The 461,373-nt window shown below is 44.2% G+C and carries 408 protein-coding genes (2 of these 408 running past the window's edge); 188 read left to right on the top strand and 220 right to left on the bottom strand.

The features are described 5' to 3' along the window. The 7 genes from CW749_RS00480 to CW749_RS00510 all read right to left on the bottom strand — a co-directional run. Nucleotides 1–417, bottom strand: partial view of a 4'-phosphopantetheinyl transferase superfamily protein gene (locus tag CW749_RS00480; protein WP_101109918.1) — the 5' portion only. It extends 291 nt beyond the left edge of the window; 417 of the gene's 708 nt are visible here — the first part of the coding sequence; its start codon is at nt 415–417; its stop codon lies beyond the left edge, outside the window. A 6-nt stretch (nt 418–423) separates the two neighbouring features. Further along, on the bottom strand, nt 424–1,236 hold the full coding sequence (locus tag CW749_RS00485; protein WP_101109919.1) for an ABC transporter ATP-binding protein: 813 nt from the start codon (nt 1,234–1,236) through the stop codon (nt 424–426). A gap of 114 nt (nt 1,237–1,350) precedes the next feature. Continuing rightward, entirely contained in the window at nt 1,351–4,821 is a 3,471-nt protein-coding gene (locus tag CW749_RS00490; protein ID WP_101109920.1) for a condensation domain-containing protein, read from the bottom strand. Nucleotides 4,822–5,032: 211 nt separating this feature from the next. Beyond that, the gene (locus tag CW749_RS00495; RefSeq protein ID WP_101109921.1) at nt 5,033–6,094 is read right to left on the bottom strand and encodes an iron chelate uptake ABC transporter family permease subunit; all 1,062 of its coding nucleotides are present in this window, start codon (nt 6,092–6,094) and stop codon (nt 5,033–5,035) included. Next, the gene (locus CW749_RS00500; RefSeq protein ID WP_101109922.1) at nt 6,091–7,128 is read right to left on the bottom strand and encodes an iron ABC transporter permease; all 1,038 of its coding nucleotides are present in this window, start codon (nt 7,126–7,128) and stop codon (nt 6,091–6,093) included. The genes CW749_RS00495 and CW749_RS00500 overlap by 4 nt, the downstream gene beginning before the upstream one ends. Nucleotides 7,129–7,147: 19 nt before the next feature. After that, nucleotides 7,148–8,113 (bottom strand): Fe2+-enterobactin ABC transporter substrate-binding protein, encoded by a 966-nt coding sequence (gene fepB / locus CW749_RS00505; protein ID WP_101109923.1) that lies wholly within the window; start codon nt 8,111–8,113, stop codon nt 7,148–7,150. Nucleotides 8,114–8,311: 198 nt separating this feature from the next. Beyond that, complete coding sequence (locus CW749_RS00510) at nt 8,312–12,820, bottom strand: amino acid adenylation domain-containing protein (RefSeq protein WP_101110574.1); 4,509 nt, start codon at nt 12,818–12,820, stop codon at nt 8,312–8,314. Nucleotides 12,821–13,188: 368 nt separating this feature from the next. Between CW749_RS00510 and CW749_RS00515 the strand changes: the two genes are divergently transcribed. Beyond that, a complete protein-coding gene (locus CW749_RS00515; protein ID WP_101109924.1) occupies nt 13,189–14,259 on the top strand; it encodes a 3-deoxy-7-phosphoheptulonate synthase in 1,071 nt (356 codons plus the stop codon). A 190-nt stretch (nt 14,260–14,449) separates the two neighbouring features. On the opposite strand, the gene CW749_RS00520 is transcribed toward CW749_RS00515, so the two are convergent. Beyond that, entirely contained in the window at nt 14,450–15,235 is a 786-nt protein-coding gene (locus tag CW749_RS00520) for a 2,3-dihydro-2,3-dihydroxybenzoate dehydrogenase (RefSeq protein ID WP_101109925.1), read from the bottom strand. Nucleotides 15,236–15,506: 271 nt separating this feature from the next. On the opposite strand from CW749_RS00520, the gene CW749_RS00525 reads away from it, so the two are divergent. After that, nucleotides 15,507–16,688, top strand: a complete 1,182-nt coding sequence (locus CW749_RS00525; RefSeq protein WP_101109926.1) for an isochorismate synthase — start codon at nt 15,507–15,509, stop codon at nt 16,686–16,688. Between the two features lie 8 nt (nt 16,689–16,696). Continuing rightward, the gene (locus CW749_RS00530; protein WP_101109927.1) at nt 16,697–18,325 is read left to right on the top strand and encodes a (2,3-dihydroxybenzoyl)adenylate synthase; all 1,629 of its coding nucleotides are present in this window, start codon (nt 16,697–16,699) and stop codon (nt 18,323–18,325) included. An 87-nt stretch (nt 18,326–18,412) separates the two neighbouring features. Here CW749_RS00530 and CW749_RS00535 read toward each other — a convergent pair whose 3' ends face one another. The 4 genes from CW749_RS00535 to CW749_RS00550 all read right to left on the bottom strand — a co-directional run bounded on the left by CW749_RS00535 (nt 18,413) and on the right by CW749_RS00550 (nt 22,531). Then, nucleotides 18,413–19,228: a siderophore-interacting protein gene (locus tag CW749_RS00535; protein ID WP_101109928.1), complete on the bottom strand. Its 816-nt coding sequence runs from the start codon at nt 19,226–19,228 to the stop codon at nt 18,413–18,415. Between the two features lie 55 nt (nt 19,229–19,283). Continuing rightward, nucleotides 19,284–20,177 (bottom strand): isochorismatase family protein, encoded by an 894-nt coding sequence (locus CW749_RS00540; RefSeq protein ID WP_101109929.1) that lies wholly within the window; start codon nt 20,175–20,177, stop codon nt 19,284–19,286. A gap of 157 nt (nt 20,178–20,334) precedes the next feature. After that, nucleotides 20,335–20,676 carry an isochorismate lyase gene (locus CW749_RS00545; RefSeq protein WP_101109930.1) on the bottom strand — a complete coding sequence of 114 codons (342 nt, stop codon included), beginning with the start codon at nt 20,674–20,676 and terminating at the stop codon, nt 20,335–20,337. Between the two features lie 199 nt (nt 20,677–20,875). Beyond that, nucleotides 20,876–22,531, bottom strand: coding sequence for an AMP-binding protein (locus tag CW749_RS00550; protein ID WP_101109931.1), 1,656 nt, complete (start codon nt 22,529–22,531; stop codon nt 20,876–20,878). A 209-nt stretch (nt 22,532–22,740) separates the two neighbouring features. Between CW749_RS00550 and CW749_RS00555 the strand changes: the two genes are divergently transcribed. After that, nucleotides 22,741–22,983 (top strand): phosphopantetheine-binding protein, encoded by a 243-nt coding sequence (locus tag CW749_RS00555; RefSeq protein ID WP_237322266.1) that lies wholly within the window; start codon nt 22,741–22,743, stop codon nt 22,981–22,983. A 109-nt stretch (nt 22,984–23,092) separates the two neighbouring features. Here CW749_RS00555 and CW749_RS00560 read toward each other — a convergent pair whose 3' ends face one another. The 3 genes from CW749_RS00560 to CW749_RS00570 all read right to left on the bottom strand — a co-directional run bounded on the left by CW749_RS00560 (nt 23,093) and on the right by CW749_RS00570 (nt 27,549). Further along, a complete protein-coding gene (locus CW749_RS00560; RefSeq protein ID WP_101109933.1) occupies nt 23,093–25,156 on the bottom strand; it encodes a TonB-dependent receptor in 2,064 nt (687 codons plus the stop codon). 471 nt (nt 25,157–25,627) lie between these two features. Beyond that, nucleotides 25,628–26,905, bottom strand: a complete 1,278-nt coding sequence (locus CW749_RS00565; RefSeq protein WP_101109934.1) for a condensation domain-containing protein — start codon at nt 26,903–26,905, stop codon at nt 25,628–25,630. Nucleotides 26,906–27,099: 194 nt separating this feature from the next. Then, the gene (locus CW749_RS00570) at nt 27,100–27,549 is read right to left on the bottom strand and encodes a DUF3429 domain-containing protein (RefSeq protein ID WP_101109935.1); all 450 of its coding nucleotides are present in this window, start codon (nt 27,547–27,549) and stop codon (nt 27,100–27,102) included. A gap of 265 nt (nt 27,550–27,814) precedes the next feature. On the opposite strand from CW749_RS00570, the gene CW749_RS00575 reads away from it, so the two are divergent. From CW749_RS00575 to CW749_RS00640, 14 genes are all read left to right on the top strand, one after another. Continuing rightward, nucleotides 27,815–28,753, top strand: coding sequence for a transporter substrate-binding domain-containing protein (locus CW749_RS00575; protein ID WP_101109936.1), 939 nt, complete (start codon nt 27,815–27,817; stop codon nt 28,751–28,753). Between the two features lie 230 nt (nt 28,754–28,983). Then, nucleotides 28,984–30,267 (top strand): urea ABC transporter substrate-binding protein, encoded by a 1,284-nt coding sequence (gene urtA, locus CW749_RS00580; protein ID WP_101109937.1) that lies wholly within the window; start codon nt 28,984–28,986, stop codon nt 30,265–30,267. Between the two features lie 114 nt (nt 30,268–30,381). Then, nucleotides 30,382–31,929 carry an urea ABC transporter permease subunit UrtB gene (gene urtB / locus CW749_RS00585; protein WP_237322315.1) on the top strand — a complete coding sequence of 516 codons (1,548 nt, stop codon included), beginning with the start codon at nt 30,382–30,384 and terminating at the stop codon, nt 31,927–31,929. A 5-nt stretch (nt 31,930–31,934) separates the two neighbouring features. Further along, the gene (gene urtC / locus CW749_RS00590) at nt 31,935–33,083 is read left to right on the top strand and encodes an urea ABC transporter permease subunit UrtC (protein ID WP_101109939.1); all 1,149 of its coding nucleotides are present in this window, start codon (nt 31,935–31,937) and stop codon (nt 33,081–33,083) included. Next, nucleotides 33,083–33,904 carry an urea ABC transporter ATP-binding protein UrtD gene (urtD, locus tag CW749_RS00595; RefSeq protein ID WP_101109940.1) on the top strand — a complete coding sequence of 274 codons (822 nt, stop codon included), beginning with the start codon at nt 33,083–33,085 and terminating at the stop codon, nt 33,902–33,904. The genes urtC and urtD overlap by 1 nt, the downstream gene beginning before the upstream one ends. Further along, entirely contained in the window at nt 33,904–34,599 is a 696-nt protein-coding gene (gene urtE, locus CW749_RS00600; RefSeq protein WP_101109941.1) for an urea ABC transporter ATP-binding subunit UrtE, read from the top strand. The genes urtD and urtE overlap by 1 nt, the downstream gene beginning before the upstream one ends. Then, nucleotides 34,596–35,501 carry an urease accessory protein UreD gene (locus tag CW749_RS00605; RefSeq protein WP_101109942.1) on the top strand — a complete coding sequence of 302 codons (906 nt, stop codon included), beginning with the start codon at nt 34,596–34,598 and terminating at the stop codon, nt 35,499–35,501. Before urtE ends, CW749_RS00605 begins: the two co-directional genes overlap by 4 nt. Before the next feature lie 38 nt (nt 35,502–35,539). Then, nucleotides 35,540–36,178 (top strand): urease subunit gamma, encoded by a 639-nt coding sequence (gene ureA, locus CW749_RS00610; protein ID WP_101109943.1) that lies wholly within the window; start codon nt 35,540–35,542, stop codon nt 36,176–36,178. 135 nt (nt 36,179–36,313) lie between these two features. Beyond that, the gene (gene ureC, locus CW749_RS00615; RefSeq protein ID WP_101109944.1) at nt 36,314–38,017 is read left to right on the top strand and encodes an urease subunit alpha; all 1,704 of its coding nucleotides are present in this window, start codon (nt 36,314–36,316) and stop codon (nt 38,015–38,017) included. Between the two features lie 15 nt (nt 38,018–38,032). Next, a complete protein-coding gene (gene ureE / locus CW749_RS00620) occupies nt 38,033–38,503 on the top strand; it encodes an urease accessory protein UreE (RefSeq protein ID WP_101109945.1) in 471 nt (156 codons plus the stop codon). A 49-nt stretch (nt 38,504–38,552) separates the two neighbouring features. Beyond that, entirely contained in the window at nt 38,553–39,131 is a 579-nt protein-coding gene (locus tag CW749_RS00625) for a HupE/UreJ family protein (RefSeq protein WP_180958290.1), read from the top strand. Between the two features lie 14 nt (nt 39,132–39,145). Next, nucleotides 39,146–39,844 carry an urease accessory protein UreF gene (locus tag CW749_RS00630; RefSeq protein ID WP_101109947.1) on the top strand — a complete coding sequence of 233 codons (699 nt, stop codon included), beginning with the start codon at nt 39,146–39,148 and terminating at the stop codon, nt 39,842–39,844. Nucleotides 39,845–39,871: 27 nt separating this feature from the next. Further along, nucleotides 39,872–40,483, top strand: a complete 612-nt coding sequence (gene ureG, locus CW749_RS00635) for an urease accessory protein UreG (RefSeq protein WP_101109948.1) — start codon at nt 39,872–39,874, stop codon at nt 40,481–40,483. 117 nt (nt 40,484–40,600) lie between these two features. Further along, nucleotides 40,601–42,652: a PAS domain-containing protein gene (locus CW749_RS00640; protein ID WP_101109949.1), complete on the top strand. Its 2,052-nt coding sequence runs from the start codon at nt 40,601–40,603 to the stop codon at nt 42,650–42,652. A gap of 79 nt (nt 42,653–42,731) precedes the next feature. On the opposite strand, the gene bluB is transcribed toward CW749_RS00640, so the two are convergent. Further along, the gene (gene bluB / locus CW749_RS00645) at nt 42,732–43,376 is read right to left on the bottom strand and encodes a 5,6-dimethylbenzimidazole synthase (RefSeq protein ID WP_101109950.1); all 645 of its coding nucleotides are present in this window, start codon (nt 43,374–43,376) and stop codon (nt 42,732–42,734) included. A gap of 410 nt (nt 43,377–43,786) precedes the next feature. Here bluB and CW749_RS00650 point away from each other — a divergent pair, with 410 nt between their 5' ends. Continuing rightward, nucleotides 43,787–44,692 (top strand): DMT family transporter, encoded by a 906-nt coding sequence (locus CW749_RS00650; protein WP_101109951.1) that lies wholly within the window; start codon nt 43,787–43,789, stop codon nt 44,690–44,692. Nucleotides 44,693–44,900: 208 nt separating this feature from the next. After that, on the top strand, nt 44,901–45,746 hold the full coding sequence (locus CW749_RS00655; protein ID WP_101109952.1) for a pirin family protein: 846 nt from the start codon (nt 44,901–44,903) through the stop codon (nt 45,744–45,746). A gap of 241 nt (nt 45,747–45,987) precedes the next feature. Here the strand turns inward: CW749_RS00655 and ugpC are convergent, their stop codons facing one another. The 5 genes from ugpC to CW749_RS00680 all read right to left on the bottom strand — a co-directional run bounded on the left by ugpC (nt 45,988) and on the right by CW749_RS00680 (nt 51,007). Then, nucleotides 45,988–47,091 carry a sn-glycerol-3-phosphate ABC transporter ATP-binding protein UgpC gene (ugpC, locus tag CW749_RS00660; protein ID WP_101109953.1) on the bottom strand — a complete coding sequence of 368 codons (1,104 nt, stop codon included), beginning with the start codon at nt 47,089–47,091 and terminating at the stop codon, nt 45,988–45,990. Nucleotides 47,092–47,189: 98 nt separating this feature from the next. Further along, nucleotides 47,190–47,924, bottom strand: a complete 735-nt coding sequence (locus tag CW749_RS00665; RefSeq protein ID WP_101109954.1) for an N-acetylmannosamine-6-phosphate 2-epimerase — start codon at nt 47,922–47,924, stop codon at nt 47,190–47,192. 4 nt (nt 47,925–47,928) lie between these two features. Further along, a complete protein-coding gene (locus CW749_RS00670; protein ID WP_101109955.1) occupies nt 47,929–48,744 on the bottom strand; it encodes a carbohydrate ABC transporter permease in 816 nt (271 codons plus the stop codon). Continuing rightward, nucleotides 48,744–49,622 carry a sugar ABC transporter permease gene (locus CW749_RS00675; protein WP_101109956.1) on the bottom strand — a complete coding sequence of 293 codons (879 nt, stop codon included), beginning with the start codon at nt 49,620–49,622 and terminating at the stop codon, nt 48,744–48,746. Before CW749_RS00675 ends, CW749_RS00670 begins: the two co-directional genes overlap by 1 nt. A 68-nt stretch (nt 49,623–49,690) precedes the next feature. Then, nucleotides 49,691–51,007, bottom strand: coding sequence for an extracellular solute-binding protein (locus tag CW749_RS00680; RefSeq protein ID WP_101109957.1), 1,317 nt, complete (start codon nt 51,005–51,007; stop codon nt 49,691–49,693). A gap of 264 nt (nt 51,008–51,271) precedes the next feature. Between CW749_RS00680 and CW749_RS00685 the strand changes: the two genes are divergently transcribed. From CW749_RS00685 to CW749_RS00710, 6 genes are all read left to right on the top strand, one after another. Continuing rightward, nucleotides 51,272–51,982 carry a GntR family transcriptional regulator gene (locus CW749_RS00685; RefSeq protein WP_101109958.1) on the top strand — a complete coding sequence of 237 codons (711 nt, stop codon included), beginning with the start codon at nt 51,272–51,274 and terminating at the stop codon, nt 51,980–51,982. Nucleotides 51,983–52,141: 159 nt separating this feature from the next. Continuing rightward, entirely contained in the window at nt 52,142–52,801 is a 660-nt protein-coding gene (locus tag CW749_RS00690) for an HAD family phosphatase (protein ID WP_101109959.1), read from the top strand. 3 nt (nt 52,802–52,804) lie between these two features. Then, complete coding sequence (locus CW749_RS00695; protein WP_101109960.1) at nt 52,805–53,221, top strand: hypothetical protein; 417 nt, start codon at nt 52,805–52,807, stop codon at nt 53,219–53,221. 343 nt (nt 53,222–53,564) lie between these two features. Beyond that, nucleotides 53,565–54,779, top strand: a complete 1,215-nt coding sequence (locus tag CW749_RS00700) for an HD-GYP domain-containing protein (RefSeq protein ID WP_101109961.1) — start codon at nt 53,565–53,567, stop codon at nt 54,777–54,779. A 208-nt stretch (nt 54,780–54,987) separates the two neighbouring features. Beyond that, nucleotides 54,988–55,731, top strand: a complete 744-nt coding sequence (locus CW749_RS00705) for a hypothetical protein (protein WP_101109962.1) — start codon at nt 54,988–54,990, stop codon at nt 55,729–55,731. Between the two features lie 230 nt (nt 55,732–55,961). Further along, complete coding sequence (locus CW749_RS00710) at nt 55,962–56,879, top strand: M14 family metallocarboxypeptidase (protein ID WP_101109963.1); 918 nt, start codon at nt 55,962–55,964, stop codon at nt 56,877–56,879. A gap of 74 nt (nt 56,880–56,953) precedes the next feature. Here CW749_RS00710 and CW749_RS00715 read toward each other — a convergent pair whose 3' ends face one another. Continuing rightward, the gene (locus CW749_RS00715) at nt 56,954–57,241 is read right to left on the bottom strand and encodes a GNAT family N-acetyltransferase (RefSeq protein WP_101109964.1); all 288 of its coding nucleotides are present in this window, start codon (nt 57,239–57,241) and stop codon (nt 56,954–56,956) included. A 71-nt stretch (nt 57,242–57,312) separates the two neighbouring features. Here CW749_RS00715 and CW749_RS00720 point away from each other — a divergent pair, with 71 nt between their 5' ends. After that, nucleotides 57,313–57,951, top strand: coding sequence for a helix-turn-helix transcriptional regulator (locus CW749_RS00720; protein ID WP_101109965.1), 639 nt, complete (start codon nt 57,313–57,315; stop codon nt 57,949–57,951). Between the two features lie 262 nt (nt 57,952–58,213). Here CW749_RS00720 and CW749_RS00725 read toward each other — a convergent pair whose 3' ends face one another. Further along, nucleotides 58,214–58,600 (bottom strand): VOC family protein, encoded by a 387-nt coding sequence (locus tag CW749_RS00725; RefSeq protein WP_101109966.1) that lies wholly within the window; start codon nt 58,598–58,600, stop codon nt 58,214–58,216. 128 nt (nt 58,601–58,728) lie between these two features. Here CW749_RS00725 and CW749_RS00730 point away from each other — a divergent pair, with 128 nt between their 5' ends. Further along, nucleotides 58,729–59,418, top strand: coding sequence for an amino acid racemase (locus CW749_RS00730; protein WP_101109967.1), 690 nt, complete (start codon nt 58,729–58,731; stop codon nt 59,416–59,418). A 6-nt stretch (nt 59,419–59,424) separates the two neighbouring features. Here CW749_RS00730 and CW749_RS00735 read toward each other — a convergent pair whose 3' ends face one another. Next, nucleotides 59,425–59,850 (bottom strand): MarR family transcriptional regulator, encoded by a 426-nt coding sequence (locus CW749_RS00735; RefSeq protein ID WP_101110575.1) that lies wholly within the window; start codon nt 59,848–59,850, stop codon nt 59,425–59,427. Between the two features lie 149 nt (nt 59,851–59,999). Here CW749_RS00735 and CW749_RS00740 point away from each other — a divergent pair, with 149 nt between their 5' ends. From CW749_RS00740 to CW749_RS00770, 7 genes are all read left to right on the top strand, one after another. Continuing rightward, nucleotides 60,000–60,227 carry a hexameric tyrosine-coordinated heme protein gene (locus tag CW749_RS00740; RefSeq protein ID WP_101109968.1) on the top strand — a complete coding sequence of 76 codons (228 nt, stop codon included), beginning with the start codon at nt 60,000–60,002 and terminating at the stop codon, nt 60,225–60,227. Nucleotides 60,228–60,900: 673 nt separating this feature from the next. Further along, nucleotides 60,901–61,923 carry an ACR3 family arsenite efflux transporter gene (gene arsB, locus CW749_RS00745; protein ID WP_101109969.1) on the top strand — a complete coding sequence of 341 codons (1,023 nt, stop codon included), beginning with the start codon at nt 60,901–60,903 and terminating at the stop codon, nt 61,921–61,923. Nucleotides 61,924–61,962: 39 nt separating this feature from the next. Beyond that, entirely contained in the window at nt 61,963–62,508 is a 546-nt protein-coding gene (sigZ, locus tag CW749_RS00750) for an RNA polymerase sigma factor SigZ (RefSeq protein ID WP_101109970.1), read from the top strand. 391 nt (nt 62,509–62,899) lie between these two features. Next, nucleotides 62,900–63,703 carry a glutathione S-transferase family protein gene (locus CW749_RS00755; RefSeq protein WP_101109971.1) on the top strand — a complete coding sequence of 268 codons (804 nt, stop codon included), beginning with the start codon at nt 62,900–62,902 and terminating at the stop codon, nt 63,701–63,703. 375 nt (nt 63,704–64,078) lie between these two features. Then, complete coding sequence (locus tag CW749_RS00760; protein ID WP_237322317.1) at nt 64,079–64,993, top strand: triacylglycerol lipase; 915 nt, start codon at nt 64,079–64,081, stop codon at nt 64,991–64,993. 53 nt (nt 64,994–65,046) lie between these two features. Further along, on the top strand, nt 65,047–65,907 hold the full coding sequence (locus CW749_RS00765; RefSeq protein WP_101109973.1) for a lipase secretion chaperone: 861 nt from the start codon (nt 65,047–65,049) through the stop codon (nt 65,905–65,907). Between the two features lie 164 nt (nt 65,908–66,071). Continuing rightward, nucleotides 66,072–66,380, top strand: a complete 309-nt coding sequence (locus CW749_RS00770) for a DUF1289 domain-containing protein (RefSeq protein ID WP_101109974.1) — start codon at nt 66,072–66,074, stop codon at nt 66,378–66,380. Between the two features lie 57 nt (nt 66,381–66,437). On the opposite strand, the gene CW749_RS00775 is transcribed toward CW749_RS00770, so the two are convergent. Both CW749_RS00775 and CW749_RS00780 read right to left on the bottom strand, forming a co-directional pair. Beyond that, complete coding sequence (locus CW749_RS00775; RefSeq protein WP_237322268.1) at nt 66,438–66,695, bottom strand: hypothetical protein; 258 nt, start codon at nt 66,693–66,695, stop codon at nt 66,438–66,440. A 128-nt stretch (nt 66,696–66,823) separates the two neighbouring features. After that, complete coding sequence (locus CW749_RS00780) at nt 66,824–67,921, bottom strand: MBL fold metallo-hydrolase (protein ID WP_101109975.1); 1,098 nt, start codon at nt 67,919–67,921, stop codon at nt 66,824–66,826. A 139-nt stretch (nt 67,922–68,060) separates the two neighbouring features. Between CW749_RS00780 and CW749_RS00785 the strand changes: the two genes are divergently transcribed. Both CW749_RS00785 and CW749_RS00790 read left to right on the top strand, forming a co-directional pair. Beyond that, a complete protein-coding gene (locus CW749_RS00785; protein ID WP_101110577.1) occupies nt 68,061–68,672 on the top strand; it encodes a TetR/AcrR family transcriptional regulator in 612 nt (203 codons plus the stop codon). 103 nt (nt 68,673–68,775) lie between these two features. Further along, nucleotides 68,776–69,219: a Crp/Fnr family transcriptional regulator gene (locus CW749_RS00790; protein ID WP_101109976.1), complete on the top strand. Its 444-nt coding sequence runs from the start codon at nt 68,776–68,778 to the stop codon at nt 69,217–69,219. 10 nt (nt 69,220–69,229) lie between these two features. On the opposite strand, the gene CW749_RS00795 is transcribed toward CW749_RS00790, so the two are convergent. Together CW749_RS00795 and CW749_RS00800 are read right to left on the bottom strand one after the other, a co-directional pair. Further along, nucleotides 69,230–69,802, bottom strand: a complete 573-nt coding sequence (locus tag CW749_RS00795; RefSeq protein WP_101109977.1) for a DUF6151 family protein — start codon at nt 69,800–69,802, stop codon at nt 69,230–69,232. A gap of 268 nt (nt 69,803–70,070) precedes the next feature. After that, nucleotides 70,071–71,114, bottom strand: a complete 1,044-nt coding sequence (locus CW749_RS00800; protein ID WP_101109978.1) for an alkene reductase — start codon at nt 71,112–71,114, stop codon at nt 70,071–70,073. 147 nt (nt 71,115–71,261) lie between these two features. Here CW749_RS00800 and CW749_RS00805 point away from each other — a divergent pair, with 147 nt between their 5' ends. Next, nucleotides 71,262–71,849 carry a TetR/AcrR family transcriptional regulator gene (locus CW749_RS00805; protein WP_101109979.1) on the top strand — a complete coding sequence of 196 codons (588 nt, stop codon included), beginning with the start codon at nt 71,262–71,264 and terminating at the stop codon, nt 71,847–71,849. Nucleotides 71,850–71,926: 77 nt separating this feature from the next. On the opposite strand, the gene CW749_RS00810 is transcribed toward CW749_RS00805, so the two are convergent. The 6 genes from CW749_RS00810 to puuE all read right to left on the bottom strand — a co-directional run bounded on the left by CW749_RS00810 (nt 71,927) and on the right by puuE (nt 76,870). Continuing rightward, the gene (locus CW749_RS00810; RefSeq protein ID WP_101109980.1) at nt 71,927–72,379 is read right to left on the bottom strand and encodes a cytidine/deoxycytidylate deaminase family protein; all 453 of its coding nucleotides are present in this window, start codon (nt 72,377–72,379) and stop codon (nt 71,927–71,929) included. 128 nt (nt 72,380–72,507) lie between these two features. Continuing rightward, nucleotides 72,508–73,764: a urate hydroxylase PuuD gene (locus CW749_RS00815; protein ID WP_101109981.1), complete on the bottom strand. Its 1,257-nt coding sequence runs from the start codon at nt 73,762–73,764 to the stop codon at nt 72,508–72,510. A gap of 39 nt (nt 73,765–73,803) precedes the next feature. Next, complete coding sequence (locus CW749_RS00820; protein WP_101109982.1) at nt 73,804–74,343, bottom strand: ureidoglycolate lyase; 540 nt, start codon at nt 74,341–74,343, stop codon at nt 73,804–73,806. Between the two features lies 1 nt (nt 74,344). Further along, nucleotides 74,345–75,394, bottom strand: coding sequence for an allantoicase (gene alc, locus CW749_RS00825; RefSeq protein ID WP_101109983.1), 1,050 nt, complete (start codon nt 75,392–75,394; stop codon nt 74,345–74,347). A 25-nt stretch (nt 75,395–75,419) separates the two neighbouring features. Continuing rightward, the gene (gene uraD / locus CW749_RS00830) at nt 75,420–75,935 is read right to left on the bottom strand and encodes a 2-oxo-4-hydroxy-4-carboxy-5-ureidoimidazoline decarboxylase (protein WP_101109984.1); all 516 of its coding nucleotides are present in this window, start codon (nt 75,933–75,935) and stop codon (nt 75,420–75,422) included. Nucleotides 75,936–75,946: 11 nt separating this feature from the next. Then, nucleotides 75,947–76,870, bottom strand: a complete 924-nt coding sequence (gene puuE, locus CW749_RS00835) for an allantoinase PuuE (protein ID WP_101109985.1) — start codon at nt 76,868–76,870, stop codon at nt 75,947–75,949. A gap of 265 nt (nt 76,871–77,135) precedes the next feature. Between puuE and uraH the strand changes: the two genes are divergently transcribed. After that, entirely contained in the window at nt 77,136–77,489 is a 354-nt protein-coding gene (uraH, locus tag CW749_RS00840; RefSeq protein ID WP_101109986.1) for a hydroxyisourate hydrolase, read from the top strand. A 25-nt stretch (nt 77,490–77,514) separates the two neighbouring features. Here uraH and CW749_RS00845 read toward each other — a convergent pair whose 3' ends face one another. Then, nucleotides 77,515–78,126 (bottom strand): TetR/AcrR family transcriptional regulator, encoded by a 612-nt coding sequence (locus tag CW749_RS00845; RefSeq protein ID WP_101109987.1) that lies wholly within the window; start codon nt 78,124–78,126, stop codon nt 77,515–77,517. A 203-nt stretch (nt 78,127–78,329) separates the two neighbouring features. Here CW749_RS00845 and aceB point away from each other — a divergent pair, with 203 nt between their 5' ends. Together aceB and CW749_RS00855 are read left to right on the top strand one after the other, a co-directional pair. Beyond that, complete coding sequence (gene aceB, locus CW749_RS00850) at nt 78,330–79,928, top strand: malate synthase A (protein ID WP_101109988.1); 1,599 nt, start codon at nt 78,330–78,332, stop codon at nt 79,926–79,928. Nucleotides 79,929–80,061: 133 nt separating this feature from the next. Further along, a complete protein-coding gene (locus CW749_RS00855) occupies nt 80,062–80,793 on the top strand; it encodes a GntR family transcriptional regulator (RefSeq protein ID WP_101109989.1) in 732 nt (243 codons plus the stop codon). Between the two features lie 15 nt (nt 80,794–80,808). Here the strand turns inward: CW749_RS00855 and CW749_RS00860 are convergent, their stop codons facing one another. Next, the gene (locus CW749_RS00860; RefSeq protein WP_101109990.1) at nt 80,809–81,162 is read right to left on the bottom strand and encodes a hypothetical protein; all 354 of its coding nucleotides are present in this window, start codon (nt 81,160–81,162) and stop codon (nt 80,809–80,811) included. A 312-nt stretch (nt 81,163–81,474) separates the two neighbouring features. On the opposite strand from CW749_RS00860, the gene CW749_RS00865 reads away from it, so the two are divergent. From CW749_RS00865 to CW749_RS00875, 3 genes are all read left to right on the top strand, one after another. Beyond that, nucleotides 81,475–82,170: a VC0807 family protein gene (locus tag CW749_RS00865; RefSeq protein WP_101109991.1), complete on the top strand. Its 696-nt coding sequence runs from the start codon at nt 81,475–81,477 to the stop codon at nt 82,168–82,170. 510 nt (nt 82,171–82,680) lie between these two features. Next, nucleotides 82,681–84,669, top strand: coding sequence for an AAA family ATPase (locus CW749_RS00870; RefSeq protein ID WP_237322269.1), 1,989 nt, complete (start codon nt 82,681–82,683; stop codon nt 84,667–84,669). 6 nt (nt 84,670–84,675) lie between these two features. Beyond that, entirely contained in the window at nt 84,676–86,394 is a 1,719-nt protein-coding gene (locus CW749_RS00875) for an ATP-dependent helicase (protein WP_101109993.1), read from the top strand. A 303-nt stretch (nt 86,395–86,697) separates the two neighbouring features. On the opposite strand, the gene CW749_RS00880 is transcribed toward CW749_RS00875, so the two are convergent. The 4 genes from CW749_RS00880 to CW749_RS28145 all read right to left on the bottom strand — a co-directional run bounded on the left by CW749_RS00880 (nt 86,698) and on the right by CW749_RS28145 (nt 89,888). After that, entirely contained in the window at nt 86,698–87,192 is a 495-nt protein-coding gene (locus CW749_RS00880) for a hypothetical protein (protein WP_101109994.1), read from the bottom strand. Nucleotides 87,193–87,276: 84 nt separating this feature from the next. After that, nucleotides 87,277–88,347 carry a hypothetical protein gene (locus CW749_RS00885; protein WP_101109995.1) on the bottom strand — a complete coding sequence of 357 codons (1,071 nt, stop codon included), beginning with the start codon at nt 88,345–88,347 and terminating at the stop codon, nt 87,277–87,279. Continuing rightward, nucleotides 88,344–89,231 (bottom strand): hypothetical protein, encoded by an 888-nt coding sequence (locus tag CW749_RS00890; protein ID WP_101109996.1) that lies wholly within the window; start codon nt 89,229–89,231, stop codon nt 88,344–88,346. Before CW749_RS00890 ends, CW749_RS00885 begins: the two co-directional genes overlap by 4 nt. Nucleotides 89,232–89,750: 519 nt before the next feature. Then, the gene (locus CW749_RS28145) at nt 89,751–89,888 is read right to left on the bottom strand and encodes a hypothetical protein (protein WP_167404731.1); all 138 of its coding nucleotides are present in this window, start codon (nt 89,886–89,888) and stop codon (nt 89,751–89,753) included. Nucleotides 89,889–90,251: 363 nt separating this feature from the next. Here CW749_RS28145 and CW749_RS00895 point away from each other — a divergent pair, with 363 nt between their 5' ends. Next, nucleotides 90,252–91,121: a patatin-like phospholipase family protein gene (locus tag CW749_RS00895; RefSeq protein WP_201796981.1), complete on the top strand. Its 870-nt coding sequence runs from the start codon at nt 90,252–90,254 to the stop codon at nt 91,119–91,121. 104 nt (nt 91,122–91,225) lie between these two features. On the opposite strand, the gene CW749_RS00900 is transcribed toward CW749_RS00895, so the two are convergent. Next, complete coding sequence (locus tag CW749_RS00900) at nt 91,226–92,116, bottom strand: EamA family transporter (protein ID WP_101109997.1); 891 nt, start codon at nt 92,114–92,116, stop codon at nt 91,226–91,228. A gap of 95 nt (nt 92,117–92,211) precedes the next feature. Between CW749_RS00900 and CW749_RS00905 the strand changes: the two genes are divergently transcribed. The 3 genes from CW749_RS00905 to CW749_RS00915 all read left to right on the top strand — a co-directional run bounded on the left by CW749_RS00905 (nt 92,212) and on the right by CW749_RS00915 (nt 94,711). Further along, nucleotides 92,212–93,594, top strand: coding sequence for a PLP-dependent aminotransferase family protein (locus CW749_RS00905; protein WP_101110579.1), 1,383 nt, complete (start codon nt 92,212–92,214; stop codon nt 93,592–93,594). A gap of 188 nt (nt 93,595–93,782) precedes the next feature. Further along, on the top strand, nt 93,783–94,259 hold the full coding sequence (locus CW749_RS00910) for a hypothetical protein (RefSeq protein WP_101109998.1): 477 nt from the start codon (nt 93,783–93,785) through the stop codon (nt 94,257–94,259). Beyond that, the gene (locus CW749_RS00915) at nt 94,256–94,711 is read left to right on the top strand and encodes an ABA4-like family protein (RefSeq protein WP_101109999.1); all 456 of its coding nucleotides are present in this window, start codon (nt 94,256–94,258) and stop codon (nt 94,709–94,711) included. The genes CW749_RS00910 and CW749_RS00915 overlap by 4 nt, the downstream gene beginning before the upstream one ends. Before the next feature lie 47 nt (nt 94,712–94,758). Here CW749_RS00915 and pip read toward each other — a convergent pair whose 3' ends face one another. From pip to CW749_RS00955, 8 genes are all read right to left on the bottom strand, one after another. After that, on the bottom strand, nt 94,759–95,709 hold the full coding sequence (gene pip, locus CW749_RS00920; RefSeq protein WP_101110000.1) for a prolyl aminopeptidase: 951 nt from the start codon (nt 95,707–95,709) through the stop codon (nt 94,759–94,761). A 508-nt stretch (nt 95,710–96,217) separates the two neighbouring features. After that, a complete protein-coding gene (locus tag CW749_RS00925; protein WP_101110001.1) occupies nt 96,218–97,540 on the bottom strand; it encodes a type II toxin-antitoxin system HipA family toxin in 1,323 nt (440 codons plus the stop codon). Then, nucleotides 97,534–97,875: a helix-turn-helix transcriptional regulator gene (locus CW749_RS00930; RefSeq protein ID WP_201796982.1), complete on the bottom strand. Its 342-nt coding sequence runs from the start codon at nt 97,873–97,875 to the stop codon at nt 97,534–97,536. Before CW749_RS00930 ends, CW749_RS00925 begins: the two co-directional genes overlap by 7 nt. Nucleotides 97,876–98,126: 251 nt before the next feature. Further along, a complete protein-coding gene (locus CW749_RS00935) occupies nt 98,127–99,056 on the bottom strand; it encodes a hypothetical protein (RefSeq protein ID WP_101110002.1) in 930 nt (309 codons plus the stop codon). A 110-nt stretch (nt 99,057–99,166) separates the two neighbouring features. Continuing rightward, the gene (locus tag CW749_RS00940; protein WP_237322271.1) at nt 99,167–99,850 is read right to left on the bottom strand and encodes a penicillin-insensitive murein endopeptidase; all 684 of its coding nucleotides are present in this window, start codon (nt 99,848–99,850) and stop codon (nt 99,167–99,169) included. Between the two features lie 148 nt (nt 99,851–99,998). After that, nucleotides 99,999–100,265: a TfoX/Sxy family DNA transformation protein gene (locus CW749_RS00945; RefSeq protein WP_101110003.1), complete on the bottom strand. Its 267-nt coding sequence runs from the start codon at nt 100,263–100,265 to the stop codon at nt 99,999–100,001. A 112-nt stretch (nt 100,266–100,377) separates the two neighbouring features. After that, on the bottom strand, nt 100,378–100,935 hold the full coding sequence (locus CW749_RS28355) for a hypothetical protein (protein WP_101110004.1): 558 nt from the start codon (nt 100,933–100,935) through the stop codon (nt 100,378–100,380). A gap of 137 nt (nt 100,936–101,072) precedes the next feature. Beyond that, the gene (locus CW749_RS00955; protein ID WP_101110005.1) at nt 101,073–101,969 is read right to left on the bottom strand and encodes a LysR family transcriptional regulator; all 897 of its coding nucleotides are present in this window, start codon (nt 101,967–101,969) and stop codon (nt 101,073–101,075) included. Between the two features lie 86 nt (nt 101,970–102,055). On the opposite strand from CW749_RS00955, the gene CW749_RS00960 reads away from it, so the two are divergent. Together CW749_RS00960 and CW749_RS00965 are read left to right on the top strand one after the other, a co-directional pair. Then, entirely contained in the window at nt 102,056–103,084 is a 1,029-nt protein-coding gene (locus CW749_RS00960; protein WP_101110006.1) for a nuclear transport factor 2 family protein, read from the top strand. 214 nt (nt 103,085–103,298) lie between these two features. Further along, entirely contained in the window at nt 103,299–103,682 is a 384-nt protein-coding gene (locus CW749_RS00965) for a hypothetical protein (protein ID WP_101110007.1), read from the top strand. Nucleotides 103,683–103,824: 142 nt separating this feature from the next. Here CW749_RS00965 and CW749_RS00970 read toward each other — a convergent pair whose 3' ends face one another. Both CW749_RS00970 and CW749_RS00975 read right to left on the bottom strand, forming a co-directional pair. Then, nucleotides 103,825–105,012 (bottom strand): M12 family metallopeptidase, encoded by a 1,188-nt coding sequence (locus CW749_RS00970; RefSeq protein WP_180958291.1) that lies wholly within the window; start codon nt 105,010–105,012, stop codon nt 103,825–103,827. 886 nt (nt 105,013–105,898) lie between these two features. Continuing rightward, nucleotides 105,899–106,519 (bottom strand): heme-binding beta-barrel domain-containing protein, encoded by a 621-nt coding sequence (locus CW749_RS00975; protein ID WP_101110009.1) that lies wholly within the window; start codon nt 106,517–106,519, stop codon nt 105,899–105,901. A gap of 615 nt (nt 106,520–107,134) precedes the next feature. On the opposite strand from CW749_RS00975, the gene xdhA reads away from it, so the two are divergent. The 5 genes from xdhA to CW749_RS01000 are packed head-to-tail and all read left to right on the top strand — an operon-like array spanning nt 107,135 to nt 113,746. Then, complete coding sequence (xdhA, locus tag CW749_RS00980; RefSeq protein ID WP_101110582.1) at nt 107,135–108,583, top strand: xanthine dehydrogenase small subunit; 1,449 nt, start codon at nt 107,135–107,137, stop codon at nt 108,581–108,583. Beyond that, the gene (xdhB, locus tag CW749_RS00985) at nt 108,576–110,975 is read left to right on the top strand and encodes a xanthine dehydrogenase molybdopterin binding subunit (RefSeq protein ID WP_101110010.1); all 2,400 of its coding nucleotides are present in this window, start codon (nt 108,576–108,578) and stop codon (nt 110,973–110,975) included. Before xdhA ends, xdhB begins: the two co-directional genes overlap by 8 nt. Before the next feature lie 28 nt (nt 110,976–111,003). Further along, nucleotides 111,004–111,855 (top strand): xanthine dehydrogenase accessory protein XdhC, encoded by an 852-nt coding sequence (gene xdhC, locus CW749_RS00990; protein ID WP_101110583.1) that lies wholly within the window; start codon nt 111,004–111,006, stop codon nt 111,853–111,855. A gap of 30 nt (nt 111,856–111,885) precedes the next feature. Then, complete coding sequence (gene guaD, locus CW749_RS00995) at nt 111,886–113,202, top strand: guanine deaminase (protein ID WP_101110011.1); 1,317 nt, start codon at nt 111,886–111,888, stop codon at nt 113,200–113,202. Nucleotides 113,203–113,215: 13 nt separating this feature from the next. Further along, nucleotides 113,216–113,746 (top strand): GNAT family N-acetyltransferase, encoded by a 531-nt coding sequence (locus tag CW749_RS01000; protein WP_101110012.1) that lies wholly within the window; start codon nt 113,216–113,218, stop codon nt 113,744–113,746. A gap of 72 nt (nt 113,747–113,818) precedes the next feature. Here the strand turns inward: CW749_RS01000 and CW749_RS01005 are convergent, their stop codons facing one another. The 3 genes from CW749_RS01005 to CW749_RS01015 form a co-directional block, all read right to left on the bottom strand. Beyond that, nucleotides 113,819–114,358, bottom strand: a complete 540-nt coding sequence (locus CW749_RS01005) for a GNAT family N-acetyltransferase (protein ID WP_180958293.1) — start codon at nt 114,356–114,358, stop codon at nt 113,819–113,821. 488 nt (nt 114,359–114,846) lie between these two features. Beyond that, nucleotides 114,847–115,461 carry a LysE family transporter gene (locus CW749_RS01010; protein WP_101110014.1) on the bottom strand — a complete coding sequence of 205 codons (615 nt, stop codon included), beginning with the start codon at nt 115,459–115,461 and terminating at the stop codon, nt 114,847–114,849. A gap of 41 nt (nt 115,462–115,502) precedes the next feature. Beyond that, the gene (locus CW749_RS01015; RefSeq protein WP_101110015.1) at nt 115,503–116,462 is read right to left on the bottom strand and encodes a DMT family transporter; all 960 of its coding nucleotides are present in this window, start codon (nt 116,460–116,462) and stop codon (nt 115,503–115,505) included. Nucleotides 116,463–116,558: 96 nt separating this feature from the next. On the opposite strand from CW749_RS01015, the gene CW749_RS01020 reads away from it, so the two are divergent. Then, nucleotides 116,559–117,980, top strand: a complete 1,422-nt coding sequence (locus CW749_RS01020; protein ID WP_101110016.1) for a PLP-dependent aminotransferase family protein — start codon at nt 116,559–116,561, stop codon at nt 117,978–117,980. Nucleotides 117,981–118,014: 34 nt separating this feature from the next. Here the strand turns inward: CW749_RS01020 and CW749_RS01025 are convergent, their stop codons facing one another. Further along, the gene (locus CW749_RS01025; protein WP_101110017.1) at nt 118,015–118,452 is read right to left on the bottom strand and encodes an Lrp/AsnC family transcriptional regulator; all 438 of its coding nucleotides are present in this window, start codon (nt 118,450–118,452) and stop codon (nt 118,015–118,017) included. Nucleotides 118,453–118,675: 223 nt separating this feature from the next. Between CW749_RS01025 and yjeH the strand changes: the two genes are divergently transcribed. Together yjeH and CW749_RS01035 are read left to right on the top strand one after the other, a co-directional pair. After that, nucleotides 118,676–119,932, top strand: coding sequence for an L-methionine/branched-chain amino acid transporter (gene yjeH / locus CW749_RS01030; protein ID WP_101110584.1), 1,257 nt, complete (start codon nt 118,676–118,678; stop codon nt 119,930–119,932). A gap of 519 nt (nt 119,933–120,451) precedes the next feature. Then, entirely contained in the window at nt 120,452–122,323 is a 1,872-nt protein-coding gene (locus CW749_RS01035) for a methyl-accepting chemotaxis protein (protein ID WP_101110018.1), read from the top strand. Nucleotides 122,324–122,459: 136 nt separating this feature from the next. On the opposite strand, the gene lhgO is transcribed toward CW749_RS01035, so the two are convergent. After that, nucleotides 122,460–123,662, bottom strand: coding sequence for an L-2-hydroxyglutarate oxidase (lhgO, locus tag CW749_RS01040; protein ID WP_101110019.1), 1,203 nt, complete (start codon nt 123,660–123,662; stop codon nt 122,460–122,462). Nucleotides 123,663–123,868: 206 nt separating this feature from the next. Here lhgO and CW749_RS01045 point away from each other — a divergent pair, with 206 nt between their 5' ends. Beyond that, entirely contained in the window at nt 123,869–126,031 is a 2,163-nt protein-coding gene (locus CW749_RS01045; protein WP_101110020.1) for an ATP-binding protein, read from the top strand. Nucleotides 126,032–126,072: 41 nt separating this feature from the next. Here CW749_RS01045 and CW749_RS01050 read toward each other — a convergent pair whose 3' ends face one another. The 5 genes from CW749_RS01050 to CW749_RS01070 all read right to left on the bottom strand — a co-directional run bounded on the left by CW749_RS01050 (nt 126,073) and on the right by CW749_RS01070 (nt 134,441). Further along, the gene (locus tag CW749_RS01050) at nt 126,073–128,190 is read right to left on the bottom strand and encodes a TRAP transporter permease (RefSeq protein ID WP_101110021.1); all 2,118 of its coding nucleotides are present in this window, start codon (nt 128,188–128,190) and stop codon (nt 126,073–126,075) included. 91 nt (nt 128,191–128,281) lie between these two features. After that, nucleotides 128,282–129,298, bottom strand: coding sequence for a TAXI family TRAP transporter solute-binding subunit (locus CW749_RS01055; RefSeq protein WP_101110022.1), 1,017 nt, complete (start codon nt 129,296–129,298; stop codon nt 128,282–128,284). A 366-nt stretch (nt 129,299–129,664) separates the two neighbouring features. Then, entirely contained in the window at nt 129,665–131,005 is a 1,341-nt protein-coding gene (locus CW749_RS01060) for a sigma-54 dependent transcriptional regulator (RefSeq protein ID WP_101110023.1), read from the bottom strand. 41 nt (nt 131,006–131,046) lie between these two features. Next, nucleotides 131,047–132,285 (bottom strand): cytosine permease, encoded by a 1,239-nt coding sequence (gene codB, locus CW749_RS01065; RefSeq protein ID WP_101110024.1) that lies wholly within the window; start codon nt 132,283–132,285, stop codon nt 131,047–131,049. After that, complete coding sequence (locus CW749_RS01070; protein WP_101110025.1) at nt 132,282–134,441, bottom strand: transporter substrate-binding domain-containing protein; 2,160 nt, start codon at nt 134,439–134,441, stop codon at nt 132,282–132,284. The genes codB and CW749_RS01070 overlap by 4 nt, the downstream gene beginning before the upstream one ends. Before the next feature lie 644 nt (nt 134,442–135,085). Here CW749_RS01070 and CW749_RS01075 point away from each other — a divergent pair. Continuing rightward, on the top strand, nt 135,086–135,493 hold the full coding sequence (locus CW749_RS01075; protein ID WP_180958294.1) for a molybdopterin-dependent oxidoreductase: 408 nt from the start codon (nt 135,086–135,088) through the stop codon (nt 135,491–135,493). Between the two features lie 2 nt (nt 135,494–135,495). After that, complete coding sequence (locus CW749_RS01080; protein WP_101110027.1) at nt 135,496–136,581, top strand: GGDEF domain-containing protein; 1,086 nt, start codon at nt 135,496–135,498, stop codon at nt 136,579–136,581. Between the two features lie 302 nt (nt 136,582–136,883). On the opposite strand, the gene CW749_RS01085 is transcribed toward CW749_RS01080, so the two are convergent. Then, nucleotides 136,884–139,196, bottom strand: a complete 2,313-nt coding sequence (locus CW749_RS01085; RefSeq protein ID WP_101110028.1) for a methyl-accepting chemotaxis protein — start codon at nt 139,194–139,196, stop codon at nt 136,884–136,886. Between the two features lie 292 nt (nt 139,197–139,488). Beyond that, the gene (locus tag CW749_RS01090; RefSeq protein ID WP_101110029.1) at nt 139,489–140,829 is read right to left on the bottom strand and encodes an alpha-amylase family protein; all 1,341 of its coding nucleotides are present in this window, start codon (nt 140,827–140,829) and stop codon (nt 139,489–139,491) included. 279 nt (nt 140,830–141,108) lie between these two features. Between CW749_RS01090 and CW749_RS01095 the strand changes: the two genes are divergently transcribed. After that, nucleotides 141,109–142,239: a fatty acid desaturase gene (locus tag CW749_RS01095; protein ID WP_180958313.1), complete on the top strand. Its 1,131-nt coding sequence runs from the start codon at nt 141,109–141,111 to the stop codon at nt 142,237–142,239. Between the two features lie 71 nt (nt 142,240–142,310). On the opposite strand, the gene CW749_RS01100 is transcribed toward CW749_RS01095, so the two are convergent. The 5 genes from CW749_RS01100 to CW749_RS01120 form a co-directional block, all read right to left on the bottom strand. Next, nucleotides 142,311–142,775: a GNAT family N-acetyltransferase gene (locus CW749_RS01100; RefSeq protein ID WP_101110030.1), complete on the bottom strand. Its 465-nt coding sequence runs from the start codon at nt 142,773–142,775 to the stop codon at nt 142,311–142,313. Beyond that, the gene (locus tag CW749_RS01105) at nt 142,772–143,101 is read right to left on the bottom strand and encodes an antibiotic biosynthesis monooxygenase (RefSeq protein ID WP_101110031.1); all 330 of its coding nucleotides are present in this window, start codon (nt 143,099–143,101) and stop codon (nt 142,772–142,774) included. Before CW749_RS01105 ends, CW749_RS01100 begins: the two co-directional genes overlap by 4 nt. A 351-nt stretch (nt 143,102–143,452) precedes the next feature. After that, a complete protein-coding gene (locus CW749_RS01110) occupies nt 143,453–143,995 on the bottom strand; it encodes a glutathione S-transferase N-terminal domain-containing protein (protein WP_201796983.1) in 543 nt (180 codons plus the stop codon). 9 nt (nt 143,996–144,004) lie between these two features. Then, nucleotides 144,005–144,373 carry a glyoxalase gene (locus CW749_RS01115; RefSeq protein ID WP_101110032.1) on the bottom strand — a complete coding sequence of 123 codons (369 nt, stop codon included), beginning with the start codon at nt 144,371–144,373 and terminating at the stop codon, nt 144,005–144,007. 7 nt (nt 144,374–144,380) lie between these two features. Next, entirely contained in the window at nt 144,381–145,079 is a 699-nt protein-coding gene (locus CW749_RS01120) for an aspartate/glutamate racemase family protein (protein WP_101110033.1), read from the bottom strand. 292 nt (nt 145,080–145,371) lie between these two features. Here CW749_RS01120 and CW749_RS01125 point away from each other — a divergent pair, with 292 nt between their 5' ends. From CW749_RS01125 to CW749_RS01150, 6 genes are all read left to right on the top strand, one after another. Then, a complete protein-coding gene (locus tag CW749_RS01125; protein WP_180958295.1) occupies nt 145,372–146,298 on the top strand; it encodes an AraC family transcriptional regulator in 927 nt (308 codons plus the stop codon). Between the two features lie 144 nt (nt 146,299–146,442). Continuing rightward, the gene (locus tag CW749_RS01130; protein WP_101110035.1) at nt 146,443–148,227 is read left to right on the top strand and encodes an ABC transporter ATP-binding protein; all 1,785 of its coding nucleotides are present in this window, start codon (nt 146,443–146,445) and stop codon (nt 148,225–148,227) included. After that, entirely contained in the window at nt 148,220–149,971 is a 1,752-nt protein-coding gene (locus CW749_RS01135) for an ABC transporter ATP-binding protein (protein WP_101110036.1), read from the top strand. The genes CW749_RS01130 and CW749_RS01135 overlap by 8 nt, the downstream gene beginning before the upstream one ends. 80 nt (nt 149,972–150,051) lie before the next feature. Further along, the gene (locus CW749_RS01140; RefSeq protein ID WP_101110037.1) at nt 150,052–150,522 is read left to right on the top strand and encodes a GyrI-like domain-containing protein; all 471 of its coding nucleotides are present in this window, start codon (nt 150,052–150,054) and stop codon (nt 150,520–150,522) included. Between the two features lie 207 nt (nt 150,523–150,729). Further along, on the top strand, nt 150,730–151,080 hold the full coding sequence (locus CW749_RS01145) for a DUF3147 family protein (protein ID WP_101110038.1): 351 nt from the start codon (nt 150,730–150,732) through the stop codon (nt 151,078–151,080). Between the two features lie 53 nt (nt 151,081–151,133). Further along, complete coding sequence (locus CW749_RS01150) at nt 151,134–152,147, top strand: AbrB family transcriptional regulator (protein WP_180958296.1); 1,014 nt, start codon at nt 151,134–151,136, stop codon at nt 152,145–152,147. Between the two features lie 94 nt (nt 152,148–152,241). Here the strand turns inward: CW749_RS01150 and CW749_RS01155 are convergent, their stop codons facing one another. The 4 genes from CW749_RS01155 to CW749_RS01175 form a co-directional block, all read right to left on the bottom strand. Beyond that, nucleotides 152,242–152,460 (bottom strand): hypothetical protein, encoded by a 219-nt coding sequence (locus CW749_RS01155; RefSeq protein ID WP_101110039.1) that lies wholly within the window; start codon nt 152,458–152,460, stop codon nt 152,242–152,244. A 150-nt stretch (nt 152,461–152,610) separates the two neighbouring features. Continuing rightward, a complete protein-coding gene (locus tag CW749_RS01160; RefSeq protein ID WP_101110040.1) occupies nt 152,611–153,591 on the bottom strand; it encodes a rhodanese-related sulfurtransferase in 981 nt (326 codons plus the stop codon). 207 nt (nt 153,592–153,798) lie between these two features. Continuing rightward, nucleotides 153,799–154,302, bottom strand: a complete 504-nt coding sequence (locus CW749_RS01165) for a GNAT family N-acetyltransferase (RefSeq protein WP_101110041.1) — start codon at nt 154,300–154,302, stop codon at nt 153,799–153,801. Between the two features lie 635 nt (nt 154,303–154,937). Next, complete coding sequence (locus CW749_RS01175) at nt 154,938–156,683, bottom strand: methyl-accepting chemotaxis protein (RefSeq protein WP_101110043.1); 1,746 nt, start codon at nt 156,681–156,683, stop codon at nt 154,938–154,940. A gap of 575 nt (nt 156,684–157,258) precedes the next feature. Between CW749_RS01175 and CW749_RS01180 the strand changes: the two genes are divergently transcribed. Then, a complete protein-coding gene (locus CW749_RS01180; RefSeq protein WP_101110044.1) occupies nt 157,259–157,864 on the top strand; it encodes a glutaredoxin domain-containing protein in 606 nt (201 codons plus the stop codon). Between the two features lie 93 nt (nt 157,865–157,957). On the opposite strand, the gene CW749_RS28150 is transcribed toward CW749_RS01180, so the two are convergent. Continuing rightward, entirely contained in the window at nt 157,958–158,104 is a 147-nt protein-coding gene (locus CW749_RS28150) for a hypothetical protein (RefSeq protein WP_180958297.1), read from the bottom strand. A 121-nt stretch (nt 158,105–158,225) separates the two neighbouring features. After that, complete coding sequence (locus CW749_RS01185; protein ID WP_101110045.1) at nt 158,226–158,576, bottom strand: hypothetical protein; 351 nt, start codon at nt 158,574–158,576, stop codon at nt 158,226–158,228. Between the two features lie 81 nt (nt 158,577–158,657). On the opposite strand from CW749_RS01185, the gene CW749_RS01190 reads away from it, so the two are divergent. The 5 genes from CW749_RS01190 (at nt 158,658) to CW749_RS01210 (ending at nt 163,906) form a co-directional block, all read left to right on the top strand. Beyond that, the gene (locus CW749_RS01190; RefSeq protein WP_237322319.1) at nt 158,658–159,251 is read left to right on the top strand and encodes an alpha-ketoglutarate-dependent dioxygenase AlkB; all 594 of its coding nucleotides are present in this window, start codon (nt 158,658–158,660) and stop codon (nt 159,249–159,251) included. Between the two features lie 158 nt (nt 159,252–159,409). Beyond that, entirely contained in the window at nt 159,410–160,972 is a 1,563-nt protein-coding gene (locus tag CW749_RS01195; protein WP_101110047.1) for a diguanylate cyclase, read from the top strand. Nucleotides 160,973–161,609: 637 nt separating this feature from the next. Then, the gene (locus tag CW749_RS01200; protein ID WP_101110048.1) at nt 161,610–162,119 is read left to right on the top strand and encodes a YgjV family protein; all 510 of its coding nucleotides are present in this window, start codon (nt 161,610–161,612) and stop codon (nt 162,117–162,119) included. A gap of 116 nt (nt 162,120–162,235) precedes the next feature. After that, entirely contained in the window at nt 162,236–163,105 is an 870-nt protein-coding gene (locus tag CW749_RS01205) for a DMT family transporter (RefSeq protein WP_101110049.1), read from the top strand. Nucleotides 163,106–163,243: 138 nt separating this feature from the next. Next, a complete protein-coding gene (locus CW749_RS01210) occupies nt 163,244–163,906 on the top strand; it encodes a YoaK family protein (protein ID WP_101110050.1) in 663 nt (220 codons plus the stop codon). Nucleotides 163,907–164,108: 202 nt separating this feature from the next. On the opposite strand, the gene CW749_RS01215 is transcribed toward CW749_RS01210, so the two are convergent. The 3 genes from CW749_RS01215 to CW749_RS01225 all read right to left on the bottom strand — a co-directional run bounded on the left by CW749_RS01215 (nt 164,109) and on the right by CW749_RS01225 (nt 166,035). Continuing rightward, nucleotides 164,109–164,390, bottom strand: a complete 282-nt coding sequence (locus CW749_RS01215; protein WP_101110051.1) for a pyrimidine/purine nucleoside phosphorylase — start codon at nt 164,388–164,390, stop codon at nt 164,109–164,111. 65 nt (nt 164,391–164,455) lie between these two features. Beyond that, the gene (locus CW749_RS01220) at nt 164,456–165,304 is read right to left on the bottom strand and encodes an alpha/beta fold hydrolase (RefSeq protein ID WP_101110052.1); all 849 of its coding nucleotides are present in this window, start codon (nt 165,302–165,304) and stop codon (nt 164,456–164,458) included. A 143-nt stretch (nt 165,305–165,447) separates the two neighbouring features. Then, nucleotides 165,448–166,035 carry a TetR/AcrR family transcriptional regulator gene (locus CW749_RS01225; RefSeq protein ID WP_101110053.1) on the bottom strand — a complete coding sequence of 196 codons (588 nt, stop codon included), beginning with the start codon at nt 166,033–166,035 and terminating at the stop codon, nt 165,448–165,450. Nucleotides 166,036–166,274: 239 nt separating this feature from the next. On the opposite strand from CW749_RS01225, the gene CW749_RS01230 reads away from it, so the two are divergent. Continuing rightward, nucleotides 166,275–167,222 carry an AEC family transporter gene (locus tag CW749_RS01230; protein ID WP_101110054.1) on the top strand — a complete coding sequence of 316 codons (948 nt, stop codon included), beginning with the start codon at nt 166,275–166,277 and terminating at the stop codon, nt 167,220–167,222. Between the two features lie 141 nt (nt 167,223–167,363). Further along, nucleotides 167,364–168,395 carry an acyltransferase family protein gene (locus tag CW749_RS01235; RefSeq protein WP_101110055.1) on the top strand — a complete coding sequence of 344 codons (1,032 nt, stop codon included), beginning with the start codon at nt 167,364–167,366 and terminating at the stop codon, nt 168,393–168,395. A 136-nt stretch (nt 168,396–168,531) separates the two neighbouring features. Here the strand turns inward: CW749_RS01235 and CW749_RS01240 are convergent, their stop codons facing one another. Together CW749_RS01240 and CW749_RS01245 are read right to left on the bottom strand one after the other, a co-directional pair. Further along, nucleotides 168,532–169,539, bottom strand: a complete 1,008-nt coding sequence (locus CW749_RS01240; protein WP_101110056.1) for an ABC transporter permease — start codon at nt 169,537–169,539, stop codon at nt 168,532–168,534. Next, complete coding sequence (locus CW749_RS01245) at nt 169,532–170,431, bottom strand: ABC transporter ATP-binding protein (RefSeq protein ID WP_101110057.1); 900 nt, start codon at nt 170,429–170,431, stop codon at nt 169,532–169,534. The genes CW749_RS01240 and CW749_RS01245 overlap by 8 nt, the downstream gene beginning before the upstream one ends. Before the next feature lie 802 nt (nt 170,432–171,233). Here CW749_RS01245 and CW749_RS01250 point away from each other — a divergent pair. Then, nucleotides 171,234–173,072 (top strand): methyl-accepting chemotaxis protein, encoded by a 1,839-nt coding sequence (locus CW749_RS01250; RefSeq protein ID WP_237322273.1) that lies wholly within the window; start codon nt 171,234–171,236, stop codon nt 173,070–173,072. A 142-nt stretch (nt 173,073–173,214) separates the two neighbouring features. On the opposite strand, the gene glgB is transcribed toward CW749_RS01250, so the two are convergent. The 3 genes from glgB to CW749_RS01265 all read right to left on the bottom strand — a co-directional run bounded on the left by glgB (nt 173,215) and on the right by CW749_RS01265 (nt 180,388). Continuing rightward, the gene (glgB, locus tag CW749_RS01255) at nt 173,215–175,389 is read right to left on the bottom strand and encodes a 1,4-alpha-glucan branching protein GlgB (protein ID WP_101110059.1); all 2,175 of its coding nucleotides are present in this window, start codon (nt 175,387–175,389) and stop codon (nt 173,215–173,217) included. Nucleotides 175,390–175,578: 189 nt separating this feature from the next. Further along, entirely contained in the window at nt 175,579–177,768 is a 2,190-nt protein-coding gene (malQ, locus tag CW749_RS01260) for a 4-alpha-glucanotransferase (protein WP_101110060.1), read from the bottom strand. 142 nt (nt 177,769–177,910) lie between these two features. Continuing rightward, nucleotides 177,911–180,388, bottom strand: coding sequence for a glycogen/starch/alpha-glucan phosphorylase (locus CW749_RS01265; RefSeq protein WP_101110061.1), 2,478 nt, complete (start codon nt 180,386–180,388; stop codon nt 177,911–177,913). 725 nt (nt 180,389–181,113) lie between these two features. Here CW749_RS01265 and malT point away from each other — a divergent pair. The 7 genes from malT (at nt 181,114) to rsgA (ending at nt 189,264) form a co-directional block, all read left to right on the top strand. Further along, a complete protein-coding gene (gene malT, locus CW749_RS01270) occupies nt 181,114–183,825 on the top strand; it encodes an HTH-type transcriptional regulator MalT (protein WP_101110062.1) in 2,712 nt (903 codons plus the stop codon). Between the two features lie 75 nt (nt 183,826–183,900). Next, nucleotides 183,901–184,590, top strand: a complete 690-nt coding sequence (locus CW749_RS01275) for a hypothetical protein (protein ID WP_101110063.1) — start codon at nt 183,901–183,903, stop codon at nt 184,588–184,590. Nucleotides 184,591–185,264: 674 nt separating this feature from the next. Beyond that, nucleotides 185,265–186,182, top strand: a complete 918-nt coding sequence (locus tag CW749_RS01280) for a DUF368 domain-containing protein (protein WP_101110064.1) — start codon at nt 185,265–185,267, stop codon at nt 186,180–186,182. Between the two features lie 196 nt (nt 186,183–186,378). After that, nucleotides 186,379–186,819: a hypothetical protein gene (locus tag CW749_RS01285; protein ID WP_101110065.1), complete on the top strand. Its 441-nt coding sequence runs from the start codon at nt 186,379–186,381 to the stop codon at nt 186,817–186,819. Continuing rightward, nucleotides 186,812–187,420: an SCO family protein gene (locus tag CW749_RS01290; RefSeq protein WP_101110066.1), complete on the top strand. Its 609-nt coding sequence runs from the start codon at nt 186,812–186,814 to the stop codon at nt 187,418–187,420. Before CW749_RS01285 ends, CW749_RS01290 begins: the two co-directional genes overlap by 8 nt. Before the next feature lie 4 nt (nt 187,421–187,424). Further along, a complete protein-coding gene (locus tag CW749_RS01295; RefSeq protein WP_101110067.1) occupies nt 187,425–187,889 on the top strand; it encodes a copper chaperone PCu(A)C in 465 nt (154 codons plus the stop codon). Between the two features lie 331 nt (nt 187,890–188,220). Continuing rightward, nucleotides 188,221–189,264, top strand: a complete 1,044-nt coding sequence (rsgA, locus tag CW749_RS01300; protein ID WP_101110068.1) for a ribosome small subunit-dependent GTPase A — start codon at nt 188,221–188,223, stop codon at nt 189,262–189,264. Nucleotides 189,265–189,404: 140 nt separating this feature from the next. On the opposite strand, the gene map is transcribed toward rsgA, so the two are convergent. The 10 genes from map to CW749_RS01350 all read right to left on the bottom strand — a co-directional run bounded on the left by map (nt 189,405) and on the right by CW749_RS01350 (nt 197,387). After that, entirely contained in the window at nt 189,405–190,175 is a 771-nt protein-coding gene (gene map / locus CW749_RS01305; RefSeq protein ID WP_101110069.1) for a type I methionyl aminopeptidase, read from the bottom strand. Then, nucleotides 190,168–190,374, bottom strand: a complete 207-nt coding sequence (locus CW749_RS01310; protein WP_101110070.1) for a ParD-like family protein — start codon at nt 190,372–190,374, stop codon at nt 190,168–190,170. Before CW749_RS01310 ends, map begins: the two co-directional genes overlap by 8 nt. A 141-nt stretch (nt 190,375–190,515) precedes the next feature. Then, nucleotides 190,516–190,956, bottom strand: coding sequence for a bifunctional diaminohydroxyphosphoribosylaminopyrimidine deaminase/5-amino-6-(5-phosphoribosylamino)uracil reductase RibD (locus tag CW749_RS01315; RefSeq protein ID WP_101110071.1), 441 nt, complete (start codon nt 190,954–190,956; stop codon nt 190,516–190,518). Continuing rightward, a complete protein-coding gene (locus CW749_RS01320; RefSeq protein WP_101110587.1) occupies nt 190,953–191,363 on the bottom strand; it encodes a GNAT family N-acetyltransferase in 411 nt (136 codons plus the stop codon). The genes CW749_RS01315 and CW749_RS01320 overlap by 4 nt, the downstream gene beginning before the upstream one ends. A 72-nt stretch (nt 191,364–191,435) precedes the next feature. After that, the gene (locus CW749_RS01325; RefSeq protein ID WP_101110072.1) at nt 191,436–192,314 is read right to left on the bottom strand and encodes a DMT family transporter; all 879 of its coding nucleotides are present in this window, start codon (nt 192,312–192,314) and stop codon (nt 191,436–191,438) included. Beyond that, nucleotides 192,311–193,624, bottom strand: a complete 1,314-nt coding sequence (locus tag CW749_RS01330; RefSeq protein ID WP_101110073.1) for an opine metallophore biosynthesis dehydrogenase — start codon at nt 193,622–193,624, stop codon at nt 192,311–192,313. The genes CW749_RS01325 and CW749_RS01330 overlap by 4 nt, the downstream gene beginning before the upstream one ends. A 3-nt stretch (nt 193,625–193,627) precedes the next feature. Beyond that, entirely contained in the window at nt 193,628–194,413 is a 786-nt protein-coding gene (locus tag CW749_RS01335; protein ID WP_101110074.1) for a nicotianamine synthase family protein, read from the bottom strand. Between the two features lie 31 nt (nt 194,414–194,444). After that, nucleotides 194,445–195,203, bottom strand: coding sequence for an ABC transporter ATP-binding protein (locus CW749_RS01340; protein ID WP_101110075.1), 759 nt, complete (start codon nt 195,201–195,203; stop codon nt 194,445–194,447). Next, nucleotides 195,203–196,273 (bottom strand): iron ABC transporter permease, encoded by a 1,071-nt coding sequence (locus CW749_RS01345; RefSeq protein ID WP_101110076.1) that lies wholly within the window; start codon nt 196,271–196,273, stop codon nt 195,203–195,205. Before CW749_RS01345 ends, CW749_RS01340 begins: the two co-directional genes overlap by 1 nt. 4 nt (nt 196,274–196,277) lie before the next feature. Beyond that, nucleotides 196,278–197,387 carry an ABC transporter substrate-binding protein gene (locus tag CW749_RS01350; protein ID WP_101110077.1) on the bottom strand — a complete coding sequence of 370 codons (1,110 nt, stop codon included), beginning with the start codon at nt 197,385–197,387 and terminating at the stop codon, nt 196,278–196,280. A 207-nt stretch (nt 197,388–197,594) separates the two neighbouring features. Between CW749_RS01350 and CW749_RS01355 the strand changes: the two genes are divergently transcribed. Beyond that, nucleotides 197,595–198,524, top strand: coding sequence for a DUF3179 domain-containing protein (locus CW749_RS01355; RefSeq protein WP_101110078.1), 930 nt, complete (start codon nt 197,595–197,597; stop codon nt 198,522–198,524). A gap of 387 nt (nt 198,525–198,911) precedes the next feature. Continuing rightward, nucleotides 198,912–199,592 (top strand): Crp/Fnr family transcriptional regulator, encoded by a 681-nt coding sequence (locus CW749_RS01360; protein ID WP_101110079.1) that lies wholly within the window; start codon nt 198,912–198,914, stop codon nt 199,590–199,592. A gap of 21 nt (nt 199,593–199,613) precedes the next feature. On the opposite strand, the gene CW749_RS01365 is transcribed toward CW749_RS01360, so the two are convergent. Both CW749_RS01365 and CW749_RS01370 read right to left on the bottom strand, forming a co-directional pair. Then, on the bottom strand, nt 199,614–200,237 hold the full coding sequence (locus CW749_RS01365) for a hypothetical protein (RefSeq protein ID WP_101110080.1): 624 nt from the start codon (nt 200,235–200,237) through the stop codon (nt 199,614–199,616). A 33-nt stretch (nt 200,238–200,270) separates the two neighbouring features. Continuing rightward, nucleotides 200,271–201,044 carry a ferredoxin--NADP reductase gene (locus CW749_RS01370; RefSeq protein WP_101110081.1) on the bottom strand — a complete coding sequence of 258 codons (774 nt, stop codon included), beginning with the start codon at nt 201,042–201,044 and terminating at the stop codon, nt 200,271–200,273. A gap of 221 nt (nt 201,045–201,265) precedes the next feature. Here CW749_RS01370 and CW749_RS01375 point away from each other — a divergent pair, with 221 nt between their 5' ends. Next, a complete protein-coding gene (locus CW749_RS01375) occupies nt 201,266–202,006 on the top strand; it encodes a transporter substrate-binding domain-containing protein (RefSeq protein ID WP_237322275.1) in 741 nt (246 codons plus the stop codon). A gap of 7 nt (nt 202,007–202,013) precedes the next feature. Here CW749_RS01375 and CW749_RS01380 read toward each other — a convergent pair whose 3' ends face one another. The 4 genes from CW749_RS01380 to CW749_RS01395 are packed head-to-tail and all read right to left on the bottom strand — an operon-like array spanning nt 202,014 to nt 205,381. Continuing rightward, nucleotides 202,014–202,478, bottom strand: coding sequence for a MarR family transcriptional regulator (locus tag CW749_RS01380; RefSeq protein WP_101110082.1), 465 nt, complete (start codon nt 202,476–202,478; stop codon nt 202,014–202,016). A gap of 52 nt (nt 202,479–202,530) precedes the next feature. Beyond that, nucleotides 202,531–203,835 (bottom strand): TRAP transporter large permease, encoded by a 1,305-nt coding sequence (locus CW749_RS01385; protein WP_101110083.1) that lies wholly within the window; start codon nt 203,833–203,835, stop codon nt 202,531–202,533. Beyond that, complete coding sequence (locus tag CW749_RS01390) at nt 203,832–204,350, bottom strand: TRAP transporter small permease (protein WP_101110084.1); 519 nt, start codon at nt 204,348–204,350, stop codon at nt 203,832–203,834. Before CW749_RS01390 ends, CW749_RS01385 begins: the two co-directional genes overlap by 4 nt. Further along, nucleotides 204,350–205,381 carry a TRAP transporter substrate-binding protein gene (locus tag CW749_RS01395; RefSeq protein WP_101110589.1) on the bottom strand — a complete coding sequence of 344 codons (1,032 nt, stop codon included), beginning with the start codon at nt 205,379–205,381 and terminating at the stop codon, nt 204,350–204,352. The genes CW749_RS01390 and CW749_RS01395 overlap by 1 nt, the downstream gene beginning before the upstream one ends. 264 nt (nt 205,382–205,645) lie before the next feature. Between CW749_RS01395 and CW749_RS01400 the strand changes: the two genes are divergently transcribed. The 6 genes from CW749_RS01400 to CW749_RS01425 all read left to right on the top strand — a co-directional run bounded on the left by CW749_RS01400 (nt 205,646) and on the right by CW749_RS01425 (nt 211,035). Further along, complete coding sequence (locus CW749_RS01400; protein ID WP_101110085.1) at nt 205,646–206,779, top strand: homogentisate 1,2-dioxygenase; 1,134 nt, start codon at nt 205,646–205,648, stop codon at nt 206,777–206,779. A gap of 75 nt (nt 206,780–206,854) precedes the next feature. Next, entirely contained in the window at nt 206,855–207,841 is a 987-nt protein-coding gene (locus tag CW749_RS01405) for a fumarylacetoacetate hydrolase family protein (RefSeq protein WP_101110086.1), read from the top strand. Between the two features lie 194 nt (nt 207,842–208,035). After that, complete coding sequence (maiA, locus tag CW749_RS01410) at nt 208,036–208,650, top strand: maleylacetoacetate isomerase (protein ID WP_101110087.1); 615 nt, start codon at nt 208,036–208,038, stop codon at nt 208,648–208,650. Between the two features lie 189 nt (nt 208,651–208,839). Then, nucleotides 208,840–209,607, top strand: a complete 768-nt coding sequence (locus CW749_RS01415; RefSeq protein ID WP_101110088.1) for a hypothetical protein — start codon at nt 208,840–208,842, stop codon at nt 209,605–209,607. Continuing rightward, nucleotides 209,607–210,020, top strand: coding sequence for a hypothetical protein (locus CW749_RS01420; RefSeq protein ID WP_101110089.1), 414 nt, complete (start codon nt 209,607–209,609; stop codon nt 210,018–210,020). The genes CW749_RS01415 and CW749_RS01420 overlap by 1 nt, the downstream gene beginning before the upstream one ends. A 133-nt stretch (nt 210,021–210,153) precedes the next feature. Next, entirely contained in the window at nt 210,154–211,035 is an 882-nt protein-coding gene (locus CW749_RS01425) for a LysR family transcriptional regulator (protein WP_101110090.1), read from the top strand. Between the two features lie 21 nt (nt 211,036–211,056). Here CW749_RS01425 and CW749_RS01430 read toward each other — a convergent pair whose 3' ends face one another. Next, nucleotides 211,057–212,208 carry a crosslink repair DNA glycosylase YcaQ family protein gene (locus tag CW749_RS01430; RefSeq protein WP_101110091.1) on the bottom strand — a complete coding sequence of 384 codons (1,152 nt, stop codon included), beginning with the start codon at nt 212,206–212,208 and terminating at the stop codon, nt 211,057–211,059. A gap of 223 nt (nt 212,209–212,431) precedes the next feature. Here CW749_RS01430 and CW749_RS01435 point away from each other — a divergent pair, with 223 nt between their 5' ends. The 4 genes from CW749_RS01435 (at nt 212,432) to CW749_RS01450 (ending at nt 215,790) form a co-directional block, all read left to right on the top strand. After that, nucleotides 212,432–213,643 (top strand): acetyl-CoA C-acetyltransferase, encoded by a 1,212-nt coding sequence (locus tag CW749_RS01435; protein WP_101110092.1) that lies wholly within the window; start codon nt 212,432–212,434, stop codon nt 213,641–213,643. A gap of 26 nt (nt 213,644–213,669) precedes the next feature. Next, nucleotides 213,670–214,326 carry a CoA transferase subunit A gene (locus CW749_RS01440; RefSeq protein WP_101110590.1) on the top strand — a complete coding sequence of 219 codons (657 nt, stop codon included), beginning with the start codon at nt 213,670–213,672 and terminating at the stop codon, nt 214,324–214,326. After that, entirely contained in the window at nt 214,326–214,991 is a 666-nt protein-coding gene (locus CW749_RS01445; RefSeq protein WP_101110093.1) for a 3-oxoacid CoA-transferase subunit B, read from the top strand. Before CW749_RS01440 ends, CW749_RS01445 begins: the two co-directional genes overlap by 1 nt. Before the next feature lie 289 nt (nt 214,992–215,280). Then, nucleotides 215,281–215,790 carry a GNAT family N-acetyltransferase gene (locus tag CW749_RS01450; RefSeq protein ID WP_101110094.1) on the top strand — a complete coding sequence of 170 codons (510 nt, stop codon included), beginning with the start codon at nt 215,281–215,283 and terminating at the stop codon, nt 215,788–215,790. A gap of 47 nt (nt 215,791–215,837) precedes the next feature. Here CW749_RS01450 and CW749_RS01455 read toward each other — a convergent pair whose 3' ends face one another. Next, nucleotides 215,838–216,044, bottom strand: coding sequence for a DUF3565 domain-containing protein (locus CW749_RS01455; protein WP_101110095.1), 207 nt, complete (start codon nt 216,042–216,044; stop codon nt 215,838–215,840). Nucleotides 216,045–216,287: 243 nt separating this feature from the next. On the opposite strand from CW749_RS01455, the gene CW749_RS01460 reads away from it, so the two are divergent. Next, nucleotides 216,288–216,653, top strand: coding sequence for a nuclear transport factor 2 family protein (locus tag CW749_RS01460; protein ID WP_101110096.1), 366 nt, complete (start codon nt 216,288–216,290; stop codon nt 216,651–216,653). Nucleotides 216,654–216,775: 122 nt separating this feature from the next. Here the strand turns inward: CW749_RS01460 and CW749_RS01465 are convergent, their stop codons facing one another. From CW749_RS01465 to CW749_RS01480, 4 genes are all read right to left on the bottom strand, one after another. After that, a complete protein-coding gene (locus tag CW749_RS01465; RefSeq protein WP_101110097.1) occupies nt 216,776–217,168 on the bottom strand; it encodes a hypothetical protein in 393 nt (130 codons plus the stop codon). 291 nt (nt 217,169–217,459) lie between these two features. Beyond that, nucleotides 217,460–219,784 (bottom strand): glycoside hydrolase family 88 protein, encoded by a 2,325-nt coding sequence (locus tag CW749_RS01470; protein ID WP_101110098.1) that lies wholly within the window; start codon nt 219,782–219,784, stop codon nt 217,460–217,462. A gap of 44 nt (nt 219,785–219,828) precedes the next feature. Beyond that, the gene (locus CW749_RS01475) at nt 219,829–222,219 is read right to left on the bottom strand and encodes a BNR-4 repeat-containing protein (protein WP_101110099.1); all 2,391 of its coding nucleotides are present in this window, start codon (nt 222,217–222,219) and stop codon (nt 219,829–219,831) included. Nucleotides 222,220–222,535: 316 nt separating this feature from the next. Beyond that, on the bottom strand, nt 222,536–223,237 hold the full coding sequence (locus tag CW749_RS01480; protein ID WP_101110100.1) for a FadR/GntR family transcriptional regulator: 702 nt from the start codon (nt 223,235–223,237) through the stop codon (nt 222,536–222,538). Between the two features lie 480 nt (nt 223,238–223,717). Between CW749_RS01480 and CW749_RS01485 the strand changes: the two genes are divergently transcribed. From CW749_RS01485 to kduD, 5 genes are all read left to right on the top strand, one after another. After that, a complete protein-coding gene (locus CW749_RS01485; protein ID WP_101110101.1) occupies nt 223,718–224,713 on the top strand; it encodes a sialic acid TRAP transporter substrate-binding protein SiaP in 996 nt (331 codons plus the stop codon). Nucleotides 224,714–224,848: 135 nt separating this feature from the next. Continuing rightward, nucleotides 224,849–225,409, top strand: coding sequence for a TRAP transporter small permease (locus CW749_RS01490; protein ID WP_101110102.1), 561 nt, complete (start codon nt 224,849–224,851; stop codon nt 225,407–225,409). Beyond that, nucleotides 225,406–226,683 (top strand): TRAP transporter large permease, encoded by a 1,278-nt coding sequence (locus CW749_RS01495; RefSeq protein ID WP_101110103.1) that lies wholly within the window; start codon nt 225,406–225,408, stop codon nt 226,681–226,683. Before CW749_RS01490 ends, CW749_RS01495 begins: the two co-directional genes overlap by 4 nt. An 88-nt stretch (nt 226,684–226,771) precedes the next feature. Further along, nucleotides 226,772–227,602 (top strand): 5-dehydro-4-deoxy-D-glucuronate isomerase, encoded by an 831-nt coding sequence (gene kduI / locus CW749_RS01500; RefSeq protein WP_101110104.1) that lies wholly within the window; start codon nt 226,772–226,774, stop codon nt 227,600–227,602. A gap of 9 nt (nt 227,603–227,611) precedes the next feature. Continuing rightward, nucleotides 227,612–228,367, top strand: coding sequence for a 2-dehydro-3-deoxy-D-gluconate 5-dehydrogenase KduD (gene kduD / locus CW749_RS01505; protein ID WP_101110105.1), 756 nt, complete (start codon nt 227,612–227,614; stop codon nt 228,365–228,367). A gap of 167 nt (nt 228,368–228,534) precedes the next feature. On the opposite strand, the gene CW749_RS01510 is transcribed toward kduD, so the two are convergent. Together CW749_RS01510 and CW749_RS01515 are read right to left on the bottom strand one after the other, a co-directional pair. Next, the gene (locus tag CW749_RS01510; RefSeq protein WP_101110106.1) at nt 228,535–229,188 is read right to left on the bottom strand and encodes a Qnr family pentapeptide repeat protein; all 654 of its coding nucleotides are present in this window, start codon (nt 229,186–229,188) and stop codon (nt 228,535–228,537) included. Nucleotides 229,189–229,459: 271 nt separating this feature from the next. Continuing rightward, a complete protein-coding gene (locus CW749_RS01515) occupies nt 229,460–230,533 on the bottom strand; it encodes a serine hydrolase domain-containing protein (RefSeq protein WP_101110107.1) in 1,074 nt (357 codons plus the stop codon). A gap of 443 nt (nt 230,534–230,976) precedes the next feature. On the opposite strand from CW749_RS01515, the gene CW749_RS01520 reads away from it, so the two are divergent. The 3 genes from CW749_RS01520 (at nt 230,977) to CW749_RS01530 (ending at nt 234,168) form a co-directional block, all read left to right on the top strand. Continuing rightward, nucleotides 230,977–231,594 (top strand): NAD(P)H-dependent oxidoreductase, encoded by a 618-nt coding sequence (locus CW749_RS01520; protein WP_101110108.1) that lies wholly within the window; start codon nt 230,977–230,979, stop codon nt 231,592–231,594. Further along, a complete protein-coding gene (locus CW749_RS01525; RefSeq protein WP_101110109.1) occupies nt 231,594–233,513 on the top strand; it encodes a monovalent cation:proton antiporter-2 (CPA2) family protein in 1,920 nt (639 codons plus the stop codon). The genes CW749_RS01520 and CW749_RS01525 overlap by 1 nt, the downstream gene beginning before the upstream one ends. Before the next feature lie 316 nt (nt 233,514–233,829). After that, complete coding sequence (locus CW749_RS01530; protein ID WP_101110110.1) at nt 233,830–234,168, top strand: DUF3316 domain-containing protein; 339 nt, start codon at nt 233,830–233,832, stop codon at nt 234,166–234,168. A 77-nt stretch (nt 234,169–234,245) separates the two neighbouring features. Here CW749_RS01530 and CW749_RS01535 read toward each other — a convergent pair whose 3' ends face one another. The 7 genes from CW749_RS01535 to CW749_RS01565 form a co-directional block, all read right to left on the bottom strand. Then, on the bottom strand, nt 234,246–235,211 hold the full coding sequence (locus CW749_RS01535) for an MBL fold metallo-hydrolase (protein WP_101110111.1): 966 nt from the start codon (nt 235,209–235,211) through the stop codon (nt 234,246–234,248). Between the two features lie 202 nt (nt 235,212–235,413). Further along, nucleotides 235,414–235,890 carry a GNAT family N-acetyltransferase gene (locus CW749_RS01540; protein WP_101110112.1) on the bottom strand — a complete coding sequence of 159 codons (477 nt, stop codon included), beginning with the start codon at nt 235,888–235,890 and terminating at the stop codon, nt 235,414–235,416. A gap of 21 nt (nt 235,891–235,911) precedes the next feature. Then, nucleotides 235,912–236,331 (bottom strand): N-acetyltransferase, encoded by a 420-nt coding sequence (locus CW749_RS01545; protein WP_101110113.1) that lies wholly within the window; start codon nt 236,329–236,331, stop codon nt 235,912–235,914. Nucleotides 236,332–236,486: 155 nt separating this feature from the next. After that, complete coding sequence (locus CW749_RS01550) at nt 236,487–237,125, bottom strand: hypothetical protein (RefSeq protein WP_101110114.1); 639 nt, start codon at nt 237,123–237,125, stop codon at nt 236,487–236,489. Between the two features lie 156 nt (nt 237,126–237,281). Continuing rightward, nucleotides 237,282–237,692, bottom strand: coding sequence for a GFA family protein (locus CW749_RS01555; RefSeq protein ID WP_101110115.1), 411 nt, complete (start codon nt 237,690–237,692; stop codon nt 237,282–237,284). Nucleotides 237,693–237,793: 101 nt separating this feature from the next. Next, entirely contained in the window at nt 237,794–238,177 is a 384-nt protein-coding gene (locus tag CW749_RS01560) for a GNAT family N-acetyltransferase (RefSeq protein ID WP_237322277.1), read from the bottom strand. Nucleotides 238,178–238,466: 289 nt separating this feature from the next. Beyond that, on the bottom strand, nt 238,467–239,402 hold the full coding sequence (locus CW749_RS01565; protein WP_101110117.1) for a helix-turn-helix domain-containing protein: 936 nt from the start codon (nt 239,400–239,402) through the stop codon (nt 238,467–238,469). A 198-nt stretch (nt 239,403–239,600) separates the two neighbouring features. Between CW749_RS01565 and CW749_RS01570 the strand changes: the two genes are divergently transcribed. Continuing rightward, nucleotides 239,601–239,996: a rhodanese-like domain-containing protein gene (locus CW749_RS01570; RefSeq protein WP_101110118.1), complete on the top strand. Its 396-nt coding sequence runs from the start codon at nt 239,601–239,603 to the stop codon at nt 239,994–239,996. 75 nt (nt 239,997–240,071) lie between these two features. On the opposite strand, the gene CW749_RS01575 is transcribed toward CW749_RS01570, so the two are convergent. After that, on the bottom strand, nt 240,072–240,275 hold the full coding sequence (locus CW749_RS01575) for a tautomerase family protein (RefSeq protein WP_237322279.1): 204 nt from the start codon (nt 240,273–240,275) through the stop codon (nt 240,072–240,074). A gap of 350 nt (nt 240,276–240,625) precedes the next feature. Here CW749_RS01575 and CW749_RS01580 point away from each other — a divergent pair, with 350 nt between their 5' ends. Next, on the top strand, nt 240,626–240,835 hold the full coding sequence (locus tag CW749_RS01580; protein WP_101110120.1) for a cold-shock protein: 210 nt from the start codon (nt 240,626–240,628) through the stop codon (nt 240,833–240,835). A gap of 119 nt (nt 240,836–240,954) precedes the next feature. Here the strand turns inward: CW749_RS01580 and CW749_RS01585 are convergent, their stop codons facing one another. Further along, nucleotides 240,955–241,800, bottom strand: a complete 846-nt coding sequence (locus CW749_RS01585; RefSeq protein ID WP_101110121.1) for a hypothetical protein — start codon at nt 241,798–241,800, stop codon at nt 240,955–240,957. Nucleotides 241,801–242,127: 327 nt separating this feature from the next. Between CW749_RS01585 and CW749_RS01590 the strand changes: the two genes are divergently transcribed. Continuing rightward, on the top strand, nt 242,128–242,559 hold the full coding sequence (locus CW749_RS01590; protein WP_101110122.1) for a hypothetical protein: 432 nt from the start codon (nt 242,128–242,130) through the stop codon (nt 242,557–242,559). Nucleotides 242,560–242,663: 104 nt separating this feature from the next. Here the strand turns inward: CW749_RS01590 and CW749_RS01595 are convergent, their stop codons facing one another. The 14 genes from CW749_RS01595 to CW749_RS01660 all read right to left on the bottom strand — a co-directional run bounded on the left by CW749_RS01595 (nt 242,664) and on the right by CW749_RS01660 (nt 260,428). Further along, a complete protein-coding gene (locus tag CW749_RS01595) occupies nt 242,664–243,482 on the bottom strand; it encodes an alpha/beta hydrolase (protein ID WP_101110123.1) in 819 nt (272 codons plus the stop codon). A 65-nt stretch (nt 243,483–243,547) separates the two neighbouring features. After that, entirely contained in the window at nt 243,548–245,005 is a 1,458-nt protein-coding gene (locus tag CW749_RS01600; protein WP_101110124.1) for a hypothetical protein, read from the bottom strand. Next, nucleotides 245,002–246,021: a glycosyl hydrolase family 8 gene (locus CW749_RS01605; protein ID WP_101110125.1), complete on the bottom strand. Its 1,020-nt coding sequence runs from the start codon at nt 246,019–246,021 to the stop codon at nt 245,002–245,004. Before CW749_RS01605 ends, CW749_RS01600 begins: the two co-directional genes overlap by 4 nt. Then, nucleotides 246,018–247,991 (bottom strand): cellulose biosynthesis cyclic di-GMP-binding regulatory protein BcsB, encoded by a 1,974-nt coding sequence (locus CW749_RS01610; protein ID WP_101110126.1) that lies wholly within the window; start codon nt 247,989–247,991, stop codon nt 246,018–246,020. Before CW749_RS01610 ends, CW749_RS01605 begins: the two co-directional genes overlap by 4 nt. Beyond that, the gene (gene bcsA, locus CW749_RS01615) at nt 247,984–250,218 is read right to left on the bottom strand and encodes a UDP-forming cellulose synthase catalytic subunit (RefSeq protein WP_101110127.1); all 2,235 of its coding nucleotides are present in this window, start codon (nt 250,216–250,218) and stop codon (nt 247,984–247,986) included. The genes CW749_RS01610 and bcsA (CW749_RS01615) overlap by 8 nt, the downstream gene beginning before the upstream one ends. 1 nt (nt 250,219) lies before the next feature. Further along, complete coding sequence (locus tag CW749_RS01620; RefSeq protein ID WP_101110128.1) at nt 250,220–250,762, bottom strand: hypothetical protein; 543 nt, start codon at nt 250,760–250,762, stop codon at nt 250,220–250,222. 330 nt (nt 250,763–251,092) lie between these two features. After that, nucleotides 251,093–251,455, bottom strand: coding sequence for an MmcQ/YjbR family DNA-binding protein (locus CW749_RS01625; RefSeq protein WP_101110129.1), 363 nt, complete (start codon nt 251,453–251,455; stop codon nt 251,093–251,095). Nucleotides 251,456–251,505: 50 nt separating this feature from the next. Then, a complete protein-coding gene (locus CW749_RS01630) occupies nt 251,506–252,039 on the bottom strand; it encodes a DUF6817 domain-containing protein (RefSeq protein ID WP_101110130.1) in 534 nt (177 codons plus the stop codon). 138 nt (nt 252,040–252,177) lie between these two features. Further along, nucleotides 252,178–253,635, bottom strand: a complete 1,458-nt coding sequence (locus tag CW749_RS01635; RefSeq protein ID WP_101110131.1) for a hypothetical protein — start codon at nt 253,633–253,635, stop codon at nt 252,178–252,180. Beyond that, complete coding sequence (locus tag CW749_RS01640) at nt 253,632–254,657, bottom strand: glycosyl hydrolase family 8 (RefSeq protein WP_237322281.1); 1,026 nt, start codon at nt 254,655–254,657, stop codon at nt 253,632–253,634. The genes CW749_RS01635 and CW749_RS01640 overlap by 4 nt, the downstream gene beginning before the upstream one ends. After that, complete coding sequence (locus CW749_RS01645; RefSeq protein ID WP_101110132.1) at nt 254,648–256,699, bottom strand: cellulose biosynthesis cyclic di-GMP-binding regulatory protein BcsB; 2,052 nt, start codon at nt 256,697–256,699, stop codon at nt 254,648–254,650. Before CW749_RS01645 ends, CW749_RS01640 begins: the two co-directional genes overlap by 10 nt. Beyond that, nucleotides 256,692–258,914 carry a UDP-forming cellulose synthase catalytic subunit gene (bcsA, locus tag CW749_RS01650; RefSeq protein WP_101110133.1) on the bottom strand — a complete coding sequence of 741 codons (2,223 nt, stop codon included), beginning with the start codon at nt 258,912–258,914 and terminating at the stop codon, nt 256,692–256,694. Before bcsA (CW749_RS01650) ends, CW749_RS01645 begins: the two co-directional genes overlap by 8 nt. Before the next feature lies 1 nt (nt 258,915). Continuing rightward, on the bottom strand, nt 258,916–259,437 hold the full coding sequence (locus CW749_RS01655) for a hypothetical protein (protein WP_101110592.1): 522 nt from the start codon (nt 259,435–259,437) through the stop codon (nt 258,916–258,918). Between the two features lie 772 nt (nt 259,438–260,209). Then, nucleotides 260,210–260,428: a DUF6500 family protein gene (locus tag CW749_RS01660; protein ID WP_101110134.1), complete on the bottom strand. Its 219-nt coding sequence runs from the start codon at nt 260,426–260,428 to the stop codon at nt 260,210–260,212. A 289-nt stretch (nt 260,429–260,717) separates the two neighbouring features. Between CW749_RS01660 and CW749_RS01665 the strand changes: the two genes are divergently transcribed. From CW749_RS01665 to CW749_RS01680, 4 genes are read left to right on the top strand one after another with little or no spacing between them, the layout of a single operon-like run. Continuing rightward, a complete protein-coding gene (locus CW749_RS01665; protein WP_101110135.1) occupies nt 260,718–261,335 on the top strand; it encodes a hypothetical protein in 618 nt (205 codons plus the stop codon). Between the two features lie 8 nt (nt 261,336–261,343). After that, nucleotides 261,344–262,402 (top strand): radical SAM/SPASM domain-containing protein, encoded by a 1,059-nt coding sequence (locus CW749_RS01670; protein WP_101110136.1) that lies wholly within the window; start codon nt 261,344–261,346, stop codon nt 262,400–262,402. Then, on the top strand, nt 262,389–263,279 hold the full coding sequence (locus CW749_RS01675) for a hypothetical protein (protein ID WP_101110137.1): 891 nt from the start codon (nt 262,389–262,391) through the stop codon (nt 263,277–263,279). Before CW749_RS01670 ends, CW749_RS01675 begins: the two co-directional genes overlap by 14 nt. Further along, nucleotides 263,276–264,277 (top strand): phosphotransferase, encoded by a 1,002-nt coding sequence (locus CW749_RS01680; protein ID WP_101110138.1) that lies wholly within the window; start codon nt 263,276–263,278, stop codon nt 264,275–264,277. Before CW749_RS01675 ends, CW749_RS01680 begins: the two co-directional genes overlap by 4 nt. A gap of 85 nt (nt 264,278–264,362) precedes the next feature. On the opposite strand, the gene CW749_RS01685 is transcribed toward CW749_RS01680, so the two are convergent. After that, nucleotides 264,363–265,370, bottom strand: a complete 1,008-nt coding sequence (locus CW749_RS01685; RefSeq protein ID WP_101110139.1) for a serine protease — start codon at nt 265,368–265,370, stop codon at nt 264,363–264,365. A 93-nt stretch (nt 265,371–265,463) separates the two neighbouring features. Then, nucleotides 265,464–266,444, bottom strand: a complete 981-nt coding sequence (locus tag CW749_RS01690) for a serine protease (RefSeq protein WP_101110140.1) — start codon at nt 266,442–266,444, stop codon at nt 265,464–265,466. Nucleotides 266,445–267,553: 1,109 nt separating this feature from the next. Here CW749_RS01690 and CW749_RS01695 point away from each other — a divergent pair. Next, the gene (locus CW749_RS01695) at nt 267,554–268,198 is read left to right on the top strand and encodes a hypothetical protein (protein WP_101110141.1); all 645 of its coding nucleotides are present in this window, start codon (nt 267,554–267,556) and stop codon (nt 268,196–268,198) included. Nucleotides 268,199–268,273: 75 nt separating this feature from the next. On the opposite strand, the gene CW749_RS01700 is transcribed toward CW749_RS01695, so the two are convergent. The 17 genes from CW749_RS01700 to tssB all read right to left on the bottom strand — a co-directional run bounded on the left by CW749_RS01700 (nt 268,274) and on the right by tssB (nt 291,981). Continuing rightward, a complete protein-coding gene (locus tag CW749_RS01700) occupies nt 268,274–269,830 on the bottom strand; it encodes an EAL domain-containing protein (RefSeq protein ID WP_101110142.1) in 1,557 nt (518 codons plus the stop codon). 261 nt (nt 269,831–270,091) lie between these two features. Further along, a complete protein-coding gene (locus CW749_RS01705) occupies nt 270,092–271,093 on the bottom strand; it encodes a sel1 repeat family protein (protein ID WP_101110143.1) in 1,002 nt (333 codons plus the stop codon). After that, nucleotides 271,090–272,400 carry a type VI secretion system ImpA family N-terminal domain-containing protein gene (locus CW749_RS01710; protein WP_101110144.1) on the bottom strand — a complete coding sequence of 437 codons (1,311 nt, stop codon included), beginning with the start codon at nt 272,398–272,400 and terminating at the stop codon, nt 271,090–271,092. The genes CW749_RS01705 and CW749_RS01710 overlap by 4 nt, the downstream gene beginning before the upstream one ends. A gap of 100 nt (nt 272,401–272,500) precedes the next feature. Then, the gene (tssM, locus tag CW749_RS01715; protein ID WP_101110145.1) at nt 272,501–276,046 is read right to left on the bottom strand and encodes a type VI secretion system membrane subunit TssM; all 3,546 of its coding nucleotides are present in this window, start codon (nt 276,044–276,046) and stop codon (nt 272,501–272,503) included. A gap of 15 nt (nt 276,047–276,061) precedes the next feature. Further along, nucleotides 276,062–277,537, bottom strand: coding sequence for a type VI secretion system protein TssA (tssA, locus tag CW749_RS01720; RefSeq protein ID WP_101110146.1), 1,476 nt, complete (start codon nt 277,535–277,537; stop codon nt 276,062–276,064). Further along, entirely contained in the window at nt 277,531–278,223 is a 693-nt protein-coding gene (gene vasI / locus CW749_RS01725) for a type VI secretion system-associated protein VasI (RefSeq protein ID WP_180958298.1), read from the bottom strand. Before vasI ends, tssA begins: the two co-directional genes overlap by 7 nt. After that, nucleotides 278,223–279,773 carry a sigma-54 dependent transcriptional regulator gene (locus CW749_RS01730; RefSeq protein WP_180958299.1) on the bottom strand — a complete coding sequence of 517 codons (1,551 nt, stop codon included), beginning with the start codon at nt 279,771–279,773 and terminating at the stop codon, nt 278,223–278,225. Before CW749_RS01730 ends, vasI begins: the two co-directional genes overlap by 1 nt. Nucleotide 279,774: 1 nt before the next feature. Then, nucleotides 279,775–282,372, bottom strand: coding sequence for a type VI secretion system ATPase TssH (gene tssH / locus CW749_RS01735; RefSeq protein WP_101110149.1), 2,598 nt, complete (start codon nt 282,370–282,372; stop codon nt 279,775–279,777). 95 nt (nt 282,373–282,467) lie between these two features. Continuing rightward, the gene (icmH, locus tag CW749_RS01740) at nt 282,468–283,247 is read right to left on the bottom strand and encodes a type IVB secretion system protein IcmH/DotU (protein ID WP_101110150.1); all 780 of its coding nucleotides are present in this window, start codon (nt 283,245–283,247) and stop codon (nt 282,468–282,470) included. 2 nt (nt 283,248–283,249) lie between these two features. Beyond that, nucleotides 283,250–284,584, bottom strand: coding sequence for a type VI secretion system baseplate subunit TssK (tssK, locus tag CW749_RS01745; RefSeq protein WP_101110151.1), 1,335 nt, complete (start codon nt 284,582–284,584; stop codon nt 283,250–283,252). A gap of 2 nt (nt 284,585–284,586) precedes the next feature. Continuing rightward, nucleotides 284,587–285,057, bottom strand: coding sequence for a type VI secretion system lipoprotein TssJ (tssJ, locus tag CW749_RS01750; RefSeq protein ID WP_167404827.1), 471 nt, complete (start codon nt 285,055–285,057; stop codon nt 284,587–284,589). Nucleotides 285,058–285,059: 2 nt separating this feature from the next. Then, the gene (gene tagH / locus CW749_RS01755; protein WP_180958300.1) at nt 285,060–286,655 is read right to left on the bottom strand and encodes a type VI secretion system-associated FHA domain protein TagH; all 1,596 of its coding nucleotides are present in this window, start codon (nt 286,653–286,655) and stop codon (nt 285,060–285,062) included. Nucleotides 286,656–286,726: 71 nt separating this feature from the next. Next, nucleotides 286,727–287,710, bottom strand: a complete 984-nt coding sequence (gene tssG, locus CW749_RS01760; protein WP_167404832.1) for a type VI secretion system baseplate subunit TssG — start codon at nt 287,708–287,710, stop codon at nt 286,727–286,729. Between the two features lie 32 nt (nt 287,711–287,742). Further along, nucleotides 287,743–289,506 (bottom strand): type VI secretion system baseplate subunit TssF, encoded by a 1,764-nt coding sequence (tssF, locus tag CW749_RS01765; RefSeq protein ID WP_101110154.1) that lies wholly within the window; start codon nt 289,504–289,506, stop codon nt 287,743–287,745. Further along, nucleotides 289,506–289,946, bottom strand: a complete 441-nt coding sequence (gene tssE, locus CW749_RS01770) for a type VI secretion system baseplate subunit TssE (protein WP_101110155.1) — start codon at nt 289,944–289,946, stop codon at nt 289,506–289,508. The genes tssF and tssE overlap by 1 nt, the downstream gene beginning before the upstream one ends. Next, complete coding sequence (gene tssC, locus CW749_RS01775; RefSeq protein WP_101110156.1) at nt 289,946–291,424, bottom strand: type VI secretion system contractile sheath large subunit; 1,479 nt, start codon at nt 291,422–291,424, stop codon at nt 289,946–289,948. Before tssC ends, tssE begins: the two co-directional genes overlap by 1 nt. A 35-nt stretch (nt 291,425–291,459) precedes the next feature. Continuing rightward, nucleotides 291,460–291,981: a type VI secretion system contractile sheath small subunit gene (tssB, locus tag CW749_RS01780; RefSeq protein ID WP_101110157.1), complete on the bottom strand. Its 522-nt coding sequence runs from the start codon at nt 291,979–291,981 to the stop codon at nt 291,460–291,462. A gap of 1,295 nt (nt 291,982–293,276) precedes the next feature. Here tssB and CW749_RS01785 point away from each other — a divergent pair. From CW749_RS01785 to CW749_RS01820, 8 genes are all read left to right on the top strand, one after another. Next, nucleotides 293,277–293,795 carry an Hcp family type VI secretion system effector gene (locus tag CW749_RS01785; protein ID WP_101110158.1) on the top strand — a complete coding sequence of 173 codons (519 nt, stop codon included), beginning with the start codon at nt 293,277–293,279 and terminating at the stop codon, nt 293,793–293,795. Then, nucleotides 293,767–293,967 (top strand): hypothetical protein, encoded by a 201-nt coding sequence (locus CW749_RS01790; RefSeq protein ID WP_101110159.1) that lies wholly within the window; start codon nt 293,767–293,769, stop codon nt 293,965–293,967. The genes CW749_RS01785 and CW749_RS01790 overlap by 29 nt, the downstream gene beginning before the upstream one ends. A 13-nt stretch (nt 293,968–293,980) precedes the next feature. Next, entirely contained in the window at nt 293,981–296,116 is a 2,136-nt protein-coding gene (locus CW749_RS01795; RefSeq protein ID WP_101110160.1) for a type VI secretion system tip protein VgrG, read from the top strand. Further along, the gene (locus CW749_RS01800; RefSeq protein ID WP_101110161.1) at nt 296,083–297,024 is read left to right on the top strand and encodes a DUF4123 domain-containing protein; all 942 of its coding nucleotides are present in this window, start codon (nt 296,083–296,085) and stop codon (nt 297,022–297,024) included. The genes CW749_RS01795 and CW749_RS01800 overlap by 34 nt, the downstream gene beginning before the upstream one ends. After that, nucleotides 297,011–300,532: a toxin VasX gene (locus CW749_RS01805; protein ID WP_101110162.1), complete on the top strand. Its 3,522-nt coding sequence runs from the start codon at nt 297,011–297,013 to the stop codon at nt 300,530–300,532. The genes CW749_RS01800 and CW749_RS01805 overlap by 14 nt, the downstream gene beginning before the upstream one ends. Before the next feature lie 30 nt (nt 300,533–300,562). Next, nucleotides 300,563–301,504 carry a hypothetical protein gene (locus CW749_RS01810; RefSeq protein WP_101110163.1) on the top strand — a complete coding sequence of 314 codons (942 nt, stop codon included), beginning with the start codon at nt 300,563–300,565 and terminating at the stop codon, nt 301,502–301,504. Nucleotides 301,505–301,525: 21 nt separating this feature from the next. Next, nucleotides 301,526–302,479, top strand: a complete 954-nt coding sequence (locus CW749_RS01815) for a hypothetical protein (RefSeq protein WP_101110164.1) — start codon at nt 301,526–301,528, stop codon at nt 302,477–302,479. A gap of 161 nt (nt 302,480–302,640) precedes the next feature. Continuing rightward, complete coding sequence (locus CW749_RS01820; protein WP_101110165.1) at nt 302,641–303,321, top strand: hypothetical protein; 681 nt, start codon at nt 302,641–302,643, stop codon at nt 303,319–303,321. 78 nt (nt 303,322–303,399) lie between these two features. Here the strand turns inward: CW749_RS01820 and CW749_RS01825 are convergent, their stop codons facing one another. From CW749_RS01825 to CW749_RS01840, 4 genes are read right to left on the bottom strand one after another with little or no spacing between them, the layout of a single operon-like run. Continuing rightward, the gene (locus CW749_RS01825) at nt 303,400–303,891 is read right to left on the bottom strand and encodes a hypothetical protein (RefSeq protein WP_101110166.1); all 492 of its coding nucleotides are present in this window, start codon (nt 303,889–303,891) and stop codon (nt 303,400–303,402) included. 4 nt (nt 303,892–303,895) lie between these two features. After that, on the bottom strand, nt 303,896–305,017 hold the full coding sequence (locus tag CW749_RS01830) for an NAD(P)/FAD-dependent oxidoreductase (RefSeq protein WP_101110167.1): 1,122 nt from the start codon (nt 305,015–305,017) through the stop codon (nt 303,896–303,898). A gap of 2 nt (nt 305,018–305,019) precedes the next feature. Further along, nucleotides 305,020–307,194, bottom strand: coding sequence for a LodA/GoxA family CTQ-dependent oxidase (locus tag CW749_RS01835; RefSeq protein WP_101110168.1), 2,175 nt, complete (start codon nt 307,192–307,194; stop codon nt 305,020–305,022). Between the two features lie 29 nt (nt 307,195–307,223). After that, the gene (locus tag CW749_RS01840; RefSeq protein WP_101110169.1) at nt 307,224–307,469 is read right to left on the bottom strand and encodes a hypothetical protein; all 246 of its coding nucleotides are present in this window, start codon (nt 307,467–307,469) and stop codon (nt 307,224–307,226) included. Between the two features lie 223 nt (nt 307,470–307,692). Here CW749_RS01840 and CW749_RS01845 point away from each other — a divergent pair, with 223 nt between their 5' ends. The 8 genes from CW749_RS01845 (at nt 307,693) to CW749_RS01880 (ending at nt 317,536) form a co-directional block, all read left to right on the top strand. Then, a complete protein-coding gene (locus CW749_RS01845; RefSeq protein WP_101110170.1) occupies nt 307,693–308,211 on the top strand; it encodes an Hcp family type VI secretion system effector in 519 nt (172 codons plus the stop codon). A gap of 85 nt (nt 308,212–308,296) precedes the next feature. Beyond that, nucleotides 308,297–310,339 carry a type VI secretion system tip protein TssI/VgrG gene (tssI, locus tag CW749_RS01850; protein ID WP_101110171.1) on the top strand — a complete coding sequence of 681 codons (2,043 nt, stop codon included), beginning with the start codon at nt 308,297–308,299 and terminating at the stop codon, nt 310,337–310,339. Next, entirely contained in the window at nt 310,327–311,049 is a 723-nt protein-coding gene (locus CW749_RS01855) for a DUF4123 domain-containing protein (RefSeq protein ID WP_101110172.1), read from the top strand. The genes tssI and CW749_RS01855 overlap by 13 nt, the downstream gene beginning before the upstream one ends. Next, nucleotides 311,046–312,044 carry a Rhs family protein gene (locus CW749_RS01860; protein ID WP_237322283.1) on the top strand — a complete coding sequence of 333 codons (999 nt, stop codon included), beginning with the start codon at nt 311,046–311,048 and terminating at the stop codon, nt 312,042–312,044. Before CW749_RS01855 ends, CW749_RS01860 begins: the two co-directional genes overlap by 4 nt. A gap of 2 nt (nt 312,045–312,046) precedes the next feature. Then, nucleotides 312,047–315,826, top strand: coding sequence for an HNH/ENDO VII family nuclease (locus CW749_RS01865; RefSeq protein ID WP_101110173.1), 3,780 nt, complete (start codon nt 312,047–312,049; stop codon nt 315,824–315,826). Beyond that, a complete protein-coding gene (locus tag CW749_RS01870; protein ID WP_101110174.1) occupies nt 315,823–316,263 on the top strand; it encodes an SMI1/KNR4 family protein in 441 nt (146 codons plus the stop codon). The genes CW749_RS01865 and CW749_RS01870 overlap by 4 nt, the downstream gene beginning before the upstream one ends. A 316-nt stretch (nt 316,264–316,579) precedes the next feature. Beyond that, nucleotides 316,580–316,981, top strand: coding sequence for a hypothetical protein (locus CW749_RS01875; RefSeq protein WP_101110175.1), 402 nt, complete (start codon nt 316,580–316,582; stop codon nt 316,979–316,981). A 9-nt stretch (nt 316,982–316,990) separates the two neighbouring features. Beyond that, a complete protein-coding gene (locus CW749_RS01880; RefSeq protein WP_101110176.1) occupies nt 316,991–317,536 on the top strand; it encodes a hypothetical protein in 546 nt (181 codons plus the stop codon). 447 nt (nt 317,537–317,983) lie between these two features. On the opposite strand, the gene CW749_RS01885 is transcribed toward CW749_RS01880, so the two are convergent. Beyond that, nucleotides 317,984–318,526, bottom strand: a complete 543-nt coding sequence (locus CW749_RS01885; protein ID WP_101110177.1) for an outer membrane beta-barrel protein — start codon at nt 318,524–318,526, stop codon at nt 317,984–317,986. Nucleotides 318,527–318,971: 445 nt separating this feature from the next. Continuing rightward, nucleotides 318,972–320,183: a hypothetical protein gene (locus tag CW749_RS01890; RefSeq protein WP_101110178.1), complete on the bottom strand. Its 1,212-nt coding sequence runs from the start codon at nt 320,181–320,183 to the stop codon at nt 318,972–318,974. Nucleotides 320,184–320,760: 577 nt separating this feature from the next. Between CW749_RS01890 and CW749_RS01895 the strand changes: the two genes are divergently transcribed. Next, nucleotides 320,761–321,117: a RidA family protein gene (locus CW749_RS01895; RefSeq protein WP_101110179.1), complete on the top strand. Its 357-nt coding sequence runs from the start codon at nt 320,761–320,763 to the stop codon at nt 321,115–321,117. A gap of 95 nt (nt 321,118–321,212) precedes the next feature. Here the strand turns inward: CW749_RS01895 and CW749_RS01900 are convergent, their stop codons facing one another. The 4 genes from CW749_RS01900 to CW749_RS01915 form a co-directional block, all read right to left on the bottom strand. Next, entirely contained in the window at nt 321,213–321,977 is a 765-nt protein-coding gene (locus CW749_RS01900; protein ID WP_101110180.1) for a putative DNA-binding domain-containing protein, read from the bottom strand. Next, complete coding sequence (locus CW749_RS01905) at nt 321,974–322,801, bottom strand: DUF692 domain-containing protein (RefSeq protein ID WP_101110181.1); 828 nt, start codon at nt 322,799–322,801, stop codon at nt 321,974–321,976. The genes CW749_RS01900 and CW749_RS01905 overlap by 4 nt, the downstream gene beginning before the upstream one ends. A gap of 19 nt (nt 322,802–322,820) precedes the next feature. Next, nucleotides 322,821–323,102 (bottom strand): hypothetical protein, encoded by a 282-nt coding sequence (locus CW749_RS01910; protein WP_101110182.1) that lies wholly within the window; start codon nt 323,100–323,102, stop codon nt 322,821–322,823. Between the two features lie 368 nt (nt 323,103–323,470). Continuing rightward, the gene (locus CW749_RS01915; RefSeq protein ID WP_101110183.1) at nt 323,471–324,262 is read right to left on the bottom strand and encodes a DUF1338 domain-containing protein; all 792 of its coding nucleotides are present in this window, start codon (nt 324,260–324,262) and stop codon (nt 323,471–323,473) included. Nucleotides 324,263–324,459: 197 nt separating this feature from the next. On the opposite strand from CW749_RS01915, the gene CW749_RS01920 reads away from it, so the two are divergent. Together CW749_RS01920 and CW749_RS01925 are read left to right on the top strand one after the other, a co-directional pair. Next, the gene (locus CW749_RS01920) at nt 324,460–325,305 is read left to right on the top strand and encodes a LysR family transcriptional regulator (protein ID WP_101110184.1); all 846 of its coding nucleotides are present in this window, start codon (nt 324,460–324,462) and stop codon (nt 325,303–325,305) included. Nucleotides 325,306–325,472: 167 nt separating this feature from the next. Further along, nucleotides 325,473–325,982, top strand: coding sequence for a hypothetical protein (locus CW749_RS01925; protein WP_101110185.1), 510 nt, complete (start codon nt 325,473–325,475; stop codon nt 325,980–325,982). An 87-nt stretch (nt 325,983–326,069) separates the two neighbouring features. Here CW749_RS01925 and CW749_RS28360 read toward each other — a convergent pair whose 3' ends face one another. Continuing rightward, a complete protein-coding gene (locus tag CW749_RS28360) occupies nt 326,070–328,955 on the bottom strand; it encodes a cellulose-binding domain-containing protein (protein ID WP_237322285.1) in 2,886 nt (961 codons plus the stop codon). Between the two features lie 729 nt (nt 328,956–329,684). On the opposite strand from CW749_RS28360, the gene CW749_RS01940 reads away from it, so the two are divergent. From CW749_RS01940 to CW749_RS01950, 3 genes are read left to right on the top strand one after another with little or no spacing between them, the layout of a single operon-like run. After that, on the top strand, nt 329,685–331,781 hold the full coding sequence (locus tag CW749_RS01940; RefSeq protein WP_101110186.1) for a type VI secretion system tip protein VgrG: 2,097 nt from the start codon (nt 329,685–329,687) through the stop codon (nt 331,779–331,781). Continuing rightward, nucleotides 331,760–332,380 carry a DUF4123 domain-containing protein gene (locus CW749_RS01945; protein WP_101110187.1) on the top strand — a complete coding sequence of 207 codons (621 nt, stop codon included), beginning with the start codon at nt 331,760–331,762 and terminating at the stop codon, nt 332,378–332,380. Before CW749_RS01940 ends, CW749_RS01945 begins: the two co-directional genes overlap by 22 nt. Next, complete coding sequence (locus tag CW749_RS01950; RefSeq protein WP_101110188.1) at nt 332,380–334,848, top strand: LysM domain-containing protein; 2,469 nt, start codon at nt 332,380–332,382, stop codon at nt 334,846–334,848. Before CW749_RS01945 ends, CW749_RS01950 begins: the two co-directional genes overlap by 1 nt. Here CW749_RS01950 and CW749_RS01955 read toward each other — a convergent pair. Beyond that, nucleotides 334,843–335,856 (bottom strand): SUMF1/EgtB/PvdO family nonheme iron enzyme, encoded by a 1,014-nt coding sequence (locus tag CW749_RS01955; protein ID WP_101110189.1) that lies wholly within the window; start codon nt 335,854–335,856, stop codon nt 334,843–334,845. The two genes, CW749_RS01950 and CW749_RS01955, sit on opposite strands and share 6 nt — an antisense overlap. A 339-nt stretch (nt 335,857–336,195) precedes the next feature. On the opposite strand from CW749_RS01955, the gene CW749_RS01960 reads away from it, so the two are divergent. Continuing rightward, nucleotides 336,196–336,480 (top strand): type VI secretion system PAAR protein, encoded by a 285-nt coding sequence (locus CW749_RS01960; RefSeq protein ID WP_101110190.1) that lies wholly within the window; start codon nt 336,196–336,198, stop codon nt 336,478–336,480. A gap of 45 nt (nt 336,481–336,525) precedes the next feature. Here CW749_RS01960 and CW749_RS01965 read toward each other — a convergent pair whose 3' ends face one another. Beyond that, nucleotides 336,526–338,418 (bottom strand): ATP-binding protein, encoded by a 1,893-nt coding sequence (locus CW749_RS01965; RefSeq protein WP_237322287.1) that lies wholly within the window; start codon nt 338,416–338,418, stop codon nt 336,526–336,528. A gap of 136 nt (nt 338,419–338,554) precedes the next feature. Here CW749_RS01965 and murE point away from each other — a divergent pair, with 136 nt between their 5' ends. The 3 genes from murE to CW749_RS01980 all read left to right on the top strand — a co-directional run bounded on the left by murE (nt 338,555) and on the right by CW749_RS01980 (nt 342,074). Then, nucleotides 338,555–339,733 (top strand): UDP-N-acetylmuramyl-tripeptide synthetase, encoded by a 1,179-nt coding sequence (gene murE, locus CW749_RS01970; RefSeq protein ID WP_180958301.1) that lies wholly within the window; start codon nt 338,555–338,557, stop codon nt 339,731–339,733. 76 nt (nt 339,734–339,809) lie between these two features. Continuing rightward, nucleotides 339,810–341,384 (top strand): hypothetical protein, encoded by a 1,575-nt coding sequence (locus CW749_RS01975; protein WP_237322289.1) that lies wholly within the window; start codon nt 339,810–339,812, stop codon nt 341,382–341,384. 12 nt (nt 341,385–341,396) lie between these two features. Further along, complete coding sequence (locus CW749_RS01980) at nt 341,397–342,074, top strand: tail fiber domain-containing protein (RefSeq protein ID WP_101110193.1); 678 nt, start codon at nt 341,397–341,399, stop codon at nt 342,072–342,074. A gap of 23 nt (nt 342,075–342,097) precedes the next feature. Here the strand turns inward: CW749_RS01980 and CW749_RS01985 are convergent, their stop codons facing one another. Continuing rightward, nucleotides 342,098–342,727, bottom strand: coding sequence for a response regulator transcription factor (locus tag CW749_RS01985; protein WP_101110194.1), 630 nt, complete (start codon nt 342,725–342,727; stop codon nt 342,098–342,100). 219 nt (nt 342,728–342,946) lie between these two features. Here CW749_RS01985 and CW749_RS01990 point away from each other — a divergent pair, with 219 nt between their 5' ends. From CW749_RS01990 to CW749_RS02005, 4 genes are all read left to right on the top strand, one after another. Then, nucleotides 342,947–343,876, top strand: a complete 930-nt coding sequence (locus CW749_RS01990; RefSeq protein WP_101110195.1) for an alpha/beta fold hydrolase — start codon at nt 342,947–342,949, stop codon at nt 343,874–343,876. Between the two features lie 291 nt (nt 343,877–344,167). Next, nucleotides 344,168–345,493: a trypsin-like serine protease gene (locus CW749_RS01995; RefSeq protein ID WP_101110196.1), complete on the top strand. Its 1,326-nt coding sequence runs from the start codon at nt 344,168–344,170 to the stop codon at nt 345,491–345,493. A 294-nt stretch (nt 345,494–345,787) separates the two neighbouring features. Further along, nucleotides 345,788–348,961 (top strand): isoleucine--tRNA ligase, encoded by a 3,174-nt coding sequence (gene ileS, locus CW749_RS02000; RefSeq protein WP_101110197.1) that lies wholly within the window; start codon nt 345,788–345,790, stop codon nt 348,959–348,961. Between the two features lie 386 nt (nt 348,962–349,347). Continuing rightward, on the top strand, nt 349,348–350,808 hold the full coding sequence (locus CW749_RS02005) for a serine hydrolase (protein WP_101110198.1): 1,461 nt from the start codon (nt 349,348–349,350) through the stop codon (nt 350,806–350,808). Between the two features lie 155 nt (nt 350,809–350,963). On the opposite strand, the gene CW749_RS02010 is transcribed toward CW749_RS02005, so the two are convergent. Continuing rightward, nucleotides 350,964–352,262, bottom strand: coding sequence for an aminotransferase class I/II-fold pyridoxal phosphate-dependent enzyme (locus CW749_RS02010; protein WP_101110199.1), 1,299 nt, complete (start codon nt 352,260–352,262; stop codon nt 350,964–350,966). A gap of 166 nt (nt 352,263–352,428) precedes the next feature. Here CW749_RS02010 and CW749_RS02015 point away from each other — a divergent pair, with 166 nt between their 5' ends. Beyond that, on the top strand, nt 352,429–353,319 hold the full coding sequence (locus CW749_RS02015; protein ID WP_101110200.1) for a dihydrodipicolinate synthase family protein: 891 nt from the start codon (nt 352,429–352,431) through the stop codon (nt 353,317–353,319). A 32-nt stretch (nt 353,320–353,351) separates the two neighbouring features. Continuing rightward, nucleotides 353,352–354,557 (top strand): MFS transporter, encoded by a 1,206-nt coding sequence (locus CW749_RS02020; RefSeq protein ID WP_101110201.1) that lies wholly within the window; start codon nt 353,352–353,354, stop codon nt 354,555–354,557. Here CW749_RS02020 and CW749_RS02025 read toward each other — a convergent pair. After that, nucleotides 354,554–355,009: an HPP family protein gene (locus tag CW749_RS02025; RefSeq protein WP_101110202.1), complete on the bottom strand. Its 456-nt coding sequence runs from the start codon at nt 355,007–355,009 to the stop codon at nt 354,554–354,556. The two genes, CW749_RS02020 and CW749_RS02025, sit on opposite strands and share 4 nt — an antisense overlap. Nucleotides 355,010–355,119: 110 nt before the next feature. Here CW749_RS02025 and CW749_RS02030 point away from each other — a divergent pair, with 110 nt between their 5' ends. The 5 genes from CW749_RS02030 (at nt 355,120) to CW749_RS28520 (ending at nt 357,057) form a co-directional block, all read left to right on the top strand. After that, nucleotides 355,120–355,671 (top strand): TetR/AcrR family transcriptional regulator, encoded by a 552-nt coding sequence (locus CW749_RS02030; RefSeq protein ID WP_101110203.1) that lies wholly within the window; start codon nt 355,120–355,122, stop codon nt 355,669–355,671. A 78-nt stretch (nt 355,672–355,749) separates the two neighbouring features. Then, nucleotides 355,750–356,130: an Hg(II)-responsive transcriptional regulator gene (merR, locus tag CW749_RS02035; protein WP_101110204.1), complete on the top strand. Its 381-nt coding sequence runs from the start codon at nt 355,750–355,752 to the stop codon at nt 356,128–356,130. A gap of 68 nt (nt 356,131–356,198) precedes the next feature. Continuing rightward, on the top strand, nt 356,199–356,543 hold the full coding sequence (locus tag CW749_RS02040) for a mercuric transporter MerT family protein (RefSeq protein WP_201796984.1): 345 nt from the start codon (nt 356,199–356,201) through the stop codon (nt 356,541–356,543). A gap of 12 nt (nt 356,544–356,555) precedes the next feature. Then, the gene (gene merP, locus CW749_RS02045) at nt 356,556–356,846 is read left to right on the top strand and encodes a mercury resistance system periplasmic binding protein MerP (RefSeq protein WP_101110205.1); all 291 of its coding nucleotides are present in this window, start codon (nt 356,556–356,558) and stop codon (nt 356,844–356,846) included. Further along, on the top strand, nt 356,839–357,057 hold the full coding sequence (locus tag CW749_RS28520) for a GDCCVxC domain-containing (seleno)protein (RefSeq protein ID WP_101110206.1): 219 nt from the start codon (nt 356,839–356,841) through the stop codon (nt 357,055–357,057). Before merP ends, CW749_RS28520 begins: the two co-directional genes overlap by 8 nt. Nucleotides 357,058–357,114: 57 nt before the next feature. Here the strand turns inward: CW749_RS28520 and CW749_RS02055 are convergent, their stop codons facing one another. After that, the gene (locus CW749_RS02055; protein ID WP_101110207.1) at nt 357,115–358,062 is read right to left on the bottom strand and encodes an alpha/beta fold hydrolase; all 948 of its coding nucleotides are present in this window, start codon (nt 358,060–358,062) and stop codon (nt 357,115–357,117) included. Between the two features lie 388 nt (nt 358,063–358,450). Between CW749_RS02055 and CW749_RS02060 the strand changes: the two genes are divergently transcribed. The 3 genes from CW749_RS02060 to CW749_RS02075 all read left to right on the top strand — a co-directional run bounded on the left by CW749_RS02060 (nt 358,451) and on the right by CW749_RS02075 (nt 361,480). Next, entirely contained in the window at nt 358,451–359,656 is a 1,206-nt protein-coding gene (locus CW749_RS02060) for an acyltransferase (RefSeq protein WP_101110208.1), read from the top strand. 503 nt (nt 359,657–360,159) lie between these two features. Next, nucleotides 360,160–360,555, top strand: a complete 396-nt coding sequence (locus tag CW749_RS02070; protein WP_101110210.1) for a hypothetical protein — start codon at nt 360,160–360,162, stop codon at nt 360,553–360,555. A 109-nt stretch (nt 360,556–360,664) separates the two neighbouring features. Continuing rightward, nucleotides 360,665–361,480: a hypothetical protein gene (locus tag CW749_RS02075; protein WP_101110211.1), complete on the top strand. Its 816-nt coding sequence runs from the start codon at nt 360,665–360,667 to the stop codon at nt 361,478–361,480. Nucleotides 361,481–361,650: 170 nt separating this feature from the next. On the opposite strand, the gene CW749_RS02080 is transcribed toward CW749_RS02075, so the two are convergent. The 3 genes from CW749_RS02080 to CW749_RS02090 all read right to left on the bottom strand — a co-directional run bounded on the left by CW749_RS02080 (nt 361,651) and on the right by CW749_RS02090 (nt 364,213). Then, complete coding sequence (locus CW749_RS02080) at nt 361,651–362,337, bottom strand: helix-turn-helix transcriptional regulator (protein ID WP_237322291.1); 687 nt, start codon at nt 362,335–362,337, stop codon at nt 361,651–361,653. 110 nt (nt 362,338–362,447) lie between these two features. After that, complete coding sequence (locus tag CW749_RS02085; RefSeq protein ID WP_101110213.1) at nt 362,448–363,413, bottom strand: helix-turn-helix transcriptional regulator; 966 nt, start codon at nt 363,411–363,413, stop codon at nt 362,448–362,450. 278 nt (nt 363,414–363,691) lie between these two features. Then, the gene (locus CW749_RS02090) at nt 363,692–364,213 is read right to left on the bottom strand and encodes a DUF2058 domain-containing protein (RefSeq protein WP_101110214.1); all 522 of its coding nucleotides are present in this window, start codon (nt 364,211–364,213) and stop codon (nt 363,692–363,694) included. A gap of 140 nt (nt 364,214–364,353) precedes the next feature. On the opposite strand from CW749_RS02090, the gene CW749_RS02095 reads away from it, so the two are divergent. The 4 genes from CW749_RS02095 (at nt 364,354) to CW749_RS02110 (ending at nt 370,947) form a co-directional block, all read left to right on the top strand. Then, entirely contained in the window at nt 364,354–365,739 is a 1,386-nt protein-coding gene (locus CW749_RS02095; protein WP_101110215.1) for a multicopper oxidase family protein, read from the top strand. A gap of 72 nt (nt 365,740–365,811) precedes the next feature. Further along, a complete protein-coding gene (locus CW749_RS02100) occupies nt 365,812–366,135 on the top strand; it encodes a membrane lipoprotein lipid attachment site-containing protein (RefSeq protein WP_101110216.1) in 324 nt (107 codons plus the stop codon). Nucleotides 366,136–366,534: 399 nt separating this feature from the next. Continuing rightward, complete coding sequence (locus CW749_RS02105; RefSeq protein ID WP_101110217.1) at nt 366,535–369,660, top strand: hypothetical protein; 3,126 nt, start codon at nt 366,535–366,537, stop codon at nt 369,658–369,660. Nucleotides 369,661–369,663: 3 nt separating this feature from the next. Next, nucleotides 369,664–370,947, top strand: a complete 1,284-nt coding sequence (locus CW749_RS02110) for a patatin-like phospholipase family protein (protein WP_101110218.1) — start codon at nt 369,664–369,666, stop codon at nt 370,945–370,947. Between the two features lie 3 nt (nt 370,948–370,950). On the opposite strand, the gene CW749_RS02115 is transcribed toward CW749_RS02110, so the two are convergent. From CW749_RS02115 to CW749_RS02125, 3 genes are all read right to left on the bottom strand, one after another. Then, a complete protein-coding gene (locus CW749_RS02115; RefSeq protein WP_101110219.1) occupies nt 370,951–371,961 on the bottom strand; it encodes a helix-turn-helix domain-containing protein in 1,011 nt (336 codons plus the stop codon). Then, on the bottom strand, nt 371,951–373,324 hold the full coding sequence (locus CW749_RS02120) for an MATE family efflux transporter (RefSeq protein ID WP_101110220.1): 1,374 nt from the start codon (nt 373,322–373,324) through the stop codon (nt 371,951–371,953). The genes CW749_RS02115 and CW749_RS02120 overlap by 11 nt, the downstream gene beginning before the upstream one ends. Nucleotides 373,325–373,597: 273 nt before the next feature. Then, nucleotides 373,598–374,920, bottom strand: a complete 1,323-nt coding sequence (locus CW749_RS02125) for a hypothetical protein (RefSeq protein WP_145997818.1) — start codon at nt 374,918–374,920, stop codon at nt 373,598–373,600. A gap of 521 nt (nt 374,921–375,441) precedes the next feature. On the opposite strand from CW749_RS02125, the gene yegD reads away from it, so the two are divergent. The 3 genes from yegD to CW749_RS02140 all read left to right on the top strand — a co-directional run bounded on the left by yegD (nt 375,442) and on the right by CW749_RS02140 (nt 381,391). Further along, nucleotides 375,442–376,812, top strand: a complete 1,371-nt coding sequence (yegD, locus tag CW749_RS02130) for a molecular chaperone (protein WP_101110222.1) — start codon at nt 375,442–375,444, stop codon at nt 376,810–376,812. A 725-nt stretch (nt 376,813–377,537) separates the two neighbouring features. Continuing rightward, nucleotides 377,538–379,346 (top strand): S8 family peptidase, encoded by a 1,809-nt coding sequence (locus tag CW749_RS02135; protein WP_101110223.1) that lies wholly within the window; start codon nt 377,538–377,540, stop codon nt 379,344–379,346. Between the two features lie 365 nt (nt 379,347–379,711). Continuing rightward, complete coding sequence (locus tag CW749_RS02140) at nt 379,712–381,391, top strand: PKD domain-containing protein (protein ID WP_180958303.1); 1,680 nt, start codon at nt 379,712–379,714, stop codon at nt 381,389–381,391. 127 nt (nt 381,392–381,518) lie between these two features. Here CW749_RS02140 and CW749_RS02145 read toward each other — a convergent pair whose 3' ends face one another. Next, complete coding sequence (locus CW749_RS02145) at nt 381,519–382,334, bottom strand: arylamine N-acetyltransferase (RefSeq protein ID WP_101110228.1); 816 nt, start codon at nt 382,332–382,334, stop codon at nt 381,519–381,521. 361 nt (nt 382,335–382,695) lie between these two features. Between CW749_RS02145 and CW749_RS02150 the strand changes: the two genes are divergently transcribed. Next, a complete protein-coding gene (locus CW749_RS02150) occupies nt 382,696–383,130 on the top strand; it encodes a DUF2000 domain-containing protein (protein WP_101110230.1) in 435 nt (144 codons plus the stop codon). A 3-nt stretch (nt 383,131–383,133) separates the two neighbouring features. Here the strand turns inward: CW749_RS02150 and CW749_RS02155 are convergent, their stop codons facing one another. After that, the gene (locus tag CW749_RS02155) at nt 383,134–383,571 is read right to left on the bottom strand and encodes a VOC family protein (protein ID WP_101110232.1); all 438 of its coding nucleotides are present in this window, start codon (nt 383,569–383,571) and stop codon (nt 383,134–383,136) included. Nucleotides 383,572–383,677: 106 nt separating this feature from the next. Between CW749_RS02155 and CW749_RS02160 the strand changes: the two genes are divergently transcribed. Next, entirely contained in the window at nt 383,678–384,586 is a 909-nt protein-coding gene (locus tag CW749_RS02160; RefSeq protein WP_101110234.1) for a LysR substrate-binding domain-containing protein, read from the top strand. A 93-nt stretch (nt 384,587–384,679) separates the two neighbouring features. On the opposite strand, the gene CW749_RS02165 is transcribed toward CW749_RS02160, so the two are convergent. Next, nucleotides 384,680–386,257, bottom strand: coding sequence for a S8 family peptidase (locus CW749_RS02165; protein WP_101110236.1), 1,578 nt, complete (start codon nt 386,255–386,257; stop codon nt 384,680–384,682). A gap of 395 nt (nt 386,258–386,652) precedes the next feature. Between CW749_RS02165 and CW749_RS02170 the strand changes: the two genes are divergently transcribed. Next, entirely contained in the window at nt 386,653–387,603 is a 951-nt protein-coding gene (locus tag CW749_RS02170) for a bile acid:sodium symporter family protein (protein WP_101110239.1), read from the top strand. A 66-nt stretch (nt 387,604–387,669) separates the two neighbouring features. Here CW749_RS02170 and CW749_RS02175 read toward each other — a convergent pair whose 3' ends face one another. Both CW749_RS02175 and CW749_RS02180 read right to left on the bottom strand, forming a co-directional pair. Further along, nucleotides 387,670–389,094, bottom strand: a complete 1,425-nt coding sequence (locus tag CW749_RS02175) for a HAMP domain-containing sensor histidine kinase (protein ID WP_101110241.1) — start codon at nt 389,092–389,094, stop codon at nt 387,670–387,672. Then, nucleotides 389,072–389,752, bottom strand: coding sequence for a response regulator transcription factor (locus CW749_RS02180; RefSeq protein WP_101110597.1), 681 nt, complete (start codon nt 389,750–389,752; stop codon nt 389,072–389,074). Before CW749_RS02180 ends, CW749_RS02175 begins: the two co-directional genes overlap by 23 nt. Before the next feature lie 160 nt (nt 389,753–389,912). Here CW749_RS02180 and CW749_RS02185 point away from each other — a divergent pair, with 160 nt between their 5' ends. Both CW749_RS02185 and CW749_RS02190 read left to right on the top strand, forming a co-directional pair. Then, nucleotides 389,913–390,410 (top strand): heme-binding protein, encoded by a 498-nt coding sequence (locus CW749_RS02185; protein ID WP_101110243.1) that lies wholly within the window; start codon nt 389,913–389,915, stop codon nt 390,408–390,410. A 325-nt stretch (nt 390,411–390,735) separates the two neighbouring features. Next, nucleotides 390,736–392,436 (top strand): S8 family peptidase, encoded by a 1,701-nt coding sequence (locus CW749_RS02190; protein ID WP_101110245.1) that lies wholly within the window; start codon nt 390,736–390,738, stop codon nt 392,434–392,436. A gap of 130 nt (nt 392,437–392,566) precedes the next feature. Here the strand turns inward: CW749_RS02190 and CW749_RS02195 are convergent, their stop codons facing one another. The 3 genes from CW749_RS02195 to CW749_RS02205 form a co-directional block, all read right to left on the bottom strand. Then, nucleotides 392,567–392,998 (bottom strand): hypothetical protein, encoded by a 432-nt coding sequence (locus CW749_RS02195; RefSeq protein ID WP_101110246.1) that lies wholly within the window; start codon nt 392,996–392,998, stop codon nt 392,567–392,569. Further along, the gene (locus CW749_RS02200) at nt 392,995–393,396 is read right to left on the bottom strand and encodes a hypothetical protein (protein WP_101110247.1); all 402 of its coding nucleotides are present in this window, start codon (nt 393,394–393,396) and stop codon (nt 392,995–392,997) included. Before CW749_RS02200 ends, CW749_RS02195 begins: the two co-directional genes overlap by 4 nt. A 365-nt stretch (nt 393,397–393,761) precedes the next feature. Then, nucleotides 393,762–394,361: a hypothetical protein gene (locus CW749_RS02205; protein WP_237322292.1), complete on the bottom strand. Its 600-nt coding sequence runs from the start codon at nt 394,359–394,361 to the stop codon at nt 393,762–393,764. Between the two features lie 681 nt (nt 394,362–395,042). Between CW749_RS02205 and CW749_RS02210 the strand changes: the two genes are divergently transcribed. Continuing rightward, nucleotides 395,043–395,390, top strand: a complete 348-nt coding sequence (locus CW749_RS02210; protein ID WP_101110250.1) for a hypothetical protein — start codon at nt 395,043–395,045, stop codon at nt 395,388–395,390. A 60-nt stretch (nt 395,391–395,450) separates the two neighbouring features. Here the strand turns inward: CW749_RS02210 and CW749_RS02215 are convergent, their stop codons facing one another. Beyond that, on the bottom strand, nt 395,451–395,996 hold the full coding sequence (locus tag CW749_RS02215; protein ID WP_101110252.1) for an AAA family ATPase: 546 nt from the start codon (nt 395,994–395,996) through the stop codon (nt 395,451–395,453). Nucleotides 395,997–396,118: 122 nt separating this feature from the next. Beyond that, a complete protein-coding gene (locus CW749_RS02220) occupies nt 396,119–396,685 on the bottom strand; it encodes an XRE family transcriptional regulator (protein ID WP_101110253.1) in 567 nt (188 codons plus the stop codon). 88 nt (nt 396,686–396,773) lie between these two features. Between CW749_RS02220 and CW749_RS02225 the strand changes: the two genes are divergently transcribed. Further along, a complete protein-coding gene (locus tag CW749_RS02225) occupies nt 396,774–397,964 on the top strand; it encodes a benzoate/H(+) symporter BenE family transporter (RefSeq protein ID WP_101110255.1) in 1,191 nt (396 codons plus the stop codon). A 317-nt stretch (nt 397,965–398,281) separates the two neighbouring features. After that, nucleotides 398,282–398,431 carry a hypothetical protein gene (locus CW749_RS28155; RefSeq protein WP_180958304.1) on the top strand — a complete coding sequence of 50 codons (150 nt, stop codon included), beginning with the start codon at nt 398,282–398,284 and terminating at the stop codon, nt 398,429–398,431. Here CW749_RS28155 and CW749_RS02230 read toward each other — a convergent pair. Then, nucleotides 398,428–399,612, bottom strand: coding sequence for a HEPN/Toprim-associated domain-containing protein (locus CW749_RS02230; protein WP_101110256.1), 1,185 nt, complete (start codon nt 399,610–399,612; stop codon nt 398,428–398,430). The two genes, CW749_RS28155 and CW749_RS02230, sit on opposite strands and share 4 nt — an antisense overlap. A gap of 13 nt (nt 399,613–399,625) precedes the next feature. Further along, nucleotides 399,626–401,695: a hypothetical protein gene (locus CW749_RS02235; protein ID WP_101110257.1), complete on the bottom strand. Its 2,070-nt coding sequence runs from the start codon at nt 401,693–401,695 to the stop codon at nt 399,626–399,628. A 490-nt stretch (nt 401,696–402,185) separates the two neighbouring features. Here CW749_RS02235 and CW749_RS02240 point away from each other — a divergent pair, with 490 nt between their 5' ends. After that, complete coding sequence (locus CW749_RS02240) at nt 402,186–402,677, top strand: VOC family protein (RefSeq protein ID WP_004398048.1); 492 nt, start codon at nt 402,186–402,188, stop codon at nt 402,675–402,677. Between the two features lie 122 nt (nt 402,678–402,799). Here the strand turns inward: CW749_RS02240 and CW749_RS02245 are convergent, their stop codons facing one another. From CW749_RS02245 to CW749_RS02270, 6 genes are all read right to left on the bottom strand, one after another. After that, a complete protein-coding gene (locus CW749_RS02245; protein WP_101110258.1) occupies nt 402,800–403,702 on the bottom strand; it encodes a LysR family transcriptional regulator in 903 nt (300 codons plus the stop codon). A 173-nt stretch (nt 403,703–403,875) separates the two neighbouring features. Continuing rightward, nucleotides 403,876–404,199, bottom strand: a complete 324-nt coding sequence (locus CW749_RS02250) for a Fis family transcriptional regulator (RefSeq protein WP_101110259.1) — start codon at nt 404,197–404,199, stop codon at nt 403,876–403,878. Nucleotides 404,200–404,512: 313 nt separating this feature from the next. Continuing rightward, a complete protein-coding gene (locus tag CW749_RS02255; RefSeq protein WP_101110260.1) occupies nt 404,513–405,376 on the bottom strand; it encodes a permease in 864 nt (287 codons plus the stop codon). Further along, entirely contained in the window at nt 405,373–406,833 is a 1,461-nt protein-coding gene (locus tag CW749_RS02260) for an FAD/NAD(P)-binding protein (RefSeq protein ID WP_101110261.1), read from the bottom strand. The genes CW749_RS02255 and CW749_RS02260 overlap by 4 nt, the downstream gene beginning before the upstream one ends. Nucleotides 406,834–407,150: 317 nt before the next feature. Continuing rightward, nucleotides 407,151–409,976, bottom strand: a complete 2,826-nt coding sequence (locus CW749_RS02265) for an insulinase family protein (protein WP_180958305.1) — start codon at nt 409,974–409,976, stop codon at nt 407,151–407,153. A 164-nt stretch (nt 409,977–410,140) separates the two neighbouring features. Then, nucleotides 410,141–410,329, bottom strand: coding sequence for a DUF1289 domain-containing protein (locus tag CW749_RS02270; protein ID WP_101110598.1), 189 nt, complete (start codon nt 410,327–410,329; stop codon nt 410,141–410,143). Between the two features lie 279 nt (nt 410,330–410,608). Between CW749_RS02270 and CW749_RS02275 the strand changes: the two genes are divergently transcribed. Together CW749_RS02275 and CW749_RS02280 are read left to right on the top strand one after the other, a co-directional pair. After that, nucleotides 410,609–411,055: a MarR family transcriptional regulator gene (locus tag CW749_RS02275; protein ID WP_101110265.1), complete on the top strand. Its 447-nt coding sequence runs from the start codon at nt 410,609–410,611 to the stop codon at nt 411,053–411,055. After that, nucleotides 411,055–411,681 carry an isochorismatase family protein gene (locus CW749_RS02280; RefSeq protein ID WP_237322294.1) on the top strand — a complete coding sequence of 209 codons (627 nt, stop codon included), beginning with the start codon at nt 411,055–411,057 and terminating at the stop codon, nt 411,679–411,681. The genes CW749_RS02275 and CW749_RS02280 overlap by 1 nt, the downstream gene beginning before the upstream one ends. Before the next feature lie 84 nt (nt 411,682–411,765). On the opposite strand, the gene CW749_RS02285 is transcribed toward CW749_RS02280, so the two are convergent. After that, nucleotides 411,766–412,359, bottom strand: coding sequence for a histidine phosphatase family protein (locus CW749_RS02285; protein ID WP_101110267.1), 594 nt, complete (start codon nt 412,357–412,359; stop codon nt 411,766–411,768). Nucleotides 412,360–412,657: 298 nt separating this feature from the next. On the opposite strand from CW749_RS02285, the gene CW749_RS02290 reads away from it, so the two are divergent. From CW749_RS02290 to CW749_RS02315, 6 genes are all read left to right on the top strand, one after another. After that, nucleotides 412,658–413,452: a DeoR/GlpR family DNA-binding transcription regulator gene (locus CW749_RS02290; protein ID WP_101110268.1), complete on the top strand. Its 795-nt coding sequence runs from the start codon at nt 412,658–412,660 to the stop codon at nt 413,450–413,452. After that, nucleotides 413,449–414,504, top strand: coding sequence for an ABC transporter ATP-binding protein (locus tag CW749_RS02295; RefSeq protein WP_101110269.1), 1,056 nt, complete (start codon nt 413,449–413,451; stop codon nt 414,502–414,504). The genes CW749_RS02290 and CW749_RS02295 overlap by 4 nt, the downstream gene beginning before the upstream one ends. A gap of 75 nt (nt 414,505–414,579) precedes the next feature. Next, the gene (locus CW749_RS02300; RefSeq protein WP_101110270.1) at nt 414,580–415,845 is read left to right on the top strand and encodes an ABC transporter substrate-binding protein; all 1,266 of its coding nucleotides are present in this window, start codon (nt 414,580–414,582) and stop codon (nt 415,843–415,845) included. A 249-nt stretch (nt 415,846–416,094) separates the two neighbouring features. After that, nucleotides 416,095–416,988, top strand: coding sequence for a sugar ABC transporter permease (locus tag CW749_RS02305; protein WP_101110600.1), 894 nt, complete (start codon nt 416,095–416,097; stop codon nt 416,986–416,988). Continuing rightward, on the top strand, nt 416,985–417,836 hold the full coding sequence (locus CW749_RS02310) for a carbohydrate ABC transporter permease (RefSeq protein WP_237322298.1): 852 nt from the start codon (nt 416,985–416,987) through the stop codon (nt 417,834–417,836). Before CW749_RS02305 ends, CW749_RS02310 begins: the two co-directional genes overlap by 4 nt. A gap of 13 nt (nt 417,837–417,849) precedes the next feature. Beyond that, nucleotides 417,850–418,647, top strand: coding sequence for a phosphodiesterase (locus tag CW749_RS02315; RefSeq protein WP_101110271.1), 798 nt, complete (start codon nt 417,850–417,852; stop codon nt 418,645–418,647). 69 nt (nt 418,648–418,716) lie between these two features. Here the strand turns inward: CW749_RS02315 and modA are convergent, their stop codons facing one another. Both modA and CW749_RS02325 read right to left on the bottom strand, forming a co-directional pair. After that, nucleotides 418,717–419,466: a molybdate ABC transporter substrate-binding protein gene (gene modA / locus CW749_RS02320; RefSeq protein ID WP_343232518.1), complete on the bottom strand. Its 750-nt coding sequence runs from the start codon at nt 419,464–419,466 to the stop codon at nt 418,717–418,719. A 353-nt stretch (nt 419,467–419,819) separates the two neighbouring features. After that, complete coding sequence (locus CW749_RS02325; RefSeq protein ID WP_101110272.1) at nt 419,820–421,043, bottom strand: M23 family metallopeptidase; 1,224 nt, start codon at nt 421,041–421,043, stop codon at nt 419,820–419,822. A 448-nt stretch (nt 421,044–421,491) separates the two neighbouring features. Between CW749_RS02325 and CW749_RS02330 the strand changes: the two genes are divergently transcribed. Together CW749_RS02330 and CW749_RS02335 are read left to right on the top strand one after the other, a co-directional pair. Beyond that, entirely contained in the window at nt 421,492–422,112 is a 621-nt protein-coding gene (locus CW749_RS02330) for a protocatechuate 3,4-dioxygenase (RefSeq protein ID WP_101110273.1), read from the top strand. 470 nt (nt 422,113–422,582) lie between these two features. Continuing rightward, a complete protein-coding gene (locus CW749_RS02335) occupies nt 422,583–423,683 on the top strand; it encodes an endonuclease/exonuclease/phosphatase family protein (protein WP_180958306.1) in 1,101 nt (366 codons plus the stop codon). Nucleotides 423,684–424,008: 325 nt separating this feature from the next. Here CW749_RS02335 and CW749_RS02345 read toward each other — a convergent pair whose 3' ends face one another. Then, nucleotides 424,009–424,872 carry a glycine betaine ABC transporter substrate-binding protein gene (locus CW749_RS02345; protein WP_201796985.1) on the bottom strand — a complete coding sequence of 288 codons (864 nt, stop codon included), beginning with the start codon at nt 424,870–424,872 and terminating at the stop codon, nt 424,009–424,011. Between the two features lie 259 nt (nt 424,873–425,131). On the opposite strand from CW749_RS02345, the gene CW749_RS02350 reads away from it, so the two are divergent. Next, complete coding sequence (locus tag CW749_RS02350; RefSeq protein WP_101110276.1) at nt 425,132–426,328, top strand: GTP-binding protein; 1,197 nt, start codon at nt 425,132–425,134, stop codon at nt 426,326–426,328. Nucleotides 426,329–426,381: 53 nt separating this feature from the next. Here CW749_RS02350 and CW749_RS02355 read toward each other — a convergent pair whose 3' ends face one another. Beyond that, on the bottom strand, nt 426,382–427,284 hold the full coding sequence (locus tag CW749_RS02355; protein ID WP_101110277.1) for a LysR family transcriptional regulator: 903 nt from the start codon (nt 427,282–427,284) through the stop codon (nt 426,382–426,384). Nucleotides 427,285–427,381: 97 nt separating this feature from the next. Here CW749_RS02355 and CW749_RS02360 point away from each other — a divergent pair, with 97 nt between their 5' ends. Next, nucleotides 427,382–428,587: an MFS transporter gene (locus CW749_RS02360; RefSeq protein WP_101110278.1), complete on the top strand. Its 1,206-nt coding sequence runs from the start codon at nt 427,382–427,384 to the stop codon at nt 428,585–428,587. Between the two features lie 73 nt (nt 428,588–428,660). Here the strand turns inward: CW749_RS02360 and CW749_RS02365 are convergent, their stop codons facing one another. The 20 genes from CW749_RS02365 to CW749_RS02460 all read right to left on the bottom strand — a co-directional run bounded on the left by CW749_RS02365 (nt 428,661) and on the right by CW749_RS02460 (nt 448,448). Beyond that, nucleotides 428,661–429,098, bottom strand: a complete 438-nt coding sequence (locus CW749_RS02365) for a GNAT family N-acetyltransferase (RefSeq protein ID WP_101110279.1) — start codon at nt 429,096–429,098, stop codon at nt 428,661–428,663. A 17-nt stretch (nt 429,099–429,115) separates the two neighbouring features. Continuing rightward, a complete protein-coding gene (locus CW749_RS02370) occupies nt 429,116–429,529 on the bottom strand; it encodes a GNAT family N-acetyltransferase (RefSeq protein ID WP_101110280.1) in 414 nt (137 codons plus the stop codon). A 30-nt stretch (nt 429,530–429,559) separates the two neighbouring features. Then, on the bottom strand, nt 429,560–430,051 hold the full coding sequence (locus CW749_RS02375; RefSeq protein WP_101110281.1) for a GNAT family N-acetyltransferase: 492 nt from the start codon (nt 430,049–430,051) through the stop codon (nt 429,560–429,562). A 104-nt stretch (nt 430,052–430,155) separates the two neighbouring features. Beyond that, entirely contained in the window at nt 430,156–430,968 is an 813-nt protein-coding gene (locus CW749_RS02380) for an SDR family oxidoreductase (protein WP_237322303.1), read from the bottom strand. Between the two features lie 247 nt (nt 430,969–431,215). Continuing rightward, the gene (locus CW749_RS02385; RefSeq protein ID WP_101110282.1) at nt 431,216–431,593 is read right to left on the bottom strand and encodes a MerR family transcriptional regulator; all 378 of its coding nucleotides are present in this window, start codon (nt 431,591–431,593) and stop codon (nt 431,216–431,218) included. 152 nt (nt 431,594–431,745) lie between these two features. Continuing rightward, complete coding sequence (locus tag CW749_RS02390) at nt 431,746–432,261, bottom strand: cupredoxin family protein (protein ID WP_101110283.1); 516 nt, start codon at nt 432,259–432,261, stop codon at nt 431,746–431,748. 67 nt (nt 432,262–432,328) lie between these two features. Then, nucleotides 432,329–435,451, bottom strand: coding sequence for an efflux RND transporter permease subunit (locus CW749_RS02395; RefSeq protein ID WP_101110284.1), 3,123 nt, complete (start codon nt 435,449–435,451; stop codon nt 432,329–432,331). A gap of 2 nt (nt 435,452–435,453) precedes the next feature. Further along, entirely contained in the window at nt 435,454–437,154 is a 1,701-nt protein-coding gene (locus CW749_RS02400; RefSeq protein WP_101110285.1) for an efflux RND transporter periplasmic adaptor subunit, read from the bottom strand. A 15-nt stretch (nt 437,155–437,169) separates the two neighbouring features. Then, the gene (locus tag CW749_RS02405; protein WP_101110286.1) at nt 437,170–438,573 is read right to left on the bottom strand and encodes a TolC family protein; all 1,404 of its coding nucleotides are present in this window, start codon (nt 438,571–438,573) and stop codon (nt 437,170–437,172) included. Nucleotides 438,574–438,637: 64 nt separating this feature from the next. Further along, complete coding sequence (locus CW749_RS02410) at nt 438,638–439,084, bottom strand: hypothetical protein (RefSeq protein ID WP_101110287.1); 447 nt, start codon at nt 439,082–439,084, stop codon at nt 438,638–438,640. Nucleotides 439,085–439,171: 87 nt separating this feature from the next. Continuing rightward, nucleotides 439,172–439,867, bottom strand: coding sequence for an RraA family protein (locus CW749_RS02415; protein WP_101110289.1), 696 nt, complete (start codon nt 439,865–439,867; stop codon nt 439,172–439,174). Continuing rightward, nucleotides 439,864–440,574 carry an alpha/beta fold hydrolase gene (locus tag CW749_RS02420; protein WP_237322304.1) on the bottom strand — a complete coding sequence of 237 codons (711 nt, stop codon included), beginning with the start codon at nt 440,572–440,574 and terminating at the stop codon, nt 439,864–439,866. The genes CW749_RS02415 and CW749_RS02420 overlap by 4 nt, the downstream gene beginning before the upstream one ends. After that, complete coding sequence (locus CW749_RS02425) at nt 440,556–441,515, bottom strand: cupin domain-containing protein (protein WP_101110293.1); 960 nt, start codon at nt 441,513–441,515, stop codon at nt 440,556–440,558. Before CW749_RS02425 ends, CW749_RS02420 begins: the two co-directional genes overlap by 19 nt. Before the next feature lie 141 nt (nt 441,516–441,656). After that, nucleotides 441,657–442,625 (bottom strand): ester cyclase, encoded by a 969-nt coding sequence (locus CW749_RS02430; RefSeq protein WP_101110605.1) that lies wholly within the window; start codon nt 442,623–442,625, stop codon nt 441,657–441,659. A 3-nt stretch (nt 442,626–442,628) separates the two neighbouring features. Continuing rightward, on the bottom strand, nt 442,629–443,645 hold the full coding sequence (locus CW749_RS02435) for a LacI family DNA-binding transcriptional regulator (protein WP_101110294.1): 1,017 nt from the start codon (nt 443,643–443,645) through the stop codon (nt 442,629–442,631). After that, nucleotides 443,645–444,412 carry an SDR family oxidoreductase gene (locus tag CW749_RS02440; protein WP_101110295.1) on the bottom strand — a complete coding sequence of 256 codons (768 nt, stop codon included), beginning with the start codon at nt 444,410–444,412 and terminating at the stop codon, nt 443,645–443,647. The genes CW749_RS02435 and CW749_RS02440 overlap by 1 nt, the downstream gene beginning before the upstream one ends. A 1-nt stretch (nt 444,413) precedes the next feature. Next, nucleotides 444,414–445,493, bottom strand: coding sequence for an ester cyclase (locus tag CW749_RS02445; protein ID WP_101110297.1), 1,080 nt, complete (start codon nt 445,491–445,493; stop codon nt 444,414–444,416). Nucleotides 445,494–445,511: 18 nt separating this feature from the next. Next, nucleotides 445,512–446,822: a histidinol dehydrogenase gene (gene hisD / locus CW749_RS02450; protein WP_101110298.1), complete on the bottom strand. Its 1,311-nt coding sequence runs from the start codon at nt 446,820–446,822 to the stop codon at nt 445,512–445,514. Between the two features lie 31 nt (nt 446,823–446,853). Continuing rightward, on the bottom strand, nt 446,854–447,381 hold the full coding sequence (locus tag CW749_RS02455) for an ester cyclase (protein ID WP_101110300.1): 528 nt from the start codon (nt 447,379–447,381) through the stop codon (nt 446,854–446,856). Then, nucleotides 447,378–448,448 carry an ABC transporter ATP-binding protein gene (locus CW749_RS02460; protein ID WP_101110302.1) on the bottom strand — a complete coding sequence of 357 codons (1,071 nt, stop codon included), beginning with the start codon at nt 448,446–448,448 and terminating at the stop codon, nt 447,378–447,380. Before CW749_RS02460 ends, CW749_RS02455 begins: the two co-directional genes overlap by 4 nt. A 418-nt stretch (nt 448,449–448,866) precedes the next feature. On the opposite strand from CW749_RS02460, the gene CW749_RS02465 reads away from it, so the two are divergent. The 4 genes from CW749_RS02465 to CW749_RS02480 all read left to right on the top strand — a co-directional run bounded on the left by CW749_RS02465 (nt 448,867) and on the right by CW749_RS02480 (nt 453,164). Continuing rightward, on the top strand, nt 448,867–450,108 hold the full coding sequence (locus tag CW749_RS02465; protein WP_101110304.1) for an extracellular solute-binding protein: 1,242 nt from the start codon (nt 448,867–448,869) through the stop codon (nt 450,106–450,108). A gap of 70 nt (nt 450,109–450,178) precedes the next feature. Next, nucleotides 450,179–451,210: a sugar ABC transporter permease gene (locus CW749_RS02470; RefSeq protein WP_101110305.1), complete on the top strand. Its 1,032-nt coding sequence runs from the start codon at nt 450,179–450,181 to the stop codon at nt 451,208–451,210. A gap of 11 nt (nt 451,211–451,221) precedes the next feature. Further along, nucleotides 451,222–452,103 (top strand): carbohydrate ABC transporter permease, encoded by an 882-nt coding sequence (locus tag CW749_RS02475; protein ID WP_101110307.1) that lies wholly within the window; start codon nt 451,222–451,224, stop codon nt 452,101–452,103. Between the two features lie 50 nt (nt 452,104–452,153). Then, nucleotides 452,154–453,164 carry an ester cyclase gene (locus tag CW749_RS02480; protein WP_101110308.1) on the top strand — a complete coding sequence of 337 codons (1,011 nt, stop codon included), beginning with the start codon at nt 452,154–452,156 and terminating at the stop codon, nt 453,162–453,164. 95 nt (nt 453,165–453,259) lie between these two features. Here CW749_RS02480 and pstB read toward each other — a convergent pair whose 3' ends face one another. The 4 genes from pstB to CW749_RS02500 all read right to left on the bottom strand — a co-directional run bounded on the left by pstB (nt 453,260) and on the right by CW749_RS02500 (nt 456,807). Then, nucleotides 453,260–454,009: a phosphate ABC transporter ATP-binding protein PstB gene (gene pstB / locus CW749_RS02485; protein ID WP_101110309.1), complete on the bottom strand. Its 750-nt coding sequence runs from the start codon at nt 454,007–454,009 to the stop codon at nt 453,260–453,262. Between the two features lie 90 nt (nt 454,010–454,099). Then, nucleotides 454,100–454,975, bottom strand: coding sequence for a phosphate ABC transporter permease PstA (pstA, locus tag CW749_RS02490; RefSeq protein ID WP_101110310.1), 876 nt, complete (start codon nt 454,973–454,975; stop codon nt 454,100–454,102). A 2-nt stretch (nt 454,976–454,977) separates the two neighbouring features. After that, on the bottom strand, nt 454,978–455,907 hold the full coding sequence (gene pstC / locus CW749_RS02495) for a phosphate ABC transporter permease subunit PstC (protein ID WP_101110312.1): 930 nt from the start codon (nt 455,905–455,907) through the stop codon (nt 454,978–454,980). Between the two features lie 78 nt (nt 455,908–455,985). After that, a complete protein-coding gene (locus CW749_RS02500) occupies nt 455,986–456,807 on the bottom strand; it encodes a phosphate ABC transporter substrate-binding protein (protein WP_101110314.1) in 822 nt (273 codons plus the stop codon). An 812-nt stretch (nt 456,808–457,619) separates the two neighbouring features. Between CW749_RS02500 and CW749_RS02510 the strand changes: the two genes are divergently transcribed. Then, nucleotides 457,620–458,552: a LysR family transcriptional regulator gene (locus CW749_RS02510; RefSeq protein WP_101110315.1), complete on the top strand. Its 933-nt coding sequence runs from the start codon at nt 457,620–457,622 to the stop codon at nt 458,550–458,552. Nucleotides 458,553–458,696: 144 nt separating this feature from the next. Here the strand turns inward: CW749_RS02510 and CW749_RS02515 are convergent, their stop codons facing one another. Then, nucleotides 458,697–460,052: an aerolysin family beta-barrel pore-forming toxin gene (locus CW749_RS02515; RefSeq protein ID WP_101110317.1), complete on the bottom strand. Its 1,356-nt coding sequence runs from the start codon at nt 460,050–460,052 to the stop codon at nt 458,697–458,699. A gap of 135 nt (nt 460,053–460,187) precedes the next feature. Then, the gene (locus CW749_RS02520; protein WP_101110319.1) at nt 460,188–461,087 is read right to left on the bottom strand and encodes a LysR family transcriptional regulator; all 900 of its coding nucleotides are present in this window, start codon (nt 461,085–461,087) and stop codon (nt 460,188–460,190) included. 152 nt (nt 461,088–461,239) lie between these two features. On the opposite strand from CW749_RS02520, the gene CW749_RS02525 reads away from it, so the two are divergent. After that, nucleotides 461,240–461,373 carry the 5' end (the start) of a RidA family protein gene (locus CW749_RS02525; RefSeq protein ID WP_101110320.1) on the top strand. The gene runs 265 nt beyond the window's last position, so the window shows 134 of its 399 coding nt (coding positions 1–134); the start codon lies at nt 461,240–461,242; the stop codon falls past the right edge of the window.

Here is a 461,373-nt window from a genome sequence, read left to right on the forward strand (position 1 = left end):
AAGTTCTATGGGGCTAACAAACATTGGCATAAGTGAATCCACTTGAGTCTCTTCAATCAGGTTTTCCACATCCAACCCCAGCATACTCACTTCACTCGTTAAACCTACCGTCGCTAACGCCATGTCATCTGTATGCGAAATACTTCCTATCCAGCCTTTTGGCCAAATGGGAGCTCGATGTTCCCCAATGGGTAACTCGGCACAATTGCAGCCCACACTTTGAAGTGCTTCTCTCGCTACGGTTCTTCCGGCCACAAACTCAGCTTTACGTTTTGGTACGGCGCGCGCCATTTCTTTGGGCAACACAATGTTCAGTGCTTGAGGAACAAGATCATTGTACGCTTTTACATCAAACCGACGTTGCCAGATCTTTTGTGGACCGAGTGTGTGAACTTCTAGCTCAGATAGAAAAGACATAACACGTTACTTCCCAAGGGGTACAATCAGCGGGGTATGACTTACGGGGTCATCAATAATAACGCTATCTAAACCAAAAACTTGTTTTACTAACGCAGCATCAATCAAGGATTTGGGTTCACCCTGTGCAACGATTTCTCCACCAGTAAACGCAATCAAATGATCCGCATATCGGCAGGCTTGGTTCAAGTCATGCAGAACAGCAACAATCGTGTGGTTTTTATCTCTGTTGAGGCTTCTGAATAACTCTAAAAGGTCGATCTGGTGCGCCACGTCTAAGAATGTGGTTGGTTCATCGAGTAACACGATGGGCGTTTTCTGTGCCAAGACCATGGCAATCCAAACACGTTGTTTCTGACCACCTGAAAGCTCATCCACTTGCCTTTCTGCCAATTCGGTTACACCTGTATCCTCCATGGCTTGATAGACGGCTTCTTGATCGCCAGGGCTCCACTGCTTGAATAACTTTTGGTGTGGGTATCGACCACGTGCCACCAAATCCACCACTCGAATACCATCTGGCGCTTGTGAGCTTTGAGGCAGCAAGCCTAATTCTCTAGCCAACTCTTTTGCCGGTACTTTCTGTATGTTTTTTCCATCTAGGCAAACTTGCCCTTCTGAAGGTTTGAGCAATCGGCATAAGCTTCTAAGCAATGTCGATTTGCCGCATCCATTAGGTCCAACAATCACGGTAAATTTTCCATCTGGAATACAGAGTTCCAGATCTTCGCAAATAACTCGATTTTCATAGGCGAGTTTGAGGTTCTCGCCTTTTAGCCGAGACAACGTATTTAATGGAGATGCAGTGGTTTGGATCATAACTTCCTGATTTAACGATATATAAACAACAAAGCAGCATTGAGAGTATATTCCCCTCAATGCTGCTCAAACGCAACGATTTGTTACTTTGTCATTGCTAATGTACGACGAGCGTTACACCGTCTCTGATTCGATAACTCGTCCTTTGATGGCTTCAAGCGATTGGTCACCTTTTGCGGATTTCGCAAATTCAGCAAACAGAGCGCTTACCGTGTCGGACAAAAGTTCAACCTGAGCTGAACTGTAGTTATTTGACATGTAACTCATCATTACACGCAGAACTTGTTCGCCGTTAACCACTTCTTCCATCACTTCAAATTGCAGACCTAAACCGGATTCACTTTTATCCGGATCAACTTGCTGGAAATCCAGTCGATCGCCATTTGGCAGCTCAAGAGCACCATTAAACTTGTTTTTAGCATGAAGCTGAATGAACACTTCGAACATGTGGCCATCAACATCTGGTTCACCTTCAACAAGCCCCTCTTCGATAAGGTCGATAGGAATGTCTGTATAGGACATGGACTCATTGATATTATTTTTCACTTGGGCTATTAGTTCCGCGACTGTCTTAACGCCAGCAAACTTAACCAAATGCACCACAATAGTGGTGAAATATCCAATGGTATCAAAGTACTCTGCATCCAGTCGCCCAGCTGATGGCGTACCTACAATGAGTTTTTCTGGGGCACCTAAAAAGTGCAACGACGTCGCAATTGACGCATAGACAACGTTAAATAAAGACGCACGTTGAGATTTAGCAAGTGCATACAGCCCTTCCCTTACCTCTTTTTCAATTTGAATTTCAACCCACCCGCCTTCTCCAACAGACGTTTCAGCTGTATTACTCAAAGGATGATCCTCTGGGAAAATAGGCGTCGCCCAAGGCACATCTTTCAGATTGTCCAGCCAGTAGTCCAAATGCTTCTGGTTGACATCCGAACTTCTCTGTTGACGAGCAAACTCATGGAATGGCAGCGGTTCGCTTCTCCAAACTGGAGACTTACCCTGCAAACGCTGTTTGTAGGCGTGTACTAGCTCATCCATCATCAAGTTTACCGACCATTCGTCTAGAACAATGTGGTGGAATAAGATGGATAGAAATTGCAAACCCGACTCTTTGCAGCGAATGAAGCGCATTCTGAGAGGTAGTTCATTTTCTAAATCGAAGGCATAACTTGCCTCTTGTTTTAGAAATTCGTCTCTGTCTTCACTCTCACATTCATCTGACGTCCAGAACCACTTGTAATTGTCGATGTCTTTAGCATCAACCACCGTCTGAATGGGGTTGCCATTGTTATTAAAAAACTGAGTCCTTAACCCCGTGTGGCGAACAAGAATATCTCGATATGCTTCTCCAAATACCACCTCATCAACTTCGTCTAAGAAACGTAGTGCGAATGGTAAATTGAAAATATTGTCTAAGCCGAATTTGGAGTACTTGGTGATCGCTTTCCATAATGAATTTTGAGCAAGCGACAGTGGTGCGCTGGACGAACCTACCTGAGAACTAGCGCCTTGATCTTCCTCCTGCACTGATGAACGAGACACTGCATGTTCAGCCAATGATTGCGCTGTTGGGTAGCTAAACAGGTCATTAATATTGACCTCTAGATTATAATTTGTCAGTAAGCGACCAATGACTCGAGTTGCGATCAACGAGTGCCCACCACAATCGAAGAAATCATCTGTCGCTGTCATTGAATCAGAAGCCAACGCTTCTTTAAATTCCGCCAAAATGAGCTCTACATTGGATATTTTCTTCGTGTCAGCTTGTACTACAGTTGTCTCTATCGAATCAATCTCATCGTCACCCTTGGCAAGTTTTGCTAACTCTTCCGCGGTCGGGTTGCTGAACAAATCGTTAATATGGACTTCTATTCCATGGTTTGTCAGCAATTTTCCTATCACTCTGGTTGCAATCAGTGAATGCCCACCAAAATCAAAGAAATCATCTGTTGCCGTCATTGTGTCCGAAGCCAACGCTTCTCGGAATTCTGCCAAAATGAGTTCGACATAGGAGGTTTTCATTGTTTCAGCTTCCGTTGCCGATTCAATACTATCGTCGCTCTTAGCGTGCCTTGCTAACTCGGTAGCCGTTGGGTGACTGAACAAATCGTTAATATGAACTTCTATTCCATGATTCGTTAGCAGGCGACCAATCACTCTGGTCGCAATCAGCGAGTGCCCGCCAAAGTCAAAGAAGTCATCGTCTTTGGTCATGTTATCGGAAGCTAGAGCCTCTCGGAACTCGGCTAGAATCACATCAGAAATGGAACGAGTTTGCTTGATAACTGGCTTCAGCGCGTCTTTTAAAAGTATACTCTGCGCCTCTACAACGGGCTTAGCCACTCTTTCACCATCAATGTATGCGATAAATTGCTCGAACAAGTACGCACCGATGTGAGGAGAAACGGATGAACCTGTGACGAGTTCAAACCCAAGTTCACCTTGTTTATCAATACCAACGCCCAGAGATACTTCAAATTTCGGGTGCAGCGGAGCAACAGGCAGCTTTTTCGCTTCGACATCTTGCATCGAAATGTAGTCTGCTGGGTCAACAAGCCACGTCACCAGGGCTGCAGATTCAGAAAATGTGTCATAGTAAGCAGCGGAAGGACGTTCAGAATTTAGGTGTGCCACGACTTCCGTAATCGCTTGACCAAGATCGACATTGACGTCGCCTAACGTCAAGTGTGTTAGACCCGATTCAATCATGGACCCGTTGATCTCGCGATCTTTTTGGCTAATGTCCGCTGGGACAAACACATCCAAGCTCTCTAACCCATTAGATTCTGAAACATAGCGAGCAAAAAGAACCGCTGTTGCAGCAAGGATTTCTACCTCACTCATCGTTCTTCCGAATCGTTTTTCGTAGCTATTTCTTTGAATCGACGCTGCAAATTTTCGTGCTACTGGCGCTTGCAAGTAAGACGAAATATCCTCACTGACTCCAGTTTGAACCAATTCAATATCTTGTGTGGATCGCTTGATCCACGGCAAGCGGGATTCTGAGAGATCTCGCAATTTTGATAATGGCGTAAAGCCAATAAGGTTAGAGGTTTGAATAGCCGAGTCAATTACAGAGAGACCATGATTGTATAAGGAACTCAGTACCTCGAAAATTTCTTTCCAAGACACTTCTCCGTTCAGTATTTGGTGTGAAATTACGCCCAGTACAACCTCACTTTCTTCACAGATATACACGGTGAATTGGATTGGTGACTGAGTTTCCAGAACTATTGGGGTGGATTGTTTACTTTGAAGATGAGAAATCGCATCTTGAACGGAATCCACTGCTTCAATATTGATGCTTTGAGAAGCAGCATTTCCTTCCGATTTCAGTAGTCCAGCATCTTCATCGAATTGGTAGCAAACATTAAGGGACGGCACAAACTGGGGGAGTTTACTTAATGAAGAAACCAACCTACCTATATTGGTTTTTCCGATGAGATGATAAGCCGCAGAGTATTGACTTGTTCCATCTTCATTCTGTTGATGGTGCATCCAAACTCGTTCTTCAAATTCCGTTACTGCGTTGCCATGCCCACTCTTTTCCTGCAAGTGGTGCTTGTTACTTGTCATGTTCCTTTCTCCTACTCTGAGTCAGCTCAGAGTTGTCCTTTATGGGAGCCAAAGCCACATAGCTACAGGCAAAAATACTGCTCGATGAGGCTTTAAATTCTTGTGGTCACTTGGGTATATATAAGTCTGTGGGGTACTTTATTCCCAATAAAGCTTAATGTAAAGCATTCTCATTTGTATTAAATACAATATTGTTGTTAGCACCGAGAATCTAAAACTGACGAGACCGAGTTAGTAACCAAATCAAGTAGATACCACCTACAATGCCCGTCATTCGACCTATGGGTACACTGGCTTGAAATGGCAGCCACTGGATCAATATATCCGCTGCCAACACAAGTAATGCCCCCATAAGCGCAGAGGAGAATAGTGACAATGCTTGTGACTGTCTTAGCCTACAGACTAGTTGAGGGGCGGCAAGAGCAATAAACGCAATAGGACCAGCTGCTCCCGTTGCAAGCGCCGCTAAGATCACAGCAAAGAAAATCATCGAAAGCCGCACACGTTCAACTCGAATACCTAGCTGAGTGGCGATATCATCCCCCATCTCAACCATGGACAATGAACGCTTCAGAATCATCATGGCAGGCAACAGCAAGCACACACCGAGGATTACAGGATATACATGTGTCCATGTCCTTGCATGCAAAGAGCCCGCAAGCCATAGGTTAGCCGTCATTGAGCTGTCGAGGCTCCCCTTTACAAGCATCAAACCATTCAACGCACTTAAAATAGACCCAATGCCAATACCAGTCAGTATTAAGCGATAGCCTCCAACTACCCCTGCTTTTACCGCCAAGAGATACACAATGATCGCCGTCAGAATACCACCGGCGATTGCCGCTAACGCGACTTCTAGCGCCCCTTGTTCAAACAAAACAATCTGCGCAATTGCGCCTGTCGCAGCACCAGTAGTAAAGCCTATGACATCTGGTGAACCAAGGGTATTTCTAGAAACCGACTGGAAAACAGCCCCAGATATTCCCAACGCCGCCCCTACAAAAACGGCGGTTAGTACTTTCGGTAATCTTATATTGAGTATCACTCGCTCTTTGACACCACCTTCTCCCACTCCCACTATTGCGTCGACAACTTGGATCATGGAGATATTAAATTTACCCAACGTCATCGAATAAGCAGAAAGTGTAAAAATGATGAACAGAAGCACTGAAGCGACCACGATATACCGCGGCTGATAAGAAACAGAGTAATCACCAATGCGCCAAACACAGTCATGACTTGGCTGACGAGAAAGAGAATTTGGAAGAATCATAGTTGAGAAATTTTCCAACGCTTAACAAGAAAAACAAAGAACGGACCGCCAATCAACGCAATCATGATTCCAACACTGATTTCGCTTGGATGCCCAATAACTCGTCCTAACACATCGGCCAGCAAGGTCAGAATCGACGCGATAAGCAATGAAAATGGCATTAACCATTTATGATCGGGACCACACAGCATTCGTGCGATATGAGGGGCGGTAAGACCAACAAAGCTGATCGGTCCTGCTGCTGCGGTGGCAGCACCAGCCAAACTCACAATCGCGATGGAAGCAAGGCACCATATTTTGATAGGGTTAACGCCAAGGGCATGCCCAATGTCTTCTCCTAGCGAGACGGTATCCAAGGCTTTACTTAATGAGAACGCGATAAGTAATCCAAATGCAATGAGCATTGAGGTAGGAATCACCACATCATAGCCACGCCCCTGAAATGAACCAACTGACCAGTGACGAAACTGTTCAAACACCATCTCATGGCTATTGACTGTGATCATGTGAGTGAGCGAGAGTAAAACGACGGACAGCGCTGCACCGGCAAGTACAACTCTGACGGGATTAACTCCCTTTCTAATACCTGCGAGAACAAACATACTCGCGCCTGCAATAGCTGCACCCAACAAGCCAAACCACATAATGTAGACCACTTCGTAGGCACCAAGAAACGCGATGGCCGACACGACTGCAACTGTTGCACCTGCGTTCACTCCTAACACCCCAGGATCCGCCAATGGGTTGCGGGTTAACGCTTGCATGATAACCCCAGAAACACCTAGTCCTCCGCCCACAACGATAGCGAGAAGTGTTCTTGGAATTCGCAAGTGCTGAACCAAAAGATGGTCACTGTTGCTGTGATCAAACGCTAATATGGCATCCACGGTCACGCTAGGTGAGATAGTGTGTGTACCTATAAAAATACTGCAGCAAGACACAACCAACAACAGCCCAAGTCCAATGAGAATCCAGATACGTCTTTTGGCGTCTCTAGAAAGCTCTGCAGACCTGCTATGAATCATGATCGTCATTCCAGAGAACCTTTACCCATTAGCCTTCATCAGGCTGGTTGCCGAACCGTTCAACAATTCTATTCACAATATCCGTTGCGCTGTACATATCGACTCTGAAGGAACTCATGCCCAGTCCAAAAACTTGGTTCTTTTTCACAGAAGGAAGATTGACGAGAATGGGGTCTTGCATAAATAATTTAGCGCTTTTTTCATTTGCCTCTAACAAGAAAGTAGTTTGTGCCTTAAGCTGTGTAAGCAGTTCAAAATGCACTCGCAAGAAGTCGGAAAGTGGGACACTATTGTCGTGCCATTGGTGATTCTGTACTTCCATTTTGAACCCAAGATCGGAAAGCAACTTAGCATGAACACCTGTTTCCAGTGCGATTGCATTGGTCGCTCCAGCACCAAAATAGGCAACAATGTTCGTTTCCCCTTCTGGGATCTTTATTTTAGTCCTACTCTCTTCGACAAATTGCTCGAACTCATTGATACGTTGATTCGCTTGTTTCTCCAGACCTGTTGCAGCACCAAGTTTGACGGCTAAGTCCTGCCAAGATTGAGTGCTATAGTCCACCACAATGGTCGGGGCGATTTGTTGAAACTCCGCAATTTGATCTCGTGCGGAATCAGCACCACGCCATGCCACTACAATTAAGTCGGGCTCGTAAATGTACGCAGCCTCCAAATCGACGCTCCCCGCTGGCCATACATTTTCGACTTGACGTTCCTTCGCCAAACTCCCCCACTGTCTAAAAAACCACCCTTCGTAGCTGGAAGCACTCGCAATCAAAGGAGCATCAATAGCAAGCAAAGTACCGCTTACCGTTACTGATGTAGAAAGGATTCGGGTTGGCTTAGTAGGAATAACCGTTTCAGAACCATCGGCATTAGCAAAGGTTCTTGGATACGAGTCATTGGTTGCCGATGATGGTTTCGCAAAAACAGATGCCGAAACTGAAATCAAAAGTAGGATGATGATTTTAAATATAAAATTGATTCTCATTTTATTTACAACTTAAATTAGTATTACGGTTAATGATGTGAAGTGTGTACTCGGTGAGCGTTAGCTTGATACCTACCCAGAGACCTCAAGATTTAGGATCGAACCTCATGTTCTGATCCATTTTGAGAAGAAGAACTTGGAATGATGAATTCTTTCCAAGTTCTTTGCAGTTACCAAGGCACAGCAATAGATAAACACTCAGCTCGATATGACCTCACGCACCTCTTTCGCGTTTCTGCACTTAATTAAGCTTCGCGCAAACACTTTACGTCCGTACGCTTGGCTAAGTTGAGTGGAAACACCCTTAAGGTGAGAAGGCTTTAGCCCGAGCGATAGAAATGCACTGTTTTCGTCAAAACCTTCTATTCGCTTCCCAATCACTTGTTCATAAGCTTCTATGATCTTTGCGAAGTTCGGTTCAACCGCTGAAACGATTGAGCTGCTTTGTCTAGAAGTACTCTGCTTGCTGGTGCGTTGTTTAACCTGAGTTGTACTTGGTTCTGTTTGCCCAAGTGAGAGAATCAATTGCTCTCTTGCTTGATTTCGATCGAACTTTCCGTTTCGCGAAAGTGGGAGCTTATCCAACTCCAGTAACTGAGAAGGAACATGAGAGTTTGGTAAGCACTGTTGGGCAAATTCACGTATATCTGCCGCATTTGCAGATTGACCTTCGGCAACGGTATAAATTGCACCCAAAGCAATGTCACCATTACGCTCCGTGTAATCTACGATCAGTACCTGTTCAACCTCAGGGCATCGATTTAGCTCTTTCTCGACGTCAGGAAGCGAGACACGCACTCCTCTAACCTTCACGTAACCGTTAACTCGCCCTGCAAAGATGATGTTTCCGTCTTCACGGTAATAACCCAAATCCCCTGTTCTAAAGGCTCTGGCTTCGTTACCTTGATCATCCACAATTGTCACATAGTCAGTTTGTTTCAACTCACCATCTTCCAAATAGCCTGAAGCAAGGTTTGCTCCGACTGTCATGATTCGACCAACAACCCCTTGTGGGACGTGTTTCGCTAACCCGTCCATAATGAAGTACTGGTTTGCAGGGAATGGTCGACCATACGGAATGACGGTGATGTCGTCGTCTGTCACATAATGCCATACGCTCCATATAGTCGTTTCTGTTGGTCCGCCAATGGAAACCATGCGGATATCTTGCTCTAGCGCCCGAAGCTCTTCAATGGTCTTAGGCTTAACGTAATCTCCACCTTGGCAAACTAGCCGTAAAGATTTCAGTTTTTCACCCTGCATACAGGAAAGCAGCATTTCCATAAGTGCTGGCACCGATTGCCAAATGGTAATGCCATGCTGCTCGACCAACTGATTCCACCTGATAGCGTCTTTTTCTTCTCCTGCTGCTGGTAATACAATGGTGGCGCCCGTCGAGAATGCCGCATAGATATCGAACACAGAAAGATCATGATGGAAAGGTGTCACGCACATCAAAACATCGTCAGATGTAATTTCCCACGCTTTACAGGTTTCCCCAATGACATTCGAGGTCGCTCGGCTGTTCATCACCACACATTTGGGCTTTCCTGTTGTCCCAGAGGTATACAAGTAGTAAGAGCCTTGCTCACTTCTACTCAACGCTTCTAACTCATCGTTGGAAGGCAAAACGTAGATTTCATCAACAGGTTGCAAAAGCGACTCATAGGTCACGGAGTGTGCTCGACCAGAAGGCTGAATACTCACCACCAAGCTAGCATTGCAATTACTTAATAAATAATCCAACCGCTCTTCTGGTGATGAAGCATCAATAGGTACCCAAATGATACCAGACAGCGAACATGCGATGGTCATAACCAGATGTTCAGGGCTCTTTGGTAAACAGATCGCCAACACATCACCTTGCTTCAAACCAAGGTGAGCAATATGCTGCATCACTTTATGTACATCTTCCCCAAAAGCTTTGTAGCTTATCTGTCTGTCGCCACAAATAATCGCGATATCATTCGAAGCATCGTCACCCAAATTTTTTGCAATCTTGGCTAAAAACCTAGAGCATTCAAAATCCGACGGGTCGCAGTTCAGTTTGTAATGATCAAGGTTTACAACCTCGTGTGAAGCAACATCGAAATGATTATTCTCACACACCGATTGCACGTGGCGCTCTATTGACGTGAGTATCGAAACAACAACTTGCTTATCTAAGGCGTCAACGGCATAGTCGAAACTCAGAACAAGATTCTTGCTTTCATCGAAATTTAGACGAATATCGAGAGCAACCTGAGGCGTTTGAGTCACACCGGAGGAGAACACCAAATCGTCTTCCTCAGACAAGGTCTCCCACGCCAAACCATTGGTGACCACTACAGGTAACGCCAAAGAGGTCGAGCGGGAACTCATGAGTTGTCGATTAATATCAACACCTGAGAACTCCAAATGGTCGAGAGCCTCAAGCATATCACTCTGCATGCTTCGAGCACGCTCTAATAAGGTGCCATCGTTTTTACGGTATTCCAGAATAACAAACGTCGAATCATTTCCCAGTGGACGATCTTTTTGCGGGATAGCAACAGGAAAACCTACCCTCATTTCTTGCTCGGTAGTCCAATAAGACATCCCTTCAAGGATTAAGGCTGAAAGGGCTGAATTTAAGAACAAACTGTTAGCGGCGCTCGCCATCGTCAACTGAGTCACCACCGACTTCTCGATGACGATACTTTCTCGTTGATAGCGTGAGGCTTTAATGTTTTCTAAGCGTTGCTTCCAAGGAAGTGAAGGTGGTGCACACTCTGGATTCAGTTTGTTCTCCCAGTATGTTTCATCTGCAAGCTTTTTAGCATTGTCTTTTTCGCCTTCTTGGTTTGAAACAGGCGAAACATGTGCTTGATTCGTGCTGGTCTCTTGCAGTTGATTACTATTCTTTTTCAGTAACTCAGAAAGAATAAGAGAGTGTGTTCTTCCATCAACGATTAACGCATCAAAACTCGTAAATACAACCGTTTGATACGCTAAATCAGATTCTGGCAATTGGATAACTGATACCGACCAAGGCGGTCTTGAGAGATCGTGCATCGTGTGATTACTTGCCACGCGAATAGCTTCTATTTGTTCCAGTGATTGTTCAACGGAAAGATGTCGAAGATCGTGAGAATGAAAGTTAAGAACTGCTTTAGAAGAAACGTGCTGAAGAAGCTTGTACTCATCTATATACGTGCGAAGTGCGTCGAATTTTTTAACTAACAATTCTAAGCGGGATTCAACCAAGCTTGAGTCGATCTTGCCTCGGTATTCCCTAAATTCATGCATTGCAGTGCCACCCATCGGAATCTGAGTGGAACGACCTAAGAGATAAGATTTTTGAAGTTCAGTCAATGACTTAGGTGATGCGCTCTTCAGGGGTAGTGAAGGACAATCAAATCCCAGATTTGCCAACGTCTGTTCCAATGAGAGATGGATGCTTTCTGGGTTGGCTGCCAACGATCTTACGATAGCTATAAACTTATCGAAGAGTGTTTGGACAAAACCTTCGGGGAATACATCCATCCGCACATCCCAATTCACGAATATTCCATCGTATGCGGGGGCTATCTGAGCATCTAAAGTTACCTGAGCACCTTGAGAGATCACCCAATTCATCTTACCGAATGCCGTAGTGACGGCATCAGTGAACAGGTTATCTCCATCAAAATCCAGACCCGAAGTAAATACTACAGGTGACGCTTGCACCGCACCATGATGACGAGAGAGATCACGCATCAACGCAACACCTGAATAGTGTTCATGGCTAAGTAATTGATTAAGCTGATTGGCTGTGCGACGACAATGGTTAAGAGTAGATTCTTGCGCTTTTAAACTGGCGCTGTAAATCAGCAAGTTGGAAAAATCACCAATGATGGCGTCGACATCACCTTCATAAAACCCTCTATGGAAGGTGGGCACATTCAATCGGAAATCCGGAGCGTTACAAGAACTCCCAATCGCTTGTGAGAAAAGCGTCAAAAAGAGCTGAGTCTGAGTTAAGTGATGCGCTTTAGCCAGGATTTCAATGGACGTTCTCTCATCGGGTGTGAACAAATGAGTAAATCGCTGACTATGCCCATGTTGGCGATCAATACTCTCGCTAACATAAGGAAATGCAGGCGCATCTGCGACACTTGCTAATCGATCTTGCCACCATTTTTTGTCTTCTTTTCTTTTCGAGACTAGGTATTTGTCTGCGGCTTGTCCCTCTAAATATTCAAAAAAAGGAATCGATTCCGGAACGTCGTTTTCTGATTGTTCATTTGTGTAAAATTTAGCTAACTCTTCTACTAAAATTCGGAAACTCTGCGCATCAACAGCAATCATATCCACGTCGATATGAAGGCGGCATTGACCTTTTGAATGAAGAGTCGCACTAATTTCTATACATTGACCGTTCTCTAAAGCGAGCTTTTGATCCGTTTTAGTCGCACGTTTGTTTAGTAAAAATGACTCGGTGTCTTCCGAGTTTAAGTGTTCGATGCTGTCAACAACAAGCTTATGAATAGAGGACAAAGGAGAAATGGTTTGCTGCCCCTCAGGGGTGATTTTCATTCTTAGCATAGGATGCTCAGCATAAAGCCGAGTTACCGCAAGTGCTAACCGCTCCTCGTTAATATTTTTTCCATCAAATTCAGCATAAATATGAGCGGCTACCCCTCCCATCGATTGACCAGATTGTCTGCCGACCAAATAAGCTGCTTGTATGGTTGTCAGTTCTTTCATTTCAATTTCCACACTATTTAATCCATTAAATACGCCACGAGGCTAAATTGGGTAATTTAATACACTAGGTCGGCATGAAACTCAAATATTAATAATAATTATTATCATTTGTAACTAGTGAGAGTGGTTGTATATCAACGAAGATTAATGAGTATTTGAATAACTTACTGACATATCGTTGATTTTCTTACTAAGAGCGTCGAATTTCCCTCAGATAATAGGCTTGACATTATGCTGCTGATATCTTAATAATCCCCCACCCAAAATGATAATGATTATCATTTATTTAATTTAGTCCAGCTAGATCCTGGCTGGATTCAACTTCGTTAAAGGTAAAGCATCAAGGAACACTTCTTGTAGGAGGAAGGATGCAAGAGCTACAAAAACTGATTCACTCTACCCCTATCGGTTCGCTGCCACGAGTACCAGATGTGGTGAATGAAATCGCTTTGGATTCAGAGAGTGAGCTGTTTATCAGTGAGAAGCGAAAAGAAATCTCACAAATCTTAAACGGGGAAGATAACCGACTACTGGTTATCATTGGTCCTTGTTCGATCCATGATCCAGAAGCTGGTTTGGAATACGCCCGTAAGTTAGCGGATCTACAGGGCAAGTATAGCGACCAACTTCTCATCGTAATGCGAACCTATTTTGAAAAGCCTCGTACCCGAGTGGGATGGAAAGGACTCATTGTCGACCCTGATTTGGATGACAGCCACAATATGAGAAAAGGGCTGTTTGTCGCAAGAAAGTTCCTAAAAGACGTCATCGATTTAAAGCTGGCTACCTCAACCGAATTTTTGGATACAACCATTTACCCGTACATTTCTGATTTGATTTGCTGGGGTGCAATAGGAGCCAGAACTACTGAATCCCAAACTCATAGGCAAATGGCTTCAGCGCTTCCATGCCCTATTGGGTTTAAAAACGGTACAGATGGTAATATCAATATCGCAATTGATGCGATTCATGCCGCTAAGTCATCCCACCTGATTTGCGTTTCAGGATTCGGTGAAGCACCTATTGCCGCAATAACCAAAGGTAATCCAGCAGGACACGTTATTCTGCGAGGCGGGAAAAAGCCAAACTATTCCAATGAACACGTATGTGAAGTAACAAAGCAGCTAGAGTCGAGCGGCTTGACCCCAAACTTAATTGTTGACTGTAGCCATGGAAATAGCCTAAAAGTTGCGAAAAACCAACTCAATGTAGCCCGAGATATCGCGCAGCAAATCATCGATGGTGAGCAATACATTGCTGGAGTGATGTCTGAAAGCTTCTTAGTTGGAGGAGCACAGAGCATTGGTAACTTTCCACTTACTAAAGGGCAATCTATTACTGATGAGTGCCTCAGCTGGGAAGATACAGTAGCAATTCTCGATATTTTTGCGAATGCAAAAGCGGAAGCCGATCGCAAGCAATTTTCAACTGTCGCCTAGCGAATTAAAACCTTACCCAATTAAGCAATCGATTACGGATGTTAAAACGCTCGTTAAGTGAGAACAGTCGTCAAGTTAGATTGAGTGGTAAGCGGTAACAGATGGCAAATGAAAATAGACAGCAAAAATGGCGCATCAAGCGCCATTTTCTTTTTCAAACTCTAAAACAGCCAGAGCTTAATATGTCAGATCAGTTATCAAGCGTTGCACCGCCATCAACGCGGAGGTCATGCATAGTGATGTGATTAGCTGCGTCAGACATCAAGAATAAAATGGTTTGGGCAATATCGTTAGGTTCAGCAATTTTATTCAGTGGAATGCCTAATCGAAACTGTTTTGCGTCTCCTGCAATCACCTGCTCTTCACCATAATCATCATTCCAAAGCTGTAACTGCATCTCAGTGCGGGTTGAACCTGGGCTGACAATGTTACAACGAATACCCAATGGTGCGAGCTCAATACCTACCGACTTCACAAACATATGCAGCGCCGATTTTGATGCAGCGTATGCTCCCATATTTGCTCGGGGTGTATTTGCTGCATTTGACCCTACAACCACAATATTACCTTTACGTCGCGCTTTCATACTCGTCGATACAGCCTGCATTGCAGACAAAACGCCAAACGTATTCACCATAAAGGTATTCTCGATCTGTTCTAAAGCCATATCACACAAGGCACCTAAGTGAAGTATGCCTGCACAACTGACTAAATGATCAAACTCCCCATACTCACAGATCCATTGATGAATACTTTCTTTAACACGTTCCGGTTTGGACAAATCCAATTTGAACACCTGAAGCTGATCTGGAAATTGCGTAGAAAGAGAATCAGATTTTGAGGCTAATAGATCAACATCTATATCCGTTGCTATCACCTTCGCCCCTGCTTCGAGCAAATTCTCTAGTGTGCTAAACCCAATACCTTTTGCAGCACCCGTCAGTAAAACGTGATTTCCTTCAAGAAATTTTGACATATATGAAAATTACCGTATGAAAAATAAACAAAAAAGCTCTCTTAGTAACATTTATTTAAAGGAAAGAGGCAATAACTGTGATCAATGTTTAATAATGAGAATTAACATCAAATGGTAATTATTATCATTAGCATTTACCCGTTCGTAACTGTAATCTTAGTTCCCAAAATAAGCAACCCGATGTAGATGCTCCAACCTTAGACAGAATCTAACATCTGATTTTTGGTACGGCGTCCCATCGTCACGATCTATATTTCAAGAGGGATCTGTTATGAAACGTGAAGTGATTGGCTATTCAAAAATGGAAAGTGAACTATTGGACAATGAACTATTGTCTTCTCCGTTTTTCTTCGCTTCTCCAGATAACACCATGATGGGTAAAGGTGTCGAGAATGAATTTCATCAATCCATTCCATTTACCCAGTTGGCGGCTAAAGCCAACGAAATGCTACAGGCTGCAAAGAAGTCGGATTCGGATAATCCAGTTTTATTTGGTGTTGTGCCGTTCAATGAAGAAAACCCAACTAAATTTATCATTCCAGAGAAACTGTACGTTTCGAGTAGCACCAGAGCACTGAGACCTAACTCTCAATCATCTTCTGACGCAAGAGTGATTTCTTCACCAAGTGGCAATCATTACAAACAAGGGGTATCCGACCTACTTGATATGTTTGCTAACACAGAGCTTTCAAAGGTTGTTCTTTCTCGTGCAATTGAAGTTGCAACAGACACAGATATTCAGCAGCAAGCTTTGCTTCGCAATCTTTTGGCGATCAATTCTAAGGGGTACACCTTTGCTGCAAACATCAGTGAAGACCAAAAGCTGATGGGTGCAAGCCCCGAGCTTCTTGTCGCTAAAAAAGGCAGCCACTTAATTTCTAACCCCCTTGCTGGTTCTCGCCCAAGATCGGAGTCTCAAGAACTGAATAAAGCATCCGTCGATTCCCTACTGAATACAAACAAAGATCTGTTCGAGCACGGTTTGGTCGTTGAAGAAGTTGAACGCATTATGAGTAAGTACTGCTACAACCTTTATACGCCTATGATTCCTTCGGTTATTGAAACAAAGACTATGTTGCACCTTTCTACGGTTCTGGAAGGACAAGTCAATGACCCAGCAATCAATGTGCTTAAGGTCGCGGCAGAACTGCACCCTACCCCAGCGGTTTGCGGTTATCCTCGCGAAAAAGCCTACGATGCAATCAGAAAACTGGAGCAGTTCGACCGCGGTTACTTTACTGGCATGGTGGGATGGTGTGATTCAAGAGGTAATGGCGAATGGGTGGTCACCATCCGTTGTGCAGAAGTACAGAAGCGACAAATGAAAGTATTTGCCGGTGCAGGTATTGTTGATGAGTCTCAACCGCAAAGCGAGCTGGATGAAACAGGTGCGAAGATGAACACCATTTTGACGGCGGCAGGTATTCAACTTAAAGACATGCTGACTGCTTAGGTGAAATTGTGGGTTCGAATAATCATTTAGATTTTACAGCGTGGCCAGAATCTCTGGACACGCAATATAGAGAGCTTGGGTATTGGTTAGATAAAACGCTTTTCGATCATTTTCAGCACTCTGTTACCCAATATGGTGACTCGATTGCACTAGTATGCGGTGAGCGCCAATTCACCTACAAAGAGCTAGCCGAGCGTATCTCCAAACTCGCATCCGGATTTCAGTCACTAGGATTAGTCAAAGGTGACAACGTCGTATTGCAGATGACAAACGTAGCGGAATTCTACCTCTGCTACTTTGCATTGCTGCAGAAAGGCATTCGACCAGTTTTAGCTTTGCCCGCTCATCGATTGTCTGAAATCTCTTATTTTTGTAAACACGCCGAAGCGAAAGCTTACATTATCGATGGTGAACATACAGGGTTTAACTACCAAGGATTAGCAACACAGGTACTTGATGAAGATAATGAGCTGAAGCACGTGCTTGTGCGTGGCAATACTTCAAGTATTCAGGACGATAGATTCACCGCATTAGAGGATATCGAAGGGCAACCGGATCATATTCAAACCGCAGATGCATCAGACTTAGCATTCTTTCAATTGTCCGGTGGAACAACGGGGACTCCAAAATTGATTCCCCGCACTCACAATGACTATGCTTACAGCGTTATTGGCAGCAACGTCATTTGCGAATTTGATGAAAATACTCGTTACCTTTGCGCGCTGCCTGTCGCCCATAACTTCCCGTTAAGTTCTCCAGGTGCTTTAGGGGTATTCTTTGCGGGTGGAGCCGTCATTCTAACCCAAGACCCGACGCCAAAATCGGCGTTTAAGCTGATTGAAGATCATAAAGTGACGGTGTCCGGTTTGGTTCCTCCACTCGCTTTGCTGTGGATGGATCAAGCTCAGTCCACAACCCATGATCTCTCAAGTCTTGAACTCGTTCAGGTGGGCGGCGCAAAATTTAGCGAGACCGCTGCGAAGGCGCTACCAGACAAACTGGACTGCCGACTTCAACAGGTATTTGGTATGGCTGAAGGGCTGGTTAATTACACCCGCCTAGACGATCCTATCGAAGTGATTACCTCTACCCAAGGTCGACCTATTTCTGAGCATGATCAAGTAAAGGTCGTAGATGAAAATGGAGCTAGTGTGCCAGTAGGAGACGAGGGTTTCCTTCTAACTCAAGGACCTTACACCATTCGTGGCTATTACCGCGCAGAAGAGCATAATCGCCGCTCATTTAATGACGAAGGTTTTTACAGTACTGGGGACATTGTCAAACTCACGGAAGATGGCAACATCGTCGTAACAGGGAGAGATAAAGACCAGATTAATCGAGGAGGCGAAAAAATTGCGGCAGAAGAAGTCGAGAATCAGTTGCTACGCCATAAGTGTATTCATGATGTCGCTTTAATTGCCATACCCGATGATTATCTGGGTGAACGCAGTTGTGCGGTTGTCGTTAAGGCAAAAGGAACCGAAGTAAACCCGATCAAACTTAAATACTTCTTGCGCGAATGCGGCTTAGCGGATTACAAAATCCCTGACCTCATTAAATTTGTCGAATCATTACCAAAAACTTCCGTTGGTAAAATCAACAAGAAAAAGCTTCGAGAAGAATACACTTCAGCCTAAATATAAGCCTTTCTTCTCAACAAGAATAAAAAAAACCGACTTCAGTGAAGTCGGTTTTTTTGAGTAGGCTAGGTTCTGTTGAAGAAATTAGTATTCTTCGTCCATTACTTCGTGACGCTCGGCATGATAAGCCTCTTCATCCTTACCTCGTTTCCAGTAAGGAATGGCATACATGTCTTTCTTAGTCAGTTTATATTCTTCTCTGAGCACTTTTCGGCAAGCGAGAACACTTTCATTCTCACCAGCAATAAAAGCAGAAAGAGTCTCTGAACCACTCGGAGGGGTAAGCTTAATGATAGCCTTGCTTAACTGAGCATGGCCATCTTTTGGTTCCCTTAGAATCCACTTCACAACAACACCTTCTGGGTGCTTGATGTCGTGTTTGTCTTCAATATCATCAATCTCAATAAACGCATAGCCAACAGTGTCAGACGGTAACACTTCCAAAATCGCGCTAATAGCAGGGGCTGCGGTAAGATCACCAGCAAAAATGTGCCAATCAGCGGGCTCAATCAACGGGTCTGGTCCGGCTGGACCGACAAGCCCGATTTGAGAACCTTCTTTTGCTTTGAGTGCCCATCCACCACCGGGAGAATTTTCACCATGAGTAACAAAATCGATATCAAGTTCATTCACATCCGCACGGTATTTTCTGACTGAATATGCTCTAGGGACTGGTTTATGTTCTGGCCATACAACCGTTTCACCTTCCCTATACGGGAGCTGCAATATCCCATTTTCCCTATTTGGGAAAAATACTTTTATATGGGTACCACCTTGATCTTCAGGGAACCCTATTAAGTCTTCACCTGTTACCGTCACTCGTAGAAGGTTTTTAGATACGTATTCCTTACGTACGAAGCTTAATAACATCGGATATAAGCGCTCTGGATTATCGCTCATTGGTTTACCTCTTGTGTATAACTGGAGAAGCTCATGTTGCCTCATGTGAACATGGTTATGCTGACACTTCTTCTTTCTTATGATTGATAGTTGGTTCAATAGCCTGCCACCACTCTTGCAGTGACACCGCTTCAATTAGTTGAGAGAACGAAACATTGGCCCCCTGCTTATTCCACTTTTCAACAAGTGTCATTGCTCTCATGGAATCCAGTCCCACAAACATTAAGTTTTCATTCACATCAAGATCATCAGAAGAAACACCCAATGCTTCTGCTACGTCAGACTGCAATACATTGAGGCTAAGTACAGAGCCTTCGGTGGTCTGTATTTCACTCATAACTTTGCCAAGTGTTTTGACGCTACCCGCTCTGCCGGCAACATAATTCAATGTGTGAACATGGTCTTCACGTGAGAAGTCCGCAATGGCATCCCCAACTATAAATGGCTGAATATCCAGCATAAAAGCATCAAGCGTTGTAGACAAAATGCCAATATGACCGTAGATACCGGAGATGATCAGCTGAGTTTTGTTGTTTTCTTGCATGTATTCAAGCAATGGTGTTTTCTTGAACGCGCTGTAACGCCATTTGACGTATTCAATATCGTCTGTTTCTGGTGCAAGGGAGGAAACAACTGGGGTATGATCACCATTCAACCCAGGTCCCCAAAAATCGGATAACAACGCCCTGTCTTTCGGATCTTGATTGGCAGGTTGAGCCGTATAAATAACAGGAATACCGGCTTCTTTGGCTCTCTTTTTAAGTTCATTGATATTTTTTAAAACATCAACCATAGGTGAGGCGTTCACCTCATAATAATTCACGAAGTATTCCTGCATATCGTGAATCAACAGTACTGCGGTACTAGGGTCAATTTCCCAATTCGTCTTGTTTTCTGGAAATTCTTTGTGTTCCGGCAAGTCGTAACTCGCAATCTTAGGTATAGCCATTTCTGATTGTCCTTAATACTCTAATTAGCGCCTGACGTTCCTATTTAAATAGCCCGATAAATCAGGTCTTTGCGCTCAGCAACTAAAGTAAAAACATTGAGATTGATAATGTGTCGTGCTCTAGTCGCTTATTGATTGATAATGTCAAAAATCATTATCAAGTTGCTATATCTTCAGACTCCTCTACTGAAAGCCCTCTTTCATGACGCCAGTGTTGTATTTGTTGGTTGATGTACCAATCGATGATGTTAGGAAATATCGTTCCAACAAACTCTGCTGATATTCCTGCGTCTTCTGCCCATTTTTTTCGATCTTCTAGCATCACCACAACACGTTCGGGAGCTGGAATACTTTCTTCATTAGGCTTAAATTGCGCTGCTGCTTTTACATACCCCATTCGCCTTGAGAGAAGTTGAATAATCTCTTTATCAAGGGAGTCTATTCCTGTTCGGATATCGTTAAGACTTTCGCAAGCTTCTGGCTTCTTTAAAGATGACACGTTAATTTCCTTTAAATTTCATTCCCTGCTGTCTGTCTCCTACTTTCAACTTCAATCCTTACCTGTTGAAGAATATGGAGAAAATAGAATTTCTCGCCCTGAAGCGAAATGAGAATGTATCTTATTATCAATATATATTCAATTAGTATACTTCCGCTTTTGCATTAAATTAGGCTGCAAATCAGCAGCCCAATTTCAGTTATATGGAAGTATTAACCCAAGGGTTACCATCGGGACCGGGAACGCGCTTTTTGTCTATCTTGCCAACCGCCGTTTTAGGGAGGCTGGACACAATATTCAGTTCATCGGGCAATTTGAATGAAGCGATACCCTGCTCTTGAAGGAAAACTCGCAATTCCTGAAGCGTCGGCACTCGACCTTTCTTGACTAACGCTACGCCTATTCTTTCCCCCAAATGCTTATCCGGTACGGCAACGACTGCGATTTGCGCAACATTTGGATGGGCAAGCAACTGCTCTTCTAATTCATCTGTAGCAATACATTCGCCAGCTCGGTTTACGACATCTTTAATCCGACCCGTCACCACAATGTAGCCATTTTCATCCACAACGACACGGTCACCACTTCGATAAAACCCATCTTCAGTAAAAGAACGCTCATTGTGCTCTGCAGCTCGGTAGTAACCTCTTAATGTATACGGACCTCGGGTCAGCAACTCCCCCTCTTCTCCTACCGAAACGAGTTTCCCCTCGGTATTAACAACACGTACCTCATCCCAATGGCTAACAGGGCGTCCCTGTTTAGTGGCAACAAGTTCAGCATCATCACCAAGTCGCGTGCAGGCAATAAGACCTTCTGCCATTCCAAAGACTTGTTGAAGTGCACCAGGAAAAGCCTGTTGAACATTTAGAGCGTCCGAATGCGCAAGTTTAGAACCACCAACTTGTATAAGTCTCAAACTGGATGTGTCAGCATTCTCCCATTCTTTAGCTGCTGTCCATAACTGAGCTAACGCAGGAACTAATGCTGTAGAAGTGACTTTATTTTTTTCGATAACATCGAAACAATAGTCGGGGCTAGGGTTTGTACTAAAGATGACTTTTCCGCCACACTGAAGTGCACCAAGTAGCCCAGGGCACCCTAACGTAAAGTTGTGTGCTACTGGTAAAACCGCAAGATAAACCTCTTCATTTGATAATTCGCTCGCGTCGGCGCAACTCTGAATGTTAAAACGATAATCGTTATGTGTTCTTGGAATGAGCTTAGGAAGACCCGTTGTCCCACCTGACACCAGAAATAGAGCCGGAAAATCGGGATTTGATTCTTCAGGTATAAACTGGTTAACGTCACCTTTTGGTAATGAACGGTATTTGCCCGAGTCACCAGCAATATAAATATGTTTTAAGTCGGAAAATGCTTCCGATAATGAATCCGATATACTTATCGCTTTACCATCATTTTCTAGATTGGAGCCCAAATAAGCCTTTGCACCAGAAATATTCATAAAATGACGAATTTCGACAACACCATGAGCAGGTAAAGCCAGTACCGGAACCAAACCAGCTCTCTGTATTGCAAAAAAGACCTTAGCGAAATAAAGGCTATTCGAAATTTGGAAAACGACTCTGTCACCTGCTTTTAAACCATCCTCCTTTAAACCTACTGCTATCTTGTCAGCTTCAAGTTGCAGTTCTTTATAAGAAAGCACGCCATGAGGATCTTCAACGGCGACCTTATTTGGATGTTTATCTACTCCCTCAGATAAAATCCCCCACAAAGGGGTGTTCAGCCATATATCGGCATCTTTAAATTTTTCAGATTGACTTTCAGACTGTTCAATAAAACCGAAAAGCAAATCTTGTTGTACTTCATTTTCCTTGAGTACGATGTCCATCTCATTCCCTAATGTTTCTGTACTGATGACGAGAGTGTTTGCTTGAAAAAAGATAATCAAACACACTCATTGCAACTTATGCATAGCATTCCTATAAATGCTAATAATAATCATTTGAATGCGACAATCAAGTAATGATATTGTGTACGACGACTTTGAATCACACATTGGAAGTTTTACGTAACCTTCCGAAAAAAAAGGATATTATTTTGTCAAAGCAAGAAGCGAGTATTGATTTGTTAACGACGATTAGCCAGCTTTTGGGCGTTCCAGCTGAATCAATAAAACCTGATGTAAATTTAATTGAGTTAGGTTTGGATTCAATCAGTATGATGCGTCTGACAGGTCAGTTTAGAAATGCAGGTTTGGATATCAACTTTGCTCAGTTAATGGAGACACCAACATTGGAGTCGTGGCAAAAAATCATCGCTTCAAGTGAAGTATCCGCCTAACCACACGAATCAAAAATAATGCATCTTTGGTTAATAACCTAAGCTGCTTTTTTACTACCAATCAAAACGCCTTGCTTTGAGCAAGGCGTTTTTTGTTTACATCTAAAATTTAGAAGTGTAATTCTACAGAAGCACCAATTTGGCGAGGCGCTTGTTTTGTTACATCTCTACCAAAGTAAAATGTTTCTTTTTGGGAGTCAAACAAGTTTGACGCAAATAGCGCTACGCGACCACTGTCGAATACATAAGCAAGCTGAGCATTAGCTACCCAATATGCTTCAATCTTCGCGCTTTTTGTATTTTCAACATCACTAAAATAATCGCCAATATAGTTCGCGTTACCGCTCAATTCGAAACCATCATAAAATGTGTACAATGCTCCTAGATTCGCGGTTAAAGAAGGGGCGCGAGGAAGCTCTTTCTTTTTATCTGCAGGATCTTTGAAGTTTGTTTTCAACAAGCCAAGTGACGCAAATAGTTCTAAATCAGCTGTAGTCAGCCAACGGCTTCCTAACTCTGCACCATAAGTACTTGCACCATCAACATTATCTACTAGCACATCACCATTTGTCGAAGTTTGAGTAACTTGAAAGTTATCAAAATCGTTATAGAACACGTTAGATGTTAATTCTAGAGTATCACCTAACAACCTGTGACGAGTGAATAACTCATAGTTCCAAACATATTCGTTTTCGTAAGTAAAAGGTGTAAAACCGACAAAGTTAATTCCATTAAAGCCTAAGCCCGCACCTCCGGAGTTAAAGCCTTTTGCAGCACGAATACCCACCGTTTGATCTTGTTCAGGTTTGTAAGCAACTTCTAACTTAGGTAGGAAGATAGTGGAAGATTCATCGTAATCTAGAGCATATCGAGGGTCATCTACAAAGCGTTTTTTGTTTTCACGCTCAATTCGACCCGCAGCAACAACTTCTACCTTAGGTGTAACAGCATATGTTACTTCGGCAAAAGCAGAAACTGTGCTGTTTTTGTCTTCCATTGGAAAAGCTGAACTAGGAGTATCAACGGTTTCATCTTGATTTGATTTAAAGTAACGCAAACCAACGAGGCTTGAAACTTCTCCACTTGTCGAATTAAACCGAACTATTGGTTCAACTTGAATTTCTTTACTTTTAGATAGGAAGTCAAATTTTCCGCCTCTACCCGCAGGATCGGTGAGTCGGTCATACGAGTGATTCGTGTAAACAAAGTTGTTCTCGAAAATCAGCGTATCCGATAACACGTAAGAAACATCCCAAATACCACTCGTCGACTGAGTTTCATAGATAGCACGACTTCCGGCACTTTGCTCGGCTTCAGATTGCGGAGAGCGAGTATCCATATGAACGACTGTCAGTGTGGTCTTAAAACCAGGAAGTCCTGATGGCTCGTAAAGGAATTTACCTCGTGCAGTTGTCATCTCGATTCGTCTCGGATCACCAACTGGCTCGTAAGACGTGAGATCAACATAACTCTTACGTTTTTGCTGATCGACGCTTAATCTGAATGCTAGCTCGTCCTCTAGAATAGGAGCGGATATTACCGCTGCTGTCTGAGAATAATTTTGTTCACCGACTGCACCTTTTACAGCACTTTCAAAGTGATAAGTAGGATCTTTTGATTTCATGACGATGGCACCTGCCGATGCATTTCTACCTTGAACGTAACTTTGTGGACCAAGGTAAATTTCTGCTTGTTGCATATCCCACAAGGATCGGGGACCAAAAGCAACTTCTGAATACGTCAATGAACGCCCATCTATAGAAAGATTCAATCTTGGCTTAGCACCACCAAATGCTGCTAGTCCACCGAATGATGGACCTGAGCCATCTATACCTCGAATCGCTGGTAAGTTGTTGCCGTGACCCGAATCAACGATGTTTGGCATTAATTGCAGAAGATCATCAATCTCAGTGGCACCTGGAGTTGTGTTGATGCGGTCTTCATCATATACTTCAACACTTGAACCTGTGTCGTAAATAGAGCGCTCTGTTTTTTCACCAATTACGGTGACAACAGAAATAGTACCTTCTTCAGAATTTGCTTCGTTTTTATTATTTGTTTCTGCAAATGCCTGACCACCCACGCAGAGTCCCATAATAACTGCGGATAAGGTGCGCAATTTGAATGTTTTGTTTCCTATTACATTCATCTGCGCTGGACGTAATGCTGTCATTTAAAATTCTCCTTAACTAAGCATTAACAATTGGTGCGCTCAAATACGATTTATCTAAAAATAAAAGCCAAACTGGAAGTTATTCAAATGAGTGAAAAGGCGATGGACTCTTTAGCTGAGTATTCGACTAGACTTCCTTGTGACTCTCATTAACCACTACGTTACGTATTTGAGAGCGAGTATTCCGACTAAAAACCGCTTATCAGACAGAGTAAAAAAGCATCAGAGTTGAATATGCAGATGCTTGTGAACTTTTTTCCATCTGTAGCTTGACGAATTTAGGTTTGTACTCTATCGATAGCACATACAAATGTAAAGCATTCTCATTTATATTTGGTAATAATTATTATTATCATTAATGGATTTTATTTAAAGAATAGAAGCCCTTAAAGACTCATAAAAATTAGGCAGAGATAGACCCTGCCTATTCTAGAGCAACATATTTCGTAAATATGAAAAGGTTATTTGATGTTAATTGATAGGAAAATTAAACAATGTGGTATACAAAAAATCCTTCAGCCCATTGGCATGAACGTCTACTGCGGACTGATCATAGAGTGCCGACTCTCCTTCAAATAACACGCTCATTCCAGAGGTATCCTTTGAAGATCGGAAGGTAATATTAAAACCATCGGCAATACCACCAGCAATGACTTGGTGATTTGTCTTACATAAGTGAAATTCGGGTGGATCGAAAGGCAATATGTTAATAAAAGGTGACAAGAAATAATGACCACCTTCAGGTATATTTTTACTCTCCAACCTATATCGACCATGTGAATATAGCTTTCTTAACTCTTTTACGGATCGCAGAAGATAATCTTCGGCACCCTCACTCTGTTTAACACGCACTTTATATGGTATGGCATTTACCATTAATGAAGGTGTATTGGCGCAGGGGTTACCCATTCGATTCATAAAAGGGATCCATACGGGTAATGAATCCTCCTTTTGCCCTTCTTTGTTACGGAAATGGGAATATAAATATGCAGAAGTTAGAAGCAGTAAAACGTCTGTCCACCCAATCATAAGCTTTTTAGATAAGGTCAGTAATGCCGTGCCTAACTCATCCGGTAACTCTAACCTTTTTTCTACCGTATCGGAGCACAAGCTATTACTCTCTACTTTTTCAAGATCGGAATTTTCTATATATTCTTGCCAGAACGCTTCATCTAGACCAAAACGATTCCCAGTAAGGTAGTCATGATCTTCTTTTATGTAAGTATCGAGCCTTTTGTATGCCGCAGGTGGTATTTCTTCTAATACAAAACATCGATATAACGTTGCACATCGATCCTCGATTAAGCTCATGCTGTAACCATCTACTGCAATATGGTGTGCTCGCGAATACCAAATTCGTTTTTCATCAGATAGCAGATACAGCCTTTGTAAAGAAAGCGCAGAGTTGGTTAGGTTAATGGGTGTACTTGAGTCACTGTGCATCATCTCGTTAGCCAACGTTTCACTATTAGACTTTGTTCTAAGGTCGATGATTTCTACATTCGAACCCAGCGAAGGAGTAACGGACTGACGTGGATAAGATTCACTTTCCTCGACTTTGAATGATAGGTTTAATACATCTGCTTCATCAACAGCTTGGCGAATCGCGCGCAGCAACAAATTAGTATCACAAGGACCATTAATTTCAATACGATGGGCTACAACAGATCCAGAGCTATCAGGGTGGTGTAAGAACTCATCCCAATAGGATTGTTGAGCATGGGTGAGTGGATGCCAAACTTGGCTCATTGTGGTTTCCTTACCTAAATGCACCTCAGTTTAGGATAAGCTGAGCAAAGATACTCCATTCAAACATCGCTACTTCGATTTAAATGCAAAAGGTTTATCCTTATCCCTGGCTGAGGTTAATTGAATATAACCAAAAGCCGTCAGATAATACCAACACAGCACCAAAACTCAATGAGAATCATTTACAATCATATTCATACCACTAACGCAACCCCATGAAATGCGACAACTCCTATGGTTAACCTTGTTCTAAGAGCATTGTAACCTTTCGCATTATTTTCATTTTCAGAGTTTCGCAATGTCGCTTCAGTAAACCAAACCGCTACATACCCAAAAGCCAGCATGAACAGAGAAATCCAATGATTTTCCGGTGATTGCAATAAAACCGCCCACGCAATAAAGGTGAAAGAATTGCTTAATAGCATTCCATTACGGCTCAACGCGTGAGAGAAATGATCAATCGCATTTCCCCACAAAGCACCGGATAAAAAACTCAATATAATCGCGCTATAAGTAACAAAAAGCCCCAATGGGGTATGCCCAAATAGCGAAATATCCGCCACCATGAGCACCAAACAACCAAGAAAGGGCAAAAGCCCCAAGTACCCTAGCTCCATCATAATGTGTCGCGGTGTCTGTTCCATCATCCACTCCAATTGGTCACTTTTATAACTGATTAAATAATAGACAAAACCCAAAGAAGTCACGAGAAAGATAACCAATAGTCTCTATTTAGTTTCACTTTTGAGGTGTAGCCGCTGTAAACCTGATCAAACGGGCAATCCATTCAGGTTTAGCGTTCTTTTCTAGAATATCCCCATAGAGCAAAGAATTTCGATATGGATTATTTTCTGTTCAGCTCAGTAGGTTGGCTATACTTGGTCTATTACATTTTTATTGGATGAGTAAATGCGCAGGTATTTGTGGCAGTATTCTTTAATCTGCGTTGTTATTTTGCATTTTTTCAACATCGTAAACGCAGATAGCCGTGTGAAGGCTGATGGTAATCTCGACACAGGATCGAGCATAAATAGTAGACTACCCGTTCAAGTTTGCGGGGAGACTTGGGCGCCGTTTTACTACGAAGTACCACAAAAGCCAGCGGTAAAAGAAGAAAACAAACCAGTAATAAGCAACATGGTTGGCGTCAACGTAGATATATTGGAAGCCACAGCAACCCAGAACCAGTTTGAATTCCAGTATAGGCTCATGCCAAATAAGCGATGTCTCCATAACTCACAGAAACTTGGGCATGAGGGTCGCTTTGAAATCACCACAGACGTTACATACAGTGCAGAGAAAGCGAAAGAATTCTATTTCATTGGTCCCATATACTCCCTCCCTCGCGCCATATTTTATTCTAAAGACGAGTTTCCAAACGGACTCTTCAACCCAATGTCGGGGGGTAGATTGACAACACTGCGCGAAATGAAACATTTTGATGTATGTGAAGCAGATGGGCGCGTGATTAAAAATTACATCGAAAAACACACTCATCTTAATGACGAGATCATTTCAACACACAAATCAGGGCTAAGCAGTATGATCATGATGTTAAAACATGGTCGCTGCGAGATAATAGAAATCCCCGCCCCTATTATCGCTGGTAGCATCGCAACTGGTCAGGTAACGCTACCCAACAACATTGCTTGTCAGCCACTCAATGAAGAGAATGTCCGTTTTTATTTTTTGGTATCCAAGCGCTCACCGAGAGCAGAAAAGCTTGCCACCGCCATCAATCAAACTCTGATCAGATTGAAGCAATCCGGCGTGTATAACGATATAGTCAAACGTTATTACAACGAACTCCACGCTAAAAACAGCCGCTCAATTACTAGCTGCTTTTAACCTTCACTTTTCGAAATATTCATCGTGCTGGTTTCACAATTTTAGTGAAACCTAACAGTGCAACTGCACCAAAAGCATTCAAGATTAATCTATTGATATGCAAAACCAAACATAAAAGGAAGAAATACCATAAACCTTAACTATCAATAGATTACCATAACATTGTACCTAATTTTCTATTTGGCACGCTTCTTGTTGATGAACAATTATTCACAATAAGGAGATACACCATGAAGAACATGACGTTCAAATTGAAGCTTGCTGCGTTAGGCACCCTCATTTCACTTTCATCCCACACCTTGGCTTCCGAAACCATTAAAGTCGGCGTGCTGCACTCTCTATCAGGCACGATGGCAATCAGTGAAACAACATTGAAAGATACCGTATTGATGTTGGTTGAAGAGCAAAACAAAAAAGGGGGATTACTTGGTAAAAAACTGGAAGCTGTCGTTGTCGATCCCGCTTCTAACTGGCCGCTTTTCGCAGAAAAAGCCCGCGAGTTAATTGAAAAAGAACAAGTCGATGTCGTCTTTGGAGGGTGGACATCCGTATCACGTAAATCCATGTTGCCTGTTTTTGAAGAGCTCAACAGTATCCTGTTTTACCCCGTTCAATATGAAGGTGAGGAGTCATCAAAAAACGTGTTCTACACCGGAGCGGCACCTAACCAACAAGCCATCCCCGCCGTTGACTATTTGATGGATGAACTCGATGTGGAACGGTGGGTACTCGCGGGTACGGATTATGTTTACCCAAGAACCACCAATAAGATCTTAGAAGCCTATCTAAAAGGCAAAGGGGTCGATGCAAAAGACATCATGACCAATTACACCCCATTTGGTCATTCCGACTGGCAATCCATCGTTTCTGATATCAAAAAGTTTGGCGCTGAAGGCAAAAAAACGGCTGTAGTCTCCACCATCAATGGTGATGCGAATGTGCCTTTCTACAAAGAGTTGGGTGCTCAAGGCGTATCCTCCGAAGACATCCCAGTTGTCGCATTCTCAGTAGGTGAAGAAGAGCTTTCTGGTATGGACACCTCTCCTCTAGTCGGACACCTCGCCGCTTGGAACTATTTCATGAGCGTAGAAACAGAGTCCAATGATGACTTTGTAGAAAAATGGCAAGCCTTTATCAAAAACGAAGACCGAGTCACGAACGATCCAATGGAGGCGCACTACATCGGATTCAACATGTGGGCACAAGCGGTTACCAATGCAGGTACAACACAACCCGAAGCGGTTCAAGATGCGTTAATCGGCGTATCCGTTCCTAATTTAAGTGGCGGCTATTCCACCATGTTGCCAAACCACCACATCACCAAACCCGTCCTGATTGGAGAAATTCAAGACGATGGTCAATTTGAAGTGGTTTGGGAAACGACTGGGTTAGTCGCCGGCGACGCTTGGTCCGACTTTTTACCAGGTTCTAAGGATCTTTACTCCAGCTGGTTACAGCCATTCTCATGCGGCAGTTTCAACGTTGAAACTAAGAAATGCTCAGGAACGAATTAATTTATTTTTGCCCCTCACACTTTGTGAGGGGTCTATTTGCTTAGCACGGACACAATAATGCAATTTTTCCGATACTTTCTACTTGGGCTGATGTGTATATCTTCAGCGCAAAGTATGGCGAGTACAGAGGTAAGCACGTTCAGCGAACTGACCCCTAAATTACTCAGCCGAAAATATGAAGAACGTAAAAGTGCCGCGGACTGGCTGGTTGAAACCCAAGCGGAATTAGCCAAACCCGTTTTAAGCCAATGGCTTGAAGGCTCACTGTACGTTCAGCCCCCTTCTCATACTCTCTATTCCATCGCCTCGTTTAAAAAAGGGCAAACAGCCGTTCAGATTCCCAGTGGTGAAAAAACAGTTATCCAAACCAAACGGGATTTTAAAAAGGCAAAACTAAACAACAAGCTTCGAAGTTATTTACGGCTGCAATTAGCGAAGATAGATCTTCTCTCACCAAATGATGACATTCGCCTTGCCGCCAGTAAAAAGTTAATAGGAACAAAAGATCCTTCATTAATCGCCCTTATATCCGAGCAAGAAAAGAGAGAGAAAAACGCTGAGATCAAGCAGCTATTAACCCTTAGCCTGAACCTTGATTTGGCTAAAAATGGAAAAGGCGAGCTTCAACTTGAAGCCATTAGAACAATCGCCGAAAGCAAACAAGAGGCTGTCTTTCAAGTCCTCAATCAACTGCAAAATCAAAGTACTGATGCTGTCGTTTTAGAAGCCACTCACAAGGCAATAAAGCAATATCAAGAAAGCCAGCGCTTGTATTCGGGTATTGAAACACTTTTCTTTGGCTTGAGCTTAGGATCGGTACTGGTGCTTGCTGGGATTGGATTGGCAATTACGTTTGGAGTTATGGGCGTAATCAACATGGCGCATGGCGAATTGATCATGATTGGTGCTTACACGACTTATGTCATTCAACAAATCATGCCTTCTTACCCAGGAATAGCACTGCTCCTCTCTATCCCTGCTGCTTTTATGGTGTCAGCGCTCGTCGGCATTACGATTGAACGAAGTGTTATTCGTCATTTGTATGGACGACCTTTAGAAACATTGCTGGCGACTTTTGGTATCAGCCTCATTTTACAGCAAGCCGTACGATCCATTTTTTCACCGCTCAATCGATCTGTCACCACACCGGAATTTTTGTCCGGTTCATTGGAGGTCAACCCCATGCTCGCCCTCACCTACAACCGGCTTTACATCATCCTATTTTGTATTGCTGCATTTGCGGGTCTCATGATGATTTTGAAGAAAACGCCGTTAGGTCTGCAAGTACGCGCCGTTTCTCAAAACCGGCCGATGGCTAAAGCAATGGGTATCCGCTCAGAAAGAGTCGACATCATGACATTTGGATTGGGATCGGGAGTCGCAGGAATAGCCGGCGTTGCATTGTCTCAGCTCACCAATGTCGGTCCTAATATGGGGCAAGCCTACATCATCGACTCATTCATGGTGGTGGTGTTTGGTGGAGTTGGCAATTTGTGGGGAACTCTGGTCGCGGGTCTAAGTTTAGGTGTCTTCAATAAAATACTGGAACCATGGGCGGGAGCCGTACTCGCGAAAATACTGGTCTTGGTTTTCATCATCCTCTTTATTCAAAAACGCCCACGTGGATTATTTCCACAACGCGGTCGTGCGGCTGAGGGGTAATCACTATGAAAAATTCAAATACTGCACCAACCAACTCAATCATTTTGAATGCACTAAGCAGCGACAAAGGCAGCAAAGCCACACTTGGCACTATTACGTTGCTTCTAATACTGGTGCCTTTTTGCAATCTAGTATTACCACAAGGACACCCACTGCATATCGAAACCTTTACCGTTTCATTGATGGGTAAGTACCTCAGCTACGCATTACTTGCCCTGTCTGTCGATTTAGTTTGGGGGTACCTTGGCATACTCAGCTTAGGTCATGGCGCCTTTTTTGCTCTAGGTGGATACGCCATGGGCATGTACCTCATGAGGCAGATAGGCGATCGCGGTGTCTATGGCGATCCGGTATTGGCCGATTTTATGGTCTTCTTAAACTGGCAAGAACTGCCTTGGTTTTGGCTAGGGTTTGATCAGTTTTGGTTCGCAGCCCTTATGGTGCTTCTTGTTCCTGGCTCTTTAGCCTTTATCTTTGGGTACCTTGCTTTTCGATCTCGTGTATCGGGAGTGTACCTTTCGATCATGACTCAAGCACTTACCTACGCTTTAATGCTGGCATTCTTTAGAAATGAGATGGGGTTTGGCGGAAACAACGGCCTTACCGACTTTAAAGACATTCTCGGTTTCAGTTTGCAACAAGACGCCACAAAACTGGCTTTGTTTATGTGTACAGGCATCGCTCTTATTGCTTGTTACATCTTATGTAAAGTGATCATTCAAAGCCGATTAGGGCGCGTTGCTTTGGCCATTAGAGACACCGAATCCCGAACCCGATTTATGGGTTACGATGTCGATAACATCAAGCTCGGCATTTTTGTTCTCTCCGCGATGATCGCAGGGTTGGCTGGCGCACTTTACGTTCCACAAGTAGGCATCATTAACCCCGGTGAATTTGCTCCTATCAACTCAATCGAAATCGTAATTTGGGTGGCACTCGGAGGAAGGGCAACACTCTACGGCGCAGTCGCAGGCGCGATTTTGGTCAACTACGCCAAAAGCTGGTTTACCGTCGAATTCCCAGAAATATGGCTATTTGCCCTTGGCGGCTTATTCGTTCTTTCTACTTTGTATCTCCCTAAAGGTGTAGTTGGCGCGCTAGCAAATTTTCCATCACTGAAAAAACGGCTTACCGCAAGTAAGGAGACCTCCTAATGCTAACCACTGAACTGATGAGTCGCGACAAAGTGTTTAGCTTTATGCAGCCGAACATACACCCACTCGTCGATACGACTCATAACATTCTGCTTTACCTTGAAGGTGTTAACAAAAGCTTTGATGGGTTTAAAGCCATTGACGACCTCAATCTTTATATCAAAGAGGGAGAGTTACGCTGCATCATCGGCCCGAATGGAGCGGGGAAAACCACCATGATGGACATCATCACAGGGAAAACCAAACCAGACAGTGGGCAGGTATGGTTGGGTTCCAATCTCAACCTACTCAAAATGAATGAAGCCAACATCGCAAACGCTGGCATAGGTCGTAAATTCCAAAAACCCACGGTGATCGAGTGTCTCTCTGTTTGGCAAAACTTGGAACTCGCGATGACTGGGGTTCGAGGTTTGTGGGGCACGTTCACAGCAAAACTGAATGCCGAGCAAGCTGATCGTCTTGAATCTGTATTAGAGCTGATCCATCTAAAAGATCAGTCGACTCTCTCTGCTGGCAACCTATCCCACGGGCAAAAACAATGGCTAGAAATAGGCATGTTACTCATGCAAAGCCCCAAGCTTTTACTGGTGGACGAACCCGTCGCGGGAATGACTCATCAAGAAATGGACAGAACCGCTGAGCTATTGAATGGTCTCGCTGGCAAACATTCGGTGGTAGTAGTCGAGCACGATATGGATTTTGTTCGCTCAATCGCATCGCACGTAACAGTGTTGCATCAGGGGCACGTTTTGGCAGAAGGCAGTATGGACAAAGTGCAGTCGGACCCAACCGTCAAGCAAGTGTATCTGGGGGAGTCATAATGTTAGAGATTAAGAACGTCGAACAATACTATGGCGAAAGCCACACCCTATGGGACTTGAGTCTGACCATTCCCAAAGGCGAGTGCACCGTCTTGATGGGCAGAAATGGTGTAGGTAAAAGCACGCTTTTGGAATGCATTATGGGGCTTACCCCTATCAGAAGCGGCGAAATAGAACTGAATGGTGAAAACATTGCCCACCGAAGCGCCGAAGATCGACCAAGGCTAGGCATTGGGTATGTTCCTCAAGGTCGGCAGATTTTTCCAATGCTCAGCGTAGAAGAAAACCTGTCCGTCGGCCTGCCCATTCGGGATAAAAGTGACCGAAAAATACCAAGCTTCATCTATGAAATCTTCCCCGTACTCGAAGAGATGAAGCATCGCCGAGGCGGTGATCTCTCCGGTGGTCAACAACAGCAACTTGCCATCGGGCGAGCCTTAGTGGTGAACCCAGAGCTTCTGATATTGGATGAACCCACAGAAGGCATCCAACCCAACATCGTGCAAGAGATTGGCGACATCATACGCATGCTTAACGAAAAGCTTGGGCTAACCGTACTGCTTGTTGAGCAAAAACTGCCGTTCGCCAGAAAAGTGGGTGATCGGTTTATGCTGTTGGACAGAGGAAGAATGGTCGCGTCCGGCAACATGGACGAACTCAGTGATAACCTGATTTCGGAGTACCTGACTGTATGACGTTTGCATTCAACCAAAAAACTTCTAATAAGGCTGAGGCCGGTATCACATCAGTTTTGTCCTCCTCTTCGGGTTGGCAAGCCAGCCTGAATTTGGTTTTCTCCCCCACCCAAAACAAAACCATTTTGAGCCATCGCGAACAGCGAGGACCACTTGCTGTTCAGCGCCCTCTCTACCCTGAAGGGAAGGTTTGTCATTGCTACTTACTTCACCCACCCGGTGGTGTGGTGGGTGGCGACTCGCTCACCATCGCCACTCGTGTCGAATCGGGCTCACACGCTCTAATTACCACACCAGGCGCGACAAAGTTTTACCTATCAGATGACCGTACAGCGACTCAACACCTTCATCTAAAAGTAGAAAACGGAGCAATCTTAGAATGGTTTCCTTTAGAGAACATTTATTTTTCTGGCGCCATTGCCCGATTAAATACCCGAATAGAACTTGAAGAAAATGCCCAATTTATGGGATGGGAAATGCACTGTTTTGGTCGCCCTGCACTGAATGAGGGATTCCTAAAAGGAAAACTATCAGGAAGAACTGAGATATTAATCAATAACAAGCCCTATTTAATCGAAGGACTTGATTATCAAGGTAGAGACAAGCTTTTTTATAACAATGGGTTACAAGGAAACCCCACCATGGGGAGTTTGTATATTTCAGGGGCAGACGATGAAATGCTCAAGTTGGTACAAGCCTTGCTCCAGTCCATTGAAGAAGAGCAGGAAAATCAGCCCAACACCTTGGTTATCGCTGTTACGTGTTTAGAGGATTTAATCGTCGTACGCGCATTGGGTAAATGGTCTGAAGATATTATGGGTGCCTTTATACAAGTAAGAGCATTGGTAAGAGAACATTGGGGGCTAAAACCCTCTGTCGTGCCAAGGATTTGGGCGACGTAATAAAGAAACCTAAGGGTTAACAATGAAAAGGGATAAGAATGGAACTCACCCCCAGAGAAAAGGATAAACTGCTGATTTTCTGTGCTGGAATGCTGGCATCTCAGCGCAAAGAAAAAGGGCTAAAACTGAACTACCCAGAATCCATCGCGTTTATCAGTAGCGCCATCTTGGAAGGTGCACGTGAAGGGAAAACCGTATCCGAATTAATGGACTTTGGGCGCACACTGTTGTCGGTCGAAGACGTGATGGAGGGGATCCCTTCAATGATTCCCGATGTGCAAGTTGAAGCCACATTTCCAGATGGCACCAAGCTGGTCACGGTACACGACCCAATTTGCCAGCGAACCCTGTCCGACATTTCCAATGATGAAATCATACCGGGTGAACAACAAACCCCAGACGAAAACTTGGTGATCAACCGCGATAGAAAGACGGTGTCTGTCAACGTGCAAAACCACGGTGATCGCCCCATACAAATTGGCTCTCACTACCATTTCTATGAAGCGAATGATGCCCTTCACTTCGACCGTGAAGCTACTCGCGGTTTTAGACTCAATATTCCTGCGGGCACCGCTACTCGGTTTGAGCCTGGCCAGGCACGCACCGTTGAGCTTGTCGAGTATTCGGGGTCAAAAACCATTTATGGGTTCCAAGGCAAAGTGATGGGACGCGTTTAAATTTGTAAGCGGTCGAGTATTTAACCACGTGTTCTCAAACACCCAAATGTTCTCTAAATACTCAGGCGCTCTCTAAATAACCAAGTGACCTCGAACTATTTGGGTAGAAGAAAAACAAGAAACAAGGAAGTTCTAATGGCAACGATTTCAAGGCAAGCCTACGCAGAAATGTTTGGTCCCACTATTGGGGACAGGTTAAGACTCGCCGACACCGATTTATGGCTAGCCGTAGAAAAAGACTTCACGACCTATGGCGATGAAGTGAAATTTGGTGGAGGAAAAGTCATTCGCGACGGCATGGGGCAAAGCCAGCGCCCATCAGCAGAAACGCCCGACTTAGTTATCACCAACGCTGTCGTCCTTGATTATTGGGGCGTTGTAAAAGCCGATGTGGGCGTGAAAGAAGGCCGCATAGTTGCGATAGGTAAAGCAGGCAATCCAGATGTGCAGCCTAATGTAGATATCATCATCGGTCCCGGAACGGAAATCATCGCAGGTGAAGGGTCGATTTTAACAGCAGGCGGTATCGACTCACATATACATTTCATCTGCCCACAGCAAATTGAAGAAGCACTCGCATCCGGAGTCACCACTATGATCGGCGGAGGAACGGGACCAGCCACTGGAACCAACGCCACCACATGTACTCCTGGTCCTTGGAATATGCACCGCATGCTCGAGTCTTTGGATGCTTTTCCTATGAACTTTGGTTTATTGGGTAAAGGTAACGCCAGCCAACCGGAAGGGTTACGAGAGCAAGTTGCCGCGGGCGCGGTTGGTTTGAAGCTCCACGAAGATTGGGGGACAACACCCGCATCCATTGATAACTGCATGAATGTTGCTGAAGAAATGGATGTGCAAGTGGCTATTCATACCGATACCTTGAACGAATCCGGTTTCGTCGAAGCAACGCTTAGTGCGATTGGCGATCGAGTAATTCACACTTACCACACAGAAGGGGCCGGTGGTGGGCATGCGCCAGACATCATCCGTGCATGTGGCGAATCCAATGTACTGCCCTCTTCGACTAATCCAACTCGGCCTTACACCATCAACACGGTGGATGAGCATTTGGATATGTTGATGGTGTGCCACCACCTTTCGCCCTCTATTGCTGAAGATGTGGCATTTGCTGAATCACGCATTCGCCGCGAAACCATCGCAGCGGAAGATATTCTTCACGATCTAGGTGCATTTTCAATGATTGCCTCCGATTCCCAAGCAATGGGACGAGTTGGAGAAGTGATCACCCGTACGTGGCAGACTGCGCACAAAATGAAAGTCCAACGAGGCGCTTTAGCTGAAGACAGCGATCACAACGACAATTTTCGCCTTAAACGCTACATAGCCAAATACACAATCAACCCTGCAATCACCCATGGAATGGCGCATGAAGTTGGATCGATTGAAGTAGGTAAGCTAGCCGATTTAGTGCTTTGGAAACCGCAATTTTTTGGTGTGAAACCAAGCTTAATCATCAAAGGGGGAATGATAGCCATGGCCCCAATGGGCGACCCAAATGCCTCTATCCCTACCCCTCAGCCTGTTCATTATCGATCGATGTTTGCCAGCTATGGCAAAGCGTCGAGTTCGACATCCATGTTGTTTGTCTCTCAACAAGCCGCTGATGAAGACATCAAAGAAAAGCTTTCCCTCAATAGCCAGATTGGCATCGCGAAGAACTGTCGCGCTATCAAAAAAGCCGACATGAAACTTAACGATTGGCAGCCCAATATTGAAGTCGACTCCCAAACTTATCAAGTCAGAGCAAACGGTCAATTATTGATTTGTGAACCTGCCAACGTGCTGCCCATGGCTCAGCGTTACTTTTTATTTTAATCGAGGATACATCTAGTGATTGAGCTAACCCAGATAAACAACATTCTCACGAATACCCCTGATGGTTTTCTTAGCTTACCGATTGAAAAACGCATCAAAAGCCGCATACGCGTTGTTTTGGATGATGGTTCTGAAGCCGGCCTTTTCATTCCTCGCGGTCACACGCTTAGAGATGGTATGCAGCTAAAAAGCGAATGCGGAAAGGTAGTAGAAATCAAGGCTGCGCCGGAACCTGTTTCCACGATTTATTGTGACGACCCTTTGTTACTCGCTCGAATGGCATATCACTTGGGGAATCGCCATGTGCCATTGCAAGTGACACATCACTGGCTCCGGTATCAACATGACCATGTACTCGACGACATGATCCAAGGGCTCGGTGGAAAAGTGCAATCAGAAATGGCGCCATTTGAGCCGGAAGATGGCGCTTACGGGGGATCATCAGGTGGACATCAACACGGATCTCATGGCTCGCACCAACACTGAATCCATCAATTTCATTTTAAAACCAGCGCTCATTAAAAGGATTAACATTATGAAGACACTTTATTCGCTTGCCGCTTTAACCAGTTTACTTATGATAACTCCCGCTTCGGCACACGCCATTCATGCTGAGCATGTAACAACCTCATCATCATTTTTTAGCGGCTTATTGCATCCGATTCTTGGTATCGACCACTTATTGATGCTCGCTGCAATGGGGCTGTTAATTGAACGCCAACTGGCTACCACGGCCAAAGTCACGCTGTCAGCCATAGCACTGGCGAACTTAACCGCAGGGTTAAGCGCTGGCTATTTCTTTGGTGGATTTGCCAACATGGAAATCGTGATCGCATTCTCGCTCGTCGTTTCAGCCATACTCTTGTGCTCACCCAAGAATACACTCAAGCCTTGGTCAAGTAGCTTGACCGCACTTTGTTTTGGTTTGCTTGCAATGCATGGGTATGCGCACGGCGTTGAAGCCTCAGGAAACATTGTTGGTTTTGGCACCGGAATGCTCGTTAGTGCTGCCGTGTTAATTGCTCTATCTCACCATATTGGGAATGCAGTCTCGTCTCGCTGGGCATCGTGGGGGATTGCCGCAGGCAGCTTATTGTTCGTCGCTTTTAGCTAAGCAGGCACAAGCCTATGTCAATTGAAGACAACTCACCAAACGATGAGCATTCGGCAAATGTTGCACTTTATCGACTTTTTCAGCTCTTTAGCCCTTCGCTACCTATTGGTGGTTTTACATACTCTCAAGGGCTGGAGTGGGCGGTAGAAGCGAATTGGGTAAAGAACAAAAACGATATGGTGAATTGGCTAAGCGTTGTTCTAAGCCACTCAATGACGACCTTGGAGCTCCCTGTTCTCCGAAGACTCTACCGCGCAGTAGCCCAACAAGATCACGATGCGATTGCGTACTGGAATGCTCATCTATTCGCATGCCGTGAGTCTTATGAATTCAGAGCCGAAGAGCGCCAGCGCGGAGAAGCACTATTCAGGTTACTAAGAAACCTCGGAGTCGCTAAAGACGCCGCTTTAGATAACCCTAATCAGCTGCACGGTTTTTGTTTAGCGGCGCACCACTGGCGAATTGCAGAAGAAACATTACTTCAAGGTTACTTATGGGGATGGGCTGAAAACACCGTCATGGCTGGCGTAAAACTTATCCCACTCGGTCAAACTGCGGGACAAGAAGCCTTGATTGAACTGTCGAGTGCGTTCCCTGATGCCATCGAGCGTTCAAACACAATTGAAGACCATGACATCTCGGCTTGCACTCCTACTTTAGCCATTGCGAGCTCTAAACATGAAACGCAATACACCCGTTTATTTCGCTCTTAAGCGAAAAACAGAAAGGAAATTAAAGATATGGAAAGCTACAAACAACCATTAAGAATAGGCATCGGCGGACCGGTAGGTTCTGGAAAAACGGCCTTATTGGAAATCCTATGTAAAAATATTCGCGACAAGCTGAACATCGCCGTGGTCACTAACGACATTTACACCCAAGAAGACGCGAGAATACTCACAGAAGCAGAAGCACTCGCACCAGACAGAATTATCGGAGTCGAAACCGGAGGTTGCCCGCATACGGCAATACGTGAAGATGCCTCTATGAATCTGGCGGCAGTTGATGAGTTAGCCAAGCGACATAAAAACCTTGATGTGGTGTTTGTAGAAAGCGGTGGCGATAACCTTAGCGCAACGTTTAGCCCAGAGTTAGCGGACCTAACCATATACGTCATTGATGTTGCTGAAGGGGAAAAAATCCCTCGAAAAGGCGGCCCAGGGATCACTCGCTCGGATCTATTGGTGATCAATAAAATTGACTTAGCCCCCTATGTGGGCGCGTCATTGGAGGTTATGGATAGGGATACATCGCGAATGAGACCGAATAAGCCTTACGTATTTACCAACCTTAAACAAGGCATAGGGTTAGAAACTATTATTGATTTCATCATTACCGAAGGAATGTTGTAATTCAATACAAGCTCATTCTCTTGATCAAGTTGTGTAAGTGCAATTCGTCGACTAACTTTTATCATTAGGAACGTACACGCTTTAGATCGATGAATCTTGTAGGGATTGAGGAATATTATGCCGCCAAAAGCAACGGATGCTGTCGATAGCTCTATGAGCTTTCCACTTCTTGCCAGCGTATTTCACAGCATCCCTATTATGGTTGCGGTATTGGATAGTGACTTAAGGTACATCGTTGTCAGCCAACAGTATTTGGACTTTATTCATTCCACCAGCGACAAAGTCCTCAATAAAACAGTAAAAGAGGTATTGCCTCCTCCTGTTTACGCCAATGCAGCCCCTTTGCTTGAACGAGCTCTGAGTGGCGAATCGATCAGTTTCGAAATTGAATTGCCTACCGAAACCGACCATAAAAGATTCATTAACATTCAATACCAACCGCGACTGGATACAGAAGGCACCCAAATAGGTGTTGTTATGAGTGGTATTGAAATCACTTCTTTAAAGAAATCAGAACTCGAGAAACAGCGCGTTCAGGAATACCTAAATACCACTTTCAATTCTATCGGTCATGGGATTGCCATTATAAATACCGAACGAGAACTCGCTTCGAGCAACCCTCCGTTTCATCGAATTGTTGGGGAGCGATTAAGCGAAATAGATGGGCTATTGCAGCATCAACCGTTTGGTCTTGTGGATTGCCTATGTGATTTAGGGTGGCGTCGTTGCCCAGAATTTAGCCAGTTTGTCTCAGGGAGCACATCAAAAGAAGTGTTTGAACCACACTCTTTACTAGTGAGGCAAAATACCTACATCGGCTTCAAAGAACTGGATTTGGAAGGTGGCAGTAAATGTTATGTCTTTACGGATGTCACCCAACAGATCCGAGACAAACAAAACCTGATCCAACAAATGCAATACAATGCTGCCATCATTGATAACTCACCTAACCTACTCTGCGTTGTCGATCGGCTAGAATTCAACATTCAAATGTTAAACCCAGAAGCATTCAAACGCTGCGGACGTAATCCCGATGATGTAGTAGATAAAAATTGGTTTCGTGTTTTTGCCGACGACCATTGGACACCAGAAGAAGAAAACCAGATCATCGTAAAGCTACCTTCAGATGTGTTTGACGTCACCAACCAAGACCATGATGGTAATTCCATGACCGTTCATTGGCGATTTGTCAGCTTAGATGATCAGTCTAACCGAGTGCTGTGCTTTGGTTCCGACGTAACTCAACTCAACGAAACTCAACTGGAATTGGAATCACTCAATCAAAGTTTAGAAAAGAAAGTAAAGGAACGTACCCAGTCTCTCGAATCGGCAAACGAAGAACTCCAATTTACCTTGAAGAAACTGCAAGAAACACAGCAACACCTTGTCGAAGCTGAAAAAATGGCCTCACTCGGTGGTTTAGTGGGCGGCATTGCCCACGAAATTAACACCCCGCTCGGGATCAGCGTCACCGCAACCAGTTTCCTTGAAGAAAATGTTCAATCTTTACTCAAAGGCTTTGAGTCAGGTAACCTCTCAAAGGCACAGTTTTCCAAAGCACTGCTGTCGTTGCAACAGTCAACGGAAATCTTGACCACCAATCTGCAAAGAGCAGAAAAACTCGTCTGTAGTTTTAAAGAAGTGGCCGTCGATCAAACCAGCCAAACAGCATACCAATTCAATATGAAAGACATTTTGGAAAAACTTCTGTTGTCTTTATCTCATGAGGTTCGTGTAGCCAAAGCGGTTGTTCACCTTGAATGTCCAGACAACATTGATATTGAAAGTTATCCAAGTTCATACATTCAGATATTCACCAATTTAATCACTAACAGCATTCGCCACGGGTTTGATCATTGGGACGGTCCACGAAACATTTTTATTAATATCACGGTAGAAGATGAGTTGCTCAACATGGACTATCGAGACTCAGGAAAAGGCATTGCTGATTCGGTCAAAGATAAAATATTTGAACCTTTCATCACCACCAAGCGAGGTGGCGGCGGCAGTGGTTTAGGGGCTAATATTATCTACAACATGGTTGTCCAGCTTCTAAAAGGCAACATTCAATGCATAACTGAACAAAAACAAGGTGCTCACTTTACCATTCAAGTTCCGCTGAATTTGGAATTAGATAAGCCAAATGATGACATCGCCTCTGCTGTATAACGAAGCATGGGAACCTAAATGAAACACGGGAGGCCCGTGTTTCATTACATTAAAAGCTCAAAAACTTCCTTAGCTAAAACTAGCGTTTGAAATGATCGCGATGGATCACAGAATCCAAACTACTTCTAGGCAGCCAACCTGCGGTTTCTAGTTCTGGTTTACTTTTAAACTTATCAACATAGCCGATACACAAATACGCGACTATGGCTTTTCTTTCAGGAATGCGGAGTGTTTCCCTTAACGCGTCATCATTGAGGATACTCACCCACCCAACTCCTAGATTTTCCGCTCGCGCAGCCAACCAAAGATTCTGAACAGCACATACCGTGCTATACAGATCCATTTCTGGTTTAACCGTTCTACCAATCACAGTTGGCCCGTTTCGTTCTCTATCACACGTTACGCATATCCCCATTGGCGCTTCCATGATTCCTTCTAACTTGAAGGATTTATACTGCGACTGCTTATCTTTAGAAAATTGCTCTGCTGAGAGTGCGTTCGCTGCTTCAAAATCGCGTTTTATCGCCGATTTAATTTCCGGATCGGTAACCAATACAAAGTCCCATGGCTGTGAAAAGCCGACACTAGGAGCATGATGCGCGGCGGTAAGCACACGCATAAGCACCTCTTCAGGAATGGTATCTGGTTTAAAATCACTGCGAACGTCCCGGCGGCAAAAAATGGTTTTGTAAACGGCTTCCCGCTCTTCTTTAGTTATATTCATCGGTAATTACCTGTGTTTTATTTATCTACCCAAGCGACCTCAAGATCCTTGAGTACTACCCATTTGGGTATTACGCAATCAGCTCAATAACTTAATTGCGGATTTATAGTAACGAGAAAAAAAGGCGACGTCAGTGGCCTTTGTTTGATCTTTACTGTGCAACAAGTTAATTACCTTGCATAAAACACTTGCCATCATGGATGGGCTTCGGTAGGTTAAAAAGTGACTAACTATTAAGGTCTATTACCCATGAACCCTTGCACTCTATCACTCTGGCTCCTTTCACTAATGCCAATCAGTCGGTAGAGTTTTCTATGTCTGGCTGTGAGTGAAGCAGCCGGAATCAAGTGCCATTTCTCACAGCCCAACGTTCTTACATTAGGGAACGCTTTTACACTAGGGAAAGAGAAATGAGCACCACAGCAACATCAGAACCATCCATACAGTATCGACAAGGCATTATGTTTGCTTTGGCGGGCACCGCTATGTTTTCGATTAAGCCAGTCTTAATCAAGCTCGCTTATGATTTTGGTGGCGATGCCACGTCTATTATGAGCCTGAGAGCACTGAGTTCGCTCCCTTTGTATCTGGTTATTCTTTTCTGGCTGTGTCGCAACCAATCATCTCGACAATCTCTTAAAAAATTTGGTTGGCAAGCCGCGCTGATCGGTGTGCTTGGCTACTACTTCGCTGCCCTGCTCGACATCCTTGCTCTGGAATACATTTCAGCGCAACTGGAGCGATTGGTGATTTTCCTATTTCCCTCATTTGTTGTCGCGATCAGCTGGATATTCATGAAGGAGAAACCCAAGCCGCAAACACTCACCGCGATTTTTTTGGGTTACGTCGGTGTTGCATTTATCGTAACTCACGATATGCAGCACATGGGCGACAAAGTGTGGTTGGGCAGTTTGATGGCGGCGGGTTCAGCACTGATTTTTGCAATCTACTTGATTCTAAGCAAAAAGCTCATCAGCAATATGGGTAGCCAACTGTTCAACAGTGTCGGTATGGCAAGCGCTGGTGTGGCGATTATGGGTCAGCACTTTTATCAAGATGTGGCACTGTCCGAACTCAGCTCAGAACTGGTTATTCTTGGTATTGCCATTGGAGTGTTCTGCACCGTTGTACCTTCCTATTTTATGGCGGCAGCTATGGCTCGCTTAACCCCTTCAATCTTGAGCGTCACCAGCAACATCGGTCCTTCCATTACTGCCCTATTTGCCATCACGCTGCTCGACGAAGCCTTTACGATTTATCATGCGATAGGCATGGGTTTAGTGGTTTTCTCGGTATGGCGGATCAACAGAAAATAAGGCGCAGAAGCAGGTAATAAAAAGTAGAAAACAGGGAAATCGGAACTAACAAACAAGGCAATAAAAAATAAGCACTGCGATTTTTGAATGACAAGCCCCTCCTTGTCATTCAAATTTTTCGAACAACTCTCTCAAAGTCTTCCTATCATCTTGATGATGTCGGCACCTTATACTGGCAGCATTAATCGCAGTTCATATGAGGTGAAATATGTCCACCAGAGAAATTCGTCAGATCATTTCTTCAAAGGCAACATCCGATGGAGATGGAGTAAAAATTCGCCGTGTAGCTGGGTTCAACAATCAGGCGTTCTCGCCGTTTTTGATGGTTGATGAATTAAAGTCCGACGACAAAAAAGACTACGTTGGCGGCTTCCCACCGCATCCGCATAGAGGCATTGAAACACTCACGTATATGATGGAAGGTCATTTCCAGCATAGAGATCACATGGGAAACGTCGGTGAGTTAAAAAGCGGTGGAGCACAGTGGATGGCCGCCGGCAGAGGCGTGATACACAGCGAAATGCCCATTATGGAAGACGGCAATTTGCATGGTTTCCAAATTTGGATAAACCAACCATCGAAAGACAAAATGAAACCCGCTCAGTATTTCGACTTCCAATCCGAAATGGTGACAGAGTTTGACACGGAGAACGGTAGCCTGATTCGGTTACTTGCTGGTGATTTGGTCGTAGATGGCGAAGCTTTACAAGGACCGCTCAGTAAGACCGGTGTACCAGCAACTGTAGCCGATTGGCGCGCCCCACAGCACGCTTCAGTCACGTTGGCTACGCCTGCTGAATTTAACATGATGGTTTATGCTTACAAAGGAGACGTAACCGTTGGTGATCGTCTTGTTAAACAAGGTGACATGGCATTATTGTCTGCCGGAGAAACCGTGGAAATTCGTTCGCAAGGGCAAACAGGAACGTTAATTTTTGCTGGGCAGCCTATTGATGAGCCCATTGTTCACTACGGACCTTTTGTTATGAATTCGATGGAAGAAATCGAGCAAACCATCCGGGATTATCAGTCGGGGCTTTTTGATACCTACTAAGGCTTCTGTACCGGCTAATGCTTTGCGTATGAGAGCTATGTGTATAAGAGCTATGTGTATAAGAGCTATGTGTATAAGAGCTATGTATATAAAGAACCATGTGTACGAGAACCATGTGCATAAGAGCCATGTACATAAAAGAGTCTCGTAAAAAAGCATTGGTAGGGTTCGTCTAAATATGACCGTGTCTCTTGAGATTTTTTGGCTCTAGAGACACGTATACCCAAGCAACCTTTACTCACTAGGTTTCGATTCTCAATTCAGTCGCTTTATCGAAGAATACCGCTTTACTGATATCCAATACCGCAGAAAATGCTTCGCCCATTTTCAGGTCAGCTTCCGCAGGGCAGCGCGCAATAATTTCCATCTCGTTTATCTTTGACGTAACCAGCACATCAGGTCCGGTTGGTTCTAACACTTCTGCGCTTAGCGACAACGCATTAACAACGCTAGGTTCGACCGCTTGAATGTCCTCTGGTCGCACGCCCATGATAAGTGTTTCACCATCATACTTTCGAAGCCCAACAGGTAGCTGGATATGATTATTGCTGCCTTGCGCTCCGTTAAGCTGACATAAGGGGTTATCAGACGAATCAAGTTCTACCGTTACCTCAATAAAATTCATCGAGGGTGAACCCATAAATCCGGCCACAAACAGATTGTTAGGCTGCTTATAGATTTCCTTAGGTGTGCCAAGCTGCTGCACTTCGCCGTCTTTCATCACCGCAATGCGATCAGCCAGCGTCATGGCTTCAATTTGGTCATGTGTTACATAAACAATGGTGGTTTGCAGCTGCTGGTGTAAGCGCTTAATTTGCGTACGCATATCCACTCGAAGTTTGGCGTCTAGGTTTGATAAGGGTTCGTCGAACAGGTAGAGCTTGGGTTTACGTGCAAGTGCTCGCCCCATCGCCACTCTCTGACGCTGACCACCGGATAAATGCGCAGGTTTGCGATCCAATAAATGGTCGATTTGCAGCATATCGGCAACACGACGAACTTCAGCTTCTATTCGGCTTTTTTCCCATTTCCGGATTTTCAGCCCGAAAGCAATATTGTCGAACACGGTCATATTTGGATAAAGCGCGTAAGACTGGAAGACCATGGCAATGTCTCGATCTTTTGGCTCGACTGCGCTCACTTCCTGTTCATCAATAAAAATTTCGCCGGAGCTAATGGATTCTAGTCCTGCAATCGTATTCATCAAGGTTGACTTTCCGCAGCCAGAAGGACCAACCAGAATAAGAAACTCTCCTGATTCTATAGCGATATTGATCCCCTTAAGCGTTTCTTGCTCTGCATTGGGGTACGTTTTTCTTATTTGCTGCAATCGAAGTGATGACATCGTGTTTTCCTTTTACTTCTTTTTATTGGCTGCTCGTTCTATTGGAGACCATATTGTTGGGCTGGTTAATTTTTTGGTTGCTTAAAGAGTCTCGCAGCTCAACCCTTTATCGAGTTGGCTTGCTGGTTGTTTGTCCTCTGTTCATACCCTGATCGAGCATGATCAACAAACCATTCTGTCACCAACTCTGGTCGGGTAATGGCTGTGCCAACAGTGCAACTCCACGCGCCTGCTTTTAATGCATTTTCGACGGCTTTCGGCGAGTTGTAGCGCCCTTCAGCCATCACTCTGAATCCTTGCTCAACCCACTTCTCCACAAGGGAAATGTCGGGGTCATTTGGAACACTATCTGTGGTGTATCCAGACAATGTGGAACCGATTAAGTCGCATCCTAATTCCGCGGCCATTACGCCTTCTTCAAACGTTGAACAATCCGCCATTACGCACTTCCCTTGCGATTGAACAATCGTGACAAGCTCCGCAAACGGGACCGGTCGCTTCCGTATCGTCGCATCTATCGCAATAATGTCTGCACCTGCGTTGATTAAGCCGAGCACATCTTCCTCAATGGCCGTAATTCTTACTGGGTACTGTTCAAAATCGCGCTTAACAATCCCGATGATTGGCACCTCAACATTAGGGCGTACGAATGCAAGGCGATTCACCCCTTCAATCCGTAACCCATTCGCACCACTTAAGATCGCCGTTTTTGCGTAAGCAAGTACGATGTCATCGCGATCCATAGGGCTATCTTCAACTGGCTGACAAGAGACGACCAACCCACCGCGCAGCGCATTAATTACAGGTACTGCTTCACTATGATCCTTTTTCATACTGTTATCCTTTCACTGCACCGCCCATAACGGACTGACCAATTTGCCTATAAATCAAAAGCCCCAATAAAGTCGGAGGTAACGTGCCAATCACCATTACGGCTGCGGCTACTCCCCATTGGACGCCACCGCCCCCAGCTGCAAAGAAGAACGAAGCCCCAACCGTTAATGGCACGGCATCCTTGGTTGTCAGCATTAATCCAAACAGAAACTCATTCCATGCTGTAATGAAACCGAAAATTAACGTAGTCGCTAGCACAGGTTTGGACATTGGAATGGCGACACTCTTTAAGAAGGTAAATGGGCTTGCACCATCCACTAAAGAGGCTTTATCGAGTTCGGCTGGAATGTCGTGAATGGCGTTTATCGACATCATGAGCGCCAAAGGCAAGTTCACAATCGCCAGTATCAAACCCAATCCCAATTTGCTATCGAGTAAGTGCAAAGGTTGATACATCATATAAAGAGGAATCGCGAAAATAATAAGGGGGACCGCTCTCAGATTAATGACGGCCGGCATAAGAATGCGTGTACCGTAGCCCTTTCGCACCATGACGTAAGCGGCTGGAAAACAAAACAGCAACGGCAATACCGCCCCTATTGTTGCAACCACAACGCTATTCATTAAGTAAGCGATAACATCGAAACGATCGGAAATGGCAAACACTTGAACGTAGTTTTCCATTGTCCAGTTTTCCACCCACAAGCTGGCATTACTTGCGATTTCCGCGTTTGATTTAAACGACGTCAGCAAAGTGACAAGCACGGGGAAATTCATCAACAACGCTGCGACAATAAATATAATCCAACGACCTATCATTACTGCGCTCCTTTTTTCTTCGAAGAGAAGTAATTGAGTGCAAAGAGCACCGCAAAAGTCACAAACAATAGCAACATGGAAGCCGCCACCGCTTTACCAATATTGCCTTGCTTAAAGAACGCGAGATAAACGTATATAGAAAGGCTGGTGGTCGAGCCCCCCGCGCCACTGCCCGTTAACACATAAACGTTGTCAAACACTCGAAATCCATCAATAAACCGAACAAACAGTGCGGTAAATAACGCGAGCTTCATAAAGGGCAATTCGATGTTCCAAAACAATTTCAGACCATGGGCACCATCCAATGTGGCTGCCTTACGAACATCTTCAGGTATGGCTTGATAGGCGACATGAAACAGAAGAACGGCAAAAGGCGTCCATTGCAGGATCTCGATGGTCATTAATGTGTAAATGGCATTGTTTGCATCTAAGAATGCAGGGCTATCGCCAAACCATTCCCACAAGTAAAACGGAACAGGACCAACAAACTCATGCAACACAAGGCGATACATCAACCCGACCAAAGCGGGCGCTGCCATCATTGGCATCATAAGTATTGCCATCAACCAAGGGTGCTTTTTCAGCAATGGGGCTAAATACACCGCAAGGAACAATCCCAAACTGCATTCAATCAGTGCGGTAACAAAACCAAATTTGAATGAAAAATGGGTTGCCTTCCAAAACAGCGGGTCGTTAACAACATCAACAAAATTCTTAAAACCTTGTAATTCGGGGGAACGAAGGTTTTCAAATGTGACTCTCGACACGCTGTATACGAGGTCGGCAACCAAAGGAAATCCCAGAAATAAAATCAGGAACAACACCAAAGGCAACGTAAACAGTCGGCTTTGTTTATCGTGATTAGGGGCTTGAAGCATACTATCCACTCTTATTCTGGGAGGCAGTACAGCATCACCTGCCTCCGATTATTCGCTACTTGCGTACGCTACTTAAGCAGCTCTTTCATGGCTTTTTCGGTATTATCTAAGGCTTGATCCAAGCTCTGTTGATCAGCCCAATACCCAGTAAACTCCCTTGCTTGCACTTCATAGACCGTCAGCGCATTGCCAGATGTACCGCCATTCATTACGAAGCCGTAACTGCCCGCGTATTCACCCAATGTTTTCAGATCCGGTCTTTGCGCAACGATGTCGTCAACAACGTTTTCTTTCAGCGCAGGGTTACCGCCAGCCATTGCATAGGCTTTGGCTGCTTCTGCCGTCGCAAGCCAATTCAAGAACTTAAGTGCTCCAGGTTTGTTGGTGGATGCTTTGTTCAAACCAAAACCAAGGCCATGAACATGAGTGAATCGACCATTTGGTCCTTTGGGTGGTGGTGCAATACCTACTTTTCCTGCAATGGCTGGGTTTTTACTGGCGTCGGTTAAGTCGCCTGCCGCAGCATTCCACTGGAGCATTGTCGCTGCTTGGCCTGCACCAAACGCAGCGTTGGCTTCTGCATATTCATAAGAGAGTGAATCTTTTGGAGACGTGCCTGCATCGTAAAGGTCTCGGTATCGCTCAAGCGCACTGCGATATCCCGCAGAATTCACCACCACGTTCCCGTCTGCATCTAACCAATTGCCGCCATACGCTTTGGCCGCCGAATGCCAAACCATCATGTTGAACAATAAGTTTTTCATTTGTAAAACCGTACCGTAGCGAACGGGGCTCTGAGAATTCTGTCTTTTGGCAAAAAACTGCGCCGTCACTTTATAGTCGTCCCATGTCCAATCTTGCGGCGCAACTGGGTCCATTTCTTTACCGAACTCTTCTTTAGCAAGTGCACGGTATTTTTTCTTCCAACTTTCATTCGAAAGCAATATGTCAATTAAATCGGAACGGTAGTACATGAAATGAAGTGACAGGTCAGTAGGAACACCATATTGCTTACCTTCGTATTGCATGGTGGCAAGTACTTTATCGTCATACGCTTCGTTTGTGGTTAGCGTAATCGGTTCCATATATGGTGAGTAGCGACCAAGTGAATAAGTCGCAGTAAGATTAATATCAAACTCTGTGGTTCCAGCAGCAAGATCGGATTGCAACTTATCCCAGAACCCTTCGCGGTTGAAAAATAACGCTTCAACTTTGTCATTTTCACTCACGCTGCTCTGCGCGTTATACATTTCAATGGCTTTTCTTAACGCCGTTTCCTCTGGGCCACCAGGCCATCCAAGCACCGTGACTGTTGCTGAAGCCTGACTGGCAAACATTACAGCCAGAGAAAGTGTGGCGATTTTCATTACTGATTTACGAATCATGTCCATTCTCCCTTTCGTCCATAACCCTAATTGTAGGTTGCATATTGAGCTTCACTGTAAGCATTCTGCTCAATACTTCACCTATAGAATTAGATCACATGGTCTATTCTTACAATCCCTTCACATCTCTTTAGTGTTTCACTATTGATACAAAAATCACTTTAATTAGTATTTTCACGAAATAATAACGATTGATGGGTTGAGACATGAGCTAACGTTCATTAGGATGGCGTTATTGGTCTATACCGATTTAAGGGAATATTGATGACAAAGAGAGCGAATGTTAAAAACGAGCTCATGAAGTTTATTGCGGATAGTTCGCCGGGTATGCGGCTGCCTTCCGAGCGTGAACTCAGCAAGCGATTCGATGTGGCAAGGGAGACGTTAAGGCGCTGCTTACTCGAATTGGAAGCTGAGGGGCGGATCGTAAGAAAGCTTGGTGCTGGAAATTTCGTAGCAGATCGACCAGAAACAAAACAGCTATCACTGCGTTCGTTCTCGGAAGAGATGTTGGCAAAAGGGCTAAAACCATCCAGCCGAATCATTTCCACTGAAACGATTTCTGCCGGTGCAAAAATAAGCCAAATGCTTAACGTTTCACCTTCAGAGCTGGTCTATAAAGTGGTACGAATTCGTTACGCGAATGAGCTACCGATGGCGATGGAAACCGTCTACCTTCCATGCCAACTTTTGCCTAAATTCGACCCAGAACGGCTTACGTCCGAATCGCTCTACACTATTTTGGAACGCGACTACCAGTTGTCCCTAAATCAAGCTGATCAGTTTATTGAAGCAACGGTCGTCGAGCCTAAAGAAGCCGCTCTACTCAATGTTGCCCCTTATAGTGCTGGCTTATTGATAGAACGTAAAATGATGGCCGCCAATAACACCCCTATTGAATTTTGTAAAACTCTTTACCGAGCCGACAAATACAAGTTTGAAGTACAAATTAGAAGACCCGCTCATAACATCTGAATTCAGGGGGATGTTAACGCTGGTATTTATTGCTCTATACCAAGTGTTAAAGGTGTGGAAAGGGTCATCAACACCCTATGGTGATAGGCCACTTTTTTCTGCGGTTTTGTAATAATCTGTGTCACAATGTGATTTCAATCCCAACTAACTCAATCATATATGAATTATCAAGCAGCAATCTTCGATATGGACGGGCTCCTTCTCGATACGGAACGTGTGTGTATGTCCATTTTTAAACAGGCATGCGATACATTGGATATTCCGTTTCTGGACGATGTTTATCCTTCGATCATCGGGCGAAATTCAGCGGGTATTGAACAAACTTTACGTGCAGCTTATGACCAATATATCGAATATTCCAAGTTGCATGGTGAATGGAAAAAACACTACGACGATATTGTCATGCATCAAGCTATCCCAGTCAAAGAAGGGGTGTTCGACCTTTTGGAGTGGTTTCAAAGCAAAAATATTAAGTTGGCCGTTGCAACATCAACAGGTAAAGAAGTCGCAAGAGTCAAACTGCGTTTGGCTGGTCTAGATACATACTTCGAAAACGTAACTACAGGCTGTGAAGTAACAAATGGTAAGCCCGATCCAGAGATTTACTTATTAGCAGCAAATCGAATTGCGGTTGATCCGAAGCACTGCCTCGCATTTGAAGATTCCAATAACGGTGTACGATCTGCTGTTGGAGCAAACATGAGTACCTTCCAAATTCCTGATTTAGTGCAGCCGTGTTCAGAAATAAGAGCCATGGGGCATCATGTTATGCCTTCATTGAGCGATGTTTTAATACATCTCAAAGCATTGAGTAAGTAAACAATGCGTGCACTAAAAATTGGGCTTTCTTTGGTAGCCTTGGTCATTGGTCTAATCTCTGCGTGGATTTTTCTTCCACCGACAAACCGGTTAGACAAACAAGTTGTGAATCAACCGCTTCAACAACCTTTTTCTTTTGTTGGGTATAAAGTTATATCAAGTGACCCTTCTATCGATCCTATTTACCACTACTATATTGTTGGTGGTGAGTTCGTTGTTGAAGGTGAAAAACTCAATGACACACCCCCCTTCTTAATCACTGCCGATCCTTTTGTTAAATTGAAGGCATTTGATGAAAGCACAATACATATTTCAGTGACTGGAAAAATAGAGCTCTATAACAACGATCTTTGGATTCAAAAAAGTGATGGGAAAGTTCATCACTGGTACATAAATATGCACTCAAAATACATTAGATAAACATTATTTAAACAGCAAAGTCATATGAACCCACGTAAAACATGTGACTTTTCTACCGCTTATATTAATGCTTATAACAACAGTAAGTTTCCACTACATTGTTTCATTTTTATTAATCAGCTCATCACATATATGAGAAACAAGATATAGATCTCAATAAAGATTTGTTTTTTTGTAATGGCTCTCTCCAAAATTGCGAGAGATCACCTAAACTTGACTGTGTGCCGAGCATGGAATCTCGGGATTCAGAACAATTTCAACTAAGCCGTATTAGGACTACAAAAATACTGATAGCAAAGCATGTATTTTCCTTAATTTAGCGGCGATTATTGGTTATCTATTGATGCAATACAAACCTGAAAATTCTATAAAGATCGCAATTGAACATCTAAATATAGGGATGTTTGTAACGGGAATTGAGCAAAGTGAGCGCGTAAATCTCTCTAATGCTGGCCGTGTATCAACTCAAAAAGCCATTGCTCAACTTGTGGACAGTGGTGTTCGTTTTGCTTGGGTGGATGAAAAATTGTCCGCTAGCAATTGTGTTTTCAAACCCGTTGCCAATACAAACAGTTCAGACGAAAAGAAAGCCTCTAGCGAAGCTGCGCCAGCACGCTCAAAGAAAATGCCCAGCCGCGAGATCAGACAAAACAAAGCGAAAAAACTGATCGCCGAAGCCAAAGGTTTAGCGCAGAAATTGCTGACGGAGACATTTGAAGGAAACAGTTTCGAGGTTGATGCGCTCGAAGAATGGGCTGATGATGTCATTGAAACCGTGCTAATTGATTCCGATGCTATTAAATGTGTTTCCGCCCTGCGAAACAAAGACACTTACTTGCTCGAACATTCGGTTAATGTCGCATGTTTACTGGTAACGTTTGGCAAATCCTTGGGCATGGACAAAACGATGCTTCGTGATATGGCGATTGGCGGAATCATTCACGATGTGGGCAAAATCAAAGTGGATGATAAAGTTCTCCACAAGCCAGCCAGATTAACGCCTGAAGAATTTGAGCATATGAAGCTTCATCAAGTCTATGCAGGTGAGATCATCGATAATGTCGAGGGGCTAAACCAAGTCAGCAGAGATGTTTGCTTAATGCACCATGAAAAACTTGATGGCAATGGTTACCCAAATGGTTTGAAAGGCGACGAGATTCCTATTCACGGTAGAATGAGTTGTATTGTTGACATCTATGATGCCCTTACTGCACATCGCTGTTATAAGGCCGGCATGAGTTCAGCCGAAGCGTTTAAGATACTGCTGAGCCTAACCCCTTTCCACCTCGATCAGGAATTGGTATACAAATTCATCAACTGTATTGGTGTCTACCCAGTTGGGTCGTTAGTGGAATTGAGCGATGGTCGAGTAGGCATAACTTGGACTTCGAACAGCCAACAACCTCTTAAACCGGTGGTGAAATGCTTCTATTCTCGTAAATTTAAGCGCTTTACCGATGTCACATTTGTTGATCTTAAGAATGGTAACATTAAAATTGAAAGCGCTATCTCGCCCAAAGACATAGAAGTCGACCCCGCACCATTTTACGATGTTTAGATCGTGTCTATCTCCTCATAACAGGCAGTACCATTACTGCCTGCTTCATCAATATTCAAGCAAGCTAAAGACAAGTCATTCGTTTGAATAGTTTGGATACAAAAACCATTGTTTATAATCCTGACAAAGGCTTACACCACGCTGATAGTTTCTCACCTTGTGATCTGTTAAAAAAACATTGTCCTTTTATCACACGAAGATAATCATCATGAAACCGCTATGCCACTTGATCCCCTTGCGCATTCTGAATCCTCTGCGCGTTCTAAAACCAAAGCCACAGCGCTTACGCACTATTATTCTTGCTTCACTTTTTGGGTTGTCCAACTTTGCATACGCTGAATTACCCCCCAAGGAATACGCATCAACCTGTACGCCAGAATTATTGGAAGAAGTTGGTATGAGTAATTTGGATGCCACGATATTTCGCGTTATGGAGTCGGGCTCAACAGCCGAAATAACGGGCGTAATATGTGATGGAACACTGTTGGCTGCACAAGAAATGTTGGACGACCACCCCAACCTCAATAAACTGATCTTTTTAGACGTTGGTGGTTCGGTAGACGATGTAACCAACTTGAAGCTCGCAACACTGATTCACTCGTTAAAGTTACATACGCACGTTTCTGGAACGTTAAATCAAAAAGACGATGAAGGAAACGTTATGCGAGGTGGTGTCGCCTCTGGTGGAACGGATCTGTTTTTAGCAGGTACAACTCGAACCGCAGACAAAAACGCTTATATTGGTGTTCATAGTTGGGCTTCTGGTGACTATCAGGGAAATGAGTTACCGAAAACTCACCGTGACCATCAACCCTATATTCAATTTTACAAGCTCATTGAGCTTCCTAAACCGGAAGAGTTTTATTTCTTCACTCTAGAATCGGCTGATGCAGATAATATGCATTATATGAGCCGTAAAGAGCTGAATACCTTTCAAATAGTCACTCAATAGGCTTTCTGGCTTTCTAAGAAAGATTGCTTTTCCAGTCATTCCCTAACAAAGACGCCCAATGGTATTGCTCCAATATCGTTGGGCGTCTTTGTTAGTAGAGCCGATCTATATACCCACCACCCAACTATCTCAATATTTAGGATTCAGAGTTTACTGAACCTAGTATCTTGAGGTGGCTGCAGTATACTTGTTGCCTTACAAATGGATCGTAATAAACGTGTAGGTGAACAATGAAAAGTGGCTACCAATACCCTATTGGCACTCAAGGAACAGCTTGGGGAGAAGAAGAAAAAAAAGCATGGCTAGATTCAGTTTCAATAAAGCGCAGCTACAAAAGTGACGTCGTCACTAAAATTGATGCGCTACGTAATCAGTACGATGTATTCCAATATGGTGCACTTAGCTATAGCCCAGAGCAATTCCCACTATACGCGGTAAAAAGTAAAACTTGGGATGCTAGCCGCAAGACCATTTTGGTCACTGGTGGTGTGCATGGCTATGAAACAAGCGGTGTTCATGGTGCACTTAAGTTCCTAGCGCTACTCGGCAATGAATATGAAAAGCACTTTAATATTGTTGTTGCTCCTTGTGTCAGCCCATGGGGTTACGAAACCATAAACCGTTGGAATCCAAACGCAGTGGATCCTAATCGCTCCTTTTACAAAGATTCTCCTGCAGAGGAATCGGCAAACCTAATGTCGATGGTGGAATCACTTGGTGTCGACATCTATGCCCATATTGATTTGCATGAAACCACAGACACAGACGAATCAGAGTTTCGTCCCGCGCTTGCCGCACGCGACGGCTTAGACTACATAGAGGACCTGGTTCCAGATGGCTTTTACTTGGTTGGAGATACAGAAAATCCAAACGAAGATTTTCAAACTGCCATCATTCAAGCGGTCGAAAAAGTCACTCATATTGCTCCACCAGACGATAATGGAAACATTATCGGCTCGCCCGTCGTGCAGCATGGTGTGATCAATTACCCAACCAGTAAACTCGGGTTGTGCAGCGGCTTTACTGGTTGTGAATACGGCACCACAACGGAAGTGTACCCCGACAGCCCGAAAGTGACAGACGAAGAATGTAACGATGCGCAAGTCGCTTCAATTAAGGGCGGATTGGATTACTTACTCAATTCTTAGAGCTATCGAAAACAAAAAAGGATGGGATCCCATCCTTTTTTATTGTTCGTATTTTCAAAGAAAAACGGATTAGTTTACTCAGCCAGTAAATGATGCCAGTTTTCATGTTTGTTGACATAGTGCCTAACGTAACTGCATTCCGGCACTATTTTCACATTTAACTTTTCAATTTCCAGCAACGCTGCCTCCATCATCACAGCGCCTTTACCCTGACCTCTCAACGACTCAGGGACAGAGGAATGATCAACAAAAAAGACGTCTCCCTCTTGGCGATAGGTTACTTTCGCCCAACTCTCAGGGGCGACTTCAATTCGAAATTCTTTGGCTTGAATATCGTGGATCACTGCAATATCGTCGTTCACTTACGTTATCTCTATGTTAGATTCGATGATGTGTTAACCTTACTATAGTTCAGTAGACACCCAAATAGCGCATGTATTCTTCCCACATTATAGACACATGGCAATCAAAAGCCGTTGAAAATAAAAGAGCTTTCATCATTCCGGATGGATGTCAGGATGTCATCGTTACGCTCACGGATAATACGCCAGCCCAAATCAATGTCTCTCCTCTTTATACGAATACTGCACCAATCGATATAACCGCGGGAACCGCAATGGTGGGTTTTCGACTTCAGCCAGGATGCAATGTTTCCAACGTTGAAACGGGTAAACTGCTTCAATGCTGGGATTCAAAAGGCCAACTTATTGATAGAATTGAATCAGCAACCACAGTTAACTCAAACGTTGCTGAAGCACTTGAATGCATTCGTAAGGAAATGGGAAGCATTGATCAAATAGCATCATTGCTCGGTGTAAATGTAAGAACGCTGCAAAGAACCATCAAAAAGCACACCGATCAAACACCGCTATTTTGGTTTCGACTAGCCAGAGTTCGCCAGTGTGCCAAAGCGATAATATTGAGCGGAAATTACTCCGACATTGCCTACGATTTTCAATATTCAGACCAAGCTCATATGTGCCGTGAGATTAAAAGCTGGTTAGGTGTTACGCCAACTCAGCTTTTTAATCGAGAAGACATCAAAGCACAGCTTTTTGATGATGGGTATTAGAGTCTGTTAACCTTTCGAGATGAATTTTGCAGCGATTTGTGGGTGATGTAAGCAACGCAGAACTTATTCGGTGTAGTTACTCTACATCAATGAGCGATAACACAGTAGAAATCATCCACAAATTGCTGCCCGAAGGGTTCGGCTCTATGCCTTTTACTCTTTGTTGCAAGCTATTTGCTTAGAATACTAGGCGTCACACCTTGCGCCGCGATTAAAAGGCATAGAACTCGAACAAAATTTAACCGCGAAAGATCAACAGACCCTAGCTCCCAGTCACTGGTGAGCATATTTCAATTAGAAAGCCATTTATGTCATGTACATAAGACGTAGTTTGCCCCCAAGGCATGTGCTCTACAGGCTGAACAAGTTCTGCGCCCGCATCCAAGGCTTGCTGTAGCGACTCCGCGACATCATCCGTTTCAAATGCTATTTCAAAACTGGGGTGTCCTCGCTTGGGCAGTACAGCCCCTTTTCCAAGCTTACTCATCAGGTCAAGCGACGAAAATGACAAGGTCGTAGTGCCCGTATCCAACTCGCCGTAGTCTCCCCCCTCATGGAGCATGGCGCGTGAAAGCCCAAAGGCGCGTTCATAAAACGCCAGTGTTTTTGCCACATTTTCTACATAGAGAATCGTATATTTTAATTTCATTTTCTTTTCCTTCAGGCTTGTTTGAGAACGTTAGATTAATACCTTGTTAGCACGTTTGTATTGAAAATAAACGACACATCCCCATGTCTATTTATAGGCAGGAGACACATCAATGAAGGAGATCGGAAATGAAGAGCATTGGAATTGTTGGTTGCTCAGCAGAAGGCGCTGCGCTCTGCTATACAACGATTTGTAGCGAAAGCATTGCCAAATTGGGGCATTATCAACATCCAGATATCGCGATGCACACCCCTTCTCTATCTTTATATGTTAATGCTCTGAATCAAGGGTCGAAGAAACACATTGCCGACCTTATGTTAACTTCCGTTGAAAAGCTCAAGGCCGCTGGCGCTGATTTTGTTATTTGCCCGGACAATACCATTCACCAAGCTTTCGATTTGGTAGAGCAATCCTCATCACTTCCTTGGTTACATATTGCGGATGTGGTGTCTAAATACGCCAAACATCGAAGCTACCGTAAAGTTGGCGTTTTAGGCACGCAATGGCTAACCGAAAGCGATGTCTACCCAAATAGTATGCGAAGCGTAGATATAGACGTGGTATTGCCCAATGCATTGCAGCGAAAAGAGATTGGCCGTTTAATCATGGATGAACTGGTACTTGGTCATACTCCAAGCCATGTCACCGAATATTTGCTTAAGGTGATTGAAGAATTTAAATCTCTGGGTTGTGAAGCCGTTGTTTTGGGTTGCACCGAGCTTCCCATTGTACTGAGCGACGAAAACTCCCCGCTCCCAATATTAGATTCCACTCGGCTTTTAGCACGGGCAGCAATTGAATACGCCTGTATCGATTAGCAAGTTTTATTCGTTTGTTTGTATTCTGACCTTCTTACACAGCTGGATCATAGAATTTGCCTCTTCCTGAGTTAACCCGGTTGAGCAAAAAACCTTATCTGTAATGTCGGAGCTATTTTGAGAAAGCTCCCTCCCTAAATCCGTTAGTACAATGGATTTTTGGCGTTCATTATTCGCAAGCTGCTCCCGACGAATAAGGTTTTTCTCTTCCATTCGTTTCAACAGCGGCGTCATGGTTGCCTTGCTGAGTTCTGTTGTCTTCGCTAGCTGACTAATTGAAATCTCATCTTCTTTCCACAATGCCATCAGCACCACAAATTGCGTATAGGTCAAACCATGAGGTTCTAGTAATTCCCTATACGTTGATGTCAGCTTATTGGATGTTGAATATAGAGCAAAACACAGCTGTCGATCTAATTCTGCTACTGCCACCCGATTCTCCAAGTTTTCATTCGTAACCATCATTATACGCATGCACACTATCATAGACAAAATATTCGTAAGCTTATTATTAGTTGACATACTGTTCGCACACTAACAATATAGTGAGCGAGAAAAATGAATACAAAAAGGAAGAAGTGATGAGTGATAAATGGTTAGCGACATTAAAAACGAGTACGCCTGAAGATGGCTACCAACTTGCAATAAAAATGTCGAGGATGGGGGTTAAGTACACGCAACCGTCCGAAGAAGTAAGAGAAAAGATCCGACCTATCTACGCTGACAATGCCGAGAACTTAATCGCCGCCTCTCAAGTTATTGCAATAAACTTTCAAACGGTTGCCGCTGCAAATAACTACTGGGCTTAATGCGTATGCGGTATTCAAAGTAACAGGCAATAAAAAACCCCAGAGCTCGATATCGAAGTCTGGGGTTTATTTCTCTTCTAATCTCATTTCACTTTTCTTCTAAACTCATATGAGCGTCAAAACACCGATGACTGATATGAGTGAAAACAGTACGGTTCGGCTGATCACGCCAAAATGTGAATGTTGGATCATTTCTTGATGCTGCATTTTCCCACCCATTTAAATATTACAAGATGATTTCAATGTAATTACAATATCGTTATTTTGCAAATGTACTAATACCGATGAGACCCGCATGAGCAGACCTCTATTGCCCAAAAATCCTTATTGCTTATAGACTCACGCTAACTTATTAAAAATTATTAATCTTTTATGACAAGGGAGAAGAAATACACCTTCAAGGCAGATCTCCTTTCAAAATACCGAAAAATACAAACTTATCGTCAAGTAGCATACGACATCATCACGTCATCATTTAAAGTTTGACAAGCAATATGATAAGCATAATATATGGATATACATATATGCAATTTTAACGAATGAGTAGATGACATACTGATGCATATTGAGATGTCCCCAGACACCATCAAATTGTCATTTAGTTCGTCTAACGTAAGCCTGCGTAGTAAAACGCAAATGCGCGTCTGTTTTATCTAAAGAAGAGTGATTCACCATGGGAATTTTCGAGAGATTTTTAAGTGTTTGGGTTGGTCTAGGAATGATTCTGGGCATAGTGAGTGGGTACCTATTCCCAGAGCTTTTCTCGTATCTAGCCGCTATGCAGTATGCACAAATTAATATGGTTATTGCTGTTCTCATTTGGCTAATGATCTACCCAATGATGATGCAAATCGATTTCACATCAGTCAAAAGTGTTCATAAAAGACCAAAAGGGTTGTTGATCACCATTGTCATTAACTGGTTAATCAAACCTTTTACTATGGCGTTGCTTGCCGTTGTTTTCATGCGCTATGTCTTCGGGAGCTGGATTGTTTCGGATTTAGCAGAACAATACATCGCAGGTATGATTTTGCTTGGCGTCGCCCCCTGCACAGCCATGGTTTTTGTGTGGAGCCAACTTACCAAGGGGGATGCGAATTACACCATTGTCCAAGTCGCGATTAACGACATCATTATGGTCGTCGCTTTCGCACCGATTGCAGCTCTTCTTCTGGGCATGACAGACATAACGGTGCCATGGGACACACTTCTGCTTTCTGTGTCTCTCTTCGTCATTGTGCCATTGGTCGCGGGGGCAATGACCCGAAAAGTGCTCAATGACCCAACCAAAGTAGATAAGCTTGGCAAAGCCATTAAACCTTTATCAATTTTAGGTTTAGTCGGCACCGTTGTTTTACTGTTTGGTTTTCAAGCGAACACCATTTTAAGTAATCCAGTAGACATCCTATTCATTTCTGTTCCGTTACTCATTCAAACGTATCTTATCTTTGCTCTCGCGTATTATTGGATGAAGAAGACACGTCAGCCACACTGTGTTGCAGCGCCAGGTGCAATGATTGGAGCATCAAACTTTTTTGAGTTGGCTGTTGCCGTTGCCATCAGCTTGTTTGGCGTTCATTCGGGGGCAGCATTAGCCACTATCGTGGGTGTATTGGTCGAAGTGCCCGTTATGCTCTCTTTAGTTGCATTTGCGAACAGAACAAAAAATGACTTTGAGCCCGTTCAAGAAAGCTAGAAGCCGTTAGCCTTAAGCACTCAAAATGTGAATACTGAAATGAAGAATATAGAAACGATTTGGCACGAATATCAGCAGGGGTTAAAAGCCTTTTTGCATTCCAGAGTACCTAACCCTGATGATGTCGATGACATCTTGCAGGATGTGCTGATTAAAACACATGAGAATTTGGATAAAGTCCAAAACTGGGACAGCTTAAAGTCTTGGTTATTTCAAATTGCCAATAATGCCATCATGGATTTCTACCGCCGCTCAAAGCGCCAGTCAGCAATAGAAGAAAAAGACCTTTGGTATGAGCAAGATACAGATCAAATGCAAAAAGAGTTCTCTAAGTGCTTGTTACCATTTATACAAAATTTACCCGAGCAAAGTGCCCAATTAATTTGGGCGGTGGACATTGAGCAAGAATCTCAAAAAGCGGTCGCTCTTTCTCAAAACATCAGTTATTCCACATTAAAGTCACGAGTATCGAAAGCACGCCAAGAACTCAGGAAACAATTTGAAGATTGCTGTCACCTCACCTTGAACAAACAAGGGGGTCTAATCGATTGTGATTCAAAATCAAAAGGTTGTAAGAGTTGCTAGGATCTGTTGACCTAATTTAATTTTCTAAAAAATCGTCTTTTTTTCGTCTTTTCTGAAACCTGTTCGTCATATACCCAAGTGACTCCAAGATGCAGGATTCAGAGCTCTATCTTCTGTTCCAGTTCAAGGAAAAGAACGCAGTGGAATGACGAGTCCTTTCCCAGTTCTTTGACGATGAAATGGGACAGAAGATAGGCTCCCATGGGCGAGTTTAACTGACTTTCATGCTGCGTTACCGATTCTTGATTTAGAATGACTAGATCTTCATATCGGTGCCTTGCCTAAAAGCCAGTTAATTCTCGCTGAACCCAGCATCTTGGGGTTACTTGGGTATTGTTATACAAACAAGTTTAGGGTCTCTCGACCCACTAATCAGAAAAGAGTCAACAATATGAAAATTATTAGCTTTACTATTTGCCCGTTTGTTCAACGTGTTACCGCGCTTTTAGAAGCGAAAAAATTACCGTATGAGATCGAATACATCAGCTTAAAAGACAAGCCAGACTGGTTTCTAGAACTATCTCCTAATGGGCAAGTCCCTTTGCTGGTTACAGATTCAGGCCAAGCGCTGTTTGAGTCTGATGCGATAGCAGAGTACATCGACGATATCGAGGCACCATTGCAACCAGCATTAACACCAGAACAAAAAGCCATTAACCGCGCATGGAGCTACCAAGCAACAAAACACTACCTGACTCAATGCGGCACAATGAGAAGCAAAGACGAATCAACACTGCAAGAACGTGGTGCAAAACTCATTTCGGTGTTTGAAAAAGCCGAGAAGTTTCTATCTGCTGAGAAAGCATTATCTGACGGTGCATTTTTCAATGGCAAAGAGTTAAGTAACGTAGACATCGCATGGTTGCCCCTGTTGCACCGTGCCGACATTGTGAAACAACATACGCGCTTTGACTTTTTGAGTGGTCTGCCACGAGTACAAAAATGGCAAAAAGCGCTTATGGAAACGGGGTTAGCAGAAAAGTCTGTCGCTGATGACTTCCTGAACAAGTTCACTCAGTTTTATCTCTCTGATGAAACAGAGTTAGGTAAAAAAGTATGCTGTAACCCAAATGAAGACTGTTGCGAAGACAAAGGAGCAGAATGTTGCACGCAAGACAGCGATTGCTGCCAAGCCCAACCCGCTTTCAGTATTAAGAAAGCAGAGTGCACGTCTTCAACATCAAACTGCTGCTAAGAGTGTCACGCTGCTAGCCACCTATAAATGCTAATCTGAGTTCACATTCTCAACCTACTGGTGATGTTTCAAACACAACATTGCCAGTAGGTTTTTATTTTTTAGCTCAATTTTTCCTATCTTCGAACACGCATCATTGGCGAACATCTACCCAATTACGTTTAAGTAAGTCGATAACTCACTGTTATAAATTTATTTTTGTATTGTCACTCTCATTGAAATATTCCGACTTCTACTCGCCAAAAATTTAGTCTCGTTCACAGTTCTCATTTTTAAAACAAACTTTCATTAACAATTTGTATACATTTTATTAACTCATCCGAGGTCTAACTTGTAGAGGAAAACGAAGTGAAAAGGATACTCACAATCGCTCTATTGCTCTCCGCTAGCGCATTCAGTTGGGCTGGTGCTAGCGCCGGAGGGGCAACCCAATCCGGTTATACACAAACTCACTACCCTATCGTCCTTGTACATGGCTTGTTTGGATTCGACAGACTGGCGGGGGTCGATTACTTCTTCGGCGTCCCTCAAGCGTTGACCAAAAGTGGCGCAAAGGTTTATGTCGCACAGGTTTCTGCAACGAACAGTTCAGAAGCACGAGGCGAACAACTCTTGTCGCAGGTAGAAGCTATTCTGGCTGTAACTGGCGCACAAAAAGTGAACTTGATCGGGCATAGCCACGGCAGCCCTACCTCACGTTATGTAGCCTCTGTTCGCCCCGATATGGTGGCTTCTGTCACCAGTGTTGGTGGCGTCAATAAGGGCTCGACTATTGCTGATATTGTCAGAGGAACAGTACCATCGGGCTCTATTTCGGAAGCGCTGGCAGTGAAAATTACTAGAGGGCTTTCTGGTCTAATTAGTGCATTGTCTGGCGGAACATCGCTGCCACAAGACCCATTAGGTTCTTTGGCATCGCTTACCACTAAAGGCTCTTTGAAATTCAATAGGCATTACCCTGAAGGCGTACCCACTTCGCGCTGTGGCCAAGGTGCAAAACGCGCAAGTAACGGCGTTTATTACTATTCGTGGAGTGGTACCTCAACAGTAACCAATGTATTGGATCCATCCGATGCGGTTTTAGGTGTATTGGGGTTAGCGTTTAGCGAACCTAACGATGGGCTAGTCGGACGCTGCAGCAGCCGCTTGGGCATGGTTATTAGAGATAACTATAGGATGAACCACTTAGATGAAGTTAACGGTTTGCTGGGTATTCATCACCTCTTTGAAACCGATCCTGTTACTGTATATAGGCAACAAGCGAACAGATTGAAAAATCAAGGGCTGTAACTCGTACTCTTGATAAGAAGAAAGTAAACGCTAATGCAAAAAGGTACTTAATTATGAAAAAGATCGCCTTATTCATCGCAATAATAATCGCCTCGGGGAGTCTGGCGGCGGTCTTTTTTCTTTCTCAAGATATAGGAGAGGGTAACGATGCAGTAAACAAGAAATTTGGCTCACTTCAAGGTACTGACGTTGATCAAGAATCATCCCGTAAAGTAATAGATTACTTCTTGGCGACAATGGGAGAGCAGCCATTAGAAGAGATAAAACAAAGCAGTACTGAATTTTCAACGTTAGACCCAAGTACCCAAGTGAACAGCGATTCATTTGATCAATTTATTGCTTACAAACAAGCCCTCAGCCAGTTGGAGCCTTTGGAATTTGAGCAACTAAATTACGATGCATTACTTGCGATTCACCAGCAGGTTTTAGAAGTTCAAAACAGCTTGTTTAGTGAAGAGAAACAACAAGATTACTTTGCCGACGAAAACCTCATTCGCGAAATAGCACTAGAGAAATTGAAACTGCGAAAACAAGCTTCAAGTGAAGCCGATTTCCAACGTCAATGGGAGCAATACCTTGCCAGCCAACCCGATTATATCCAACGAAGCGAAAAAAATGCTGCCTTGGTACAACGATTAAATACACTTGATGGCTATTCCGACCAAAAAAAGCACTTAGCGCGAGTTGAATTGGTTGGGGAAGAAGCCGCTGACCGATTGGCAAAGTTAGACTCTCAAAGAGCTCAGTTCGACAAAAGAATGAAGGATTATCTTGCCAAGCGCGACGCCATTAACAGCAAACCCAGCAACGAATCAGAAAAACAACAATCGATAGCCTCGCTCAGAAACCAAACGTTCTCCGAAACAGAAATTCGACGTGTGGAAGCACTAGAAAGAATACACGACGATAAATAGCCCTTTCCTCTCTATTTAGCCTGCCCCTGACCAAGCATTGCATTACTTACACAGGTTAAACAACCGAATCGACCTCGCACCAAACCAACGCTCGGTATATAATCGCGGCGTGAGTAAATAATCAATAGCCTAGATCATAAAAATAAAGCCCTGAGCATACAAAAATGAAGTCACCATGTATCGCAGCCTGCAAAAATAACGCTGGAATTTGCAGCGGCTGTTTAAGAACAATCGATGAAATTATTGGTTGGAAAGATAAATCAGAAAAACAACGATCGGATGTGACGGATAAGCTGTCTGGTCAGCAAACCACACACGAGTGTGCTCAGTGTGGCAGCTCTACATTTTGTGAAATCAGTGCTGGTGGTTCACACTGTTGGTGTTTCGATATAGAGAAAAGAGACACCAGTGGGTTAACAAAAACAGGCACTTGCCTATGTAGAAAGTGCCTGTCTGAATTACCGATTGAATAGACTTCAGTTCGCGATAAAATTATGACTAGAAAGATGTTCTATAGTTCATAGCTGATACTATTTAGGCCGGTCTTCTGGGTTAAGTGAGTACCACGCTTCTAACAAAGACTCACCATAGACGATCTCAGTTTGCATGTGGTATGCCAAGACACTCAAAATTACGACGGCAAATACCACGTTAAACCAGAATGTTACACGCTTTCGTGTTTGTTCTTCGTACACGGCTAATTGTAAACCTACGAGCACAAATGGGTAACCGAACAATAACGCTAGAAACCACCCTAAGTAACTCGAAATCGCCATCTGGTCCATCATAATAACCTCCTTGTTTTTCAATGGATGCGTTAGCAATGCTTATACCCAGCGCCTCAAGACGCTTGGGTACACATACGCAACAAGGATACTATTTTGGTAAAACCTAATTAAGACTCAATAGACCAAAATTAATTGAAACTTAATGTGTTTTTCGCCACTTCACCTTCATCCCAGTGTTTTTCTGCTTCTACTTCTCGCCACCAATGCGGCGTGGTCGGTACGTTATCTAGCGCAATCTCTTGTCCGAATTTTGGTGTTAGAAGCGTCACATTATTTTGCGTTGCCAAGTCTAATACACGTTCAAACGGTTCGTACCAATCATGGAGTGACAGATCAAAGGTGCCATTGTGGATGGGCATCATATAGTGACCTTTCAAATCTAGGTGAGCTTGCATGCTCCCTTCTGGCATCATATGGATATCGCTCCAAAGTTCGTTATACGCACCCGTTTCAACCATGGTGACATCAAACGGTCCGTACTTCTCACCGATCTGTTTAAAGCCGTTGAAGTACCCACTGTCTCCACTAAAGAATAGATTGTGTGTTTCACTTTGAATCACCCAACTCGCCCACAGTGTTTTATCGCGGTCAAACAACCCTCTTCCTGAAAAGTGTTGTGATGGCGTTGCCACAAATTTAATGCCTTCAACGGTGTATTCATCCCACCAGTCCATTTCAATCACTTTATCTGGGCTAACTCCCCATTCAATCATTCTCTGACCCACTTTTAGAGGAGCCAGAAAACGCTTTACCTTACTGTCTAACAGTTTGATCGCGTCTTTGTCTAAGTGATCGTAATGGTCATGGCTTATCACAACCACTTCAATTTCAGGTAAGTCTTCACCACTAATAGGGCTTTCGTGGAAGCGCTTAGGACCAGCCCATTGCACTGGTGAAGCACGTTCGCTTAACACTGGGTCGGTTAAAATCAACTTGCCATTTAACCTCATCAAAATAGTCGAGTGACCCAGCCTGTACATAGCGTCATGCGATGCACTAAGCTGCTCTGGTGTTACTGGTAATACCGGAATTTCTGTAGACGGTGTAGGCGTAATTCGATTCGCTTTTACATACGCTTTGGTGATTTGCCAAATGTTCGAAGAATCCGTTTCATAGCGAGTATCCGTATTTACAAATTTTCCATCTTCGTTACTCGACGACATGATTGTAATGCCAGCAGTTGCCATAACTATTACCCCTATAACTAATAAGATTCTACGTTTCATATTGAAATACCAAACACATAAAACAAAAGTAAACTACACGGTGCAGTTTACTAACGAAGATTTAAAAAGTAAACTGATCAGTGTAAAATAATTTCAATTCCCACTTTCGTACGACATAAGCATGATCGAGAAGAAAGACATGGCTGAAAAAAAGAAGACTCGCAGTGAGATAAAACGGGCAGCGATATTAGAAGCTGCCACAAGCGCATTCAAAGAATTTGGTGTTCAATCCACCAGCATGGACAAACTCGCCCAGATTGCAGGAGTATCGAAACGCACTGTCTATAACCACTTTGCATCTAAAGAAGCATTGGTGATGCATTTGGTGTCGGATCTTTGGCAAAGAGCTATGGTCGATATCGAAGTCCAATACCAATCAGATAAGCCTTTGAAAAAGCAATTGGTCGAGCTGCTCAATATGGAATTAGAATTCATCGGATCACGAGAATATTTAGATTTGGCTCGCGTTGCCTTTGGGCATCTATTCTACAACTCTGAAGAACTACAAAAAGAAATCGAAAAGATTTCAGCTCAGGAAACAGCCATTCATCGCTGGATAAAATCCGCCGTTGAAGACGAGCGTCTTAAGCCTCTGGATGTCGAATTCGCTAATAGCCAGCTTCATAGCCTCATTAAAGGAAGTGGGTTTTGGCCTCAATTGATGGGCATGAAAAGCGAACTGTCTGAGGAAGAAATGCAAATCATTGCGGAAGAGTCTGCTGAAATGTTTGTTTGTCGCTATCAGATATAGAAATAAGACAAGGTACCCAAAGTAACAAAAACATCAATATCACAGGAAATTTCAGCCTTATGTGTCACACTTAGGTTAGCCCTTACACAAGCATGGAGCGACTATGGGTGACACATTCTTGCTGCACTGCCCACACTTTTGTGGCTTACCTCAACCAACACAATCTAAGATTTATGCCCTAGCCCAACATCGGCATTTGACTACCGGTGAACTTTTGTTGGCTTCAGGAAATCGTTGGCTCACTGTGATTTGGGTTAAGAGTGGAACATTACGGCTATTCACCAGAGATAAGAACAAGGACGAACACAATATTGCCTTTTTTTCTGACGAGGATTTTTTGTGGCCCGTTACTGAATCGCTCCGCAATCAACCCTCGCCTTTCAATATGGAAACCATGACGCCGACCGAGTTATGGGTTTGGTCTTATGCCGATTTCAGAGAGCAGTTTGGCTATGAAGATGAATGGCAAGCCTTTTACTTGCCGTGGGTAGAAGCGTTCCAGTGCGCTAAGTCACGTGGAGCTAAGTCACATGATGCAAGCCGCTAAACTAATTCAACTAGTTCAACACAGTAGGCTTTACTATGGCTTTCGAATCACCATCAAAAAGCACGTTGGGGTGCCCTTTCTTGGTTAATTTCCATCCCAACATTTTTCGGATACAACGAATCAAAATTCTCTTCTCTCCCTTCATTCCCACAAGCTCAGATGAAGGATCGCCCAATGCGCTTTTTATATTTACACCGCCCAATATCGGTCCGGCTTTTTGATTTATGTTTTCGTTGTCGTCAATAAACGTTTCAAGAATACCGATGAACGGAATGGTTTCTGGTTTGAGTGTATTACCCATCATTGTGTTACAGCAGGTGGTATACCACCGATATAAGCCTTTGCGAGATAAACGCAAACAAGCGACATGCTCCTGACCGGATTCCAATTCAAAATGGTTTAAAGGCACTTGAATTAAATTGACACCGCCTGTCGAGGTCAATTCTTCTTCTCTATCCATCTCTAACGCAAATTGTCGGCAATCCGCACAATAGCAAATCAAGCGGTTACCTAGCTTCGGGGTAATATGATTAATTTTCCCTGTCACTTTGCCACATTGACACGACAGTTTTAATGTTTCCATTGGTTGCCCTTCCTAGCCTACTAACGGATATCTACCATTTTCAAGATAGTCAATATATCCCCAAGTTGCGGAAAATTCTGAGGTTTGGATTCTAGATCCTAAAAATAGGACGACTAGAGAGCATCAAAAATATGTTCATCGCATTTTTCTCATAATGCTTAAAAGAGCCGATAAAAAAGAACCGTTTGCAGGAAAGCAAACGGCTCTTGGAATCATTAGAAAAATGACTCTAATAGAAAGCTTTTACAGTTAGCGCTAATAGATAACTTTAATAAAGAGTACTCAGCATTTCTTCTGAATACGCTTTCAGCGATTCTCCACTTTCCACACGCTCCACATAATCTGGGTTGGCAATGAATGGGCGACCAATTGCTACTAGATCAAACTTCCCAGCTTTAATAGCAGCACTGCCCGATTCCGCACTGTAGCTACCATTTCCTACCAACGTTTTGCCGTAGTGTTTTCTTAAATAAGCTGTTGGCGTTCCATCCAAATAATCAAACTCTGTGCTGTCATCAAAAATCCCAATATGTAGGTAAGCAATATCACGCTTATCTAGCTCTGCAAGGAAGTAATCAAACACAGCGCGATCTCGTGGATCACTGTCGATATTAAAGTACGCCGCAGGAGAAACGCGCAGCGCCGTTCTGTCTTCACCAATTCGGGCTGAAATCGCATCCACTACAGCCAGTGGAAAACGCGCCATGTTTTCAGCGTTACCGCCAAACTCATCTTCTCGCGTGTTGCTAGAATAGTGTAAGAATTGATCGATCAAGTAGCCATTTGCGCCATGAATCTCCACTCCATCAAATCCAGCATCAATCGCATTCGAAGCGGCTTGAGCAAAATCCTCTACAAGCTGTCTGATCTCATCTTTACTGGCTGGTTTAGGAACAACATACGAAAGCTCGCGCATTCTAGGCACTGTGCCTTCTACAGCAATTGCTGAAGGCGCGAGAACATGCTCACCACCCCAAAAATACGGATGCGCGACTCTGCCAGTGTGCCAAAGCTGAACGAAAATTTTGCCGCCCTTTGCATGAACTGCATCGGTTACTTTGCGCCAACCCTGAATTTGCTCTGGCGTGTAAATTCCAGGTGTATTCGGGTAGCCCTGACCATCTGGTCGAATAATTGTTGCTTCTGAAATAATCAAACCCGACTTTGCACGCCTTGCGTAATATTCCACCATGGCGTCGGTTGGGACTAATTCGTCGTCTGCCATACAACGAGTTAGCGGTGCCATCAAGATATGGTTTTGTAAGGTAATCGTGCTATTTAGTTGAAACGATTCGAATAATTTCTCGGTCATTGTTCTGTCCTTTCTTGAATACGCGTTCAAGTTAGCCTTTCTTGAACATTCATTCAAGTACTTTCTTGAACAATTGTTCAAGTATTTTTTGAATGATTGTTCAAAGTCAATTAGAATGCGCCTATTACGTTTTTAATGAGAACTAAGATGCGCAGTGCAGAATTCGATCGTGAGGAAGTATTACGATCGGCAATGGAAGTCTTTATTTCTAAGGGCTACGCCAAAACCAGTATGCAAGACTTAAAAAGTGCCACGGGGCTGCATCCGGGGTCTATTTATTGCGCATTTACTAACAAGCGTGGATTGCTGCTGGCCGCACTGGATCAATACGGTGTCGAGAGCCAAACATCTTTTGAAACACACTTTGAAGGGCAAAGCTCGACACTAAACGCGTTGAAAGGATATTTGGCTTCGGTCGTTGATGAATGTGAACGCGAAGAAATCAAAGATTGCTTACTACAAAAATCGCTCAGCGAACTTTCTCAGCAAGATGAAGAAGTAGAAAACGTTATCTCAGGTTTAATGGGCAAATGGCGATACGCTATTAAGTTGAAACTCGAACAGGCTCAAAAGCAAGGTGAAATTGCTGATGAAAGAGACTGCAACGAAATAGCGGAGTTTTTGGTGATGGGCATTTACGGCATTCGTACCTTTTCCCACACTAATCCACCAAAAGGTACCTTGACTCGTTTAGCCGACCAACTGTTTGACTATGTTCGGAAAGAATCACCGTAAAAATCACGATACAAAAAATGCGGCTTCATGAGCCGCATTTTTTTCTGTTGAGAATATTTTAGCCAGTTAAGAATCTTTTAGTCTTTTAAATTCAGGTCATTAAGCGGTAACCAGTCCACTTCGACCCCAGCTTCTTCAAACATTCCTTGGCTGACCTGAATTTTGTCGCCCCAACGCGAAAGAAAATCTTCCGTTTGTTCCGGGCAATGTACTGCTTTAATGCCCGTTTGAATGATCTTTGCGGCGCAGTTAGGACACGGAAAATGTGTCACCCAAATTTCACAATTGTCCAAATCTCGTTTTGCAAATAGAATCGCGTTTTCTTCGGCGTGAAGTGTTTTCAAATACTTCATGTCGCGCTCATCGGTTCCTGCACTGTCTGAAATACCATGTGGGTAACCATTAAAGCCAACTGAAACAATTCGGTTATGCTTTGTTATCACAGCGCCGACTTGCGTTGACGGATCTTTACTCCAAGACCCCACCAGCTCCGCCATTTGGAAAAAACGCTGCGCCCATTTAGAAATCATTCCACTCCCTCACTTGAATAAATATGAATATATTCAAGTAATATAGCATCTTGCCGACGCTTGGCTACTGCCTAACCCTGCTATATCACTGAAGTAAAGTAAATTTAGCCGAGAAAACTCAGTAAACCCTAGTGAATTTGAGCCCCCTTTGAAGCCCAATCGCCAATCAGGGTGCGTTCTTCATCCGTCATTTGAGTCAAGTTACCTATCGGCATCACTTGTGTCGTAACAGTTTGCGCCACAATACGGTCAACATTATTTTGGATCTCTGTGGGCGTATCCAATATCACTCCTGCTGGTGCCGTTTGAAACGCCACGTGTGTCGGATTAGCCGAGTGGCACACCGTACAGCGCTCTCGTATCACGGAGTGTACCTTGGTGAACATTGTCTCTTTTACTTTCACGGGATTAGCCGCCAATTGCTCTGCAGCAGCGGGCTGTTCTTTCGTAGCAGATGACTCTATCGAAGCAGATTGCGTAGAAACTGGCTTACTAACTGGCGATGTTACAAACGCTAACGTGATCATCCCAACTGCCGCAGCAGGCAGAGTCCACGCAAACTTTTGACTTCCATGACGAGTGTTAAAGTAGTGACGAACCAAGATACTGAATGCCGCAAGCCCTGCTAAAATCAGCCAATTCCAGCTGGAACCATAAGTACTAGGAAAATGATTGCTGATCATGATGAACAGCACTGGCAGCGTGAGGTAGTTATTGTGACGTGAGCGAAGAAGCCCTTTCGCAGGTAAGCTGGGATCAGGAGTTTCGCCTTTCTCTACAGCGCTTACTAAATTACGTTGCGCTGGCATGATGATTCGAAATACGTTGCCCGCCATGATGGTGCCTATTATCGCCCCAACATGAATGTAGGCACCGCGTCCGCTGAACACCTGCGTTAATCCGTAAGCTGATGCCACCAGCAAAACGAAGATGATGATACCGAGCAACAACGGTTTTTGCCCCAAGGGTGAATCACACAAAACGTCGTAAACAAACCAACCAGCCACAAGTGCGCCCACACCGATGCCAATGGCTTGCATGGAACTGAGCCCCGAACCGGGCGCAATCAAATAAATTTCGGCGTTTAGGTAGTACACAATCGCGAGGAGAAGTACGCCCGTTATCCACGTAAAATACGCTTCCCATTTAAACCAATGCAGTTTTTCCGGCATTTGTGGAGGCGCTAATTTGTATTTTTCTAGGTGGTAAATCCCCCCGCCGTGGATCGCCCATAAATCGCCAGCTAACCCCGTTTTGGGGTTGATTCTGTTGAGGTTATTTTCAAGCCAAACAAAATAGAAAGAAGCACCAATCCATGCGATGCCTACAATCATGTGAACCCAGCGAATCACTAAGTTCAGCCACTCTGTTACATGTGGATCCATCTCACACTCCTTTGTGGTCGGTAGTCATTTAGTCGCGAGTTACTTCGGTAATATTCCGGAAGAAAGCGATAACGTTCGAATGTCGGATTCAGGGAAAAAGTACTCATCGCAGTTATCCCCCTCCCCACTTCGGTCGACCACCAAAAATTGATCATCTGAGTTCAGCGCTAAGACTGGGTGATGCCATATATCTTTATGATAGTTCACCCCTTGTTTGCCATTGCTGATAAATGCTCTGATGGCTGTTGGATCGGGTTTCTCAGCGAAAGGGGCAACAACGATTAAAAACGGGTGCCTAAGCAAAGGCATAAACGCTTGCGACCCTAAAGGGTGTCTTTCTAGCATTCTGATCTGCAAAGGGTAATCGAGTGGGGTGGCTTCAAAAATACTGATAATGGTATTTCCACCAGCGGTTTCTGTGTCTGCCTTTGCTAACTGGTGAAACCGCTTGGTAGAGCCATTATTGATAAAGAAAAACTCGCGATTATCGGCTTCAATCACATCACCAAAAGGGGCAAAGGCTTCTTTTGAAAGCACCTCGATTTTGAGTTCATTCGCTGCTTTTGTTGTGCTCAACATATCAATCACTTTCAACCACATGAGACAAGCCAGCCGAGCTTTGACCCGTTGTAAGCTGGCATGATGTTCCCACTTTTGTCCCAATCACTCTCAACCTGCTCACCCCTCCATCCGGAAAAATATTGAGACGAATATGCGTGACGGGTCCAATTGGGTTAACTTGCGACTCAAACTCATGAATGGCATCCGCACTGAGTTTTTGTGAAGGTAACAACTCGCGCCAAAAAAGGCTTTGCGTTTCGATTTGCTCGTCAGTTCCCCCTTTAACGAAGGCCGCCTGAATAGAGCACGTATCGGGGTAGTTACCTTTGAAGTGCGCGGTATCCACGACAATTTTTTCAACATTTCCCGCATGACCTAACGCCACAATCACCCAATCATTACCTGGCGTTCTTCGTCTGGCGGTTTCCCAACCGTCTCCCATATTCTCGCCACGACCGGGCCCCAATAAATTGCTTTTGTTACCGTAATGCTCATCGCTGCAAGATAGTGCTCTTGCTCCGTAGGCAACCGAAGCCAAATCAATACTTTGTAGTACGTCTATCTGGTTCCAGTCCACCGCAGGCAAACCGTACACTCTAAGACGTGCGATGCCACCATCTGGGAAAATGTTCAAACGGACATGGGTGAAATTGCTGCCAGCTTCGATAGGAAACAGATGTTGCTGATCGCCTTGCAGCCCGACAGAAGTCAGAATCTCAGCCCAATAGGTGTGCTCGTCTGGATCGCCAATCGGGCAATAGCATGCTTCAATGGATGCGGAAGGCGGATAGTTTCCCGTAAAGAAACGTGTATCAATGTCTACCGCTGAAATCTCGCCCGCTATTGCAAGCCGGATCACGCAGTAATCGTGCCCTTCTTCTCTTTTTCGACGGCTCTCCCAGCCATCCATCCACTTCCCGTTGTCGTCGTACAACCCTTCTTTCCAAACAGGCTCTTGTCGCTGGATTAGCCGGCTCTTATCTGCGAAAAAATCATCGGTAGCGTAAATCGCTTTCGCCCCTAACTTCTCATCCGCTAAGTTGACAAAATTACTGATATTTAAGGGCATATCCCTATCCCTCCTTTGGTAAACGCTACATCTCTAATAATCTGAATAGCGCTATTTTGTTGATTTCATTCAATGCTGTTGAAAACTCAGTCTCCACAGCGTTGTCTAGTCGATGTTCAAACGCATCTAAAATCTGAAAGCGGTTTGCTCCTTTAACCGCCATGATGAAAGGAAATTCAAATTTCTCTTTGTATCGTTGATTGAAGTCGTTAAACATTTCAAATTCTTCGGCGGTACATTGGTCGATACCTGCACCAGCTTGTTCTGATGTGGAGGCTTGCGTCAGTTCGCCATTGATTGCCGCTTTGCCTGCCAAATCTGGGTGAGCCAAAATCAGTGTTAGCTGAGAGTCTTTATCAGCCCTTAATAGAACCGCTGCCATTTTCATATGTAAGCTTTCTACGTGATCATCCGCAGGGGTAATGCCCTGCTTATAGGTTTCCTCTGCCACCCAAGAGCTGTGTTCATAAATATCGGCAAAAGCGTGTATGAAACCGTCTTTTGAAAGCAAAGAAGGTTTACAGGTTTTAAAAAGCGCCATGGAACGTCCTGTTATTTATGCGATTCCACAAAAGGATGCTGTTGATGCCAATGCTTGGCGATATCGACTCGCCGGCAAAGCCAAACATCCGAGTGTTGCTGAACGTACTCAAGAAAACGCTTCAGCGAAGCAATGCGCCCGGGTTTGCCAATAAGACGGCAATGCAGCCCCACCGACATCATTTTGGGGGCGGTGTCCCCTTCTTCATACAAGGTATCGAACGTGTCCTTCAAATATTGGAAGAACTGCTCACCGCTATTGAATCCTTGTGGGGTAGCAAACCGCATGTCGTTGACATCTAACGTGTATGGAATCACCAATTGCGGCTTTTCTCCTTCGGTATGCCAATAGGGTAAATCGTCGTCGTAAGCATCGGAGTCGTATAAGAATCCGCCTTCTTCTGCCACTAACTTTCGCGTATTTGGGCTTGTTCGCCCCGTATACCACCCCAGTGGTCTTTCGCCAGTTAAGTTTTTAATGATCGATATGGCTTTGAGCATATCTGCTTGTTCTAACTCGGGTGCCATATTTTGGTAATCGATCCAACGATAGCCATGGCTGCACACTTCATGCCCTGCATCCACAAACGCTCTTGCGACATCAGGGTGCCGTTCTAGCGCCATCGCAACGGCAAATACCGTGAGTGGGAGCTGGTGCTGCTCAAACAACTTTAATACACGCCAAACCCCAGCACGGCTCCCGTATTCGTAAATGGATTCCATGCTAATGTGACGTTGCCCTTCGATGGGCTGCGCAGCCGGGATTTCGGAAAGAAACGCTTCCGATTCACCATCCCCATGCAGCACACAGCGTTCTCCCCCTTCTTCATAATTGAGGACAAAGGACAAAGCCAGTTTCGCCCCGTTGGGCCATTTCGGATCGGGAGGGCACGCACCATAGCCAATCAAATCCCTTGGGTAAGCATCATCATTCACTGGCGATTCGCCTCCTACCACTTTTCTCGATTTCTAAACATCGCTATATAATTGTATACAATTCACTGATAAAAAAGTAAAGAGTACATTTCTTCATCACTTATTTTGAGAATAGCAGCTATATTTGAAGAGGTTAGATGGATTTATCCGCAATTCTGAGCTTTCTCAATCTGCGTGAGTTCACGAAATGACAAAATCCTCGCTGAAGATTGGCACCAATTCGCCTTTAATAGGCGCTATATTGTGTACAAAAAGGAAATTGTAGATGGGTAAATTAACAACGCATATTCTGGACACCACACACGGGACGCCCGCAAAACACGTTCAGATAGATCTATACCGAAGAGTGGAAAATGGGTCTGAGTTAATCAAATCTGTCCAAACCAATAGTGATGGAAGAACCGACTTACCCATGTTAGATGGAGAAGCCTTTCAAAGCGGAAAATACGAATTGGTTTTTCAAGTTGCTCAGTATTATCAAGATCAAGGCATCGAACTTGGCGATACCCCTTTTTTAGATGATGTGGTCATTCGGTTTGGGTTAAACGACGAAGACAGCCACTACCACGTACCGCTATTGGTGTCGCCTTTTGGCTACTCTACGTATCGCGGAAGTTAATTGTTCTCGGTGATGTTTTTTAGGATTACGATGAGCGGATTCCACACCCTTTAATCACCATTTGGGCGATAAACGCAGCCGCCTGCTCGAAGTCTTTTTCCTCTAATTCAGGCTTGTCCATCACAGTACAAATCTGCCAACTGAAATCGGCATAAGTTTGGGTGGACGCCCACAACATGAACATCAAGTGTTGAGGCGATACTTCATCCATCAGCCCGTTTTCGCTCCAAGAAGAAAACTTTTCAACCATATCTCGCGATTGTTGCAATAACTTCTCAGAGACTTCTTTTGGCAGCATTCTTCCACCACTCATCACTTCATTTGCAAACACTTTAGAAGCGTTCGGGTGATCCCGAGAAATACTGAGCTTGGTATGAATGTATTGCGTGAGCGCTTCAACTGGATCATCCAGTTCTTCTAACGGCTTAGACGCTTCCAACAAAGGCTTGGTAATGGTGTTCAGCACAGCGTCGTACAGCTTTTCTTTATTACTAAAATAGTAAAACACGTTCGCTTTTGGCACCTCTGCCGCTTTCGCAATATCGATTATTTTAGTGGCTTCATACCCTTTTTGAGCAAAACAAGCACCCGCTACCGAGATAATAAGATCGTGATTTTTTTTACGAATTCTAGACATGAAAAAGCTAAGTAAAAAGAAAAGTAAGTGCTTGATTGTACCACAGCAATTTGGCCACAAATAAGCGAATCACAGCCCAATTCACAGTCTCGCAACCGCATAATTGCGGTAATTTTGTGCAAAAACGCTTTGCTTCCTGATTCAAAATGCCATATAAAAAATACATTATTGTATACAATCAATAAAACATTAGGGAGTTTGTCATGGAAAGGAATTCGCAAGCGAAGCTCACCGTCACGGGTGATTTAACAAAATCAGGGTATCAGGAGATATTTTCTAAAGAGGCTTTGGACTTGTTAGAAAACCTTGCCGCTAAGTTTGAAACCCGACGTAAGCAACTGCTGGATGAGCGAGCTCAAAAACAAACCCTATTCGATGCAGGCCAACTCCCAGGGTATCGCGACGATACTCGCCAAATCAGGGAAGATAAAAGCTGGCGAGTAGCGCCCATTCCCCCTTCCCTTCAAGACAGACGTGTTGAAATTACAGGTCCTATTGACCGAAAAATGGTGATCAATGCGCTGAATTCTGGGGCAAAGGTATTCATGTGCTGCTTTGAAGATGCTTCGTCCCCCACTTGGGACAACATGGTTCAGGGGCAAATCAACTTGAGAGACGCCAACAATGGCAGCATTGCGTTTGAAGACCTTCGTAAAAATAAACATTACACATTAAATAGCGATCCCGCGTTGCTCATCGCCAGACCACGAGGCATTCATTTACCAGAGGGAAACATTCAGCTCAATGGTGAACCCATTGGTGGGTGCTTAATGGACTTTGCTTTGTACTGCTTCCATAACCTAGAATCGCGACGCGCAAATGGTGAAGGCGTTTACTATTACATTCCCAAACTTGAAAGTATGGAAGAAGCGCAGTGGTGGGATGATGTATTCAGCGAAACCGAGCAGTATTTAGGGGTACCAACGGGCACCATTAAAGCGACGATACTTGTGGAGACATTGCCTGCGGTTTTCCAAATGGATGAAATCCTCTACGCCATGCGTGACCATATTGTGGCAATGAACTGCGGAAGATGGGATTACATTTTCAGCTACATTAAAACCTTAAAAAATCACCAAGACCGTATTTTACCCGACAGGCACAGCGTGGGCATGGATAAACCGTTTCTTGAAGCTTACAGCAAGCAGCTTATACACACTTGCCACCAACGCGGCGCACTTGCCATGGGAGGAATGTCGGCATTTATCCCAAGTAAAGACCCTGCTGAAATGGAGCAAGTGGCGAGCAAAGTTATCGCAGATAAATCCCGTGAAGCCCAAAACGGGCACGATGGTACTTGGGTCGCCCACCCCGCTTTAGTGGATATCGCCCTCAATGTGTTTAACGAACATTTAAAAGGGGCGACGAACCAGTTCAATTTTATGCCTGACGTTAGCCACATTAGCGAAGCGACATTACTTGAATCTTGTGAAGGTCCTAAAAACGAAGAAGGGGTGCGTAAAAACATTCGCATTGCGCTGTACTACATGGAAGCGTGGATCCGTGGTGAAGGCTGCGTACCCATCTACGGTTTAATGGAAGATGCCGCGACAGCAGAAATCTCTCGTGCCAGTATTTGGCAGTGGATTCATCATGGTATTACGCTTGATGATGGCAGTGCATTTACTGCCGCCATTTTCAAAGATTGGCTACAGCAAGAACTTGCGACTATCGAAAGTGAAATTGGCAGCGACACATACCAGCAACGCCGCTTCCCAGAAACCGCAGAGCTCTTTTATCGGCTCTCGACTGACAAGCAGTTTGCTACATTCTTAACCTTACCGAGCTACCATTTGCTGTAACCTATGCCATGCAACAGTGCTGTGACACTCACAGCACCTTCTTGCTCGTTGTCTTATCCTACACCTAGCACCCTAAGCCAATTTGGGTATACAATAAAAAATACAAAGAGTTGTTACACTCCGATAGGACATCATGGCGAGTTTGAAAAACAGCAATTCCGATCCAATTAAAACCAAAGTACCCGGTCTGACTCAGGACGACGTGGTATACGGCCATATTTTTGATGCCATCCTAGAGCAAAGATTGCCCCCTTCCACCAAATTAAGTGAAGAAGCGCTAGCCGATATTTTTGGCGTCAGCCGCACCATCATACGTAGAGCACTTCACCGCTTATCGATAGAACAAGTCGTGGACATTCGCCCTAACCGTGGTGCTATGGTAGCCGCGCCAAGTAAAGAAGAAGCTAAGCAAATCATAAAAGCGCGAGAAGTATTGGAAATCGCCATTACTGAATTAGCGGTAGACAATGCAACCAAAGCGCAAATAGAAGAATGCCGAGCGCTGGTCGTTCAAGAAAACGAAGCGTTTAAAAATGGAGATTACGGTCGAGGCTTGCGACTTTCTGGCGAGTTTCACATCAAGCTGGCGGAAATGGCAGACAACTCTCCCATGCTGGCGTTTCAACGAAGCTTGGTTTCGCAATCGTCACTGCTGATTGCCCAATTCGAGAGCAATAACCATTCTAATTGCTCTCAAGACGAACACATGTGCCTGTTGGATGCCATAGAAAGCCAAAACCAAAAACAAGCACTGAAGTTAATGAAAGAACACCTTCACCACATTCGCTCGAAGCTGAACCTAGACGGACAAGTAAAATCGAACGATTTGCATGTGGTGTTTTCAGACGTGATTAAGAAGAAATAGCTCAACACCCAATCCTTACTGGGTGGCTTGAGTTTCTTTTTGTATTTCCTGCTTCAACCGTTTAATACGTGTTTCTTTGTAGCCAAAAATGCCTAACATTACGACGGTGACACCCACACACATATTCAGTTGAAGTGGCGAATACACATGAAAGTTTGTCGCCAAAAAATACAACATCATCGCCATCAATAGAACCTGAATAACCCAACGAGGCTTATCATTAAAATCGAACTGCTGGGTCTCGGGTACGTACTTCACTTGCACTCTTCCAACTAAGAAACCCAGATTGATCAGCACACTCTCTTTGTCTAGAGGTTTAAAATCGATATGGTTTAGCGCCAGATATTTTTCAAGACCTTTCAGATCCATTCTGTTGTTCCTTTTGATACTTCTAACTGAATTAAGACCGAGCCGATAATAACAGAATAGGATTCAAGGGCAGACTATTGAAGTTAAGATATGTTGGGTTTGATGTTACTAAGTGTGATTTGGGGTACTAACCAATAGTGCTCACGCTAGTTATCTTTTAAGACTAAATTTTGTTCAAAAACTCAAAAGAGGTCGATCTATTTCATAAGTCGTTACAGAACTCGCGATTTAACCCTTTACATCTGATGCCAAGCGTAGAACACTGCCCTTCGAAGTTAATAGTACCCGATAAAGTAGAGTCAGTAAGAGATTATGAGTAACACGGCACCGAAAAAGTCGAACCCCCTATTCGAGATCCTCTTTAACGTTATCATTCCTTCCTTCATTTTAATGAAGTTTAGTGGCGATGAGCACCTAGGAACAGCCATGGCGCTTGTCGTCGCGTTGATGTTCCCCATCGTTTACGGTGGTATGGATCTTATCCGCAACAAGAAGTTCAACTTCATATCGGCACTTGGCTTTGTCAGTATATTGCTGACAGGTGGTATTGGCTTATTAGAGCTCGATACGCGCTGGTTAGCGTTTAAAGAAGCCTTGATTCCGGGCTTGATTGGCTTAGGCGTTTTGGGCTCCACCTTTACGCGTTACCCATTCATGCAGAAGATGATTCTAAACGACAGCTTGTTTAACCTTTCTTTGATTCATGAGCGTTTAAAAGAGAAAGGCAAGTCAGAAGCATTCGAGCGCTGCTTAGTATCGTCGAATTACCTGTTCGCCAGCACCTTTGCCTTTTCTTCCGCAATGAACTATTTCCTAGCGACTTGGATTGTCACAAGCCCAGCTGGCACCGCGGAATTTAATGAAGAGTTGGGTAAGCTAACGCTTTACAGCTACCCTGCCATTGCAGTGCCAAGCATGCTTATGATGTTTGGTATTTTCTACTATGTATGGCGCCAAATCCGTGCAATGACCGATTTAGAGACCGAGCAGATTTTTCACGCCAAGTGATGTTGGAATGCTAAACCGTTAAATTCCGTGAGTTAAAATACAGATAAATTGAAATCGCCCTCAACAACGTTGAGGGCGATTTTTTTGGTTTCGTGGAATACATGGGACTAAATTGGTTTTGGACAAAACCTTGTTACAAACTTCAGATGGTTTCTACCCTTCAAATAATTTTTGGTATCCCAAATAGAAATACAGCGTCATGGTGACAGGCGGAACTTGTGATTACTATTGGACAAAAGTTTTTTAATTCAATTGCTAATTAGCTTAATCATGGACAGCTGGCCACCTTAGCAAAAGGTAAGGCCTAACCCTTATGGTTCTTCTTTCCGTTGAAAGATACTAGAACTTGATACTGAGCAAACTATTATCCTTAAGTATCATTTGGTTGTATGAGTGAATTGCATTGAGTGGCATAATGTATATCTCTACGTCTGAATTTTAGGTTTTAGCTCAGTAAGTTGGAACTCAAAAAAGCCTATGTAGTTCTCTATCGATTATAGGTTGTACATCATGAAGCTATCAAAAGTCCGCATCTCAAACTTCCAATGTTTTGACCAAAGTCAGACAGAAATTGACTTTGAAAATCAATTAACCGCTCTTATTGGATTAAACGGCAGTGGAAAGACTTCAACACTCCAAGCATTAAGTCGAATGTTTGGTGTCAGTGAATCTTCTCGAAAAATAAAGGTTGATGACTTTCATAGTCCATCGGTTATTGACCAAAGAGCTGATGAACTGTCAATAGAGGCGTGGTTTACTTTTCCTGAAGTCGAATCTGAAGGTGACATGATCGCTGTTGCAGGAACGTTTAACCAGTTATGTTTTAAGTCTTCAGGCAATGAAATGATGCTTAGGCTGAGGCTTGAAGCAAAGCTAACGGTTGACGATATCTCCCCAGAAGGTGTCGTAGATGAAACTGTCTACTATGTACTGAGTGATAGTGATACTTACGATCGTGATAAATGTCGAGAGCTGCGTAGATCTGATAGAAATAACATTCAAGTACATTACATTCCAGCGAGTAGAAACCCTTTTAAAGAAATAAGTTCATCTACAAAGATGCTATTGGGTCGATTACTAAACGCTATTCAGTGGAACCAAAGTGCAGATGGCGAGCTTCAAAAGGCTTTGGAGTTCACTGAGCAAGAAAGTGAAGAAATTTCTAAGAACAGTGCCATAAAACTTATTGAGAAACAGCTACAAACTAGCTGGCAAGAAATGTACTCAGGAGATTATCTGAGCAAGGCGAAGGTTAATTTTTTGCCATTGCAGACTGATGAGCTATTGAAAACGATCACACTCTCTTTCGAGTCTGAAACAAGTAATAGAAAGGCTACGATGGATAGGTTGAGTGATGGTCAACGCTCGCTATTACATATATCCATAATTCAAGCAGTACATGAATTAGAGTCAAAAGCTCTTAGAGAGAAAACGAATCGCGTTCATTTTGATTCTAAAAAGCTGAATACTCCAATTTTTACTCTACTAGCGTTAGAAGAGCCAGAAAACCATCTAGCCCCTCACTTCTTGGGGAGAATAGTTAAATCTATGAGCTCTTTGGCTAAATCAACAAATGCACAGGTTTTAGTCACTACGCATTCCCCAAGTTTAGTAGGTAGAATCGAGCCGACTCAAATTCGTTACTTTAGGTTGGATAACGCATCTAGAAATACTGTTGTCTCTAAAATACAGTTACCAGATAAGCAAGATGAGTTGTACAAATTTGTGGCAGGTGCTGTTAAAGCTTACCCAGAGATCTACTTTGCCCGTTTGGTTATTTTGGGTGAGGGTGAAAGTGAACAGATAGTCATACCAAAATTGTTGTCCAAATTTGGTATTGATATTGATGATAGTTTCGTATCTGTTGCTCCTTTAGGTGGTAGGCATGTAAATCATTTTTGGAAGCTTTTGAATGGGTTAGGCATCCCATACGTTACTCTTTTAGATATGGATTATGGTCGAAATGGTGGCGGTTGGGGGCGTATAAAGTATGTCGTTGACCAGATGGTTAAGTTAGGGAAAGGGGAAATAATTACGAATATACCCAATTGGGATGTAAGCGACTCTAACCCTATGTCTGATACGCTATTGAACAGCCAGAATACTGCGGAAGGTTTATTAAATCAGCACGGTGTATTCTTTTCTACACCACTGGATTTAGATTACTCAATGCAACTGTCTTATCCTAAGAACTATAATGAAAAGCTGACTGGTGAAAATGGTCCGCAAGATAAAGATTGGGAATCCTTAAAGTCTGCTGTTTTAAAGACTAAGTATTCAAAGGGAATTGCTGATCATTATTATGATGAGATGCAAGATAAAGATACGTTCTTATGGTACAACTACAGGTTCCTTGGTAGTAAAGGTAAACCAGTTTCACACATAAATGCTCTAGAGAAAATTGATTTTAATCTAGCTGAAAATATCGAACGAATCCCTACAGGTATTCAGGAAATGATAAAGCATATAGAAAGAGAAATTTCTAATCTTCCGGAGTAATATTTAATGATTGATGCTTCAGTGTGGGAACCAAAGGATGGTCTCAAATTTGATAAAAAGTCTCTAGATATAATTAAGTGTGATAATAACATTTCAATTATGGCTGGGCCAGGGGCAGGGAAGACTGAAATTCTTGCTCAAAAAGCTTGCTTCATACTTGAAACAGAATTATGTCCGTGGCCATATAATATTTTATCGATATCAAGGAAGCGAGAATCGGCTTCAAATATAAAAAGTAGAGTGTCACTTAGATGTGGGAATATGCTATCTGAAAGGTTTCACTCTTTTACAATTGAAGCTTTTACGAAAAGTATCGTTGATAGGTTTATGCATATCTTACCTAAACACGAGCAACCGAATGAAGATTACAACTTGGTTTTTAATTCCAGAGATAGTAACTTCAGAGATAAGTTAACTTTTGATCAGCTTACTATTATCGCTTTGAAAATTGTAAAATCTTCTTCCACTTTAATGTCATCGATAAGAGCGACATACAAATTTGTTTTTATTGATGAATTTCAAGATTTAAATGGTCATCAATATGATTTCGTAAAGGAAATATTTTGTGCATCACAAAGTGTTGTCACTGTCGTAGGAGATACAAAGCAAGCAATAATGAAGTTTGCAAACGCCTTGCCAGATGGATTTGTTAAGTTCAAACTAGATTTTAAAGCCGAGTTAAAGATAATTTATACCAACTTTAGAGCAGATCCAGAACTTAAACAGTTCATAGATTGTATAGGTCATGAGTGGTGGCCTATTAATGCTGAGAGTGTTAGTTCTAATACTGAGTGTGTTCCATTGGACAAAGATGATTACTCTCTACTTTTCTTTAATGACGAAGCTCATGAAGTTAAGCAATTATCTTTAAAAATTAAGAAATGGATTGTTGAAGATAAAATTAAGCCTGAAGAGGTAGCTATTTTATTTAGAGCCAACACAAATAACAACTACAGTAAAAATATTAATATTGCCTTATTGGAACAAGGTGTTTTAAGTGTTAATGAAAGTAATATTCAAGACTATCTTTCCGAACCTTTAGGTAAAGTGCTAATCTCATTATTATGTTTATTAACTCGACCTAGGGATATAAAAGCATGGGAGTGTCTTAGAGACTCATACGTTTATTGTAGTTCTAGTAACTCTCGCCATAACGATTTTGAGTTAACGAGAATGCTTAATCTAACAGGGGAATATCGTTTCTACGGAGAGGGAGACATTAAAACATTCGATGAGTTATTTGATATAACTATCAAAATCATGAATGAGTTCTTCTATGAGAACCTAAAGAGAACTTGGATACAATATCAACAAGGTACACTAATGGAAGAGACTTTTCATGGTGTGCTAGAAGAGCTAAAAGAAGCAAGAAATATAAGTTGTTCGTGGGCAGGTGCTGTTGATCTTATTTCAGGAGTTGGAGCTGTTCGAATGATGACAATCCACAAAAGTAAAGGATTAGAATTTGAGGCTGTAGTATTACTCGGACTAGAAGATTATTCATACTTTCGATTTGGGATGACACAAAAGAAGTTGGACGAGGAGCGTTCTACTGTATTTGTTGGATTGTCTAGAGCTAAGTCAAAGCTATTAGTATCGAGTGCTATGCACCGACAACATACTGGGCCTTCCTCATTTACACACGTTAATAGTATCATAAATGACTTAGGTAAATTCGGCATGAATAGATCACGTGTTGATAAGTTAGATATTTTGAATATATGACGTTTGGTTGCGATCAAGGCAGTTCTTGCCAGTTACTTGATTAAAATGATCCTAACGAGGCCTGTCGAAAAGCACAGACCTCATATATTCCCATAAATAATTCTTATGATAAATATCTGAGTATCTGAATTCGTATTTTGAGACGTAACTCGTTTGGGGGCAAAAATGAGTTAGGAACTTTAGTCAAGTCGCTCCTCTTCCATAACAAAGCTCACCATACGTAATGATTCATAAAAACCTGAAACAATGTGAAGGAGCCCCAAAAGTCTGCGCTTGGGGCTTTGATTTTCATATTTGGGCGTTTTAGAAAGGCATTGGAACGAACAGTTTGAATTTGTTTCCATTCCAATAAAGGTAGGTTTCGTCTGAAGAAGGAGTCGGGACGAGAATTATTTGGCTAGCCGATTTCGCTAAACCTGACGCTTCGCCATTCAATATGGCTACATCAACAACCGACAGCTCAATATCTAGGTCGAAACCTAACGCATCGCACGCCTGCATCACATGAAATTTATCTCCGACGGGCACAATAATAGCTTCATTTTTTAAACTGTCTGTTTCCGTGCATTGATAAAGCTCATCCCACGGGCTATAAGCCTTTAGGCTTTCTTCTTTAAGATCAACATTCGTAATATCCGCGTAAACAATATCGGTGTTAATTTCTGATACCACTTTGCCCGAAAGCACTTGTTTTGTTCCTGAAATATGAAACTCTTTCTTAGCTACTTCATTCGCATTCAAAAAACTACTACCAAAAGCAGCAGTGACCGCGAGTAATAGAATGTTTTGTAAGTTCATCGGATTTTTCTTGGTTTGATACTGGATGGTTCCAAATGCATAACGAGCCTCAGTAACTCTCTGAGGCCGCTCTTAGCTACATATTTACCATGAATAAATGCTAATCGCTTTGCTGTTGAAGGTGAGCAATTGGCGATTTGAAGGGTGAAGTGTGTAGTTATGATGTTTTTCTGGGAGATCCAATATTTTTGAACAACCTTTATCTGAAATCTCGTAAATAGCGAACCTTGAGTGCTCGCCAGACAGCTGTTCTAGAAGTACATGGTTTCCATCCATAGTGTATTGAGGAGATGATTGAATGGAGGTTCCCTTAAACTCGCAAAGCAGCGTTCTAACAATTTTGTTATCTACAACTTTCAAGTGTTGGATGTTGTCTGGACCGTATGCACGATAAATATCGCCGACTTTATTAGTCTCTGAAAGACTATACTCCATACTTTGCTTGGAGAGAATTTCATCAGATTTATAATTCCATAGAGTGAACCTTTCACTCCATTGGAACATTACAATCCCTTCTGAATCATCAACAATCACTGGGGCATACACATAGCTATTAAAAGTATCGAAGCTTGTTATCTTCCGCCCTGTTTTAGAATCCCATATATCCAACCATGTATCTTGATCGGCAAAGAGCTTCATTGCGCCACTAGTTACACCGATTTTCTTTCCAAAAGATGATCCTAAGAACTGGGGATAGAGATCATCAAACTTTACAATATCTTCAACACTTTTAAATGGGGAATGAATAACGAGCCCTCTTGAGTAAAGGAGCTCTCCATCAGAAGAAATACTAAAGTCTCTTCCGCGTATATCTTCGTGTTGAAGAAGTGTTGTGATATCGCCTTCCGGTGTTATTTCGAGTAACTGCCCTGTATTATCCACAACAAATACTTTGCTCTTGTTGGAAGCATAACTGGAAACCTCATGCTCCAACTCTAAGACTTTTGTTTCCTTGTCATCAATCAGTAAGATCTTATTAGAGTACTTAGCCAAAAAGACCGAGACATTTGAGGGCTGTGAAAGCTGAAGTATGGTTTGACCATAATTCTGAAAATCATGTTCAAGTACACTGATTTCTTCTACCTTTTTCAGCTCGCCAGAACAAGCCGAAGAAAAGGCGAGAAATATAAGAGTGTAAATAGTTTTCTTTATCATGCTGCTACAAACCCATAGTAGAAATTTAGGAAATCTTTGAGAGACAGTTTCTTTTGAGAATTTCTTCCATGTAGAGGATAACGCCCATTAGGGTAACCCCAAGTCATGACATACACCTCGATAGGCTTGTCGATATTCTCTTCAAGCTGGCTAAGCGTATAAGAATGTAGAGGTTTTCCATCAAGTTTGATCGGTTGAGACAGAACTACCCAGTGATTGGGTGTTGCTTGAATTTTAAATGACCCCTTAGTCACTTTTGTACTTATAAATAGACATACACTCTTATTTGCTGTGAATTCACGTTGGGCACTTTGAAGGTTTTCAATACTTCTGGGAGATGAAATACTTGTCTTGTTAACGGCACTCCCAAACAAAGTGGACTTGAACCACCCAGCTAAAGATTCTGGTAACGTGATCCCTCCCATCTGATCACTAAAATGATCGTAATTGAAAAATTTATTGGAAGAATCTCGTAAACTGGCGAGTGCCATCCAGTCTATTGCTCTAATTGCTTCACCTTTTCCACCAGAAGAGGATACAACTGATGCTGACAAACATTTTGCTGACGGCGTAACTTTAAGACCACCTAAGTACGCTTCTCCATGCTTCCAAAGCTGTATAAGATAACTTGCGTATGCATTGGGATGTCTTGCCGCAACACAAGTCATGAAAGCATTTGGACCGCATAGTGAAGCAGCTCCCTGATTGATTTTCCAAGGCGCTTCAATTCTATCCCTAAGTTCCAGCACGAACTTATTTGGATTCAACCCTAGATTGGTAAACGCTGACTTTGGAGACTCTTGAACAAACTTACTTATCTGAACTTTGTAATCTAATGGCTTTTCAAGCTTCTCTAACGTTCTAATTGATGTGGCTGTTGACATATGTAAACCTAACAAACTGAATATATTGATAATAATATTATTTTTTCTTCATTTATTTTCGAATTTCTCTGATTATTAGTCAATTTAACGTACAGCTAAAGTCACGATCACCAATGTATTTGAGATGCACATCAAAGTGCATATAACGTAACTCATTCTATTAACGATATCGTCGCGAGTTTTTCGGTTAGTTCACTGCAAATAAAGTGCAATGCACAAGCGATTTATTATGCGGCAATAAGCAGCTCATCAAGAACAGAGTAACCGAATATAAGAACGAAGAATTACGGGGTTGTAAGAGTCGCTATTTAAAAGTGTTCTTATTTGTTAAGTGGGCGGAGATTTAAATACTTACTGAAAATGGGAGTTAATGAAGAGAGTTCAAGAAAAGAACGTTTTTTGAGAATTGAGTAATCAGAAGCTCGATACCCGCTTTCTTTTGAATACAAGCGATAAGCGGTGTTTATTGATTCTTAACGAATTCGTTAAGAATCGGGTTATGCTTATCGCCCCTAGATTTTATTTTTCCTCGGCTTCTTTTTTCAACTTCCTATCTTGGTCGAAATGCCATTTGATAGCGAAGTATCCAGCCACGGCTAACGCGATGACCTTGATCGCCATAGCTACATAAGGGAAAAAATCTGTCCAATGACTCATTATCTATCTCCGCGTTAGTTGTAATCTTGTGGGCGTTCAAAAAATTTAAGGTCTAAACATGTCGTTTTTGTCATGCAGTTCTGATGGTTAGAGCCAACTCTAAACGACGAATGACCTATCAATCGGTTGAATATATTTATCAGGACTATATTTGTCAATCTAACCAGAATGTTTTGGGGCACCTTGTTCACAGTTTCTTTTTTCAGCTCTAGAAAGCTCCTGCCTCCCCGATTACTAAAAAAATCAAATCAAAGTGCGTGTGAGATCGCGATATCCATCATGCTTTGGGGTAAATCACTTGAAAATACACGCCGAAACCGGATTCTGTAACGCTTTGATCTGTCCAAATAAACCGAGCCTCCCATGTTGAAAACACTGATCCCTACCTCTTTATCTCTATTGCTGATGGCGTGCTCCTCGCCGAATGTCTATAACGATTTGAATGTGTCTGAGCCCATTGTCGCGGGGGAACATAAATTGGGGGTGGCTTTCGGTGGTGGCGGTGTTCGGGGCTTTATGCACTTAGGCGTGTTGAAAGCGTTGGAAGAAGAAGGGATACAGCCGGATGTGGTCAGTGGAGCGTCTGCAGGTTCGATTGCGGCGACGCTTTATGCCTCTGGAATGAGTTTTAAAGACATGGAAGCCGCCATTGAAAAGCTCGGAGTATCTGACGTAGCGGACATTGTGCTTTCGTCCAAAGGGTTCGTAAATGGTAAACGCTTATCCGACTGGATCAACGCGCATGTCGGGTATAACGATCTGGCAGACATGCCCATCCCTGTAGCGGTGACTGCCACCAATATGACCACGCGTAAGACTGTGGTTATCCGTTCTGGCAACCCTGGGCATGCAGTACAAACCTCTTCCACCGTGCCAGGTACTTTTGTTCCCGTTGAAAATCAAGGTGATATCTTAATTGATGGCAGCGTATTCAGTGTTGTGCCGGTTTATACCGCAAAAGATCTCGGTGCTAAAAAGATCATCGCGGTCGATATTTTTTGCCACAATCAACCCGCACCGGAATTGACTGTAAGTAAAGTGTTGCTGGCGACGTTCAGAATGCAGAGCTGCCGACTTTCTCAGCAAGAGATGGCCAGTGCAGATGTGCTCATTACACCAAACTACGAACCAAGCAGTGATGTGTCGTTTAATGATAGATCGAAATCCATTGAGGCCGGTTACCTTGCCGCAAAAGAAGTAATGCCACAAATTAAGGCGCTACTCGCGAAATAATGATCAAAAAAGGGGCTACATTTCGTGAGTCCCCTTCCCTTTTTAGGCTCGGATTTATAAAGGTGAAATCATCCCTTAATTCAGCTCGCCACGTTGCGGATATTTCAATTCACTACTGGCTTAGGTTCTAACATGCTTTTGCTTGTCGCTGGTTTCACTATTAAACCAGTACCGACTAGGAACATTACACAGGCGATCATTTGAGCGGTACTGAGCATTTCGTTATACATAAAGTTGCCAGAAATAAGTGCGAATACTGGGATTAACAAGGTTAAAGGTGCAGTGGTGCTAAGCGGGTAGCGAATCAACAGATTGCTCCAAACCCAGTAACCAAATAATGTGGTTGGGTAAGCTTGGAATGCAACCGCTATGGTGGTGTTCATATCCCATACTTCAAAGGCGTGCGCCACTATATTGGGACCATAAATGCTCACCGCGAACAACACCAGTGGAATCGGCGCAAAGAGCATCCCCCATACATTGAAAGCAAATGCTTGAGTGGTTTTCGATGCTTTAACGATCAAGCCCATCACTGTCCAGCTTGCTGCGGCGATAGTAATAAGAAACACACCTTCCGCCGTAAGGTTACCGTTGGTTGCCGAGATCAATACCAACAAGGCGACCAATGCAGCGACAGCGCCAATGACTTTGCGCTTTGAAGCAATATCTTTTTGGATAAACACGCCAACTGCCATGCTGATTAGCGCGTTCGATGAAAGCAGTACCGAAGACATACCGGAAGAAAGCCCCGCAGTGATAGACCAAGATGCCATTCCCCACACCCCAACACCAAAAACGACGCCATAACTAGCCAAGTAACGCCATTTTACGTTTGGTTTGCGAATAAAAAAGATGGCTGGTATTACAGCCAAGGTAAAACGGGCAGCGGTTGCCAGTAATGGGTGAACATCGGTAATGCCCATTTTGATCATTGAGAAGTTAAAGCCCCAAATTGCCATAACAAAGACAGCCAACAATAGATCGTTTCTTTTCATAATTGTCCTCCTTTTCTCTTGAAAAAGAGTATTACTCGAGTACAGTTATCGGTACAGATACAATTATTCTCACAAAAAGCAGTACAGTTATGTCTATGAGTATGTACAGAACGTTAGCCAGCCGATTTATCCGAGAGATTGAGGTGGGTAAGCTTCCTGAAGGCAGCCGAATGCCTTCACTTAGGCAGCTCTCAAAGCAGCAAGCGGTGAGCATGTCGACGGCGGTGAGCTGTTATCAAGAACTGGAATCGCAAGGCTGGATACATGCTCGTCCTCAAGCGGGATATTACGTTTCTCCGCAACGGAGTAAACATAACACGCCAGACTGGGCGCGCTTTGAGAGCAAGGTGTCTTCGGTGACTCAAAACTTCGCAATCCATTCTCTACATAATGGCCCTCTAGGCGTGTCCAGCACCGTTATAGACGAGGTTTCACAAAACGAGTTAGAGCGCAGTTTTCGACGTGCCAGTAAGCGAATCGGCAATCGCCTCAATCAATACCCGAATCCACAAGGTGAGCCCCTACTGCGTAATGCACTGAGCGATCATTTCACGAAACTTGGGCTGCATATAAACCCCAATGAGCTCGTGATTACATCGGGTTGTATGCCTGCCATTAAAGCCGCGCTGGAATCTTGCACTCAGGTGGGCGATGCCATTGCTATCAGCTCGCCTTGCTTTAGTGGCATTTTAGATTTGCTTGGGCAAATGGGAAGAAAGATTGTCGAGATCCCTTCTTTAGATGACGGAATTGATTTGTCTCAACTTGAAGCGCATTTGCATAAAGGTGTGGTTAAAGCGGGGGTATTTTGTACCTCGCACATGAACCCACAAGGGATAACCATGTCTGTAGAGCAAAAACAAAGGTTGGCTGAACTGGCTAACGTTTTCCAGGTTCCGATCATTGAAGATGATGTGTATCTAGAACTCTCTTATTCCGATCACACGCCATTACCCGCTAAATATTATGATCAAGGTGGCTATATTCTTTGGTGTGGTTCTGTCTCCAAAAGTTTGTCGCCGAGCTACCGCTTAGGTTGGTGTATGCCCGGGCGTTACACGGATCGTTATCGCCAAAAGCATGCAGCATCCTGCTTTGGGATCTCGCTTCCTATGCAGCTTGCTATGGCAGATTTCATTGAGTCGGGTCATTACACCAAACAACTCAAACGTCGGCGCAATACTCTACTTAATTTGAGGCAAGCGTATCTCAGCTATTTGACTGAACACCTGCCAGAAAACGTTAACATCAGCCACCCTCAAGGGGGAATGGTGTTGTGGCTGCAAGTCCCTACCCTTAATGCCTCCAAGTTCGCCGAACTTGTGGAAGAAAAGAACATTGATATCCGTTTAGGTCACCTGTTCAGTACCTTGTCCCTCTACAACAACTGTTTAAGGATTAACTTCGGCTTTGAACTCACCAAAGCAGTACAGGATGAATTGGATCTGTTGATAGAAGCGGTAAAGCAGGCTTGTTGAGAAACGTACAAACGGAACGCTTTCACACAAACCCATTTACAACTCATGCCATGTGTTGCTATTCTTCTCGCGGGTTTGCAGGACGCCCAGCTCGTGAAAGTTCACTCACCTGTGTAATAAGACAATTTAATTACTGACTCTTATCTATGGTCCTAAACGAGACAGACCAGCCACTCGATGGAGTTTGTATGCGTAATCAAAAATCCTCTAGTGATGCCAAATCACTGAAATCCCCAAAAACCAATCCTGCTGTCGAATCCTTGCTGCGTGAGGCTCGAAGGTTACACCGTGTCGCTAAATCTGGCAGTGTTTCAGAAGCCATGCCCATTGTCCGCAGAGTCGAAAAAGCGGGCGTGTGTTTTGGTCAATCCATCTCTTCTTTATATAACGAACGCCACACCTTGCAGCGTAAACATTTTTTACGGTTGTTAGCCATTGAAGCGGGCTATCAAAGCTGGGAAGCGTATAAACCCGTACTGATGGCACAAAAGGATGGCACCTCTCACACGCCTGACTTTGATAGGAAAGTTCTTTCGACTTTGAATCTCTGGTTTTCATCGGAACAAGAAGCCCAATCTTATGCCGATCAACATGGCGGTGAAGTGCTGAAATATGGCGAACAAGCGGTAGTGATTCCAAGAAACGCCCACGGAGAGGTTCAATGATGGCACATTTAACCTTTGAAATAGGCAGCGGTATTGCGTTGTTCGGCTGGCTATTTTTAGTGTTGGGGATCTTCGTTTCATCAACTCGGATTCGTTATGGGGTATTACTTTTCGGCGGGCGAATTATTCCTCTTGTCTTATCGAGCCTTTACTTGTTTTTAGTATTTCGGTTCTGGGGCAGTTCACCAGAGGGGAATTTTTCTAGCCTAATCGGGGTGAGTAAGCTATTTGAATCAGAAGGAAATTTAGCCGCAGGCTGGCTCCACTTCCTTGTTTTCGACTTGTTTGTTGGTCGCTGGATGATTGATGAGGTTACACGCGCTAACCTACCCAAATGGCGATTAATTCCCTGCTTACCGCTGACATTTTTGTATGGTCCCACTGGCTTAATCGTGTTCTTCGCATTTCGATTGTTTGATGGACGTGAAAAGCACGCTTTAGGTGCCAGTTAGAGAATCATTCAGCCTGTGGGCGTCCACTGGATTGGTCGCCCACATTTCTAATCTCGATATTTATTTAACGCAGCCGTCATTGCTTCGGGGAAGCCAACGCCGCCGTGACCTGCTTCTTCTAAAACAACCAGCTCGCTATTTGACCACGCGCGGTGCAAGGCTAAGGCGGTATCTAATGGACCAGAAATATCCCACCGACCATGAACTAGGGTAGCGGGTATGTCTGCTATAAGGTGCATTCCAGCCATTATTTCATCATCTCTTAGAAAGCATCCGTTGCTCCAGTAGTGAGTCACAAGGCGAGAAAAAATCAAGCTGAATTCAGGCTCTTGGTAGCGTGGTGAAGGTGCCCACCTTGGCGTTAAGGAAACGTGGGTATCCTCCCACAAACACCATTCAAGCGCTGCTTTTCTGTGAATAGCTGGATCTGGGTTAGACAACAGGCGAGCGTATGCAGCAGATAAATCACCGTTTCTTTCCGCTTCTGGTACGTGCGAACAAAAACGTTCCCATTCATGGGGAAACACCCTGCCCATATCTCGAGTTATCCACTCTATTTCTTGACGAGTACCCGATGTTATCGCGCCCAATACCATGGCTTTCACACGGTTTGGGTAGCGCTGCGCGTACACCAGACCTAACGTAACCCCCCAAGAACTGCCCACCACAACCCAGCGATCGATATTAAGGTATTCACGTAAGGCTTCTATATCGGCAATGAGGTGATCCGTGGTGTTTGTGCTTAAGTCAGTATTTGGTTCCGATGCCAACGGGCGGCTACGCCCACAACCTCGTTGGTCAAACAATACTGCTCGATAGGCTTTTGGATCGAAGCTGCGCCTTGAGCCTGCTCCACAACCGCCTCCCGGACCACCATGAAGATAAAGCGCGGGGATTCCAGCAGGGTTTCCGACTTCTTCCCAATATAAGCAATGCCCATCGCTGACTTCGATCATTCCTGAGTTGAATGGCTCAATGGCTGGGTAACGTTCTTTCATCTTCTAGTCCTGTTTTTCGCTTACGCAGCTCACAGAGTTGTGTGAGCTTTAAAAATGGGGCGGACATCATACTCACATATAGCCATTTCACTCGTTCTTGATTGTAAAGGCTCTTACTTTTTCTAGTGTTTTGCGAGGCAACTCAGAAACCAACTGATGGTACTGAATACGGTTTGGGAGTTTGATGGGCGGGTTGTTTCAAAAAGAAACCAAAGCACCTACTGCATTTTGCAAATACTTTGCGATTTGAAAATGCAAATATGCAACAAAGTGGTTAGCAAACGTTTTCGTCAGCCAATTTTCAAGGGTTTAAAATTGGCACGCGAATTGTATTAGTTAGTGTGACCCTTTTAAGCCGGGGTCACCTAGCCAACTGACGTTGTTAGTGAATAGATTTGTTCACAATTGTATAGCCAGCCGCACTCTATATTGCGACTGGCTTTTTTCTTTTGTGAGCACTTTTTTATTTTGTGAGCAATAGTGTGATGCGAGCTGTGGTTAAGATAAGTTAAATATTCAAACGAAGATTGGCTTCTACTTCATCAATCAAACCAATCGGAACCTCTTCTTCAGTCGCCAACATTCGCCACTTGGATACATGCTCGATAGTTTCTTCAACGATAGTATCAATCATCTGTTTACTAAACTTTGGGCTCAATCGGCGCAAGCTATAAAAGTCTTCGCGAGTAAAGTTATCTCGTTTACCATTCAGCGTCATCCAATGCTGTGCAACCCATTTACTGTCCGGTTTGTAAGAATAAGCAATATCGTAAGCTGGCGCTAAAGACCATTCGCCTTTTTCACTCATTACGAATCCAAAGTTTTTTGAGTGATCATCGTGATTGCGTGCGACTATGTTGAACACCATGCGTTTAAACAATTCTTCGGCATCCGTTGCTTTTAATCTCAGCTGCCGAGCAATACTAAATAGCTCTTCGTATGAATACTCCCCGGCTTTTTTGTAACTCACATGAGCCATTGCATTCAGAGTCTGCGTATGTACACGCTTATTTCCTATGCGATCAAAACGTTTAGTCACAAAGTGCCTGCGATTTCCTTCATTTAAAAGCAATGTCGGCATCATGTTAATACCACAGAGCTTATGCGCTAATTGGTAATAGGTGTACTCCATTGCACCGTAACCAAGAGGATCGCCAAATGTTTCTTCATTTTTATTGTGCTCACTAACACCGTCGAATTTCATCAGGTAATGAGAAAAGCCATCTGGCACTTCAACCTGCCCAGAGCGCGCTTGGCTGAAGTTGTCATTGAAAGCTAAAACAGCTTTAGGACGAGCGCCACCTGCGCTCATTCCAACAGACATGAGTGCTAACATGGCGTCTTTGTCTTCACTGCCTTTTCTATCGATCCCTACTCCAAAGTCTTGCCGCTCATTCAATATCTCTTGAGCGACAGAAACAAGCGAGCTGATCTCTATCTCGTTCGATTTATCGAATCCTGTCGTTTTAGTTGGAGGGGAATAGGAGAGCGCCCCCATACCTCGTTTACCCGTATATTGGAGCCGCTCTAGCGGAGTAATACTATTTGGAGAACGACCATTGCGAGCAACCCATGCATTTAGAACGCTATTACCAAAGTCATCCGGTAATGAATCCGCTAATAAGCCAGAAAGCCCTTTAAAGGTGGCATGGTCTAGGTTCGGAAACGTGTAGATTTTTTTTTGAAGCGGCATCATTAATGGTGAAAGCTCGATTCCTGAATCGATAAAGCTTTTATCGTACTCAAACGCACTTTGCTGGTTTTCAGTGTCGTAGCTAGCTGCCCCAACAAATGTGCCATTGTATTCAACTTCAATGAACTGCTTTACCATCCCAGATCGTCCTCGCTAGAATCGGTGTCTTTTTGAGTTCTTGGGCTTGAGGCTCTTTGCCTTTTCTTTCCTTGCAACTTCGCCAACTGTATTGGTGAAATTGGGGTAGGAGGAAGAAATTGATCGAGATGATCCACAACTTCAAGCGCCAACATTAGTGACAAAATGGTTTCAAGAGTGGCTTTGCCATTCTCGGCTCGCGCTATTTTTTGACGCGATACTCCAGTTATCTCCGCCAGCTCTTCCTGACTGACGTTATTGTTTAGCCTGTATTGCCTGATTCGCTCCCCAACCAATTCAGCTAAAGCAGAGGCAGACATATTTGAATACTTCACACCAAAAACCTTAATGCATCATTTATGTAACATAGTAGGTAATAATTGAACTTTGTGTTCCATTATTAATTCATAATACCTACCTTACTCATTAGAATGGCACAATAAGAAGGTAACAGTAAGTTTTAATCTATAATGAGTTAAAAATAGAACACTAACTTTAAATTAACACACAATGATGTGTTTTTGACACATTAAAACTTACAAACCTTCCCTAGCTAAACAAGTGAGTAAATTCTGGTGCTTGGCGCTCACTTCTTCGGCGTAACAGATTTCGCAATGGTATCGACCGTTTTCGTCACTTTCTCGATCTCTTCTGGGCTTCCCATGGAGATCAGGCGAATGTAATAGCCGTTATCTAGCGTACCTATATATTGAATAACAGCTTGATTGCTTGTTTTTGCGACCGTTCGATAACCATTTTTACCGACAAAACTGACCTTATCTTCAGATATGATTTTGTGATCCTCAAACCCTTTGATTGACTTTAAAAGTGTTTTGGCATGTTTGGATTGGTCTGGAATTCGACTTTGAGATATTGAGCTTGCGATGATCAATAGCGGTTTCTCACCTGATTTATCCATCCCATCAAATGTGGTCAGTGAAACGGTGGAGTTCCCCATTACGTCTGCTACTTTGAAAGGGGTTTCTGGCTCAAATGTGAAAGGAAGTAAGGTTATTTTCTCGGAAAGGCTAGCGGCATTTCCGATTTGAATATTCTTGATTGAGTTCATTACCGCCGTTTTATCCAGCGCATCTTTACCCATGATGTTGTAGGTAACCATCACTGTTTTCTGACCTTTGAAAAGGGCGATATATTTGCCCACACTCACACCAGATATCGCTTGTGTACCGATGACAATTGGGGCTTTGTATCCATCTAATTCAACAGAGCTCAATTCAAGCACAGCAAGACCTTGCTTACCGAAACCCTGCTTAGCCATATCGAGATCACTGAACAATACTGAAAGTTGATCAAAGGCTTCTAACGGAAGCTCCATAACGACAACACTGGAGTTGTTTTTTGCGTTAATAAAGCCAGCAAAGGAATCCGATAATTTAAAACCGTTAGGTTGTTCCATACTGGCGGACGTACCTGGAACATGAACTCGATCTTGCGCAGCCCAAGAGCTGAACGACAATATTACCGTTAGCAACAAAATGCATTTTGCCTTTATCATCTTTTTGAACCTAGTTTTTAGAATTTATGAAGTAGAAAACACTAACATATCGATCCATCAAACCAATGAATGCAAATGAAATTTTGGACCCTATTCAGATAAATATGCTGTTACTTTTTGCGATTACATGGAATGATAAAATCAACGTGATAATGTTCGTCGTGCCTTACCCACGAACGTCTTTTGGAAAGCTTAATGTTTTCCTTGATGTATGGACCATAGGTGGTTGTGAATAACCCTGATTGAAGTTTGGGATCGAAAATAACGCGCCATAAATCATAACCTCGTCTTTTCGACTCTTTGTGGAGCTCGACTAAATGGGCAGCTAGCGCGGTGTAGTCTATCTCTAAGTCGTCGTATCGTCCTTTCGCATCCAACTCGATGTCGTACCCCAGCCTATTCAGTGGGTTCGTTGGTAAATGCTCGGATTCTCCATCTTGATTGATCATGGGTGTCATGAAGTCAACAGATAACCCATTACGATGAGTCTTATGCGGGCTGAATTCCCCGCCTTCTTCAAAACCCGTTTCAGCATATTTGAAGATTTTATCTGGGTGGGATTTCAATAAGTTTTGGTATGCAGATAGCATGATTTCACTCACTGCGGAGTGTACATACGTTCTACCTGCTGCGCTCGCGAGTAGGCTGTAGGATTCAAAATTTTCACCATACAATGGCAATTTTACCCCGTTCTCCAAGTACCCATTCGACGTGGTTCCGTAGCATGTACTCGGCTTACTCATTGAAGGAAAAGCGATGGTCGCAAGTAAAAGCCCTAAGATGGTTTGTTTCACTACTTTACCGTATCGAAAATTCAACTTATCCTCCAACTTTGCCGGAGTCGAGACGTTAGAACAAAATGAATTTCCGTGAAAAGAAGTACATTGTGACCAGACACAAAAAAAGCACCGTTTAAGTGCTTTTTTTAGAGGATTGTTACCTTTATTTGGGAGCCAATCCCATTTCATCTAACCGCATCAAAATTTCCGTTTTTCTGGATTTTGCAATTGCACGCCAATCAACGTTTTCTTTAGCGCCCATAATGGCATAAATGGAGTTTAAGCCCGTTCCTTTCACTTTGGTTTTAAGACGTGCGTAAAGCTCGTAGCTGTCGGTATTAAGAAAATCTTCGACCGAATGAATATCGACTTGCGCTAGAATTTCTTCACTCTTTGGCCCGAACCCTTTTAGATCTCTCAACCTTTCCATGTATATGTTCCTGCTTGCTATTTTACTTTTGGTGGTCACTAGAATTGAGAAGGTATACCACATCGCTGTGTCAGATTCTGTCAGTGACTCCATTAAAGCGCAGGAACAAGGTTTATTTCCATTCAAATACGCCGTCTTTCACGCTGCAGTTTGCAACGACATCTGCACTGTTTTCAATGTAAACCTGCTGAGAAGCAGAAACATCGTAGGTGAGATATTCAGAGCACTTCGCGCTCTGACCTGTTCCTATAACTACTTTTGTTCCCGGTTTTAAATGACACGTCACCAGTTTATCTAATGGCGACCATTGGTAACAAATTTCATAATTTTCGCGGTATTTAGCGACATTTCCTGCAGGAACTTCATGTGCCCACCATTGACCAAACTGGCTGTATGGATTCGTACTATTCCATGCTCGGAAGAGCGTAACGTTTGACGATTCCTTGCTCACGTACACTTTACCTTGGCACAATTTACCTTCTTCGGGTGCGCCCAATGCGTTTTCTAATAAGGCTGCATCTTCTGCGGCTTCAAAGTGATCCGCGAGATGTGCGGGCAGCTCAACACTTCCTTCACAGTTAACGGGAGTGAGCGATGCTTTTTCAACGTTCTGCTGATTCACACACCCAGCCAGCATAAGAATAGAGACACCCGCAATGGCTACTTTCATTTAACAATCCTTTGATTTGTCGGTAAGCAGCAAAGTGTACATAGTATGAAACTGATGTCACCTATCTAAATAAGTGAATATCGTGATGCTCACATTCCGTTCTTTTTCCTTTCACAAAGCACACTCTAAGGTGCTGGCTAAAAGGGAGATTGTATGGTTTCACGCACCCATTTATGTCGAGCGGAGTGGCTGTTCTGCTGGTGCCAAAGCTGAACAATGGAATACGGAGCAAGGTCAATAGGAGAAGGGCATTGCGCCAAACCATTAAAGATGGATTCTGAGAGCCGAGAAGGCATGGTGGTAATGATATCAGTGCCACGAACTAGGCTAGCCAATACATTGAAAGAACTGGTTTTAATCGCAATTTTCCGTTCTTTACCACGAGCCACTAACTGGTTGTCGGCTTCTGTCTTTTTTATGTCACCTAACACAATGATTCCGTGTCTTGCATTGCAATATTCCTCTACGCTGCTTGGCGCACTACGCTGGCTTGGATCGTAATAAACAACATCAAAATCTGAAATCAAACGCTTTTGACGTATATCAGTGGCATCGATATCAATGTCTGGGTTTATTGCGAGATCTGCCACTCCTTCCCTTAGTGCTGTTGGAATATCCAAACCAGAAATCGCATGAATGATTCGAATCGTCAGTTCTGGAGCTTGCTGCTGAAAAAGAGGAAATACAGGCTTCAGAATATGTTCGATTTCATAATCATTCGCCATGATCGTAAACTCCCCCTTGTCAGTAGAAGGATCGTAAGTCATATCGGTCGACATGGCTTCTAATTTGGCAAGGACTAACCTTGCATCCAGCGCCACCGTATCTGCCCTTTCCGTAGGAATAAGCCCTCTCCCACTTCGAACAAACAATGGATCATCCAGAATTTTCCTAAGCCTTTCCAATGCATGACTGGCTGAAGATTGGTTAATGTTCAAATGCTGGGCAGCCCGCGATACAGACTGAAAATCGTAAATGGCGAGAAATTGCGTCAGCAACTTGCCATCTATCGCTAAATAATCGGTTTTGTGCATATTACCTATTCATATGGTCATATTGTTCGCCATTCAGACAGTCAATAGGATGTGTTTTCTCCCAAGAAGATAAGAAGGAAGACAAAATGTCTAAAAAACTCATACTATCAAGCCTAATTATGGCATCCCTTTCTGGTGCTGCTGTTGCTCAAAATTCACAAGCGATCGTTTTCCCAGGTGAATCTAATGAACAACAACGTTCGATTCAATTTCCTCAACATTCTCAAGCACAAAAAAATGCCATCGTTTTCCCGAGCCGTTCTTATGCAAATCAATCTTATAAGGGTCGCTATCAACAATCTAAGGCTCGTCAGGATTTCTTCCAAACAATGGAGTCGGTACATGTTGCTGAAGGTTTCTACACAGACACGTTGATCAACAGAGATTACAACACTTACTACGACTACATTGGTGAAGTTTACGTACAGCATGCACCTGATTACCCTGATGGTGCCGAACCACTGCGTGTCGAGTTGTTGAAGTATCTAGACGACAACCCAAACATTGAAGTAGATATTTTGCGAACGATTGCAGAAAAAGATTACGTTGCCATTCACTCAGCATGGACAAACAACGGCAGTACAGATGTGTTTGTTGATATCTGGCGTGTCGAAGATGGTAAATTGGTTGAGCACTGGGATCACTATCAAGGCGTAGAGTCTAGCACAGAGCTTTCAGGCCCTGAGGTTGATATGTACGCAAGACAGAACCAAGATCTCAATCGCACAAAAGCGCTTCGAGTTATCAATACCTACAACGACCTCAGCGATCTCAATGATGTGAGACGTTTTGTCGATGCTAACTTTGTTGGGCACACACCTGAAGCGCAAAATGGTAAAGCTGCCTTTATCAACCACCTTCAAGGCATGGCACAAAATGGGAAGCGTTTTGTCCGTACACCGGCTCAAACCATTGCGATGGGTGATATGGTGCTTGTCCACTCCAAGCAAGTGGATCGTGATATCGAAAAGGATCTAGGCACAGGTTACATCGACATTTTCCGTTTCAACAATCAAGGGAAAATTGTTGAACAGTGGAGCGTGGAACAAAAAGTGAAACCTGTCGATGAGCGCTACAATATTAACGAAATCTTTGCTTACCCATACCGCTGGTAATCGCTGATAACTCGTTAGCCTATACCTTAATGGTTAGGTAACGTCTCTAGGGGGAAAGGATACCCCCGCCCTTCAACCAGAAAAAATTTTCTTTTTCCGTTCATTTCCTTTGACATCGACTCAAACACTGTATAAATATTGAAATGAAGCACAAATCTATTCACTTTTGCTTCCTTTGCCTAGCCCAACCTTTGTTTTCGTTTAAGGAAAAACCATGAGTTCTAGTCCCATTCTGAGCCAGTCCCTAATTGTAAGTGGGCGCGATATTCCATTGAAAGAGCTATTGTTTGCTAAACGTGTTCTCGATAACTACATGTTAATTGCTTTAGAAAATAGTCCTGCCGAGCTTCTCGCCGAAATGAAAGAAGCCGTACACAGCGTTGACTATTTCAAAACAGAAACTGATCCATGTGAAGCGCGTAACGCTGTAAGCGAAATGCTTAAAAGCGTCGAACACGCCTCTTCTTTCGATCAATTTAAAGAATTGGCTTCTAAGCCTTCTCAAGCACTTCATGAGCTCATTGAAGATAGAGCACAACTGATAAAGCAAGAAAGAGATTTACTGCGCGAGTCTGGATACAACGTATCTAAGATTTAAGCGTCGCTTGCGTATTTAGCTTGCTGGCTCAAAACAGCTTTCCAGCTCGAAACAGTTGTCAGCTCAAAAGTAAGCACCAAGAATTAAGAAAGCCAGCTTCATCAAAACGAAGCTGGCTTTTTACATGTGTTTAACGAAATATTCAATCCGCTTCGACGGTGATCGTAACGCCTGAACTTGCAAAGTAACCATTTACGCCAATATACCACTCCCCAGCTTCGGGGGAATTAATATCACATATTTCAGAATTACCATCACGCCAAGAAGCACAATTGTAATAATCAAAGGTAGGTCGAGCGTCTTTCCTTACATATAGATCCACATCGCCTCTCCCGCCATACGTTGTGATTGTCAGATTCCTGTAACCGCTAGGTAAATCCAAAACAAAGTACTGCCATTCACCGCTTGCAACACTCACATCTGTAATAGTTGCACTGATAGGGTCGGGTGTAGGAGGTGGCGTTGTACCCCCTCCTCCATATGTTTCTTGCAATGCTGCAATATCATAATCACTTAAACGCTGGCGTTGACCTAACTGATCGTTGGGCACAGAAGGATCTTTGGACGTAATCGTTGGCTGACCATTAATACTAAACGCACGATAGGAATAATGCATGATAGAATGCACATCGTACGGACCAACGGACGTTGTCACTTCCCCTTTCTTCTCGAAATTATGCTCTTTGCCCTGTTCAATGTTATTCCAATGAATATTCACATATTGATCGCGATCAGCGCGTGATTGCTCGTGCCAAAAGCCAAGTGCATGAAGGAATTCATGAGCAGCAATACCCGGCGTACCACAGCCCTGACCAATAGACAGGTTTTGAGCTCTACCAGTATAACCAACTTGAGAGTAGCAACCACGATCACGAATGATAGTAATGTATCCAGCTTGATTACTTCGCTCAACAAAACGAACATTCGACACGTTTTCGATCCAACTCATCCCTTCTTTTATAGAAGCAACATCATAAGCCGGGATATTGGCTGAAATAGTATAAGGGACGACACCGTTTGGCCACTTCGCATACCCACTCCATGCCGCATACCCCGTCATTTCGCCTTCATCGAAGAAACGCATTGGTTGAACACCATATTCTTGAACATTGCTCGCGGAACCTAGCACTATATCACCTTGGAATACCGCGGCTTTACCACCAACCAACTCTTTCACATCATAGGATATAATGTCATTCGTCCCTATAATATGAGTCTGCTGAGTATCAATAGCGGGTACTTCTGCATTTACATCTGTTTCATTTGCACTAAATGCAAAGAGCGGAGTCATAGAAAATGCAGATATTGAAATTACTATGTTAAGCTTCATAACTACCTCCATATGTTGTCAGATTCCACTTCCATTTTTAACGTGATTGTATATAAGGTTGCCCTAGGGTTATAGATACTAAAACCCCTTAAAAATGGAACAGACCTACCCTACAAATAACATAAGAGCAATTTACCAAATAATACAGACACGCATACTTTATCTAAAACATAAAATGAAGTGGCTACAATAATATGGTTTATGATATTTACAAATGCAAATAATAACCACCATCTAATTTAGCCATAATCTAACAAAGATCAATATCGAGATAGGAATCACAAACAACATCCATTTGAATAATAAATTCTTAATTTTGAGTATAATTAATCATTAGTTAAACTCAACCCAAATGAATATCACACCAATTAAAATATCATAAAAAACAACAAGTTAGATCATTAACCCAAAAAAAATAAGGTAATACTAATTTATTTTTAGTTTTAAATTTAAAATAATTATTATAACCTTTACATTCAATAAGTTGAAATTAAAAAACAAACAGATAATAAACAAAACAAAAGAAGTTAAAAACCGAATGTGTTTGTTATACAGTAACAAATAAGAAATAACAATAAAATTGATGGTATATTTAGAAAAGCTCACACAGTATTTAAACTAGCAATAAAACAAGTATACAATCCAACTACAACCAGCTTAACTTATAGTTAAGCAATTATATATTTATTTACTATCAAGCTAACAGTAAAATTTACAACCTTTTATACTGTATATTTTAATAATGAAAATTAAACAGTGATTCAAATTTTATGACTTCTAACATTACGTTAGCAATTAACCCAATTATTCACATTCCGGTAAGCCTCAAATGTAAAAAGCACCCAATGGATGCTTTCTATGACTTACCCAAAATTTAGACTGGCTTTTAATTCACTTTATACAAAGTACTCGCATCTGTATGCGCCATCGCATTCCCATAAATATTCAAAACGGTATTTTGCGAATAAGTCAGCTTTTCGTCTTCAATTGAGATAGTCATGGAGAACCCCGTAGTCGTTGCGTTATCTGTCATGAAATTAGACTCCGCTATTCCGCGCTTAGACGCTGTAAGCGTCATCTGTTTACCCGCTTGCCCTTCTGCCGTTACACACGTTGTGCGAGGAACGCAGAAGGAGTTGTAAACAATTTGGTTATCCGCATCGTAGATAAAGTAGCCTCGCTGGTCGTGAAACTTCGTGTCGTCCGCTTTTCTGAATACTTCTTGTTTATAATACAGAGCAACAAGGCTTTGCGAGCTCGCATTGACTGCGTCCGCTGCAACTTCAAATGTAATTACTTCATAAAATGGGGTAACTGCTGGGGTGCCTTCACCTTGTGGTGTACCCTTTTGTGCTGGTGCAATATCCACTCCACCAGCTTCAACCGATTTCCATGTGCCCACAAGTGATGCCAGTGGACCAAAATCCATCCCATCAATGTCGGTATGGTTAGCTACGGCTGGTAAAGATAAAGCTGCCGCCATTGCTGCTGCAAAATACTTCTTCATTTTGTGCTTCCAAATTGTTGTTTATTTGGTCGATATTATTCACTAACTTTAAATTTAAATATATATAGAAAAACACTTTAACACTCAATAAAAATGAAACAAATGTTACATTGTGTGTACCTATTATTCACATGAATAGACTTGAGAAAATAGACAAACAAATATATTAAAAAGGTAAATAAAAAATCTCTGTTATATTTATTCAAGCTAGTTCCAAAGACTTAAAAAAATTGTAAAAATCTTTAAATAACAATAATTTGCATTAACACAAACACAAAAATCTAAGTCTTAAAACTTTAAAGTTAATGACAACTTAAGTAATAAAACAATTATTAAATTCAATTTATATTGAGTTACCTGACTTTATAACATGGCTTTTTTACATCATCTCCAAACAAATATTATGGTCACGTAGAAAATTAAGAAACATCTCTATTCTTGACTCATATTTTTAATTGTCGCCATACCCATTCGCTGTACAAAGACAAGCATCCATAGGTTACTTGAGCACAAATGTATCAAAAACGTTAACAAATTGTTGACCTTCAGGTCAGTTTATTCAAAACTTGACCTATAGGTCAGCTTTTATTGATCGATACAATGCTAGGAGAAACCGTGATTTCGTTTTTGCTTAACCAATCCGTGATACACATTAAAGATGTGTCGCCAAACACAACTGTCTTGCAATACGTGCGAACACAACTGAATAAAACCGGAACAAAAGAAGGATGCGGTTCTGGTGACTGCGGAGCGTGTACCGCTGTATTAGGTGAAGTGGTCGATGGAAAACTGGTGTACCAATCTATTAACTCGTGCCTGACTTTCGTTTCATCTTTACACGGAAAGCAGCTAATCACCGTTGAAGATCTAAAAAATCCAGATGGGTGCTTACATCCGGTGCAACAGGCAATGGTGGACTTTCACGGCTCACAATGCGGCTTCTGTACACCTGGCTTTATCATGTCTATGTTTGCCCTCATCAAGAACAAAACGACAGCAACCAAGCACGACGTATTGGAAGCACTTGCAGGCAACTTATGTCGATGTACGGGCTATCGACCTATCATTGATGCGGCGCTGTCACTCAGTAGCAATCAACAACTCAAAGACCAATTTGTAATATTGGAAGAAGAAACCATCGCCAAACTCACCGCTCTCTCCATCAAAAAAGGGGAATTGCAATGTGGTGATCACCATGCCTTCCTCCCAACAAACACAGACGAATTGGCTGATCTGTACATACGTCATCCCAGCGCCAAGTTGGTTGCGGGGGGAACCGATCTCGCTCTGGAAGTGACTCAGTTTAGACGCCCTATTGAAACCCTAATTAGCGTCGCCGCAGTTGCGGACATGAAGCGCTGCAAAGTTGAAGGTAACCAATTGATATTAGGGGCTAACGTCACGCTGAATGACGCATACCAGTCACTCGCTCAACATTTCCCAGATTTTGGTGAGCTTCTTCATCGATTTGCATCACTTCAAGTTCGCAATCAAGGCACCATAGGCGGCAACATCGCTAATGCATCTCCAATTGGCGATACGCCCCCTTTACTCATCGCTTTAGGTGCTCAACTGTCACTACGCCGAGGGAAATCTTCTCGGCTTATGTTGTTAGAAGATTATTTTGTGAGTTACAAAGTCACAGCTCAGCAACCCAGTGAGTTTATTGAATCTATTCATATTCCGCTTCTGGCGACAGAGCAAACATTTAAGGCATACAAAATTTCAAAACGCTTAGACGATGACATCTCGGCAGTCTGCGGTGCGTTTAACTTAACCGTAGAGAATGGTGTAGTAAAACAAGCGCGAATTGCATTTGGTGGTATGGCCGCAACTCCTAAACGTGCAACGCACTGCGAACAAGCACTAGTGGATAAAGCTTGGAGTGAAGAAACGATACTCACTGCGATGAAAACCATTGTGGACGACTTTGAGCCGTTGAGCGATTTCCGTGCGACCAAGGAATACCGTGCTTTGAGTGCAGCAAACCTACTCCGACGCTTTTATATAGAATCTGTTCACCAAAATAACACGATCGAAACTAGGGTTACGTCTTATGTCTAATTCGCCTCAAGCAACCATGAGCCACGAAGAAATGGTGGCGTTATTCAAACAAGATCTAAAAACAGGCGTAGGCAAAAGCGTGAAACACGACAGCGCTGCCCTGCAAGTCACAGGCGAAGCCAAATACATTGACGATAAACTAGAATTCCCAAATCAGCTGCACGCCTACGCGTTACTCAGCCCCCATGCGCACGCCAACATTCTGAGTATCGACCTTTCACCATGCTACGAATTTGAAGGCGTTGCCATCGCAATTACCAGCCAAGACATTCCTGGTAACTTAGATATTGGCGCAATACTGCCGGGGGATCCTCTACTCGCCGATGGAAAAGTTGAGTATGTTGGGCAACCTGTCATTGCCGTTGCAGCCAACGATCTTGAAGTGGCAAGAAAAGCGGCACATGCAGCAGTTATCGAGTATGAAATACTGCCCGCCGTTTTAGACGTAGAAGAAGCGTTAGAGAAAAAACTGTTTGTCACCGATACCCACCAGCAAAAGCGAGGGAATTCTAAAGCAGCCATTGCTCATTCAAAGCATATGCTTGAAGGCAACTTGCATGTGGGCGGACAAGAACATTTCTATCTAGAAACTCAAATCGCCACCGTGATGCCTACAGAAGACGGTGGTATGATCGTCCACTCTTCCACCCAAAACCCAACCGAAATTCAAAAACTGGTTGCTGGCGTATTGGGTATTCCCATGCACAAAGTGCTCATTGATGTACGCCGCATGGGCGGTGGATTTGGTGGCAAAGAAACTCAATCGTCCTATCCAGCATGCATGGCGTCGGTGATTGCTAAACTAACCAATCGCCCCACCAAAATGCGTTTGTTCCGAACCGAAGATATGATGATGACGGGGAAACGTCACCCGTTCTACAACCAGTACAAAGTAGGGTTTGACGATCAAGGAACGATAACGGGGATCGAGATCGACGTGGCAGGTAACTGTGGTTACTCACCCGATTTATCAAGCTCTATAGTCGATCGTGCCATGTTCCACTCAGACAACGCTTACTACTTGGGTGAGGCGACGGTTACGGGTTATCGCTGCAAAACCAACACCGCATCCAACACCGCATTTCGTGGGTTTGGCGGGCCGCAAGGCATGATGACCATTGAACAGATCATGGACGACATAGCAGCTTACTTAAACAAAGACGCTTTGGAAGTGCGCCAAGCGAACTACTATGGAAAAAGCGAACGTAACGTTACTCATTATTTCCAAACGGTTGAAGACAGTGATTTTATGCCAGAGATCACTGAACAGTTGATTGAAACTAGCGACTACTACCAGCGTCGCGAGGAGATCAACGAATTCAACAAACAAAGTCCTATTCTAAAGAAAGGCTTAGCCATAACGCCGGTTAAGTTTGGAATCTCCTTTACCGCCTCTTTTTTGAATCAGGCTGGTGCGCTTATCCACATCTACACCGATGGCAGCATTCACCTAAACCACGGTGGCACGGAAATGGGACAAGGTTTGAATACCAAAGTGGCGCAAATTGTCGCAGAGGAATTTCAGGTTGATATCAGCCGTATTCAGATCACCGCCACCAATACTGAAAAAGTCCCAAACACATCACCAACGGCAGCGTCTTCGGGCACCGATTTGAACGGCAAAGCCGCGCAAAAAGCAGCGCGACACATCAAAGTACGTTTGGTGAACTTTGCCAGCGAGCACTTTAAGGTTGCGCCGGAAGACGTCCAATTCAAGAACGGCATCATTCAGGTGGGCAAAACCCTTATCGAATTTGATGAGTTCATTCAACTGGCGTACTTCAACCAAGTGTCGCTTTCTAGCACGGGTTTCTACCGAACCCCAAAAATTTACTACGATCACGAAAAAGCCAAAGGTAGGCCGTTTTATTACTTCGCTTACGGCGCGTCTTGCTCCGAAGTCATCGTCGATACGCTGACAGGTGAATACAAGATTTTGCGCGCCGACCTTTTGCACGATGTCGGCGCTTCGTTGAACCCAGCGATCGATATTGGCCAGGTTGAAGGTGCATTTGTTCAGGGCGCGGGCTGGCTTACAACAGAAGAACTGGTTTGGAATGATGGAGGTAGGCTGACGACGAACGGTCCTGCCAGCTATAAGATTCCTGCGGTGGCGGATATGCCCATCGATTTTAGAACGCATTTACTGCAAAACAGACAAAACCCAGAAGACACCGTTTTCCACTCTAAAGCCGTGGGCGAACCCCCGTTTATGCTTGCTATGTCGGTATGGAGCGCACTGAAAGATGCCATTCGATATGTGATTGTAGAAAATGACGTAAGCGAAAATGTTCGTCCTCACTTAGATACGCCAGCCACTCCCGAACGTGTACTCATGGCAATCGAAAAGGTGCGTGAAAGCGCGAAAACCTCAAGCAAAAAAACGGCATAGTCAACGCGTTACAAAGAGGATGGAAGTCATGTACAGCGACAACTGGATTCAGGAACTGGCGAAACTCGAAAGCGCAAATGAACCTTGTGTGATGGTAACCGTGCTAAGTGAGCGTGGGTCGGTGCCTAGAGGGGCTGGAACAAAAATGCTGATCACCGCCGATCGGCTGATTGCCACTATCGGTGGTGGACATCTTGAGCACATTGCTACTCAAGTAAGCAGAACAATGCTTGAAGAGAAAGCCACTGAAGTCAAAATCGATACGTTCAACCTTGGCGCTCGCTTGGGTCAATGCTGCGGCGGTATGGCAACCTTATGCTTTGAACCGATAGGCACTCGTAAACGCCATCTCTACTTGTTCGGTGCTGGTCACGTTGCCAAAGCCCTAGTTCACGTGATCGCCACGCTAGATTTTGAGATCACATGGATTGATCAACGAGAGAATGAATTTCCTTCCCAATTGCCTAATAGCGTAGAGCAACTCGTAAGCGACGACCCGGTAGGAGAAGTCAACTTTGCTCGTGAAAACAGCTACTTTCTGGTGATGACCCATAATCATCAACTCGATTTTGACCTCACAAAGGCTATCCTTGATAGAGGAGACAGCGCTTATTTTGGCGTAATAGGTTCATCGACCAAGCGTAAAAAGTTCGATATGCGGCTAAGACAACGTGGTTACAGCGATAATCAGCTCGCCAGTATGACCAGCCCAATTGGCATCAGTGATATTCCAGGGAAACGACCTGAGGAAATCGCCATATCGGTTGCAGGAGAGTTGATCGCCCATTACCACCAAGCAGAATTAGCCGAAGCAAAAACCAAGGAGAGTCGCGCACAAGATGACGACCTCCAACATATTACACAGCCAAAACAGGCATAAAGCCGCTGGGCAAGATCTAAAGGAAGCAACATGACGACCACAACGCACGCTTTTCGTAGCGCCGTGCTGCACAGTGTGGCAGATCCCCAGGAAGTGGGTTTGGAAAATTCATATCAGTATTTTGAAGACGGTATAATCGTCGTTAAAGATGGCATTATCGATCAAATCGGCGATGCGAAAACTATCTTACCTACATTGTCACCTTCAATAAAAATCACGCGGTTTGAAAACAAGCTGATCACTTCAGGGTTTATTGATACCCATATACACTATCCGCAAACAGGGATGATTGCCTCCTACGGTGAGCAGCTTTTGGATTGGCTAGAAAACTACACCTTCCCAGAGGAACTGAGGTTCAAAGATCCAGAATACGCACGGCAAGTTGCCAAATTGTTCTTGGATGAATTGGCAAGCAACGGCACAACCACGGCTTTGGTATTCGGCACGGTGCACAAACAGTCGGTTGATATCTTCTTTGAAGAGGCAGAGCAACGCAACCTTAGAATGATCGCGGGCAAGGTGTTAATGGACAGAAACGCGCCCGATTCCCTAACTGACACACCAGAATCGGGCTACACCGATTCCAAAGCCCTAATCGAAAAATGGCACAAGCGCTCTCGCTTGCACTACGCTGTTACGCCAAGGTTTGCCCCCACCAGCACTACCGACCAACTCGCAACCGTTGGTCGGCTCCTAAAAGAATACCCAGATGTTTATATGCACACTCACCTTTCCGAAAACAAAAAGGAAATCGACTGGGTATTGGATCTTTTCCCTGAAAGAGAAAGTTACCTAGATGTCTACGATCACTATGGGTTACTGCACAAACGTTCCGTGTTTGCCCACGGTATTCATTTGTCGGATTGTGAATGCCAGCGGTTGGCAGACACCGAATCAGCCATTGCCTTTTGCCCCACATCCAACCTGTTTCTTGGGTCGGGGTTGTTTCGACTTCCTAAACTTGAGCAATTTGGCATTCGAGTAGGCATGGGGACCGATGTGGGCGCAGGAACGAGCTTTTCCATTCTGCAAACCATGAGTGAAGCCTACAAAGTCATGCAATTACAGCAGGAAAAGCTCCACCCTATAAAATCACTTTATTTAGCCACACTTGGTGGTGCAAAAGCCTTGCACCTAGAAGACAAAATCGGAAACCTAGAAGTCGGCAAAGAAGCGGATTTTGTGGTGTTGGATCTGCATGCTACGCAACTGATGAAATTTCGCATGAACCAAACCAAAACACTGGAAGAGAAGTTGTTTGTATTGATGAGCCTAGGCGACGACAGAACCGTATGTGAGACATACATTCTGGGTGAAAGCGTTTATTCTTCAAATACACCCAAATAAAATCGAGAACCTCATGCCTGCATATACCCACGATAGCTCTGTATTTTCTACCAAGCGTCTTGTGACTGAAACTGTCGTGGCTTCACTTGGACACGATAGCGAATTCATTCGTGATGTAATCGACATACTTACACCAAACGTAACGGCTGCACTTCCCCCCTATTTTCAACGAATCGATGACGCCGAAAAGGCTGAATCGTGGGTGAAGAAAATCACCGAAAACGGTCAAACACTCGCGGTCTACCTAACATCGGAACGCACTTTATGCGGCTTCATATTTTTATATCAGTCCGACAACGATGAACTTCATTTGGGGTATCTTCTTGGTGAAACGCACCAAGGCAAGGGCTTGGCAAAAGAAATGCTGGGAGGATTACTCGCTTGGTGCAAACAAAACAAGCAGGTGCGGGCTTTAATTGGCGGGGTCGAGAAAAACAACGTTGCGTCGTCTTCTCTTCTCCTAAAGCTAGGGTTTTATCGAACCGAGTCTAATTCGGATGATACAGACTTTTATCGGTTCGATATCGATTCGCTAGCGGACTAGTTCAACAAACCTAAATCACCTCAAACTAAAACGCTCTGAGGGCACCTATTTTAATGCAGGCTCAGAAAAGCGTTATACAAACGTTTCGGCTTTTTTTAGTAACACAGAAGGTGAAGACCAAGTAAATACGGCTTCTTTCACTTTGCTGCCACAAGGTGCACTCCAATCACTTAGATGAGATTGAGTCGCCCCAAGTGCCAAATAGAAATGTTTCGCTGCAACGTTTTGTTCAAGTACTTCCAAATACACACCTGAATCTGGGAAGTATTTTTCCGCCCACTTAGCCGCTTCTAACATCAGCTTGGTGCCGAGACCGTGCCCTTGATAGGCCGAATCTACGTGCAGGTTGTCGATAATTGTTCCGTATTCGAAATTGTGGTTGCCATAAATACAAATGAACCCACAAAGTTCGCCTTCATTTTCTAGAACGAGGACATTTTGATTAAACGACGGGTTGGTCAAGCGTGTTTGCCAAACAATAACTCTATCGTCTTCTGCGTATTGCTCTAGATAAGCATCGGTAACCAGACCACGATAATGTTGTTGCCAGCTTTTTGCATGTAACTGCGCAATTCGCTCGAAATCTTGGTAATTCGCTTGCCTTAATTCCACTCTTTCCTCCTTGAGTGCCATTACTCCATGCTACACCAGCGGTATTCATAACTTGGGTCAAAACGCGTGAACGACAACTTACTTGTTTACGTCTTCGCTTTTTACAACAACCACGGTCTAAAAATACGTCAATGTAATATCAGTTAATTCCATTTGCGCTCTCTTGGGCAGAGAGCTCAATTAACTTTAAATACAGCGCAGTTTTCTACTGCTTTTTTAGTTTCTACTACAGTAAAGCAAAACAAACCAAATTATTCACTTTTTTTACCCAAAATGACTGCATTTACAGAAATTAAAATCATATATGTCTAGTTTGATAGGCTAAAAGATATATAAAACTAAGGTTATATGACCAAATCCAGAGAAAGTGGTTAAATTTTGGCATACGGCTGAAAGCTCGATAGTGCCGAGATTTGAGAAGATTAAGAGGGGTATTTTAGCGCAGTTGAAAGAATCACCTGCCGGTGAGTAGAAGCAAAAGTGTGAGCCTAAACGACCCACACAACGCGTATAGCTAATCCAATCAATATAACGCCAGAAATACGATCGATGAGTACCGCTTTCTCGCGAATTTTATCGATAACGAGCGGCATGGAAAGCAACAACGTAATGAGTGTATACCATAAGCCGTCCACAATAAGCGGAGTTGCTACAATCACCACTTGATTCATCAACTCGTTCCCTAATGCAACAAACTGGCTAAACAGAGCGATAAAGAACAGGGCTATTTTGGGGCTAAGAATTGAAATCAAAAAGCCTTCCCGTGCGGAAGAGAATACAGAAACACGCTCGCCAGCTTCCAAACGAGCTGCGACCCCACCTTTAGAACGCAAAGCATTAAACCCAAGGTAAGCGAGATACGCCGCCCCTAAATAGCTGATGGTTTTGAATAAGATGGGGGACTGCTGCAAAACAACCGCCAATCCAATGATCGTGACAAGCGCATAGATCCCAATACCAAACGCGTGAGCCCACGCCGCCGCAAGACCATTCTTACGTCCACCCGCTAATGTATGCTTAGACACCGTGACCAAACTTGGCCCTGGAGACATGGCACCCAGTAAACAAATAGCGTATAAAGAGAGCCAAACGCTTAATGTCATTGTTTATCCTTTTGCGTTGTCTGAATTACAGCGTCACTCTCTCACTTAGCACTGTTCACTTGCAAGTCTTCTTGTTGAGTTGATACGTTTTTGTGATCATTCGACTTTCTTCTTAAACTGATCGATTTGCTTAAACGAGTCGGTTTTTTCAAGCCCACCAAGTAAACGGCCAACGCAGCGAAACCAAACCCAAGAGCACCGATGAAATCAAAACGCTCGTCAAACAAAAGCCAAGCCTGCACAGCAGTGACGGGGGGAACCAAATAGAATACGGATGCAACTTTTTCTGACTCACCATGCTCAACCATATAGAGCAGTAACAATACCGCCAATACAGAAAGCACAATAACTAACCACGCCAGAGTGGCGACAAATGTTGGTGTCCAGTGAATAACCAGCGGCTCAAAGGCATAAGCAGCGATTGCGAACACGACCAGCGCCGCAAGATATTGCCAAGTCACGCAGGTCACTAAGTCTGTCCCGTTACAGAATTTCTTTTGATAAAGCGTTCCAAAAGTTATTCCAACCAAAGCGATGAAAATAGAGAGAAACGCCCACCCTTTATTGGCCGTATCTTCCCATTCCATTTTTCCATGCAATACCAAAAAGATACCAACTAAGCCTAACGCTAAGCCAAACCACTGACGCCAGCGTAAATAGGTAGTTCCGACCGCAACCAAAGTGACCGCTGTAAGGATGGGTTGTAGCCCTACTAATAATGCGCTCAAGCTGGCTGGCATTCCTAGTTTAATAGCCGAATAGGTGCCACCAAGGTACATGCCATGAATCATGAGCCCTGAAATACAAGCGTGGAATGTCTTTCTTGGGCTAAGGGCTTTCCGCTTAAGCACGACCACTAGTACACCCAACACTAAAACGTTCAATGCCGTTCTAATGGTTAACAAAGTAGCTGGGTCAGTAAACTGTAAGCCCAATTTAGAACCAACAAAACCTGATGCCCACAACACAACAAATATCCACGGTATAAGACTTAATGGCATGACTATCTCCTTTTTTTCTTACTTTATTGGATACAGATATTCAAAAAAGGTACAGTTAAACCTAACTTAATGGGTACAGATTGAGTAAGGCGATAAATGGGTAGCAAAAAGTATCAAGACGTTATTGAGTATGTGCATACTCAGATCGCTAAGAATCGATGGATAACAGGGGAAAAAGTCCCGTCTATTCGAACGCTCAGTATGGAGCTCTCGGTATCACGAAATACCGTAATTCGTGCATATCAAGAACTAGAGGCAGCCAGAACTTTGTATGCCGAAGCGCGCTCTGGATACCGAGTTCGTGGAGAGTCGGAGCCTTCTTTAAATGCCCATATTGAAGCACCCGGTTATGTCGACTTGCTGTCTAAAACCAAGTCCATTTTAAAAACACCACTTGGTGATCACCTCATGCCTGCGGGCTGTGCACACCCCGATATCGACTTCCCAGCCATTCGCTCACTTTACGCCGAGATAGGTCGTCAAAGCCGCTATCAAGCTCATATTCCTTGTCACTACCAACTTCCCCCAGGTAACGACAAACTCGTTGATCAGCTAAGGAAGCTCTGTTTAGACAACGAAATCAATTGCTCGCAAACGGATATCTTAGTGACTCACGGGGCGCAGCAAGCCATTAGCTTGTGCCTGCAAGCCTTAACTTCCAGAGGAGATATCGTCGCCGTCGAGTCCCCCTGTTATTTTGGCAATTTACTTTTAATGGAATCACTGGGCTTAAAAGTCATCGAGATCCCAAGCCACCCAGTAACAGGGATTGATATTGATGCGGTGATCACCGCTCAAAAGGAGTGGGACATAAAAACACTGCTCGTCACGCCAAGCTTTAACAACCCCACCAACTCAGTGATGCCTTTGGAAGCAAGAAAGCGGCTTCTTGACGTCACTGGGGAGCTTCCTATCGTTGAAGATGATGTCTTTGGCGAACTGTACTTCGACACGCACTTGCCATCCCTTATGGCACTGGATACCAAAGATCGGGTCGTATATTGCAGTTCTTTATCTAAGACGTTGGATTCACGTTTAAGGCTAGGCTGGATTGTCGCAGGTAAACACAGAGCCGTTATCGAAAAGCGCTTACTCAGTGATAACATGGGATCGTTGAATTTAATGCAGGCAGCCATTGGTGAGTTTTTATCGACAGGGAAATACCGTCAGCACTTAATGAAAATTCGTCGGCATTATGCCAAAAAACAAAAGCTATTTATTCCTTGGTTAACGCAGGCATTGGACTCTCATGATTGCCTTAAAAATCAGTATTCAATGAGCGTGTCCAATGGCAGTTATATTGTGTGGATTGAATTCCCAAAAACGTTGGATTGCGACTTACTCTATCAAACATGCTTAGAACGAAAAATTAGCCTATTTCCCGGTTCACTGTTTACGACGACGAAACAATATGACCATTGCGTTAGGCTAAGTTTTGCAAGATTTAAACCCAACAAAAGTTGGCAAGATGGATTAGCTGAGTTCGCCAACTTGACTGCAAGCCTGCTCAAAAACTAGCTGTTTCATGCCATTGTGGGAAATACACATCGTATTAAAAGCGGCGGTTGAAAAATTCCGTTAATACGGTATGCGTAATGAGATGCTTCAAATGAGGTAATGCCTGTAGTTCATCACGAATTTCATTCAAACGTTTCATGCTTGGCGCTTCAATAAAAACCATCATATCGGTTTCACCGCTGATGGCGTGAGCCCATTTAACTTCCGGAATATCCGCCACTTTCGCGCCATATGTATCGCAACTGTGCTCTGCTCTTGATGTATCGAAGTAAAGTGCAATATACGCGTTCAACGACGCATCTGGCGGGGCGACTTTTACTTGGTATCCTAAAATGACACCATCGTCTTCCAGTTTCTTCATTCTGGACGTAACAGCACTACGAGACAGGTTCACCTCGCGCGCAATATCGCTGACTGAGCGCCTACCGTCTTGCGCCAAAATCGACAGGATTTCCTTATCAAATTTATCCAATTGCTTCCCTTTATTATTATTTGATTGCTTTAAACGGTTAGAAATTGAGCTACCGATACAAAGTGTCTGTTAAAAGTGTCATTTTAACGGAGTGTTTCGTCATTTTGCCAGATGTATATTGAGCTTAAAGAATATAGTCTGGAATTAAGTCAAGTTTAGACACTCTATACCCAAGTAACCTCAAAGGCTGGGTACGTACCAATTCATTTTCATGGACGAAACAGTGCAAGAACTCAAAAAAGAAATCACCCTTATCTCGGGTATAGGACAGCTCTCCACCACATTGCTTGGCACTGGTCTGTTTATGATCCCAGCCATTACGGCAGGCATTGCAGAAAAGTCATCTCTTTGGTCTTGGGTTATATTGTTTGCGGCTATCTGCCCTATCGCCTTAACGTTTGCCATGCTGGGTCGCCGTTACCCAAATGCTGGTGGAACCGCGCACTTTGTTAAGCTGGCCTTCAACGCCAAACTAGAGCGAAGTGTCGCTTGGTTATTCTTGTCGGTCATCCCAGTTGGTGTTCCCGCAGCTGTCGCCCTCGCGGCCAGTTTTGCAAAACCTTGGCTGCCAGATATTGGGTATTCTCAATTTGTCGCAGAGTGCTTTACCGTCGCACTCTTACTAGGTGTAAATCTATTGGGCAGCAAATCTTCTTCTCAGCTTCAAACACTTATTGCGCTTTGCCTGTTCACTTTGATCATCCTGTTTTTTTGGCAAGGTGAGGTTCAACCTTCCGACCTCACCATGCCTTCTTTCTCTTCCGTTGAATGGGTATCTGTTGGCTCTGCACTCGCTGTTATGTTTTGGTGTTTTGTGGGTATTGAAGCTTTTGCACACATGGGAGAAGAGTTTAAGAACCCTGAGAGAGATTTTCCTATCGCCATCATTTTAGGATGCTTTGTCGCAGGGCTAACCTATTGGGCGTGTTCCGTTGTTGTGTTGAAATTCCAAGCCTATGGCACAGTAGAAATGGAAACAGGTGCAATACCGTGGATTACAGCCCACTTGTTTGGTGAAAGCAGCCGTATTGTTATTAGCATCGTGGCGTTTCTAGCTTGTTTTGCCAGCGTTAACCTTTACCTTCAAAGCCTATCGCGCATGCTTTGGAGTCAAGCTCGCCAGTACAAGCCAGAAGGAAAACTAGCCAAAGTTTCTGCCAGAGGTGTACCAGCAAATGCAACGTACGTTATCAGTGTTACCTTGCTTCTATCACTGCTTTTTGGTCGAGTTGTTGGGCTGGATTTAGAGATGTTTGTTAAACTGGCTAATGGCATATTCGTTCTAATCTATCTTCTTGCAATGCTATCAGCCGTGAAGTTGCTCTCTGGTGTGTCGAAAGGTTTGGCATGGCTATCTTTGGTGTTATGTGTATTGGTATTTGCTTGCTTAGAGTGGGCGATGCTTTATGCCATTGTCATATTTACCTTACTGCAAATACCTATCGCTAAAAAACGCAAAGAGCCGCCAGTATTTAATTAAGCCCTTACGTAGCCCAAATGAGTATTATTTGTAAACTGCTAACCATTAATGAATACCACTAACCTACGGAGCATTATTTCATCAATAATGCTCTACTTAGAACCTATTAACATTCATATTTTTACATGATCTCATAGCATTTAATTTCACAGTAAATTGTAATCATACGACACAAAATTCCGAATACACTCGGCATAAAAAATTTCAAAAGCCCCCAAAAATAAAACAATTCAATGAACTCCAGGCTTAACTCAAAGAGCTGAAAAGAAAACAATGAATTTTCGACTCGCGAATTAATCAATTAATCGACTTGAAATCACAAAATAAAGTCAATTTTATGTAAGAAATCTTTACATTTTTACGTCATACTCTAATTGCTGCTGATATAAATGTAATTCAGTCGCCTTCACTAATAATAATATTCTTTCCGCTATCTCTGGGGAGTACGGAAAATAAAAACACTTTAGCTAAACTCAAGGGAATAATCTTTGTTTGTTTAGGTATTGTAGAGGGAAAACTATGAAATTTAGCCATAAAGTCGTCGCTGCTTCGTCGATATTGCTGTTAATCATTTTAAGTTTGCTGACGATTCAACAATACTTCTCCATGAAGTCTGAGCTTGAACACCAAGTAACTCAAAGTGTTAGCGAGATCGTAGACGGGGTAAGAAATACGGTTGCAGCAGACATTAAGGGCAAAAAAGAACTGTCGCAGTATGCAACCGACATGCTACAAACTGATTTACAAAATCGGGACTACGTACAAAGTGTTATCAGCCAATCCAGTATCAAACAAAACTTTCTTCTTGCCGGTTTAGGTTATGAGGCTGACGGTTCAAACGTGAATAATGATCCAGGCTGGAACCCCGGTTCAGAGTGGGATCCAAGACGTCGTCCTTGGTATATTGACGCGAAAAATTCCGGAAAACTGATCATCACGGCTCCCTATGCCGATTCTGCAACCGGAGAAATCCTAGTTTCCATTGCCGTACCAGTGAAAGAAAATGGGCGATTTGCCGGCGCGATATTCTATGACGTAAGCCTTGCGGGTCTTGCTGATGTCGTCAACAAAGTAGAACTTTTTAACGCAGGTTTTCTTTTCATCGTTGCGGATGACGGCACGATTATCGCGCACCCAGATGTGGATAAAAACGGTAAGCAGATGAATACTTTCTTACCTAACGTTTCTATTCAAGAACAAACGCAAGAAATTGAATTAGACGGTCAGCTATACGCGACAGACTTTTCAAAGATCCCTGGTGAAAACTGGTATGTGGGCGTCATGGTAGACGAGAGCATAGCGTATTCTGCGGTGACAGAACTGAAAAACCGTTCAATCATCTACACTGCTGTCGCGCTTATCATCAGTATTTTTGCCCTTCTGTTCTTAATTAAAGTGTTAATGCGTCCACTCGATTCTTTGAACGATGCGATTCAAGACATGGCGTCTGGTCAGGGTGATCTTACAAAACGTCTCGATACCAACACCGATTCAGAATTTGCGGCATTGGCTTCTGGGTTTAATACATTCGCAGAAACGCTTCAGCAGAGAATTAAGCGGACGAAAGCGCTGAGTGTCGAGATCCGTAACGTGACCGAAACAACCGCGACTGGTGCGCAAGAATCGGCTTCTGCTATGGCGACTCAGATGCAAGAGCTAGAACAACTGGCAACCGCAATGAATGAAATGGCCACAACGTCTTCCGATGTAGCAAGTAACGCACAAGGCGCGGCTTCTGCTGCGAAAGATGCCGACGGCGCGACAGAAGATGGGACGAAAGTGGTCGGATACACCACACAAGCCATCAGTAATTTGTCATCCCGAATCGATGAAGCGGTTGAACAAGTTAAACAGCTTGAATCTGCCACTGCAAACATCGAAACCATTTTGGAAGTGATAAACGACATTGCTGACCAAACCAATTTGCTGGCACTTAACGCTGCAATTGAAGCGGCACGAGCTGGCGAATCTGGTCGTGGTTTTGCCGTTGTTGCAGACGAAGTTCGAACACTGGCTCAACGTACTCAAGAATCAACGACTGAAATTCGTAACATGATTGAACAGCTTCAATCGGGTGCAACAGCCGTAGCTAGTGCAATGGGACAGAGTAAAGAAACTGCCGATGACACAGTAACCAAAGCGCAAGAGGCGAATGAATCGCTTGATCGCATTCGAAGTGCTATTCAGCGCATCAGTGATATGAACATTCAGATCGCGTCTGCGGCAGAAGAGCAAAGTTTAGTTGCCGAGGAAATCAATAACAACACCATCAATATTCGTGATTTGTCTTCGCAAGTAGCGGTTGCTGCTGAAGGCGCAAACGAGGCGATGGCGTTGCAAACTCAACACGTTCGCGACCAAGACGAAGTCATGAGCAAATTCATCGTCTAACATGCAGCAGATAAATAAAAATGCCTGACTCATCAACAGTCAGGCATTTTTTTGTCCTTAATTTCTTGGCTTCCTAGCTTCTTAGCTTCTTAGCTTCCTAGTTAATTAGCGAATTAGCGAATTAGCTTTTTGACTCTTATTTCTCGGCTTTCAGCTCCGCCACTTTTTCACAAATGTAGTTCCCTATAGGGATAGCAGATGTGGCTGCGGGAGAAGGAGCATTGCAGACATGAAGACTGCGTTTGGATTCCACAAACAAAAAGTCATGAACTAATGTCCCGTCTTTCATTACCGCTTGAGCACGGATGCCAGCCGGATAAGGTTCTAAATCATTGAGCTCGATTGTAGGGCAGTATTTGTTAACCAGCTTCAAGTACCCCGGCTTCCACCATGAGTTTTTGGTTTCTTCTAGCCCTGTCTTCAAGTGCTTTGCTAATACTTTCCAAAATCCTTCAAAACGCACCATTTCAGCGGTGTCTTTCAAGCTAAAATTGAGCGCACCATACCCTTCCCGTTTCCAACCTTGCACCGCATTAGGTCCTACTGTGACAGAGCCATCAATCATACGAGTCAAATGTACACCGAGAAATGGAAGATCCGGATCCGGAATCGGATAGATTAGATGGTTAACAACATCGTTATGTTTTTCTGCTAATCGATAATACTCACCGCGAAACGGAACAATCTGGAAATCGGTAGGTAAACCCATTTGCTTCGCAACGCGATCCGCCATTAAGCCACAGCAGGCGACGAGAAATTGAGTTTCTACTGCGCCGCCATCCATCCAGACCTCAACGCTTTCAGTATTCTCAATTAATCGCGTAACGTTGGCATTAAATCGGATCTCTCCCCCCATCTCGGTAAACTCAGCCGCCATAGCCATGCAAACTTTGGTGTAGTTGACGATACTGGTGGTCGACACATAGATTGCTCCTAACCCAGTAATGTTCGGCTCGCGTTCTTTTAGCTGCTCTTGAGATAACATTTCGACATCAATACCGTTGTCTTGGCATCGCTCGAACAACGCTTCCATTCGTTTAACTTCAACCGAGTTTGTCGCTACTAATAGTTTGCCGCAGTTTTCGACAGGAATTTCATGTTTCAGGCAAAAAGCCTTGGTTGCATCCACACCTTCACGACAAAACTGAGCCTTCAAACTGCCCGGTGCGTAATACACGCCAGCATGAATAACACCGCTATTGTGTCCAGTCTGGTGCATGGCGAGTTGCTTTTCCTTTTCGATAAGCAAAATTCTCGCGTTAGGTTCATTTTGCTGAAGCTGCCAAGCTGTTGACACCCCCACAATTCCCCCACCTAATACAACGTAATCATATTGCACAGAAAACCCCTTCCAAGACTTGATGCTCAAAGCTATATCTCACAATTTTGTTACATACGGACCGCCATAGACAGTTCTTTTGCTAAACTCAGTGTCAATTAGTGACTAAGGGCAAAATGCGCCTTAGTGCGATGACTTCTTGGGTAAATAATGTGGCTAACAAGATAAAATGGTTGAGAGCATAAAGTGACCGAGAAAAAAAAGTAATGGAGAATAGAAAACCGTCTTATCCGTTTCGAAAACTGCCTGTTATTCTTCTAATCATTCTGGCAATGAGCCTAACTTTACTTTTTATCCGAGACACCACAAAAGGCTGGCTGTTAGACAACACACATCTAAGTGGTCAGGATCGATTACTCATCTATGTTGGCGATATCCGCCGTACCCTAGCTCGGTACGATTTTTTGCCCTATTTAATTGCAGAGCACCAACCCAGCCGCTCCCTATTGGAAGGCGATGTCTCGCAAAGAGAAGCCGTTGAAACCTACCTCGCTCAATTGGATAAAGCGTCTCAAACCCGTGGATGGTACTTGCTCAACTCGAATGGCGATTTCGTTGCCAGTAGCAGCCCAGTTTATAAATGGCGAGACTCCGACGGCGCGGCAATTACATCTTTAATGCAGCAGTTAGGGGGAGAGGTTGTTACTCTGAGCTACCTTTCTCAAGGGCAAGCACGCTATTATCGCGCCGCTCCGATTTACAGTTCTCAAGGGTTGATTGGGATCGCAGTCGCTAGAATAAACCTTCAAACATTGTCTGAATCTTGGTTAGCTAACAATGAGTTTGTGTTGATCAGTGATCGCCAAAAGCGATTTTTCCTCACGAGCTCTCAATCTAGTTTAAACCACCAAATAGGTAAGGACACAATGCCGCCGCTCAGCCCGTTTTCACTGCCCGACGGGACAGAAGTGAGTCTCGTTTCTATTGAAAACCAACCTTATTTGGTTCAAAGCGTAAGCTTGGATGACCTCAAGTGGAATATTCATTATCTGACTCCAATTAAAGAGCTTGATGACACGGTCAACACCGTCATGCTGATAGCAGCGATTTTGATGCTCTTGGTACTGGTCGTGATCTTGTTAACGATTGAAAGACGACAAAAAATCCGCTCTAGAGAAGCGCTGCAACAGGCGATATCCGATTCCGAAAGGCAGCTTCGCACCATCATATCAAAGACCGATGTTGGCTTGATGATGCTGACAGAACAAGGTCGCGTTGCCTATATCAACCCTATGGCGCTGCGCTATTTTGGTTTGTCTGAACCGTTGGCTACCAATATGGAAGCGTGGCAGTTATTTGAAACCATGATGGGCAATACCACGGTAATGTCGATGCTTAAGAATTTATCGACTCGCATTGATACTTCAAAGAACGCTAGATCTTCAGATCACGCTGGTTTTCAGACGCAAAGAAATAAAGACATAACCGAACTCAGCGCGGTCGAAGTGATGGCACAGCGCAGTGATGGCTCTCGCTTCCCCACCCTATTCTCACTGACTTACATGACGTTTGGTGCGCAATCTGGTTACCTCGCCACCCTTATTGATATCAGCAAGCGTAAGAAGGCTGAAAATGCCCTTCAAAAGGCAAATCTAGAATTGGAAGAACGCGTAAAAGCCAGAACCTTAGCGCTCGAAGCGGCGCAAGATGAACTGGTTCAAAACAGCAAAATGGCGGCACTAGGTCGAATGTCGAGTGCCATTACACACGAGCTCAATCAACCTTTAACGGGTATAAGAACCTTGCTTTCGAGCAGCGGTGTGCTGATCGAACGCCAGCAAACCGACTTACTCAAGGCAAACATGAAATTAGTAGACAGCTTAATTGACCGAATGGCGACGATGACCAGTGAACTTAAAACGTTCTCCTACAGCCGCTCACAAGAGCTTGTTCCGCTTTCCATTTCGGCTATCACAGAAGAAGTTCTTAGATTGCACGCCCGCACACTAAAACCCGTTCAAGTCACCGTGAATTGGCCTAGCCCTATGCCAGATGCATTAGGGGAGCCGCACCGTCTTGCTCTGGTTATTGGGAATCTTATTTCAAATGCAGTTGATGCAATGAACCAATCGACAGCACCAATGCTGAAGATAGAGAGCACGGTTTTAGAGGACACCATAGAGCTACATATTCGAGATAACGGTACGGGCTCTACAGACGAGGCATTACAGCACCTATTCGAACCTTTTTATACCAGTAAAAAGGTAGGACAAGGGCTAGGATTAGGCTTGGCAATATCCGCAAATAGCATGAAGGAAATGCAAGGAAAGGTATGGGCAAAAAACAACAGCAGTAGCCCAATAAAAAACGCCACCCCCGTATTCGAATCAGGGATGACGTTTACATTAAGCTTGAAGAAAACCAGTTAGGTTCATCTCGAAAGATCAACAGCCCCGGTAAGAAGCCTCACTTAGCTGGTCTCGATCTCCCCTATATCTTTGTTATTTTGGTAGCTGTAATAAAACAAGCCGATAAATACAGCAACAGCGGCAACACGTATTACTAATGGAACATCTGGCCACATCATCACAACACCAAGAACTGCCACAACAACTCTTAACCACCAGCTCAAAGGAGATTCTAAATACCCCTCTAGAGCAGCGATAAGTGCATAAACTCCGAATACAGAAAACACACCAATAGATATCACCGAAATAAGATCCCAGCTCACCAACGCGGTATAGGCCATCAGAACAGGCACGATATACAGCCCTTTTGCAATTTTCCATGCAGTGAGGCCTGTTCGCATCGGGGGAGTTCGTGCAATGGTTGCTGCTGCAAACGCGGTTAAGCAAACTGGCGGTGTGACATTACTGTCTTGCGATAACCAAAAGATAATTAAGTGCGCCGCAAGCAAGGCTAGACCAACTTTCTCTATCCCTATCGCTTGCTCAAGTAAGGTGGGTAAAAACTCCGCCGGAACCAATGCAATCAAGCTTTGCGCTTTCTCTACAGCCATCGGTGCATTCAACAACGCAAGTTGATCAGGCGCTGCCAGCATAAATATGGCTTTTGCTTGCTCTGGTAGTTGCCCTAACGTCAGCATTTCTAGCAGTTGGTCTTGAGCGATCAAGTTATAAAGAGCAGGAGCCGACAAGGTACCGAGTACTATATACGCCGCGGTAACAGGTAAACCCATTCCCAGAATCAATGATGCTAAGGCAATGAGCACTAACATAATCATAAGAGAACCGCTCGCCCATTCATTGATCATTAGCGAGAACGTATTACCTACACCCGTTGTGCTGATCACGTTAATCACAAGCCCGATACCCGTTAAAAGCACAGCAGTGGTTGCCATGTTTCTCGACCCTTGAGCCAGTGCTTCAAAAATAGCCTTAACACCCATTTTATTCGGCGACAGCCAAGAGGAAACAACGACCGATATGATTGAGATACCCGCAGCATACGTTGGTGTGAAGCCAGAAACGAGTAAGTAAACCAGCACCACTAGAGGGATAAGGTAATGCCAACCAGAAGCCAATACTTTAAGCACTGGTACACTGTTCGCTTCTACTTGGTGCACGCCACTTCTTTTTGCTTCAATTCGAACAAAGAACGCGACAGAGAGAAAGTAGATCATGGCAGGAACGATAGACACTGCCACGATATCGACATAAGGAATCTGTGTATAAGATGCCATGATAAAAGCGCCGGCTCCCATTACTGGTGGCATCAACTGCCCACCCGTTGAAGCAGCAGCTTCGACACCTGCAGCAAACCTTGAAGGAAAACCAGCTCGCTGCATGAGGGGGATGGTAATAACACCCGTTGAAACCGTATTGGCTACACTTGAACCCGAAACAGATCCCATTAAGCCAGAACCCATAACCGCCACAAACCCAGGACCGCCGATCACTTTGTTTGCGACTGCACGGGAAACATCAATAATGAAATCACCCGCGCCAGACCGGACTAGAAATGCGCCAAAGAGAATGAACATGAATACGTAGCTCCAGCTGATTCTGGAGATCGTCCCGAACATGCCCTCAGAACTGTAAAAGCTGCGATAAAGTAAGGTTTCTGCACTCAACCCTGGAAAGTGAAAAACACCGGGAACCCATTGCCCCCACCAAACCACGTAAGTCAGTGAGATGATAATAAGCACTGGAATGAACCAGCCGATCGTGCGTCGAATCACCTCTAGCACAATGACAATGCTCATCAGCGAAAACACCCAATCCAACGTAACGAATTTTACTCCACGATCATACAAAGCGTCTTCAGCGAGAGGGATATATATCAAACAGGACACCGCAGCAGCGGCAATAATCATATCAATGGCGAGCGCAAATCGGCTCTTCTTCCAACTTTTTCTTGCAGGGTAAAGCAGAGCACACACCAATGAAAACCCAGCAAAATGAGTGGCTGAAACCCACAGTTCCGGCAGTGTCGCTAAAGTATTAAACCAAATATGCAGCCCGGCCAGTACAATGCCTACAGCTGTGATAAACGTCGTTAACCACGGAAAATCCGTTCTTATAGGCAGCTCAAATTGCGCCAAATCGACGTCTTGTTTTTCTTCCATGATATTTTCCTCAGGTACGGCAGAAAAACTGTACCCGAGCCGAGCCGGGGGGAATTCGGCTCGGGTGCAGTGAGGGTTATTGGGCTATCGGTTACTGAACAATAAGATGTGATGGAATAGTAATACCTTGCTCTTTGTAGTAACGAGCCGCACCTGGGTGTAATGGCACAGGTAAACCCGAAATCGCTTTTTCAATCGCCATCGCTTTGGTTGCTTTGTGAATACCATTTAGGAAAGTTAGGTTCTCGTAAATGGTTTTAGTCAGCATGTAAACATCATCGTCGCTAATGTCGTCGCGAACCGCTAAGAAGTTAGGTTGCGCAATCGTGTTGATGTCTTTGTCTTGACCAGGGTAAGTGTTTGCAGGGATCACGAAACGCGTCCACAATTCGTATCCATTGTTGGCTTCTTTGATTTGAGCATCAGTGAAGTTCAATACTTGAATCTGGTTACCAAGCGCGGCATAAGCACGAGTAACAGCACTAACTGGAACACCAGCAGGGGTATTCATACCATCGATAGCGCCATTTTGTAGTGCATCTGCACTGGCACCATAGCCCAGATAGGCGAGGTTAAATTTATCTGGGTCAACGTTTAGACCAGACATAATCTGACGACCGGATCCTTCCGTACCCGAATTCTTTTTACCAATAGAGAATTTCTTGTCGTTCATCTGCGCCAAATCGCTCACTGTTCCCGTTTTTGCAAACTTAGAACGAACAACAAAATGCTCAACGTTTTGCCAAAGCATGGTGACAGAGCGTAAATTCTTCTGAGGACCAGATTGTTTCACTTTGCCTTCGCCATTCCATGCCCAAGCACCGTATAAGCCCTGAAGAATGGCAAACTGTGCCTCGTTTTCTCTAAGCAGTTTTACGTTTTCACCCGACCCTGCTGAGCTGATGGCAGATAGGGCGAATTTATGCTTAGGCTCCAACTTAATTTTACTTAGTGTTGCCAATGCAACCCCAACTGGGTAGTAAGTACCGCCAGTCGATGCTGTTGCTAAAATGTAACTGCGATTTTCTGCTGCTGATGCGACACCAGAAACCGAAGCCGCAAGTGTGGTGGCGAGAAGAAGAGATTTTACGAGTTTGTTTTTTAACATGTTACGCTCCATGTAGGGTTATTGGCTCACCTTTTCTTTCAAGCGCGATCGCTTAATTGAATCCTGTGAGCGTTTGTTGTTTCCATTCCCTATAGCAACATGCGCGCCAAAAAATAACCTGTTGTTTTATATAACATTAAACTCAACACCCTATCTAAATGAGCAAAATTCTGCTTATACGAGCTAAATTCGATGAGCAAAATCTTGCTCATCGAATTTTATGTAAATTCTTTGTTAAATATGGCTTGAGATGAATTATCTGACCTTTGAACACAATTCCACCAAGCTATAGGCAAAATTTCGCTCACTTGAGATAGCCCTTATCAAACTCGAGTGAGCAGTGAATTCCTAGAAGCGAGTATGCCGTTACTTAGAAAGGTAGTCCTGCCGGCTTAAACCGTATTTTTGCATTTTCTGATTAAGTGTCCGTCTTGGAAGATCCAATTCAGCCATCACTTGGGTGATGTTTCCCTTGTGCTCACGTAACGATTTGTCGATCACTTTGCGCTCAAAGTTGTGCACTTGTGTTGCCAAAGATAAGGTGTTTATGACAGGCTCTGATGATAACGATGCCGACTCAGACAGAATATCCGCCACCGAAAGATCATCATGAGCAAAACGGGTCGCCACGTTTCGTAATTCTCGAACGTTGCCCGGCCAACGGTAACTCAACAGTGTCTGTTTATCACTGAGCGTCGCTGGGCGACATTCTGGATTCGCCTGACGGGTGTAATGTTCGAATAAAATGACGACGTCTTTATCGCGCTCCCTAAGAGGAGGAAGCGAAAGTTGTGCAACATTAAGTCGATAATAGAGATCCTGACGGAAATTGGAGTGACCAAATAGATTGTCTTTCGCTGCCGCAACAACTCGTAGGTTGATTTGAATCGGGTTATTTGCACCTACCCTTTCGACGGTATGTTCCTGTAACGTTCTGAGTACTTTCACTTGCATAGACAAGGGCATACTTTCAATTTCATCCAGAAACAGAGTCCCTTTGTCAGCATACTCTAACTTACCGATTCGTTGTTTACCCGCGCCGGTAAATGCCCCCGCTTCATGACCAAATAGCTCGCTTTCAAACAGGTTCTCAGGAATCGCCGAACAGTTAATGGGCACAAATCGGTGACCAGCTCGTGTACTGAGGTTATGGAGGCAATTCGCCACCAATTCTTTACCACACCCTGTTTCACCATAAATGATGACATTCGTGTCCATCATCGCTATTTTCGCCAATTGCTGACGCAAATTCACCATAACGTCACTTTGGCCAATTAGAACTTGCTCTAACCCGTCTAACTGATCCAAGTATTCGAGCCTTTGCTGGCTTTCTTGATTGGCTTGTAATGAGGAGAATGCATTGCTTACAGTATCAACAAGGCGATCAGGATCAAACGGTTTCTCAAGAAAGTCGAACGCTCCATCACGAAGGGCTTTTACTGCCATGTCTACATCACCGTGCCCAGTAACCAACACAATAGGCACCGTAGGAATTCGATTTAGCAAAGCATTCATTAAAGCCAAGCCATCGTAATCAGGCAGCCTTACGTCACTGACAATAACACCTGTAAATGAAGGCGAAATCCCATCTAATGCCGACGTACCATCGGCATATTCGGTAACGGAAAATCCCGCGAGTTGTAGCCATTGGCTGGTTGCTTGGCGAACGATGTCATCATCTTCAATCAGTACGATTTGAGAATCCATTCTGAATACTGCCTTTTAATGTCTGGAGTTAGGTCCTGTGATTACGACGCTCTGTATATTGCCGCTTTCACAGGCTTTAAATGTAACACCCAGTAGGACAACATAGCTATGATTACGGCATTCACGGGGACAACACCGGGTAGAATAGCGCCTCCGATGATACCAATCGCAAACGCATAAATGCCCAACCAATTCACTTCTTGAAATTCAACGCTGGCGTAATCTTGATATTGATGACGACGCATTAAAAAGTCGGCAATGATCACACCACCAACGGGAGGAATGGCGAGAGAAAGAAAATGTAGCCATTCGATAAAGTGATCGTAAAGCCAAAGCGCAAACAAGGTACCAAGCAACCCGTTAAGCACCGACAAACGATGACTAGGTAAGCGCGTGATGTTCGAAAATGCCAGTCCAGACACATACAAAGCATTGTCGTTGGTTGTCCATATATTCAAACCTAAAACAACAATGGCTGGAATCAAAAGCCCCTGTGCCAACATGGCATCAAACAAGTCAGCATACCCAATACTAGAGCTGCTCAATGCACCAAACACAAACATTACCGAGTTGCCAATTAAGAAAGCCAATACCGTAATGAACAAGGCTTTTTTGTGGTTTTTGGCAAATCTCGCAAAGTCAGCAGTTAAGGTGGCGGCACTAATAAATGTCCCCACCACTAAGGTTAAGGCCTCTGTTGTACTTAGCTTGTTTGGAATAGAACTCAATTCACCGTATAGCGCACCCACGGTAAATGTTTCAAGTGCACACATAACGGAATAACCACCAAACAATAAGATGGCTGGAACCGCGATAGCAGAGAGAAATATGAGGGCCGACATACCAAAATAGGCGGTGCTCACCATTAGCAAGCCACTTACTCCAATCAGAATGCGCACATCCACCCCAATAACCTTACTCACGGGAATGGCAAACATGGCAACCCCAACGCCAAACCAACCAACTTGCGTACCACCCAATATCAAAGAGGGAAGCCAAGAGCCTTTGTGCCCAAACGAGAAGTGGGTCAGAAGATGAGTTGATAGTCCTGTTGTTGATCCGATATAACCGAGTAGGCCTGCGTACAAAGCCAGCATTATGTTGCCCGCCAATACTACCCAGATAAAGTCTGACGTTGATAATCCTCCCCAAACCACACCACCCGCTTGCATACTAGCGGAGAAGAAAGTAAGACCAACCAGCACGAGACCTAAAGCCAGCGTCCGCTTTCTTGCATAATAAGGAACAGGGCGGAGGCTAAAGTTTTCATCAAAAATCATGTCGCATCACCTTTATATTGAAGGTGAAAGTCGGTGTAGCTGGTAACGGTATTTCGTCCCATACGTTTGGAGTGATAGAGGGCTCTATCTGCCCTTTGCATTAAATCGGTGATGGAATGCTTCGCGAAGTATTGAGCAACACCAAAACTGCAACTCATAGTGCCAACTTCATCAAAATGTTCTGCATTAATCGCGAGCCTCAACGTTTCAGCTAAGTACTCCGCTTGTTCTTCGGTTTTACCTGGGCAGATAACGATCAGTTCTTCTCCGCCCCATCGGCCCACCAAATCAGAATCTGATATGTTTTCTTCAAACACTCGGGACATGGTTATCAAAGCTTGATCTCCAATTAGGTGACCATAGCGATCGTTCAAAATTTTAAAGTGATCAATATCCCCGAGAATCACGCTGAAGGGTTTGCGACTAAAACCAAATTGCGCGACTTGTTCTGCCAAAACGGTATCGATGGTATAGCGGTTATACAGCCCCGTGAGCTGATCTTTTGTGGAGAGTTCTTCTAGTTTGCGATACTTCATCTGTAATACATAGTAGCTGTACCCTATCGCACACACCACGATGAAACCAATGGTCAACACCGCCCAAACCAGTCGGTTATCGCTAACAGGTTTGTAGTTTACAGGTGTCCATGAATTTAGGATGGAAGAATGCAAACGAATGTCCATTTTCTCAATGGCTTTATTGAGGATGTCAGCTAATTTTTCTTCGGCTTTATTCACACCAACACTCAGAGGAAACGACTGATTCATCCGGCTCCCCACCATAAGATTAGGGAAATAATTTTGTAGGTGATAGGTCACAACTGGAAGTGCGCCGATAAACCCAAAGAGTTCTTTATTCTCAACCATTTGAAGCCCCGTAAATGCCGAGTCTACAGGAACAAAGTTAACATCGGGGTAACGCGCACGAAACTCATCTGCAAGGCCATGATTTCGGTTAAAACCAACATATCTCCCCACCAACGCACTGATTTCAGCCGCATAAGGCGTATTCTGATGAATAGCGACAGCGACAGGCAAAGAAAGATAGGGTTGGGTATAGGTCATGTAATCTAGGCGAGATTTGTTTGGACGGCTTAGAGTGAGAACATCACATTTGCCCGCTTCGATGTTTTGAAGCGATTCTTTCCAACTTGCACTTAACACGTGTTCGAATTTTATGGCGAGGCTTTTCTCAAAATACTGAACATACTCGCCTGTCATTCCCTGCGCTTTTCCATCCAAAATACCCTCTACAGGTAAGAAATCTGGGTGAGTACAATATCGTATGACTTGTTTCTCATTCAGATACATGCGCTCATCTCGGTTCAAGTTGAGCACATTGACTTTGTTTGTTTGGTTATTAGTCAGCCATTTACGCTTAAGCGATTGAATGGTTTCAGGTGACAGAGACAAATAGGCTTTATCAAGAATAGAGGCAAGCTCTGGACGGTCTTTTCGAACCGCCAGTGCTTGATAATAGACTCCTAGGTTAACGTTCTCAGCAAGAGAAGTAACACGAAGGGGAGAATCGATGTAATTTTCGAGATAAAAACGTAATACATGTTCGCTATCGAGTGCTGCGGAGACTCTCCCACTCACCACTTTTTCAATGGAATGAAGAGTATCTTGGGTTTCTACCAAACGAATTTCAGGGTAGTTTTCTCGGATAACGGGGATTTCTGCCGCCCCTTGCACAACCGAAAGTGACTTTCCTATCAAATCAGAAAGTTTGGTAATCGAGTTAATGGCATCACTTGATACGAGAGCATTTGTAACCGTAATGGTTCTTGAATCGGTGAACTTGGCGAATTGCTTACCTTCTTGGGTAGGCGTCATGTTAGAAATGATATCCAGCTCTTTTACCTTGAGTTTATCTAACGCTTCAGCCCAGTCTGCCACATCGACAAATTCCACTTTTGCACCCACTTGTTGAGCAAGCAAAAGTACCAGTTCAGTAGAGTAGCCTTTCCTCTCACCAAATTCTCGATAATTAAATGGAGGCCAATAATCTTCCGAATGCACCTTCCATACTGGATGCCGTTCTAGGAACAGTTTCTCTTTGGCTGTTAGTGCTTCCTCTCCCTGAGCTTTAGCCACTAATATCAACGTCACTACTAATGGAAAAATCCAACGTAGAATATGTGAAAATTTATACATCTAGGGGAGAGTATCCTCTTCAATTTGAGCTGAAAGTTAAAATCCAAAAATGATATGGATTGAGTATCACATTATAACGGCTGCCAATTTTAACTCAGTCACCGGTGATATCGATTCCAATTCGTTAATACTTAATACTCATGTGTGATCAACTTCAAAAGTAATTACTAAAAATTATAATTCTAACCTTTTAATATAGTTTAACTTAGTGAATAGTGCAGGAATTCACATTAAATAACATGCATATATATTAATTTTCTTTCTCATCCCTATAATAAAAACCTTATTTTCTGCATTACACATATTTTCTTTTGGATCGAACTCATTGTTGTAAAAACAATTATTGAGCTGATTGTTAAAAAATCACTCCCCCGTCGATTTTCAAGTTTCCAACCAATATTAAAGATCACTAAATATCTGTATAGTTCAGGATAATTAGCGAACCGCATGCTATTCTTGATTACAAGACAAATCTCAAAATTCATACAATCAAACGGAATTTGACCTTAGAATAATAAGTTATTTAATACTTCTGGTTTTAAAATTCTCATGGAGGGAATATGCGCACAAGACTTAAAAATTTCTCTGTACTAATATTTTTACTTGTTTTTTCGGGACTTACCTCCGCGCAAGGAAAAAATACAGTGTTGAGTGTTACCGGTGACGTTGAAAACCCTGCCAGTTATACTTTAGAAAACATCAAATCATTTCCTCAGTTATTAATTACTACCAACACACCATGGACGAACGAAGCCCATACCTATAAGGGACCTAAGCTGGAGGACATCTTAAATGATGCCAAAGCAAAAGGTTCTTGGTTGACTTTGAAAGCACTCGACAAGTATGAAGTGACGCTAGATTTTGAACGCATTCGTCAATTCGCCCCTATATTAGCTTGGGAAGACAACGGTAAAAAAATGTCGGTTCGCGGAAAAGGACCATTGTGGCTTATTTTGCCAAAAGACCATCACGAAGAACTCCAACCTCAAATATTTAACGACTATATGGTGTGGCAGCTGATTAATGTCGAAGTGTTGTCGAAGGAGCCTTGATAATGCCCCTACCCAGCCGTTTTCAAACCCCAGTATTGATAGTTGTAGCGGTGCTTTTTTTGTTATGTGCAATGGTCAGCGTTGCCCAAATAGTGAAAAGTTTGGATTTATTAGCGGTAAATGAACATTCAACAGGTAGAGCTTTAGTGCAACTCATGTTGCTGCATAAAGAATATCTAACGGCTGCTAAAGATTATTTCAGAGGAACAATCAATATTGACGACCTAATTACCAGCTATGACCTAACATGGTCCGCGTTTGAAATTCTACTAGTCGGGTCAGAATCAGCTAATCTGATGGAAAAGCAAGGTCGATTAGAGATTATTGTTGGTACTTTTGAATCATTTAAAACACTGGATCCAACTTCTGATTCATTTAATGCCATTCATTTCTCACAATATTTGGCAAAAGGGCAACAAACCGCTGAAACAATTAACGCGTTGATGAATGAAGAATTCCAGCGTGTGGCAGAAAATAATTACCTACGTGATTTCGAGTTGGTTCGTTTAAACAGTATCATGGGGTATAGCTACGCAGGAATAGCCCTATGCGGAGGCTTTCTATTGTACGTGACGCTGAAAGACCGCCAAAAAATAAGCCACTTAGCCTACCACGACTCTTTAACAGGACTAGCAAACCGAGCCGCTTTACAAAATAAACTCAAAGATTTAAAACGCCAGAGCCAAGCTCAACTTTCTGTGTTGTTATTGGATCTCGACGGGTTCAAACTCGTCAATGACACTTATGGGCACGATGTTGGTGATCATTTGTTGAAGAAAATCAGTGCCCGTCTCAAAGAAACATGCATTGACACTGACTTTATCGCACGATTAGGCGGCGATGAGTTTGCCATTGTCAGACAAGACCAAACAGAGCCTCAATTGTTGCCTGAAAGCATTATTGAATCATTATCTAAACCCATACGAGTTGGCTCAATAGACTGTAAGGTTGGGGTAAGCATTGGTATCTGTTTAGACAGTGAATACCAAGCATCTTGGGTCGATATTCTAAAATCGGCAGATATTGCTATGTATCAGGCAAAATCTAATGGTGGTAATTGTTATGACTTCTTTGATGATGCTGCTTAGCACTCACATTAGCGGTGCTGACAAGCCATTTTGTACTATACCCAAGTGTTCTCAAGATACTGGGCATAATGCAAAACTCATAACCCTATCTTCAGATTCAAATTAGGGCTTTCTATTCAATAGAAAGCCAAGCGATAGAGTATTCAATTCCCTTAAAGCTCTCTTGCTAAAAGTTCTCTGCTAATAAACGAAAGATTAGACGGGAGTTTTATCGATTTTGCGTAAGTTGAATGTGGATACCGAGAAACAAAAAAGCAGTGCTGGAATATCAGCACTGCTTTTTTCGTTTGTATCAGCGGAATTTAGTACCGGAACTGCCCAACTTTCTTGTTCAATTCTGTCGCTTGTCCAGACAACCCAGAAACAACGTTATCTATTTCATTGGTCTGATTTGATACCTGCATCGATGCATCGGCAATGGAGGTAATGCTGCTACTGATCTCGTCCGTAACGGAAGACTGCTCATTAGCAGCCGTTGCTATCTGCAAATTCATGTCATTCAATTCAGTCAGCATATTCGTGATTTGATCAAGCATGTCCGTATTTTGTCGGCAACTTTCAGTTCCTCGCTCTACAGACGAATTCGCGTTAGTGATTCCATCCGCAACGGCTTGCGTTTCTCCTTGCAACGCCTCAATTTTACCACGAATTTCTTCAGTTGAAGCTTGAGTCCGGCTTGCGAGTGAGCGAACTTCGTCCGCTACGACGGCAAAGCCTCTACCTTGCTCTCCAGCTCGCGCAGCTTCAATCGCAGCATTCAAAGCCAAGAGGTTCGTTTGCTCGGCAATCGACTGAATAACATCGAGCACTTCACCAATTGAATTGCTCTCTTTTAACAGCCTTTCAATTGCTTGATTGGCTTGTTTCATTTGATCGGTCAACTGCCCCATCTCATTACCAAGTGCGCGTCCTATGGTGGCACTGCGTTGCCCTGTGTCATTCGCATTTTTCACGAACTCAGCGGCTCGGCTGGCAAACTGCGCCACTTCCGATACTGACGCACTCAATTCGTTTACAGCTGCCGCAACAGAATCCGATTTGTTGTGCTGTTCATTCACAGCATTGCGCGTATCACCCATAGCAGTTGACATTGTTTGGCTATTTTCAGTCAGCTCATTTGTCGCGCTACTAAACTCTTTGATAATACCTTGTAACTGTTTAAATAAATCATTCAGGGCTGTAGCGAGATCAGACATCTCGTCTTTGCCTTTGTTATCAAGCCTCGCAGTAAGATCCTTAGAACTACTGATATGAGAAATTTGCTGCGCAGCGGCTTTAATAGGTCGAGCGATTCCCCCTCCTACTACCGATGCTCCTATCGCTGATAACAAGAGTAAGACAACAGTACTAATGCCTACCGTTGCAAACACCGCACTGTTTAAGCGTCCAACATCTGCCAACGCTTCTGCTTCATCTATTTCACTGAGAATCGCCCACTTCAACCCTGCCACTGTAATAGGCGAGTATGCGGATAGCACAGGAACATTACGGTAGTCCAAAATGATTTCGCTACCCACTTGACCACTAAGCGCTGCTTTACTGCCTTTGGTATCTACTGGTTGACGACCAATTGCACTGTCTTTGTCGCCGATTTCAGAAACCACGCGGGCAGAAATTCCAGCGGATGTCAGCGCTTGCATGTAACCTTGCTTATCTTCAAGTAAGAAACGAGACTGGCTTCTGAGTAAGCTATCTTGGCCGACCAAATAAGTCTCTCCACTTGTACCAAGCCCAGCATCTGCCCATTTTCCATCGTAGGTCATGATGCTATTGATAGCATCAACAGGCATTTGGAAAATCAACACCCCAAGCCTTTCACCGCCTTCGAATACGGGCGCCGCCATAAAAGAGGCCGCCGCTTCATAGGATGGATAATATGGCTTGAAGTCAACTAAGAAAAAGTCGTTTTTGACTTTAGATTTTGCACCATTAAATGCTTCCGCTAGACCACTGTTTTTGTAAGGGCCAGAAAGAAGATTGGTTGCGTAGTCCAATTCCTTAAAGACGGAATAAACAATGTTTCCTTGATTGTCTACCAAGAAAATATCGTAATACCCAAACGATTCAAGAAAATGTTTGATAGGAGGATGGTACAGTTTATGTGCTTTATCGTAGGAAGTATTCAGCGTATCAGACTTCAAAAGATGCTTCTCACCAAGCGCATTCGGGTTAACGCCAATGTAACGCGCTTGTAGTGCTGTACCTACATCACTTATCTGGCTCAAGCGGCTCAACTCATTACCCGACTTGTTACCATTGCTGCCTCGGTACGTTTGCCCAAATCCGTTACTGTAATAACTTTTAAGTGCATTCACATCAGCAGAGCTCACCTTTTCCTTTGGGTACTCGCTGAATGTTGAAGTGAAATCTCTTAATGCCGCTTGGGTCGAAATATCATCTGCTAGCGTTTCTAACTGAAACTGAATCTGTTCAAAGTATCTTTCGATTTCCCTTTTTTTTATCTCTCGGACTGAAATTAATTGACTAATGGCTCTATCATAAATTGCTTGCTCGGATAAATCCGATGCTCTCCAGGCTACGAAGTTTCCGCTGACGATAACCCCAATCGCGCAGAGAGAAGAACAAGCGAGAATAATTTTAGTTGCGATCTTCATTTTATAACCTTATCAGCTTTCTTATTGTGTATTTCTACCGGCAGTGAGTATCCACATAGATAGAAATTAGCGACAGCCTGCTGACTTTTATATATTTAAATTTTTTATTGATCGATCAAGTTTAAGTTTGGTACAGAATGTAATGGGTTACACAATTAAAATGAGGTAGGTTAGCAAATTTCGTCAATAACCCTTTGTATAAAAGGGTTATATTTTATACTCATTAAATATAACCATATGAAATTAGTGGTTACTTACTTGACGTATGAGCTAAAAAAAAGGATAAATTAGATTAGTTAAAACAATGGATTACATAGTCATTTGGTTTTATTTCAAGATGTTCGATATTCCATTTTGAGCTAGTTTCCATATTTTGAAGGTTTGGATACAGTGTAGAAACAGGTTGCGCATATTTTCCTTTATTGATGCCCATCATTCCTTTTTGTCCACGTGAAAATAAAATGACATCTTTACTTATAAAGTGAAATGTCATCTTCTCACCGTACATTTTATTGTGGAATTCCAGCAGAGCTTTTAATTTATCACTTTGCCAAAAGTATCCCCATCGGTTGATGCTGGCTTGGTGTGCCATTACTCTAGCTGGCGGCTCAGCATAAATGAGTGGCACCCCACCATCTCGCCCCAGTAAATAAGCATAGGCTAGCCATTCACTAGTTTCATCCATTACTAAATCTTTGAATACAGTATTATTAGGTATGTCATGGGTAATGGCGAATGTGACGGCTCTAGGGTTGGATAGAGCCATGCCTAAAGCATAAGGGTCGACTAATGATTCCAGTGTCCCTTCCGGTTTCATGGCTTCAAACAAGGTATTGAACAGCGGAAAGTCATATGCCGCGAGTTCTGTTTTTTCTAAATAAGGTTTAAGAAAGAGTTCGTATTCTTGCTTAGTTGCCCCACCATCCGTAATGATTTCGCCAAAGATATGCATACCTTCCGTAATATCCGGACCCCACACTTTTTCTAAGTGCTGCAAGCTCATATGCTTAGCTGCGTCGATCCGAAACCCACGCACTCCCAACTGCTTTAGTGCCTTCAAGTAATGTCTTTGTTGTTCAACCACATGCTTGTTGTCTTTAAGGGTGGGTAAACCTGGGTCTGCTGGGCCGCTGCTGATTCGACCATTTTGTACTTCCCACTTGTTGCGCCAATCAACAATGCCAAACGGCTCGACAAAATCTTCCTTCTCAAACAATGGTTGCGAAAGGTCCCCGAACAATTTCAGTTCATTATAATATTCAGTGCTCGATTTGTAGGTGTCCAAATCGGATTGGGCCGGAAATTGTAGATCGGATCTTACATCCGATTCGTTGGCCATATGATTAAAAACAACATCGACATACACCCAAATGTCATGCGCCATAAGTGCTTGCAACATATGTTTAAAATCGTTGGTGTTACCTAAAGGGTTATCGATGATCCTGTAATCTTGTGGCTGATATCGCTGCCACCAAAATTGACCCTTGCCTTCTTTCAATGATTTTAGTGGGGGCGATACCAATACCGATCGATAGCCTAATCGGCTGATCTTGTCAGCCTGCTCAGCAATTTCACTGTATTTCCAGTCGAACGCATGCAGTATCACATTTGAACGCCCTTGATTTTGTAACATTCTTTAAATGGCTCCACATTCCCCAGATGGTTCAGTCAATATCTTAATAAGCAAGACGATTCAAATGCAACCATTCCCTCAAAGATTCAACCCGTTAAGTCTGCTCGCATTAAAATGCCTCCTCTTCCCCTTGTGCACTGCTAGGCTTAATTTATACCCAGAGAGCTCAAGATGATTGGATATCAACAACATTATTACAACTTAACTATTGACTTACACATGTTCGCTGAATATCTTTGAGTGAACATGTGTAAGCTGAAAAATGGAATGAACAAAAAAATGGTCGACACCGAAAAAAAGCCCCCCCTCATCTGGCTTAATATTGGGGTATTTTCTATCAGTATGCTTTTGGCAGTGTTGGTTGCACCTTGGTACGGGTATCAATTTGGATATGGAGTGGAACACCTGATTTGGCTGGTCGTCACATTCAGTTTTTGCAACCTTTCTATCACCGCAGGTTACCATCGTCTTTGGGCACACAAAGCCTACGAAGCACACCCCATCATTCGGGTTGTTTACGCTTTGGGTGGGGCTTTCGCTCTTCAAAACAGTGCGCTGCATTGGTCGTCTGATCACCGAGTTCACCATAGACACGTTGATGTTAATGACAAAGACCCTTACTCAGCTAAAAAAGGCTTTTGGTTTTCACACATTGGCTGGATGCTAAGGCATTACAACAAGACCACTTATTCCGATTATTCAAACTGCCGGGATCTTCAAAAAGACCCCATCGTCATGTGGCAGCATAAGCACTACTTACTGCTTGCCATCGCTATGAATGTTGGCGTACCAGTGTTACTCGGCCTTTTACATGGGGATGTTTGGGGAATGTTGCTGGTCACTGGAGCCGTTAGGTTAGTGCTAAATCATCATACGACTTTCTTTATCAATTCACTGGCTCACATTTGGGGCTCTCAGCCTTACACGGACAAGAATACGGCAAGGGACAACGGATTTTTAGCATTTCTAACGTTTGGCGAAGGCTACCACAACTATCACCATATCTTTGAAAATGATTACCGTAATGGCATTCATTGGTGGCAGTACGATCCAACTAAATGGATGATTCGGTTATTTTCCTTGGTTGGCTTGGCCAGTAAACTGACGCGTTGCCCTGCCATTCGAATTGAGCGTGCTCGGATACAGATGCAGCTACGTAAAGCAAAGGAAAATATTCAAAACAAACCGCAAGGCGCGACAATAATCGATTCTCTGCAATCAGAGTATGACGCGCTATGGAAACAAATGCAGGAATATTACGAAGTCAAAAAGCAGCTTATGGAAGCGAAAAAAACCGACCTGACTCGTAAGTATGAAGCATCGTTGCTCAAGGTTCGTTACCAACAAGTGCGCGCGACACTGAAAACCAAACAAAAAAGTTGGGACAGATTGGTCGCACAATACGCGTAAGCTTTAACGCGAACTAAAACCAAAAAACTCACCATCTGGTGAGTTTTTTCATTCAAGGTAAGACTATCAATCTAAACGTGTTTTTCCATCAGGAAGTTGGTTAATGTTCTACCTCGGAGCTCTATTTCTTGTCGCTGTACAACGTCAAACCCAAAGTGCTCATAAAACGGCTTTGCCGTAATACTCACCTCTGAATAAAATCGATTTATGCCTTTCGCTTTACCGACAGAGAAAATATGGTTCATCAATGCCGCTCCAACGCCTTTCCCTTGGTATAGGTGGTGGCAAAAGAAGTGATCGATTAAGCCATCTTTTTGCAAATCAGCGTAGCCGACGACTTTGCCATTCAGTTCAGCAATATATGGCTCTATGCTGTTCATTCGCTTTTGCCATCGTGCCAGTTCGAAACGTTCAGGTGCCCATGCTTTCACATCATCTTCACTGTAGTCGCCTAAATTCACTTTGCGTACAGTGTGGAAAAACAACTTCCAAGTCGCTCTAGCATCTTGCTCGGTATAGTGTCGAATCAGAATCATACCTCCTCCTCAAAACTATAATCGCGCTCTACTTTTGCAATTCGTGTTTTGTAAGACTGGTACCATTGCTTTCTACCTAGCTTTTGCGCCTCGAGGTGTTCAGCATTGGATTTCCACTGTTTGATTGAGTCCAAATCTCGCCAGTAAGATACCGTAATGCCCAGTTCTTCCCGTGCGGACTCTGCACCCAAATAACCCGGTTGTTGCTCTGCTAGCTCCAGCATTCGGTTCGCTGTATCGCCATAACCTTCATCATGTAGACTTTTTACTGAGCTAAAGATCACCGCATAATACGGAGGCTCTGGTGTGTTTGAAATTAACGACATCTATATACTCCTTCACAAAGTATCCAGTATCTATACTCAAGCGACTTGAGTATAAACGTACAAAGCTGGATACAAATCTTATTAAGCTCTTACTCTATTCATTGAGTATTGGCTTAGATATTGGGGTTTGTTGGAGTCTAAGACCTGATAACCCTAGACCCCACCGATCCTTTCCCCTGACTGTTATACCCAAGTGACCTCAAGATGCTTGGGTATAAGCGATAACATCATCGCTTTTAATAATCTTCTCTCGCTTTAAGTTCAGTGAAATCGCTCATGATCCACTTTTGGTATCCTACTCGCTGCTTTAACGCTTGATACCATTCATTTACTCTTGGAGGTAGCTTGATATCAAGCCCTTGCTCGGTTAATCGATAGAGAATCGCTCCTACACACATCGGCAAGAGAAAGCTTAGCGCCAACCAAAACCGGGTATTCTCGGTTTGAACTCTCCAAAAGTGAGCGCTGCAGCGTCGATTCGACCAAATTTAGTGCGCTCATGCATGTGCTTAAATCTCTATCTATTTGGCTCATATCCCGTTTGCTTTCAGGCATACGGTAGAAACCCCAAAACGTTCCCATAAAAGCGGGTTGAAAAATCACTTGTGACCAATCCATCCATCTTTCATATTCAGAACGTTGATAAGGCGTTTGCATTTCACCGTATTCGCTCGCTAGATACCGTAATATAGAGTGCGACTCCCAAATTACTTTATCACCATCCACTAATACGGGGACTTTCTTCATCGGATTCAACTTGGAAAACTCAGGGTCATCCAAACCACCGAATCGCCCACCTAGCTCAACCAATGAGAAATCGAGATGCAGCTCTTCCAAAAACCAAAGTACTTTCTGTACATTAAAAGAGGTCTTACGTCCGTATACCTTAATCATGATGACCACTTAAATATTTTGAGCAATACGCCACAGAACGCCACTTGGGTCTGTCACAGTAAAATCCAGCATTCCCCAAGGTTGCTCAATTAAAGGGGAAACATTTACGTCATATTTATCTTTAATTTGACCTTCAGTCACCGCGTGGTGCCATGCTTTAGCATCCTCAACTTGGAGGTGCATCATCAACTCGTTGGTGTGCTTTGCTTCTGCGAGGTTCTGAAGTAGAAAATTGGTATGTCCAAGCGAAAAGAACGCAAGATCACCCATGTCGTTTTTTAACTCAAACCCTAAGTCGATATAAAAGGCTTTGCACAATTCATAATTTACTGCAGGGATAAAAACCTTAATATCTACGGTTTTAAGATTATGTGTCATTATTTTTTTAGTCCTTAGCCAAAGCAAATTCAACGGCGTGTTGCGCGTGTAAGTGTGTCGTGTCGTAAAGAGGAGTGACGGTATCGGAAGGCTTAACCAGTAATGCTATTTCAGTACAACCTAAAATTATGGCTTGCGCACCTTGCTTTACTAACGAGCCAATGACATCTAGATACGTCGTTTTGGACGAATCTAAAATCTGCCCATGGCACAATTCTTCATAAATAATCCGGTGTACTTCCGCTTGCTGTTTTTCGTTAGGTACAACAACAGAAATACCAAAATTCGTTTCTATACGTTCACGATAAAAAGCTTGCTCCATTGTGAAACGTGTTCCAAGAAGCCCTACCTTTGTAATGCCATTTGAAACCAGAGCATTTCCCGTTGGATCGGCAATATGAAGAAGAGGTATGGAAACAGAAGATTGAACTTCTGGCGCTACTTTATGCATTGTGTTTGTACAAATCAGAATGCAGTCAGCCCCAGCAGCTTCTAGAGATTTCGCTGCATTGGAGAGGATACCGGCCATTTTATTCCACTCGCCTGCACGCTGAAGTGCTTCAATTTCAGCAAAATCAACACTGTACAGACAAATTTTAGCAGAGTGAAATCCACCCAATCGCTGATTGGTCAGTGTATTTAGAGCTTGGTAGTAACTGGTTGTCGATTCCCAGCTCATGCCGCCAATCATCCCTATTACTTTCATTACACCAACCTCTTATTTAAATTTCCTTTACAAATTAACAAAGACCCAACAAAACTTCGATATAAATATGCATCTTATTGATAAATTTTTAAGTTACTGTCACTGCCGAGTCCTTATTCAATCTATGAGCTGAAGGCTCAATGTTCGATTTTTTTATTCTGAAGCATCGATCACACCCAGAAAATTTATCTACTTGTAATAAAGAAGGCTAACCATTAACCTCACGATTTATTGATAATAACTCTCATTTGTAATGAACGGATTCTATCGGTTTCAGTTTGACCACATTGAAATGTTTGAAACGGTAGCCGAAAAAGGCTACTACGGTCTGAACGCGTCATTCGGGTCCTTAGAAGTCAACCGATTCAACCTAGATAAAGGCTTACACTCTATGCGTATGCAGGGAACATTTAACCGTCCGGTCGAATTGTTCTCTAGCGATGGGTTTGGTCCTCGAGAGATCACCATTTTTGTTAGCACAGGCAGTTGCTGTGAATGCTATCTGCAGTCTTTGGGTAAGCGATTTTTAATATCCCCGAACAAAGTGGCGATCTATTATTCAGATGAAGTTTCCGGCTATACACGAGCTCAGAACCGTTTATTTCAAGGCGTATCGGTTAACATTTCTATCGACCAAGTAAGGTCACTCGTAGAAAGCTATCAATGTAAGGATTTAGAGCGCTATTTCTCTCCCGCTTTTCAAAACCAACCAAAACCCTTTTTGTTTACGTTTGACGCAAACGAGAGCATGATGGCGATTGCGCGGCAAATGCTCACCAGCAGCGCCAACAACTTAGCAGAAACACTACAATTCAGAGGGCTTGGCTGGCATTTGTTTTCTTTGGTATTGCAAGAAATGTCGCCTTCTAATCTTCAATCAGGCAAATTGAGTCAAGCAGACATAAACAAGATCTATACCGCTAAAAACTTATTGCTAGAACAAATGGACGCACCACCATCTCTCATAGAACTGGCGCAAAAAGTCGGCTTGAACGATTTTAAATTGAAGCTCGGATTCAAAGAGGTTTTCAAACAAACCGCATTTGGCTACCTCCACCAACAAAGGATGGAACGGGCAAGAGAGATACTATTAGAACAACGCAGTAACGTGGTTCGAGTAGCTAATGAGGTGGGGTACCAAAATCACGGACACTTTTCTGTTGCGTTCAAAAAACATTTTGGGATCACACCAAGAGACTACCTAAAACTCACTCAATAGCGTTTTCTGAACTGGCTAAATAAACCCAACCACATAAAATTAAGCTCAACTTTTCATACACTTAAAATAATCCGCCATTGAGCAGTCTTTCCAATTTCTTCGTTCAGAATGAGTCTAACTTTTGAAAGGAAGAAAGGTAGTTCAATGAATCAGGAAGCGACAGCCAGTCTAAAGTGGCTTTTTCAAGTTTCCGCAGAACACAAACTCAAGCTCGTATTTTCAATAATTCTGTCAGCTGCTAGTGCTCTTTGCGGACTTGCTCCATTTTACTTCGCCTATTTGGTATTAGAACAATTATTAAGCGACAGTTTTGACGCATTACAAGCTTGGAGTTGGGCTGGGTACGCCATCGCCTTTATGTTGGCTCGCTATGCCATGTTATTAGGCGCAGTTATGCTCTCTCATAAATCCGCATTCGCCATTCAATATCGAGTTCGAACACTCGCACTGGGTCATATGGCGACGTTACCAATGGGGTTCTTTAATGATAAGAGTTCTGGCGAAATCAAAAAGATCCTCTCAGAAGATGTTGAAAGAGTAGAGCTATTTGTCGCCCATCACATCTCCGATTTCGTTACATCCATCATCACGCCAGTAGCGGTATTTGTTTTCTTACTGTTTATCGACGTGCGAATGGCATTGGCTGCTTTAGTGCCTATACCTCTCGCAATCATTACCCAAATGAGCATGTACAAAGGGTTTGAAGATAAATCTCGCCAATACCACCAATCATTAGAGAATCTTAATATCAGCGTTACAGAATATGTGCGTGCAATGCCCGTGATTCGGGCATTTAATGCCGGGGGAAAACCTCACAAACTTTTCACATCAAGCTTAGATAACTACCACAAACTGGTTGTGCAATGGATTAAAGACGCAAGCTGGCCTTTTGCTGCATTCAAAACGCTATTAGACAGTGGTCTTGTGGTGCTATTGCCTTTGGGCGTTTTCTTTTGGTCGCAAGGAAGTTTGGATGCCGCAAGTTTTACTTTATGTATAATACTTGGCGTGGGAATGATGGAACCTCTCTACAACATCACAATGTTAAGTGGATACTTGAGCCAAATTTTCGAAGGTGTTAACAGGCTCCAATCCCTAATGGCACAACGTTCGTTGTCTGAACCCGAAAAAAGCGAAACACTGACTCAATTTGATGTGGAATTCAAAAACGTTAATTTCCGCTATTTCGATGAATCGGATCTCGTGCTCAAAGATGTTTCTTTTAGAATTAATCAAGGTTCAATGACGGCATTAGTTGGTCCTTCGGGATCAGGGAAATCAACGTTGGCTATGTTAGTTGCTAGATTTTGGGATACATCAAGCGGCGAGATACTCATCGGTGGAAAACCTATTCAATCACTTTCTCCTTCTTACTTGATGGACAACACGGCTTATGTTTTTCAAGACAGCATCATCTTAAACCAATCTGTTCGCGACAATATTGCTATGGGCAGTAATGCTTCACTAGATGACATAATCACCGCAGCCAAAGCCGCTCAAGCCCACTCTTTCATTTGTGATATGCCTAACGGGTACGAAACCGTGCTAGGAGAAAATATGTCACTGAGCGGAGGCGAAAAACAACGCATTTCCATAGCACGTGCAATCTTAAAAAACGCCCCAATTCTCATTTTGGATGAAGCTACGGCTTACGCAGATGCCAACAATCAAGCACTCATTCAGTCCGCTTTGGCAACGTTAATGGTTGATAAGACCGTCATTGTTATCGCTCATAGGCTGTCAACCATCGTACATGCAGATTCAATATTGGTTCTTGAAAAAGGACGCTTAGTTGGACAAGGCTCGCATACGGAGTTACTGGGCGAGTGCCATGTTTACCAAACCCTTTGGCATTCTCATCAAGCATCTCGTCAATGGAGTTTATCAACAAAAGAGCAAGGAACAGAAAAGGAGCTTATTGATGCTTAAACAAATGAAAGCTCTGACTGGTACAGAAAACGAAGGGCTAACACGAAATATCCTCGTTGGTTTTCTAGAAGCTTTCCTTATGGGTATTCCATTCGTTGTAGTTTATTTGGTAATTAAGGAAATGTTTCTGCCACAACCGAACTTGAACTTTATTTGGGTTTGCTGCGGTTCCATGCTGGTTTTATTTGCCTTGCGCGTCGTTGTGGCTCGATACGTAATGGTTCATAGCCAAATATTTGGATACGATGCCGGCATTAATATCCGTCAAAACCTGGCAGGTAAATTAAAAAAAGTACCAATGGGGTATTTACTGAAAACAGACCCAGGCGCGCTTAACGCAACCATGCTACAAGACGTCACTTTTACCGAGCAAATATTTTCCCATCTTTTCTCCCAATTGGTCGTTACCATCAGTTTGGTCGCTTTAGTCGCTGTAGGCTTAACCTTTGAAGATTGGCGACTAAGCCTCGCAATGTGCATTGGTCTTCCCATCGCCATTGTGACCTTTATTTTATTGAAAAAGGCAGGGGCGATACTGAGCAGAAAGCTACTGGATAAAGTGGCTGAAATGACGGGTTCTTTGATGGAGTATATTCTCGCCATCAAACTTCTCAAATCGTACAACTTAGCTGGTACACGCTTCTCCAAACTCGATAATCAGCTTAAAGATATTCAGAGAATGAGCCTTAAGCACGAATTTGTAGCGGGTGTCGCACCTCTCAGTTTTGTTTGCTTAGTGGAGCTCGGATTCGCAACAATGTTGATCTCGCTGATCTATCTATACGCTGGCGGCGAGTTAGCACCACACGCTGGCGGCGAGTTAGCACCACACGTTGCGGTTTTATTTTTGATTGTGTCGAGCCGCTTTTTCAAGCCTCTTATGTCCATCGCAATTTACCTTGCTGAATACAGCTTTATGCAGCAAGCCTCTAACCGGATTCAAGAAGTACTCGAAGCACCAGAACTTCCTCAGGGAGAGGTAAACCGAAAGCTAGAACCCAGCATTGAATTCGAAAACGTCAGTTTTACTTACGCTCAAAACCCAGTTTTATCCGGTATTAGTTTCTCTTGCCAGCCGGGAAGCTTAACTGCGCTGGTCGGCCCATCAGGAAGCGGGAAAACAACCATAACCAGTTTGATTGCTCGCTTTTGGGATACCACTGAAGGGAACATTAAAATTGGTGGTCATAATGTTCAATCGCTTACTGCTGAATGTTTAGCAGACCAGATCAGCATGGTATTCCAAGACGTTTACCTCTTCCACGATACCGTATTCAATAATCTGACCATTGGATTGCAAAACCCAAATAGGCAGAAAGTTGAAGAAGTATGTAAAGCAACGTGCTGCTGGGAATTTGTGTCTAACTTACCTCATGGGCTAGACAGTATGATAGGTGAAGGGGGAGCAACGTTATCTGGCGGTGAAAAACAGCGTTTATCTATTGCTAGGGCGATTTTGAAAGATGCCCCCATCGTATTACTGGATGAAGCCACAGCGTCATTGGACCCTGAAAATGAGCATGAAATACAGCAAGCTTTAAGCGCGCTGATTAAGAAGAAAACCGTCATTATGATCGCTCATCGACTCAATACCATTGTCAACGCCGATCAAATACTGGTGCTAGACGACGGCAAAATTCAGCAGCAAGGAAGCCACCAAGAGTTGATTGACACGGCGGGTCTATATCAATCGCTGTGGAACGCGCAACAGCAAGCCCATGGTTGGACAATGAAAGCATCTTAATTACCCTCCTGACACAATCTGTCATTCGCGCTCTTTATTCTAAAGGCTACACACGTCAGTTTAGCGACAGGAGCTCGAATATGCGCATGGAAAAAATCGAACAATTTGCAGTTCACGGATTAACTATCCGTACAAACAATCATGATGAAATGAAAACATCTGGCTTAAAAATTGGGGCTCTTTGGCAAGATTTCTATGTAAATGTTGCCCCAAACCTTCAAACTGAATCTGAAGTCTTTGGAATCTATCATCAGTACGAGTCGGATCATCTTGGTGAATTTGATGTAACGGCGGGAGCCACTCATTTACAGGTTCAAAATAAGCTAAGTGATCAAAGTACACTAGAAGTATCTCTAGTCGAATCTGGCGAGTACTTAATTTTTAGTAACAAGGGAAGCATGCCGAGTATGGTCGTGGAGCTTTGGCAGCAAATCTGGGCATTCTTTTCTGCCGAAGGTTGTGAGTATGAACGAGCGTACCGTACGGATTTTGAAAAATACAAAAGCGAAGATGAAGTTGAAATTTACATTGGCGTTACTCCAACAGCATAAGCCTCCATTCTTTATACTCTGATTTTCTAAAACTGCGCCAACCTCTGTGTTTTCGTTAAAAATATGACGTTGGTGCTTGCCCACTATCTCCCTAAGTCAAGGGGCTGTGTGCCAATCATGCTATGTTAAATACAAAGAATTCAATATAGAGTATGATATCCGCTGAATAAGCGCTTCCTTCTTCTGCTCAATCAACTGGAATTTTTTATGGCATGGATTGTCACCAAGTTTTTCATCACCGCGACCATTATTGTTTTAGTCTCTGAGCTCGCAAAGCGTAGCGATAAACTTGGTGCGCTTTTGGCGTCTCTGCCCTTAGTGACCGTATTGGCATTGATTTGGCTTCATTTTGAAGGGCAACCGAAAGAGAAGCTCGCCAATCATGCGTTTTACACATTTTGGTATGTTGTGGCCACACTGCCGATGTTTCTCGCCTTCCCTATGCTCATGCAGCGATTTCACTTTTTTGTATCACTTGGAATCGGCATTGTCATCACCATGGTGTCGTTTGGCATTATTGTCTGGATAGCACGCACTTTCGGCGTAGATTTACTTTAGCTTTCCTTCCTCAAACAAAGTCTATTGGCGTATCCATATTAAAAGGAGAGTCTGTGCAATACGTTAAATTACTCATTTTCTCCTTAGCTGTCGGGATAATATTTCAGCAACTCGCCATTCCACACGGATTGCTTTTAGGGACTTTATTAGGCGCAGCTATCTCCGTTCGATTTATACCTAACGCAAAGACAAGTAAAAAGGACAGTGTGTTCCTTCAGTTGGTACTAGGGTTTTCGGCAGGATTTCAACTGGTCGAGTATTCACTAGCGCAATTTTTAAACCTACTCCCTAGCCTTTTGGTTCTTTTGGCTTGTCTAATCGTTCAAGTCGGGGTGGGCTATTGGTGGCTCCGTAAACACGAAAAGTGGTCAAAATTAGACAGCATACTCGCTGCGTATCCAGGAGCAATGGCAGCTGTATTGGACGTGATAGACAAAAACAACGCCTCAGCTAGCGTCATATTTGTTCATTTATTTAGACTGGTATTGCTGACTGTTTTCGCTAGCTTCTTTATTCCAGACGGATATGATTCTTTAGAAAAGGAACCACTGCACTATTCTTTTGAATCGATTAGCACTTTTGTACTTCTTGCGGTCATTTCGATGGTTTTGGGTCGTTGGCTTGAAAAATGGAACGTACCAGCCCCTTATCTATTAACAACAATGTTTTCTTGCCTCATTTTTTCGCCAGTTCTTCCTATCGAAAATCTCTTGGTACCGAGTTGGCTTATGGATGCTGCAATTGTTGTTCTTGGTCTTTTAATAGGATCACGTTTTGGCGGGATAACTGGAAGTGATGCATTAAAATACACGAGAGCGGGATGTATCTGCTTTGTACTCGTCCTTGCAATCACCGCCTTTTTTACGAGCTTTTCAGTATCAATATTTGATGCTCCAATAACATCCGTTGCGCTCGCCTATGCACCGGGAGCATTGGAAAGCGTTGTCGTTGTTGCGCTAGCTAATGGCTTCGACGTGATGTTTATAATACTGCACCACGTCATACGCTTGAGTGTGCTTCAACTGGCTCCTGCTGTTTACGTTTTGCTCAAAAAACTCAATTCATAACCGCCAAATACAAAACGAGAAATGGGGCGACTAGCCCAAGAAACGCAGCAAGTCCAAAATAGTAAAAATACGCAAAATTCATAATAGCCATCCTTTAAAACGAGAGGTTTCTTTCGTATCGCCCAACAATAAAGGCGACATAACCCACTTTGAATACACCAGCAAACACGATAGTTCCGATATGAGCGATTGCCTGCTGAATAATGCTGAATCTGTCTGCTAAGGGAAAACTGATTAGCAACGTTGCAGTCATCACCAACAAAGAAACGACCATGACCGTACCACCAATTTCGCTGACTCTTTTAAAATCCATACCTGATTACCTCATAACATGCATTTCAAATGCATGTTATGAGGTAATCTTAAAATAGTCAATAGTAAGCAAGATGTATTATCACCAAACAGGCATTAAAAAGCCCTCAAACACAAGGTGTCTGAGGGCTTTCGAAAAATATTGACCAGCTTACTTTCGCTGACGTTGCTGCTCTTTGCGTGAGATTTTTTCTTGTCGGCGTTGAGCTATCACTTTGTCGGCTTCACCACCTACGTGAGTTTCTCCACGCTCAATGGCAAGCTGGACTTGTTTTTCACGCTCGCGAAAACGAGCTTTTTGCTCTTCTGAATGTTTGTCGATACATTTAGGGCAGCTCACCCCTTTTTCGAACGCATCAGATGCCATATCTTGCTCTGTGATGGGTAAACGACATGCGTTACACATCTCATAGCCGCTTTTTTCAAGCTGATGATTTACCGCAACTCGCCCATCAAAAACATAGCAGTCGCCTTCCCACATGCTTTCTTCTTCAGGCACTTCTTCAAGGTATTTTAGAATGCCACCTTCTAGGTGATAAACCTCATCAAAGCCCTGCTCTTTCATGTAAGCGGTCGACTTTTCACATCGAATACCACCAGTACAGAACATAGCCACTTTCTTGTGTTTCTCTGGGTCCATGTTTTGAGCAACATACTCAGGGAATTCACGGAAAGTATCTGTTTTAGGGTTCACAGCGTTTTGGAATGTGCCGATTTCAATTTCATAGTCGTTGCGGGTATCAACAACAAAAACTTCAGGATCAGCAATAAGATCGTTCCAGTCTTGAGGCTTAACATAGGTGCCAACAACATGACGAGGATCGATGCCTTCAACACCAAGTGTCACAATCTCTTTTTTGAGTTTTACTTTTGTGCGATTGAAAGGCTGGACTGCATCGAAAGATTCTTTGTAGACAATCTCAGCTAAACGAGGGTCTTGTTTAAACCATGCAAAGAGTGCATCGATGCCTTCTCTCTTAGAAGCAACTGTGCCGTTTATGCCTTCTTCTGCCAGCAATAACGTTCCGCGAACTTCGTGCTTTTCCATCAAAGCTTTTAAAGGGTCTCGGAGTTCCACATAATTTTCTAGACGCACAAATTTATACAGAGCGCATACTACGTACTCAGACATTTTTTTTCCTTCTAGCGAGCTGGATCGTAAATCCAGAGCTGTTGATTACTGTATGATTCAAAGTCGCATTACCTCTTTTGGCGTAGTGACAATCCAAAGAGAGCGATTCGAGACGCAGGAGTATAGCTGAGAGCGCTTTTCACAAACACGGACAAATTATATGGATATTTCTATAAACAATATCTAGTCGCTTCTGTGACCTGAAATTCAGTGGCGCGAAATGGAGTAATAAAGAAGTTCATTAAAGTCATAGAAATGTGCGTCGGGCTCTGGTTGCATCCCGAGCTTTTCGATTACTTTTATAGAGGGATAGTTTTCGTTAACAGCAACACCATAGATCTTGCTCAACTTGCTGGTTTGAAAAGTAAAATCTAAACATGCACGCGCCGCTTCTTGAGCCACACCATGGCCTTGAGCTTCTGGAAGAATGGCATACCGAACCTCAAAAACGTTAGGCTCCGGAGACTCTTCTACGCCAACATAACCCAACTTCTTGCTGCGATCCGATTTTTGACAGACAGTAAAAGTACCAAAGCCATGCTTAAGCCAATGTGCTTCGCGATTTTTAATGTTCGTTTGAATTTGGTTATCTGTGTAAGGTTTACCCGATGGTAAATAGCGTGTCACGATGGCACTGGAAAGCAGTTCTTTATAGATGTCCAAATCACTGTGTGATGTTGGCACAAGGATAAGGTGTTCCGTTTCTACCATAAGATTTCCTATAGATAAGCATGAGCACGAAGTGGCAAGAGGCGACATTGCATCGGTGTTAATAAAACTATAGCAAAGCTCAGTCATTACACTCTTTAATCTTCATCTGGCTATCGTGAAAACTCTTTGAATTTTCTCTCGAAATATACTTGCTGGTGAACAAGAGGTTGGTTTTCAAAGAGAAAAAGAGTAGATATTACGATCAAAAAAACATTTTTGAATAACCTAATAGTACCTTTTGCTATCTTTTCTACCGTCGATTTTTCAATGATTCCCGCTTTAACCAAAGCAAAAAGCACCACCCATTTCAGTAATGAAAATAACGTAATCATACGTCTGAATCACCTCAGTAATTAACAATGGCTCTTCCTTGATTACTAGTCAGTTTCCAATTGTGAAACGTAATTGAAAGGTGAATTACCGAATTGCATTCCATTTACGTCATGACCAAGGGAATTATACATAAGTTCTATGAGAAATCACGCATATATTCGAGCTAAGTAAAAGGTTAATAGGACTCAGGGAAAAGTGCGTTAATGAAAGAAAATACTCAGATTCCCACACATTGATTAACTCACTAATTTAAAAAGAAAAAGGACGCCAAAGCGCCCTGTTTTCATGGATATCCTGACAAATCAACTCACTTTGAATCGACCGACAACATCCCCTAGGCTGTTAGACGTACCACTCAACTCTTCATTGATGGTAAGTGTATCGGATGCATTGTCATTTAGTTGATGAACAATATCCTGAATCGCGACCATGTTCTTACTCACCTCATCTGTAACTTGGCTTTGTTCTTTCGCCGCCGTTGCAACGAGTGCATTAATTTCGTTAATTTCCACAACGGAGTCCGTAACAAGGTTTAAGGACTCCATGACTTCATTAGTGCTTTGTGCGGTTTCTTCACAACTTGAACGGGTCGACTCCATAGCAGTAACAACATTATCAGTCGCACTTCGAAGCTTGCCTAGCATTTCATTAATTTGCGATGTGCTCTCTTGTGTTCTGGCCGCCAGTGCGCGGACTTCGTCCGCTACAACAGCAAAGCCACGCCCCTGTTCGCCCGCTCGTGCTGCTTCAATCGCCGCATTAAGCGCGAGCAAATTCGTTTGTTCCGCTATGTCTCCAATTACCTGAAGAACAGAATTAATTTGGTCTGTATCATGGCTCATTGTGCTAATGGACGTCGACATAGAGCCGACTTCATTAATTAACGCGGATACATTTTCTACGGCTTGCTGCACCGTTTTCTTCGATGTATTGGCGTTCATATTGGTGATATCGGTAAGTTCTGCGGCTTTTACTGCACTGTCTGTAATTGCGTCTGCCGTCGCGCTCATTTCACTTATTGCACTGATCGCTTGCTCAGTTTCTTGCGTGTGCCCGTCAAGCGTACTCAAGTTCGATTGAGATTGATGGCTGAGTTTTTCAATCGCTTTATCTATATTTTGTGTGGACGTGGAAACGTCGATAAAGTTCTCTTGTAACTTTTCAATAAACATATTGATTGAAGAAGATATGTTTCCAATTTCATCTTTAGACTTAACCGTAAGGCGTTGAGTCAAATCACCTGTCCCATTAGATAATTCTGCCACCATATTCTTCAATGACAATAATGGTCTAAATGCCTGGTGAAGCATTAAAGTACTAAATGCGATAACAATGAGACCAATTAGCACCAGAACTATAGTTATCTCATTATTAAGAGTGGCGGTATTATCTCTTATGCTTTGAAGGTCGACATAGCTGTTCAGAGACCAATTTATCCCATCCATTTCAATGGTTGAGCTTAAGGTTTTCAAGTCACCATTAATCTTGTCTGAATATATTGTCTGATTTGAGGATGAAATTAGTTCAATATAACTTCCATTCACAGAATACTTTTTAATAATTTCTGAGAATATCGCTAAATCGACAGTATAAAAGTCAGCGGATCCTCCATCTCTATTTACTGAAATAGTTGAGTATAATTTTCCATTGACCAATTCCGCTTTGCTCACATCCACAATGCGCGATTCCATTGCGCGAGCTAAGTTAATGTACTTGTCTCTCTCTTCGCCTTCTAACCGACCCGTATCACCAACAGCTATAACGCCAGAAACCACTTTCACGACCTTAACAAACATGGTGGATTCTTTTACTTCTTCAGGCGTGTCGATCATCATATTGGAACTGACGGCTAACGAAACAACATTCTTCATTTCATCGGCAATACGCTCATTGAGCAACTTTGTATTATGCTCAATTTTATGGACATCCGACTTATAAATATACTCACTGATATAGTAATTAACACTAAAATAAGAAGTAACAATAGTGATTAATACTGAAAGAGAAATCAGAATTATCACTTTTAATTTAAAGCTTAGCCTGCCCATAATATATAGTCCCTAATATATTTACCCAAAGATGAAACCAAGGAGCAATATAAACTGGTTTCATATATACAAAAATATTAATAATTTGGCTACATTAACACAAAGAAAGACAATAAATGTGCTATCGCTCACAGCTCAATAAATATTCAAACTAATTACATATTAACTGTCTTTTAAATTTTATTATAAAGAGCACTTTCTTTTCTGATTCTAGCGAAAGCACGGCATATATAATGGAATACTTTTCCAGCAGACTTTTTTTATTCAAATCAAAAAGAGTCATAATTTTGATCAAATTCTTTATTGAATCGCTCAGAATTATGTGAGCATATACGAATTTAATTAAGGCTTAATTTTTTTTAAAAAAAATGAACCTAAAAGCCGAGCTTTCAAACAAACAATATGAGCCCTCAATGGAAACCTTGATTTTTCTCTGTTTGCTATAATTTTAAGATTCCATCTATCCTTGTTTGCAACCACACTCTCACACGCTAGATAAAAATATTTTTAATGGATGAAAGATTTTTTTCGTTATCCGGATCTATTAAATCAATACACTTTATGAGGAAACATCAATGGCAAATCCGATCAAGATCACATTATACCGCTGGGGTGGTAGTTGGGGTCCATTCAAGGTGAACATTCCTTGTGGAGAATGCACACTAACTAAAGATATTCTTCAAGACACCTTTGAAAACGAATTGGATGGCATTCCTATTGATTTGGAAATAAAAGACTGGTTATCGCATTGGTGGGAGCCACTGAAATACGGCGCTTTTCACGCGCCTATTCTGGTAGTGGAAGGTAAAGTCGTTAGCCAAGGTGAAGCATTAAACCGAGGCGTGTTAGTACAGTCGGTTATTCAACAGTGGGCTAAACGCAGCAAACTCGTGGGAAACATTGTGTACGGGAAAGCGACATGCCCTTACTGTGTTAAAGCGAAGCGCTTGTTAGATGAGTTAGGTATAAACTACGAATACCACGACGTCGTAAAAGACAGCTCTGCTCTTTATCGGATGATTCCAGAAGTGAAAGCCATCATTGGCGAAAAAACGCCAGTCACCGTGCCTCAAATTTGGCTAGACGGCAATTATGTTGGTGGTTTTGACAAACTTGGAACAAATGGATTACGCCCAGTTCCGGACAACGTGGTAGAGATGGAATCGAAAAACGCAAGTTAACTCATTTATACCAAAGTTGCTTGTATGCAAAAAGAAAAAGCCCAATTTTATGATTGGGCGTTTGATTCGTTCCTTCGATCATCATGGCTTCCCTTACTTTGTTTTTTTAACCTTCGAAGCCAACCGGCGAAATAAAGAAGGTCTTTCGATTTTTGAAGATGGCTGCCCATAGAGCTTCTCTTCCACCATCTTCTTAGCCATTTGGTTGGCAACGTATACCGATCCTAAATCTAATCCCATTTTGAGCATTCCTACAACGTGAACTGAGTCACAATTTACTCTTAACTAGATCAGAATCAACATATAGATCACATTTTTATTGCAACAAAAGTAAATCCATGATTATAAAGGACGAATGTGCCTAGCCTCGCTTAGGTTGCTGATAAGTCTTCCCTGCTGCTTGATATGTATCTCGCTCTTTAATTTCAAACATACTAAAGAAGAACCAAGCGACAAATTTTATTATGTCGTCCCCTTCATTCATCACGTGCTCTACAAACTCTTGTTCTTCGCCTTGCTCATTTTCTTGAAGTGTAACGTGATAAATTCGAGATTCACCTTCCACTTCTGCTAGCGCAAACTGGCCAGAGAGAGATTCAGCAGCATCTGCAACTTCTTTTTCTTCAGAGATTTTCAACAATTCCAACGCTTTTGGAAGCGATTTTTGCGTGCATAAGGATTTTACTAGGGCTTCAAACTCTTGTTGTTGCATTCTTCTTTTACCTTGTATGGGAAAGGGCGTATTTTATACCCATGTGGCGATTCGAGGAATCTTTAAGTGCAGAATTACGATTTGTTTGAACAAGAAACCGGAAAATGGCTAACCTTCCAAAATAGCTTAATTTACTGGGACGCAAACTTTCTTACTGAGTCATATGCCAATAGTTTATTTCAAAAGCTCACCGATACCCTTCCTTGGCAACAAGAATCTATCAATATGTTTGGAAGAAAAGTACTGCAACCTCGTCTGCAAGCATGGCATGGCAACGCTTCCTATACTTATTCAGGGTTAACGATGCATCCGCACCCTTGGACAGAGGAACTTCGAGCTTTAGAGAAAAGATGTGCGGAAATATCCGGTCAACGCTTCAATTCCGTTCTCGCAAACATGTACCGTGACGGTAATGACTCTATGGGGTGGCATCAAGATAATGAACCGGAACTCGGACCTCATCCCAGTATTGCATCGCTATCGCTTGGCGAACCTAGGCGCTTCGTCCTAAAACATAAAGATTCTAATGAAAAACAAGAGTTTACACTTGGTCACGGCGCCCTGCTTATTATGGCAGGAGAAACACAGCAATACTGGTATCACGCCATTCCAAAAACGAAAAAAGCTGTAAACACTCGAATTAACCTTACGTTTAGGCATGTTATTGAAAAATAAGTTTTTTTATCTAATCAATGTAAACACTCATTATGAAAAAAGTACGGAACTCGGTGATACTGCGTCAAGAATTCACAATAATTTAACTGAGCCACTTATTAAATAAATTAGCATATGCAAATATAGGTTTATTATCTCCAATCGGTGTTGCAATTTTCATGTTGGTTAGACTTACTCGCATACAGGCTTTGCTTGTTATTTTTACGACTTGTTTAGGAAGTTTAGGCTCTTGGTTTGCCTATAGCATCGCTGCGACTGTAGAGAAACAAAACGTTGAAACAAGCCTTTATGAAATCGCCTATACACAAGCATTAAAAGCGCAGTATTTACTTGATGACGTATCGGGTTTACTAGAGTCATATGGTGCGCTGTTTTCTGCTTCAGAACAGGTTTCTCGTGATGAGTTTGCAAGTTTTTCTGATGTGATGCTCCGCTCGCAATACAACATACTCGCCATACAGTGGGCACCAAAGATCCACCAAACTGAACGGACATTGGTCGAGTATCACTTAAAACAAGAAGGCTATGCCCCGACGGGTTTTTTCACCACTAATTCGGAAGCATCAAAAACACTTTCGGTTCCTAAAAACCCTGTTTATTTTCCTATTATGTTTACGGAACCTCTACAACCGAACAAAGATGCCATTGGTTTAGAGTTAACACAAAGACCATTCAATCAACAGGCAATTAGAAAGTCCGCTCTTGATAAGCGAGTTCACGCCACCAGCCCATTTTCTACCGTGCAAGATCCTGATGGACCACTCGCAACGGCGATTTATTTTCCTGTATTTGATGATCACGAAAGGCATAACGCCATTAACGAGAAATACTTTCCGCCAGATGACCTTAAAGGCTATGTGATCATGCTTCTTAAGCCAGAAAGATTACTACTGAGTAATTTGGCGAACCGAGAGCATATTCACTTTATTCTTAGCGATGTGACGAGAGAAAATCATCTCCGTATCTTCCCTCAGTATTTAGCAGATCCTGACGGACACCTTTCGTATAGTTTCCCACTCACTTTGCCGGGAAGAACTTGGCAACTTGATATTCATTTTACCCAAACGATGCCAATTCTTTGGATCCCTTATTTGGTTCTCTTTGCGTTCTCCGCTCTCACTTTTGTTATTCTAAGTGCCATGGTTTATAGCTTCTACAAAACGTCCGTCATTTCCGATACCAATGAGCAACTCCGACGACAAAAAGAAGTGCTCCAAGATTTAGCCATGAAAGATCCTTTAACAGGCTTAGTCAATCGCCTAAGCCTGCAACAGCAAGTCGCAAGCTTAAACCTATCGGATGATCAGCTCACTGCACTCTGCCTACTTGACCTTGACAACTTCAAACACATCAATGACCAATTTGGGCATCAGCAAGGGGACAAATTCCTCAAGCAAATAGCTGGCGTCATCAGCGAGCACTTTGATGGTATCGGCATAACATCCCGCCTTGGCGGGGATGAGTTTGTGTTTATGTTGACTGAGTTAGATTCCATGAGCCAGGTTGGTGGAATTCTGCAGGATTTACTGATTAAAATTGAACATGCGTGTTCATGTGGCGAGCACAGATGCGAAGAGCATCCCGTTTCAGCAAGCATTGGGGTGGTTATGACTAAGGGAAAAATTAACGAATTTGAGCAGACACTTAACCAAGCAGATAACGCAATGTACATGGCGAAACGCAATGGTAAAAATCAATTCTACATATGCTCAGAACTGTAATTGGCGCCTTGTTTTCGCATCAAATATCTTCTCGTACTGAAGCCAATACCGTTATACCCAAAAAAGAAAACCCCAACACAAATGTGTTGGGGTAAATCATTTTTCTGGCAGCGTTCCAGCTACTTAACGCATCCTACGTTGATAATCCATAAATGTTGCAACTTCCTGCTGCCTGTCCTTTACGCGCCTTCCGAAGCGGTGTCCTTGCGAATCCTTCCTTTCCTCAGTCCTAGAGGAAAAACCTAATCCTTAGGCGTTATCCAATCCGTCCATGCGCGTCCTTTACACTATTCCTTTGCGCTTTAATCCTTCAAAGCATTGTCCTTGTTAAGCAGTGCCTTTGCTTATACTTCCTTATCACCCTTTCCTTAGGGTAACGTCGTATCCTGTCGACATGGATAATATTAGTTCTAGATAACGGCTTTTTGACTATATATTTTAAAAAACCTTTTGATAACCATTAAATAACAACCATTTTTTTGTATCACATTCAATAAGATAAGGTATGACTAATATAATGACGTATCGAAAAGTATCATGATTTCCTACAGTATTTGTGAGAGATTTCTTACATCAAGTTTCCGATTTTTATTATCATGCTCGTTACGTCATATTGCGTTAGCTCACAAAAATAATCATGTTGTCTGTTTTTAATGATATTCCTCAGCTGGTAGGCTTGCTTGCGTTTCTTTTCGGCTCTGCGGCTTTTGCTCATAAATGCAGCTATCGGATGCGTATTCACCTTTCATTATTCCAAATATTACTCGTTCTTCATTTTGTTTTGATGGGGGCAATAACGGCTGCCACCATATGTGCGGTAAGCGTATTAAGAATTTATTTCTCAACTAAAACTCAATCTTCCTACCTAATGTGGTTTTTTATCACATTAATATGGGTTTTAGGGCTGCCTAACGCATCTGAACCCCACCAATTCCTTACTTTACTCAGCACATCGATTGCAACATGGGGTATGTACAAACTAGAAGGACTTGCCATGCGTGCTACAGTGCTTCTCAATACACTTTGTTGGTTACTGCATAACATTGTGCTGGGCTCTATTGGGGGCGTACTAATGGAAAGTACCTTTGCGATCATTAACGCCATCACCATTTTCAGGCTATATCGCAGCCAACATGCGACGTTATGACCTTTGTATAAGTGATTTGATTAGCAATTTACTATATGGTCAATAAATCCTCGACAGACATCATTGCTATATTGCGATGGTCTGTACAACTCTTTGAACTCTCACAAGGAAAGTGAATGAAAGCCGTTTTATGGATGATGGGAACACTCGCCTCGTTTACGTTTATGGCGATCACAGCAAGAGAATTGGGTGATAACTACACGCCTTTTCAATTGGTGTTTACTCGCAGCGTAGTTGGACTGGTGCTTGTCTCTATATTATTGGCTTATTTTGGTCAGTTTCACTTAGTTAAATCCCCGAAAATGCACATACATGTGGGGAGAAACCTTATTAACTTTGTTGGTCAGTATTCTTGGTTTTTAGGGATTTCACTTCTGCCATTGGCCAATGTATTTGCGCTCGAATTTACGGTGCCATTATGGACACTTCTCATCGCCTGTTGGTTTCTAAACGAAGCATTCACTAAAACAAAAGTAATTTCTTTATTCCTTGGATTCATTGGTGTTCTTGTCATCGTAAAACCTGGTGCCGATATATTCGACCCTGCTTCTTTTGTCGTCATCTTAGCGGCAATCAGTTTTTCAACTGCGTATGTGTGTACAAAATATTTGGCAGAAACCGAACCGCCTTTAGTCATTATTTTCCTTATGTGCCTAATTCAATTACCCATCGGGTTCGCTTTTTCTTATCAAGATTGGCAAGTACCAACAGGTATAGAGTGGTTTTATTTATTCGTCGTAGGGGTATGTGGGTTGACTGCTCACTTCTGCATTGCAAGAGCTATGCTCTACGCAGACGCAGGTGTAGTCGTGTCGCTCGATTTTTTCCGCTTGCCCATTATCGCCGTGGTTGGCATGTGGCTTTACAACGAAGCGTTAGATTGGTGGGTACTTCTCGGCGGAATCCTGATGCTCACAGGAAATATCATTAACCTGAACGCTCAGAGAAAAACCCCCCGCCCTTCTGAAGTTACTGAAGGTGGATAATACCTAAAACCGAGTTCTGCTTATGCATGGCGAATCGTTTGCTTTTGCGAGAGATCAATAAGAGATGCGTTTGCAGATGATCAATTCAGAAACAAGGAATAGAATATCGCCTCATTCTCTCCTTATTTTGGTTCCAGTATGCTTACTAAGCTCCCTCGCTGGGTTGAATATGGTGCATTTTGCCTTGCAGGAATTGCAGGGATCGTTAACGCAATAGGTTTACTCGGATTTCAGCATCAGTCCGTTTCACACCTTTCTGGAACCATCACACTGCTTGGGGCTGGCTTACTTTCTCCCGATTCCCAGCTAATTCATATCGCCTTTATTCTTCTTAGCTTTATGGTTGGTTCAGCCATTAGCGGTTACATCATCCAAAGTACAGCGCTAAAACTTGGTCGGCATTACGGTGCGGCTTTGATTCTCGAAAGCATATTGTTAACAGCGGCAGGTATTACGTTAACCCGAGGTTCGATTTCAGGGCATTATTTGGCTTCAGCTGCATGCGGATTGCAAAATGCGATGGTAACGACTTACAGCGGCGCCGTCGTAAGGACAACTCACATGACCGGGATCATCACAGATTTAGGAATCATGATCGGAGCCTATTTGCGAGGAGAGCATGCCGACAAAAGAAAAGTGAGTTTACTCTTAGCTGTCGTAGCAGGCTTTGTGTTAGGAGGATTTGCTGGGGCTTACCTCTTCCACTTGTGGCAATTCAAGGCACTGTTAATACCCGCACTATTGGCGTTTTTCGCAGCACTAGCGTATTCAATGACGCTGACGTTAAAAAATAGAGCCTAGTTTTATTAGCATCGCGGACAATAAAAAAACCTGATCCATTTAGCCATTGCGAGCGTATCAGGTTTCGATCTTTATTTGTTTTTTTGCCACATGGACTCGTTAGTGTATCCCACTTGTCTTTGTGGCATTTTTTTTAAATATACCCAAATGATCTCAAGATACTTGGGTATAACTATATCGGGTTTAGCAATCTCGGGGATAACTACAAGTATTCACACAAGTAAGCCGTAATTTGCTCCACTTTTACGTCGAAATGTGAATTACCAGGAACATTAAACGACTCACCAGGGGCGTAAGTCTCCCACTGTTCTGCACCTTTGAGCCTAACAGTTAAGTCGCCTTTCACGACAGTCATTTTTTCGGGTGCATTTGTACCAAATGTGTATTCACCTACAGCCATAACGCCTACGCTCACTTCTTGTTCTGACTGAACGAACGCTAAAGACTTAACCCCACCTTCGAAATAGGTATTTTCGGTAATCATTTTTCTTCCTTGTGATTGAATTACCTTTTGTTTTTACCCCGTTCTGTAAAAATGTGCAAGCCTCATTATGATGAGAATTTGTCGAACGCCCCCATAACAGCAGACGACTTCATCACTCGACCATGACCTTGACCTTCGGTCGTAATTAGCTCGACATTGTCACCTTCTTTACCCGCTTCTTCAGAAACCGAATAAGACGTAAATTTATCGTCTTTATCGTGAACAATAATGCACTTCGATTTCCGTTCCATCAAACGGCGGTAGGGATCAACCGACTTCAGTGGAAATTCATATTGGCGTTCCACTTCCCCAACCACTTCTTTAAATAGTTTCATGGAATACCCAGAGCGGCGAATACTCGAGAACAAGTTTTCGATGTAATTCAGCACAGGAGCGATCAAGATGATCGGGCAGCTTTCGGCTTTTTGATGTCGGCTTTCTAATACTGACGCTGTTCCCATGCTATGACCAATAATACCGGCTAAGTCATCGACACTATCTAAAACGGCATCTAAACCCTCCACAAACGCTGGAATATGTCCTACATCTCCATCACTTTCTCCATGTGCTGGGTGATCATAAGCCAAGGCGCGATAACCTTTGGAAGCAATGTGCTCCATTAACGGGTAAAACTGGTTTGAACTCCCCGACCAACCATGAGTGAGCACCCATACCGGTCCCTCACCTAATGAGAACGTAGAAAGAGCACCATGGCTCGTTTGGACAGACCCTTTTACCAACTCTTTAGGTGCCGTATTTTTTGGTGTTAGACGTGCAGGAGTCAGCAATAGTTTTCTCGCTGTTTTCACAGCATGGTTAGGCGCTAGCGTATGATGCAAACGCGTGGTGCAATTCACCAAACTGCGTTTTAAGCTGAACTTGTTTGATGCATTGAAGTAAATCTTCTCGCTCATGATCGTTACTCTCTCTAAAAATAGAACGCTCGTGCTATTTATATTTAAAAAATGAGCTGATGATACGTACTCACCAGCTTTTATTATTATGTTGTTTAACCTTCTCTTGGTAGCTAACGGTTTAAGGCTGCCGCAATGTACTGTTAGCGCCAATGCTGGAACAAAAAATCAATGCTCTTCCAAAACCTTTCTCGGCTTTCATCCTCACCGTCAATGGCATAGAACAGTTGACTACTTAAGTAGACACCATAAATTTGGTAAACCGCTTGTTTGGTATCCAGTTCTACCGAAAAAACCCCTGTATGTTTGGCTTTTTCTATCTGGATTTCCATATAACGGATCCACTTGTTGTTCCCTTTGATCAAGCTTTGCTGCACAGTATTGTCTTCATCTGTATCACTGCGCCACGCATCAAGGAACATACAGCTGCCTTGAAAAGAGTGGTTCCAGTTTAACCAATTTTCTAATAGCAACCTGATTTTGGATTCAAGATCATTAGAAAATTGATCACGCGCTGGCTGTAATACTCGCTCAATGAATTTCAGGTTGGCATACTCAACGACCATAACCTGAAGGTTTTCCTTCGAGTTAAAATGGGCGTAAAGTCCACTTTTTGATAAACCGCAATGCCGCGCTAACACACCAAATGTCAGGCTTTCGAGCCCATCTTGGCTTGCCACATTAAAAGCCGTTTTCAAAATGTTCTCTTTTGTTGCCTTGCCTTTGTTCATTAAACACTCTGTTTAACTGAGATTCACTGACCGCTATTTAAATAGAATCTAATCAACTCTGCAACTCGCATTATATTAATAGCACAGTCGTTCTTTTTTGCAATCTTTGATTTTGTGCCATAAGACACATCACGCGAGTAGAGTTCGCTTGGGCATAATGGATTTTCATGACACCATATACCCAAGTAACCTCAAGACGCTAGGTTCAGCGGCTTCCCACTCACGACACAGGTTTCAACATGCTAGAACAGCTTGCGTTTTCCTTTAGTATTACAGGACCTATCTGTTTGATGCTGGTATTGGGAGTCTTTTTAAAACGAACGAATGTGCTCAATGAAAGCTTTATAGATACTGGGTCAAAACTGGTGTTTAAAGTGACATTACCGGCCCTGCTGTTTCTGAGCATTGTTCAGTCTGACTATGATTTAAAAAGCAGCCTTCCTTTTGTGATGTATGGGCTTGCTGCCAACTTAACTTTCTTCATAATCTCGGTGGTTTCTACCAAAACGTTTTTCCCATCCTCAAGTGATCAAGGCGTTATTATTCAAGGAGGGTTTCGCGCAAATACCGCGATCATAGGACTAGCCTACACTGCAAACCTATATGGAGAACAAGGTGTTGCAAGTGCCGCTCTCTATGTTGCTGCTACCACGGTGCTTTATAATATTCTCGCCGTTATAGCATTAAGCCCGAAGCAGCAATCGTCACATTTAAAAGCGTTGACTTTGATTGGTAAAACGATCACCAAGAACCCTTTAATTATTGCTATCTCACTCGGGTTTGTTTGCTACGGATTATCTTTCCCCATTCCACAAATAGTAACTCACGCAGGAGGGTACTTCGCGGATATGACACTGCCCCTTGCTCTTCTATGTACAGGAGCCTCACTTAACCTTCGCTCCTTAAAACAAGAAAAAAACAGTGCTTGGTTTGCTACAACGCTAAAACTCATTTTTTGCCCTCTCGTTATTGTGGGTGGCGGTGTTTTAATGGGTTATAGAGGATTAGAACTCGGACTGCTGTTCACTATGACGGCATCTCCTACAGCAGCAGTGAGTTATGTGATGGCCCGCTCTATGGGTGGAAATCCAACACTAGCAGCAAACGTTATTGCATTAACTACTGTCGTATCATTGTTAACGTGCTCACTCGGTATAGCATTTCTGTCTAGCTTTAACCTTATTTAGGTGACGCTCTTATCAAAAGGCAATCCAAATTAGATTAAAAACTCTTAATCTTACCCTTATGAATTCATGACATAACTCAACATAAAATACTGAATTAAAAGATAAACTGCCTTCTTGATTTTTATTCTCTGTGAGCCCTAAATGCCGTCTAATCATGCCAATAAAATCGCCAGCTTAGAGCTCGGCCGCGTTATCGCTATGTTTGCTATTATGCTATTGCATAGCCAAGTTTTAACTCACTCTTCTTTAAGTAATGAAGTGCAATGGATTGGATACGTTCTAAACCAATTAACACGATTTGCAGTACCTTTGTTTTTCTTAATATCTGGGTATCTAATCCAGCCCAAGCTTTGTTCCAATCCACTTTCCACACTCAAAAATTACAGCATTCCTTTGCTAAAAATATGGTTAGTTTGGAGTGTTATTTGCCTACTGATGCCGTTTAACTGGTATCAGTTTTTAACGGAAGGTTTCATTGCGGAAAGAAGCGGTTACTGGAATTGGTTGCTACAAAACCCATTAAACACGCTATTCGAGGGTGGTTTGGTGCATTTGTGGTTTATTCCTGGCTTACTGTGTGCCGTTGCGATTATTGCTCTAGGCGTTCATTTTAAGCTGTCTAAAGGTTTGGTCATTGTCGCTGGGAGCCTTTATGTCTACGGGGTGCTAGCGGGAAGCTACAACGTTCTAACCGATTGGGAAGCCCCTATCTTTACTCGAAACGGTCCTTTCTTCAGCACATTAATGGTGCTAATAGGGTTCGAAATACGTCGATTAAGGCTCTCAGTGCCTGCGTTGAATGCAACCATTATGGCGCTAATAGGGCTCAGTTTGCACTTAGGTGAAGCCGAAATCCTCGCACAATATGGGACAGCCTTTAACAGCCATGACTTTTTAGCCGCGACACCAATTTGGGCGTCGGGTATTCTATTTCTTCTATTAGCGAAACCAAACTGGGGAAACAAGCCTTGGGTCTTCAATTTATCTGGCTTGGTTTTAGGTATCTACGTTGCGCATTTGCCTTTGCAAATACTGGTCGACAACGTTGTGAGGTTTAATGGGCTAGAAGGATATTCAAGAGATATTGCAGTACTATCTGGGACCATAATTTCTAGCGTTCTGTTTGTTTGGGGACTGTCGAAAACCCCACTGAAACGCCTTCTATTTCGATAATTTTTATCTAGTGGATATCTAAATAGCGTCAGCTATGGATAAATAGAATGACCATCTGGCTTGTTTTAGATAAAAAGAGCGCCAATACAACGTATCGGCGCTCACCTAACAAATAGTTCGAAATCCCATAGATGTATTATCGAGCTTCGCCTTGCCACTTAAAGAAATAAGAACCCGCCAGTAAGAAAACAACGGTCATTAAAGCAAGAGTCACTAAATGCCCCCAGATATCGGCTAACCCAGCGCCATCCAACATTACAGCTCGTGCAGACTCCAGCATATGAGTTAACGGAAATACTTTAGTCAGCTGCTGAATAAATTCTGGGCTACCTTCCAGCGAAAACCAAACACCAGATAACATCATCATCGGCCAAGAAATCAGATTAAGCATACCGCCTATAAATTCTTCCGACTCGGATCGGCAAGCAATCAACAACGCCAAAGAAATAATCGAAGAGGTACCAAGAAAAGCCACCAGCAATAGAGTGAAATAATTTCCGAGCATATAAAAATCAAACACAACGTTGCAGGCTAAAAAAATCCCTGAGCTGATGATCATGACAATCACTAAACGAGACAACACTTGAGCTGATAAGAACTCGATCGCTCTTAGCGGTGTAGCATTCAATCTTTTTAATACCGAGTTTTTACGGTAACGCACGATGACATAGCCAACACCAAATAAGCAGGAAAACATCATGTTTACACCGAGGATTCCAGGCACAACCCAATCCAAATAACGTATTGCTTTTCCATCAATGGTGAATTTTACAAAATCAGGCTGCTGCCCAAGAAGTAGCTTTTCAACAATATAGCCGTTCGCAGACGATTGATTGACCCAGTAAGATTTCGCTTTAAAGTCGACTAAAATATCAATCTTATGTTGCTGTAGCTTAAGTTCTGCTGTGCTCATATCGGCATACTCGACAAACTCAAGATGACGTAATTCCTGAAACGGTTGGCTCGCCTCTTGTTCTGTGTCCATCACTCCGACTTTATAAAGTACTTTATTATCATCAGAAAAAACGAACGCAAATCCAACCACCATCAAGATTGGAAACACGAGGTTCCAACCCAAAGCACTTCTGTCCCGCATGAATTCATAATTTCTAGCAACTAAAACAGCCAAGAATCGACTATACATTTTGACTTTCCTCTTCTATCAAAGCATGCCCGGTCAATTTCAAAAATAGATCATCGAGATTTGCGGATTTAACTTGCAGACCTTCCAAGGAAATATTGGAAGCCATTAAGTTCGTCAGTGTTTTTTCAACATTTTCAGATTGAATAAAACAACGTCCCTCAGAGTAATGCACATCCTCTCCATTAAGGTGAGCGTTGTTTGTTTGAGATTCTGGCAAGCTAATTAGTGCCCCAGAGAAATGCTCGTCTAACAAATGAGTAGGCGTGTTTTGAGCAATAATGTTCCCTTTATTCATTATCGCTATTTCATCACACAAATATTCCGCTTCATCCATGTAATGTGTCGTCAATAAAACGGTTTTTCCATTTGCCTTGATGGTATTGACCAAATCCCAGAAAAGTCGACGGCTGTGGGGATCTAACCCTGTAGTTGGCTCATCAAGAAAAATTAACTCGGGATCGTTTATCAGCGCTAATGCCAACAACAGGCGCTGCTTTTGACCTCCCGACAGTTTTCTGTGGTCTTGATTTAAAAAGTCACCTAGCTGACACAACGTTACCAATTCATCATAAGGCATGGAATGGCTATAAAAAGACTGGAACATCTTGAGCGTTTCTTTCGCGGTAAGGTAATCTTGCAGGGCAGTATTTTGAAACTGTATTCCAAGCCGGTGATAAACTTCTTTTGTTATGGGTTGACCTTTATATAGGATCTGCCCACTTGTCGGTTCCATGATTCCCTCAAGCATCTCCAACGTTGTGGTTTTTCCGGCTCCATTTGGTCCAAGTAACCCAAAGCACGTTCCTTGCTTTACTCCAAAACTCACATCATCCACAGCGACAACTGATTTAAAGCGTTTATGCAGTGACACTGCTTCTAATTGAAATTCCATATCTTTTATCAGCTCTTATCGTTCTATCCAATCGCACAATTATACTCAAGTCACCTTAAGATGCAGGTTTCAGAGCCTCATAGTCTGTTCCAGTTCAAGGAAAAGGATTAGTGGAATGACCGACCAATTTCAAATACTTGGAGGTTAAATTGAAAGTCGACAAAAGACTATAAGATAACCTTAACGGATTAGAATCATTTGAATATAAAACCTATTTTTTTATTTTTTGTTATTTAAATCATCATACCATCAATAATAACAATTTTATAAATTAGTCATATATGAACTTTAAAGTAAAGAAGTGCATTGGAATCAATCTTAATGATAATTATCATCAATAAATGACTAAAAATTCATCTAAACTCATATTAATTGACTCTTTTATGCATACTATTTCTAACAAACGCTCTCAATAAAAAATCTTTAATTCTGTTCATATTTTTTCATATTATCAAAGCAAGCACTTCTATTCGAAATTAAACCACGTGTAGCTTATTTAAGATTTTTTCCAAACTAATGAGAATTAATGAACAAAGGTAATATCATAACCCAATGATATGTAGACGCTTATTCCATAATAAAATATTTATTTAATCTATTTTCTGTTTAGTCTTTCATTCTTTGCTACTTTAGTTAATAGAAAAATAAAAAATGCGGCTTTATCTTTTATGGAGAAAAGACAATGGGTTTGGACAATATTTCCATTTCAAAAAAATTATCAATATCACCAGCCGTTCTGATAGCTATCTTAATCGCTGTTGCAGTAGTGAGCTCGAATTTGCTAAATGGATTATCACAAGATATGAATAAGATATCTTTTGATTTAGCACCGGATACTGAGCTAGCAGCAGAAGTTACTGATAGTGTGTACGGACTGCGTTTAACCGTTAAGAACTTTATAAAAACAGGGAAACCTGAGTTTGTTGAAAAATTCAATCAACAAGCTGCTCTCTGGACTGAAGACATGACACGCTCTTATAAGGAAATTCAAAATCCTACGCGAGTGAAAATGTTGAAAGAAATTGAGGCAATGAAGGCAATATACATGACAACCTTTACTGGAACGGTTGTATCAAACATGAATAGCCGGAACGAGTTAGTAAATGGAACGTTAAACGCAAACGGCCCTCAAATTGAGCGCAAGCTAACAAAAGTTATGGATACCGCAAAGCGCGATGGAGATGTTGTTGCTGCGTACCATGCTGGTAGAGCGATACGTGCACTTTTACTTTCACGTCTTTACGTATCAAAATTCTTAGTTGAAAACCAACCCGCTCAAGTTGAACGCTTTAATAAAGAGTTCGACGCGTCAGAAAAAGAAATTAATACCTTGTTGGGTACGTTAGAAAACCCTGAAAGGCGTCAATTAACGTCTGAAGCAAAACAATTGCTCAACCAATATGAAACGGCAGCAAACAGTGTTGTTACTATGATTTACGACCGTAATGAAGGTATCAAAACACTGGATACCGTCGGACCTAAAATTGCTACGGCGATTGCGGAGTTACGTGCATCAATCAGTGGATCAATGCGTGAAGCGGCCAATGAGGCGAAAGCCAATACCGAAACCTCTACATCATTCCTATTTATGATTGTGGGTGTTGCAATTATCGTTGGTATCGTCGTTTCCTTCTTTGTCACAAAAACCATCACGAGTAAAATCCAATCCACTAATGACGTATTGAGTGATATTGCTCAGGGTGAAGGCGACCTAACCATTCGTATCCCAGTTGCTGGTACTGATGAACTGGCTAAGCTGGCGACAAATTACAATACCTTCGCAGAGAAACTTCAGAAGACAGTTGGGCAATTAAATACTGCGTCATCTAGCATGCTCTCTTCAGCACAGGAACTTACGGTTAAAGCCAGCGGAACTCAACACGAAGTCCGCGAGCAGCAATCTCAGGCGCAACTTGCAGCTTCTGCAATGACTCAAATGTCTGCCAGTGCTCAAGAAGTCAGCAACAGTGCACTGCAAGCTGCTGAATTGTCTCAATCAACAGCTGATGCGGCAACACAAGGTACTCAAGTTGTTGTGAACGCAGCAACTGCCATGCAAAGCTTGTCTCAGCAAATATCCGATGCCAGTGACACAGTAGAACAAGTTCGCTCTGATAGTGAACAAATTGGTACAGTTCTGGATGTTATTCGAAGCATCGCAGAACAAACTAACTTGTTGGCATTGAACGCCGCGATTGAGGCAGCACGTGCCGGTGAACAAGGGCGTGGGTTTGCGGTCGTAGCTGATGAAGTTCGCTCATTGGCATCGAGAACTCAAGAATCAACAGAGGAAATTCAAAATATCATCGTTAGCTTGCAGCAACGCTCAGAAAGCGCTAGCCAAGCAATGACGAAGAGTCGTTCTAACGCTGAAGAAACCGCTGCACAAGTGCAGTCAGCCGAAGAAGCGTTAACGTCAATTGATGGATTTATTGCTCAAATCAACGACTCGATTGGATTGATTTCAAGTGCGGCGGGTCAACAGGCTACAGCGGCGGATGAAGTTGCCATCAACGTGAATACCATGTCCGATATCTCAGACAAGACAATGACTCAATCTATTGAGACTACCGAGTCTGCTGAAAGCTTGAACCAAGTCGGTAACCAAGTGAGCAAGTTACTCGGTCAGTTCCGAGTGTAATGGAAATCGAGCAGTTCTCCATAATCGAACTCTCTACAAAGTAGCCGTGTTCTTATAAAAACAAGAGCGAGACCGTTTACACGGGCTCGCTCTTTTTTTTGATTTCGATTATGGTTACGATGTTAGTTTTTAGGACGTATAATTATTGAAGCTTATAAAACACCGTCGATAGAGGTGGAATACTCAACAATAAAGAGTCATCTAAACCTTCACTAACAACACGTTCAGTTTCTGCCGACTCATAAACCTTGAAGCCACTGCCGCTGTAACCAACATCATCCGTATTCAAAAGCAACGTGTACGTTCCGCAATTTGGCACACCTAATCGGAAACGTTCATGCGGCACGGGTGTAAAATTACTGATTATGAGTATACGGTCGCCATTTTCAGCAATACGCTCGTGAGCCAATACACTCGCTTCTTTCGCATCTTGCAAGCGCCACTCAAACCCATTCGGGTGACTGTCTTGATCGTGTAATGCTTTTTCATTGCGATACAGGAAATTTAAATCACGCGTGAGATCTCGAACGCCTTGGTGCCGCTCAAAATCAAGTAAGAACCACTGCAATTGATCATCGTGATTCCACTCCGCGGTCTGACCAAACTCTGCACCCATAAAGTTCAACTTCTTACCCGGTTGAGCATACATGTACCCCATGTAAGCTCTCAGGTTAGCGGTTTGCTGCCATTCATCACCGGGCATCTTGTTATGGATTGAACCTTTGCCATAAACCACTTCATCATGAGAAAGCGACAACACATAGTTCTCACTGTGCGCGTACACAAGTGGGAAGGTGATGGTATCGTGATGGTATTTTCGATGGACGGGATCTTCTTTTATGTAAGACAGGCTATCGTGCATCCAACCCATATTCCATTTAAACCCAAAACCAAGCCCTCCCATAAAGGTTGGCGCAGATACACCAGGGAATGCCGTTGACTCTTCAGCTATGGTCATCGCGTTCGGGAAGTGTCGGTAGACCTCTTCATTCATCCATTTAAGCGTCGCGATAGCTTCGTAGTTCTCGTTTCCTCCATCGATGTTAGGAACCCATTGATCGTGGCTGCGAGAATAATCTAAGTAGATCATTGAAGCGACGGCATCCACTCGGATTCCATCGATGTGGAACTGTTCAAACCAATAGAGAGCATTCGAGACCAAGAATCGGCGGACGTGCTCTTGTCCCATATCATAGATAAATGAATTCCAATCCTGATGCCAGCCACGGCGTGGATCGGGGTCGTGAAAAAGCGGCGTGCCATCAAAATTTGCCAACCCATGGTCGTCTGATGGGAAGTGCGCAGGCACCCAATCAAGTATTACGCCAATTTCCGCCTGATGGCACTGATCAACAAAATACTTAAAATCATCTGGCGATCCAAAGCGACTCGTAGGCGCAAACAAGCCAACAGGTTGATAGCCCCAAGAACCGTAAAATGGGTGTTCTGAAACGGGCATCAATTCAACGTGGGTATATCCCAAGTCTTTGAGATAAGGAATCAGTTGCTCGGCTAATTCTCGGTAATTGAGGAAATCACCGTTTTCATTGCGCTTCCACGAACCAGCATGCAGCTCATAAAAAGAAAGGGCTTCTTTACGTTTTTCTGTGACCGGACGCTCTTGCCATGCGCTGTCTGCCCAGTCGTATCGCTGGTGATTGTACGTCAGTGAAGCAAACGACGGATGTTGTTCTGAATGAAATCCCCATGGATCCGCTTTGTGGGGTAAACCTTCCCCATCTGGTCCTTTCATTTCAAATTTGTATTGCGTGCCTTCCGGTAGATCAGGAACAAACAATCCCCAAATTCCATAATCCAATTTTTGTAATGGGTTTCTACGCCCATCCCAATGGTTAAAAGCACCGATAATACTGACTGCTGAAGCATGTGGGGCATAAACTAAAAACCGAGTACCACTTACTTTTTCACTACCACGGTTCATGGTAACGAATTGCGCTCCCATCTGTTGGTACATTTGCTTGGGGGTATGCAAATCATCGTATTCAGCGTAGAGCCCATGATATTGATAAGGATCATCAACTATCTGCTCTGTACCCGACCAATCGACAGCCAAGCGATAATGAATGTGTGTTAAATCTAGATCACCTTTTAGAATAAAGCCGCTCGCTTCCTCTCTTTCGAGATCAAGGCGAGTATTGTCGTCTAATACCAACTGAACATTGTCTGCACCCGGAATCCAGATTCTTAACGCGATACCACTTTCTTGACTGTATGGACCTAGAAAAGAAAATGGATCGGAAAATGCAGCTTGAGAAAGTTGGGCATAGGCGCGTTTGGGTTGTCTTTTTTTATTCAATGCCTTGTCCCCTAAGAACGTTGTTAGCTAAATAATAATTATTGAAATATTTGATGTTTGATCTGCATAAGCAGAGTACAAACCCTGCACCAGTTCATTTTTACCCAGTGCAGGTTTTATATAGACACTTCTTTCTTCAATTCAGTCTATCATCTCAACTTAAAAATGAAATCACTTGCATAAAAAGGATTAAGCTCGATTTTTCCTAAGTGCCGTTAATTGCTCGGCTAGACTGTGAATGTTGTCGTTAGAAAAAATATTATCCAAATTAACTGAAAGCTTTCGCCGCCAGTTGGGGTACTCATCAACGGTACCTGGAATGTTGACTGGGTTATCCATCTCAAGCCAATCTTCTAATTGCACGCTAAATAACGCACTGTTACCGGCGGCTAAATGCAACTGAAGAGCTTCACTTAAGTGCCTATCCATTGGAACGGTTGCTGCATCCCGGCCGATGCCTTCTGGCAGATATCCGTGCCAAGCGACACTGTTAAGAATCTCTTGTTTGCTTCTTAGCCTATCGTCAAACAGTTTATTTAACTGTGCTTCATCCGGGTATAGCCCGAGTTCCTGTCCAAGCTTTAAATCATCACAATGCCAAAAGCCTTTCAAGGTCGGCATATCGTGAGTACAAAGTGCCGACATAGACTGTTGTGAATAATGCTCCGGAGAGTAATAGCCACCATCTTCAGCCACTTCAAAAAAGAAAACTTTATAAGAATGAATGCCCGCATCAGAAAGTAACTCGACAATTTCATCCGGCACCGTCCCTAAGTCTTCACCAATGACTGAACACTTGTAGCGATGGCTTTCAAGTGCCAGCAATGCAAGAAGCTCTTTTACTGGATAGTAAATATAAGCACCTTCAGACGCATTCTGCCCCTTTGGTACCCACCAAAGGCGAAGTAACCCTAAAACATGATCAATTCGCAACGCTCCGCAGTGATTCATATTTGCTCGAATCAAATCGATAAATGGCTTGTACGACCTTGCTTGAAGCTCCTGCGGGTTGAGCGGAGGTAGCCCCCAATTTTGACCAAGTGGCCCTAGAATATCTGGTGGCGCGCCAATGCTCACATCCTGACACAGCTCTCCAGTATCCGCCCACGTTTCTGAACCCGCATCGGAAACCCCAACCGCTAGGTCTCTGTACAACCCTATTTGCATGCCTTTTTCTTCGGCCAATAGTTGAGCTTCTTGGATCTGACTATCCGCAATCCACTGCAAATACAGATATAGCTGGATGGAATCTTCCTCATCAACAATAAACTTGCGTACCGATGGGCTATGATATTTTTGGTACTTTTCAGGGAATACCGGCCAGCCCCAAATGTCATCATATTGCTCGCGCAAGTGGGCATGCAGTGCATCGAAAGTTGCTTGTTGCAGTAAGCTTTGTCCGCCATTATCAACAAACCGCATGAACTCTGACGCTCTATCGGTATTGTTATCTAAATGCCGGCGTTTAAATTCTTGGTAGAGTGTCGGTAGTACATTCATTTTCAGAGCAGACACTTCACTGTAGTTCACCCAATGGGATTCTCGTGCTTGATGTAAACGCTGTTGAAACTCAGAACTACCCACTCGGGCTTGTGCTTCCTTACTCAGTGCAAATTCAGGGACGGAACTTACATCGATATACAGTATGTTTAACCAACGTCGAGACGAGGGACTGTATGGGCTTGCACCTTCTGGGTTGGCAGGAAACAAGGAATGAATTGGATTGAGCCCAATGAAATCCCCTCCCCTTTCTGCTACTTCTCCAACAAGTTGCTTTAAGTCTCCAAAGTCACCCATGCCCCAGTTATGGGATGTGCGTAAGGTGTATAACTGAATGCTCGGTCCCCACATTTTCTCATCACACAGCAGGGGTTCTTGTTTGTAGCAACTTTTAGGGGCGATGACTAACGTCATTTCATAAGGAGCTTTTCGGCGCTTACGCGTTAATGTGAGTTTGTGGTACCCCCAAGGAAGGTTATTAGGCAAAGAAAAAGTAAGTGGTCCACCTGCTTTGCGGCGATCACTCACTATCTGAGATTGCAGATACCCTTCAAGCACATCACCTTCTTCTGTCTCTAAACGCCAACTGAATTCGCTCTCACGCGCACTCGCCCCAAGGTGCAAGTCTACATGCACATCTTCGTCATCCGTCAGTACCAGCATGGATTGTAAAACAGGCTTCTTATGCTTTTTCTCGGCCGATTTTAACAGTGCTTTATCATTCGAAACGTCGTAGCCCAAGGACGACAGTAAATACTCGACAGTTGCCGCGGAGACGTTTGTTTCTTCTCCCATAGCATTAATGTAGTGTTCCGAAATATTTGCCATAGAAGCAACGCGTTTTATTGCTTCTGGTGTGGTCTTACTTGCTTCTTTCATATCGTTCTCCGAAGGTCGACGTTTCCTACCTTCCTGTATTTCTGATGCAAAAGAGGGGAATGTCTTCACCAAATTCACCCACTTCAGCTTATCAAACCTAGCCAACTGAGCCCTTAAGCTTTACCTAAGGGCTTTTTACCTATTACTGACGCTTAACCGCTTTCAGTTTCCAAATGTTGTTCACGTAGTCACGGATACTTCTATCCGAGCTAAATTTCCCAACCAAAGCGGTATTGATAATGGCTTTTCTCGCCCAACCTTGTTGGTCTCGATATTGAACGTCCATATCTTCATGTGCTTTTACGTAGGACGCGAAATCAGCGAGAACCAGATATGGGTCTCCCCCATCCAACAGGCTGTGGTAAGTAGCCGCCAAACGACCGGGTTCCCCTGGCGTAAATTCTTCGCCAATAAGGAGATCGAGCGATGCTTTCAGAAGGTGGTCGGCATGGTAATAATCATACGGGTTATAGCCTTTCTCACGCAGAGCTGTGACTTCATCCACTTCTAAACCGAAAATGTAAATGTTGTCGTCTCCGACTTCTTCTCGAATCTCGACATTGGCACCGTCCATTGTTCCAATAGTCAGAGCACCATTGAGCGCGAGTTTCATGTTACCTGTACCGGATGCTTCTTTACCTGCCGTAGAGATTTGCTCAGATACATCCGCTGCCGGGATGATGATTTCCGCCATGCTGACGCGATAATCAGGCATGAACACCACTTTAAGTTTGTGATTAACGCGATTATCACTGTTGATTTTCTCTGCCACTTTGTTGATGGCATAAATAATTTCTTTAGCCAAGTGGTAACCTGGCGCGGCTTTGGCTGCAAAGAAAACGACACGAGGCACCATGTCAAACGAAGGCTCGTTGAGTAGCCTGTGATACAGGGATAGTATGTGCAGCAAGTTTAGATGCTGACGCTTATATTCATGCAGACGTTTGATCTGGACATCGAATATGGCATTGGTATCTAACTCAATATCCATGTTGTCTTTGACCCAGTTCGCTAAGCGCTGCTTGTTCTCTTGTTTCACACGCATGAAGTCCGCTTGGAACTCGGTATCTGTCGAAAACGACTCAATTTTTCTTAGTTCATCTAAGTCTGCGATCCAATCCTCACCTATTTTGCTGGTGATAAGGTTTGAAAGCTCAGGGTTACAAAACTTCAACCAACGCCTTGGTGTTACCCCATTGGTTACATTTTGTAATCGCGTAGGGAACATTTCATGAAATTCAGGGAAAAGATCTTTCTTAACTAGAGCAGAGTGAAGCGCAGCTACCCCGTTGACAGCATAGGCACCAACCACACACAAGTTCGCCATTCGCACCATTCGGTGAGTCCCTTCTTCAATGATGGAAAGCTTGCGCATCTTGTCGACATCACCGGGCCACTTCTCTTTCACTTCAAGAAGGAATAAGTGGTTAATTTGGTAAATGATTTCCATATGGCGTGGAAGCAAACGCTGAAGCAAAGCTTCGCTCCATGTTTCCAACGCTTCTGGTAGCAAGGTATGGTTGGTGTACGCAAAGGTGCTGGAACATATCTGCCATGCTGCATCCCATTCATAATTGTGCTCATCGATTAGAATACGCATCAGCTCTGGGATAGCGACTGTTGGGTGCGTGTCGTTTAACTGAATGGTTTCGTATTCTGGGAGCTTCTCTAGCGCGTGACCATTTTCTGTATGGCGACGTAAAATATCCGCCATTGAACAACGCACATGGAAGTATTGTTGCATCAGACGCAGCGTTTTTCCTTTTTCGTGGTTGTCGTTCGGATAAAGAACTTTTGTTACGTTACCGGCATCAATAAGAGCATGCTGTGCTTCAAAATAGTCACCGTTGTTAAAGCTTGCCAAGCTAAATGGCGCAATGGCGCGGCATTCCCACAGTCTGAGTGGATAAACGGTGCGACTTTGATAGCCCACAATTGGCATGTCCCACGGCATACCTTGAACAAACATGCCCGGTTTCCAGCGGCGTTTTTCTACACCAGCATCATTTAGGTACGTCTCGACAAACCCGTAAAATCCGGCTTGTTGAGCAAATTCTGGTCTCGCAATTTCCCACGGATATCCCTCAACACCTGCCCACGCATCTGGCGCTTCTTTTTGGTGGCATTCTTCAAATGATTGGCGAAATAACCCATATTCGTAGTGAAGACCATAGCCAACCGTTGGGTACTGTTGGGCGGCACAAGAATCCATAAAGCAAGCTGCCAAACGCCCCAAGCCACCATTTCCTAAGGCTGGGTCCCGTTCTTCTTCGAGGATGTCTGTTAGGTTCTGACCTAACTCTTTTACAGCTTCATCGACAGCTTCATACAACCCCATACTAATTAGGTTGTTGCCCGTTAATCGACCAATAAGGAATTCAAGGGATAGGTAGTTGACGCTCCGAGCGTTTTTGATATTTGGATCGTTTTCAGTTTCAAGCAAGTCGAAAGTTGTAAGCTCTGCCAACGCACGACCTGTTGCTAAGTACCAAGCTCTTTCAGACGCGTTTTCAACGGTTGTTGCATAAGTTGCTGCCAAATGTTTTTTTACGGACTGTTTGAACTCTTCTTTATTAAAATTCTTTTGTTTTTCTATATTTGATTGCTTATTAGGCTTCATTTGGAATTCTCATTGTTGGTTCTCCATAACCCCAAACAACCTTATGCGATAGACTACCAAACGCAGTTGACTCTTATTAGGCAAGCCATTAACGGACGAAAACTCAGCACAAAAAGCATACTTGGGACGATAACCAAGCGGTGATTAAGCTTTGAGAAACCAGCCAGTAATATCGATTCTGGTGTTAATGCTCACAGCAAACATCGTTTTGAGTTGCACCTAACGAAACAAGTGCAGCCATCTAACAAAAACCGCTTGGGTAGCATGGCTATGTTCCGCTTAATGAGGGATGAAAACATCATCCTGATTAGGGGATGAGAAGGAGGAGGAAAGAGGGCGTAGGGTTGAGAAATGCATCAACGTGGTGAGCTATCACTCAAATGTCGCACAGCATAAACGCCTAAGGTGATCAAATTCATGTTTTTTTTGCAACACAAGTAATCGGGTCGGAAATACAATGACGATATTCGAGTTTTAAGCCTAATCACGCTCACTACTGCACTACAAATGGGCAACACAATTTGTTTATACGCGCTCCAAATTCGTGTTTTCTTAACCTAATTTCTATTCTGACCCATGAATCAATGAGACTTATATCACATTTTTAGGGCGTAGAAGCCCCCGTTATTCGCCACAAACTCGGATTTAAGAGATCGATCAAGGTAGGTGAGAACGGCTCCTCGTAGTATCCCAGCTAGAATTCACCAATAACTAGAAGTATAACCATGTGGATCCCTTCTAAGCTTACTCGTCCTAAACGCCTACACAACGCTATTCTCAGACCAAGAGTGCTAGAGCTGCTCAAACAAGCACCCTTCTGTAAGCTGATATTGTTTCGCTCACCTGCTGGATATGGGAAAACAACCATGGCAGCGCAATGGCTGACTGAGCAATCTAATGTAGGGTGGTTCAGTATTGACGATACGGATAACGAAACTTTCCGATTTGTTAACTACTTTTTGCGAGCACTCAATAACGCGACGGGTAACGCCTGTAAGAAGTCTCTCGCTCTGGCTGAAAAAAGACAGTTTTCTTCGCTCAAATCTTTATTCAGTGAACTCTTTTCTGAAATAAGCCAAACCACCGACACCTGCTATCTGGTGCTGGATGATTATCACTGCATCGTCAATGAAGAGATTCACGACGGGTTACGATTTTTCCTAAAACATTTGCCGGAAAACATCACCTTAGTTGTCACTAGTCGTGCTCTTCCTCCTTTGGGCGCTGCCAACTTGCGCGTTCGCGATTTAATGATTGAAGTCGATAACGAGTCGCTGGCATTTGATAAAGACGAAACTACCCGATTCTTTAACTTAAGAGTCACCGACGGTATTGATGATTCTACCGCAGACATGCTTTGCCAATACGTAGAAGGTTGGCCTTCTGCCCTTCAACTTTTTGCTTTACAAGCACAGCATCAAAAAAGAACGCTAAGTCAATCCGCGGCAACCATATCGGATTTCAATCATAGTCATCTTTGGGATTATTTGGTTGAAGAAGTGTTCGACTTGTTAGATTCAGAAACAAGGCATTTTTTAATGCAATGTTCGGTATTCGATATGTTTAACGACGCACTCGCGGTTCAAGTAACAGGCAGAGAAGACTCGTTGAGTATGATAGAAAACCTTAACCGGTTTGGTTTGTTCATCTATCCATTAGAAGGTGAACAAAACTGGTATCGCTTCCACAATTTATTCGGTGAATTCCTCGCGCATGAAAGGCAAACTCACTTACCGAATCAAGACGCCCCTCTTCATCAGGCAGCTGCAAAGGCTTGGTTGCATCACAAGAACTCCGATCAAGCTCTTAATCACGCCTTAAAATCGAAAGACGGCGATCTCGTGATTCATATTTTAAATGAGCACGGGTGGTCAATGTTCAACAAAGGGGAGCTCGCATTATTGGAGCGTGCTTTGGAGTTTTTGCCTGTCGACCAGCGATTCAGCCAGCCAAGCTTAGCACTGTTACGAGCGTGGATAGCTCAAAGTCAGCACCAATACGACAGAGTAGGAGCATTGCTTGATGAAGCGGGTAAACAACTCGCTCTCAAAGAAATAGAGCTAACGAATAATGATCAAGGGCAAGTAAACGCTTTATTGGCACAGGTTTCTATTAATCAAAATGAACCAGAACGTGCACAAAAATTAGCGGAACTTGCGCTTAGCCAACTCAACCCCACCACTTACCGTAGCCGAATTGTTGCAACATCGGTCATGGGAGAAGTCAACCATGTTTTGGGTCATTTGGATCGTGCTCTGCCTTTGATGCAGCAAACAGAAAAGCTGGCGCGCCAATACCAAATTGTCCCTCAAGCATTGTGGGCACTATTGCAACAAAGCGAGATTTTGATTGCACAAGGGCTTGTACAATCAGCATATGAAGTTCAAGACAAAGCATTCCGCTTGGTGCAAGAACAGCATTTAAACCAACTTCCTCTCCATGAATTTCTGCTTCGAATTCGTGCTCAAGTACTTTGGGGATGGAACAAGTTAGACGAAGCAGAAGATTGCGCATTCCGTGGTCTGGATGTTCTTGGAAAGCACGATCAAAGTAACCATTTATTTGGCTACTCTATGCTGGCTCGAATTGCCATTGGTCGCGGAGAATTGGATAAAGCGGCACGCTATGTTGAACAAATTCAGCACCTAATCCAGCATTCGGACTATCACATAGATTGGAGTGCCAACGCATCACTTTCACTATTGCTGTATTGGCAAGCTAAAGGGATGTCGTCAGAAATTGAACATTGGTTAGGTGCAGTTCAACGCCCTACTGCCGCACGAAATCACTTCAGCCAGCTCCAATGGCGCAATATTTGCCGAGCTTACCTCAGTTTAAATATGGTTGAACAAGCTAAAGAAACCATGACATTTTTGCAAGATGAAGCCATAAGTGCTTGTTTGATCACCGATCAAAATAGAAATCTCGTATTGGAAGCCAACATTCATATCTTGATGGATGAGCAAGAAAAAGCAGAAGATGCACTCGAAAAAGCAATGAAATTGACCTTACAAACAGGCTTTATAGGTTATTACTTAGTTGATGGAGAGCGACTGCTTAGCCCACTAACAAACTTGTTGGCTAAGGCCAGCGTGGGGGATATTGAAAAGCATCGCATTCAACAGTTGCTCAAAGAGATAAGCAACAAACATCGTAATCGCTCAGTCCATTTTGATGAACAACTGATCGAGAAATTAGTCAATCACCCTGATGTCCCCGAATTGGTCAAAACCAGCCCGTTAACCCAAAGGGAATGGCAGGTTCTTGGGTTAATATATGCAGGGTTAAGTAACGAGCAAATTTCTCATGAGCTGGATGTTGCAGGTACCACCATCAAGACCCACATTCGAAACTTGTATCAAAAATTGGCTATTGCAAATAGAAAGGAAGCAGTAGAAACTGCCGAAAATCTTCTTCACCTAATGGGTTACGTCTAGAGCATACGGCGAAATGCCAATAGGTGTGACCTCAAGATACTTGGGGTATAGCTTGAATGCAGACATGGAGGTCTGATGTTAATCGAATGGCACTCTGATCGCCTATGGTACTGGGATACCAAAACCCGTCATTTCGGCATAACCAACATACATAGAATGTTTGTTTTAAAAAGAAATGACGGGATGCTGATAGTCATCAACCCTGTAGAGTTAACCACTCAGCTGCAACTGTCCCTTTCTGAGATCGGCATGGTAGGTCAGGTAATAGTATCATCACCAAGCTACCATTATGCTCTGTCGGAATGGTGGTTGGCGTATTCAGACGCGTATTTTCTAGCGACCCCAACAGTCATTCAAACGCGCTCCGATCTTAACTTCGACGACGCGTTATCTTCGTCAACGCACCCTTTTCTAAAAGGAGAAGTATTTCAAGCTTCAATACTTGGATCTGACCAGCCTAGGAAAGTTCTATTCTGTGACCCAGTCAGTCGCACCCTATTACTGCCGGATATACTGGTTATGTCTCAGCCCCATCAGCCCTTGAGCCAACGGCTCTACGCAATTCTAAATGGTGCATCTTACGCGATGAGCTTACCAATATGGGATAGAGTACAAATTAACAAGACCTCTTTATTGCGAGCCTCAGTACAAGAGGTGTTAACTTGGCCGGCGAACCACATATTGTCGAGCACAGGTATAACGAAGAAAGGAGACGCGAAAGAAGCTATTTACAACGCCTATCGTTGGGCTTTTAAGAATCTCTAATTTCCTATAATTCACTCGCATTTATAAGCCCCAAAGAAACCTCTTCCAGAATATAGATTTGTGATCAAAATCTAATTGTCATATTTGGCTCTTTTGAGCTATAAAACACATTTTCACCCCATATTTTGCATTTTGCAAATCCCATTTTGCAAATAGATGCAAAATGTAAAACAAAACGCATATAATATTGATTGAATTGTCAGGCGTTACACGTGTTTTATTGACCATTCTCACATAAAGACGGCGCAATAATCCCATAGAACACACGAGAGTAATATCTATAATTTACAATGACTTATATTGGACAGGGTAAACAGAAGGTAAAAAAATAGCCAACCGCAAATGGCGATTGGCTTATATTTTTTGTGAACAAATCGGGTTCACTAACAACGTCAGTTGGCTAGGTGACCCTCGGCTTTAATAAGGGTCACAAGTAATATTGCAATGGGTGTGCCAACTTTTGTCATTATTTTCAAATGCGCTCAAATCAAGCAAAAAGAAACGCAGAATTAGTACAACATAATGATCATGACCCTACCTTAAAAAGGTTGTTTATTATCGAGCCAGACCTAACGTCACAGGGACAACTGCGTCTGTACAAGTTGTTACTTTCATTCAAAAGCATTCTATATCATAATCGCCTCACCTTTTATCGAAGAAAATGAACGACTTTAATGAATCTTTTGAAAACCTTTTTTAAAGGTATTGCCATGGGCGCCGCAGATGTCGTACCTGGTGTGTCAGGTGGTACCATCGCCTTCATTACGGGAATTTACGATACATTGTTGGAAAGTATCCGTCGTGTTAACCCATCTATTATAGGCATATGGCGAAAAGAAGGCTTTAAGGCTGCCTTTGAACACATCAACGGCTTGTTCCTTATTACTCTGTTCAGTGGGATCATCTTAAGTATCCTTACGCTAGCAAAACTGATTTCGTGGTTGCTGGTTACCCACCCCATTCCGCTTTGGTCGTTCTTTTTTGGCCTGATTCTTATTTCCGTTGTTCATGTTCTTAAGCAAGTCGAAAAGAAGAATGTCGTAACCGGTCTATTTTTACTGTTAGGCGTCGGTTTTGCTTACACCATCACCGTGTTAAGCCCGTTGCAAATGGCTGACACAAGCTTGAATATCTTCATCGCAGGTATGATTGCGATCTGTGCGATGATCCTGCCCGGAATCTCAGGCAGTTTTATTCTTCTTCTTTTAGGCATGTACGCCCCTATTCTAGCGGCAGCAAAAGGGCTTCAGATTGATGTATTGATGCTATTTATGCTCGGTTGTGTTGTCGGCATACTGAGCTTCTCGCATGTACTATCTTGGCTTCTGAAACGTTTCCGAGACTTCACGCTCACTTTCCTAACCGGTTTGATGCTAGGAACACTGCCCAAAATTTGGCCTTGGAAAGAAACCATTTCTTGGCGTACCAATTCTAAAGGTGAGCAAGTTCCTCTTGTACAACACAACTTGTCACCATTTGAATTTGAAACTGTGATTCAGCAGCCTTCTCAATTAACTCTTGCCATTATTATGATGGTCGCGGGAATTGGACTGGTTTGGGGATTGGAAAAGTTTGGTTCTCGTTCCGAGTAATCGCATCAGATAAACCCACACAGACCCTATTCTAAAATGCAGTACAAAGGAGCCTACAGATTGGCTCCTTTGTATTTTGGGATCCATCCACAATCTGCCATCAAACAGCAGTCACACTCTGACTTAAAAACGGTTACGCATACGGCGCTATGTGCTAGCATTCCCATGTTTATAAATTAGTGATTTATCTTAGAAAATGTTGCAAAAATTAATACCTGTTACATTCATATTTTTAGCGCTTCTAGCGGGTTACTTTACCCCAAGTTTATTAGACGCAATGCAATCAGATACTCAAGCTGTCGATCTAGATGATTATTGCATGCTTTCGACCACGCCTTGCAAAAGCGGTGGTACAACCATCGTGATGGAGCATGATTCAACACAGCCTTTGGAACCTACTCGAGTATTCGTTGTTTGGCCAGAAAGCCAAGCTCAATCTTTGACATTAGAAATGGAAGGATTGGAAATGGATATGGGGGTTGTGAAGTTTCGTCTCGAAGGTCAAGGAAACGGTCACTATGAAGGTGAACTCATGTTGCCAGTTTGCACCATAGATACGATGACATGGTACGGACAACTGAGCGATGGACAAAAAGAAGTTCAAACGGCATTAAAAATGAGGACGATACATGAATAAGAATTGGGCTCTAGCACTTGTTGTGGCATTCGCTCTTGGTATTTCAGTGAAGATGTATTTCGACCAACAAAATGCCTTACCAGTGGCGAGTGAAAGCAGCAGCGCGCCTGTGACTTTATTTGGTGCCGACAACACACCTGTTAACTTGAACGATCTCGCCGACTCCAGAGTCCGGGTAGTCTATTTTGGTTTTACGCGATGTCCTGATGTGTGCCCAACTTCTCTCGCCATGATGGCTGGTGCACTTAATCAGCTCGAAGATGAACAAAGAATGCAATTTCGCCCAATGTTCATATCGCTTGATCCTGAACGTGATGCGCCTGAACTCGCCAGCGAATATGCTGCCTATTTTCATAAAGATATCGAGGGACTGTCTGCGCCACTCGATACAACCAAGCCTCTTGCAAGTAAATACGGTGTCATCTTCCGGAAAACGGAACTTGCTGACTCTGCCTTGCAATACACCTTGGACCACAGCTCTTACTTTTACTTTTTGAAGCCCGATGGAAGCTTAATTACTAAGGTTCCGCATGCGCTTTCACCGGCTCCGGTTTTAGCCGCGATGAAAGATATTCTTAAAACACAAAATAACCAAGGATAACAACATGAAACGTAAAGCTCTTCTACTTGCCGCTCTAACATTAGCCCCTATTGTTAGCGCAGCTCACCATGAATCAAAAGGTCTAATGATTCACGAGCCTTATGTCCGTGCAACTCCACCTAATGCACCAACCAGTGCCGCATTCATGCATATCATGAACGGCTCTGACAAAGATCGTGCGATTGTTTCAGCAACAACACCTGCTGCGGGTCGTGTGGAACTTCACACTGTGATTACTGAAGGCGACGTAATGAAAATGCGTCAGGTAGATACGATCGAAATACCAGCAAATGGCGACGTATCATTAAAGCCTGGCGGATTGCATATTATGCTTTTCGACCTAAAACAAGCGCTGAAAGAAGGCGAATCTGTCGACATTAATTTAACGTTCGCAAACGGTGATAAAAAAACCGTGAAAGCACCAATCAAAAAAGTCATGTCTGGAATGAAGCACAAGCATAGCCACTAAGTTGCTCATTGACATTTATTGAGTATAATACCAGCGAAGAATCTAGCCTCTATTGTCAAACTGGATTCTTCGCAATCGGTCTGGCTGTACATAGCCATTCCTATCGAATAAGCCGCCTATAAGGAGTCAACATGATTGTATTAAAAAACCGCCCGGCAAAAGAAATCGTTACTCGCTAGCAACCCAATTTTCTTACCAGCGAATCCCTTTCTATTGCCCGGTGTATCTAAACCGGGGTCTCGCGTCTAACTCGACGCACATCTAAACGAATTTCGACCCCAATACTTTTTATGTATTGCGCATTTCTGTGCGCGTTGTCTGGGGAAGACAAATGAATTCTAGTTTCACTTTGCCACAACTTGGTTGGCAACCTTACTTTCAACAACAACTGACGTTAGAAGATTACGAACACCATCATATTGCACGTGTTTCTGCGCACCATCGCTCCCAATATGAGCTTTGGGCCGAACAAGGCAAAGTAGTACTGCCCATCACCTCCAAACTGCCAGAGTTAACGGTTGGGGATTGGATTTTGCTAGATGGAAATGGACGTTTCTCTCGTCACCTAGAACGCTCCACACTCATATCACGCAAAGCCGCCGGCAGTAAGTTACAGGAGCAGCATATTGCCGCGAATTTGGATACGTTACTTATCGTCAGCTCATTGAATGACGATTTTAATCTCAGCCGAGTCGAGCGTTATTTAACCCTAGCGAAAGAGAGCAATATTCAATCTGTCATTGTTTTAACTAAATCTGACCAGTGTGAAAATACAGACGATTTCATTGAGCAAGTACAAGCGATAGATCCACTTCTACCTGTGATTAGCATCAATGGGTTGGATTTCGACAGCGTCGCTCAGATCAAGCCTTGGTGTAAATCTGGAACAACGACGGGTGTTATCGGCTCTTCTGGTGTTGGTAAGTCCACTCTTATCAATACTCTGACTCAAAGCGAGTTACAAAAAACCGGAGGGATAAGAGAAGACGACGATAAAGGACGCCATACTACCACGTCTCGTTCCATGCACATTATCCCCGATGGAGGGTTAATTTTAGACACGCCCGGAATGCGCGAGCTGCAACTCCCGGATTGCTCACAAGGCGTAAGCAGCACCTTCTCCGACATTGAAACACTGGCACTCGAATGTCGATTTGGAGACTGCCAACATGAAACTGAGCCAGGTTGTGCTGTTAAAAAAGCCATAGATGAAGGTAACTTAGAAGAGCGGCGTTTGAAAAACTATTTCAAGCTTTTGCGAGAACAAGCCCGTAATGGCGCAAGCCTCGCCGAGCAAAAGCAGAAATATAAGTCTCTGACTAAGATGTATCGAGATGTTCAAAGCCACCGAAGGCACATTAAGTCATCTGACTAGCGTCAACTTGGTATCTCTGTAAATCAGAAAAGAGATGGTTTCAAATTTCTTCATTGAAGAGCGAGCCTATGGTTCGTATTTGGAACCTCTCTTTTTATTCGAATAAATCTCAGATTTAGCGGCGGCTACCATTGCGCACTTCACTTTTCATCTGGACGAAGTGTAAGCACTTCAAATCCTGTTTCCGTCACTAAAACGGTATGCTCCCACTGGGCCGACAGCTTTTTGTCTTTGGTCACAACGGTCCAACCGTCCGATTTAAGCTTAGTTCGGTGCGTTCCCTGATTAACCATGGGTTCTATTGTGAACGTCATGCCTGCTTTGAGTTTGACTCCAGCGCCTTGTCGCCCGTAATGGAGCACATGCGGTTCTTCGTGCATTTCTTTGCCTATGCCATGCCCACAATACTCACGCACAATACTGTATCCATGGGTTTCGGCGTGCTTTTGAATGGCATAACCCACATCCCCAAGTGTCGCTCCGGGCTTAACCACCCGAATCCCTTGCCACATAGCGTCGTAGGTTGCTTGAACCAATTGTCGAGCTTGTGGTGACGCTTCTGGCATAACGTACATTTTACTGGAATCCGCAATGTAGCCGTTTTTTTCTAGCGTTATATCAATATTAACGATGTCGCTATTTTTGAGAATATCTCGTTCATCGGGAATGCCGTGGCACACCACATGGTTGATCGAACTGTTCAGCGCGTATTGATAATCATACTGCCCAATACTTGCGGGGCGTGCTTTCAGCTCTTCAAAAATATATTCTTCTACCCACTCGTTAATATCAAATGTGTTCACTCCCGGCTTTATCTTGGTATTCAAGTAGGTAAAGACCTGAGCTAACAAACGACCAGATTCCCTCATCCATTCGATCTCTTGGGCGGACTTAATCGGCACCTTATTCATTCGCAGCCTCTTCCTGAACCAAGGGCACGCTTTTCATCTGCTCTAGAATCAACTCTTGAAATGTTTTGGTTGGGTTCAGCTCGGCCAAGCGCCCCATTTTTATCCAAAACTCAGCTTGTGCATTTATCGAGCGATTCATCACACTACTGAATTGACGTATCTCTTCATGCAGGTCATCCCCAATTTTCACAATTCCCATAAATATACTCTTTGAATATGAATAATATATAAAGTATATACGAATCATATATTGTGTAAACCTATGTATATCGCTATTCAAAATACTTAGGGCACAAAAAAGCCCACAGATTTCTCTGCGGGCTCAAATGGAAAATATCCGTTAGTTTCTAATCAGATAAGGGTTCAGAAAGGAAGCCACTTCTTCCCCAAGTAACCCAACCTCAACATCAATACCCGCATCCTCAAGAATTTTTATTCCTGCGCCGCTGTTGCGAGTATCTGGATCAAGAATCGCAACATACACTTTTTCTGGTCGAACCCTCACTAATGCTTTGGCACAAGAAGGCGTTCTTCCTTGGAATGAACAGGGTTCTAGCGTCACATACGCAACTAACCCATCGTAGCTCCCCGTATAAGCGGCGATTGCTCCCGCTTCGGCATGATGATTGCCCGGAGGTTGAGAAAAGCCGGAGCTTACAACCTCACCATCTTTTACAAACACACAGCCAACAGGCGGATTTGGCCGACAGCCTGGCAGTGCACTTTTTGACAGCTCAAACGCTTGTCTCATGTAGCTTTCGTGCAATGAATTGTCGGTCATAAATGTCGCCCCATCTTGTAATACTCCACTCCAGATTTGTAAAACGCATCGCCTTCCGCATTCATGTCGAATTTATGGTAGAAATCCATCGCAGACTCTCGTGCATCGCACCAAAAATACTCAATTCCAATTTCTGGGAGCTGCTTGAGAATATGCCCCACCACTGATGAACCGTACCCAAGATGGCGATGTTCAAGTACCGTAGCAAACTTTCTTAGCCTTGCTGATTTCGCTTCTACATCAATAAACACTGATGCTACGCAAACGACTTCTCCATCAACTTCCACACCGTAGTGTCTGGCATCTTCATCACCAGGCACATGGCAAAAATCTTCAGGCATATCGGGCCAAAGCACCTCATGCCTGACAGGAATAGTTTGCGTCCAATCTAATTCAACTATTTTCATTGCCATCTCTGTTTCGAAATCCTATAAAACAAAGATATACGATGTTCAAATGGTTTAACAGTCAGAACCCCATTAAGAATTCGTAGACTTAGGTATCGGGTCTGGGTTCGCTTTTTTAGGTGTGCTTTTCCAAGATAACGCGATACAAGCAACAACAATGGTTGCCCCACCTAATGCCGTCATCCAATCTGGAATTTCTTGCCAGAAAATAACCCCCCAAAGCACATTGAAAACCAGCCCAATATAGCGAGTTACCGCGACGACAGCTGCATTTTCGTGAGTGAAAGCCTTGGTTAGGAATATTTGCCCAATAAGAGAAACGACACCAATCGCAACCAGATAAACCCATGCAATCCCTTGAGGGATCACAAACTCATCTTTCATCAAATAAGCAGAAACAAGCATGGCGGTGAAAAGGAAATAGAAGACGATTTCGTATGTGTGATGCTTTTTACTCAGATGGCGAATGGTAATCGATGCTCCCGCGGCAAAGACGGCACTGGCGACACCAGCAAGCGCATACACATTAAAAGAGTCAAAATTAAATGGATTTACAACCAGCGCGACACCAACCAATACCGTAGGAAGCAAGATAGCGGCTTTTTTCGGTAACTTTTCACCCAGTACGACGCTTGATAAAAGAATCACAAAGAAGGGAGACAAATACGCCAGTATGGCGGCGTCCGCTAATGGAATGTGAGCAATGGTATACACGAATGCCAACAAGTAAGCCGCCCCAAATAGCCCTCTTAAAACCAATAAAGGGACACCCGTTGTAGAAAACCTCACCTTTGCCTGCCACATTAATCCGAGGATCAAGACAGTACCAATCGCACTTCGAAAGAATACAATTTCCGCACTTGGAATGGTTAAACTTGCCGCTTTAATCAATGCATTCATTACACTGAAAATAAGCGCTGAAAATATGGCGAGTGCCACACCTTTGTTCATAATGATGTATTTCCTTTAGGGTTTGTTGATCTCATAACCCAACACAAGTTTTCCTGTGCTTGAGATTGAAGTTGTTCAACCACCGCAGTGGGCAGTTTATTATCATGTAGCCACGACTCAAAAATATCTAAGATGCGCTCTACAGCAGGTAAACGCAGTTTAGAGTGTGTTGCTAACGCTTTGATCCAGTACAGAGTTTGTAAGTCTTCCAGCGGAACACGAGGCAGTATCAATTTTCCGTCTTTCACTTCTCCTTTTGCATAAGGCACCGCAGAGAAATCAAAGTACCGCCCTTGTTGGTCCGGTGTTGAAAATGGGTCAATCAATATCGCTGTATAGCGGATGTATATCAGGTATTCCTGCTCAATAGACGAGAGATTACTGAATCCATTAATTTGTTCTCGCGAGATGGTTTCTTCATGGACAGGGTAATTGTCGTCATTAAGAAATTGGAGCAAATTAATGGGTGTACCTGAGTGATGCGATATCAAGGTGGATATATCCCGCCAAAGATCAACTAGCATTTTAATGGCAGATTGAGTAACTGGACCTTCAGGGAAAAGCTTGTACATGTACTTTTTGTCGCCATTTTGACTGAGAATATGATTCAGCGAAAAAGGCGTGATGAAAAAAGCGGGATGAACATAGGCTGTAATATTTCGACCTTCTACACTGAACGCGTTATCCATTTCAACAACATCAATCCCGACGTTGCCAAGCACATGCACAAAGGTTGACGCGGCGTCACCACCTTTTTGCTTTTCATGGACATACACTCGCTTTTTTGCAGCCTTAGTGATGACTTTTACACCAGCTGTTTGCACATCATCAGTATTACCGCATACAGAGAATTTCGTCGCTGCATAGTAGTTGGAAAAAACGGTAATGTTTGGTGACAGATCTTTTGAATGGAAAAATCCATTCACCAACTGATGCCCACCAAACATTGAAGATATCAGCACTACCTGCTTAACATCGTTAAGGGCGCTCTCAGGCAGCGCGAGCAGTGCTTCTTTATAAGCGTGCGAAGGGGTGGCTAGAATCAGCGTATCCCAACTTCCCGTAATTGCTGTTAGATCTGGAAACACGTGGTCGAATTTCACTTGCCCAGAAAGAGGCTCTAGTGAAGGCTTTGCTGCTTCACACGTGGCAACGCGACTTTGTTCAAGCAGAGCGTAGTGCTCATTCCAACGAACAGACTGCCGACTTGCAAGTGCAATCGTTTCGCAATATGAGGCTATAAGACTCGCTGTTTGAAACGCTGCCGGACCCGCTCCAATAATTAACGTTCGTCCTAATGAAAAAGACATGAATTACTCCCTTCCCATTAAAACAGTATCGTAAACCGCTGCTTTATTTTGGATCAGTTCGGTTTGCCATCCTTCCATCAAATTTGGGTTAAATGGATAGTTGAAAGCGGACTTCAACCCATTTCCAAATCGCACCATCACTTTATGCGTGCTATCCAAATACGGTTTTAACTGGTTTAAAAGCTCCCACTTATGTTCAACCAGTGACGCCACAACAATATGCGTCGGGCGAAATGTCTCAAACTCTGTGACCAAATCTTGGCAACCAAATGTCGTACTTAAATTGGACGTTTTTAACTGATTTGCCATGGCAACAGCCTGCTCATCGATATCCACTCCGTGTACGATTGCACCTGTTAGTTGGGAAATAGTAAAAACAGAGAGCGGGTAAGAACCCGAACCAACAAAAAGTACTCTTGAGTCGTTTTCAATTCCTGCATTTCTTAGCTCAATTTGAGTGTTTTCAGACAACTGACACAAATAGTCGCTAACACTTAAGCTGTGATTCTGAGCACACTGAGATTGGTGCTTTTCTAGTATGCACAAAGCCTTAACCGCCGTTTCACGCAGTTTTTTCAGTTGCCTGTCATACTCTGGGTTATAACCCAATTCATCACTGATGGTTTGTTGTTTTTCCTGCAATATCCACGCACAAAGCTCATCCAGTTTCACCTGCAGTAGTGTAAAGCAGTCGCAGCTTTCTGCGCTGTATTGAGTCAATGCATGTATTTGGGATTCAAATGTAGAGATGGCTACTAATAGTTGGTAGTGCCTGTTAGTCATCGTCATAATGACATCCTTTGAAAACGTCCTAATCCGCTTATAGCGGTCGGACGGGAGTAACGTGGGTGTGACCATGAATGCAACAACCAACATCAACATGAACTTGATAGATTTGGCTGAGCTTTTCGGGTTCTAAAACGCAGTCTGGAGAACCGCTGTGCTGAACTTCTCCATCATTCAGCAATATCAAATGATCACAGTAACGAGCAGCAAGAGATAAATCATGGAGCACTGCTATGGTAATTGTGTTGTTTGCCAGCGTGTACTGTCGCGCGAGATCCAGTACTTGCACTTGGTGTTTTAGATCCAACGCACTGGTTGGCTCGTCCAGTAAAAGGACATCAGGCTGCGAAACCAATGCTTGCGCTAGTGACACCAACTGCTGCTGACCTCCACTGAGCTGAGAAAACGGTCGCGTGGCTATGCCAATCAAGCCTAGCTCTCGCAGCATATTTTCCGCTTTTTGCTCCTGCTCTTCTGAAATACGCCAGTTAAGCTGATGAACCAAGCCAAGTAATACCACTTCAATCACGGTCAATTGACTCGGTGATTTATTCAGCTGACATAAATAAGAAAAAGACGTTGAGGGTAATGCTCTACCGTTTTTATCCGTTGCCGATATGTTACCGCTGTAGGGCAATATCCCTATCACTGCCTTGAGTAGCGTGGTTTTTCCAGCACCATTTGGCCCCAAAATTGCAGAGAACTCACCAGCCTTAAACTGGGCATCAACTCGTTTAAGTACCTGCTTGCGGCCAACTTTAAGCGCGAGATCTTGAATCAATAACTGTTTCATTAACTAAACCTCTTGCTGACGAGTAAATACAATAGGAAAGGAACGCCCACCAGCGACGTAACAATGCCAATTGGAATAATCGTGCCCGGTACAATGAGTTTCGCAACCAAAGAAGAAGCGCAAAGTAATAACGCCCCCATACAGGTAGCTAAAGGCAAATAGAAGCGCTGATCTTCCCCTACCAACATTCGAGCAAGGTGTGGCGCAACCAATCCTATAAACCCAATGGTGCCAACAAACGAAACAGCACCCGCAGTAAGCAGCGAACAAAGCAAAAACATGTGTAGGCGCAATCGGCGAGTATTAATGCCCAACGCTTGAGCGCGCTCTTCACCTGAAGACAAAGCCGTTAACGCCCACACTTTTGGTAAAGCAATCGCCAAGCCCGCCAACAATATTGCGCCAGACACAAAGAATGACAGCCAGCTCGCCTTAAGTAAGCTGCCAAACAACCAGAACACGATTTGCTGTAATACTTCAGGTGAGGCTAAATACTGAACCAGTGATTGCAATGCTTGGAAGAAAAACAGAACCACAATACCCGCAAGAATCAGTACTTTGGCATCCATGTTACGGCTGCGACCAATCGTGTAGATAGCCATACTGGCTAAGCCTGATGACACAAATGCTGCAAATGGCACACCGAGCCAATGCAATCCAAACACAGAAAAGCCAGTGAGCAGTGCCAGTGCCGCACCAAATCCTGCTGCCGCCGAAATGCCTAGTGTATATGGGCTCGCCAGCGGATTGGCGAGCAACGTTTGCATAAGTCCCCCAGCCAAGCCGAGAGAGGCTCCAACAACGATACACGTCAGCGTAACGGGCAGCCGAAGCTGCCACACAATAGTTGTTGATAGACTGTCTCCCGACGGTCCACCAACAAGCGCTTCGATCACCTGATCAACACCCAGCCAAGAAGAGCCTGTTCCAATATCAAATAGAACAGAAATACTCATCGCCACAACCGTTGCAAGCAGCATTTTCAAACGGCGCTTTTGCAACTGATGGTAAATGCCCACACGTTTATCAGAAACGTTTGAAGGCAATGGCGATTTGACTGCTTCGCTCATGACATTAGCCTTCTACTTTGATCATGAAAGTACCGTCCAGTTTCTGCGGCATGTAATTGTCGAAGAAAGATTGGTGAGACTTAACTGGATCAATGTCTTTAAACGCTTCTGGGTAAATAGACTTCGCTAAATACTGCAAGAAAACATGATCGTAAATCGTACGTGTTCCGGAATGGTACATGCCGTAAACATCACCATTTTTCACTGCAGTTAGCTGCTTCCAGCCCGCTCTTTCTAGATATGGACGGTAACGTGATTGGGCTTCTTGCGCGGTAGTACCAAAGCCTAGTAATGCGCTGTCGCTGTATTTCGCCCAGTGTGCACCTGAAACAAAAATAACTTCTGGGTTTTTGCTCAATACGTATTCTGGCGTTAGGTGGGCAGAGCCTTTGAATTTACCGTTAGCAATGTTATCAGCACCCGCCATGTTCAGGATATTCCCCCACATCGCGTTCGAGTATGATTTACCGTACTCGTTTGGACCACCAGTACCAATTTCGACGTAAACACGGCGAGGCTCGTTACTTTTCAGATACTTTGCAACACGGTTTTGTACATCTTTAACGGTATTTTCATACTCAGTAGCGATGGCTTCGGCGCGGTCTTCTGTACCCATTACTTTGCCAATAACACGCGCGCTGGTGACATGTTTTTCAAGCGTCTGAGCGTTGAAATCAACGACCACAACTTTGATGCCGCTTTTTTCCAGAATCTCAACTTTGTCGCCTAACGATTTGAACTGCCACGCAGCCACTAGAGCGACATCCGGCTTAGTCGCTAGTAATTTTTCAAAATCAAAGGTTCCCGTATAAATGGATCCTGAATCTGTAATGGTTTCGATCTCTGGGATGATTTTGCTGTACGTTTCCCACTGAGATAAACGGTAGTCTTTCCAAGAGTGGCGAGGGAAAATGGACACTTTTTTGTAAGCATCTGGTCCCGCAATTGCCAAGTAGTCTTCAAAATAAAAACCGAGGAATATACTTTCGGCTGGTTTTTCAAGGTGAACATCACGGCCAATCACATCTTTAAAGTGAATATCTGCAACCGCACTGCTCATGCTGCCAATCACAACCGACAATACACCTATAGCCTTTAACAAACGTCCTTTCATTATTATTCTCCAAAGCGTTTTTTGATTAATTTTTTACCGATTCAGCTTTTTTAATTAGCTTTTACTGATTGAACTGTAACTGTATAACATCACAATGGCGGGCAAAATAATCGAATTGAGAGTAATTATCAATAGGAAAAAACACGAAATTTCACCGTCACTTGTACGGTCTATCTAGTTTGATGAAATAGCGTAAAGGATACGGTTATGAGGCTTTTTAGACGTAATGGATTGTTATATACATGCTTGTTATTGTTAAGTTTTCAAGCATATCCCCTTTCATTGAATGGCTTTGAGTTATCCGGAGCAACTATTGATTCTAATGAGATTCTCCACGGGGGACCGCCACGGGATGGAATACCGTCAATCGATCAACCAAAATTCATCCCTGCGAGCAAAGTCGACTATTTACAAAAAGATGACATTGTCATTGGTGTGGAAGTGAATGGCGTGGCAAGAGCATACCCAACACGTATTTTGATTTGGCACGAGATCGTCAACGATCGCATCAAGAACACACCATTTACCGTCACTTACTGCCCACTTTGTGGAACTGGTATGGTGTTCGATGCACGAGTAGACGGTAAGGCTAAAACGTTTGGTGTGTCTGGATTGCTCTATCGAAGTGACGTCCTCATGTACGACAGAGAAACTGAGTCACTATGGACCCAACTCGGTCTCACTTCCGTCAGTGGTTTAGAGAAAGAGAAACGCTTAACTTGGATGCCTTCAAAGCACATGACGTGGAACGCGTGGCAAGCAGCTAACCCAAATGGCGAAGTACTCTCTTTGGATACCGGATACAAACGAGACTATTTTGGTCAAGCTTATGCGCGATACTTTGCATCTGACGCGCCGATGTTTCCAGTACCAGAAAATAGAAATGAGCTACCTCAAAAGGACTGGGTGGTAGGTGTTATTGTCAATGGAAAAGCCAAGGCGTACCCTGTTTCTAAGCTCGAAGGTAACCCTCATTTTGAAGATACGATAGGCTCGAAAAAACTAACGGTAAGTTACCAAAAAGACGCAAGACACCCTCAGGTGAAAGACGAAAATGGCGAACTTATCCCATCTGTAATGGTGTTTTGGTTCGCATGGCAAGCTTTTTACCCAGAGACCGAACTTTACGATGGGTGATATACCCAAGTAACCCGTTTCTTTTTTTACTCAGCGTTTTCGTAACTCTGCTTTTCCGCAACCAGGCTTTGCCAGTGCTTGAATCGCTAGCGCGATATCCTTTTGGATGTTGACCTTTCGCGGCTCAATTGTTTAAAAGGCACACAGACCCTAAGCAAAAACTATGATAGAAATAAGCATAAATCCAAAGGTTACGCTGGCAATCCACTGAAATGCGGGGCTTAGTCCGTCCATAACGACGTCTCCTAGTTTGCAACCTACTCACAAGCATTTTTTCAGACACGCAGTTTTGCTGTTTGATGCTCGTATAGGTAATGATTCTTATTTACATGATAAAGTTGCTAAAGAATTTCAGCGCTTGACCATTATCAAGATGAGGAAGTATTGATGAAGGAATCCATAATCTCTTTGCTTAATGAGGAAGAAAAAGCACAGCTTCTATCTTGTAGAGTGGAAAAACATTACCCCTCAGGGAGAAATCTATTTCACCGAGGTGACCCTGCTACACACATGTATCGTGTAGAAAAAGGCAAGGTGTCGTTGTTTCGATTGATGCCAAATGGCGATGAAAAGCTGTTCAAAGTTTTTATGTCTGGTGGGTGGATTGCGGAAATGGCCATGTTTATGGAACCAAGAACCTACCCGATGAGTGCTCGCTTGGACCAAGATTCTACCTTATCGCGATTTCACCATTCAGATGTTGCTCGAATCTTTAGTAGCACACCGGAAATATCCATTCGAACCATGCAATTCATGGGAAACCGAATACATCAATTGATGAATACGGTGGATATCCTGACTCAAGTCAGTGCGCCTCAACGGTTAGTCATGAAATTGGCAGAGGTATACCGCCAAGAAGCCGAAAAATACGATGGTAAAGTCCCTCTTCCGGTTTCTAAAAAGTTGATGGCGACTCAATTGGGTATGACACCAGAAACGCTATCCAGAACATTAACTAGGCTAAAAGAAAGCGGGTTAATTAAAGAAACCGGTCACTGGATTGAGATTAATAGCATCCCAGAGCTGTGCGAGCAGGTTGATTTGTCACCCGATATTTTCGCTCGCTAATCCGGACGCTTTCACTTATGGCTAGTCGGAAGACATCGTCATCATGAGAAATCCACAAAATGCCGCATTGTTTGGGGAAAGATCTTGGCTAACATGTTTGCGCATTTCTAAAATTTGCGCGCGATACTCTTGATAAAAAGCCCATGTAGGTGCCGGTTTGTATTCAAGATTGTTCAATTCAAAAAACTTGATCACCCCTTTGGCTGTTGTCGGCTTAACGAAAACTTCGTCTAATGGGGCATAATAGTTCGGGAGAATAGTGACAAGAGACCACTTAGCTAATTTCGCTGGTCGCAATAAATCAAGCATGGTGTTGAATCCGTATTCTTGGTCGCCATGCAACATATCTTTTAAAGAATAGGCTAACCCTTCCCTTTCTTGATGCGTCATACCTTTTACATAATCACGGAACTTAGGCTTTTCAAACATCGATACCATGGATGATCGGCTGACCATTTTTGTCATCATCTCTGCCGTACCTTGCGCATCCGTGAACTTCTCCTCGCTGAATGCGTCTTGGGTCTGAGCGATCATTTGATCCATTTTGTGCTTTTTACCGATCTCGATCATTTCAGGGCTATTAAATCCACCCGGTACTCGAATCAAGAAATCTTCTTCAGCCGCTTTTAACCGATTAATGTTCATGCGCTATCCTTGCCTACATTCTCTAACGTTGACTTACCAGTAATTTTCAAAACTAAAATGCCCGGGTTTACGGCGCAAGTGTTTATCAAAGCCCAGTTTTTTCAAAGTTTCTTGCGTATCTTTAACCATTGCTGGGTTACCACACAGATAAAAGAAACTCTTATTAGAATCCAAATTCAACCCAGTTATTTCAAGCAACTCACCATTTAAAAGCAATTCCGGAATTCGACCTTTGAGTGCATTTGGGTTGTCTTCACGCGACACAACAGGCACATATTGGAATTTGGATTGATACCTTTCTTGGTACGAGGTGATTTTTTCTTGATAAATAAGTTCTTGCGACGTTCGTACGGCATGCACCAGCACAACTTTGTTGAACTTTTCGAAAGATTCATGCTCTTCCAGCATGGCTAAAAATGGTCCTACCGCGGTTCCTGTAGAAAGAAACCATAGCTCCTTGGCATAATCGGGGATTTCATCAATAACCATAAACCCAGAAGGCTGCTTACCTACGTAGACAGAATCGCCGACTTGCAGCTCGTGAAGTTTAGGGGAAAGTTGACCATCGGAATCTGAAATGATCAGAAACTCCAAAAAATCGGGTCCTTGTGGTTGATTAGGAGAATTGACCATCGAATAGGCTCGACGTACCCAGTCATCGTCATCAACCTTTAAACCTAACTTGGTAAACTGACCTGCGGTATACGGCTCAATTTTCGCGTTCACCTGAATCGTGAAGACGTTTTCCGTCCAATCAATACGTTGAGTAACCTCACCTTTTGTTAGTCCGTGCGGAACATCTTGCATTCACACCTCCCAGTATGGTGTTTATTCAACCTCAGCTTTGGATAAGAAACAGCATAGCTCATTGAATTCACTGAAAGCTGAACCTTATGCGCTTTCTAGTCAGAGGTTATTGATACATTAGATTTACCTTTACCTCCTGTAAAACGCAAGTTAGTTTTTCTCTCACTTCTGTTAAGAGCTCTATACTTAAAAAACAAATACTGAAGTTGGCATTGAAAATCATGATACGTTTACTCCCTATCTTGTTCATACTCCTGTCTTTTAACGTTCAGTCCCGAACCATCAATATGGTCACCGTAGACTGGGCTCCGTTCTACAGCTCTGAGCTAGAAAAAAATGGCGTTGTCACAGCTATTGTCCAAGAAGCGCTTCGACGTTCTGATCTCGAAAGCACAATTCGGTTTATTCCATGGAAACGTGCATTAGTTTTAGTGGAGAACGGTGAATACGATGCCGTCATGGGAGGGTATTACACAGATGCTCGCGCAGAAAAATATTTGTACAGTGACCCAATATTCGATGTTGATGTGGGGCTAGTGGCTTTAAAAGAACTCGGTTTTAGCCGCTATGATTCATTGCAAGATCTGACGCCATATCGAATTGGTGTAAGCCTAGGCTGGGCAAATGGAAAAGAGTTTGATGAAGCGGATTACTTAACAAAAGAGGAAGCATCGAATCAAATACTCAACGTAAGGAAGCTATTTCGCCAACGCGTTGACATGATTGCCATTTCTTTTGCCGTATTTCAATACGAGACCAATTCTTTAAATCACAGCAAGTTAGAGGAAGTCGTCTATATTCAGCCTCCTCTTAGTAAATCGTCACTCTACTTGCTGGTATCCAAAAACATTCTTGATGGACAAGACGTAGTACATGCATTCAACAGAGGCTTGAATCAAATGAGAGAAGACGGAACATACAATCGCTTGCTAAAAGAATTTAACTTGAACGGATACCAATAGCGGCTTGTTATTCACACGAGTGCTTTTGATAAACAACGTCTGTCGATTGTTTCAACGCATCCAATGCGCGAAATAGGTCTCGGTATTGAGAGCCTGTTAACCCATCAAGAATTTCCGACTCCCATTGCAGCACTCGCGGGATCATCTTTTCATATAGCCGACGCCCTTCTTCGGTCAGTTGGATGTACGTTGCCCTTTGATCGCTCTCGGTTTTCTCTCGCTGAATCAGCCCTTTTTCTTCCAACTTAGAAAGCGTTCGCGACACCTTTACTTTGTCTAGATTCGTAACATCAGATAGGTCACGAGCAATCACGTCTTCACGCGCACCAAGGTTAGCAAGTATTCGCCATTCAGGGCGGGTAATGCCAAATTCCTTTTGGTACAACTCAGCCAAACTGTCGGCTACTTGCTCAGCAGTTCTAACCAATTTATAGGGAAGAAAGTCTTCCAGTGAAAACGTAAATTGCTCCATGTCCTTTGTTACCTTTACCTTTTTAATAATCTAGCTGGGGTCTGCTTACTGGCTATCCACCGTACAACCAATTGGGTAGCGCTAAAGACAAAGCAGGGATAAGTGCGATAAGCACTAGCCTAATCATGTCTGCAGTCCAAAACGGTACAATACCGCGAAAGATCGTTTTGGTCTTTATGTCTTTCATCACGCCAGATAATACAAACACATTCATTCCCACTGGGGGGGTTATCAAGCTGATTTCTGTGACCACCACCACCAGAATGCCAAACCATACTAAATCAAAGCCTAAACTTTGCACTAATGGGAAGAAAATAGGCACAGTCAGTAAGAGCATCGACATACTTTCAAAGATACACCCCAGTAGAATGTAGATAAGTAAAATCACAGCCAACACCATAAATGGCGTCATATCCATACTGGTGACAAAAGATAACAGCGCATCCGTAAACCCTGCACGATTGATGAAGTTGGAAAATATCAAAGCAGAGATCACCACACTGAACAGAACAGCTGTCGTTTTCGCCGAATCCAGCAACACTTCATGCAGTACTTTTACTGTAAGCTGCTTCTTCAAACCAGCAATGGCTAACGCACCGGCAGCACCAATCCCAGCGGCTTCCGTTGGCGTAAAAATACCCGCGTAAATTCCCCCCATAACCAGTACAAACAGCGCAATAGTGGAAACGACACCCTTCAAGGCGACCCATCGCTCTTTCCAAGGCATTTTCGCCATTGGAGGCGCAGAGCTAGGGTTGCGATACACCGCCCACCTAACGGCCGCCAAATAAAGTACAACGCCAAGTAGCCCAGGGACCAAGCCAGCTGCAAAGAGTTCTCGGATACTGGTTTCTGTCAGTAGCCCATACACCACCAGCATCACGCTTGGAGGAATAAGGATTCCAAGAGTGCCACCTGCTGCTATGGATGCCGCTGCTAGGCTATCTTTATAGCCATATTTACGCATGGGAGGCATCGCCACTTTAGACATCGTCGCTGCAGTGGCAAGGCTCGAACCACAAATGGCAGAAAACCCACCGCACGCCAGAATGGTCGCCATCGATAAGCCACCCTTACGGTGCCCAACGAACGCGTTACTGGCGGCATACAACTCCTGCGATAAACCAGCACGATTAACCAAGTTACCCATCAAGACAAAGAGGGGGATGACCGACAAACTGTAGTCTTGCCCCGTATCGATGATTCTTCGAGCCGCCATGGATAATGTTGCAGTCCAGTTGTAATCAACAAGCGCACCAAACCCCACAAACCCGACGATCCCCATCGCATACGCCAGAGGTATTCTAAGCAGCACTAAAGCAAGCAATGCCGCAAAACCAATCAAAGTTACCGTCATGATTGCTCTGCCTCCGTTTCATTGCCAGACATGGGTCCCTTTTTGGCAAGATACAAAACCGCCAATAACAGAGTCATTACCATTGAGAGCCAGCCCGCCACGGAAATAAAGTACATCACGTAGCCCAGTGGAATCGCCAAAATATCGGTTTCTTCTTCGTACGAAAGTGAACGTGTTCCAAGCCCCCACACTTTCCACGCAACCAATCCAAGTGCAAAAGCACAGCCTAAGCTAATCACAAATTGGCGTAAGCTCACCATGGCTTTAGGGAACCAGTCATCAAGTAGATCGACGCAGATATGCTCTTCATTCCATGTTATTAAAGGAAATGCCGCGAACACCACCATTGCTAGCATGATCTCCACTAATTCAACACCACCGGGTAACGGCGCATTAAAAAAGTAACGACCCACCACATCAATAACGGTTATTACCAGCATCAGTAACAACGCCACTGATGCCAGTACCTCCAAACACCGGCGAATCCCGCCCGCGAAGTTGAAGACCAGATTCATTACTCTGCTCCTAACGCTTTTACTTGATCGCGATAGTAAGCCAGCGCTCCTTCAGGATCGGAGATACGACGTTTTTTAGCTTTCTTCAACCATGCTTTTTCCAGACCTTGAGCGTAAGCCTTCGCTTGCTCTATCATGGCTGGAGACGCTTCTTGTATATTGCCATTTTTCGCCAAAGTATCTTCTACACCTGCTTTATCGGCTTGATCCATCATTTGACCAAACAAGCGAGAAAGCTTTTCTCCAGATACTGACAAAACAGCTTGGCGATCTTCATCCGACAAACCATCCAACGTATCGGGGTTCATCAAAATACTGAAACTGCCGCGATATAAGCCGCCAGGGAATGTCACAACATTTGGCGCGACTTCATTGAGACGAAAACTCTTTAATGTCTCCAGTGTGAAAAAGGCACCATCCACAACACCTTGTGACAGAGCTTCATACACTTTGGTGGGCGGCAGAGCCACAGGCGCAACCCCCATATTTTTACCAATCGTCGACATCACATCGCCTGCAATGCGCATTTTCTTGCCTTTTAAGTCCTCGAAAGAATCGACTTTTTTGCGTGTAATGATAGAACCGGGACCGTGAACACCCACACCAAGGACGACTAATCCTTTGTGTTCTTTTCCTTTTTTAAGGTATTTATCGAATACGCGCCAATAGGCGATTGATGCGTCTTCCGAGGATAATGTGTTATCAAACGTAGGGATCTCAGGTAGCTTGGTCAGTTCGAATCGACCCGGTTTGAACCCGTGGAAAAACCAAGTTACATCGCCGATGCCGTCAGCGATCATATCGGCTTGTGCCGGCGGCGGACCCATATTGTATTCCACTTTGATTTTTACTCGCCCGTCCGTTGCTTCATTCACCCACTGACCCCAAGTCGGCCAAACAACCTTGTTGATACCATGATTTGGTGATGCCCACGAACTCACAAGCAGTGTTTTTTCAGCAGCAATTGAAGGAAAAGACGTACTTGCACACACCATTGCTAGCGTGCCAGCAACCCAGTTTAACTTCCTCATGTCGAACTCCATTTGGTTTCTTTTGTAATTGTATTTTTAGTGCCAGTCATTCCTTTATTTAATGATGAAACCATTCGGTTAAATCATAACCAGCCATAAAAATAAATCACACAGAAGTATCAAATGCAACAAAAAAGTAACTATATTGATAATTAAATGTTGCATTTACTGCATTCATTTGGCTAACATACCTTCAAATTAGTTTCATTTGTAACTATTAGCCAGAAACAGAACATATTATCGAGACAAGCCAAGGAGATGGTTATGCGTAAATGGTTTTCTTTTCCACTGAAAGAGGGAGAAACCTCGGTTCAGGCGCACTGCGACTTACCCAGTAATGCATTTGAACGAGAAGTAGGGAAAGAGGGTTTTTTCGGTCCTGCGACTCATATGTATCACGAACATGCACCTACAGGTTGGAGTGAGTGGGAAGGCGATTTACGCCCACACGCCTTCGACACCAATAAAGTTGAAGCTGATGAATCGTGCCCGCTATCTGCTCCGTGCCTACTGAAAAATGGCAATGTACAAGTCAGAATTTGGCGAACCAGCGCCAATATGCAACATTTGGTTCGAAACGGTGACGGTGATGAATGTCTATTTATCCATCAGGGATCAGGCTCGTTGTATTGTGACTATGGGCACATGACCTTTAGTGAAGGCGATTATTTGGTTATCCCCCGCTCTACTTCTTGGCGCATAGAAACCAACGAGCAAGTGGTTATGTTGATGATAGAAGCGACCAACAGTTCATACATGAGTGCCGAACGCGGAATACTCGGAGAGCACGCCATCTTTGATCCTGCAGTTCTGGTTCATCCCAAAATTGATGACGCTTTTAACCAACAAAAAAGTACAAGTGAACAATGGAAAGTTCGCATCAAAAGCCGCAATCGCCTTAACAACGTGACTTACCCTTTCAATCCGCTAGATGCCGTCGGTTGGAAAGGCAACCTCACAGTTTTCCGCTTAAACTGGCGAGATATTCGCCCGCTCATGAGCCATCGTTATCATCTTCCGCCATCTGCTCATATCACATTTGTGGCTAATGGGTTTGTCATCTGTACCTTCGTTCCGCGTCCGATTGAATCGGATCCCGGTGCCCTTAAAGTGCCGTTCTATCACAATAACGATGACTACGATGAAGTGTTGTTTTACCACAAAGGCAACTTTTTCAGCCGAGACAACATTGATGCAGGCATGATCACGCTTCACCCTTGTGGATTTCCACACGGACCGCACCCTAAAGCTCTCGCTGCAAGCCAAGCAAATCCTAAAAAAGAAACCGATGAAGTTGCTGTCATGATTGACACCCGAGCGCCTTTAGACATAACGGAAGCGGCAGCGTCTGTCGAAAACCCGGATTATGTGTACTCATGGCGCACACCTGCAAAGTAGGGTGCATCAACAAAATAACTCATATTGGACTGTAAGATTTCAAAAAACTCATAATAAATTAGAGGAGAACACTGGATGAAACTCGCATCACTCAAGCATGGAAGAGACGGCGATCTTATCGTCGTTTCGCGCGATCTATCTCAAGCAACGTTAGCGACCGACATTGCCCCAACTCTCCAGCACGCGTTGGATAATTGGGCAGATACGTCTGAACAACTCGAAGTACGCTACCAAGCGTTAAACGCTGGAAACGTGAATACCACCTTCCCATTCAATCCTGAAGATTGCGCTTCCCCTCTTCCTCGCGCTTTCCAGTGGGCGGACGGCAGCGCCTACGTGAACCACGTTGAACTGGTTCGAAAAGCAAGGGGAGCAACCATGCCCGAGAGTTTCTGGACCGACCCGTTGATGTACCAAGGCATGTCCGACGGGTTCCTAGGACCGAGAGATAATATCGAACTGGCAGACGACAAATGGGGCTGTGATTTTGAAGGTGAAATTGCTGTTATTACTGGTGATGTTCCAATGAGTACCCAACCTGAAAACGCAGAACAACACATCAAACTGCTGATGCTGGTCAACGACGTTTCGTTGCGTAATCTTATTCCAGGCGAATTAGCTAAAGGGTTTGGGTTCTTCCAATCAAAGCCTGCTTCTGCTTTTTCTCCCGTAGCAATCACGCCAGATGAACTGGATACGGCTTGGAATGACGGTAAGGTACACCTTCCGCTTCATGTTCATCTCAATGGGGAAAAGTTTGGATCGCCAGAAGCAGGCGTCGACATGACGTTTAACTTCCACCAGTTGGTCGCGCACGTAGCAAAAAGTCGCCACCTCGCAGCAGGGACCATCATTGGCTCGGGCACAGTTTCCAACATCGATCGCAGTAAAGGTTCATGCTGCTTGGCCGAAAAGCGCATGCTTGAAATCATCGATTCTGGTGAACCTTTAACGCCGTTTATGACCTACGGCGATAGAGTAGAAATTGAAATGTTTGATAAAGAGGGTAACTCTTTGTTTGGCAAGATCGACCAAACGGTTACTCAATATCAAATAGATTAGGTATGAGTTAAGTGGCTTATACCAATCACAGTAAGTAAGTGCTCATAAATAGCGAAGGAAAAACGCTTGAGAACAAGGCAAAAAATTTCGATAAGTAGTTATTCTACAATTAAATTTTTTAACGCAGTTATCGAGTGTTTTAACAAGCTAGAATGAGTAATTGCTTACTAAGATTGGTATTATAGGAAGTGCTAATGAAATTATACGATTACGTCCGTTCTACTGCGGCTTATCGAGTAAGAATTGCCTTAAACTTGAAAGGGGTAGACTACGAGTCTATTCCTGTCTCATTGCTGGATGGCGACCAAAACAGTGTGGAATACCTTGAAGTGAATTCCGCTGGCTTAGTGCCTTCTTTGGAAACGCAAGGAGACATTATTACTCAGTCGCTCGCGATCATCGAATACCTCGATGAGCTCTACCCAGAGCTGCCCTTATTGCCTGAGCACCCAATCAAACGAGCGCAGTGCCGTGCCCTAGCCTACGACGTCGCGTGCGACATGCATCCACTTAACAATCTTCGAGTGTTAAAGCATTTAACCGGCGAATTGGCGCAAAGTGAGGAAGAAAAGCTTGCTTGGTATCACCACTGGTTGCAGCAAGGTTTTGAAGGACTAGAGAAGAAGCTGTCTAAATCAGACACCGCATTTTGTTGTGGCGATAGCCCCACTCTTGCCGATATCTTTTTGGTCCCTCAAGTATTCAACGCCCGCCGCTTCGAATTCGACCTCGCGCCATATCCTAGGCTGGTCGAGATTGAAAGTAACTGCCTAGCGTTATCTGCTTTTTCGGACGCCAGCCCTAAATAGCCCGTCGCCCTGCACCGCAGGGCGGTTTTCCGCCCCTTTTTTAACTTCCACCTCAACTAAATGTAATTGTTAGAATAATCATCCATATTTCAATGTGGTGTGAATCGCATTACTTAGCAGCGTAGATAGCAACCAAATCTCTTTAAAATAAAATCTGGTTAATTTTCAAACAATTGAGTTAACTACCATATGAGCCCCTACCCAATAGCCTTACCAAGGCTTGATCAAGATTTGAAAAACAATCATGAAACTGCGTACGTCTTATCTGTAGAGCAATTAATAACCATCGCAAAAGAGAACAAGATACCCATTGCACAACAAATAGGTGGGAATGCATCCGTTGCCCTAGACCTACATACGTTAACTAAAATAGTGCGTGATTTAGGAGTACGAGGAAAAGTTGTTCAGAAAACGGTTTCTGGAAAGACCTACGTAATTTTCAAAGGCTGGCCTCGCAACCGTAGAATTTTCAAGGGCACTAGATACTTAGCTAATAATATGAAAGTTATGGATATGGCAATTGGTAAAGCGGCTATAAAGCAATCTGTACGAAGTGGCGCTCGACTAACTCTATTCTTTACAGTCCCATTAAGGATTATTGAGCATCTGTTTAAGGATAGGTTTCTACTTTCTGAGCTGTTTGCAGACCTTGCCTATGACTTACTTACCATTGGTATCGCAGCGATATTCTCTGCTGCAGCCGCAGTAGCTATTGGGACGGTAACGACTGTAGCAGCCGCACCTCTTGCAATAGCTATTTTGGTTGGACTTGCCACAACTTGGGCAATGGATAAATTGAACGGAAAATTTGGGTTAACCAAAAGACTTGCTCAAATCTTAAGAGAATTCGAAGATAGCACGCTGGGTGAGTTTAGAAGAGGTTTGTGGGAAATCGAAAAAAGATTAAGATGGCAAATAATGAACGGAAAGCCCGTAGGGAAAGGGGTATTTTATTAATGATTTTCAGAGCTTTCAAAATAGCTACTTTCATTACAAGTCTAGCTTTTAGTTCCATTTCTCTCGCTTCAAGTCCAATTAGCTGCGCGTTACTAAACGATGGCTATTTGGAAAACGAAGGAAAGATGATTGTCGCCAAACCAGTGTCCCTCACGCCAAATTATCAAGAAGCGAAAGTAACTATATTCTCTGATTCGGCTATTGAAATACTATTAGCAAGTGCAGTTATCGTAGAACATTCAGTATCTAAACCTTTCGTTAGCGCATTTGACACTATCATTCTCAAGGGAGACGAGGCGATTCGAATCCGAAGCTCTATTAGAGATAGTGCAACAGATTCAATGGGATCTCACATAACCTTACAAAAGGGTAAGAAATCACTTTTAGTGACATGCGACTCTATTTCTAATTGATACTAGCGCATCTAGCCGACCCTGCACCGCAGGGCGGTTTTCCATTCAAACTCACACTTTCAATCCAATCTCAGCCAAGATATTTTGGTTTCGTTTAAAGTCCATTGAGTAAGAAAAGTAATCAAGGATGGGTATGCTCGACAAAATGGCGTTTTTTGTTTCGGTGATTAGGACCGGCTCTATTTCCGCAGCAGCAAGGGAGTTTGAGCTTTCCGTTTCAGCTGGGAGCCGTTGGTTGCAAGAGTTGGAGCAACATTTTGGCATGACGCTTTGCCATCGATCTAACCGACTTCTTACCCCAACACCTGCGGGCCAAACCCTGTTTGATGAGTTTGCTCCTATAGTGGATAGCAGCGACCAAATACGCCGAAAGTTAGAAGGCTTTCAAAGCGAGAATAACGGGCACATTAACATTGCTTGTACACCAGCGTATGCCAATAATTTTTTGATGGATAAGATTTCTGATTACATGAAATCTCACCCTAAAGTCACATTCAATCTTACAGTAACACCATGGGCGCTCGACCATTCCGACAGAGCCGATTTGATCATCAGCGCCAACGCTCATTACCAAGGTTATCGAGACCGAGATGTACATCTCGTTCGCCGAGAGCTGATTTCGGAACCCTTTGTGGCCATTGCGTCACCAGAATATCTAGCTAAAAACGGTAAACCCGAAACTCCTACCGACATCACCTTGCACCAATGCCTATTCGCGACCACCTTAACTGGCAGTAATGATTGGATATTCAAAAAGGATGATGAAACCCTAATAGTGAAGGTGCCAAAATCACTGGAAGTAAACGACAGTGACCTGCTTCTCCAGGGGGCATTAAAAGGCGCAGGAATTGCTTATCTGCCCGAATTCATCGTGAAAAACGCTCTTGAAAACCAACAGCTCATCCAACTGTTAAGTGAATACGACACAAGCTTGTGGAGCCTCAACTTGTTCTACCAGCCACAAAATAAGGCGTCTCCTGCGGCGAAGCAGTTTAAGACCTTTTTGCTGGAGTAATGTCCATAAAGCGAGCAACAATCAACGTTCAGAGATCTTAAAAATTTCATACTTTTCACACTGGTTGAACACACTGAAATCCATGAGTTCTTGTTCTAATGCCTCTAAGAATTCCGATTTCTTTTTCAGTGAAGCCTCTATAAATAAATGGATCACATTCAACGTAGAGGTGCCTTTATCCACCTTACAATCTGCCCTCGCGACTAATTCCCCATTCCATAAAATGGGCAAACAAAAGTAGCCAAATTGGCGCTTTGCTTCAGGCACATAACATTCGATTAAGTAATCAAAATTGAAGAATACACTGGCTCGCCTTCTTTGAATAAGAAGGTTATCAAACGGTGAAAGAATTTTTGCTCGTTTACGATTCAGGCGTGTATCCAATAAAGGTAAAGATTCTGAAAGTGCCCAATAACCGTTCCCTTGAACTTCAAGTTCAACAATTGTGCCTTCATCGCATAAATCATGGAGTGCTTGAGTCACATTGGCTTTCACATCCTTGAGCAAATAGATCATTTCAGAAATTGTTCCAAGCCCATGTGCTTTCAAATAGCAAAGAACTAAAAAATGCGCATGCTCTTGCGATGTCGGTACAGAGGTATCGATTTCCGGCGTCAGTACACGCTCGGTTAAGTCGTACACTTTCTGAAAACCTCGACGCTCCGGAATCATTAAGTCTCCCTGCATAAACAGGTATTCCAATGCACGTTTGGCAGGTTTCGCTCCCCAGCCATTAATTTTTGTGCCTTTCGAATCAAAATCTTTGGCGAGCAGTGGTCCTTCTTCCTCTATACGTTTGATCACATGGCTCATTAGCTTCGTATCTTTCTTGTACCAATGCCCTTGCTGGCCAGATTTAATGGCTATTTTACGAGGTAAGGTGTAACGAAAGTTCTTCATTGGCAGAAAAGAGGCGGCATGTGACCAGTACTCCAGCACTTTATTTTCAGCGACAAGCTTTTCAAGATGATCAGGTTGGTAATTGGGGTTGCGGCTCCACAACACATGGTGATGCGCTCGCTGAACCACTGAAATGGTATCTATCTGAATGTAACCAAGCTGCTCAATCACCTTTAACGTATGTGAAGTGGAGTGAGACTTAGGAGATTTGGGCGGTAACCCTTGTGAAAGTAGCGCTAGTTTTTGGGCTTGAGATTGGGTTAATGAAATCATATAACGCATTTCCCCAGCTTAGTTTGCCTTGGTTCTGTAGTTGTTTGAATCCCTTTCAACGCGATACTCCTCAAGTATAAGAATGGCTATTCTGCCGCGATTCTTCATACATTTGTATCTCACCTTGCAAATATGCAAAGTGGCTTTGAATTTCTGCTTATAACACCCTCAGTCCGTTCTTTCGTACACTGAGATTGACGTATTCAGGAACAAGAGTAAGCAGATGGAAGCCATTTATATCGTTGCGGCAAAACGCACACCTATTGGAAATTTCAATGGTGGTCTGTCGCCACTCAGCGCGGTGGAGCTTGGTGCTCATGCGATCAAAGCCGCTATCACGCAATCCAATATCCCTCCCGAGAATATCGATGAGGTGATCGTCGGCAACGTACTTTCCGCTGGAAGTGGAATGGGACCGGGCAGGCAGGCTTCCATTAAGGCAGGCATACCTTCGTCTGTACCCGCTTACACGCTCAACATGATATGTGGCAGTGGAATGAAAGCGATGACCGATGCCGCCAGCCACATCCGAGCCGGCGACGCACAAGTCGTCATGACCTGTGGTATGGAAAGCATGTCTAACGCAGGATTTGTTGTTTCTGGTGATAACCGCCGTGGGCACAGAATAGGCAATCAAACCATGGTGGATACCATCATGCATGACGGGCTCACCGATGCATTCTATCAATACCCTATGGGCATCACAGCGGAGAACATTGTCGAGAAGCTGAACCTTTCTCGCGAAGAGCAAGACCAATACGCACTCCAAAGCCAACTTAAAGCCGTTCGCGCCCAAGATGAAGGCAGATTTGACCAAGAAATAGCGCCCGTCACTGTAGCAACCCGCCGGAAAGAAACGGTTGTTGCACAAGATGAATTCCCCAAACGCGACTGCACGTTGGAACAACTGCAAGCACTGCGCCCTGCCTTTAGTAAATCCGGCTCTGTCACCGCTGGTAATGCTTCTGGCATCAACGACGGAGCATCCGCAATATTACTGGCGAGTGAAACTGCTGTTAAGCAATTAGGGCTCACACCATTAGCCGAACTTGTTGAATATGGTCAAGCAGGTATTGAGCCGGAAATCATGGGGCTTGGTCCAGTCAATGCCATTGCCAATACGCTTAAGAAAGCACATATGAGCCTCAATCAAATTGACTGTTTTGAGCTTAATGAAGCGTTTGCTGCACAATCCCTGGGCGTTATCAAACAGCTTAGTGAGCAACATAGTGTTTCCCAAGATTGGATTCTTGAACGCAGTAATTCCAACGGAGGCGCAATTGCGCTGGGGCATCCAATTGGAGCATCCGGCAACCGAGTCGTGACTACATTGGTGTACGAGCTCAATCGCTCAAAAGCAAATATAGGCTTGGCGTCTTTGTGTATTGGTGGTGGCATGGGAACCGCTGTCATTCTAAAGCGAATCGGGGCATAGCTATCATGCAGAAAGACGAAAAGGTCATGAAGAAAAAAATAGAAAAATCAGGCGTTGCCTCTCTCTTAAAAGATGACATGACGATCATGATCGGTGGGTTTATGTCGACTGGCGCACCTGAAGGTTTGATTGATTTATTGATTGAAAATGACATTAAAGACATCACATTAATCAGCACCGACACTGGTTATCCGGAACACGGTGTCAGCCGACTGATCGCCCAAAAGCGAGTAAAAAAGCTCTACGCTTCCCACATCGGGTTAAACCCTGAAACAGGGGCACAGATGAATTCGGGCGAGCTGGAAGTTGAGCTTGTTCCTCAGGGCACTCTAGCTGAAAGGATAAGAGCTGGTGGGGCTGGTTTGGGGGGTGTCTTAACCCCGACTGGGCTAGGCACCTTAGTGGCAGAGGGAAAAAGAACGGTGGAGGTCGATGGAGAAACTTTTCTGTTAGAGACGCCACTTAAAGCCGATTTGGCGCTGATTCGCGGCTCCAAAGTCGATGCACGCGGCAATGTCTTCTACAACAAAACCACCCAGAACTTTAACCCTATCATGGCAACCGCCGCAGAGACCGTGATTGTTGAAGCCATCGAGCTGGTGGACATTGGCAGCATACAGCCGGAAGCCATTCATACTCTTAGCTTGTATGTCGACCACATCTACCAGAAAGAGGCATCCTGATGAGTAAATCCAAACAAACAATCAGACAACGCATCGCCAAGCGTGTAGCCCAAGAGTTTAACGATGGTGATGTGGTGAACTTAGGCATTGGTTTACCTACTCTGGTTGCCAATGAAATTAGCCCAGAAATAGAGATTCTCTTTCAGGCAGAAAACGGCTTACTCGGTATTGGCGAAATGGCGGATGAAACCCAAAAAGACTGGGATTTGGTTAACGCCGGAGCCCAATACATCACCGCCATTGAGGGGGCTGGGTATTTTAATAGCGCCGACTCATTTGCCATTATCCGCGGTGGTCATGTCGATGCAACCGTTTTGGGTGCATTAGAAGTGGACGAACAAGGCAATCTGGCCAACTGGATAGTGCCGGGGAAAATGGTGCCGGGAATGGGAGGTGCGATGGATTTGGTCGTCGGAGCCAAGAAAGTCATCATTGCGATGGAACATACCGCCAAAGGGAAACCCAAACTTCTTAAACAATGCACTCTCCCTTTAACCGCCACCGGTCAGGTCGACATGGTGGTGACAGAACTGGGCGTATTTGAAATCACGTCTCAGGGAATGGTCATGACTGAAATCGCTGAAGGTGTTCGTTTCGATGAGGTTCAGAGCCAGACTGATGCCCCGCTTATCCCTTCCCCTTCAATGAAAATTATGAACAGTTAACGAACGTTATCTTTAATACTCCAAGATTTAAAACAAACGGTACCTCCAAAAGCGGTGAATTCGCGGTATTCCACCTTCATGGATGCCGAGTGGTTATAAAAATTTATTATGTTCACTCGGCTTCTAGGCTCCAAATCCCCCACACTACGTGACCGTGTCACTTTAACTAAATGAAGATCCTATAGTCGGGTCAAGTATTGAGTCTTTGAAACAATTTAAACCAACACAATGCATTGAAAGTCAGTATCATCCGTTAAAAGGATATTCATGATTTCAAGGAGATAGGAGAATGGAGATTAGAATTCGGGAGGCAGTCTTAGAAGACGTATCCGAAGTAGCACATACTCATGTTACATCGTGGCAGGCAGCATATCACGGTCTTATGCCTGACGAATTTATTAAACAACAAACTATTGAGCGCAGAACCAAACTGTGGACAAACGTGATCAGTAAAAGCCTCGCCAATTTACTTGTCGCCGAAGAAAATCAGAAAATCGTCGGTTTTATCAGTTTTGAAAAAGCTCAACCCAATCTCTCATCTCAGAGTATCGAAATCAGCTCTATTTACCTTTTACCAAGCCATTTTGACAAAGGGATTGGTTCTAAGCTTATGGAAGAATGCGAATTGAAATTGGCATGCTCATCTGTAAGCCAAATCACGTTATGGGCACTGGATACAAACAAATCTGCTCTGACTTTCTATAGAAAACATGGATTTATCGAAACAGGGAAACGGAGCAAGGAACGTTTAAGTTCGGTGGTTCTCAACGATTTGGAGTTGGTAAAAACATTGGTATAAACTGGCAACCTAAGTAAGAATATCAACCAATACATAGACCTAGCGGGCTAAATCTGATCTTTTGGTTCACCTAAATCGCATTTTTTGCAATTCAATTTATAGCCCAACATAGAATCACGACCTGTCTCCGTTTCAACCCAAGGTCTATTTATAAAGGGAGGTTTATTCCGGACATGTTGAAAATGACCGCACTGTAATTCCGCCACCCAATCATCAAAACCATCTTTATGGTAACCGACAATGGACTGTTTCATCTTTCTCAATAACTACGCAACGTTTGTTTAAGTTGCTGTGAGGCTACCACAAGAGTCTAGCTATTTATAATTAAGTAGTTAGCTGTACTTTGAGCGATACTCTACCTAAAACCCGGAGACTGGGTCGATCATTCACTTTTTAGCGGATCTATAATCGGCGAACGCAGCATCTTGAATCAGTTTGACTATACCTTTTACTTAATTGTGTATACCCTCTTCGCCAAACAAAAAAAGGGATACCAGATGCATACTGAAACGGAACTTGCCACCATTGCCATCGTCGATCAACAACTCGACGCCTACAACGCGCGCGACATTGATGCTTTCGCAGCCACTTATCACGAAAATGTGGAGATTAACTCTTTCTCTAAAGGGCTTCAATACACAGGGAGAGATACGTTGATTGAGCGTTATGGAAAGAAGTTTGCGAGCTTAACGTATTTAAACGCGACATCGCTAAAGCGCATTGTTCACGACCGTTTTTTGGTTGATCATGAATTGGCAGAATCGTCGAGCTTAGCGTCTGGAGAAATTGAAAATAGCTTGAAGGTTATTGCTGCATATGAAGTTGAAGATGGCTTGATAAAGCGCGTCACTTTTATGGGCTAACACAGTATTCTAAACAAGCCCATTCGGGATGTGAATATCTAACAAGAGAACGAAAGTGGATACCGGTAAACTCAATACTGTCGGTATCCAGATAGTTTAGAAGTGTCGCCCAGCACTATAGGCTAATGTGCCGTCATTTCGTTATATGCTTTAATGGCGTGGAATTTTTCGATCACCAAGATGTAATCTTCTCTGGATACGGTTTTGTGCAATCCGGTATCCAAATCTTCGGTTTCTGGGTTGCCCGATTTAACAACCGCTCGCAATTCATAGATGGGGGATTTAGCATACGCGAACCAATACACCAATAAAAAGACGGGCAATCCGGCGTACAACGGGTGGACAAGCAAGGCAACAAAACCAAACACGAATGCTATCAGTGCAGCTCTTTTCACCTTGTCTATTGTGGTGTAATCCTTCACATACAGTTCTTCAATTCTGTCTAACGAAATCACAGAGTCACCTACTTTCAACCCTGCTGAAGTCATACTCGGAACATCCACTTTCTTAAACATCAAAACATCCTATTTCAACGCAAACTACTTGTTCAGATCTGGTTTGGCTTGTTTTAAAAGCTCATAACCAAGTGGAGGTAAAATTTAACACATAAGCTATTGATCTGGTGTGTCCAAGATTACAAAACCATCAAGAAGCTGGCGAATTTCTGCGGCATATCGCAAGAATTAGACCTATATCTATACACGCAATAGGATTTTCAACGCAGATACGAGAGCAAGTAAGCCCTTTGATGCTTTAACATTCATTCCTGTAAAGATAAACGCCCTGCTATCACAGGGCGCGAAGTTTTACTCGTACAGCGAGAGCTCTGTCAAGCTTGTCCATGGAATGATCCCAGGCGGGAACTCCGTGACGGTGAGACGCACTTTAGATGTACTGACTGAGTTTGGCAGAATGTGCTGAACTCCTGGTTCAGATGCATTGCTGTCTCGCTCATCGATAATGACATATTCACCATTTGAGTTTAGCGCTTCGAGTTTGTAGCCGTACTTTCGGTCTTGAAAAGTACTGAGGCTGTAAGCTCGTATAGATTTCTCATTCCCGAGCTCCGCTTCTACGACGCCATAACCATCTGTCGACCACCTGTCTCCAGACGACGAACTGCCATCAAACAAGTTTTCGCAGCCGTATTGAGCCTGTGGCTCATTGTTGCACGTAAACGACGTTGGCTGGATTATGGCTGGAGAGTACTCTCTCCCGTACAAATCCCATTCTCGCAAACTCACCCAGTTAGACGAATTGTCGGCGATGCCTGTTACGGTCAGTTTTGCGTATCGAGTAACGACAGGAGTAAGGGCTTGATATTGCCCGGTTCCATCACCACCCACTACATCACTGACCAACTGATAATCGGCAGCTTCCGTCGCTTTCACTTTAATATCAAAGTTGTATTCTCGGTTATTGAGAGCACTCAACGCGAATCCATTCAACGTGTGTAATGAACCGAGATCCACTTCTACACTTTGTGGGAACGTCATCGCCGACCAACGGTCTCCGGCACCTTCATTTCCATCTACAACTTGGTTGCAACTGTATTGAGGTTGTGGTTCATCGCTGCAAGTCACTGGTTTGTTTAATGAAACACTCTCTAATGCGGATGGTTTACCAAACACTTCCAACTCTCTGATACTTACCCAGCTACCATTGTAAGTTGCTGCATCTTCGACAGTAACACGAACATATCGACCAAATGTATTGTCAGGTAACCCTATTAGGCTTGCACGACCGTCTGTATTATTCAGTTGATCGAGTACCAGCTCGTACTGGCTGCCAGAATCAACTTTTACCTCTACTTTGTATTGGTAATCACGGTCGAAATAGAAATGCCCTCTAAATGCTGAAAGCTCGCTAACCTCACCTAGATCGATTTCAATCCACGAAGGCAACGCATTGGCTGACCAACGTTTGCGCCCAGCGATATTTCCGTCGACCGCTTGGCTACAAGGTGCCAAGGTTGGCTGAGGTTCAGCTGAACATGTTACGGCTTTATTTTCTGCAATATTGTTATCTGATAGAAGATGATAGATTTCGCCAGAGGCTGCCAAATAAGAACCTACCGTGTAAGGCTGGCTAGATCCTGCTCTCGCGTATGCCATGTATGGTTCATGAGCCACACCTTGAGCCCAACCTAATCGACCAGAATCCTGTAACGCGGTATTCGCGAGCGCTAACCACCCTTTTTCGATGACTGGCATATACGTTTCAGCATCTAAAATACCGAGTCGAATACCTATTGCCATGCCATAAACAAAAAATGTGGTTCCACTCGATTCCGGAGCATTGATATGGTGCGGCTCAATAAGATCAGCTCCCCAGAATCCATCGGCTAATTGAGCATTTTTAAGGGCTGCCGACATTTTTACAAAATTGGTCACATATTCATTGTAGTGAGGTGCATCTTCAGGTAGCCGATCTAACAATCGGGCAATCCCGCCATATACCCAGCCATTACCGCGTGACCAAAACATGGGGTTACCATCTGGGCTCGGATTTCTGGGGAAAACGTATCTAGAATCCCGCGCCCACAGATCATACTCTTCATTCCAAAGTTCGTTGTAGGTTGATTGGAATTGAGTATATAGCGACTGATAAACTGCTTGTTTCTCTGACTCACTCGTCAATGTGTCGGCCATTAATGGCCAAACAGCTGGAGCCATGTAAAGAGCATCCGCCCAAGACCAATAGCGTGTATAGGAAGAATTAACCACCCCCATCACGCTGTCTTTTAAGCAATCTAGGATGCCGTCAGGTTCATTGGCTAAAGGAGCCAACTCGAAGAAGACCTGTCCTACCGCTTGATGATCCGCATGGGTTGTCGTACAAGACCCGTGAGGTTCATAGGAAAAGGCTCTTGCCCAATTTAGGGTGTTGTCCCATGCTTTTCCATTACCGGTCAGCTTGAAATAATCGAACTCACCAATATGGTACGCCCCATATATCCAATTCGTATCTGGTGCGTATTGACTGTCGTAGAACCCATTATCAACCCAGTAATCATGGACCAACTTTGAGGTATTGAGCATATCGTTTGGGGTAAATTTGTATCCCCCAAACGCCGTCCCGCTTAGGCATAGTGCGCCGAGAAGAGATAGCTTAGTTACTGTAGCTTTCATCTTAACTGTCCTTAGTTAAAAATTTGTCGTGAGATCTGGGATCTTCAAAACGCTGGATCACAGCGATCATCAATAAGGTTTCCATTTGCATCGTCAAAGATGCGGACATTGCGAAACACCGACTCACCATTTTTTTCACCATTGTCATGGTCAGCAATAAGCACTAGATAATTTGTTCTTTCAGTAGTTGCAAATTGACCGACAGGGATCGTGAAATGTTGAAACTCACCGCTTGCATCGTAGGTTTTAAAGCTTTCGTTTGAGCTTGGGTCGCCTTGGGTTCCATAAAGGGAGAAACGAGTTTCACCATTGTTAAGGACTAAATCTTTATCCATCGCGATGCCGTGAAACTCACCTTGTTGAGTACTTTTAAAATCAAATGTCATAACGGTACTTGGCGTGATGTCATAAGGAAGTTCAACTACTCGCCACCCATTATTGGTGATTGACAAAGTGCTGCCATCCGGAGACACCTCAAATGTTCCGCCATCACCTTGGTTGGCGTCATAAACATCGACTTGATTACGGCTAAAGTAAACGTCGCTATAGTCTTCAAATATCAAGATGTTTCGGAACGTCGAATCACCTTGTGCCGTTGCATCATCATCGGCATTTACAACAAGATAGCTTGCATTAAATGGTTGATTAGCTATGGATTTCCCAATAGGTGTGATGAAGCGTGAAAAGGCTCCGTTGGTATGATAAGTGTCAAACCTACCTTCAATATTGGCGTCTTTTTGCGTGCCATGTAAGCGAGCGCGTAATTGGTTACTTACAGATAAGTTGTTATCAAACCCAATGGCATGCTCTTCACCTTGAGTATCTGATTTGAACTCAAAAGACACCGTGGTGTTTGGCGTCACTCGATAGTCGATATCAATGCCTTTCCAGCTATTCCCCGTTAGTGTAATACCATTATTGCTAAAGGTTGCACTCCCTTGATCTTGGTTGCCACCATAGGCCGTCGTGTTGGATGAAGAGGGAGAAACGTGAACCGCTTGGCAAGTTCTCGCGATGTAAGCGCTCGGACTATTGATGTATCTCCCTACAATTTTCGAGTCATACCCTTTGAAGTAATAAGGTTCTCCAGTGCTTTGCAGGTTTTTGTACCCATTAACAAAGGATTCATACTTACCAGTAAACCAAATGACGACTTGCTCACCTGAACGTTCTGCACCAAATGGGACAAACGGACGGTAATTATTGTCTGGCGAGTTTGAGGTTAAGGCTTCCCAAGTAAAGTTCGTTCCGCTCAAAACACCTTTGTAGATTTCAAACTTATCCGTGTCTAGACCCGTTGTTGGATTGACATTAGTGGAAATAAACAGCTCATTTGAATTGTATGGATTAAGAGTAATCCCCCCTGCATAGTCGATCTGCGACCCGCCAAACCTTGTTCCATCGGGTGCTGTCATTGCTTGAGGAATTAGGGAGTCTCCCGCATCAGCTACCCAAATTTTATTCCATTGGTTAGTTGATGAGTTCCAAGTCGCCATGTAGTAATCGAGGGTATTTTTGTCGTATTGATGACTATAGAGAAGGACAGGGTTACCTGAGGAATCATAACGAACTTCATGGTTCCAAGGTGAGCGGTTTGTTCCGTCTTCTCCTTGCTGGTAAACCACCGTTCCATCTGTCACAGCGAATGGAGCATCATCCATATTTCCAATGAGTGTTCCATCAGATTTGTATGTTTTTCCGTTTTTAATATAGAGGTGATATAAACTGGTTCGTTTGGGCGTCGGATGACCGTCGGTAAAGAAAAAATCGATTCTATCTACGCCATTCGATGCGTATTTCGCATACGCCCTATCCCACCATTGAGTACCATTTTGAATAAAGTGTTTTGCTTCAGTCGGGTTGTCGCCATTGGCATCAAAAGTAACGTAATACGGATCACGAGCACCGACCCGGAAAAAATTGTAGATTTTTCCATTTTCTGCCGACAGTTGATACGCGTTATTGTATGTAGCAGTACTAGGAATGGGATACGTCCTCTCTTCTCCCCAGTCTTCTAACGTCAGCGGCAGAGATTTGTTAGAGACTCGATAATATTGCGTTCGTCTAGCGTCGTGTAGTGTATACAGAGACATCATTTTTCCATTTTGCAGTGGAAGAATAGCGCCGTTGTTGTGGTCATCTGCTTGTTGAAAGCTACTGAGGTCGATGTCATCACCGATTCTAGACCCAGATTCTAAATCCAGCGTAGACATACCTGTAAAACCATCAATTTTTACATAGGATGTGTAAAGCACACCGTCGTTGATTCTGGCTCGCTCATCAATAAACCAGATGTAAGTGCCATCTTCTGTAACAACAAAATCGTAATCATTCGCTACAGGGGAAGCACTGAGTTGTTGGGGTAGTGCAATCATCAAAGGAAAGAGCATCGCTCCGGTAAACCTACGAAGATTACATTGAATTGAGGAGTGCATCGTTGTTACCTCTCAATCACTTGATTCACCTAATTAAGATGAGATCAAAGAACAAATCGAAAAGTAAACGACAGAAAAGAGGTTAAAGTTTTAACGTTCTTACTTTGTCGAATACTACGTATAACAACCTCAAATAAACCCTGAGGTTGTCGACAAAGAATGAACAACGCATGACAATTCTTATTAAGTTACAGTCAAAACTGTCAATATAATTAAATGAAAACTTGCTATTTATGTGACGGGCTGCACGATAAATGTGAATTTGAAAAAATAAATTAGAGAAAAAATGAAACCATATATAAAAATAAATGTATGGCTAATTAGCCGATTCGGAATCCAGCTTTTTATATCTTGAAATGCCTTTTTCTAAATGAGAAGCCATTGTATTTCCAGCGTTTTCAATATCCCTTTCCGCGATATATTCATACATTTTCTTGTGTTCTAAGTAGACACGATCTAGAAAGTCAGCTTCATCATCAGGCAATTGATATAAATCGATACGGGAGTGAGGGATAATTTGGGGGCCTAAGTGTTCCAGCAATTTTAGGAAATAAGGGTTGCCAGACGCCTCTGCAATCGCGATATGAAATTGAAAATCCGCAATCGATACTTCGCTATAATCGTACTCCGCTTTTTTGAAGGCACCCAACGCCGCTTCTATTTTCGCCAACTGAGCGTCGGTGTGGTGCTCCGCGGCAAGTTGCGCCGTTTTAGTTTCTAGGCATAGCCTCAAATCGAGTACGTGCAAAATATCTTTTAGCGTCGTCGGATTAAATAACTCGAGTTTATTAACAGGGTTTTCCGTAACGAAAGCACCAATTCCCTGACGAGTCACAACCATTCCGTCCGCCCTTAGCCCTGCTATCGCTTCACGTACGACAGTTCGGCTTACACCATACTGATTAATAAGGCTTTGTTCTGATGGCAACTTATCTCCAGGAGACAAATTACCATCAATAATGTCTTTCTTTATTTTTTCAATAAGTTGAGATGCCAGTGTTTTTCTCTTGCCTAACATTTTAGTAAATAGCCTCCACCAACTTTAATCATTTCTATTTATGGTTCAGTCGCTTCAAGCGGTCAGCTGGTTTTAAGTCGCTTGGCTACATCATCCTAATTCAATTTCATAGAAATAAACAACACCCATTAAAATCTAGTGAGTGCGCACGAGTATATTTGGACGATATATTGCCTCCTTACCCTGTCTCAAAAATAATAAATATTGACTTTGCGCACAATAAATAGAATTCGATTTATCTCTCATATCGCTCAAATTAAGAATTTCATGTTTTACAAACTTTCATTCTTTCAAAAAGTTAATAAAAAGTTAAACGCTCAAAAATGAATATTATTGCATACTAAATCGAGCTGGTATTGATTAAAAAAACAACTTGTATGATGACATACATGTGTTAATTTTTTAATCGAAAGGATGACAACGCATACATTTTAAAAACTGGAAAATAGTGAAACACGTTTAATTTTTAAGGAGCAAAAAATGGACAAAAGGAAATGGCTAAAACGTGTAACCCTAAGCTTTACAGCGACCACATTGGCACTTTCTAGCTTGTTCTCCCCAGCAGTAGTCTCGGCAGAAAAGCTTAAGTGGGCACACGTATACGAAACTTCTACCCCTTACCATAAATGGGCAGTTTGGGCAGCAGAAGAAATTGGCAAACGCAGTAATGGAAAATTCGAAGTTCAAGTTTTCCCCGCCGCGTCACTCGGTAAAGAAAATGAAATCAACGAATCTTTAAGTTTAGGAACAATTGATATTATTTATACTGGTTCAACATTCGTTGGCCGTTCATATGGTCCACTCGCCATACCGAGCGCGCCGTTTATGCTTCGTAATTTTGATCACTTTAACGCTTACGCGAACAGTTCATTGTTCGCGGATTTAAGTAACGGGTATAAGTCAGTAACAGGGCACAACATTCAATCGCTTACTTACTATGGCCAACGTATGGTGACGTCGAACACGCCAGTATCTAAGCCTGCCGATATGAAAGACATGAAGCTTCGTGTTCCACCAGCGCCACTCTTCCAGATGTTTACAGACTCGGTCGAAGCGAACGCAACGCCCATCGCGTTTTCAGAGGTTTACTTGGCGCTTTCCCAAGGTGTTGTTGATGGACAAGAAAACCCCTTACCAACCATCCAAGCCAAGAAGTTTTACGAGGTGCAAAAGTACATCAATCTGACAGGGCATATCATTGATAGCCTAGTTACGGTTGTTGGCGGTCCTACTTGGAACAAATTGTCTGACAGCGATAAAAGCATGTTCAAAACAGTATTCGTCGAGGCGTCGGCTGGCGCCAGTAATGACATTCGCCAATCAGAGAAAGACTTGGTTGCTTGGTTTGTTGAACAAGGCGTCAACATAAATACAGACATCGACCGTAACGCATTCCGCAAGGCTGCAATGTCGGTTCACAATGGTAAACACGCTTCTTGGTCGGAAGAAGTCTACAAACGATTCCAAGAACTTTAATTTCCATTCAATTTGGTTCGTTACGCATGGCATAACGAACCAAGTTGTAAACCTCTAGGAGCGTGAAATGTTAGACGCAGAGAACACTGGTAACCCTCAGATTTCCGAGAAGCGGAAAAACATAGAGAGGCACCCGTGAGGCAATACGACAAACAAAACATCACACAAACAGAAGATGAAGCAAGCGGATTCATCGAAGACGAAGACAAAAATTTCACGTGGAGTAGCATAGGCATACTCGAATGGTTTTGTATTCTAGCTTTCTGGGTATTGGCGTTTGTTGTTTTTTATCAGTTTTTTACCCGCTACTTTCTTAACGATTCCGCCGTTTGGACAGAAGAAATTGCTCGAAATATTCTGATTGTTCTGACCTTTTTTGGTGCTGCATTAGCGCTAAAAAGGCATGCACACATTAGCGTACAGTTTTTCGTTTCCAAGCTTCCACCTGCTTATCAGAAAAAGATGGTTTGGTTTAACTCAATATTACAGTCCCTGTTTTTTGCCAGTGCGATTTACCTATGCTTAACCGTTGCAGACGCCATGCAATTCCAAAAGCTAATGGCTATCGATTTATCCAGAAGTGTCATTTACCAATCCGTTGCAACCGCTTTTGTTGCGATGTTGATCATCGAAATTTATCGATCGATAAAGCGCTTCAAGAATAACGATGATCATTCATCGGAGGATCCATCATGATTGCTATTTTATTTATCGCGGCCGCCGTATTTATTTTAATTGGGCTTCCTGTTGCCGTCGCTTTGGCGGGTGCATCTTTGTTGTTCATTTTGATCGACGCCAGTTTGCCAAGCATGGTTGTGCTGCATCGAATGGTGAGTGGTGTGGACAGTTTCCCCCTTTTGGCGGTGCCATTTTTTATTCTCGCCGGTAATTTAATGAATTCAGCAGGAATAACGAATCGTATTTTTGACTTTGCCAAATCACTTGTGGGTTGGCTACCTGGCGGCCTAGGACATGTAAACGTTGGCGGAAGTGTCGTGTTTGCAGGGATGTCCGGAGCTGCGGTTGCGGATGCGGGAGGGCTTGGCGCTATTGAGATAAAGGCCATGCGCGAAGCCGGATACGACAGCGAGTTCTCCGTTGGTATCACCGCCGCGTCTTCCACTATAGGCCCCATTATTCCTCCCTCTTTACCTATGGTGATTTACGGTGTTTTGGCGTCCGCCTCTATAGGGAAGCTGTTTGCAGCAGGATTGATCCCGGGGCTGATGATGGCAGTCGCGCTTATGGTCATGATTGGGTGGTATGCCAAGCGTCGAAATTACCCAGTAGACAGTGCATTTTCAATGAGAAGAGTCGCATCAAGCAGTAAAGGCGCATTCTTGTCCTTACTCACTCCCATTATTGTGGTTGGCGGAATTACGACAGGCGTTCTAACTCCAACAGAAGCCGCTATTGCTGCGGTAGCTTGGGCGCTATTTTTAGGTTCAGTCGTTTACAAGAGCTTAAATTTAAAAAGGTTAGCGGCGGTTTCATTAAAATCGATAGAAACAACAGCCGTCGTCTTATTTGTGGTTGCCGCTGCTTCTATTTTTGCTTGGTTACTCACCAATCATAATATTGCTACCGCAATGGCAGATGGGCTAATGACAATATCCGACAACAAATACGTGGTTCTCAGCATCATTTTGCTTTTGCTACTGGTAATCGGGTGTTTTATGGAAACCATTGCTGCCATGACAATTCTTGTCCCTGTGCTGCTTCCAACCGTGACTCAACTTGGGGTAGATCCCGTACATTTTGGCGTCATTATGGTGCTGACCTTAATGATTAGCCTACTGACACCGCCAGTCGGTGTTGTTCTTTATGTTTTGTCCAGTATTTCCAAATTGAGTTTCGAGCGATGTGTCGTAGCAACCATGCCATTTTTAGTACCTTTGGTTCTCGTCTTACTCATCGTCACTTTCATGCCCGGTTTGGTTATGTGGCTTCCAAACCTGCTCTACCCATAAGAAACCAGATTTAAAAACATTATTGAGTGAACCCATTAACAAGTTATGGGTTGGGTTCACTCGTTTCAAATTTAACGGATTAAGAATTATGAAAAGCTATTATTCGACACATGCCGAGGACTACGGCCGTTACGATACACAAACACTGCGCGATCGCTACCTCATTGAATCGATATTTGAACGAGGTAAAGTGCAGCAATACTATTGCCACGATGATCGGCTAATCATTGCAGGGATTTCCCCGGAAAATTCGCCACTTAAGCTCACCGAAGGCAAAGAGTTAGGCGGGTTATGCTTCTTCAATCGCCGCGAAGCAGCCACCATCAATCTAGGAGGAGAAGGTCGAATCCGAGTTGGCGATGAGATATTTTCTTTAGATCATAAAGACGCCCTATACATTGGTCAGGGTGCGCATTCAGTCTCATTCGAAAGCGTCGATAAAGATAAGCCAGCGCGCTTTTATCTCTGCAGTTCACCGAGCCATCACTCTCATCCAACAATCCTTGTAAGACGTTCAGAAGCTATTCAAGTTCACTTGGGGGAGTCCAAAAAATCCAACGAACGAGTTATCCATCAATACATTCACCCAGATGTGTGCCGAAGCTCGCAGCTGGTTATGGGACTAACGGAACTCCTTAACTCTTCCAACTGGAATACGATGCCGTGCCATACCCATGCTCGACGTATGGAGGCGTACTTTTACTTCTCTGAATCAGAAGATACTCAGATTTTCCATCTCATGGGCAAACCCGATGAAACTCGGCATATCGTTATCGCAAATGAGCAAGCCGTCATCTCACCAAGCTGGTCAATTCACAGCGGCGTAGGTACAAACCCTTACAGCTTCATATGGGCCATGGCAGGGGAAAATCAAGAATTCAACGACATGGATTTTGTCGCTCCACAAGAAATACGTTAAGAGGTCATCATGGAACTATTCAATTTAGAAGGAAAAACCGCACTGGTTACGGGTGCCTCGAAAGGCTTGGGACAAGCGATGAGTATCGCTTTGGCGAAAGCAGGTGCCAATATTATTGGAGTGGCTCGCTCTTCAACAATGCATACACAAGCGAAAATAGAAAAGCTTGGCAAAAATTTTGTTGGTATCGAGGCAGATTTAGGAGAAAAAAATTCAGTTGACGCAATCGTAGATACCCTTGCAACGATCGATGTTATTCCAGACATCTTGGTGAATAACGCTGGCATTATCAGAAGAAACGACAGCATTCAGTTTTCTGAAGAGGAATGGGATAGCGTTATGGACATCAACCTCAAATCTCTTTTTTTCCTCAGTCAAGCCATGGTTAAACAGTGGGTCGCGCTAAAACGCCCGGGGAAAATCATCAATATTGCATCCATGCTCTCTTTCCAAGGTGGAATACGGGTTCCTTCTTATACCGCGAGTAAAACAGGCGTTTTAGGCTTAACTCGCATCGGAGCTTGTGAGTGGGCTCCCTTTGATATCAACGTAAATGCCATTGCACCGGGATATATGGCAACAGACAACACCAAAGCACTAAGAAAAGACAAAGTGAGAAACGGAGAGATTTTAAACCGAATCCCTGCGGGGCGATGGGGTGAATCGGAAGACATGGAAGGAGCGGTCGTGTTTCTGGCTTCTCGCGCATCCAACTATGTAAACGGTACTGTGCTTACCGTTGATGGCGGTTGGCAGGCGCGATAGCTATTTAACCTCAACGTTGCATAGCAAAGCTGAGGTTGTTCGCATGTTCATTTTATTTGGAAACAAGGAGGTAAGAGAAATTACGTTATCTAAATTATCTGACTTGTAGTATTTGTAAATTTAGCGGTTAAACATCCCCAATTTTGCCCGATTAGATCGGGCTTTTTTTAAGGCAGAACAATCACACCAAGCGGCTCTAAAAGCTGTTCTTGCTGCCAATCGCAAATCTTCACACCTTGTAGAGAGATCCTTCTTGGGTCGAGCCCGTAAAGCTCTGTATGGGTTAAATCGCAATTCTCAAAGCGGAATTGAGACCAAGCATCTTCAGAAAATTCTCCGCGGGATAAATCTGAGCCTCGCAGTGATGCTCCTTGCAAAAGCGCGCCTGTCCAACGATTCTCAAACAAATCGCATTTTTCGATACAGGCATTTTCAAAATTAGCATACGACAAATTGCACCCCGTAATAAAAACACTACAGAAGTAAACTTGGTGACTTACTCGGTTGGCAAAGTTGGCTTTAACAAAATTCGCCCCTTTTAGGTCGCACTCTCTAAATTCTGCACCTAAGCAATTTGCACCCACAAACTGTGCCATGGCTAATTGGCAGTTCTTAAAGCTCGCGTCTTTCAAGTTTGTATATTGAAACTGACACCCTTCTATCTCACTCGCCTTAAAAAACTGACAATCGATAAACACCGCATCGCTTAAATCGGCTCGCGAGAAATCACATTGGTCAAACGTGCATTGGGTAAAACGCCATTCCGACATATCGGTTCGCACGAAGCTTTCAGATACAAAGTGTTTTTGCTTAAATTCCATGTTCTCTCTCACGTTTAATTCGACACCGCTACGTTACCGATTAAGCCTTTGAAAAACAAACAATTTAAACCCTTAAGAATCATAAACTTAAAACCCCTCTAAATCGCCATTTTAAGGCATCTAGAAGCCACCCTAAGGCTCTTGTTTTTCAATGACCAAAGGAGCAAGTTCTGAAAAAAGTTTTGTTCGATGGCGAGGCGTTCGGAGAAACTGATTTTTGCCAATTGTTCGAGTGCGTTATTCAATTGACTGACCAAGATTGAACGGCATTCTATAAAAATGAGCTCATAAGCTTGGATAGCTTTCCGTGATCCCCAGTTAGTTCCCCACCATTACCAAGAATTATTACTTGAATGTTTTTATCTCTATTTATTAGTAACCAAGTTCTAAATCCATCATGACCACCAGCGTGTGAAAAAGCATCACTTCCTTGAGGGGCAAGGATCCAACCATATCCATAATCATTTCCACCTATTAAATTAGGAGTATGGTGCTTTAACATTAATTCGAGAGTTTCACTCTGGACTACTTTCCCCTCAAGTAAAGCCGAGATGAAAATATTTAAATCATTAATTGAACTCACAATACCATTAGCACCATTGGTAAAATTATTTTTGCCATAAAACGTCGTATATTGTGCGAAGTTGAGTGCATCATTGGCTCTTGGCAATGTGGTTTCATCAGCGACATAGCTATTCTTCATATCTAATGGTTCAAAGAAAACCTTCTGGATATAATCCTCATAACGAGTCCCCGTTACCTTAATAAAGATCTCTGCAAGTAGAAAATACCCTACATTACTGTATTCACTATTCGACCCCGCTTTGAAAGATAACTCTGGATGAGAAAGATAAAACTGCAATACATCGCTATTAGTCTGACCGTCAAGCCAAGTTGCCACACTAGTGTGATTGTTATAATCAGGAATACCTGACTGATGTGATAGTAGATGATGAATAGTGATATGTTGCCATGAAGAAGGTAGTTCGGGGAGGTACTTTAAAATCGAGTCGTTCAGTTGAATTCGTTCTTGCTCGTAAAGCTTCATGATGGCTAATGCCGTAAAAGATTTGCTAATAGAAGCGATACGAAACCCCGAGTCGGCATCTATTGGAGTGTTTTCGGGTTTATTGGCTAATCCTTTCATTCCAATATATTGAATTTTCCCATTTTTAATAACAGAAATTGCTATACCTGGACCCGAATCTGGGATAGTGACGTTTAGGTAATTATCTAATGTTTCAGAAAGAGTACTCTTTACATCGACAAAAGAACCTTCATTATTTGAACCACAGCCACTTATAGTAATTAAGATCATAACCCCAAACAGCTTTAGGATACTCATAAATATATTCCTTTATAATAAAAACCCAACTCATTTATGTTCTTATAATTCGCACTTTCCGTTACAGTCATGATGAATATATAAAAACTCGTACACAGTATTAATTAAAACGCACTAGGTAAGACGTACAAACGTTAATTAAGTTCAACGACTTCAAAACAGTCATATAACAATATTATTTTTGCGACACTCACCTTTCTTAAATTGCAGTACATTCGAGCTCATATAAGTAAGTAACCCATTGATAAATATATAGCTGTCAGTTGTCATTTATCGCACCTAGACGCAACTTCGTAGCTTTCAATTTTTTATGGGTGAGAAGCGTGAGCGAGCGCTAAATTTTCTACTCGTTTTTCGAATATATCATTCAAATTAATGATGTTGTTACACACCTGATACAAACTGTATGGTATTCGTATAAAAAACACGAAAGAGAAACTCTAATGCCCCAAAAGAAAGTACTTGTTCTGTTTGCTCACCCGTCGCACAAACAATCAGAGGTAAACCTGCCATTGTTTCATGCAGCGCAAAGCGTGGAAGGCGTCACTGCTATCGACCTATATCGCGAATACCCGCGCTTCAATATCAATATAGATAAAGAACAACAAAGACTGCGCGACCATGACGTTGTGATATTCCAATTTCCTATGTACTGGTACTCCACCCCAGCCATTCTTAAAGAGTGGCAAGATTTGGTGCTCGAATACGGATTTGCTTATGGCTCGACAGGAACCGAGCTGCATGGCAAATACTTTATGTGTGCCATTTCAGCTGGAGGAAAAGAAGAAGCCTACTGCACCGATGGCTTTAACCACTTCACCATCGGTGAGCTATTACAGCCCCTGCAACAAATGTCTTCTTTAACTGGGATGATATACCTTGCTCCATTTGTCTTATTTGGCTCTCGCACGGCATCTGAAGAATACCGCATCAACAGTCACGCAGGAAAATACCAAACACTTCTAACCGCATTAGTGGAAGACAAGGTGGATCTAGAAGCCGCCGCCTCTATGAAGAAAATCACCCAAGACCTTTCACCATTGCTTAAAGGGGATGCGTAATGACCAGCTATTTCTTACAAGCTTTTATCTACCTTGTCGCCGCCGTCATTATGGTTCCAATAGCCAAACGTCTAGGGTTAGGCAGCGTATTAGGCTACTTGATTGCCGGTGTCATTATTGGTCCTGTTATCGGGCTAGTAGGTGAAGAAACCACCACCATTCAGCACTTTGCAGAATTCGGTGTCGTCATGATGTTGTTTCTCGTCGGTTTAGAGCTAGAACCCAAAATGTTGTGGTCTATGAAAAACCGATTAATTGGGCTCGGTGGATTGCAAGTTGGCTTAACGGCAGCGGCTGTTATGGGTATTTCATTGTGGTTGCAGCAACCTTGGACTATCGCCCTAAGTATTGGTCTTGTTTTCGCACTTTCTTCTACCGCTATTGTTCTTCAAACTTTTAATGAGAAAGGGCTATCGAAAACAGAAGGGGGCCGTAACGCCTTCTCTGTATTGCTGTTCCAAGACATTGCCGTTATTCCAATGTTGGCGTTTATCCCACTTCTTGCACTACCGGAATTGGTAGAAAAAGCCCAAAGCGCCGCGCAAGCTGCCGCCGATCACCATGAAGAAATGAGTTTGGTTGCAGGCCTACCCGGTTGGGCTTATGGCTCTGTCATTATTGTTACCATTGTTGCACTGGTGGTAGGAGGGCATTATGCCAGCCGTCCTCTTTTCCGCTTTGTTGCCAGTTCTGGTCTACGTGAAATATTCACCGCTACAGCACTGATGCTGGTTGTAGGGATTGCAGCACTTATGAGCTTGGTCGGGCTATCGCCAGCACTTGGAACCTTCCTTGCAGGTGTGGTGTTAGCCAACAGTGAGTTTCGCCACGAACTGGAATCGAATATCGACCCGTTTAAAGGGCTTTTGCTAGGGCTCTTCTTTATCACCGTCGGAGCGGGTATTAACTTCGATATTTTGGGTAACCAATTCTTTGACATCATTGGAATGACAATTGGCATTATGCTGCTCAAAGCGTTCGTTCTGCTCATTTTAAGCTTTGTGTTTGGTATTCGTGCCAGCGATAGGTGGCTTTTCTCACTTAGCCTCGCACAAGCCGGTGAGTTTGGATTTGTGTTGTTGAGCTTTACGGTTCAAAGCCACGTGATCCCAACCGAGCTTGCTCAAACACTTTCCATGGTGGTGGCTTTGTCTATGTTCCTAACGCCGGGACTGTTCATTCTGTTTGATAAGGTCATCGTGCCGAAATATTTAGACCAAGAAAACCAACGTGAAGAAGATACCATCGAAGAAACGGGGAAAGTCATCATTGCTGGTGTGGGTCGATTCGGTCAGATCGTGAATCGCCTCCTTGTGAGTAACCACATTCAAACCGTCGTGCTGGACTGCGAAGCATCGCAAGTCGATAACCTGCGTAAAATCAATACTAAAGCCTATTTTGGTGACGCCACTCGCCCTGACCTTCTGCATACTGCAGGTATAGAAGAAGCAACTTTGTTAGTGGTTGCTATGGATGCACGGGAAAGTGCTGTAGAACTCGTGCAATACGTGAAACATACCTACCCACAGGTAAAAATACTTGCTCGAGCTTATGATCGAGTTCATGAATACCATCTTCGCCAAGCGGGCGCAGATTTTATTGAAAAAGAAACCTTTCATGCAGCACTGGAAGTCGGTGCTGAAGCACTGCGTTCTATCGGTATGCACCCTTTTCAGGTGGAACAACAGAAAGCGGCGTATATCGATGTGGAACAAGAAGGCTCTGAACAGCTTTATAAAGCTTGGTTAGACGAATCCGATGGGGAGCAGCGTTTCGACAACAATTACCGCAAGTTATTTATGCAATTGGAAGAAACATTGAAAGCTTCACTGCATAGCAATAGACGTGGTACGCACGATCAAACCGAGCGCAGTTGGACGCCTCCACCCAAGGACTATTTGAAAGATTTTGAAGATTAGAGTTTATCTACCTTAACAAAATAGACAAAAGACAGGGAATTGACGTTCCCTTGTTTTTCACGTGCCGATCTTTACCAATACCCTAGAGAGTTTTACACGGCTTGACGGACTCTTTACATAACAATCCGTAGTATAGGTACTACCAGCTTGTGAATAGCGAAGCCCCTGACTTACTTAACGATAAGCGAGGCTAAGGCAATTTTCAGGCTGGTCCAATCGCAAGAATTGGTCTACTTCCGAGCAACAGTTCGTTCCTAAATGCTGGCTCACTTGTAAATACCGATTCGTTTGTAAATAAGCTTATAGGAGTATTGTTATGAAGAAAGTCACTGTGTTAGCTGCAACCATGCTACTGAGTTCTACTGTCTTTGCTAGTAACCAACTAAACAGTAGCGCGACTTCGATAACAACTGAAGGCTATGCCACGCAGGAGCAGGCATTAAATGCTGGATATACTCTCATGGATGAAATCAACGAAATGTCGTCAAACCAACTGACGTATAAATTACCCATTTCAGCCACCACTGTAATTTACGACAGCGTAAAAGTGAAAGATGTGGAATTGCACATCGAGGCTTTTTCTAAAAAACGCGGTGAAGTTCAGTATCGCGCCATTGTTGACGTCGACTATCAATACGAGTCCAAAGACAGCTAATCAGCGCTCGTTCAAACCTAAAACATAATAAAAAACCGGGCAACTTAGCCCGGTTTTGATGTAAAAAGAAATTACCATTACTTAGAAAGATCTTTATATGCAGCCGGAACATTCATATTCGGGTGCACCCAGCCAAACAACGCATACCCTCTAAACTCAGGCAAGGTCACGCTTGCTACTGTCTGTTCTAACGTAAGCCCATTGTCTATGGCTTCCTGAACCTTCTCTTTAACTGTCTTTAAGTAATCGATGTGCCATTTAAGATCTTCCTTACCGATAACAGAGCCATGCCCAGGAACGACTTTTGCGTCCGCTGGTAAGAAATGATAAACCCTTTCAAAGGTTTCTAACGTTTCAATTAAATGACCATCTAGCAACCACGGAAGCGCTGGCTTAACCGCAACAATGGCATTCCCCGTCCACAGTACTTTGGATTCCGGCTCCCAAACGAAGAGATCGCCCCCTGTTTGAGCAAATCCAAAATCAATCACTTCGACTTGTTTGCCACCCAAATCGATTGTGATCTGACCGCCCGTCTCCACCAATACATCGCCTGTGGTCGGCACAATGTCTTCAATACCACGTCCTTTACCAAAGTTACTCATCATAAATTCAGTATCCGCTTTGAAGTGGCTATCCACGTACCCTTTACTCACTTCATGCTGAATGATGGTCGCGCTCTCTGGTAGGTACATATTTCCGTAGGAATGATCACCATGGTAGCTGGTGTTCACTGCATAGATTTTAGGTGCCTTACTGTGTTCTGCCACAAAGCTTTGTACTTGGCTATTCAAGCGCTTGTTCAACATGGTATCGATGATCAACACACCAGAATCACCCACAATGAACCCACCGCTGGTTGCCACAGGGAACCCCTTTTTCTCAAGTTTCTTTGCGTTCTCTGGATAGTACGCAAACACCCCGTCAGCAAGTGGCTCTTGCGTGAGCACCACCGTATTGGCATCCCAAACGGGATCTTGTCCGAATGATGAAAATGACGCGACTGCAAGCGAAGTCGTTAGAAGCGTTTTTATCGGTTTCATATTACAATTTCCTTATTGAACCACCCATATTCACGGTGGTTTGTTAACCGGTAAAAACAGAATACATTCTAAAATTAGGAATAAATATTAGGAATTATCACACGATTCATTCTTAATATTAGAATGTGGAATAAAAACTCAGAATGAAGCGCATCGTTTTGATTCGATGGAAAAAGAAAAGGTGAATAGGGAGGCGTTGCACCTAAACATCGAAAGCCATTTGGAAGATTGGCCATTTGACCCCGTCAAACGTTTTGTAATACGGCGGCTTATCCACCACTTTGAATCCTACGGATTCATAACACCTTTTCGCTGACTTGTTGGAATGAAACACGGCTAATGTGATGTGTTTAGCACTGTGGTTCTGTTGTATCTCTCTTATGGCAGAACGAACCAGTTCCTTGCCGACGCCCTGACCTCGGACATCAGGGTTTACCGCTATGCGACACAGCCTAGTTTCGTTATCTGAAATACGGTTTAGTTCAATAAATCCAACCACTTCCCTCTTATCTATCAACACAAAAAAGGATAACGATGCCTCTCTTGAGCGAAGGCAAATCGTTTCAGCCGTCAGTGGCCATATGAAGACGCGTCCTCCCCATGCTAAAAACTCTTCTTTAGTCAGAAACCATTGGGAAATTGTGTTTGCGTGTTCTTGCCTGAAAGGGATCAGTTCCATCTAAAATCCTGCCATAATCAATCATAACGTCATCGTCAGTTCGAGATGCCCAGTATGCTCATCTTCTTGCTCGCTGACCACGTTAAACCCTTGCGAAACGTAAAATTGGTAACTGGCTTGATTATCTTTGTACACTGACAAAGTAAGCGATTCTCGCCGAGTTTTTGCATCTGCGATGAGCGCTTTCCCTACACCTTTTCCCTGACAGCTTGGGGCAACAAAAATGGCGGCTAGATTATCTTCATACAACGCATAGAAACCAACAACGTCGCCCGCTTGTTCATAAACAAAGACTTCCGATGCAGGAAGATATACATCGCGCATATTGTCTAGTTGGCTTCGCCAAAACTCTGCTTCGATAAAGTCGTGCGCCTGAATCGACGCGGTCAGCCATATGTCTAATACGGCTTCAATTTCTTGGGTTTTAATTGGTCTAATCAATGTATTAGTACCTAAAAAGTAATAGTGCCTAAAAAGTAATATCGCCTAAAAAATCATCTTCAAGCGTTGAGTATCACTTGTCTCATTTGAAAATAGAAGAATGAAACCGACGTAACATTCTATACGTCGGTTCCCTTGTTAAGTGCGCGAACAAGCTAACGACGCACTCGAATGGATACACCTAACCAAGATGCCCCTTCACGCTTATTATTGCTTTCGTCCCAGCTTTCAATTTTATCCCAGTGGAACAGGTGTGCTTCTAAATCCGAGTCAAACCATTCCCCCTGATGATTATTCACCACGTAATGCAATTCGGGATACGCAATAACTGAAATGAGCACACTATCCGAAGGGGTGGAGTCATTATTGTCTAGTAGAGAAATGGGTACACCTAGCTTTTCAATCAGTTCAATTTCAATTGGAAACACGCTGCGAATTTGATCCAATGCCTCTTCATTTTTAAAGACAACCTCCGTCTTCAAATCACACTGGTTCAAGATACTCAGCATGGCTCCTAGTGAGTTGTTCCCAGCTCCGTCAACATAACTCGGGTTAGGACCTGGCGTTAAAATACCGGTCACTTTATAGAATTCCAGTGCTAGCTCGACCAAGTTGGAACTGTCTACAATATCCAGCTTTGGTCCCGTAAAAGACTTTTGCTGAGCGTCATAGCGATTCAAGGATAGAGGTGCAGTAAATGGCAGTTTATCGAAAGAATAAAGTGTAGCAACGACGCAGTAAGCACCACAAAAAAGGCTGCCATCTGGCTGCTGCATACTTGGAAAAGAATTCATATCAATACCTTCTCAATAAGATTGCGAATGGAATGAAAGACAAATAATGCTCCATTCACCGAAATGCTCACACAGTATCATATGGTGCTTGATAAAAATGCTATATCTCCCAAAAATTAGGACGACAGATTAGCGCATCTTTTCTTTTATTAACGGCTACTTACCGCGGCTTGGTTCATGGCGCTCGTAATGAGGGAGTTCTTCATTCAAGCTGTCCCAATTGGCTTTTGAGGTAACAAAGTTGTGAGAGATGGGTTTTTCTTCAATATCTGAATCCAAAATCCCTAAACGAATTCGAATTTGACTTGGATTTTCGTCGTTGGAGCTGTATATCGGAGATGCGCATTGTTTGCAAAAATGTCTTTTTTTGCCGAGCTTTACTTCGAAGAAGCTGAGTAACTCTTTGCCTTTAGTAATTGAAAAATCACCCGTATTCACAAACCCATTGGTCGCAAATGCTGTACCACTGGACTTTCGACACAGAGAACAGTGGCAGTGAATAATGTCGGTTATTTTCCCTTGTATTGAAAGTTCGACACCGCCACACAAGCAACTTCCTTTGTACATATTACTTCCTACATAAGCTTTTGATTTTTTATATACTTTAAAGCGAATCAGAACTAAGTAATGTGACAGTAGAGAGGTTTATTGCGTTGGACGACCCTTTTTCATTTTGAAAGCTTTCGGAAATAAAGGTTATTGTCGTCACCGTAGAGTAATTGGGTGCCTTGCTGAATAAACCCCAGCTTTAAAAGCAGTTGATTAGAAGCAAGATTATTTGGCAAAGTCACAGCCAATACTTCACGGACATCGTGATTTTCCCAGCCATCTTTGAGCACAGCATTGCATGCTTCTGTAGCGTAGCCTTTCTGTATGGTACATTTCCTCGCTTCTCCTAGACGCTCACGCCACTTTGAAAACCCAGTTGCTGCTTGAAGAAAACCAGTAAAACAAGAACCAATCCGCAGATCCACATTGCGGTAGGCATTTTTGCTTTTTCCCAATTGAGAAAAGTGAATAGAACGCCCATTAAAGGACCTAACAGCAAGCACCCAACTCCCCAAAGTTTACTTTTTCGAAACGCCTCTGTGACTATCAGCACACTTCCAAGCAGAAACAGGACAAGCCCTGAAACAGCCATTACATCAATCACAATTATTCCCTTAACCCTTCGCCATAGCTGTGCTGTTGCACTCGTCATTTTTGGAAACAGTATCATGTTACTAAGACAATTCGAGTGCATAGCAACACTTACTTTCAAAATTGCGATGAAGTTTTATAAAAAGCTCAGTCCATCAAGCGTAACGTCAAAGAAAACATGTAATACGCACAAAAAATAATCTACATCGATGAAAACTGATTTCGGTATTGATTTGGGGAGATACTGAGTTGCTTTCTAAAATGGTGGCGCATGGTTATGGCATTTTCAAAACCACTCAGCTCGGCGATTTTCTCGACACTGTAGTACTCGTTTTCCAGTAGTGTTTTGGCTTTCTCAAGCCGTTGCTGCGTAATCCATGCTTTGGGGCTTAGATTGAAGCTGGTGCGAAACTTACGATCGAAGGTTCGACGCGACATGCTAGCCCGAGAAGCAAGCTCATCGACCTCAATATTCTCATTGAGATGAGAAAGCGCCCAGTCTATCGACTGTGAGAACTGATTGGGGACTTCCAAAATGGGAGTTTCGACAAACTGAGATTGCCCTCCCAGCCGATGCGCTGATACCACCAACCTTCTCGCCACTTGGTTCGCGATGGCGTAGCCGTAATCTTGCCGAATGATCTCTAACCCAAGATCGATCGCAGATGCGCTTCCCGCTGAACACCCTATATTTCCATCGTATACGTAAAGGACATCATCAATGTAATTAAGGTGCTTAAAGCGCTGTTGAAATGCATCGGCATATCGCCAATGCGTTGTGGTGTCGCGACCATCAAATACACCTAGCTCTGCGAGTAAAAAAGCACCAGAGCAGAAAGAGATCATGCGCTTTCCTACGTGATGAAACGCGCTAACCGCCTCTTTTAACGCAGAAGGAATCTCCACACCTTGAGCAGGCCAGCTTGGTACCACCAGCATATCGTAGTCGGTCAAACTGCTTACTTGCTTGGCTTGAAGCAGCAGCCCAGCTGTAGACTCAAATGGATCGAATTCAAACGACACCACATCGCACTGATACCAGTTTTCAAATTCCGGTCTTGGCAGACCAAACAGCTCTACAGCACATGCTAATTCAAACAGCGCTACATTGGGGTAACTTAATATCGCTACACGCATGCCTTTCCCTCTATTTCTTTTGCCTAATCCTTTCGCCTATTTCCTTTCCGCTTGTTTCTTCTTAACAGTTGGCTTTTATATTGGCTGAAAGTTAACGAACTATGACCTACAAGCCAATCGTAAGCCAACAAGAAACAACACACAATGGCTACAACCTAAAACACACCGAACATGACAATCTAAGAAAAGGAGAGACTGATGTCATCTATCGTTGCAAGAATACCCGCGGCATCTAGCCGAGAAGCTCTAGCACATTTCGAGTTGCTACTAAGATTCGAAACAGACTGTTGGGATGTTCACCATGCCATGACCAATAACCGACAAGACTTTGTTTTACTTGATGTTCGTGGCGAATCGGTTTTCGAAACCGGTTATATAGACGGCGCGGTCAATTTGCCCCATTCACGCATTAATCCAAAAACTTTAGTGGATTACCCGGAAGACACTTTATTCGTTGTGTATTGCGCCGGACCGCACTGCAACGCGACGGAAAAGGCAGCAATTCGGCTGGCTAAATTGGGAAGACCCGTAAAGAAAATGATTGGAGGTGTAACGGGATGGGTGGATGAAGGGTTCACTCTGATTACGAAATAACGCGGTAAGCCCATAATAAGGGTACTTAAATAAGTACCCTTTTTGTTTCTTGTTTCTTGTTTTTTTCAGATAAGTTTACATTCCAAGTTCTTGCTTAAGTTGTTTAACGGATTTCCCACCAACTGCAACGTTAGTATCCGACCACTCTCGAATCGCCACCAAGAATAGCTCTTTCGGAATACCCGTTACTTCGACAGACACATCTGTGAGTTTCTGAATCAACTCTTCTTTTACTTCTTCAGAAAGTTGACCGGCTTCAAATGCGATAAAGGGCATCATTAACTCCTTTTTAAGTGATTTCCCAGAGGCTCTGAGTATTCATCAACACTATCAACCTGCCAAATTAACCACAATATATTCATGGATTAAAACATTTCAACTTAAGCACATTCTCATATTCGCGATTCGAACCTTCTGGTTACACTTCATCTACACTCATTCCAAAAAAGAATGTTTCTTGTGTAAAGACAATTGCCTTTCTTGAATCAAATAAATATAAAGAAAAATATCACTAAGATATTTCAACTATTAATACGCGTTAATGTGATTTTGTCCCTTGCTACCTTTATTTTTTATGGTAGCTTCCTATGCAATCACGTATTAAATAATCTTTTAACTAGGAAAACATCATGTCAGACAAAGTAGTGGGTAGCGTAAAATGGTTCAACGAATCTAAAGGCTTTGGTTTTATTCAACAAGAAAATGGACCAGACGTTTTTGCACACTTCTCAGCAATTACAGGGGACGGCTTCCGTACTTTGGTAGAGGGTCAGAAAGTTGAATTTAAAGTCACTCAAGGTAATAAAGGGCCTCAAGCGGAAGATATTTCTGTTCTTTAACTCCTTTGAGTAATGTTTAGTTTATAAAAATAGCCAGATGATTCTGGCTATTTTTTTATACCCAAACCGTCTCACTTTTATCGATATTGTTTGAATAAACGCATTATTATTACTTTTCGTTATTGCTTTTTTGTTATGGTATTTTCGAGTATTGAAAACAATCTATTCACATCCACACCCAAGCCTTTTAACTTAATTGGCTTTCTTAAATGTCTACAAGTCAATTGAACATAAGGAATGCGGTTACTATTTTCTAGCTCGTCGATCATTTGAAGACCGATCACCTCATCAAACCCAACATGGGTGTGGCGTAATCGATAACGCACCGACAACGCATTTTTCCTAATCACCAAATCGGTAGGCGTATTAAGATATTCGTGCACGATCAGTACAACAACAAAAACAGTACCCACTATCAAAAACCAATTTTGTCCTGTAAAAAACTCGACCAGAGGCAAGAAAGGAAACAAAATAACTCCTATCAGATGAGAAACACGAATCAGCGTACTTTTCCTAAATTCGGACTGATCTTTCGCCGTTAGGTGTGAGTTTATCTTGTCACACAGCGCATACCTTAAAATTTCAAAATCTGTGAGTTTATAATCGATGCTAATTAGCTTACGACCTTCCTGATCCAGTAAATCCAATCGCTGTAAAAATAAACGCTCTTTGATACGGCATACACGATCAAATAACACTTTTCCGTTTACTTCGCCTTCATGTTGATACCAAACACCATCATTACTTAACTCTATCGCTTTATTTGGTAGGTTGCGTGCCAAATGTCCCAACACCACGGCAAGCAACAGCAACGGTGCTGAAGCCAGAATACCCAATACATCGATACCCTCTGTATCGCTCTGAGTGAGGTACAAAAAACTGCTTCCTATCAAAGCTAATGCAACGACACAGATTTTGGCGGCTTTTTGCCATTCCTTGCTATAACGAAAAACTTGGTTAGTCATAAATCCCTTTTAATGATTTCACGTTCTATACAAACTGTGCTCATTAACCTGAAGATACTTGGACAGATAATCCTTTTTCTTCAATCAACGGCTTTCCAGTCGCAAGAAGAATAGCATGATGAACGTGGGTTAAAATCTTGAATAAACAGCCGTTTCACGTAAACAGGAGAAGTGGCTCGCATTATTCTCATCCACTCACAATGTGATTTTCATTCCTATTTAACTTTAAATCGTCGGTTACTTTATAAAATAACCAGTCATTCAGAAATAAAATAAAAAGCCGCTCGGTCTGTATTCTCCGCATTCATATAACTGGAGAAATTTATCTTGAACATCTCATCTCAACAGCAAAAACATCTCGCACTCGGCTTATTGGCTCTGCGCGTTACCATTGCCCTTGTTTTCTTTGTTTGGGCATTCGACAAAATCCTCGCGCCGGAACATTCCACTAAGGTATTTTCAGCTTTCTATGGCCTCGACGTATCTTCTGGTTTTTCTGTGATCATTGGCATTGTTCAGCTTGTATTTGTTGGCGCATTCTTACTCGGAATTCAACGTTCTAAGACATACCTGATTGCGCTGATTCTTCATAGCTTCTCGACTTTTTCATCTTTCATGAAATACCTAGACCCACTAGGTAATTTGTTGTTCTTTACGGCTTGGCCAATGCTCGCCGCCTGCCTTGTACTTTACTTAATGCGAGATTTCGACAGCTATACCCTAGGTCACAAATCACCATCCAATTCAAAAGACAGTTAACTCAGCAGACAGTTAACTTGCTAAATTAAAACCTCCTCTCTGCTTACCTGAGGGGAGGTTTTCCACCCAATCAAAAAGCTTAGAATTCCAAAAAGCCTTAGCCTCTAACTCCCAAAAAACTTTTGTATTTCTGCTACCAGTGCTTTCGGGTTTTCTTCAATGACTAAATGACCAGTGTTAGGAATTGTGACCAATTTAGCGCCCTCAATCTTATTTTGAAGTCGGTAAGCTTGCTCGCAAGGGATCCATTGATCTTCTTGACCCCACAGAATAAGAGTGGGTGCACTTACCTCTGAAAACCTATCCTGAAAATCATCTGTATACTTTGAATCCGCTTGCGCTATTTGACGGTAAAATGCGGGCTTGCCCAACTCTCCCATCCAAGGAGACAAAATGCCCTCTATCGTTTCTGCATCGAGTTCTTGATGGGCTGCGGTCTTTATATAAGCCTCAACAATTGCCGCATGAATAAAATCCGGTACACCAGAAAATGCGGCTTCGTGCTCCTCGATATGTTTGAAAAATGGCGAACCCCAAGGTGATAAGGCAACAGGATCGATCACTGCTATCTTTTTGTATTTTCGCTTATCTAAAATATGATTTCTTAATACCGTTGTACCACCAAAATCATGCCCAACAATGTACGGAGTATCGATCTGCCAATGCTCAACTAACGCATCCAGCAATGTATTTTGTATTCCTAGAGAAACATCCGCTTCGCTTTTGTCTGACTCTCCGTAGCCGAGAAGGTCAAAAAAGTGAACTTGATAATGGCGAGATAAATCGCTGATCAGGTGTCTTAAATTAAAAGAAGACCAGGGCGTACCATGCACTACAACCAAAGGTTCCCCTTCACCTTCAATGCCATATTTAACTTGTCGCCCCTCAAATTCAAACGTATTGGGTAAAGTCCATTTACTCATTTCAAATCCTCATATTAAAGCCGCTTCCATTATACCCAAGCAGCCTCAATTTGCGGTACGTATACTCAATAATCAAGTTCGTGACACACTGATGCGTGTTCAGCAAAGCCACATTTTATGATCAAGTAAGAGCGTTGCATTTCCTCATTGTGAGGGAATGCTTCGGCTAAAACCGTATATTCAGCGTACGCTTCTTCTTTACGTTGGCTGTTATAGAGCGCCCATGCTTTGATTTCGATGAGTTTTACATCTTTGCCATAGTCTTGTTCGTACTGTTCGATACGTGCGAGAGTTTCTTCATAAGCTTCTGCTTGGAAGGCTGAGTAAATCCTTCTTACCGCAACCTTCTTATCTATTTCGGCGCGTTTTTCCACATCATTGATTTGCATGGCCAACGCGATTGCTTTATCTGAATACCCCATTTTTTCTAACGCTAATACATATCCATACTGAGTAAGATCTCTTTGCGGGTCTTCCTTTGGCATTATGTCGAGTGCCTCTTCAAACGCGATCGATGCCGACATCGGGCGTTGAAGTTCATAAAGCTTCCAGCCTTTCATCACATAATCTTGGGCAGTTAGATTGGGTTTGTTATTCAGGCTTTCCAAACATTTAGCAGCAGATTCCTCACACTCCAGATCTTCTTTAGCGCCAGTGCCGATATCCATTTCTGCGATGGATGGGTATTTTTCCGACCAAACCTGATGCTCCATATGCAAACGTTCTAGATCTTCCATCGCCTGCAAACTGAGTAGTTTTCCTTCAATGCGCTTTTCGTTCGGTCCCCCCCAATTGATTGCGCTTTCAAACCAACCAAGTGCAACATCTGGTTGCTCCGACTCCATGTATTTCCAAGCGATAACTTCAGCGGTTTTCGCATCTTTTCTCGATTTAGCAGATCGCCCAATACTCTCTAATTGGCTATCAGAAACATTCGTAGATTCTAGCTGGCTCAATCGATTGTCGTATTCTAATTGCGCGGCAAACTTTCTATCGTAGCCCGCTGATGTTTTGTACCGCGCTAGAATATCGCTGCCTGCACTTGACGGTGTCCAGCTCAGCAACTTTTGCGTCGTACTCAACTCTTGCCCTTTGCAGTTGTCGAGAATCGACTGATATTTAGCCTGTGCATTCGAGCCATAGCCCGTCATGGTTTCATTTTTTAAATCTAACCATAGCCATTGGATGCGATCGCATGTTCGCCACTGGGGGTACTTTTCGAGGAGCGCTTTAGCGGCTGTCAGTCTGCGATTTTTCAGATGCCGATTTAAATCGTATAACGATTCTTGATAGTTAAGCTCTGTTTTTAACCCTGAAGAAATGCTCAGACCTTCTGTTGCTTTTTGGGTCGCCTTCCATCCTTTTTTCTTCAACATATTCCAATAAATCGTGTCATCAAACCCTGTTTGGGATTTTGTGGTGACTTCAACTTGAATGCGGTCATCAAAGACCGTTATTTCGTGATGATCTTGAGCCTGTGCTGTCAACGCAGTTAGCGCTACCAATAAAATGTATCTGTTCATTGGCAAATCCTTTCGTTATAAGCAATATGGGACAACAGCACCAAGCTGTCGGAGTAATAGTCTTTTCCTTTGGGGTACACTTTTATGCCTTGTCCATTTTTTCGTGAAGAGCGGGATAGTCGGACAAGTTGTGCTATTGCAATGGCGCCATCAGGTGGTGGGTAGCTGGCTGACTCACCGGAACGAACATTTACCCATGCCGTGTTCTGATTGAGCCAGCTAGTGTAGTGCGTATTCAGTTGGTGTGATTGCCCACCCCAAATAACGTAAAGCGGAATGCGATAACTCGAGTAACTGAAGCGTGATTCAAAGCCAGAGGCCGGTTTCCAACCACCATTTTTGTATTCCAGCCAATCCGATGTCAGCTTTTCACGCCCGTAAAGGTTTTGATTAAGAATCGATAATCCGCTATTGGATAATTTCGACCATTGGCGGCTGTATTGATTGAAATCCCGTAACGCCGGATACACCCAATACGCAGGGTTAACAACCGTACGATCATCAAAATTAAATCCATACGCTCCGGGGAGTAATACACTCTGCTGGTTCACCGTTTTTATATGGGATTTTTGCAGCTCATTAATGATTTGCTTCGCGCTAGAACCATACTTTTGACCTGACCATTGCTTCTGAGCTCGTTGCAGTGCCCATGCAATCAGCACATCACCATCACTGGCATTATTTCTGTCGGGTATATGCGGCTTTTTCGGCTGCCATTTCCAAGAAAACAAGCCGTCTTCTTTTCGCTGTAGGTTCTTTTGGGTCCAATGCCACATGCGGTCGAACGTCGCTTTGTCACCAAAATATTCAGCAATAAGCATTCCGTACCCCTGCCCTTCACTGTGTGATATACCTTGGTTGCCCACGTCCACGACGCGCCCATCTTGGTTAACAAAGCTGTTCTTGAACGTATGCCACATACCAATATCACTTTCGCACATGGCAAGCGCCATAGCGTTGGTGCTTACCACTAAGCTCGTCGCTGCAACCACTAAGAAACCGGTCTTTATTTTCATTTTCGCGCTTCCAAAAAACGAGATACAAATGCCGATATCCACCAAATAATGATGAGAGCAATAACGGACAGTGCTGCGGGATACCCAATAAAAGCAGCTTTAAAAAACTGCGATGAATTACTCGAAAATTCTTTTTCACTTAATACCCCCTTCGGAGGGGCACTGGATTCACTGCGTAGAAAGTCATCAAACTTTTCTGGCGAGCTTTCCGTTAACTGCAGCCGATACCAACCTTTGTCATTGGTGTGTCTTACATAAGCCAACTCATGAGCATTTAACGATTGCCCAAAATCATCCGTTCCGCTTTCTGAATGCGCAATAAAATCAAACAGAGTATGTTTGAGTTCTTCCCATCTAGAGTCATTCTCGGTTTGCTCAAAAACAAAGTTTTCTTCGTTCGTTTCATTCAATTTTATATGGAGCTGGCGCTTTTGTTGCGCTTCACTCGTCACCAATAATCCGGGCATGGCTTTGTGTGTGCGATGAGATACATGGCTGAGCAATCTCCAAAGTTTTGTAAGCTGTTCTGGGTTGTCTGGATCCAATGTTATCTGAGCTTGCTTACCGCAATCGTCGGTTATGGCAAGAAAATCCGTAGGAGAAACACTATGACCTTCTGTAGGAATAAATTTAACCCAAGAGCTTAAATGAAGATTCGAGTTGTCCGACATGTACACTTTAAATCGCCGCTGTTGATTGCGAATATCGACGGGTCCATAAACTTGAACACTTATGTGATTGATTCCGGGTCTAAAGTCTTTCATGGGGATGTTGATTCTATAGTGCTGATTGTCCCGCCAATAACTGGAACGCAAAGGCAAACTGTTCGCATATTTCCCGTTTACACGCAATATCATAGAGCCTTCACCGGGTGACACGCGGGAATGCTGTAACAATAGGTTTAGCTTGGCATTGTCTTCACTACTGAACATTATATTGCTCGGCATGATCAGCGATAAGGCGAGAGGTGAATCGGTTAGATCAACCTGGTCGGTAAACTCGGACACCAAGTATTTTTTTGCGCTTTTTAGTGACGTGTCTTTCATCGCATCATCGACTTTTATGACACTCGAAGCGCTATCGGGGAGCCGACGTAAGTTATTGGCAAAAACTTTAGACGCTCGTTTCACTTCCATTGGGCTATTCCCTGATATCACTAGAAGCCAATCAATCCCTTTCGGGTTTTTCCCAGTTTTTAGGTACGGACCAGAAATAGCGTTATGCGTCTCTAAATCTATCCAACCCGCATTCAGCAAATTATCCCGTGTGCCATACACCACAGTGGGTTTTGTAGTCGAGAAGGAAGCTGAACGGGACGTGATATAGTCAAACTTGTAGTCTTCAGAACCACTTTTAAGTGTCCAACCCTGCACCAAAGAAGCTGCAATACCCAAAGAGAGATCTTGATTGTCCTCCACCAAAGACACCATTTGAACAGGTAACCCATGCCCTTGGCCGCTTCGAATCATGTCGTTGTATGCAAGCAGCGTTTGATCTTCTGTATTCGTGCTTTCGATGTAGGTTAGAGAATAGTTCGAGCTTTCCGCATTAATCACCGTTGTCAGCTCGGTTGCATCAACCACGTGTGAGGGGTCATTTGAAATATGTTGAATTCTTATATTCAAACTGGAATCGCGTTTGGAGATCAGCTCGGGCGGAATGGTCACATCCAATTGCTGAAATTGGGAGCGCTGCTTGAGCTCGATATTTACCAAAGTGCGCTTACCGGTTGAAATCCAGAGCAACGATTTATCAACCGCATTATTATTAAATACCGCCAAAGAAAGATGGAGTTTTTCCACCTTTTGACCTTCAAGTATCGAAATAGGCAGGTTGATCATTTGCGTCTGACCACGTAAGACAATATCACCCTGATTTACCGTGGAATACGTTAAAGGTACGGTCACCTTTTTTTCTGCGACCGCATTCAATGAGACAACGAAACACAATAGGAAGAAGAATCTAGTCATTTTGAAATCCCTTTTTACCGCTCACTTTACTGCCGCGCGCTTTCGATGAATCCAGTTGCTGTTTAACCGACGTTGTCAGTACTCGAGTTAGGTTCTCACACACCAGTGAAAACAAGCTCAAGACTGACGTAAACAGCCCTTGATGCAGCCCTTCTTCGTAGCGTCTTCTGTCGTCCCAACGGCTACTTTGACCGTACGTCTTAGCGTATTGAATCTGCATATCTTCCGCTAAGTTACTCTCCATCAAACAGCAGACTTGTATGCCATGGTGCCCATTTTTAACGGCGACCACTCGCATGTTTAAATGCACTTGTTTGTAGAGTGTTTTGCCCGTACTGCATTTCCCGTTCTCAGTGAAATAGACCACATCAACGGTATCACCACGATGAATATCATGATCCGGGTCGTGAAGAGTCAGCCTTGCTCCTTTGATCGAAACATCGTTCAAAGTCGCATTCAGGCTTCTATCATCAATTTTGATTACCGCTTTTTCATTGACTAAAAGGCGAGGTTCGCTGCGGCGCTGTTGCTTTTCCAACATCGCCCCCAAACACAGAATGATGAGTAGCAGGTTAAAAGTGTTGAACACGATAACCAAAATCAGCTGGCTTTGTTCGGTAGGGAATTGCATGTACCTATAAATTCCCCAAGCTTCCGCTGCGACCACCAGCCCAAAGATAAATGCCATAAACGGCGTCAATTTAGAAAAGCAGACTTTGCGGGTTGTTTCCCCTTTAGGGGTGACGACAAAACTGGGTTTCGTAGGATGAATTAGGGTCGATAAAGCAGGTAAGAAAAGGTATATCGACAAAGCGGTTTCGTACAACTCAGAAAAGAAAGCACGTCGGGTTTTACCAAAAAGCCGCTGGGTGATCATAACGCTGATCACCAAGTGTGGGACAACAAAAATCAGGAAATCGGTCGCGTTACCCACGAAAATTTGGAGATCGAGTAACAAATACAGCAATGGCGAAATCAGGAACACCGTTCTGAAGATTGGGAAGAACCAATACACAGTCGAGTTTAAGTAACAAATTCTCTGTCCTAGGCTCAAACCACGTTTTAGTAGCGGGTTGTTCAACAAAAATATTTGTATCATTCCCTGTGCCCACCGAGACCGCTGAGTCACATACGCACCAAATGTGTCTGGAGATAAGCCAGCAACCATGGCTCGGTTTAAGTAAGCGCTATCCCACCCCTTGGAGTGAATATTTAAGGCTGTGTCTGCGTCTTCTGTGATGGTTCGAGTGGATATGCCTCCAACTTCTTCCAACGCGACACGGCGGATAATCGCTGCGGAGCCACAAAAAAAGCAACCATTCCAAAAATCCATGCCCACCAAGATTTTGTTATAAAACATTTCATTTTCAGAAGGGACTTTATCCTCAATACCAAGGTTTTTTTCGACTGGTCCCGGTGTGATAAAGAAATGAGGGGTTTGCACAAACCCTAAATTTGGTTCTTTTTGGAACATGCCGACGGTGTTCATTAAAAAGTCACGAGTCGGAACGTGATCGGCATCGAGAACCAATACTAAGTCGCCAGATGATTTACTTAACGCGTGGTTTATATTCCCTGCTTTTGCCAACTCATTTTTCTTGCGAGTCATGTAGGTCGCCCCCACTTCTACACAAAAATCTTTTAGGATGTTGGCGCGCTTTTTCGCGTAATGTGCGGCGTCTACATCTTCATCATTTAATTTGTTGTATGTTCCGCCATCATCCAGCACATACACCCGTACCTCCCCCGGGTATTCCATTCTGCTCGCAGCGAGGATCGTTGGTTCAACGACACTGATCGGTTCATTGTATGTCGGTATAAATACATCAATAGATGGTAAAGCCACGTCTGGATTTATAGGGACACGTTTACGCTCATAAGGTTTTACCGTTACAAACATCCCCATTACGTAAACCAAAATGCCATAACATTCGGCACAGAATAGAAGCATGGCAAAGGGCAGATCAATTTGGCTTTCCCATGGAAGGGTTTCATGGAAGCGCCAATAAATATAACGGAAAGATATGAATGCACCGATGATCAAAATAAACGTGGTCGCCCTAGTCGACATGTTTTTTGATAAAAGAAGAATCAAAATAAACGCGCTCGATGCCAACCAAATATGTGTGTCGGTTGAAATGTTTAAAGTGGCCAACATGAAAAGGCAGTAGATCGCACATAGCACGAGCAAAACTTTAAAGAGCTGCTTTGGAAGATTAGTTGTCATTCTAGAATCCTTCTAGCATTGGAGAACGTTGAAAGTCATTTACCCACGATAGGTCTTGGTTTTTATCCTGCGTGCAGTAGTGGGTAAAAATGGAAATCCAGTAACCTTCCATTTTTATGTTTTGGTGAGCTTGTATGCATTTACCGCCACTCTTGGTTTTGGTTGTCCATGATTGAAAGGGACCGACAGGGTTATACGCCAAATCCCCGGCCAACTCAGGAACCGAGAATGCAAATATTTCTGGGGGCTGCTTTAGAGGAGCATCACTGATGATCTGAACAATGACGTTTTCACCAGGAAGGAAGGTATCGTTATTAAGAAGTGCCCAGAACCATGTTTCTCGTGCTTTAAACTGGCGAAAGCTACGCTGGGTTTGGATATCACCAACTAGTATTGGAAGCTGGTAGTCTTCAATTTGATTGGGATCGTACGTTCTATCTTGCCCAAGTCCCGCTTGCTGGGTGGTTTTACAGCCCACTAATAAAAGAGAGCCTAATGAAAGAGCGATCAACCCCTTTACTATCGATACCGTTTTAAAGTCCATGTGTCCCTGCTCTTATCTATCCAATCTTGGTAGGGATAGGTATAAGCAAGATGTTTGCCATATGAAATTTTTAAATATTTCTATTACATTTCAATAATATATACAAACCAAATAATCACTATCGCAAATAGAGATTATTTTTCCGCGGCATCGATTTAAGTTTCTCAATCTGACATTGAAAATGAAAAACGGCGTAAAAGAAGAGACGTTCAACGGTTTCGAACGGTCCGTTTCGAATGCGTATACCCGAGTAACCTCACCCATAGTTAGGGACTGTTAACTATTATCTATAGCCAAGGTTCAATTTAGGCAGGAATGAGATGGAGATAGCTACTGGTTTAAGCCTAATTCTTTTTGCTTGGCTTTGGTCAGCCCCAGTGAAACAATGCGATAAGACTCTTTAATGTAGTAGATCAGCTCTTCATCTTTATCGCCAGCGGTATCCGTTTGCTGAATCCACTTCATGCCTCGGGTCGCAAAGTACGGAGCAGGACGATAGCCTTCGTTATCGCTTAAAAAGTCATAATTGTTATTGGATGTTTTGAAGATATAAGCAGGCTGCTTGTTCTCGCCCCAGCCTCCTATCGCAAACACTTTGCCACCAACTTTCCACACATGAGAATCGCCCCATTGCACAACGTGAGTCGTTGCTACTAAGGATCCACAGAATTGGTTAAACTCTTCGTATGTCATAAGCGAGCCTTCGTATTTGCAATATCTATCTTTGATTTAACATCTGTCTTTTATACGTTGGCGAGAGCGGATTGATAAGCGCTTTTTGCGTTGAGTGAGAGGTATGGCTGCATTGTCTCAAATAGAGTAAACAGCTCTTTACCATACTGTCTCTTAAACTCATCGCTCGCGTACACCAATTCAAGCTCATTCGCGACGGTTAACTCACAAAACAATCGCAGTCTACTTTCATCCAAGTCATATGTTTCACTAATGAATCGGTCTTTGAACCGAATAGGGTCTCTGCCTTCAAACTGCGGAAATACACTATCTCTATCGCATGAGCAGTAGAGATAAACGAGCTCTTCTTCCTCTACACCTATCACGCCTGCGATGTCATTGCGCTTGTCTAGAGACACCATGATTTCATCGAACCCTGCGGTTCCATATGCTGCATGAAACAGCCCTGCCGTTTGCAGTACTTCAGATGCACCCCACTCCTTAAGAATACGTTGCGTCCCTTCCAAATGAGTGATTAAAGAGCCATTTAAATGCTGAAAATCCCCTGCACCTAATGCTTTGAGTGCCTCAAACTTGTCCTTCATGTAGCAGTATTCCTTTCTTTATTCATTATGAAATCAAATGATTAGACACCTTATTTCATTACGTTTAATGAGTCTATCGATTTTACTCTCACCGATGAATCAAAAAACCTTCCAAAGCAGGAGGGGTTTCAACATTTTTTAATAACCTAACTTCCGACACTCTGAATTATGTGAGTAAACACTGCATTTGATAACCAAATAAGAATGCTGCATTTTTTCATCATGTGGGAAAGCTTCAGCGAGTACTGCGAATTCACTCAATGCTTCTTTTTGACGTTCACTGTTATAAAGTGACCAAGCTTTAATTTCAATCAGCTGGACCTCTTTTCCATACAACTCTTCATACTCATTAATCCGAGATAGGGCTTCATCGTAATCTTTGCTGTCGAACGCGAAGTACACTTGTTTTAATGCGGTTTGTTTGTCTATTTTCCGACGTTTATCAGAATCATTTATTTGCTGGGCAAGGAGATCGGCTTTGTCGGCATAACCCGATTGTTCCAACGAAAGCATGTAACCGTATTGAGTTAAGTCCCACTCTTCATCAGCAGGTGACATTTGGTTAATGGCTTTTTCAAACGCCACATTTGCCGACATCGGACGCGATAATTCGTATAATTTCCATCCTTTCAACGCGTATTCCTGCGCAGACAATTCAGGCTTATCACGCAAAGATTGTAAACATTTAACGGTGGACTCTTCACACGCCAAATCCATTTCCTCATCGGAACCAATATCCCACTTAGCGATGGCAGGGTATTCTTTCGACCAAATCTTGTATTCGACTTGAAGGCGGTTTTGCTCGCCCATTTGTTGAAGGCTCAACAATTTTCCTTCGATGCGCTTGTCTGTTGGTCCTGCCCAGCCGATTGCCGTTTCAAACCACTCTAGTGCTTTTGAAGGCTGCTGATTTTCAAGGTATTTCCAAGCAACCAATTCGGCAAGTTCCGCGTCTTTTTTCCGCATTACGATTTTTTCAAGCTCCGCCAGTTCACTTACGCTGGCTTTACCCGCAGTGAATCTGCCCATTTTCAAATCGTGCTGGATTTTAGCCGCCGCTTTTGCATTATAATTGGGAGCCGCTTTGTATCTTGCCAAAATGTCATTCTGTGCACTTTGCCCAGTCCAACTGAGTAGCTTTTGCGTGGTACTTAGCTCATGCCCTTCACAGCTATCGAGAATAAATTGATATTTAGATTTCGCGTTGCTTCCGTACCCCGTGCTGCTTTCATTTTTTAAATCCAACCAAAGCCATTGAATACGGTCACAAGTGCGCCACTCAGGATGAGCAAGAACCAAAGTATTGGCGTCACTTGTTCTGCGTTTCTTAACAAGGTGACTCAAACGTTCAAGAGACTCTTTGTAATCAATTTCCCCTTTGAGTGCAGGTGAAATATTCAGCCCCTTCGATGCTTCTTTTGCTTGTTTCCAACCTTTGTTGTTTAGCACTTCCCAATATAAACTTTCATCAAACTCAGGTTGAGATTCTGAGCTCACTTCGACAACAATTCGCTCGTCGAAAACAGTAACGTCTTGTTGTTTTTGCGCATGTACAGGCAGGGATATCAGTGCTGCGATGACAAGGTAACGTTTCATTGGCAAATCCTTTCGTTGTAAGCAATGTGCGATAGCAGCACTAAGCTATCGGAGTAATAATCTTTTCCTTTAGGATGCACAGAGATCCCTTTTTGAGAGGCGCTTGGTTTACTGGCGCGTTCGACCAGTTGAGCGATTGCGGTTGCACCTTCTGGAGGTGGATAAGGTGCTAACTCTCCTGTTGTCACATCCACCCACGCTTTGTTACTGCTTTCCAACCAATTGTTATAAAGCCAATTGATTCGATGAGAACGCCCTCCCCACACCAAATGGAGTGGCACTCGGTAACTTGAGTAACTAAACTGAGGCGGGAAATTTTGAGCGGGTTTCCAACCATTTTTACTGACTTCCAACCAATCTGGTGGTAGCAAATGGTGACCGTAGAGATTTGCGTTTAGCATCGCCACGCCACTTTCCGACAACGCTTTCCACTGATCGCTGTATTGGCTGAAATCATCAAATGCGGGAAAGACCCAATACGCCGGATTAACAACCGTTCGCCTACTGAATTCAAACCCATAGCTACCAGGTAAGAGAACCACCTCACCTTTTCGGCTTTTTAGGTGAGAATGCTGTAGCTCTTGAATGATTTCCTTGGCACTGGATTGATACCCATGACCTGGCCAACGTTTACTCGCTCGTAACAACGCCCAAGCAATAAGAATATCGCCATCACTGGCGTTATTTTTGTCGGGTACATGGGGGGGGTTGGACTGCCATTTCCATGAAAACAGAGGATCTTGATCTCGGCTTAAGTGTTTTTGAGTCCAACTCCAAAGTTTTCTAAATGTCTTTTGGTCACCGAAATACTCGGCAATGAGCATGCCGTAACCCTGACCTTCGCTGTGCGAAATGTGTTTGTTGGCATTATCTATGACTCGACCATTGCGTGTAATAAAACTGGATTTGTACGTGCTCCACATACTTTGATCGCTATGACATTGCGATGACGCAAAGCTCGCACTACTCACCCAAATAGAAGAGAGTACTGACAAGACTAAAATGGATCGTTTTATCCGCATTTTCGCTCCTCAAGATATCGGGTAACAATCGAAGACATACACCAAATGATAAATAATGCCGCTAACGCCAGCCCAATTGGGTAACCAATGAAAATCGCTTTTATGAATTGATGGATACTGCGTGAAAAGTCTCGTTCGCTTAGCAAGCCGGATGGCGTTTGTGTTGGCTCACTTTTAAGGAATTCATCAAATTGCGATTCGGTACTTTCCAGCAATTGTATTCGGTACCAACCGTTACCATTGTTGTGCTTCACAAAAGCACGCTTTTCCGCTTCAAATTCAAAAGGCGACTCCACCACAGCGTATTCTGACTCTTGCTGTTCCTGCCTTTCTTCATTTGCTATTTTCTGTTCATGGGCAACGTAATCGAACAATTGCTGTTTCACTTCAGCCAATCGACCCTCTTCTTGGATGCTTTGTTCACTATTTTTTTGGGGCTGACGAAGCATCACCTGAAATTCACGTTGCTGTTTTTCGGTGTCTGTAATCAGCAGATCAGATGCGGTCTGCTGGGTTCGATGCGACACATAACTCAGCAGCCTCCATAGATTGTTCATTTGTATAGGATCGGATTTGTCGACAGTAATTTGCGCCGATTTGCCATTATTGTCCGTCAATGCGAGAAAGTCGGTAGGGGCAACTTGGTGGTTCTCAGTAGGAATGAAGTGAACCCATGATCCCAGCTTAACATTGGATTTTTCAGACATCGTTGCCGTGAATCGACGCTGTTGGCTGCGAATATCTATTGGTCCATAAACTTCTACGCTCACCTTGTTGATGCCAGGTTTAAAATCTCGCATCGGAATATTCAAGCGGTAATGCTGACTGTCGCGCCAGTAACTGGATCGTAATGTCATACTACTGATGAACTTATCGTTCACTCGCAATATCATCGACCCTTCTCCAGGTGCAACACGAGTATGAGCAAGAAGCAAATTGATTTTCGCGGTATCTTCAGTGCCAAACAAAATATTGCTAGGCATCACTAATCGCAGCTCCAGCGGCGAATGAGTGAGATCCGATTGGTTCGTAAATTCAGACAACCGGTAAGTCTCATCACTTTTTAGAAAACGATCTTGTGCAGATTCAATTTTCTGTATCACCATATGCCGCGTATCGGGCAGGTCTCGAGTGTTATTTGCAAATGCATGTGCGGCGCGTTTTACATCGAGATCGCTGTTACCGGAAACCACGAGTAACCACTCTATCCCCGTTTTCGATAACCCCGTGCCTAAATATGGACCAGTGATACTTTGATAAATAGTGTTATCAATCCAACCCTGCTCTATCAACGCTTCCTTGTTACCAAATACGACTGTTGGTCCAGTCAGTTCCGTACGAATTGTCCTTTGCGTACCCGATATCCCTTCGGATCGATAGTCAAACTGATGATCTTCTGACCCGCTTCTGAGCGCCCAACCTTGCACAATAGAAGCGGCAGCCCCCAACGCTAGTGTTGGGTTACGGTCAATTAGCGAAACCAAATACACTTTCGAATTGTAATTTTGATCACTTTGCACCATCTCATCAAATGACATAAGCGTTTGGCTTTCTAGCGATGCACTTTCGGAGTACATAAGTGAATAAAATGAATGCTCACCACTCACAAGTGTACTCAACGATGTGGAGTTAACCGTTGCCTTGGCGTCCTTAAGAAGATGCTGCACCCGCAAAATCAGGTGCGGATTTTCCTGAGAAATCAGTGCTGGTGGAATCTTAATACGTATATTTTGGCGTTGGCTACGCTGCTTTAGTTCAATGTTTGCGAGCGTCTTATTCCCTGCTGCCACCCAAAGCAACGTTTGGTCAATATCGTTATTATTGGAAATCGACAATGACAACGCGATCTCTTCCACCTCTTGCCCGTCAAGAATCGATATAGGGATAGAAATGGTTTGGTTTTGACCACGAAGGACAATGTCACCTTGATTGTCGGTCGCGTAAGCGAGTGGAATTTCCACCGTTTTATTTGCTTGTACCAAACAACTGGTGAACAGCAAAATGAAAGCGAAGAGCCCGTTCCCATTAAAAAACCTATTCACCTTGAAACTCCTTTTTACTCTGAACCTTTGATGTTTCAACTTTTTGCTTTACGGACGTCGTTAATACTCGAGTAAGGTGTTGGCACGCCAATGAGAAAAGCCCAATAACCGAGGATAAAACGCCTTGCTTCAAGCTTTCTTCATATTCCCTTCTCTGGCTCCATCGTCGGCTTTGCCCATATGCCTTAGCGTATTGAATTTGCATGTCATCAGCCTCTTGGCTAACCAAAACACAGCTCACCTGTACACCTTGTTGACCATTTTTAACCGCTACCACACGCATATTTAAGCTGACGATTTTATAGCGTGGTTTTCGACCTTTCTCGGCTTGCCCGCTCTCGGTAAAGTAAGAAACAGTGACAATATCACCCGACAAAATATCATGCTCTACACTGCTCAAGGTCAGCCTCGCACCTTTCAGTGAAATATCGTTCAGTGTGGCATTGAAGCGTTTGTCTCCATCCTTGATAACCGCTTTTTCATTCACCAGCAGTCTTGGTTCGCTCCGACGCTGCTGTGTTTCGAGCATTGCTCCCAAACACAATACAATCAAAATCAAGTTGAAGGTGTTGAACAAGATCACCAGCATAAGTTGGCTTTGCTCGGCAGGAAAACTCACGTAACGGTAAATCCCCCACACCTCTGCCAGAACAACTAAGCCGAACAAACATGCCATGAAAGGCGTAAGCTTGGAGAACGACACTTTTTGTGTTGTTTCTCCCTTTGGCGTCACCACAAAACTGGGTTTCTTCGGTTTTAGTAATACAGAAAGCGTCGGAAAACAGAGGTATATCGATAGGGCAGTCTCGTAGAGTTCAGAGAAAAATGCGCGTCGTGTTTTGCCAAACAATCGTTGCGTTATCATTACGCTGATCACCAGATGTGGTACAACGTAAATCAGAAAATCTTTCGTATTCCCGACAAATATCTGCAAATCAAACAGGAGATAAAGCAGTGGCGATACAAGGAACACCGAACGGAAAATTGGGAAAAACCAGTATAGCGTTGAGTTTAGGTAACAAATGCGCTGAGGAACCGATAAGCCTTTTTTAAACAAAGGGTTATTCAGTAAGAATATTTGTATCATGCCCTGCGCCCAGCGAGAACGCTGAGTAACGTAAGCACCAAACGTATCCGGAGATAACCCCGCTACCATTGCAATATTCAGATACGCACTGCTCCATCCATTGGAGTGCATGTTTAACGCAGTGTCCGCGTCTTCCGTGATGGTTTTGGTGGATATACCTCCCACTTCTTCAAGCGCCACTCTGCGAATAACCGCTGCACTCCCACAAAAGAAGCAACCATTCCAGAAGTCCATTCCAACTAGTGTCTTGTTGTAAAACATTTCGTTTTCTGAAGGGACTTTATCTTCAATACCCAAGTTTCGTTCGACGGGTCCAGGGGTAACAAAGAAATGCGGAGTTTGAACAAAACCGAGCTTCGGGTCCTTCTGAAACAAGCCGATTGTGTTCATCAGAAAATCACGCGTTGGTACATGGTCGGCATCCAAAATCAAAAGAAGCTCGCCAGATGTTTTCTCCAAAGCATGATTGATGTTCCCAGCTTTGGCTTGAACGTTCTTTTCTCGCGTGATGTAACTTGCACCAACGTCTTCACAAAATGCCTTCAGTGCTTGAGCTCTGCTATGCGCTTCGCTCGCCTCTTCTGCATTCTCATTATTTAGCTTTTGGTGTGTGCCGCCATCGTCCAAAACGTAAACGCGGAAGTTACCAGGGTATTCCAAACGAGATGCAGCCAAAATGGTGGGACCTACAACATCCATAGGCTCGTTGTAGGTTGGGATGTAGATATCCACAGTGGGTAAATGCGCATCTATATTTAAAGGAACGCGTTTCCGTTCATAAGGCTTAACCGTTACAAACATACCCATCATGTAAACCAAGATTCCGTAGCACTCCGCGATAAAAAGCAGCATTGCAAACGGCAGATCGAGGTTGCTTTCCCAAGGAAGTGTTTCTTGAAATCGCCAATAGATATAACGAAACGAAATGAAGGCGCCAATGATCAGAATGAATGTTGTGGCTCTTGTCGATAGGTTCTTGGACAAGAGCAGTAATAAAACAAAGGCACTGGACGCAAGCCAAATATGTGTCTCTGTTGAAATGTTTAATGTCGCCAAAATGTACAATGCGTAGAGTGCACAAAGCATCAGCAGACCTTTGAAGATCTGCTTTGTTAAGCCGGGGTTCATATTAGTATTTCTCTAGCAGAATAGACGGTTTGTAATTTTCGATCCAAGTCAGATCTTGGTTAGGGTTGGAGGTGCAATAGCGAGTAAATATGGAAATCCACTGACCACTTCTTTTGGCGTTCTGACGGGCAGAAAGACAGCGCTCCCCACTCTTTTTTGTATCTGTCCAAGATTGAAACGGCCCCAGTGGATTCATTGACAATGTGCCCAGTTTCTCTGGGATCGTAAAGGCAAACATACTCGGCGGCTGCTCTAACGGAGCTTCTCCCAACACCTGAATAACCAGGTTTTCTCCAGGTAAGTAGGTATCGTTTTTCAAACGTGTCCAAAACCATGTTTCGGTTTTCCTAACTTGACGATAACTGCGCTCACCATCCTGATTGACGACCAAAATAGGCAATTCATTAGATTGAATCACTGTAGGGTCATAAACACGACTCTGACGCACTTGTTGAGTGTTTTGACACCCTGTAGTTAGCAAAGTACTTACCGCACTTAGCAGAAATACCCTTTTAATGTTCATCAACATTTGTCTCTTTTTAACAACGAACCATTTTCGAATGCTCGTCGCACAAATTTATAACATGGGACGAATGTCGCTAATTCTTATAATAAAGACAGTAAATGTCAAACAAATGAGATTTAAATATTGACAAACTTAAATACAGCATGGCGTAAGATTGTTACTTATAATTCAATAATTTAGAGGCTCATCAAATTTAATGAGAAGGATCGTAAATTTAAAGAAAGCCGTTAAAAACAGAATTTGAGCCAATAAGGAAAGAATTTTAAAATTTAGTTTCATGTAAAACAATAATGACGTGTAGAAAACTTAACACACTCTCGAATAAGATTTACTCAACAACTCGTTGCTATTGATTTGTTTGTAAGCACATTATTTCACAAATATTACATTGGTAATATTCAATACCACATAGAGTATTCACACTTGAGCCCTATATAGATTTATTGGTTTATTTTGAATATTCGAGTGAGATCTCACTAATCAATTGATTAGGCTTAATTTTGTAAATAATAAAAAAGTGTGATTAAAGTCTCAATTTCCAGCAAGAGAAAACGGATGGATAGAACGAAAATTCTTCTGAGTAATTTCTATATGTATGCCCTGCAACAATGAGTAAAAACATCGTTTGAGTGGCCAATTTAAAGCCTACACAATCTATTTGAAACGGTCCTCAAACCACCTCTAGGTAATCATCTTTCGGTGGTTTAGGTATGGGGCTATTTTACTAGCCACGAGCCATTCGAAAGCATTCTGTTATCTTGAGTTCAGGTTATTTACCCTCTTCTATCATTGCGATGATTTTGTGTGCTTTTTCAAAGTGATCCAATTTGTGAGTCTGAATCCACCATGTTGCGGCTTCCATTAGTAACTCCGGATCATCGTTTTTATTCGCGAAGAATGCATAAAAAGATACGCCCACGTTATCGCCTTTTTGGGCAATTTTTTTGTTGCATACCTGTACCACTTTTTGTCTGAGCGAGTCGCGCATCCACTATTCCTTAGCCTTGATTAAGTTTGAAGGCACTTTAGCCTACTTTTCAATATGTTATCAATATCATATTGATAATTCATCTATGTCTCTTTATCTCATTATTGATACATGAATAAACATTATATAAAAACTCGCTAATATTCTTACATTGTTCATTTTACGAGCTCTATTTATAGACTAAGTTATCCATTGCGTACTTGCTTACAAGTGCGCTTTTACGACATCTTCATTGGTCGTTGTTGGATTGTAATCAATGGAATAACATCAACAATAACAAGGAGATAACATGCCTGATGAAACAAGTTCGGTCAATGAATTTGACAAATCAACGGCAAAATCCCGTAAAGTAAAACTGGATAAGTTGAACAATGTTGCGTTTACACCTTTGGAAGGACAAGTCGCCTTCATCAAAGAGCTAATAAAAAAGCCGGATGAAGCGCAGAAGTTTTTGTCTGACCCTAAGACTTACTCAGTTGAACATGGTGTTTTGCTCCATCCTAACGTTGTGGCTAAAACCGTTAATCAGACGCTTTTCGACATCAATCTAGATGTCGAATTCGCTGAAGAAGCGGGCATTCATGTGACCAAAGACATCATCGATATTCGTAACCGTTTCGAGAACAAACCCCCAACAGACTTAGCTGGCCCCGTTATTGGCGAAGGACCCGGTTTGGCGGCGGCAGCGGCTGTGGTTGCAGCAGCAGCGGCAGTTGTTGTTGCGGCGGCTGTTGTTGTAACGATGGTGGTTACGCTTGTCAGGGCAGGTCGTGCAGCCGATTTGTACGAGTTGCAAGGGCTAGGCAAGGGCACGTTTTTACCCGGTCGAATCAAGTTCCATGATCGAACGGGAATTAGAGACGTCACAAGGCTGAGAAGCATCAATAGAGGTGCATTTATGCGCTAGGAGGCTCCATGCAACAAGCAGACATCATAACGTCACTTGTTCACTGGATGCCAATAAGATACAGCGGCTTAGTGGTAGAAACCACTAACCGCTGCAACGCTCAGTGTGCAATGTGCTATCAAAGTTCCGGTCCTAAAGGATCGGATAGGCTAGGTCTTCACTCTATATCCATGGAAAAGCTCCTTCAGGCTGTACGTGAAGCACCCAAAATTGAAACATTAACTCGACGCTTACATATCGCAGGGGGTGAAGCCTTCTTGCGCCACAAAGATGTTTTCTCGCTCGTTGAAACCGGTAAAGAGGCTGGCTTTCTCGATATCACCGTAACGACCAACGCGTATTGGGGTGAAAATGCGAAGAAAGCCCAACGCGTCGCCGACCAATTGAAAGAAGCAGGGCTTACCAGCGCGGAAATCAGTTGGGACTATTGGCATCTCGAACACATCAACCCTATCGCCGTATCAAATGCACTCGTTGCTTTATCTAATGCGGGTATTGATATCAATCTTCGGCTGCTCACCACTAAGAAACACCACGTAGGAGAAGCTCTGAAACTGCTCGCGCCAGATGCGGTATCGCGAGTAAATCGCATCACCTCATCTCCCGTGTTCCGAACAGGTCGGGCAGAGAAACAAATCGAAAGTGAGGAAATATACGAATCTGAAAATGCAGAATCAGGGAGTTGTCATAGCTCGTTAAATTTAACCATAAATGCGGCTGGGTACGTTTCACCATGCTGCGCGGGCTTTGATCAAACTCAGCTTTACAAGCTAGGGAATATTAACCAAGAGTCCATCGTGAACATCACAAACAGGATGAATAGAGATCCCATCATTCGAATGTTGGTGTTCTCAGGACCAGGGACATTTCTTCCGGTATTGGAAGCAGCGGGTATCTCGGTGGGCGATAAGTTCACCAATATGTGCCAGCTGTGTTGGAAGATATTTTCTAACCCCGAGGCAGTGGAAGTTATAAAAAGCATTAACGACGTCAGTACAAAATTAGCGCTATCTAAAATGCTACAAAGTTTAGAAGAGCTGAAAGAGGCAAATTATGGACAGAATTAAAATCACGGAGGTTAGCCCAGTCAGTGCGCAACCTTGGAAATGTGATACCCCCATGCAATGGCTTCGGTCATTAGTGATGATATCTCAGAGAAATTATGAAGTTGCTCCCTACGATGATTTCCTTAAATGGCTGAAAACCTACGATCAGTTTTTTCAAGAAAGTGTCGGTATTTCGAAAAGCCGCAATATTCATTGTATGTACGACAGAGACGTGACTTTTTCTGGCGATAGTGTAGTGCCTAGGCTAGACGAAATTATCAACGTCAGTTCGGGTATTCATCAAGCGGGATTTGGTGTTAGCGTTACGGTTGAAGCCGCTGCTTTTCACACCGACTCAACGCTCCTAAGACGTATGCAGCAAGCGGATTCCATTGAACTGTTTTGTTTGGTTATCTTAGCAACCGACGTTGATACTCCAGAAAAGGCAAGCCAGATAAAAGCAGGGCTAGAAGCATTATCACGAGACAAAAACATCGCCTTTATTGCTTCGTACTCGGTGATGAGCCAACTCAATATTTTTGATGAGCAGTGGCTGAATAGAGGGAATATTGAGTGGTTTCAAGTTAACGAAACAATGGGCAACAACACAGACACCATGATGGCGTGCTTTCGAAGAATGAAACTGTGTGTCGACGACGACGGGTTAATTTACCCGTGCATGAGCTTGGTCGGGTTGGAAGAGTTTTGCTTAGGCGACATCTACCAACCGTTGGAAGAAACCTTGCTAAGTAACCCTAAATCACAAGATCTGATCAACCAGTGGGCTACGCAAGGTCCACCCATCAATGAGCAAGATAAGAGTATAGGCACTTCTCGGTATCCTGAAATGCCCAGCGCTTGTGCCGCACACTTGTATTCGGCGTTTGGCACTGAATGATTCCGCCGTCGCTCACTAACGCTTTGATCTCCGATTACCAATTGGAGATCAAAGCCATCGAGCCGCTCGCCAAGGGCAGAGCACAGCTCTACAAATTGCGTGACGCACACGGTGATTGGGTAGTGAAACACCAAAGCTCTCCCCCTTTCACACTTTGCCATGAAGCCGAAATATATCAATGGATTGGGCTGCCCTATTGCGCCCCTAAAATCACGCTTCACGGAAATGTATGGGGAAGTGTCATCAGCAAAAATAGCCCCTCCAACGAACCTTCAAGACAGGGTTATGTGCTGGTTCGCCCGTTTATTGAAGGCAAACACCCAGACAATACCCCCAACGATTTTTTCCTTTTGGGGCAATCTCTTGCTGAACTGCACGCTCATTTTGACCGAATACCTACCCTAGAAACTCGCTGCTCAGAATTCAACACAAAAGCGCAAATCCAACAATGTGAACAGTTTGTGCGCTCCGATCCGACAAATGCGGTACATAATCATGCGCTCCCTTTCAACACACCAACCCTTTTCGACGACATATGGCGGGCTTACCACTCGTCTCTATTGCTACGAGAGCATAAACTGCAAGGAGATCAGAAGGTGCAACAAGATCCTAAATTAAAGCAAACACCGAGTAAGGTCTGCATTGGTGATGCGCATCGCCTTAACTGCATAGTGACGCCGCAACATGAATGGCTTTGGATGGATTTTGAAGATGTGGTTTTGGCACCAAGGGAATACGATCTTGCAACAATGATATGGTCTACACTATCGCAACGGCTGTCTTCCCCACTCTGGCATGCAGGGCTTTCTGGGTACTTAGAGCATGTACAAGAACCAGAACAAATAGACCTCAGTATATTGCCTTTGCTTATTGTGATTCGCCAGTGTTGGTGGCTCAATTTGCACTACCAGAAGTACCAAGCGACACCAGATAAAAATATTGCACATAAAATAGAGCAAGGATTACAACTCTTATCATCCCTTTGCAAGCAGATCTAAAAACGGCTTCCGAAGAAGCCGATAGTGTGCTGATTCTCATAGCGTGAACTAAAACTATCTCGCTTGAGAAATTAAACGCGCCGAATTAATTACACGTTTGGACTAGGTTCCAGTAACCCCAGTAATCGCTGAATGGGTTTACACCCCATTGGCTAACATTGGACTCGAACAGAGACCCGTTAGCAATCACACGATCGCCTTGGCTGTATTGCTTGTACAGTTCCCAAGATGCCACACCTGAACACGCATCTGCAGGTGGTGTCGTAGTTCCGCCATCTGGCGAAATGCCCGATTTGCGAGTGATCCAAGGAACAAATTGTGTGACATCTGCAAATGCCGTTGCGCTGTCACACTGCGGTGATCCCCAACTTACGGCACCGAATACATAGAAATCGCCGCCAGATTGCTTAACAAACGGACCACCACTGTCGCCATGACACGCTGTTGAACGCGTATCGTAGCCACAAATATTATCGCTTGGAACTTGCCCAGTAGGGGTATTGTGACCAATGAAGTTACTGCATTGAGCATTACTGATCACCGGCAAGTTTGTCGCTTTCAAAACTGGGCTTCCAGCTCTGGAAGATCGTGTATAACGCCCCCAACCAGATACTTTTACATCGCTACCCGGAGATGCCAACTGTGCCTTTAATGCAGGAGTCGGTAATTTCGCAGGTTTGTATTGAGAACTCACCGATGAAGACAATCTCAACAAAGCAATATCTCGACCACGGGTGACATTGCCACTCCACTGCTCATGCACGTGAATGCGAGATACATTGTGGTATTCACCCTGATTGGTACGCAAGTCTGTAGCACCGATGCGAATTTGCATTTGGCTTGCTGATACTCCATCTAAACAGTGTGCGGCAGTCAACACCCAGTTCGGTGCAATCAAGGTACCGCCACAGAATTGGTTTCTGTTCCGTGTTAATGCAACCTGATAAGGCACCGTTGAATGTGAGACTTCCGAACCACCAATAATCCTTGGCTGAACCTTGTCTTCTACAGAATTAGCTTCTGCTGCGTAAGCTTGTGTAGCCCCTAATGCCCCCATCACTAAAGCCGCGAGCAGTTTTTGTTTTCCTTTCATTTTGACTATCCTTTCAAACGATTGATTGTGCTCTTTCGAGCGAATTAACGAGATTTGGGTCGCCAGCTTCAATATGAAGCTGGCTCATATGTATTAGTTACAGGTTTGAATCATGTCCCAGTAACCCCAGTAATCACTGAATGGGTTGATGCCCCAGTGGTTGGTGTTCGCCTCAAACAAGGTGCCATTTGCAATCGTGCGATCACCTTGGCTGTATTGTTTGTACAGTTCCCATGAAGCGACGCCTGAACAGGCATCTGCTGGCGGTGTCGTGGTACCACCATCCGGCGTCACGCCAGATTTTTGCGTGATCCAAGGAACAAACTTAGTCACGTTGGTGTAGGCACTGCCCGTTGTACAATTTGCAGTTACCCAGCTTGCTGCCCCAAATACGTAGTAGTCGTTGCCAGATTTCGTTGCAAACGGGCCGCCACTGTCTCCATTACAGACACTGTTTCGTGGTTTATAACCGCAAATAAAGTCGTCGCTTACTGGCCCTGTCCCCATAACACGCTGACACTCTGCGTTTGAAATGATAGGTAGATCTGCCGCTTTAAGAACTGGGCTACCAGCATTGGAAGAGGTACTAAACCTCCCCCACCCCGACCCTTTTAGCGTTTTCCCAACGGAAGCAAGCTGAGCCTTTAGCTGCGGCGTTGGCAGTTTTGCAATTTGGTATTTCGAAGAAACTGGAGTAGAAAGTTTCAGCAACGCAATGTCACTGGTTAACCTAGACGAGTTGTAGCGTTCATGAACATGTACCTGAGAGACATTGTGTGTTTCACCTTGTGATGTCCTAAGGTCAGACGCGCCAATTCGAATCTGTACGCCACTTGCCGATTTACCTTGAACACAGTGAGCTGCCGTCAGTACCCAGTCTTGTGCAATAATGGTTCCCCCACAAAACTGGTAACCAGAAGGTGTTTGTAGTGCGACTTGATATGGAACGGTAGAATGCGCGACTTCTGAACCGCCAATGATGCGAGGGCTCACTGAATTGTCGTCTGCCTGAACAAAAGCAGAACTGAATGCACCTGCAATTAATACGCTGAGAAGTTTTACTTGTACTTTCATTTTAATTCCTTAAATGTATTTATTTCCTATATACCCAGCCAAATCACCCATAATATTTTTAATAAAATCTCATCAAGTTCTTAGCGGGTAGTCTCTGTACTTCACGTGGAACAACTCAAATCAAATCAATCATTCACTAAAACAAGCCAAGTTGACTTTAGTGAAATAAAAATTGCCCGGAGTATGAATAAAGAATTTCAGGCATAATTAAGCGCCTTAAGCGAATCAACACTTAAGTTATTGAGTCTTAATTTAGAATCAATATTTTTAAGGTAATATAACCCTAAATCCTAGAGATTTAGCTCAAGGACTGCAATTGATATTTATATCTACTATTTATATACTTAAACTGACTAATTATTCCATCTTTAATAACACCTCCTATTTTATTTAATTTATAAATTATCTGTTCAATTAAATTATCGAAAATTAAATCTAAGTACATACTCAAATCGTCAATCATCAACTCGATGTGAGTACAATCACACAATAAACCCCAATATCAGCCACAAGCGGAATGAGAATCACATATTTCATGGTATTTAATAATTAACTCGTTTACAAAAATCCAAACGAATAAATATAAGCCACTGTATTTAATTGATTTATTTCTCAAATTAAACTTCGAGCTCAATCTAATAATATAGATATTTTTTATGTCATCTAAATATACAAAGAGAGAAAATGAAAAGACTCTTGGACAAAGTAAATAAAATACTAGATAGGGCAATACTTTCACCATTTCACCCGATAGCTTATATGTGATATTTTTCCATTTAAATAATTCCGCTTTTAGCTCAATGGAATCAATATCGTATTATCATCTTGGCATTTCATCCTTTTTGCATTTTTTTATGAATGTAATTTAACTCTGAAAAATTTGACTCTCTATCCATTTTTTCGATTTATCGCATAATTAACATTATTGCCTAACAAATTGATTACATTACTTTGCCAATCACGTCGCAATTCCTGACTGTCGAAACATTGACCTCTCGAATAAAATATAAACAACTGATAACTATATAAAATCAGTTTATATCTCCAATAGGTTCAATATTCTCATATTCCAAGAAACTTGAGATAAATCCACTACGTGAGGAAACACGATGAAACTTAAGCTATTAACCTCTACGCTAATCGCATTGTTTAGCTTCCCTGCACTTGCTGATAATTGCCCAAACTTTAGTGAATATAAGCAATACATTAACGGAGATGAAATTCAGAAGGATGGCGCTTTTTACAAAGCCAAAAATGATCCGCAAAAAGGCACCGATGTGAGCAGCTCATGGTTTTGGGAAAGCATTCCAGAATGTCGTAGAGGCTTAACAACCGTGCTGCATGACCACCCTCAACGATTCCGCAATGGCATAACGTCACAACGTATTCTTTCCGGTGATGGGATAACCAATTACACCGAGATAAACCCAAATATTGTGTATGTCGCCAACAAGATGGAAGGTGGTCAGCATGAGACGCTTGTAAGAGCAACAGACGTTACTCTAAAGAACAAATTTTCGGTTGGACGCACAGAAACGTCCCTTAAAGCAGGCAGCCTTAAGTTTGAAGAATCCATTTACGGTAAACAAAGCGCTACAACTGTGGATGCTGAGTCTGTGACCACATCACTGGTAGAGGCAGACAAAATGCTCATGACACCAATGGCCATCATCGGCGGAAGAAACGTAATGGCTTACATTCAATCGCTCGAAGCTCGAATTGCTGATCTTGAAAGCAAACTCGCACAAAAGTGATTTAGCGACAATATACCCAAGTTATCTCAAGATACTTGGGTATAGGGTATAGGGTATAGGGTATAGGGTATAGGATTACTCTTGTGAAAATTCGGTTTCGCAATACTCAATCAACTCTGCTAAAGGCAGTTCTTTTGAAAACGCCCAGCCCTGCCCGTACTCCACACCCATTTCAGTCAGGATCCGATGCTGGATAGAGTTTTCAATGCCTTCTGCGACTAAAAGTAAGTTTTCTTGCTTCGCGATAGCAACAATATGCTCTATCAGCGACGAACGAATAGAAGCATCTTCCATCTCTTGAATAAAGCTTCTGTCTATCTTCAGACAATGCGCATTCATCTTACGTAGTTGGTGTAAATTAGAATAACCTGTACCAAAGTCATCAATTGCAATTTGAATACCTTTGTCTCTTAATACACGAAGCTTATGCAGTGCTGAGCTGTCTTCTAATTCTTCACTTTCTGTTACTTCAAGTACCAAAACACCCTTGAAACTGTACTCGCTTTCCTCTGTCGTGAGTTCCAAAACCGACTTCTGGTTCACATCGGTGGAGAATATGTTCACATTGAGTTTGAAATCAATCGACAGCCCCTCAATTTGATGAAGTTCGCTGATGGCTTTCTTCATCATATTTTGTGTGAATTTCCAAGTTTGCCCAGTTTGAATAATGATTGGAATAAACTCTGTGGGATATATACTGCCCTGACGATCCGTGAAGCGGGCCAGCATCTCAACACCAATCATTTTGCTGCTTTTCAGATCCACAATAGGCTGATAAACGCAGTGAAAACTGTCTTGTTTGATGGCTTTGCGAATACGGTAGAGTTTTGAAGAAAGGTATCGTAACCACTTAGCGCTTATCATGTAGGCAAACAGTCCTATTAACAGGCTGGTTGCAATAGTGAATACTTGAAGCACCACTGAGTCACTGTCGGTTTTCTCAGGGTCATATTTGATCGCTAAACAAAATCGACTGACCGTATCGCAATGTTTAACAATGTTGTGATCTTCTCCTGTGAGAAAGTCGAGCGTGTTTGGCAAAGGCTTTGCGTACAACCCTTCCAAGCCATCGAAATAAACCGGCTTGTTATTTCTTAGGTATACCAGCTCCCATAAGAATCGATCATCAATCAATTCGCGCAGCGCACCTTCATCCAAAACGACATTATAATTGCCTTTTCGAATCACCAGAGAGTCGTAAGTATTATCCAGAATAATCAGCTTAACGTGTCGCCAAAACTTAAAGCCGGTTTTCGTTTCGAGGTGGGGCGTCGCTCCTCCCACAAACGGGGGCGATAACTTGCCTTTACCAGTGGTACAAAACAACGTTTGCTTTTCTAAATAGCCAATATCTTTGACGTAGTCTGAGGTAAACAGCAACTTGCGCATCATTAAATTATGTTCTTCGGAACAGCTGCGCAGATTAAGACGATTTAGACGTGATAAAACATCAATGACTTCACTGTGAACATTACCGATCGTTTCCAGAACACTTTCCGCATCATCGTTTTGTTCCAACCACAGGTAGTAGTTAACGGTGCCTTGAATAGAAAAGTAACTTAATAGAGAAATCACGAATGATATCGCGAAAGCTTTTAAGAAAAGACGTTGATGTCTTGAATCTGATTTCATTTTGCCAACTTAGCCCGTTGTTCAAAAATAGTGCAATAGTAATATCTTACTCTCACATCATAGATTTAGACTTAGATTCTGTTGATCTAATAACCAATCCATCACTATTTTTAGCACACTGCAGCAATTATTTTGTCCGCAATGTTAACAAAATATGTGTATTGATATGAGCCAAGCTCATCATTCTCACTAATAACACGTCTTTACTTAAATCTCATTTTTGAACAGCTTCTTATCGAATCATACACCAATAAAAAACGGTTACTCCATTTCATATTTCCAAGGTGTTTCGAACAACATCACGGTATGATTTTCTCTGTATTCCTGATGGAGTTTTTCTGCGTCAGCAATTTGCGTCTCAGAGAGTTGTTCCTTCACCGCTTGCTCCTCTTTCTCTATCCGCTTGCGGGTTCCGGCTAATCTATCTGATCCCATCGCATCTAGATAATTAAGGTAGTAGCTATAAGATTTCACCAGGTCTTTCTCAACTCGGGTTTTGGGATAATTGCCTGCGTACGCTTTAGCCAGGAGAGCCAAAGACGTTGCATCCCCCATTCGAACTGCTTCCTCAAGCCAAACCACCGCCTGATGGGTCTTGTCGGTTTCGATCAATAACTGAATCGTTTTTTTCACAGCAGGCAAATAGCCTGTTTCAGCCAGTTCGGCATATCGCTGTTTACTTTCTTTCATTCGGTTTCCCGGCAGTACATACCACTCTTCGTATCCCTGCTCAACCAGCTCGACTTCTGCCAGCTTTGCCCGTTCAGAACCCTGTTCCAATGCTTTGGCCAGCCAGATTTTGGCTTGTTTATATTTTTCATCTCTCTTCAGATAAAACATCGTCAGAATGGCTTTGATATTGCCGTTTTCAGCTTCTTGCTCCAATGAGGTTAAAAAGCGCTGCTGCCATTTGACCCGACTCTCTTCACTGCCCGATCGGTTGGTATTTGCCAATCGCTCCATTGCCCAGATGTTTCCACCCTCTGCAGCTTGTAACGTGTAGTGGACAATCTCTTCCTGACGCCTAGCCGCATGAGACAAGGTAGATAACTCATCGGCGTAAAGCAACGCCGACATAGAGTGTCCTTCATCGGCAGCGTACTTCAAATAATGCAGCGCCTGCTCGTTGTGGTATTGCAACCTTAACGTACTGCCTTTTTCAAATGCGTCTTGCGGTGAGATATCCTCGATTTCATTGATGGCGAAGCTACTCAGCGACACGCCAAGTAGCATTCCACACAAAACACGGATCACCCCTTTCATTGCCCTACCACCGTCTCTTCTTGGTCCGTGTCATCTGCACTTTTAGCGGCAACCGCAGGATATTGCGCCACGCCTGAAAGCGCTTTCTGATAAGACGACAATTGCCAAACGATACGAGCAACACGCTCTTGCAGCACCGCGAGCTCCTCTTTGGCGAGATCGTAGTTTTGCTTATCGATTTGCTCCTGAATGTAAGCATTTCGGCTGTAAATCGGGGATAGGCTCAAAATGTATTGCTCTAACCTTTCAGCGCTTTCCTTATTCTTCGCATGTTTAGATCCACCGACTAAGTTAGCAGCCAATGTTCTCGCCGAATAAAAACGCTCCAAATCACGCTCCAATTCCACTTTATAGGTTTGGCTTTGGGCTTCTACACGCTCTATCGCGTCTTCCACTTCAGAGTTATCTGGAAACAACTCTTTCGCCTTATCTATCAACATAATGATATTGATGTATTGCTGATAAACCGTGATCTCAAGATCTTTGTCCATCGCATCCACCAGCGCCGAACGAATGATGTTTTGTTCATCCAGAGGCAATTCTGCAACCGATTCTTCTGTCATCTTCGACAGCAATTCTTCAGTTGGTGCTGACACGGTATTCTTCATGCCTTCGAAAGCATGGCAAACTTTTAACCGCTCAATTGAATAGTAATACGCAGCGCCAAGGGTCAGCGCCCACGCTAAAACAAACAAAAACATCCAAATATTTCGGCTTGTTTTTGGTGAGTTATCGATAGGCAAGTCTGATACTGATGCACTTGGTCTTGTCACCGTTTCAATGCGATCAATGTGCTCGAAAATGGAGAAAGCAATACTTTCAAACTTCGGAAGCTCTTCCGGCTGAAAACGCTCACACAGTTCGTGCAAATCTTGCAATGCGCGTTCACAGCGATACAAATCGCGGATCTGGTCTCTATTGGGCTTAATCAGCTTTAGATCCGACGTGACCTTGCTGGTCATCCACTGGATAATTTCTTGCTTGTGTCGGCTAGATAATGCCTTGTGCTCGCTGTCTTCCACATACGCACCAAGCATAAGCTCAAGACCAGAGGCAAACCCTTTGATCCCTTCCACTTTAAAGCCCGCAACCGAGAAATAACTGGTAAGCAGAAAATCCATACCGATTTCTGTGCCCAGCTTTACACATTCATTAAAAACCGATTCCCATTGAGTCGAACCAGAAAGAAACCCCATACGACCATTTATTTCATTGCGAATTTTCTGATAACGTTCGGAGTCCCTGAGCGACGGTTGGTCGCTCAGTATGGTGAAAATTCCATGGTCGATATAAATTCTGTTTGACACCAGAATACCTTTTTATTGATGGCGCAACGGCTGCGCCACGTACGACTAAAAAATCTAAGGGTGTTACCCCATTTAAGGGGTAGCCCTAGGGCCTGTTGGCCTAATACAAGGTTCCAGACAATCGGAACGAATCAAACAACCGTTCTTTGAACGGGTTCACCGACGCCTCTGAATACAAGCGATAAGACACATCTCCGCGATCAATCGCGAACTTGTAATCCACACTGGTCAAGCTTCCCCCGACCACTTCACTTTTGTCTAACAAGCGGAACAATGCCCATGGCCCTTTTCGTTCCAAACTTCTCGGCGACAAATTGCGCTTAGTCGGTACTAAGGTCACTTTCGATACCGAGCTTCCGCGTAGCGTGTTAGGCCAAATCAATTCCACGGTTTGTCGAGGTCCGTGGCTGTATTCCACGTACTGACCATCGATATTGATGACCGCGCGGCGCTTGTTCGATGTTAAGCGCACAGGCTCCAACGAGAACGCGACATCCAAGATGCCTTTGCGGTTAAAGAACGCACGCTGGATCTTTTTCGCTTGTTTTAGTTGTGCCAATACTTCTGGGCGAATCAGTGATTGCTGCGCCGAGTCTTCTGATATCGAAATGCCTTCTTCAATGAACATTTTCAGCTGTTCGTTGTAGAAGCTATCCAGCGTGCCACTAGGCGAGAAAAACTCTTCGAAGTCTTCTAACGCTACATCTTTGCGCGAACCTTGATCGAACGGATAGCGAGCTGCAAATTTCTCTTGGAATACCGAATACACGTCACGCTGCCAGCGAATCTCTAGGTGCTTGATGGCCTCTTGTTTCACCACATACCAACTTTCATCAGCGATTTTCGTCACCATGTTATCTAGCGGACTAGGTAAGCCCGACGCGATACGTTTTAGGGTGTAGATTGGGTCTGCATTACTCAGGCTAATACGCGCTTTGGTGGCATCCAATGCTGCACGACCAACGTCTGGTGCATCTTGGATGGCCTTCAAGTAATTCAGCAGTTGCACAACGGCGGTTTGTACTTCGTCGAAATACGCTGGTTGCGCACCTTGTGCATGCAGCATGGAGTTCAACTCAGAAAACGGCGCGTGAATCATGGACGCCACTTTGTATTTTGGCGACTTCAGCAACTCTTCTTTGGCTTCTTCATTTTCCGGTAATTCGCTGAATAAGCGCGTATTGTCTTCCAGTGCTTGAAGCAAGCGCGTGAAAGGTTGAGTACTGCCTGTTAAGTTATCCAGTACCAATACGGCGTTATTGATATCAACAAAGTACTTCACATCCACTTCGTTCAACGCATTACGCCACGTGTTGGTGTAGTCGACCACATACTGAGAGCGGATCTTGTTTTTAAGAGCAATCTTATCTGCCGCGCTGAATTCCGCCACTTGCGTTTGCCCAAGTACCCAACTGTCAATCAAAGCGAGTTCCGACACCGAATCCGATTGCTCGATGAAGTAACTATCGAAACCTTGTTTAGACAACATACGCGGGATCATTAGGTTATCGCTGTCGATAACACGCTCCTCAAACACCACATCAAATACCGGGCCTACTTGGTTACGCAGATTAATAGGCGCGCCAAGGTACGTCGATGAATTGGACTTCAAGTTACGGTAAACACGCTGTTCAATAGACATCGCACTCAAATCACGCTGTGCCTTCGCGATCATCCCTTCATAAGGACGAACCGAGGCAATCGCTGCTTGGTTGCCTTCCTTATACTGAGTCGCCAAATCGGTGTGGTTCATGGCGTAGTCTAAGTGCTCCAGCAAACGTTCTTGTGTGACACGATTACCCACAAACTGCTTTTGCCAGTTCTTAGAAAAGTAATCCATCACAAATTCTTTATAACGACCGCTTTTGTCGATCATCATTCGGAATACACGAAGTACTTCCAGTTGATGCTCTTCGTTTTCCGCGTTCGAGAGCTCTAAGGCGATATCTTTCATCAGTGAAGGTAGGTAACGACTTTCCAGCAACGCCAAATACGTTTGTTCCACCTTAGGACCAATCATGTGCCCTTGGTATAAACCCATATCGGAAATGTATTCAGGTTTTTCACGGAAGAAACCAAATTCCAGCGTCGCTTCACGAATGGTATCCAGCGGTTCTAAGATCTCTTTCTGATTTAGCTGCGAAAGATCCTCTGGGTACTTATTTCTGAACTCGTTCACCTTGGCCAATACGGCATCGGCTTGATTGACGTTTTTGATGTAGTACCCATGCCAACTACCAAACAGCATAAAGGTCGCAATCAAACACACCACGCACGAAAGGAACACAATTCTGCGCTTTTGCTTCGCAACTCGGAAGTTATCCGATGCCAAGCCAGCCTCGGGATACACAATTCGATTAAACAGCTTTTGCGTAAAGTAAACGGTGGAGTTTTTGGCATCTTGCGCGCGGTTGATCGCGTGGGTTAAGCCGTAGCGACGTGACGCAGCATCGTCGAACGCATTCGAAGGCACCCCTTGCTGGAATACTGAGGTAAAGTACACACCACGAACCAATGCCGAGGTTGAGAATTGATCGCTCCCTAAAGCATCTTGCAAGAATTCGTGGAGTACTTCTTTCAAACCCGAAATCTGGCGGGTAAAGCCATAAATACTGCGACGCTCTGCGTTATCCATCGTTTCAAGTAACGACAAAGGCAGCGACTCTTTAATGCGCTCGACAAAGCGGCTGTAGTCTTCACTAAATTCATGTAGCCACTTATCAAGGTTGTCGACGGAATCCAACGAGAAGGTAAAGCCCATCACTTCGTCGCGCTTACTTTTCGGGTAATGACGGAAGAAAGGTTCGAAACCGTGCAGCAAGTCCATTTTGGTTAGCGTGACGTACACAGGCATTCGAGTCGACAAGGTTTCCATCAACTCTCTAAGACGTGTGCGCAGCAAACTTGCATAGGCTTTACGGCTCGATGTTGTACCCGATGCTAACTGGGCAACATCAATGGCGATCACCACACCGTTTAGTGGGCGGCGGCTACGCGTGCGTTCCAACCATTCGATGAAGTGCATCCATAAGCGACGTTCCATTTGACCGTCGTTATCTTCATTGTTGTACCCCTGAGTTAACAGCTCACCATCAGGGTCTATCAATACGGACTCTTCGCCGATCCACCAGTCAAAGCTGTATGGATTTTCCGTCTTCTTACCCGATGCGCGCATCACGGTGGAGAACACAAAATTCTGACCAGAGCGGTTAATCAAACTGGTTTTACCAGCGTTTTCCAATCCAATAACCAAATACCAAGGCAGCGCATACAAATGATTGCGCTTGTTGAGGTTCTCCTTCATGTTGACCATGATTTGGTTTAGCTCAACCTCTTGCCTTTCTTCGTATTGAAGAATCGGATCGGCTTTCAACTGTTCGTCGCGTTTAATGCCAGCTTTAAAACGATTGAGCGCTTTCCATTGGTACATGCCCCAAAACGCCACACAGATCAGCGAGAAGATCACACTGGCGATCACGCGCGACATAATGGTCGAGAGCGGTTTGGTCTCTTGATACTCCAACATGGGACCCGCCCACCAAATGGCAACGATGATCAACACACACAATGCGACCATTAAAATCGGTATGGCCGACTTGAAGCTCTGACCCATTTTTTTAAGCAAGCCGCTGATAAACTTCCCCATGTTTCTTACCTTGTGTTATTCCGTTACGACGAATTGTTGTAATTGATTGATGAGCGATGGTTCCCAGTCTTCCACTTTAGATTTGATGACCGTTTGGTAAAGGGATTGATAGTGCTGATGCGCCATCGCTTCTAGCCCGTTGTTTGCTAATAAATCGGCGGTTAGCAGCCGCCAGTAAAATATGTCTCTTGGTTCTTTTGCTGACGCCAGCCCTTCATTAAGCATTGCCATAGCAACGGAAAGCCCCGCTTCTTTGGCCATCACAAACGCTTCTTCACGTTTATCATCCCAACTGTTAACAGACGACGCCGATTGAACACGCTCGTTAGAACGCAGCCAGTTTTTTGTCTCTTCATTTATGAACGGAACGCCGCCTTTAAAACTCATGGTGGCGAGTTCTGGGATGCGTTCGAGAAAATGTTGCGATTCTTCCAAAATGGCAGCAGCCCAAGTGGGTTGCCCAAGCTTTAGCGCGATTTGCGCACTGAGATGCTGACCATCAAACCAATACGGTGCGATGGTGAGGCTTTGTTCTACTTTGCGCCATAACGCCAAGTCCGGGTTACGTTGCAGTTGTTCGAGGTAATCACTCACACGCTCGCCCACCATAGGACGAAGCTGAGTTTCACCTTTGTGATTGGCATCCGGCGGTGTACTAATGGTCGACCAAACCGCAAAGCGACGCACTCGAATACTCAGCGCATGACCGTATTCAAACTCGGTGAGAAAATCCGCCACTTTTTGCAGCGACGCTTTCGTCGCTTTGTCATTCCCCGTATCAATAGAAACAGCGCGAGGCGATGTCGACGTACCACCATAAGAAGGCGAAGCGGAAGTAGTTTCTTGCGTCGCAGGCTGGCTCGGTGAAGACGGTAGATCTTGCAGCTTATTCGATTCCAGCCAACGTTCTAGCTTGCGAATGAACGCAATAAAATTCTCATCATCGAGTGACAGAGATTCCGCGGTAGCACTCCAAGCAATTTTTGCTTTCGCTATAGATTCGTTTTGTGCCTCTGAAACAGGAATCGTCCCTTTCACCAGCTTGTCTAGTGCCGCATCAAATCGCTGCAAAATCTGGCTAAAGAACTTTCTTCTTGGCAACAATCCACGAGCACCCGGGGCTGGGAAACAGGTTTCCCAATACGCCGCCATAAAGTCCGCTGTCACTTGAATGGAAAGGTTAAAACGAGAAACAGAGTTACTGTGGTGAAAACATTGGAGCAAATGCGCCAGTAACTTGAGATCCTTGGTCTTATTTTCCATCAAGGAAAGAATGCCTGTCTCCACTTCTTCCCAGCGAACGTCAGCGTGCGACAAAGAACCGACTTTCATCATTTGGCTTTCAACAAAATCGAAAACCGGATCGTCTAAGACTCTTTCCCCGACCGCGCTTTCTTCAGAAATTGGGGCACTCAGCTTGGCTCGGATCGCCTTATCATTCGCCAAGTTATCATCCATGATGTTCGTGTGTTGATCGTCCATGGCTACCATCGGCAAAGCTCCCTTAACTCCGAAAGGGTGTCTTTTGAATTCGGCGTCTCAAACACTAGGCCATCAATGCGTTCTGAATTCGAACGAACGTGGATTTGTTTTTGGCGTACCAGAGGTTTCAAAATACTGATAGCGGCCAATCCACGCCCCGAACGAAGGACCATGCCTTGTTCATCGAACGTCCAGCGTTGACGCTCCGATCCTAGCGAAACATCGGCGCGAGCCCCTTCTTGCTGATCTGGAAAAATGATCTCTAACCGAGAGATTTTCTTAATGCAGCTCGCCATGAGAACCACAGGTGCTTGTTCACTGTCGACTCGAGGCATGGAGTTCAACGTAAACCACAATGCTTTATCACCATTACCGTCGGTGGTTTCGTTACGAATCCACCCATAAGGTTCATCGCCGTTTTGCATATCTGAGCGGCGCGCTTCACTTTTCACAGCTCGCTGCCAAGGTTCTGGGCGCACCAAAGCCTTTGTGGTAGGCGCTTGGGTAATTGGCGTACCGAACAGCCCATCAAAACACGCCAAGCGATCAACTTTAGCTGAAATGGCACGGCAAGTTTGTGCTCGCTCCAGCAGCGACGTTTCTGTCACTTCCTGTGCTAACGCGTATCCTGAAAACGCTAGGCTACCGAGGCAACTAAGCAAAAAGCTGGCGATCGTGAGTGTGCGTTTAACCATCAGATATTGATCTCCAGTTTGGAACATTTGTCGGCCAATGTTCGCTTGGGTATCCCTAAACTCTCTGCCGCGCGAGATCGGTCTCCTTTGTACTGACGCAAACGCAGCGCAATAATTTTGGATTCGTAGCTTTTCACGGCAGAACGTAAATCCGAGATGGAAAGCAGAGTTTGTTCTTCATCCGGCACGTCATGGACATTGTCTTCATTGGCCGCCATTCCTGGAGAATCTTGAATGTAACGCCCCAATTCATCGGCCATAAGTTCATGACCGTTGTGCAGGTGCGCGCAGCCGAATTCGATCAAGTGGCGAAGCTCTCGCACGTTCCCAGGAAACGGGTATTGCATGAGCATATCCAGCGCTTTGAAATGAATACCGCGAACGCGAGTACCGTGGGTTTGGTTGAATTGGTCGATAAAGTGTTTTGCCAGAATCTCAACATCGCCCATGCGCTCTTTGAGGCTTGGGACAGACAAAGGGAATTGGTACAAACGGTAGTACAAGTCCTGTCTGAAGCTTTTTTCTTCAATTTTCTGACGAAGCTCAACATGCGTTGCCGCCACCAAACGGAAATCGGAACTCTGCTCTTTTTCAGCCCCCAAAGGGCGGTAAGTTCGGGTTTCTAGCACCCGCAGTAACTTCGCTTGAAGGATGGGAGGCATGTCGCCGATCTCATCCAGAAACAGCGTTCCGCCATCAGCTTGTGCAATCAAGCCCGGTTTGTTGGTGGTAGCACCAGAGAACGCCCCTTTGGTGTAGCCAAACAGCTCACTTTCTAACAAGTTTTCAGGGATGGCAGCACAGTTAATCGCCACCAGTGACTTATCACGACGAGAAGAAAGGTCGTGAATGGCAGACGCGACGACTTCTTTACCTGCCCCCGTTTCACCTTGAATCAATACCGTCATGTCAGATTGAGAGGCAGTGGCGATTTGCTCGCGCAGCTTTTTCATTGCCGTGCTGTCACCCACAAGCTTGTGCTTGATCGCATCCGACTGCTTTAAAATGGTTTGTGTTTTTTCAACGTAGGACAGTGACTCTTTAAGATTACTCTTCGAGACAGACGCTTCGTTCAACTCACTTAACCTTTCCCAATGACGAGTAAACAACGCCAAGAAGCGGTCGTAGTTAGATTGCCCGAGGGCGTTTTTCCAGCTGTCGACGTGAACCAAGTTCACCGACAAAGCCACAACCGCGCCGTGACGGCTAGGCAAAGGGGTCACTACGATTTTTTGATCCGGTCGGCAGCCTTCGATCAGTGAGGTGAAATTGCTGTCACCCTGCCAATACACAAGGTGCTCGTGATTAATGATTTTTTGCCCGCCATTTTGCAACACATGCGCAAATGGGCATTCAAAATCGGTGACATTCCAACAAAGATCAGGCACACGGTTTAGGGTCACCAACTGGCGACCGTCCGGTGTCACAGCAACAAAAAAGCTTTTGTCGACTTGCAAGTCTTGCTCTAACGTATCGAGCAAAACCTGCACCAGACCGGAGGCTTCTCTTGCGTTGACCAGTTTGTCGGAAACGTTAAGCCAATCCGCCATGCTATTCCACCTTACCGATGAATTCGCCATCTTGAGCACAAATGCTGATGTGCGATACAGGTTCTTGGTTGGCTAACTTTTCCAGTAATGCCAATGAAATCGGTGGCAACATTTGCCCTTCAATAATGGCTTCTAGCATTCGCGCACCATTTTCGGAGCGAGTGGTACGAGACAAGATCTCGTCGATAACGCTAGATGCAATATCCACAGTCGCCTTATAACGCTCGGTAAGCACAGACTCAAGGCGAGCCAATTTGCCATGCACGATTTTCTCCATCACCTCTTCGCCTAATGGCAAGTAAGGCACCACTTCCATACGCGCCAGTAGAGCTGGCTTAAAGAACGCGGCGAGTTCTGGGTACAACGCATCGTCCATTTCATCGGTGCGGTCGGCGTAATCGACAATAGTTTGGAAGCCAAGGTTAGACGTTAAGAAGAACACGATGTTTTGGCAGTCAATCAGACGCCCTTCTCCATCCGCTAACTCGCCTTTGTCGAACGCTTGATAGAACAAGTTCAGTACTTCTGGGTGTGCCTTTTCGACTTCATCAAGCAATACGACGGAGTACGGCATTTTACGAATGGATTCCGTTAACACACCGCCTTCACCGAAGCCTACGTAGCCCGGAGGAGACCCAATCAAACGCGATACCGTGTGTTTCTCTTGGTACTCAGACATGTTGATCGTGGTAAGGAATCGCTTGCCGCCGTACAACTCTTCAGCAAGTTGCACCACGGTTTCGGTTTTACCAACACCACTTGGTCCTACAAGTAGGAACGCGCCTTTCGGTCTGCCGGGTCTTCTTAAGTCGGCACGAGCCGTTAGTAGGTGTTTGTGAATTCGCTGAATCGCCACATCCTGACCTTTAATGGCTTTTTCAAGAATGTCGGGTAAATGAGTCAGCTTCGTCAGCTCATCGGTGTTCATTTGATCGATCGGCACACCTGTCCAGTCGGCAATCACTTCGGCAACTTGCTGCTCATCGACTTCCGGGTGAATGAGGCGATCATTAAACGGTGTCTGCTCGAGTTCTTCGTACATGACTTCAAGTGCTTGCTTCGTTTCCTCAAGCTCTTCTGGTGCTAATTCATCAGAAAGCAGCTTGGTACGAAGTTCGATCATGTGATTGATCAAATCGCGCTGTTTTACCCATGCACGCTCAGTTTCGTGGAATTCGGCTTGGCATTCTTCGTCTTTAGCAATAAGCGTGGCAAGGCGCTCTTCATCAATCGATTGCCCGATCTGAAGTTGGCGTTCCAGCATTTTGCGCTCCAACTCGTATTGATGTTGAAGTGTTTCCAGTTCAGACATTCGGGCGGGCGGCGTACTGAGGTTAATGGAAATACGCGCACAAGCGGTGTCTAAAACATCAATCGCTTTATCCGGTAGTTGACGACCAGACACATACCTTGCCGACAAATGAGAAGCCGCTTTCAACGCGCTGTCTGAAATGAGTACCTGATGATTTTTCTCATACACTTCGCACAATCCACGAAGGATATCGACGGTTTGATCTGCCGAAGGCTCGTCTAACTTCACCAATTGGAAACGGCGGCTAAGCGCTGGATCTTTCTCGAAGTATTTTTTGTATTCTTTCCACGTTGTGGCGGCTACGGCGCACAATTCACCCCTTGCTAGCGCAGGTTTTAACAGGTTAGCAGCGTCGCCGCCTCCTTCCTGATTGCCCGCACCGATTAGAGTGTGTGCTTCGTCGATGAACAAAATAATGGGCGTCGGTGAAGATTTCACTTCATCAATGATGGATTTAAGGCGTTTTTCAAATTCGCCTTTCACGGCTGCGCCTGCTTGAAGCAGACCAAGATCTAAGCTCATCAGTTCGATGTTTTTCAGCTTATCCGGCACTTTTCCATCAATAATACGCAGCGCCAAACCCTCGACCACAGCACTTTTACCAACACCTGCATCGCCCACCACAATTGGGTTGTTTTTTCGGCGACGACAAAGAATGTCGATCATCAGATTGATTTCTTCATCACGGCATAACACTGGATCCAATTCTTGGTTTCGTGCTTGTGCCGTGACGTTGGCGCAGTATTTGTCTAGTGCTCGGTTTCCATCATTCGATACAGGGGCTTTGCCTTTTTTCCCAGAAGCCTCAACAGGCGTCTCGGAAGAATCTTTAAGAATAGTGAAGAATTCGCGACGAATGGTTTCACGGTTTAAACGATCAAATCGCTTAGATAAGGTGACAGGTAAGTAACGATCGGGGCGCATGATGGCGGTTAAGAAGATAACGCCAGAACGAAGGTGATCAAGGTTCATTTCGGTCGACGCCAACAACCAAGCATCTTGCAACAACTCAATCAGGAGCGGCGAAAAAACAGGGTACGTATCGTGACCCGTTTCACGCGGAAAAGCGCCATGCACCATGTCTTGAATTTCATGATGATCGGTATCGCTGCTGCGCAGGATTTCACGTACGTCGCTCAGTGGGTTATCCAGCAACACATGCAGGTAATGCTCAAACGTCACTTCTGAATGTTCATGTTCTAAACACAGTGAAGCCGCTTGTTCGAGGGCTAACTTGCTCTGTTCGTTCAGTTTACTGATTAATGTTGGGAGTTCGATTCGAATCACGGCGCAACCTTTGACATTGAAAATTAAAAATAAAATCTATTGGTCTTTTTGGGCTATAACGGTTGAGATATAACGTTTTAGCTATAGCATTTGTTTTATAAAATTTGGTTTAGCTGGCTCAGTACGTCGAGTGACTTGCTGTGCAGCAGATAGCGATAAACAAAAAACACCACAGCCCAAAGCCCAGCAAAGCCTGCGAAAATCAGCCATATCGGCATTTGGCGGCTTAGTCGGTATTTGGTCGCTACCACGTGATCTGTCGCGCTGGTTAGCTCTTCTGGCTCTTTGTCATCCAACCTTGAAAGCGTTTCATACAGCTTGATGGCGACGCGTTCTCGTTCTTCTTTCCCGCCTTCCACCACTTTGTATTTACCTTCAAACCCGAGCATCAGGCAGAGGTAAATAAACTCCAGCAAATCGCGATATCTTGGTGGATCGCTCAGTAAGCGATTCAGAATGGTGAAGACCTTTTCCCCACCCCATGTTTCGTTGTGAAAACGAGTTAACAGCGAATGCTCCGCCCACGAGCTGTCGGCACCCCATGGCGTGCTCATGACCGCTTCATCCAACACGGCGCAGAGCACATAGCGATAGGCCATGATCATGGCGTGTTCGATATCGGCTTGAACCAACTCCATCTCGATGGCTTTGATTTCTTCTTGTGCCTGTTTATAAATGGTTTCAATGTTTTCACATTGCGCCAAAGAGCGAATACGAAGCGACAAACCCAGCAAAGGGGTAGCCGCATCGACCATTTTGTTTTGGTTGTCTCCACGCAGCTTGAACCAGTAATCCTGATCCGCATCGATGCTCTTTACTTCATCAAACAGAAGTTCGTCGTAACGGTCTTTATTGAATTCTTCAGTGACGATCATGATTAACTCCTAATGGCCCAGAACTGCAGGTCCAATTCGTCAAACTCACCAGCAACATGGAAAGCAAACCCACTGGCGTTTTGCAGCATGCGCCACGCTTCGCTGGTTTTGTCCAATTGGTAGTAGGTGTAACCTGCGTGGTATGGCAATTGCCTTGGTGCAACGGGTAATGGGTTGACGGGAACGCCCGGAAGCTGCAATGAGATAAGCTCGCGGATTTTTTCAACCGAAGCGACTTTGGTTTGCTGCACAAACAGACGACGCAAATCTTCCAAAGGCATGCGCGCGCGAACGGCCAAAATGAAATCGGCAGACTCCAGCAAGCTTTGATCTTGGATAGGTGCAACCATAAGCCCGTAACGGCGTTTTTGTAGCTGAATCGACACCGCTCTTGGTTCCAGCACAATGCTGAGAGACTGGCGCAATTTGAGCATCAAAGACTGAAATGATTCGGTCGGCATTTCATGTTGGTACACCGTAAATTGCGGAGGCATGCGGCTTTCGTCTGTGAACGTGGCCAGCTCACCACAAATGGCACTGAGCGATTCGTATAAGCGCTCTGGGTGTAAGCTTCTTAACGATGACAAATGCTGAAGTTGCGGTTGCAAACGGTTAAGTGATTGCAGCAACATAAAATCGGAGACATCGGCAACACCACCTTGACTTGGCGAACCAATTCGCTGGGCGATATTTTTTGCACGTTCGCGCATTAATCCCGACATTTCGCTGATGAATCGGTGCAAATGCGGAACACCGACAACATTGAAATGACAAGGCACAAAGTCTGGATCCAGCATAACGCTGCCATCGGGTCTCTTTTCTAGAATCCTCGCAATAGCAACGGAAGCAAATGCGCTTCGATCTTGTTTTTCTAACATTAAGCGCGGCTGTACAGGTGACACATCCAAGACGGTGCTGTCCCCTTGAGGCGTATGCACATCGCGTACTTCTTGCTTACGAGCAGTATATCGCCCGGTTCCTTGAGAATCAGGAAAGCTGATTTCAGCTAACGAATCACTGCGAAGCGGTAACGCGAGATACACTATCTGGTTAGCGAGAGAATCGTCGGTGATTTCCAGCGCTTCGGGCATGAGATCTTCTTGAGGAATTCGGAAGACGGTGCCATCGGGCATCACGCCAACCGCTCGCTCTATGGCAATGCGACCAAAGCTTAGGTATTCCGGATTCAGCGACAGCTCTGACACCCCAAATAGGTATTGGCTGGCAGATGACACTCGCTCATCTAACGCGTATTCCATGTAACGTTGTTGTTGCTGGAAATGCTGTGGCTTAATGAATAATCCTTCGCTCCAAACGACTCTATTCCGTGAATACATACTCACTCAACCTTATCTAACTTAATGTCGTAATCTTTAAACAGCATCAGCAAGTGGTACTTCCGACCTAAATTGATGATCTTCACTGCTTTTTTCCATTCGCTCAGTTCTGGCTCGGCAAACTTCGCTAACACGCCGATGTAGCGGGTGTCTTCATCCACCACTACATCGTCGACGTACTTAAATTGACCTGGCGTCAATACGTAGTCGTATACCTGTATGTAATTGCTTTTTAATACCTTTTTGTGATCTTCATTGATCTGATCAAAATCCGCAGACATGAACATGGAGTCATCCACCAGCTCAAAGACCTGAACTTCAACGGGGGACGATTCGCCAAACACATTGGGGTTCACCCCTTCATCTGCCACCATGCTGAACGACACGACAGATGGTAGCTCTCTAACATCTTCACTAGAGCTACACCCTACTAGCAGCAAAACGCCCAAAAATATGGACAGCATTTGTCTCACGATCACGACTCCATCTGTTTCTCACGAAGTAAGCGGTCATACGCTTGATCGAACACTTCCCAGAACAACTTCTCAAAGCCTTGCTGACGATCGGAAGTCAGTTCTTTGTAGTAGCTTTGGTACATTTCCCACGCCCACGCGTCGGTGTTCTGTTCTGGGGTTTGGTAAGAGCGGCGGTAATTTTCAAATCGCTTCATCAATACTTCTGGTGAAAATGCGCGTACGATTTGCCCGAGCGCTAACGTTGTGGCCATTTGCACGACATCGTTGTGATCTTTCTGGTTTTTCAAACTTTCAGATATCGCAGAAGGCGCTGATAGGTGAACCGCACCAGGGTTGGTATTGAATAGGGTTTTCACCGTGTCTTCATAAGACATACCTAAACGAAGCGGGTTGTCTTCTATCGGTTGTAGGTTCTTGTTGATCACCCCGTAGCGGCTGTTATCCACGTGTTGGTGCAAATCCAGTAAACCTTTCACTGCAGCTTGCAGTGCTGCCCCCATTTCTTCGGATGTCATTTGCACATCACCAGAGTGGTGCGAAGGAGTCACCGATACGCCTAGCCCACGAAATAACGGGCCAGACAATAGGTGGTTGTTTTCATCGCCAAGCGGCATATCCGCTTTGAATTGTTCATTTTGGGCGATTTCTTCTTCTAATAAATCTAGGGTTTTATCGTCCATCTTGTAGCCCTCTGTTCTGAACGCGTTTTGTGCACCAGTCTCTTCTGCCAAGAGCTGATCATAGGTGTTAGTTGAAGGCTGAGATGTCTCAACCGGATTCGATTTGGCAGACACTGCTGCTGACTCCGCTCCCGTTACGGGTGAGGAGTTTGAAATGTTTGGTTCTAACTTTTCTGCATCTGGCTTTGAGTTTGCAGATTCTTGTTCTGATTCCGCAGGATCTGATTTGGAAAAAAATGAAAATGGATTAAATCGACTGCGCTTTTTCAGCTTTATTGCAGAAGAAATTTCATATTCACTGTCGGCTTGAAGCGTCGGTTTTTCACGGCTTTCCGGCTCTTCATCCGCCAGTAGCCTATTCGCTTCAATTTGGTCGTCTGACAGTTTTTCTTCTTCTTCGGCGTATAGCCTTTCGCTTTTCGCGGTGGTGTCTCCACCATCTAATACATCGAGTGGGTCGATGTACGTGATTTCTTCAGGTACGGATAGGCTTTCATCCGAGTCAGGATCGCCTTTCACTAAGGCAGCATCTTCTATAAACAGTTGCTCAAGAGACTGATTGTGTGACGACATGCTAGAGTGGCTAACTCCGCTAACCACCATCAACTCATAGACGCCAATTTTAAGGGAGTCTTTGGTGGTGATTTGCGCCATTTTCCCCACGCCAATCGGCATCGTTGCGCCATTAACGTAGGTTTTTCCGCTGAGGTCTTTGACACAAAAATGGCTGTCGTACACCAAGATTTCGCAATGGCTGCCTTGCACCTCTCGGCTTTGGTCTTGCAAAACCCAAAACGCGCTCGGGCTCGAACCAATCACCCCGCCCTCTTCCGTAAATTCACAGGAAGGGGTGAGCCCTGGTTCCAATTCTTTGGTGTTTGATACCATCAAATTAAGACGTTTATTCTGTTCCACTTCCATGCCTCTATTAACTAACCTGAGCTCTCTGCTGCCTAATCTGACTTTCTATTACCTAGCCCGACTTTCTATTGTCGAACTTGAATCGTGACACTCTGTTTGGTGTCACCTTCGCCCAAGAACGTCGACCACCCCAAAGGCATGTCGACCTTGCTGTCCAATACCATGGCAGACACCGCGCCTTCTTCGAGCTGCAGTTCTAAGTCGTACGCCATTTGCTCTCGCAGTACGAATTCCACCACTTTGCAAAGTGGCTGATATTCTTTGCCTGTTGGCAGAAAATCTCTGAACCTTTCTTGGCTCAACCCTTTCAATACCAAGGTGAATTTGCCGTTACACTCTGTCACTCGTTCACCGATAACGGTGTTGTCGCCCAAATTCATGTTCGCCATGCCCAACTGCATTTGTTGGTTCAAGCGAATGTCCACTTTCCTTTGTACCCACTGGCGAATGTCCACGTCTTCAATATCGAAGCAATGAGCAATGATCCCCGACACCACTTGCGGTGAACGGCTGCGCCCAGCCAGCATTCCGGCGTAAGAGAGCATCTTGCACCAGTTGATCGGCGTTTCGCCGCGCATGTCCGGGTCCGCCAACCCGACCAAGGCAAATAACTGAGCCGAAAAGTCGTCGCTCGCGCCTTCTTGAAATCGAATGTAGTAGCGGTACTTCCGCCAAATGCGGTACACCAGCGTGATCATTCGGTTATTAAAGAAGTCGAGAAACGGTCCTCTTAAACCAAATTCGCCCTCTGTTAACACTTGCTCCAGCAAGTACCCTGGCAAAGGAGATTGCGAGCCGGTTAACCCTAAAAAGGTGGTTTCTAACTCCAATCTGTCATCGTGTTTTTGGTCCAAGCCAGAGACATCTGACGTAGAAAAACCTAAGCTCGGATTCGACTTAAACACGAACTGACATTGCCTTTCCCAGTCTTCATCTTCTGGATCGTGCTCGCTCAGTTGCAGCAGCAATTCCACCAATTGGTAGAAGTTGAAACTTTTTACATCAATGTCAGTTAGATCGATGTCTGTTACTTCATTTATGTCTGTCATTTCATCCCGAATTGACTCAACCATTGTCGATCTCATATCAGTGGCTGCATTCCATGCTGATTACCCCAGCTGTACTCTTCACGACTTTCTGCATTCACCACCACTAATTCATGGAATGAGTTGATGCTGGCGTACAAAGCGAAAAACTGACTCAAAACTGTGCCAAACAAGTACAAATCTCCTTCGGATCCGAATGCGTTTGGATCCATGGTGATTTTTGAGAGCAAACCCCGAACAGGCATGCCTTTAATGAGCTTGTCGAGAGGCTCGGATTCGATAGAGACAATGCCTTCCATACGTTGGCGAGAAATACGCGCGGCTTGCTGATCCACTAAAGAGCGAAAATCGTAAGCGCGAAGGACCGAGCACAGCGCTTTCTTATCAAGAAGCGATAAGTAGTTGAGAGATAAATTTGAGATCAATGTCCACAGCAAACTGCCGTCCAATACCGGGCGCAAGGTTTGCGTGGGGATCGTAATATTTTCGAAATCGGCAAACGGAGGAGATGTGTCGGTGCTTACGCATATGTCACCCACGCCCAACTCCGCCGGTAACTGGCGATTGGTGCACGTGAGCTCTAACGTAACCGCTTCATCCTGCAAGTAACCTGTCGTTTCATCACCCCGTACAAACGAGATGAAATGATCGAATCCATCCTTGCGAATGCTGTCTTTTACTCGAACACGGTAGTAAAGAGCGAGACGCTTACGCGCCAATTCAATTTCATGCTGAAAGCTTTCAAACGGGGTGTAAACACGGCGCTGACCGCGGATTCGACCATCGGAGGTTTCTTGCCAACCTTCGACATGATCAACACTGAAAATTTCATAGTGCCTTGGGTAACGGCTGGATGGCGACAAACGGTATTCAGGGCGCTTGCCCGTTAAATCAATCGGATCGGCATCGTGCTTAAATAAGTTCACAATAGGTGTGGCGTATAACGTAAAGCTTTCACCGGTCACTTGCGTGCTGCCAGGCAAGGTTTGGGTGAAATTAAAGCGAATCGTAAACTTGCCTGCTACATGATCCGGAATGTAACGCCCGATATGCTTAAGTTCGAAGAAATGAAAGGACTCTGGAAACGCCAAGTATTCTTGAAATATGCGGTAACCCTGATAAACATTTTTTGGGTATGGCAGTAAGCCGTCGTTATCAAACCCAACGACATCAAACACATCTTTTGGTACCTTAACGCTGCCGCCTTCATACTCCACTTCAATAGAATCGATATAGTGCCCAAGCCAAAGATACAGATTCTGTGCGCTGTAGGTGTCGCCACCCAAATAGAAACGCAGCGAATCCAGCTCGATCGACTTAACCGAATCGTCCTTATTGATCATCGACATCTCAAGCGAGACTTTACTGGCATCTTTCGTATGCACAGCAGAGACGCGATCGCACACTAACGGGTAAATCTCAACATCTCGACATGTGCGAAATTGGCACGCTGTATCTAACACGGGAATAGAATCCACTGTTGTGGATTTTTTGATGATCTGACGTGTACTGAAGTTACCTTTAGGGCTGAACTTTAGGATGCTCATGCTTGGGATTGGACGAAGGTAATTCGGCCAAAGCATGTTGATGATGGAGTGAGTTAACTCTGGAAATTCATCTTCGACTTTCTCTCTCAGCTTACCGGTTAGAAACGCGAAGCCTTCGAGTAGGCGCTCGACATCTGGATCGGTGTTCCGACCATTCAAAAAGCGAGAAAGTTGAGGATGAATCTCGGTAAATTGTTTCCCTTGGTCTTTTAAAAACGCCAGCTCATCTCTGAAATATTTGTCTTGTGCCACTAGGTTACTACTCGGTATTTTCTATTATTATCAAGGAGTAAATTAATTTTTACTCTTTCATGAACGGCGGAAGTGTCTATGGTTGCTGCCACGCTAAATCGCAAATTAAGCGGTTCTGCCTCGTCTTGAATCACAAGAACGTCGACTTCTTTCAGCCTTGGCTCAAATTCCTCTAAGCATCGCTTTATAGACAGCTTCACTCGAATGGAAAGGTCCAGCATCGCCATGGTGGCATCGTTAAAATCCACTAAGCCCAGATTCGGAGAGCTCAATGACTCTCCGATTCTGGTATTCAGAATGTTAGACACATTCCGTTTAATGGAACGAAGCACCTCAGCGGAATCGGGTCCTTTCGAAAGTGACATGGGTTTAGCGTCAGCCTCTAAACGCTCAAAGAGGCTGACACCATAAACACTTTCTTCTGGGGCGATGTATCCCATTAGGCTTGATCCAAGCGTCCTACTAGAGACAACTCAAAGTTCGCACCCATGTACTTGAAGTGAGGACGAACCGACAGCGACACCTGGTACCAGCCTGGCTCGCCTTCAACGTCATGTACTTCGATAGCGGCTGCACGAAGTGGACGACGGCTACGTACGTCTGCTGGCGGGTTCTCTTGGTCGGCAACGTATTGCTTGATCCAACCATTGAGTTCACGCTCAAGATCTTGACGCTCTTTCCAAGCACCAATTTGCTCGCGCTGAAGCACTTTAATGTAGTGCGCAAGGCGGTTGATGATCATCATATAAGGCAGCTGAGTACCCAACTTGTAGTTGGTTTCCGCTTCTTTGCCTTCTTTGGTGTTCGGGAAGATCTTTGGTTTTTGGATAGAGTTTGCAGAGAAGAATGCTGCGTTATCGCTACCTTTACGCATGGTTAGCGCGATAAAGCCTTCTTCAGCCAATTCGAATTCTTTACGGTCTGTGACCAGAACTTCGGTTGGGATCTTAGATTGCAGTGCACCCATTGACTCGTAAACGTGAACTGGCAAGTCTTCAACAGCACCACCACTTTGTGGACCAATGATGTTCGGACACCAGCGGTATTTCGCAAAGCTGTCGGTTAGACGAGTGGCAAAAGCAAACGCTGTGTTACCCCATAGGTAGCTTTCATGCGAGTTGCTCACATTTTCTTCGTAAGAGAAGGACTTAACCGGGTTTTCCGTTGGATCGTAAGGGACACGAAGAAGGAAACGTGGCGCAGTCAAACCTAGGTAACGCGCATCTTCCGACTCACGCAACGAACGCCATTTGGTGTACTTAGGCCCTTCGAAAGTAGACTTAAGATCTTTCAGGTTAGGCAGTTCTTCAAACGAATCGATGCCAAAGAACTCAGGACCAACACTTGAAATAAATGGTGCGTGTGCCATCGCACCCAACGAGCCCATGTATTGAAGTAACTTCATGTCTGGTGTTGATGGCGTGAAGGAATAGTTACCAATGATGACGCCTGTTGGCTCACCACCAAACTGACCATAACCAGAAGAGTAAACGTGCTTGTACAAGCCTGATTGAGTTGTTTCTGGTGCGAATTCAAAATCGTCCAAAAGCTCCGCTTTCGTCACGTGCAATAGGTCGATTTTGTTGTTTTCATTAAAATCGGTGCGGTCTACCATTAATTTCAGACCACGCCATGATGATTCTAGGTTTTGGAAACCATCATCATGAAGAATTTCATCAACTTGAGCGCCTATTTTTTTATCGAGTTCAACCAGCATTTGGTCGACCAGCGCTTTGTTTACTGGCTCTTCTGTGCGGTTGGATCCAACGAGGTTCTCGATAAACGCTGCCACACCTTTTTTAGCAATATCGTATGCTTCTTCGTTCGGTGCGATGCGCGTTTGCGCCATGATTTCATCAAGTAAATTGCCTTGCTGCTGTTCAATCGTTCTTTCTACAGCGACTTCATTTGTTGTCATCGGAATTATCCTTTCGTTCCTGTTTTTCACGCTGGTTATTCATTTCCCTGATCAGACGTTTCTTTCTCATCAGTTGCCACAAGATCGAGTTCCGCCAACAGCTTCTCTCGTGAGTCATCAGAAGCAAGCAGCTCTTGTAAACGAGAACGGAATGCAGGCACATTACCTAGCGGACCTTTAAGAGCCAGCAGTGCTTCACGCAATTCGATCAGTTTATTTAGTTCAGGAACTTGCTTAACGATGGAGTCTGGTGAGAAGTCTGCAAGAGACTCAAATGACAATTCGACTGGCAAATCAGCGTCGTCCTCATCCACTAACTTGCTTGAAACCGAGGTAGAAAGCGTTAGTTTGCTTTCCTTCATGACGGATTCGAAATTATTTTTGTCGATGCTGACGGGTTTGCGTTCCTCTAAAGGGGTTTCTTCACCGTGCCCTTTAAAATCTCCAACCACCAATGTCTTCAACGGCAATTCCACTTCCGCCTGAGCGTCGCCCGTCGCAGGAATGTATTTGATATTGATTCTTTCTTTCGGGGCAACACTGCCTTCTTTGGACATATTACGGTCTCCTTCGTCTGTCCCAACTGCTGTTAATGTTGAATTTATTACGAGTAAGCGCTTATTTGAGCGAGCCTGATTTTGCACTTAAACTTGGCATATCAGTCTTGTGCTCAAGACCTGGAATTAACCGCTGTTCTTCAGAAATACCACTGCTTCCGAAAAGAAAAATTCCAATAATGAAGCTTTCCAATAACAACGACTTTCAGTTCCAAATCAGGCTAAATAGCAATAAACAAACACCATTTCGCTCTGACAATCAGAGCAAAAATTATTAAATTCTGCTTGTGAGCTTCTAATTAGGGGAGTCAAGTTCGACAGGATGACGTATAAGAAAGGTACAAGAAAGCGCGTACATTTTATGTACGATATGTCTGTATACACCATTAAAGCCTAATAGAATAAATTTTTAATTTTTAGTCTAGAAATCCACTAGCCAAAGTGAAAATGTAATTAAATTCTCATCTTTAAGATTATTTTTTATATTTTTAAGAACAATTATCACTTTTTATTCTCTGTTCTTAATCATTCAATTTACGTATTTAACCTACTATATCAGGATAAAGTAAAACCGTTACTGTCATCACAAAAACAAGATGATAAATTTCTCATTTAAAAGACAATGCCAGCCCTAAGTGTATAAAATACAATCATTAATCATCAAACCTAATCGTTAGATTTCAATGCAATAAATGGCTGTAAATTTCGTTTAATATCATAAAGTAAGCGTCAAACCAATCTGTCTTTGTTTGATATGAAATATTTGATGTCTCTTATTCTCTTTTACTATAAAACGTATTAATTTGCCAAAACAAATCAACACTTCATTCATCATTCATATATTCGAGATACGCTATATTTGATGGGCACGTATAAAATCAAAAATGAGACATTCCCGCAAACAAAGAAATTGATGGTTATATTAATTATTGTATTAACATCACAAAACAAAAATATCCCTAAAGAAACGTGAAATATATATTGATGTGACTCTGATCCAGGCATTAATCCGCTATTCGAGCAATAAATTGCCCGCAATATAGCAATCTATTGCTTGAACAATAACTCAAACACCATAACTATCTGTTTTTAAATAAAATTATTAATTGGCACACTGTTTGCTCTATTACTTCTTGTCTATCGACACTAATTCGCGCAAAAAGCGCTTCATAATTTATTGTTATTTATTTGTTGCTATAAAAGGATTTAGCCGCTTGCCTAGGTCAACCTGCATATTAAGTTTAGGTTGGGAAGCGACTGGACCAGTAACATTCAACTCTACAAGAGGATTAAATATGCCAACTCCATGTTATATCTCCATTGAAGGTGAAACACAGGGGCTTATTACTGCTGGCGCACTGTCTACCGACTCTATCGGTGACGCGTTTGTTGAAGGTCATGAAGACCAAATGCTGGTTCAAGAATTTAACCACAACGTGACGGTTCCAACGGATCCTCAGTCTGGTCAACCATCAGGTCAACGCGTTCACAAACCATTTCAGTTCACGGTTGCACTGAACAAAGCAGTTCCATTGCTTTACAACGCATTGGCTTCAGGCGAAAAAATGAAGACTGTTGAATTGAAATGGTACCGTACTTCAATCGAAGGTAAGCAAGAGAACTTCTTCACCACTGTATTAGAAAGTGCGTCTATCGTAGATATTCACTGTGAGATGCCTCACTGCCAGGATCCAACTAAGTCTGACTTTACTCAGAATGTTACGGTGTCTCTGTCTTACCGTAAGATCAACTGGGACCACGTAAACGCAGGTACATCTGGCTCAGATGATTGGCGTAAACCAGTCGAAGCATAATCAAGCAATCGACCAACACCGTATTCGCACCAATGATTTGCTCCCCATTTTGTTGGTGCTCTCCCCCTACGGATTAGGTTGTTCGCATGATGGCAAAGTCACATTGCGTGGCTTTGCGTTTTTCTATTTGTCTGCATCTTTAATGCAGATTTTTAACAAGTTCGATCGCTAAACGGAATGACTGCATGGGCAAATTAAGCTTCTCTCTGGATGTCGAAGGCTTAGCTCCAAATACTTTGATTGTTCGCGAATATCAAGGACAGGAGTCTCTATCACACGATGGAGAATGCCATGGTTTTTGCTACCAGATTGAGTTAGCTAGCCGCTCTATGGATATTCAGCCGAATCAAGTGGTCGACAAAGATGCGTGCCTAATCGTCACTCAAAATGGCGAAGTCACTCAAACCGTTCACGGTATTGTTCGTGCCTTTTTTAAAGGTGACACAGGTCGACAACATACTTTTTATACGCTCACATTAGTGCCAGCCATAGAGCGACTTTCTTTAAGACAAAATAGCCGCATTTTTCAAAACCAATCTGTACCCGATATTCTCTCAGTGCTTTTTCAGGAAATGGGCATCAACGATTATGCCTTTTCCCTGAAACGGTCCTGCCAGCCAAGGGAGTTTTGCGTTCAATACCGCGAAACCGATTTGGCCTTTATGCATCGGCTCGCGGCAGAAGAAGGCTTGGTATATCGCTTCAATCACGAAAAAACTAAACATACGATTATTTTCAGCGACGATAGCCAAACCTACGACGCATTACCGGCCTCAATCACTTACAACGCCATCGCTGGAGGGCAAGCTGATACGCCTTATGTTTTTGGATTCGCTGAAAGAGTGCGTTCAGATGTCACCAGCGTCATGTTTCAGGAATACAGCTTTAAGAAGCCCACCTATTCGTTCAAACAAGAGCAGATAGGGCAAGACATGAGTTATCAGCGAGATGGATACGAGCACTATGATGCCCCCACGCGCTACAAAGATGATGAGAGTGGTCAAGCCTTCAGCCAATATCGCCTAGAATTCCTCCGACGCGAATCGCATACCGCGCAAGGAAAAAGTAATCATGCGGGTTTACATGCCGGTGTGAAGTTTACGCTTACAGATCACTTAGACCCTAAATGCAATCGCTCTTGGATTGTTGTAAAGGTGACGCATTCTGGCACTCAGCCTCAAGCGTTAGAAGAAGAAGGGGGCAGTGGTGCAACGACTTACAGCAACCAATTCACTGTTATACCAGCCAGTAGTCAATGGCGAGCGACGCCATTACCCAAACCACAAGTCGATGGCCCTGCCATGGCTATGGTTGTTGGCCCCGACGGTGAGGAAATATTTTGTGACGAACACGGTCGTGTGAAAGTGCACTTCCCTTGGGATCGCTATTCAAACGGCGACGAACACAGTTCTTGTTGGGTGCGAGTTTCCCAAGAGTGGGCAGGTAGCCAATTTGGAGTGATGGCAATTCCCCGAATCGGGCACGAGGTTATTGTGTCTTTTCTGAATGGCGACCCTGATCAGCCAATCATAACGGGAAGAACCTATCACGCTATTAATACGCCTCCTTATGCTTTGGCAGACAACAAAACCAAGACAGTTATTCGTACAGAGACGCACCAAGGGGAAGGGTTCAACGAGCTTAGCTTTGAAGACCAAGCCGACAATGAAAAGGTCTACTTGCATGCCCAAAAAGATTTGGAGCGAGAAGTTCAAAACGACAGCCTTAGCCACATAAGACACGACGAGCACGCAACAGTCGACAACGATCAGTTCATGCGCATCAAAAACGCTCGTCATTTAGCCGTTGACGGGGAAAGCCGAACTAAAGTCACTGCCGATCAATCATTGGTCGTCGATGGATCTATCCATCAGAAAGCAGGAAGCAATTGGGCAAGTGAAGCCGCGACTGAAATTCACCTGAAATCCGGCGTTAAAATTGTGTTGGAAGCCGGGAGCGAACTCACCCTAAAAGTAGGTGGTAATTTTGTAAAAGTCGACCCCGCAGGCGTCCATGTTGTTGGTTCTAAGATCAACCTGAATTCAGGAGGCAGCGCAGGTAGCGGCGGTGGGTTTGGTGGGCAAGGTGCTGAGTTGCCATTGGAGTTAGAAGGGTTGGCTGCGCCAGAGGTGCAAGAATTCTCTCCTTTTAGCGCATCTCAACAAAGCCTAGATGCAAATGTCAAAACATCTATTCCGGCAACCCCTGTAATGATGCAAAGGATCCAGAGTGATAGCTCTTCGGATATGGCAATCACCGAAATTTGCCAAAAGCAACCTGATGGCTCATGCCCACTAACAAACTGTCCATGTCGGAATTGAGCAATATGCCCGAAGTAGTCACCATGCCTGAAGCAAATAACGTGAATGTGCGCCCCACTCTGCTGGAACTGAATCAGAGCAATTTGAAACACTACATCATTGCATCTTATAGTGCCTCAACCGCTCAAGAAATATATGAGTTTTCGGAGACTTCCGAAATAGAGCCTCTTTATGCAGAAAGTGAACTCCAAGAATTCTTATCCATCAGCCCAATAGTCGCTAGAGTTGAAACCAAAAGCACCCTATTTAGACGCCTAGCGGAGGGGACACCCTCAGATTTTGATTGGTCTTGGATTCTTGTATCTGTTCCAACATCAATGTTATTCGATCATCTCCTTCGCCAATTGAGAAGTAGCCTCACCCTTTCTTTTGATGGGGCGAGAAGGGGCGTCTTTCATTTTTACAACCCACGAGTCGCTCACTATTTCTTTGGTGAGTCCGATCCGTCTGATACGCAAACATGGCTTGGTGAAATTAGGCAAGTCACCTGGATTTCACCATCACACTCTCCAAGCAGTGGTTCAGTCTGCTTTTTCGATGGCTCAGCAGAAAACCTCGACGTCGCAATCTCGAAAGTGGATACACAAAAAGTGCTTTCACCTTCTCAACAAATCGCTCTGGAGCGCCTTCATGACGACAAAATCATTGAAGGATATTTATCCAAGCAATCAATGACCCATTGTGATGCTCAACAATGGAAGCGCTACCGAAAACTTTACATTCTCTCTGAAAATCTAAATATCAGCCAACCCGATGACATCGCTCAGTTCTTCCAACTATGCGATCACTATGGAACGCAGCCTAAAAACATTGAACATCTAATGCATTTAAAACCATTGGATTCGAGTTCCAAATTTCACGCTCTAGAACAAAAAATGATTGAGGATAAGCACTATGTCGGCGAATAAGCTCAGCTCAAAACCTGCCTGTGAGTCAAAGAAAGTATTCGTTGAAGTAACTGGTACTCAGCACAATCCAGAGCAGTCGATCATGTTCTTCGACGAAGGCGATTTGGTGCGGCAGGAATGGTTAGAACAGCAAATAGAAACCGAAACACTCAATAGCACTACGATTCATAGTTGGGATTGGTCTAGCCAAAACGCGCAAATTAACGCTTGGTTAGCAGTGTCTAAGGAAACCGGTCAGATAAATCTACCGTTATACCCAGACATACAGCCTAAAGAGAGGCAATCCAAAGAACAACATTACTTGCTTCACTCCATTGTTCCACTCACTCTTTTGCCAACTTTTGACAAAGATCTGAGTTACAAAGACAGAATTGCCCCAGTCCGCAATGGGTATCTCTATATTTTTTACAACAATCGAGCATGGCGAGAAATTGAAGTTCGCAGGCAAGAGGATGGCTCTGTTAAGTTCAGAGACATCGATCTGTATAAGCACCGGGAAGCAACGGATCAGCCTTTCAAAATCGAAGAGAGAGAACCTGAAGGCTTAGCCATCAGCGATATTTGGGTGCCTGCAAAATCAAATGGCAGCCGAGCAACAGTTCATTTTGCCTATTCTGAGGTTCAATGGAGTGCACAGTATTTAAATCACCTAGAATCCAACGAATATGATCGCTCACGTCGTTTGTCTGCCTTTCATGAACTGAATGTGAAAGACTCTGTTGATGTTCTTCATGCCAAAGCATTGCCTGAGATGAGAGCTCGCCAGCCCGAGATTGAACTGTTTTGTGCTGAACCCAGATACCTAAGTCATGACCTATCTGGAAATTGGCTTAATACTCAATACCAAGAAATAAAAAACAAATTCAAAACCATCGCCGCTGATGGAAAAAGTGCGTTGGATGTCCTCAGATACAATGAATCTTTCCAATACGAATATGGGATGAAACATGCGGCTCTGGAGGCGATTGTTTCGCCAGAAAATTCTAGCGAAGATGCATGGAAGACCGACGCTCTTCAAGACTGTTTGGCTGACGCACGCGAGCGCAAACTCCGAGCCATTGTTCTAGATGACCCTTTGTTTGACCTTAGGCACAACGCCTTCACTGTGATGTATGGCATTGGTTATTTGCAGCAAGTCTATACGGATATGTCCAAACAAGAGTATTTCCAATGCGCTGAGCTGGTTCAACGATTCGTTTTACCAAAGAAATTTGGTAAACAAGAGAATCCATTCTACGAACATAAAGACGAGTTCGATACATTTTTTGGGGGGCGATTCCATCGCACAATGAGAACCATTGAACGACAGATCTGCGTGCGAGATGTGAAAGAAATTCAAAAAGCAGTAGAGCTGAAAATGAACGCGACACGCACAGCGCAGGTGCTGCGAGATATCAGCTCGCTAAATGGGGTGAACGCTTCTGCAGCCCACGTCATTGCTGGGTATGGCTTAACCGCATTAAGTATGGATATCGACAACCTTGATCCAATGACGGTTCCTGAGGATAAAAAGCCTGTGAGCTTCATGCCGACGGTAAGCCATATCCTCAAAAGCGGCAGCCCTCACCCGCTCCATAAAGTTTTATTCCCATCTACGGAATTGGTCTCGTTAGAAGATAAATACACACCTCCAGAACCGTTCAATTCAGGAACAGGATTCGCGACCCCTGAATCCCTCGCGCAATGGGAAAGTGAACACTTTATCATTGAGGATGACGCCCTCAAGGTCATAGACTTAGCATTCATGGCTAAGGCAGAAGACAATTCCACGAATCCTTTCGCTACAGTACGCCGAATTTCAAACACAACCGATGGCATTTTACGGGGCTACTTCGACGCGGTACTCGCGTTATCTAAGAGTATTAGTGAACACGCTAAAGTGGTGGAGTTCAATTCAGCTTATGCACCCGTACTCGCATTGTTAAAGTCCACAAACTCAAAACTTTGGGGGGAGGCACTGTATGTCCCTGTTGGCGGTTCAGAATTGAAAGGGGCAGTGGTTGGCGTACATGGTCATGGGTTGAGCTACGGCGTGTTGGATGTAGAACGCAAGCATATACAAAGTAAGAAAAATAAAACCCCTATGGGCCGTTTGTACGATAAAGATGGAAAGCTGATTGCATCTACTGGGAAAAAAGCGTTTCATTCAAACGATGTGATATCCGGAACTAAAAGTGTTGGTAAAAAGCTACCGCTTAAAGTGGTTGTAGTACCGGAAGGATCAGAAGTTGCTGAAGCGTTAAATAGGAAAGCCACGCAAAGAACGTTACAAGACATTGGCAAAAAAGGGGCGACCGGAAGTAATATTTATGAAGCCCTGAAAGTCCCCTATTTTATTACGGTTATTGAAACAATAAATTTGATCAATAATTTGCAACACTTCAAAAACTTGATTGAGAAAAAAGATCGTGCTTATTCAGCAGCTAACGTGTTCAGCGCCGCTTTAGATTTGGGCGTCGCGTTGGCATACTCGGCAAACTTTTACACATCTAATGCGTCCTCCTTTGCCATCAATAGCGCTAAGACTTTTATACGTTTTCCACCGAGCCTTGTTGCCCGCTTTACCTTTCAAAACGGTACAACGTCCCTAGTCAGTAATATTAGCCGGTTAGGTACCATTGGACTAATAGGTGGTTTGTTGACTGCTGGCATTGCCGCTTGGGACAGCTACAAACTCTTCGAATCAAGCGATACCGATGCGGGTTTGGCAATGGGGATGGTTGCAATGGGCACACTTGTCACCACACTCGCAACAGGGTTGTTTACCTCGTCTGCCACTTTTCTAGGTCTTGGTCCCATAGCTTGGATTGGGGTCGGGATAGCGGTGCTCGGGTTCGTGCTTTACACCATTTTTAAAGACACACCAATTGAAGTGTGGCTAAAAAACGGCCCATTCGGTAAAGACCCTTCTAAAGAATACAAGCACTTACAAGATCCAAAAACCGCATTTAACCGATTTATCGGGTTGATATTCAATATTTCGATCAAATCGTATTCAGTTGAAAAGCAAACGAAATTACCTGTTTCCATTACCGAGGAAGTAAAAGCATTGGGGGCGACTCACGTAATATGGGTGAACACCAATCTCGCCTCTTTGTTCAATAAGGAAAAATTGAAGATAGAGTTTTTTGCTAGGCAAGGAATCTGGCGGAAAACGAAAGAGACCAGCCAAATGGGTATTGATTACTCCGCAGAACTTTCGGAGGTGCGTTCAAACAACTTAAGTGTGCTAAAAACGGTAAATACTTTTGATGGGTATGCCTTTTTTGTAAAACATGATCTTCCTTTAAAAAGTACAAGTTTAGAAACCAACATGTTCAAGACTAGGGCTTATACTCACACCTATTTTAAGGCATTTAACATTCGCGTCCGGCTTAGAGCAAACGATACGATTTACCCAGGACCGGAGTTGGATGAAGCGTTTGATAATTCAAAAGTCAGTAGCACTCCAAAGTTTAATAAAAAGGATAAGGATTGGCTCAGAGGGGTTGCCATTGTGCGACCATAAAAACCGAAACCAATAGAGAAAGCGTAATTAATGAAGAATTCTATTTATAACTCTGAGAGTTACTCCAAGCAGAAACCCAACACGCACACGTCTTTTTTTTCCAAAGGGCAACCATTGGGCTTTTCCAAAGCCAGCTCGGTGGTTTCGGTTTCATGCATCGAAAACTTAAAGCCTTCAGATTTTAGGGAGATGGAGAAAGACACCTCAAGAGACATGTTTTGGAATGAAAAAGCACTACGACAAGAATCTTTGTCCGCTTGGTCACAGATATATTTTTTTCTGGCCACAATTGCTAAGGGCTTTCTTTATTTTGTGGTTCCTGGCATGACTTTGTTATTGACACTCCCGTTTTTTAACCCTGACATTCCAATTACTATCGAATTATTTATTGAGACAATTGTTATCGTCTCTTACTACTTTGTCCCCTCTGCGGTTATTTACTTTCATTTTGTACTGGTTTCTAGGGGGTACTTGTTCTTAGCGCCGTTTCTTAAGAGTAAACGGTCTTTTGATCTGAGCCGTGAAACTGGCATGGTCACACTCTATAAAAAAGGCAATAAAGTTCGCTTTACCCACCCATTCATTGAATTTGACTGCGTATTGATGTCTGCCCCTTCTCACCAAGGGCACTTAAGCTACAGCCTGTTTTTGGTGCATCGTTATATGGGTTACTCGTTTGGCGTACCCATCGGAACCTTGATAGGACCAAATCAACCTGTTGGCGAGTACTACCGCCTATGGAACATGATTCAGCGCTATATGGACGTGAGCCAACCGATACCAGACATCATGATTCTTGAACCTGCAAGACCAAAAGACTCCGTCACTGCAGCGCATGACGAACAAACAGGCAGAAAGCCAAGGTACTGGCGTGATATGACGGATGAAGAGTTTGAGGCGGCTCTATCCAAATTAAGAACAGAGCAACGCGAGCTACCTACAACAGGACCAAATATTGATATTTTTGAGTAGCAGTAGCTGCGGCATATATGAATGACAAATTCCATTTATAACTCCGAGAGTTACACCAAACAGAAACCCAACACTCACACGTCTTTTTTTTCCAAAGGGCAGCCGTTGGGCTTTTCCAAAGCCAGCTCGGTGGTTTCGGTCTCGTGCATCGAAAACTTAAAGCCTTCAGATTTTCGTGAAATGGAGAAAGACACCTCAAGAGGCATGTTTTGGGATGAGAAAGCCCTGCGGCAAGAGTCCTTATCGATGTGGTCACAGCTCTATTTCTTTTTAGTAGCAATGGCTAAAGTTGGACTTTATGTTGCGGTTCCTCTTGTGACTTTATTTTCTACTCTCCCATTTTTTAATCCCGATATACCAATCACTGTCGATTTATTTATCTACTCAGCTATAAACGTCTCATATTTCTTTGTCCCCTCTGCGGTTATTTACTTTCATTTTGTACTGGTTTCTAGGGGGTACTTGTTCTTAGCGCCGTTTCTTAAAAGTAAACGGTCTTTTGATCTGAGCCGTGAAACTGGCATGGTCACACTCTATAAGAAAGGCAACAAAGTTCGCTTCACCCACCCTTTCATTGAATTTGACTGCGTATTGATTTCTGCCCCCTCTCACCAAGGGCACTTAAGCTACAGCCTGTTTTTGGTGCATCGTTATATGGGTTACTCGTTTGGCGTACCCATCGGAACCTTGATAGGACCAAATCAACCCGTTGGCGAGTACTACCGACTATGGAATATGATTCAGCGCTATATGGACGTGAGCCAACCGATACCAGACATCATGATTCTTGAACCTGCAAGACCAAAAGACTCCGTCACTGCAGCGCATGACGAACAAACAAGCAGAAAGCCAAGGTACTGGCGAGATATGACGGATGAAGAGTTTGAGGCGGCTCTATCCAAATTAAGAACAGAGCAACGCGAGCTGCCTACAACAGGACCAAGTATTGATATTTTTGAACCAACAAACTCTTAGTGTTTTGCTTTACTGAGGCTTTCGTTTGTTCAAAAACGACCGAAATAACTTTGTTACTTCGGTCGCATTTTCAAACCCAGTAACCTGAACCCCTCCTAAAACCTCGCGCTTTAAATTACTCTCCTATCAATTAAATTAATGCTGAACCATAGGCTAGAAAAATGTATAACAAAATCAGGCTTTTTATCATTGAATGCGTCGACCCTATGGATTTGCTTAATGAGCGTTCAGAGGCAGAAGCACTAGAGCAGGTGTGCAAAATTTTTGGGCATAAAGTGGCTAAGTTCATCGCTTACTCTGAAAAAGATCTCATCAAGTATTGTCGCTACATCTCCTCTATTGATTCTAGCCACGGTCCTAGAGGGGAAGAAGATATGCCTTTGTGTATTCATATTTCTGCTCACGGCAACAAAAAAGGCATTGAATTTGGTAGCGATTTTCTCAGATGGCGAGAGATGTTTGAGGCTATGAAACCCATTTTTACCGACATGAATGACTACGATGGTGAAGTCTTTGTATCACTCTCATCTTGTGAAGCGGGTAATCAAGGGTTGGACAGGTTAATTGCTGAAGAATGGGAGCATAGCGAAAAAATAGACCCTCCCAGCTACATATTTACCACCAGTGATGATGGCGGCGTCCGTTGGGATAACGCGGTTGTTTCTTGGACCGTTTTTTATCATCGGATCGCCAATCTACAAACGATTAAAAAAGGGCACGTTCAAGACGTAATAGACGACATAAAACAATGCATCGATACTAATATCTCCTATTTCCGGTGGGACAGCACTAAGTCAGATTATCTCTACTACCGCTCAGATAGCGATGAAATGCAGTTTTAGTGCGCTTGCTCATATTGCTTAAAAACATAAACCGACTTGTATTAATAAATCGGTTTATAAGCGGGTTTGCAAAACATATCACTTCAATGAAACGCACTTGTTATCTTCAAACTTACGATCAGTCAAAGGTGGAAACAGTTGGTAGTTCATGCTCTTCTCGTTTGGTTTGGAAACCGGAGATACGGATTCCAGTTCACAACTTTGCCCATCAATACAGCAAGGTTTATCCGAAACCTCGCCATTCGTAACTTGGCACAATAACCCTGTGCCTAGCGGACCAGGATCTAGGCAACCTGACTTTTGTGCGACTGTAAGTGCAGAAGGTTCGCATGGGGCGCATGCTGGGGCAAAGCACTTACCTTGTGCAAAATCGACACCTTTACAGATTACTTTTTGATTTCGTTCAACAAACTGCGACTCTTTTAAAAGGTAGGAAGTGGTTATAAGCCTACTTTGCAGCTCAGTAATGACTTCATTTTCAGACATGCCCGTTTTTTCTGTTGGGACGTCGGTACTTTGGCACCCAGCCAATACAAAAATGAGCGAGAGTAAGAAATAAATACGCGTCATCGGGTTATTCCTTTGTTAAATGATGAAGTTGGTGATTGAGGTTCCTTCTTTGCCAAAATGGAGAGTTGAATTGTGTCACTTTTTCATACTCCTCATTTTTCTTTGACAAATATGAAAGAAAGCTATCCTGCATGAGTGCTTCATATTCCTTTAGGTATTGGGGCTGACCAATAAGCCTATGGGTAATGGCTTTCGAGGCATAAAATGCACTTCCAAGAGCCGACGTAATGCCGTATGAAGATAGCGGATCATAGCTACAAGATGCGTCCCCAACAGCCAACCAGTTATTGCCTACGCTTTTTGCGATACAAGATGAGTAAGCTGGGGTGATTTTCATTTGAGCGTTATCGTTTAATTCGCAGCTATCCAAATAGGGGGCTAACGAAGCATGTTCATATGCCAGCTCGACAAGTTCAGAAAATGTCTTGGGCATATCCAAATCATTGTCGGTGAAATAGCACAATGTCGCTTTGCTATTAGAAAACGGAGCTAGGTACCACCACCCATTTAAGCTGCTATGAATTACCGCTTCTTGCCTAGCTATAGCACCTGAACCGCTGTGATTTAGATGTGCGCAGCAAGCTACCAAGCTATCGCCCTTTTTCTCTGCAATGTTCAACTTTCGGGTGAGCGTTCGGGCACGCCCTGTTGCATCAACAATAAAATTGGATTCCACCACATACTGGCTGGTATCAGGCTGCATGAAATGAAGCTGCCACCCATCACTTTGCTCTGAGAATTCAGTTAGACGAGATTGCCAAAAGATATCGACACCAGCTTCTATAGCCGTACTTATCAAACTCGTATCAAACTTTTCTCTGTTCAGGATCCAGCCTGTCCCGTATGGGCTGGTGATCAAACTCCGTTCATGATGACCTAATTCATCCCAATCGATCTGATATCCTTGAAGTTCAAAATGTCCGTCTTTAATAAAACTATCGAATAATTTCAGCTCTGCCAGAATAGGCTGAATGGTTCCATGAACACACTCACCAAAACTCTGTTTTTGTGCGGTTTGTTTATCGAATACAGCGACTTTGATGCCTTGTTGTGCCAGCGCAAGTGCTGCAGACAAACCCGCAACACCTGCACCAAGAACCACAACTTGATAGTGTGATTCCTTCATTGCTAATTCAACTTTTCGCGACTTGGGATGATTCTAGGCGCGAGACCTAATTCAGACACTTCCTTGTCTTCTTCATTTAGCTTTTCAATGTCTTCCTTTGTCTTGGAAAGGCTATTTGCACTGTGCAATATATCTTTAGGCGATAGGGTTTCTAAATTAAGCAATTGTCGATAACTTGCGTCGTGAGCCAAATAACGCACATTTACTTGTGATTCAACCCAAGCACTTTTAATCTCGGTTTTATCGATATTTAGGCTATTGACAGGCTTCTTAACGACTATCCCAATTTTGTCCCAGTGATCTACCATAGTGATTCGTGGATTCTGTTCGCCTTCTCGTAAGAATCGCAACCAGTCCTGACGATAGCTAAAGTATTTATAACGCTGGGCCACCGACAAGTCAGTATTTTGAATCTGCTGGAATGAACGCTGGCTCAACACCTGATTGGGAACACGCGCAGACCAGAAAGTGATCGTCGGTAAGAATTGCGCTTTATCGTAATCTTGGTTCGAGCGGCAGCTGCCTTCATCCGATTGCCAAGGCACCCCCATAAATCGGGTCAGTGTTCCAGGGCCGCTGACATTAAACATCTCTTTTAACGCTACTTTTGGTGTTAAAATAGGACCAAAGTAATCTTGTACTTCTTCCCCTCTGTTTATAACGTTTAGGCGCATTCTGTCGACGCTATCAGACACATTCCACATAGACTCACGGCGCAAAAACCACGTTAATTCTATACCGGGATGGAACGGTCCACCTAGGCACTCTTGTAGATTAGTTTTGGTGAGTGTATGCGCGCGCTCTTTTGCAGAGAAAATTGTTTCCAGCGGGTCATTGATGTTATCTAGCGGCGTTGAGTTTTCTTTGGGGTTAGCATCTAGCTCGAATTCACCTATCGCCCAATTGTGCATATGTTGATATTGAGTGGATGTCAGGCTCAACCCCACAAGAGGTGAGTCTGGCACGTCACCATAGCTGTCTCCAAAAATTGGAGGCAGCTTATCCGCCTGTACTTGAACCTGAGCTTTCTTGATGGCGTCGTTAAATGTGTCTTTTAAGTCATACTTTAAACTGTCATCAAAACTCGAAATGCTCGGTGAGCTAAGGAGTTTTTTCACTTCCTCCGTACGTTGTTCCAACGAGAGTTCAGGTGTAATGCGAAATTGTTTAAACACCGCTTCCCTTAATTGGAGATGTTCGGGACTCGGAGATTCTAATCTTTTTAAAATAGACGGATTAGTAAAATTAGCCGGAGCATTGTCACCAAATGCCATAAAGTAGCCCAAGTTGACGCCTTGGTTCTCCACTAAGCTATTAAGAATAGGAAAGATATCGCGATAAAACTGCGTTTTTTGAGGCTTATCGTTAAGCAGATCGCTTACAACATCATACATAGTAACAACGCCAGGCATACCCGGTGCAAAATTTGGCGGTGTTACAGCTACCATGGCGGGTTCGGCGTCATGCGTTTCCCCATCAATAGTAATTTTAGCTCGAACTGTGCCGTCACTGATGTCATCATGCCAATTGTCGTTATTCGCAAACGTCGTGATGGGGCTATTGTTGTAACTGTCTGATTTGCCGCGTCCACCCAGCACCAATAAGCGCCCTTCGCAATCGGTTCTCAATTCGCCTAAATAGACCGTTCTTTCTTGGCTTGTCCCACCAAAAAAGGTGCCATCGTCAAATAGATAATCTTTCCCACATCTGTCACGACCTTGAATGTTTCGTACGCTCGGTTCAATCAGCAACTTGTCTTTTCGTTCCTGAAGATCGGTAACAAAGGCGTTGCGTAACTCACAATTTTTAGAGAGCTTTCCTAAATCCATAGCATTGTTAAATTGATAGTTGATAGATTTCCGGTTCGCTATATGAACTTCCCACTCTATCGTGGCTTCTTTAGCGGTCACTTCTCGGACAATTTGATCGCAATCATCTATCTCGAAGATCCGAAAACGCGCAGCTTGCCGCTTTACTTTTCCTTTGCTGTCTTTGAAATTGAGCTCTTGATCTGCACGATTGTTTAAACTGTAAGTTTCGTAGCATTCGCTGAAATTGTTACCTGTAAAATTGGGGTTTATATCCTGATACGGGACTTCTGGACCAACAAAAAACTCAGACTCAGAGTTTCCTAGCCTTGCGATGCCAATCGCGGGGTAGACGTAGTACTTTGGCATATTAATAGTATCCTTTATGTTTATGCTGACTATTTACGCTTATTCATGGCATGAGCTTCAGTTGAAATCGCAATTATCCCAACTATGTTCACACCTACTTTTATTTTTATTTGATCGCCAACAAGCATGGCAAAAAGGAAAGTAATCGTTGAGCTCACTTTGGTGTCAGTTTCAGTTTTTGATAAGTAACCAAATAGAAAACGAAGCAACTCGAACACTTCAGAATCTATTGCTAGTGCGACAACAAACCAAGTGTGACACCGATCCAGGCACATTCTCGCTACTCAAGCAATTATTCGCCCACACACAAGCAACTATTCGCTTTACTCCATAGTCAAACAACCCTAACTAGTTGTTTTATATTTAAATACTATTCTGGCACACCCCTTGCTCAATACTCTTCAGTTTCTGGCGCGACACTGCGCTCAGGCACTCTTCACTTATCAAACGTCTTATTTAATAGCTAAGGGGGCAGCCCCCTGTTTATGAGGATTGACTATGCCTACTCCATGTTACATCTCTATCGAAGGCGAGACTCAGGGGCTCATCACCGCTGGCGCTCTTTCTACCGATTCCATTGGTGACGCCTTTGTTGAAGGGCACGAAGACCAAATGCTTGTGCAAGAATTCAATCACAACGTAACCGTGCCAACCGACCCACAATCTGGCCAACCTTCTGGTCAACGTGTTCATAAGCCATTCCAATTTACGGTGGCGCTAAACAAGGCAGTGCCTTTGTTGTACAACGCACTAGCATCTGGCGAAAAGATGAGCACAGTTGAGCTGAAATGGTATCGCACCTCAATTGAAGGCAAGCAAGAGAACTTCTTTACCACAGTGTTAGAAAGTGCTTCGATTGTAGACATTCACTGTGAGATGCCTCACTGCCAAGACCCAACCAAATCTGACTTTACCCAGAATGTGACTGTCTCTTTGTCTTACCGCAAGATCAATTGGGACCATGTAAACGCAGGCACTTCAGGTTCCGACGATTGGCGTAAACCTGTTGAAGCGTAATTTAACCCCATACCTTTCGAGCAAAGCCACCAAACGGGGCTTTGCTTTTGTCGTTACATGTACTTTGAATTAACGGATTGATTGCATGGGCACCTTAAACTTCTCATTGGATGTCGAAGGACTGGCTTCGGATACCTTGATTGTGCGCGAGTATCACGGGCAAGAATCCCTGTCGAACTATCAGGGCTGTCATGGCTTTCGCTATCACATTGAACTCGCCAGCCGCTCTATGGACCTCACGCCTGAACAAGTGGTGGACAAAAACGCTTGGCTGTCGGTGATTCAAAATGGGGAAGTCACTCAACGTGTTCACGGCATTGTCCGTGCCTTTTCAAAAGGCGACACCGGGCATCAACACACCTTTTATTCCCTGACGTTAGTCCCTGCCATTGAGCGGTTGTCTTTGCGTCAGAACAGTCGCATCTTTCAAGATTTAACGGCGCCTGAGATTCTGTCTGTGCTGTTTCAGGAAATGGGCATCAACGATTATGCCTTTTCCCTGAAGCGGTCCTGCTTGCCCCGAGAGTTTTGTGTCCAGTATCGGGAAACCGATTTGGACTTTATGCATCGCCTCGCCGCCGAAGAGGGATTGGTCTATCGCTTTGTTCATCAGACGAGTAAACACACGATTGTGTTTTGTGATGACACCCAAGCCTACGACACCTACCCGTTTCCAGTGCCTTATAACGCGCTAGCCGGCGGCACCATGGATACTCCTTATGTCTTTGGGCTCACCGAGCGAGTGCGCTCCGATGTGTCCAGCGTTCAGTTTCAAGAATACAGCTTTAAGAAGCCCACCTACGCCTTTAAACAAGAGCAGCTTGGTGAGGAGATGAGCTATCAACGCGATGGCTATGAACATTACGATGCCCCTGCTCGCTACAAAGACGACGACAGTGGCGCGGCGTTCAGTCAATATCGGTTGGATTACCTTCGCCGTACTGCCCACATTGCCACCGGGCAAAGCAACCACCCTGCCCTGCAAGCGGGCACCAAGTTTACCTTATCTGACCATTTGGATGAGAGTTGTAACCGCACTTGGCTGGTGGTGAGTGCGACCCACACCGGCAAGCAGCCTCAAGCCTTAGAAGAGGAAGGTGGCAGCGGGGCCACCACTTACGGCAACACGTTTACAGTCATTCCCGCTCAGCGCCAGTGGCGCGCAACGCCAACCCCGAAGCCGCAAGTCGATGGTCCGATGATGGCGACGGTGGTGGGACCGGAAGGGGAAGAAATCTTCTGTGATGAGCATGGGCGTGTGAAAGTCCATTTCCCGTGGGATAGGTATTCCAACAGCGATGAGCTGAGTTCGTGCTGGGTTCGTGTCTCTCAGGGTTGGGCGGGCAGCCAATACGGCATGATGGCGATACCGCGTATTGGGCATGAGGTCATTGTGTCGTTCTTAAATGGCGACCCTGACCAGCCGATTATTACTGGGCGTACCTATCACGCCACCAATATTCCGCCTTATACCTTGCCGGACAACAAAACCAAAACCGTTATCCGCAGTGAAACCCATCAAGGCGACGGCTTCAATGAATTGAGTTTTGAGGACCAAGCCGAGAACGAGAAAGTCTACCTGCATGCTCAGAAGGATTTAGAGCGGGATGTGCAAAACGACAGTACCACTCACATTCACAATGATGAACATCACACGGTGGACAACGACCAGTTTACCCATGTGAAAAACAATCAGCACCTCACGGTAGATGGGGAAAGCAGGATCAAAGTTGCAGCCGATCATACCTTGATCGCCGATGGGTCTATTCATCAGAAATCATCCAATAATTGGGCGAGTGAAGCAGGCACCGAGATCCACGTAAAATCCGGACAAAAAGTCGTACTCGAAGCCGACAATGAAATCACGATTAAAGCGGGAGGCAGTTTTGTCACCATTGACGCTTCTGGCGTCACGCTATCTGGAGCAGGTGTCAACCTAAACTCAGGTGGCGCGGCAGGCAGTGGCAGCGGGTTTGGAGGACAAGCGGCCATACAACCAGGGCAACCAGAACCACCACCGAGTGCGCCTGCCCCGATTCTTACACCCGCACAAATCGCCACGATGAAAGCAGCGGCTCCATTCTGCGAAGAGTGTGAGAAGTGCAAGGATGGTCAATGTTCGATCTAGACTCGTACGCTGGCAAAGAAGCGTTGTCTTGGTATGCCATTTTTAACGGAACAACCGATTACAGTGCGCTGGCAGACTTTTATCAGTTAGGTGGAAAAGACGCCTACGGAATTTGGTTGGGCACACAATATGAAGATTGGACATTAGTGATGCCTTACATCGCCCCTGTTGATCCTGATGGAGAGTTCATCCATTGGGTGGCTGAAAAAGCGGAGAAAGACTGGGGGATGTTGGTAGGGACAACGTCAACGTTTCAGCAGCTCTTAGCGCACTTTCGAAGCCTGACACAAATATGGATGCCATCCGGCACTCATGCCTTCTTCCGTTTCTATGACCCAAGATTCAGCCTGAATGTGGCCAAGTTTTGCGATAAAGAACAGAGAGCGAAAGTTATGGGTCCCTGTCAGGTTTGGCTTTCTCAGCATGGTGATGTGGTGAACGTCACCCCTACTGTAGGAACCATAGAGCCGGAGTTCCCATGGTGGACAGTGCCAGAAGACGTGCTGCTACAACTGTCAAACATTGATAACTCTACCCTGATTGCCAATTCCATAAAGTGGCTAAAAGAGAGTCACGCTGACATTTATTTTTTCTTCCCCGAAAGCACCGTTATAGCCAAAGTGACGCGCTTAGTGAACCGCCACAAAAAGGAATTTGGCTCACTAAACGAATACATAAAAAGTGTGCTTGAGAAAGAGGTATACCGATGACGACCACCATGACGATGGCAGATGCAGAAAACTTGTTCAGCACGATAAAAACCGACTTTGAAAGTTCTATTGATGAGTATCGTCGCCATTCAGAAAACTGGTTTTATGGCTGGGCTTTAGACATGGAACAAAAAGTGATCGTGAATAAGGATGAGTACTCGGCAGACACCGACGATTCCAACATCGAAGCCGATTTAATTACCTGCCCACTAGACGGAAAAATCACTCTTGTTCACTGCTTCGAAGCGGAAGCTTTTGTTCCGATTGGTGGTACACCTTTCAAAATTCAGCCCATGAAACTTGAAAAGAACTTCTGGGGGAATTTTGAATACGAAGCGGACGGCGAAGCCATTTCAGGCACGATGGATGACAACGGATTCGCTGAAATTACGCTGCCGCCAGAGCACAGAGGCAAACAAGTCCGCGTGACGTTTTATCCCGACGTGTCTGAAAGCGACATCAAAGCAATGCTGGATTCTTATGATCCTACCATCAGCAAACTTAGCACTTGGCTTGATACACAGTGGAACACCGATCTTCGCAAGGAGTGGAATCTATTTATTAATGAGCCAATTGATGTGTGGGACGAAGTCAAAAAGTTCATGAGTAAGTTATTGGACGCCATCGTCGATGCTTGGGATGAGATTGCCGAACTTTTCAAGCTGCTCGCCAACCCAAGTAAGCTTGCAAAGGAGCTTGCTAAATATGTTGAAAACCCAGAGTTGATAGCTGAAAAGCTTGCCTCGGCGAAAGAAGAAGCCGCTGAAATGCTCACCTTATTAAAAGACGAAGCACGCTGTTTCCTTTGTTTAAATGCAGCAGTTTCTTGGTTTAAATTGCTAAGCCCACTTCAGATCATCGGTATTGCGACCACCATGTTGGCGCCGCTACTTGTTGAAGTCGTGATCAGCATTGTGATACCGGGTGGTGCAATTTTGAAAAACATGAATCGATTGAGAGATGTCGCTGGCGCAGCGACTCTGGTGGGGGCATAAGAATGGCTAGAAAACCTCGCTCTGCACCCATTGTAAAAAAGATCAAAGAGGTCGTAGATTTAGTCAAGGTCGACGCAAAGGATAATGCCGAAAACCTACGGAAAGTGACTCAACACGGAAACAGCAAGTTTAATGGGCAAGCTAAGGTTAATCAAACTGTCGACGGCAAAACGGTTCAAAACGCGACATCTGAAAAACGCCAAGCCAAACAATCGACACACCTAGCGACCAACGAAAAACGAACGGTAGAAAACAACGCCAGTAAGAATGGCAACGGTGACGCTACCCAATCGAACCAGAAGACCGATACCGAAGGTTGCCCTGTTTCAATGGTCACAGGCGAAGAGCTTCTCGAACTACAAGATGTCACATTACCCGGGGCACTGCCGTTTATCTTTACCCGAACCTACAAAACCAGTAGCTGCGATATCAACACAGGGTTAGGGTTTGGCTGGAGCCACCCACTCAACCAGTCTTTGGCCTTCGAAGGTGGAAAGCTCTTTTGGTTAGATGCGGAAAACAAACGCACTGAGTTACCCGAGCCCACGAAACAACTGCCTGAGATATACAACGATCTTGCTGGTGCGGCGGTATTCTTAGGACAAGAAGACGGCGAATACATCCTCGCACAAGCGGGTTCACCTTTTTACCACTTTGAACGACGGGGTAACTCGGCTCGCTTGAGTAAGCTGTCCGACCAATATGGTAACCGACTTACCATTCGCTACGACGGGCATCAGCGCCCTGAAGCCGTCGTGAATGAGCACGGTATCGCCCTATGGTTTGTATACCAAAACGACCTCATTACTCAAGTCGATTTTCGCACTCTCACTAAAGGCAGTACGACGGGTGAGTGGATCACGGAAAGAACCTGTGCCACCTATCAATACAACGCACATGATCAGCTCATTGCACAGAGAAATACGGGCAATGAGGGTGAAGATTACGCCTACGATGCTCAGCACGTTATTACGCTTCGAAAAATGGCTGGCGGCGTGGAATTTGGCTGGGAATGGGATGGTACTGGTAAATCGGTTCGATGCTTACGCCACTGGAGCAACACAGGCTACAACACCCAATTCGATTGGGATAATGACTCAAATGCTGTAGTTGTTACCTATTCTGATGGCAGCACTGCCGAGTATCAACACGATGAAAATGCCCAGTTAGTGCAAACCACCGACCCTGATGGTGCGGTGACACAAAACCAATACAGCGACAATGGCGATTTGGTGTTAACCGTTGATCCTATGGGCAACGAAACCAAACATGTCTACAACGAACAAAACCAAAAAGTCTTAACCATTGCCCCTGATGGCACAACAACGGAGTTTCAGTACTGGCGTGGTAATCTGCGCAAAGTCATTCAATCCGACCGAAGTTGGCGCTACAAATACAACGAATTTGGCGACATTACCGAAAAACGTGACCCGCTTGGTCAGGACACGTTTTATCGCTACAACCAATACGGTCAGCTAGACCAAATCCGCTACCCCGATGGCAGCCAACATAAACTGGCGTGGAACCGATTGGGCATGCTCATTGGGGAAACCTACCCAGACGGCTCGGAAGCGACTTATCGCTACGACATCTTTGGGCGGATTGTGCTGGAAAAATCCGTAACAGGTGCGATGACGCGCTATGAATGGGATTCGGCAGACAGGCTCGCTCGTATTCTGCTACCTGGCGGTAAATCCAAATCTTTCGAATACAACGGTTACGGTAAACCCACCAAAGTGGCGGACGAAAACGGGCAAGTCACTCGATTCGATTATCATCAGCACACGGATTTGGTTAGCCGCGTGACTCAATCCGATGAGTCTTCACTCCAATACGACTACAACAACGCCAAAAACTTCGTCAGTACCATTACCAACGAAAGGGGCGAATCGTACTTTATCGATTATTACCCTAACGGGCTAGTGCAAAGAGAAACCACCTTCGATGGTCGGTTCTTTGAGTACGAATACGACCTCAATGGCAAGTTGGTTAAAAAAACGGAAACGGGCACACAAGGCACTCAACTAGAAACGTTATTTGAACGCGATGTAATGGGTAGGCTAACCAAAAAAGTCCTCCCCGATGGCAACGAAGTTACGTACGCTTACGACGAATATGGGCAACTGACGCAAGTTGAGGATGGCGACACCCCATTAGCTTGGCAATATGATGCGCTAGGCAGGCTTACCCAAGAGCACCAAGGTTGGGCCTCTCACTATTATCAATACGATGAGCTGGGTAACCTTACTCATTGGCAACTGCCAGACGCCAATACCCTGAAGTATGAGCGCAGTGCTGGTGGCGTACTCTCGCGCATTATGCTGAATGATGAGCAGCTCACACGGCACCACTTCGATAATGGATTGGAGACGTCTCGCCAGCAAGGGAGCCTTACTAGCCGTTTCCAGCACGATGAAGAAGGCAGATTGATCGCTCACACGCATCATCAACGCGGTCAGCTCACTCAGTCCAAACAATACCAATACAGTGCCGAGGGCAATCTGGCGGAAATGGCGGACAGCCGATATGGCAAAGTCCACTACGATTACGACCCACTTTCGCGCTTAAGTGCCACGAAAGGCGTAGTCGAAGAGACCTTCGCCCACGACCCTGCGGGCAACTTGCTGCAACAAACATTAGGTGGGCGTTTTGAAGAGGTCGAATCTGGCGTACAAGGTAACCAACTGCAATTTCATGGTGATGCACATTATGAGTACGATGAATTTGGGCGTTTAATTGCAGAGAAGCGTGGGAAAGGGCAAACGCTTGTCACCACTTACGAATACGACTGCCAGCACCGCCTAACCAAAGCTACCCTGCCCGATGGCACCATCGCCACCTACCAGTATGACGTCTTTGGGCGACGCATTGCAAAAAGCGTGACCGACAAACTGGGTAAGCAAACCAACACCGAATTTGTGTGGCAAGGCGATAACCTGATTGCGGAAACCAGCGATTCTCACTACCAAACCTATGTGTACGAGCCGGGCAGCTTTAAGCCGTTGGCGCTCATTAGTGGTGAAGGTGAACACACCGAGGTTTACCATTATCAGCTCGACCAAATCGGTACCCCAACAGACCTCACCGATAGCAGCGGCAAAAGTGTGTGGTCGGTTCAATATCGCGCCTACGGTAATGTGCTTTACCAACATGTTGAAGAGATTGCCAACCCGCTGCGCTTCCAAGGGCAGTATTATGACAGCGAAACAGGGCTACACTACAACCGCCACCGTTACTACAGCCCAAGTACAGGTAGGTTCACCACCGCCGACCCAATCGGGCTTGCAGGCGGATTAAATAACTATCAATATGTTCCTAACCCGACGGGGTGGGTGGATCCACTGGGGTTGGCGGTTGAGAAGGCTGTAGGGGCATGTTGTGGTAAATATGTACCAGAAGATGTTTTAAATAGAAAAATATATAAGAATACAATTGACGTTAACCCGAGCGCCCCCGAATTTGTCCATCGAAGTGTTCACAAAAGTGTTAGACAGAAAGTCGAGAATGGCTGGACTAACTTAGATTTAATGGAAAATGGATACGCGCCAATTGGACCAGATGGAAAGCAAATAAACCTACACCATATTCTGGGACAGGAGCCCGGACCTATGGTTGAACTTATGAGTTCAACTCATAAGAAGCACCACAAACCATTACATGGGCTTATTGAGGATGGAAATAGTTTTAGACACAATACTTCTCTGCTATACCAATATGAAAAGTTTAGAAAAGACTATTGGAAGCAACGTGCTAATGACTTCAAAAATGGAGGTGAGAAATGAATTATAAAGACCTTGCTGAAAAACTAGATCATGCTAATAGCGACACCTTCTGGCAAGGCAGCGCTGATGAATCTCAAATAGACAAATTAGAAGAGTTATTGTCATTGCAGTTTCCAGAAGATTTTAAAGAGTTTTTAAAACAATTAGGTGGGGGAGGCGTTACTGATTCGGAAATATCTGGAATCGAGGATAATGACTCAACTATTGATTATGGAGGTACTGTCTACGGTGATACGCTGAGTGCGAGAGAAGACTACAATCTCCCAGAACATTTAGCAGTTATTTTTTTCAAGGATGATGAGATTTGTTGGTGTATTGATACAAATAGCCCTAAAGGAGAAGTGATCAGTTTTGATGTATTTAAGCAAGAAGTGAATAGTAAGATTGCAGACTCTTTTGAGCGATTTTTTCATGAATATGTATCTCTAAGAGTCTAATGACTAGTGAAGAAAACAGGAAGAAAACAGGGACAGTCACGTTTAAGAAAACACGAACTCCATAAATTACAGTGGCTTGTGCCTAGAGCCATAAAGGCGATGATGGGGTATTTCGGGTACTGAGGCTTTCAAGTATCGAATTTAGCAGGACACACACTTTAGAAAGGATCTGAAGTGCTTATTTTCTCAAGGCGACAGTCCCACTTATTCTTTTGTTCTTTCGCTCTCCAAACAACAACGTTAATCTAGCAAAAGATGTCACTCCTTTCGATGGCATTCTAAGAATCGAACTCTATCTAAAAGGAAAAGGTCATTTATGAATTTAAGCAAGCTCAATCAGATCATAGCATCATCCATTTTCAAAAGTGCAGATCTGGGTAATGAAAACAATATTCTAGATAGCAGAGATGAAGCCCCTTTTGACTCAGAATGGGTTGAGATATACACGTTAATTAGCCAAGAATATGAGCAAACTAAACCACAAGAAGATGAAGAGGCAATCGAATCAATAAGAAAATCAGCTTTTTTTGCAAGTGAACAGTTCTTTGGTACTCATGAAATTTCGAGCTATATTTCGGATGATTTTGATCTAATAGCCAAAGCGATTGTTACAAACACTCAAGATAAGCGAATCACTTGGCTATTAGATTATTATATCAACCATGGAACCCCTCATAAACTGATAAAAACACACGAGAAATCAATTTTAGATTATTAAGATCGAAAAGTGAGTTACAAAATATGGACGCATAACACAAGTAGTGATGCTAACTTCACAGAATCTAGGCTAGAAAACGCAGCTAAACTAATTGATGTAAAAGTGCTATCACGTAAGCCTTTAGGTGCTTTATGGCCTGAGGATGTAATCATCAATGTCATCGATGATAAACCACCGTGCGATACTTTTAAATGTGGACCTCTTCTTATTGTCAACCATGATGTTAGAAAGTCACTAGAACAGTTCTCGGATGATATAGAATATCTTCCTGTGCGGGTGCAATTAAAAAACAAAAGCTATACTGAGTACTACTTCGCTAATATTCTCGCAAGTGAAAACATATTGGACAGAGGCAACTCAATTTACGAAGAATTTGATGATGAAATAGAAAATATATCTTCTCTACGGCTAATTGAAAATAAAACTACTTCTAAAGTATTTTTCTTAGATGTTGATGACTATATTTTGATCATACATGATGAAGTGGCGACAAACATTACCCAAAAAAACCTCAGTGGAGTGAAGTTTTACTCACCAGAAAATTGGAATCCCTAATATTGATGCATATTCATAGATCAACAAAATCTGGAAACCTATAGAAAGGAACTATTGCTGTTGAAAATTCTCTTCCATTAGCTCCCTAGACTAAAATGGCAAACGAAGACGTATATGACTTATTACAATTAGATTCCACATCTAAAGACATTGCATTTGGCAATCTTGAACTACCCATTTTCTTTACCGAACAAAACCCTGAGCCCTATGGCTTTTTACCAGCTTTGATACCAATTTGGTAAGAAGATAATGACGCTGAAAGTGACCGTCACGATCTAAGACGGGCTTACCGGCAGCACTGGTAAAGTGTATATTCGAGCTTTAAGTGACTATACAACTAGTTCATCAGCTATGCAGTTTATAGCTTTAAAGAGATATTTACTGATAATGAAGCTGCCGTACTAATGATACGGCAGCTGTGGGAGCATCAATGCAGGTTGGTAGATTTTAGAATCGGAAATTGAGCCCAGCTAAGATGGTATCGGAGTAATAGCTGCTTTCAAACATGAAGCGACGATAGTCCAAGCTAAGGCTAAAAGTATCCAGCAAGATGAGCTCTGCTCCGCCCCCAAAATATGGGTTTACCCCTTTGTGGTGTTCAACCGTTTCAGCTCCACCTGACTTGGGTTTGAGTGTTCGTTGTAGATCTGAATGGCTGACACCACCCATCGCGTAAAAGTTAAAAAAGTCCATCGGAGCAATGTTAGCTTTCAAGCCAGCGAAGGTAGCGTCATATTCAAACGTTTCTGTGTTGTCGGTAAGTACGCCAGTCACAATAGCGTTAGTCACTCCAGAAGCGGTCGCATAACCTATTTCAGCAGAAAAGTTGGGGTGAAATTGATAGGCATACTCAAACTGGACTGCAACCCCAACATCGCCAGTGTCATCATTATTAATAGCTGCACCTCCAAGTTTAATACCAAGATGGTGGCTAGCTCCGAAGGTGGACGTAGATAAAAGTGCGGCAAGCAAAAAAGTGATGTTTTTCATATCTATTTATTCCTAGCAAGGTGTCTCGTATCTATCTGAAACAATGTACATTCAACCAATGTTAAATTATCAGTTTAGCCAGAAAAACTTGCTTAACATGTGCTTTTGGAAAGCGAAATGAGGTCAGAAAAGCACTCATAAAATACCGCTCAAATACTGTTAACATAATTCAACCAGCTATTCTTTAACGGCAGTGACTCTATAATATTTACTGTTAATTGCGTATAAATTACAAATTACCCATTAGTGGGACACTCGCATTAAGAAAGGAACCATTCGTTCACTTTTTAGCACTTCGAGTTCTTGAGTAATATCGATGGGATTCATGCTTTTAAAGTGGTTTTCTAGGTAATTTTTGGCTAATGCAGCAATCCGCAAAAAGAGACGCCACCCTAAATTTGGGTGGCGAGTAGTTAAAATGCGAACAATGAAATTAATTTAGCTCTTATTGTTCTTTAGGGGAGATGGAAACTGCATACTCATCTTCGATCAAGATAGATTGAATGTCCTGAATACTGCTGAAACCAATATGAGTTGTATGACTTACGATTTCACCATATTCTCCAAATAGTACTAATTGAAGGGTTTCTGTGTGAGTATCAAAAATTAGAAGATCTTGTGCTGAGTTCGCATCGACGTCGACATATTCAGTTGCGTACTTATTGTCATGTAGGTCAATTCCTAATTCTAACAATGATTGATAATGCAGGTTTAGAGGTTGAGACATAGAATCAAAGTTGCCAAACGCTTCTGATCTAAACGATCTTGTATGTGGTCTAGGTACATGCAAAGTCTTATTAGCAGATTTCGTACTGTTCGAACATGTCAATTTGAACGTCTGCCCTCCAAATGGAACGCTGACGTTGTAACCAATAAGACTCGATTTCGGCACCTGAGCAACAATACTGCCCTTCTTAAGCTCGCAACGAGTCACGTTCTTAGTGCCCCAATAAAGCTTCGTATTTCCTTTAGTTACATTTCCGTTTAAGAATGAGGTGATAGTCGGTGTATTGCTTCCTCCACTTCCTCTTTTGAGTACATTGAAAGAATGCGTTTTCGTAGACTTTCCACCCTTACCCGTACACTCCACTTTCATTGTGTAGTTAGTCGGGTTCTGGTTTCTTCTAATAACATAACCTAAATTCTTATTCCTAAAGCTAGTACCAAAGGATTCAGGAGAGCTTGAATATTGGTGATACCATAATTTGCAATTTTGCGCGTGCTTCGTATTTATTTTTAAGTCATAGCTGGAACCTTGATAAATTCCCTGAGGAAAATTGATTGTTATTTCAGGCTTTGGTAATGGTTTCGGTTTAACGACAGAAAAGGTTTTTGAAATTTTGTATCCGTCATCACAATTTAAAGAGACCGTTTTTGTTCCAGATTTATTGAAAGTAAGAGTCTTTTCGAAGCCAGCATATTGAACAAAATTCCACCAATCAGGTCCTTCACTGGGTCTCATATATAATCTAGCTGAGTAACTTCCATGATCTGTAATGTTTACGTTACACGAATTTACTGAATCACCAACAAATTCATGCACTGAGATTTTAGCAGAATTCCCTTGCTCAATCTGTTTTGGTACTAATATGTACGCATTTGCGCTAAAGCTTGCCAAAGACAATAACGTTAGTGATGATAATGTATTGTAAAACATTGGGTTAAGTTTCCTTTATAAAATTAAAAGCCGAAAAGCTAAGTAACCGAAAAGGAAAACAACAAGCAAGGTAATACTTTAAATTTGAGACTATTGTCTTTTTTTTATAGGAAACGACTTCTTATACATACTACATTTAGCAACATTAGTTTGAAAATCAACCTTTAAATTAATATGTTTAATTTCAATTTATTTTCACTTAATTAATATGTATTAAAAATTAGGTTACATAATTATATGACATTTTTCGTACAGAACTTAAGTAAATAACTACGTTACTAATTCAAAATAGCTTTAGTTAATAAAAGTCATAACACAATAATCTAAATATTATTTCCGAAGATATTATCAGCGACTATCAGACTTCGTAAGCTATGTTGCAAAGTTTAGCGCGTTGTTTTATCCACTAGACGTTTTTGAACAAGCAAAACTATAGGGGTTGGCATATAAAAATGATAGAAAGCTAAAGACTCGATTTTGCATCATAACCAAAAATTTCTTTTCAATAGCTTTATCAATACACTGACGGTAAGATTTTGGGTTTGGAACCCATCAAGATAACGTAAAGGGAAGGAACATGAGTGATATAGAAAGACTGCACACGAACCAGCGCATGAGCAAGATAGTCAAGCATAACGATACGATCTATCTGTGCGGTCAAGTGGGTATTGCGGAAGAGAGTGTCGCCGACCAAACACGCGAAGCAATTAGGCGTGTAGAGGCTTTACTTGAAGAAGCGGGCAGCGACAAACATCATGTGTTGCAAACTATCGTCTGGCTGTCTGACATGTCCGATTTCCAAGAAATGAATGCGGTTTGGGATGAGTGGTTTGATGAAGGTGAAGCCCCTGCCCGTGCATGTGGTGAAGCAAAACTGGCTCGCCCAACACTAAAAGTGGAGCTTATTGTGACGGCAGCGGTAAAAAAATCGTAAACCTACGACAATAAAAGCAGCTAAGAGTGAAAACTCATAAGGAATGCAGCTAAAGTCTGGGTCTTACCTTACCCAATTAGAGGGCTTATTGCCCATTAAAATGCCAACACCTCATCAGTTATCCAGCGTTGGAGCATTAGCCCAAACTCATTGGATACATCCACATCTGGGAAGCGGTTTTGTAGCGCTTCCCCTATTTCATTCACTGCATGCTCTTCACTAACCCATTGCAGAGCGAGCGACTCCAACAGAGAAATACTGCGAAAATGAGGCGAATGCGCTTTGCGCCAAATCAATACATCCACCTTTTGAGGTAATGGCATTACGTCAGGAGGCGTTTCATCTCTATCGATTGCATGCCAAATATCAAGTGTATTGCATTCGTGGGCAGTGAGCGTCATTGTTGGTACAGGCGTTAAACAAAAATTGTCGGGGTCTTGGCTCACTAAAATCGGGAGTGTTTCCATTGTTAAAACCGAGCTATCTTCCCCATCAAATGCGCGCCTCAGTATCCAATCTAGTTCTGCCAGTTCAGCAACTTCTTTGTCTTCTGGCAGCTGATTTGCCACAAATTCTGCAAACTGATGGCCATAATAGCCAATGTTGTTGTAAGTTGAGTGGTGGCTTTGCACGTAATCTGAAGCAAGTTGGTTGAACCAATCGTCCCCCAAGTAGATCGCCGTATGCTCAAAGTTTTCTCGAAGCACTTCAATCAATCGAACTCGGTACGCATTGTGATAGATCGCCAAGCGTTCTCTGGAAGGCAAGCGCCCTTCTCTCTCCCTCACCCAATCGGCTTCGGTGCATTCTTTAGTCAAAACTATGTCTTGAAATCGATGTTGCAATTCTTCTAGATTCACGCGGCACCCTCGATTTTTAACACCTTGCTGGCGATCGCTTTCGCCGTTTCCAATTCTTCCAAAAGTTCCGATAAAGGTGGAATGTTATCGTCGCGTTCAATCATGGTTGGGATTGCACCAAAACGATTGAGTGCGTACTCATACAATTCCCAAACACCAGTACAAACTGGATGGTCATGTGTATCGATTAGGTGATCACCATTATCTTGATGACCGGCGAGATGAAATTGACGAATATGCTCCTTTGGTACGCCATCAACGAATTCAAAAGGTGAAAATCCGTGGTTAAACGCGCTAACGTAAATGTTATTGATGTCGAGCAATAGTTGGCACCCAGTCTGATTACAGATTTCGGTTAAAAAAGCCCATTCCGTCATTTCTGAATCATTAAACTCAACATAGCTGGAGACATTTTCAATCACCAGTGGTCTCTGCAAAAAATCTTGCGCATGTCGGATGTTTCGCGACACCACTTCTAAAGCTTCTTGAGTAAAAGGAAGCGGCATGAGATCATGTAATTTACGACCATGTACGCCTCCCCAACATAGATGATCAGACACCCACATTGGCTGAATACGCTGTTCAAGCGCTTTGAGGTTTTTTAGATATTCTTGATCCAAGCCGTTCACCGATCCTAAGGACATGGATACACCATGCATAGTCACTGGATAATCGGCACGGATTCGGTCTAGCATGGCCAATGGCTTGCCGCCATTGACCATATAATTGTCAGAAATCACTTCCAGCCAGTCCACGGGCTGCTTGGTATTCAGAAAATCGTTATAATGCTGAGTACGTAACCCGAGTCCAAAACTTAAAGTCATTTCTCTCTCCCTGCTGACGTTACACGTCTGAAATTACGCCACCTTTGTCCAGGCACTCTTTCGCTTTCATCGCTTTAAAGCCATGACCACCGCAATTGTTTTGCCCCTTACAGGAATGCTCTGCGGTTTTACAGTCCGATTGACCTTTACATGAGTGTACGCCATAACAATGGACTTTATCCCCTGCACCGATTGCAGCACCAGAGCTCCCCACTGGTGAATCTGCTGCGATTGCACTTGTGCTCATGGCAACGGCCAATGCGACTGATGCAAACGTGGCGCTTTTTTGAATTTTATTCATTATATTTACTCCTTGTCTTTGGATTGGTCACCGACATTGCGTGTACATGCATTGGCAGCTTCCACGAGTTCAAGACGCTTGTCTTGCTCCCAAAAATAGACCCACCACCACCTGTGTAGGAAATTTCGCCACGCTTTCACTATTGAGTGGAAATACGGCTTATCTTATTCATTTATAAAGAACAAAAAACTCACAAAAAATTAAATCAATTAACAAAATATTAACTTTTGATAAAAAATGGTAGTCACGACAGCGAGTATTGGGTGTAAAAAGAGGGGAATTAGCGATGTAAACGTTGGAAAGGATATTCGATAGCGATAGGTCAAATGGGGAGCGTCAACTCAACGCTCCCGTGTGAATGAGAAAATCTAGCCGTTGGTGCTTTCAAAGATCTTGTCGGCGGAGGCAGCAACAAACCCAGAGTAGAGCTCACCATTATTCATTGGATAACGCTTGGCAAACTCATAAAATCCACCAGGAATGGTTTCCGTTGTCTCAACAAAGTGCACTGGCACTTTATCTGCCATTGTAGAAGACTGTTCCAGTAAAACCTCTGGCGACCCTTTCACTTCTCCGCCAAACTCGTTGATGGTAAAGCTGGCTTCTCGCAGGTGTTGGTTAACTTGCTTCACCTCTTCAAATTGATCCAACTGATTCACACTCACCGTAAAGTGATTCGCGCCATACCCGTGCGCCGCAAGCCAAGAAGCATATTCGCTCTCTGCTGCTAAGGTCACGTAATCAGCATAATTCAGTTCCCATAGACGACCGCTGCATAAAAAATCAGACGTTTCTAAGATCGAAGTATCCACCTGATCAAGTAATTTACCCACGATTCTTTGCAGTTCAGCCGAGCATTTATGGATTTCCAATTCACTGATGAACACTTTAGGGTATTTTGGATCGGGGTGTTCAAAGTGCTTTGCAATCAACTTTTTCGACTCAAACACATAGTCACCTGCAGGTTGATAGCCCACTGCTAAAAACGGCTTGGCAAGAACATCGATTCCTACTTTACTACCTTCAAATGTTCGTAGCGCAATATGGTCATTGATGAGCACTTCGTCTTCTTGTAGCAAGTCATGAACTTTTTGTGCTGAAGGACAAAGGCGGTTGATGTAGTCCTGCCAAAGCGAGTTAAATAAGCTATCCGGCGACATAACGACTCCTTGTTAAACTTCTGATCCAATTAAGGTAATACGAATTTCCGCCACTCAGCATCACCGAGCGACGTGCTATCGCAAACCTTACTCTGTTCGTGTATCTGCGTGAAATATGTTATTTTTATGTTAACTATAGGCTTTTCCTATACCTTACGTTAAAACGAGTTGTTTCTTGTATATTGGAGTAGGCAGACGTGGAACTCAGAACATTACGCTACTTTTTGAAGGTGTATGAAGTAGGCAGTGTCAGCGGCGCTGCGAAATACTGCTTTGTCTCTCAACCTTCGATCACCTCTGCCATCAAGAATTTGGAATCGGTCCTCAATACCACGCTTTTTGTTCGCCACGCTCGCGGTGTAGCGCCAACGCCAGCAGCCCAACAACTTTATCCAGAAGCCAAGCGGATGATCGACAGCGAAAAAAACATCCTTCAAACCTTTCGCGATCAACCCGTAACAGTACCACTAAGGCTCGGAATTATGCGCTCACTCGGAGCCAAACGGATGAGTTTACTGCTTCAGCACCTTAGCCAAGACATCGAGCACTTAGAACTCACACTGGTTGATGCCGACGAACCTTGTGATGCGCGAGTTTTAGTCGGCTCCTCCCGCGTGAGCGATGACCAATTTGTACCAATATGGGAAGACACCTATCAATTGGCTCTCCCTCACCATTGGGCTGAGGCACAAAAAGGGAGTTTAGATTTTGAAGACTTAGATGGAATGCCATTTATTCACCGAGAACCGTGTATCGCTCTCGATTCGTTGAAAGACAGCCTGTTGCAACGAGGAATTCAGTTTAATGCCCGAGCCAATATCCGAACCATCGATTACGCCTGGCCCCTAGTTCAAGCAGGTGTTGGGGCAGCCTTGCTACCCAATTGGGCTGAAATTACAGGCTCCGAGTGTATCGCACTCAGGTCAATCAAAGGTTTTGACTGTTCGCTCTCTGTTGGTATGGCGGTCAATATAAGTCAGCGTTCAATTCCACTGATGAATCAAGTCATTGCAAGCTGTCGTCGATTTACCGACACCATTTAACATGGCTTAGTTTCGCAAATAGCTGCTTTGTTATGGGTAATTATCTTCACTTGAATACACGCTTCTCAATTTTGATTATTGACCAAGAATTTACATACTCGTAAAAGATAAATTCACCTTCCCCATCATCATTAGACCTTTCCTCCAAACCCTAATGAGATATAAAAATGAAACTCGAAAGACCCGCGATGCTTCTGGTCGCTATCGCTTTTGCTTCTCCCTCTGTTTATGCCAATACCATCGATAATTTGGTTGCCAACTTTGTACAACACGTCGAGCAAAGGGATTGTTCGGTAGATCTCTCCGATTTAGAAACATCACAATCCATTTCGCAAAGCTTAGGCATAAGAGTTCGCCCAACTCTTCACTTAATGAAAGACTATCTAATCACACAGGGCACCATTCAAGCACAAGAAACAGAAGACAAAATTTTGGCAAAAACACCACTGTGTGGCGGCGATAAGGTTGTGCCTAAACCGACAGAAAGTCTAAAAAAAGTGCTGCTTGAATCAGGCAAGTGCTCACTCAATAAAAAAGAGTTCAAAACCTTACTGAAAGCATCAAATATTGGAAGCTGGGAGGGTTCAGGGGCGCTCAACGCGTTAACTAAAACTGGTGATGTGGTTCAAGATAAACAAGCAGATGTCATGAACATAAAATTTGGGCAATGTAGCTAAACTTACTCTTTTTAAATAGAAAGGAGCCCTCAATGAGAGCTCCTTTATTATTCTTTATTAGAAAATCGTTTTAACGATTAAACTAACTTATTGTGGGTTCAAACCAAGCTTCTGAAGCACTAGGTTGAAGTTTGCGCGACGCTCTGCAATTGCGTGAACTTTACCACTTACTGGGCAAGCATCATCTGGGCAACCACGGTTAACAATGCCAGAAACCGCATCAACAAACTTAGTACCTACCATGCCGCCATCAACGTAAGCTTTTAGCTCGTCGTGGTAGTTCCAAGCCGCGTATGGGCCACCAACATCGCTGTAGTTCTGAACAGATGTCATCCAGAAGAACAGACCTGCGATCCATTTGATCTCTGTGTTTTCTTCAGTAGAACAAATCAACTGAGGGTTAGAACACAAGTCAAGATCAGCATAAAGCGGGTTAGCTGGTGCTGCTTCAACTAAAGTACCTTCGATGGTTTGACCAACAGTTTCTGGGTCAACATGGCTACGACCAATGAAGTGGTTCAATGTACCGAAGTTTTGGCGACCTGTCGTTTGGATTACACCACGACCCCACCAGCCACAACCTTCGATAGATTGCTTGCTGCTGCCATCCCACAAGAATGCACCTGCTTTTTGACCTGCGTAGATTTCACACTTCGAACGTTCCCAAACTTGCTTGTTCTCATCGATAGTTTGAGGGCTAGTCATACAGTGTTCGCCATTGATGTCCCAACGACCTGCTGCATTTGCCGCCATCTTGCCTTCTTCTTTCAGAACCGCATCTGGTGCTACGAAGATTGGCGCTGGAGCACCGTACCAAGAAGCGTGAGTATTCGCAGAAAGCTCTAGCTTGTTGTTGCGAGGACACGAGTAAGGATGATCCTGCCCCGTCACTGGGTTGTAACCGTAATCGGCGTATTTCTGATCTAGCTGACCACAAGAAGCACTGTTCGGGTGGTTCGCTGGTGCACCGTACTTGATTTCTGCCCAGTTGTTCTCATCACACGCGTTATAACGGATGGTTTCCTGCATACTTTGAGATAAGAACGCCGCAATCGCTACTTTCGCGTATTTCTTGTTGGTTTCAATGTCGGCATTAGGATCGATAAGCCAGAATTGGTTACCCGCGACACCTACGTTATGCATTGAATTCAGGGCTTTAAGGAAGTCTTTCCACTTGTAGATAGTAGAAGGAGCCCACTTATTGCCTGGAAGCTCATACAAGAAAGCTTCATTATTCATGACAGTTTCAGCGCCTTCCAAATCTGCATTTAGAGCGGCAACACTAGTTAGAGGCGTCGCAACAAGGCTTTCAGAAACATAGTACAGAGGAATTGGGTTCGCTTGGTAAGCTGCTACCTTGCCTTTCAACCAATCTGTATTTGCCGTTGCAGATACCACAGGTGTAGCGCTGTCACTACCCCAAAGAATTGAGAATACGTTGCTGTGCGCTGCACGACGAAGCTGGCTTACACCCCAATCGTGGGATTCTTGTTCAACCAAAGAAGCGACAGAAGACACACCATAAGTTGCACTGTCTAGTGCAATAGAAGCAACATCACTACGCAAGTTTGCAGACGATTTACCCAAAGACTTGTCGCCCATGAAGAAGCTCGCCGCTGTACCCGCTTGTGTCGCTGCGTCGTAATTACCAGATTGTGACGTAGTAGCAAGGTGAGCGCCCGGCAGTTTGTAGAGCATTGCAGGTACATCAATGGAATCCGTCACTTGCTTAATGTAAACAAGGTAGTTATCCCATGCGATCGGACCAAATGCGTGCTCTGCACGGCCTGCAGTAGAAAGACCATTATTGCCGCTTTGTTTAAATACTAAGAAATCGGGTTTAGCGGCTGCATCTGCGTAAGCGCCTGTCCAGTTTACGAATGAAACAACAGATTGTGATGCTGCATTCCAAGTTGAACGCAAGCCAGCGTAATCTTTGTGAACCCAGTTTGTTGTACCAGGGTTAGAAACACTTAGCGACCAACCGTAAGAAACGTCTTTCGCAAATTGCTCCATCACAAAGTTTTGAGAAGCAACCCAACCTTTTACGTTGTCGGCTAGATTAGCGGCTGCCGTATCGATAGCTGATAGGTTGTAAAGGCTAGAAATGCTTTGTGATGTGCCCGCAGCGTCAGTCACAGTGAGAGCAGATACATTAGTAATCGCTTCACGCAGTGCACGTTTAACCTGTACTTCTGTTAACGCTGTGTCTGTTCCGAATGCGGTAGCAAATGTCGTATCTTTGTTTGCTTGCCACGTTGCCAACAGATCTTCATTTAGAACAATTGAACCTGGAGATGCATGCGCAGCGTCTTTAAATACTTGAACCTGTGCTGCGATTTGAATGAGGTTTTGGTAATGGGCAACCAAATTAGCGTAAGTCAGAATGTCGGTGTCGCCCAAACCAGAAGCGGTAGATACTGCTGCGACTGGCACGATGGCTTCACCACCATTTGCCTTTTCAACGTCTCTTGCTTGTTTAAGCGTCGCCAATACATCTGCAGCATTGGTTACAACACTGAACACAGAATCTACATTAGCGCTCGCTAGTGCGCCGTTTAAAGTCGCTGAATTGTTGGTAAATGTACCCATTGCAAGCGTGCTAGGCCAACCTGCAACTTTCAAGTTAACTGGGTCTTTACGGATTAACAGTGAAGCGTTTGAAGTACCTGTTCCCGGACCAGTTCCTGTACCTGGGTCTGTAGTACCATTACAGTCAAAGTCGAATTTCCAAGAACCGTCTGAGCCCGGAATAGAGCTGGAATACCAGTTTGCAGTGTATGCTTTACCTTGGTATTGCATTTTATCGCCAGCATTTGCATGGCTAGGGTTACCTGCCCAGTCTAACTGAGGCCAGTTCGGGTATTCGTTGATGCCAGCACAAGCATCTGCGGCCAGTGCACTGATAGGGCTAACTGCGCCAACGGCTAAAGAAACGGCAAAGATGAGCTTGTTTTTCTTAAATATAGTCATTAAATACTTCGCACCTTAGATGTAGGATGTTTAACGTCGCGAGCTTCTTAATTACCCAGAGTTCCAGACAAGTAACTCGAAGCCGCTTTATTGAATCTTTCTGTATGTTGCTCAGAGAAGTCGCCGCACTCAAATGAGTATTTACTTAACAGCAAGACTTTTCGAGTGACTGCACAGTGGAGATGTATACTTAAGAAAACAGAGTTGCACTTTGCCCAGCGGTGTCATAAATCTCATGATTTTTTATATGATTATCAGATTTGTGATAGATGTTATGAAAGCGACATTAAGTCTTGCAGCCAAGCATTCAGTAAATAGAAAGGGAGAATAAAGAATATTCATCCGGTTTCATTTAAATTTTCACTACATAGCTCGGTCTTCTTTTTCGATTCAAACTTTCGATTTAAGATTCGTAACAGCGAAGAGTAACCAACCCTCCCAAATTTTTAACAGTAAAATGATGGAGAAGATCCCACTGAGATAACGCTATTTGAGCCTATAAATAGTGATACCGATCCAGGCACATTCTCGCTACCTAAGCAATTATTCGCCCACACACAAGCAATTATTCGCTTTCACACCTCTTAGAAAAAACACTAACCAACTGTTTTAAAAGGCTTTATCACTTTGGCACACCCCTTGCTGTGAACCTCTAACGATCTGACCAATAACTGTTGGATTTTGTTATGGATTACTGTTTGGGGCTTAGTCCCTATTTATGAGGACTGAATGGGCACCTTAAACTTCTCATTGGATGTCGAAGGACTGGCTTCGGATACCTTGATTGTGCGCGAGTATCACGGGCAAGAATCCCTGTCGAACTATCAGGGCTGTCATGGCTTTCGCTATCACATTGAACTCGCCAGCCGCTCTATGGACCTCACGCCTGAACAAGTGGTGGACAAAAACGCTTGGCTGTCGGTGATTCAAAATGGGGAAGTCACTCAACGTGTTCACGGTATTGTCCGCGCCTTTTCTAAAGGCGACACCGGGCATCAACACACCTTTTATTCCCTGACGTTAGTCCCTGCCATTGAGCGGTTGTCTTTGCGTCAGAACAGTCGCATCTTTCAAGATTTAACGGTGCCTGAGATTCTGTCTGTGCTGTTTCAGGAAATGGGCATCAACGATTATGCCTTTTCCCTGAAGCGGTCCTGCTTGCCCCGAGAGTTTTGTGTCCAGTATCGGGAAACCGATTTGGACTTTATGCATCGCCTCGCCGCCGAAGAGGGATTGGTCTATCGCTTTGTTCATCAGACGAGTAAACACACGATTGTGTTTTGTGATGACACCCAAGCCTACGACACCTACCCGTTTCCAGTGCCTTATAACGCGCTAGCCGGCGGCACCATGGATACCCCTTACGTTTTCGGGCTCACCGAGCGAGTGCGCTCCGATGTGTCCAGCGTTCAGTTTCAAGAATACAGCTTTAAGAAGCCCACCTACGCATTTAAACAAGAGCGGCTTGGTGAGGAGATGAGCTATCAACGCGATGGCTATGAGCATTACGATGCCCCTGCTCGCTACAAAGACGACGACAGTGGCGCGGCGTTCAGCCAATATCGGTTGGATTACCTTCGCCGTACTGCCCACATTGCCACTGGGCAAAGCAATCACCCAGCCCTGCAAGCGGGCACCAAGTTTACCTTATCTGACCATTTGGATGAGAGTTGCAACCGTACCTGGCTGGTGGTGAATGCAACCCACACTGGCAAGCAGCCTCAAGCCTTGGAAGAGGAAGGCGGCAGTGGGGCCACCACTTACGACAACACGTTTACAGTCATTCCCGCTCAGCGCCAGTGGCGCGCAACGCCAACCCCGAAGCCGCAAGTCGATGGTCCGATGATGGCAACCGTGGTGGGACCGGAAGGGGAAGAAATCTTCTGTGATGAGCATGGGCGTGTGAAAGTTCATTTCCCGTGGGATAGGTATTCCAACAGTGATGAGCTGAGTTCGTGCTGGATTCGTGTCTCTCAGGGTTGGGCGGGCAGCCAATACGGCATGATGGCGATACCGCGTATTGGGCATGAGGTGATTGTGTCGTTCTTAAATGGCGACCCTGACCAGCCGATTATTACTGGGCGCACCTATCACGCCACCAATATTCCGCCTTATACCTTGCCGGACAACAAAACCAAAACCGTCATCCGCAGTGAAACCCATCAAGGCGACGGCTTCAATGAACTGAGCTTTGAAGACCAAGCCGAGAACGAGAAAGTCTACCTGCATGCTCAAAAGGATTTAGAGCGGGATGTGCAAAACGACAGCACCACTCACATTCACAACGATGAACATCACACGGTGGACAACGACCAGTTTACCCATGTGAAAAACAATCAGCACCTCACGGTAGATGGGGAAAGCCGAGTGAAAGTGACCGCTGATAAATCCACCGTAGTCGATGGCTCTTTCCATACCAAATCAGGTTCAAAGACTCTTAACGAAGCCGGAATGGAAACCCATTTCAAAGCCGGCAGCAATATCGTTCTTGAGGCAGGTTCTGAGATCACCGTTAAGGCAGGAGGCAGCTTTGTCAAAATCGACCCAGCAGGCGTGCACCTAGTCGGTCCAGCTATCAACCTCAACGCTGGCGGCAGCGCTGGCAGCGGCAGTGGGTTTGGCGGTGCTACGCCCGAACTTTCGAATCCTATTTCCCAAAAAGAATCGCCTGAAGAGCTGATAGCGCCATCAATAACAGCAAGCATGACAGCAGCAGACGCTAAATTTCAGACTTTTGACTACCAAGCCATCGTTCAAAGTGGGGCTTTGCTCGCTGAACACTGTGACTGTAGTGGAGAAGGCAAGTGCAAAATACACTCAAACTAGACGCCATTAATATTTCTCAAACCACTTATTGCCCAGTGTCTGAAGACCACAGCCTGTATGCCATTGTAGAGCCTTTATTAATACCAGAGATTCTCGCATGGCTTTATGAAGATAGACCAAGCACTATCGAATTTCAGTCACTGTTTAGCGAAGACCTCTATCAAAACCATAAAGGCGAAGGTCCACTTCTTATTAAAGTTACGGATGAAAATGCGCTTCTTTCAAGGCTGGCGTGCCATTTTGAACGCCACCCCAGTGGCACATTTATCGAGTCCAAGCTCTCTTTTTCCGAATTATTGGATTGGTGCTTACACCGCTTAACTTCAAAAAATAGCGGCAATTTGGCTTTGTTCCGATTCTACGAACCTCGAATGCTGTTGCCACTTCTGGCATCGTTCAAACCAGCAGAAAGGCAAACTTTCACACAGGGTACAACCAAAATCACATGGTTCCACCGACGTTGGCTACAGCATGAAACCAAGGCTGCCCCAATGGCTCCAAATGCATTGCAATTTATACACAATTTTAGCCCTGAACATTTAGCAGAAATGCAAGATATTCAACAGAAATGGAAAGAAATGGCGGGAGAGTTTAGCTAATGACCACAAAGACATATACCGTTAAAGCAGGCGATAGCCTGATCAAAATAGCGGTTGAACACGCCGTTAGCTACGCCGAACTTCTCGCCGCCAATCCCCAGTATCAATCCAATCCTAATCACATCTTAGTCGGGGATATTGTGCTTATCCCTATCGAAGAAGAGGAGGATGATTGTGAAGAGGTCTGCCAAGAGCCCGTTGAACCCGTTACCAAAGAAATGCCGACCAATGAGGATGGTTGTGTTGTTGGGGCTTCACCTTGTCAAAAAATGGAGGTGTGTGATGTCATCATGTTTACGGGGGATGCGCCAGAAAAGTACTACGTACTCAACGAGACCATGAGAGACGACATCCTTAAAGAAGTCTCGATTATCGATAAGCTCATGAAGGAATTCCAACAAATTTCAAATGACGCGCCCGAAGGTACCCACACCGATGAGAAAGCCGTTGAGAAACACCGGAATAAACGTAGGGAATGGTTAGACAAAGCGCACAATGGTGGATTAATCAAGGTCGACAAGACTTCGACTAACTCCAAAAAAGAAAAGCAAGATGATACGCAGCGCGAACTCAAAGACAGAATCAAAAAACTGGAGCTTCGTAAGCAACAATTGAATGGCTATGTTCCCTTTTTTAACGATAAAACGGACATCACACTTAAGAAGCAGGTCAGCCGCCGATTGGAATCGGAGATCTTGGGTTTAAAAACACTCTTAGCAAAAGAAGAGAGCAAAGGAAAAACGCACTTACAAGGCATCAATTACGGAAACCTTCCAAGAGGAAAAAACGCTCAGCTAACTCAAACTGTGCGGCACGGTTTCAGGGAAGCGGTGTTGGTCAGCCAGAACCGTCTCATCTATATCCGGGAAGCGTTTGTGGCTGAACGAGTTCACCAATGGCGCACAAACCCTGAACAAAATGCCATGATGGAAGCGATTGAAACGGGCAGTAAAAAAGAAATCGCCAAAGCAATGTTTACCGACATCAAAAACGGAATCGCAGGCGATGCTGATAATGGCGTACTTGGAAAGCTCGAACAAGTTTGGCTATCGCACACCGTTTGCGATTTAAAATGGAAGGAATGGACATTTAACCACGCCCAAAAGGACGATGAAGGTTACGCTCCTTATGCGGTTAGCGGCGAAGCACAGCTGATGAGGCTTACGGCAATGGGCGAAGTCAAGACCGTATTTGAACCTAAAGAGGGCAAAATTGACCTGAATGTCAAAGCCTCGGCTGCCTTTTCACTTATGGAAGGAAAAATCGAAGCCGCAGTATACTTACCTTACGAGCGAGGGTTTCAGCTCTACCTCAATTATACAGATGCGAATGGCAAAAAAGCCGTCTACCCTTTTGGGCACTTCCGCGGAAAGCTTTCTGCCGCCATAAGTTGTTTTATGGGCGCCACCGTCAGCGCCGAGGCGACAGCAACCAACAAACCGCCAGAACAAAGTGCTGGAGCCTCCGTTTTGCTCGCCCCTGACGTATCCGTTGGCACCACCAAAAGCGGCGGTGTCGGGATCTCGGGGAATGCCTTTGCAGGTGCGCAAGCCGGGGGGCAAGTGACAGGCGCGCTCGAATGGAAACACCCTAAAAACGCTCACACCACTGCCTTCGATGCCCTTGCGGAAATCAAAGCCGAGGGAAACGTCGCCTTCGGAGCTGGGGCTGGGTTTGATTTTGGGATTTATCTTATTGATGGACAGTTTACCTTCCAATGCAGCGGTCGTTTGGTGTTTGGTCCCGGCGGTTCGGGCGGGTTTGGTACCACGGTTGACTTTGAAAAGCTATGGGATTTAGCCAAAGTCTGCTGGGAAGCACTGGCAGTGATTGATTATCGCGTATTAAATTGCGTGAACAAAGACGCCTATGACTATTTTGTACAAGCCGCCTATTATCTCTATACCGACCCAACACTGGTGTTGGAAAACGCCATCAATTCGGGACTGGAAAACATAGAGAATTTCTGGGCAACCAGAATGGAGAGCATTAAAACAAAACAACGTTTGGAAGAAGAAGCCAAAGTCGTAGCGACAAGAATATGTGACCCAGTCAAGTTTACCCAAACACGACCTCACTTACTTCCACCAGAAACCATCGGCATTATGCTGGATATATTGGTACGCACCTATGTGTTTAACTTTGAAGAGAAGCAAGAAAAGGCCATTAATATTTTGCTGTCTCAAGCGATCAACAATTCTTGGCGTCGTTTTGAAGAAGCGCTCTCCAGAATGAACACACAAGGGAAAAAGCGAGGGGGCGAGAAAGCACTGTTTAAAAATCTAGACCGTATCAATGCCATTTTAGATGGTAAGCAGCAAGACGAATTTACTCAATGGATAGTAAAACTAGCCGAAAATGATCGCGTCTCGATGGATGCTTACACCACCATGGCGTCCCCTAAAATCTATAAGGGACCTCAAGTTAAGCAGCAAGTCTCGCAACTTCCTCATTTCTTTTATCTATAGTGGTAGTGGGTTTTCGCTGTTCTGTACCGCACAGCGAAAGCCTTGGGCGGTCAGGTACTTATCTTTTGATTCTTTCCCTATGTAACGATTAGTTGTAAATGACCTATCGCCCCGAGCTCCCCTTTTGACCTTCTTTTCACCACTTACTGGCCCCTTAGGGTCTTTCTTGGGGGACTGCCTGTAGTAGTCGGGCGAGAACCAATCATCCACCCACTCTCCTACCCCCCTTTGCAAATCATAAAAACCCAATGGATTGGGGGGCAACTGACCGACCCGATATTCATCTGGGTCTACATTCCACTCTTCGGGAAGCCAATCTCGGTATACTCCGTTTATATAACCGCCACCGTATTTGTACATATTAAGACCATTATTAGTGGCGTAATAAATGTATTCCCCTCGGTTACGAGCGGCGTATTCCCACTGCGCTTCTGTTGGCAAATCTACCGGTATTGTAGTGAGCCCTGCCAACCATAAGCAGTAATCTTTAGCTTGTTGCCAATTTTTAGTTGGGGTCGGGTATTCATCATAAAAATTGAAATCCCCGAGTTCTTCTCGTCGCTTTAATTTAACTACTTGTTGCCCTTGGGCAAGCAAAAACGCATCAAATTCGTAGTAGGTGGTTTCGTATTTAGAGAGGTAATAACTCGACAACTCAACTTCATGCAAGTCAGCAGTTCTATAGGTTTGAGGCAGTATATTGCTGTAACAAGACGCCTCTTCCGTCCATTGAAAGGTGTTGATGTCTTCCACTTCACACGGCATTTTGAAGTCGCCCATCATAAATGTGCCTCCTTCAACGTAAACCATGTTTTCCAGCGCTTTCACTGCGACATCTAACATCTGGGCTTTGAGTGAATCTGAAGCCTCTGGGTGCAGCTTTTTTATATTGGAAGCTATCTCCGCGACTTTTGCTTTAGACACGACGTCGCTTTCTACAGACAAAGCATCGCTGCAAGAAGAGAGAAACAACACACTAGAAGCCAGCAGTAATCCGTTGAAGCGCATAAACAAACCCAGTCAGTCGATAAGTGGCTCTATGATAGTTTTTAACGTTTGGGAATAGAAGCTTATGCGCACTGCAATCCGTATTTTTGAAGCCATGTCTTAATGCTGAGCATCTAAAAAATTAGGAGTGTAAAAGAATTGATTTTCACTACGCATTTAAAAGAAAGCGAATGAATAGCACTGCTTCGAAAGCTCCCCTCGCTTGAAGCAATTTTTGTGAACTTAGTCCAGTAGAAAAATCGCTTTCTAAGCGGATAATTGCCTATCTCACACTCAAACTTGACGGGCATAAATTTCGAGAATATAACCCATACAAAGCATTTCAAAAGCGAGGAAACCATGGGTAACGCAGTAGTTTTAGGAAATATTGGTACCGATCATGACGGTTTCCCTCCCACGCCTGTCTGTGGTGCATCTCCCGATGTAAAAGCTGATGGTATTCCCATTGCGAGAGTCGGTGATCCACTCGTACCCCATTCAAAACCCAAGCATCCACCTCATGGTCGCAGTATTGCTGCGGGCTCTGGCACCGTATTTGTGAACGGCAAACCCGTTGCCCGATCTGGTGATGCGGTGAGCTGTGGTGGATCTTTGGTTGGCGGTGGAACCGTCACTATTGGTTAGCTTTTTTTATGTCTAAGATTGGGAAAATACTTATTTTCCCAACTTCTATAGCGGCACTTGCACATTAGCTAACCCGCCTCTTTCAGTCAGCTCAAAACTAAACTCTCCATTCATCTTTTCGGCTCGATTTTGAATCGAGGACAAACCATATCCATCAGATTTCTTATCAACAGAGTCTTTGGAATTTTTTCCATTGTCCTGAACCTGAATGATGAGCTCGGAGTTGTTTTGAATGCACTGAAAGCTCACTTTTGTGGCTTGTTCAGCGTGCTTGATGACGTTGGTAATCAGTTCTTGCAGAATGCGTAACAAGTCCAGTTTGGACTGTGGTGTAAGAGTCACGGCGCTGTCTTCACACTCCACAAACCATTCCAGTTCTATATTGGCAGCTTGAAGCACGGGCTCAATTCGGGCTCGCCATTGCCCGAGTAACACACTGAATTGCGCATCAAAGAGCGGGTTACGTGAATCAAGAATCAGACGTAAATCGTTCAGGCACTGGGTTGCTTTGAGCTGAATATCGGTTTGGTTGGTGCTCGGCATTCTTAGTAACGTAATCAGCTCAACGAGTTGGCTACCCACCCCATCGTGCATGTCAGAAAGCAGGCTCTGACGCTCATCCATTAATGCTTGCTTCTTTTCCAACTCATGTGCCACTGCCTGTTCTTTTTTATACAGCGCGACCGCTTCCACCACTTTCTGCTCTAAGGTTCTTTGCAACTCTTCACTGCGGTTTAGTGCACTGGCATATCGGTAGATAAGAAGCACGCACAAAGTCAGAAAGATAAGTAAGTTTGCATGGGCGCTTAGCGGGAAATGCATCTCCAGAAGCTGCATCCCGTCCAGCGAATCCAATACCCCTGAGACCACACCAATCATTCCTGCGGTTGCGAGTAACAAGGCGCTTTTGCTGCGATTGAATAACGCCTGAGTCACCAATACATAACCGATATACACCGAGCTCAAAGCAACATAACCACGCAAGGCGCTTTCGTTAAACCGCCACCAGAGCCTAGTCGGTTCATATTCATACAAAGCGAAAGACGATGCCGCCAGAACCATTGTCGCGACGCTTACAATTAACTCGACATACGGGCGTTTAAGCTGATACCAGCGATGCAAAAACAGCATCATAAACAAGGTGAGGAAAGGCTGAACTGTTACCGTCGTCATCCAGTAAGTTTGTTGGGAAATAGGCAGCGACGACACCGTAAATGTCATATTACTCATTGCCCAGCATGCAAAGCCCAAAGCAAAGAAAAGATACTCAGTGTTGTTGCGTCGAAACCACCACAGCAGAAGGTAAAACAATGTAATCAGCGGAGTCAGCCACTGCATCACAATGTGCAGCCCAATCTGCGACCAGTACTGAAACTGATAGTAAGGCTTCACTTGCTCTGGCGTACCATAAAAAACCTCGGGCATTTGCAGCCCGCCACTGGACGCGATCTTTACGGTGAGCGGCAGTTCCGCCCCTTCAAATAACGAATTGGGCAGCTCGTGATAGGAAGGGCGATAGCGAAACCTTGGCATCATGGAATCGCGGGAATGAGCAATCGGCGCAGTCTGCCAGATCAACTGCTCACCCAGATAAAACTCGGCAGTGTCACGAAAAGGCGGCAAAAAGATAGCTGTGGTCGCATTCGAATCTTTGTCGACTTTGGGAAGCGAGATCCGATACTCGCCATAAGAAAAATTGAGGTGCTGGCTGTAATTATGAGGTAGAGCGACATCTATCAGCTTGGTGGTTTCATTGCCTTTAAGAACCAGCACGCCTGACTGCACCGACGGTAAAGAGACGAGATCACCATACCTTAGCAGCGATACCAGTGCGTAAATCGCCACAACAGGCACCAAAACAATGATCGCCAAGCGCACAACTACTTCCCGAGATGCGCTTTCAGGTCTGTTCAGCGATGTCCTTTCGCTCGATTGCATACCGTTCACTATTTTATAAAAACTCAGTCTACTGCCATTTCTATCCGCTCTGCAACCAAGTCCCCCTATAACTGGGGATGGTGAATCCCCCTTATCCGCGTAACGTAAATCAAACCAAATGATTCGAAAGGATTCCATGATGAAATGGGCAGCGGTTACCGGAACTAATGGCAAAACCACCAGCGTAGAATTAGCAAGACAGTTGCTTTCTGAACTAGGTATTCATGCAGCCAGTTGGGGCACATTAGGAGTGGGATTGGGTGGGGAGTTTGAAGAAGTCCCTTGGTATTGCAATTCCAGCCAACGGGTTCACGAATTCATTCAAGATCTCACAGAGCAGAATCAGGTGGATGTCTGTCTGATGGAGTGTTTTAGTCGCCTGATCGAGATTGGTCAGTACCAACATTTCGAGTTCGATTGTGCTGCCTTTACCAACTTAACGCACGATCATCTGGACTACCACCCCACCCTCGAAGACTACCTCAATGCCAAACTTAAACTGCTGAAGCATTGTAAAGCTGGCGCTGACGTGTGGATCAACCAGCAAGATCCCATGCACCTCAAATGGGTCGCTGCAAGCCAGAGTTCTGGATTGAACGCTCGGTTATTTGCCGACTCAACGTCCACTCCCGGATGGTTTGGGCGGCTAGAGGGAAACATATTATCGCTCAACCTTAACGGTTATGTATGGCAGGGAGATTGCCCGTTTTTTGGCAAACACAACGTTCAAAACCTGCTGACTTCACTCGGCATTGTACAGAGTCTTTACGGTAAGAAAGCACTCACGCAGGCTTGCCAATATATCCCCACTCTTTCTCTGCCCCCCGGTCGGCTAGAATCCATCGCCACTAAAGGGAACCGACAGGTGTTTGTCGATTTTGCCCACAACCCAGACGGGCTTATCAAATCTCTAGATTCACTGAATCAAACCTTTGGCAAGAAACTGGTAGTGGTATTTGGTTGCGGTGGTGACCGAGACAGAAGCAAACGCGCGCCCATGGCAGAAAGTGTCAGACAATTTGCAAACCATGCCTTTATCACCAGCGATAACTCACGAAGCGAGCCGCCTGAACAGATCTTCGCACCACTCAAGAAAGTTCTGCCACATGCCCGAGTCATCAAAAACCGGACGGACGCCATTTATCAAGCCTTAAAAACGCAGCAGCCCGATGAAATCGTTGTGGTCGCAGGGCGAGGTCACGAAGGCATAAAAGTGGATTCCGCCACGGAGCTGATCGCCCCTTTAGAAAGGACTCAAAACGTGCGGGACGCCGATATTATTCATCATTGCCTAGCTCAGTTACCGCACTGGTAACTAGCACAAGAGCTAGGCAAAGCACTAATCAGAACAAAAACCAGCCAGATAACACTTATCTACACTCAAGGAGGACATGATGCGAATAGCCGTTATTGGTGATTCCGTGATGTGGGGGCAAGGCATCCCCCGTCACTTAACCTATGCGAATCAACTCGTCAGTTGGCTTCGACAAAACGTAAATAGTGGCGCAAACGTGCGGGATCTTCACCAGCCCGTCACTGGCGATTACAAAGCCCATTCTGGTGCCATCATCGGGAATGACAACGAGCACCATCGACGCCCGAGCTACGACACCAACTTGCCGCAACCCACCTATTTTGGTGACTTACCTGCGTCGTACCCGACCATAACCAGACAACTCAAAGACATCGAACAACCTGAAACCGTCGACTTGCTGCTGATGAACGGCATCGCCAACGACGTGGGGTTCAAGTCTGCCGCCACCGATTTTGAAAAGACGGTGCAGAAGCTGGATGGACTGGTCGACGACCGCCTGATCCCATTTCTGGTGAAAGCCAGAAATCAGTGCCCCAATGCGTTGATCATTTATACGGGATACTTCCCAGCCGTTTCCCCGCATTCAAAATTTGAAAGTGTTGAGCAGGTATTAGACGTGATGGAGCAAGCGGGTTCCGTGCTGCAGGAAATTGCTAACTTTCGCACCGGAAACCGTTTTTCCGACACCATTATTGAGTTTGCCGAAGCGCTTACGCCCATTGATGACATTCTCGGATGGATGGGCGACGGGCTGACTGCACCAGCTGACCAGCTCGACATCATCAAACTCAATGCTTACCTGTTCTACACTGCGATGGAACTGGGCGCAATGCGTGCAGCCAACAAGGTCAACCAACAACTCACCGCAAGTGGCAAAGCGCCCATCTGGTTTGTTCACCCCGGTTTGTCGGCAAGCAAAGCCATGTTCACTCGGCAGCCACAGGTATGGGGTTTGCGAGGCGATCCTCTGGTCACTCGCGAGCGCGTCAAGATGTGCCCGAAATATCAGGCAACGTTGAGTTTTTCTGCATCGGAAGGGTTGGAACTGGGACAAAATCTGCTCACTGCGGTGTCTTGCCAAAAAGCCCACATGCTGCATCCCAACAAATCCGGAGCAAACCAGTATTTTGCTCGTCTGCAATCCATGATGACCGACCATCACACCTTTAGCCTGCGTAAAGTGATGGGGCAAATCGCACCGAATTATCGCGTCCGTAAAGCCACGGAAGAACTCGGAATTCCATTTAATGGTTCGCTTCGAAATCTGATTCCCCATCAAACGTTAAACATGCTGGGCGCAACGCTGACCGTACAGGCGAGAAGCAACGCAAAAAAGCTGGTATTCAACCTCCATTACGGGGATCGCAAGTTTCCGCTGGTGGTGAAATCGCTGGTGAATCAGGGGGCGATGAAGCTCTATGCTTCCGAGCAAGTGGTGCTGGATACCGAGGCACGAGTTCCCATGAAATCCGTCAGCAAACTGCACCTTCGCTGCGCGACATCGGGGGTGAACAAAGTCGCTAACGTGAATCTGCAAGTGATGATCAACGGCGCGACCTTCTCATTCGATTTAGAAGAAGCCAACGGCACACTCAGCAGTACCGGAACTCCGCTACCATTCGGGCTCTTTTCTACGCCAACTCAAAACTAAAAGGACTTAATTATGACTACCGACATCAAACTAGGCACCCGCCGAATCGACAACATCGCAAACCACTTTCGTTTTGGTCAGAGAGCCGAAGAAAACAAAGGCACTGGTGTTGAGATTCTGCGCGACAACTTAATCATCACTTCGGAGTTTTCTAGCCGCGCCAACCGCACGGTTATCACCCCAAACCGTGTTCGCACCAAATCAACCGTGTCCGATAAAGTGTTCTGTGAAGAACAGGAGTGCCGCAAAGAGATCAGTGTGGGCAGTGTGGCAGCGGTGACAGAACGCATCGACAATGAAACTGGCTCAATTAAAGTCATCACCCCCAAGGACACACCCGACATTCACGTCGATGGGGAAACCGGAGCCATCAAAGCGCGTAACTTTCGCCGAACGTCTGATGAAAGGCTCAAGAAAAACATCAACCCTATCCTTTCACCACAGCAAATCCTAAGTCAGTTGAATGGCGTGACGTTTTTGTGGAAAGACAGCCACAGCAACACCACGGAATACGGGCTGATTGCGCAACAGGTGGAAGCGGTGATCCCATCTCTGGTGGATGAAGACGTAGAAGGCATGAAGAGTGTCGACTATGAAGGACTGATTCCGTTGCTGCTGGAAACCACCAAGCAACTGCACCAGCAGGTTCAACGATTGGAAGAGCGCATCATGGTGCTGGAAGCGAAGTAAGCTAGTTGAGGCAAGGGTTGAGGTTACTTGATCAGCCCCTGCTGATTGGCTTCATACACTGCTTCACAACGGCTGTTGACTTCAAGTTTGCGATAAATCGCTTTGATGTGATCGTTCACTGTGTAATGAGAAATACCCATCATATTGCTGATTTCGCTGCTTTTAAGCCCTTTTGCCAGCAAAGTCAGTACTTCGTTTTCCCGACCCGTTAACGGATTCGGCAAAGGTTCTTTTTGCCCACCCTGAATTTGGTTCAGCACATGGGCAGCCACGGCAGCACTCATGGGTGCGCCTCCGGCGAGTTGGTTAGCGATCGCCTGCTCTATCTGTTCGAACGGGGTGTCTTTCAGCAAGTAACCACGAGCACCCGCTTCGATGGCTTTGAGCACATTGTCTTCGTCGCCAAAGATGGTCAGCACCATGATTTCCGTTTTTGAGGATTGCGCTCTTAAGTGAGCGATCAGTTCCCGCCCATTACCGTCGGGTAAGCCCAGATCAACCAAGGCTAAATCGTATTGATGCCGCTTAATCAGCTCAAAAGCCTCCGCCAGACAACTGGCGCTGTCGCAATGGCTGATCTGCTCAGAGTCCGAGAGCTGAGATAAAAACTGTCGATATGCGGGAATGTCTTCAACAATCAGTAAGCGGGTCATGCGTGTCTCTAAAAATATGGGAGTACAAAGTATGGGAGTAGAAAGTTATACATCAGTTGTTGTGTGAGAAAAGTGTGCAACAGCAAAGTTCAGAGAACGGTATGTAAAACATCATCAATGGGTTCATTCTTCAATACTCAAACCACCTAGATTTTCCTTTAGCTCTTTGAATTTTTAGGTAAAGTGAACAGTTCACTGAAATGTAAAAGGAATTTGGCGTTGAATGAGAGCGAAAACGTTGCACTTCAGCAATGCGAGAGTATACAAATGAATGAAGAGTGCCGATCATCTGAAGATAAGTTTTCTTTACTCGTCGAACTCCATGACAACACCGCCATTGAAGTGAGCATATTCTTGGCAGAGGAAGTATCGGCTCCCGTTTGTATTTGTCTGCCAGCAATGGGAGTGCGTGCTGAATACTATGGCGTGCTTGCTACAAAGCTTGCCGATCAAGGTATTACCGCTATTACTTGTGATTTAAGGGGGCATGGCAAAAGCTCTGTCCGCGCAGGTCGTCACTGCAACTATGGCTACAACGATATTTTATCCACGGATATTCCGGGGATCATAGCCGCCGTTAAGCATCGCTTACAATGCAAAGAAGTGTTTATTTTAGGGCATAGCCTTGGTGGTCAGCTTGGCTTGTTGTACGGAGTTCAGTCTGAAGACGTCAAAGGTACTATTCTGATTGCCAGCGGCTCAAACTGGTACAAAAACTTACCGAAGTTAAAAGCGAGGATTGGTCGCTATGTCGGTTATCACTGCATTAAAGCACTCAGCAATATATGTGGTTACTTTCCTGGGGAACGTTTTAAATTTGCAGGGACAGAATTCAAAAATGTCATCTCAGACTGGCTACACGAATCTCTAACAGGCAGGTACAAAGTTACTGAGTCTTCATTAGACTATGAACAGCTGCTCAATACGAGCAAATTACCTGTCCTGTTTATTTCAATCGATGGAGACAGCTATGTAACGCCAAATTGCAGCCACTACTTGGCGAGTAAACTAAAATCGGCTCAAGTAGATAAGGTTACTCTAGCTCCCGATGAAGTCGGTCTTAAGAAACCCTGTCATTTCCGCTGGGTCAACCACCCTGAACGAGTTGCTGAACACATTCATCGCTGGCAAGTACGCACTTTCAATTAAGGAAGCCATACTCCCTCAAGATAGAGAGTTCATAGACCTTCAAGAATTTTCTTAATCGAATTCAATACGTTAACTATCAATAATTTCAGATAAAAGTCACCCTAACTCGTCCGATCACTGTGTTGTTTCAGCCAGCCTTTTGACACCCAGTGCATAACATTTATTAAGTGCCAATTATTTTCGAAATCAATTTGTTGAGTAAAAAACAGGCGACTACCATGCTTTATGCCCCACAAGGCATATACCCAAATCTTCGAATATTTGGGACAACAAAAATTAAAAGGATAAAGCATGAAATCACAGATGAAACTCAGCATGCTGGCAGTGGCTACCAGCCTTATGCTGCCTATGACGGCAAGCGCTTCAGACATTACCCCCAGAATTGTGAACGGCAACGACGCAAACCCAGCCGACTGGCCATTCTTCGCTCAGATCGTTCCGTCTTACAGCGAGCGCTCTTTTTGCGGTGGTAGCTACCTTGGTGAGGGCTTTGTGCTCACGGCTGCCCACTGCTTACGAAACAAACATACCGCTTTTTTTGACGTTAAGCTGGGTGGCTATAAGTTTGAAAATAAAGAAGGCACGCGCTTTGAGGTGAAACGCGTATTTATGCACCCGGAATATGAATCCGCATATGGTTTAAACGACATCGCCGTGATCGAATTGAAAACCGTCCCTGCTGGCTTTAGCGCTGTAAGCTTGGGGCAAACCAATTTAAGCCAGTACGTTCGAGTGGGCGATCCGCTGACTGTCGCTGGACTGGGTCGTACGCTTGAAAAAGGTCCGTCTCCAACAGTATTACAGGAAGTGGACGTACCTTTGGTATCAACCGAAGCCTGTAACGCCGCAGGTGGTGCCTATCAAAATGGGTATATCGGTAAATCGGCATTCTGTGCAGGCTACCTTGAAGGTGGGAAAGACTCATGCTCTGGTGACAGCGGTGGTCCAATCGTAGTCAATCAAGGTGGGCAGGTCAGCCAACTTGGTGTCGTAAGTTGGGGAGTCGGTTGTGCTCGTCCAGGGAAATACGGTGTATACAGCGATGTAACGCATTACCACGATTGGATCAAAGGGGTCATCGCCCATCCAGACGATCAAGTCTCCTTCACTTACAAAAAATCGATTCAGGTTGAAGGGTTTGAGCTTGGACAAAGCAAAAAGCACTTCTTTACCATTCGTAATACTGGCACGGCAGACATCAATATTACGTCGGCAAACTTAAGCGGTTCGGGCGTTGCAGAAACGCCAGCGATGACAATCGATAAATGCACAACCGCACCACTGCTTGCTGGCAGATCGTGCTCCATACAAGCAACATTTGGCGCTACCGCAGCAGGTACCGCAGAAGTGAAGCTGGACTTCACCATCGATAGAACAGGTACAAAGATCCACACCGCCGTAATAAAATCGACGGTTACAGACTCCTCCAACCCGACAAACCCAGGAAATGGCTGTGCGGAAGCTTGGCAAAGCGGAAAAGCTTACCAATCTGGCGATTTAGTGAGCTGGAACGGCAGAATCTGGAAAGCGAGATACTGGAACCAAACAGAACCGGCAGACACTGGAAAGTTTGGCACTTGGCTTGATCAAGGTGCAGATACTTGCACTGGGGCGTAATGGTCTAAATTTCGCGTTGGCTAGCCTGTTTTTAGCCAACGTGAAGAATGTGTTAACCAGCGCGAAGAATGTACTAGCCAACATGAAGATTACATAGCCAACCTGATTGACAGGTAAAGTACATTCTGCGATGCTGCATTTATGAACACGATCGCGCAAGCTGGTATCCAACGAATTATAATCATCATTTCAATCGGAATGGTGGGATAGCTTACGCAGCTAAGAATCTAAAAAAACCCACCTAAGAGGTGGGTTTTTTACTTAACCTCTTAGGAAAACCCATTAGAGGTAAGTATGTCGACACAACCTAGCCAAACAGCTTCGTCATCCCAAGAAGAAGCTTCATCGACCCAACCAACTTCATCAACGAAGTTCTCTTTCGTACAAGCTGAACACGATGTATTGAGTTTTTGGCAGCAAAACCAAGTCTTCGAAAAGTCACTTGAACAATCCAAAGGCAAGCCAGAGTTTATCTTCTATGATGGTCCTCCGTTTGCGACGGGCCTGCCTCATCATGGTCACCTTGTTGCCTCTACCATCAAAGACATCGTTCCTCGTTACCAAACCATGCTAGGTCATCACGTGGAACGCCGATTCGGTTGGGATTGCCATGGATTACCCATCGAGCACGAAATCGATAAAGCGTTGGGCATGTCTGCTAAAGAGACAGTGGAAAAATTTGGCATCACCAAATACAACGATGAATGCCGTGGCATCGTGCAGCGTTATACCCAAGAGTGGGAAAAAACCATTTCTCGTTTGGGTCGTTGGGTCGATTTCAAAAATGACTATCGCACCATGGAACCATGGTACATGGAATCCGTTTGGTGGGTCTTCAAGCAGCTTTGGGACAAAGGTTTGGTTTACCAAGGCGAGAAAGTGGTTGCTTACTCCACAGAACTGGAAACGGTTCTTTCTAACTTTGAAGCTTCTTCCAACTACAAAGACGTTCAAGATCCGGCAGCAACCGTTCTATTCAAACTCGATGATGAAGATGCTTATCTCGCCGCATGGACAACCACACCATGGACTTTACCTTCTAACTTAGCGCTCTGTGTTAACCCAGATATTGACTACGTAAAAGTACAGGACAAAACCGCGGATAAAACCCTATGGCTCGCCGAAGCCAGAATGGAAGTGGTTCTGAAAAACAATGAATTCGAAGTACTGGCCAAAGCAAAAGGCCGCGAGCTAACAGGCAAGACCTACCAGCCACTTTTCCCATACTTTTCCGCTCACAGTGAGAAAGGCGCATTCCAAGTACTTGCTGATGGGTATGTTTCCCTAGATAGCGGTACAGGCATTGTGCATATGGCCCCTGCCTTTGGTGAAGACGACCAACGTGTATGTCGTGAACACGGTGTAGAAATCAGCGTTTGCCCGCTAGACACACGGGGTCGATTCACAGAAGAAGTGAACGATTTTGCCAACACCTATGTGAAAGATGCCGACAAACCTATCCTTCACGCTCTTAAAGACAAAGGATTGCTGTATCGCCAAGAAACGCTAATGCACAGCTACCCATTCTGCCCGCGTTCCGATACACCCATCATCTACCGTACCGTGCCTTCTTGGTATGTAAGAGTGACAGAAATTCGCGACAACCTGGTCAAGAACAACCAGCAAATCAAATGGGTTCCAGAACATATCCAGCAAGGAAGAATGGGCAAATGGTTGGAAAACGCGATCGATTGGGCGATTTCCCGAAACCGTTACTGGGGAACGCCTCTTCCAATCTGGATCAACGAAAAAACCGGTAACCACGTGTGTATTGGTTCGATTGAGGAACTAACCAAACTGACGGGTAAAGAAGTGTCTGATTTACACCGTGATCACGTGGACGATCTCACCTTTAGTTTGCCAAACGAAGAAGGGGTTTACCGCCGTATTCCTGAAGTGTTCGACTGCTGGTTCGAGTCTGGCTCCATGCCTTACGCGCAAGCTCACTACCCGTTCGAAAACAAAGAAAAGTTTGAATCCAACTTCCCAGCGTCCTTCATTGCTGAAGGGGTCGACCAAACTCGTGGTTGGTTCTACACCCTGCAAGTACTCAGCGAAGCCTTATTTAACAAGCCAGCGTTCAGCAACGTGATTGTTAACGGCATTGTGATGGCGGAAGATGGCAAAAAGATGTCTAAGCGTTTGAAGAACTACACCGCTCCAGACATTCTGATGGAAGAATACGGTGCCGATGCTTTGCGCTTGTACTTGATCAATTCAGGCTTGGTAAAAGCGGAAGAACAAAGATTCGCAGACAGCGGCGTTCAGGAAATGGTGCGACAAGTGCTGCTTCCTTGGTACAACGGGTTCAAATTCTTTAAGACTTACGCTGATATCGACGATTGGAAAGCGTCGGGCAAACTGGACACAGATAACATCCTAGACCAATGGATCGTGTCTCGATTAGAAAGCTTAAAGCAGAAAGTAAACACCGAAATGCAGGCGTACCGATTGTACGAAGTTGTGCCGCCTTTGTTTGAATTCTTGGACGATTTAACCAACTGGTACATCCGCTTAAACCGCGCACGTTTTTGGCAATCTGAAATGAACCAAGACAAAGACAGCGCCTACGCAACGCTTTACTACTGCTTGAATACCTTCTCAACACTAATGGCACCATTTGCGCCTTTCTTGTCGGAGCATGTATATCAAGAACTCAAAGGCTACTCGCAAGAAAGTGAACAGCCACTCTCCGTGCATTTGTGCGATTACCCGCAGCCGAACACCGAAGCGAAAAAACTGGAGCTGGAAAACAGTGTCGAGCGCTTCAAACACCTCGTCGTTATGGGACGCCAGAAGCGTAACGAGATGAAAGTCAAAACCAAGACACCTCTTAGCCGCGCAACGGTCCTTCATCGTGATCCGGAAGAGTTGCGCGATGTGGAACGATTGGCCGGTTACATCAAGTCGGAACTGAATATCAAAACCCTCGAATTCAGTACTGAAGAGAACCAGTTTATCGACTTGTACGCGAAGGCGAACTTCCCTGTGTTGGGTAAACGACTTGGCAAGCAAATGAAGCACTTCGCCAGCTTAATTGATCAGTTAACCGCAGACGACATTGATCGCTTGCAGCAGCAAGGGCAAATCGACATTGATGGTCAGAGCTTCACCGAGGAAGAGATCGTCATTTACCGTAAAGCAAAAGAAGGGTTTAACGCGGTATCCAATCGATTCATTTCCATGGAAATCGACCCTAATCTCACCGACGAACTTATTGCAGAAGGCATGGTGAGAGAAGTGATCAGCCGGATTCAGAAAACCCGTAAGACCATGGGGCTAGAAGTAACGGATACCATCTCTATTTCTATTCACACCTCACCAGACGTTCAGCAATGGATCGAGAAACACCAAGACTACTTGCAAGAAGAAACGCTAGCTAACCAATTGGATTTCTCGTTAGCCGAAGATGCTGGTGAAAACCACGCTCTGGAGATGGGTGACGTTCGTATCGACGTTCGCAAATAATTCCTCTCTACTCATCTACTCACCTACTTCAAAAGGTTGGCTAACCAAGATTAGCCAACCTTTTTTATTGCCCTGCCGTAAAACTGACTGGCAGCATTAACAATCCTTAACAAAACCTCAAACTTCCATTGACCTTACTTCTGGCACATTAAATAGGCGAAACAAAATGAGTACGACAAATTATTTCACTAAATAACTCATATGGCTGTTTGCACCATCATTTTATTTAATTCTTATTCCTAGGCCGCATTTTAGAAACCTTATCTAAAGTATGGGATAAGTTTAATATAAATTGAATAAGGCTTTAATTTCATACCCAAACTGTTTGAAGCTGTGACGGTACTCGTTGCAGCTTCAAACAGGGCAGGTTTTATAGGGATTTAACTATGCGTTTACCTTTGCCTTTGACTCGTTTGAGTTACACCATTGCCGCTACACTCGCCGTCGCCATACCTTTCACTTCTGTCGCTCAGGATGCTATCACCCACGATACCATCACTCAGGATACAGCCTCTTCAAATAAGCACTTAGGCTTGTTTTCATCCTACTTTGGTGGGCTTCCACACGTTAAGTTTTATCAGCATGATGGGCAAGACTATATCTTGACAGCATGGGGACATGAAGCCATTGCCATTGACTCAGAAGGGCACTTCCGTTCTCTGGAAACGGGGACGGGAACTCAAGGCAAATTTGGTTCCGACATAAACGGAAATTACGTCAACGCGACCATCACTTATTGGGGAGCCGACCATACCTTTGCCAGAGTGGAAGATGCCAGCGATGATGAATTGGTTAACAAGATCTACCAATCGAGCTGGTTCAACAGCATAGAAACGCAATCTAAATGCCACGAAGATTGGTTGGTCAAAAATGAAGACGTCGAATACGATAAAGAAAAGCTCAATCAACTGCTTAATAAACTCAAGAACAATGACAACTTCTATCAGAAAACAAGCAGCTTTTTGGTGATGAAAGATGGGCAGTTAATTATTGAAGAATACATGAATGGCTGGAAGCAATCTTATCCGCACTCGATTCAGTCTGTCACCAAAAGCCTTACGTCACTCATGACTGGGGTCGCCATCTATGAGAACAAACTTTCTGGTATTCGGCAGCCACTCGGCGAGCTGCTACCTAACCACTCTCAGTATCTGCAAGGTGAAAAGAGCAAAATTACCTTAGAGCACTTGCTCATGATGGGTGCAGGTTTAGACTGGGATGAATGGACAGTGCCTTATTCCAGCCCTGAAAATATCCGCTATCAAGAAATGCGAAGCCACACTCCTGTTAAATTCACTTTAGATCGCCCACTAACATCCGAACCCGGTACCCAATTCAACTACAATGGCGGTATTGTTACCGTAGCTGGGGAAATCATTGCTAACAGCTATAAAAAAGAGCGATTCGCAGGTGCAGTAATCGATTCTGGTCTATCCAAACTCTGTTTTAAAAATGCCTATATATCGGCGCAAATGGGTGACGTAAGTAATACCGCTGGTGGTGGAATGTTACGCCCTAGAGACATGCTCAAACTGGGTATGCTGGTGAATAACGACGGAAATTGGCAAGGTGAACCCATTCTTGCAAAAGAGTGGATTGAAGATTCGACCCGTGGCTATTTATATACCAGCCCAGGAGCCAGTACATATGGCTATTACTGGTGGCTTGATGATCACTTTGTTGATGGTCGAGTCTATAAAACCATTTACGGTTTAGGCTATGGCGGGCAAATGATCGCTATTGTGAAAGATTTGGATTTGGTTGTGGTGAAAACCGCGACAAACTACGCCAATCGAAATGACGCAATGCACCTAATGAAAAACGATATTATCCCAATATTCAATTAATGGGATGGTGGAAACATAGATTAGCAGCTATACGTTAGTCGCCTCAAAATTTTGCTTTATCAATATCTTAGATACACCAAAGTTATTAGGAGCTTAGCTTACCACTAAGCTCCTTTTGTATTTCGTTTCAGCAATACTCTCGCCCTAGGAAAAGGTTATAGGCAAACCGAGACGATATCTTTCGCCAGTTGCTGGGCTTGTTGCTTATCCAGTTTTACCGTTGTAATTCGTAACCCTTTCGATTGGCTATCGATATCATACAAACTTCCCGGTCTGACTAACCAACCCAGTTTAGACAGTTCATAGGCACAAGCCTGACTATCACCTTTCACTGGCACCCAAACATTCACTCCTTCAATATCCTCTCGAATGGATAATCCATGTTTTGCCAATGCTTGGATCAACCATAATCGGCTCTGACGACACATCTCGCTCGTATCAACAAGTTGCTTTTGAACCGACTTAGATTGTAATGCGGTGAGAACCATAGATTGTAAAATGCGACTTACCCATGTCATGCCCGGAATCAAACGACTTTGTAGCCGCTTTGTCGTCACCAAATCTGCGGCTACAAATGCCAGCCGAAGATCTGGACCTAACCCTTTAGAAACTGAGCGGTACACAGCCCAATACTGTGCATTATCTGGGATCAGATTCTGGTATTCGCAGGTAGAAAGTAGCGCGTAGTGGTCATCCACCAACACCAGCACATTGGGGTAACGAGAAAGCACATCACGAATTTCTTGAGCGCGTTTTTCACTGTAGCAACACCCCGTCGGGTTTTGCGCTCTAGGCGTGAAGAGCACCGCTCGCGCTCCTTTTTTTAGCTGGGCTTCGAGTTCATCCGGCAACATACCATCGCCGTCCATGTTGGCTCCGACGGCAACCATACTCGCAAGTTGAATAGCATTAGCGGATCCGAGATAACACGGGTCTTCTACGGCAATTTTGTCACCGGGAAGTAAATGGGTAGCCAACAAACGCTCTAATGAGTCGACGGCTCCACCTGTTATCGAGAACCCCATTTCTTCAGGGCAGTCCGCTTTAAAACACCCTCTGCCAAATTCTTCCATTTCTGGCAATATAGGGGATTCACCATAAACAAACTGCTTAAAATTACTTTGTTGCGCAACTTGGTTTAGATCGGGGAGCCACTCTCGTTTTAAGTTTCCATCCGCCAGATCCACCAATTGAGTTTCGGTTACCCCGTCATGCTGACCGGCTGCTTGCCGAGCTTTTACCCTAGTTCCCAACCGGCCTTTGGTTTCCGCCAAACCCGCTTTCACCAAGCGTTGATAAACACCAGCAACCGTATTTCTGTTCACGCCTACTTCTTGAGCCAGTTCCCTTACTGGGGGCAAAGCACAGCCCTCTTCAAGCTCTCCAGAAGCAATGAGCGATCGAACCGACTCAAAAATTTCTTGGCCAGTTTGTCCTTTTATCTTGATTTTCATCTTTGTCCTATGACAATATATTTATCGAACTATGACAATAAATGTTTCGCACTAGGACAATGATAACACTCTGATCTTTCCTTTGCAGGATGCTGTGTATCCCTTTATGCATGAGTTCAAACATTTAAATTCCTCTCTACCACTAACGCTTAAAGGAATACGCGATATGTTTACTGGATTAAGTGGCTTCCCTATCACTCCTTTTACTGACGACCAAATAGATCACTCAGCCTACGCTAACCTTATTAATCGTTTGGTCGACGCTCAAATTGATTCTATCTGTGCGCTCGGTTCGACTGGTTTATACCCTTATTTGAATACTAAGGAGAAAGAACAGGCAATCCAGATAGCTGTAGAACACGCTGGTCATATACCCGTACTTGCAGGCATTGGCTCATTGAGGCTAAGGGATGTACTCGCCAATGCCGAGCAAGCCGAAAAGTTGGGTGTGAAAGGGCTTCTACTTGCTCCCCTTTCTTATCAGCGATTAACCCAAGAAGAAGTGTATGAATTGTACCGACAGGTTGCAGAACAAGTGTCTGTACCGATTTGCGTTTACGATAATCCACCCGCAACCCACTTCACTTTCACTGACGAACTTCACACTGAAATCGCAAAGTTGGAAATGATCAAATCGATCAAGTTCCCGGGTATGCCATTTGAAAAAAATGGAGAACAGCGAATCCAGCAGCTCAAAGCTATTCTGCCTTCCGATGTAACTATTGGTGTGAGCGGTGATGTTTTTGCCCCTTCTGGTATCCAATCGGGCTGTGATATCTGGTATTCCGTGCTGGCGGGGCTTTTCCCTCGTACCGCCCAGCATATCTTCTATCGAGCTCAACAATGTAATTCCAAGCAAGCCACAGAGCTTTCACAGAAATTTGATCCTTTGTGGGATCTATTCTCTGAAAGTCTGGGCGGAATGCGAGTGATGGCATCTGCCGCAGAAATATTAGGGTATGCCGAAGCACCATGTTTACCCGCACCACTCACTGGGCTTAACACCGAGTCGCAAGCAATCCTTCACACGCTTATTTCAGAGTTAGAACTGATATAAAACTCACGGAAAAGAAGAATAGGAGCAAAAGTATGGACGGTATAAGCAAAAAACACCCTGAGCTTAATAACACTTCTGCTCTCCTTACTCTTTTCGCCATTCTTGCCAGTTTTGCGCGAACAGCGACAGGTGCCGCGACTGTCGGTATTTTGGTTTTGGCTGCTGAAAATGGGATTAACGGTCAACAAATAGGCATACTTGCCGCGTGCCTTACGGCTCCGCATTTACTGGGTCCTATTTGGGGACGCTTCTTGGATACAGTGGCCGATTCACGCAAGTTAATCGCTTTCGCTGCTTGCTGTTACAGTGCATTTTTACTGTTGGCAGCTCTACTTTTTCCTACGCTTCCGTACCCTATATTGACTGCGATTTTAGTTGTGTGTGGTGGTTCCGCTCCCTTTTTGATGGGCGGTATTAGCGGACAACTCAACCACCTGTTTAAAGCCAACCAGCAGTTAAGAAGAAAAGCACAAGGGTGGGATGTCGCTTGTTATGCCATAGGCACAACCATTGGTCCCATACTGGTGGCTCTACTTACCAAAAACTTCGATGCTCAGGTAGCCGTGGCGACCATTGCAATACTACCGTTGATCACTGCCTTTTTGGTGATGAGGCTTCCTAAACATGAAAAACAAACCAACGACAGGCAAACAGTGCCTACCGTTACCGTTGTCGCAAAACAAATCCTTCAAAACGGTGCGTTGAGCCGAACCCTCTACCTAACCATGTCCACTTCTTTTTCTTTGGCGGCGTTACCCATTTGCGCCATCTTTTTGGTGTCGGGCTGGCAGCAAGACCCAGCCAGTGCCGCGACTCTCGTGAGTGGTTATGGAATCGGTAACTTGCTAGGTTCCCTATTTTTAATCCGATGGCCAAATCAGAAGGAAGCCGATCCTAGCATGACAACCTCTGCCCTCGGTGTTGCTGGAGGGATCTTGCTTATCGCGACTGCCTCGTCCTATTCATTAGGGCTCGGGGCTTTTCTGATTTGTGGCATTACCAACGCCTTTTTCTTTGCTGCAACTTTGGCAGCAAGGACGGAATATGCCCCTCCACAAAGTGCTTCTCAGGTCTTTATGTGGATTGCCGCAATGAAAATTGGGGCTGTCTCGATTGGTAGCTATCTCGCTGGAGTGTTGGCAGAGCGCTCTCCCCAAACAACATTATGGGCTAGTTTACTCATCGTGTTGGGGGTCGCTGCTATTAGCCAGCTTCACCGGTATTATGGCAAGCACTAGGGTCTGTTGAGTAAGCGACCTTGCAGTAATTGAAACAGCTTACCTACAGCGACAATGATCAACGCCCCACTCAGCACAGGGAAGAGCAAAAACCACCAGCTTTGCCCAGATAACATAATAAGTATTGGGTTCGCACCAGCAGGCGGGTGAGTCGTTTTCGTTAGTAACATCATAGAAACACCTAGCCCCGTCGCTATCGCCAACGTTAATGGCGTTACCCCAATCCATTGCGTAAAAATCACCCCGATTAAGGCGGTAATCAAATGCCCTAGCACAACATTTTTCGGTTGGGCTAGCGGGCTATTGGGTAAGCCAAAAACGAGGACCGTTGTCGCCCCGAAAGGCGCCATTACCAACGCGACTTCGGTTATTGATGCTTCCATGTGCGTTAAAACACCAATTGCGAATGCTGCCCCCACCCCTGCTATACAAGAAATTAAAGAATTGTTCATATCATCTCACTCAAAAAAGTAGACAGACCTGTCTACAAAATAAAATAGACAAGTCTGTCTACTTTTGTCAAACTCTTTTTGTCTTCTCTTTGAAACCGCGTAGGCGAGTTATGAGTAAAAAACGTCAACTGCTGATCGATACCGCACTCGATCTTTTCTACCATCAAGGCATTCATGAGATTGGTATCAACGAAGTATTAAAAGTGTCTGGTGTCGCCAAAAGAACGCTTTACAGCCACTTTGAAAGCAAAGACGCATTGATTCTTGCTGCTTTAGAGCAAAGGCATTCACGCTTTATGCTGTGGTTAGAGGTGGTATTACAAAAGGCAGAGTCCGACCAAGAATTGATTGATGATTTATTTGATGGTTTAGCGCAATGGTTTAACGGAAATGCAAAAGGTTTAGGCAAGTTTAGAGGCTGCTTTTTTATCAATACCTCAGCAGAATTCAGTAACATTGAGAGCGATATTCTGCAGTATTGCACCTTCCACAAAAGGGAAGTAAAACAACTCATAGAAAGCAAACTTAGCGATGAAAACCCCCACCTCCTTGATGCAATCTGCATTATGAAGGAAGGTGCTATCACCACCGCTTACATGACTCACCAAGGCACTGAAGTGTGCGCGAAAAGCAAAAACGTATTAAAAGCGCTATGTTCATAGAAGGGCTCGGTTTATAGCGAAGCTTGGTTTATTAACTGGCTTTGTTATGCCATATCGACATGCAAAGAGGTACTCACAATGTTGACCATTGGGAAAGTGGCGAATGCCGCTGGTGTGAATGTTGAAACCATCCGATTTTATGAAAAGAAAGGGCTAATCACCCAGCCCCCAAAACCTACCGAAGGGTTTCGTCAATATCCATCTGAAACCTTACACCGATTACGTTTTATTAAACGAGCACAAGAACTTGGTTTTACTCTAGACGAGATCTCGAACCTATTAAAACTCGAAGACAAAGACTGTCAAGAGGTTCAAGCTCTAGCCAAACAAAAAGCAGTACTCATTAGGAAAAAGATTGTTGATCTTCAGCGCTTAGAGTCCAACTTGAACCATCTTATTGATCAATGCTCAAATTCCCCAAGCACCTCCTGCCCCATTGTCGAATCTTTCAAAAAATAACCGCTTGACTCCGTACCTAGATACGGTTGCTACATTTAATAAATCAAAAGTCGCAACAGGAGTCTATTGTGGATAAAACGCCATCTATCCCATTAATAAGTGGAATGATTGCCGCTGTTGGTGCCAGCTTATGCTGTGTCGGTCCTTTGATATTACTGCTGCTAGGAGTGAGTGGTTCATGGATCAGCAGTTTAACTATGCTGGAACCCTATCGACCTATCTTCATCATTGCCGTACTTACATTCTTCATTTTAGCCATTAGACGCATCTACCGCCCTATCGACCAATGCCAGGAAGATGCTGCATGCTCGATTCCAAAGGTTCGAAAGCGTCAAAAAGTGGTTCTATGGATGGCTTCAGTCGTCGCGTTAATCTTGATAGCAAGTCCATACTGGATAGTGTTCTTCGTTTAAAGGAGCTGAAAAATGAATAGATTGATCGTAGTGCTACTCAGTGTCGTAGCGGTAAGCTCTGCTATGGCAAAAGAGCAAATTGTCGAGTTGGATATTCCTAGTATGTCTTGCCCTGTATGCCCAATCACGATCAAGGCTGCACTAAACCGAGTGGAAGGCGTAACGAACGTTGAAACGTATCTTGAAGACAAGCTTGCACGTGTCACTTTTGACGATGAATTAACGGACATCGTAAGTTTGGAGAAATCCACCACTGACGCCGGCTACCCTTCCACCGCTAAGCAGGTGACGAATCATGACTGATATTGTCCTAGAGTCCGAACTGACCTGCCCATACTGTGAGAATAAAAAAATTGAAGTGATGCCCACAAATGCCTGTCAGTGGTTTTACGAATGTGAGCACTGCCATGAGTTATTAAAGCCGAAACCTAGGGATTGTTGCGTTTATTGCTCGTATGGCACCGTTCCTTGCCCCCCAATACAACAAAACCCGAAGGCATGCTGTAAGGGGTAGCCAGGGAGACCAATAACAGACCTCCCGGGATTTAACTACGCAGTGAAACACTCAAACTTAGTGCTTTTCTGCAAATGATAGAAACGATTGGGCGGTTTCTGAAGGGGTTTCTACCATAGGCAAATGGCCGACGTTAGGGGCAATATCCAGTTGGGCATGCGGGATAACTTGCTTTAAAACCGACGCACCCGAAACATGCAGCACTCTGTCTTGCTCGCCCCATGTAATCAGTACCGAACCTCTGTAATTTTCTAAAACACTATCCAAGGGCAAGTCAGGGTGAGGCTCGCCATTTTTCATTCGATGTATTTGCTCGAAGATTTTGGTGTTTATCTCGACTCTTTCTTTCGCTTTGCCTGCTAAATGGCGCACGATGGGAGAAGGGATAAATGGCGGTTCAATAAACAGAAAATCGAGCAGATCCATAAACTCGGCTTCTGTTCTGGGTAAAACCATTGGGTTAAGCCCTTTCTTGGTCGCAGCAAACATCTCGCTAACCTCCGAGCCTTCTACGCCAAAAGGACTAATAAGCCATAAGTGTTCCACTGTATTGGGGTATTGAGCCGCAAAGTTCCCTGCTATGTATCCACCCATTGAGCTGCCGGCTAGATTAAACTCTGTGATATTCAAAGCCTCTGTTATTCGCTTTACCCTTTTAACTTGTGAGAGCACATCATAATCCAATGCAATGTTCTGCGTGCTGTTCCCAAAGCCTGGTAAATCAATCGCGATGACATCAAAGTCACTCACAAGATCGCCGGATATTCGTACCCAATTGTCCTTATCTGCGCCAAAGCCATGAAGTAGCACGAGTGGAGGGCCGCTTCCCCCACGAAGGTACTCGATGTCGAGTTCACCAACTTGGATTTGCTTAAGCTCCAGACCTGCCATGCTGCGTTCTGCATTCGCTATATATCGAAAGAGCGTCGGAATCGGCGTAACCGCATAGGCAATGATGGCAATTAACACGAACCCCGAGAACGAAAGTAGAAGGATTTTTTTCATACCGTGGTTCCCCTTTTGCATCGAATACACACATTACCGCTATTCCAATGCGTAGAACAACTCGTGCGAGGCTAAATGGGTTTTAGCGCACTCTTTACCACGTCCAAAAAGGGAAACCAATGATCGATTCGTACTCTATATCTAACGCCACATTAAGGTGCCTAAATTACGTTAGATACAAGGCTAAGGAGCTATGATTACAACAGATTCGTCTCAACCTCTGCAATTCAATCCTCACTAAAAACTCTATCTGCCAGTTTCTCGTCAATTTTATAGAAATGCGAAGCAACACCAAACATTAACAAAGCTTAACTAATCTCCACTAGCAATCTTTTTCTTAGATGTAAGACACTGACTTTACTCAATAAGAAACACAACCGGTGTCTTTATGGCTACGTCATCCTTACCTCCATTACCTTTGCTTACCCCACTGCGAGGCTTTGCAGCGCTGTTTGTGATGCTCTACCACGCGCGGCTTGTTTTGTTCCCACAGTGGAAATCCCCCATAGCGGATTACACCTACTTCCTTGAAAGAAGCTACATCTGGGTCGATCTGTTTTTCATCCTAAGCGGCTACGTGATGATTCATGTCTACCGGAATACGTTTAAGGATGGCGTGACTCTTACCAATTGGCGTCAGTTTATGTGGCTTCGATTCAGCCGTATTTATCCGTTGTTCCTTATTACTTTATTAACGCTCATTGCTTGGGAAAGCTTCAAAGCCAGTGAAGACATTCTCTTTTATGCTGGCCCATTGGCAGAAAGCTGGGGGCTCGCTGGACAAGCACCATTTGAAGGCCCCTATAACCGTGGCGATGCCATTCTTTCAAACCTACTTATGCTGCAAAGTATGGAAACGTCTGGTGGGCTCAGTTGGAACATATCGTCGTGGTCACTCAGTATCGAGTGGTTAGTATATTTGTGCTTCCCTGCTATGGCACTTTTGTTGCTCAAGCCTTTTGGCAGAAGCTATGGCATCCCAATTATTTCATTGATAATGATCTATTCCTTAGTAGCGCAATCAAACAGTTTGGATCACACCAAGTCTGCGGAAGCGTTAGTGCGAGGCGTAAGTGGGTTTATGCTGGGCGCGTGGATGTGCAGCAACGTCAATAATAGCTGGATGGCAAGATGTCAGGGCGGATTCTGGGTTTGGGCAATGATTGCGGGTGTCGTGTTTTCTATGCACTTTCGTTCCAGCCAGCTTTCCCTTATGTCGACTTACCTCTTTATGACTTTATTGGTGGGTATTTCCGCGGCTCAAGTACAACCAAAGCAAATACTAATTCGAATATTGGACAACCGATTCACTCAGTTCCTTGGCGATATTTCTTACTCTGTTTACCTATGGCATGCGGTGTTGTTGCTTGCCGGAACAGAAGTTATTCATTACATCGCTCCTGAAAAACTGACGTGGTGGTATGAGCAGACATCGTGGACAGCCGGACTAATCGGCATCACCGTATTCCTTGCGGTAACCGTTGTTATTTCTACGTTGAGTTACCACGGTATCGAGCGCCCAGCGCAGCGTTTGATGCGAGGAAAGCACACTCAAAAAGCCGAATTGACGGTAAGCGCAAAAACACAAAACTAGGGTCTGCTGACCTTTCGTGGTTAAATTTTGTTCAAGTTCTATGCCTTTTAATCGCGGCGCAAGGTGTGTAGCTTAGCCGCTCTAAGTAAATACCTTGCAACAAAGAGTAAAGGGCATAGAAGTGAACCCTTTGGGCAGCATTTGTGGCTTATTTCTACTGCGTTATCGCTCATTGATGTAGGGCGACTACACCGAATAAGCTCTGCCTTGTATAAATCACCCACAAATTGCTGCAAAATTCATCTCGAAAGATCAACAGACCCTAGTAGGTAGGCAGTTCTCTGAAGCTGCCTTTTTCTTCACCTCTGCCGTTATTCTCAATGCTGAAACAGAGTTGAGCCACTCACGAAACACTAACCAGCTGATTTTATAACCCTTTCCGTTTGACTAAGAAAAAACGACCAATTCTGCCTATATACCGAACAAGCCTCTCCTGAAAAAATCGCCTCAACCCCAAAACAGCACACCCTCATCGAAATGGGGGGCAAAAGGAAGAGGTAAATATGCACTCAACTCACAGATTCAAACTCATATTAGGAATGGGGACGCTACTTGCCAGCTCAGTAGCCCACGCCATACCCTCCAATACTGTCGGTACATTTGGTGTAAATGGGAAGCTAAGCGCCAACTATGCCGATTACACGGGCAGCAATTCGCGAACCTATTTCAAAGACATTGAAAGTACGCCTGATGGAAGTCTCCTTGCAGCGGGGTATGCCTCTCGGGCAGACGGAATCTACGACGTATTGCTGGTGAAGCAGAGCCAAACAGGCGCTCTCGATACGAGCTTCGATAGCGACGGAAAGCTGGTACAACCCCAGATTCATTCCCTATCATCATCTACTATCAAGGTAATACTCCCCTTCCAAACGAAACCATTACTTTCAATAATGTGGTGACTGTTACGGGAATAAACGCACCCTCACCCATAAGTGTTGGTGCTGGAGGTCAATACAGCATCAATGGGGGGCATACCTCGGTTCAAGCGGTACCGTTGAAAACAATGATGTGATTAGCATCCGCTACGACGCTTCAGCCATCTATTCAGGCACAAAAAGTGTAGGGTTAGGAATAGGTGGGGTAAACACTCGCTTATCAAGTACAACTGCTGCAAAAGACACCACGCCACGCCCATTTAGTTTCGGGAGACAAAGCGGCGTTGATTTAAGTACTACCATTACCTCTGCCCCCATTACTGTCGGCGGAATTAACGCACCGAGCCCTATATCGATAGCGGCTGGGCAGTACAGTATCAACAATGGTCCGTTTATCACGACACCGAGCACCGTCGAAGCAGGAGATGAAGTTCAGGTGAGGCATACTTCGTCTGCATTGCACAATGCGAGTACGTTAACCACACTCACTATAGGTGGCGTTTCTAGCACCTTTGTTAGTGGTACTAAAGCCGCCACTACAACCGCAGATACAACACCCGATGCATTTACCTTGGGCACATTAACCGACGTTGATCTCAATACCCTCGTGGTCTCTTCTTCCGTCACTGTTTCGGGCATCAACGCGCCAGCAGACATATCGATTGTTGATGGTGAGTACAGCATAAATGGAGGAACCTTCACTTCCGCCGATGGCTCTGTCAGTGTGAATGATGAGGTCGTCGTTAGACATACGTCTGCAAGTAACGCTGCGTCATTGCAAACATCGACTCTAACCATTGGTGGTGAAAGTGCTGTGTTCTCAACCACGACAAAAGCGATCAGTAGTAACACTGGAACCGTGAGTGGTGCGAGCAGCAGCGGTGCATCCTTTGGGTTAGGCTGGTTACTGTTTGCATTCTTAATTGGATTGAGAAGGGTTAAAAAATAGCGCAATTTACATTGAATAAGCTTGATTAGCTAAACCAAACTAAGCCAGAGGATATTTATTCTCTGGCTTACTGCATATTCATAGTAAACAGAAGCTTTATCGCTGAACTGAATGTCTTTACTGAACTGAATGACTCTACGAACAGAAAGTTTCTACTGAACAAAAAGTTTCTACTGGGCAGAAAGTCGGAAGCGGTTTTTCTCGTCATTAAGTTTAGAGACCAATAACGCGCGGGATGAAATACAGAGCTTCTCGTAAATTTTGGCTAAATGATTTTCGGTCGTTCTTCTTGATGTGCCCATTTCGCTCGCAATCACTTCGTTAGACAAACCTTGCCCAATGTAATAGCACACGACCTTCTCTTTATTCGACAACGCATTAAAACCTGCCCCAAGGTAGCAAACCTCTACGATTTGGTAGTTTTCATTATTTTCGACTTTGAAAATCAACCCAAATTGCGTGAACACGTTGTCTTTAGCTTCAAAAAAAGAGGCGTTTATTTTGTCTAACGCCGCTCCCTGAGAGACCAGCAAAGGCAAATAACCGTCGTCTTGTTCTAGAATATGACCCTCTTTGCTGTAAAGCGCTCTAACTGTATTGGGTTGCTTGTTGCTATCATAAAAGTTTGATAACAGGTTAAGACGAAAGCCTTCAGCAAGGTGAGGAAGTATAAATGTGACGAGCCGCTTTTCGTCCTCATCCAAACCGCTTTCGTTTGGTTCGGACACAGCAAGTATATGAGAGACACCCGACCCTTCCGCTTGAAAGTGAAAGTGATGATGTTTGATGTCCACTACGTTATTTTCATCTCGTAACACGCGCCACACAAACACCTTTTCTGTCAATAAGTTGCTCAAATTTTCTAGACACCAAGCTCTGAAATCATGAGTTTGAAGGCTCTGGCTGTTATGATAAATACCGACGATATATTGACTTAGCTCGTCATTTAATAAATTCAAATTAAGGCTCACATTAGATCTTGTTCGGACAGCACCGCGATAGCTTGGTATCGCGAAGTGACATTGAGCGCTTTATTTATTTCTTTCATGTGATTGCTTACGGCATCTTGAGAAATAAACAACTCTCTTGCGATTTCTTTATTAGAAAGCCCCTTGCAGAGGAGTTGGCAAACAGCAAGCTTTCTCTTACTCAATTGATCTTTAATTGAGGCTTTGATGATTTCTATATAAACCAATCCGTCATGATTACTCATGCTCACTTTATTCTTCTCAGAAAAACGATTGGAACTGAGCAAATCAAGATCGACAGTATTGTCTGACAACATGCCATACTCTTTCATCAAATCTTCAAAGCGCTCTTCAGATTCGATAATTTTGCCATGCTTATCTACTATCCCTCTCACGCTATGCTTACTTTTTGAATCATCATTGATGGACTTAATAAGATTAATTCTTAGTGCTTCCACTAAGTTTGGCACGATAAATTGCTTAATTTCGCGCTCTTCTTTAGTAAAGTTTTGCTTACTCTCTCCTCGAACAAAAGAGAATGCGTTAATAATCATACTGTTCGGGTTAAAGGTCATGGTTACCATGGCATGTTCTAAATCATATTTTTTGCAATGAATAAGGTAAATATCCGAATTCTTAAATCTTTCTTCTGGAATGATTTCTTGAACATCGTAGGTTTTATTGAGGTTTGCAAATAAGTACCCAGATATCTCTTGGGCAGTCTTAGACACAGAAGAGATCTCAATGTAATGCTGCATAACGCCTTCAGGTAGGTTGTAAGTGAAAGAGTCTTCATCGAAAAATGGGGTTTCTATTTCGGAACGCGTTATCCAAAAACCCATATCTACATTAATCAGCTCACTAAACCTATTCATTGCTGCTTGTTTGAAATCCGCTATAGGCAAATCGTAGGCAAGACGATAAATATCAACAATACATTGGCTTATATTTTCTTCTTTGATCATGATTGTTATTTTTTAGTAATCACTAATTTACTAACTTGTTATCAGTATTTTAGCAGGAGAGTCCACATAAAAGTGCAATATTGACCACATCTCATTCACTTCTACGCAGTATCACTGTTTCATTATTAAATAAATGGGCACTCAATCTAATTGAGCTCAAAAAAGCCAAAGAACTGGCGGCTCATATTGAAGACTATTGCTGTAATTCGCCACACCCAATAAAAAAGCAGCGTTTCCGCTGCTTTTAATCAATTGATATGTTGAAAAAGTGTGGGCGATCACCACATCAAATCATCCGGTACAACAAAATCAGCGTACGGATCGTCTTCTGCCGGAATCTCTTCTTCCGCCGACTTATTCTCAATGATGGACTCCTCATCACGCATTGCGATCTTAGTCGCTACTACGCCAGGAATCACTGCATACCCATCTTCATAACGTGCCACGGCTAAAATGCCTTTTAGCAATTGGTCACGTACAAGTGACTCAACGTACAAAGATTTAATCAGCTTACCGTCTGTAAAGTTATATTTAATGTCGCCATCTTTCAGATCAAGCTTATTCATTTCGATCAACTGCTTAACCTGAGCGCGGATCTCTTTTGATAACTTAAGCTCTTTTTGCTGCTGACTGAGTTCTTTATCTTTCGCTTGTTGTGCTGCTTTTGTTGCTTCTGCAGCCGCTTTTGCTTCACGTGCTTGCACACGCGATTTCTTCGAATTCTTTTTCGCTTTTTTCAGCTTCTTTTCGTTTACCAAGCCAGCTTTCAACATCTGCTCTTGAAGCGTTAATTTAGCCATTTCCAATCCAATCTAATTAAACTGCTGCCAGTTTAACGAAGGCATCAGGGGATTTAAACCAAATGTGTTATGGTTTCACGCAAAAATAATCACGAAAAACCATCAGGCTCTAATATCAGGCTACTATCAGGAATGAAATTATGGATATCCGTCGACGCAGATTGCTTCAAGCAGGGCTAGCAATCTCTTCTCTGTTTGCGCTTCCAGCATGTACCGTAACTAAAGCAAGCCACAGCAAAAAGAAAGGTTGGGTTTACGAACTCACCGCGGAAGAAACCACGGCCGAATTGGTGAATGGGTTCCAAACCGATGTATTGGGTTTCGATGGACGTATTCCTGCCCCTACCCTTCGCTGTCGCCAGAACGAACCCGTTACCATCATTTTCACGAACAAACTGAAAGAACCAACGACGATCCATTGGCATGGGCTACGCATTCCCATCGAAATGGATGGCGTTCCCTTCCTAAGCCAACCGCCTATTATGCCTGGTGAAACTTTTACCTACACCTTTACGCCACCAGACGCCGGCACATTTTGGTATCACCCCCACGTGAACAGTGTGGTTCAGCTTGGTAAGGGATTAGTTGGTGCCATTATTGTTGAAGAAGAAGAGCCCGTTGTCTTTGATGAAGAACACACGCTGATCCTCAAGCATTGGCACATAGACAAACAAGGTCAATGGAAAAAGCTGATGATCCCGCGCTACAGCGCCAGAATGGGCACCCCTGGTGAATGGGGCACCGTTAATGGTAAACATGAGCCGGTTTATCAGTTGAAAGAAAACGCGACTACTCGCCTGCGCATTGCAAACGTAGATAACACGCTCACCTATCCTATTGTGGTTGAAGGTGCAGATGCTTGGGTGATCGCGATCGATGGCAACCCTATTAAAACCCCTTATAAATTGAAAGCGCATAAAATTAGCCCCGGAATGCGAGTCGATTTAGCGGTACACGCACCGAAACAAGGCGAACGATTTTACGTTCGATTCTTGAAAGGAAAATTTCCATTTCCACTGTGTGAATTCGAATCCATTGCTTCTGATATTGCAGAAAGAAACCCGCTCCCTAAGCTGCCACTCAACCCCGTACCTGAGCTGGACTTAGCCAATGCGACGGAAATCGATTTTGTCTTCGAATGGGAAGGCGCTATCTCACCCACTAAGAAAAATGGCAAAGTCGACACCAAATTTTGGCTGATGAACAAGCGTGCATGGGAAGGCATGAGCAAAGACTCCATTCCAGCGCCACTCGCGACATTGGAATTTGGAAAAACCTACATATTCAATTTAAGAAACGTTACCCAATACCATCATCCTATTCATTTACACGGGCATACCTTTACAGTGTTGGAATTGGACGGAAAAAAACTGGATGAACCCTTCCATACCGATACTGTATTGCTTGGTAAAAACGGTAAAGCGCGCGCCGCCTTTGTGGCTGATAACCTAGGTAGATGGATGTATCACTGTCACGTTATCGAGCACATGAAAACAGGTTTGATGGGGTACATAGAAGTGGTGTAGCTCTTACACTGGCTTACACCCCTATTTGAATTCAAGTGATAGCATCAGGCGAAAATTGAATAGGAAAATTAAATGAAGAAGTTATTGATTGCGCTGATAGCAACACTGGTTGTTACGGGCTGTTCAAACCTTGGCGATCGTTACAAATACCGAAACGCCGTTGTTGGTGAAACAACATCGGAGCAGCTGATTGCAGAATATGGTCAATCCACTACGTTAATCGATCAAGAAAATGGAAAAATTTCATATATTTATGACATAAGTGAGTATATGTACGCATTCACTTTTGTTGATAACATTCTTATCTCAAAAGAGAAAGGTGAGTACGTGAACAACGAATATGTCTTCACTGAACTGACCGACATTGAGTTCGGCGCGGACGGCGAATTCAATTAAGCGTTTGGAAACCACCCGAGTAATCCGTTCTCGGGTGGAACAAGAACTTGAGTGGCACCAAACCTGTCTCACCCTTTAGACACCAAACTACAATCTGGTGCCTTTCTCACCCTTCCCTGAATCAATATCACACGTTGATTATAAATACATTAGCAATTTATAACTAACGTATCTCATTATAAAAACCGAGCAACTTGTATGAGTCGTCTTGCACTGCTCCTTTCATCACCTTATGTATGAAGACCATTTGCAAGTTGCCGGATCTTTCTGTTTTACGCGTGCAGGAATTAAAACCGATTGCGCGAATAAAACGGCTTTAGCGATGCAAGGCATTTATCGCTAAAAGAGCAGTCGTGGAAAGTAAAACGCAGTTTGCATTTCGATTTATGGAGAAATCAAATGGAAACTTTATTTCGATTGGTGCTTAAACGTCCGGCAGTATCACAAAGTGAAGACGCCCCAAGCATTGAATTATCACAAGCAACGGATTTTCAAGCCGAATTAGGGCAAGCAGAGAGGCAGAATGACTCTCGCAAGGCTTTAAAAACCGCAGCCAACAAATATGTACAAGGTCAGCGCTTTGTCCATACCCCAAAAAATCACGACATCTATAAACCATGGCAAGCACTCGCGTCTTCTTTAGATTCGCTAGAACCGAATGATGCCGTCACCAACCAGCAGGTGTCTGACGCCATCAAAGCAGCGTTTGGTTCTGACCCCAATCAAATTGTTGGTCAGGGAGAGTATAAGAAGGCAGTAGAACAACTGCGTGACAGTGTTCTCGCCATCAAATACCTTCCGCAGGAACACAACAAGCCAATCGAAATCTTGTCACAGATGCTGCGTGATCTTGAACTCATAGCGAAAACAGATGATGACAATGCATTTCCCGGAACCGGCACAGCACTAAGGCGCTACCGAAGACGTTCCTTAAAAATGCCCACCGACGCTCAATTGAAATCGTCACTTTCTACCGTAGAGGCGCAAAAGCAGAGGGAAAAACTCAGGCAAGAAGCCTTGGAACGTCAGAGAAAACAGGCTGAGAGTCAATTAAACCTTCACACTCGGCTGAACAACGCCGTTAAAGAACTTTCAGGGTTAGAAGGTCACTCTTTAGTTCATATTCAGCAAAACAATAAAAAAGGCTTTATGGTTGCTGCGGAATTGCGCCCCACCGCCGCCTTCGAGCGAGAAAACAGCTTGGTCAGGGCTTTCACGAAAGGCATTCTGAGTCGGTCTAAGATCATCGACGACAACTTAAAAGAAGCAAAAGTAGGTCAGTTTTCTATTGATGTTGGCAGCGAAAGCAAATCTTTTACGTCACTACTAGAAAAAGCCCGGCACTTTAAAAGCGGAACCCAAGCCTTTACCCCCGTCGATTTAGGAAAAGTCGGGTTTCTTGCCACTCAGCAAGCTGGCAATAAGCTCACCGACAGCACCCGAAAAATTCTGTCGTCACGTAAATTGGACATAACGAAAGATCCAATCGACGAAATTGTTCAAAAGCTTCAAGAAGAAATCGACATGCTTGCCAGCGACTTGGATGGTTTGCTTGGCCGCCCCATGAAGAAATCGTTTAAGCGAATGGGTAAAGCGTTGGTTATGACCAAAACACCCATCGCGACGGCTTGGAACAACATTACCATTGGCTTTTTAGGAAACTTAGGAAACTGGATGGCGCCACTGCTTGTGGACACCCGTGTACCGAGAACACATGGCAGTATTGCCCCCGCAGGCATCGCCGATTTGTTGGTGATCAAGCAGCAACTCAAGGCGTATGAAGGCACCGATATTGCTCACATTGAAAATGTGCTCAAAGGCGAAACCAAAGAAAGGGAACACATAAGGCGTCGGGAAACCGAAGAACTGCTATTCCAAGAAACCGAAATCACAACCAGTGAAGAGCGGGAGTTAGAATCCACCAGCCGTTTTGAAATGAGCCGAGAAACCAGCGAAACCATTAAGCAAGATTCGTCGCTTAAAGCCGGTTTGAGCGTGTCGGGGAAATACGGCCCAGTGGTGGAATTTTCTGCCAGTGCAGAAGGCTCGATATCTCGAAGTAAGCAGGAAGCCACTAAAACCGCGGCCAGTTTCTCGCAAGATGTGACACAACGAAGCGCCAATAAGATAACTGAGCGTGTCTTGGAACGGTCTTCATTAAGAGTCACCAATGAAGTCACCGAAACATCGGCACACGGCATTGATAATGTCGATGGCGATGGTCATATCGCTGGCGTGTACCAATGGGTGAATAAGGTTTATCAAGCGCAAATGTACAATTATGGCATTCGCACCATGTACGATTTTATGGTGCCAGAGCCCGGAGCTTTCCTGATTGAAACGCTCTCCGATGCTCACGCCAGTGCCTTACACATCGAAAAACCAATGGAATTTAACCTGCGCCCTGATCAAATTACAGAATACAATTACCATTCGTGGGTTCAAGAGTACGGTGCGACCGATGTCAGTGCGCCGCCTGAAATTTACATCACCAAATCACTGGACTTTAAAGCCGGTGGTGGCGATGACGACACACACTACAACCACTCTGGCACCATTCAGATAGACGAAGGCTATAAGGCAATTCACGGCGTTGTGGGTAATGTCGTGAATATCTGGGAGGATAACTTTGTTGTCGATGTCGTGATTGGTAATCGATCCCATCGATTTGAAGACGGCGATTGGGTTTGGAGCACCAGCCTCAGTGGTGAAAGAGAGAGCATTCCATTTGGCTTGCAAACCTGGAAGGTCTCCGACATAGCAGCCATTGTCGAAGTTAAGTGTCAACGAACCGACCGCGCCATGATGAAATGGAGGCTAGACACCCACGCCAAACTGACCAACGCCTATAAAGCTCGCCTATCTGAATACGAAGAAAAACTTTCCGCTGCCGAACTGCAAGCTGGTGTCGCCATAGAAGGGAAGAATCCAACGCTCAATTTAGAGCTCATGAAAGATGAACTTAAAAAGCATTGCGTGAGTATTCTTACCGAGCAGCACTTCGACTTGTTTAACTCCATCGAGACGGGTGGCGAAGGCTTCCCCCAAATCAATATATTTGAAAACGAAGCAGAAGGCCCATACGTAAGATTCTTTGAACAAGCATTCGAATGGGAACATGTGACATGGGTGACGTACCCATACTTCTGGGGAAGAAAACCGCTATGGGATGAACGTATCGCTTATGAAGATACCGACCCACTTTTCAACCAGTTCCTTAAAGCGGGTTATTGCCGTGTCTCTGTGCCAATCCGTCCGGGTTTTGAAGGTGCAGTCGACCACTTCATTACCTTCGGTGAATTGTGGGATGGTGGTCCACTGCCCGCCATTTCGAACCCACTCTATCTCCCAATTGCAGACGAAATTGCAGAACGTCTGGATAGACCCGGAGAAGAAGTGCCACAAGGTGACCCTTGGGATGTCCGAATCCCAACCTCACTGGTGCATTTGAGAGCCGACGACAAGTTGCCGAAATGGAAACAGAATGAAGACGGAGAGTGGGTTGAAGATTTGGATGGAGATTAAGCCATGGCACGAATCTCTAATCCAGCGGATGTACACTATCTCGCGCTAGAAGGTGGCGGAGGCAAAGGGGTGACTTACCTCGGTGCCATTCGCGCCTTGGAGCGACACGGTGTTCTACCTATCAACATTGATACGCCCGGACAAAACCAGATTCGGGGTATCAGTGGTGCTTCGGCCGGCGCCATCACCGCCATGTTTTTAGCGATGGGGTATAACTCCACCCAGCTGCAACAAGTGCTCAATAATTCCAGTACCTTTACTGGCTTTTTTGATGGACCAAGCATTGGGCTGTCTCGCTCGGTGGATCGGAACAATCGACCCGATTTACACACCAGCGCGCCAAATGGGGTTCGACCTATCGATCATATTCGCCAGCAAAGCCAAAGTATTCGAGGCTTATCGATGCTGGCGAGCGCAGTCGGTAATCTGGCGAGGAATGGGGCATTTGGCTCCACATCCGATCCCATTGTGCGTAGGCTAATTGCTCACCCTGAACACTACTTGTTTAACATATTGTTCGACCGAGGCATGTTTCCGGGAGTGGCAGCCCGAAACTTCTTGCAAAGTGCGCTCTATGGCACCCTGTGGCAAAGGTTGGTTAACCGGAGAACTCCGCAAGGGCAAGCACCGCTTATCTACGCCGTAAACGGGTCGGAACTTAACTTTCGTGAGTTCTTTGACCTCACGGGCGTCGATTTAGTGATCACCGGTTCTAACATTACCAAGCACCGACCGTCGGTATTTTCTAAGCGGCATACACCGGATTTCCCCGTTGCAGAAGCCGTGGGAATTTCGATGAATTTACCAGTGTTGTTTAAACCGGTTCACGTGGAAGCGAATGTGCCTACAGGGCAATATAACCAAAGAGCAGATGACTATCATGGAATGTGGATGGACGGTGGGGTGTTAAACAACTTCCCCCTTCATGCGTTTGATTTTCTATCGCCTTCGGTATCGCCACAACACCCAAACCTAAAGCCGTTAAACGCGAATACTTTGGGTTTGCGACTGACGGATGGTTACCCGCCATCGCAACGCAGGCGCTGTGCCACACCGCAACAAGGCACGTTTGATGTACTGCTAAGCCATTTGGGGGACGTACTCGGTACGGTGCTTTACCCGTCTGAAGAGGGACAAATTCGAAATCAGGATGAACGGGATCAATCGATTGATCTCTACACCTACGATTTAGCGACAACAGAGTTTGCCCCACCCGCGAGTAAAAGCGCGACGCCAATCGCCGAGGCCGAACGCTCCGTCGACGCGTATTTTAGTCAATCGCCTTAATATCTAGTCACTACAACAACCACCGCTCAGTTCGTTCAACGTTCTGAGCGGTTTTATTTTGATCCACACTTCCAAGTCAATCCACTCTGGCTTGCCGTCCTTATCCAATGAAGAGATTGGTCTATCATAGCGCTCAATGAGGGGGGCGATATCAGGCTCGTATCCGCTATACGGCAACCATTTCGCGTACAAGCTAATCTGAAATTTCGCGGCATTGTCTGGTTTGCCCTGATACCTGAAAGCCGCATACCGACCCGCATTTAACTTGCCCAGTTCGAATGGTTCGTGGATTTTACTTCGCTGTTCTGGCGTGATCATAAGTGCCGCATCGTATCGGCACTTTTCTCTGGGGGTAAAAAGCAGGTTGTCGTGGCACATTGCAAGCCGAACCTGATCCATGGCACCTATGTCGTTCTCTAGCCCCCAATCAATCAACGTATTCCAGCACTGGAATATACTTGGCAATAAATAGCCTTCTTCTGACCTCAAAATACAAAGCTCAGTCTCTGGTGAGTCAAAGATCCTGTCGGGGGTAATAGCCTCACTAGGTGGGCAAACTTTGGCTTCGGCTCGCAATGTATGAATGTGTTGCAAAATAGCTGTATCGATTGGCTGCTTAAGCGGAGTTTTTACACCATTCAACGATTTGGGCTTACCGCTTTTTACCCCGTAGGGCGTGATACCAAAACGATCTTTAAATGAGCGAGAGAAATTCGCACTGCTGGAAAAGCCAAATTGCATGGCGATATCAGTAATCGACAATGATTCGTGAAAAAGCAGCGCGTTTGCGGCTTTCTCAAGCCTTAACCGATTACTGTATTGCGATAAGCTTTCACCAATAATCACGCTAAAGATTCGCTGAAAGTGATATTTGGAAAAGTGGCTCAGCTCTGCCGCCTTCTCAAGCGTCAGTGGCCGATCCAAATGCTGATGAATATAGGCTAGAACGGGCTCTAGCCTTTCACTGTAAACCTGCCAACTGCTGGCTGACAGGGAGTTCACACTAAACGTCAACGTAACTCAACTCCGGTTCAGAAAGTTTTTTGTACTCTTTAAAACACAGCAATAACGTAATACCTGCTGCCAAAATATCACTTGCTACAATCGCCAAGAATACCCCTTCCAAATCAAAAAAGTACGGCAAAATAAAGAGCAATGGGCTCATAATAAACACAACACGCAACAAGCTGTACATCGTTGCCAGTTTGGCGTTGCCTTTTGCTTGATAGAAACCAGTCGCCAGCATGTTGATTCCAGCCAATGGTAAACCCCAAATGGTGGCAAATATGATAATTTTCCCGTAAGAAATCAATTCCTGTTCCGTTGTAAACACGCCCATCAACCATTCGGGTACAGTAATCAGCAAGAGTGTGACAAAACTGGAATACGCAACCATTGTCGTAAGAGCAACTTTAATACTTTGTTGAACTCGGTCCATCGCCTTCGCACCAAGGTTAAAACCACATATGGTTTGAAACGCAATCAGCATCGCTATCATAGGCAGAATAATGAAAATCGACAGCCTTCCCAAAATGCCGTAAGCACTGATCCAATCTTTAGATGCTATTTCTGTAAATTGAAAATTCACCAAGCCCGTTTGAATCGCCATCCCCATTTGAGCAACCAACACAGGTACACCTAACGCGGCAATAGAACCCCAAAGCCGAACATTGAATTGAAAGGAAAAGCGAACCAAGGTTTTTCCTTTTAAATACATGTAGATCCCTATGCTCAGGGAAACCACTTGAGAGAGTACCGTTGCCCAAGCTGCACCAGATACCCCCCACTTCATGACAACGATAAACAGGTAGTCCAACACAATATTCAAAACGGAAGAGGTCAGCATCAATAGCATCATGATCTGCGCTTTGCCTTCAGCACGGAATACGTCGCCAAAAACGGGGAGCATCATCGCTACGATAGCCGTAAGAACGATGGGTTGCGCGTACTGGAATGCTTGATCATAAAAGGTGCGCGAAACGGCAAGGAAATCAAGCACAGCATCTAGGTGCTGCCACCCGATAACAAAAAAAATCACACTAAGGGTAGCAGTGAGAAAAACGGCGTTCCCAGCCACGTTTCCCGCGTCCGACAGTTTCCCTTCCCCGATCAGCCGCGTAAGTATCGCTGCCGTGCCCGAGGAAATCATCGCTCCTACTGAGGCGATCAGCATTTGCATTGGAAACACCATCGAAACCGCGCCAATCGCATCAGCCCCTACCCATCGCGCAATGAAAATACCATCCACCAAATTGTACAAGCCAATCACTAACATTCCGATACAAATGGGAATGGCGGTTTGCATAAACAGAGGGAAGATGGGCGTATTCGCTAATTGTTGAGTCGATGCTTCTTTACTGGTGTTCCTTGCGGACATGTTGATTCCTTTTTATTAAGCCTGGTCGCCATTCTAGGTGTTAACTGACTAAAAGAATTTTCAATTCTTGCGATGATTCGATTGCCAGATTATGTAGCTTAAAACTGTGGGTATCGGAGTTAGCATCTTGAGGTTGTAGAGCGTGAATGCAACTGATGTTACAAATGGTACCCACATACGAAATAACTTCAGCTTTGGATAAATAAAAACAAAAAAGCCCAACCGTTGATTCGGTCGGGCTATCGGGGGGTAGTATAAATCTAAAAAGCGATCTTAATTAAAAGTGATAGGAATCGCCGCGCGTTTCTCTGTTAGCGAGAATATTTCACTTTCTGTAATGATGTGAAGCTTACGGCTATTCGCGTCAGAGTAATCCAAAACAACGGACTTTACTTCCGGTAATGCGTTGCTCAGCGTTGTTACCAAAGCATGTTGGTGGGTTGCACCAACAACTTGTGCTTTGTTAAATGAACCGCTGTCGTTTGCGCTCAGTTTAACTAAAGCTCTAGAACCAATTCCTTCAAAGCTTACGAGCATCTCTTCCAGAGAGTGGCTCGCAAACTTCGCCGTCACGTTCTCGCTTGCGATGTTCCCAACCCATTCTGTACTTTTAAGATCTTCAATTTTGGCGGATTTAACCAAACGATTAAACTGAATGGTTTCCTCAGAAGTATCGGAAGACAGGGTTAGCAAATCGCCATTAACTTGAAAACGATTTTTAGAACTCAACTCTCTAGGCCAATCCAAATGTATCCGCTCCAACCAATGAAACTGACCAAACTTAATAGCCCCTTGAGTTAAGTCGAAGCCATTTGCATGCGTGTGGTCAAACCCAAATGTTGTTCCTTGATTTCCAACTATCGACTCGCTGCTCATACCATTTGTGATATTGAAACCGCCGAACATACCGCCTACATAAGTTTCTGCTGCAATACCTGTGTCTGTTTGAGCGCTTTCAAAGATACGTAATGCGTGATTGTGAACCACAAAGTACGGATAGTCTATTGGTGCTTGTTGAACTCGCTCCAAGTAAAGGTCCACAGAAGGCTTCTCATCGGATTGGCTGCCGGATGCAGAGTCATTTCCTCTTACCCAGTAAGTATCGAGCACCGCTTGTCGAGCGCGTTGTGCCTCTACTTCTTTTGTAACGTCACTAAATGACAACGTTGCGCCAGTGACTTTAGAAGAAAGGCTCGTTCTACTGCTGTCGAATATCCTTAAGCTGTTGATGTTGTCTGCCGTTACCAACGTTCGAAGATCATCAAACTCTTCCGTGCTGCATCGATGGGTGCTGTCAAATTTATTGAGCTTAATATTCATCCCACCACCAAAAGTGCTAGTAGGATCATTCAGGTTTAGCGTACCCAAAACATAACCACAAGTGTGGTCAATGTTAAATACGATCGAACCCGCTCGAGATTGATCGGCAAATGTCATCAACATTTTTTGGTTTGATTTATTATCAACAAACTCCGAGTAGGACATAACACGTCCTTCTAGCCCCTCGGTAAAGGATGGTGATTGGGCTAGAGCTGACGCTGAAGACAGAGTAAATACTACTGCAAGCGACAATTTAGAGAGATTCAGGGTTTTCATTGTGTTCTCCGGTATTATTTTTATTTGAACGTCAGAAGTTCTGCGTAAATTCGCAATGACGTATACAAAATGCGTATCTGAAGTGAATAAATGCTTAAGAAAATAAAAATTCAAACAACAGACAATGGAATACAGTTAAAAAATGATTCCAAAAACATAAACACCGACTCCGACTACTTAGCCAGTTCATATCGGACTGCATCCCTTATAAATATTGGCTTTGCGAAGTTTCGATGGCACGGAGAAACCTATTGATTTTCATTTTTCTCGTCAATGGGAATGTTCCCTTTCATTGATCTCCAGCCAACTTTTAAACAAATCTCAAAATCTATGAAATTTATTTTAGTCCCCTATTTTGTATAAAGATCACAATACGCTGCACAGCAACAATCTCCTCCTCAATTAAGTCATTTGGTCTATACCCAAGTAACGTCAAGATACTTGGGTATATTTAAATATTTATTCAGTCTTTTATTTACTGTAGAATCGCCGACCTTTTTCACTCAAATACGGGAGATGACATGTACATTGGTTTTGATTATGGAACCGCAAATTGCTCGGTAGCATCCATGGTGAAAGATGCGACATCAGGGAAAGACAAACCTGTATTAATCCCGTTAGAGAATGACAGCAACTTTATTCCTTCTACGCTTTGCGCCCCTACACGAGAGGCCGTTTCTGAGGCGTTGTTTCGTCATCACGGCATCTCGCCAAGTGATTCCGTTGGCGAGCAAGTGCTTAGGCGTTCCATTACTTTTAACCGCGAAGAAGACATCGAAGTACTGGCAGATGACATTTTATTTGGTCAAGCCGCGTTGGATTTGTACCTCGAAGACCCTAGAGAGGTGTATTACGTAAAATCTCCAAAATCCTTCTTGGGTGCCAGTGGTTTACACGAAGTCCAGATCCGTTTTTTTGAAGATTTAGTCTGTTCGATGATGGTTAATATAAAAAACAATGCCGAGAGCCATATCGATCAAGTGATAAATGATGCGGTGATTGGTCGACCAATCAACTTCCATGGTCGTGGCGGTGAAGAGTCGAACCAGCAAGCCGAAACCATTTTACGCAACGCAGCAATACGCGCAGGCTTTCGTAACATCGAATTCCAATTCGAACCCGTAGCCGCAGGGCTCGACTATGAAAATACCTTGAGCGAAAACAAAACCGTTTTGGTGGTTGATATCGGCGGCGGTACCACCGACTGTTCGTTGATAGAAATGGGGCCAGGTTGGGCACATCAAACCGACCGCACTACCAGTTTATTGGCGCACAGTGGCCAACGAGTTGGAGGGAATGATTTCGATATATACCTTGCGTTCAAACAACTTATGCCTGCATTTGGTAAAGGTTCGAAAACCCACGCGGGCATCGATATCCCTTTAAATCAGTTTTGGAACCCCGTCGCCATCAATAATGTTGAAGCGCAGCGTGACTTTTATGGTCGAGAGAATCACAAAGTCCTCAAGCAATTAAGAAAAGATGCCCTAGAGCCAAACAAGATCGAACGCTTGTTGCAGGTTTACATGGAAACACTCGGATACAGTATTATTCGTCAGGCGGAGCAAGCCAAAATCGCACTGTCCGATGCACCGCTGTTCACAACTCAGTTAAATTTGATTTCTGAAATGTTGGAAGTCGATGTTTCACAAGCTCAGATGGCGGAGGCTGTCTCGACTCCCCAAGAAAAAATGATTGATTTGGTCGCCGAAGCCGTCCGCTTAGGTGGAAAAAATCCAGATGCCATTTATCTAACCGGTGGTAGTGCGCGCTCTCCAATCTTGCGAGCTGCAATCGAGGCTCAGTTACCTAACATACCAATCGTTAGCGGCAACTTCTTCGGCTCGGTAACTGCAGGGTTAACTCATTGGGCAAATACCTGCTTTCGTTAACGCGTACCGCTTTCTGAGCGCTAATAGCAGCGCAACTTTTGAAAAGACTGTTTAAAGCACAGCCCGAATGGCTGTGCTTTTTTTCACTCAAAACGCTCGCATTTTGCACAAAATGAGATCTCACCATTCAACCAACCTGCCTGTCTTAACGCTGACACTTTCCCCAAAACACAGTTAATTTCTCTACCAAACTGGCGTATTCACCCTATTTCACAACACAAACCCCGATTAAAGGTGTTATGCAAGAAATTTCATCTCAAACAAATTCGTAATGACACGACAAAATTCGTTTCATGAATGTACATGAGGTTATCCATACATGATTCCATATATTCGATAGGATTCTATAAACAGAATTTTTTATATCTTAATGTTTTGGGCATGCATTACATGTACTCAATGGTCATGAAGAAAGCTTCAGGGGAGCGACATGACTTACGTTGTTATGAGTACAAATAAGCCCAATAACTCTCAAGATGTTAGTTTCATCGAGTGTGATTTGGGTAGATAGGCGACAAACGGAATACGTCGTCATATATAGATTTAGCGAATCAGGGATGTGTTGCTCAATCTTTAGCGTGTTAATCAGATACGCCACTTAAGCGCTTTAATGTTTGTGTGAGGATTGCCGAATGACAGTAGGCATAGCCCCACCTGTATAGCAGGAGCAAAAATAAAGTGGTGTCTCTGGATGTACGCGCCCAAAATAGTCACGGAGAAAAGAAGTGAAACGTTCTAACTTCAAATTAACGGCAGTGGTTTCCGCCTTATTACTTGCAGGGGCAACAGCATCAAGCGCAATGGCAGCAGACGCTTCATCATCGCTGGCTCAACCACAAAATTCCTACCACGCACTTTCGCGTGCACTAAAGGATATTCCGTCTAATAAAGTACAGCTGATCGTTAAATATAAGTCTTCTGGTCAAGCCAAAAGTGGGTTTATGGCGTCGATTGTTAAAGCACAGCAATCAGACTCGATCCGCAGTTTGTCTAACAATATTACGAATGAATTAGGCAACGAAGTTCGATACAAACGTGCGATGCTGCTTGACGATCATCATGTTGTGAAAATTGACAGCCGCACCAACGCCTATGGGTTGGAAGCGATAATCAGTAAATTAAGCGCTGATCCGAATGTAGAAAGTGTCGAACTGGATGGCTGGGCAAAACCCTTCTATACGCCTAGCGACCCTCAATATTCAAGCCAGTGGCATTACAGCAACCCTAATGTCGGAATCCGCGCGGATCAGGCATGGAACAAAGCCACAGGTCAGGGCGTGACGGTAAGTGTAGTCGATACGGGCTATACCAATCACCCAGATCTCACGCCAAACTTAGTATCCCACTACGATTTCATCAGTAATTCTTGGACATCCCGTGACGGCGATGGTCGAGATTCTAACGGTATCGATGCAGGTGACCGCAGCGCTTATGGGGAGTGTGGAAACGACCAATACGGTAACCCTATCCCTGCGAGAAATTCAACATGGCACGGTACTCATGTGCTTGGCACAGTGGGTGCTGTTGAAGGAAATGGCCAATACGGTGTTGGGGTCGCGTTTGATGCGAAGCTCACGTCAGCTCGTGTGCTCGGCCGTTGTGGTGGCTCCGTTTCCGATATTTCAGATGGCATCATCTGGGCAGCAGGGGCAGGCAACGTTAACAACCCTAATCCAGCACAAGTGATTAACTTAAGCCTTGGTGGTGGAGGCAGCTGTGGTTACACCTACCAAAATGCGATAAATGCTGCGAGAAACAATGGCGCAGTGATCGTTGTGGCAGCAGGTAACGATAGAATCAACACTCAAAACGTCACTCCCGCAAATTGCCAAGGCATCATCACTGTTGGTGCGTCCGACACATCTGGCAACCAAGCTAACTTCAGTAACTATGGTTCTGAGGTCGATATTATGGCACCCGGCGTGAGCATATTATCTACGGTCGATTCGGGTACAGCGACACCTCAAGGTCCGTCTTCAACAAACATGAATGGTACGTCAATGGCGACCCCTCATGTTGCGGGTGTTGCGGCTTTAGTTAAACAAGCCTTCCCAGCAGCAACGCCTGATCAAGTTGAATCCATTATTAAAGATTCAGCACGTCCTTTCCCTGGTTCTTGTAACAATGGTGGATGTGGCGCAGGTATGCTGGATGCCAATGCCGCTGTTGACCGAGCCCTCCAATTGGCTGGTGGCGGTGGAACACCAGATCCGGATCCAACACCAGGCCAAGGTGGCAACGCTCAAGCAAGCAACCTATCTGGCGCGCAAGGAAGTTGGGACCATTACAATATTGATATTCCCGCAGGTATGAGCAAGCTCACCATTAGCATTGCTGGCGGGACTGGCGATGCCGACTTATACGTTAAGTTCGGTAGCCAACCATCGACATTCAATAACGACTGCGCACCTTGGATAAATGGCAACACAGAGTCTTGTGTTATCAATAATCCAACCGCTGGAAAGTGGTACATCGCCTTAAACGGCTACCAGTCTTACTCAAACGTCGATTTGACAGTTACGTGGACTCCATAAAAATCATGGATCTCAATCCATTTGCCCGGCATTAATGCCGGGCTTTTTTATGCCCACACGCAGTGCTCCCACTTTCAGTTCATCCACCGCTCACTTCTTCGAGCTGCGACCTCAGTATCCACATTTTGGAACACAGTCACTAAATCACTAAATGTGAGATTTATTAATTTCATTTAATCCGAACTATTCTCATAACTTCTTAAAACTACTTGAATTTTTTACGTTCATTTAAAGCGAAATTATAAATTCCAACTAGATTTTTAGTGCCTCGAAGAAAAAGGGCGATTTTATCACTTACGGACTTTGCGCTTGGATAGAAACGTCAGCGAGGTTGAAATTTACAGATGCATAAAATGGAATTAAAAATGAACCATACAATTACACAAATTAAGAAGAAAAAATCACAACTTATTGCCGTCAGCGCTTTGGCAGTAGGTATTGCAACCGCGACTTCAAGCTTCGCGGCAAACGACCAAATCCCAGATGTTTTGCCAACCATCTCGGAAGATGTGGTGGCACAATTGTCTTTATCTGCCACACAAGTCAATGAAGAGAGTGCGAGCTTACTCTACTCTCCAAATGCGAGCTTCATTAAAGTGCACTTCTCGCAGTTTCAAGTACCAGAGGGCATGGCGATAGAGCTTTCTTCACCAGACAGAAGTGAAGTACTGCACTACGGACCGGGCTTAAATACTGCGAAAACCTACGACTCAAATGCCGGAGATGATGGTGTGAACCGCTTCTCGGCTATTTCGATTCAGGGGGACACGGTACATGTTAAGGTCATCGGCGAAGCGAAAGATCCGAACAGTACTTTCAATGTTGTGATAGACCAATACCAGAAAGGTAAAACACAAGCCGAAATCGATTCCATCATTAACTTAAACCCAGATGGCACCGAATCTATCTGTGGTACTGATCAGAAAAAAGCCGCAGTGTGCTACGAAACATCTCACCCAACAGAATACGCACTGTCGCGTCCTGTCGCTCGATTGCTGATTGGCGGACGCAGCCTATGTACAGCGTGGCGTGTTGGTCCTGATAACTTGATGATGACCAACAACCACTGTGTTGAATCTGCAGCAGAAGCAGCGTCAACCGAAGTTTGGTTTAACTACCAGCAAGCGAGCTGTGGTGGCGCAAGTGCTAAAACCGTAAAAGTACAAGCAAATCAGCTTCTTTCTACCGACTACACGCTCGACTACACTCTCTTTAATGTGAAAGATTTCGCTAAAATCACGCAATTTGGTCACTTAGGATTAGACCCTCGTATCCCTTCCTTGTCCGAGCGTATTTTCATTCCACAGTATCCAGGTGGGCGTAAAAAAGAGCTGGGCATCGAAACCGATTCCAACACCGCTGGCGTTTGTCAGGTCGACCGCCCTGTTGTGAATGGCCGTGGCACCAACACCGATGCTGGCTACTTGTGTGATACTGAAGGCGGCTCTTCTGGTTCTCCTGTTTTAGCCGCTAAAAGCAACAGTGTTATCGCACTGCACCACCTTGGTGGTTGCTACAACAAAGGCGCACACATCAGCAAGATCTGGCCGAAAGTGTCTTCTCACTTCCCAGCTGGTGTACCTGACAGCTACATCGACATTATTGATGTGAATCGCCCTCCAGTTGCCGATTTCACATACAGCTGTAACAAACTCGCTTGTACTTTTGATGGTTCTAAGTCGTTTGATCACGAAGGTGCGCAACTGAGCTATAGCTGGGACTTTGGTAACGGCAGCCACTCTAGCTCCGCTAAGCCTTCACATACTTACTTAGCCGACGGTACTTACACAGTGCAACTCGTTGTCACCGACGATGCAAAATTATCAGATGCATACACCCAAAGCATTACTGTGAAGAAAGATTCAACAGGTGGCGGTATGTGTGCTGGCTTACCAGTTTGGGATGACAAAACGGTATACCTAACAGGCGATTCCGTTCAGCACGGCGGTGTGAAATACCAAGCAGCATGGTGGACGAAAGGCGCAAACCCAGCACAAAACTCAGGTCCGTGGGAAGTTTGGGCAAATCTAGGTACTTGTAAATAACACTTTGTAACGCGATTCAATCAAAGCCGGAGTATCCACTCCGGCTTTTTCACGCTAACACTTTTTCACGCTTTTACTATTTCACGCTAATATTATTTCACGCTAAGAATTGGGCATTTCTATCCGCTCATTCTTCAATAGAAAAACTCTCAGGAAGCACCACATTAAAATGCTTCTTCAATAAATTGGCATGCTCTAGCGTATTGAGAACACGGTGTTCAGACTTTACTCCACTCTCTGTGGTGATCAATTTGCGGTCACTTAATGTTACTCGCCCATTTTGGGTCGCAATAGTACAGACGGACTTTTGAGTAAACGACGATTTTGGAGACGTTTGGTGATAGCTCGCCATTTCAGAAAAATCGGCTAACTTTCTTGGTGTTAGAGTAAAACAGTATTGTGGCTGCCATGTTTTATTGTCATCGCTACTCAACAGATACAACTCGCCCTGCTCTTCTTTCACTCGAAATTGGGCACCTTCTTCAGCATGAAAATCACCATTTAGTGGCACAGGGTAAAAAAAGCTGTCGCCAAAACCGACATCGGCGATGACTCGCTTCCCTTCAAGATCCACCAGCAACATTAGATGATCAAACTCCTGCCCATATCCCTTCTCCCCATCCTCCTTCTCTCCGTAAACTCTCGCGGAAAGAAGCTGTACTGAAAACCCCAGAGAGGAAAGCAGAAGGTAGAATCCGAAATTCAGTTCATAGCAAAAACCACCCCGTTCGTTTTCGATTAACTTGCGAAAAACCGCCTCTTTAGACAACTCAATTTTTCTACCGTATACAACGTCTAAGTTTTCAAACGAGACGTTATGTAGATGAGCATAGTGGAGCACGTTAAGCCATGAGCTTTTGTCTGAATACGCGCCAGCCTGCATCGACATAGGATCAATACCTAGCCTTCTTAAATATTGATTTTTTTGTGTTTCTGTCAGCATGTAAACTCTATTGTTGATTTCGAAAAACTATACCCAAGTGACCTCAAGATACAGGATTCAGAGCCGCATATTCTGGCTCAGTTCAAGGAAAAGGACGCAGTGGAATGACGAGTCCTTTCCAAGTTCTTTGACGATGAAATGAGACAGAATATGGGCTCCCAAGGGCGAGTTTAACTGGCTTTCATACTGCGTTACCGATTCTTGATTTAGAACCACTAGATCTTCAAATCGGTGTCTTGCCTGAAAGCCAGTTAATTCTCGCTGAACCGAGCACCTTTAGGTTACTTGGGTATAAACAAGAATATTCGATGTAAATAAAAATATACTGGATTAAAGAATCAGAGCATGAAAAGGGCAAACAATGAACAGCGAACTACCGGATGCACACCAAAAGCGCTTTGTGGCGGTGTTAAGCAAGAAAATCGACACAGGCAGAGCACTGAATGTCCTTGGGCACTTGAGTGTCGCTGTATCGAATTTGTTAGAAGAAGGGGAAGCGCAGTTTGTGGATTACATAGATAACAATGACAACGTTCACCCAAGCATTTCACATTACCCTTTCATTGTATTGAAAGCCGACAATTCAAATAAACTGCGAAAACTGAAAGAAGCGGCAATAGAGAACCAAGTCACTGTTGCTGATTTCACCGACACCATGATCGAAGGTGGTTCAACAGCCCAACAGCAACGAACGCGAGATACTCAAGAATCGGACTTGGAATACCTCGGTGTTTGCTTATTTGGCGATACTAAAACCATTCAGGCTATTACCAAGAAGTTCAGTTTGTATAAGTGATGCTCAGTCTGATGCAAACAGTTGGCTTTCAATGTCCTTAAATGCTTTGAATTCCAACGCATTGCCCGTTGGGTCATAGAAAAATAGGGTGGCTTGTTCGCCCGTCTGCCCTTTAAAGCGCACGTAAGGTTCAATCACAAACTCAACACGTTTCTCTTTTAGGCGTGTGGCTAATGCCTCCCAATCTGCCATTTCCAGTACAACACCGATATGCGGAACGGGCACGGCATGGCTGTCTACGGAATTGTGATGCAGGCGTATCTTTCCTTCTTCGCCGATTGATGGATCGAAGTGAATCACCAGTTGGTGACCATACAAATTAAAATCGACCCAACAATCGCTACTGCGACCTTCACTGCAATTCAATACATCGCGGTAAAACTGGCGGGATTCTTCTAAATGGCGAACTGGAATTGCAACATGAAATGGCGTTAACGTCATAGGACCTCCTTGTTGAAAAAGTACAGCAACTCTGCTGTTATATATGTTAGCTATTCATCTGTTCGTATAAAAACCATCTTTTCTGAGCAATTAAATAGAAAAACTAATGAACAAACCAAGACGACTCACCCCTTCACTTAACGGTCTTCGTGCTTTTGAAGCTTCTGCACGCCACCAAAGTTTTGCGAAAGCTGCCGATGAATTGTCTGTCACACCAGGGGCAATAAGCCAACAGGTCGCTGCACTTGAAGAAAAACTAGGGATGGCTCTTTTCAATCGTGTAAAACAACGCCTGCAGCTGACTTTAGCTGGCGAAAACTACCTTGTTGCGTTAAGAGAATCATTCGACAAAATCGAGTCAGCAACACTCGATCTTCTTACGTATGGAGGAAGCCGAGGAAAAATTAAGCTTGGGGTATTACCGACCATAGCGACATATTGGCTCATCCCTAAACTGCCTGATTTCTTCGACCTCTACCCTTCTATTGAACTTCAAATGGTGTCGCTCGAATTGAACTTTGTCACAGCAGACCGCTCACCAGACTTGGAAGGCGAACTCATTGATATTGGGTTGTTCTACGGTGATGGTTATTGGCAAAATCTAGAATCAGAAAAAGTTTTAGACGAAACAACGATTGCCGTCGCGAACCCAGATCTATTGAAAAGCTGTGACACACAAGATCCATTTCAAGTGTTACCACTGCTGCAACACTCGACAAGACCACACACTTGGAGCCATTGGGCACAAGCGACTCAAACACCTAGTCTCAATCCATCTGGCCCTTCTTTTGAGCATTTCTTTATGCTTAAGCAAGCGGCTATATCATCCTTAGGCATTGCTTTGTTACCAGAAATTGTGGTGCAGAAAGAGATTAACAATGGCGAATTGGTGCAAGTCAGTGATGCATCTATGATCACCAACAGTGCTTATTACTTGGTTTACAAAGCAGAGAAAAAGCATCTCCCAAGTGTGGAAGCATTCCGAAATTGGCTGTTAGCTAACAGTAAAAGTTAGTGTCTATTAAGAGGGAAAATAGAAAAGGATGGTTTAACGAGTAAACCATCCTTAAAAGGTAAAATTTAGTTATCTAAAAATTGCGTTAATCTTCTAATAACTCGCTTTCAAACTCACACCATTGGCTGGTCGGTACCCTCTCAGCATGATGAAGTAGCGACCGCTTTTCGTGCTAGTTACGGTGCAGGTTTCGCTGTTACCGTTACGGTATGGACGACAATCCCATGAACTGGTTGTTGGCTTGGAACCAAAACGCGTGTACAAGTCAGCATCGCCTGTTCCACCACTTATTGTTACGGATAAGCGTCGGCCAGCAGGAACATCAATGTAGTAATGCTCTTGTCCACCTTGAGTTAAACTGATGTTTGTTTCTGCCTTACCGTTTGTTAACTTGCCATCACCTGGGTTCGCACAATCGGGTTCACAATTGCTGCCACTCAGGCTATAAAGCAGCTTGTTCACTGTGCCTTTGGTGTCTTTAACCTTGCCTACAGTCGCGCGTTGAGTGATCAAGTCGGAAATCGCAGCAGGAGAAAGGTATCGGTTTGCTTGCAAGTAAAGCGCTGCGACACCAGCTACATGTGGTGTTGCCATAGATGTACCACTGATGGTTTTGTAGCTGCCGTCATACCAAGCCGATGTAATGCTAGAGCCCGGAGCGAAAACATCCACACAGCTACCCCAGTTTGAAAAACTTGAACGGCTATCGCTGCGAGTCGTTGAACCAACCGTTACACCACTCGCCACACGGGCCGGAGAAGAATTACACGCATTGGCATTGTCGTTACCCGCTGCCAGCATAAAGCTCACACCGGATTGCACAGCACTTGCTACTGCACGGTCCAATGCCGAGGAAATGCCGCCGCCTAAGCTCATGTTAGCCACAGAAGGGCCAGACGCGTTTGCCGCTACCCAATCAACACCGGCGATCACTCCTGAAGTAGAACCTGTACCAGTACAGCTCAGGACTCGAACACCGACAATATTCACGTTTTTCGCTACACCGTATTTTGCACCACCAATGGTGCCTGCAACGTGCGTACCATGACCATTACAGTCGGTAGAATTGGCGTCATTGTCTATAAAGTCGTAACCCGAAACAGAACGGCCACCGAATTCAGGGTGTGTATTGGTGACACCCGTATCGATAACGTACGCGGTAACCCCTGAACCGTCGTAGTTGTAACTGTAGTTGCTGTTCAATGGGAGGCTGCGCTGATCAATTCTGTCTAGCCCCCAAGTTGCACTCCCTTGGTTTGCATTGGCAGAGATAAGAGGATCAATAGAAATGATTCGGTCTTGCTCAATAAACTCGACTCGCTGATCGGCACGTAGCGAATCAAGCTGATCTTCTGATAACGTTGCGACAAAGCCACTGATTGAACGGTCGAACACTTTGTCGACCTCCACAGCCTGCTCCGTTACTAAGCTTGATACTGTTTGTTGAGTAAAAGTTTGGATTGATTCAGGGTTACTTGCCACTGAGAAAGGTTGTTTCAATACCACAATGTACTGATTTTTGACCCCTTGGCTTTCAGGTGCAGACACTAAAGGTGCCAGCGTTTGACCTTCTGAAGTAAACCCTTGTTCTTCATTATTTTGTGCGTAGCCTGACGTTGAGATCACCGCGAACGAAGCGGCGATACAGCAACCTAGTACTTTCTTTAACATACTGTTTTCCTGTGATTATTCTAAGTTGTGTGATGCATAAACACTTGTTATTACTAACAAGTTTGATAATTCGAATACCATGTGAGCATGGCTTCTTTTTTCACAATCAAAGCTATGCATCAATGAAACTAATTGCATTTATAAATCAGAGTAAACAGTCGAAAATTCGATTGCTTTACCTTAATTGGCGGTTCAATTTCGGTCAGTTTCTATTCAACTGAGACAGTCATCCAAAATAGGATTTTTATCGCCATCAATTGGAAATTACGTGCTAAGGCACCAGTGAAAATCGTTCATAACAACACTTCCCTCTGTTTTCTGGTCATGATCTATACACCACTGCAAATTTAGTGGATTATCGATCGTCCAAATGAACTAACACACATATATTCACTATGCTTAAAACAATCATTAATTGGTTTCCCTTATGGGCTATCTTGGGCTCAGTGGCGGCTTTTTCTGTACCTCATATTTTCGTTCCTCTAAAAAGCCAGATAGTTCCTCTACTCACCATCATCATGCTTTCCATGGGGCTAACGCTTAAACTAGAAGATTTCCGTCGTCTTTCTTCTAACGTAAAGGCTGTGGGGGTGGGTGTCTTTCTCCAGTTCTCGGTCATGCCTCTTACCGCATTCATCATCGCCTTAGCATTCAATATGAACGATTCTCTCACCATCGGCATGGTCTTGGTTGGCAGCGTGGCTGGAGGAACAGCATCGAATGTGATTTGCTACCTCGCAAAGGGAAATGTCGCGTTGTCTATCACCATGACGGCAGTATCTACTCTATTAGGCGTGTTAATGACACCGTTTCTTGTTGACCTATTTTTGGGTATTAAAGTCGATGTACCTGTCACTCAAATGGTATTCAGCCTCATTAAAATTGTGCTGGTGCCTGTCAGTATTGGTGTGTTGATCAATCATTTATTTCACAAGCCTATCGAACGAATTAGCCCAGTTTTACCTCTTATTTCTATGGCTGCCATTGTGTTAGCGATTGCGATTATCGTAGCGTTAAATCGAGATCAAATTGCCGATGTCGGTGCTTGGGTATTGATCGCCGTGGTGATTCACAACGGGGTAGGATTAGCCGCAGGATACAGCGCGTGCCGCTTATTAGGGTTTGACAGAACCACCTGTAAAACCGTTGCCATTGAAGTGGGTTTACAAAATTCTGGGCTCGCCACCGCGCTTGCCCTTAAGTTCTTCACACCACTTTCAGCGCTACCCGCAGGAATTTTCTCGATTTGGCACAACCTTTCTGGTTCCGTGCTGGCGTATTTCTGGTCGAAAGATAGTGCGCAATCTGATGGTGAAGAAAACTTGAAAGAGCAGGCATCGTCCTAGTTTTTAGAAACATCAGCCGTTAGCAAAACTTAGTGCTAGCGGCTGATGGACTTGCTGATAAATAAATTACACTTCCACCACTTCTAACACAATGTTAAAGCGGCTCCCTTTTCCCAGATCCGACTCCACTGAAATCAATCCATTTAGGCTATCAACCATGGCTTTGGTTAAAGACAGCCCAAGCCCGTAGCCGTGTGTTAAGTTTCGGCTTTCGTCGACTCGGAATAAACGTTTAAAGATCAACTCGTGGAATTCCGGCTCAATGCCAATACCCGTGTCTACGATAGAAATTTGGTATTGGTGTGCCGCATTGATCGCCGTAGAAAGGGTCACGGTTCCGCCTTCTGGCGTGTACTTCAAGGCATTATCCAACACGTTAACAATAATTTGCGTTAGCTTATTGGCATCGGCTTTCGCTAAATGGCTATCCGCTAATTCCAGATTCAACGTGATACCGTTTACCTCTGCGATGTCTTCATACCAACTTGCGACCGTTTTCACGATGGTATTGGGGTCGATGTTTTCCAACAGTGTTGGCTTTTTCCCTGTTAACTCGTCATTAAGCTTCATTAGTGCCGTGAGTAAGTTATTGGCTTGAGTTGAATTCTCGGCACAATCGCTAAGGGCTTGGGTAAGCGTAGTATTCGACTGTATAAGGTGCTCTGGTGTTGGGGAAAGGTTAGGGAGAGACAGCGCCTTTTCTGCGGTTAAGTGAATACGAGTCAGTGGCGTTCGTAAATCGTGTGCAATGGCGTCCAGCGTTCTATCGAGTGTCGTAATGCAGGTTGTCAGCTTGCTCAACATGTTATGAACACTGCTGTAAAGCAAAGCAAAACCCCCATTCACGTTCCCTACGTGGGTTGTAGCGATGTCACTTAAATTACCTTCATCTAAGCGTTGAATGTCTTCCGCTAGATGGGATAACGGGCGCAGTGTTTTGGTTAACAGCCGATGCACCAATAGAGCAGTGATCAATGCCAATAGCACCACAGAAAAACACGTGATCAGCCAGTTTTTTAACGCCGAAGCATAACGAGAATTCAAATCCACTATTAAGCGAAAGACCTGTTTTTTGCCCGTTAGTTGAATCGCGAGATGAGGCTGTGTGAGAAAATACGCAAAATTCTGAGAATCCCAATCCATCACCGACTTTTCTAGCCCGTACATAGGAAATTCATCACCCGCTAGATAATTCAGCGTACCTTTCTCGTCCGACAAATACACAGCAATATGGTTTTCATACAATCGCTGTTGATTAGATTCGATGACATGCACCAATTTTTCGTCCGATTCGTAGGTAAGAATGCGTTGGTACTCCGTCGATAAGCTGTGCAGGTATTTCTTTTCCTCTTGGTACGAGTCGAAGAAAAACACAATGCCGATCAACATTAAGATCACCACCAAGCCTCCAAATAGCAGAGTCATAAACTGGGTAAACAGCTGCTTTTTGGCTTGTTGCAGCGCCAACTCAATGTTCTGCTTTGAGGACATACCCTACCCCTCGAATGGTATGAATAAGCGACTGGTCAAAGCCTTTATCCAATTTAGCTCGCAAGCGGCAAACCAATACATCCACTACGTTGGTTTGAGGATCGAATTGATACCCCCAAACCGATTCCAAAATATTGGTTTTCGACAGCACCATTTCTGGATTCTGCAACAGCAAATACGCCAGCGCAAATTCTCGCTGGTTTAAGGCAATCGCTTTGCCACTGCGCTTTAAATCCCGCTTAAGAGGATCGAGCTCCACATCGCGGTATTTTAGAGTGTTGTTTTGGGTAGACGAGACCGACATTCGACGCAATAAGGTTTGGCAACGCACCAACAATTCGCTGAATGCAAACGGCTTAATTAAGTAATCATCTGCCCCTGCTTTTAGCCCTTGCACTCTCTCTTCCACTGAATGTTTGGCGCTTAATATGATCACAGGCATCGCGTGCCCTTCACCACGAAGCTCAGATAAAATCTGAAAGCCATCCTTCCCGGGGAGCATAATGTCGAGAATCAGAATATCGAACGGTTCACTTTTGGCAAGATGCGCACCATCTAGCCCATTAGCAGTGTGAGTAACGCTGTACCCTTCTTGCTCTAAACCTTGAATAACAAAATCAGCAATAAAGCTGTCGTCTTCAATGAGTAACACTCTCACTCTGGCTTCCTTTTTAATAACCTTCGGGGAAAATTCTAACAGCTTTTTTGCGGATAATTTGAACATTACAAGTTTGTAATCTTGGTGAAAGCATTCCGTAATTCCGCTTCTTATAGGATGGGTTCGTCAAACAAAAACCGCCAATAATGAGGAAGAAAAAATGAACATCAAACACACTGCTCTAGCTGCTGCACTTACGTTGACTGGATTGATGAGCACCAATGCTTTCGCCGCAGAAAATAAGACCGTGAACGTCGCTAACATTGCTTCACAAACCGCGTTTAAGTTAGCGATGGAATCGGTACACCAATGCCATTCACAAGGTTACCGTGTGAGCACCACAGTTGTGGATACCGCCGGACGAGTCGTGGCACAGCTTCGCGCTGACAACGCAGGCACTCACACACTAGAAAGCTCACGTAAGAAAGCGTTCACCGCTGTGAGCATGAAGCAACCAACAGCAAACCTAATGAAGACCATTTCAGAAAAACCGATTCTGCAACCATTGAAAGACATGGACGACAACTTATTGCTATTGGCGGGCGGTATTCCACTCAAAGTGAATAACCAAATCATCGGTGCAATCGGCGTGGGTGGTGCTCCGGGTGGTCACCTTGATGTTGCTTGTGCAGAAGCTGCGATTAAAAAAGTGCTCTAATACCCCGAGCCTAAAGGAATTGCTCTAACGAGCTGAGTTTAAAGAACAATATTGGGAGGCTTATGCCTCCCATTTAAGAAATGTATATCAAAGAATTTGGAAAGGACTCGTCATTCCACTGCACTCTTTTCCTTGAACTAAAACAGCATATGAAGCTCTGAATCCTGTATCTTGAGGTCTCTTGAGTATGGTACTTTTCATATGAAATACATTGCATTATGGAATCAGTTGCGCATTTCATAAACATGACGAATGATATTCAACTCTATCCATTTTATCTTCAGGTCGCTTTTTAAGCACATAATGATAAAAGGATGCAAACACAATGAATAAAGGATATAAACTTTCAGCGCTCGCGATAGCCGTTACCGCGTGCAGCAGCTTTTCTGCCTTTGCTAACGTTGGTGAAGACCCTATCAACTCCCCTTTCATAAAAAATGTGAAAGGCACCATCGTTGAAGATCACTCTTCTCACCCCGTTCAGCGCAATGAGCTTTCACGCAATATGTTCAGCGACCCAGCCGCCCACCGCGGCGATTGGTTCAATGCTTCGCCAAATTCTTCTGTGATTCAAGGTTCTGGCGTCGATTTCGTTTACGACCACCTTATGCCACCGCTTCAGCCTCAACCTATCATTGTTGCGGTACTGGATTCGGGTGTGGACGTTGAACACGAAGACTTGAAAAATAAGCTGTGGACTAACGAAGATGAAATCCCAGACAACGGCATCGACGACGATGGCAATGGCTACATCGATGATGTTCATGGCTGGAACTTCTTGGGGAACTCACTTGGCATCAACATGGATCACGACACCCTAGAAGTGACCCGTGAATACAAAAAGTACCTTCGCCTTAAAGAAGCAGGGTACTGGATCCCGCCGAAAAAACGCGCCTACTACGAAGGCGTGGAAGCCGATTACTTAGAGTCGGTAACCTACTACCAAAACGCATTAGATGAAGTTAACCAAGCCATTGTTCAAGCGAATCAGTACAAAGCCGATATTTTGGCTGTTGTCGAACACACCGATTTCACGAAAGAAGGGCTTCAAGTACTGCTGACGCATTCCGACCCAGCAGTGGTTGTTGCCGCGCAAGGTCTGCTGACTGTGTTTGAAAAGTGGCGCTCGTTTGACTACCTCGATTCGCGTTTAAGCCGCTATCAAGAATCCATTAACTACCACTACAACCTAGACTTTGATCCTCGCAGAGACATTGTGATGGACGACCCAAGAAACCCTTGGGAAAGAGGCTATGGTAACAACGACGTGAAAGGACCTGTCGGCAGACACGGTACACACGTCGCCGGTATTATTGCCGCAGAACGTGGAAATAATGTAGGTGTAGATGGCGTAGCAGATTACGCGCAGATCATGGCAGTACGCATGGTTCCAAATGGTGATGAGCGCGATAAAGACATCGCCAATGCGGTTCGTTATGCTGTCGATAACGGCGCGAAAATCATCAACATGAGCTTTGGTAAAAGCTACTCACCTCGCAAATACATTGTTGATAACGCCTTCCTCTACGCCGCCAGCAAAGGCGTATTGATTGTTCACTCTGCGGGTAACAGCCGTAACGACAACGACATCAAGCCAAGCTATCCAAACCGATTCGCTAAATACTACGCTTCTTACCCTATCCCTACGTGGATGGATGTAGGCGCTTCGTCGAAATTGGCAGATGAAACCTTGGTTACTTACTTCAGTAGCTTCGGGCAGAAATCCGTTGATGTTTTTGCACCGGGTCACCGAGTGTTATCGACCACGCCAGACAACACTTACGCCGCGTACAGTGGCACAAGTATGGCTGCGCCAGTTGTTTCTGGTGTCGCGGCACTCATTTGGTCTCGTTACCCTGATTTATCAGCAAAAGAGCTAAAAGAGTTGCTGAAGGATTACTCAACAACGTACCCAGAGCTGCTGGTTAAGAAACCTTCTTCACCAGAAACTCTGGTTCCATTTAGCAGCCTGTCTAGTTCAGGTGGTGTAGTGAGCGCAGAAGCTGTCTTCGCTGAGTTGGATTAGTCGATATAGCTCAATGCTGAAAAACCATTCTTTTATGGATTGAAGCATTATTCGTTAGAACGCCCGATGTGCTGCATCGGGCGTTTTTAAGGGCTAAAATACCCAGATTGCTATACTAGAGTACAGTTTTTCAGTCACTTGATGTTATCTCAACATTAATAGAACCATCATCATGACCTAAAGTGGGTGTCATCGTGCATTTAAAACTCCCACAATTGAGTGTAATTGGTTTAGCATCCTCATCTTGATCAGACCACTTCTCTGTGTTCGGATCATAGTACTTCCAGGTCATCCCCTTACCGATATGAACAACTTGAGTATGCTTAATGAGTTGTACAATAAACTTCACATCATTAAATTTATAGCCAAACTTAATTTTTACACCGTCATCAAAAACATTAGACAATATCTCACTTGATATAGAGGCCTCTGAAAGGGCGCCACTTTCAAGCTTTTCTGAAGGTTCTGTTTCTAAGTTACCTAATCCTACCCCTTCTACTTTGTAATCATCTAATTGACCAACTACATCCTGAAAAGATATAAAACTCACTTTCATACTCATAATGCTGCTAACGCCTCTTCAACTAATTCTTCACCCATCGCCTCTACAATGCTCTCAACATCATTAACAACATTCATTGGCACCTCGTTCATGTCCATCACGTCACAATCAACAAAGCAAGTGTTATAGGCTACTTGTAGATCTTTATCATGGAGCTTCATTTCAGTTGACATGAACATAAGAACATCATTTGGACTCGCTAAACTGTTTGAAAATCCTTGGATCACTCGTTGTTGTTCCGCGGTAGGGGGGGAGTCATTTTGAACTATGCACCAGTGAAGATTTTTAGCAGCGTCACCAATTTCAGGAACCATGTACCAGCCAGGTGGCCCGACATTCATACCCTCACCATCATTCGATTGACCTTCGCTAAACTGAATTACACTTAGAAGTGGCATAAAGCCTCCTAGACATTGACGTTAATATAAACTTCTTGTTTTTTTGTATCTCAAATTTATGCTAGGTGGGTTTTTGAATAATGCATAGATGACACAATCTTGCTTTTAACTTTTCGTTAACAACAAGAGAAAAGACAAGTAATAATGTAATTAACCTATTAGACATTTCATTATAACGTGTATATTGATCCAATTAGTTTCATAAAAAATCCCAATGCCATATATCAACACGACTTTATAAATATCAACCTTGAAGGAATGAGAATTTTAATAGTTTGATATTAGAGTACATAAAAAAAGCCAGTCAATTAGTTGACTGGCATTATTATTAAATTCCAATATCCTACCCAATCCCTAAAGATAAGCTACTCACTGCAAGAACCTAAAAATTCTTCTAGCTTCGTATTTGAAAAAGGGAGTTCACTTAAATATTTAGAATTTAAGATAGAAAGCGTTGCAACGATTTGTTCATCCGAGAAGCTATCAAAGTCAACGTTAGGGAAATCACCAAAGGATCCTTTTTTTATTTCGTTTCTGCACATTTCATCAATATTGATCATCTCTCTGACTCTATCTTTAGAATGTAACGCGCTAAAGCAAGCATTTGTTCCGTCTACCTTAATGGTTTTAACGTAGTTAAGTGATACTTCTGCACCTGCCACTGCGAGATCAATGTAGTGATCTTGCAATAACAAATGTGGGTTCCTCGTTAACGCTTTAGCAGATTTTTCGAAATTTAACCCCCAACCAAACTCCATTATACAGCGGTGCTCTTTTTTTAACTCCATGTATTTGTTCGTAGGGTTTAGTGAATTTTTAAGCTCATCCATTAGAGTCACGTAGTTACTAATATCCCTTTTTGGTTCTTCTTTTTCACCAATGGAAAAATATATTGCAGCAACAACTATTGCTAACACTATTATCGTTACGAGAGAATAAATAAGACGATCAAATATGGTTTTCAAAATAAATACTCACATTACATAAATGTTTAGGTGTTCATAGCGCTGGATGTTTTACGAACTCCGTTTCTCGCAGAAGAGTACGGAAAATTTTTCAGCGAACAATACCTTTTATCAATAAGTGAGATATTGAACTCTATACCCAAGTGACCTCAAGGTGCTAGGTTCAGCGAGAGTTAACTGGCTTTCAGGCAAGGCATCGATTTGAAGATCTAGTGGTTCTAAATCAAGAATCGATAACACAGTATGAAAGCCAGTTAAACTCGCCCTTGGGAGCCCATATTCTGCCCCACTTCATCGTCTAAGAACTTGGAAATGACTCGTCATTCCGCTGCGTTCTTTTCCTTGAATTGAAACAGAATATGAGGCTCTGAATCCTGTACCTTGAGGTCACTTGGGTATATACATATAAAAAGTTTCGATTTCCGCTTTCTTTTCAAGCTCATTTTTTGAAAAACCCACTAATTTATAGATGACTATACTTAAGCCTTGTTTTAAACGATTACCCCAGCAAAAAGCGGCCTTTATTCAAAATCTGACTTTTCCACTTCTACAGCCATAAGCTTTAAAGATGTAATTAATCAATAATCTGGCAACATGCGAGCGTTTTATGGGAAAGCTTGGGATTTAACATCAAGCATTTCCGCTTTGAATGCTTCGCTTGAGTAAAGGTAATTAGAAATTATGTATAAATTTGTTGTTGTTTCCCTTCTCTCTTGCATACCCACGATTAGTGCTGCGGGTAGTTGGACCAATGGCCAGCAAGAGGTTAAGGACATTATATGGAAATCCGGTCGGTCTGGTTTTTCTGTTGATGCCTCTCTCTTTCACGATCCTGAAAAATGCCAATGGACGTCTAAAGAAAACGTGCATCTGATTTCTCCAACGCTGGAAAACGAGATGCCCAATGCTGCCGACAAACTTTTTACCATGATGCTGGATGCGCAAACCAACGAGAAAAAGCTAACTGTATTTGTCGACGGTTGTGTAGACCAACAACCCAGAATTACAGGCTTAAAACTCAGTAAATAAGGCGTATTTAGCTCGCTGGGTCAGCCATATAGGAAGGGCATAAGTAGCTTGATTGCAGAATCACGCTTGATATCCATCTTTTAGTTTACCAATGATGAATTCTGCCCTTTCTAAAACAGAAACCTTAGGGACTTCAATTAACTCATAGCCAAACCTTGTATACGCGTTCACCATCGCATGATAGGTAGCCACTGCTTCAATAAAGTCCTGTTTTCTCTCGGTATCATTTGCATAGATTTCTTCCCAAGGAGGAAAAATGAAAACTTGACGGCAATAATTTAGTTCACGACATTTGGATAATAAAAGTTCTGAAATGGGTATTTGTTCAAGCGTACTGTATCCATACGAATCAATGATACTCCGGTCGTATAGTGTAATTTCAGCATCGTTATAGCACTCATAATTATTGATTTCTTCAAGAACCATTTCATCTCGGAATGCTGCCTTATCAAGCCAAGGCAACGCTGTACCTTGTGATTTCATTTGGGCTTGGATAACTTTTCGTCCAACTTCCGGCGCACTTTGGTAACCCAATTGGCATAAAAGCTCGATAACTGAGGTCTTTCCAGCCCCCGGGCCACCTGTAAAGACAACTCGATTGTTCAAATAACACTCCATAGACTACTGACATTTCATACGTGACAGTTATTAGATTTAATATGAGTAAATCAATTAATTTTCAAAAATACGATACATTGCGGACACTCCTAATGGCGTAATATTTGCCCCTACTGCTTACTCTCAGGGTAATGAATCACATTATGAAATACGGCATTTTCCTTTCCGATATTTTTGTAACCATGAATCTGGTTAGCATTGAAGCGAACGGCTTGTCCTGCCTTTAATGTATGCCATTCACCATCAAACAACACCGCTAGTTCACCGGAAATACATAAAATGTGTTCGGTAACACCAAGGTTATGTGGGGGAGATTCGTGCTGATAATTGGGGACAAGAGTCAGTTCGAATATCTCAAATCCGAGCGCGGGCTCGAAAGGAAACAATAAGCTAACGAAAAAGCCAACGTTGTATTCTTCACGCCTTAGTTCATTCGCATCCCTGAATAGGCTAGTAAGCTCACTGTTTGAACTGGTCGTGATAAAACTCGAAAATGACACCTCGAACCCTGACGCTATTTGCCATAGCTTTGCCACCGTAGGGCTTGATTCACCACGTTCTATTTGACCTAGCATTGCTTTACTGACACCCGTTTCTTTCGCGGCCTTGTCTAAGCTCCAACCTTTGTCACTACGGAGACGCTTTAAGTTATCACCAACATTTATTTCTTTTTGCATATTTTCTCTACAAATAGCTTGTGCGTTATAACGCACAAGTGCTAGATTGAACCTATGGACGTTATAACGCACATAGGAAAAAATTAACATGGCTAAGCTAAAAATTTCCCACGTTAGTACCGGCTTTATTGCCGTTTTCATTGGTTATGCGAGTGCCGCAGCGATTATTTTCCAAGCGGCGATGAGTGCAGGTGCTACTGACGCGCAAGTGGCTTCATGGTTCTGGGCGCTGGGTATTGGTATGGGGGTAACCACAATCTTGCTCTCGTTTTACTACAAAAAACCTGTCGTTACCGCTTGGTCGACACCCGGAGCAGCGTTGTTAATTACATCTCTTGAAGGGTTAACGATGAATCAGGCGGTGGCTGTGTTTTTGTTTAGTTCATTGCTAATTACGCTAGTTGGCTTAGCCGGAATATTTGAAAAGGTACTAAAACAGATCCCTACATCCATCGCCTCCGCTATGTTGGCGGGGATTTTATTACAGTTTGGCTTGGGTCTATTTACGTCTTTGATGGAAGAGATCCATATTGTTGCCGTTATGTTGGCGGTGTTTATTCTGGCCAAAGTTCGGCTCGGAAACTTGCTGATCCCAAGTATTTTTATCATCGCTTTAGTCATGTGTGTAGGTTTAGGCAAGCTCGATGTCAGTCAGGTGACGATAGGCTTAACCACGCCCGAATTCATTGCTCCAGAGTTTGAATTTTTCTCTTTATTCAGTGTTGGGATACCACTGTTTATCGTCACCATGGCCTCGCAGAATTTACCAGGATTTGCGGTATTGAAAGCGAATGGCTACCAAGTCGATTCCTCAAAAGTCATCACAGTGACAGGTGTGGCTGGCCTATTGTCGGCTCCGTTTGGTGGTTTTGCTTTTAATCTTGCGGCCATCACAGGCGCTATTTGTATGGGGGCTAATGCGGATGAAAACCCGAAGACACGTTATATGGCAGGGGTTTCGACGGGGGTGTTTTACCTATTAGCAGGCATTATGGGGATGTCATTTTTTTCCCTGTTTAGCGCCGTTCCTGAAGCAGTTGTTATTGCGGTTGCAGGTCTTGCAATAATGCCGACGCTAATGAACTGCTTAGCGGTGTCGATGGCAGATAATCAGTGCCGAGAGCCAGCACTATTTACATTTTTATTCACCGCTTCTGGTATCGACTTATTGGGCATTGGCAGTGCATTTTGGGGGCTATGTACCGGGCTGAGTTTCTACTGGTTTTACAACTATAAGGCTAGTGCGGGTCCAACAAATAGCCCTTCGTCGACTCAATAATTGCTGAAAGGGAAATAAAGGGGACACTCACCTAAGAAAACCACCATTGAGAAAGAGCTTTAATGGTTTGAAATTGGATTGGCATAGGAAGCTGATGCCTCCTTTTTTAACACGTTATTGGACATAAACTAGTTAGAGAAAGGAGCTTTCGAACAGGCTCATACATTAGGAAAAGTATGTTGAGTCTGACGCTTTCGCACCTGAGCATCCACTTTGCAGGCCGGATCGACGAGTAAACTGTTCTGTGAATAATGGGGATAGTGTTCAAAAGTCGGTGTCACCTCTTTTAGTTAAACCTCTACAGGGAGGAACACATCATGGCTGATCATTTCGAGATCAACGTCGAAGAGTTCGCTAAAGCACTCCAATCTGATCAGAGCTTTAACTTTAACGGTAAAATTGGCCTTCTGGTGCCGCTCATCAAGCAAGTTACCGAGGCGGCGTTGGACGCAGCACTAGATAACTAATCAACCAGCATTCCGTCGATTATCTGAAGGTCGATAGCTTTAGTAACATCTGTTACTAACTCAATCAACTCGACAACATCTTGCTGGGAAACGTTAATGACATTACCGTCAGTCTTCTTCCCATTCCGGTGAACAATGTCATGCCTTACAAATATCAACGGACGCAGTTTGGATAGGTGCTCTTCTGGAAACTCGCAAAGCAAAACTCTTTTGTAGAGATCTTTCACGATGTCGATGTTATGAAAGGAGATCCGGTCTATCTCTTCATTGAGAGTTCTATCTAAATTGTCTAGGAATGTGAAGACTTCACTTTTGTTCAATTTCTTGCTGAACGAAGCGTGAGACTCTACGAACCTTCGCTTTATCGCATCACGATTTAGAACATGCCGTTTCATGGTATCGGAGAGATACGCTTCCATAGTGGTAATAACACTGGCAAATACCATCCTCTGTAGAACGGGATTTTCAGACGTTGCATTCAAAGTATGCAACTCATCTAATGATGCAGTGAAAAGTCCATAGAAATGCGTTTCGCCAGCTTGTATTTGGGCGATGTCATCAAAATCTTCAACCCACCCCCCCGAGACAAGGTCTGTTATATCTAGCGTACATACAACATCATCTGGTGAGGCTTCGAGTAAAACTACGGCATATGTCTCGACTCTATTACAAGGGAACATCGCTCCAGCAAAACCCTGGTTGTCTTCGAACACCCCGTAAAAGTCTGAAAGCATGAAGGATAAGAGTGCTTCACCTTCAATCTGTACTTTGGATTCAAAGTTACCATCTTTGAACCTATTTTGAGAAAGTTCTAACGCTCTAGGCAGGACCCTCAGCCAATCGTCGAAGCTATGCGCCTCTACTACCTTTAGATTCGCAGTAATTTTATGGCTTAAATCACTATCTTCACCATGATAATATCCTAGCGATTCTTTCATCTCTGAAATCCACGAAGCCCTCACTTCTTCGAAATCATAGCGTGCTGAATTAAGGTCATATCCAGCTAACTGCAATCTTCTAGTCAGGGTCTTAGCATCAATCTTATAACCAATGAAATCGCTAGAATCATCATTAGACACTTCCCTGACTCGATCTTGTTTGGTGAAGTACCACTTGTCATAATAGTTTTTCCATGACCACAGCTCATGATCACCGATATTCACATCAGCATAGCTTCCCACTGCAACCTCCCTGTCACATCATGACTTTTACACTAGCAACTTCGGCATCAAAATCATCAGACTTAACTACTCGGAAATGATGATCTCGTTCAATTATATCTATCGGTGTTATCTGTTTGAGCACTAAGTATTTTTTGATTACCTTGTATGAGTCCTCAGTCATGTACGGAAACTTGTTTACGTTGTATTCAAAAGAATCCACATCTTCATTTAGTTGTGGTGGATTGCAAGCATATCTCTGAAAGTTTGATTTCAACTCATCAAGATTACTGTAGAGCTGCAACCATGCAATAGTCTTAACTCCTTGCCTTGACCGAACACTGAATAAGTTCACTTTGTCAGATGCAAAGTATGCGCTCAGTATTTTCTCATCAATCACAGGAACACCATCGAACTCATGACCGACAAAAACCCTCCCGCTATTCAAGATGCACTGAGCAAATTTGTAATCTGCGTTAGGGTCGTAATTCCAGTCCAGACGCTCGAAAATTGCTTGTAAATTATCTTTCAAAAAACCTGTTTTTCTTGTGACCTGCTGACCTGCATGTTCAAGGATGCCTGCTGCACGAGCTTTAGATATTTCAGAATCAGTAGTAACAATAGACTTTGCTTCACCAATGATGACTAGGTCATCAACACGGGCTAACAAGTCAAACTCTTCCTCACCTGTATCGAGTTTAATTCTTTTGCTAACTCCCTTGTCGTAATCCGTGATAAGAGAACTCTTCGATAGGGAGTCATTCAGCTCTTCAATAACTGTATCTTCATATGTATACCCCTTTTCGCCCAGGTCTATACCCAAGTCATCAACCCATCTTTCGAAAACTCTGAACATAGAAGGAGAGCACAGTGCACTAACAACAATCGCATATTCGTTTCTGCTGGTCTTAATTAAAGGTTGGCACCACAGGTCACTGGTGGCTGATGCTTTGATAGTCATAAACTCAAGTATATTATCTACCTTTTCCGCAGCCAGACCTGTCGCATCGCACAGAGCTCTTTTCAAAGAGAATACTGGAACTGTCGGGCAAAATTCGTTGAGTTTGTTAATGGTGAATGCACTATCGTTTTCAGGAAAATTGTCTTTTAGAGTTTTTGCCATCAGCATCATACAACGGAATACATTCAAGCCCTCATTAAGAGAGAAGCCTTTACCATAGTCATCAGTTAACCATTTTTTAGGATAATGAGACTGGAGGTCTAATTCCTTAATTCTCCATTCAGTGTTGAATGTAACTAACTTATCCCCAGCGTCTTTGACATCCGCTACGTACGCCACTCGCCTTTTGTTCTCGCGCTTCATCATCACGAATTTATCACCCAGAAACTTAGAGCGAATCAATGACCGTGAAGCCATCATGGTACTCTGTCCTGAAAGACGGTCTTTTCTACTCGAGCTACTTAGGAATGAAACCTCGAATTCAGATTTGGGTTGCTGAATAGAGAAGACTTTGTGCTCATCGTCTAACTCAATCAAGTCATAATCAGACCATAGAACACATTGCCACAAATGCAGGTATCCCCAGTAGAGTTGTGAAAGCCCAGATTCCTGCATAACGAATGGCATTTCATCTATTGGATTTTCAGAAACAGTTAACTTTTCACCTTTTTCTATTTTTCCAAGACAACCTCTGACCGCTAACTGAAAACCATCAACAGCACCATGCGCCAATTCTCCAAGGCTTTTCTTATCGCCTAACATATTGGCTTCAATCATTGCTGCATGAACATTAGCTCCTTTAGAATTAGCTCCTAGAACGTTAGCTTCGGCTTCCTTGATGGCATTTTTAATAGCGACAGTTATCGTTCGGTTAGATGAGGCGACATAAGACAACATCAGTTTTTCATAAGTTGTTTTAGGGGCTTTAGAGTAGAGTTCAGAAAGCTGTCCACGAACCTCGCTTAACAAGCTATCAATGATGATTCCTGCTTTATATACCTTCAGGTCTCTTTCTGAAGCATCAGCCTCAAATTTCGCCCACTCTTTGTCCCACTTCTTAACAGAAAAACCGCCCTTGGTTGGGGCCTTAATTTTCCCCTTGAGCACGCTATCTGCAAAAGTATCTTGAATTACCTCACTCATCTTCTCTAACTCATTGAACTTTCGACAAATACATAATAACAGCACAACAGTAGGCAGTAAAAGTAGAGAGATACTAACAGTGGTAAGGCCTGAAGCTTGTCGACATGCTAGGATTAGAAAAATAAGTCATAGTGTAACTTGCTCTTGACTACTGGTAGGCACCACTAAAAGGTTATGGGGCAGAACTGTGCTAGCCAATACAGCTAGCTCAATGTTAGACACTTATGAGTTATCTTATTTATAAATCAGTATTTCTCGAATTACCTTGGCTATTACAAACCCTAGTCAGTTTGCCAAATCCACTACGCCACTAGACATGCACAAAATACTTCAATGTGAAGACTTAACTTAGCTTCTTACTCTCCAATCACATCCATAACCAAATATTATCATTTAAATAAATAATGATAATTTTAACCAATTCATTCACACCCATATACTCCCTTCTATCGAAATAGAGCCGCAAAATTAACGGTACTGGGAGCAAATTATGAAAATGAATCACGTTGGTATCATGGTTGGTGATATGGACAAAGCGGTTGAGTTTTATACTAAAGCGCTAGGTCTTCGTATTGTAATGAACAACACTAAAGTGATTGAAGAACGAGAATCTGCGATTGGCCGTATGTGTATTGCGGTATTCGGTGAAGGTTTTAAAGGCTTTAACATCGCTCACCTAGTAACAACAGATGGTATCGGTGTTGAATTGTTTGAGATGAAAAATCGTCAAGAACGTCATGAAGTAGACTTCTCTCGCCTAGGTATCTTCCACTTCTGCTTGCAGCTACCTAAAGAGCAGTTTGATACTGCAATCAAGCGCGTTGAAGAGTATGGCGGAAAAGTTCGTATGGACATCATGCGTTACCACCCAGAAGACGATCTAAAGCAAGCACAAATGGTTTATCTGGAAGACCCGTTTGGCAACCTGTTCGAATTCTACTCACACTCATACGAAGACACTTACGCTTCAGACTATGAATAAGTAAACACATAAAGCAAAAGGTTGGCTGTTATGCCAACCTTTTTGTGCTCATTCCTAGGTAAGATCTAGCCGAAGCCATTACATATAAGGGCATAACGCAAATATCTTCTGAATAGTGGTTCTTAACTCACTTCACCCATGTCAAAAGAGTTTTCAATAACTTTAATGACTTGCTCATAACGCTTAGCAAGTGGTGAATTAAGTTTGCTAACCAAGTACACAGGCTCCTGCCTCTCTGCGGTAATATTGAATATTTTTAACTGTTCTTTGGCGGCGAATAAGTCGACACACCATCGCGGAACCACTGTAAAACCAATGCCCTTCGCTATAGGAACTAATATTTGATGCACTTGGTTAATGTAGCTTTGTGTAGAAACCTCATCCAAATCGACCAAACGAAGCAAATCGTTATTGGCTTGATTAACATAAGTTTGGAAATAGTGAGCCAGATCTGGGTGACGAACTACACCTAACTCCATTAATAATTCATTGATAGGCAAGCTTTCGTCTGCGGAAAGCGGTAGCACAAGAGCAAGACACTCCGCACCAATAACACGGCTCGAAAAGTATTTGGGATTGGGTTCTTTTGTTACTAGGCCTATATCCAATTTTCCTTGCAGTATCTGCTCAAAGATACGTTGGTTTGGTGTGGCTTCTAACTCAATGGATAAGTCTGGATAACTCGCTTGCAAAGAAAGTAAATCTGAATAGATCAACCAAGCGAAAGTGCCCGAGCAACCAATGGTACAGCGGCCTCGGAAAGGTTCGTCGTGTGCCAAATTCTGTAATAGATCAAACTCTTCTTCAAAGTGTTTGACGGCATAATCGTAAACTTTACGCCCATAGATGGTTAACTCAAACTGCTTGTTAAATCTCTTTATTAGGGGGTAACCGCATGCAGCTTCTAGTTTATTGATGTGCTGGCTTACCCCAGGTTGCGTCATGTGGAGCAACTCGGCTGTTTTGGTGAAATGTCCGACATCAACCAGTGTTTTAAAAGTGTTAAGCCAAATAGGACTGAGCATGGTTAGAAACTAATAATTATTAATAAATACATTTTCAATAAATACTGATTATATCGAAAGCCACCCTTTGTGTCCCTATCGTTCAGAGAAAACGACAGCTCAGGTATACATACCGCTAGGCTCTATATCAATATTCGTTATATAAAGCCTTAGATTCTCACTCTAAACTCCATTCACTTTCTTTGATAACCGGACTCGCGCTTTTTCTGTATATCGTAACTGATTAGCTTATCTACGTTTTTTAGTTGGACTCCAACCTTGTTAAACGCCTTTTGGATAGCTGTTGAAACATGAAGCTGCCCTTCTCCCATTAAAAAGTTCGCTCTATCTTGAATAGTGTCGAATACACAGACGATTTTTAAGCTCTGTGGAAAAGAAGAGTATTTGACCGTATGAGTCACCCAAAGAAAACCGTCGTAGCCCTTTAACGTATCTTCACAAACTTCGGTTAACACCCCTCTAATTTGATTTTCGATCTTCTTATCTGATTTACGCATAAAGCAAACTTCCTATTTAACATCTTTACAAAAGTTTTTGGTCAACATTGTCTTAAACAACATTGGGCACTGTGGCTATTTCAAATGCAGAGCAGTGATAGTAACACTTGATAAACTTACCGTGTGGTATTGGTAATGGATGAGTAAGCCAAACAAGAGGGTTTGAGATTGAAGTTTGTCGATTTTTAGATGAAAAGGAGTAAAAACGAGTGAGGCAAACCGTAGATAGGGTTTCGTTACTTAAAATTGGATTGGGAAAGGAGGCTGATGCCTCCTTTTTTGATAAGAAATGGCTTGTTATCAAAAGCTTAAGTTAATTAGGAAGATAATGGAGAACTACCCCATAAACCGCAATCGCAAATAAGCTGACAACTGTCTCTATTGAAATTCTAGCTGCACTGGTTCCCGTGCCTAAATAAGATGTTTCTAAAACAATGATATTAGCGGCAGGCGGAAGGAGGCATATCAAGAAAAGCCATAACATCTGCTCGCTCATTATGTGTGCATCAAATTGTGAGTAGGTAACCATTACCATCAATAACGCGACTCCCAATATGAGAATACGAAAAAGATAAGTCTTGGTGTAAGTCAAAGCGTCGCAACGTTTTAAAGTAGTCTCCGATAACCAAATACCCAATACCATCATTCCTAGAAAACTCATGAGAAATTTGCTTACCTGATAAAATGAACCAGCGTAGCTTTCAACCCAATGATTAAAGGGGATGAGCAAACAGCCAACAACAAGTGCAACGACAGGAGGCGACCTAAATATCGTTATAAAAGAGCGCTGAGTTTTAGAAAGGAAGTTAGCTCCAATAGAATTGCCAAAAATTGAACTACCAATGTAGACCGCCAATACAAATCTAGCCGCCTCTTCCCCAAACAGCGTATGGGCAATGGGTAACCCCAACCAACCTATGTTCAAATAACAAAAACATAGACTCCGCACCGCATCTTTTCCGAAACGTTGTTGACCCAAAAATAATATTAAGGTGATAACAAAAGTCAGCACAATCACCCACACCATTTGTTCTAAGTGGAGTGAGATATTCCAAATGATGACCAGTGGGATAACCAATTTAGTCAAAATTTGGGATGCTATCGCTTTAAGGTTCAGACGCGTTTTCCCGACGCAGAAGCCAACAAGTAGATAAATAAATGGCATAAATGACATCATGAATAATGGGTCTCTTTACTTAATTCTTCTTTGATGGTGATGCGTTTTAACCACTGATGTGCCCACTTTTCAGAGCATTGAGCGTTAAACCAATAAGCATTTGTGGAGAATAGAACTCCTCGGTTGAGTGGACCTATATTGTATAGCCCATCAATAGCTTTACCATCAGCAATTATCTCAAACGTCTTAGGATTGATGACGAGTCCTCCACAAGGGTGGGCTTCTGCATATCCCTGTTTAAACATTTGTTGTAAAAGTCGACTCTCCGTATTTTTTAATACTGTATTGCCTCCAGTTCCATCCCACAAAGAATCCGAAACTAGTGTTCCATTCGTTGTTGAAACTTCAAATACTCCATTCTTATGGAGCGGAGTTGATAATGCTTTGTAAAACTGTAATTTTTGATCTTTTACAGCACCTCCCAATTGAGAGAACGAATCGATAGGAATTGGGTGGCGCCACGCAGACCATAATGCACCAAAGCGACGCATAAACTCTGATTTTTCACTAAGAGGCATAGCTTTCCAAAGTTTGTGGAACCAGTAACGTGTAGATACCAAGACATCTTGCCATGGTAAGTCCCCGTTTAAGGCTCTAGTTTTTAAGTAATCAAAGTATTCTGCTTGCTTCCCAGAATGTAAAAGTCGAGTTGCGTACCTAAATTCCGAATTTCCCTTAAGTGCTCTATGTTCAGCTAGAAGCAGTTTCATAAACGCTTTCAGCGGCGATAAATGATTCTCGCGAACAAGCGCATTCCAACTGAGGTGCTTGGGTACATATTGATTACTTTCGCTCAAGCAGGTAGGTGCTAGACCACTGCGAGAAAACATCTTTACTGTTGCTTGCTGTTTCTTGGCAATGTGCCGAAATGCGTCGACGGCCGTTAGCCCTGATCCAGCAACAAGAATGTGATTACTTGGAACTCGCTCAAACTCAGAGTGATGCTTTATAAAGCCATGATTACCATAAAATTCTGTAAAATTTTGAGCATTAATAGATCCTAGACATAAGACCACTTCATGAGCGCAGATAGTCTTCCCATCCTCTAGAGTCAAGATAAATCGCCCACCCTCTTTAATCAGACCAACAACATCAGACATAAATTCTTTAGAGTGGATGAGATTTGCTGCTTTAATATCATCGTATATATATTCCAAATACTTCGCAAAAGTCACTCGTGTTGGCCACTGGGGCGCCGCGTTAGTTTGTTCCGTCAACCAGCGGCTGAAACTGTTTGGTTCTAATGCAGAGGCTGACATTAGTTCAGGTGGAGTATTAACTATATGAGCAGGAGCAGCATCTCCAAAAGCTTTACCTTTTACAAAACTAGAACTTGAGTTGAATATAGCAACTGAAGGAGTTAAATGACGTTTGGTGAACAGTTCGTTTTGCATTTCATTCAAAAGACCAACTCCGGTCGCTCCAAACCCAACAATTGCAATATCATACATTTCCATTTGTACCTCATAAATAACAAGCATTTAGTTACAGAGGCTGCATTTTATAAAAACCAACCATATATGCAATTAGTTTTTATAAAACAGATTTAATTTTACTATATTTAGAAGACTTCATTCTCGTCAATGTTTATTGGCTTACGGTAAATAGAATTAACTTAGACTAATGTTTTCGAACCAAAGTTTTCACCTCTATAAAAGTACCTATGGCGCCTTTCTTCTAATTAATGAATCAAATAGCTCCATTATTCTTTCTCGTTATCACAACGCTCCATCACACCACATAAACAAAAGGAGGCAATTGCCTCCTTGTCGTATTACGGTTTGGGTACCACGCGAATCGATAAATACTCATCTTCTGGGATTGATTGAGCGAGGCGTTGAATGTCTTCTACTGTGATCGATTTTAACGCGTCTATGTAAAGCACTTCATTTTCCACTAACGCAGGTTGAGATTGAGCAACCGACGCTACATTGGACCAATATTGGTTGTATTGTGGCTTTTGCGCCAACGTCTCTAGAATTGGTGCTTTTGCTCGTTCTAGCTCTTCTTGGCTAATGGGTGCTTTTTGGAGCGCTTGCCAAATTTGTTGGTATACCGCTTCTACTTTCTCAACATCTTTCAATGCGGTGCGGCTTTCGATATTGATATAGCCAAAGTCTTTTAGCCAATTCGATTGTTCTAGGTACACACTTGGGCTGTAAGCCACTCCCATGTTCTCACGTATGGTTTCGGTCACCTTGCTTTGAAGGACACTATGAAGAACACTGTGTCGAATGTTTCGCAAAGGATCTGAACCATCGGAAACCTTCCAATATGCCGAGACAATGGCATTTTCTGTATCGCCAGTATGGAAAAGTGTCACTGGATCCGTTTTGAATGTAGGCAGAGATAGAGTAAATGGTTTGGCAGGCGCTTGCGCGTGTATATCTAGCGCACCAAAGGTATTCGCTACATAGTGAACGGCCTGTTCCAAACTAATATCACCGACTAAAGAAATCTCGACTGGTCCCTTCTGAATGGCTTTGTCGAGCACAGATTTAGCGTCTTTGATGCTTAAACGACGAACTTGCTCAAGCGAGTGAACACTCCATCGGCTATCGCCACCATGGAGAAGGGCAGAAGATTGTCTACCCAGTACGCTGCTTGGTTCGCTTTCGTAGCTGGCAAGAAAATCAGCATACTGGCGCACTGCTGACTCCCAGCCTTCTTTGCGATACCCATTATCGGTCAGTAATGCCGCACTAAAACGCAGTTGATCGAATACATCTAATGAGTCCAGCGCAACTTCGCTAACAAAACTATTGTATTGAGCTTTAAGCGAAGCAGAAAGGGAGCGGCCGCCAAACATCTCTTGGAGTTCATCCATGGTGTGCTTGTTTACGCCACTCAATACCATTGCGGGTGCAAATACACTCGCCAAAGGCGCGTCATGTTCGTTAAGCCCTAACACCCCCTGCCCAAAATTAATGGTGAGGTACACGGTGTTTATTTCTAAACCCGTAGGCTTCACATTCAGCATTACACCATTCTCAAATTGATAGCGCTGTATATCACCAAATTGAGTGGGTTTGAGTTCCGTAAACTTACCAGCGGGGCCAAAATCGGTATAAGCAAAAGCTTGGCTTTCCTGCTCTTTGTAAGGTTCCACCTTTTCTTTTTGCATCGCTTGGTATGCGTCTAGCATTTGCTTATTGATGTTGGAAGGGGCGCTTCGATCATCCAGATACAAACGTGCTGCGCTGTCAGACCAGTGGGTTTGGAATGCGCGGTTTACAGACTCGACCGTGAGTTGCGATTTCATCTCTGCAAATAATTGGCGTACCGTCCGTTCAGACACCAAAGGTTCACCAGAGTCCAAAGCGTTCACCACGCGGTTAGACAGGGTGGTGTTATGGGTGCTGAAACGCTGTTCTTCTTCATTCTCAAGCGAACCCTCATACGACTCGATCTGACGTTGAATCTCTCGTTCACTGAACCCAAATGTTGTGGCTTGCTTAAGGGTATGATTCAAGGTTTGAAGCCCGTGTTGCCATCCTCCTTCATCGGTGATCACCGACAGGTTGCGAATGCGGACGACACCTGATTGCCCTTCCAATGACGCACCAGGGTATCGAAGTTTGCCATCTGCATCGTTTCGCTCAACCGTCTTTTTAAGGCGGTGATTGAAGGCTCTCAAAGCGATGATTTCATTCAGGTACTCAAGATGCTGTTTTTTCCCATATGGCGCACTGTCTCTTGGGGAGATGAAGTTGAGCCCAATGACGATATAGCGATTTTTGGGGTCAATATTGGCGTACGCTTCCGTTTTTTTAGGTAAGGAATAGGTAATGGTTGGGTCCACTATCGCTTGCCCTGACGATTTTGGTTGCCAGCTTGCAAAGTGCTCTTGGACTTTTTTCATCATTTGATGTTGGTGGATTGCACCAGATACAACCAATGTGGTGTGTTCAGGGCGGTAGTAGCGTTCGTAGAATGACTTCAGCGCATCCTGATTTATCTTGTTTATGGAAGATTCAGTGCCGATGGGCAATCGCTCATAAACATTTGAATCGCCCAATAGATATTGAATCCGATCTATGTAGCGCTGCTGTTCTCGAGTCCCTCTAACTCGACGCTCCGCTTGGATAACGCCTCGTTCACGTTCAATAGCGCTTGGTGATAGTGTTAACTCAGACGCCGTTTCACGAAGTAAGAATAGTGCCGTTTCAATGGCTTCTGGCGTGGCTTTAGGTAAATCCAGCTCGTATGTGGTGTACCCCAAATCTGTCGAAGCATTGGTGTCGGCACCAAACGCAAGACCGTGCTTTTCCAACATGGGGATCATCGCCCCTTCTTCTACGTGAGTAGAGCCGTTAAACGCCATGTGTTCTAAAAAATGCGCTAGCCCTGAATAGGGTTGAGGGTCTTGTTGAGAGCCTGCATCAATGTACATCTGTATCGACATACTTTGTTTTGGTAAGTCGTTGTCGATCATGATGACTCGCATACCATTATCGAGCTTAGATAATTGAACAGTTTCGTCCGTGGGAATGTCGGTAGGCGTATACCACAAAGCATCATTTTGTTGCGAGGAGTGCGCAAAAAATGAACATGTCGCGAGTAGCAGCAAAGCGAAAGGCTTACTAGTTTGTGTAAACATAAATGTCATTTTCTAAGTATCTTTATTAATTATAAGAATAGGTCGACTGTGAAAATATCGATTGGTTCAATAGAAGTCGAGAGATTTACCCAGACATGAGCAACTATGAATAGAAATGAAAACTTATGAACAAAACAGCGCTTTTGTTTAGTTTAATGGAGAGCTTATTTATTTGATTCGGCATTCAATTTCGACATCCTTTTTTGCAGCTCCTTCTGAAGAAGATTGGCGGCATAAGGCTTCATTGATTTCCACTTTTGGCATTCTTCTCGCGTTCTGCCGCATCCCAAACACCAGCCCTTGGTGCCCGAGAAATCGCACATATCAATACAGGGGCTTTTTCTCTTTTTCATTTCTTCAACCTGACCATCATTCGTTGGTGTTCTAACGCTTTCCATGCTCTAAAACCCTAGAACAGCTTGGGTACAAATTCACCCAACGTTTTTTGCAACAATATAACATAACAATTAAAAGCATCAATAACGAAGCACAAAGGAGAGAATCCGCTCTATGTCCTGCACTTGTGATCACTCATTCGTTAGATCAGTGAATACGTGACTCCCATTCAATTTGAACAAAAAGCAACCAAAAACAATTGACATCATCATTGTCAATATGACATTAATGATGTCATGAAAAAGACAAAAGAACTGTATGAATTGATATGGGCATCGCGTCCATTGATGCAAGCGGCTGAAGAGGTCGTAGAAAAGGGGCTGGCAGGAACTGGGTTGACGGTTCGAATGCGTGCTGTGCTTGAGATTCTTTATATTCATGGCGGGCTAACGGTGCCAGAAATAGCGCAACGGCTTGATATCAAGCGACAATATGTTCAGGTCATGGTGAACGACACAATTGCGTCTGGAAGCACTGAAAGAATCCCAAACCCTCGACACAAGCGTTCTAGCCTGATCACGTTAACGGAGTCTGGTCGAGATGTTATTTGTCAGGTAATACAACGGGAGCGAGAACTGCTTGATGGTGTGTCTAGCAACCTATGTGAAACCGATATTGCCTCTGCTCTATCGCTTGTTAGGCATCTCATCAAAGAACTCCAAACCAAAAGTAAGGAAGAATAATGATAATACAATGGCTGATCGTTCTTCCTATTGTGGCTGCGTTACTATGGCTTGCGAACGGTATACGCTTAATCGGAACCGTCAGTAAAGGTTATCCAATAGGTCATCGCCCCAATACCGCAGTATTAATGGTCGATCTTCAAACTGTGTTTTGGGAATCAGACCAATTCAGTGAAGAAGCTAAATTAAACGCTCAAACGGCGATCTTCGATGAAGTAAACAACGCAAAAGAGCATGGGTTTCCAATCATTGCGATACGACAAGAATGGTCTATTTTGTCAACACAAGTGTTGTCACGGTTAACAATGGGTGGAGCAGCCATTGCAGGAACGAAAGGGACGGAAGTCGCCGAGCCCTTTTCCGATCTATCCGATCATGACCTAGTAAAGCGTGTGCAGGATTCATTTGAGACAGGCGAATTAGATAAACTGCTAGAAGAACTGCAAGTTGGCACACTCCGAATTGTTGGCTTAGATGCAAGATACTGCGTTGATAAAACCGCAAAGGCGGCTCTTGGGCGAGCTTATAACGTCGAACTTATTGAAAAGGCAATACTGGCTGCTGAACCCAAAAAGGGAAAAGAAGTGTTGAAAACCTTAGCTCAAAACGGCGCTGTATTGAGGTAGAACCAACACCGGTTTTGTTTTAGTCACACCTTCAAACCGAAAACAGAAGCTCGCTTTTACAGGGGCTATCATCTACAGAGGCTATCAACTACAAAGTCTATCGCCTACAGAGGCAATCAGCTTGATTTGTCCGGTTTCATGGTGAGGCAATGTTCGGTGCTGCCCTGGTGCCAAGTTGTTGAATACCGTACTTAAAATTTGAAGCGTATCTCCGTGCGACACCAGTAAAATAACCGCGCCTTGATGAGATTCTTCCAATTCCAGTAGAAGGCTCCATGCTCGGTCGCAGACGCTTTGAGCGCTTTCAACATCGTTGTCGGTCTGTGTTGAAGACTCTCCATCTTTTGCCCATACCTTTTCGTAGCTGTCTGAGCTTTTACCTTCCCACGTACCAAAAAAGCGTTCCCGTAACCGAACATCGACTTTCGAACTCGCAATACCGAGTGTACTTTTTACCGTTTCAGCAGTTTCAACCGTGCGTTTAAAGTCGGAATGCACCACCAGCGAAATGGGTTCGCCTGAATAGGCATTGGCAGAAGTGATGGCTTGCTGCTTACCAGTTTGCGTTAAACCATACTGAACGCAACCGATGGCTGGATCACTGACCACAATACCTGCAACATTGGCTTCACTTTCTCCGTGACGCATCAAAAGGTATGTATTTCTAAATTCGAGCATTCCTTTCCCTTTTGTAAATGATTAAATGCGGACTGAGTCTGTTGTCCACTCAAAAAACAAAGCCTAAGTTACTCTTAAATAACAGCCAGTTAAACACATTAAACTGCTATTCCCTCTTAACCAAATGATCCTATTATTCGTGACGTTGTTGTGAACACCTGATGTCATTTCCTTTAACTTACCCATTATTGAGCGTTTGATCAATAAACGAACAATAAAATGCTCAAATACTCATTATTTGTTGGATAAATGTTAAATCTATCATTATATTCAAACGAAAGTGGAGATATGAACAAATATGAATCACGACCCAAAAATCACGAAGAAAACCGATATCCGGCGCGAACTCATCATTGAAATGACTCAGCAGGAAGGGAACGTTTCTGTTGAAACTTTGGTTGAGGTGTTGGGTGTATCTGCTCAAACCATTCGACGAGACATCAACCACCTGTGTAACGAAAATCGCCTCCGTAGGCGACATGGTGGCGTGGAGCGTTTCGAGCAACCTCTTAACACGCCTTACGATCAAAGAGCCATAACAAACCATAGCGAAAAGAGAGCTATTGCTATGGCAGCGGCAGACATGATCCCAAATGGTTCTACGCTTTTTATTTCCATCGGTTCTACGCCAGCTATGGTCGCCGAAGCACTGCACGATAAAACCGGCTTAACGGTAATGACCAATAACTTAAATGCAGCAATGGCACTGAGCAGCGAGTTAACCAATCGCGTGATTCTTCCGGGTGGGGAATTACGCCTCCCCGACCGAGACATTTTGGGTGACGATGTCCTTACATTCTTCAACTCCTATCGAGCGGAGTTTGGCATTTTTGGGGTCGCTGGCGTATCGGAAGATGGGGGAATGTTGGATTTCCACGCATCCGAAGTGCGTGTAAGGGAAGCCATTCGAACGCATTGTAAAACGTCTATTTTGGTGATGGACAGCACCAAACTCAGCCGGATCGCTCCTGCTGTCGGTGGCAGTATTTTTGATGTCGACCAAATCATAATGAATCAACATCCAAATGAAGATATGTCTGCAATCAGTGAGCGTGTGGGCGACCGTCTTAAGCTAGTGGGAGGCATGTCATGAGCGAACAACCTTTTGTTGAATTCGACAACATTGGCAAGCGATGGAACGGTCAACTTGGCGTTGAAGGTATCTCGTTCAAAATTCCGGAAGGATCTTTTGTCGCCCTTCTTGGTCCATCGGGCTGCGGTAAGTCCACCACATTGCGTTTGCTTGCGGGGTTAGAAACACCCGATATCGGTCAAATCGTTATCGATTCACGGGACGTGACGGAACTCGCCCCTGCTTCTCGAAATTTGTCGATGGTTTTCCAATCTTATGCCCTGTTTCCTCATCTTTCTGTGGCAGAAAACGTCATGTTTGGGATGAAAGTGCGCAAAGTGCCCAAACAGGAGCGTGAAGAAAAGCTGAATAACGCGTTAGACATCACGGGGCTGATTGGGTACGAGCAAAGAAAGCCAGGGGAATTGTCTGGCGGACAACGCCAGCGAGTCGCGCTAGCCAGAGCGATAGTGGCAGGTCAGCCACTCTGTTTAATGGACGAGCCGCTGTCTAATTTGGATGCAAAGCTCAGAAACTCGGTTCGTAGAGACATTAAAAAGCTGCAACGAAAGCTGGGAATGACCGTGGTTTACGTTACGCACGACCAAACCGAAGCCATGAGCATGGCCGACATCATCATCCTGATGAAAGACGGGCGAATCATGCAATCGGGTACCCCTCAAGAATTGTATAACGAACCCCAAAATACGTTTGCAGCAGAGTTTGTTGGTGCTCCGCCAATGGCTTTGATTTCTGCATCCGCATTAAAGGGCTTTGAACATGCCCACACAGTGGGGATACGGACAGAAAACATACGCATTTCTGACATAGAACAAGATTCTGTGAGCAGTAATCATAACCACCTAACTTGTTCTGTCTCGGAATGCGAATACCTTGGCGTTGAAACCCACATTAGTTTAAACCACCCAGAAGCCAAAGGGTTGGTGGTTAAGTTGGACGGGCATTCCTCGCTAAAAGAAGGAAGCACCGTGAATATCTCATTCGAAGATAGTGCGCTCCACCTATTTGATAGTAATGGGGACCGAATGTCCGACAAGGCATCGGCTCAGTAAATATCGGCCTCAGCTAAGTATGCTGAAGCTGTGTTAACGCTTGCTGTAAGCAGCTAATAAACCAATGGTGAAACTATGAAGTTCTCTACAGTCCTGGGATGGGTTTTAACTGGCATGGTCGCTGGTACGAGTCAGTCAGTCTTAGCCGAAACTGAGTTAAACATGTACTACCCGATAGCGGTCGGGGGACCGTTAACCAAAGTAGTGGATAAGATGGTAACGGATTTCGAAGCTGAAAATCCGGATATCAAAGTGAATGCGATCTACTCCGGTAACTACGATGACACGCGAGTGCGAGCACTTTCTGCCTTAAACTCGGGCGAACCTGCTCAATTAGCTGTGATGTTTTCAATCGATGTGTATGACTTACTTGATCAAGACTTGATCACGCCTTTTGACGACATTATGAACGACAAAGAAGATCAAGCATGGTTAAACGACTTTTATCCAGCGCTGATGGAAAACGGCCAAGCTGAAGGACAAACATGGGGTATCCCATTTCAGCGTTCCACCATTGTGGCGTACTACAACAAAGACATGTTCCGCAAAGCTGGGTTGGATCCTGAAAAGCCACCAACATCATGGGAAGAGCTGGTCAAAATGGGGAAGGCTCTTACCAACGATGACACTTTTGGGCTGATGATTCCATCAACGGGCTATCCATACTGGATGTTCCAAGCCCTCGCGATTCAGAACGGTAAAAAGTTGATGTCCGACGACGGGTTAGAAACCTATTTCGATGATCCATCTGTTGTGGAAACGCTCAAGTTTTGGAAATCGCTGTCTGAAGAACACAAAATCATGCCTGAGGGCACAGTGGAATGGGGCACGTTACGTCAGGCATTCCTTGAAGGAAAAACAGCCATGATGTGGCACTCGACGGGCAACTTGTCCGCGGTGAAGAAATCGGCATCCTTTGATTTTGGTGTAGCCATGCTGCCGGGGAATGAACGTTTAGGCTCTCCGACTGGGGGCGGTAATTTCTACATCTTTAAAGACACAACGGATGAAGAAAAAGCGGCTTCTCTAAAACTGATCAAATTCATGACAGCCCCAGAACAAGCGGCGCATTGGTCTATCTCAACAGGCTATATGGGCGTATCAAAAAGTGCGTATGAAACGGAATCATTGAAAAAATACGCGATTTCTTTCCCACCAGCTTTGGTTGCACGTAATCAATTAGAACATGCGGTTGCCGAGTTTTCGACTTATGAAACGGCTCGTGTTCGTGAAGGGTTAAACAATGCGATTCAATCTGCGCTTACGGGAACCAAAACACCAGAAGCGGCATTGGAGCAGGCACAAAAATCTGCCGACAGACTCCTGAAACAATATCGCTAGTAATTGTGAGGTTAGCTGAATTGCTAAAAGCTTTGTCGCTAAAAGCTTTATTACTAGAAGCAGCGCTAACAGAAACTCTCGTAACTGGTTGAATACTCAAACAACCTCAAGATGCGAGTTTGGGTATAAGCACCAGCAATGTGTGGCTGGTGCTTACTCCGCATCACTATCACTGAGTGTCGCTCCGCTAGGCATACAAGAAGTACGACCTAAACGAGCGCATTCGTAATGAACTATGCAGATCACTCTATGAATCAATACGCCGCAATGGAAAAACGTAGGCAGCACCTTTATGGGTGGTTTTTGCTGACGCCTGCCGCCATTTTGCTATCGCTGTTTGCTTTTTATCCTTCTATAGCGACATTTTGGTCCAGCTTGTTTTCCAAAGGAACCCGTCGAAAGCCGTCTGAGTTTTCTGGCTTAGAAAACTATGTCGATCTGTTTAACGACCCAACGTTTTGGATTGTGGTTAAGAACAACCTCTTTTACGCAGGTGTAACCATTCCTGCGTCCATCATTATCGCTTTGATAATGGCGCTATGGGCAAATTCAAAAATGTCAGCAACGGGCTTTATTCGGACGGCTTATTTCACGCCAACCGTTTTGCCAATGATTGCTGCAGCGAACTTATGGCTATTCTTTTACACACCACACTTGGGGATTTTGGACCAAATTGGAGCGTGGTTTGGTTTTGATTCAGTAAACTGGTTAGGTCGGCCAGACACCGCACTTTGGGCGGTCGTTATTGTGACGATTTGGAAAGAAGCCGGCTTTTTCATGATTTTCTATCTAGCAGCACTTCAAACCATTCCGACGGATTATAAAGAAGCTGCCGACATAGAGGGCACCAGCCGCTGGACATACACCAGGCGCATTGTGTTACCTCTTCTCATGCCAACGACGCTGTTCATTGTGGTGAATGCCATGATCAACTCCGTCAAGCTCATTGATCATCTGTTTATTCTCACCAAAGGGGGCCCGTCCGACGCCTCCAAGTTGATTCTGTACTACATCTGGGAAATGGCGTTTGCCTTCTTCGATGCACCTCACGCAGCGGCACTGACCGTTATGGTGTTAATTGTTTTGGGTATCGCGGCTGCGGTGCAATTTCTGTATCTCGATAGAAGGACACACTATCAATGAGCACGCATTCTCCAGCATTCGTCCCTAAACGCCTTTTTACAGACAAAATGGCGGATTTTCTCGACTCGTTTGGTGCGATTCTTCTGGCCATTGTATGGATATCGCCTTTGTTGTTCGCTTTTTTTGCGGCATTTCATACCACGTCCGATGCCGTAAATTTCAACCTGTTTTCAAGTTGGACACTGGAAAATTTCCGGTTTGCTTGGGAAGGTGCACCTTGGATACAGTACTTCATCAATACCTTTTGTCTGGTGACCATCGTATTGATTGGGCAATTTATCATTACCACCTTGGCAGGGTTTGCATTCGCGCAGATCTCTTTTCCGGGCAAAGATTTTGTTTTTATTTTGGTCTTGCTTCAGTTGTTTATTCTTCCTGAAGTCTTGATCGTCGAAAACTACGCCATTACATCGAAACTCGGGTTGTTTGATACGATCTTGGGTGTCGGTATGCCTTATATGGCCAGTGCATTCGGTATATTTTTGATGCGCCAGTCGTTCAAGTCTGTGCCAGTAGAATTGCATGAAGCCGCAAGTGTCGAGGGGTGCTCTACTTTTGGCATTCTGATGAAGGTTTACGTGCCTTTGGCCAAACCCACTTACTTGGCATACGCACTCGTATCGGTTTCGACGCATTGGAACAATTTCTTGTGGCCACTTATCGTCACCAATTCTGATGATACTCGACCTCTAACGGTTGGGTTATCGATATTCGGTGCACCTGAAAATGGGGTGGATATTTCGGTTATCTCAGCGGCAACCATGATGTCTATTGCGCCGTTACTTGTCGCATTCTTGATCTTCCAACGCCAGTTTGTTCAAGCATTCCTGCGTGCTGGGATTAAATAAAGGAATCACTCCTATGTCACGAATCCTCCAAATCACGGATGTACACCTTGCTGCTCGACCGAGTACGGTGTCCGATGTGCTGAATACCCATCAGATATTTGAGAATGCCGTAAAAAAGATTCAGAGCGACTTGCCTATGTTGGGCGAAATAGACGCCGTGATCGTCACAGGAGACATCTCCGACAAAGGCGATCTCAGCAGCTATGAAGTATTCAAATCCATCATTGACCAGTTGCAGCTTCCCTACTTTTTGATTCCGGGCAATCACGATAAGCGCGAACCCTTAAGGCAGTGTTTTCACCAACATCAGTACATGTCTCAATCGGGTGAAATCAACTGGGTTCAGCCGTTGGACGACTTCATGATAATAGGGCTAGACAGTACTATCCCCAATAAGGGCGAAGGCGAATTAACGCAAGGTACGCTCTCGTTTTTGAGCGACGCGCTGAATCGTCAGCCAGACAAACCCGCTCTGGTCGCCTTGCACCACCCGCCCTTTATGTCTGGTATTCCATTCATGGACAATATTCGGCTTAACAACTCAGAAAGCTTTGCACGAGTGATTGAGCAAGCAAGTCAGGATGTTCGTATTATCTGTGGTCATCTACACAACAGTATTGTCTGTGATATCGGAGGGTCGACGGTTATCTCCAGCCCCGCAATCGCAAGCACGTTTTTAACCGACTATAGAGAAAATGCACAGGTGGGGTTCGTCAAATCCACGGGGGGATACATGGTGCATGATTGGGGTAATGGGTTTCGCAGCTCATTCATATCACTCGACCTAGAGAACGAAGTGCATCCGTTTTAATCGATGGCTCCGTCGTACCATACACGCGGAGCCTTTAAATATCGTGATTTCTTTTACTTTATTACTTTATTACTTTATTACTTTGAAACCATGCTTCTTTAATATCCCTTGAGCGGCCTCACTTTTTAAGTACTCCGTAAGCACGGCGGCAGAATCGGTTTCGCTCACATTCACTAATGGGTAGTTGATGTTTGAATGCAAAGCTGCGTCAAATTCATAGGAGATGTTCACTTTTCCAGACGCAATCGCATCTGTTTTATACACAATCCCTAAAGGCGACTCGCCCACATCCACAAACGCTAACGTCGCTCTCACGTTTTTCATATGAGCCGTTCTTTTCTTTACGCTGTCCCATACACCGAGGCTGGTGAGGGCTTCTTTCGCATAAATACCAGCTGGGACAGCATCGGGCTGCGCAATGGCCATTCTTTCATTTTTTAATAAGCGTGCCCATTCGTTAGCTTTAGTGACATCAAATTGAATATTTTTGTCGGGAGAAGAGATTAAAACGAGAGTGTTGCTGGCGAGATTGGCGATGTTTTCTTTCTTGATGTTACCTTGTGATTCTAGGTAGTCCGCCCACTTACTGTTGGCCGAAATATAAACGTCAGCGGGTGCGCCACTATGGATCTGTCTGGCTAAAGAAGAAGAACTGCCGAAAACAGGGATGACATTGTAATTATGGCTTTTTTCAAATTTCTCTACGATTTCTTCAACGGCATTGGTCATGGAAGAAGCGGCATAGATCCGAATGTTTTCTTGCGCGTGAGCACTGCTGAACGCTAAAGCACTACTTAACACTACAGCATTACTTAACACTAAAGCACTAGTGAACGCTAATGTTGCTATCCGCCCAAAAACACTCGTCCCGAAAGCTTGCAACTTAAAAACTCGCTTTTTCACTTCTTATCCCTACTTAATTCTAATTGGTCTTTATACCCACGTAACCTAGCTCTATGAATCCACACACGTCGGATAGCACTTTCCAAAACGAGATACTAACAGACCATTCACGCACTGGGAGTAAGGACTTGTAAGTATTGCCCCACGCTTCTGATGCTGTGCGCTTCAATTGGCTAAGAAGTATTCGCTTAAATGGTCTTCTTGTTTCGAAAAAATGCCTATACCGAAGCCGACAGTATAGGCACATCTTATTCTCAATTCAGGTTTGATCAGTGATACAGATTACGCCATGCACATGTTTTGCGTCCATTTTTCTCGAAATAGAAATTCCAGCAATTCGAATCGTAATTGCTGTTTCCTACATCAACACGGTATCCACTGATATAAACGTCTTGTAATGAAATAAACCGGCCATTTCGCAACAAGGACCAATGCAAGTGCGGCCCTGTTGATTGCCCCCCATCACAAAGTGCCGTGGATTTATTGTTCGCGTAACGCCCAAGCCAATCGCCCGCGGAAATCTGATCACCAGTGTTATATTGCAAGTTATCCATATGGTAATAGCTAGTAGCGTAACCGCTAGAATGCGTTACCCTAATATTACAGCGAGAATAGCGCGTTACCGTTCCCCCATGAGAAGCTTGCACCCAAGGTGTGTTACTGCCCCATCCACCACTGCCATTATTGAAATCTAATGAAGAATAAGGATAACCCGATCCTGTATTGGAATGCGCACCACCACTTCGCCAAACTGAACCACTTGGCCAAGGGAATCTCAGAGTGAAGGTATTGTAGGCATTGCTTCGAGCAGAGAACTCGGGCTCATCACTCCTTTGCTGCTGAGAACGAATTAAAGATTCCCCATAAAAGACCTGCGAGTACGCATCTAATAAACGATTCATATGATCTTCAGAGCGCAGTGCTTGCACGCCTTGACGAGATCGCTCCTGTTTGGAAAGGCGTATTTCGCCTAATGTACTTTGAAGCGCCAAGGTGGCGGGCGTGCTGTATTTAGGCAACGCCGTTTTTTTTCGGTTCAACGCTTCTTCAAAAGCATAAAAACGCTGGCTCAAACGTAAAGTGACGGCTTTTACTTGAGCATCGAAACCCACTTTGTTGGTTAAACCCGGTAGTGGATTTTCCAACTTTTCTTCATCTGGTTGGCTCAAAAGCCCAGACTGCATTTCGATTAAACTAAGAATTAATTTGGGGCTGATACTGGCGTAGCCCGCCCAATGCATAATGACTTCTTTTTTCTCTGCTAATAGCGGTGCATTTTGGGCAAAGAAATCATCCCAATCGATTTCATTCAATTCTGGACTAAATACAAAAGCCTGATCATCAATAAGTTGTAGGCTTGAAACGTCCAGTTTTTGTATTTGGAACGGCGTTACCGCAAAGGCTTCCTCTGGGTGAACTTGCGCTTGTGCTCCAAATACAATCGCCGTGAACAATGTTGCGGCTTGGCTAGTGTTCTTAAGATTTATTTTCATTTGTTCCCTGCTATTTTCATTGGTTGTTAAAAAATACATAAGCTAATGAGTGCTTATTCATAGTTCAACTTTGAAATAGTGTTTCAGTGCAACAAGACAAATAATGCGACAAATCCTACATATGCAACTCAACAACAGGAAGCAACCTCTTGAATCTCTATTTTTTAATAAAGCTCCTCGCGAAACATATCATTTTGTCAAAATTTTTAAGTTATCGACTTCTTTTTATTTATTTAGAAAAATCTCAATAATTCAATTGGATATTCGTTATTTAGAATAGCAGCATTACATAATATTTGTTTCTTCAATCTTTTTTACTGAACTATTTTCTCATCTTCAATGTCAGATTTCTGTAATGGTACACGTGATGTCTTGTGTTTGATCTCAACTACACTTCTTGTTGTAACCCATATAATTTTTGGTATTGAAGTAAGGAAAATGCCCTATTATGAAATCTGTTAGCCGAAGAGGCATAGTTAAAGGGCTCGTAGCATTAGCTGCGCTGCCTATGTATTCACGAAGTGCTGTATCTGCAATGTTTACCCCCAGAGCCACTGAGGGACCGTTTTACCCTCGATCATCCATGCGATTCCCAGACATCGATAACGACTTGGTCAAAGTGTCGAACGCAGTAAAAGAAGCAGGCGGTGAAATCATTCACCTGAGTGGAAGAATATTGTCGAAAGATGGGCAGCCACTGGCGGGGCACAGAATCGAAATATGGCAATGTGATGTGAATGGCAAGTACTTACATACCGGTGATGATAGAGATGTAAAGTACGACACAGGATTTCAAGGATTTGGGCACGACATTACCGATGCCGACGGGAACTACCATTTCCGAACCATAAAACCCACGGTATACCCGGGAAGAACACCCCATATTCATGTAAAAGTATTCGATCAGAAACGCGAGCTATTGACGACACAATTCTATATTTCTGGTGATGATCGCAATAGGGCGGATAGTCTTTATCGCCGTATGTCGAAACAAGAAGCCGATAGCGTTTCTATGGTATTTAGCCAAAACAACGATAGAGTTGAAACTCGCGTTGATGTCGTAGTGTGATAGGTGAGATACGGTTCTATACCCAAGTAACCTCAAGGTGCTTGGGTATATTAATTTATAGCGGTACGCCTTATTACAATTAACTCTATCCGGCACGTAACTCATAGAAATAAAAATAAAAAACCATACATTTAAATTCATTTCCTCAGAAATCACCTGAACCAAGATCGACTATTGATAATTATATTTACAAGGATCTGTTTTAAGGAAAAGTCTATTCTTTCAGTTACTTCTAACCTCTAGTATCGAATTGGGCAATCCAAGTTATCTTAACTTTACCTCAGTTCAACTCTATATAAATAGGTTCAAACTGGAATACACCTATCTTGGAAAGCCTATTCAATTTCATTTTAATTGTGGAGCTTAGCTTTCCTATGAAAAATACAAATCATTGTTGGTATTTATTATTTACATTACTGTTCTTTTTTAGCGCTTCAACATACGCTGATTTACGTGTGGCGTCATTCAATATGAACGGGAGAACAGAGAAAATTCCAGACTTCAAAAAATTCCTAAGTGGCGAGGAGGTAGTTGTTCTACAAGAGGTCAATGACATTCAGAAGACTCGTGACCAATACTCTGATTACCCTTATGTATATACAACAACCAATTCAACAACGGCATCGTCCTTTAATGTTAAAACGACCAGCATCATGGTTTTGTCTAAAGTCCCTTTTAAGTCGACCTACAGTGAACTGATCCAAACTGATCCAGCAGTGGATAAATGGGAACGCAATGCTCAGCATGTCGTCCTTAATATCGGGGACGGCAACACTTTAAATTTGTTCCACTATCACAATACGTTTAATTTTCATGAGAATGGTAGCCAATGGGAGCGGACCGGAATGCGCAAGTTTGCTACTTGGGTGAAAAATAGGCTCAATATTTCGGACTTTTCGAGTGCAAGGAACGTGATTCTTACCGGTGATTTTAATGTGTATCGCCATCATGCCGCACAGGATCTTACATCTTTAGAGTGTTCGAATGTATGGGTTGATTACGTCTGTTCTTCGATTCAGGTTTTAGCTCAAGGTCACTATGATTCAGGAGAGCCGATTTCTGATCACAGAGCTGTATGGGCAACATTAGATACAACCCTAAATATTCCCAATGCAGTAGGGCCTAAAGTTCGTATTTTCAATAAGCAGCAAGGGGAATACCTTTACGCAGCCGATTTTTCACCATTCGATGCCGATCGTCGCCGTGTATTCACATGGATTCCGGGCACACCTGTGACAAGTGGAGAATGGCGGTTAGAAAATATCGGGAATGGAACGGTCCGCCTATTTAACATTCATCAACAGGAATACCTCTACGCCGCTGACTTCGCACCTTATGATCAAGACAGAAGACGTGTCTTCACATGGCGACCAGGTCACGCACCCGTTCAAGGTCAATGGAAAATTGAAAACATAGCCAATGGTCAGGTACGTATTTTAAACACCCATCAAAATGAATACTTGTACGCTGCTGATTTCCAACCTTTTGATAGAGACCGACGCAGAGTATTCACGTGGCGTCCCGGTACACCAGTGAACCAAGGCGCTTGGATCATTGAATACATAAATTAGGGTCTGTTGACCTTTCGAGATGATTTTTGCAGCAATTTGTGGGTGATTTATACAAGGCAACGATCATTCGGTGTAGTCGCTCTACATCAATGAGCGATAACGCAGTAGAAATAAGCCACAAATACTGCCCGAAGGGTTCGCTTCTATGCCTTTTACTCTTTGTTGCAAGGTATTTACTTAGAATGACTAAGCGACACACCTTGCGCCGCGATTAAAAGGCATAGAATTCGAACAAAATTTAACCGCGAAAGGTCAACAGACCCTAGTGACAGAGTGACACATGAAAAGATGAGTGGCGAAGACAACTTCGCCACCATTTTCGCTCTTATTGGCAATTTGCTTCTTTTATGATGGCATCGATACGTTCTTTGTTTCCGATTTGCCAAACTTGCGCTGCTTCTTCAATAGTGAGGGTGTGTGCATCCAGCAATGACGCTGCAAGTGCCAAGTCGGAATTGGATAACTTGAAATGACGAACAATGTTTAATGCGCAGGGTGATTTGATCGCCAAGTCATTCGAAACAACGCTTTTAAGCCATCCACCTTTTGGGTTGCCGCAATCCCATATATGCTTTTTGTTGTAACCCCATTCAGCATCGGATTGGCATTCCTCAGTGAAGTCGGGAAATTCGACAAAACTGCCTTCATAGATTGCCTCTACCCAATTTGGTGTCCAGTTGAAAACTAAAAACGGTACTCGGCTTTCAATATAACGATGAATCAGGCCATTCAGCTCATCACTGGTTTCTAATGTGACCACTTCAAAATCCAATTCAAGTGCTCGTATGCGAGCCCGATCTGGCTTTTCCCAAGGCCCTGAATAGTAAATACCCTTTCCTTTCCCGTCGGGGCTAAATACGGAGGCGCATTTCTGCAGCGCTTTCCAATCTGGCAACCCTGGGCAAAGCGCTTCACTGTATTGGGGATACCACCAATCTTCCCGAGTCGTGGCATGGTGCGTGCCGCCTACTTGCATGCGCCCACGCTTTACATGGCTCATAAACTTGTTACCCATTGTGCCTTCCCACACTTCAATTTGGATATCAGCCCGCCCAGTACTTAACTGTAACCATTGCTCGGGAGAGGAATAAACGACAATGTCTGTATCAATGCCTTGATCTTCCAAAATATTCGCTAAGGCATGGGTAAGCACACGTTGGCTGGCCCAATCGAGCTCAATTAAAGTCACAGGTGTTGCTAAAACTGAATTAGGCAAAAAACTCAAAACAAAAATACAAATCAGGCGCTTCAAACTGGCTCTCACGGTGTTTTCTCGTAGATAGACTCCATGAGCTAAAGATAGTCCAAATTACCTTATTTTGGGTTCGCTTTAATTGGATAAACAAACCAATAATTGATATGTTATAACATCTTACAACTGAGTAACCTCAAGATACTGGGCATATACAACTGGTATCTTTCACTTATCTAATTCTAAAGGTTTATCCATGGCTTCCACCCCCATCACTATTCTGCACGGCTTTCTTGGGTCGGGTAAAACGACCGTTTTGCGTAGTATTTTGGCGCAATCTCAAATGGCTGAATATGTGCCTTCAGTGATCGTTAATGATATGAGCGAGCTAGACGTAGATGGCGTGTTGGTCATGAATACTGATGTGGTGAATGAGAGCCATGGCAATTTCGTCACCATCAGTGGCGACAGTGTAAGCAGCCCAGAAGGCATAAAGAAGCTAGACAAGGCACTTAACCAATTGGTTCAACAAGCCCAGCCACCGTGGATCCTGATTGAAACCTCGGGTAGCAGCCACCCTTTACCATTAGTCGAGTATTTTAAAGATCACGCTCTGTTTTCTTTAAAAGGCGTAGTCACGTTAGTCGATGCGACATGGTTGCACGACGACTATTCACACGCAAAAACGCTCATCCCGAAATGGCAAGAGAACTTGCAAAAAGGAGATCGAGGCATAGAAAATCTGCTTGTGGAACAAATTCTGTTTTCAAACCGTGTTTTTCTCACTAAAGCCGATCGATTGGATGAGCAATCAATCAAAAGCATTGCCGAAGCTTTGCATCCGCTTAACCCATACGCCTCTATTGTGAGCACATCTTGGGGTAATGTTGGGATTGAGCAATTTAAATCCATTGAAGACTACAATTTTTTCATGGTGCAACAACTGGCTGATGAGCTGAGAGACGGTGTTAATGCACCACTGACACTGTCTGGGAAACATAACCAGAAGATCGTAGCAAAAGTGATGAAAGACGACCGCCCTTTCCACCCTCAACGTTTATGGCAAACGTGCCATAGCTACCTGACACAAGGCGTATTCCGCAGTAAAGGTTTCTTTTGGATGCCAACACGAGATGACGTTTCACTGCTTTGGAGCCAAACTAACGGCAGTGTTGGTCTTGAGGTGGTTGGGTTTTGGCGTGAGTCGGTAAAGCATGATGACACTCAAAACTTTACCCCTGAGCAACTTGAAATTCTGCAAGCCAAAATCGATAGCGTAGACAGCCGTTTCGGCGATCGACGTTGCCGCCTAACGGTGATTGGACAAAGCGACGAAGCCGATGCTTTTATTGAGGCGTTAAATCGCTGTTTCTTGACCGATGAAGAACTCGATCACTGGAAAGACGGCGGAGAATTTGACGATCCATGGCCTAAGAAAGTGGCTAAGGTTTAAGCCGCCTAGATTCAATTAAAGAAGGTCAAACATATGGGGGTAATGCACAAACATTACCCCTTATTATCAAACGTTAATAAACTCTGACATTCACTCGCCAACTTATCCATCACCCACTGAATTTTATGTTCATCCTTTCGGCGTTTTTCACATATAAGATACAGTGACTCCCTCAACGATTGGAGCTCAAATTCCGGTAAAATGATAAGTGATGCCTCACTACTTTTGAGTAAATAAAGAGGTAGTAACCCAATCCCCATCCCTAACTGAACCGCTTCCAGTTTTGCTATGTTGCTCGATACGCTGAGTACATCTAACGAATCAATATCAACGTCGGATTTAGCAAACAGCGTTTGCCATTCTTGCTTACCATGTGATTGTGTAATCAGAGAGTGCTGCGCCAATTCCGATAAACCCTTAGGTATCCCAAAGCGTTTAATATACGCATCGCTCGCTACTACACACTTTTCAACTTCACCTATGTATACGCTGTGAAAGGTATTATCCGGAACCCCATAATTGGTCGCGATATCAATTTTGTCTTCAAAGAAATGTTTGCTGCCTGCATTCTCTTGGAGATGAAGCGTGAGGTCGGGGTATTGCTGTCGCAATTTAGCAATAACAGGCAAAACAAATTTAATTCCCAGTGAAGTGGAAGCCGATACCGTAAGTTCAGCGCTGCTCGGCGACACCTGTTGCAATCCATCTAGCTGAGAAGACAAACGCCCAAAACTGTAGGCCACTTCCTGTGCTAGCGACTCCCCTTCTGCGGTTAGGGCAAACTGATGTTTGTTTTTTCGGTTGATAAGCTTAACGCTCAGAACCTGCTCCAATTTTCGTACTTGAGTACTCACTGTGGACTGGGAAATACAGAGCTGTTCGGCGGCTTTGGTGAAGCTGCCTGTTTGAGCAAGTGCATGAAAATATTTAAGTAGCGGCAGTGTTTTTTCAATCATTATTCAATTTATAGATAACCAACATATTCTTTATCTATTTTTATCACTTCACTCCGTCCGATACAATTTCTGCGTATTCAACTTTCAGGAAATCCGAATGACGCTCGACATTCGCTACGCACTTCATCACGCCATTAACATCGGCACAATCTGTATATTCGCCCCCGTGATTGCATTATTTTGTCAGCACAAAGGTATGGATCTTAGTCAAATTGGTCTTTTCTTTGGGGTCTACTTTTTAGCGATAATTTTATTTGAATTGCCTTCCGGCGCGTGGGCAGATCGCTTCGGTCGATTGAACGTATTTATGCTAAGCAAAATGTTGGATTGCTTGAACTTTGCTTTGCTGTTTTATTTTGATTATATCCCCGCCTTGTATGCTGCATCTTTTGTAGGTGGTATCGCTCGTGCCATGGGTTCTGGCGCAATGGAAGCATGGTATGTTGATCAGTTAAAGAAAGTGCATCGCTATCACCTGATGCCCAGCTTGCTCAGTAACGCGCATGGTTGGGCGTTAGTAGCAATGGCTTTTGGTGCCGTTAGCGGAGCGGCTCTGGTCGCTTGTAATCTTCAATTACCAAACAATGACTCCCCTTATCACTGGGTACTGCTCGTTGCGTTCACAATGCACTTAATTCTCGGTATTTCTGTCCCTTTTTGTTTCCATGAAGGTGAGATAAAGCAGACGATTCGGAAAGAAAGGTCTGATGTAAACGTCATAAAACAAGGATTGATGACTTGTATTCAGCATCCAATACTCAAACGCGTTCTGGGCTTACAGATCATTCATGGCTTTTTACTCTCAAGCATTCAAACTTACTGGCAACCACAATTGCTTACTATGTTGAATGAAAAAACGGATGTATTTGTATTTGGCTGGGTATCTGCACTCTTTTTCTTTTCTGCCGCTTTGTCTGCGGCATGGATAAAGCGTTCACATAAAGGTTTATTGAACAATAATGGACGTCAGTTACTTGGGATTTTTGGCGCGTCTTCTGTGTTGGTTTTGCTATTAGCAACCACGAACTCTGCTCTGTTATTCATTGTGGTCTATTTGTGCTTTGGGTTCGCCATTTTTGCCATCAAGCCTTTGCTCGCCATTCTGATGCATCAATACATAGAAGATCATCAGCGTGCGACTGCGTTATCCATATTATCGCTTGCACTGAACCTAGGTGGTGTCTTAGTCGGATTAGCCCTAGGCACCATAGCAGACAGTGCCGGTGTACGTGCTGTGTGGGTTATTTCAGGGGTAAGTGGGCTCATTTTTGTCGCCCTATTAATAAGGGTTAAAACCAAATGAATGAGACCCTCTTGCTTGGTTCAGAAAGTCATATCGGCTAACACAGGAATATCTTTTGCTGTGGTGATTCGTCTCAAAGCTTCCATTCAGAAGGTGCAAGCTCCATTGTCATTAATTCATTTTCTTCTGAAATAGCAACAAAGCCCAGCTTTTGGTACAAACTAATAGCCGGATTTTCACTGAATACACGTAGGCGCAGATAAGACGACCCACGATGCTTTGCATGCTCAATGGCTAAGGTTAAACTTTGAGCACCGATGCCTTTGCCTTGATATTCAGCCTCTATCTGGAAGTCTCGTAGGTAGGTTGTATCGATTTCGTAGGTAAATCGAATTACGCCAACACGTTTGCCTGACTGGTAAATATCAAAGTTTTCAAAGGTATCCCAACTTTGAGTAAACATCTCGTGATTCCATTCGATACCACGTTTCTCGTAATAACGAGCCATGTTTGTTTGCGTCAGCTTCTCGGCAAAGCTCGCGTCTTCCGTCGGTGAAAATTCAACAGACATAAGATTCCTTTGTACATTTATGATGTTTTTGGGTGGAACTTTTTGGTCATTCCATGGCTTCTTGGTGACACCAATCTGTATCCTAACTTTTGGTAGAACTCCGGCTCGTCGGCAATCATCGAAACATAAGAACCTTCAAGCGCCACAGAAGCGATATAAGCATCGATATGTTCCATGATGGTTCTGCCCAATCCTTTACCTTGATAGCTTGGGTCGACCGCAACGTCTACCACTTCAAAGTTGCATGCCCCATCGCCGACGACTCGCCCCATACCAATAAGTTTGCCTTCGTCTCTAATCGAGACCGCATAGAGTGAATTGGGTAAACCAATTTTCGCTGCTTCCAGTGACTTTGCCGAGAGACCTGCGGTGATTCTCATGGCAACAAACTCTTCGGGAGTCGGTGCTTCTTCAAAGGCTTTAATACTCATAAAATCGCCAATAATTTAAAGAAAACAATACTATAATAGCTTTTCCATTCGTTCTAGATCCCAGACATTTTCTTTGAAGTGCATGGCTTCTTTTTCAATCGAAACGGTTTTAAACCCAAGCGACTGATACACCTTTTTTGCCCTTTGGTTATGGCTGAATACTGCAAGGCTGAGTTTGTTACAGCCGTAATCATGTTTAGCCACATCGGCAAGCGTTGTCAGGATAGTTTTTGAAATGCCTTTGCCGCGAAATGAATCCGAAACAAACACCAAACAAATACGACAGTGCGTTTCCGACTGTCGGTTGAGTTCAACAAAACCGGCTGCCTGATCACCATATTTGATCAGGAAAGGGATAACTTCAGGCTGCTGGCAGTGCTTGTCCAGTTGATCACGGGTAAGTGGATATTGAAAAGTGGGACCAGCCCAAAGATAAGTCAGCTCTTCTGATACTATCCAGTCAATCAGATGCTCAAAGTCACCTTCCGTAAAAGGGACAAGCGAGCAATGTATTTTTTCCATACCGACTCAAACTCCTGAATTAAGGGGAAGGAACGGAAACTTGAGTAAAACCGTTTCCATCCTTTCCAATATACACTCAGTAGTTGTATCAAATAGTATTTATTTTATACATTTTTCATCGCGCTACTGTACATTTTCAACATACCATCTTTAGACAGAATTCGATTCAAGAAGACGTAGAACTTGTTGTCGAGAAACGGAATCTCTCTAAAACGCCCTTTGAACAAAGCATCCAACCCTTTCTGTGCAACTTTCGCTGGGCTGACTCTATATTTTGCCGCAAATGTCCCCGTGCCAGAGCTCGACTCGTCTTTGCCATCGAAAGTAAAGAAGCCAGTATCTGTTCGCCCCGGAGACAAGCAGGTGATGTTCACACCTTTGCCTTTCATTTCGACTGCTAAGGCTTCAGTAAAACTGGCGACATACGCTTTACTAGCGGCATACGCTGCCATATAAGGCTGTGGTTGATAAGCAGCGGTAGACGCTACGTTCATTAGGTATCCTTTGCCCTGTTTTTCCATTCGTCTGGCAAAGTATTCACTCAAGGAAGTCAGCGCTAGCACGTTAACCGACACCATTTGCTGTATTTGTGCCGACGTGTGCTCGATATGCGCACCATACAATCCGTAACCTGCATTATTAATGGCAACGTCGATGAGGCTGGAATAGGCTTCAAGCTGTTGAATCACCTGAGCATGCGTAGCCGGATCGGACAGGTCAGCGCAAATGGTTTGGCTGACGCCTTCAATTTGGCGTTCGAGTTCTGCCAATTTCTTAGGGTTGCGTCCGTGAACGATCAGTGCGTAGCCTTGCTCAGAAAGAGACTTGGCAAATTCGAAACCAATGCCAGATGTTGCGCCTGTGATGAATGCCGTTTTCATAATGTTGACCTCTGTTTTGTCTGTCGAGGTCTTCATCCTAAAGTCTCCCGTATAGGGGAGAGTCAACACCTATTTAACCTGAACTCGGGATAACAACTTGCTTTCTAATGGCTCTTTTCACTTATTACTGCGTTGAATCCTCTCCCAATAACCTGTTATTGGTTCGTGGCTTCGCCTTGTCTTAAGTGAAAATTTCACATTAGAATGCCTCAATAAAAAATGTTTTATTATTTTAATGGGTTAGCTAACCTCTTATCCCGAGTTCAGGTTATTTACTAAGAAATTATTGATTAATATTTTCCAATAGACACTGATTGTAATGTTGAACGCTGATTTCTAGCTCGTCCATTTCCTCAAGTCTTTTTTCCAATTCCGCTTTCTTAATGAGAATGTTGGTGCGCTTTTTTTGCAGTTCGGCTTTCAGTAAGTCCATCGGCACCAAGCCTTCCTGTGATTTGGCTTTCGCTATGGTTCGAAGCTCCTCCAAAGTAAACCCTAACCCCTTTGCAGCTTTTATCATGCCTAGCACTTGGACATAACTGTCGTCGTAAACGCGGTATTTGCCATCGCGTTGGGGCGATTTGATTAACGCAATGTCTTCGTAATGTCGAATCGCTTTAACGCTGACTCCAGTCTTTTTCGATAGTTCTCCAATATACATTGTGCTTTCTCCTCCCTGATGTGTTGCAAGAGTGTAAGGAAATCAAACTAAACAGTCTCTAAATATTGGAGGAATTTACAATGTAAATTAGAAAAACTCGAGCGATACGAATACAGCCCGAGTTTCATCATCTATTGGTTACTGAAGTCTGCTTAGATTTGAATCGACTTCACCATGCCTGCTTCGTAGTGTCCTGCAATGTTGCAGGCAAATTCAATATTGGAATCGCCATGAAAGTGCCACGTCAATTGTTTCGCTTTGCCTGGCTTAACGGTAACAACGCTCCCAGAGTCATGATTATGATGCCCCTTCTTTTTCATCATTTCACGGTGCGATTTCTGCTCGGCTACTGAACCAATCGCAAATTCATGATCGATTTTTCCAGTGTTGATCACCACAAACTGAACCACATCATTAGGTTCAATATTCACCTCTTTTTTAAACTTGATGGTCATGTCGTCGCTTAAAATAACGTGTACCACTTTATCGGGTTTCGCACCTTTGGCAGGCATGCCCACATCGGACATGCCTTCCATGTTCATCATATTGGAGTGATCCATTTTTGAATGGTCCATCTTGCTGTGATCCATTTTCGAATGATCCATACCTGCGGCGATAGCGCCCGACGCAACCATACTTAGAGCCAATGCAATGATTGATTTTTTCATCTGAATTTCCTTCTATTTCGAATTGAATTTGAATTCAGGATTACCCACAAGTAACCCTAAATTTGGATTACTTGCGAAGTTCGTTTTGCTTCCATAACTTAAAGATAGCGGGCAAAACCAATAACGTGAGCAATAATGCCGACGCCATTCCGCCAATCATTGGGGCGGCAATGCGCTGCATCACTTCCGAACCTGTGCCATCCCCATACATGATTGGTATCAAACCAATAATCACCGTCAGAACCGTCATCATTACGGGTCGAACACGCAGCCCTGCCCCTTCGCGAATGGCGTTGGTCAGGTCATCTTTGCTTAATGGTGTTCCGGTTTCTGCTGCATCTACCTTTTTGTAATGCCAAGCTTGGTTGAGATACACCAGCATGATGACCCCAATCTCAACTGCCACCCCAGCAAGAGCGATAAACCCCACCCCAACAGCAATTGAGAAGTTATAGCCGAGGTAGTGCATCAGCCATAAGCCGCCAACCATGGCGAGCGGCAACGTCAGCATGATGATCAACACCTCTCCGACACGTCGGAAGCTGAAATAGAGCAGCAGCATAATGATTGCAATGGTGATAGGTACGACGACACTCAAGCGCTCTTTCGCTCGCTCCATGTACTCGTATTGCCCCGACCAAGCCAGCGAATATCCGGCAGGAAGCGACAACTCACTAGCCACAACTTTCTGCGCTTCGGCCACATAAGAGCCCAGATCACGACCTTCAATATCCACGAACACCCAGCCGTTCGGACGAGCGTTTTCTGTTTTGATCATCGGAGGGCCATCTTCATATCGAATGTCGGCAACATCGGCGAGAGCAATACGCGCACCGTTTGGTGTGACCAAAGGCAGGTTTTCCAACATCACGACAGAATTACGATACTCCTGTGGGTATCGAACATTGATTGGATAGCGCTCCAGCCCTTCGATGGTTTCGCCCACATTCATGCCCCCGACCGCTGTCGAGATCACTTGCTGAACGTCTTTAATGCTCAAGCCATATCGGGCAGCCGAGCGGCGCTTGATGTCGATGGTGACATACCGACCGCCTGCTACACGTTCAGCGTAGACGGAAGCCGTACCGTTAATTCCATTCAGAATCGGTTCGAGCTGTGCACCAATGGTTTCGATCACCTTAAGATCAGGACCCGCTATCTTTATGCCTATTGGGGTTTTAATACCCGTTGCCAGCATGTCGATGCGGGTTTTTATCGGCATAACCCAAGCGTTGGTTAAACCGGGGAACTGAACCAGATTATCCAGCTCTTTCCGCAGTGATTCGCTTGTCACTCCAGTACGCCATTCGGACTTCGGCTTAAACTGAATCACGGTTTCGATCATGGTGAGCGGTGCAGGATCGGTGGCGGTTTCAGCTCGACCAATCTTGCCCCATACAGTGTGCACTTCAGGCACGGTTTTGATCAGCTTGTTGGTTTGCTGCAATATCTCTCGCGCTTTACCAATTGAAATGCCGGGATAGGTCGTCGGCATGTACATCAAATCGCCTTCATCCAGTGGGGGAATAAACTCGCTGCCTAATTTGCTGGTTGGGTAATAGGCAGAAGCCATTAAACCAAGCGCTAAGACAATCATGGTTTTAGGAAAACGCAGGCTGACACTCAACAGCGGTTTATACAACGCCACCAGTCCCTTGTTGATAGGGTTCTTGTGTTCAGGCAGGATCTTTCCTCGAACGAAATACCCCATCAAAACAGGCACCAGTGTGATCGCCAACCCCGCCGATGCCGCCATGGCGTAAGTTTTGGTGAACGCGAGGGGCGAAAACATTTTCCCTTCCTGCCCTTCTAAAGCGAACACGGGAACGAAGCTCAATGTAATGATGAGCAGCGAGAAGAACAGGGGCGCACCTACCTCTTCCGCCGCTTTACCAATGACTTGCCAGCGGTTCTTATCGGTCAGGGGCGTGCGCTCAATGTGCTTGTGTACGTTCTCAATCATGACGATGGCCCCATCCACCATGGCACCGATGGCAATCGCGATTCCCCCAAGCGACATGATATTGGCGTTGATACCTTGCCAATGCATGACCATAAACGCAGCCAGTATCCCAACGGGCAAACTCAGCGCGATAACCAAAGAAGAACGGATGTGGAAAAGGAACAAGGCACACACAACCGCCACCACAATGAACTCTTCCGCCAGCTTCTTCCAAAGGTTTTCAACAGCAGCATTGATTAGGGTGGAACGATCGTACGTTGCGACTATCTCGACACCATCAGGCAGGCTGCGTTGCAGTTCTCCAAGCTTGGTTTTTACATTGGTAATCACTTCACTGGCGTTCTCGCCAAAGCGCATCACGATCACCCCGCCTACGGCTTCCCCCTCACCATTAAACTCCGAAATGCCCCGACGCATTTGCGGTCCTAGGTTAATGTCGGCGATGTCGCCCAACAGCAATGGGGTGCCTTTTTCCGTGACTTTCAGGGGCAGTGATTGAATGTCTTCGATACTGCTCAAATAACCCGTGGTGCGAACCATGTGTTCGGCTTCCGCCACTTCAATAACCGATGCACCCGACTCCTGATTGCCGTTTTGAATCGCCATGTTCACTTGCTGCAACGTCAGGTTGTAGGCCCGTAATTTGGCTGGGTCTATCTGGATCTGATACTGCTTAACCATACCGCCTACCGTGGCAACCTCTGACACCCCTTCAACGGTTTGCAATTCGTATTTCAGAAACCAGTCTTGCAGGCTGCGTAATTGCGCCAGATCGTGCTGACCGGTTTTATCTTGCAGTACGTAACTGTAAACCCAGCCCACACCCGTAGCGTCTGGCCCTAATGTTGGTTTTGCATTGGACGGTAAGTTAGGCGCCACTTGGCTAAGGTATTCCAGCACTCGCGAACGCGCCCAATACATGTCGGTATTGTCATTGAAGATGATGTAAACATACGAATCCCCAAAGAAGGAATAACCGCGCACCGTTTCGGCACCGGGCACCGCTAACATGGCGGTTGTCAGCGGATAGGTCACTTGATCTTCCACCACTTGAGGTGCCTGACCTGGGTAACTGGTTTTGATGATCACCTGTACATCCGACAAATCCGGAATCGCATCCACAGGCGTGTTTTTCACGCTGTAAAGTCCACCGAGCACCAGAGCTAAGGTAGAAATCAGCACCAAGAATCGGTTACTGATGGACCAACGAATGATTGCATTTATCATACTCAGCCCTCAGCTTCTATTTGCTTAAGTCGATATTCGCTGCCTTGCTTTTCAACTAGAAATCGAACTTTTTGAGTTTCCTGAAAGGGCGAAAGGTCAAGGTCCTCCTCGACCGTGAAGTTCATCTCTCCTTCTTCCCAGCCCCACTCTAAAACAGGTGAGTGGCTTAGGGTGATCATGCCGAATTCTGCCATAAGAGTGTTTACTTCTCCGGTTATCCACACTTCTGCCGCAAGCACGCTTTCACCCACTTTGTAGTCCACAATTTCGTATTGACCGGACTCAGCTTTCTGCATTTCAAAATCGATGGTTTGCCCTTTGCCGAGCCCTTTCATTTCCACGTTTTCAGCAAAGGTGAAATTCATCACCATGCCTGGCCAGTTCCATTCAGGTACAGGCTGATGATTGATGGTCAGCATCCGGTGACCTTCCATGACATCGGTGATTTCCCCTTGCGCCCAGACGGTCTCGGCATCTGCCTCCACTCCATTGATGCGCGCCAGATCGGCAGTTTGGCTCGATTCAGAATCCAGCATAAAATGAGCAGACGTAACGATTTGGTCTTCCGGCTTCAGTCCTTGCAGCACTTCGACTTTTTCTCCCGCTTCACGCCCTACCTGAATACGAGCAGAGCGATACTTCCCTTCTCCTACCGCAAGTACTACTCGGGTCATGCCACCAGAGCGAATCACCGACGATTTAGGAATCGTCAGCACCGTTTCTTCGCTGACAGGTTGCAAGGTGATATTGGCGAACATGTTGGGCTTCAAATCCCCCTGAGGATTGGGAAATTTCAGCCTGACACGAAGCGTACGGGTTTTAGGGTCAAGAATCGGGTAGATGTAATCCACCTCACCCAGCCACTCATTACCCGGAACAGAATCCAGGGTCATCTTGGCGTTGCTGCCTGCATTCACCCAGTGTGCCTGACGCTCAAACACTTCAGCATCGACCCACACGTTGTCGAGCGGTCCGGCACTGATCACCGCCTGAGAAGGCGATAAATACCCACCCTCACGAATGTTCAGGCTGGCAATCACACCATCCGCCGGCGCTTTGATTTCGATGGTTTGCGACGCGCGACCGCGGCGGGTGATGGTTCGGATCTGGCTGCGGTCAACACCCAGCGTCAACAGGCGTTCGGTCGCCCCTTTCACTAAGCCCTTTCGCCCAGTCTGGTAAGCACTGATCAGTTCTTCCTGCGCTTTAACCAGTTCAGGCGAATACAGGGTGAACAGTACGTCTCCCTCGTTAACTTTCTCCCCCACGGCGTTAATGAACAGCTTTTCTACCCAACCAGCGACACGCACATTGGTTTGCCAGAGCTGGCTTTCATCAAAGGCGATGTAACCCACGGTGTTGATTTTCGGTGCCAACGGCTCGCGACTGACCGACGCGGTTTTCACCCCGAGATTGTTTTCGACCGATGGATCAATCTTGACCGTGCCCGGCTGATCGTTATCGCCATTCAAGTCTTCTGCGTAAACAGGAACAAGATCCATCCCCATTGGCGATTTGCCCGGCTTGTCTCGTTGGTAATTCGGGTCCATAGGCGCGACCCAATACAGTGGCTCATCAGAGCTGGCAGCTGGGCTGGCAACAGCGCCCATACTGTGGTTTTCACCTGCGACGTAATGATTCACCCCATAACCAAGGGCACCGCCTACCAAAAGTGCAACGGCGGCAACTTGCATTGTTTTCATTTGTTGTTTCCCTTATTAATTTGAGCGATAGGTGTGCGTGAGCTCAGGCGAGTCGACCTGAAACTCAAAAGCACTGAGCAGAGCCGCGAGATTGCTGTTCACCACATTCAGGTCGGTGACAAGACGTTGTTGTTCCAGTTGCAATGCCAACTCATCGTTGGATGCCGCTATCACGTCGCTGAACTGCGCGGTGTTGTTCTGATAGCCCCGCTCTACCGCACGAATCCGCGCGTTAATTTGAGGCATAAGGGAAGACTGGTAACGCGCCAATCGCTGTTGCAGATTGATTCGGTCACTCAGAAGGGTGTTCACCTTGGCGTTCATTTGCTGAAGTAAGGTGTCTCTTTGAAGCTGCGCCGCTCCAACCTGATATTGAGCGGCAGACTTGTTTTTGTCCTGTCGGTTTTCCGTAAACAGCGGAATGTCTAAAGTGAGATACGCACTCACAAGATCAGAAGCGGGTTCGCCGCGCATGTTGTTGGCTTGTCTGTGGGCGTACATCACCTCAATGCCAAACTGCGGCGTATACGCCTGCTCGGCAATGTCCACCTGCGTTTTGCTGACCTGAATCTGGCTGTCTGCCATTTTCACCATTGGGTGCAATCGCAGCGCAGTGTAATGTCTGGTGGCATCAGGCGTTGAAGCAAGTAACCGCTCCAGTTTCAGCCAGTTGCGCTGATTAGACGCCCCAAGTTTACGCTGCGAAGAAGAGAAATTGTCCAGCCAATCTGCACCCAGCCACTCGGACATCTGAGCCATCAGGCGACGCTGCATTTGCTGATTGGCTTCAAGTTTTTCGTCCAGCTTAGCCACTTGAAGCTGAGCGTCTAGCCAGTCCTGCGCTTCGCTTTTACCGTTGGAGTAATTGGTTTTGACAAAGCTTTCCAGCTCCGTCATCAGGCGCTTTTTCTCTCGCAGGATTTGCTCCGTTACCTGCTGATACCCAAGCTCTAGAAAAAGGGTGGTCATGCTGTTGGCAATGTCCAACTCTCTGGCTTCAACCTTAAGGTTCACACCCTGTGCCTGCTGATTGGCTTTTTTCTGGTTGAGCTCTAGGGTTGAACCGCGCTCAAATTGCTGCATGACCCCGACCGACAGATTGGTCATCGGGTCTTGGTCGAACTGAAAACTGTCGATGGGCAAACCGCCAAATCCGACTTTGACTTTTGGGTCCATCAAGGTGGCGCTGGCCAAGCCCATCTCTCGCATGGCAACGGACTGAGCGTAGAACTGCTTTCTGGCAGCGTCTTGTTCTATGGCAGCATGAATCAATTGCATCAAGGGTTCATAACGTTCCACTTGAGTCGATCCAGCTTGCTTGGGCGTTATCGATAAAGACTCGGAAGCACCCACCCATAAAGGCGTTGCAGCCAAGCTTACACCGACAACCAGTGCGAGCTTTCTAAATTGTATTGTCACTGTGTATATCCAAAATCTGGGCGCAATGCGCCAATAAATCGGGCTTCATTCAGAAGCGGTGAAATCAGAAAATGGATTCAGTGATTGGGGGTCGGAAAAGGGATTGAGTACGAGAAAGTGCATCACCGATAGTGATGGAAGCAATTGGAGCAAGGGCAAAGTCTGCCACATTCATCGAGCTACGAGTAAGCAAAGGCACAAAAGTGACTCCACACACAGCAGCACAACAGGTATGCCCTTCATGGGATGCGGGAGAACAAGCGTCTGACGCGTCGTTTTTGCCGCTATCCGCCATCAATGAATGGATGGGTCTATCTGGGGAATGCGATTTGTGAGCAGATAGGTTATCTGCCATAGGAGAGGAACTGGCATGACAGGGAGAAACGTTACTTTCAATCTGGTGTTCCGCCATTGTCATCATCATAACAGGGGCACTGGTGACAAACCCTGAAAACAACAAGGCAACAATGCTGAGCATTGTAATCCAGGTTGTTTTTAATCGTCTGTTCATAGCGCACCTTTAAGTCAATCGCATCCCGACTCTAAACCTTACCCTAGGGATAAGGTCAATACCGATTACAAAAGTATAATTAAAGTATTAAGTCCGAACTCGCTCAAACTCTGCCCACGCTTTTTCAAACGCTTCAAAATCAAAGTTGTCCTGTTTAGTGGCTTTCAAAACGATTTGCTCGTTAGCCAGTAAGATGGTGATCGCGGTTTCTAAGCTAGGTAAAACCTCATTTGGAATCACCAGTGCGCCGTGGCGATCCGCATGAATCAGCTCGCCTGGCTCCACAGTTAACCCCATCACACTAACAGGTTGATGGATGGTTTTTACGTGCACAAACCCATGGCTTGGACCAATAGAACCCGCGAGCACAGGGAAATTTTCTGGCAGGTCATCCAGATCGCGCATCACACCGTTTGTGACCACGCCACTCATCCCAAACCCTTTATGAATGTTGGTGTTCAACTCTCCCCAATAGGCACCTATCGCATTGGGGAAATCGATATCTTCTATCACAGCAACAGAAGGGAGTGGAGATTCCGACATATAACGATAATACGCCATGCGCCTATCGCGAATCACATCAGCAGGTTCCTGAGCCGGTTCTAGCGCAGCAATTTGGGCTGTTTTCGCATACCCCACCATTGCCCCGCAACTAGTATCTGAAATCAGCATGGTCTGCTTGGTAAAGCGGTCGAATCCGCGTTTACCCTGTGCCACTTCGATGGCATTGCACACCGTGGGCGTATCTACACGTTGTAATAGCTTTAATAAAGACTCGTTCATGATTCTAACCACGCGCGCAAAGCGGCGTTTGTCGCCTCCGGTTGCTCTAAAGTTGTCAGATGCCCCGCTTTGGGGATCAGGGTAAGTGTGGCATGTGGAATTAACGCCTTCATGCATTCGTGTCTGTCTAACGGGCAAAGCTGATCATCTTCCCCAGCCAGAATCAGGGTCGGTTGAATGACAGTGGCGAGTGTTTGTTGCTGATCGGGGCGATCACGCAACGCCAATGACTGACGAACAAACACCTCGTCCCCCAGCCCATTTGCCATGTCTAGGCAAAGCTTATCGATACTGGGATTAGGAAAATCTCGGTGACAATATCTCGGGATCATCTCCTCACTCATCACATTCAGCATCTCGCCTTTTGCAACGCGATCCAGCTGCCTTGCTCGTCCTTGCTTCACTTCGTCCAACTCTGCTCGGGGATTCGTGTCTAGCAGCGCCAGACGCTCAATACGTTCGGGCTGCTGCCTGAAGACTTCCATGGCAACGATGCCACCCATCGACAATCCCGCCAGTGCGAAAGTGGAAGGCGCTTTCTCAAGCACCTTCTTCGCCAGTTCTTGCATGCTGTCAGCTTGCGTTACAGGCAAAACAACAACCTGTCGCTCAGAGCTGAACGCCTCCACCTGAGCGTCAAACAATCGCTCGTCGCACATCATGCCGGGCAACAATACCAGCGGCGTGTTCATCGTTTGGGAGTCCATGTTGGTCCGGCACTATCGAGTGTCTTGCTGATTCGGTACAAACTTGCGTCGCCAGACGCAGTCACCGAAAGTGAGTAGTCACTACCTGCAGGCATCCAGATAGTGTCACCCGGATTTAAAGTGACGGCGTCTTGCTCCCACTGAACGTGCCAATGACCGTACATTACCATCAAAACCTGATCTTGCTCCGCGTGATACGACTCGGCTTGCGGCGTATTGTGGTTAAAGAAATCGACTTCAAAACCCGGCTTATCGACGATAAGGGCATTTTCACCGATCACACTGCATGGCTTATCGTTCGCCAGAGCCATCATATCGAGGTAACGTGCCACGTATTTCGGGACAACTTCGCTAACACTTGGCTGGCCAATCTGGTCAAGTTCTTCTTGAGTCAGCATAGGCATCTCTTTCACACCTTCAGGGAGGTTTTCCCCTTTTTTGGTGTCGTAAAGCCTGCCGGTTTCACTCAGTTTTAAACCATGAGAAACAGCATCTTCCAATACCTGAGGCGCCCACACAACGCCACCGCCAGCATCATCGCCGCCCAGAATGGACATGATCATGCCGTAATCGGTCCCCACGTTTTCAAAACCGCGGAAAACGTGTGTTGGGATATTGAAGATGTCGCCTTCCGATAACGTCACTTCTCCGGCTTTACCGTCATGCCCCCAGAAGAAACGCCATCGACCTTTCAATACGAAAAAGACTTCCGCCGTGTGGTGATAATGCAATGAGTTAAAACATTTTGGCGGCTGACCTGCCGCTCCAATATTGAAGCCCGGCGTGGCGGTGATGTGCACATGCTGGTCAGGGCTCTCCGACACACCCCCGCCAATGATCGTGAAGTTTTCTTTTTGTGATGAACCGGGGGTATGAGCATCAATAAATGCCGTGCGACAGGGTTTGAGTTCCCCAAATCGCACCCATTGTGGGCTTTCCATTCTCGTTATCTCCTTTGGATTCCAACACGCGGACAAATGCTAAGAACCTTGCATCCGTCATGTCAGCAATAAGCGAAATTCGTCGGGTTGAGCGGCTTGAACACACCATCCCGATTTGGTAATTCTCTAGGGTCTATTGAGTTACCCTGTATGCAGAGCGATTTGTTTCCAAACGGAGGTCTCGTCAAATACAACAAACTCGCGTCGAATGCCCCAAGGGCCAAACTCGACATGAGCGGCTGCCATGACATAAATGTTTGCCCCCGTTGGTGCGCCAAATCGCCCCCACCCATCATGCTTTCCTTGTAATGAGAACCGAATGGCGGCTCTCGGTGGCATCATTGGATCTTCGCGTCCAATTTGGTGTTCTACGGTAAATTCTGCGTTCGGAAAACTGGCTCGTAACCCTTGCCAGAAGGCTTCAATCCCAGCCCAAGAGTGGATGGTTTCACCACATGGGTATTCACCGGTACAAGCGCGATCGTATTCATTTCTAATGCAGGCAATATCGGCATTCATAATGCGCTTGAGCACATTGGCATACTGCTTTCCGTAGGCGTTGTCGTTTCCTGTGCCTTGGTACGGTCCGTTTTTGTCTTGCTCTGGGGTAAATGGCACGTTACACGCTTGCAATCCCCCCTCATTTTCAATCTGAGTGAGAGCATATTGTTTTGGATCCCAGCCCATCTGCTTGACGATGGCACCTAGGTCCCGAATCAGCCATTCGTCATTGATCTGATTGTTGATGGCGTGGCAATCGGCGATCACACGGTACTTCAATGGTGACCCTGTGGCTTTACCGAAAATGCCGTCGCCTAAATGCGTCGCCGTAGACAGGATCCGATGCGAAGACAGCATTCCCGTTTCAGGCGTGCCACTCCATATCACGTCTTCCCCCAGCAGTTGCCTGTCGGGAAATTCATGCAATGTCGACAAGGTAGCAGCAATAACCCCTTCATTTCCGACTGAAATGCTGGCAGGTGTGCGAACGATAATATCGGGCGAGTAGTAATGCTCTAGCGTCGCAATCCCTCTGTCTTCCCAAATCTCTTTGGTGATGGACAGAATGTAATCGGGGAAGTCCTGAAACTTGCTGTCGAATCCTTTCATCATTTAGTTAATGTCCTTTGGCAATTTGGCTGAACCTCGGATCACGAGCGGCGACCCAATGGCAATTTTCTGGGGTGACGCGCTGTCACCATCAATCTGTTGGAGCAAAATTCGTATGGTTTCATTGACCATGGCGTCCGCTTGCTGGCTCAGTGTTGTCAGGTTATAACTCGGCCAACTTGCTGCGGGAACGTTGTCGTACCCCACGACGGACACGTCCTCCGGCACCTTGATATTCAGCTCGAAGCGCAAGGTATCCATAACCGCCAGTGCCATGTGATCATTGGCAACAAACAGCGCATCAGGTGGATCGCTTCGGAACATCTTTCGGGTAGCTTCTTTGGCTTTTTCCATCGAAAAATCCCCGATTTCTCTGGCATGTAGCTCAAACCCTTCTTGCGATAAACCGGCTTTGAAGCCCAGTTCGCGATCGCGCTGAGTCGACGCGCCTTCCCAACCTGCAATGTAGCCGAATTTCTTATGACCACCCCGAATCAGGAACTGAGCAGCTTTCAAACCACCAACAAAGTTGTCTGAGGTCACCGCAGAAAAATCCCCTTCTTCCTGCGAACGATTGAACAACACAATGGGCACGTTGGCTTGACGGCACCGCTCGGCGAGTTCTGAAGTCATGGCTACCGAAGCCGCGATAATGCCATCGACCTGATAATCCAGAATCTCTTCCACCACAGAATCGATGGAGTCTGCCGTTTTGGATGCCATAAACATCAGAACGTGGTAGCCCTGTTCTTGCAGAGAGTTGGAGAGTTTTTCTAACGCATCGGGGTAAAACTGGTTGTCCAGATACGCCACAATTAAACCTATGATTCGGCTCTTACCCGATACCATGGCTCGTGCCAACGAATTAGGTCGATACCCCAGCTCATCCGCCGCTTTCTTTACTTTGTCCATGGTTTTCTGTGAGACCGATGCGCCGGGCGTGAACACGCGGCTCACCGCAGACTGGCTTACACCAGCGTGTTTGGCGACATCGGTTGAGGTCACTTTTTCATTTGCCATTATTCTGCTGTCCAACCTCCGTCTACACGCAGCGAAGTACCGGTGATCATGGCGGACGCATCACTGGCTAGGAACACCACTGCGCCCATCACATCTTCGACTTCTCCCACTCTTCCAATGTGGATTTTGCTCTCAATCCACGCTCGGAGATCAGGGTTTTCAAACGTGCTTTTTGTTAATTCGGTTTTGATGAAAGTCGGGCAAATGGTATTGACCCGTACTTGGTGCTTGCCCCACTCGATGGCCATGGCTTTAGTAAAGCCTTCCACCGCGTGCTTTGAGGCACAGTAAACAGCGCGCTCAAGCCCACCAACGTGTGCCATCTGGCTTGATATGGTGATGAGGCTTCCGCCTTGATTGGCGTCAATTAGCTTTTTCGCTACTGCCTGACACAAGAAATACGCCCCTTTGACGTTCACATTCATCACTGCGTCGTAGTCGTCAGGCTGAGTCGATAACGCATCGGAATGGCGAGCTAACCCAGCGGAGTTCACCAACACATCAAACGTTTCTTGCTGCTCAATCAGTGCCTGAGTGCCTTCAATATCCGCAACATCCATGTGTAGAACATCGACCTGCCACTGCTGGCGTTCAAACTGCTGTTTAACCTCTTCGAGCAAATCTGCTCTGCGCGCTGCAAGCGTAACGTGAGCCCCTGCTTCTGCTAATGCAGCAGCGCACCCCAATCCAATACCCGACGATGCACCGCAAACCAATGCTCGCTTGCCTGTTAAATCGAATCCGGGTGAAGTTGGAAGAATTTTCATATCACATTCCCTGTGGTAGTTGGATGTCGCCAATCACACGAGCTTTATTGAATTCTTTCATTCTGGCAATTACGTCAATACCGAGTTGTGAATAGACGTCGATTAAGTCCACCAGTACCCAGTTTTCTCGAATTTTTCCGTCTTCTAATCGCCAGAAATCCAGACTGCGTAGGGTGATTTTCTTCCCAGATGGGGCGATGCCTAGCCAGCCACCGTGCGTCAGTGTCTGACACATATTGGGCCAGCCTGTCACCGCGACGTATTCACCAGAGGCGAAAAAGTGTGCGTGGATTTCCTCTTCGTGCTGACCGCGATCAGGCATGGCATTGAGAAACGGTATTTGGTGCCAGTGTCGAAAGCCCGCAATACCCCGACAGGTGCCGATACCAGCTGGACCATACCAGCTCAGGTTTTGGTGCCAGAATCGATCCATTGCCATCACTTCAGGTCCACCCTGACTCGGGTAGCGCTGTAAGTGCTCCAGCATATCCAAAACGTGTTGACGGCTTACCTCTGATTTCTGCGATGTTTCTGATTTCCGCGAAGGGACGCTCCATGTATTGTCGATACCATCGCAGGTGGCAGGTGCTGGCACTAAACCTTCTCGCCCTAATGATGGCACCAGCGGCCAGGCGTTGGCTTGCATCATGAGTTCAGGAATGTCCCAGATGATTTGCGCTTCAACGATGGCATCGCCTTCCATCCGGTAAAATTCGTGAAACCGCATGTGGGCAAAGTGCCCGGTAGCCGGAATGCCTAGCCAAGGTCTGATAAAGCTGCCACAGTAATAACCGGCACACCCTATCCACCCATTTTGGTCAGCATCTTTACCCGATATAACAATGTAATCACGCCGTTCTAAATCCGTAATCGCATCAGCAAGTGGAGTGACACAAGCGTCGAACCAGTTCGCAGACGAATGGAAATCCCCAAATGGCGCGCACATGTGAAACGTGGCGTCGGAAGCAAATACAGAGCCCATCTGCATTCTGGCAGAGGCGATGTCTCCGTTATAAAGAGACTGTCGCCATTGCGCTAGCTGGCTGAATAACTGCTCTGCTGATTGCTGGGATTCTGACATTGCCACCTCCATCAACCGTTACTGCGCCGGTTGTCCGTAGGGCACGTCTTTATTGCCGTAGCGACGCACCCGCAAGTTGCACTGCTCGGCATGACCCACAAACCCTTCCAGAATACAGAGCCTAGAACCGTATTCACCTATTTGAGCGGCGGCTTCATCGGTTGTCACTTTTTGGTAGCTGTGAGTTTTTAAATACTTACCTACCCACAACCCACCAGTGTAGCGGCCCGCTTTTTGGGTTGGCAGAGTGTGGTTGGTGCCGATCACCTTGTCGCCATTGGCTACATTGGTTCTTGCTCCCAAGAATAAACCTCCATAGCAGGTCATGTTTTCTAGGAACCAGTCGTCGCGATCCGTCATCACTTGCACGTGCTCGTACGCTTTGTCTTCCGAGACTTGCAGCATTTCTTCGTAACTGTCGCAGAGAATGATTTCACCGTAGTCTTCCCAACTGGCAGACGCCGTTTCCGCCGTCGGCAAAATCTTAAGGATGCGTTCAATTTCTGCCATGGTGTCTTCTGCCAGTTTTCGGCTATTAGTGACCAAAGCCGCAGGGGAGTTAAAACCGTGTTCCGCCTGACCTAACAAATCTGTGGCACACATTTCAGCATCAACAGTGTCGTCAGCAATCACCATGGTTTCTGTTGGACCGGCAAAAAGGTCGATGCCCACGCGTCCGAAAAGCTGGCGCTTGGCTTCTGCCACAAAGGCATTGCCAGGCCCTACCAACAGGTGAACTGGGTAGATGGTGTCGGTACCAATGGCCATGGCACCCACAGCCTGAATGCCACCAATCACGTATATTTCATCGGCACCACCGATGTGCATAGCCGCTACAACCGCGGGGTTTGGCTCGCCTTTAAAGGGAGGAGTGCAGGCAACAATACGTGGAACCCCTGCCACTTTGGCAGTCGCTACCGACATGTGCGCCGAAGCCACCATGGGAAATTTTCCACCAGGGACATAGCAGCCAACACTTTGCACCGGAATATGCTTGTGACCTAATATCACACCGGGCAGCGTCTCCACTTCGATATCTTGCATGGAATCGCGCTGTGCTTTGGCAAAATTAACCACTTGATCGTGTGCAAATTGAATATCCGCCAAATCTCGCTCAGGTACTTTGGCGATCAGAGCTTGGATCTGTTCTTCAGAGAGTCGGAATGAGTCTGGGGAATAGTTGTCGAACTTTTCCGACAGTTCGCGTACCGCTTTGTCACCGTCGTTCTCAATGTACACCAGTGTATCGGCGACCACAGAGGCAACCTTGGCGTTATCTGACGCTTTGTCCTGCTCTGGTTTGCTGCTTTTTAAATATTCAATGGTCATGATTTCCATTCATCCTGTTTAACTGCTTCTATCACTGTGGTCTTGGTGGGGTTCGTTCACCTCGATCGTAGGCTTCCCAACCTTCACCGTTGAAAACATCCACCCCTAACTGTGCAAGTACATGGGGAAAATCCACCATGACCCAGTTGTCGACAATTTTTCCATCCTGCACTTTCCAGAAATCCATATAGCGGATTTCCACTTTTTTTCCGGTAGGGGCAACCCCCATAAACTCGCCGCTGTGTGTGGCTTCTTGTCGACCAAATGCTGCTGCCCATTCCCCCATATACAAACGCGCTTCATCAACGCACGATTTGTCGGAAAACGCCGATTGAAAAGGTCGTTGCCAGTTTTCTTGAAATTCTTGCAGCCCGTTTTTTCTGCCACATCCTTGGTTACCTAACCAACGAAACTGCTGCGAGAAAAACTGGCCAATATCATCGATTCGGTGATCGTTTAACCCGTCTACCATGCCTTCGATCACCGCTCGGGTTTCGTCGGTTTTGCTCATATCAGTATCGCGAGACAATTCTGCTTGCTGAGGTCTTGAACCTTTCATGATGCCTCCGCCAAAACAGGGGAAATTCGCGCTCCAGTTTGTGCATCGAACAGGTGGCATGAAGCAATAGGAATGTGTGCCGAAAAGGGCTGACCAATATCGATTCTGAAATCTTTGTCTGCCTTGATAGCGATAAACGCATGACCAACTTTGGTGGTGATCATGGTGGCGTCACCCAAGAGCTCCATGGAGTAAACGTTAGCCTGAACTTGAGCAGATTCGCCGTTCAAACTGGCGTCCTCTGCCCTGAAACCCAATGTAACCTTGCCAGACAGCGAGGCATCCAGACCAGAAATGGTGATCCCCTCAGCTTCGAATGTGCCGTTGGTTATTGTGCCTTCCACCAAGTTCATGGCAGGAGAACCAATAAAGCTCGCCACAAAGGTATTAGCTGGATTGTTGTAAATCTCGGTTGGGGAACCCACTTGCTGAACCACCCCTTTGTTCATGACAACAACGCGATCGGCTAGAGTCATGGCTTCGATTTGATCGTGGGTTACATAAATGGTGGTGACTTTGAGCTCGTGCGTTAGGTTTTTGATTTGTGCTCGTGTCGAGACACGCAATTTAGCATCGAGGTTAGATAAGGGTTCATCCATTAAGAAGACATTTGGCTCACGTACAATCGCCCGCGCTAACGCCACACGCTGACGCTGACCGCCCGATAACTCAGAAGGTTTGCGATGCAAAAACTCATTGAGCTCGACCATCTCCGCAGCTTTCATGACTTTCTCATCGTGGGTTTCTGGGTCGATCTTACGTACCTTGAGCGGAAAGCGGATGTTTTCATACACCGTCATATTCGGATACAACGCATAGCTCTGGAACACCATGGCGACGTCTCGATCCTTTGGTTCAAGCTCGTTCACCACTTCTCCGTCAATCAGAATTTCGCCATCAGAAACGCTTTCAAGCCCTGCTATGATTCTCATGGTCGTGGTTTTTCCACAACCAGACGGACCAAGCAAAACGAGGAACTCCTGATCAGAGATCGTCAAATCAAAATCGTTGACCCCGATAAATCCGCCCCATCGCTTATTAACGTGTCGTAGTTGTATTTCCGCCATGAAATGTCCTTTTTCAAATCTTGGGTACGCATTCAAAATTATCAGACGACTTTTTAATCAACAAGGTCACAATTTAAGCAAATTAGAAGGTGATCACACTAATAACAATTCAATCAAAAAGTATGAAAACCCGGATATTTTTAATAATTCAATAAGTTACGGCAACATCCAAAATATTTAAAAATCAATATAAATCCTTATTAATCAATTAATTAAATTAACAATCACAATTTATTTACAAAATAAATACAAATCTTGATCAAAAGTAACTTTAAAGCATAGGATTTTTGCATACGTTCCCATTTTTTAGGAAAAGGGCAAGGAAACGCCGCTGAGTTGTCGACGTCGTCGGACAAAGAAACCAGCCGCCTATCGTGGTATTGCCCACTTGATGCTGCCAGCTAAAGGAGTAGAAAACATGGCAAATGTAACTCAATGGGCGTTGCGTGCTGCGGCCACCGTCGCCATCGCCAGCGCAAGCAATGTGTACGCGAGTTGTGGAGTAGAGTCGGGGAAAGTAAGCATTCTATCCAACGACTTCCCTGCATTGCACGCCGTGGCCAACATGGCAGAAACGTGCGCCAGCGATAAAGTCACGGTGTCCAAAAACCAGACGAAAGACCATCGCAACCTTCAGGTAGCGGCACTCAAAGCCAACCCTGCGAAATATTCAAGCGCAATCGTCTCAACCAGCTCGATTGTCCCGCTACTCAACGAAGGCTTGGTTCGCCCTTTGGATGACTTGGTCGCCAAGTACGGTGCCAGCCTGCAACCTTCTCAATTGATTCGTGTCGACGGTAAGGTGATGGCGGTGGCATTCATGGCGAACAGCCAACACCTCTTCTACCGTGAAGATATCCTTAAGTTGGCTGGCGTAGAGCCACCGACTACCTACGACGAGCTGATTGCTGCAGCAAAAGTCATTCGCGACAAAGACATCATGGCTAACCCTATTGCCTTGAACACCAAAACGGGTTGGAACCTCGGTGAAGAGTTCATCAATATGTACAGCGCAACAGGTGGTGATTTCTTTAAAGGCAGCAGTGCACAGCCCAATATCAATAATCCAATGGGCGTGAAAGCGCTGAATACGCTCAAAGCTCTGACGGAGCTGTCTAACCCAGACTACCTAACGTTTGATTCCAACGTGACGCAGTCTTTGTGGGAAGACGGAAAAGTGGCGTTTGCTGTGATGTGGGGGTCTCGTGGTAGCGCCATCTTGGACGATGAAGGCTCAGAATCAGATATTGTGGCTTCGACTCGTTTGGTCAGCACGCCATCACTGGAGAAAGGCGGTTTGCCTGCTACCACATTATGGTGGGATGGCTGGACCGTTTCTAAGAACCTTTCAGACGAAGATGCCGAAGCGACGTTCAAAGTCATGGTTAAAGCGACCTCAACGGAAATGATGAAAGCCAACAGCGAAAAAGCAGTGTGGCTGATTGAAGGCTACCAACCTAACGATGCGGCTAAAGGGGTGATCGACTCAGTGCAAAACAAAGCGCGCCCATACCCAATGCTGCCTTATATGGGTTCTCTTCACTCTGCACTTGGCTCTGAACTGTCCGACTTCCTGCAAGGCAAAGAGTCGGCAGAACAGGCATTGAAAGATGCCGAAGCTGCTTATACCGCGTCTGCGAAAGAACAGGGCTTCTTGTAATTCACTTCTCCCATTCCCTCTCGCTTGAGAAAAGTCAGAGGGAGTGGTGTTTGGCATTGAGGTTATACGTATGCCCCATCGCACTTTTTTGCAGTTTATGTGGCCGTCTTTGACGATCATGATTCTGTTGATCGCTTTTCCCATCGTTTCCATCTTTGTCCAGTCGCTTTACGTCGAGCACGAGCAAGTGTTGATAGAAACCGAACAATGTGGCCCTTTTGGCTGTTCCAAAACGACAGCCATTGATTTGGATGCCACCAACAAACTGCGTGAGGAGCAGCCTTTAGGGCGATTCAACGGGTTTGGCACCTATACCAACCGAAATCATCTGGCGTTTTCCGAAGTGGGCGAAGCGTGGGACAGCTCCGACTCTTTGTCTGATTTCTCATCGAAACTGTTGAATATGCCGTTTTACAAGGCGCTGATTTTTACCCTCAGTTATACTTTTATTGTTACGCCGATGGTGATCGTTTTGGGGATGCTGGTCGCGCTTGGCGTGAATGCACTGCCGAAGTTTTTTAAGGGTCCGACCATCTTCTTCTCCCTACTGCCCATGATTGTTACACCACTTATTGGTTCGTTGATTCTGTTCTGGATGATCGATGCCGACGGTGTCATTGGCGCTTCCCTTCAAATCTTATTTGATGATCCTGATTTATCGTTGAAAGCATCACCAACGCTCACTTGGATCACTTTGTTTGTGTATGGCGTCTGGCACTCGATTCCCTTCTCTTTCATTGTGTTCTATGCCGGATTACAGACCGTGCCAACAGATACAGTTGAAGCGGCGATGATCGACGGGGCATCTCGCTGGGAACGCATTCGTTACATTGTGATTCCGCATATGGCACCGTTGTTAACGTTTGTAGCCCTGATGCAGTTGATGGATAACTTCCGCGTATTTGAGCCGATTGTCGGGTTTGCTGCCGAAGCCAACGCCACCTCGCTAAGCTGGATCATTTATCACGATCTGAAAGAAGGCGACGCACAGCTCTTTGGCTCCGCAGCAGCCACTTCCATGTTAACCATTGTGGGTATCGCCATTCTACTTACCCCTGTACTGATCCGCACCTGGCGTGGATTTAACAAGAAACCCGCGTAGGAGAAATACACATGGAACAAGTAATAGATAAAAAGTCCCCATGGCTGAAAACCGCCTCGATTTTGTTTGTGATCGGATGGTTGATTGTTGCCGCAGGTCCATTTTTATGGACCACTTGGGGCTCCTTTAAAGTTCAGGGCGATTTCTTTTCAAAGTCAGACTGGATGAACGCCATCTACGGAGTAAAAACTCTGGTTGAAACAGGCAGTGAATTCACGTTCAAAGGCTATTACGGTGCATGGGTGGAACAAGGCTTTTGGGTTGCTTCCATCAACACCATGATCGTGGTGGTTTGCGCGGTGGTGATTTCTCTGACCATTGGCACACTTGGTGGTTATGCGCTGGCACGTTCGGGGTTCCGGTACTCGATATGGATCTTAATGATTGCTCTGGTATTTCGCGCAATGCCGCACATTTCTTTGGTCTCTGGTTACTTGTTGCCTTTCTTTGAATGGAATTTGTGGGGGCACTTACCCACCACCATCATTGTATTGGTGGCCATCAATCAACCCTTCACCTTGTGGATGTTGCATTCGTTCTTTTTGAATATCCCGAAAGACATGGACGAGAGTGCCATGGTGGATGGGTGCACTCGCTTTCAGGCATTTCGTCACGTGATCATTCCAGTGATGTGGCCGGGGGTGGTTACAACTGGGCTGTTCAGTTTCTTGCTGGCTTACAACGATTTTGCCGTCACCGGTATGCTGCTCAGCCAAGATAATCAGACCATGATTCCGAAGATCGCCAGCTTCCTTGGCACAACTCAGGTAGAGGGCAATGTGATGTTTGCCGTTGCCGCTGTGGTGTCTGCCATGGTGCCTCTGTTCTTCTTAGTGCTTTTCTTCCAGCGTCAGATCGTTTCAGGGCTAACCGCTGGCGCAGTGAAAGGCTAACGTTCCATACCCAAGTGACCTCAAGAATTCAGGTTATATAAGGAAAATTCATGTCATCAGACACTCAAAATGCCAAGCAGGTTGTCTTGGCATTTTTCAAAGATCTAGACAGCGCCAACCCAGAAAATGTGGAGGAAGTGCTGGCGCGCCATACCTCAGAAGATTACCAATGGCGAGGGTGCCACCCATTCAATGAAATCAACTCACTGAATGACTTGAGCACGTCGTTCTGGCAACCATTGAAGCAATCCTTGAAACGCATTCAGCGCCGTCAGGATGTCTTTATGGCAGCGCAAAACAGTTTGTCCGATGCCTCCTCTGTTTGGGTGGTATCCATGGGGCACTTAATGGGGCTTTTGGATCAAAACTGGCTCGGTATTCCAGCGACTCATAAGATGGCATTTTTACGCTACTGCGAGTTTCATGAAGTCTCGAATGGCAAAATTCAGCAAACCGCGATGTTCTTCGACATTCCTCATTTAATGGTTCAGGCGGGAGTAAACCCGTTTCCGCCACAAACGGGGGCATTTATGGTGCAACCCGGCCCTATGACCCACAACGGCGTGATGATTGAGACACAGCCACCGGAGGAAAGTGATAAAACGCTGGCACTCATTAACAGCATGATCAGTGACATTGGTAACTGGAAAAACGCGCTGTCTCTGGAGGAAGAACTGGCACTCACGTGGCACGACGACATGATCTGGTGGGGACCGGCCGGAATCGGTGCCAGCTACACCATCGAACGTTATGCTAAACAGCACTCCGGTCCTTTTCGCGAAGCGTTTGATAACCGAGTCTTCAACGGGCATGTTTGCCGTTTAGCCGAAGGGGAGTTCGGTGGTTTCTTTGGCTGGCCAAACCTAACATTAACCCCAAAAGGCGGTTTTATGGGTATGCCCGCCTTCAATAAACCCGTGGATATGCGAGTGATCGACATCTACCGACGCGATGGCAACAAACTGGCTGAAAACTGGATTTTCATCGACCTGCTGCATTTCTGGCATCAACAAGGGCTCGATGTATTGGGTAGACTCAGCCGCAATCATCTTCCCCTTTAAAAACAAAAAAAGCCCCTCCAGTGGAGGGGCAAGAAGTACCATCGCTTATAGTTATAAGTCTATGCCAGTAAAAGCGTTTTTTGTCAGCCCGTTTGTTAACCAAAGTCGCCGTTAACGTAGCCTTGTGTGCGGTCATCTTTTGGCTGACTGAAGATGACTGGCGTATCATCGTGTTCAACCAATTCGCCCATCAAGAAGAAGGCGGTTCGATCTGAGATACGGCGAGCTTGCTGCATGGAGTGCGTGACGATAACGATGGTGTAATCTTTCTTTAGCGATTCCATCAGCTCTTCGATTTTGTGTGTAGCAATCGGGTCCAGTGCAGAAGTCGGTTCGTCCATCAAGATCACATCTGGTTCCATGGCAATGGTGCGAGCAATACATAGACGTTGCTGCTGACCACCGGACAACCCAAATGCATGAGATTTCAAACGATCTTTTACTTCGTCCCACAATGCCGCACCGCGAAGTGATTTTTCGACAACAGAATCGATGTGTTTTTTGTCTTTCACGCCTTGAGCGCGCAATCCATACGCCACATTTTCATAAATGCTCATTGGGAACGGGTTCGGTTTCTGGAACACCATCCCAACTTTGATGCGCAAGTCAGACACATCGATATTGCCGTAGATGTTCTCACCATCCATATCGAGCTTACCCGTAATCTTTACCCCTTCGATCAGATCGTTCATGCGGTTTAAACAGCGTAGAAGCGTAGATTTACCGCAACCCGACGGACCTATCAATGCGGTCACCTGACGAGATGGGATGGGTAGATTGATGCTCTTAAGGGCTTGGTTGCTGCCGTAAAATAGGTCTAGATTCTCAATATCAAACTTATTCATTACTTACTCTCTTAATTCTTTAAATCTGTGTCATTTCGCTTAAGCAAAAGGTTCTGTATTTGTACGTCGCGGTGCCAATACGTTGAAATATCAGTACGTCGCGGTATTGAAACGTCTTGCGATAAATTTGGTGATCATGTTGATCAACAAGACAACGACGATAAGAACAGTGGCTGTACCGTAGGCTTGGTTCCACTCTTCAACGGTGAACAGCTCGGTTGTCAGCTTATAAAGGTGAACGGTTAGCGTTCGACCAGAATCCAACAAAGAATCTGGAATGCGCGCAACCATGCCCGCTGTTAGGAAAACAGGAGCGGATTCACCAATGACACGACCAATACTAAGAATGACCGAGGTTAAAATACCTGGCATTGCGCTTGGCAATATTAAGCGCCAGATAGTGTAGATTTTAGAAGCGCCAAGACCGTAAGAGCCTTCGCGGAACGTTTGTGGAACCGCCATTAGGGCTTCTTCTGTCGTACGGATGATGACAGGAAGAATGAGGATACTCAGTGTTAACGCACCCGATAGAATCGAGAACCCAAGCCCTAATATGGCAACAAAGAATGTCATACCGAACAAACCAAATATGATGGAAGGTATTCCCGCCAGTGATTCAGTACAGAAACGGATGATCTTCACGAGCTTACTGCCCACTTTGGCGTATTCCGTCAGGTAGATAGCCGTCATAATACCGAGCGGCGCAGCCACCGCTATGGACGCGATAACCATGTAGATTGTCGACACAATCATTGGGAAGATACCTTGTTCATCCCCAGTGCGCGTATAGTTATCGGTGACGAATGCCCAATCGACGTGTTTCAACCCGTTGGACAAGATGTACCAGATAATCCAAAACAGAAAGCCAACGGTTAATGCTGCGGAAATCCAAACAAAGGCGTTTAGCATGCCGTCTTTAAAGTTACGTGCTTTTTTCAGCTTACTTACTTGAGTGTTATTGCTCATGATTACTTCGCCTTCTCACGGTTTAGGTACAGAAGAACGGCATTCAAACTCATGATGAATACCAGCAATACCACGCCTGTCGCGTAGAGTGCACTAGCGTGAACACCACTTGCGTACGACATTTCGATAGCGATGTTCGCGGTTAATGTACGTGCGGAATCCAAAATGCCTTCAGGCATCGCTGGGGCATTCCCCATCACCATAATAATGGCCATGGTTTCACCCAATGCACGGGCAATACCTAGAATGACGCCAGTCATAATTCCCGAGCGCGCAGCAGGAACAAGCAACTTAAAAATGGTATAGATTTTTGATGCGCCCAGAGCCAAAGAGCCTTCTTTGTAGGTTCTCGGAACCGCGCGGATAGAGGTTTCGGATACGGTGATCACAGTGGGTAAAATCATTACACCCAATACGATGATCCCAGCTAAAATCGTGTTACCTGCCGGAACATTAAAGATCTGCTGAATCAGTGGAACAATGATAACCAACCCGAAGAATCCGTATACCACGGAAGGAATACCCGCTAACAGTTCAACCGCAGGGCGGATGATATCGGCTAAGCGTTTTGGTGCAATTTCAGCAATGAAGATGGCGGTTAACACACCAATTGGCACCCCCACAATAACCGCGCCGAAGGTAGACACTACCGACGCCACAATCATGGTTGCAACACCGTAAAGTGCGGGCGGCAACCAGTCCTGCCCAAAAACGATGCCGGTTACACCCGCTTCTTGGAAGGCTGGAATACTTTCTGCAACGATGAAGTAAGCAATGGTTGCTAAAGAGACGATACCGATAACGGCACTGCTCAGGAATAAAGAATGGAAAATACGCTCTTTCCAATCTACGCGCTTTTTCTCACGCAGTGGACGGTTTTTTTCTGCGTTTTCGCCACTCATAGACTTTTCACTATTGATCGCGATGGTCATAAAAAATACTCATATCGAAAGGTTCGAAATGGAAAACGCTCAGCCCTCGCGGGCTGAGCAAATATTTTAAAAAGGAGCTTAGTTAACTGTGATGTAGCCTTTTTTCGCTACAAGAGATTGCGCTTCAGCAGCCACCATCCAGTCTAGGAACTTCTGAGTTTCTGCTGATGGTTTGCCTTGTTTAAACAATACAAGGAATGGGCGAGCAACTTTGTATGAACCGTTTTTCACGTTTTCTACAGTGGCTGGTGTGCCGTCGATTTCAAGAGCTTGAACCGAAGAATCAACAGTACCTAAAGAAATGTAGCCAATCGCAAATGGGTTACTTGCTACCATTGTTTTTAGCGCGCCATTGCCGTTAGCAACTTGTGCACGTTGAGAAATCGCTGAAACCTTTTTGCCAGAGATTTTCTTTTTCAGCTTCATGATGTCTTCGAATGCACCACGAGTACCTGACGCAGTATCACGAGTGATTGCAACGATAGGCTTGTCAGCACCGCCAACTTGTTTCCAGTTAGTCACTTCGCCTTTATAGATAGCTGTTACTTGTTCAGCCGTAAGACCTTTCAAACCGTTTTTAGGGTTAACCACAACCGCGATACCATCACGAGCAACAACCAGTTCTTTTAGCGCTGGCTCTTTTTCAGAACTTTTTAGGTTGCGAGATGACATACCTAGATCCGCACTTCCGTTTTTCGCGGCTTTCACACCAGCAGAAGAACCAGGACCTTGAACTTCAATGAAGACGTTTCCGTTCGCTTTCATGTAAGTTTCAGAGAACACTTCCATCAGTGGAGTAACACTGCTAGAACCGACAGCAGAGATAGTTTCTTTAGCTAGAACTGGGTTTACTGTTAGTGTGCCTAGTAGAGCTAATGCACCGATTACTGTTTTTTTCATCACAATTTCCTTTAGTGGCATTCATCGCCGTTGTGTTTCACTTGACGCTGCTCACTTTAGGATGGATTTATGACAGTCATGTTTCACTAGTTTGAACCCTATATGACAAGGTGTAATTTTTAAGAATTCTTGCATTTCTCCTATTTCACACAGTAAGTTTATCTTCAACTTACTGTGTCAACTTGGCTGCTATTACTCTAAACAAGGTGAGCCTTTACAGGTCTATAGAGCTATGGATTTTGTATAGACGTACTAAAGAGCATTTTTTTAGAGCTTTCTGGTCTATACCCAAGTAACCTCAAGATGCAGGATTCAGAGCCTCATAGTCTGTTCCAGTTCAAGGAGAAGGACGCAGTGGAATGACGAGTCCTTTCCAAGTTCTTTGACGATGAAATTGGACAGAATATGGGCTCCCAAGGGCGAGTTTAACTGGCTTTCATACTGTGTTACCGATTATTGATTTAGAACGACTAGATCTTCAAATCGGTGCCTTGTCTGAAAGCCAGTTAACTCTCGCTGAACCAAGCATCTTGAGGTCACTTGGGTATATGGTTTCTCATTCAATATGAATACATATATTATTTACCCCATACTTATTTAGTCATATCTAAATAAGTATGGGTTAATTGATAAAATTGAGCTGATTAACAACAATTTTAGAATTAAAATCACATTTCCATCTAAATAATAAAGTTATAATTAAATCTTATCGAACAATTTAACATTATTAATAACCTTACAAAAACCAATCCTATATTTAGTTTTACAGCATCTCATCAATAAATAACCATGTTATTCGTTAAGTTGGTAAAATGGATAAATTTCTAAAAATAAAAGCTTTTGTTACCGTAGTAAATGCCAATAGCTTCTCTCTTGCCGCAGAGCAGCTTTCTGTTTCCATATCAACCGTCAGTAAACGTGTACAATATCTTGAGAAAGAAGTGGGATATCAATTATTAAATAGAAAGGGAAATAAAATATCGTTAACCAATAAAGGAATCGACTTCTATCAAAAAGCCCGAGACTTGCTGCATGGCTATAATGAGCTAATGATGCCCAATATAGAAAGCACGATGAAAGGCACTGTTAGGCTTGGGCTGCCGCGACGTTTTGGTGAAGACGTTGTTTTTCCTATCTTATTAAAGTTCATCAATCAATACCCCGACATCCATCTAGATATCTGTATGAACGATACAAGAGAGTCTATTTCACGTATGGGGTATGACTTGGTTTTACGAATTGGGAAAGTGACCGAACAAGATGTCGTCTCTGTAAAGCTTGGGCAAATACCTCGAGTACTTGTTGCCCCTTCTAACTTAGTCCCTAAACAAGAAAGGGATAACATTCATTATATTAGCCAGTTACCTATCGTTTTAAATGTAGCGACAACCTTTTCATTATATAAGAATTTTTTATCTAACTACGTTTCAACAGATAACGTAATTATGAAAGTAAATTCAGATAGATGTGCAATTAATGCCATAATGTCGATAAATGCTATCTCTATACTTCCTTACTTTAATATTAAAGAGAACGTAATAAATGGTGATATGGTTATATTGTTAAAAGACAAACCATTACCACCTCAAGATATCAGCTTAATATTCCCCAACAGGCAACTATTAACAACACCTACCCGAACTTTAATTGATTTCCTCAAACAAAATTTGGCAGAAGTACTTCCAAGCCAATCTTGTATTATTGAAAACCCTATAATCAAACCAGCATTAAGCAATGAACTTTAATTTAGATTTTTATAATATAAAAATAGAGGGGAATTCCCCTCTACTTTATATTGATAATTTTTCCTAACTCCCTAATACCACTCTTCTATCATTAAATAACCTTAACAATAGTGTTGGCACTATTAGTGAATAAGGGCTTATTCTCTATTGCGTCAATGGGCTCGCTAGAGAAACAGAGATGTTAGCATCCGCATAGTCATCAGATAGCCTTTCAACGGATTCCACAACTAAGCCCATATTGGAGCCGGCTGAGAGCAATCTTGCTGTGCGACCATTAGATGGTTGGCTACAATTTGCTAGCGTCGAAATCTCTTGCTGCGTTAATGGAATCGCCGCCCCTGCTGTGATGTTGTATTGACTGCCATCGACAGTCGTGAACTTACCAGACATCGCCGCACCGTATTTACGCTTCGCCACATTACCTAGCACCCAGCTAAGGTTAGACTGACCAAATTCATTCTTCATCCAGTGCCAATCCCAGTTGCTACGCCCAGAAATATAGGAATATTTATATTCGTCGGCGATTTTTTGAGGACCATTAAGACCAATGGTACTTCCAAAGGTTTGCGTCATGGTTGGTCGATTGGTTGGATGATCAGATCGCGCATTCCCACCCCAACGCAGGAACCCTTCGAAATCTAGGTTGTAGCTTAGATAAGCAAATGAGTTGTAGGGAATGTCAGCCTTTTGCTTAAACAAAGTGAGCGTAATATAGCGCTTATTCATCGCAGGAATTTGCGCTCGGTACTGTGCTTTTCGGCTAATCGAGGTGGATTTACCATCCGTTTCACTCCAACCTTGGCTCGCATTGAATTCCGCTTTGATTTCCGACGAAGCGCCACCAATAAGTGGTACACCGACTTCGTATTTGTTTGTCACACTGAGCGATTGACCAAACGAGAAATTATCGGTTTTTGTCCAACTTGTCGTTTCGTTGTAGTCCATATCAACAGGTGCTGTGTCTTCCGTCGTTCCGCAGTTGTACACCATTGCATCAACAGTTGCTAAAGCTTCACGGTCGTACACTTCAGGTTCCCCCAACACCAATGTCGCTGGGTTTGTCACCAATTTGACGTCTTTCACTTTCATTTTTAAACGCTTGTGTGCCCAATAGCCATCGGCATGGGGATCATTACTGTTGTATCGCGCATTGATGCTGTATGTCTTTTCATCAATACGCCTCACTTCCATATCTTCACCGATATAGCGTGATTTCGTGCCACCAGCCCAACCAAAACCTAAATAATGTCCAAGGTACGACAGAGGTTTATAGAAATCTGGGTCGTTAAATACGTTGTATTGTAGGGCTTCAACATTTCCACCATCGGCATACGCCTTGTTTTGGTAACTAGGTAATGCTGGCAGCTGGCTATTATTTACTGTAGGGGTTGCACTGCCTGACGCACCGTCTGAAGACGAACTCGCCAAAGCGACAGAAGGTGCCATAACAAGTGCAATACTTGCTGCTAAGGTACATAAAGCAAAAGGTTTTCTTTCCATTATTATCTCCTTTGTGTTTGCAAAATCATTCTTATGCATTGAGATTGGAGAGTGAATATCAATGGAATAAAACCGAGTTTTCCTAAATAGAAATTGCTTTTTGATAGTTTGATCAGTATCGGTGCAATTTATGACCTAAAGATCATTCCTACCTTCCTGCCCGTAATTTAGATACTCGATACATAGGTCGTGAAAGGCTTGCGCTTGCGGAGATATAGTGCGATCGGACAACCTAAAAATCCCTATCTCACGTTGTAATGGTGGATCGATTAGGGGTATCCAAGTCAGGCGTGTTTCATTGGTAGGAAACGCTAACTTTGGAAGTGTTGTCACACCTATCCCCAACTCAAGGACAGAGAACAAAGAAGTAATGTTTTCTACAGAGTAGAGCGCTCGTTCACTTAGCACTCTGGCCGGCGTAGACTCCAACAGGGTACAGGTGCCGTTTCGAATAAATGGTTGCTGTATGAGAGTTTCCCATTCAATGCCTTCTTGTTTGCTCGCGATTGGGTTGTCTTTCAAACACACCACACCAATCGGGTCTGAAATCAGCGAAACAAAATCAATGGATTCTTCTTCCAAGTGCGAGCAGTTACCTAAAGCGAGATCGACTTCTCCCGACATCAACCGAGACTCTACACCGGCTGCATTGTCGTCGACTAAGCTCACTTCCACACTAGGGAACTGTTCACAAAATGCAGCCAGCACACTTGGAATCAGTTTGGCGGCGACTGAAGGAACGCTGGCAATGCGTACCCGACCTTGCTGACCAGCCGCTGCCGCTCGCAAATCGTTATCCAGCGCATGGTACACATTTAGAAACTGGGAAATTTTAGGGACACATATTTCACCAAATGGCGTCAACGCAGACTTATTGCCACTTTCAAAAAGTGGTTGCCCTAATGTGCGCTCTAACTCCTTAATAGAAGTAGAAAGCGCCGCCTGAGATCGATTCGCTCGATGCGACGCCGCTCTAAACCCCCCTTCTTCTACGACCAAAGAAAAATGCATCAGTTGTTGTAGCTTTATATTCATAACTTTTCTCTCAGCCCTTTTTGGGATTGATGCCAAACACAGTGATAAATTTTATTTATCAAATGTAAAAAATTTACCGTTAGATTTATCACCTGTCAAAGGGCAATATTTAACCATCAAGAAACAATTTTGTTACATATTGGAACTGAGACGTGAATACACAACCTAAAAAACACCCGATCAAAACTGAACTTTTTGCTTCCAAAGCACCACTAGAATGGGCAGTCGTTGGAAACGGCACGCTTTACACTGCTCAAATTCCCATTGATGAAACGGGTGCGGTTGT

This window comes from Vibrio sp. vnigr-6D03, from assembly GCF_002835515.1.
Taxonomy (GTDB): domain Bacteria; phylum Pseudomonadota; class Gammaproteobacteria; order Enterobacterales; family Vibrionaceae; genus Vibrio; species Vibrio penaeicida.

Coding starts and splice junctions, on each gene's coding strand:
- CW749_RS00485 (WP_101109919.1), bottom strand. CDS start 1,236: ATGATCCAAACCACTGCATCTCCATTAAATACGTTGTCTCGGCTAAAA.
- CW749_RS00490 (WP_101109920.1), bottom strand. CDS start 4,821: ATGACAAGTAACAAGCACCACTTGCAGGAAAAGAGTGGGCATGGCAAC.
- CW749_RS00495 (WP_101109921.1), bottom strand. CDS start 6,094: ATGATTCTTCCAAATTCTCTTTCTCGTCAGCCAAGTCATGACTGTGTT.
- CW749_RS00500 (WP_101109922.1), bottom strand. CDS start 7,128: ATGACGATCATGATTCATAGCAGGTCTGCAGAGCTTTCTAGAGACGCC.
- fepB (WP_101109923.1), bottom strand. CDS start 8,113: ATGAGAATCAATTTTATATTTAAAATCATCATCCTACTTTTGATTTCA.
- CW749_RS00510 (WP_101110574.1), bottom strand. CDS start 12,820: ATGAAAGAACTGACAACCATACAAGCAGCTTATTTGGTCGGCAGACAA.
- CW749_RS00515 (WP_101109924.1), top strand. CDS start 13,189: ATGCAAGAGCTACAAAAACTGATTCACTCTACCCCTATCGGTTCGCTG.
- CW749_RS00520 (WP_101109925.1), bottom strand. CDS start 15,235: ATGTCAAAATTTCTTGAAGGAAATCACGTTTTACTGACGGGTGCTGCA.
- CW749_RS00525 (WP_101109926.1), top strand. CDS start 15,507: ATGAAACGTGAAGTGATTGGCTATTCAAAAATGGAAAGTGAACTATTG.
- CW749_RS00535 (WP_101109928.1), bottom strand. CDS start 19,228: ATGAGCGATAATCCAGAGCGCTTATATCCGATGTTATTAAGCTTCGTA.
- CW749_RS00540 (WP_101109929.1), bottom strand. CDS start 20,177: ATGGCTATACCTAAGATTGCGAGTTACGACTTGCCGGAACACAAAGAA.
- CW749_RS00550 (WP_101109931.1), bottom strand. CDS start 22,531: ATGGACATCGTACTCAAGGAAAATGAAGTACAACAAGATTTGCTTTTC.
- CW749_RS00560 (WP_101109933.1), bottom strand. CDS start 25,156: ATGACAGCATTACGTCCAGCGCAGATGAATGTAATAGGAAACAAAACA.
- CW749_RS00565 (WP_101109934.1), bottom strand. CDS start 26,905: ATGAGCCAAGTTTGGCATCCACTCACCCATGCTCAACAATCCTATTGG.
- CW749_RS00570 (WP_101109935.1), bottom strand. CDS start 27,549: ATGGAACAGACACCGCGACACATTATGATGGAGCTAGGGTACTTGGGG.
- CW749_RS00575 (WP_101109936.1), top strand. CDS start 27,815: ATGCGCAGGTATTTGTGGCAGTATTCTTTAATCTGCGTTGTTATTTTG.
- urtA (WP_101109937.1), top strand. CDS start 28,984: ATGAAGAACATGACGTTCAAATTGAAGCTTGCTGCGTTAGGCACCCTC.
- urtB (WP_237322315.1), top strand. CDS start 30,382: ATGGCGAGTACAGAGGTAAGCACGTTCAGCGAACTGACCCCTAAATTA.
- urtC (WP_101109939.1), top strand. CDS start 31,935: ATGAAAAATTCAAATACTGCACCAACCAACTCAATCATTTTGAATGCA.
- urtD (WP_101109940.1), top strand. CDS start 33,083: ATGCTAACCACTGAACTGATGAGTCGCGACAAAGTGTTTAGCTTTATG.
- urtE (WP_101109941.1), top strand. CDS start 33,904: ATGTTAGAGATTAAGAACGTCGAACAATACTATGGCGAAAGCCACACC.
- CW749_RS00605 (WP_101109942.1), top strand. CDS start 34,596: ATGACGTTTGCATTCAACCAAAAAACTTCTAATAAGGCTGAGGCCGGT.
- ureA (WP_101109943.1), top strand. CDS start 35,540: ATGGAACTCACCCCCAGAGAAAAGGATAAACTGCTGATTTTCTGTGCT.
- ureC (WP_101109944.1), top strand. CDS start 36,314: ATGGCAACGATTTCAAGGCAAGCCTACGCAGAAATGTTTGGTCCCACT.
- CW749_RS00625 (WP_180958290.1), top strand. CDS start 38,553: ATGAAGACACTTTATTCGCTTGCCGCTTTAACCAGTTTACTTATGATA.
- CW749_RS00630 (WP_101109947.1), top strand. CDS start 39,146: ATGTCAATTGAAGACAACTCACCAAACGATGAGCATTCGGCAAATGTT.
- ureG (WP_101109948.1), top strand. CDS start 39,872: ATGGAAAGCTACAAACAACCATTAAGAATAGGCATCGGCGGACCGGTA.
- CW749_RS00640 (WP_101109949.1), top strand. CDS start 40,601: ATGCCGCCAAAAGCAACGGATGCTGTCGATAGCTCTATGAGCTTTCCA.
- bluB (WP_101109950.1), bottom strand. CDS start 43,376: ATGAATATAACTAAAGAAGAGCGGGAAGCCGTTTACAAAACCATTTTT.
- CW749_RS00650 (WP_101109951.1), top strand. CDS start 43,787: ATGAGCACCACAGCAACATCAGAACCATCCATACAGTATCGACAAGGC.
- CW749_RS00655 (WP_101109952.1), top strand. CDS start 44,901: ATGTCCACCAGAGAAATTCGTCAGATCATTTCTTCAAAGGCAACATCC.
- ugpC (WP_101109953.1), bottom strand. CDS start 47,091: ATGTCATCACTTCGATTGCAGCAAATAAGAAAAACGTACCCCAATGCA.
- CW749_RS00665 (WP_101109954.1), bottom strand. CDS start 47,924: ATGAAAAAGGATCATAGTGAAGCAGTACCTGTAATTAATGCGCTGCGC.
- CW749_RS00670 (WP_101109955.1), bottom strand. CDS start 48,744: ATGATAGGTCGTTGGATTATATTTATTGTCGCAGCGTTGTTGATGAAT.
- CW749_RS00675 (WP_101109956.1), bottom strand. CDS start 49,622: ATGCTTCAAGCCCCTAATCACGATAAACAAAGCCGACTGTTTACGTTG.
- CW749_RS00680 (WP_101109957.1), bottom strand. CDS start 51,007: ATGATTCGTAAATCAGTAATGAAAATCGCCACACTTTCTCTGGCTGTA.
- CW749_RS00685 (WP_101109958.1), top strand. CDS start 51,272: ATGACAAAGAGAGCGAATGTTAAAAACGAGCTCATGAAGTTTATTGCG.
- CW749_RS00690 (WP_101109959.1), top strand. CDS start 52,142: ATGAATTATCAAGCAGCAATCTTCGATATGGACGGGCTCCTTCTCGAT.
- CW749_RS00695 (WP_101109960.1), top strand. CDS start 52,805: ATGCGTGCACTAAAAATTGGGCTTTCTTTGGTAGCCTTGGTCATTGGT.
- CW749_RS00700 (WP_101109961.1), top strand. CDS start 53,565: ATGCAATACAAACCTGAAAATTCTATAAAGATCGCAATTGAACATCTA.
- CW749_RS00705 (WP_101109962.1), top strand. CDS start 54,988: ATGAAACCGCTATGCCACTTGATCCCCTTGCGCATTCTGAATCCTCTG.
- CW749_RS00710 (WP_101109963.1), top strand. CDS start 55,962: ATGAAAAGTGGCTACCAATACCCTATTGGCACTCAAGGAACAGCTTGG.
- CW749_RS00720 (WP_101109965.1), top strand. CDS start 57,313: ATGTATTCTTCCCACATTATAGACACATGGCAATCAAAAGCCGTTGAA.
- CW749_RS00725 (WP_101109966.1), bottom strand. CDS start 58,600: ATGAAATTAAAATATACGATTCTCTATGTAGAAAATGTGGCAAAAACA.
- CW749_RS00730 (WP_101109967.1), top strand. CDS start 58,729: ATGAAGAGCATTGGAATTGTTGGTTGCTCAGCAGAAGGCGCTGCGCTC.
- CW749_RS00740 (WP_101109968.1), top strand. CDS start 60,000: ATGAGTGATAAATGGTTAGCGACATTAAAAACGAGTACGCCTGAAGAT.
- arsB (WP_101109969.1), top strand. CDS start 60,901: ATGGGAATTTTCGAGAGATTTTTAAGTGTTTGGGTTGGTCTAGGAATG.
- sigZ (WP_101109970.1), top strand. CDS start 61,963: ATGAAGAATATAGAAACGATTTGGCACGAATATCAGCAGGGGTTAAAA.
- CW749_RS00755 (WP_101109971.1), top strand. CDS start 62,900: ATGAAAATTATTAGCTTTACTATTTGCCCGTTTGTTCAACGTGTTACC.
- CW749_RS00765 (WP_101109973.1), top strand. CDS start 65,047: ATGAAAAAGATCGCCTTATTCATCGCAATAATAATCGCCTCGGGGAGT.
- CW749_RS00770 (WP_101109974.1), top strand. CDS start 66,072: ATGAAGTCACCATGTATCGCAGCCTGCAAAAATAACGCTGGAATTTGC.
- CW749_RS00775 (WP_237322268.1), bottom strand. CDS start 66,695: ATGATGGACCAGATGGCGATTTCGAGTTACTTAGGGTGGTTTCTAGCG.
- CW749_RS00780 (WP_101109975.1), bottom strand. CDS start 67,921: ATGAAACGTAGAATCTTATTAGTTATAGGGGTAATAGTTATGGCAACT.
- CW749_RS00785 (WP_101110577.1), top strand. CDS start 68,061: ATGGCTGAAAAAAAGAAGACTCGCAGTGAGATAAAACGGGCAGCGATA.
- CW749_RS00790 (WP_101109976.1), top strand. CDS start 68,776: ATGGGTGACACATTCTTGCTGCACTGCCCACACTTTTGTGGCTTACCT.
- CW749_RS00795 (WP_101109977.1), bottom strand. CDS start 69,802: ATGGAAACATTAAAACTGTCGTGTCAATGTGGCAAAGTGACAGGGAAA.
- CW749_RS00800 (WP_101109978.1), bottom strand. CDS start 71,114: ATGACCGAGAAATTATTCGAATCGTTTCAACTAAATAGCACGATTACC.
- CW749_RS00805 (WP_101109979.1), top strand. CDS start 71,262: ATGCGCAGTGCAGAATTCGATCGTGAGGAAGTATTACGATCGGCAATG.
- CW749_RS00810 (WP_101109980.1), bottom strand. CDS start 72,379: ATGATTTCTAAATGGGCGCAGCGTTTTTTCCAAATGGCGGAGCTGGTG.
- CW749_RS00815 (WP_101109981.1), bottom strand. CDS start 73,764: ATGGATCCACATGTAACAGAGTGGCTGAACTTAGTGATTCGCTGGGTT.
- CW749_RS00820 (WP_101109982.1), bottom strand. CDS start 74,343: ATGTTGAGCACAACAAAAGCAGCGAATGAACTCAAAATCGAGGTGCTT.
- alc (WP_101109983.1), bottom strand. CDS start 75,394: ATGCCCTTAAATATCAGTAATTTTGTCAACTTAGCGGATGAGAAGTTA.
- uraD (WP_101109984.1), bottom strand. CDS start 75,935: ATGGCGCTTTTTAAAACCTGTAAACCTTCTTTGCTTTCAAAAGACGGT.
- uraH (WP_101109986.1), top strand. CDS start 77,136: ATGGGTAAATTAACAACGCATATTCTGGACACCACACACGGGACGCCC.
- CW749_RS00845 (WP_101109987.1), bottom strand. CDS start 78,126: ATGTCTAGAATTCGTAAAAAAAATCACGATCTTATTATCTCGGTAGCG.
- aceB (WP_101109988.1), top strand. CDS start 78,330: ATGGAAAGGAATTCGCAAGCGAAGCTCACCGTCACGGGTGATTTAACA.
- CW749_RS00855 (WP_101109989.1), top strand. CDS start 80,062: ATGGCGAGTTTGAAAAACAGCAATTCCGATCCAATTAAAACCAAAGTA.
- CW749_RS00860 (WP_101109990.1), bottom strand. CDS start 81,162: ATGGATCTGAAAGGTCTTGAAAAATATCTGGCGCTAAACCATATCGAT.
- CW749_RS00865 (WP_101109991.1), top strand. CDS start 81,475: ATGAGTAACACGGCACCGAAAAAGTCGAACCCCCTATTCGAGATCCTC.
- CW749_RS00870 (WP_237322269.1), top strand. CDS start 82,681: ATGAAGCTATCAAAAGTCCGCATCTCAAACTTCCAATGTTTTGACCAA.
- CW749_RS00875 (WP_101109993.1), top strand. CDS start 84,676: ATGATTGATGCTTCAGTGTGGGAACCAAAGGATGGTCTCAAATTTGAT.
- CW749_RS00880 (WP_101109994.1), bottom strand. CDS start 87,192: ATGAACTTACAAAACATTCTATTACTCGCGGTCACTGCTGCTTTTGGT.
- CW749_RS00885 (WP_101109995.1), bottom strand. CDS start 88,347: ATGATAAAGAAAACTATTTACACTCTTATATTTCTCGCCTTTTCTTCG.
- CW749_RS00890 (WP_101109996.1), bottom strand. CDS start 89,231: ATGTCAACAGCCACATCAATTAGAACGTTAGAGAAGCTTGAAAAGCCA.
- CW749_RS28145 (WP_167404731.1), bottom strand. CDS start 89,888: ATGAGTCATTGGACAGATTTTTTCCCTTATGTAGCTATGGCGATCAAG.
- CW749_RS00895 (WP_201796981.1), top strand. CDS start 90,252: ATGTTGAAAACACTGATCCCTACCTCTTTATCTCTATTGCTGATGGCG.
- CW749_RS00900 (WP_101109997.1), bottom strand. CDS start 92,116: ATGAAAAGAAACGATCTATTGTTGGCTGTCTTTGTTATGGCAATTTGG.
- CW749_RS00905 (WP_101110579.1), top strand. CDS start 92,212: ATGAGTATGTACAGAACGTTAGCCAGCCGATTTATCCGAGAGATTGAG.
- CW749_RS00910 (WP_101109998.1), top strand. CDS start 93,783: ATGCGTAATCAAAAATCCTCTAGTGATGCCAAATCACTGAAATCCCCA.
- CW749_RS00915 (WP_101109999.1), top strand. CDS start 94,256: ATGATGGCACATTTAACCTTTGAAATAGGCAGCGGTATTGCGTTGTTC.
- pip (WP_101110000.1), bottom strand. CDS start 95,709: ATGAAAGAACGTTACCCAGCCATTGAGCCATTCAACTCAGGAATGATC.
- CW749_RS00925 (WP_101110001.1), bottom strand. CDS start 97,540: ATGGTAAAGCAGTTCATTGAAGTTGAATACAATGGCACATTTGTTGGG.
- CW749_RS00935 (WP_101110002.1), bottom strand. CDS start 99,056: ATGATAAAGGCAAAATGCATTTTGTTGCTAACGGTAATATTGTCGTTC.
- CW749_RS00945 (WP_101110003.1), bottom strand. CDS start 100,265: ATGGAAAGGTTGAGAGATCTAAAAGGGTTCGGGCCAAAGAGTGAAGAA.
- CW749_RS28355 (WP_101110004.1), bottom strand. CDS start 100,935: ATGAAAGTAGCCATTGCGGGTGTCTCTATTCTTATGCTGGCTGGGTGT.
- CW749_RS00955 (WP_101110005.1), bottom strand. CDS start 101,969: ATGCACAAAACCGATTATTTAGCGATAGATGGCAAGTTGCTGACGCAA.
- CW749_RS00960 (WP_101110006.1), top strand. CDS start 102,056: ATGTCTAAAAAACTCATACTATCAAGCCTAATTATGGCATCCCTTTCT.
- CW749_RS00965 (WP_101110007.1), top strand. CDS start 103,299: ATGAGTTCTAGTCCCATTCTGAGCCAGTCCCTAATTGTAAGTGGGCGC.
- CW749_RS00970 (WP_180958291.1), bottom strand. CDS start 105,012: ATGAAGCTTAACATAGTAATTTCAATATCTGCATTTTCTATGACTCCG.
- CW749_RS00975 (WP_101110009.1), bottom strand. CDS start 106,519: ATGAAGAAGTATTTTGCAGCAGCAATGGCGGCAGCTTTATCTTTACCA.
- xdhB (WP_101110010.1), top strand. CDS start 108,576: ATGTCTAATTCGCCTCAAGCAACCATGAGCCACGAAGAAATGGTGGCG.
- xdhC (WP_101110583.1), top strand. CDS start 111,004: ATGTACAGCGACAACTGGATTCAGGAACTGGCGAAACTCGAAAGCGCA.
- guaD (WP_101110011.1), top strand. CDS start 111,886: ATGACGACCACAACGCACGCTTTTCGTAGCGCCGTGCTGCACAGTGTG.
- CW749_RS01000 (WP_101110012.1), top strand. CDS start 113,216: ATGCCTGCATATACCCACGATAGCTCTGTATTTTCTACCAAGCGTCTT.
- CW749_RS01010 (WP_101110014.1), bottom strand. CDS start 115,461: ATGACATTAAGCGTTTGGCTCTCTTTATACGCTATTTGTTTACTGGGT.
- CW749_RS01015 (WP_101110015.1), bottom strand. CDS start 116,462: ATGCCATTAAGTCTTATACCGTGGATATTTGTTGTGTTGTGGGCATCA.
- CW749_RS01020 (WP_101110016.1), top strand. CDS start 116,559: ATGGGTAGCAAAAAGTATCAAGACGTTATTGAGTATGTGCATACTCAG.
- CW749_RS01035 (WP_101110018.1), top strand. CDS start 120,452: ATGAAATTTAGCCATAAAGTCGTCGCTGCTTCGTCGATATTGCTGTTA.
- CW749_RS01045 (WP_101110020.1), top strand. CDS start 123,869: ATGGAGAATAGAAAACCGTCTTATCCGTTTCGAAAACTGCCTGTTATT.
- CW749_RS01050 (WP_101110021.1), bottom strand. CDS start 128,190: ATGGAAGAAAAACAAGACGTCGATTTGGCGCAATTTGAGCTGCCTATA.
- CW749_RS01055 (WP_101110022.1), bottom strand. CDS start 129,298: ATGTTAAAAAACAAACTCGTAAAATCTCTTCTTCTCGCCACCACACTT.
- CW749_RS01060 (WP_101110023.1), bottom strand. CDS start 131,005: ATGGATTCTCAAATCGTACTGATTGAAGATGATGACATCGTTCGCCAA.
- codB (WP_101110024.1), bottom strand. CDS start 132,285: ATGATTTTTGATGAAAACTTTAGCCTCCGCCCTGTTCCTTATTATGCA.
- CW749_RS01070 (WP_101110025.1), bottom strand. CDS start 134,441: ATGTATAAATTTTCACATATTCTACGTTGGATTTTTCCATTAGTAGTG.
- CW749_RS01080 (WP_101110027.1), top strand. CDS start 135,496: ATGCCCCTACCCAGCCGTTTTCAAACCCCAGTATTGATAGTTGTAGCG.
- CW749_RS01085 (WP_101110028.1), bottom strand. CDS start 139,196: ATGAAGATCGCAACTAAAATTATTCTCGCTTGTTCTTCTCTCTGCGCG.
- CW749_RS01090 (WP_101110029.1), bottom strand. CDS start 140,829: ATGTTACAAAATCAAGGGCGTTCAAATGTGATACTGCATGCGTTCGAC.
- CW749_RS01095 (WP_180958313.1), top strand. CDS start 141,109: ATGGTCGACACCGAAAAAAAGCCCCCCCTCATCTGGCTTAATATTGGG.
- CW749_RS01100 (WP_101110030.1), bottom strand. CDS start 142,775: ATGATTCTGATTCGACACTATACCGAGCAAGATGCTAGAGCGACTTGG.
- CW749_RS01105 (WP_101110031.1), bottom strand. CDS start 143,101: ATGTCGTTAATTTCAAACACACCAGAGCCTCCGTATTATGCGGTGATC.
- CW749_RS01110 (WP_201796983.1), bottom strand. CDS start 143,995: ATGATTAAGGTATACGGACGTAAGACCTCTTTTAATGTACAGAAAGTA.
- CW749_RS01115 (WP_101110032.1), bottom strand. CDS start 144,373: ATGACACATAATCTTAAAACCGTAGATATTAAGGTTTTTATCCCTGCA.
- CW749_RS01120 (WP_101110033.1), bottom strand. CDS start 145,079: ATGAAAGTAATAGGGATGATTGGCGGCATGAGCTGGGAATCGACAACC.
- CW749_RS01125 (WP_180958295.1), top strand. CDS start 145,372: ATGTTTGAAACGGTAGCCGAAAAAGGCTACTACGGTCTGAACGCGTCA.
- CW749_RS01130 (WP_101110035.1), top strand. CDS start 146,443: ATGAATCAGGAAGCGACAGCCAGTCTAAAGTGGCTTTTTCAAGTTTCC.
- CW749_RS01135 (WP_101110036.1), top strand. CDS start 148,220: ATGCTTAAACAAATGAAAGCTCTGACTGGTACAGAAAACGAAGGGCTA.
- CW749_RS01140 (WP_101110037.1), top strand. CDS start 150,052: ATGCGCATGGAAAAAATCGAACAATTTGCAGTTCACGGATTAACTATC.
- CW749_RS01145 (WP_101110038.1), top strand. CDS start 150,730: ATGGCATGGATTGTCACCAAGTTTTTCATCACCGCGACCATTATTGTT.
- CW749_RS01155 (WP_101110039.1), bottom strand. CDS start 152,460: ATGGATTTTAAAAGAGTCAGCGAAATTGGTGGTACGGTCATGGTCGTT.
- CW749_RS01160 (WP_101110040.1), bottom strand. CDS start 153,591: ATGTCTGAGTACGTAGTATGCGCTCTGTATAAATTTGTGCGTCTAGAA.
- CW749_RS01165 (WP_101110041.1), bottom strand. CDS start 154,302: ATGGTAGAAACGGAACACCTTATCCTTGTGCCAACATCACACAGTGAT.
- CW749_RS01175 (WP_101110043.1), bottom strand. CDS start 156,683: ATGGGCAGGCTAAGCTTTAAATTAAAAGTGATAATTCTGATTTCTCTT.
- CW749_RS01180 (WP_101110044.1), top strand. CDS start 157,259: ATGGCAAATCCGATCAAGATCACATTATACCGCTGGGGTGGTAGTTGG.
- CW749_RS28150 (WP_180958297.1), bottom strand. CDS start 158,104: ATGGGATTAGATTTAGGATCGGTATACGTTGCCAACCAAATGGCTAAG.
- CW749_RS01185 (WP_101110045.1), bottom strand. CDS start 158,576: ATGCAACAACAAGAGTTTGAAGCCCTAGTAAAATCCTTATGCACGCAA.
- CW749_RS01195 (WP_101110047.1), top strand. CDS start 159,410: ATGTTGGTTAGACTTACTCGCATACAGGCTTTGCTTGTTATTTTTACG.
- CW749_RS01200 (WP_101110048.1), top strand. CDS start 161,610: ATGTTGTCTGTTTTTAATGATATTCCTCAGCTGGTAGGCTTGCTTGCG.
- CW749_RS01205 (WP_101110049.1), top strand. CDS start 162,236: ATGAAAGCCGTTTTATGGATGATGGGAACACTCGCCTCGTTTACGTTT.
- CW749_RS01210 (WP_101110050.1), top strand. CDS start 163,244: ATGCTTACTAAGCTCCCTCGCTGGGTTGAATATGGTGCATTTTGCCTT.
- CW749_RS01215 (WP_101110051.1), bottom strand. CDS start 164,390: ATGATTACCGAAAATACCTATTTCGAAGGTGGGGTTAAGTCTTTAGCG.
- CW749_RS01220 (WP_101110052.1), bottom strand. CDS start 165,304: ATGAGCGAGAAGATTTACTTCAATGCATCAAACAAGTTCAGCTTAAAA.
- CW749_RS01225 (WP_101110053.1), bottom strand. CDS start 166,035: ATGAACAAAGGCAAGGCAACAAAAGAGAACATTTTGAAAACGGCTTTT.
- CW749_RS01230 (WP_101110054.1), top strand. CDS start 166,275: ATGCTAGAACAGCTTGCGTTTTCCTTTAGTATTACAGGACCTATCTGT.
- CW749_RS01235 (WP_101110055.1), top strand. CDS start 167,364: ATGCCGTCTAATCATGCCAATAAAATCGCCAGCTTAGAGCTCGGCCGC.
- CW749_RS01240 (WP_101110056.1), bottom strand. CDS start 169,539: ATGTATAGTCGATTCTTGGCTGTTTTAGTTGCTAGAAATTATGAATTC.
- CW749_RS01245 (WP_101110057.1), bottom strand. CDS start 170,431: ATGGAATTTCAATTAGAAGCAGTGTCACTGCATAAACGCTTTAAATCA.
- CW749_RS01250 (WP_237322273.1), top strand. CDS start 171,234: ATGAATAAGATATCTTTTGATTTAGCACCGGATACTGAGCTAGCAGCA.
- malQ (WP_101110060.1), bottom strand. CDS start 177,768: ATGAAAGAAGCAAGTAAGACCACACCAGAAGCAATAAAACGCGTTGCT.
- CW749_RS01265 (WP_101110061.1), bottom strand. CDS start 180,388: ATGAAGCCTAATAAGCAATCAAATATAGAAAAACAAAAGAATTTTAAT.
- malT (WP_101110062.1), top strand. CDS start 181,114: ATGTGGATCCCTTCTAAGCTTACTCGTCCTAAACGCCTACACAACGCT.
- CW749_RS01275 (WP_101110063.1), top strand. CDS start 183,901: ATGTTAATCGAATGGCACTCTGATCGCCTATGGTACTGGGATACCAAA.
- CW749_RS01280 (WP_101110064.1), top strand. CDS start 185,265: ATGAATCTTTTGAAAACCTTTTTTAAAGGTATTGCCATGGGCGCCGCA.
- CW749_RS01285 (WP_101110065.1), top strand. CDS start 186,379: ATGTTGCAAAAATTAATACCTGTTACATTCATATTTTTAGCGCTTCTA.
- CW749_RS01290 (WP_101110066.1), top strand. CDS start 186,812: ATGAATAAGAATTGGGCTCTAGCACTTGTTGTGGCATTCGCTCTTGGT.
- CW749_RS01295 (WP_101110067.1), top strand. CDS start 187,425: ATGAAACGTAAAGCTCTTCTACTTGCCGCTCTAACATTAGCCCCTATT.
- rsgA (WP_101110068.1), top strand. CDS start 188,221: ATGAATTCTAGTTTCACTTTGCCACAACTTGGTTGGCAACCTTACTTT.
- map (WP_101110069.1), bottom strand. CDS start 190,175: ATGAATAAGGTGCCGATTAAGTCCGCCCAAGAGATCGAATGGATGAGG.
- CW749_RS01310 (WP_101110070.1), bottom strand. CDS start 190,374: ATGGGAATTGTGAAAATTGGGGATGACCTGCATGAAGAGATACGTCAA.
- CW749_RS01315 (WP_101110071.1), bottom strand. CDS start 190,956: ATGACCGACAATTCATTGCACGAAAGCTACATGAGACAAGCGTTTGAG.
- CW749_RS01320 (WP_101110587.1), bottom strand. CDS start 191,363: ATGAAAATAGTTGAATTAGATTGGACGCAAACTATTCCTGTCAGGCAT.
- CW749_RS01325 (WP_101110072.1), bottom strand. CDS start 192,314: ATGAACAAAGGTGTGGCACTCGCCATATTTTCAGCGCTTATTTTCAGT.
- CW749_RS01330 (WP_101110073.1), bottom strand. CDS start 193,624: ATGTCTTTTTCATTAGGACGAACGTTAATTATTGGAGCGGGTCCGGCA.
- CW749_RS01335 (WP_101110074.1), bottom strand. CDS start 194,413: ATGACGATGACTAACAGGCACTACCAACTATTAGTAGCCATCTCTACA.
- CW749_RS01340 (WP_101110075.1), bottom strand. CDS start 195,203: ATGAAACAGTTATTGATTCAAGATCTCGCGCTTAAAGTTGGCCGCAAG.
- CW749_RS01345 (WP_101110076.1), bottom strand. CDS start 196,273: ATGAGCGAAGCAGTCAAATCGCCATTGCCTTCAAACGTTTCTGATAAA.
- CW749_RS01350 (WP_101110077.1), bottom strand. CDS start 197,387: ATGAAAGGACGTTTGTTAAAGGCTATAGGTGTATTGTCGGTTGTGATT.
- CW749_RS01355 (WP_101110078.1), top strand. CDS start 197,595: ATGAGGCTTTTTAGACGTAATGGATTGTTATATACATGCTTGTTATTG.
- CW749_RS01360 (WP_101110079.1), top strand. CDS start 198,912: ATGAAGGAATCCATAATCTCTTTGCTTAATGAGGAAGAAAAAGCACAG.
- CW749_RS01365 (WP_101110080.1), bottom strand. CDS start 200,237: ATGAACATTAATCGGTTAAAAGCGGCTGAAGAAGATTTCTTGATTCGA.
- CW749_RS01370 (WP_101110081.1), bottom strand. CDS start 201,044: ATGCAAGATGTTCCGCACGGACTAACAAAAGGTGAGGTTACTCAACGT.
- CW749_RS01375 (WP_237322275.1), top strand. CDS start 201,266: ATGATACGTTTACTCCCTATCTTGTTCATACTCCTGTCTTTTAACGTT.
- CW749_RS01380 (WP_101110082.1), bottom strand. CDS start 202,478: ATGGAGCAATTTACGTTTTCACTGGAAGACTTTCTTCCCTATAAATTG.
- CW749_RS01385 (WP_101110083.1), bottom strand. CDS start 203,835: ATGACGGTAACTTTGATTGGTTTTGCGGCATTGCTTGCTTTAGTGCTG.
- CW749_RS01390 (WP_101110084.1), bottom strand. CDS start 204,350: ATGAATCTGGTCTTCAACTTCGCGGGCGGGATTCGCCGGTGTTTGGAG.
- CW749_RS01395 (WP_101110589.1), bottom strand. CDS start 205,381: ATGAGGAAGTTAAACTGGGTTGCTGGCACGCTAGCAATGGTGTGTGCA.
- CW749_RS01400 (WP_101110085.1), top strand. CDS start 205,646: ATGCGTAAATGGTTTTCTTTTCCACTGAAAGAGGGAGAAACCTCGGTT.
- CW749_RS01405 (WP_101110086.1), top strand. CDS start 206,855: ATGAAACTCGCATCACTCAAGCATGGAAGAGACGGCGATCTTATCGTC.
- maiA (WP_101110087.1), top strand. CDS start 208,036: ATGAAATTATACGATTACGTCCGTTCTACTGCGGCTTATCGAGTAAGA.
- CW749_RS01415 (WP_101110088.1), top strand. CDS start 208,840: ATGAGCCCCTACCCAATAGCCTTACCAAGGCTTGATCAAGATTTGAAA.
- CW749_RS01420 (WP_101110089.1), top strand. CDS start 209,607: ATGATTTTCAGAGCTTTCAAAATAGCTACTTTCATTACAAGTCTAGCT.
- CW749_RS01425 (WP_101110090.1), top strand. CDS start 210,154: ATGCTCGACAAAATGGCGTTTTTTGTTTCGGTGATTAGGACCGGCTCT.
- CW749_RS01430 (WP_101110091.1), bottom strand. CDS start 212,208: ATGATTTCATTAACCCAATCTCAAGCCCAAAAACTAGCGCTACTTTCA.
- CW749_RS01435 (WP_101110092.1), top strand. CDS start 212,432: ATGGAAGCCATTTATATCGTTGCGGCAAAACGCACACCTATTGGAAAT.
- CW749_RS01440 (WP_101110590.1), top strand. CDS start 213,670: ATGAAGAAAAAAATAGAAAAATCAGGCGTTGCCTCTCTCTTAAAAGAT.
- CW749_RS01445 (WP_101110093.1), top strand. CDS start 214,326: ATGAGTAAATCCAAACAAACAATCAGACAACGCATCGCCAAGCGTGTA.
- CW749_RS01450 (WP_101110094.1), top strand. CDS start 215,281: ATGGAGATTAGAATTCGGGAGGCAGTCTTAGAAGACGTATCCGAAGTA.
- CW749_RS01455 (WP_101110095.1), bottom strand. CDS start 216,044: ATGAAACAGTCCATTGTCGGTTACCATAAAGATGGTTTTGATGATTGG.
- CW749_RS01460 (WP_101110096.1), top strand. CDS start 216,288: ATGCATACTGAAACGGAACTTGCCACCATTGCCATCGTCGATCAACAA.
- CW749_RS01465 (WP_101110097.1), bottom strand. CDS start 217,168: ATGTTTAAGAAAGTGGATGTTCCGAGTATGACTTCAGCAGGGTTGAAA.
- CW749_RS01470 (WP_101110098.1), bottom strand. CDS start 219,784: ATGAAAGCTACAGTAACTAAGCTATCTCTTCTCGGCGCACTATGCCTA.
- CW749_RS01475 (WP_101110099.1), bottom strand. CDS start 222,219: ATGCACTCCTCAATTCAATGTAATCTTCGTAGGTTTACCGGAGCGATG.
- CW749_RS01480 (WP_101110100.1), bottom strand. CDS start 223,237: ATGTTAGGCAAGAGAAAAACACTGGCATCTCAACTTATTGAAAAAATA.
- CW749_RS01485 (WP_101110101.1), top strand. CDS start 223,718: ATGGACAAAAGGAAATGGCTAAAACGTGTAACCCTAAGCTTTACAGCG.
- CW749_RS01495 (WP_101110103.1), top strand. CDS start 225,406: ATGATTGCTATTTTATTTATCGCGGCCGCCGTATTTATTTTAATTGGG.
- kduI (WP_101110104.1), top strand. CDS start 226,772: ATGAAAAGCTATTATTCGACACATGCCGAGGACTACGGCCGTTACGAT.
- kduD (WP_101110105.1), top strand. CDS start 227,612: ATGGAACTATTCAATTTAGAAGGAAAAACCGCACTGGTTACGGGTGCC.
- CW749_RS01510 (WP_101110106.1), bottom strand. CDS start 229,188: ATGGAATTTAAGCAAAAACACTTTGTATCTGAAAGCTTCGTGCGAACC.
- CW749_RS01515 (WP_101110107.1), bottom strand. CDS start 230,533: ATGAGTATCCTAAAGCTGTTTGGGGTTATGATCTTAATTACTATAAGT.
- CW749_RS01520 (WP_101110108.1), top strand. CDS start 230,977: ATGCCCCAAAAGAAAGTACTTGTTCTGTTTGCTCACCCGTCGCACAAA.
- CW749_RS01525 (WP_101110109.1), top strand. CDS start 231,594: ATGACCAGCTATTTCTTACAAGCTTTTATCTACCTTGTCGCCGCCGTC.
- CW749_RS01530 (WP_101110110.1), top strand. CDS start 233,830: ATGAAGAAAGTCACTGTGTTAGCTGCAACCATGCTACTGAGTTCTACT.
- CW749_RS01535 (WP_101110111.1), bottom strand. CDS start 235,211: ATGAAACCGATAAAAACGCTTCTAACGACTTCGCTTGCAGTCGCGTCA.
- CW749_RS01540 (WP_101110112.1), bottom strand. CDS start 235,890: ATGGAACTGATCCCTTTCAGGCAAGAACACGCAAACACAATTTCCCAA.
- CW749_RS01550 (WP_101110114.1), bottom strand. CDS start 237,125: ATGAATTCTTTTCCAAGTATGCAGCAGCCAGATGGCAGCCTTTTTTGT.
- CW749_RS01555 (WP_101110115.1), bottom strand. CDS start 237,692: ATGTACAAAGGAAGTTGCTTGTGTGGCGGTGTCGAACTTTCAATACAA.
- CW749_RS01565 (WP_101110117.1), bottom strand. CDS start 239,402: ATGCGTGTAGCGATATTAAGTTACCCCAATGTAGCGCTGTTTGAATTA.
- CW749_RS01570 (WP_101110118.1), top strand. CDS start 239,601: ATGTCATCTATCGTTGCAAGAATACCCGCGGCATCTAGCCGAGAAGCT.
- CW749_RS01575 (WP_237322279.1), bottom strand. CDS start 240,275: ATGATGCCCTTTATCGCATTTGAAGCCGGTCAACTTTCTGAAGAAGTA.
- CW749_RS01580 (WP_101110120.1), top strand. CDS start 240,626: ATGTCAGACAAAGTAGTGGGTAGCGTAAAATGGTTCAACGAATCTAAA.
- CW749_RS01585 (WP_101110121.1), bottom strand. CDS start 241,800: ATGACTAACCAAGTTTTTCGTTATAGCAAGGAATGGCAAAAAGCCGCC.
- CW749_RS01595 (WP_101110123.1), bottom strand. CDS start 243,482: ATGAGTAAATGGACTTTACCCAATACGTTTGAATTTGAGGGGCGACAA.
- CW749_RS01600 (WP_101110124.1), bottom strand. CDS start 245,005: ATGAACAGATACATTTTATTGGTAGCGCTAACTGCGTTGACAGCACAG.
- CW749_RS01605 (WP_101110125.1), bottom strand. CDS start 246,021: ATGAAAATAAAGACCGGTTTCTTAGTGGTTGCAGCGACGAGCTTAGTG.
- CW749_RS01610 (WP_101110126.1), bottom strand. CDS start 247,991: ATGACTAGATTCTTCTTCCTATTGTGTTTCGTTGTCTCATTGAATGCG.
- bcsA (WP_101110127.1), bottom strand. CDS start 250,218: ATGACAACTAATCTTCCAAAGCAGCTCTTTAAAGTTTTGCTCGTGCTA.
- CW749_RS01620 (WP_101110128.1), bottom strand. CDS start 250,762: ATGGACTTTAAAACGGTATCGATAGTAAAGGGGTTGATCGCTCTTTCA.
- CW749_RS01625 (WP_101110129.1), bottom strand. CDS start 251,455: ATGACATACGAAGAGTTTAACCAATTCTGTGGATCCTTAGTAGCAACG.
- CW749_RS01630 (WP_101110130.1), bottom strand. CDS start 252,039: ATGAAGGACAAGTTTGAGGCACTCAAAGCATTAGGTGCAGGGGATTTT.
- CW749_RS01635 (WP_101110131.1), bottom strand. CDS start 253,635: ATGAAACGTTACCTTGTCATCGCAGCACTGATATCCCTGCCTGTACAT.
- CW749_RS01640 (WP_237322281.1), bottom strand. CDS start 254,657: ATGCGGATAAAACGATCCATTTTAGTCTTGTCAGTACTCTCTTCTATT.
- bcsA (WP_101110133.1), bottom strand. CDS start 258,914: ATGAACCCCGGCTTAACAAAGCAGATCTTCAAAGGTCTGCTGATGCTT.
- CW749_RS01655 (WP_101110592.1), bottom strand. CDS start 259,437: ATGAACATTAAAAGGGTATTTCTGCTAAGTGCGGTAAGTACTTTGCTA.
- CW749_RS01660 (WP_101110134.1), bottom strand. CDS start 260,428: ATGCGCGACTCGCTCAGACAAAAAGTGGTACAGGTATGCAACAAAAAA.
- CW749_RS01665 (WP_101110135.1), top strand. CDS start 260,718: ATGCCTGATGAAACAAGTTCGGTCAATGAATTTGACAAATCAACGGCA.
- CW749_RS01670 (WP_101110136.1), top strand. CDS start 261,344: ATGCAACAAGCAGACATCATAACGTCACTTGTTCACTGGATGCCAATA.
- CW749_RS01675 (WP_101110137.1), top strand. CDS start 262,389: ATGGACAGAATTAAAATCACGGAGGTTAGCCCAGTCAGTGCGCAACCT.
- CW749_RS01680 (WP_101110138.1), top strand. CDS start 263,276: ATGATTCCGCCGTCGCTCACTAACGCTTTGATCTCCGATTACCAATTG.
- CW749_RS01685 (WP_101110139.1), bottom strand. CDS start 265,370: ATGAAAGGAAAACAAAAACTGCTCGCGGCTTTAGTGATGGGGGCATTA.
- CW749_RS01690 (WP_101110140.1), bottom strand. CDS start 266,444: ATGAAAGTACAAGTAAAACTTCTCAGCGTATTAATTGCAGGTGCATTC.
- CW749_RS01695 (WP_101110141.1), top strand. CDS start 267,554: ATGAAACTTAAGCTATTAACCTCTACGCTAATCGCATTGTTTAGCTTC.
- CW749_RS01700 (WP_101110142.1), bottom strand. CDS start 269,830: ATGAAATCAGATTCAAGACATCAACGTCTTTTCTTAAAAGCTTTCGCG.
- CW749_RS01705 (WP_101110143.1), bottom strand. CDS start 271,093: ATGAAAGGGGTGATCCGTGTTTTGTGTGGAATGCTACTTGGCGTGTCG.
- tssM (WP_101110145.1), bottom strand. CDS start 276,046: ATGGGGAAGTTTATCAGCGGCTTGCTTAAAAAAATGGGTCAGAGCTTC.
- tssA (WP_101110146.1), bottom strand. CDS start 277,537: ATGGTAGCCATGGACGATCAACACACGAACATCATGGATGATAACTTG.
- vasI (WP_180958298.1), bottom strand. CDS start 278,223: ATGGTTAAACGCACACTCACGATCGCCAGCTTTTTGCTTAGTTGCCTC.
- CW749_RS01730 (WP_180958299.1), bottom strand. CDS start 279,773: ATGGCGGATTGGCTTAACGTTTCCGACAAACTGGTCAACGCAAGAGAA.
- icmH (WP_101110150.1), bottom strand. CDS start 283,247: ATGATCGTCACTGAAGAATTCAATAAAGACCGTTACGACGAACTTCTG.
- tssK (WP_101110151.1), bottom strand. CDS start 284,584: ATGTATTCACGGAATAGAGTCGTTTGGAGCGAAGGATTATTCATTAAG.
- tssG (WP_167404832.1), bottom strand. CDS start 287,710: ATGACAGACATAAATGAAGTAACAGACATCGATCTAACTGACATTGAT.
- tssE (WP_101110155.1), bottom strand. CDS start 289,946: ATGGGATACATCGCCCCAGAAGAAAGTGTTTATGGTGTCAGCCTCTTT.
- tssC (WP_101110156.1), bottom strand. CDS start 291,424: ATGACAACAAATGAAGTCGCTGTAGAAAGAACGATTGAACAGCAGCAA.
- tssB (WP_101110157.1), bottom strand. CDS start 291,981: ATGTCCAAAGAAGGCAGTGTTGCCCCGAAAGAAAGAATCAATATCAAA.
- CW749_RS01785 (WP_101110158.1), top strand. CDS start 293,277: ATGCCAACTCCATGTTATATCTCCATTGAAGGTGAAACACAGGGGCTT.
- CW749_RS01790 (WP_101110159.1), top strand. CDS start 293,767: ATGATTGGCGTAAACCAGTCGAAGCATAATCAAGCAATCGACCAACAC.
- CW749_RS01795 (WP_101110160.1), top strand. CDS start 293,981: ATGGGCAAATTAAGCTTCTCTCTGGATGTCGAAGGCTTAGCTCCAAAT.
- CW749_RS01800 (WP_101110161.1), top strand. CDS start 296,083: ATGCCCACTAACAAACTGTCCATGTCGGAATTGAGCAATATGCCCGAA.
- CW749_RS01805 (WP_101110162.1), top strand. CDS start 297,011: ATGTCGGCGAATAAGCTCAGCTCAAAACCTGCCTGTGAGTCAAAGAAA.
- CW749_RS01810 (WP_101110163.1), top strand. CDS start 300,563: ATGAAGAATTCTATTTATAACTCTGAGAGTTACTCCAAGCAGAAACCC.
- CW749_RS01815 (WP_101110164.1), top strand. CDS start 301,526: ATGACAAATTCCATTTATAACTCCGAGAGTTACACCAAACAGAAACCC.
- CW749_RS01820 (WP_101110165.1), top strand. CDS start 302,641: ATGTATAACAAAATCAGGCTTTTTATCATTGAATGCGTCGACCCTATG.
- CW749_RS01825 (WP_101110166.1), bottom strand. CDS start 303,891: ATGACGCGTATTTATTTCTTACTCTCGCTCATTTTTGTATTGGCTGGG.
- CW749_RS01830 (WP_101110167.1), bottom strand. CDS start 305,017: ATGAAGGAATCACACTATCAAGTTGTGGTTCTTGGTGCAGGTGTTGCG.
- CW749_RS01835 (WP_101110168.1), bottom strand. CDS start 307,194: ATGCCAAAGTACTACGTCTACCCCGCGATTGGCATCGCAAGGCTAGGA.
- CW749_RS01840 (WP_101110169.1), bottom strand. CDS start 307,469: ATGTGCCTGGATCGGTGTCACACTTGGTTTGTTGTCGCACTAGCAATA.
- CW749_RS01845 (WP_101110170.1), top strand. CDS start 307,693: ATGCCTACTCCATGTTACATCTCTATCGAAGGCGAGACTCAGGGGCTC.
- tssI (WP_101110171.1), top strand. CDS start 308,297: ATGGGCACCTTAAACTTCTCATTGGATGTCGAAGGACTGGCTTCGGAT.
- CW749_RS01855 (WP_101110172.1), top strand. CDS start 310,327: ATGTTCGATCTAGACTCGTACGCTGGCAAAGAAGCGTTGTCTTGGTAT.
- CW749_RS01860 (WP_237322283.1), top strand. CDS start 311,046: ATGACGACCACCATGACGATGGCAGATGCAGAAAACTTGTTCAGCACG.
- CW749_RS01865 (WP_101110173.1), top strand. CDS start 312,047: ATGGCTAGAAAACCTCGCTCTGCACCCATTGTAAAAAAGATCAAAGAG.
- CW749_RS01870 (WP_101110174.1), top strand. CDS start 315,823: ATGAATTATAAAGACCTTGCTGAAAAACTAGATCATGCTAATAGCGAC.
- CW749_RS01875 (WP_101110175.1), top strand. CDS start 316,580: ATGAATTTAAGCAAGCTCAATCAGATCATAGCATCATCCATTTTCAAA.
- CW749_RS01885 (WP_101110177.1), bottom strand. CDS start 318,526: ATGAAAAACATCACTTTTTTGCTTGCCGCACTTTTATCTACGTCCACC.
- CW749_RS01890 (WP_101110178.1), bottom strand. CDS start 320,183: ATGTTTTACAATACATTATCATCACTAACGTTATTGTCTTTGGCAAGC.
- CW749_RS01895 (WP_101110179.1), top strand. CDS start 320,761: ATGAGTGATATAGAAAGACTGCACACGAACCAGCGCATGAGCAAGATA.
- CW749_RS01905 (WP_101110181.1), bottom strand. CDS start 322,801: ATGACTTTAAGTTTTGGACTCGGGTTACGTACTCAGCATTATAACGAT.
- CW749_RS01910 (WP_101110182.1), bottom strand. CDS start 323,102: ATGAATAAAATTCAAAAAAGCGCCACGTTTGCATCAGTCGCATTGGCC.
- CW749_RS01915 (WP_101110183.1), bottom strand. CDS start 324,262: ATGTCGCCGGATAGCTTATTTAACTCGCTTTGGCAGGACTACATCAAC.
- CW749_RS01925 (WP_101110185.1), top strand. CDS start 325,473: ATGAAACTCGAAAGACCCGCGATGCTTCTGGTCGCTATCGCTTTTGCT.
- CW749_RS28360 (WP_237322285.1), bottom strand. CDS start 328,955: ATGACTATATTTAAGAAAAACAAGCTCATCTTTGCCGTTTCTTTAGCC.
- CW749_RS01940 (WP_101110186.1), top strand. CDS start 329,685: ATGGGCACCTTAAACTTCTCATTGGATGTCGAAGGACTGGCTTCGGAT.
- CW749_RS01950 (WP_101110188.1), top strand. CDS start 332,380: ATGACCACAAAGACATATACCGTTAAAGCAGGCGATAGCCTGATCAAA.
- CW749_RS01955 (WP_101110189.1), bottom strand. CDS start 335,856: ATGCGCTTCAACGGATTACTGCTGGCTTCTAGTGTGTTGTTTCTCTCT.
- CW749_RS01960 (WP_101110190.1), top strand. CDS start 336,196: ATGGGTAACGCAGTAGTTTTAGGAAATATTGGTACCGATCATGACGGT.
- CW749_RS01965 (WP_237322287.1), bottom strand. CDS start 338,418: ATGCAATCGAGCGAAAGGACATCGCTGAACAGACCTGAAAGCGCATCT.
- murE (WP_180958301.1), top strand. CDS start 338,555: ATGATGAAATGGGCAGCGGTTACCGGAACTAATGGCAAAACCACCAGC.
- CW749_RS01975 (WP_237322289.1), top strand. CDS start 339,810: ATGATGCGAATAGCCGTTATTGGTGATTCCGTGATGTGGGGGCAAGGC.
- CW749_RS01980 (WP_101110193.1), top strand. CDS start 341,397: ATGACTACCGACATCAAACTAGGCACCCGCCGAATCGACAACATCGCA.
- CW749_RS01985 (WP_101110194.1), bottom strand. CDS start 342,727: ATGACCCGCTTACTGATTGTTGAAGACATTCCCGCATATCGACAGTTT.
- CW749_RS01995 (WP_101110196.1), top strand. CDS start 344,168: ATGAAATCACAGATGAAACTCAGCATGCTGGCAGTGGCTACCAGCCTT.
- ileS (WP_101110197.1), top strand. CDS start 345,788: ATGTCGACACAACCTAGCCAAACAGCTTCGTCATCCCAAGAAGAAGCT.
- CW749_RS02005 (WP_101110198.1), top strand. CDS start 349,348: ATGCGTTTACCTTTGCCTTTGACTCGTTTGAGTTACACCATTGCCGCT.
- CW749_RS02010 (WP_101110199.1), bottom strand. CDS start 352,262: ATGAAAATCAAGATAAAAGGACAAACTGGCCAAGAAATTTTTGAGTCG.
- CW749_RS02015 (WP_101110200.1), top strand. CDS start 352,429: ATGTTTACTGGATTAAGTGGCTTCCCTATCACTCCTTTTACTGACGAC.
- CW749_RS02020 (WP_101110201.1), top strand. CDS start 353,352: ATGGACGGTATAAGCAAAAAACACCCTGAGCTTAATAACACTTCTGCT.
- CW749_RS02025 (WP_101110202.1), bottom strand. CDS start 355,009: ATGAACAATTCTTTAATTTCTTGTATAGCAGGGGTGGGGGCAGCATTC.
- CW749_RS02030 (WP_101110203.1), top strand. CDS start 355,120: ATGAGTAAAAAACGTCAACTGCTGATCGATACCGCACTCGATCTTTTC.
- merR (WP_101110204.1), top strand. CDS start 355,750: ATGTTGACCATTGGGAAAGTGGCGAATGCCGCTGGTGTGAATGTTGAA.
- merP (WP_101110205.1), top strand. CDS start 356,556: ATGAATAGATTGATCGTAGTGCTACTCAGTGTCGTAGCGGTAAGCTCT.
- CW749_RS28520 (WP_101110206.1), top strand. CDS start 356,839: ATGACTGATATTGTCCTAGAGTCCGAACTGACCTGCCCATACTGTGAG.
- CW749_RS02055 (WP_101110207.1), bottom strand. CDS start 358,062: ATGAAAAAAATCCTTCTACTTTCGTTCTCGGGGTTCGTGTTAATTGCC.
- CW749_RS02060 (WP_101110208.1), top strand. CDS start 358,451: ATGGCTACGTCATCCTTACCTCCATTACCTTTGCTTACCCCACTGCGA.
- CW749_RS02070 (WP_101110210.1), top strand. CDS start 360,160: ATGCACTCAACTCACAGATTCAAACTCATATTAGGAATGGGGACGCTA.
- CW749_RS02085 (WP_101110213.1), bottom strand. CDS start 363,413: ATGATCAAAGAAGAAAATATAAGCCAATGTATTGTTGATATTTATCGT.
- CW749_RS02090 (WP_101110214.1), bottom strand. CDS start 364,213: ATGGCTAAATTAACGCTTCAAGAGCAGATGTTGAAAGCTGGCTTGGTA.
- CW749_RS02095 (WP_101110215.1), top strand. CDS start 364,354: ATGGATATCCGTCGACGCAGATTGCTTCAAGCAGGGCTAGCAATCTCT.
- CW749_RS02100 (WP_101110216.1), top strand. CDS start 365,812: ATGAAGAAGTTATTGATTGCGCTGATAGCAACACTGGTTGTTACGGGC.
- CW749_RS02105 (WP_101110217.1), top strand. CDS start 366,535: ATGGAAACTTTATTTCGATTGGTGCTTAAACGTCCGGCAGTATCACAA.
- CW749_RS02110 (WP_101110218.1), top strand. CDS start 369,664: ATGGCACGAATCTCTAATCCAGCGGATGTACACTATCTCGCGCTAGAA.
- CW749_RS02120 (WP_101110220.1), bottom strand. CDS start 373,324: ATGTCCGCAAGGAACACCAGTAAAGAAGCATCGACTCAACAATTAGCG.
- CW749_RS02125 (WP_145997818.1), bottom strand. CDS start 374,920: ATGAAAACCCTGAATCTCTCTAAATTGTCGCTTGCAGTAGTATTTACT.
- yegD (WP_101110222.1), top strand. CDS start 375,442: ATGTACATTGGTTTTGATTATGGAACCGCAAATTGCTCGGTAGCATCC.
- CW749_RS02140 (WP_180958303.1), top strand. CDS start 379,712: ATGAACCATACAATTACACAAATTAAGAAGAAAAAATCACAACTTATT.
- CW749_RS02145 (WP_101110228.1), bottom strand. CDS start 382,334: ATGCTGACAGAAACACAAAAAAATCAATATTTAAGAAGGCTAGGTATT.
- CW749_RS02150 (WP_101110230.1), top strand. CDS start 382,696: ATGAACAGCGAACTACCGGATGCACACCAAAAGCGCTTTGTGGCGGTG.
- CW749_RS02155 (WP_101110232.1), bottom strand. CDS start 383,571: ATGACGTTAACGCCATTTCATGTTGCAATTCCAGTTCGCCATTTAGAA.
- CW749_RS02160 (WP_101110234.1), top strand. CDS start 383,678: ATGAACAAACCAAGACGACTCACCCCTTCACTTAACGGTCTTCGTGCT.
- CW749_RS02165 (WP_101110236.1), bottom strand. CDS start 386,257: ATGTTAAAGAAAGTACTAGGTTGCTGTATCGCCGCTTCGTTCGCGGTG.
- CW749_RS02170 (WP_101110239.1), top strand. CDS start 386,653: ATGCTTAAAACAATCATTAATTGGTTTCCCTTATGGGCTATCTTGGGC.
- CW749_RS02175 (WP_101110241.1), bottom strand. CDS start 389,094: ATGTCCTCAAAGCAGAACATTGAGTTGGCGCTGCAACAAGCCAAAAAG.
- CW749_RS02185 (WP_101110243.1), top strand. CDS start 389,913: ATGAACATCAAACACACTGCTCTAGCTGCTGCACTTACGTTGACTGGA.
- CW749_RS02190 (WP_101110245.1), top strand. CDS start 390,736: ATGAATAAAGGATATAAACTTTCAGCGCTCGCGATAGCCGTTACCGCG.
- CW749_RS02195 (WP_101110246.1), bottom strand. CDS start 392,998: ATGAGTATGAAAGTGAGTTTTATATCTTTTCAGGATGTAGTTGGTCAA.
- CW749_RS02200 (WP_101110247.1), bottom strand. CDS start 393,396: ATGCCACTTCTAAGTGTAATTCAGTTTAGCGAAGGTCAATCGAATGAT.
- CW749_RS02210 (WP_101110250.1), top strand. CDS start 395,043: ATGTATAAATTTGTTGTTGTTTCCCTTCTCTCTTGCATACCCACGATT.
- CW749_RS02220 (WP_101110253.1), bottom strand. CDS start 396,685: ATGCAAAAAGAAATAAATGTTGGTGATAACTTAAAGCGTCTCCGTAGT.
- CW749_RS02225 (WP_101110255.1), top strand. CDS start 396,774: ATGGCTAAGCTAAAAATTTCCCACGTTAGTACCGGCTTTATTGCCGTT.
- CW749_RS28155 (WP_180958304.1), top strand. CDS start 398,282: ATGGCTGATCATTTCGAGATCAACGTCGAAGAGTTCGCTAAAGCACTC.
- CW749_RS02235 (WP_101110257.1), bottom strand. CDS start 401,695: ATGAGTGAGGTAATTCAAGATACTTTTGCAGATAGCGTGCTCAAGGGG.
- CW749_RS02240 (WP_004398048.1), top strand. CDS start 402,186: ATGAAAATGAATCACGTTGGTATCATGGTTGGTGATATGGACAAAGCG.
- CW749_RS02245 (WP_101110258.1), bottom strand. CDS start 403,702: ATGCTCAGTCCTATTTGGCTTAACACTTTTAAAACACTGGTTGATGTC.
- CW749_RS02250 (WP_101110259.1), bottom strand. CDS start 404,199: ATGCGTAAATCAGATAAGAAGATCGAAAATCAAATTAGAGGGGTGTTA.
- CW749_RS02255 (WP_101110260.1), bottom strand. CDS start 405,376: ATGATGTCATTTATGCCATTTATTTATCTACTTGTTGGCTTCTGCGTC.
- CW749_RS02260 (WP_101110261.1), bottom strand. CDS start 406,833: ATGGAAATGTATGATATTGCAATTGTTGGGTTTGGAGCGACCGGAGTT.
- CW749_RS02265 (WP_180958305.1), bottom strand. CDS start 409,976: ATGTTTACACAAACTAGTAAGCCTTTCGCTTTGCTGCTACTCGCGACA.
- CW749_RS02270 (WP_101110598.1), bottom strand. CDS start 410,329: ATGAAAAAGAGAAAAAGCCCCTGTATTGATATGTGCGATTTCTCGGGC.
- CW749_RS02275 (WP_101110265.1), top strand. CDS start 410,609: ATGAAAAAGACAAAAGAACTGTATGAATTGATATGGGCATCGCGTCCA.
- CW749_RS02280 (WP_237322294.1), top strand. CDS start 411,055: ATGATAATACAATGGCTGATCGTTCTTCCTATTGTGGCTGCGTTACTA.
- CW749_RS02285 (WP_101110267.1), bottom strand. CDS start 412,359: ATGCTCGAATTTAGAAATACATACCTTTTGATGCGTCACGGAGAAAGT.
- CW749_RS02290 (WP_101110268.1), top strand. CDS start 412,658: ATGAATCACGACCCAAAAATCACGAAGAAAACCGATATCCGGCGCGAA.
- CW749_RS02295 (WP_101110269.1), top strand. CDS start 413,449: ATGAGCGAACAACCTTTTGTTGAATTCGACAACATTGGCAAGCGATGG.
- CW749_RS02300 (WP_101110270.1), top strand. CDS start 414,580: ATGAAGTTCTCTACAGTCCTGGGATGGGTTTTAACTGGCATGGTCGCT.
- CW749_RS02305 (WP_101110600.1), top strand. CDS start 416,095: ATGAATCAATACGCCGCAATGGAAAAACGTAGGCAGCACCTTTATGGG.
- CW749_RS02310 (WP_237322298.1), top strand. CDS start 416,985: ATGAGCACGCATTCTCCAGCATTCGTCCCTAAACGCCTTTTTACAGAC.
- CW749_RS02315 (WP_101110271.1), top strand. CDS start 417,850: ATGTCACGAATCCTCCAAATCACGGATGTACACCTTGCTGCTCGACCG.
- CW749_RS02325 (WP_101110272.1), bottom strand. CDS start 421,043: ATGAAAATAAATCTTAAGAACACTAGCCAAGCCGCAACATTGTTCACG.
- CW749_RS02330 (WP_101110273.1), top strand. CDS start 421,492: ATGAAATCTGTTAGCCGAAGAGGCATAGTTAAAGGGCTCGTAGCATTA.
- CW749_RS02335 (WP_180958306.1), top strand. CDS start 422,583: ATGAACGGGAGAACAGAGAAAATTCCAGACTTCAAAAAATTCCTAAGT.
- CW749_RS02350 (WP_101110276.1), top strand. CDS start 425,132: ATGGCTTCCACCCCCATCACTATTCTGCACGGCTTTCTTGGGTCGGGT.
- CW749_RS02355 (WP_101110277.1), bottom strand. CDS start 427,284: ATGATTGAAAAAACACTGCCGCTACTTAAATATTTTCATGCACTTGCT.
- CW749_RS02360 (WP_101110278.1), top strand. CDS start 427,382: ATGACGCTCGACATTCGCTACGCACTTCATCACGCCATTAACATCGGC.
- CW749_RS02365 (WP_101110279.1), bottom strand. CDS start 429,098: ATGTCTGTTGAATTTTCACCGACGGAAGACGCGAGCTTTGCCGAGAAG.
- CW749_RS02370 (WP_101110280.1), bottom strand. CDS start 429,529: ATGAGTATTAAAGCCTTTGAAGAAGCACCGACTCCCGAAGAGTTTGTT.
- CW749_RS02375 (WP_101110281.1), bottom strand. CDS start 430,051: ATGGAAAAAATACATTGCTCGCTTGTCCCTTTTACGGAAGGTGACTTT.
- CW749_RS02380 (WP_237322303.1), bottom strand. CDS start 430,968: ATGAAGACCTCGACAGACAAAACAGAGGTCAACATTATGAAAACGGCA.
- CW749_RS02385 (WP_101110282.1), bottom strand. CDS start 431,593: ATGTATATTGGAGAACTATCGAAAAAGACTGGAGTCAGCGTTAAAGCG.
- CW749_RS02390 (WP_101110283.1), bottom strand. CDS start 432,261: ATGAAAAAATCAATCATTGCATTGGCTCTAAGTATGGTTGCGTCGGGC.
- CW749_RS02395 (WP_101110284.1), bottom strand. CDS start 435,451: ATGATAAATGCAATCATTCGTTGGTCCATCAGTAACCGATTCTTGGTG.
- CW749_RS02400 (WP_101110285.1), bottom strand. CDS start 437,154: ATGAAAACAATGCAAGTTGCCGCCGTTGCACTTTTGGTAGGCGGTGCC.
- CW749_RS02410 (WP_101110287.1), bottom strand. CDS start 439,084: ATGAACAGACGATTAAAAACAACCTGGATTACAATGCTCAGCATTGTT.
- CW749_RS02415 (WP_101110289.1), bottom strand. CDS start 439,867: ATGAACGAGTCTTTATTAAAGCTATTACAACGTGTAGATACGCCCACG.
- CW749_RS02420 (WP_237322304.1), bottom strand. CDS start 440,574: ATGGACTCCCAAACGATGAACACGCCGCTGGTATTGTTGCCCGGCATG.
- CW749_RS02425 (WP_101110293.1), bottom strand. CDS start 441,515: ATGGAAAGCCCACAATGGGTGCGATTTGGGGAACTCAAACCCTGTCGC.
- CW749_RS02430 (WP_101110605.1), bottom strand. CDS start 442,625: ATGAAAGGATTCGACAGCAAGTTTCAGGACTTCCCCGATTACATTCTG.
- CW749_RS02435 (WP_101110294.1), bottom strand. CDS start 443,645: ATGGCAAATGAAAAAGTGACCTCAACCGATGTCGCCAAACACGCTGGT.
- CW749_RS02440 (WP_101110295.1), bottom strand. CDS start 444,412: ATGAAAATTCTTCCAACTTCACCCGGATTCGATTTAACAGGCAAGCGA.
- CW749_RS02445 (WP_101110297.1), bottom strand. CDS start 445,493: ATGTCAGAATCCCAGCAATCAGCAGAGCAGTTATTCAGCCAGCTAGCG.
- hisD (WP_101110298.1), bottom strand. CDS start 446,822: ATGACCATTGAATATTTAAAAAGCAGCAAACCAGAGCAGGACAAAGCG.
- CW749_RS02455 (WP_101110300.1), bottom strand. CDS start 447,381: ATGAAAGGTTCAAGACCTCAGCAAGCAGAATTGTCTCGCGATACTGAT.
- CW749_RS02460 (WP_101110302.1), bottom strand. CDS start 448,448: ATGGCGGAAATACAACTACGACACGTTAATAAGCGATGGGGCGGATTT.
- CW749_RS02465 (WP_101110304.1), top strand. CDS start 448,867: ATGGCAAATGTAACTCAATGGGCGTTGCGTGCTGCGGCCACCGTCGCC.
- CW749_RS02470 (WP_101110305.1), top strand. CDS start 450,179: ATGCCCCATCGCACTTTTTTGCAGTTTATGTGGCCGTCTTTGACGATC.
- CW749_RS02475 (WP_101110307.1), top strand. CDS start 451,222: ATGGAACAAGTAATAGATAAAAAGTCCCCATGGCTGAAAACCGCCTCG.
- CW749_RS02480 (WP_101110308.1), top strand. CDS start 452,154: ATGTCATCAGACACTCAAAATGCCAAGCAGGTTGTCTTGGCATTTTTC.
- pstB (WP_101110309.1), bottom strand. CDS start 454,009: ATGAATAAGTTTGATATTGAGAATCTAGACCTATTTTACGGCAGCAAC.
- pstA (WP_101110310.1), bottom strand. CDS start 454,975: ATGAGCAATAACACTCAAGTAAGTAAGCTGAAAAAAGCACGTAACTTT.
- pstC (WP_101110312.1), bottom strand. CDS start 455,907: ATGACCATCGCGATCAATAGTGAAAAGTCTATGAGTGGCGAAAACGCA.
- CW749_RS02500 (WP_101110314.1), bottom strand. CDS start 456,807: ATGAAAAAAACAGTAATCGGTGCATTAGCTCTACTAGGCACACTAACA.
- CW749_RS02510 (WP_101110315.1), top strand. CDS start 457,620: ATGGATAAATTTCTAAAAATAAAAGCTTTTGTTACCGTAGTAAATGCC.
- CW749_RS02515 (WP_101110317.1), bottom strand. CDS start 460,052: ATGGAAAGAAAACCTTTTGCTTTATGTACCTTAGCAGCAAGTATTGCA.
- CW749_RS02520 (WP_101110319.1), bottom strand. CDS start 461,087: ATGAATATAAAGCTACAACAACTGATGCATTTTTCTTTGGTCGTAGAA.